Source organism: Xanthobacter sp. SG618, assembly GCF_012932745.1.
GTDB lineage: Bacteria > Pseudomonadota > Alphaproteobacteria > Rhizobiales > Xanthobacteraceae > Xanthobacter > Xanthobacter flavus.
In genome coordinates this window covers 169,762-572,386 of the sequence record NZ_JABBHL010000003.1, presented here as the reverse complement: position 1 = coordinate 572,386, position 402,625 = coordinate 169,762, and the positions used below count along the sequence as shown (strand labels likewise).

General features: G+C 68.5%; 372 protein-coding genes, 2 tRNA genes, 1 other RNA gene, 2 pseudogenes and 1 riboswitch (1 of these 378 cut by a window edge). Of the genes and pseudogenes, 194 read left to right on the top strand and 183 right to left on the bottom strand.

Annotated features, from left to right (window positions below; genetic code table 11):
* Positions 1-132: pseudogene (locus FHT36_RS24460) on the top strand (electron transfer flavoprotein subunit alpha/FixB family protein); the annotation flags it as partial.
* A 37-nt stretch (positions 133-169) separates the two neighbouring features.
* Positions 170-541: a cupin domain-containing protein gene (locus tag FHT36_RS12020; protein ID WP_210257700.1), complete on the top strand. Its 372-nt coding sequence runs from the start codon at positions 170-172 to the stop codon at positions 539-541.
* Positions 542-807: 266 nt separating this feature from the next.
* Here the strand turns inward: FHT36_RS12020 and FHT36_RS12015 are convergent, their stop codons facing one another.
* From FHT36_RS12015 to FHT36_RS11980, 8 genes are all read right to left on the bottom strand, one after another.
* Positions 808-1,518 carry an ABC transporter ATP-binding protein gene (locus FHT36_RS12015; RefSeq protein ID WP_169122720.1) on the bottom strand — a complete coding sequence of 237 codons (711 nt, stop codon included), beginning with the start codon at positions 1,516-1,518 and terminating at the stop codon, positions 808-810.
* Positions 1,515-3,323: an ABC transporter permease subunit gene (locus FHT36_RS12010; protein WP_169122719.1), complete on the bottom strand. Its 1,809-nt coding sequence runs from the start codon at positions 3,321-3,323 to the stop codon at positions 1,515-1,517. The genes FHT36_RS12015 and FHT36_RS12010 overlap by 4 nt, the downstream gene beginning before the upstream one ends.
* Positions 3,320-4,195, bottom strand: a complete 876-nt coding sequence (locus tag FHT36_RS12005; RefSeq protein WP_169122718.1) for a branched-chain amino acid ABC transporter permease — start codon at positions 4,193-4,195, stop codon at positions 3,320-3,322. Before FHT36_RS12005 ends, FHT36_RS12010 begins: the two co-directional genes overlap by 4 nt.
* Before the next feature lie 17 nt (positions 4,196-4,212).
* Positions 4,213-5,427 (bottom strand): ABC transporter substrate-binding protein, encoded by a 1,215-nt coding sequence (locus FHT36_RS12000; protein ID WP_169122717.1) that lies wholly within the window; start codon positions 5,425-5,427, stop codon positions 4,213-4,215.
* A gap of 362 nt (positions 5,428-5,789) precedes the next feature.
* Positions 5,790-6,569 (bottom strand): IclR family transcriptional regulator, encoded by a 780-nt coding sequence (locus FHT36_RS11995; RefSeq protein ID WP_169122716.1) that lies wholly within the window; start codon positions 6,567-6,569, stop codon positions 5,790-5,792.
* A gap of 166 nt (positions 6,570-6,735) precedes the next feature.
* Positions 6,736-7,215, bottom strand: a complete 480-nt coding sequence (locus FHT36_RS11990; RefSeq protein WP_169122715.1) for a MaoC family dehydratase N-terminal domain-containing protein — start codon at positions 7,213-7,215, stop codon at positions 6,736-6,738.
* A gap of 43 nt (positions 7,216-7,258) precedes the next feature.
* Complete coding sequence (locus FHT36_RS11985) at positions 7,259-8,389, bottom strand: acyl-CoA dehydrogenase family protein (protein WP_246702168.1); 1,131 nt, start codon at positions 8,387-8,389, stop codon at positions 7,259-7,261.
* A gap of 223 nt (positions 8,390-8,612) precedes the next feature.
* Positions 8,613-10,031 carry a CaiB/BaiF CoA-transferase family protein gene (locus FHT36_RS11980; protein WP_210257698.1) on the bottom strand — a complete coding sequence of 473 codons (1,419 nt, stop codon included), beginning with the start codon at positions 10,029-10,031 and terminating at the stop codon, positions 8,613-8,615.
* A gap of 451 nt (positions 10,032-10,482) precedes the next feature.
* Between FHT36_RS11980 and FHT36_RS11975 the strand changes: the two genes are divergently transcribed.
* Entirely contained in the window at positions 10,483-10,917 is a 435-nt protein-coding gene (locus FHT36_RS11975; protein ID WP_169122713.1) for a PaaI family thioesterase, read from the top strand.
* A 160-nt stretch (positions 10,918-11,077) separates the two neighbouring features.
* Here FHT36_RS11975 and FHT36_RS11970 read toward each other — a convergent pair.
* The 3 genes and pseudogenes from FHT36_RS11970 to FHT36_RS11960 form a co-directional block, all read right to left on the bottom strand.
* Positions 11,078-11,812, bottom strand: a pseudogene (locus FHT36_RS11970) (MaoC/PaaZ C-terminal domain-containing protein); the annotation flags it as partial.
* A gap of 122 nt (positions 11,813-11,934) precedes the next feature.
* Positions 11,935-12,855, bottom strand: coding sequence for an SDR family NAD(P)-dependent oxidoreductase (locus FHT36_RS11965; protein ID WP_210257697.1), 921 nt, complete (start codon positions 12,853-12,855; stop codon positions 11,935-11,937).
* An 11-nt stretch (positions 12,856-12,866) separates the two neighbouring features.
* Positions 12,867-13,631 carry an SDR family oxidoreductase gene (locus FHT36_RS11960; RefSeq protein WP_169122712.1) on the bottom strand — a complete coding sequence of 255 codons (765 nt, stop codon included), beginning with the start codon at positions 13,629-13,631 and terminating at the stop codon, positions 12,867-12,869.
* Positions 13,632-13,913: 282 nt separating this feature from the next.
* On the opposite strand from FHT36_RS11960, the gene FHT36_RS11955 reads away from it, so the two are divergent.
* The 6 genes from FHT36_RS11955 (at position 13,914) to FHT36_RS11930 (ending at position 19,204) form a co-directional block, all read left to right on the top strand.
* Positions 13,914-15,074 (top strand): thiolase domain-containing protein, encoded by a 1,161-nt coding sequence (locus FHT36_RS11955; RefSeq protein ID WP_169122711.1) that lies wholly within the window; start codon positions 13,914-13,916, stop codon positions 15,072-15,074.
* A gap of 4 nt (positions 15,075-15,078) precedes the next feature.
* Positions 15,079-15,471 carry a Zn-ribbon domain-containing OB-fold protein gene (locus FHT36_RS11950; RefSeq protein ID WP_169122710.1) on the top strand — a complete coding sequence of 131 codons (393 nt, stop codon included), beginning with the start codon at positions 15,079-15,081 and terminating at the stop codon, positions 15,469-15,471.
* Between the two features lie 35 nt (positions 15,472-15,506).
* Positions 15,507-16,649, top strand: a complete 1,143-nt coding sequence (locus FHT36_RS11945) for a CaiB/BaiF CoA-transferase family protein (RefSeq protein WP_169122709.1) — start codon at positions 15,507-15,509, stop codon at positions 16,647-16,649.
* A 43-nt stretch (positions 16,650-16,692) separates the two neighbouring features.
* Positions 16,693-17,832, top strand: a complete 1,140-nt coding sequence (locus tag FHT36_RS11940; protein ID WP_169122708.1) for an iron-containing alcohol dehydrogenase — start codon at positions 16,693-16,695, stop codon at positions 17,830-17,832.
* Positions 17,833-18,009: 177 nt separating this feature from the next.
* Complete coding sequence (locus FHT36_RS11935) at positions 18,010-18,195, top strand: hypothetical protein (protein ID WP_169122707.1); 186 nt, start codon at positions 18,010-18,012, stop codon at positions 18,193-18,195.
* A 19-nt stretch (positions 18,196-18,214) separates the two neighbouring features.
* On the top strand, positions 18,215-19,204 hold the full coding sequence (locus FHT36_RS11930) for a zinc-binding dehydrogenase (RefSeq protein WP_169122706.1): 990 nt from the start codon (positions 18,215-18,217) through the stop codon (positions 19,202-19,204).
* Positions 19,205-19,485: 281 nt separating this feature from the next.
* Here FHT36_RS11930 and FHT36_RS11925 read toward each other — a convergent pair whose 3' ends face one another.
* From FHT36_RS11925 to FHT36_RS11910, 4 genes are all read right to left on the bottom strand, one after another.
* Positions 19,486-20,352, bottom strand: coding sequence for an IclR family transcriptional regulator (locus FHT36_RS11925; RefSeq protein ID WP_169122705.1), 867 nt, complete (start codon positions 20,350-20,352; stop codon positions 19,486-19,488).
* Between the two features lie 436 nt (positions 20,353-20,788).
* Positions 20,789-21,952, bottom strand: a complete 1,164-nt coding sequence (locus FHT36_RS11920) for an acyl-CoA dehydrogenase family protein (protein ID WP_169122704.1) — start codon at positions 21,950-21,952, stop codon at positions 20,789-20,791.
* An 80-nt stretch (positions 21,953-22,032) separates the two neighbouring features.
* Positions 22,033-23,196 carry an acyl-CoA dehydrogenase family protein gene (locus FHT36_RS11915; protein ID WP_169122703.1) on the bottom strand — a complete coding sequence of 388 codons (1,164 nt, stop codon included), beginning with the start codon at positions 23,194-23,196 and terminating at the stop codon, positions 22,033-22,035.
* A 9-nt stretch (positions 23,197-23,205) separates the two neighbouring features.
* Positions 23,206-24,291 carry an acyl-CoA dehydrogenase family protein gene (locus tag FHT36_RS11910; protein ID WP_169122702.1) on the bottom strand — a complete coding sequence of 362 codons (1,086 nt, stop codon included), beginning with the start codon at positions 24,289-24,291 and terminating at the stop codon, positions 23,206-23,208.
* A gap of 331 nt (positions 24,292-24,622) precedes the next feature.
* Here FHT36_RS11910 and FHT36_RS11905 point away from each other — a divergent pair, with 331 nt between their 5' ends.
* Together FHT36_RS11905 and FHT36_RS11900 are read left to right on the top strand one after the other, a co-directional pair.
* Positions 24,623-25,813: an ABC transporter substrate-binding protein gene (locus FHT36_RS11905; RefSeq protein ID WP_246702167.1), complete on the top strand. Its 1,191-nt coding sequence runs from the start codon at positions 24,623-24,625 to the stop codon at positions 25,811-25,813.
* Between the two features lie 148 nt (positions 25,814-25,961).
* Positions 25,962-26,438 (top strand): MarR family winged helix-turn-helix transcriptional regulator, encoded by a 477-nt coding sequence (locus tag FHT36_RS11900; RefSeq protein WP_169122700.1) that lies wholly within the window; start codon positions 25,962-25,964, stop codon positions 26,436-26,438.
* A gap of 32 nt (positions 26,439-26,470) precedes the next feature.
* On the opposite strand, the gene FHT36_RS11895 is transcribed toward FHT36_RS11900, so the two are convergent.
* The gene (locus FHT36_RS11895) at positions 26,471-27,253 is read right to left on the bottom strand and encodes an enoyl-CoA hydratase/isomerase family protein (protein ID WP_169122699.1); all 783 of its coding nucleotides are present in this window, start codon (positions 27,251-27,253) and stop codon (positions 26,471-26,473) included.
* A gap of 331 nt (positions 27,254-27,584) precedes the next feature.
* Between FHT36_RS11895 and FHT36_RS11890 the strand changes: the two genes are divergently transcribed.
* The 8 genes from FHT36_RS11890 to FHT36_RS11860 all read left to right on the top strand — a co-directional run bounded on the left by FHT36_RS11890 (position 27,585) and on the right by FHT36_RS11860 (position 37,016).
* Positions 27,585-29,606 carry an NADPH-dependent 2,4-dienoyl-CoA reductase gene (locus tag FHT36_RS11890; RefSeq protein WP_169122698.1) on the top strand — a complete coding sequence of 674 codons (2,022 nt, stop codon included), beginning with the start codon at positions 27,585-27,587 and terminating at the stop codon, positions 29,604-29,606.
* A gap of 10 nt (positions 29,607-29,616) precedes the next feature.
* The gene (locus tag FHT36_RS11885) at positions 29,617-31,269 is read left to right on the top strand and encodes an AMP-binding protein (RefSeq protein ID WP_169122697.1); all 1,653 of its coding nucleotides are present in this window, start codon (positions 29,617-29,619) and stop codon (positions 31,267-31,269) included.
* 85 nt (positions 31,270-31,354) lie between these two features.
* Positions 31,355-32,140 carry an enoyl-CoA hydratase-related protein gene (locus tag FHT36_RS11880; protein ID WP_169122696.1) on the top strand — a complete coding sequence of 262 codons (786 nt, stop codon included), beginning with the start codon at positions 31,355-31,357 and terminating at the stop codon, positions 32,138-32,140.
* 832 nt (positions 32,141-32,972) lie between these two features.
* On the top strand, positions 32,973-33,983 hold the full coding sequence (locus FHT36_RS11875) for an MBL fold metallo-hydrolase (protein WP_246702166.1): 1,011 nt from the start codon (positions 32,973-32,975) through the stop codon (positions 33,981-33,983).
* 252 nt (positions 33,984-34,235) lie between these two features.
* Positions 34,236-35,075: an IclR family transcriptional regulator gene (locus FHT36_RS11870; protein WP_169122695.1), complete on the top strand. Its 840-nt coding sequence runs from the start codon at positions 34,236-34,238 to the stop codon at positions 35,073-35,075.
* Between the two features lie 152 nt (positions 35,076-35,227).
* Complete coding sequence (locus FHT36_RS24715) at positions 35,228-35,350, top strand: hypothetical protein (RefSeq protein ID WP_281408780.1); 123 nt, start codon at positions 35,228-35,230, stop codon at positions 35,348-35,350.
* A gap of 269 nt (positions 35,351-35,619) precedes the next feature.
* Positions 35,620-36,705, top strand: coding sequence for an NAD/NADP octopine/nopaline dehydrogenase family protein (locus FHT36_RS11865; RefSeq protein ID WP_169122694.1), 1,086 nt, complete (start codon positions 35,620-35,622; stop codon positions 36,703-36,705).
* A 176-nt stretch (positions 36,706-36,881) separates the two neighbouring features.
* Positions 36,882-37,016: a VOC family protein gene (locus FHT36_RS11860; protein WP_348644437.1), complete on the top strand. Its 135-nt coding sequence runs from the start codon at positions 36,882-36,884 to the stop codon at positions 37,014-37,016.
* Between the two features lie 34 nt (positions 37,017-37,050).
* On the opposite strand, the gene FHT36_RS11855 is transcribed toward FHT36_RS11860, so the two are convergent.
* Complete coding sequence (locus FHT36_RS11855) at positions 37,051-37,794, bottom strand: GntR family transcriptional regulator (RefSeq protein WP_169122692.1); 744 nt, start codon at positions 37,792-37,794, stop codon at positions 37,051-37,053.
* A 400-nt stretch (positions 37,795-38,194) separates the two neighbouring features.
* Between FHT36_RS11855 and FHT36_RS11850 the strand changes: the two genes are divergently transcribed.
* Genes FHT36_RS11850 through FHT36_RS11815 form a run of 9 tightly spaced genes read left to right on the top strand, consistent with a single transcriptional unit; the run spans position 38,195 to position 46,754 of the window.
* Entirely contained in the window at positions 38,195-39,355 is a 1,161-nt protein-coding gene (locus FHT36_RS11850) for an enolase C-terminal domain-like protein (RefSeq protein ID WP_169122691.1), read from the top strand.
* A 26-nt stretch (positions 39,356-39,381) separates the two neighbouring features.
* The gene (locus tag FHT36_RS24210; protein WP_210257695.1) at positions 39,382-40,518 is read left to right on the top strand and encodes a Xaa-Pro peptidase family protein; all 1,137 of its coding nucleotides are present in this window, start codon (positions 39,382-39,384) and stop codon (positions 40,516-40,518) included.
* Positions 40,519-40,521: 3 nt separating this feature from the next.
* Entirely contained in the window at positions 40,522-41,337 is an 816-nt protein-coding gene (locus tag FHT36_RS24205; protein WP_210257694.1) for an ABC transporter ATP-binding protein, read from the top strand.
* A 3-nt stretch (positions 41,338-41,340) separates the two neighbouring features.
* The gene (locus FHT36_RS11840) at positions 41,341-42,129 is read left to right on the top strand and encodes an ABC transporter permease (protein WP_169122690.1); all 789 of its coding nucleotides are present in this window, start codon (positions 41,341-41,343) and stop codon (positions 42,127-42,129) included.
* A 60-nt stretch (positions 42,130-42,189) separates the two neighbouring features.
* Complete coding sequence (locus FHT36_RS11835; protein WP_169122689.1) at positions 42,190-43,182, top strand: ABC transporter substrate-binding protein; 993 nt, start codon at positions 42,190-42,192, stop codon at positions 43,180-43,182.
* Between the two features lie 23 nt (positions 43,183-43,205).
* A complete protein-coding gene (locus FHT36_RS11830) occupies positions 43,206-44,282 on the top strand; it encodes a hypothetical protein (protein WP_169122688.1) in 1,077 nt (358 codons plus the stop codon).
* A 3-nt stretch (positions 44,283-44,285) separates the two neighbouring features.
* Positions 44,286-45,059 (top strand): SDR family NAD(P)-dependent oxidoreductase, encoded by a 774-nt coding sequence (locus tag FHT36_RS11825; protein WP_169122687.1) that lies wholly within the window; start codon positions 44,286-44,288, stop codon positions 45,057-45,059.
* A gap of 25 nt (positions 45,060-45,084) precedes the next feature.
* Complete coding sequence (locus tag FHT36_RS11820) at positions 45,085-46,263, top strand: alpha-hydroxy acid oxidase (protein WP_169122686.1); 1,179 nt, start codon at positions 45,085-45,087, stop codon at positions 46,261-46,263.
* 20 nt (positions 46,264-46,283) lie between these two features.
* Positions 46,284-46,754 (top strand): RidA family protein, encoded by a 471-nt coding sequence (locus FHT36_RS11815; RefSeq protein WP_169122685.1) that lies wholly within the window; start codon positions 46,284-46,286, stop codon positions 46,752-46,754.
* Between the two features lie 813 nt (positions 46,755-47,567).
* Here FHT36_RS11815 and FHT36_RS11810 read toward each other — a convergent pair.
* Positions 47,568-47,642: transfer RNA gene (locus FHT36_RS11810), tRNA-Gly, on the bottom strand.
* 159 nt (positions 47,643-47,801) lie between these two features.
* Positions 47,802-48,275: a cupin domain-containing protein gene (locus tag FHT36_RS11805; protein ID WP_169122684.1), complete on the bottom strand. Its 474-nt coding sequence runs from the start codon at positions 48,273-48,275 to the stop codon at positions 47,802-47,804.
* A gap of 125 nt (positions 48,276-48,400) precedes the next feature.
* Between FHT36_RS11805 and ettA the strand changes: the two genes are divergently transcribed.
* Positions 48,401-50,056, top strand: a complete 1,656-nt coding sequence (ettA, locus tag FHT36_RS11800) for an energy-dependent translational throttle protein EttA (RefSeq protein WP_169122683.1) — start codon at positions 48,401-48,403, stop codon at positions 50,054-50,056.
* A 36-nt stretch (positions 50,057-50,092) separates the two neighbouring features.
* Here the strand turns inward: ettA and FHT36_RS11795 are convergent, their stop codons facing one another.
* Both FHT36_RS11795 and FHT36_RS11790 read right to left on the bottom strand, forming a co-directional pair.
* Positions 50,093-50,683, bottom strand: a complete 591-nt coding sequence (locus FHT36_RS11795; protein ID WP_169122682.1) for a Swt1 family HEPN domain-containing protein — start codon at positions 50,681-50,683, stop codon at positions 50,093-50,095.
* Positions 50,676-51,284 (bottom strand): DUF5343 domain-containing protein, encoded by a 609-nt coding sequence (locus FHT36_RS11790; protein WP_169122681.1) that lies wholly within the window; start codon positions 51,282-51,284, stop codon positions 50,676-50,678. Before FHT36_RS11790 ends, FHT36_RS11795 begins: the two co-directional genes overlap by 8 nt.
* 414 nt (positions 51,285-51,698) lie before the next feature.
* On the opposite strand from FHT36_RS11790, the gene FHT36_RS11785 reads away from it, so the two are divergent.
* The 3 genes from FHT36_RS11785 to FHT36_RS11775 all read left to right on the top strand — a co-directional run bounded on the left by FHT36_RS11785 (position 51,699) and on the right by FHT36_RS11775 (position 54,582).
* Positions 51,699-52,346, top strand: coding sequence for a DUF938 domain-containing protein (locus tag FHT36_RS11785; protein ID WP_348644436.1), 648 nt, complete (start codon positions 51,699-51,701; stop codon positions 52,344-52,346).
* A gap of 127 nt (positions 52,347-52,473) precedes the next feature.
* A complete protein-coding gene (locus tag FHT36_RS11780) occupies positions 52,474-53,547 on the top strand; it encodes a flagellar motor protein MotA (RefSeq protein ID WP_169122679.1) in 1,074 nt (357 codons plus the stop codon).
* Between the two features lie 15 nt (positions 53,548-53,562).
* Positions 53,563-54,582 carry a peptidoglycan -binding protein gene (locus tag FHT36_RS11775; protein WP_169122678.1) on the top strand — a complete coding sequence of 340 codons (1,020 nt, stop codon included), beginning with the start codon at positions 53,563-53,565 and terminating at the stop codon, positions 54,580-54,582.
* 52 nt (positions 54,583-54,634) lie between these two features.
* On the opposite strand, the gene FHT36_RS11770 is transcribed toward FHT36_RS11775, so the two are convergent.
* Genes FHT36_RS11770 through FHT36_RS24860 form a run of 3 tightly spaced genes read right to left on the bottom strand, consistent with a single transcriptional unit; the run spans position 54,635 to position 57,149 of the window.
* Positions 54,635-54,976, bottom strand: coding sequence for a DUF1491 family protein (locus tag FHT36_RS11770; protein WP_169122677.1), 342 nt, complete (start codon positions 54,974-54,976; stop codon positions 54,635-54,637).
* A gap of 14 nt (positions 54,977-54,990) precedes the next feature.
* A complete protein-coding gene (locus FHT36_RS11765) occupies positions 54,991-55,677 on the bottom strand; it encodes a peptidoglycan-binding protein (RefSeq protein ID WP_169122676.1) in 687 nt (228 codons plus the stop codon).
* Positions 55,674-57,149 (bottom strand): HAMP domain-containing sensor histidine kinase, encoded by a 1,476-nt coding sequence (locus FHT36_RS24860; protein WP_169122675.1) that lies wholly within the window; start codon positions 57,147-57,149, stop codon positions 55,674-55,676. The genes FHT36_RS11765 and FHT36_RS24860 overlap by 4 nt, the downstream gene beginning before the upstream one ends.
* 253 nt (positions 57,150-57,402) lie before the next feature.
* On the opposite strand from FHT36_RS24860, the gene FHT36_RS11755 reads away from it, so the two are divergent.
* Positions 57,403-57,900 carry a DUF5330 domain-containing protein gene (locus FHT36_RS11755; RefSeq protein ID WP_169122674.1) on the top strand — a complete coding sequence of 166 codons (498 nt, stop codon included), beginning with the start codon at positions 57,403-57,405 and terminating at the stop codon, positions 57,898-57,900.
* A 163-nt stretch (positions 57,901-58,063) separates the two neighbouring features.
* Entirely contained in the window at positions 58,064-58,486 is a 423-nt protein-coding gene (locus FHT36_RS11750; RefSeq protein ID WP_169122673.1) for a SufE family protein, read from the top strand.
* A gap of 15 nt (positions 58,487-58,501) precedes the next feature.
* On the opposite strand, the gene FHT36_RS11745 is transcribed toward FHT36_RS11750, so the two are convergent.
* The 4 genes from FHT36_RS11745 to FHT36_RS11730 form a co-directional block, all read right to left on the bottom strand.
* Positions 58,502-58,942, bottom strand: a complete 441-nt coding sequence (locus FHT36_RS11745; RefSeq protein ID WP_169122672.1) for a DUF3775 domain-containing protein — start codon at positions 58,940-58,942, stop codon at positions 58,502-58,504.
* An 86-nt stretch (positions 58,943-59,028) separates the two neighbouring features.
* A complete protein-coding gene (locus FHT36_RS11740; protein WP_210257693.1) occupies positions 59,029-59,505 on the bottom strand; it encodes a hypothetical protein in 477 nt (158 codons plus the stop codon).
* Positions 59,506-59,610: 105 nt separating this feature from the next.
* Complete coding sequence (locus FHT36_RS11735; RefSeq protein WP_169122670.1) at positions 59,611-59,769, bottom strand: hypothetical protein; 159 nt, start codon at positions 59,767-59,769, stop codon at positions 59,611-59,613.
* 150 nt (positions 59,770-59,919) lie between these two features.
* Complete coding sequence (locus tag FHT36_RS11730) at positions 59,920-60,960, bottom strand: GntR family transcriptional regulator (RefSeq protein WP_169122669.1); 1,041 nt, start codon at positions 60,958-60,960, stop codon at positions 59,920-59,922.
* A 230-nt stretch (positions 60,961-61,190) separates the two neighbouring features.
* On the opposite strand from FHT36_RS11730, the gene FHT36_RS11725 reads away from it, so the two are divergent.
* Positions 61,191-62,276: an Ldh family oxidoreductase gene (locus FHT36_RS11725; RefSeq protein WP_169122668.1), complete on the top strand. Its 1,086-nt coding sequence runs from the start codon at positions 61,191-61,193 to the stop codon at positions 62,274-62,276.
* Positions 62,277-62,534: 258 nt separating this feature from the next.
* On the opposite strand, the gene FHT36_RS11720 is transcribed toward FHT36_RS11725, so the two are convergent.
* Positions 62,535-62,963: a thioesterase family protein gene (locus FHT36_RS11720; RefSeq protein ID WP_169122667.1), complete on the bottom strand. Its 429-nt coding sequence runs from the start codon at positions 62,961-62,963 to the stop codon at positions 62,535-62,537.
* Positions 62,963-64,228, bottom strand: coding sequence for a phosphoribosylamine--glycine ligase (gene purD / locus FHT36_RS11715; RefSeq protein WP_169122666.1), 1,266 nt, complete (start codon positions 64,226-64,228; stop codon positions 62,963-62,965). Before purD ends, FHT36_RS11720 begins: the two co-directional genes overlap by 1 nt.
* Positions 64,229-64,380: 152 nt before the next feature.
* Here purD and xseA point away from each other — a divergent pair, with 152 nt between their 5' ends.
* Together xseA and FHT36_RS11705 are read left to right on the top strand one after the other, a co-directional pair.
* Positions 64,381-65,832 (top strand): exodeoxyribonuclease VII large subunit, encoded by a 1,452-nt coding sequence (gene xseA / locus FHT36_RS11710; protein ID WP_169122665.1) that lies wholly within the window; start codon positions 64,381-64,383, stop codon positions 65,830-65,832.
* A gap of 75 nt (positions 65,833-65,907) precedes the next feature.
* Positions 65,908-66,132: a DUF2093 domain-containing protein gene (locus tag FHT36_RS11705; RefSeq protein ID WP_169122664.1), complete on the top strand. Its 225-nt coding sequence runs from the start codon at positions 65,908-65,910 to the stop codon at positions 66,130-66,132.
* A gap of 191 nt (positions 66,133-66,323) precedes the next feature.
* On the opposite strand, the gene FHT36_RS11700 is transcribed toward FHT36_RS11705, so the two are convergent.
* Positions 66,324-67,664: a dihydroorotase gene (locus FHT36_RS11700; protein WP_169122663.1), complete on the bottom strand. Its 1,341-nt coding sequence runs from the start codon at positions 67,662-67,664 to the stop codon at positions 66,324-66,326.
* 77 nt (positions 67,665-67,741) lie between these two features.
* Between FHT36_RS11700 and FHT36_RS11695 the strand changes: the two genes are divergently transcribed.
* From FHT36_RS11695 to FHT36_RS11670, 6 genes are all read left to right on the top strand, one after another.
* Positions 67,742-68,620 carry a folate-binding protein YgfZ gene (locus tag FHT36_RS11695; RefSeq protein WP_169122662.1) on the top strand — a complete coding sequence of 293 codons (879 nt, stop codon included), beginning with the start codon at positions 67,742-67,744 and terminating at the stop codon, positions 68,618-68,620.
* Between the two features lie 28 nt (positions 68,621-68,648).
* Positions 68,649-69,260, top strand: a complete 612-nt coding sequence (locus FHT36_RS11690) for a DNA-3-methyladenine glycosylase I (RefSeq protein WP_169122661.1) — start codon at positions 68,649-68,651, stop codon at positions 69,258-69,260.
* A gap of 56 nt (positions 69,261-69,316) precedes the next feature.
* Positions 69,317-69,681, top strand: a transfer-messenger RNA (tmRNA) gene (gene ssrA / locus FHT36_RS11685).
* 138 nt (positions 69,682-69,819) lie between these two features.
* Positions 69,820-70,398 (top strand): SspB family protein, encoded by a 579-nt coding sequence (locus tag FHT36_RS11680; RefSeq protein ID WP_169122660.1) that lies wholly within the window; start codon positions 69,820-69,822, stop codon positions 70,396-70,398.
* Between the two features lie 18 nt (positions 70,399-70,416).
* Positions 70,417-71,682 carry an FAD-dependent oxidoreductase gene (locus FHT36_RS24855; protein WP_169122659.1) on the top strand — a complete coding sequence of 422 codons (1,266 nt, stop codon included), beginning with the start codon at positions 70,417-70,419 and terminating at the stop codon, positions 71,680-71,682.
* Entirely contained in the window at positions 71,679-72,200 is a 522-nt protein-coding gene (locus tag FHT36_RS11670; protein WP_169122658.1) for a dihydrofolate reductase, read from the top strand. The genes FHT36_RS24855 and FHT36_RS11670 overlap by 4 nt, the downstream gene beginning before the upstream one ends.
* A 9-nt stretch (positions 72,201-72,209) precedes the next feature.
* Here the strand turns inward: FHT36_RS11670 and FHT36_RS24850 are convergent, their stop codons facing one another.
* Complete coding sequence (locus tag FHT36_RS24850) at positions 72,210-76,190, bottom strand: AsmA family protein (protein WP_169122657.1); 3,981 nt, start codon at positions 76,188-76,190, stop codon at positions 72,210-72,212.
* A gap of 63 nt (positions 76,191-76,253) precedes the next feature.
* Positions 76,254-77,666: an FAD-linked oxidase C-terminal domain-containing protein gene (locus FHT36_RS11660; protein WP_169122656.1), complete on the bottom strand. Its 1,413-nt coding sequence runs from the start codon at positions 77,664-77,666 to the stop codon at positions 76,254-76,256.
* Positions 77,667-77,873: 207 nt separating this feature from the next.
* Here FHT36_RS11660 and FHT36_RS11655 point away from each other — a divergent pair, with 207 nt between their 5' ends.
* Together FHT36_RS11655 and FHT36_RS11650 are read left to right on the top strand one after the other, a co-directional pair.
* Positions 77,874-78,383, top strand: coding sequence for a thioesterase family protein (locus FHT36_RS11655; RefSeq protein WP_169122655.1), 510 nt, complete (start codon positions 77,874-77,876; stop codon positions 78,381-78,383).
* Positions 78,384-78,642: 259 nt separating this feature from the next.
* On the top strand, positions 78,643-78,837 hold the full coding sequence (locus tag FHT36_RS11650; protein WP_169122654.1) for a hypothetical protein: 195 nt from the start codon (positions 78,643-78,645) through the stop codon (positions 78,835-78,837).
* 16 nt (positions 78,838-78,853) lie between these two features.
* Here the strand turns inward: FHT36_RS11650 and FHT36_RS11645 are convergent, their stop codons facing one another.
* From FHT36_RS11645 to FHT36_RS11615, 7 genes are all read right to left on the bottom strand, one after another.
* Complete coding sequence (locus FHT36_RS11645) at positions 78,854-79,765, bottom strand: 50S ribosomal protein L11 methyltransferase (RefSeq protein ID WP_169122653.1); 912 nt, start codon at positions 79,763-79,765, stop codon at positions 78,854-78,856.
* Positions 79,766-79,775: 10 nt separating this feature from the next.
* Positions 79,776-81,050, bottom strand: a complete 1,275-nt coding sequence (locus tag FHT36_RS11640; RefSeq protein ID WP_169122652.1) for a diguanylate cyclase — start codon at positions 81,048-81,050, stop codon at positions 79,776-79,778.
* A gap of 107 nt (positions 81,051-81,157) precedes the next feature.
* Positions 81,158-83,653: an ATP-dependent helicase gene (locus FHT36_RS11635; RefSeq protein WP_407077070.1), complete on the bottom strand. Its 2,496-nt coding sequence runs from the start codon at positions 83,651-83,653 to the stop codon at positions 81,158-81,160.
* A 55-nt stretch (positions 83,654-83,708) separates the two neighbouring features.
* Positions 83,709-83,942, bottom strand: a complete 234-nt coding sequence (locus tag FHT36_RS11630; protein ID WP_169122650.1) for a hypothetical protein — start codon at positions 83,940-83,942, stop codon at positions 83,709-83,711.
* 74 nt (positions 83,943-84,016) lie between these two features.
* Entirely contained in the window at positions 84,017-84,391 is a 375-nt protein-coding gene (locus tag FHT36_RS11625; RefSeq protein ID WP_169122649.1) for a cupin domain-containing protein, read from the bottom strand.
* A 4-nt stretch (positions 84,392-84,395) separates the two neighbouring features.
* Complete coding sequence (locus FHT36_RS11620; RefSeq protein ID WP_169122648.1) at positions 84,396-85,952, bottom strand: MFS transporter; 1,557 nt, start codon at positions 85,950-85,952, stop codon at positions 84,396-84,398.
* Positions 85,906-86,208 (bottom strand): hypothetical protein, encoded by a 303-nt coding sequence (locus FHT36_RS11615; protein WP_169122647.1) that lies wholly within the window; start codon positions 86,206-86,208, stop codon positions 85,906-85,908. The genes FHT36_RS11620 and FHT36_RS11615 overlap by 47 nt, the downstream gene beginning before the upstream one ends.
* Positions 86,209-86,373: 165 nt before the next feature.
* Between FHT36_RS11615 and FHT36_RS11610 the strand changes: the two genes are divergently transcribed.
* Entirely contained in the window at positions 86,374-88,233 is a 1,860-nt protein-coding gene (locus FHT36_RS11610) for an AI-2E family transporter (RefSeq protein ID WP_169122646.1), read from the top strand.
* 15 nt (positions 88,234-88,248) lie between these two features.
* On the opposite strand, the gene FHT36_RS11605 is transcribed toward FHT36_RS11610, so the two are convergent.
* Complete coding sequence (locus tag FHT36_RS11605; RefSeq protein WP_169122645.1) at positions 88,249-93,075, bottom strand: NAD-glutamate dehydrogenase; 4,827 nt, start codon at positions 93,073-93,075, stop codon at positions 88,249-88,251.
* 282 nt (positions 93,076-93,357) lie between these two features.
* Here FHT36_RS11605 and FHT36_RS11600 point away from each other — a divergent pair, with 282 nt between their 5' ends.
* The 7 genes from FHT36_RS11600 to FHT36_RS11570 all read left to right on the top strand — a co-directional run bounded on the left by FHT36_RS11600 (position 93,358) and on the right by FHT36_RS11570 (position 99,549).
* Entirely contained in the window at positions 93,358-93,918 is a 561-nt protein-coding gene (locus FHT36_RS11600; protein WP_169122758.1) for a peroxidase-related enzyme, read from the top strand.
* Positions 93,919-93,996: 78 nt separating this feature from the next.
* Positions 93,997-94,530, top strand: coding sequence for a hypothetical protein (locus FHT36_RS11595; protein WP_169122644.1), 534 nt, complete (start codon positions 93,997-93,999; stop codon positions 94,528-94,530).
* Positions 94,531-94,781: 251 nt separating this feature from the next.
* Positions 94,782-95,552 carry an ABC transporter ATP-binding protein gene (locus FHT36_RS11590; protein WP_169122643.1) on the top strand — a complete coding sequence of 257 codons (771 nt, stop codon included), beginning with the start codon at positions 94,782-94,784 and terminating at the stop codon, positions 95,550-95,552.
* 1 nt (position 95,553) lies between these two features.
* On the top strand, positions 95,554-96,267 hold the full coding sequence (locus FHT36_RS11585) for an ABC transporter ATP-binding protein (protein WP_169122642.1): 714 nt from the start codon (positions 95,554-95,556) through the stop codon (positions 96,265-96,267).
* Between the two features lie 54 nt (positions 96,268-96,321).
* A complete protein-coding gene (locus tag FHT36_RS11580) occupies positions 96,322-97,530 on the top strand; it encodes an ABC transporter substrate-binding protein (protein WP_024277828.1) in 1,209 nt (402 codons plus the stop codon).
* A gap of 120 nt (positions 97,531-97,650) precedes the next feature.
* Positions 97,651-98,532: a branched-chain amino acid ABC transporter permease gene (locus FHT36_RS11575; RefSeq protein WP_169122641.1), complete on the top strand. Its 882-nt coding sequence runs from the start codon at positions 97,651-97,653 to the stop codon at positions 98,530-98,532.
* A 27-nt stretch (positions 98,533-98,559) separates the two neighbouring features.
* Entirely contained in the window at positions 98,560-99,549 is a 990-nt protein-coding gene (locus FHT36_RS11570; protein ID WP_169122640.1) for a branched-chain amino acid ABC transporter permease, read from the top strand.
* Positions 99,550-99,676: 127 nt separating this feature from the next.
* On the opposite strand, the gene FHT36_RS11565 is transcribed toward FHT36_RS11570, so the two are convergent.
* From FHT36_RS11565 to FHT36_RS11550, 4 genes are all read right to left on the bottom strand, one after another.
* On the bottom strand, positions 99,677-100,822 hold the full coding sequence (locus FHT36_RS11565; RefSeq protein WP_169122639.1) for a benzoate/H(+) symporter BenE family transporter: 1,146 nt from the start codon (positions 100,820-100,822) through the stop codon (positions 99,677-99,679).
* A 45-nt stretch (positions 100,823-100,867) separates the two neighbouring features.
* Complete coding sequence (locus tag FHT36_RS11560; RefSeq protein WP_169122638.1) at positions 100,868-101,716, bottom strand: class D beta-lactamase; 849 nt, start codon at positions 101,714-101,716, stop codon at positions 100,868-100,870.
* The gene (gene panB / locus FHT36_RS11555; RefSeq protein ID WP_169122637.1) at positions 101,716-102,558 is read right to left on the bottom strand and encodes a 3-methyl-2-oxobutanoate hydroxymethyltransferase; all 843 of its coding nucleotides are present in this window, start codon (positions 102,556-102,558) and stop codon (positions 101,716-101,718) included. Before panB ends, FHT36_RS11560 begins: the two co-directional genes overlap by 1 nt.
* Before the next feature lie 114 nt (positions 102,559-102,672).
* A complete protein-coding gene (locus FHT36_RS11550; RefSeq protein ID WP_169122636.1) occupies positions 102,673-103,239 on the bottom strand; it encodes an NnrU family protein in 567 nt (188 codons plus the stop codon).
* A gap of 280 nt (positions 103,240-103,519) precedes the next feature.
* On the opposite strand from FHT36_RS11550, the gene FHT36_RS24440 reads away from it, so the two are divergent.
* Together FHT36_RS24440 and guaB are read left to right on the top strand one after the other, a co-directional pair.
* Positions 103,520-103,951, top strand: coding sequence for a L,D-transpeptidase (locus FHT36_RS24440; RefSeq protein ID WP_394106061.1), 432 nt, complete (start codon positions 103,520-103,522; stop codon positions 103,949-103,951).
* Positions 103,952-104,166: 215 nt separating this feature from the next.
* Complete coding sequence (gene guaB, locus FHT36_RS11540) at positions 104,167-105,693, top strand: IMP dehydrogenase (RefSeq protein WP_169122634.1); 1,527 nt, start codon at positions 104,167-104,169, stop codon at positions 105,691-105,693.
* A 34-nt stretch (positions 105,694-105,727) separates the two neighbouring features.
* Here guaB and FHT36_RS11535 read toward each other — a convergent pair whose 3' ends face one another.
* From FHT36_RS11535 to FHT36_RS11495, 9 genes are all read right to left on the bottom strand, one after another.
* Positions 105,728-106,186 (bottom strand): ion channel, encoded by a 459-nt coding sequence (locus tag FHT36_RS11535; RefSeq protein WP_169122633.1) that lies wholly within the window; start codon positions 106,184-106,186, stop codon positions 105,728-105,730.
* 80 nt (positions 106,187-106,266) lie between these two features.
* Positions 106,267-106,566, bottom strand: coding sequence for a hypothetical protein (locus FHT36_RS11530; RefSeq protein WP_169122632.1), 300 nt, complete (start codon positions 106,564-106,566; stop codon positions 106,267-106,269).
* 95 nt (positions 106,567-106,661) lie between these two features.
* Positions 106,662-108,188, bottom strand: a complete 1,527-nt coding sequence (ppx, locus tag FHT36_RS11525) for an exopolyphosphatase (protein ID WP_169122631.1) — start codon at positions 108,186-108,188, stop codon at positions 106,662-106,664.
* A 1-nt stretch (position 108,189) separates the two neighbouring features.
* Positions 108,190-110,376, bottom strand: a complete 2,187-nt coding sequence (locus FHT36_RS11520; RefSeq protein WP_169122630.1) for an RNA degradosome polyphosphate kinase — start codon at positions 110,374-110,376, stop codon at positions 108,190-108,192.
* A 105-nt stretch (positions 110,377-110,481) separates the two neighbouring features.
* Complete coding sequence (locus FHT36_RS11515; RefSeq protein WP_169122629.1) at positions 110,482-111,213, bottom strand: HdaA/DnaA family protein; 732 nt, start codon at positions 111,211-111,213, stop codon at positions 110,482-110,484.
* A gap of 4 nt (positions 111,214-111,217) precedes the next feature.
* Positions 111,218-112,300: an AI-2E family transporter gene (locus FHT36_RS11510; RefSeq protein ID WP_348644433.1), complete on the bottom strand. Its 1,083-nt coding sequence runs from the start codon at positions 112,298-112,300 to the stop codon at positions 111,218-111,220.
* Between the two features lie 186 nt (positions 112,301-112,486).
* Positions 112,487-113,017, bottom strand: coding sequence for a CDP-alcohol phosphatidyltransferase family protein (locus FHT36_RS11505; RefSeq protein WP_169122628.1), 531 nt, complete (start codon positions 113,015-113,017; stop codon positions 112,487-112,489).
* A 72-nt stretch (positions 113,018-113,089) separates the two neighbouring features.
* Positions 113,090-114,379 carry a UDP-N-acetylglucosamine 1-carboxyvinyltransferase gene (murA, locus tag FHT36_RS11500; RefSeq protein WP_169122627.1) on the bottom strand — a complete coding sequence of 430 codons (1,290 nt, stop codon included), beginning with the start codon at positions 114,377-114,379 and terminating at the stop codon, positions 113,090-113,092.
* 69 nt (positions 114,380-114,448) lie between these two features.
* The gene (locus FHT36_RS11495) at positions 114,449-114,676 is read right to left on the bottom strand and encodes a hypothetical protein (protein ID WP_407077069.1); all 228 of its coding nucleotides are present in this window, start codon (positions 114,674-114,676) and stop codon (positions 114,449-114,451) included.
* 279 nt (positions 114,677-114,955) lie between these two features.
* Here FHT36_RS11495 and FHT36_RS11490 point away from each other — a divergent pair, with 279 nt between their 5' ends.
* The 5 genes from FHT36_RS11490 (at position 114,956) to gmk (ending at position 119,753) form a co-directional block, all read left to right on the top strand.
* The gene (locus tag FHT36_RS11490; RefSeq protein ID WP_012115109.1) at positions 114,956-115,192 is read left to right on the top strand and encodes an acyl carrier protein; all 237 of its coding nucleotides are present in this window, start codon (positions 114,956-114,958) and stop codon (positions 115,190-115,192) included.
* Between the two features lie 109 nt (positions 115,193-115,301).
* Positions 115,302-116,564 (top strand): beta-ketoacyl-ACP synthase II, encoded by a 1,263-nt coding sequence (gene fabF / locus FHT36_RS11485; protein WP_169122625.1) that lies wholly within the window; start codon positions 115,302-115,304, stop codon positions 116,562-116,564.
* 467 nt (positions 116,565-117,031) lie between these two features.
* The gene (gene mltG / locus FHT36_RS11480) at positions 117,032-118,084 is read left to right on the top strand and encodes an endolytic transglycosylase MltG (RefSeq protein WP_348644432.1); all 1,053 of its coding nucleotides are present in this window, start codon (positions 117,032-117,034) and stop codon (positions 118,082-118,084) included.
* A gap of 92 nt (positions 118,085-118,176) precedes the next feature.
* Positions 118,177-119,046: a YicC/YloC family endoribonuclease gene (locus FHT36_RS11475; protein WP_169122756.1), complete on the top strand. Its 870-nt coding sequence runs from the start codon at positions 118,177-118,179 to the stop codon at positions 119,044-119,046.
* An 11-nt stretch (positions 119,047-119,057) separates the two neighbouring features.
* Entirely contained in the window at positions 119,058-119,753 is a 696-nt protein-coding gene (gmk, locus tag FHT36_RS11470; RefSeq protein ID WP_169122755.1) for a guanylate kinase, read from the top strand.
* Between the two features lie 21 nt (positions 119,754-119,774).
* On the opposite strand, the gene rnd is transcribed toward gmk, so the two are convergent.
* Both rnd and FHT36_RS11460 read right to left on the bottom strand, forming a co-directional pair.
* On the bottom strand, positions 119,775-120,923 hold the full coding sequence (gene rnd / locus FHT36_RS11465; protein WP_169122623.1) for a ribonuclease D: 1,149 nt from the start codon (positions 120,921-120,923) through the stop codon (positions 119,775-119,777).
* A 66-nt stretch (positions 120,924-120,989) separates the two neighbouring features.
* Positions 120,990-123,314, bottom strand: coding sequence for an EAL domain-containing protein (locus FHT36_RS11460; RefSeq protein WP_169122622.1), 2,325 nt, complete (start codon positions 123,312-123,314; stop codon positions 120,990-120,992).
* A 281-nt stretch (positions 123,315-123,595) separates the two neighbouring features.
* On the opposite strand from FHT36_RS11460, the gene aspS reads away from it, so the two are divergent.
* Positions 123,596-125,371 (top strand): aspartate--tRNA ligase, encoded by a 1,776-nt coding sequence (aspS, locus tag FHT36_RS11455; RefSeq protein WP_169122621.1) that lies wholly within the window; start codon positions 123,596-123,598, stop codon positions 125,369-125,371.
* A 105-nt stretch (positions 125,372-125,476) separates the two neighbouring features.
* Positions 125,477-125,920 (top strand): DUF2059 domain-containing protein, encoded by a 444-nt coding sequence (locus FHT36_RS11450; protein WP_169122620.1) that lies wholly within the window; start codon positions 125,477-125,479, stop codon positions 125,918-125,920.
* A gap of 47 nt (positions 125,921-125,967) precedes the next feature.
* Here the strand turns inward: FHT36_RS11450 and FHT36_RS11445 are convergent, their stop codons facing one another.
* The gene (locus FHT36_RS11445) at positions 125,968-128,007 is read right to left on the bottom strand and encodes a hypothetical protein (protein ID WP_169122619.1); all 2,040 of its coding nucleotides are present in this window, start codon (positions 128,005-128,007) and stop codon (positions 125,968-125,970) included.
* A 247-nt stretch (positions 128,008-128,254) separates the two neighbouring features.
* On the opposite strand from FHT36_RS11445, the gene FHT36_RS11440 reads away from it, so the two are divergent.
* A complete protein-coding gene (locus FHT36_RS11440; RefSeq protein ID WP_169122618.1) occupies positions 128,255-130,534 on the top strand; it encodes an NADP-dependent malic enzyme in 2,280 nt (759 codons plus the stop codon).
* A gap of 69 nt (positions 130,535-130,603) precedes the next feature.
* On the opposite strand, the gene FHT36_RS11435 is transcribed toward FHT36_RS11440, so the two are convergent.
* A complete protein-coding gene (locus tag FHT36_RS11435; protein WP_237355939.1) occupies positions 130,604-131,275 on the bottom strand; it encodes a hypothetical protein in 672 nt (223 codons plus the stop codon).
* Between the two features lie 175 nt (positions 131,276-131,450).
* On the opposite strand from FHT36_RS11435, the gene FHT36_RS11430 reads away from it, so the two are divergent.
* The 4 genes from FHT36_RS11430 (at position 131,451) to FHT36_RS11415 (ending at position 135,605) form a co-directional block, all read left to right on the top strand.
* A complete protein-coding gene (locus FHT36_RS11430) occupies positions 131,451-132,377 on the top strand; it encodes a GGDEF domain-containing protein (protein ID WP_169122617.1) in 927 nt (308 codons plus the stop codon).
* Positions 132,378-132,517: 140 nt separating this feature from the next.
* Entirely contained in the window at positions 132,518-133,453 is a 936-nt protein-coding gene (locus FHT36_RS11425) for a sensor domain-containing diguanylate cyclase (RefSeq protein ID WP_169122616.1), read from the top strand.
* A 381-nt stretch (positions 133,454-133,834) separates the two neighbouring features.
* Positions 133,835-134,329 (top strand): hypothetical protein, encoded by a 495-nt coding sequence (locus FHT36_RS11420; protein WP_169122615.1) that lies wholly within the window; start codon positions 133,835-133,837, stop codon positions 134,327-134,329.
* Positions 134,235-135,605 (top strand): DNA-packaging protein, encoded by a 1,371-nt coding sequence (locus FHT36_RS11415; RefSeq protein WP_169122614.1) that lies wholly within the window; start codon positions 134,235-134,237, stop codon positions 135,603-135,605. Before FHT36_RS11420 ends, FHT36_RS11415 begins: the two co-directional genes overlap by 95 nt.
* 3 nt (positions 135,606-135,608) lie before the next feature.
* On the opposite strand, the gene FHT36_RS11410 is transcribed toward FHT36_RS11415, so the two are convergent.
* On the bottom strand, positions 135,609-135,884 hold the full coding sequence (locus FHT36_RS11410) for a hypothetical protein (RefSeq protein ID WP_169122613.1): 276 nt from the start codon (positions 135,882-135,884) through the stop codon (positions 135,609-135,611).
* 210 nt (positions 135,885-136,094) lie between these two features.
* Between FHT36_RS11410 and FHT36_RS11405 the strand changes: the two genes are divergently transcribed.
* The 6 genes from FHT36_RS11405 (at position 136,095) to FHT36_RS11380 (ending at position 140,757) form a co-directional block, all read left to right on the top strand.
* Positions 136,095-136,604: an HPP family protein gene (locus FHT36_RS11405; RefSeq protein WP_169122612.1), complete on the top strand. Its 510-nt coding sequence runs from the start codon at positions 136,095-136,097 to the stop codon at positions 136,602-136,604.
* A gap of 261 nt (positions 136,605-136,865) precedes the next feature.
* Positions 136,866-138,029, top strand: a complete 1,164-nt coding sequence (locus FHT36_RS11400) for a phage portal protein (protein ID WP_169122611.1) — start codon at positions 136,866-136,868, stop codon at positions 138,027-138,029.
* Positions 138,030-138,521: 492 nt separating this feature from the next.
* Positions 138,522-138,710 carry a hypothetical protein gene (locus tag FHT36_RS11395; RefSeq protein WP_169122610.1) on the top strand — a complete coding sequence of 63 codons (189 nt, stop codon included), beginning with the start codon at positions 138,522-138,524 and terminating at the stop codon, positions 138,708-138,710.
* A gap of 27 nt (positions 138,711-138,737) precedes the next feature.
* Positions 138,738-138,944, top strand: coding sequence for a hypothetical protein (locus FHT36_RS11390; RefSeq protein ID WP_169122609.1), 207 nt, complete (start codon positions 138,738-138,740; stop codon positions 138,942-138,944).
* Positions 138,945-138,947: 3 nt separating this feature from the next.
* Positions 138,948-139,445, top strand: coding sequence for an HK97 family phage prohead protease (locus tag FHT36_RS11385; RefSeq protein WP_024277865.1), 498 nt, complete (start codon positions 138,948-138,950; stop codon positions 139,443-139,445).
* 25 nt (positions 139,446-139,470) lie between these two features.
* Positions 139,471-140,757 (top strand): phage major capsid protein, encoded by a 1,287-nt coding sequence (locus FHT36_RS11380; RefSeq protein ID WP_169122608.1) that lies wholly within the window; start codon positions 139,471-139,473, stop codon positions 140,755-140,757.
* 73 nt (positions 140,758-140,830) lie between these two features.
* On the opposite strand, the gene FHT36_RS11375 is transcribed toward FHT36_RS11380, so the two are convergent.
* The 3 genes from FHT36_RS11375 to FHT36_RS11365 form a co-directional block, all read right to left on the bottom strand.
* The gene (locus FHT36_RS11375) at positions 140,831-141,727 is read right to left on the bottom strand and encodes a GyrI-like domain-containing protein (protein ID WP_169122607.1); all 897 of its coding nucleotides are present in this window, start codon (positions 141,725-141,727) and stop codon (positions 140,831-140,833) included.
* 78 nt (positions 141,728-141,805) lie between these two features.
* Positions 141,806-142,672: a lytic transglycosylase domain-containing protein gene (locus tag FHT36_RS11370; protein ID WP_246702165.1), complete on the bottom strand. Its 867-nt coding sequence runs from the start codon at positions 142,670-142,672 to the stop codon at positions 141,806-141,808.
* A gap of 1 nt (position 142,673) precedes the next feature.
* The gene (locus FHT36_RS11365; protein ID WP_169122606.1) at positions 142,674-143,438 is read right to left on the bottom strand and encodes a trypsin-like serine protease; all 765 of its coding nucleotides are present in this window, start codon (positions 143,436-143,438) and stop codon (positions 142,674-142,676) included.
* Between the two features lie 640 nt (positions 143,439-144,078).
* On the opposite strand from FHT36_RS11365, the gene FHT36_RS11360 reads away from it, so the two are divergent.
* The 8 genes from FHT36_RS11360 to FHT36_RS11330 are packed head-to-tail and all read left to right on the top strand — an operon-like array spanning position 144,079 to position 147,236.
* Positions 144,079-144,642, top strand: coding sequence for a head-tail connector protein (locus FHT36_RS11360; RefSeq protein ID WP_169122605.1), 564 nt, complete (start codon positions 144,079-144,081; stop codon positions 144,640-144,642).
* Positions 144,639-144,962 (top strand): head-tail adaptor protein, encoded by a 324-nt coding sequence (locus FHT36_RS11355; protein ID WP_169122604.1) that lies wholly within the window; start codon positions 144,639-144,641, stop codon positions 144,960-144,962. The genes FHT36_RS11360 and FHT36_RS11355 overlap by 4 nt, the downstream gene beginning before the upstream one ends.
* Complete coding sequence (locus tag FHT36_RS11350; protein WP_169122603.1) at positions 144,959-145,255, top strand: hypothetical protein; 297 nt, start codon at positions 144,959-144,961, stop codon at positions 145,253-145,255. The genes FHT36_RS11355 and FHT36_RS11350 overlap by 4 nt, the downstream gene beginning before the upstream one ends.
* Positions 145,252-145,671: a DUF3168 domain-containing protein gene (locus FHT36_RS11345; RefSeq protein WP_169122602.1), complete on the top strand. Its 420-nt coding sequence runs from the start codon at positions 145,252-145,254 to the stop codon at positions 145,669-145,671. The genes FHT36_RS11350 and FHT36_RS11345 overlap by 4 nt, the downstream gene beginning before the upstream one ends.
* A 12-nt stretch (positions 145,672-145,683) precedes the next feature.
* The gene (locus FHT36_RS11340; protein ID WP_024277874.1) at positions 145,684-146,091 is read left to right on the top strand and encodes a phage major tail protein, TP901-1 family; all 408 of its coding nucleotides are present in this window, start codon (positions 145,684-145,686) and stop codon (positions 146,089-146,091) included.
* Between the two features lie 11 nt (positions 146,092-146,102).
* Complete coding sequence (locus tag FHT36_RS24435; RefSeq protein ID WP_246702164.1) at positions 146,103-146,450, top strand: gene transfer agent family protein; 348 nt, start codon at positions 146,103-146,105, stop codon at positions 146,448-146,450.
* Between the two features lie 41 nt (positions 146,451-146,491).
* Positions 146,492-146,662 (top strand): rcc01693 family protein, encoded by a 171-nt coding sequence (locus FHT36_RS24430; protein WP_246702163.1) that lies wholly within the window; start codon positions 146,492-146,494, stop codon positions 146,660-146,662.
* Between the two features lie 4 nt (positions 146,663-146,666).
* A complete protein-coding gene (locus FHT36_RS11330; RefSeq protein WP_348644431.1) occupies positions 146,667-147,236 on the top strand; it encodes a phage tail tape measure protein in 570 nt (189 codons plus the stop codon).
* Between the two features lie 4 nt (positions 147,237-147,240).
* Here FHT36_RS11330 and FHT36_RS11325 read toward each other — a convergent pair whose 3' ends face one another.
* Positions 147,241-147,555, bottom strand: coding sequence for a porin (locus tag FHT36_RS11325; RefSeq protein ID WP_169122599.1), 315 nt, complete (start codon positions 147,553-147,555; stop codon positions 147,241-147,243).
* A 648-nt stretch (positions 147,556-148,203) separates the two neighbouring features.
* Positions 148,204-148,917 carry a hypothetical protein gene (locus FHT36_RS11320; protein ID WP_169122598.1) on the bottom strand — a complete coding sequence of 238 codons (714 nt, stop codon included), beginning with the start codon at positions 148,915-148,917 and terminating at the stop codon, positions 148,204-148,206.
* 109 nt (positions 148,918-149,026) lie between these two features.
* Here FHT36_RS11320 and FHT36_RS11315 point away from each other — a divergent pair, with 109 nt between their 5' ends.
* The 13 genes from FHT36_RS11315 to FHT36_RS11255 all read left to right on the top strand — a co-directional run bounded on the left by FHT36_RS11315 (position 149,027) and on the right by FHT36_RS11255 (position 162,095).
* Entirely contained in the window at positions 149,027-149,668 is a 642-nt protein-coding gene (locus FHT36_RS11315) for a DUF2460 domain-containing protein (protein ID WP_169122597.1), read from the top strand.
* 8 nt (positions 149,669-149,676) lie between these two features.
* Complete coding sequence (locus FHT36_RS11310) at positions 149,677-150,567, top strand: DUF2163 domain-containing protein (protein ID WP_169122596.1); 891 nt, start codon at positions 149,677-149,679, stop codon at positions 150,565-150,567.
* A complete protein-coding gene (locus FHT36_RS11305; RefSeq protein ID WP_169122595.1) occupies positions 150,564-151,004 on the top strand; it encodes an NlpC/P60 family protein in 441 nt (146 codons plus the stop codon). Before FHT36_RS11310 ends, FHT36_RS11305 begins: the two co-directional genes overlap by 4 nt.
* Before the next feature lie 116 nt (positions 151,005-151,120).
* Entirely contained in the window at positions 151,121-155,020 is a 3,900-nt protein-coding gene (locus FHT36_RS11300) for a glycoside hydrolase/phage tail family protein (protein WP_169122594.1), read from the top strand.
* Positions 155,021-155,049: 29 nt separating this feature from the next.
* Positions 155,050-155,751 carry a DUF2793 domain-containing protein gene (locus tag FHT36_RS11295; RefSeq protein ID WP_169122593.1) on the top strand — a complete coding sequence of 234 codons (702 nt, stop codon included), beginning with the start codon at positions 155,050-155,052 and terminating at the stop codon, positions 155,749-155,751.
* Between the two features lie 22 nt (positions 155,752-155,773).
* Complete coding sequence (locus FHT36_RS11290; protein ID WP_169122592.1) at positions 155,774-156,094, top strand: hypothetical protein; 321 nt, start codon at positions 155,774-155,776, stop codon at positions 156,092-156,094.
* A gap of 14 nt (positions 156,095-156,108) precedes the next feature.
* A complete protein-coding gene (locus FHT36_RS11285; RefSeq protein ID WP_169122591.1) occupies positions 156,109-156,252 on the top strand; it encodes a hypothetical protein in 144 nt (47 codons plus the stop codon).
* Positions 156,253-156,368: 116 nt separating this feature from the next.
* Complete coding sequence (locus tag FHT36_RS11280; RefSeq protein WP_169122590.1) at positions 156,369-157,745, top strand: SGNH/GDSL hydrolase family protein; 1,377 nt, start codon at positions 156,369-156,371, stop codon at positions 157,743-157,745.
* Between the two features lie 86 nt (positions 157,746-157,831).
* Positions 157,832-158,680, top strand: coding sequence for a glycoside hydrolase family 108 protein (locus FHT36_RS11275; RefSeq protein WP_169122589.1), 849 nt, complete (start codon positions 157,832-157,834; stop codon positions 158,678-158,680).
* Positions 158,677-158,997, top strand: a complete 321-nt coding sequence (locus FHT36_RS11270; RefSeq protein ID WP_169122588.1) for a hypothetical protein — start codon at positions 158,677-158,679, stop codon at positions 158,995-158,997. The genes FHT36_RS11275 and FHT36_RS11270 overlap by 4 nt, the downstream gene beginning before the upstream one ends.
* Before the next feature lie 320 nt (positions 158,998-159,317).
* On the top strand, positions 159,318-159,989 hold the full coding sequence (locus FHT36_RS11265) for a response regulator transcription factor (protein ID WP_024277889.1): 672 nt from the start codon (positions 159,318-159,320) through the stop codon (positions 159,987-159,989).
* A 39-nt stretch (positions 159,990-160,028) separates the two neighbouring features.
* On the top strand, positions 160,029-161,447 hold the full coding sequence (locus FHT36_RS11260) for a sensor histidine kinase (RefSeq protein ID WP_169122587.1): 1,419 nt from the start codon (positions 160,029-160,031) through the stop codon (positions 161,445-161,447).
* Positions 161,448-161,657: 210 nt separating this feature from the next.
* Complete coding sequence (locus FHT36_RS11255) at positions 161,658-162,095, top strand: hypothetical protein (RefSeq protein ID WP_169122586.1); 438 nt, start codon at positions 161,658-161,660, stop codon at positions 162,093-162,095.
* 129 nt (positions 162,096-162,224) lie between these two features.
* Here the strand turns inward: FHT36_RS11255 and FHT36_RS11250 are convergent, their stop codons facing one another.
* On the bottom strand, positions 162,225-163,064 hold the full coding sequence (locus tag FHT36_RS11250) for a universal stress protein (protein WP_169122585.1): 840 nt from the start codon (positions 163,062-163,064) through the stop codon (positions 162,225-162,227).
* Between the two features lie 138 nt (positions 163,065-163,202).
* On the opposite strand from FHT36_RS11250, the gene FHT36_RS11245 reads away from it, so the two are divergent.
* Positions 163,203-163,838 carry a MarC family protein gene (locus tag FHT36_RS11245; protein ID WP_169122584.1) on the top strand — a complete coding sequence of 212 codons (636 nt, stop codon included), beginning with the start codon at positions 163,203-163,205 and terminating at the stop codon, positions 163,836-163,838.
* 34 nt (positions 163,839-163,872) lie between these two features.
* On the opposite strand, the gene FHT36_RS11240 is transcribed toward FHT36_RS11245, so the two are convergent.
* The 7 genes from FHT36_RS11240 to FHT36_RS11210 form a co-directional block, all read right to left on the bottom strand.
* Entirely contained in the window at positions 163,873-164,934 is a 1,062-nt protein-coding gene (locus FHT36_RS11240) for a DUF3445 domain-containing protein (protein ID WP_169122583.1), read from the bottom strand.
* A 16-nt stretch (positions 164,935-164,950) separates the two neighbouring features.
* Complete coding sequence (locus FHT36_RS11235) at positions 164,951-165,907, bottom strand: PDR/VanB family oxidoreductase (protein WP_169122582.1); 957 nt, start codon at positions 165,905-165,907, stop codon at positions 164,951-164,953.
* Positions 165,904-166,491, bottom strand: coding sequence for a dimethylamine monooxygenase subunit DmmA family protein (locus tag FHT36_RS11230; RefSeq protein WP_169122581.1), 588 nt, complete (start codon positions 166,489-166,491; stop codon positions 165,904-165,906). The genes FHT36_RS11235 and FHT36_RS11230 overlap by 4 nt, the downstream gene beginning before the upstream one ends.
* Before the next feature lie 11 nt (positions 166,492-166,502).
* Complete coding sequence (locus FHT36_RS11225; protein ID WP_169122580.1) at positions 166,503-168,185, bottom strand: APC family permease; 1,683 nt, start codon at positions 168,183-168,185, stop codon at positions 166,503-166,505.
* A 228-nt stretch (positions 168,186-168,413) separates the two neighbouring features.
* Positions 168,414-170,708: a DUF1989 domain-containing protein gene (locus FHT36_RS11220; protein WP_169122579.1), complete on the bottom strand. Its 2,295-nt coding sequence runs from the start codon at positions 170,706-170,708 to the stop codon at positions 168,414-168,416.
* Entirely contained in the window at positions 170,709-171,221 is a 513-nt protein-coding gene (locus tag FHT36_RS11215; protein WP_246702162.1) for a flavin reductase family protein, read from the bottom strand. It abuts the gene before it with no gap.
* 126 nt (positions 171,222-171,347) lie between these two features.
* Positions 171,348-172,751, bottom strand: coding sequence for an acyl-CoA dehydrogenase family protein (locus FHT36_RS11210; RefSeq protein ID WP_169122577.1), 1,404 nt, complete (start codon positions 172,749-172,751; stop codon positions 171,348-171,350).
* Between the two features lie 402 nt (positions 172,752-173,153).
* Here FHT36_RS11210 and FHT36_RS11205 point away from each other — a divergent pair, with 402 nt between their 5' ends.
* Positions 173,154-174,284, top strand: coding sequence for an aminomethyltransferase family protein (locus tag FHT36_RS11205; protein WP_169122576.1), 1,131 nt, complete (start codon positions 173,154-173,156; stop codon positions 174,282-174,284).
* A 118-nt stretch (positions 174,285-174,402) separates the two neighbouring features.
* Here the strand turns inward: FHT36_RS11205 and FHT36_RS11200 are convergent, their stop codons facing one another.
* A complete protein-coding gene (locus FHT36_RS11200) occupies positions 174,403-175,368 on the bottom strand; it encodes a ring-cleaving dioxygenase (RefSeq protein ID WP_169122575.1) in 966 nt (321 codons plus the stop codon).
* Between the two features lie 339 nt (positions 175,369-175,707).
* Between FHT36_RS11200 and FHT36_RS11195 the strand changes: the two genes are divergently transcribed.
* The 3 genes from FHT36_RS11195 (at position 175,708) to queD (ending at position 177,967) form a co-directional block, all read left to right on the top strand.
* Positions 175,708-176,853 (top strand): alpha/beta hydrolase, encoded by a 1,146-nt coding sequence (locus FHT36_RS11195; protein WP_169122574.1) that lies wholly within the window; start codon positions 175,708-175,710, stop codon positions 176,851-176,853.
* An 86-nt stretch (positions 176,854-176,939) separates the two neighbouring features.
* Positions 176,940-177,575 carry a 7-carboxy-7-deazaguanine synthase gene (gene queE, locus FHT36_RS11190; RefSeq protein WP_169122573.1) on the top strand — a complete coding sequence of 212 codons (636 nt, stop codon included), beginning with the start codon at positions 176,940-176,942 and terminating at the stop codon, positions 177,573-177,575.
* Between the two features lie 35 nt (positions 177,576-177,610).
* Positions 177,611-177,967 (top strand): 6-carboxytetrahydropterin synthase QueD, encoded by a 357-nt coding sequence (gene queD, locus FHT36_RS11185; protein ID WP_169122752.1) that lies wholly within the window; start codon positions 177,611-177,613, stop codon positions 177,965-177,967.
* A gap of 7 nt (positions 177,968-177,974) precedes the next feature.
* On the opposite strand, the gene FHT36_RS11180 is transcribed toward queD, so the two are convergent.
* The 6 genes from FHT36_RS11180 to FHT36_RS11155 form a co-directional block, all read right to left on the bottom strand.
* Positions 177,975-178,535: an NADPH-dependent FMN reductase gene (locus tag FHT36_RS11180; RefSeq protein WP_246702161.1), complete on the bottom strand. Its 561-nt coding sequence runs from the start codon at positions 178,533-178,535 to the stop codon at positions 177,975-177,977.
* A gap of 80 nt (positions 178,536-178,615) precedes the next feature.
* Entirely contained in the window at positions 178,616-179,749 is a 1,134-nt protein-coding gene (locus FHT36_RS11175) for a DUF1513 domain-containing protein (RefSeq protein ID WP_169122571.1), read from the bottom strand.
* 16 nt (positions 179,750-179,765) lie between these two features.
* Complete coding sequence (locus tag FHT36_RS11170) at positions 179,766-180,857, bottom strand: imelysin family protein (protein ID WP_169122570.1); 1,092 nt, start codon at positions 180,855-180,857, stop codon at positions 179,766-179,768.
* A 48-nt stretch (positions 180,858-180,905) separates the two neighbouring features.
* Positions 180,906-182,147 carry a di-heme oxidoredictase family protein gene (locus FHT36_RS11165; protein WP_348644430.1) on the bottom strand — a complete coding sequence of 414 codons (1,242 nt, stop codon included), beginning with the start codon at positions 182,145-182,147 and terminating at the stop codon, positions 180,906-180,908.
* 8 nt (positions 182,148-182,155) lie between these two features.
* Entirely contained in the window at positions 182,156-183,643 is a 1,488-nt protein-coding gene (locus FHT36_RS11160) for a multicopper oxidase family protein (RefSeq protein ID WP_169122569.1), read from the bottom strand.
* A 24-nt stretch (positions 183,644-183,667) separates the two neighbouring features.
* The gene (locus FHT36_RS11155; protein ID WP_169122568.1) at positions 183,668-184,942 is read right to left on the bottom strand and encodes an imelysin family protein; all 1,275 of its coding nucleotides are present in this window, start codon (positions 184,940-184,942) and stop codon (positions 183,668-183,670) included.
* Between the two features lie 549 nt (positions 184,943-185,491).
* Here FHT36_RS11155 and FHT36_RS11150 point away from each other — a divergent pair.
* Positions 185,492-186,358, top strand: a complete 867-nt coding sequence (locus FHT36_RS11150; RefSeq protein WP_169122567.1) for an FTR1 family protein — start codon at positions 185,492-185,494, stop codon at positions 186,356-186,358.
* Between the two features lie 131 nt (positions 186,359-186,489).
* Positions 186,490-186,978 (top strand): winged helix-turn-helix domain-containing protein, encoded by a 489-nt coding sequence (locus FHT36_RS11145; protein WP_169122566.1) that lies wholly within the window; start codon positions 186,490-186,492, stop codon positions 186,976-186,978.
* Here FHT36_RS11145 and modC read toward each other — a convergent pair.
* The 4 genes from modC to FHT36_RS11125 all read right to left on the bottom strand — a co-directional run bounded on the left by modC (position 186,872) and on the right by FHT36_RS11125 (position 190,401).
* A complete protein-coding gene (gene modC, locus FHT36_RS11140) occupies positions 186,872-188,086 on the bottom strand; it encodes a molybdenum ABC transporter ATP-binding protein (protein WP_169122565.1) in 1,215 nt (404 codons plus the stop codon). The genes FHT36_RS11145 and modC overlap by 107 nt on opposite strands.
* Positions 188,083-188,772: a molybdate ABC transporter permease subunit gene (modB, locus tag FHT36_RS11135; protein WP_169122750.1), complete on the bottom strand. Its 690-nt coding sequence runs from the start codon at positions 188,770-188,772 to the stop codon at positions 188,083-188,085. The genes modC and modB overlap by 4 nt, the downstream gene beginning before the upstream one ends.
* A gap of 114 nt (positions 188,773-188,886) precedes the next feature.
* Positions 188,887-189,684 carry a molybdate ABC transporter substrate-binding protein gene (gene modA / locus FHT36_RS11130; RefSeq protein WP_169122564.1) on the bottom strand — a complete coding sequence of 266 codons (798 nt, stop codon included), beginning with the start codon at positions 189,682-189,684 and terminating at the stop codon, positions 188,887-188,889.
* 192 nt (positions 189,685-189,876) lie between these two features.
* Positions 189,877-190,401 (bottom strand): DedA family protein, encoded by a 525-nt coding sequence (locus FHT36_RS11125; RefSeq protein ID WP_169122563.1) that lies wholly within the window; start codon positions 190,399-190,401, stop codon positions 189,877-189,879.
* Between the two features lie 451 nt (positions 190,402-190,852).
* Here FHT36_RS11125 and FHT36_RS11120 point away from each other — a divergent pair, with 451 nt between their 5' ends.
* A complete protein-coding gene (locus FHT36_RS11120; protein ID WP_246702160.1) occupies positions 190,853-192,493 on the top strand; it encodes a DEAD/DEAH box helicase in 1,641 nt (546 codons plus the stop codon).
* Between the two features lie 148 nt (positions 192,494-192,641).
* On the top strand, positions 192,642-192,917 hold the full coding sequence (gene infA, locus FHT36_RS11115) for a translation initiation factor IF-1 (RefSeq protein WP_012115181.1): 276 nt from the start codon (positions 192,642-192,644) through the stop codon (positions 192,915-192,917).
* A gap of 254 nt (positions 192,918-193,171) precedes the next feature.
* Here the strand turns inward: infA and FHT36_RS11110 are convergent, their stop codons facing one another.
* The 8 genes from FHT36_RS11110 to FHT36_RS11075 all read right to left on the bottom strand — a co-directional run bounded on the left by FHT36_RS11110 (position 193,172) and on the right by FHT36_RS11075 (position 203,542).
* Positions 193,172-194,776 carry a GMC family oxidoreductase gene (locus FHT36_RS11110; protein WP_169122561.1) on the bottom strand — a complete coding sequence of 535 codons (1,605 nt, stop codon included), beginning with the start codon at positions 194,774-194,776 and terminating at the stop codon, positions 193,172-193,174.
* Positions 194,777-194,795: 19 nt separating this feature from the next.
* A complete protein-coding gene (locus FHT36_RS11105) occupies positions 194,796-196,997 on the bottom strand; it encodes a thiamine pyrophosphate-dependent enzyme (RefSeq protein WP_169122560.1) in 2,202 nt (733 codons plus the stop codon).
* 106 nt (positions 196,998-197,103) lie between these two features.
* The gene (locus FHT36_RS11100) at positions 197,104-197,856 is read right to left on the bottom strand and encodes an SDR family oxidoreductase (RefSeq protein WP_169122559.1); all 753 of its coding nucleotides are present in this window, start codon (positions 197,854-197,856) and stop codon (positions 197,104-197,106) included.
* Positions 197,853-198,692, bottom strand: a complete 840-nt coding sequence (locus tag FHT36_RS11095) for a shikimate dehydrogenase (protein WP_169122558.1) — start codon at positions 198,690-198,692, stop codon at positions 197,853-197,855. Before FHT36_RS11095 ends, FHT36_RS11100 begins: the two co-directional genes overlap by 4 nt.
* 16 nt (positions 198,693-198,708) lie before the next feature.
* Positions 198,709-199,413 carry an ABC transporter ATP-binding protein gene (locus tag FHT36_RS11090; RefSeq protein ID WP_169122557.1) on the bottom strand — a complete coding sequence of 235 codons (705 nt, stop codon included), beginning with the start codon at positions 199,411-199,413 and terminating at the stop codon, positions 198,709-198,711.
* Positions 199,397-201,241 carry an ABC transporter permease subunit gene (locus tag FHT36_RS11085; protein WP_169122556.1) on the bottom strand — a complete coding sequence of 615 codons (1,845 nt, stop codon included), beginning with the start codon at positions 201,239-201,241 and terminating at the stop codon, positions 199,397-199,399. The genes FHT36_RS11090 and FHT36_RS11085 overlap by 17 nt, the downstream gene beginning before the upstream one ends.
* 4 nt (positions 201,242-201,245) lie before the next feature.
* Positions 201,246-202,118: a branched-chain amino acid ABC transporter permease gene (locus FHT36_RS11080; protein WP_169122555.1), complete on the bottom strand. Its 873-nt coding sequence runs from the start codon at positions 202,116-202,118 to the stop codon at positions 201,246-201,248.
* Between the two features lie 194 nt (positions 202,119-202,312).
* A complete protein-coding gene (locus FHT36_RS11075; RefSeq protein WP_169122554.1) occupies positions 202,313-203,542 on the bottom strand; it encodes an ABC transporter substrate-binding protein in 1,230 nt (409 codons plus the stop codon).
* 300 nt (positions 203,543-203,842) lie between these two features.
* Between FHT36_RS11075 and FHT36_RS11070 the strand changes: the two genes are divergently transcribed.
* The 4 genes from FHT36_RS11070 to FHT36_RS11055 all read left to right on the top strand — a co-directional run bounded on the left by FHT36_RS11070 (position 203,843) and on the right by FHT36_RS11055 (position 207,153).
* On the top strand, positions 203,843-204,826 hold the full coding sequence (locus FHT36_RS11070) for an NAD(P)H-quinone oxidoreductase (RefSeq protein WP_210257720.1): 984 nt from the start codon (positions 203,843-203,845) through the stop codon (positions 204,824-204,826).
* On the top strand, positions 204,823-205,584 hold the full coding sequence (locus FHT36_RS11065; protein WP_169122552.1) for an SDR family NAD(P)-dependent oxidoreductase: 762 nt from the start codon (positions 204,823-204,825) through the stop codon (positions 205,582-205,584). Before FHT36_RS11070 ends, FHT36_RS11065 begins: the two co-directional genes overlap by 4 nt.
* Positions 205,585-205,592: 8 nt before the next feature.
* Positions 205,593-206,348, top strand: a complete 756-nt coding sequence (locus FHT36_RS11060; RefSeq protein ID WP_169122551.1) for an SDR family NAD(P)-dependent oxidoreductase — start codon at positions 205,593-205,595, stop codon at positions 206,346-206,348.
* Between the two features lie 64 nt (positions 206,349-206,412).
* A complete protein-coding gene (locus FHT36_RS11055) occupies positions 206,413-207,153 on the top strand; it encodes a FadR/GntR family transcriptional regulator (protein WP_246702159.1) in 741 nt (246 codons plus the stop codon).
* 407 nt (positions 207,154-207,560) lie between these two features.
* Here FHT36_RS11055 and FHT36_RS11050 read toward each other — a convergent pair whose 3' ends face one another.
* Positions 207,561-208,607 carry a hypothetical protein gene (locus FHT36_RS11050; RefSeq protein ID WP_169122550.1) on the bottom strand — a complete coding sequence of 349 codons (1,047 nt, stop codon included), beginning with the start codon at positions 208,605-208,607 and terminating at the stop codon, positions 207,561-207,563.
* Positions 208,608-208,705: 98 nt separating this feature from the next.
* Here FHT36_RS11050 and FHT36_RS11045 point away from each other — a divergent pair, with 98 nt between their 5' ends.
* Positions 208,706-209,404 (top strand): TIGR00266 family protein, encoded by a 699-nt coding sequence (locus tag FHT36_RS11045; RefSeq protein WP_169122549.1) that lies wholly within the window; start codon positions 208,706-208,708, stop codon positions 209,402-209,404.
* A 15-nt stretch (positions 209,405-209,419) separates the two neighbouring features.
* On the opposite strand, the gene phnN is transcribed toward FHT36_RS11045, so the two are convergent.
* The 8 genes from phnN to phnG all read right to left on the bottom strand — a co-directional run bounded on the left by phnN (position 209,420) and on the right by phnG (position 216,290).
* Entirely contained in the window at positions 209,420-210,013 is a 594-nt protein-coding gene (gene phnN / locus FHT36_RS11040; RefSeq protein WP_169122548.1) for a phosphonate metabolism protein/1,5-bisphosphokinase (PRPP-forming) PhnN, read from the bottom strand.
* A complete protein-coding gene (locus FHT36_RS11035; RefSeq protein WP_169122547.1) occupies positions 210,010-211,146 on the bottom strand; it encodes an alpha-D-ribose 1-methylphosphonate 5-triphosphate diphosphatase in 1,137 nt (378 codons plus the stop codon). The genes phnN and FHT36_RS11035 overlap by 4 nt, the downstream gene beginning before the upstream one ends.
* 108 nt (positions 211,147-211,254) lie before the next feature.
* A complete protein-coding gene (gene phnL / locus FHT36_RS11030) occupies positions 211,255-212,043 on the bottom strand; it encodes a phosphonate C-P lyase system protein PhnL (protein ID WP_169122546.1) in 789 nt (262 codons plus the stop codon).
* Between the two features lie 95 nt (positions 212,044-212,138).
* Positions 212,139-212,918 (bottom strand): phosphonate C-P lyase system protein PhnK, encoded by a 780-nt coding sequence (gene phnK, locus FHT36_RS11025; RefSeq protein WP_169122545.1) that lies wholly within the window; start codon positions 212,916-212,918, stop codon positions 212,139-212,141.
* Positions 212,915-213,937 (bottom strand): alpha-D-ribose 1-methylphosphonate 5-phosphate C-P-lyase PhnJ, encoded by a 1,023-nt coding sequence (locus tag FHT36_RS11020; protein ID WP_246702190.1) that lies wholly within the window; start codon positions 213,935-213,937, stop codon positions 212,915-212,917. Before FHT36_RS11020 ends, phnK begins: the two co-directional genes overlap by 4 nt.
* A 29-nt stretch (positions 213,938-213,966) precedes the next feature.
* On the bottom strand, positions 213,967-215,163 hold the full coding sequence (locus tag FHT36_RS11015; RefSeq protein WP_169122544.1) for a carbon-phosphorus lyase complex subunit PhnI: 1,197 nt from the start codon (positions 215,161-215,163) through the stop codon (positions 213,967-213,969).
* Positions 215,164-215,166: 3 nt separating this feature from the next.
* A complete protein-coding gene (phnH, locus tag FHT36_RS11010; protein ID WP_169122543.1) occupies positions 215,167-215,793 on the bottom strand; it encodes a phosphonate C-P lyase system protein PhnH in 627 nt (208 codons plus the stop codon).
* Complete coding sequence (gene phnG, locus FHT36_RS11005) at positions 215,793-216,290, bottom strand: phosphonate C-P lyase system protein PhnG (RefSeq protein ID WP_348644429.1); 498 nt, start codon at positions 216,288-216,290, stop codon at positions 215,793-215,795. The genes phnH and phnG overlap by 1 nt, the downstream gene beginning before the upstream one ends.
* 144 nt (positions 216,291-216,434) lie before the next feature.
* On the opposite strand from phnG, the gene phnF reads away from it, so the two are divergent.
* Positions 216,435-217,235, top strand: a complete 801-nt coding sequence (phnF, locus tag FHT36_RS11000) for a phosphonate metabolism transcriptional regulator PhnF (RefSeq protein ID WP_169122542.1) — start codon at positions 216,435-216,437, stop codon at positions 217,233-217,235.
* Positions 217,236-217,297: 62 nt separating this feature from the next.
* Complete coding sequence (locus tag FHT36_RS10995) at positions 217,298-217,939, top strand: pyridoxamine 5'-phosphate oxidase family protein (protein ID WP_169122541.1); 642 nt, start codon at positions 217,298-217,300, stop codon at positions 217,937-217,939.
* Positions 217,940-218,170: 231 nt separating this feature from the next.
* Here FHT36_RS10995 and phnE (FHT36_RS10990) read toward each other — a convergent pair whose 3' ends face one another.
* From phnE (FHT36_RS10990) to FHT36_RS10960, 7 genes are all read right to left on the bottom strand, one after another.
* The gene (gene phnE, locus FHT36_RS10990) at positions 218,171-219,031 is read right to left on the bottom strand and encodes a phosphonate ABC transporter, permease protein PhnE (RefSeq protein WP_169122540.1); all 861 of its coding nucleotides are present in this window, start codon (positions 219,029-219,031) and stop codon (positions 218,171-218,173) included.
* Entirely contained in the window at positions 219,028-219,912 is an 885-nt protein-coding gene (phnE, locus tag FHT36_RS10985) for a phosphonate ABC transporter, permease protein PhnE (RefSeq protein ID WP_169122539.1), read from the bottom strand. The genes phnE (FHT36_RS10990) and phnE (FHT36_RS10985) overlap by 4 nt, the downstream gene beginning before the upstream one ends.
* A 245-nt stretch (positions 219,913-220,157) precedes the next feature.
* Positions 220,158-221,066 carry a phosphonate ABC transporter substrate-binding protein gene (phnD, locus tag FHT36_RS10980; RefSeq protein WP_169122538.1) on the bottom strand — a complete coding sequence of 303 codons (909 nt, stop codon included), beginning with the start codon at positions 221,064-221,066 and terminating at the stop codon, positions 220,158-220,160.
* Positions 221,067-221,152: 86 nt separating this feature from the next.
* Positions 221,153-221,965: a phosphonate ABC transporter ATP-binding protein gene (phnC, locus tag FHT36_RS10975; protein ID WP_169122537.1), complete on the bottom strand. Its 813-nt coding sequence runs from the start codon at positions 221,963-221,965 to the stop codon at positions 221,153-221,155.
* A 741-nt stretch (positions 221,966-222,706) separates the two neighbouring features.
* Entirely contained in the window at positions 222,707-223,966 is a 1,260-nt protein-coding gene (locus FHT36_RS10970; RefSeq protein ID WP_169122747.1) for an amidase, read from the bottom strand.
* 252 nt (positions 223,967-224,218) lie between these two features.
* Positions 224,219-225,493 (bottom strand): serine hydroxymethyltransferase, encoded by a 1,275-nt coding sequence (gene glyA, locus FHT36_RS10965; RefSeq protein WP_169122536.1) that lies wholly within the window; start codon positions 225,491-225,493, stop codon positions 224,219-224,221.
* Positions 225,494-225,644: 151 nt separating this feature from the next.
* Positions 225,645-226,991 (bottom strand): L-serine ammonia-lyase, encoded by a 1,347-nt coding sequence (locus FHT36_RS10960; protein ID WP_169122535.1) that lies wholly within the window; start codon positions 226,989-226,991, stop codon positions 225,645-225,647.
* A gap of 151 nt (positions 226,992-227,142) precedes the next feature.
* Between FHT36_RS10960 and FHT36_RS10955 the strand changes: the two genes are divergently transcribed.
* Positions 227,143-228,192 (top strand): GlxA family transcriptional regulator, encoded by a 1,050-nt coding sequence (locus FHT36_RS10955; RefSeq protein ID WP_246702158.1) that lies wholly within the window; start codon positions 227,143-227,145, stop codon positions 228,190-228,192.
* Between the two features lie 51 nt (positions 228,193-228,243).
* On the opposite strand, the gene FHT36_RS10950 is transcribed toward FHT36_RS10955, so the two are convergent.
* The 5 genes from FHT36_RS10950 to FHT36_RS10930 all read right to left on the bottom strand — a co-directional run bounded on the left by FHT36_RS10950 (position 228,244) and on the right by FHT36_RS10930 (position 235,742).
* Positions 228,244-230,502: a fibronectin type III domain-containing protein gene (locus FHT36_RS10950; protein ID WP_169122534.1), complete on the bottom strand. Its 2,259-nt coding sequence runs from the start codon at positions 230,500-230,502 to the stop codon at positions 228,244-228,246.
* A 326-nt stretch (positions 230,503-230,828) separates the two neighbouring features.
* A complete protein-coding gene (locus FHT36_RS10945; RefSeq protein WP_169122533.1) occupies positions 230,829-232,874 on the bottom strand; it encodes an NAD(+) synthase in 2,046 nt (681 codons plus the stop codon).
* A 328-nt stretch (positions 232,875-233,202) separates the two neighbouring features.
* The gene (locus tag FHT36_RS10940) at positions 233,203-234,258 is read right to left on the bottom strand and encodes an aldo/keto reductase (RefSeq protein ID WP_169122532.1); all 1,056 of its coding nucleotides are present in this window, start codon (positions 234,256-234,258) and stop codon (positions 233,203-233,205) included.
* A gap of 60 nt (positions 234,259-234,318) precedes the next feature.
* Positions 234,319-234,663: a DUF3088 domain-containing protein gene (locus FHT36_RS10935; RefSeq protein ID WP_024279056.1), complete on the bottom strand. Its 345-nt coding sequence runs from the start codon at positions 234,661-234,663 to the stop codon at positions 234,319-234,321.
* 104 nt (positions 234,664-234,767) lie between these two features.
* Positions 234,768-235,742 (bottom strand): TauD/TfdA family dioxygenase, encoded by a 975-nt coding sequence (locus FHT36_RS10930; RefSeq protein ID WP_169122531.1) that lies wholly within the window; start codon positions 235,740-235,742, stop codon positions 234,768-234,770.
* A gap of 219 nt (positions 235,743-235,961) precedes the next feature.
* On the opposite strand from FHT36_RS10930, the gene FHT36_RS10925 reads away from it, so the two are divergent.
* From FHT36_RS10925 to FHT36_RS10885, 9 genes are all read left to right on the top strand, one after another.
* Positions 235,962-237,605: an ABC transporter substrate-binding protein gene (locus FHT36_RS10925; protein WP_169122530.1), complete on the top strand. Its 1,644-nt coding sequence runs from the start codon at positions 235,962-235,964 to the stop codon at positions 237,603-237,605.
* On the top strand, positions 237,602-238,594 hold the full coding sequence (locus FHT36_RS10920) for an ABC transporter permease (RefSeq protein WP_169122529.1): 993 nt from the start codon (positions 237,602-237,604) through the stop codon (positions 238,592-238,594). Before FHT36_RS10925 ends, FHT36_RS10920 begins: the two co-directional genes overlap by 4 nt.
* Positions 238,594-239,619, top strand: a complete 1,026-nt coding sequence (locus FHT36_RS10915) for an ABC transporter permease (protein WP_169122528.1) — start codon at positions 238,594-238,596, stop codon at positions 239,617-239,619. Before FHT36_RS10920 ends, FHT36_RS10915 begins: the two co-directional genes overlap by 1 nt.
* Positions 239,620-240,636 (top strand): ABC transporter ATP-binding protein, encoded by a 1,017-nt coding sequence (locus FHT36_RS10910; protein ID WP_169122527.1) that lies wholly within the window; start codon positions 239,620-239,622, stop codon positions 240,634-240,636. It abuts the gene before it with no gap.
* Complete coding sequence (locus FHT36_RS10905; protein ID WP_169122526.1) at positions 240,617-241,567, top strand: ABC transporter ATP-binding protein; 951 nt, start codon at positions 240,617-240,619, stop codon at positions 241,565-241,567. Before FHT36_RS10910 ends, FHT36_RS10905 begins: the two co-directional genes overlap by 20 nt.
* Positions 241,568-241,578: 11 nt before the next feature.
* The gene (locus tag FHT36_RS10900) at positions 241,579-242,712 is read left to right on the top strand and encodes an aldo/keto reductase (RefSeq protein WP_169122525.1); all 1,134 of its coding nucleotides are present in this window, start codon (positions 241,579-241,581) and stop codon (positions 242,710-242,712) included.
* Between the two features lie 53 nt (positions 242,713-242,765).
* A complete protein-coding gene (locus tag FHT36_RS10895) occupies positions 242,766-244,136 on the top strand; it encodes an LLM class flavin-dependent oxidoreductase (protein WP_169122524.1) in 1,371 nt (456 codons plus the stop codon).
* 114 nt (positions 244,137-244,250) lie between these two features.
* Positions 244,251-245,426: an LLM class flavin-dependent oxidoreductase gene (locus FHT36_RS10890; protein ID WP_169122523.1), complete on the top strand. Its 1,176-nt coding sequence runs from the start codon at positions 244,251-244,253 to the stop codon at positions 245,424-245,426.
* 30 nt (positions 245,427-245,456) lie between these two features.
* Entirely contained in the window at positions 245,457-246,059 is a 603-nt protein-coding gene (locus FHT36_RS10885; protein ID WP_169122522.1) for a nitroreductase family protein, read from the top strand.
* A 66-nt stretch (positions 246,060-246,125) separates the two neighbouring features.
* Here FHT36_RS10885 and FHT36_RS10880 read toward each other — a convergent pair whose 3' ends face one another.
* The 5 genes from FHT36_RS10880 to FHT36_RS10860 form a co-directional block, all read right to left on the bottom strand.
* The gene (locus FHT36_RS10880; RefSeq protein ID WP_169122521.1) at positions 246,126-247,355 is read right to left on the bottom strand and encodes an acyl-CoA dehydrogenase family protein; all 1,230 of its coding nucleotides are present in this window, start codon (positions 247,353-247,355) and stop codon (positions 246,126-246,128) included.
* A gap of 61 nt (positions 247,356-247,416) precedes the next feature.
* Positions 247,417-248,409 (bottom strand): NrtA/SsuA/CpmA family ABC transporter substrate-binding protein, encoded by a 993-nt coding sequence (locus FHT36_RS10875; protein ID WP_169122520.1) that lies wholly within the window; start codon positions 248,407-248,409, stop codon positions 247,417-247,419.
* Positions 248,410-248,437: 28 nt separating this feature from the next.
* On the bottom strand, positions 248,438-249,151 hold the full coding sequence (locus FHT36_RS10870; RefSeq protein WP_169122519.1) for an ABC transporter ATP-binding protein: 714 nt from the start codon (positions 249,149-249,151) through the stop codon (positions 248,438-248,440).
* Positions 249,148-250,023, bottom strand: coding sequence for an ABC transporter permease subunit (locus FHT36_RS10865; RefSeq protein WP_407077068.1), 876 nt, complete (start codon positions 250,021-250,023; stop codon positions 249,148-249,150). The genes FHT36_RS10870 and FHT36_RS10865 overlap by 4 nt, the downstream gene beginning before the upstream one ends.
* Before the next feature lie 34 nt (positions 250,024-250,057).
* Positions 250,058-251,140: an LLM class flavin-dependent oxidoreductase gene (locus tag FHT36_RS10860; protein ID WP_169122518.1), complete on the bottom strand. Its 1,083-nt coding sequence runs from the start codon at positions 251,138-251,140 to the stop codon at positions 250,058-250,060.
* A gap of 307 nt (positions 251,141-251,447) precedes the next feature.
* Between FHT36_RS10860 and FHT36_RS10855 the strand changes: the two genes are divergently transcribed.
* The 5 genes from FHT36_RS10855 (at position 251,448) to FHT36_RS10835 (ending at position 257,539) form a co-directional block, all read left to right on the top strand.
* On the top strand, positions 251,448-252,275 hold the full coding sequence (locus FHT36_RS10855) for a MetQ/NlpA family ABC transporter substrate-binding protein (protein ID WP_169122517.1): 828 nt from the start codon (positions 251,448-251,450) through the stop codon (positions 252,273-252,275).
* Positions 252,276-252,310: 35 nt separating this feature from the next.
* On the top strand, positions 252,311-253,519 hold the full coding sequence (locus FHT36_RS10850; protein ID WP_169122516.1) for an acyl-CoA dehydrogenase family protein: 1,209 nt from the start codon (positions 252,311-252,313) through the stop codon (positions 253,517-253,519).
* A gap of 14 nt (positions 253,520-253,533) precedes the next feature.
* Positions 253,534-254,949: an LLM class flavin-dependent oxidoreductase gene (locus FHT36_RS10845; RefSeq protein ID WP_169122515.1), complete on the top strand. Its 1,416-nt coding sequence runs from the start codon at positions 253,534-253,536 to the stop codon at positions 254,947-254,949.
* Positions 254,950-255,010: 61 nt separating this feature from the next.
* Positions 255,011-255,877 carry an NADPH-dependent oxidoreductase gene (locus tag FHT36_RS10840; RefSeq protein WP_169122514.1) on the top strand — a complete coding sequence of 289 codons (867 nt, stop codon included), beginning with the start codon at positions 255,011-255,013 and terminating at the stop codon, positions 255,875-255,877.
* 300 nt (positions 255,878-256,177) lie between these two features.
* A complete protein-coding gene (locus tag FHT36_RS10835; protein ID WP_169122513.1) occupies positions 256,178-257,539 on the top strand; it encodes an LLM class flavin-dependent oxidoreductase in 1,362 nt (453 codons plus the stop codon).
* 53 nt (positions 257,540-257,592) lie between these two features.
* On the opposite strand, the gene FHT36_RS10830 is transcribed toward FHT36_RS10835, so the two are convergent.
* Entirely contained in the window at positions 257,593-258,084 is a 492-nt protein-coding gene (locus FHT36_RS10830; RefSeq protein ID WP_169122512.1) for a ferritin-like domain-containing protein, read from the bottom strand.
* A gap of 218 nt (positions 258,085-258,302) precedes the next feature.
* Positions 258,303-258,797 (bottom strand): Rrf2 family transcriptional regulator, encoded by a 495-nt coding sequence (locus tag FHT36_RS10825; RefSeq protein ID WP_169122511.1) that lies wholly within the window; start codon positions 258,795-258,797, stop codon positions 258,303-258,305.
* A gap of 136 nt (positions 258,798-258,933) precedes the next feature.
* Here FHT36_RS10825 and FHT36_RS10820 point away from each other — a divergent pair, with 136 nt between their 5' ends.
* Positions 258,934-259,392 carry a carboxymuconolactone decarboxylase family protein gene (locus tag FHT36_RS10820; RefSeq protein ID WP_169122510.1) on the top strand — a complete coding sequence of 153 codons (459 nt, stop codon included), beginning with the start codon at positions 258,934-258,936 and terminating at the stop codon, positions 259,390-259,392.
* Between the two features lie 28 nt (positions 259,393-259,420).
* Here FHT36_RS10820 and FHT36_RS10815 read toward each other — a convergent pair whose 3' ends face one another.
* Positions 259,421-259,813, bottom strand: coding sequence for a DUF4180 domain-containing protein (locus FHT36_RS10815; RefSeq protein WP_169122509.1), 393 nt, complete (start codon positions 259,811-259,813; stop codon positions 259,421-259,423).
* Positions 259,814-259,914: 101 nt separating this feature from the next.
* On the opposite strand from FHT36_RS10815, the gene FHT36_RS10810 reads away from it, so the two are divergent.
* Positions 259,915-260,460, top strand: coding sequence for a hypothetical protein (locus tag FHT36_RS10810; protein WP_169122508.1), 546 nt, complete (start codon positions 259,915-259,917; stop codon positions 260,458-260,460).
* A gap of 340 nt (positions 260,461-260,800) precedes the next feature.
* On the opposite strand, the gene FHT36_RS10805 is transcribed toward FHT36_RS10810, so the two are convergent.
* From FHT36_RS10805 to FHT36_RS10795, 4 genes are all read right to left on the bottom strand, one after another.
* On the bottom strand, positions 260,801-261,463 hold the full coding sequence (locus FHT36_RS10805; RefSeq protein WP_246702157.1) for a uracil-DNA glycosylase family protein: 663 nt from the start codon (positions 261,461-261,463) through the stop codon (positions 260,801-260,803).
* Complete coding sequence (locus tag FHT36_RS24425; RefSeq protein ID WP_246702156.1) at positions 261,447-262,190, bottom strand: MBL fold metallo-hydrolase; 744 nt, start codon at positions 262,188-262,190, stop codon at positions 261,447-261,449. Before FHT36_RS24425 ends, FHT36_RS10805 begins: the two co-directional genes overlap by 17 nt.
* A gap of 4 nt (positions 262,191-262,194) precedes the next feature.
* Entirely contained in the window at positions 262,195-262,806 is a 612-nt protein-coding gene (locus FHT36_RS10800) for a glutathione S-transferase family protein (protein WP_169122506.1), read from the bottom strand.
* Positions 262,807-262,892: 86 nt separating this feature from the next.
* Positions 262,893-263,384 (bottom strand): thermonuclease family protein, encoded by a 492-nt coding sequence (locus FHT36_RS10795; protein ID WP_169122505.1) that lies wholly within the window; start codon positions 263,382-263,384, stop codon positions 262,893-262,895.
* 117 nt (positions 263,385-263,501) lie between these two features.
* Here FHT36_RS10795 and FHT36_RS10790 point away from each other — a divergent pair, with 117 nt between their 5' ends.
* The gene (locus FHT36_RS10790; protein WP_169122504.1) at positions 263,502-264,581 is read left to right on the top strand and encodes a HAMP domain-containing sensor histidine kinase; all 1,080 of its coding nucleotides are present in this window, start codon (positions 263,502-263,504) and stop codon (positions 264,579-264,581) included.
* Positions 264,582-264,587: 6 nt separating this feature from the next.
* Here the strand turns inward: FHT36_RS10790 and cobT are convergent, their stop codons facing one another.
* Positions 264,588-265,610, bottom strand: coding sequence for a nicotinate-nucleotide--dimethylbenzimidazole phosphoribosyltransferase (gene cobT / locus FHT36_RS10785; protein WP_169122503.1), 1,023 nt, complete (start codon positions 265,608-265,610; stop codon positions 264,588-264,590).
* Between the two features lie 116 nt (positions 265,611-265,726).
* On the bottom strand, positions 265,727-266,593 hold the full coding sequence (locus FHT36_RS10780) for a hypothetical protein (RefSeq protein WP_169122502.1): 867 nt from the start codon (positions 266,591-266,593) through the stop codon (positions 265,727-265,729).
* A gap of 202 nt (positions 266,594-266,795) precedes the next feature.
* On the opposite strand from FHT36_RS10780, the gene FHT36_RS10775 reads away from it, so the two are divergent.
* On the top strand, positions 266,796-267,392 hold the full coding sequence (locus tag FHT36_RS10775; RefSeq protein WP_169122501.1) for a superoxide dismutase: 597 nt from the start codon (positions 266,796-266,798) through the stop codon (positions 267,390-267,392).
* A gap of 394 nt (positions 267,393-267,786) precedes the next feature.
* Entirely contained in the window at positions 267,787-269,415 is a 1,629-nt protein-coding gene (locus FHT36_RS10770) for a glycosyltransferase family 39 protein (protein WP_169122500.1), read from the top strand.
* 75 nt (positions 269,416-269,490) lie between these two features.
* On the opposite strand, the gene FHT36_RS10765 is transcribed toward FHT36_RS10770, so the two are convergent.
* From FHT36_RS10765 to FHT36_RS10745, 5 genes are all read right to left on the bottom strand, one after another.
* Positions 269,491-270,900, bottom strand: coding sequence for an esterase-like activity of phytase family protein (locus FHT36_RS10765; protein ID WP_169122499.1), 1,410 nt, complete (start codon positions 270,898-270,900; stop codon positions 269,491-269,493).
* Positions 270,901-270,995: 95 nt separating this feature from the next.
* Entirely contained in the window at positions 270,996-271,991 is a 996-nt protein-coding gene (locus FHT36_RS10760; protein WP_169122498.1) for a zinc transporter ZntB, read from the bottom strand.
* Positions 271,992-272,068: 77 nt separating this feature from the next.
* Positions 272,069-273,460 carry a M20/M25/M40 family metallo-hydrolase gene (locus FHT36_RS10755; RefSeq protein WP_169122497.1) on the bottom strand — a complete coding sequence of 464 codons (1,392 nt, stop codon included), beginning with the start codon at positions 273,458-273,460 and terminating at the stop codon, positions 272,069-272,071.
* Positions 273,461-273,571: 111 nt separating this feature from the next.
* On the bottom strand, positions 273,572-274,003 hold the full coding sequence (locus tag FHT36_RS10750; protein WP_169122496.1) for a hypothetical protein: 432 nt from the start codon (positions 274,001-274,003) through the stop codon (positions 273,572-273,574).
* A gap of 278 nt (positions 274,004-274,281) precedes the next feature.
* Positions 274,282-276,084 (bottom strand): helicase HerA-like domain-containing protein, encoded by a 1,803-nt coding sequence (locus FHT36_RS10745; RefSeq protein ID WP_246702155.1) that lies wholly within the window; start codon positions 276,082-276,084, stop codon positions 274,282-274,284.
* A 227-nt stretch (positions 276,085-276,311) separates the two neighbouring features.
* On the opposite strand from FHT36_RS10745, the gene FHT36_RS10740 reads away from it, so the two are divergent.
* From FHT36_RS10740 to FHT36_RS10725, 4 genes are all read left to right on the top strand, one after another.
* A complete protein-coding gene (locus FHT36_RS10740) occupies positions 276,312-276,692 on the top strand; it encodes a hypothetical protein (RefSeq protein WP_169122494.1) in 381 nt (126 codons plus the stop codon).
* Between the two features lie 90 nt (positions 276,693-276,782).
* A complete protein-coding gene (locus FHT36_RS10735) occupies positions 276,783-277,190 on the top strand; it encodes a DUF4332 domain-containing protein (protein WP_169122493.1) in 408 nt (135 codons plus the stop codon).
* 116 nt (positions 277,191-277,306) lie between these two features.
* Positions 277,307-277,382, top strand: a tRNA-Thr gene (locus FHT36_RS10730).
* Positions 277,383-277,546: 164 nt separating this feature from the next.
* Positions 277,547-277,735 (top strand): hypothetical protein, encoded by a 189-nt coding sequence (locus tag FHT36_RS10725; protein WP_169122492.1) that lies wholly within the window; start codon positions 277,547-277,549, stop codon positions 277,733-277,735.
* Positions 277,736-277,764: 29 nt separating this feature from the next.
* Here the strand turns inward: FHT36_RS10725 and FHT36_RS10720 are convergent, their stop codons facing one another.
* Complete coding sequence (locus FHT36_RS10720) at positions 277,765-278,652, bottom strand: AraC family transcriptional regulator (protein ID WP_169122491.1); 888 nt, start codon at positions 278,650-278,652, stop codon at positions 277,765-277,767.
* A 266-nt stretch (positions 278,653-278,918) separates the two neighbouring features.
* On the opposite strand from FHT36_RS10720, the gene FHT36_RS10715 reads away from it, so the two are divergent.
* The 4 genes from FHT36_RS10715 (at position 278,919) to FHT36_RS10700 (ending at position 283,485) form a co-directional block, all read left to right on the top strand.
* Positions 278,919-280,082, top strand: coding sequence for an NADH:flavin oxidoreductase/NADH oxidase (locus FHT36_RS10715; RefSeq protein ID WP_169122490.1), 1,164 nt, complete (start codon positions 278,919-278,921; stop codon positions 280,080-280,082).
* A gap of 50 nt (positions 280,083-280,132) precedes the next feature.
* On the top strand, positions 280,133-280,399 hold the full coding sequence (locus tag FHT36_RS10710; RefSeq protein WP_169122489.1) for a DUF485 domain-containing protein: 267 nt from the start codon (positions 280,133-280,135) through the stop codon (positions 280,397-280,399).
* Between the two features lie 4 nt (positions 280,400-280,403).
* Entirely contained in the window at positions 280,404-282,023 is a 1,620-nt protein-coding gene (locus FHT36_RS10705; protein ID WP_169122488.1) for a sodium:solute symporter family transporter, read from the top strand.
* A 1,261-nt stretch (positions 282,024-283,284) separates the two neighbouring features.
* Positions 283,285-283,485, top strand: coding sequence for a hypothetical protein (locus FHT36_RS10700; protein ID WP_169122487.1), 201 nt, complete (start codon positions 283,285-283,287; stop codon positions 283,483-283,485).
* A gap of 7 nt (positions 283,486-283,492) precedes the next feature.
* On the opposite strand, the gene FHT36_RS10695 is transcribed toward FHT36_RS10700, so the two are convergent.
* Entirely contained in the window at positions 283,493-284,203 is a 711-nt protein-coding gene (locus tag FHT36_RS10695; protein ID WP_169122486.1) for an isochorismatase family cysteine hydrolase, read from the bottom strand.
* A 459-nt stretch (positions 284,204-284,662) separates the two neighbouring features.
* On the opposite strand from FHT36_RS10695, the gene FHT36_RS10690 reads away from it, so the two are divergent.
* From FHT36_RS10690 to nthA, 6 genes are read left to right on the top strand one after another with little or no spacing between them, the layout of a single operon-like run.
* A complete protein-coding gene (locus FHT36_RS10690; RefSeq protein WP_169122485.1) occupies positions 284,663-285,430 on the top strand; it encodes an ABC transporter permease in 768 nt (255 codons plus the stop codon).
* A 52-nt stretch (positions 285,431-285,482) separates the two neighbouring features.
* Positions 285,483-286,481, top strand: a complete 999-nt coding sequence (locus FHT36_RS10685; RefSeq protein ID WP_169122484.1) for an ABC transporter substrate-binding protein — start codon at positions 285,483-285,485, stop codon at positions 286,479-286,481.
* Positions 286,478-287,329: an ABC transporter ATP-binding protein gene (locus FHT36_RS10680; RefSeq protein ID WP_246702154.1), complete on the top strand. Its 852-nt coding sequence runs from the start codon at positions 286,478-286,480 to the stop codon at positions 287,327-287,329. The genes FHT36_RS10685 and FHT36_RS10680 overlap by 4 nt, the downstream gene beginning before the upstream one ends.
* On the top strand, positions 287,326-287,742 hold the full coding sequence (locus FHT36_RS24705; RefSeq protein WP_169122483.1) for an SH3-like domain-containing protein: 417 nt from the start codon (positions 287,326-287,328) through the stop codon (positions 287,740-287,742). The genes FHT36_RS10680 and FHT36_RS24705 overlap by 4 nt, the downstream gene beginning before the upstream one ends.
* Positions 287,739-288,041 carry an SH3-like domain-containing protein gene (locus tag FHT36_RS24700; RefSeq protein WP_256444961.1) on the top strand — a complete coding sequence of 101 codons (303 nt, stop codon included), beginning with the start codon at positions 287,739-287,741 and terminating at the stop codon, positions 288,039-288,041. The genes FHT36_RS24705 and FHT36_RS24700 overlap by 4 nt, the downstream gene beginning before the upstream one ends.
* Positions 288,038-288,661: a nitrile hydratase subunit alpha gene (gene nthA / locus FHT36_RS10665; protein ID WP_169122481.1), complete on the top strand. Its 624-nt coding sequence runs from the start codon at positions 288,038-288,040 to the stop codon at positions 288,659-288,661. Before FHT36_RS24700 ends, nthA begins: the two co-directional genes overlap by 4 nt.
* 270 nt (positions 288,662-288,931) lie before the next feature.
* Here the strand turns inward: nthA and FHT36_RS10660 are convergent, their stop codons facing one another.
* Positions 288,932-289,921 carry a GntR family transcriptional regulator gene (locus tag FHT36_RS10660; protein ID WP_169122480.1) on the bottom strand — a complete coding sequence of 330 codons (990 nt, stop codon included), beginning with the start codon at positions 289,919-289,921 and terminating at the stop codon, positions 288,932-288,934.
* Between the two features lie 168 nt (positions 289,922-290,089).
* On the opposite strand from FHT36_RS10660, the gene FHT36_RS10655 reads away from it, so the two are divergent.
* The 10 genes from FHT36_RS10655 to FHT36_RS10610 all read left to right on the top strand — a co-directional run bounded on the left by FHT36_RS10655 (position 290,090) and on the right by FHT36_RS10610 (position 302,324).
* A complete protein-coding gene (locus FHT36_RS10655; protein WP_348644439.1) occupies positions 290,090-291,277 on the top strand; it encodes an alpha-hydroxy acid oxidase in 1,188 nt (395 codons plus the stop codon).
* A gap of 46 nt (positions 291,278-291,323) precedes the next feature.
* Positions 291,324-292,088: an acetoacetate decarboxylase family protein gene (locus FHT36_RS10650; RefSeq protein WP_169122478.1), complete on the top strand. Its 765-nt coding sequence runs from the start codon at positions 291,324-291,326 to the stop codon at positions 292,086-292,088.
* Between the two features lie 35 nt (positions 292,089-292,123).
* The gene (locus tag FHT36_RS10645) at positions 292,124-293,386 is read left to right on the top strand and encodes an ABC transporter substrate-binding protein (RefSeq protein ID WP_407077067.1); all 1,263 of its coding nucleotides are present in this window, start codon (positions 292,124-292,126) and stop codon (positions 293,384-293,386) included.
* Entirely contained in the window at positions 293,383-294,120 is a 738-nt protein-coding gene (locus FHT36_RS10640; protein WP_169122477.1) for an SDR family oxidoreductase, read from the top strand. The genes FHT36_RS10645 and FHT36_RS10640 overlap by 4 nt, the downstream gene beginning before the upstream one ends.
* A gap of 45 nt (positions 294,121-294,165) precedes the next feature.
* A complete protein-coding gene (locus FHT36_RS10635) occupies positions 294,166-295,011 on the top strand; it encodes a fumarylacetoacetate hydrolase family protein (RefSeq protein ID WP_169122476.1) in 846 nt (281 codons plus the stop codon).
* A gap of 220 nt (positions 295,012-295,231) precedes the next feature.
* Positions 295,232-296,149, top strand: coding sequence for a LysR family transcriptional regulator (locus FHT36_RS10630; RefSeq protein WP_169122475.1), 918 nt, complete (start codon positions 295,232-295,234; stop codon positions 296,147-296,149).
* Between the two features lie 85 nt (positions 296,150-296,234).
* Positions 296,235-298,301 carry a hydantoinase/oxoprolinase family protein gene (locus FHT36_RS10625; protein WP_169122474.1) on the top strand — a complete coding sequence of 689 codons (2,067 nt, stop codon included), beginning with the start codon at positions 296,235-296,237 and terminating at the stop codon, positions 298,299-298,301.
* A 2-nt stretch (positions 298,302-298,303) separates the two neighbouring features.
* Positions 298,304-300,085, top strand: a complete 1,782-nt coding sequence (locus tag FHT36_RS10620; protein ID WP_169122473.1) for a hydantoinase B/oxoprolinase family protein — start codon at positions 298,304-298,306, stop codon at positions 300,083-300,085.
* A gap of 90 nt (positions 300,086-300,175) precedes the next feature.
* A complete protein-coding gene (locus FHT36_RS10615; RefSeq protein WP_169122472.1) occupies positions 300,176-301,303 on the top strand; it encodes an ABC transporter substrate-binding protein in 1,128 nt (375 codons plus the stop codon).
* Between the two features lie 19 nt (positions 301,304-301,322).
* Positions 301,323-302,324 carry a fumarylacetoacetate hydrolase family protein gene (locus FHT36_RS10610; protein ID WP_169122471.1) on the top strand — a complete coding sequence of 334 codons (1,002 nt, stop codon included), beginning with the start codon at positions 301,323-301,325 and terminating at the stop codon, positions 302,322-302,324.
* A gap of 157 nt (positions 302,325-302,481) precedes the next feature.
* Here the strand turns inward: FHT36_RS10610 and FHT36_RS10605 are convergent, their stop codons facing one another.
* From FHT36_RS10605 to FHT36_RS10565, 9 genes are all read right to left on the bottom strand, one after another.
* Positions 302,482-303,420, bottom strand: coding sequence for a CoA ester lyase (locus FHT36_RS10605; RefSeq protein ID WP_169122470.1), 939 nt, complete (start codon positions 303,418-303,420; stop codon positions 302,482-302,484).
* A 75-nt stretch (positions 303,421-303,495) separates the two neighbouring features.
* Positions 303,496-304,014 (bottom strand): flavin reductase family protein, encoded by a 519-nt coding sequence (locus FHT36_RS10600; RefSeq protein ID WP_169122469.1) that lies wholly within the window; start codon positions 304,012-304,014, stop codon positions 303,496-303,498.
* The gene (locus tag FHT36_RS10595; protein ID WP_169122468.1) at positions 304,014-305,333 is read right to left on the bottom strand and encodes an LLM class flavin-dependent oxidoreductase; all 1,320 of its coding nucleotides are present in this window, start codon (positions 305,331-305,333) and stop codon (positions 304,014-304,016) included. The genes FHT36_RS10600 and FHT36_RS10595 overlap by 1 nt, the downstream gene beginning before the upstream one ends.
* 145 nt (positions 305,334-305,478) lie before the next feature.
* Positions 305,479-306,705, bottom strand: a complete 1,227-nt coding sequence (locus tag FHT36_RS10590) for an ABC transporter substrate-binding protein (protein ID WP_169122467.1) — start codon at positions 306,703-306,705, stop codon at positions 305,479-305,481.
* On the bottom strand, positions 306,702-307,289 hold the full coding sequence (locus FHT36_RS10585) for a carboxymuconolactone decarboxylase family protein (RefSeq protein ID WP_169122466.1): 588 nt from the start codon (positions 307,287-307,289) through the stop codon (positions 306,702-306,704). Before FHT36_RS10585 ends, FHT36_RS10590 begins: the two co-directional genes overlap by 4 nt.
* Positions 307,289-308,209: a branched-chain amino acid ABC transporter permease gene (locus tag FHT36_RS10580; RefSeq protein WP_169122465.1), complete on the bottom strand. Its 921-nt coding sequence runs from the start codon at positions 308,207-308,209 to the stop codon at positions 307,289-307,291. The genes FHT36_RS10585 and FHT36_RS10580 overlap by 1 nt, the downstream gene beginning before the upstream one ends.
* A 10-nt stretch (positions 308,210-308,219) precedes the next feature.
* On the bottom strand, positions 308,220-309,083 hold the full coding sequence (locus tag FHT36_RS10575; RefSeq protein WP_169122464.1) for a branched-chain amino acid ABC transporter permease: 864 nt from the start codon (positions 309,081-309,083) through the stop codon (positions 308,220-308,222).
* A 3-nt stretch (positions 309,084-309,086) separates the two neighbouring features.
* Positions 309,087-309,845, bottom strand: a complete 759-nt coding sequence (locus FHT36_RS10570) for an ABC transporter ATP-binding protein (protein ID WP_169122463.1) — start codon at positions 309,843-309,845, stop codon at positions 309,087-309,089.
* Positions 309,842-310,612, bottom strand: a complete 771-nt coding sequence (locus tag FHT36_RS10565; RefSeq protein ID WP_210257687.1) for an ABC transporter ATP-binding protein — start codon at positions 310,610-310,612, stop codon at positions 309,842-309,844. The genes FHT36_RS10570 and FHT36_RS10565 overlap by 4 nt, the downstream gene beginning before the upstream one ends.
* A 180-nt stretch (positions 310,613-310,792) precedes the next feature.
* Between FHT36_RS10565 and FHT36_RS10560 the strand changes: the two genes are divergently transcribed.
* The gene (locus FHT36_RS10560) at positions 310,793-311,674 is read left to right on the top strand and encodes a LysR substrate-binding domain-containing protein (RefSeq protein WP_169122461.1); all 882 of its coding nucleotides are present in this window, start codon (positions 310,793-310,795) and stop codon (positions 311,672-311,674) included.
* 24 nt (positions 311,675-311,698) lie between these two features.
* On the opposite strand, the gene mdoH is transcribed toward FHT36_RS10560, so the two are convergent.
* The 6 genes from mdoH to FHT36_RS10530 all read right to left on the bottom strand — a co-directional run bounded on the left by mdoH (position 311,699) and on the right by FHT36_RS10530 (position 320,232).
* Positions 311,699-313,822 (bottom strand): glucans biosynthesis glucosyltransferase MdoH, encoded by a 2,124-nt coding sequence (gene mdoH, locus FHT36_RS10555; RefSeq protein ID WP_169122460.1) that lies wholly within the window; start codon positions 313,820-313,822, stop codon positions 311,699-311,701.
* On the bottom strand, positions 313,810-315,300 hold the full coding sequence (locus FHT36_RS10550) for a glucan biosynthesis protein (protein WP_169122459.1): 1,491 nt from the start codon (positions 315,298-315,300) through the stop codon (positions 313,810-313,812). Before FHT36_RS10550 ends, mdoH begins: the two co-directional genes overlap by 13 nt.
* Before the next feature lie 176 nt (positions 315,301-315,476).
* Entirely contained in the window at positions 315,477-316,898 is a 1,422-nt protein-coding gene (locus FHT36_RS10545; protein ID WP_246702153.1) for a class I adenylate-forming enzyme family protein, read from the bottom strand.
* Between the two features lie 10 nt (positions 316,899-316,908).
* Complete coding sequence (locus FHT36_RS10540; protein WP_169122457.1) at positions 316,909-317,730, bottom strand: enoyl-CoA hydratase/isomerase family protein; 822 nt, start codon at positions 317,728-317,730, stop codon at positions 316,909-316,911.
* A 20-nt stretch (positions 317,731-317,750) separates the two neighbouring features.
* Entirely contained in the window at positions 317,751-318,980 is a 1,230-nt protein-coding gene (locus FHT36_RS10535) for an MFS transporter (protein WP_169122456.1), read from the bottom strand.
* A gap of 1 nt (position 318,981) precedes the next feature.
* Complete coding sequence (locus tag FHT36_RS10530) at positions 318,982-320,232, bottom strand: ABC transporter substrate-binding protein (RefSeq protein WP_169122455.1); 1,251 nt, start codon at positions 320,230-320,232, stop codon at positions 318,982-318,984.
* A 172-nt stretch (positions 320,233-320,404) separates the two neighbouring features.
* On the opposite strand from FHT36_RS10530, the gene FHT36_RS10525 reads away from it, so the two are divergent.
* Entirely contained in the window at positions 320,405-321,145 is a 741-nt protein-coding gene (locus tag FHT36_RS10525; protein ID WP_169122454.1) for a FadR/GntR family transcriptional regulator, read from the top strand.
* A 44-nt stretch (positions 321,146-321,189) separates the two neighbouring features.
* Positions 321,190-322,176 carry an MDR family oxidoreductase gene (locus FHT36_RS10520; RefSeq protein WP_169122453.1) on the top strand — a complete coding sequence of 329 codons (987 nt, stop codon included), beginning with the start codon at positions 321,190-321,192 and terminating at the stop codon, positions 322,174-322,176.
* 94 nt (positions 322,177-322,270) lie between these two features.
* On the opposite strand, the gene FHT36_RS10515 is transcribed toward FHT36_RS10520, so the two are convergent.
* Positions 322,271-322,861, bottom strand: coding sequence for a cupin domain-containing protein (locus tag FHT36_RS10515; RefSeq protein ID WP_169122452.1), 591 nt, complete (start codon positions 322,859-322,861; stop codon positions 322,271-322,273).
* A gap of 97 nt (positions 322,862-322,958) precedes the next feature.
* On the opposite strand from FHT36_RS10515, the gene FHT36_RS10510 reads away from it, so the two are divergent.
* The gene (locus FHT36_RS10510; protein WP_169122451.1) at positions 322,959-324,293 is read left to right on the top strand and encodes an aspartate aminotransferase family protein; all 1,335 of its coding nucleotides are present in this window, start codon (positions 322,959-322,961) and stop codon (positions 324,291-324,293) included.
* Positions 324,294-324,338: 45 nt separating this feature from the next.
* Here the strand turns inward: FHT36_RS10510 and FHT36_RS10505 are convergent, their stop codons facing one another.
* From FHT36_RS10505 to FHT36_RS10480, 6 genes are all read right to left on the bottom strand, one after another.
* Positions 324,339-325,685 (bottom strand): aspartate aminotransferase family protein, encoded by a 1,347-nt coding sequence (locus FHT36_RS10505; RefSeq protein ID WP_407077066.1) that lies wholly within the window; start codon positions 325,683-325,685, stop codon positions 324,339-324,341.
* Positions 325,682-326,749 carry a phosphotransferase gene (locus tag FHT36_RS10500; protein ID WP_169122450.1) on the bottom strand — a complete coding sequence of 356 codons (1,068 nt, stop codon included), beginning with the start codon at positions 326,747-326,749 and terminating at the stop codon, positions 325,682-325,684. Before FHT36_RS10500 ends, FHT36_RS10505 begins: the two co-directional genes overlap by 4 nt.
* A 105-nt stretch (positions 326,750-326,854) precedes the next feature.
* Complete coding sequence (locus FHT36_RS10495) at positions 326,855-327,589, bottom strand: TetR/AcrR family transcriptional regulator (RefSeq protein WP_169122261.1); 735 nt, start codon at positions 327,587-327,589, stop codon at positions 326,855-326,857.
* 55 nt (positions 327,590-327,644) lie between these two features.
* Positions 327,645-328,508: a sugar phosphate isomerase/epimerase gene (locus FHT36_RS10490; RefSeq protein WP_169122449.1), complete on the bottom strand. Its 864-nt coding sequence runs from the start codon at positions 328,506-328,508 to the stop codon at positions 327,645-327,647.
* Positions 328,505-330,247: a hydantoinase B/oxoprolinase family protein gene (locus tag FHT36_RS10485; RefSeq protein ID WP_169122448.1), complete on the bottom strand. Its 1,743-nt coding sequence runs from the start codon at positions 330,245-330,247 to the stop codon at positions 328,505-328,507. Before FHT36_RS10485 ends, FHT36_RS10490 begins: the two co-directional genes overlap by 4 nt.
* Before the next feature lie 12 nt (positions 330,248-330,259).
* The gene (locus FHT36_RS10480) at positions 330,260-332,353 is read right to left on the bottom strand and encodes a hydantoinase/oxoprolinase family protein (protein ID WP_348644423.1); all 2,094 of its coding nucleotides are present in this window, start codon (positions 332,351-332,353) and stop codon (positions 330,260-330,262) included.
* Between the two features lie 162 nt (positions 332,354-332,515).
* On the opposite strand from FHT36_RS10480, the gene FHT36_RS10475 reads away from it, so the two are divergent.
* Genes FHT36_RS10475 through FHT36_RS24845 form a run of 4 tightly spaced genes read left to right on the top strand, consistent with a single transcriptional unit; the run spans position 332,516 to position 336,111 of the window.
* A complete protein-coding gene (locus FHT36_RS10475; protein ID WP_246702152.1) occupies positions 332,516-333,517 on the top strand; it encodes an ABC transporter substrate-binding protein in 1,002 nt (333 codons plus the stop codon).
* Positions 333,518-333,534: 17 nt separating this feature from the next.
* The gene (locus FHT36_RS10470; RefSeq protein ID WP_210257715.1) at positions 333,535-334,332 is read left to right on the top strand and encodes an ABC transporter ATP-binding protein; all 798 of its coding nucleotides are present in this window, start codon (positions 333,535-333,537) and stop codon (positions 334,330-334,332) included.
* A complete protein-coding gene (locus tag FHT36_RS10465; protein WP_246702151.1) occupies positions 334,329-335,150 on the top strand; it encodes an ABC transporter permease in 822 nt (273 codons plus the stop codon). The genes FHT36_RS10470 and FHT36_RS10465 overlap by 4 nt, the downstream gene beginning before the upstream one ends.
* Before the next feature lies 1 nt (position 335,151).
* Positions 335,152-336,111: a DMT family transporter gene (locus tag FHT36_RS24845; RefSeq protein ID WP_169122447.1), complete on the top strand. Its 960-nt coding sequence runs from the start codon at positions 335,152-335,154 to the stop codon at positions 336,109-336,111.
* A gap of 38 nt (positions 336,112-336,149) precedes the next feature.
* Here FHT36_RS24845 and FHT36_RS10455 read toward each other — a convergent pair whose 3' ends face one another.
* The 5 genes from FHT36_RS10455 to FHT36_RS10435 are packed head-to-tail and all read right to left on the bottom strand — an operon-like array spanning position 336,150 to position 341,275.
* Positions 336,150-336,962, bottom strand: a complete 813-nt coding sequence (locus tag FHT36_RS10455) for an ABC transporter ATP-binding protein (RefSeq protein ID WP_210257686.1) — start codon at positions 336,960-336,962, stop codon at positions 336,150-336,152.
* On the bottom strand, positions 336,959-337,765 hold the full coding sequence (locus tag FHT36_RS10450) for an ABC transporter permease (RefSeq protein WP_169122446.1): 807 nt from the start codon (positions 337,763-337,765) through the stop codon (positions 336,959-336,961). The genes FHT36_RS10455 and FHT36_RS10450 overlap by 4 nt, the downstream gene beginning before the upstream one ends.
* Entirely contained in the window at positions 337,762-339,168 is a 1,407-nt protein-coding gene (locus tag FHT36_RS10445) for a dihydroorotase family protein (protein ID WP_169122445.1), read from the bottom strand. The genes FHT36_RS10450 and FHT36_RS10445 overlap by 4 nt, the downstream gene beginning before the upstream one ends.
* Positions 339,169-339,228: 60 nt before the next feature.
* Complete coding sequence (locus FHT36_RS10440; protein WP_169122444.1) at positions 339,229-340,272, bottom strand: GTP-binding protein; 1,044 nt, start codon at positions 340,270-340,272, stop codon at positions 339,229-339,231.
* Positions 340,273-340,300: 28 nt separating this feature from the next.
* Complete coding sequence (locus FHT36_RS10435) at positions 340,301-341,275, bottom strand: ABC transporter substrate-binding protein (RefSeq protein ID WP_169122443.1); 975 nt, start codon at positions 341,273-341,275, stop codon at positions 340,301-340,303.
* 152 nt (positions 341,276-341,427) lie between these two features.
* On the opposite strand from FHT36_RS10435, the gene FHT36_RS10430 reads away from it, so the two are divergent.
* Positions 341,428-342,192, top strand: a complete 765-nt coding sequence (locus FHT36_RS10430) for an IclR family transcriptional regulator C-terminal domain-containing protein (protein WP_348644421.1) — start codon at positions 341,428-341,430, stop codon at positions 342,190-342,192.
* Positions 342,193-342,285: 93 nt separating this feature from the next.
* Here FHT36_RS10430 and FHT36_RS10425 read toward each other — a convergent pair whose 3' ends face one another.
* Genes FHT36_RS10425 through FHT36_RS10390 form a run of 8 tightly spaced genes read right to left on the bottom strand, consistent with a single transcriptional unit; the run spans position 342,286 to position 350,081 of the window.
* Positions 342,286-343,215, bottom strand: coding sequence for a dihydrodipicolinate synthase family protein (locus tag FHT36_RS10425; protein ID WP_169122441.1), 930 nt, complete (start codon positions 343,213-343,215; stop codon positions 342,286-342,288).
* Positions 343,216-343,226: 11 nt separating this feature from the next.
* The gene (locus FHT36_RS10420; RefSeq protein ID WP_169122440.1) at positions 343,227-344,012 is read right to left on the bottom strand and encodes an SDR family oxidoreductase; all 786 of its coding nucleotides are present in this window, start codon (positions 344,010-344,012) and stop codon (positions 343,227-343,229) included.
* Between the two features lie 48 nt (positions 344,013-344,060).
* Positions 344,061-344,756, bottom strand: coding sequence for a GntR family transcriptional regulator (locus FHT36_RS10415; RefSeq protein WP_169122439.1), 696 nt, complete (start codon positions 344,754-344,756; stop codon positions 344,061-344,063).
* The gene (locus FHT36_RS10410; protein ID WP_169122438.1) at positions 344,753-345,772 is read right to left on the bottom strand and encodes a Gfo/Idh/MocA family protein; all 1,020 of its coding nucleotides are present in this window, start codon (positions 345,770-345,772) and stop codon (positions 344,753-344,755) included. The genes FHT36_RS10415 and FHT36_RS10410 overlap by 4 nt, the downstream gene beginning before the upstream one ends.
* Complete coding sequence (locus FHT36_RS10405; protein ID WP_169122437.1) at positions 345,772-346,929, bottom strand: ABC transporter ATP-binding protein; 1,158 nt, start codon at positions 346,927-346,929, stop codon at positions 345,772-345,774. Before FHT36_RS10405 ends, FHT36_RS10410 begins: the two co-directional genes overlap by 1 nt.
* A 22-nt stretch (positions 346,930-346,951) precedes the next feature.
* The gene (locus FHT36_RS10400; protein WP_169122436.1) at positions 346,952-347,812 is read right to left on the bottom strand and encodes a carbohydrate ABC transporter permease; all 861 of its coding nucleotides are present in this window, start codon (positions 347,810-347,812) and stop codon (positions 346,952-346,954) included.
* A gap of 1 nt (position 347,813) precedes the next feature.
* Positions 347,814-348,773, bottom strand: coding sequence for a carbohydrate ABC transporter permease (locus tag FHT36_RS10395; protein WP_169122435.1), 960 nt, complete (start codon positions 348,771-348,773; stop codon positions 347,814-347,816).
* Between the two features lie 3 nt (positions 348,774-348,776).
* Positions 348,777-350,081 (bottom strand): ABC transporter substrate-binding protein, encoded by a 1,305-nt coding sequence (locus tag FHT36_RS10390; protein ID WP_169122434.1) that lies wholly within the window; start codon positions 350,079-350,081, stop codon positions 348,777-348,779.
* A gap of 203 nt (positions 350,082-350,284) precedes the next feature.
* Here FHT36_RS10390 and FHT36_RS10385 point away from each other — a divergent pair, with 203 nt between their 5' ends.
* Together FHT36_RS10385 and FHT36_RS10380 are read left to right on the top strand one after the other, a co-directional pair.
* On the top strand, positions 350,285-351,982 hold the full coding sequence (locus FHT36_RS10385) for an IlvD/Edd family dehydratase (protein WP_169122433.1): 1,698 nt from the start codon (positions 350,285-350,287) through the stop codon (positions 351,980-351,982).
* A gap of 11 nt (positions 351,983-351,993) precedes the next feature.
* Complete coding sequence (locus tag FHT36_RS10380) at positions 351,994-352,866, top strand: amidohydrolase (RefSeq protein ID WP_169122432.1); 873 nt, start codon at positions 351,994-351,996, stop codon at positions 352,864-352,866.
* A gap of 2 nt (positions 352,867-352,868) precedes the next feature.
* On the opposite strand, the gene FHT36_RS10375 is transcribed toward FHT36_RS10380, so the two are convergent.
* Entirely contained in the window at positions 352,869-354,284 is a 1,416-nt protein-coding gene (locus FHT36_RS10375) for a PLP-dependent aminotransferase family protein (protein WP_169122431.1), read from the bottom strand.
* A 225-nt stretch (positions 354,285-354,509) separates the two neighbouring features.
* Here FHT36_RS10375 and FHT36_RS10370 point away from each other — a divergent pair, with 225 nt between their 5' ends.
* Both FHT36_RS10370 and FHT36_RS10365 read left to right on the top strand, forming a co-directional pair.
* The gene (locus FHT36_RS10370) at positions 354,510-355,793 is read left to right on the top strand and encodes a hydroxymethylglutaryl-CoA reductase, degradative (protein ID WP_169122430.1); all 1,284 of its coding nucleotides are present in this window, start codon (positions 354,510-354,512) and stop codon (positions 355,791-355,793) included.
* A 49-nt stretch (positions 355,794-355,842) separates the two neighbouring features.
* Positions 355,843-357,072: an ABC transporter substrate-binding protein gene (locus FHT36_RS10365; protein WP_169122429.1), complete on the top strand. Its 1,230-nt coding sequence runs from the start codon at positions 355,843-355,845 to the stop codon at positions 357,070-357,072.
* Between the two features lie 86 nt (positions 357,073-357,158).
* On the opposite strand, the gene FHT36_RS10360 is transcribed toward FHT36_RS10365, so the two are convergent.
* On the bottom strand, positions 357,159-357,875 hold the full coding sequence (locus FHT36_RS10360) for a GntR family transcriptional regulator (protein ID WP_246702150.1): 717 nt from the start codon (positions 357,873-357,875) through the stop codon (positions 357,159-357,161).
* An 82-nt stretch (positions 357,876-357,957) separates the two neighbouring features.
* On the opposite strand from FHT36_RS10360, the gene FHT36_RS10355 reads away from it, so the two are divergent.
* The 5 genes from FHT36_RS10355 to FHT36_RS10335 all read left to right on the top strand — a co-directional run bounded on the left by FHT36_RS10355 (position 357,958) and on the right by FHT36_RS10335 (position 363,212).
* Complete coding sequence (locus FHT36_RS10355) at positions 357,958-358,959, top strand: tripartite tricarboxylate transporter substrate binding protein (RefSeq protein WP_169122428.1); 1,002 nt, start codon at positions 357,958-357,960, stop codon at positions 358,957-358,959.
* A gap of 73 nt (positions 358,960-359,032) precedes the next feature.
* Complete coding sequence (locus FHT36_RS10350; RefSeq protein WP_169122427.1) at positions 359,033-360,175, top strand: mandelate racemase/muconate lactonizing enzyme family protein; 1,143 nt, start codon at positions 359,033-359,035, stop codon at positions 360,173-360,175.
* A 3-nt stretch (positions 360,176-360,178) separates the two neighbouring features.
* A complete protein-coding gene (locus FHT36_RS10345) occupies positions 360,179-361,081 on the top strand; it encodes a fumarylacetoacetate hydrolase family protein (RefSeq protein ID WP_169122426.1) in 903 nt (300 codons plus the stop codon).
* Complete coding sequence (locus FHT36_RS10340) at positions 361,071-362,039, top strand: hydroxyacid dehydrogenase (protein WP_169122425.1); 969 nt, start codon at positions 361,071-361,073, stop codon at positions 362,037-362,039. Before FHT36_RS10345 ends, FHT36_RS10340 begins: the two co-directional genes overlap by 11 nt.
* Before the next feature lie 33 nt (positions 362,040-362,072).
* Positions 362,073-363,212 carry a mandelate racemase/muconate lactonizing enzyme family protein gene (locus tag FHT36_RS10335; RefSeq protein WP_169122424.1) on the top strand — a complete coding sequence of 380 codons (1,140 nt, stop codon included), beginning with the start codon at positions 362,073-362,075 and terminating at the stop codon, positions 363,210-363,212.
* 72 nt (positions 363,213-363,284) lie between these two features.
* Here FHT36_RS10335 and FHT36_RS10330 read toward each other — a convergent pair whose 3' ends face one another.
* From FHT36_RS10330 to arsC, 3 genes are all read right to left on the bottom strand, one after another.
* A complete protein-coding gene (locus FHT36_RS10330; protein ID WP_169122423.1) occupies positions 363,285-365,147 on the bottom strand; it encodes a TRAP transporter large permease subunit in 1,863 nt (620 codons plus the stop codon).
* Between the two features lie 285 nt (positions 365,148-365,432).
* Positions 365,433-365,975 carry a hypothetical protein gene (locus FHT36_RS10325; RefSeq protein ID WP_169122422.1) on the bottom strand — a complete coding sequence of 181 codons (543 nt, stop codon included), beginning with the start codon at positions 365,973-365,975 and terminating at the stop codon, positions 365,433-365,435.
* Positions 365,976-366,040: 65 nt separating this feature from the next.
* On the bottom strand, positions 366,041-366,454 hold the full coding sequence (gene arsC, locus FHT36_RS10320; protein WP_169122421.1) for an arsenate reductase (glutaredoxin): 414 nt from the start codon (positions 366,452-366,454) through the stop codon (positions 366,041-366,043).
* A 330-nt stretch (positions 366,455-366,784) separates the two neighbouring features.
* On the opposite strand from arsC, the gene FHT36_RS10315 reads away from it, so the two are divergent.
* Positions 366,785-367,936, top strand: a complete 1,152-nt coding sequence (locus tag FHT36_RS10315; protein ID WP_229643501.1) for an Mrp/NBP35 family ATP-binding protein — start codon at positions 366,785-366,787, stop codon at positions 367,934-367,936.
* A gap of 180 nt (positions 367,937-368,116) precedes the next feature.
* On the top strand, positions 368,117-369,208 hold the full coding sequence (locus FHT36_RS10310; protein ID WP_169122420.1) for a TRAP transporter substrate-binding protein: 1,092 nt from the start codon (positions 368,117-368,119) through the stop codon (positions 369,206-369,208).
* A gap of 65 nt (positions 369,209-369,273) precedes the next feature.
* Here FHT36_RS10310 and FHT36_RS10305 read toward each other — a convergent pair whose 3' ends face one another.
* Positions 369,274-369,699, bottom strand: a complete 426-nt coding sequence (locus FHT36_RS10305; protein ID WP_169122419.1) for a hypothetical protein — start codon at positions 369,697-369,699, stop codon at positions 369,274-369,276.
* Between the two features lie 235 nt (positions 369,700-369,934).
* Here FHT36_RS10305 and FHT36_RS10300 point away from each other — a divergent pair, with 235 nt between their 5' ends.
* The 11 genes from FHT36_RS10300 to FHT36_RS10250 all read left to right on the top strand — a co-directional run bounded on the left by FHT36_RS10300 (position 369,935) and on the right by FHT36_RS10250 (position 384,860).
* Positions 369,935-370,840 (top strand): glycine--tRNA ligase subunit alpha, encoded by a 906-nt coding sequence (locus tag FHT36_RS10300; protein ID WP_210257712.1) that lies wholly within the window; start codon positions 369,935-369,937, stop codon positions 370,838-370,840.
* An 85-nt stretch (positions 370,841-370,925) separates the two neighbouring features.
* Positions 370,926-372,254 (top strand): MFS transporter, encoded by a 1,329-nt coding sequence (locus FHT36_RS10295; protein ID WP_169122417.1) that lies wholly within the window; start codon positions 370,926-370,928, stop codon positions 372,252-372,254.
* Positions 372,255-372,281: 27 nt separating this feature from the next.
* Complete coding sequence (locus FHT36_RS10290) at positions 372,282-373,589, top strand: MFS transporter (RefSeq protein ID WP_246702149.1); 1,308 nt, start codon at positions 372,282-372,284, stop codon at positions 373,587-373,589.
* 107 nt (positions 373,590-373,696) lie between these two features.
* On the top strand, positions 373,697-375,898 hold the full coding sequence (gene glyS, locus FHT36_RS10285) for a glycine--tRNA ligase subunit beta (RefSeq protein WP_169122416.1): 2,202 nt from the start codon (positions 373,697-373,699) through the stop codon (positions 375,896-375,898).
* Between the two features lie 412 nt (positions 375,899-376,310).
* Positions 376,311-376,512: riboswitch (cobalamin riboswitch) on the top strand.
* A gap of 58 nt (positions 376,513-376,570) precedes the next feature.
* Complete coding sequence (locus FHT36_RS24685; protein WP_348644419.1) at positions 376,571-377,077, top strand: DUF1636 family protein; 507 nt, start codon at positions 376,571-376,573, stop codon at positions 377,075-377,077.
* On the top strand, positions 377,074-378,108 hold the full coding sequence (cobW, locus tag FHT36_RS10275) for a cobalamin biosynthesis protein CobW (protein WP_169122415.1): 1,035 nt from the start codon (positions 377,074-377,076) through the stop codon (positions 378,106-378,108). Before FHT36_RS24685 ends, cobW begins: the two co-directional genes overlap by 4 nt.
* Before the next feature lie 3 nt (positions 378,109-378,111).
* Positions 378,112-381,444, top strand: a complete 3,333-nt coding sequence (gene cobN, locus FHT36_RS10270) for a cobaltochelatase subunit CobN (RefSeq protein ID WP_169122414.1) — start codon at positions 378,112-378,114, stop codon at positions 381,442-381,444.
* Positions 381,441-382,751: a precorrin-3B synthase gene (cobG, locus tag FHT36_RS10265; RefSeq protein ID WP_169122413.1), complete on the top strand. Its 1,311-nt coding sequence runs from the start codon at positions 381,441-381,443 to the stop codon at positions 382,749-382,751. The genes cobN and cobG overlap by 4 nt, the downstream gene beginning before the upstream one ends.
* The gene (locus tag FHT36_RS10260; RefSeq protein ID WP_169122412.1) at positions 382,748-383,383 is read left to right on the top strand and encodes a precorrin-8X methylmutase; all 636 of its coding nucleotides are present in this window, start codon (positions 382,748-382,750) and stop codon (positions 383,381-383,383) included. The genes cobG and FHT36_RS10260 overlap by 4 nt, the downstream gene beginning before the upstream one ends.
* Positions 383,380-384,105 carry a precorrin-2 C(20)-methyltransferase gene (locus FHT36_RS10255; protein ID WP_169122411.1) on the top strand — a complete coding sequence of 242 codons (726 nt, stop codon included), beginning with the start codon at positions 383,380-383,382 and terminating at the stop codon, positions 384,103-384,105. The genes FHT36_RS10260 and FHT36_RS10255 overlap by 4 nt, the downstream gene beginning before the upstream one ends.
* Positions 384,102-384,860 (top strand): precorrin-3B C(17)-methyltransferase, encoded by a 759-nt coding sequence (locus FHT36_RS10250; protein ID WP_169122410.1) that lies wholly within the window; start codon positions 384,102-384,104, stop codon positions 384,858-384,860. Before FHT36_RS10255 ends, FHT36_RS10250 begins: the two co-directional genes overlap by 4 nt.
* Here the strand turns inward: FHT36_RS10250 and FHT36_RS10245 are convergent.
* Complete coding sequence (locus tag FHT36_RS10245; protein WP_210257685.1) at positions 384,830-385,603, bottom strand: cobalt-precorrin-6A reductase; 774 nt, start codon at positions 385,601-385,603, stop codon at positions 384,830-384,832. The genes FHT36_RS10250 and FHT36_RS10245 overlap by 31 nt on opposite strands.
* Between FHT36_RS10245 and cbiE the strand changes: the two genes are divergently transcribed.
* Genes cbiE through cobM form a run of 3 tightly spaced genes read left to right on the top strand, consistent with a single transcriptional unit; the run spans position 385,602 to position 388,005 of the window.
* Positions 385,602-386,864: a precorrin-6y C5,15-methyltransferase (decarboxylating) subunit CbiE gene (gene cbiE / locus FHT36_RS10240; RefSeq protein WP_169122408.1), complete on the top strand. Its 1,263-nt coding sequence runs from the start codon at positions 385,602-385,604 to the stop codon at positions 386,862-386,864. The genes FHT36_RS10245 and cbiE overlap by 2 nt on opposite strands.
* Positions 386,861-387,247 (top strand): cobalamin biosynthesis protein, encoded by a 387-nt coding sequence (locus FHT36_RS10235; RefSeq protein WP_169122407.1) that lies wholly within the window; start codon positions 386,861-386,863, stop codon positions 387,245-387,247. The genes cbiE and FHT36_RS10235 overlap by 4 nt, the downstream gene beginning before the upstream one ends.
* Positions 387,244-388,005, top strand: coding sequence for a precorrin-4 C(11)-methyltransferase (gene cobM, locus FHT36_RS10230; protein WP_169122406.1), 762 nt, complete (start codon positions 387,244-387,246; stop codon positions 388,003-388,005). Before FHT36_RS10235 ends, cobM begins: the two co-directional genes overlap by 4 nt.
* 8 nt (positions 388,006-388,013) lie before the next feature.
* On the opposite strand, the gene FHT36_RS10225 is transcribed toward cobM, so the two are convergent.
* A complete protein-coding gene (locus tag FHT36_RS10225) occupies positions 388,014-389,135 on the bottom strand; it encodes a cobalt-precorrin-5B (C(1))-methyltransferase (protein WP_169122405.1) in 1,122 nt (373 codons plus the stop codon).
* 47 nt (positions 389,136-389,182) lie between these two features.
* On the opposite strand from FHT36_RS10225, the gene FHT36_RS10220 reads away from it, so the two are divergent.
* The gene (locus FHT36_RS10220; protein ID WP_169122404.1) at positions 389,183-390,520 is read left to right on the top strand and encodes a cobyrinate a,c-diamide synthase; all 1,338 of its coding nucleotides are present in this window, start codon (positions 389,183-389,185) and stop codon (positions 390,518-390,520) included.
* Positions 390,521-390,592: 72 nt separating this feature from the next.
* Here the strand turns inward: FHT36_RS10220 and FHT36_RS10215 are convergent, their stop codons facing one another.
* Positions 390,593-390,799: a hypothetical protein gene (locus FHT36_RS10215; RefSeq protein ID WP_169122403.1), complete on the bottom strand. Its 207-nt coding sequence runs from the start codon at positions 390,797-390,799 to the stop codon at positions 390,593-390,595.
* Positions 390,800-390,998: 199 nt separating this feature from the next.
* Here FHT36_RS10215 and FHT36_RS10210 point away from each other — a divergent pair, with 199 nt between their 5' ends.
* Positions 390,999-391,220, top strand: a complete 222-nt coding sequence (locus FHT36_RS10210; RefSeq protein WP_169122402.1) for a hypothetical protein — start codon at positions 390,999-391,001, stop codon at positions 391,218-391,220.
* A gap of 139 nt (positions 391,221-391,359) precedes the next feature.
* On the top strand, positions 391,360-392,838 hold the full coding sequence (locus FHT36_RS10205) for an NAD-dependent succinate-semialdehyde dehydrogenase (protein WP_407077065.1): 1,479 nt from the start codon (positions 391,360-391,362) through the stop codon (positions 392,836-392,838).
* Positions 392,839-392,996: 158 nt separating this feature from the next.
* On the opposite strand, the gene FHT36_RS10200 is transcribed toward FHT36_RS10205, so the two are convergent.
* From FHT36_RS10200 to FHT36_RS10185, 4 genes are all read right to left on the bottom strand, one after another.
* The gene (locus FHT36_RS10200) at positions 392,997-393,449 is read right to left on the bottom strand and encodes a carboxymuconolactone decarboxylase family protein (RefSeq protein ID WP_169122401.1); all 453 of its coding nucleotides are present in this window, start codon (positions 393,447-393,449) and stop codon (positions 392,997-392,999) included.
* 16 nt (positions 393,450-393,465) lie between these two features.
* A complete protein-coding gene (locus FHT36_RS10195) occupies positions 393,466-394,227 on the bottom strand; it encodes an ABC transporter permease (RefSeq protein ID WP_169122731.1) in 762 nt (253 codons plus the stop codon).
* Between the two features lie 8 nt (positions 394,228-394,235).
* Positions 394,236-395,174, bottom strand: a complete 939-nt coding sequence (locus tag FHT36_RS10190; RefSeq protein ID WP_169122400.1) for an ABC transporter ATP-binding protein — start codon at positions 395,172-395,174, stop codon at positions 394,236-394,238.
* 85 nt (positions 395,175-395,259) lie between these two features.
* Entirely contained in the window at positions 395,260-396,327 is a 1,068-nt protein-coding gene (locus FHT36_RS10185; RefSeq protein ID WP_169122399.1) for a TIM44-like domain-containing protein, read from the bottom strand.
* A gap of 231 nt (positions 396,328-396,558) precedes the next feature.
* Between FHT36_RS10185 and FHT36_RS10180 the strand changes: the two genes are divergently transcribed.
* On the top strand, positions 396,559-397,602 hold the full coding sequence (locus FHT36_RS10180; protein WP_169122398.1) for a hypothetical protein: 1,044 nt from the start codon (positions 396,559-396,561) through the stop codon (positions 397,600-397,602).
* Between the two features lie 201 nt (positions 397,603-397,803).
* Positions 397,804-399,804 carry a diguanylate cyclase domain-containing protein gene (locus tag FHT36_RS10175; protein ID WP_169122397.1) on the top strand — a complete coding sequence of 667 codons (2,001 nt, stop codon included), beginning with the start codon at positions 397,804-397,806 and terminating at the stop codon, positions 399,802-399,804.
* A 17-nt stretch (positions 399,805-399,821) separates the two neighbouring features.
* On the opposite strand, the gene FHT36_RS10170 is transcribed toward FHT36_RS10175, so the two are convergent.
* On the bottom strand, positions 399,822-401,612 hold the full coding sequence (locus FHT36_RS10170; protein ID WP_169122396.1) for an acyl-CoA dehydrogenase: 1,791 nt from the start codon (positions 401,610-401,612) through the stop codon (positions 399,822-399,824).
* A 153-nt stretch (positions 401,613-401,765) separates the two neighbouring features.
* Between FHT36_RS10170 and FHT36_RS10165 the strand changes: the two genes are divergently transcribed.
* On the top strand, positions 401,766-402,625 hold the 5' portion of the coding sequence (locus FHT36_RS10165) for an L-threonylcarbamoyladenylate synthase (RefSeq protein ID WP_169122395.1). The gene runs 163 nt beyond the window's last position; 860 of the gene's 1,023 nt are visible here — the first part of the coding sequence; its start codon is at positions 401,766-401,768; the stop codon falls past the right edge of the window.

Genomic DNA, 402,625 nt, shown 5'->3' with positions numbered 1-402,625 from the left:
TCCAAGGTCATCGTCGCCGTCAACAAGGACGAGGAAGCCCCCATCTTCCAGGTGGCCGACTACGGCCTCGTCGGCGATATCAACACCGTCATCCCCGAACTCAAGGCGGAAATCGCCAAGGTTAAGGGATGACATCCACACCCTGTCCCCTCAAACCCTGTGAGACCTCATGCTAAAGACCAGCCGTGGCCCGATCGAGATGGAGCCGTTCGATCTCGATACCGGATGGACTGAGCTTCCGGGCTTTCCCGAAGGACTGCTGGTCAAGTTCTTGGCTGATGATCTTGACGAGGAAGCCAAGAGCGGAGCCCGTACGCGCCTCGTCAAGTTCACACCGGGCGCATTCACCACGCACCCGCTGGTTCACGACTATTGGGAGGAAGTGGTGCTGCTGAGAGGCACGCTTAGGCTCAGCACCGGCGCCCCGCAGGGTGCCGACACGGCGCTGACGTATTCCTGCCGGCCGCCCGGAACATCGCACGGCCCCTTCCGCTCCGACGAAGGCTGCATCCTGCTCGAGTTTCAGTACTACCTGCGCTGATACCTTTTGGCACTTATTCCGGGGGCGGAACCTGTGCAGGAAGATCGTGACGCCGCATTGCTTCGCGCAAGATGCAGGCGATCATCGCCTCCACCTCCAGGCTCGCCGATGTCGCGCTCCTCCGTCACGCGCTGCAACTCGCGCTTCAGCCGGCGGACCTCAGCGGCCTGATCGTCATCGCGGACCACGGCGACAGGCTTGCCGAAGGCGTCCAGAAATCACGGGGTGGTTCACTAGAAAATTCCGGAGTTAGGGCCTAGGTCAGGTCATATTCCGAGATAGGCTTGGCGAACATGATCGGATTCGCGCAGTTCCGATGCTGTGCCAGAGAGTGCAATCGAGCCGTTCTCGACAACATAGGCCCGTGACACCAAACTCAAGGCGACGGGCACGTCCTGCTCCACCAGCAGCAAGGTTAGTCCCGATTGTACGAGACCCCGCAGGACCTCGTAGAGCTCTCGAACGACCAGCGGCGCCAATCCCAGGGAAGGTTCGTCCAACATCACCAGCCGGGGCCTGGACATGAGGGCCCGGCCGATGGCGACCATCTGCTGTTGGCCTCCAGACAACGTGCCGGCCGGGGCGTCACGCTTCGTGACCAGCATGGGGAAAATCCGCCAGATGTCGTCGAGGGCAGCCTCCCGCGCGGCCCGCGTGGGCAGGGGGGTGCCCCCGACCAGAAGGTTCTCCCGAACGCTGAGTGAGGGAAAGATGTGACGGGCTTCCGGCACCTGCACCAGGCCCGCATGGGGAATACGGTGGGCGGGCATGGCCAGGAGATCATGGCCATCGAACGAAATGGCGCCCGCAGTCGGGGTTATAAGACCCGAAATCGTGCGCAGAAGGGTCGATTTGCCTGCGCCGTTCGGGCCGAGGATCGCGACCGCTTCGCCCTCCGCGACTTCAAGGGAGACCTCGCTCAGGACCTGAAGCGATCCGTAGCCGGAGCGGATACCTTCGACGGAAAGTAGCGTCATCGTGCCTTGACCTTATCGAGCGGGGGAACAGCCGGCTCCTCGGTCGGACGGCCAAGATAGGCTTCCACGACGCGCGGGTCCCGGGCGACGTCACTCGGCACCCCTTCCGCAATCAGTTCCCCCGCGTCCAGCACGACGATGCGGTCCGACAGGGCCATGACAGCGCGGATGTGGTGTTCGATGAAGATCACCGTCACGCCCGAGTCGCGAATGGAGCGGATCAGCTCGATCGCGTCGTTGATCTCGCGGGGGGTGAGGCCCGCCATGATCTCGTCGAGAAGGATGAGCCGGGGACGGGTCGCCAGCGCCCGCGCGATCTCGAGGCGGCGCTGCACCGCGAGCGTGACATCCGCGCTCGCCATGTCGCGATACGGATCGAGGCGGGTGAGAGAGAGGACGGAGCCGGCGATGGCGGCGGCTTCCTCCTCGGGGCGGCCGACCAGAGCCGCCGCATAGACCGTTTCGGCAACGGTCAGCGTGGGAAAGGCGCGGGTGATCTGGAACGTCCGCCCGATGCCTGTTCGGCAGATCTCGTGGGAGGGCAGGCCGGCGATTTCCCGCCCGTCAAAGGTGATGCTGCCACTCGAGGGCTTGAGCGATCCGGCGAGCAGCGAAAACAGGGTTGTCTTGCCGGCGCCGTTCGGTCCGATGATGCCGAGGATCTCGCCCGATCGCACGTCGATCGACACATCCCGGACCGCGAACACGCCGCCGAAGTTCTTCGACACGCCGCTCGCCTTCAGAATTTCGCTGCCCTTGGCGGCGTCACTCCGACGGGCACCCGGCGCGGGACCTGCCGCCCGCGCGAGGTCGGGAAGCGAGAGTGCGCCACGCGTCACGCCGAAGCGTCTGAGGCCCGCGACGAGGCCCCCGGGGAAGCTCAGGATGGCGATCATGAGCGCGATACCGTAGATGAGGTGATGCGCGCTCGAACCCCCTGCATTGGCAAGCGCCGTCCGCAGATACTCGCCCGCCGGCACCAGCACCAGCGGGCCGAGCACAGGCCCGAGCAGGCTGCCGGCACCGCCGACGACGGCGAAGAGAAGCAGATAGATGGTGATCTCGACGCCAAACACCGATTGCGGATCGATGAAACCCGTGTGCTGGGCGCTGAAGGTGCCGGCCATTGCCGCGAAGAAGGCGCTGACCGCGAACGTGAACAGCTTGACCGCCATCGTGTTGATGCCGATGGCGCCGGCGGCGGCTTCGCTGTCGTGGATCGCGCGCCAGTAGAAGCCCAGCCGGCCGGAATACAGGATCTGGATGGTGGCCAGGGCGAATGTCGTCAGGGCGCCCGCCAGGAGCAGATAGCTCACCGGGCTGTCGAAGCGCATGTCCCACACGGATTGGCCGACCGCCGGAGGAAACAGGCCATTGGTTCCGCCAAGCGCCGGGATGCCGCTGACCGCGAAGAGCAGGACGTAGGACGATGCCAGCGTCAGGAGCGAGAAGACGAGCGGGCTAAGGCCCCTGCGGAATGGCAGGTACCCGACGATCATCGAGAACAGCGCCGCCAGCAGTCCGCCGATCAGCATGCCGAGCCACGGGCTGATGCCGTGGGCGGTTGCGAGATACACGGCGGTGTAGGCGCCCAATCCGAAGAAGGCGGAATGTCCGAACGAGACCTGACCGAGCAGTCCGCCGACCATGTTCCAGGATGCCGCAAGCAGGATCCAGCCGAGCAGGCCGACCATGATGCCGATCCAGTAGCCGTCCAGGAACAGCGCAGCCGCCGTGATGGCGAGCCACATGAGCACGAGGGCCGTCGCGGTCTGGCTGCGGACGAAGCGGGAGAGAATGGTCATGCTTCGCTCCCGCGTCCGAACAGGCCACGAGGGCGGGCCAGGAGAGCGAGACCGAACACCAGGTAGATGATGCCGGGCGCCGCGGGGTTGTTGAAGAGCGCGCTTGTCACGGCTTCGACGATGCCGATGAGCAGGCCGCCGACGAACGCGCCCCGCAGGTCGCCGAGCCCGCCGAGCACCACGACCATCAGCGACAGCAGGCTGTACTGGATGCCGGCGGTCGGCGTGAGCTGCGAGAAGGCCATGAGGCAGCCTGCCGGCACGGCGAGAAGCGCCGTGCACCCGACGAAGACCATCATCTGGACCGAACGTACAGGGATGCCGCAGAGAATGGCCATCGTCGGGTCCTGAGCCACCGCCCTCAGGCGGCGTCCGAATTCCGTGCTGAGGATGAACCAGGTGAGTGCCGCGCAAACGACGATGGAGATGAGGAACCCGATCAGCTCCGGCTTTCCGACCACCACGCCCGCGATCCGGAACGCCGCACCATCGAGTGACGTGCGCACGTTCAGAAGGTCTGCGCCGAACACCAGAAGCGCGGTGCTCTGGATCGCAAAGGAGAGGCCGAGCGTCACCTGTGCCTGCATCAGGGGACCGGCGCCGAGGACCCGCCGGATCAGCACGAAATAGACGGCGATGCCGATCAGGGCGAGAACGGGAGCCACAAGGATGATGGCGGCGTACGGGTTGATCCCGAAGGTGTGGTTGAGGATGACGATGCCGTACATGCCGGCCATCAGGAGGTCGCCGTGGGCGAAGTTCAGCACTCGCATCACGCCGAAGACGAGAGCCAGCGACATTGCGACGAGCGCATAGATGCCGCCGAGCAGCAGGCCGGAGATCACGGCCTGGAGGAGGGTTGCGAAGGACATGCGCTGGGTTTGCTCGTTCAGGGGAGCATGACGGGCTTGCCGACGGCAATGCTCGGAGGGAAGACGGTGACCTTGCGCTTGCCGTCGACCCACGCCGCTACGAGGTCTTCGGCGCCGAGGTTCCGTCCGTTCGCCGGATCGAAGCGGATGGAGCGGAAGGAGGTCACCGTTTCGTCGCCGGGAATGTCGAGCTTGCGGAAGGCGTCGCGCATCGAGGTTGTGGTCAGGTCCGGCGAGGCCTTGAGAGCTGCTTCCAGCGCGGCCTTCAGCGTGAAGATGGCGGCGTAGCAGGTGCCGGCATAGCTGGACGGCTCAGTGCCGAACTTCTTCAGGTAGGCATTGCGGAATGCCGCGGCGCGCTTGATGTCGGGGTTGAAGTAGTCGACGTTCACGACGTGAAGCTGCTCGATGATGGCAGGATCGACCAGTTCCGGCAGGCGCGGATCGCCCATGCCGCCGCCGATGCCGAGCACGTAGGGCTTGAAGTCGAGCTGGCGTGCCGCCTTCATCCCGGCCACCACATCCTCTGTATAGCCGATCCAGATGACGAGCTCGGGCGTGCTGTCCTGAACCTTGCGCATCACCGGCAGCAGGTTGCGGTCGGCACGGTTGTAGGTCGTCTCGCTGACCACCTTCACGCCATTGGCATCCATGAGCTTGCGAAGGCGCTCGCCGGTGCCCGCGCCGCGGGGGCTATCCTCATAGAGCAGGGCGATCCGACGTTCGGCGAGGGGCTTAGCGCCGGTGGCCGTCTTCATGTAGGCGAACGCGGTGGCCGCCTCGTCGTCGCTGCTCATCTGGTGGGAGAAATACCATTTGTAGCCGCGGGCCAGGATATCGGCCGATACCGCGGAGCCGTTGAGCAGGGGAACCTGCGCGGACTCGGCGAACTGGGCGGCGCCCGAGGTGCCCGCGCTGATGTCGCAGGCGAGCACGACCGGAGCACGTCCTTCGCGTGTCAGTCGCTCCATTTCGCGCCGCGCGATCTCGGGCCGGCCCTGGGTATCCACGATTTCGAGCTGGAGGGGCCGCCCGCCGATGCCGCCCGCCGCATTGATGATGTCCTGGGCGACCTCTGCGGCCTTCTTGGAATCCTGTCCCAATACCGCGATCGAGCCGGTCAGCGGCGTGATCATCGGCAGCCGTATGGGTTCCTGCGCCCGCGTTTCCTGGACGAGAAGCGTCGACGCCGCAAGTGCAAGGCCTGCATAAAGGCAATGGCGCAATCTCATCATCTTCCCCTGGGGCTGTGTGACGTTGGTGTGAGTGTCCACTGGGGAGGCTGAGCGGGACAAGCCGAAGGGGGGGATCAACACCAATGTGCGATTTCCCGCGGTCGGGGGCACGGAGCGGGGCGGGGGCAGGAGCGCCGCGGCCCGCCACGCGCACGATCCGCCGCGACCCACCGCTCCCGCTCATAGGGGCGCCCACCTCTTGCCGGGCGGAAGTGGCCTCCCGCCCGGGCCAGGCCAGCTCCTATCCCTTAACCTTGGCGATTTCCGCCTTGAGCCGGTGCGCAGCCGGGATCTAAGCGACATATATGCGCTTATGCAGGTCGCGGGCGATCCTGTTCGGGCTCCGCAGGGCCAAGGGATCAAGCGACGGCTTCCACTTGGCGATGTCCCAGCGCCTGTGAGGCCCGGCCACCGGCCAGAACCGCTTCCTGTCGCAGGAGCGTCCGGTTGTGATCGGCACGCGCAGCCGGGGCGGCGACGAGGAGCGCGGCAACCACCGTGCCTTCGGCGTCGCGCACCGGCACGGCGATCCCCGCCGCCCCTTCAACGGCTTCGTTCGAGCTGAAGGCGACGCCTGTGCGCCGGATCTCCGCGATGATCTGGCGCAGCTCGGGCACCGTCGTCACGGTGCGGGCGGTGAGCGGCTTGAGGTCGGCCGTCTTGAAATAGGATTCACGCCAGTCTTCAGGCTGGAAGGCCAGCAGGAGGCGGCCGGCCGCGGAACAGTAGAGCGGGCGCGTGAGACCGGCAGGGACCGAATAGCGGACCAGCTGGGGGCTCTCGATCACGTCCACATAGGCTGCGAGGGCGGCTGCGCGGTCGAGCACCGCGACGATGACCGTTTCTTGCGTCGCCGCCGCCAGATCGTGCGCGAACTGGCGGATCAGGGAGGGTTGCCTGCGCGTAGATATGATGCCCGACGCGAGGCTGAAGGCCCGCGAGCCCAGAGTGTAGACGCCGTGTGCAGAGCAGAGGTAGTCTTGTGCCACCAGTGGGCGCAGCAAGTTCAGCAGGCTGCTTTTGGGAGATTCGAGAAGCACGCTCAGGCGCGCCAGTGTCAATCCCTCAGGATTCCGAGAAATGATCTCGAAGATCCCTAAAATTCTCAGCGTAGACTTCGGTGCGCTTTCGATCACCATGATATATTCACTGCTTCGAAGGAAAGACAGCCGGTGTTGCCGGGCCGCGCAGGCCTTGAGAACGATTAGTCCACCTCCAATCGTGCAGCAACCCGCCGTCCGGCCCTCGGGCGGGCCAGTATCCCCGATAGGTCGAGCACGCGAATGCTCTCCGGCGGCAGGGCGCTCATGCAGCCTGCTCCCGGCCATCGGTCCGGGCTTTCACCATGCGCGCCGGCGTGTAGATCATCACGATATCCCCGCGCTGGTTCCGGACCACATTACGCGTACGCACGATGCCGCGGTTGGGGCGGGATTTCGACCGGCGCGACTCGATGACTTCGACCTCCACATGAATGGTGTCGCCGGCGATCGAGGGCCCCTTGATCTCCAGGTCCATATTGAGGAAGGCGAAGCCGGTGTGCTGCATGGAGCACTGGGTCAAAAGCCCCTCCATGAAGGTGAAGACCAGCGCCCCCGGTGCCACGCGTCCCTTGATGTCGGATTCCTTCGCCTGGAACTCGAAATCCGTGAACAGCACTTCCGTCATGCCCGTGCAGGTGACGAAGTTGATGATGTCGGTCTCGGTGATGGTTCGCCCGATGGTCTTGAAGCTACGCCCAACAGGAAGATCTTCATAGTAAAGTCCGAGGCCAAGGACGTTCATTTTCGCTCTCTCCTTCAAAATCTGCTGAAGCCGGGCAGCGTGCTCAGTCGAGCACGTTACGGGCGACGATGTTGCGCTGGATCTGGTTCGTACCTTCGATGATCTGGAGTACCTTCGCGTCGCGGAAGTATCTGTTGATCGGATATTCGTTGGACACACCTGCCGCGCCGAAAAGCTGCACGGCGTCGGTTGCGACCTTCATGGCGGTGTCGGTGGCGTGGCATTTCGAGATGGCCGACAATTGGGCGAGGGCCTTGCCCGTCACGCCAGCGTCGACTGCCGCCGCCGCCTCATAGACGAGGTTCCGCGAAGCCTGGGTCTGGATGACCATGTCGGCGATCATCCAGCGCACGCCCTGGAAGTCCGAGACCGCTTGCCCGAACGCCCGGCGCGACTTGATGAATTCGATCGTGTGGTCGATCGCGCCCTGGGCGAGGCCGACGCCCCGTGCGCCGATGATGGGGCGCGAATCGTTGAGGGCTGCCATGGCGACGCGAAATCCCGTCTCTTCATCGCCGAGCATCGCTTCCGCAGGCAGGTAGCAATTGTCGAAGAAGAGGGCATGAGAGGGCACGCCGCGTGCGCCGATCTTGTCTTCCTTGCGACCGACCTCGAAGCCGGGAGTTCCCTTCTCCACGACGAAGAGATTGATCTTGCCGCGCTGGTCGTCTTCGCCCGTGCGCGCCGCGACGAGCACGAAGTCGGCCATGCCGGAATTGGTGCACCAGATCTTCGAGCCGCTCAGCCGCCAGCCTTGGCCGTCGCGTTTTGCACGGGTGCGGATGCCGGCCACGTCCGAGCCGCTCTGGGGCTCGGTCAGCGAAAGCGCCCCGCGCAGATCACCCGAGGCGAGACCCGGCAGATACTTCTGCTTCTGCTCCGGCGTGCCGCCGGCGAGGATCGCACCGATCGGAACCCACTGAACGACGAGGAGATAGGCTGTGTTGTAGCAGACGCGCCCGAGTTCCTCGACGGCCACGCAGGCCGACAGCATGCTGCCGGTGCCACCATATTCGGGGGGAAAGGGCAGGGTGAAGAGCCCGAGCTCCCGGATGAGCTTGAACATGTCATGCGGATATTCGGCCGTGAGGTCGATCTCCTGCGCCCGGGGGGCGACCCGCTCGCGGGCAACCCGTCGCACGAGGTTCTGCACCTGAATCTGATCTTCGTTCAACCACCCGCTCACAGCCGTCCTCCCGCATGTCGGCACAACGTCCCTGACCCAGGCCGCCGCCGTGCGGGGGCGAGCATGTCCCCGGGGCGAATGCAGTCCCGAATTGCTTAGCGGAGCGGATTCACAGCGGCCATGTGATCGGGCCATTCCGCGCATATGTGGAGCTTGCGTCCCGTCGCGGCGAAGCGAGGAGCACAGACCGGTGCGCCGTGTCCTGCTTCCCTCAGCCCGCCGCCGACGATACCCCGGCGGTGGGCGCGTGCATTTCGGCGGTCGCGGCTCGCCGTTCCGCCCGAAGTTGTTCGATGACCTCTTGGGTGTGCTCGCCGAGCCGGGGCGGCAGGCGGCGCACGCCAGCGGGAGTGCGAGAGAAGTGCGTGGGCACGGCCATGGTCACGAACCGCCCCTCGGTGGGATGCTCCTCCCGGTGAAAGAAGTTGGTCTCCGCGAGGTAGGGATCGTTGTAGATCTGCTCCAGGGTCATCACCGGCCCGTTGGGAATGTCGGCGGCATCGAGGCGCTGGCGCCAGTCTTCGGTCGTGCGCTTCGCCATCGCTTCGGTCAGGATGCCATAGAGCGTGTCGATGTTCCGGGAGCGGGGCGCGATCTCGGTGAACCGGGGATCCCCGAGGAGGTCCTGCCGGTCGATCGCCCCGAACATGCGCCGCCATTGCTCATCCGTGTTGGCCAGAAGGCAGATGTAGCCATCGAGGGTGCGGTAGGGCCGCCGATGCGGGGTCAGCATGCGGCTGTAGCCGAGGCCGAGCTCCGGCTGGTCGAGGACGCCCCCCCACAAATGCTCCAGCATGTTGAACCCGACCATGGTCTCCATCATCGGGACGTGTACCTGCTGGCCGAGGCCCGTTCGCTCTCGCGCATAGAGAGCCATGCCGATGGAGGAGGCCAGCACGTAGCCGCACAGCTTGTCGCAGATCACGGTCGGAAAATAGCGGGGCTCGCCGGTCGCCTGGCCGTTAAGCGCGGCAATGCCGCTCACGCCCTGGATCACGTCATCGAACGCCGGCCATTCGGCGCGCGACGACCCCTGCCGGTAGCCCCCGGCCGAGGCATAGACGATGCGCGGGTTGCGCGCGGCCAACGCCTCATAGTCGATGCCGAGGCGGCGCGCTGCCCCGAGCCGCATGGAGTGGACAAAGACATCGGCGCTTTCGGCGAGATCCAGCAGCATTGCCAGGCTCTCCGGCTGCTTGAGGTCGAGCACGACGGAGCGCTTGTTGCGGTTGATATTGAGGAAGAAGGTCCCCATGCCTTCGCTGCGCGAAGGCCCCACGAAACGTGTGTAGTCGCCTTCGGGGGCCTCGATCTTGATGACATCCGCGCCCATGTCGCCAAGGATCTGAGTGGAGACGGGGCCGAGCACATTCACGGTCAGGTCGAGAACCCGGATGCCGGCGAGCGGACCCACTGCCGGAGTCACTTCGTCGTGGTTCAATGGTGTGGCTTCGGACATGGATGGCCCCGGATCTGACTTTTCTGCCATGACGTGCGGCGGGCGAAGATCCCGGCCGCGTCGATTTGAAGGTGTCGCAATCGATACCGTGTCTGGAATGCGGAACGGCCTCGCCTTTTTGCCGGTTCGATTCCGCCACACCACAGAAAGGCGCCCGGTCCCCGCGATCAACCGGGAACGCCCAGCCGCCGAGGATGAACACGCATGTGTGGCCCGTCGAAGCCGTGCGGAGTGCGCATATGCGTGCGATCGACCACCCCGAGATTGACCTTCACGGACTGTCGAGGGCTGTCCGGGTGCAAGGTCGTGAAAGCGTCTTCGGTTCGATGAGAACACCGAAGCATGGCTCCGGATTTGTTTTGTCTGCCGAGTGCCATGGTCCTGCTGGACCCGCCCGCGATCCGGCTCTTCTCAAGCGAGCACACATATGGGGTTTTGCCGGCGGGGGAGTGGACAGAAGCGCGCCACACCACCGAGGTTCGGTGGTTGACGGGGCGCGGGGTCATCGCTCGCCAAGCCGTTCGGAGTTTCTCATGATCGCTTTGGAGCACAGGGCGTACCGCCGGCCGGGCCCCCTTCCGTTGCCTCTGCAATGCCCCCGCCGCCAACGGACGAGGGCCGCATGAACGCCTCCGTGACAGGAGCTTTCCACGACCTGGCCAGAATCCAGGACCGCCTCGATCGCACGCCGTTCAACGCCTGGCTTGCGCTGCGCGCGGTATCCGCCTCGCCCGACGGCGTCGTGTTCGAACTCAAGGCGCGGCAGGAGTTCGTTTCCACGCCGGAGCGCCAGATCGTCCATGGCGGTGTCCTGGCGAGCCTGCTCGATGCGGCGGCGATCTACGCGGTCATCACCGCGACCGGTTGCCTTCAGACGACCGTGGATTTGCGTGTGGATTACCACGCGACGGCGGCCGTGGGGTTACTCCGCGCGCGCGGCAAGCTCGTTCGGCTTGGCAAGAGCCTCTCTTGCTCCGACGCGCGTGTCGAAGACGAGGCCGGCAAGCTGGTGGCGAGCGGGCGCGGAACCTTCCTCAATATCGGTCTGCCGGCCTGAGCGTTCTTCCGGGGAGCCAATCGCGTCTGCGATCCTCGGTGAGCAACGCAGCCGGCGGACCCCAGAGTGCGGATGCCCAGAAGAACAATGGCCGCGGATCTCATCCGCGGCCATTCGGGGTTCGTTTCTTTTCAGACTCTTTGACGTCGCAAGTCCTCGATCAGCCGATTTCCGCGCGGCCGTTGCCGATGGCGACGACACCGCGCTCGACGGAGCGGGCCTCGAAGCTGACGACGCAGCCGTCCCGCCAGATGCTCACCGCGAAGGTCTCTCCAGGGAAGACCGGTGCCGTGAAGCGCGCAGAGATCGCCCGCAATCGCGTCGGATCGTAGTCGCAGACGCTTTTGAGGATCGCATGTCCCGTCACGCCATAGGTGGCGAGCCCGTGGAGGATCGGCTGCGGGAACCCCGCCTTGGCCGCCACGTCGGGATCGCTGTGGAGCGGATTATAGTCGCCGCTCAGCCGGTACATGAGTGCCGCGTTGGGGTTGGTCCTCAGTTCGCAGATCACGTCCGGTGAGCGTTCGGGCATCTTGTGCGGCGCCGGCGTCGGCCGGGCGGGGCCGCCGAAGCCTCCGTCGCCGCGGCAGAAGTTGCTCTGAGTGATGCTGGCGATGCGCTCGCCCGTCACCACGTCGATCAACTCCCGCGCAGACACCACCACCGCGCCCTTGCCTGCGCCCTTGTCGATCACTTCGACAACGCGGGAGCGGGTGACGACAGTGCCTTCCGCCGGCAGCGGTCGGTGAAGCACGAGGCCTTGCTCGCCATGAACCACCTTCACGTAATCGATACCCGTGTCGAGGTCGCGCATCCACGAGCCGGGGCTCGCCAGAACGACGGCCATGGTCGGCAGGGCCGCGAGAGCCTTCTCGTAGACGAAGCGCAAGTGCTCGCGGCTGGTCGGATCGTGGCCGAGGCCGACGCCCTAGGCATAGAGCATCGTGTCGCGCGCTGTGTAGGTCTGCCGCACGTCGGGGATGGCCAGCGTCACGAGCTTTTCGTAATCGATGGCCATCAGACCGGATCCCAGGTGAAGACGTCGCTGGACCGCTCGAGCGGCGTCAGGCCTGCGGCGAAGGCGCCCTTCGCAACGGAGGCCACCAGCTCCGGTGTCCACCCGTCCGAAATCTGCACGGAACGGATGGGGCGCGGCTGGCTGAACAGATAGAGTTCGTTGTTGCGGACCCCGAAGATCTGGCCCGAGACGTCGATCGCCTTGTCCGACGCCAGCCAGACGGCCAGCGGGGCGATCTTTTCGGGGGTCATCTGCTGGAAGCGTTTGACCCGCTGGCGCTGCTCTTCGGTTTCCGTGGGCAGGGAACTGGTCATCCGGCTCCACGCGAAGGGAGCGATGCAGTTGGAGCGCACGTTGTAGCGCTGCATGTCCAGGGCGATTGCCCGCGAAAGGCCGACGATGCCCATCTTGGCGGCCATGTAGTTCGCCTGGCCGAAATTGCCGATGAGTCCGGATGTGGACGTCATGTGTACATATGCGCCGCCGTTCTGCTCCCGGAACTGGGTTGCGGCTGCACGGCTGAGCAGGAAGCTGCCCATGAGGTGCACCTGGATAACATCGGTCCAGTCCACGTAGCTCATCTTGTGGAACATGGTGTCGCGCAGGATGCCTGCGTTATTCACGACGGCGTCGAGACGACCGAAGCGTTCCACCGCGGCGGCGACGATCCGCTCGCCATTTGCCGGTTCCACGATGGAGAGCGTGCTCGCGAGCGCCTCGCCGCCCATCGCCTCGATCTCCGCGACGACCTCCTGTGCGGGGCCGGCGTCCTGGCCGCTGCCCGCGAGACTCGCACCGATGTCGACGACGACCACGGCTGCCCCCTCCGCAGCCATGCCGAGGGCAATCGCGCGGCCGATGCCTCGTCCTCCACCGGTGACGACGGCGACCTTTCCGGCCATCATCTTTTGCGTGTGCATTGCGATCGTCCTCAGCCGTGCATCGTGAGGCCGCCCGAGACGCTGATGGTCTGGCCGGTGATGAAGGCGGCGTCGTCGGAGAGCAGGAAGGCGATCATGCCCGGATAGTCATCGGGCCGGCCCAGCCGTCCGAGCGGGATCGCCCGTGCCAAACCTTCCGCGATCTTGCCGCCTGCGGGGGAGCTCTTGGCAAACTCGTCGAACAGCGGCGTGTCCGTGGGGCCGGGGCAGACCACGTTCAGGGTCACGTTCTTGCGCGCCATTTCGCGGGCCATCGTCTTGGTGAAAGAGGCGATGCCCCCCTTGCATGCGGAATAGACGGCCTCGCCGGAAGAGCCGACCCGACCCGCATCGGATGCGATGGAGACGACGCGGCCGAAACCGCGTTGCGCCATGCGTGGCACGACGACGTGATGAAGGTTCAGCGCGCCGTACAGATTGATGGCGATGACCTTGTCCCAGAAGGCCTGGTCGGTATCGAGGAAGGGGATTGGCTTGTCCCAGCCGGCGACGTTGGCGAGCAGCTCGACCGGCCCCGCCTCCGCCTCGAATGCGTCGACCGCCGCGGCGACGGCGTCGCGATCGGCGATGTCACAGGCATAGGCGATGGCCTTGCCGGAACCCGCGGCAAGGCGCGCCGTTTCCTGAGCACCCGCGAGGTCGCGGTCGAGGACACCGACGACACATCCCTCCTCGACCAGACGCAACACAGTTGCACGGCCGATGCCGCTTGCTCCGCCCGTCAGAATGACGCGGCGACCCTCGAGACCTCGCATCGCAAACCACTCCCTGTCGCATTTGCATGGGGAGACGAACGCGCCCCAGCCGGCACGTCCACCCAAGCTCGATCCTGGTGAACACCCGCACCTGTCGCCCGGACCCCCGGCGCGTCATGCGGCTCGCTGTGCGAAAGTGGCTGCGCTTGCCCCCTGCGCCAAGACCTTGTGGGCGTGCAGCGCCGCTTCAACACGTATGTGGAGGTCGCGTCCTTCTCGCCAGACGCACTGTCGTGTCCGCGTCCCAGGAAATATCGTCCGGTCATCTCACCGGAGCGGCTCATGCAGGAAGGCGCGTTCATCGTCGGGGCGTTCGAGCATCCGACGCGCAGGGCACCGGACAAGACGATCGCGCAGCTTCATGCCGAAGTGGCCGCCGGCGCCCTCGCCGATGCCGGTCTTTCGCTTGCCGATGTGGACGGCTACTTCTGCGCGGGCGACGCGCCCGGCATGGGGCCGCTGACCATGGCGGATTATCTCGGCCTGCGCGTGCGGCACTACGACAGCACGGACGTCGGCGGCTGCTCCTACATCGCCCATGTGGCCCATGCCGCGCAGGCCATCGCCGCCGGCAAGTGCAACGTCGCGCTCATCACCCTCGCGGGTCGTCCGCGGAGCGAGGGCCTGACCACCATGCCCATGCGCACGCCGGACGAGCGCAATCCCGATTCCACCTGGGAGATCCATTTCGGAATCCAGACCGTCAACATGTACGCCATGGTCGCCATGCGTCACATGTACGAGTTCGGAACCACGCCGGAACAGCTTGCATGGATCAAGGTCGCGGCGTCGCACCATGCGCAGCACAATCCGGATGCGATGCTGCGCGATGTCGTCTCTGTCGAGGACGTCGTGAACTCGCCGATGGTTGCCGATCCGCTCCACCGGCTGGACTGCTGTGTCGTCAGCGACGGCGGGGGTGCCCTGATCGTCACCCGACCTGAAATCGCACGCTCGCTCAAGCGGCCGCTGGTCGCCGTGCGGGGCTGCGGCGAAAGCATGAAAGGCACGTTTGGCGGCGACGTGGACCTGACCTGGTCGGCGGCGCGCGTGTCCGGTGCGGCCGCCTTTGCCGAAGCGGGCGTCGTGCCAGGCGATATCAAATACGCCTCCGTCTACGACAGCTTCACCATCACCGTCCTGATGCAGCTCGAAGATCTGGGGTTCTGCGCCAAGGGGGCGGGCGGACGTTTCGTCTCCGACGGAAGTCTGATCTCGGGCATCGGCCGGCTGCCCTTCAATACCGACGGAGGCGGGTTGTGCAGCAACCATCCCGCCAATCGGGGCGGCATCACGAAGGTGATCGAGGCGGTTCGCCAGGCGCGGGGGGAAGCGCATCCCGCGGTGCAGGTGAAGACGGCCGATCTTGTCATCGCCTCCGGCATCGGCGGGCACCTCGGCGCGCGTCATGCCGCAGCGACCCTCATCCTCGAAAGGCATTGATCGCATGGTCGAACGCGCCATCCCGAGCCCTGTCATCGACGCTGAAAGCGCGCCTTTCTATGCGGCCGCGCGAGAGGGGCGCTTCCTCATCCGCCGTTCGACGGCGACGGGCCTATTCCATTGGTATCCCCGGGCCCTTTGCCCCTTCTCGCTGACGCCGACCGAATGGGTCGAGGCGTCTGGCGCCGGGGAAATCTACAGCTACAGCGTTATGCGCCGCGCCGACCCCCCGTACGCCATTGCTTATGTGCGACTGGCGGAAGGGCCGGTGATGCTGACCAACATCGTCGAGAGCGACTTCGACGCGCTCGCGGTCGGGCAGACGGTCGAGCTCGTATTCGTGCCAACCGCCGGAGAGGGCGTGCCGGTGCCCTGCTTCCGCGTGGTGGGACCCTAAGCAGGCCGGCGCAGAGACGTCTTCGGGAGAGCGGAATGGGACCCCTCAAGGGCATCAAGATCGTCGAACTTGCCGGGATCGGTCCCGGCCCCATGTGCGCCATGCTGCTGGCGGAGCTCGGGGCGACCGTGCTCCGCGTGGAGCGGCGGGCGCCGGTGAAACTCGGCATCGAGCGGCCGCTGAAGTACAATCTTCTCCTGAGGGGGCGGCCACAGATCGCGGTGGATCTGAAGGAAAAGGCCGGCATCGACTTCGTACTCTCGCTGGTCGAGGAGGCCGATGCCCTGATCGAGGGCTTTCGGCCGGGCGTCACCGAACGTCTTGGACTGGGGCCGGATGCGTGCCTCGAGCGGAACCCCCGGCTGGTCTATGGCCGCATGACTGGTTGGGGCCAGACCGGGCCGCTGGCGCAGGCGGCGGCCCATGATCTCAACTATATCGCCCTCACCGGCGCGCTCGCTGCGATCGGCCGCAAGGATGCTCCGCCGACGCCGCCCCTGACCCTCGTCGGCGACCTGGGCGGCGGCGCGCTTTACCTCGCCTGCGGAATGCTCGCAGCCATAATCGAGGCGCAGCGCTCCGGCGCTGGTCAGGTGGTGGACGCCGCCATCTCCGATTGCGCGGCCCACCTGATGACGAACTTCTTCGGTATGCACGCGGCCGGCCTCATGTCCCTGGAGCGGGGCACGAACTTCTCCGATTCCGGCGCGCCCTATTACGATTCCTACGTCTGTGCGGATGGGCACTACATCTCGATCGCCCCCATCGAGGAGCGCTTTTTCGCGCAGCTCCTGGAGCGGCTCGGCTTCGATCCTGCGAGCGTTCCGCCGCAGGACGACCGGGCGCAGTGGCCGCGGATGCGCCGCCTGTTCGCCGACCGGTTCCTTGAACGGACAAGAGCGGAGTGGTGCGCGCTGCTCGAGGGGACGGACGTGTGTTTCGCGCCGGTCCTCACCATGGCGGAGGCGCCGGCGCATCCGCACATGCAGGCGCGCCGCGTCTTCCTCGAGATCGATGGCGTCACCCAGCCGGCCCCCGCGCCACGCTTCAGCCGCACGCCGCCCGCCGACCCCATCGCGCCGAAGGCGGCAGCCGAGACGCCGCCGGCTGAGGCCCTGGTCGGCTGGCGGATTGCCGATGCTGTCGCTGACTGGGCAGCCCGGGGCGCCATCGGCTGAACGTTTCCGGGCATTTCGCCCCCTCTCGCGGACAAGGCTTCCCATGCCGCTTCTTCAGTTCGTCAATCGCGTCTGGTTTGAGCAGGGGGCCGTCAAGCGGATCGGCGGCGAACTCGGGCGCCTCGGAATCCGCCGGCCGCTGGTGTGCACCGACAGGGGGATCGTTGCGGCCGGCATCGCCGATGCGGTGAAAGCCCATTGGCCGGCCGAAGTTCCCTGGATCATGTTCGATGAGACCCCGGCCAATCCCACCGAAAGCGCCGTGCGCACCGCCCTCGCGCTCTACCGCGCGGAGGGATGCGACGGCATCGTCGCCATCGGCGGCGGCTCGCCCATCGATCTCGGCAAGGCGGTGAACCTGCTCGTCGGACATCCCGAGCCCCTCGCACAGTACGAAACCGCCAAAAAGGGACTCGGCAAGATCGGGCCGGTGGGACCGCTGATCGCTGTCCCGACCACTGCGGGCACCGGCACCGAGGTGAGCGTCGGAACGGTGATCATCACCGAAGATGGGCGCAAATCCACCATCGCCAGCCCCCATCTCATCCCCGCCGTCGCCATCTGCGATCCTGCGCTGACCCTGGGCCTGCCGAAGCTTTTGACCGCCGCCACCGGGATGGATGCGGTGACCCACTGCATCGAGGCCTATCTGTCGCCACTCTACAATCCCATCGCCGACGCCATTGGCCTCGATGGCCTCTCCCGAGCGGTGGCGCGCGGGGCACTGGAGCGTGCCGTTTCCGACGGTTCGGACGTTACGGCGCGGACCGAGATGATGATGGCCGCGCTGGAAGGTGCGCTGGCCTTCACCAAGGGGCTTGGCGCGGTACATTCCATGAGCCATGCGGCAGCTCGGATCGAGGGGCTGAAGCTGCACCACGGCACGTTGAATGCCGTCATCCTGCCGACCGTGCTCCGCTTCAATGCCGCCCATTGCGCGACGAAGATGGCCGCGCTCGCGCGCGCCATGGAGCTGTCGGATGCGGCTGCCCTGCCCGAGGCCATCGAGGCATTGAACGCAAGGCTCGGCCTGCCGCGGACGCTCGGCGAGATGGGTGTCGCCGAGGCCGCCATACCCGAGCTGGTGGCCTATGCCGATGCCGACGTGTCGAGCCTCACCAATCCCGTTCGGCCCACCAGGGAGGACTATGCGCGTCTGTTTGCGGGGCTCGTCTCCGGCTGAGGCGCGCCGGGCCCTATCGCTGGGACCTGATGGTGCCAGCCAGAACGCAGGGGTCCCGCCGCCGATCGCCAGCGGTGGCACACCACCTTGCGCACATACGTGCGCATCTCGCCGCCCCGTGTGGCGCGGAGCCGGGTTCGGCTAAATGATCCTCAGGCACAGACCGGCGGGGCACCCATGGACTTCAAGGCCATCCGGGACACGCGGACCGGCGCATGGGTGTTCGCCGCGTTCGATGCGGATCGTCGGAAAAGAGGTCCACGAGGTGCCGTTCCTGACGCTTATGAGGCGGCGGTTCTGATGGTGAACTGCGATATGGCGTTCGCCAACGCATGCGCCGACTTCCGCGATGACGAGGACTGATCCCATGATCCCTAACTCCATGAGGGCGCTCGTCGCGACCGACTATCGGGGGCCGGCCTCGGTTCGGATCGCGCAATTGCCGGTTCCCGCGCCCTGCGCCGGCGAGGTACTCATCCGGGCCGGAGCAAGTGCGCTCAATTTCCTCGATCTGCTCATGCTGGAGGGGAAGTACCAGGTGAAGCCTCCCATTCCCTTCGTGCCCGGCCGCGACCTCGCCGGCGAGGTCGTCGCTGTGGGGGCCGGGGTGACAGGACTGGCGGTGGGCCAGCGCGTGGCGGCGCAGCCGGCGTTCGGCGCCTTTGCCGAATATGCGGTCGCGCCGGATTATGCCTGCCAGCCCTTGCCGGACCTGGTCGACGACGTGGTCGGCGCTGCGAGCGGCATCGTGGTTGCCACCGTGGTCGGCGCGCTTGGACTGAGGGGGCGCGTGGCGCGCGGCCAGCGGGTGCTCATCACCGGTGCCGCGGGCGGGGTGGGGACCGCAGCCATTCAGTACGCCACTGAACTCGGAGCGGTTCCCGTGGCCCTCGTCTCCTCCGCCGCCAAGGCGGAGGCTGCATTGCGGCTGGGGGCCGCGGTTTCCGTGCGCTCCGACCTTTTGTCGTCCGGCAAGGGGGCGCTTCGCGATGCCTTGAAGGCAGAAGGCATCGACGATGTCGATGTGGTGGTGGACATGGTGGGCGGCCCGGATGTTGATGGACTGTTGCGCTGCCTGAAGCCGGGCGGGCGGTTCGTCATCGTCGGCTTCGCCTCCGGGCACATTCCCATGATTCCGGCGAACTATCTGCTGCTCAAGGACATCGAGGTCCATGGCTCGTCCCTCGATCGCCTGTTCCGCACGCGCGATCCCGACCTTGCGAACGGCATCCGCGAAGCCTTCAATCTGCTGGAACTTGGGCGCATGAAGGCCGCCGTGGACGTTGTCCTGCCGTTCGAGGACTTCGCCGAAGGCGCGCGTCGCCTGGCCGCTCGCGAGACGGTGGGAAAGGTGGTCTTCAAGGGGTTCTGAAACATTCAGCACGCTTCGGCTTGTCGGGATGGCGCCATCATCTCGATGGCGACGGGCCGGAGCGGCTCTTTCGCATCGGCCGCCTGGCGAAGATCGAGGGCTTCAAGCCGGGGGCACCTCGGGGTGGGGTCTGCGAAGGATCGATTCCGTCGCGGCCGAACGTGCGGGGCGCCGCGACCGGTGGATGCAATCCATTCCCGGCCGCCAGCTCCTGCGCCGAGAACACAGCTCCCTTGGGAGCGCGGTTTGGTCGGTTCGCGCTCTCTACAGGTGCAGATGCCTCAGCCCGCCGCTTCCTGCATCTGGGGCAGGGCCACCGCCGGCTGGTCCGACACGAGGCGAAGCCGGAATTCCCCTTCGCTATCCGCCCCCTTGTTGGCGAGGTAGTTCGCCATCTCCTCCCGTGCGACCGTGACCAGCTCGCTTTCACGGGCCTGGAGCGTGTCCACGCAGCCGCCGATGCCGATGACCAGCAGCCGCGAGGCCAGCTCGGACGGCAGCTTGATAGCGATCATGCCGTAATTTTCCACCACACGGTGCTTCGAGAATGCGTATCCCCGCCGCCGCACGCGCGTGAGCTGCGGCAGGAGTTCGGCGATGTCGACTCGTTCCCCCGCTTCGGCGGCGTAGGCGTTCAGGCGATGGACGAGGCGACGAACGTCCTGATCCGGTAGGGCCGAGAGCAGCGCGTGGCCGACGCCGGATGTCGCCAGGGGGCGCTTCATGCCGGTCTGGATATGGTGGGCCACCGCTTCCGGCTGCTTGAGCACGTGAACGTACTGGGCGAAATCGCCATTCCGCGCGCCGATCAGGACGAGCTGGCCGGTCCGCTTCTGGATGGCCCGCATCATCCGAAGAAGCGCTCCGTCTTCGAACAGCGGAGGAGAGATCCAGCTGCCAAGCAGGGAGACGCGGTCCGTCGGCAGGTAAGTTCGCGCCCGTGCGTCGTACTGAAGGTAACCCATCGTCACCATGCTGCGCAGAAGAGCGGCGGTGCTGGACTGAGGGTAGCCCAGGGCCTCGGAAACAGTAACGACATTGGCAGGGCAGCGGATCTCGTCGAAGTATTCAAGAATTTCCAGGGTCCTGACCGCTGATTTTACGACGTGAGTATGATCCCTGCCGGTCGCGGACACTTGAATGAGCATGAAAACCCTCCCTCGGCCCCACGGCTGTGCCGCCGTTTATGAATGCCGTTTATATATCTGAATAGCGGTCGGTGGACGTGTCAATCCGGCTAGGGCACACACGGGGACTGCCGGGCCTAATGAACACGGTTGTGTCATCGCGCCCTGGTCGACCAAGCTCGCCGGGCCCTCGCCTGCCAGTTGTGAGGCACGGCGCCCGGGGCCGGTTCTCGGCATCCTGCTGAGCGGGTCCGTGACGATGCAGGGTATCGCGCCCGCCGCCGGACGCTTCCACCCCGCGCCGCGCCCTCTCGGTGAGTGATAGGCCGTGCAGGTCCGTAGCGCCTTATTCCGTCACGAACTCGCCCCCAGCAAACTGTATCTTCGGCCTTCACGAAGCGCGCGAGATCCGGCGTGGAGGCATCGAGTTCGATCATCCTTTAAAATCCGCCGCGTTTCAGTAGCTGCGGGGCAGGCCGAGCACATGCTCGGCGACGTAGGCGAGGATCAGGTTTGTGGAGACGGGGGCGACCTGGTAGAGGCGGGTCTCACGGAACTTGCGTTCCACGTCATATTCCTCGGCGAAGCCGAAGCCGCCGTGGGTCTGCAGGCACACGTTCGCCGCCTCCCAGGATGCGTCCGCGGCCAGCATCTTCGCCATGTTGGCCTCGGCGCCGCAGTCGAGCCCGGCCTCGTAGCGCCGCGCAGCGTCGTGCACCATCAGCTCGGCCGCGCGCATGGCCGCGTAGGCCTTAGCGATGGGGAACTGAATCCCCTGGTTGGCGCCGATGGGCTTGCCGAAGACCTGCCGCTCGCGTGCATACTTCGCCGACGTGTCGGTGAACCACTTGGCATCGCCGATACATTCGGCGGCGATCAGGATGCGCTCGGCGTTCATCCCCGAGAGAATGTAGCGGAAGCCCTTGCCCTCCTCGCCGACGAGATTTTCGGCGGGCACTTCCATGTTGTCGAAGAACACCTCACAGGTGCTGTGGTTCATCATGGTGCGGATGGGCCGGATGGTCAGTCCGTTACCGAGCGCCGCGCGCATGTCCACGATGAAAACGGAGATGCCATCCGTCTTCTTGGCCACCTGATCGCGCGGCGTGGTGCGGGCGAGCAGGAGCATGAGGTCGGAATGCTCGGCCCGGCTGGTCCAGATCTTCTGTCCGTTGACGATGAATCGATCGCCATCGCGGCGGGCAAACGTGCGCAGCGAGCTGGTGTCGGTGCCGCTTGTCGGTTCGGTCACGCCGAAAGCCTGCAGGCGAAGCTCCCCGGCCGCGATCTTGGGCAGGTAGCGGCGCTTCTGTGCCTCGGAGCCGTGCCGCAGGATCGTCCCCATGATGTAGAGCTGGGCATGGCAGGCGGCGCCGTTGCAGCCCTCCGCCTGGACGGTTTCCAGGATCGCCGCCGCGGCCGATACGCCAAGGCCCGTGCCGCCGTATTCCTCGGGAATGAGAACCGAGAGATAGCCCGCTTCCGTCAGGGCGCGGACAAAGTCGGTCGGGTAGGCGCGGGCCTGGTCGAGCTTGCGCCAGTAGTCCGCCGGGAAGCGTGCGCACAGCTTTCGGACTTCTTCCCGGATGCTGTCGTGCAGGCCAGAGTCGTGAGCAGTCATCGTCGTCATCCCGTTTGCTCTGCTGCCGCCCGGCTCAATGGAGCGCGGGCGCGGAAATGGAACCGGAGGCAGCGCGCGGCTCAGCCCGGCAGGCCGAGGACGTTCTTCGCCAGAATGTTGCGCTGGACCTCGCTCGCGCCGCCGTAGATCGTGGACGCGCGCGCCGCCAGGAACTGGCCTGCGGGATTTAGGTCCCGATTGCCGTTGATCGGTTCGAGCCCGGCGGCCGCCTCGCCCCCGATCTCCAGCATCAGCTCGGTGATGCGTTGGTAGAGTTCGCCCTGGTGCAGCTTCAGGAACGAGATGTCCGGCCCGAGCTGCCCGCCGGCCCTGAGAATGTCTGCGAAGTGCTCGTAGAGGGCCTTATGGTCGGCGAGATCGAGGGCGAGGCGGGCGTAGCGGTCGCGGAACACCGGCTCGGTCCAGCATCCCACATGGTGCGCCAGCACCTTGAGCCGCTCCAGCGCATGGGCCGACTGCCGGGGCGAGCCGAGAAAGATGCGTTCGAAGCCGAGCAGCGCCTTGGCCATGCTCCAGCCCTTGTTGATCTCGCCGACGAGGTTCTCGCGCGGCACCCGCACGTCGTCGAAGAAGACCTCGCAGAACTCCTCCTGCATCTCGAGGTTCAGGATCGGCCGCACGGTGACGCCGGGGCTGTCCATGGGGACGAGCAGGAAGCTGATGCCTTCCTGCTTGCGCGCCGCGGGATCCGTGCGGACCAGCATGAAGATCCAGTCCGCGTCCTGCGCCAGCGTGGTCCAGATCTTCTGGCCGTTGACCACCCAGTGCTCGCCGTCGAGCACCGCCCGGGTCTGCACGTTGGCGAGGTCGGACCCGGCGTTGGGTTCGCTGTAGCCCTGGCACCAGATGTGCTCACCGGACAGGATTTTGGGCAGGAATTCCTGCTGCTGGGCCGCGCTGCCGTAGCGGATCAGGAGCGGACCAAGCAGCACGATGCCATGGTCCGGCATCCGGGCGGCTCCGAATTGCTCGAACTCCTCCATGTAGATCAGCTGCTTGGCGGCAGACAGTCCCATGCCGCCATGGGTGCGCGGCCATCCGGGTGCCAGCCATCCGTGGGCTGACAGGGTCATGTACCAGCACCGGATTTCGTCCCAGTGCAGCCGCTTGGGCGGGTTCCGCAGGTCCTGCGGGTAATGTTCCGCGAGGAAGGCCCGGGCGAGGGTGCGGAAAGCCTCGTCGCCGAGGGCATTGAAATCGTCGAGCCGGTAGAGCGTGGTCATGGCCCTTCCTCAGGCAGTCCGGGAGGTGGCGGGAACGGCCTCGGCGCCGTCGCGGAACGTCAGCTTAGCGAAGCGGGCGCGGTGAAAGGCCGAGCCGCCGAAAGCGGGGGCGAGCACCATCGCCTTCCGAAGGTAGAGACCGATGTCGCATTCGTCGGTGAAGCCGATGCCACCGTGGAGTTGCACGGCCTGGCGCGCCACCAGAAGGGCGGCGTCCGAGGCGCGGGCCTTGGCACGCGAGACCGCTGCGCGGCGTTCATCGATGCTTGCGTTCATGTCCGCGATCCGCGCTGCGTCCTCGACGCTGACACGGGCGAGGACTGCCTGGAGCTTCAGGTCGACACAGCGGTGCTGCAGGGCCTGGAAGCTGCCAATGACGGCGCCGAACTGCTTGCGCACCTTCAGGTATGCGACGGTGCGCTCCAGCACCGCGTCGGCGAGCCCCAGCAGGTAGGCCGCCGTGGCGAGGCAGGCATCGTCGAGCCCATCCTCGAGCCGCCCCGGCAGTTTCTCCGCAGGTGCATCATTGAACACCAGCGTTCCCGAATGGCTTCCGTCCTGCAGGGTGATGGCCTCGATCGCCACGCCCGGCGCGTCTGAGCGCACGAGGAAAGATCCGTCGCGGCTTGTCACAACGAACGCATCCGCGCCACGGGGCGAAGGGACGAACAGCTTGCGGCCGCTGATGCGGCCCTGCTGAACCGAAGTCGCCGGGGGCGCGTGGGGATTGGCGGACTGTTCCTGGAACGCTGGAAGGACGACGAGGCGCCCCTCCAGCGCCGCCGTGCGCTCGGGCTCGGCGAGGACGCGCACGGCGAGGGCGGCCGGAATCAGCGGTTCCGGGACGATTGCGGCTCCCAGCTCCTCTGCCAGCGCACACATTTCCATCATGCCGAGATCCGAGCCGCCATCCGGTTCCGGCAGGCGCAGCCCCATCCAGCCGAGATCGCACATGTCCTTGAGAACCCGGCGATCAAAGCCGGTCTCTGAAAAGCGCAGCTTCCGGGCGCGGCCGACATCCGCGCGGTCCGCGATGCCAGCGGCGCTTTCCCGGATCATCCGAGCGCCTTCCAGGCGTTCCGCGGTGATCGTCATGCGTGTTCCTCCAGCGTCTGGTCTGTCTCGTGCCGTGCCGGCCAGTCGATAGGCTGGCCGGCTGCGCGTTGCGGTCGGCCGTCACGAAAAGCACAGGTGTGTTCAGCGAGCCCCTGCCGGCCGCCGGAAAGGGAAGGGGCAAGGTACGCGCGAAAGTATAGATGTTGACATAAATTTTCGGGGGCAGGACCGCGGCAGAGCGATGAACAGCGCATATATGTCGATTTTGGCCTGGCGCTGCCGTCAATTGCGCGGAAGATATGCAATATATTGACTTAAAATTGGCCGCCTGACATCGTCGTTGCCCTAACGATAAATGGGGGAAACGACCATGCTCCGGATTGCCGCCGCAATGGCGCTCTCGCTCTTCGCGGGATCCATTGCCTATGCCGACATGACCGTGAAGGTGGGTGTCCTGACGGATCTCACCGGGCCGTACGCTTCGCTGTCGGGGGAGGGGTCAATCACGGCAGCCAGGCTCGCTGCTGAAGAGTTCGAGGCGAGCAATCCGGGCGTCAAGGTGGACGTGATCTTCGGCGACCATCAGAACAAGGCGGACATCGGCTCTGCGATCGTCCGCAAATGGTACGACCAAGGTGATGTCGATGCGGTGGTGGACATCACCAATTCAGCTGTGGCTTTCGCGGTGAACCAGATCACGCGCGAGCGCAACAAGGTGTTTCTGGCCTCTGGTCCCGCGAGCCCTGATCTTTACGGCAAGGCCTGCGCGCCCACCACGGTTCTATGGACATACGATACCTACGCCATGAGCCAGGGCACCGGCCGGGCACTCGCCAAGTCCGGTGGCAGCAAATGGTTCTTCATCACTGCCGATTATGCGTTCGGGCACGCGCTGGAGAGGGACACCTCGCGCGTGGTTGAAAGCGAGGGCGGCAAGGTCGTCGGGCAGGTGCGCGCGCCGCTCAATACGGCTGACTTCTCCCCCTTTCTGTTGCAGGCCCAGTCTTCGGGGGCAAACGTGCTCGGGCTCGCCAATGCTGGGCTCGACATGATCAACACGGTGAAGCAGGCCGCGGAATTCGGCATCGCGCGGTCTGGAATGAAGCTCGCCGGCCTGCTGGTCATGATCACGGATGTGCGCAGCCTCGGCCTCAATGCGGCGCAGGGGCTCGTCGTCACGGAGCCGTTCTACTGGGATCTGAATCCGGCCACGCGCGGGTGGTCCCAGAAATTTGCCGAACGGGCGCGGGGCAAGATGCCGAGTTCGGCGCAGGCGGGGGCCTATTCCGCCACGCTGCATTACCTGAAGGCGGTGGCGGCGCTCGGCGCCAAGACCGATGGCGCCGAGGTTGTCCGGAAGATGAAGGCGATGCCGACCTCCGATCCGGCCTTCGGCAACGGCATGATCCGCAAGGATGGCCGCAAGCTGCACGACATGTTCGTCTTTGAGGTGAAAACCCCCGGCGAATCCAGGTCTGAATGGGATTTTTACAAGCTGGTTGCGACCATTGCGCCGGAGCAGGCCTTCAAGCCGATGGGGGACTGTGTGGCGCTGCAGTGAGAGGAGGTCCGGCGGCGGGCCGCCGGACCCGCCGCCGGTTGGGCTCCGCATTGTAATGCGCGGCAGCGAAAAGTAGTTTTCGCTGCGAACTGCTCGGGCGGGTGCTGGCATGGGGCGCGGCACGTCCCGAGCCCATGACGGAACCGAGATGAAGAACCGCTCTACGTCCGCAGCAGCCGCCTCAAGCCTCACGGCGCTGCACAACCGGCTGTTTTTTCGCGTTTTCCAGGTCGGGAACATGCTCCAGCGGCAGGCTGCCCAGGAAATCGGGATCAGTTCTGTGCAGTGGGCTGTTCTGGGCGCGCTCTCAAGCCCCCGCTATCAGGAAGGCATGACGGTCACCCAGCTGGCCGAGCATCTGGCGGTGAGCCGTCAGAACCTCGACGGCGTGCTCACGCGGCTGGAGCGGGACGGTCATGTCCTGCGCGTGCCCGATGCTACGGACAAGCGCACCCGCCGCGTGACCATGACCGAGGGCGGTTGGGCGTTCTGGAACCGGCTGCAGGAGACGATCGAAGCCTTCTACGCCCAGTCGATCCACGACTTCAGCTTCGACGACAAGGTCGCCTGTGTTCATTTTCTGAACAAGCTGCTCACCAACATGCGCAATGTGAAGCTGGGCTAGGCGAGCGCTGCGCGGGCGCCCGCCGGCGCCACTTATGCGTGCGCCGGTCGGCGATTGAACTGCGGAGCTCGTTTTTCCCGAAATGCCGCGATCCCTTCCCGGGCGTCGGCGGAGACGAAGGCTTCGACGAGCAGGTCTGCCTCCGCATCGAGGCCCGCTGAGAGGGGCAGGGTCGATGCCGCCTCGATCGCCTGGCGAGCCAGAAGGCCCGCGCCCCGGCTGTAGGCGGTGAAGCGCGCCGCGAAAGTGAGGCCCGCCGCGGTTGCGTCGTCCCCTTCGACGACTGCCTGGACGAGGCCGATACGCTCGGCTTCGGTGGCATCGATCGTTCGCCCCGAGAGGATGAGCTCGGCTGCGCGCGCTGACCCCACGAGCCGGGGCAGGCGCTGGGTGCCGCCAAATCCGGGGATGAGGCCGAGCTTGATCTCGGGCAGGCCCAGCTTTGCGTCGGGCAGGGCGATGCGGAAGGTGCATGCCATGGCGAGTTCCAGGCCGCCGCCCAGTGCGAAGCCCCGGATGACGGCGATCGATGGCATCGGGAGGTGATCGAGCTTGGCGAATGTCGACTGGCCCAGCAGCACGGCGCGATGCTGCTCTTCCCTCGTGCGGCCCTCGATCTCCTTGATGTCGGCGCCAGCGCAGAACGCGCGGTCGCCTGCACCCACGATCACGAGCGCGGACGCGTCCGAGGCGGCGGCGGTATCGAGCGCGCGGCCGATGTCTGCAATCACCCCCGCGTTCAGCGCGTTGCGCGCTTCGACGCGGTCGATCACCATGATCGCGACGTCGTCCCGCCAGTCGATGTGGACCGCCATGGCATTCTCCTCTTCATGCCAGCGCCCGTACGCGTGAATGTCCGGGATTGGCGTCAATATATTTACATTTTTTCCAGCGCCGAACGCAATTCCTTGCGGCCATCGGAGCGGGGTAGATGGCGCTTTCCTAGAGGTGGAAAACGCCGATCCGCTGCAGCCATCTGTATAAGAACACATACGTGCGAAAGCTGCGGGCGGAATGTCATCGGGATCCAGCCTACGAGAGGATTGCAGGTGCAGACGGGTGCGAGTTCAATTTAAGTAAAGATATTGACGGTTATTCGGGGCGGATCTAGGTTTGGACAAAATACAAGCCGGATCGGGAGGAAAGATGTCGCCGTACCCAAAGCTCATGGAGCCGCTGCAGCTTCGCGCCGCAACGTTGCGCAATCGCATCGTGATGGGGGCAATGCACACCCGCCTGGAGACCCTTGATCGAGCCAACGAGCGTCTGGCGGCGTTCTACGGTGCGCGCGCGCGTGGCGAGGTCGGTCTGGTGCTGACCGGCGGATACGCGCCCAACCCTGATGGCATCTTCGAGCCGGGCGCGCCTGCCTTTTACGATTCATCGGGGATGGATGAGCACCGCGCCATCGTCGGCGCCGTTCATGACGGTGGGGCGAAGATCGCGCTTCAGATCGTGCATACGGGCCGCTACGCCAAGCATGATCGGTGCGTGGGTGCGTCCACCCTGCGATCGCGCATCAATCCCATTGGCCCGCGCGCGATGACGACCGAGGAGGTCTGGCGCACCGTCTCCGATTTCGCCGCCACAGCGGCGTTGGCACGGGAGGCGGGTTACGACGGCGTCGAGATCATGGGGTCGGAAGGGTACCTCATCAACCAGTTCACGGCCCCGTTTACCAACCAGCGTGAGGACGAGTTCGGCGGCAGCCTGGAGAACCGCGTGCGTTTCCCCGTGGAGATCGTGAAGGCGGTTCGGGAGAAGGCCGGGGACGATTTCCTTCTGATCTACCGCATCTCCGCGGTGGATCTCGTCGAGGGCGGCATGCCCGGCGACGAGGTACAGGAACTGGCGCGACGGGTCGAGGCCGCCGGCGCGGACCTCTTCAACACCGGCATCGGCTGGCACGAATCCGCCATCCCCACCATCGCGGCCGCAGTGCCGCGCGCGGCCTGGAGCTACGCTGTCCGGAACGTCAAGGAGGCGGTGAGCATTCCCGTCATCGCCTCGAACCGCATCAACACCCCGGAGGTCGCAGAAGACATCATCGAGACCGGCGTGGCCGATCTCGTCTCCATGGCGCGGCCCCTTCTCGCGGACCCCGATTTCGCCCGGAAGGCGCGCCTCGGCCGTGCCGACGAGATCAACACCTGCATCGCCTGCAACCAGGCCTGCCTCGATCGCATCTTCACGGAACGCACGGCCACCTGCCTGGTCAATCCCCGGGCCGGGCGCGAGATCGAGTTTGCCGATGCCCCTGCGCTGTCGCCGAAGCGGATCGCCGTGGTGGGAGGCGGGCCTGCGGGCATGGCGTTCGCCGTGAACGCGGCCGAGCGCGGGCATCAGGTGACGCTCTACGAGGCGGCGAGCGAACTTGGCGGCCAGCTCAATATGGCCCGCGCCGTGCCCGGCAAGAGCGAGTTCAATGAAATGCTGCGCTACTTCCGAACGCGGCTCACGGCGCTGGCCGTCGAACTGCGGCTCGGCCACGCGGTGGAGGCGGAGGAACTGGGCCGGGAGAATTTCGACGAGATCGTGGTGGCCACGGGCGTGCGTCCGCGCCGCCCGGATATCGTAGGCCTCGATCACCCGAAGGTGCTCTCCTACGTGGATGTTCTTTCCCGCAAGGTGCCCGTGGGCCGCCGCGTGGCGATCATCGGAGCCGGCGGCATCGGCTTCGATGTGGCCGAATATCTGGTGGGACAGGACAGCGAAGCCCTCGTGCCGGAAGCCTTCCTCAGCACCTGGGGGGCGGATGCCGAGCTGCGGAGCGCCGGTGGTCTGACGGAGCCGGCCGGCGACCGGCCGCCGCCGCGCGAACTCTTCATGTTCCAGCGCAAGCCGGAGGCTTTGGGCCGGCGGCTCGGGAAGTCGACGGGCTGGATCCTCAAGACGAAGCTCAGGCGCGCCCATGTCGCCATGATCGCCGGTGCCGAATATCGCGCCGTGGACGATGCCGGCCTGCACTATGTCGCCGATGGAATGCCGCACGTGCTGGACGTGGATCACGTGATCCTGTGCGCGGGCCAGGAATCGGAGCGCACCCTGTACGACCGCCTCGTGTCGCTCGGCGCCTCGGTGCGGTTGATCGGAGGCGCGGATGTGGCGGCGGAGCTCGACGCGCTGCGTGCCATCGATCAGGCCACCCATCTCGCCGTCGCCATCTGAGGAGAGCGGCATGACCAGCAAATACGATGTCGGTCTGGAGCGGCGTGGCGCGAACTTCCGGCCCCTCACGCCGCTTCATTTTCTCGACCGGGCTGCCGAGGTCTACCCGGACCGCACGGCAGTGATCTACGGCGAGGTGCGTTACACGTGGCGCATGTTCGCGCAGCGGTGCCGCCAGCTCGCGTCCGCGCTCATTTCCGCGGGGATTGAGCGGGGGGACACCGTCTCCATCTTCTCGCTGAATACGCCAGCCATGCTGGAAGCTCAGTTCGGGATCCCGCTGTCGGGCGCCGTCATCAACTGCCTCAATAGCCGCCTCGATGCGCCGGCGGTCGCGTTCATCCTCGCACATAGCGAGGCCCGGATCTTCTTCGTCGACCGGCAGCTCGCGCCGGTGGCGCAGGAGGCTCTGCGCTTGATGGAGGCACCGCCGCGCGTCATCGATATTGATGATCCGAGCGGCGCTGACTTCCCCCTTCTGGGTGATACCGAATACGAAGCGTTCATCGCCGCGGGCGATCCCGCCGCTGAGCTGCGCTGGCCGCAGGACGAGTGGGACGCCATCGCGCTCAACTACACGTCGGGAACCACCGGTGATCCCAAGGGTGTGGTCTATCACCATCGCGGTGCTTACCTGAATGCCCTCGGCCAGATCATCAACGGTCGCATGACCGGCGCGCGTCCGGTCTATCTGTGGACGCTCCCGCTCTTTCACTGCAACGGCTGGTGCTTCGCCTGGGCGCTGGCGGCAGTGGGGGGCACCCAGATCTGCATGCGCAAGGTTTCGGCCGAGGGCATGTACCAGGCGATTTCCGAGCACGGTGTCACGCTTCTGTGCGGCGCCCCGATCGTGCTCGGCTTCCTCGCCGACGGCGCGCCTTCAGACTGGACGCCGCCCGCCGCGCCGATCCGCGTGCTGTCAGGCGGCGCCTCGCCGCCCGCACCGGTGTTCAAGCGGCTTGGCGAACTCGGGTTCGAGGTGGTCCATCTCTATGGAATGACGGAGATGCACGGGGTCACCACCCTGTGCGAGCCTCAGGAGGCATGGGACGACCTCGATATCGACGAACGCATGAAGCATGTCGCCCGTCAGGGGGTCCGCGCCGTCCTCGCCGACGAAATGATCGTCGGCGACCCGTTGACGCTCGAGCCCGTTCCCCGGGATGGTCAGACCATCGGCGAGGTGTTCATGCGCGGCAACATCGCCATGAAAGGCTACCTCAAGAACCCCAAGGCGACCGAGGAAGCGTTCGCGGCCGATTGGTACCATACCGGTGACCTCGCCGTGATCCATGACGACGGCTACATCGAGGTGAAGGACCGCTCCAAGGACATCATCATCTCGGGTGGAGAGAACATCTCCTCCATCGAGGTGGAGGAAGCCCTGTACAGCCATCCCTGGATTGCCGGCGCAGCCGTGGTGGCGGTGCCCGATCCGAAGTGGGGCGAAACCCCCTGTGCGGTCGTGGAGCTGAAGCCTGGCGCGCCGGGCGGCATCACGGAAGCCGACGTCATCCGCTACTGCCGCGAGCGGCTAGCCGCCTACAAATGTCCCCGCCATGTGCTCTTCGAGCCTTTGGTCCGCACCGCGACTGGCAAGCTTCAGAAATTCAGGCTGAGGACGCACGCGGCCGAGCAGCTCGCCGCAAAGGGCCGGATCTGAGACGCCGCGCGTCCGTCAGCCTCCGCAATCCCCAGGGCTGCCGGCCAAGACGGCAGCCTCATCTCGCACGGACAGGGAGTTCCACATGACCGGTTTCACCGACATCCTCTACGAGGCGTCGGGGGGCGTCGCCCGCATCACCATCAATCGCCCGGACAAGTACAATGCCTTCCGCGGGCAGACCTGCGAAGAGCTCATCACCGCCTTCAACAGGGCCGGCTGGGACAAGTCCGTGGGCGTGATCGTCCTCACCGGCGCGGGCGACAAGGCGTTCTGCACCGGCGGTGACCAGTCGGCCCATGACGGCGGCTATGACGGCCGCGGCCTGGTCGGCCTGCCGGTGGAAGATCTGCAGACGGTCATCCGCGACATGCCCAAGCCCGTCATCGCGCGGGTGAACGGCTACGCCATCGGCGGCGGCAATGTTCTGGTGACGTGCTGCGACCTCGCCATCGCATCGGAGACCGCGCAGTTCGGGCAGGTCGGGCCGAGGGTGGGCTCGGTGGATCCCGGCTTCGGGACCGCCCTTCTCGCCCGCACGGTGGGCGAGAAGAAAGCACGGGAGATCTGGTATCTCTGCCGGCGCTACAAGGCTCAGGAAGCGCTCGAGATGGGGCTGGTGAACCGCGTGGTGCCGGCGGCGGAGCTCGACGCGGAAGTGGCGCGGTGGTGCGATGAGATTCTCGCCTTGAGTCCCACGGCGATCGCCATCGCCAAGCGATCCTTCAATGCCGATTCCGAATCCATTCGCGGCATCAGCGCGCTGGGGATGCAGACGCTTGCGCTCTTCTACGAAACCGCCGAATCCAAGGAAGGTGTCAACGCCTTCATGGAGAAGCGCAAGCCGCGGTTCCGCGACACAGGCGAGTGAAGGGCCTTTCCCGCCGGCCTGAGGCCGGCGGGACTCCAGGGAAGGGAGAAGCGAGCGGCAATGACCGACGTCAGGCCGCTTGATCTTGCCCTTCTGCGCCGCTGGATCGGCCGCGAGAAGACTGCGGAAGAACGGGTGACACATGGGCTTGCCGAGCGCCTCGGCGCGACGTTCGAGGAGCACGCGCGCGGACGGGACATCCGCGACTGTCCCCCAGATGCTGCACAGGTGCCTTGCGCCGCCGGCGGTGCGGCACGTGCCGACCTGCGGCGGGACTTCACGCCGTTGCCGGTCATCGTCCGCGCCAACAGCGCCGGAACCTCGTGGCACGACGCGGACCTCGCCGCCGTCGCGCGTCTTGCGCCGGCGGCGCTGACCTATGCAGAGGTACGCTGCCGCCCATTCTGCGCGCTTCCGACCGTGACCTGGGCCACCGTCTCCACGCCGCACTTCATATCGAGCGCCCCGGCTATCCCGGCTGCCGACATCCATGCGATCGCCAGATCGCCTGGGCCGAAGCGGTGCTCGCCAGCGGGGCTGGGGCACAGAGCGTCGGCGGTGCCATGGCGGACGAACCTGTGCGCAAGCGCGCCCACGCGATACTGGCATGGCAGGGGGAGCCCGGCCCGTCGCGGTGATGGGTTTCCGGACTTTGACAATGGCGTGTGCGTCAGCACGCTTGTGGGGGTCGTCGCCTTCTGGAACGCGGCGCTGGCGACGCAGGTCTTTTCGGGGAACGAATGGGGAGGCCCGCGTCCGGGAAGGCCGGGTGCGCGAGGTGCGGGTCGCCCGGAGCTGACCAATCCAGCGCCACGCGCGTCGAAAGGAATGCATGATGACGGCCGGTGTGGACGCGGATGTGGCGGAAGGCCTGAGCACGGTGGCGCCCGATCTTCTGCGCCTGAAGGTGCCGCTTCCCTTCCCGCCGTGGGACGTGAACGCATGGCTTCTCCCCGGCCCCGACGGGTGGACGCTGATCGATTCCGGTGTTCACGATGCGCCGACCCGCGCGCTCTACGAGCGTGTGCTGGCAGACCGGCGTCTCGGCGGCAGGCCCGTGGACCGGCTCCTCGTCACGCATTTCCATCCAGATCACGTCGGCCTTGCCGGCTGGCTCCACGCGCGCACCGGTGCCGAGATTTACATGAGCCGGGTGGAGTGGATGCAGGCCCGTCTGCTGCTGAATGAGCAGGCGGACGAGGTGATACCTCAGATCGTGTCGCATTTCGGTCGATGCGGCGCTCCGGAGGCATTTCTCGGCTTTCTGAAGCAGCGCGGCGTCCTCTACCACAAATGGGTGGGGCCGTTGCCGCGCCGATATCACCGGCTTCAGGAAGGGGACACGGTCAGCCTCGCTGGTGCCGCTTGGCGGGTGATGATCGGCGAGGGGCATGCTCCGGAGATGGTCTGCCTGTACAGCGCAGAGCGTCGGATCCTGATCGCTGCGGATCAGGTTCTGGAGCGGATCTCGCCGCATATCGGCACCCACCCGTCCGATCCGGACGCCGACCCGCTGGCTGTCTTCCTGCGGTCGCTCGGAAAGTTCGAGGCGTTGCCCGAGGATACGTTCGTACTGCCGTCCCATGGTGAGCCATTTTACGGACTGCATGCGCGCATCGCCGCGCTGCGGGCACATCACGCGGAGCGTCTTTCGAAGCTGCTGGACTTCTGTGCGGTTCCCCGGACGGCGATGGACACCCTCGCTGTCCTGTTCCGCCCGCAGCCAATGGAGCAATACGGGTTCGCCCTCAGCGAGGCTCTGGCGCATCTGCAGCATCTTGAACGCCTGGGGAAGATCAACCGCGACCTTTCCGGGGATCAATGGACGTTTGCGCGACGCTGACGTCCTGTGCGTCCCCGGGCGAGGGCGCTGGCGAGGACCGCGAACGAGACCCTGGAGCGGGATACGGAAGAACCCCTGCGGCACCGATCATCTCTCGGGAATTCTTGCCCTTTCGTCCTGCGCCGCGGGGAGCCCACGAGGTTTCGGAAGGGGATATCTGTCAATATCTTGACAGTAATGTCCGTTTGCATTCTCCTCTGTGAATAACAGGCGGGGAGGTGGCGGCAAGCTGCCCCTCATCGGGAGGATGCCATGCCGATGCGAGGTTCGCCTTCAGGTCGCGCTGAGGTCCACGTCGTCAAGTCAGCCGCGAGGACGCTCGAAATCCTTGAGTTTTTTGACGAGGTGCGGCAGCCGGCGAATGTGGTCACCGTCTCGGAAGCCCTTAGATATCCTCAGTCGAGCACGGCTGCTCTTTTGCGCAGCATGGTTGCCATGGGCTATCTGCAGTTCGATGCCAGGGCGCGCACCTACCTGCCGACCGACAGGGTGGGGCTGCTTGGGAGCTGGATCAGTCCGCCGCTCTTCGAGGACGGGGCGCTGCTGCGGATGATGCGGGCGATCCATCGTCGGACAGGCCAGCTTGCTCTGATTGCCGCGCGCAACGGCGATTTCGCGCAATATATTCACGTAATGAAGCAGGCCGATGCGGTGTCGTGCCATATCCAGATCGGCATGAAACGTCCGATCGCTTTCTCTGGTGCCGGGCTCGTGCTGCTGGCGACCACCTCCGATGGCGAGGTGAAGAGCTTGGTCCACCGGCTCAATGCGTACGCGTCCAGCGATGCCGTGCGGATCCACCTGCCGGAACTGCTCGCCGAACTCGCTCAAATCCGTCGCCGCGGGTATTGCGTTTCCAGGAGCCGAGTGGTCGACAATTTCGGCTCGATCGCCCTCAGGCTGCCGGCAGAGCTGACCTCGCGTCCCTTGGTCGTTGGTCTCGGCGGCTGCACGAACGTCATCGAGGAGCGTGAGAGCGAGCTTGTCGCCATCATGCGGGAAGAAATTGCCTGCCACCTTGTCAGGCCTCGCGGGGAGAGCGCCTCTCTCGCGAGCTCATCTGACGGACGCCTCCAGACGAGCGCGGCATGAGGGACTGTGGTTGCCGCGCATGGTCGGACATGGACGTGGCGAGAGGACTCATTCGAGCCTCGCGCCGAATACGCTCAGGATGGTCTTCCGCATCTGAACGTCGGGCAGTGGGCCGGCGACGGTGTGACGTTGCCCCTCTTGGCTAGTCCAGCTTGAAGTTCGTACTGGTCCGTTGCGAGGACCAGACCATGAGCCGCAGCCGGTTCACGGAAGGGCAGATCATCGCCATGCCGAAGGAGCATGAGGCCGGGCTGCCGGTCTCCGATCTGTGCTGAAAGCACGGGGTCAGCGACGCCGCCCGCCGTTTCGCTCCGCTTCCGGATGGCGTGATTAAAACCAGGGCAAATGCTCGCAATAGGGTGCTGATATCGTTGGCGGAGTGCCAATCTCCGCTGCACCACGATGCGCCTGCCGGTTTCGCTTGACAGGGTCAATTGTGATCATTGAATGTGATCAAATAAGTTTAAGTAAGGCCAGGGTGTCGCTGTCCGCGTGGGCGGTCCCGCAGTCGCGGGGCGGGGCGCGGAGGCTGAGGGAGCAGGGCATGGACGTGACTGTGGTGGGCTGCGGGGCCGGAGCGTGTGCGGCGGCGGTCGAGTTGCTCGCGGCCGGGCACCGGGTGCGCGTTTGGTCCCGCTCGCGGGCGACCATCGCGCCCCATCTGGAGCGCGGCGGAATTGTCTATGACGGCGTTCTCGGCGAAGGGCTCGCCGTGCCGCAGCGCATGACCACGGACCTGGCGGAGGCGCTCGCGGGCGCCGACGCGGCGGTTGTGGTGCTCCCCACCTTCCTGCATGCGGGTGTCGCCCGCGCCATGATCGATGCGGACATGCGCGTGGACATGCCGGTTATCCTCAATCCCGGCCATACGGGCGGCGCGCTGGAATTCGCGCAGGTGTTCGTTCAGGCGGGCCGCCGGCCGCCGCCGCTGGTCGAGTTCTCCACGCTGACCTATGTGGCGCGCAAATACGGCCCGGATTCGGTCACGGTCAGTGGGCGCGCGGGCGCGGTGCGCGCGGCGCCGCTCGGGGGCTCCCAGGAGGTGCTGGATCTGGCCATCGGGCTGTTTCCCGGCGCGACGCCGGTTCGCGATGTCCTCGCCTCTGGGCTCTGCAACGTCAACATGGTGCTGCACGCCCCCGGTGCCGTGCTGGCCGCCGCCTGGGTTGAGGCGACCGGTGGCAACTTCACCTTCTATGTGGAGGGCATGACGGAGGGGGTGGCCCGCGTCGTCCGCACGCTCGACGGTGAACGCCTCGCGGTTGCCCGTGCCTTCGGTCACGACCTGCCCAACCTCATGGGTGAGATGCATAAGATCGGCACGATTGATGCGCTGGACGATCCCGACGACTATCGCGGTGCCATCTCCGCCGGCTCGGCGAACCAGCGCATCCGTGCGCCGGGCTCGTTCGACCATCGCTACTACAAGGAGGACTTCGGTCACGGCCTGCTGCCCTTCCTCGAATTGGCGCAGATCGCCGGTGTGGACGTGCCGGTGGCGGTCGCGCTGATGCGTCTCGCCGAGACCGCGGTGGACGTGGACTATCGCGCGGGCGGACGCACGGCGCAGGCCATGGGCATCGCCGGCCTCTCCTTTGCTGGGCTGCTGGAGAAGGTGAGGGCGGCATGAGCTGGCAGGGCGAGCAGGAGATTGCGCGCTGCGCCGCAGAGGCGGGGGCAGAAGTGCGCGCCCTCGGCATTCTCTGGCCCGAGGGCGTGCGGCAGGCGTAGGATGCGGCCGAGGCGCTCGGCGGGGCGGACATTGCCCTTTCCCATTCCCGGCAGATCGACCCCATCACCTTCGCGGTGGGTGACCTGCGTGCCATGCGCGACCGCCTGAAGTCGGCCGAGGTACCCTTCTCCACACACCTGCACGACGGACCCTACGGCCTCGCCATCTGTGTGGCGGACCCGGATGGGACCACGGTGGAACTCTATTAGGTGGCGCGACGGCCGAGGGGTGAGGGCAGCACCGTCAGGTGTCGAAAAGCAGCTCCAGCCCGCGGGTGAAGGGCAGTTCGATGCTCTGTCCGCCACCCACGTTAAGCAGCGCCTGGCCCGTGCGCCGGATGTCGTGCAGCACGGCGCGCTTGGCCGCGCCGGGATTTTCCGCCTTGAGCGCCTCGATGATCTTGACGTGGCTTGATGCGTCCCACGGCATCGAAGGCACAAGGAACGACATGTACATGGTCGGGCCGAACTGCAGCCACAAGGATTCGATCAGCGGCAACAGAACGTCCGAGCCGGACGCCTCGTACAGCGTGAAGTGGAACTTCTGATTCTGCGATAGGCAGTTCATGATGTCGCGCTTCTCGATGGCCTGGAGCAGGCTCTTGTTGATTGCCGTCAGCTCCGTGATCAAGTCCTTCGTGCACACCTTGGCTGCGCGTTCAGTGGCATTGCCCTCCAGCTGCTCGCGCACATCGAACAGGTCGGCAATCTTCTCCGGCGTCAGCCGGGGCACCCGAACCGAGCCGCCTTTCGTCTCCTCCAGTGCATTGGCGGCGACGAGCCGGCTCAGCACCTCGCGAACCGGCATGGGACTGGTGCCGAGGGCGGCGGCAAGCTTTCTGAGGCTCATGACCTGCCCCGGCAAGAAGGCGCCGACCATGAGGCCGCGATACATGTATCTGGCGACGAGATCGTAGACATGGGCGCGCCCGCGCGTGGCCTTCTCCTCCGGCGCGGGGGGCGTCTTGTTGGTCTTCGCGTTGGCCATCGGGTCCTCGCCACCGCCGGCCGCGGGACGCCTGTCGGAAGCGGCCGGAGCGGAAGGCGGTCGATCGATCTGTGATCTCAATATGTGATCAATAATTTAGTCGTCCAGGATCGGCAACCCGAGAATGAACGAGCTAGACACTACACCAAGCCACGCGCGCCGGAAACGCTTCGATCGGGTGGTTAGCGCCGCCGCTCCCATATCGTGGATCGTACCTGCCGGGAGGCGAAGGCCCTCGCGTAGACAAGGCTTTTCGGGCCACGTCACCGTTGAACGCCGTGCCGGAAATTACGGCGCGCGCCCAACGAATGGGCACTAAAAAAACTGCACTGATCTTCATCCGGGATCGTTGACAGCTTCAAAATGTGATCACACTATGTGCTCACATTGGAGCCAAGACGTGCCGAAAATCGCCAGCATCGAGACCCTTGTCGTACAGCTTCCGACCCGGCGGAAGCATCAATGGACCGGGCTGACGGAGCCCATCGGCCGATACCTGCTCGTGAAGATGACCGACGACGACGGCCGGACCGGCTGGGGCGAGGCGCCGGCGCTCAAGGATTGGGGCGGCGAGTTCGGCCGCTATTTCGGCGAGAGCGTCGCCATCGCCGACCTGCTGATCCAGCGCTATCTCGCGCCCGCCATCGTCGGCGCCGAGCTTGCCAATCCGGCCGAGCTGCATGCCCGTATGGACGCCGTGCTGAAAGGCTATCCCTACGCCAAGGCGGCGGTGGAGTTCGCCTACTACGACGTGAGCGGCCGCTGGCTGGGGGTTCCGGTCCACACCCTGCTGGGCGGCAAGTCGCGGTCGCGCGTGCCGGTCACCCATTCCATCGGTCTCATCTCGCTGGAGGAGGCCGCAGCCGAGGCGGAGAAGGTCGCCGCCGAGGGAATACGCACCATCAAGGTGAAGATCGGCGTGGACCCGGACCGCGACGTCGCGGTGGTGGGCGCGGTGCGGGCCGCGGCGGGCGACAAGGTGGACATCTGCGTGGACGCCAACGAAGGCTATCGCACGCCGGGCGATGCCATCCGCACCATCCGCAAGATGGAAAAATACGAGCTGAAGTACGTCGAGCAGCCGGTGATGGGCATCGAGCGGATCGCCGAGGTCGCGCGGGCCATCGACGCGCCGGTGATGGCCGACGAATCCGCCTGGAACGCCCACGACGCCATCCAGATCATCGAACGCCGGGCCGCCCAGATTGTCTCGATCTACACCACCAAGCCCGGCGGCCTCTACAAGGCGATGGAGGTCGCCGCGGTGTGCCGTGCTGCTGGCATTGTCTGCAACGTGAACGGCTCGGTGGAAACGGGCGTGGGCAACCTCGCCAACATCCACCTGGCCGCGTCCGCGCCGGCCGTCACCCTCTCGAATGTCGTGCCGGTCTCCACCCCCGCCGCGTTCCAGCGGGGCCAGATCGGCGGCATCTACTACACGGACGACCTGATCTGCCAGCCGCTCACCCTCGTGGACGGGGCCATCGAGGTGCCCACCGGTCCCGGCATGGGCATCGACATCGATCCCGAGAAGATCGCCCGCTACACCGTTCCGGCCTGAGCCGAAGCACCCAGGGATAAGAACACATGCGTGAGGAAATCCTCAGCCGGCAGGCTGCCGCCATGCGCGAACAGGGCATCGACGCGATCGTCTCCTGCTCGCCGGAGAACTTCGCCTATGCGGCCGGCTTCGTCGTCCCCTCCCAGCCGCTGCTGCGCCATCGCCACGCCATGGCGGTGGTGAGCGCGGATGCAGCGCTCAATCTGTTCGTCGTGGACATGGAGGAGAGCACGGTGGTGCGCGAGGCGCCCGGCGTGCTGCTCACCATCTGGAAGGAGTTCTCCGACGACGCCATGAGCGTGCTCGCCACGATGCTCGGCGGCCTCGGCCTCTCGGGCGGGCGCATAGGCATCGAGATGGACTACCTGCCGGCGGGAGACTTCGCCCGCCTCTCGGCGGCCCTGCCGGGCGTCACCTTCGTGCCCGCCGAGCATCTCCTCTCGCGCCTCAGGCAGATCAAGACGCCCGGCGAAGTGGCGTTGCTGCGCCGGCTCGCGCGCATCGCGGACCAGGCCATCGGCGATACGCTCTCGGCCCTCAAGCCCGGCGATACCGAGCTCGACATCGCCGCTTATCTCACACGCAACATCTACGAACTGGGTGCCGAGCACTTCAAGCTGCTCATCACCGCCACCGGCGAGCGCAGCCAGTTGCCGAACGTCGGCCCCACCGACCGCAAGCTGGTGCGCGGCGACGTCTGCCGCGTGGAGATCTTCTCCGTCATCGGCGGCTATCAGGCGGGCGTCTGCCGTACCGCTTATGTTGAAGAGTCGCCGCCCATGGCCGAAGAAGTCTGGCAGGTGATGGTGGATTGCAAGTATCGGCTGCTCGATCTTGCCAAGCCGGGGGCCGACTGCCTCGAGATCTACAACGATTTCGTGGGGCGGCTGAAAGCGCATAATTTGCCGCCGATCTCCTTCGTCGGTCACGGCATCGGCCTCCACCTTCACGAGGACCCCTATCTCGGGGCAACGCCTCTCCTTGGCCAGCCCGGGAAGTCGGCGGCTCTCGAGGAGAACATGGTGCTGGGCTTCGAGCCCCTTTGCTACCGCACGGGCTACGGCTTCGGGGTCCAGAACAAGGACCTGATGCTGATCACCGCCACCGGTTCGGAGCTGTTGTCGGACTATACCGACACCGACCGGCTGATCAGGATCGGTTGAGCCATGGCCAAAGCCCCCGGAATAGCGATCGAGGACCTGTCCGTCGTTTTCAAGACCAAGACGGGCGTCACCACGGCGCTCGACAAGGTTTCATTCGATATCGCGCCCGGCTCCTTCCTCAGCGTGGTGGGACCCTCGGGCTGCGGCAAGACCACCTTGCTCAAGATCCTCTCCGGCGTGCTCCAGCCCTCGGGCGGCCGCGTGCTGTTCGACGGGGAGCCGCTAGCGCGAACCAAGGTGCAGGGGCAGGTGGGCTACGTGTTTCAGCGGGCCTTGCTCCTGCCGTGGCGGAGCGCGCTCGACAACGTGATGCTGACCCTGGAAGTCGCCCGCCGCGGCATGAGCCGGAGCGAGCGCGAGGCCGAGGCCCGGCACTGGCTCCAGGTTGCCGGCCTCGCCGGCTTCGAGCATCGCTTCCCGCACGAGCTGTCCGGCGGCATGCAGCAGCGGGTCTCCATCTGCCGCGCGCTCGCCTTCCGCCCGAGAATTCTCCTGATGGACGAGCCTTTCGCTGCCCTCGACGAGATCACGCGGGAGACCCTTCAGGAGGAACTGCTGCGCATCTGGGCCCAGACGGAGACGACGGTCGTCTTCATCACCCACTCGATCCCCGAGGCGGTGCTCTTGTCCGAACAGATCGTCGTCATGTCCGCGCGCCCCGGCCGCGTGCTGGAGCGCATCAACGTGCCCTTTGCCCGCCCCCGCACCGAGAAAATCCGGGAAATGCCGGACTTCGCCGCGCTCGCCTCCCGCATCCGCGGGCTGCTGCGCCCCCGGGATCCGGCATCGGCGCCGGCGCCCGTCATGGCGGAGGTGTGAACCATGTCCGGCGCCTCGCTCTATCGCGTCTCGGTCACCTTCGGCCAGGTGCTCGTCTTCGTCGCCTTCTTCGGCCTGTGGGAAGTGCTGGTGGACTTCCTCGGCATCAAGCCGGTGATCCTGCCCCCGCCCTCTCGCATCGCCGAGGTGGCGTGGGAGAGCCGGGCCATCCTCATCAAGAACACCTGGCCCACCTTCGTCGCCATCTCCCTCGGCTTCCTGACGGCGGTGGCCAGCGGCTTCGTCATCGCGGTGGGCATCGCCTATTCTCGGGTGATCCGTGACCTGACCTATCCGTTTCTCGTGGCGGCGCAGATCCTGCCCAAGATCGCCTTCGCGCCGCTCTTCCTCATCTGGTTCGGCTTCGGCCTCACGCCCAAGGTGGTGATCGCGGCGCTGATCGCTTTCTTCCCGGTGGTGATCAACACGTCCAAGGGGCTCACCTCGGTCGATTCCGAGCTGTTGCAATACATGGACTCGCTGGGCGCCAGCACCTGGGAGAAATTCACCAAGATCAGCCTGCCCTGGGCCATGCCCTATTTCTTCGCAGCGCTGAAGATCTCCATCACCCTCGCCATCGTCGGTGCCGTGGTGGGCGAGTTCGTCGCTGCCGGCGAGGGGCTCGGATACGTCATCAACGCCTCCAACATCACGCTCGATACCGAGCTGATGTTCGCCGCCATCATCTGCCTCAGCGTCCTCGGCATCCTCATGTTTCTCGCCGTGGTGCTGGCCGAGCGCCTCCTCATTCCGTCCGCCCCGGAAGGCGGCGGGGTGCAGGCCACCATGTGAGCGGCAGGGCCGCAGACCTCGTGTTGAAACAGAACCTTCCAGCAACAAAGGGGAACGGACATGTGGACGGAACGCAGGTCTCTTCTGAAACTCACGGCCGCCGCCGGCATCGCACTGTCGGGGCTTCTGGCGCCCGTGGTGGCGCAGGCGGCCGACAAGGTGAAGCTGCGGCTCGATTGGGTTTTCGGTTCCGAGCACGCGCCGATCTTCCTCGCCCTGGAGCGTGGCTACTTCCGCGATGAAGGCATTGATGTCGATCTCCTGCCTGGTGAGGGCTCGTCCGTCACCGTGAAGCTGGTGGGTAATCGGGACGCGGAGTTCGGCTATGCCACCGCCGACCAGATCCTGATCGGCGCCCAGCGCGGGTTGGATCTGGTGGCGACTGCGGTGGTGCTCCAACAGAATCCCACGGCCTTCATCTTCAAGACGTCCCAGAACATCAAGGACGTGAAGACCGACCTCTACGGCAAGACCATCGGCGTCCAGCTCAAGAGCAATACCGGGCGCCAGTGGGAGGCCATGAAGAAGGACCTCAAGCTCGATCCCGCCAAGCTGCGCGAGGTGCCGGCCGACGGAGCGCTCGTCGCCATGATCGCCTCGAACCGCATCGATGTGGGCGTCGGCTTCTATTTCAACGACGCGCTGAAGCTGAGGGCGACGGGCGAGGATGTGAGCTGGATCCTCTTCGAGGACCTCGGCATGAAGATGTACTCCACTTCCCTGCTCACCAACCCGGCCCTGGTGAAGGAGAAGCCGGATCTCGTGAAGCGCTTCACCCGGGCCTTCCTGAAGGGCTGGCAGGCCGCCATCGACGATCCCAAGGCGGCCTACGAGGCCTTCATCAAGGCCAATCCCAGCACCGACAAGGTGTATGCGGAGCTGAAGCTGCCCGAGGTTCTCAAACTCACCCAGTCGCCTGACGTGAAGCAGAACGGTCTCGGCCACTCGACCGCAGCGGCCTGGGAGAGCCTTCAGGCGCAGCTGATCGCCATGGAGATGATGAAGGACAAGACCGACATCTCCAAGGTGTTCACCAACGACTTCCTGAAGTGATCCCCGAGCACAAAGGGCAGACCGTGGCCAACAGCGACATTCTCATCATCGGAACCGGCTATTTCGCCGAGATCATGATCAGTGACCTGGCGGCCACGGCGCGCGCGCCCGTCCGGGTCACCATAGGCGGGCGTAATCGCGAGCGCATGACGTGGCTCGCGCAGGCGGGCAACGCCCGCGCCGCCATTTTCGGCACGCCGGCCACCTTCGATACCCTCGCGGTCGACCAGTCTTCGGCGGAGACGGTGGGCGAAGCCATCGCCGCCTCCGCGCCCGGCGTGGTGGTCCAGTCCGCCTCGCTCCAGTCCCCCTGGAAGGTGGACCGGATGGACAGCGCGTGGTCCAAGCTGGTGGCGGAGGCCGGCTTCGGCATGACCATCGCGTTCCACGCTTTGCTGCCGTCCCGCTCGTCGCGCGCGGTGAAGGCCGGCGGCGCCGACATCGCTTTCGTCAACACCTGCTATCCGGATGGGGTGAACCAGGTGCTGGCGGCGTCCGGCCTGCCCATCACCTGCGGCGTGGGCAATATCGGCATCTTCTCGTCCATCATCGAGGCGCTGGTCCCTCCGGAGCAGCGTGCCAGCGTGCGCGTGCTCGGCCACCACCAGCATCTGGTCCAGTGGCGAAAGCCCGGCACCGAGCGCACCGGCGCCCCCGTGCGCGCCTGGATCGGCCGCGAGGAGGTCGAGGACGTAGACGGCTGGACCCGCCACGTGCAGCTCCCTTACCGCGATCTCAACGCCATCTCCGGCGCTGCCGCCGTTCCCGTGTTGCTGGCGCTTGCCGGCCACGGCGAAATCCGCGCCCACGTGCCGGGGCCTGCGGGCCTGCCGGGCGGATATCCGATCAGGGTCGATCGCGGCCGGGTGACGCTCGATTTGCCGGACGGGATGACCGAGGCAGAGGCCGTGGCCTGGAACCGGGGCTTCGAGGCGGCGGACGGCGTCAGCGTGAGCGGGGATGGACGGGTGGTCTATTCCGAGGCCGCGCGGCGCGCGCTGTCGGCCTACAGCCCGGACCTCGCGGCCGGTTTCCAGGTGAGCGAAGTGGAAGCGGCGGCCACGGCGCTAGGCGAGCTGCGCGCCCGGCTTGGCGGTTGAGGCATGGCCCTGCCTCAGCTGCCGGAAACGCCGTCCTTCCGCCTGGAAGGGCGCCGCGCCCTCGTCACCGGTGCCGGTCGCGGCATCGGCCTCGGGGCGGCCGCGGCCCTGGCGCGCGCGGGCGCCCATGTGACCCTGTGCGCACGCACGGCAGCCGAAGTGGAGGCCCGGGCCGACGCCATCCGGTCGGCTGGCGGTGCCGCATCCGCGCTGCCCCTCGACATCACCGACCTGCCGGCGATGCAGGACGCGCTGGAGCGGATCGAGCCATTCGACATTCTGGTGAGCAATGCCGGCACCAATCGCCCGCGCCCGCTGCTCGACACGACGCCCGAGGATTTCGACGCCGTCTTCGATCTCAACGTGAAGGCCGCCTATTTCCTCGCCCGGAGCGTCGCGAGCACCCTCATTGCCGCCGGACGACCGGGATCGATCATCCACATCTCGTCGCAGCTCGGGCATGTGGGCGCGGCCAACCGGTCGCTCTATGTCGCCTCGAAATTCGCGATCGAGGGCCTCACCAAGGCGCTCGCGGTAGAGCTTGGGCCGCACGGCATCCGCGTCAACGCCATCGCGCCCACCTTCATCGACACGCCCCTGACCCGCTCCTACGGACTGGACGACGACGCGCTGGCCGCGGTCCGTGCGCGCATCAAGCTCGGTCGCATCGGCCGGGTCGAGGATGTGATGGGCGCCGTCCTGTTCCTCGCCGGCGATGCCGCCGCGCTCGTGACCGGGGCATCCCTCCTCGTCGATGGCGGGTGGACCGCCGATTGATCCCCACCGAGCGCGAGTTGCCCTGATGGTCCCGACCGGACGCAGACGCCTGTCCTCCCTCCTCACCATCGACGACATGCGCGCGGCCGCACGTCGAACGCTGCCGCGCATGCTGTTCGATTTCGTCGACGGTGGATCCGGGGACGAGTCGACGCTCAGGCGGAACACCGGCGGCTTCGCCCACTATGCCCTCATGGCGCAGGCGCTCACCGGCGGCGAAACCCGGGACCAGGGCCGCACGCTGTTCGGCCGGCGCATCTCGACACCTGTCCTGATTGCGCCGACGGGCTCTTCGGGCCTGCTCTGGCCACGGGGGGAGGCGGAAGTCGCCCGCGCCGCCGCGGCCGAAGGCACCATCATGGAAGTGAGCGCCGGCGCGACGCTCGCCATTGAGGAGGTCGCCGCAGCGGCGGAGGGCGCCCGCTGGCTCCAGCTCTTCATCTATCGCGACCGCGGCATCACGCGGGACTTTGCGGCGCGGGCCAGGGCCGCAGGCTACGAGGCGCTCGTCCTGACCGTGGACTGCCCCGTACTCGGCCGGCGCCAGCGCGATATCCGCAACGGCTTCACCATCGATCCGCGCCTCTCGTTCGGCACGCTCGCCGATGCGGCCCGTCACGCGGGGTGGTGGATGCGCATGGCGCGCACGCCGCGCGTCACCTTCCGCAATTTCGAGCCCTATGGCGGCGGCGGGGTGGTCGACATGGCGCGCTACATCTCGACGCTGATCGACCCCGCCGTGTCCTGGAAGGACGTGGAATGGCTGCGCGGCATCTGGGACGGCCCGCTGATCATCAAGGGCATCCTGCGGGCCGAGGATGCGCGCCATGCCGTGTCTCTCGGCTGCGACGGGGTGCAGGTCTCCAACCACGGCGGCCGCCAGTTCGATGGGACCCTGGGCGCAATCGAGGCCCTCGGAGAGGTCGTCGATGCGGTCGCAGGCGAAGTCCCCGTGCTTCTCGACGGCGGGGTGCGCCGCGGCTCTGACGTCCTCAAGGCCATCGCACTCGGCGCTTGTGCGGTGCTCATCGGTCGGAGCCACCTGTGGGGCCTCGCCATCGCGGGAGAAGCCGGCGTCCGGCACGCCCTCGCTTTGCTGAAGGCGGAGATAGACCTCGCCATGGCCATTGGCGGCTGGAAATCCCTCGACGAAATCAACCGCGACAGCATCCGCCGGGTGGTGCCGTTGCCGGACGCACTTTGACGACAGGAGGTCCGAAACCCATGGGCAAGATCGCAGAGCGCCTCGCGCAACTCGGCATCGTGCTTCCCGATCCCGCCATCCCCTCGGCCAATTACGTGCCGACCCGGCGCGTCGGAACGTGCCTTTACGTGGCCGGTCAGGTGCCTACCCGCGACGGACAGGACCAGTTCACCGGCAAGCTCGGTGACACCGTGTCCCTCGCCGAGGGGCAGGCCGCCGCGCGGTTGTGCGCCATCAACCTTCTCGCGCAGCTGTCGAAGGCGCTGGATGGCGATCTCGACCGGGTGGCCGGCGTCGTGCGCCTTGGCGGCTTCGTGAACGCGGTGCCGGAGTTCGGCGATCACCCCAAGGTCATCAACGGCGCCTCGGACCTCATGGTCGAGGTGTTCGGCGATGCCGGGCGGCATGTGCGCATCGCGGTCGGCAGTTCCTCCTTGCCGCGCAACGTGCCCGTCGAGGTGGAAGGGCTGTTCGAGATCCACACCATGTAGGCGCGCGCCAGCAGCTTTCGCAAAGACGTTCGCCGAAGCCGTATCGGGCAAGTGGCCCAGTCTCGACGAACCGGCAGCAGTCCTCATGGGAGCAGACCCATGTCAAAGGACAATTTGAGCGCCTCACCTCAGGCCGCGAATGCCCGCCCTGTGTTGACCGGATTCCAGCTCTTTCCTTAGTTGCTGCAGCACACGGGATGCGGCGGCTGTCCTCCAAGCTCACCAATCCTGCCGCATGGAAAGGGCGAAGCCGGCGCGCCGGATCTCCGCTCCCTCCCGGCCCGAGGAAGGCGTGAGCGATCTCGGCGGACATCGACCTGGCTCCTGCGCGAGCGGGGGTCCATCCCCCGCTGACAGGCGCCCGAAAGGGCCGGCCGGTGGCCGCAATCACCGCGTGAGGCGCGGACGGAGCGGCGGCACACGCAGCACTGAGGTACCTAGAGAGTGTGTGAGGTCGAGCGGAGCCTTTCCTTCCGCTGCTTCCTGAACGACCGGTAGATGACGTCATTGGTTGGCAGAGCCGCCGAGTTGACCGCCTGAGCTCGGATGGGACACAGATCCAGACGAATCGATGCCTGAGAGCGCCCGGCATCCTGGGACTGCAGGGCAGGTGGCGCAGAGGCCATTTTCCGGCGTCTTCGACCTAGCATTGCGCCTGGCGGAGGCAAAGGAAGGGCGCCGTCAGCGCGCCATGCTACCCGGCGACGTTCGTGCAGATGCTTCCGTTCTGCTTCCAACGCCCGCAGCGTGGAGCTTCGGAAGCACAACGCCCTACAGGGCGTTTGCCAGCCATCTGATTTTCTTGAGAGAAACTGGAGCGGGCGAAGGGATTCGAACCCTCGACCCCAACCTTGGCAAGGTTGTGCTCTACCCCTGAGCTACACCCGCATCCATTTGCCGGCGAGACAGTGTGTCGGCGGCAGGTGCGGTTCTATAGAAAATGCCGGCGGCGAATGCAACACCCTTTGCATTCTTTCTCCGCCGGCCTGTGGATGGCGCGACCGGGAAGCGGCCGCAAAGCCTGTTCGCGCAAGGCCTGCGGCCACCTCACTCCCGATGGATCGGGTCGATCCACTTGACGTGCTCGGGCTTCTCCACCGGCTCGATGTCGAGATTCACCACCACCGGGTCCTGGCCGGAGCGCACCAGCACGCATTCCAGCGTCTCGTCGGCGGAGGCGTTGATTTCCTGGTGGGGCACATAAGGCGGCACGAAGATGAAGTCGCCGGGACCGGCCTCGGCCACGAACTCCAGATTCTCGCCCCAGCGCATGCGGGCGCGGCCCTTGACCACGTAGATGACGCTTTCGAGATCGCCGTGGTGGTGGGCGCCGGTCTTGGCGTCCGGATGGATGTGGACGGTGCCGGCCCAGATCTTCTCCGCCCCGGCGCGGGCGCGGTTGATGGCGGTGGCGCGGTTCATGCCCGGGGTCTGGGCGGTATTGGGATCGAGGCGGTCGCCGGGGATCACCTGCACGCCGTCGGTGCGCCAGTCCTTGTGGTGGTGGTGGTCGGAACCCATCTTTTCCTCCAGAGCGCGCCGGCTCTATTCGTCTCGCGAAACATGCTGCGAACCTTGCCGCGCCTCGCCTGCGAGGCTAGAACGGCGCCAACTTTCCCGCACCCCTTTTCAGGAGACGGCGGCCCATGGCCCCCTATCAGTACGCCTACCACATGCACGGCATGACCAAGACCTATGCCGGCGGCAAGAAGGTGCTCGACAACGTGCACCTCTCTTTCTACCCGGACGCCAAGATCGGCGTGCTGGGCAACAACGGCGCGGGCAAGTCGACCCTGCTGCGCATCATGGCCGGCATCGACAAGGATTTCACCGGCGAGGCGCGCCCCGCCGAGGGCGTGCGCGTGGGCTACCTGCCGCAGGAGCCGGCGCTCGACCCCACCAAGAACGTCCGCGAGAACGTTGAGGACGGGGTGGCCAAGCAGAAGGCCATTCTGGAGCGCTACAACGAACTCGCCATGAACTATTCGGACGAGACCGCGGACGAGATGACCCGGCTCCAGGACGAGATCGAGGCGCAGGGCCTCTGGGATCTCGATTCCAAGGTGGAGCAGGCCATGAACGCGCTGGGCTGCCCGCCGGACGACTGGGAGGTGACGCGCCTGTCGGGCGGCGAGCGCCGCCGCGTCGCGCTCTGCCGCCTGCTGCTGGAGCAGCCGGAACTCCTGCTGCTGGACGAGCCCACCAACCATCTCGACGCCGAGACGGTGAACTGGCTGGAAGGGCACCTGCGCACCTATCCGGGCGCGATCCTGATCGTCACCCACGATCGCTACTTCCTCGACAACGTCACCGGCTGGATCCTGGAGCTGGATCGCGGTCGCGGCATTCCCTACGAGGGCAATTATTCCTCCTGGCTCGGGCAGAAGCAGAAGCGCCTCCAGCAGGAGGGTCGCGAGGACGAGGCCCGCCAGCGCGCGCTCTCCCGCGAGCAGGAGTGGATCGGCGCCTCTCCCAAGGCCCGCCAGGCGAAGAACAAGGCGCGTATCCAGCGCTACGAGGAGCTGCTGCAGCGCGCGTCCGAGCGCCAGCCCTCCGCCACCCAGATCGTCATCCCCGTGGCCGAGCGCCTGGGGCAGAACGTCATCGCCTTCGACCATCTCAGCAAGTCGTTCGGCGACAAGATGCTCATCGACGATCTCTCCTTCAAGCTGCCGCCGGGCGGCATCGTCGGCGTCATCGGGCCGAACGGCGCGGGCAAGACCACGCTGTTCCGCATGATCACCGGGCAGGAGAAGCCGGACGGCGGCTCCATCTCCATCGGTGACTCGGTCAAGCTCGGCTATGTGGACCAGAGCCGCGACGCGCTCGACGACAAGAAGACCGTGTGGGAGGAAGTCTCCGACGGCAACGAGGTGATCTACGTCGGCAAGAAGGAGATCCCCTCGCGCGCCTATTGCGCGGCCTTCAACTTCAAGGGCGGCGACCAGCAGAAGAAGGTGGGCATGCTCTCCGGCGGTGAGCGCAACCGCGTCCACCTCGCCAAGGTGCTCCAGCGCGGCGGCAACGTGCTGCTGCTCGACGAGCCCACCAACGACCTCGACGTGGACACCCTGCGTGCCCTGGAAGAGGCGCTGGAGGATTACGCCGGCTGCGCCGTCATCATCTCGCATGACCGCTTCTTCCTGGACCGCATCGCCACCCACATGCTCGCCTTCGAGGGCGACAGCCACGTGGAATGGTTCGAAGGCAACTTCGCGGACTACGAGGAAGACAAGAAGCGCCGCCTGGGCACGGATTCGGTGATCCCGAAGCGGATTCAGTACAAGAAGTTTTCGCGGTGAGGTGTGTGAGGGGAGGGGCGTGAGTCCCTCTCCGTTCTATATGCCAACAGTTTTATTCCAGTCTGATATATACATATAAAGCCTTTGGAATTCATTTGGGAGCAGCATCCGATTGTGCGCAACAAAATTTCTAGCTTTTTCTAGCTCGACCATTCGTTGATTTAGCCAGCTTTGGGTCGGAATTATCTCCTTAAAATTATCCCAATTTTGAATTATGATCTGGGATAAATCTCCAAAATCAACGTATTCTAAATTGTCATCTTTCGCTCCCTCAAGCCAGCTGTCATCAATCGCAGTTTTCCTTCGACTCTCCGCTTTCGCTCGGATTTTTGCGGGCATTGAATCCGTTTCCCACCAATTCGGGCCAACTTTCTCCTCAAGGGTGTCCTTGACGAAGCTCCGAATTTCGTTTTCAAAGGCATGCAATACCGCATACAGACGAGCCATTTCGAGGGCATCGTTGCGTCTTTTTATGCCAAATGGAGCCAGTGCCTCGTATAAGAGTGCCTCTTCTTGTTGGTATTGATCTGTTCCGATCTTGATGCCCGCTTTTCGAAATTGATCAGCCTCCGCGTCAAATAGTATTCCGCGGAAGATGAAATCTCGGAGCGTCGTTGAATCAGTCAAGGAGATGCTCCTTCAGTGCCTTAAAGATGGCATTGTAAACTTCAATATCTTTTGTAGCTGGAAGATGGATGGCAATATCGTATCGTAGACCGATAATGCGATTTGATCGATCGTGGGTCTCTTGCTGTATGGCGGAGGGGGGCGGACTGGCCGTTTTGATCTCAGGCTCATCGGGCTGAGAATCGGAGAAATCGGCGAGATCAACAAGAGCCAAAAATGTATTTGCAGACCTGTCCGCCTGTGTATCTGAAAAATTAAAAGTACTTTTGAATTTTCCAGATATTTTATCTTTCTCATTTTTGGTTGGATTTTTCGTTATGGTGAATATGTCGGAATATGCAGATCGAACTGCGTCGGCTAGAACTTTTTTAGATCTAGATGCATCTAAATAATCTCGGTACCTTTCGGTTGGCGTCCCGTCTGGAGTTAAAAATCCGAGATCCTTGAGAAGTGGTATCAAAACGCGAAAATTTGAGCTACCAAATCCAAGATCTTTTAAATACTGTTGTGTAAATTTTTCCGGCGCAATTCCGTCACGAATTGCCTTAAAGAATTTTGGCAACTGTCCATATACCTGTGTTGGACGATTTAGTAGCGCCATGGTTGGTCTCGATGCTGGATGTGATGCGGGCTTCGAAACGATCAGCAGATATTAGTCGATGCTCGCCTCTATCATTGTGGCCGTCCCTTTCAGGTTCAAGTTGCAACGTCCCAGCTTGCCACCTTCTCCCCCATCCGCAAGCCCCCGCGCCCAAACAACCCTCGCGCCCCGGCCGACTGCAACGCAGCGTCAGCGCAGGGAAAGGAGAGCCGGGGCCTAGCGCAACGGCTCGCCGCAGGCGCTTCTGAAACCAGCCGCCCTCGGGTTCTGCCCGCTGCGCGGGAGCCCTGCGCTGGACCCCGGATCGGCGCTCCACCTTCGGTGTCGCTTGTCCGGGGAACGGCGCCGCAATCCGGTTGAGCCGCCGGGCCGGGCGGGCCAAGATCGCGCGAACGATCCCTGCCGGAGATGTCCGTGACTGCCCCCGACCTCGACGCCCGCCGCTCGGCGCCTGCGACGCTCAAGAACCGCGGCCCCATCGGCGATCTGCTGCTGCCGCTGCTGCCCCGCTCCGGCACCGTGCTGGAGATCGCCAGCGGCACCGGCGAGCATGTGGTGCATTTCGCCCGCCGGGCGCCGCATCTGGTGTTCCAGCCGTCCGATCCCTCTCCCGCGGCCCGCGCCTCCATCGCCGCCTGGACTGCCGCCGAGGGTCTTGCCAACGTGCGCGACCCCCTCGCCCTAGACGCGGTGGGCGAGGACTGGCCGGTGGGCAAGGTGGACGCCATCGTCTGCATCAACATGATCCACATCAGCCCATGGGATGCGACGGTGGGCCTGATGCGCGGCACCGGCGCCCGCCTGCCGGCGGACGGCATCCTCTTCACCTACGGCGCCTATCTGCGCGACGAGGTGGAGACGGCGCCGAGCAACGTCGCCTTCGATGCGGACCTGAGGCGGCAGGACCCGCGCTTCGGCCTGAGGCACCTCGCCGAGGTGGCGGCGGAGGCGGCGAAGAACGGCCTTGTTCTCGCCCGGGTGGAGGAAATGCCGGCAAACAATCTGTCGCTGGTCTTCCGCAAGGTCGCGACTGTTTCGCCGCGCGGTGTCCCTGTGCCATAGTCGACGCCGGCGCTTGCCAGAGGCCGGGCCTGATTCTCCGGCCGACGCCCCCGTCCGGGGCCGCCCGCGCGGCGGCCTTCAAGGGGGCCCTTCAGCGTTCGAGGACAAAACTCGCTCGGGGAGAACCATGGCGCGCGTCGTCGATCCGTTCATCAAGCTTTCCTCGCCCCGCATCTTCCTGGTGCGGATGCTGGTGTTCCTGGCCCTGTGCGCGGCGCTGGCGGCGGTGCTGCACCGGCAGATCGTCGCCGCCTTCCTCAACAATCCGGGGCTCAACGGCGTCATCTTCGGCGTGCTCGCCGTGGGCATCATCCTCGCCATCCGGCAGGTGTCCCGCCTGTTCCCCGAGGTGGACTGGGTGAACTCCTTCCGCCTCGCCGACCCCGGCCTTGCAGTGTCGCGCCCGCCGACGCTGCTGGCGCCCATGGCCGCGCTTCTGGGCGAGCGGCTGGGGCGGATGACCATCTCGCAAGCCACCATGCGCTCCATCCTCGATTCCATCGGCACGCGCCTCGATGAGAGCCGGGACATGGGGCGCTACCTCACGGGCCTGCTCGTCTTCCTCGGCCTCCTCGGCACCTTCTGGGGCCTCTTGGAGACCGTCTCCTCCATCGGCTCGGTCATCGGCGCGCTGCAGGTGGGGCCGGATGTGGGCTCCATCTTCGAGGACATGAAGAGCGGCCTCGCCGCCCCCCTCGGCGGCATGGGCACCGCCTTCTCCTCCTCGCTGTTCGGCCTTTCCGGCTCGCTGGTGCTGGGCTTCCTCGACCTTCAGGCCGGGCAGGCGCAGAACCGCTTCTATACGGACCTCGAGGACTGGCTCTCCACCACCGTGCGCGATCTGGACGACGGCCCGCGCGACCGCGCGCTCGCCGCCGACCGGGAGGCCGCCCCCCGCGTGCCCGCCGCCCCCGCGCAGATCACCCCTGCCGCGCCGCTGGCGCTTCCGCCGCCGGTGCTGGACCTCGATCCGCTGGTCTCGGCCATGGGGCGGCTGGAGAAGACCATGACGGAGGCGGGCTCCCAGCGCGTCACCACGGCGCTGGCCCAGCTTGCCGAGAGCCTGCAGGGCCTCGTCACCCACATGCGCTCCGAGCAGGCGCTGCTGAAGCAGATGATCGAGCAGCAGCAGGCGCAGCAGGAGCAGATGCGGCGCCTGCTCTCACGGGTCGAGGACGACGCCGGTCCGCGGCGCAACTGAGCGGAGGCAGAACCCATGGCCCTCGGCCGGCGCGGGCGCGACCGCCACATCGACTACTGGCCCGGCTTCGTGGACGCCTTGTCCACGCTGCTCCTCGTCTTCACCTTCCTGTTGTCGGTGTTCATCCTCACCCAGTTCTTCCTGACGCAGGAGATGGCGGGCAAGGATGACGTGATGCAGCGCCTTCAGGCGCAGATCCGCCAGCTCACCGACCTTCTCTCCCTGGAGCGCGCGAACAGCCAGTCGTCCGAGAGCGAGCTGGCCTCGGTGCGCGCCTCCCTCGAAGCCAGCGAGGGCGAGCGCGACAAGCTGCGCGGGCAGGCCATCGCCGTGCCGGCCCCGTCCGACACCGGCCGCGCCAACGCCTTGTCCCGCGAACTCGATCTGCAGAAGGACGTGGCCGCCCGCGCCGCCGCGCAGATCGAGCTGCTCAACCAGCAGATCGCGGCCCTGCGCCGGCAGATGGCGGCGCTGGAAGAGGCGCTCAACATCTCCGAGAAGCGCGACGCCGAGAGCCAATCCAAGATCACCGACCTCGGGCGCCGGCTCAACGTGGCGCTGGCCCAGCGGGTGCAGGAGCTGACCCGCTTCCGCTCCGAATTCTTCGGCCGCCTGCGCGATATCCTCGGCAACCGGCCGGACATCCGCGTGGTGGGCGACCGCTTCGTGTTCCAATCGGAAGTTTTTTTCGACGCCGGCTCGGCGGTGATGAAGCCGGAGGCCATCGCCTCCCTCGACAAGCTGGCGGGCGCCATCTTGGATCTTGAGAAGTCCATCCCGCCGGACATCTCCTGGGCGCTGCGCATCGACGGCCACACCGACAACCGGCCCATCTCCACCGCGCAATTCCCCTCCAACTGGGAACTGTCGGCGGCGCGCGCCATCGCGGTGGTGCAGTATCTCATCGCCAAGGGGGTGAGCCCCAGTCACCTCATCGCCGCTGGCTTCGGTGAATACCAGCCCCTCGACACCGGCACCTCCGACGAGGCCCGCGCCCGCAACCGCCGTATCGAGCTGAAGCTGACGGAGAGGTAGTGGGCGAGGCCCCCCGCCGGTCGCTCGATGGGGGAGGGGAGGCGGGTCGGCGCTACTCGACCAGATCGAGAAAGTGCCGCCCCTGGCGGTCCTCGATCTCCAGCACGAAGATGTCCGGGTCGAACTTCAGCTCGCGGGCGATGCGGGCGTCGGCCTCGGCCTCCGGGCTGCCGGGGGCGACCAGCACCGAGAATTTGCGGTCCGCAGGGAAGGATTCGTCGAACGCGGATTGCGGCGCCGGGCCGTAGAGCGCGGCGGTGCCGTCGAGGCTGGCCACCTTCACGAAGATGGCGCCGGCCTCCTCCGCGCCCTTGCGCACCAGGGTCGCATAGCACCCCTCCACCTGGCAGCGGCGGATGAGGGCGGAGACGAAGATCGCGCTCTTGAGGCGCATTCAGGTCAAAGCCATCAGTTCAGCGCCATGCCGGAGACGGAGCCCAGCTCGCGCACCAGCTTGTCGGTGATCTCGCCGTCGGCGGTCAGGTTGCGGTCGCGCTGGAAGCGCACGATGGCGGCCCGCGTCTCGCCGCCGGGCCGGCCGTCCACCTTGAGGGGACCATAGCCGAGCTTGGACAGCGCTTTCTGCACCGAGAGGATGCGCGGCGAGGCGCCCACATCCACCGGCGGGCGCACGGCGCCGGTTATGTCCCCCGAGGAGACGAGCCCCGCAGGCGGGCGGCTGGGCGGCGGCTCTGCGCGGGCATCGGCGGTGCGCGCGCCGGTCGCCGGCACGAGGGGGGCCGCGGTGCCTGTCACCGACGTGCGGATGGAGAGATAGCCGAGCGAGCCGGTGGTGGCGCCGCCCGCCGGTGCCGACGTCGTCGCGGTGCCGGTGCCCGTTGAGGTGAGCGGGACGGTGGTGTGGTTGATCTTGCCGGCCCCGGCGGGGCGCGCCATGGGCAGCGGCGCACCGGGCGGCGAGGTCTGGAGAACGAGCACGTTGGCGAGGAAGGCGCCGCTGCCAGCCAGCGCCACCAGCGCTGCCATCACGTCCAGCCGACGCAGCCGGCGTGCCTGCCGCGCAGTCTCCTCCGCCTCGGCGGCCTCGGCGAGTTCCGGGGGCGCTGCGTTTGCGGTGGCCGTTTCCAGCTTCATGCCGTCCTCTTTGCCCGTGTGTCTTCGGTCCGCGCCGGAAACGGCGCAACGACCCCCTGTCCCTGTCCCTTGGCCTCGATCGCGGCCGCGACCGGCAGGCTCACGGACACGCTCGTGCCCCGACCGAGCGCGCTTTCCACCCGCACATCGCCGTCATGCAGCTTCACGAGGCCCTTCACCACGGCGATGCCGAGGCCCGAGCCCCGCGACTTCTGGATGCAGTCGCCCGCCTGGAAGAAGGGCTCGCCGAGGCGCGCCACGTCCTCCGGACGCATGCCGGGGCCGGTGTCGCGGACGCGGATGATGAGTTCGTCGCCCTGCATCCTCACGCCCACCTGCACCCGCCCGCCAGCGGGGGTGAACTTCACCGCATTGGAGAGCAGGTTGAGCACGATCTGGCGCAGCGCGCGCTTGTCCGCGTCGAGCACGGGCAGGCGCGCCGGCACCTTGGTCTTCACGCTCACGCCGGTGCGCTCGGCATCGAGGGCCACCATCTCGGCGCAGCCGGCGACGAGGGCGCCCACGTCCACGGCCTCGCGCTCCAGCACATAGGCGCCGGCCTCAACCCGCGACAGATCGAGGATATCGTTGACGAGGCCGAGCAGGTGCTGGCCGCTCTCGTGGATGATGCGGGCGTAATCGGCCTTGCGGGCATCGTCGAGGGGCGCGCCGGTCTGCGTGGCCAGCAATTCGGAGAAGCCGAGGATGGCGTTAAGCGGCGTGCGCAGCTCGTGGCTCATGGCGGCGAGGAAGCGGCTTTTGGCGGCGTTGGCGGCCTCCGCCTCGGCGCGGGCGCGGGCGGCCGCATCGGCCTTCTGGCGCTCGGCCTTCATCTGCTCGGTCTGCGCCTGCTGCCAGGGCGCCCGCCAGGACACGCGCACCATGCCGCCTCGCATGGCGCGGCAACGGGCCTCGGCGGTGAGGAAGGAGGGGGCGGCGTCGCCGGCGGCATCGCACCGCAGGCGCAGCTCCAGCGTGGCGGCGCGGCCGCGCGAGGCCGCTTCCACGGCGGAAAGAAAGGCGGGGCGGTCGGCCACCAGCACGCGCTCGAACAGGGCCATACCCTCCAGCGCCGATGCAGGGGAGGCGGCGAAGGGGCCGCCCTGGCGCTCCACCCGCACCACCTCGCCGCGCGGGCCGTGGCAGGTGACGAGCAGCATGTCGGAGGGCGGCGCGGCGCTCGCCTTGGTGGCGGCACGGGCCAGCCCGCCGGCGACCGCCGCAAGGGCCGCGCAGACGAAGCCGCTGGCGAGAAGTGTGGTGGCGTTGAGAAGGCCGCCGGTGGCGAGGCCGGAGAATTCCGCGAGCAGCACCAACCCGCCGGAGCCGAGCCCGAGCAGGCCGAGGCCGCTCAGCACCGCGCCGGTGAGGCGGCCGAGCCCGGCCAGGCGCGGCAACGCCTCCCGGTCGCCGCCGTCGCGGGCCGGGACGGGCCGCGCACCGGCCGCTGCATCGCCGAAGACGTGAGCCACGTCGCCCCCTGTCAAGTGCCGTTGTCCGGCCGGACGCCGCACATCTTCTGCGCGCCCCGCCATCACGTTTCGCAAAATCCTGCCACGGCGGGCTTTAAGCGAACGCTAAGCCGGCGCGGATCGAACGCTGTCAGCGTTAACGATGTCTTGAAAAGTCGGGGCACGGCCGGCCCGCGACGGCTCACGCGCGGACGCGTCGGTGGTAATGTCGAAGGGCGCGAATTCAGCTTCGCCGCCGTTTCAAGAGGGAGCGATGTTCTTCCTGTTCCGCCTCGCCTTCTGGGTCGGCCTCGTGCTGCTCCTCCTCCCCTTCGGCCTCAAGGGCAGCGACGGGCGAGACGTGAGCGTGTTCGACGCCTTCGGCGCCGCCCAGGCGCTTGTGGCGGACCTGCGCGGCTTCTGCGATCGCCAGCCCCAGGCCTGCGCGGTGGGCGGGCAGATGGCGGGACATCTCGTGGAGAAGGCCCAGATGGGCGCGCGCTGGGTCTATGACTCCATCGGCCATCGCGAAGGCGCGCCGCCCGCGCCCGTCCCCGGTGCCCAGCCCGGTGCCAAGGGCACGGCGGACAAGAGCGCGGCCGAAAAGGGCAGCGCGCTCGAACTCACGCCGCAGGATCTTATGCCCCTGTGGGGCGGGGGCGACGCGGCCAAGCTCGTGGTGCCGCAGGGCTTCCAGCCCGTCTCCGGGCAGCCGGCTCAGACCATGACGCCCACGCCCCTGCCGCCGCTGCCGCCCCGCCGCCCGGCCTGACGGGCAGTTGAATCTCACGCGGCCTTGCGCGGCGCCGATCCGGTACCATGTTCGGGATGTGGATTAGGCAGGCATTGCTTGCCGGCTGTGCTATGCTGCAGCGCAAGGACAGGCGGTCGTGCCCTTTTTCCCGGCCGTCATCTGGTGACGAGGAATTGGCCTCATGAATGCTGACGATCTGATTGCGGATTTCGAATTTTTGGACAATTGGGAAGACCGCTACCGGCACGTGATCGAGCTCGGCAAGAAGCTGCCGCCCTTTCCCGAGGCCGAGCGCAACGACATCAACAAGGTGCAGGGTTGCGCGAGCCAGGTATGGCTCATCTCCCACGTGAAGGAGACGCCCTCCGGTCCCCTCCTGGAGTTCGAGGGCGATTCCGATGCGCACATCGTGCGCGGCCTTGTGGCTGTGCTGCTCATGCTGGTCTCCGGGCGCACGCCCAAGGAGATCATGGAAACCGACATCCTCGGGGTGTTCCGCCAGATCGGCCTCGAAGGCCATCTGACGCCGCAGCGCTCCAATGGCCTGCGCTCCATGGTGGAGCGCATCCGCGGCCACGCCCGCAACGCCATGGCCGCCGCCTGAGGACAGCGGCCGGCCTCATAGCCGGCCGAGTTCGACGTCGGCGCAGGAATAGCCGAGGCGGGTGAGGCCCTCCTCCAGATAATCCCCCACCAGCGGCATCCCGAGCAGGTAGCGCGCGGTCGAGACCTCGCGGCTCGCCGCGGCCTCGGCGCGCAGGGCGCCCCATGTGGAGATGTCCTCGTCGCCGCGGCCGAGCCAGGCGAGGGTGACGAGATCGATCTGCTGGTCCTCGTTCAGCGCGGTGATGGCGCCGGCCAGTTCCTCGTCCACCGGATCGTCCGGGTGGTCCTCCAGCACCGCGCGCATCCCGTCGTCCGGGCCGTCGGACCCGGGATCGGGATCGGTCACCGCGTCTTTGGCATCGCGGGAGCGGGCCTTGACGATGATGTAGCAGATCGTCTCGGGCGAGATGCTGAGGGTGACGAGATCGTCGTCGGGTGTCGCGTCGGGCGCCATGAATATCCTCCTGGTTGTGGGGGCGAGCCCCGCATCTCCTGAGGAAATCTCCTGCCGCCGGCCTTGTTCCGCTCCGGGCCGCAGGATCAGGGCACCGCGCGCACGCTGATGCCGGCCGTGGCGAGGCGCTGGTAGAGCCGGCGCTGCCCGGCGATGGGCCACCAGTCGTAGAGGAATATTTCCATGGGCCGCCAGAGCGCGACCCAGCCGAGGATCAGCAGGCCCTCGGCTGCGAGGCTGCCGAGGCTTTCGAGCCGTGGCTCGGCGATGAGCCCGGCGATGCCGAGGCACAGCGCCAGCACGATGATGCCGATGGTGAGCGAGATGCGCCCGACCCGGAACAGCTCCGACAGCTCCGCCGAGAGCGCCCGCGCCCTGAGCGTGAAATAGCCGCGGATGGCGTCGGGCAGGCCCGCCGCCTCGCTGGTCATCGCCTCTTCGGGCGGCAAATGGACGACAATGGAGATCGGCGCGCCGCGTGGCAGCTCGCGCGCCCACTCCACGATGAAGGCTTCCGCCTCCGCGTCGAGGTCGCGTTCCCGGAAGGGGAACGGGTCCAGCATGTTGAAAAGCTGCGGGACCCGCTCGACGCTAATCTCGATTGTGGAGCCTGCGGGATCAGGCCCGGCGACCGGGGTCACGGCGGAAGGTTCGGGGAGCGTCGCGCCTCAGCGATGGGTGCGGCGGGCGCGCACGCGCACCGGTACCATCTGCCTCTGCTTGGCGGCGAGCTGCGCAAGCGCAACCGCGGCAAGACCAGCGAGGACGAGGGCGGAACCGGCAACGAGGGACAACATCAAATCCTCCACCACCACGCCGAAGCTCATGTTTTCCGCACATTTCCGAAAGGAGAGTGCGACCGATGCGCCGGCGAACAATGCAATCTTAACCGGGTTCGCGCGCTTCGCCACCCGTTCAGATCAAGAAATGTTCCGTTTTGGCGCAATCGGAAGACCTGTCACGGCTATTTGAGAAGATCAGAGCGGCGAGAGGTAGGGCAGGGGGCCGGGGGAAAACTCCCGCCGCACCCGATCGAGCCGCTCCACCGCGCGACCGAAAGAGCCGCGCAGGTGGTCGCGCAATGCGTCCGCCGCCCCCTCCACATCCGCCGCCGCCAGGCGCTCGGCGACATCGAGATGCTCGGCGATGAACGGTTCGCGGCCGTGGGGCTGGGGGGAGCGCACATAAAGGAAGGTGAGGGCGACCAGCAGTGTCTGGCAGGTGGCCAGCGCCTCCATCAGCGTGGCATTGCCGCAGCGGCCGAGCAGGCCCACATGCAGCTCGTTCTCCAGCGCGCCGAGGCGGGCGCCGTCCACCGCATCGGGGTGGGCGGCGGCATCGCGCAGGTTGGCCAGCAGCGTCGCCACCTGTCCGGGGGCGAGGCGCGGAAAGGCCAGCCGCAGCGCCGCCGGCTCCAGGATGGCGCGCATCTCGAACAGCTCGGCCACATAAGCCGGCGTCAGGGCCGGCGCGTACCAGTGCAGGCGACTGTCCTTGCGCACCACGCCACGCTGGTTGAGGCGCGAGAGCACTTCGCGGGCCACCGTGCGGCTCACGCCGTAATAGGCGGCGAGATGGTTCTCCACCACGCGGAAGGCGCCGAGCGCGGTGCGCGAGACCACCTCCTGCTCCACGTCCGCATAGATGCGCTGCCAGGTTGATTCGGGGGCGAGCTGGATCGGCGTTTCGCCGCTGACATCGACGGCCGGGACGGCCGGCGCCGGTCCGGCGAGGGGCATGACCTGGAAGCCGTGGCCGTCGCTGCGGCTCACCAGCCCCACCCGCTCCAGCCGCGCCAGCGCCTGCCGGGCCGGTGCACGGGAGATGCCGAATCGCTCGGCGACGCGGGATTCGAGCAGGCGCTCGCCGGGGGCGAGGGCGCCGGAGGCGATCTGCGAGGCGAGAATGTCGAAGGCGCGCTCGTGCAGGCGGGGGGCGATGCCGGCCACCGGGCGCGCGCGCCGTTCGGCGGCGGGCGTCGGCTTGCCCGTAGCCGCCGGGGGCACATCACTCGTCATGTCCCGTCCGCTCACGTCTCGTCCGTCTTTCCGCCGCGCCGGTCGCGGCCCGCCGGCAAGGTGCCCCACGATGGTGCAAATGCCAAGTTGTCCAAAGGGTTGCCCGCCCGTTTGCCGGCTGACCGGATGCCGCACCGCCTGCCGCGTGAAAGGGAGTTTACACCATCACCGTCCAATGCATACAAAGGACACACGCTGAGCCACCCCAGCGCCGTCTCAAGGATTGCCCCATGTCCGTGCCCGCTCCCGCCCGCTCCTCCGCCCTCGAACGGCACCGGGAGGACGCCTTGTTCGCCTTCTGCAGCGCGGCTCTCACGGCGGCAGGGGCGGATGCGGCGAGCGCCGAGGCGGCGGCCCGCGCCATGCTGCACGGCTCGCGCTTCGGGGTGGACAGCCACGGCGTGCGGCTGCTGGACCATTATGTGACGGTGATCGAGGGCGGCCGGGTGAACGGCCATCCCACGCTCGACTTCCGGGCCGGCGCGGCGGCTGTCGCGACGCTCGATGCCGGCCACGGCCATGGCGCCCGCGCCGCCTATGCGGCCATGGACCGGGCGATGGAGAATGCTGCCCTCTACGGCATCGGCGCGGTGGCCATCCGCAACTCCTCCCATTTCGGCGCAGCGGGCGCCTATGCGCTGGCGGCGGCGGAGAAGGGCTTCATCGGCCTCGCCTTCTGCAATTCGGACAGCTTCGTGCGTCTGCATGGCGGGGCGGAGCGCTTTCACGGCACCAATCCCATCGCCATGGGGGTGCCGGTGAAGGGCGAGGCGCCGTGGTTCCTCGACATGGCCACCAGCGCCGTGCCCTACAATCGGGTGCTGCTCTATCGGAGCCTCGGGCAATCCCTGCCGCCGGAAGTCGCCTCCGACGGCGACGGCTTCGACACCACCGATCCGCACAAGGTGGAGATGCTGGCCCCGCTCGGTGCCGCCTTCGGCTTCAAGGGCGCGGCGCTTGCCGGCGTGGTGGAGGTGTTCAGCGCGGTCCTTGCGGGGGCGCGGCTCTCGTTCGACATCGCGCCCATGGGTGGGCCGGACTTCGGCACCCCACGCAACGTGGGGGCCTTCGTGATGGCGATGAAGCCGGGCGCCTTCCTGCCGGAGGAGGAGTTCGACGCGGCCATGCAGCGCTATCGTCATACGCTGCGCAATTCACGTCGTGCGCCGGGGGATATTGTGATGGCGCCGGGCGACCGGGAATGGAGGGTGGCGGAGGAGCGCCGCCGCGATGGCATACCCATCGACCCCGCCACCGCCGAGGCCTTCGACCGCCTCGCCGCGCGATTCGGCCTGGCCCGGCCGAAACCCGTTTAGCCTCAGGCCTTTCAGCCGAAGATGACCGCCGCGACGATGATGCCGTAGGCGGTGAGGAAGAGCAGGCTGTCCCGCAGGACCTGTCCGCGAACCGCTGTCATGGTGGACCTCGTGAATTTCACTTTCGACTATTTCCCCGAATTTAATATCGAATGTGAATCCACGTCAAAAACATAATTTAAATGTGGTTTAGAGGCGCGGCGAGGTGCCTCCCGGGGGAGCGCACCTGTCTGGCGGTTCAGGGAATTGCGGAGGCCGTCAGGCCACGCGGAGCGCTTCGAGGGCGGCGCGCATGTCGTCGGGCAGGGGGGCGGCGCGTCGTTCAGTGAGATCGAACAGCACCACCACCGTCTCGGCGGTCGCCATGCATTGGCCATCCTGGAAGATGGCCTGCCTGAGGCCTACCGAGCTGCGGCCGACGGAGATGACGCCCGTGCCGATATCCGCCTCGCCCGGCCAGTGCATTTCCGCCCGGTAGTCGAGCACGAGGCGAACCAGCGCGAAGCCCATGCCTTGGGGGGCGAGACGGCGCGGCGTCAGCAGCAGGTGGGTGCGCCCGGTCTCCAGGAAGGTGGAAAACACCGCATTGTTGACGTGCCCGAGCATGTCGGTGTCGCCGTAGCGGATGGTGTCGCGCGCCTTCACCGGGAAGTCGTCGAGGACGGGGAGGGGGGCCTTCTCGGCCATCAGTCGGCCGTCCCCAGCGCCCGCCAGCCGATGTCGGAGCGGAAGAAGCCGTCCGGCCAGTCGATGCGGGCGATGGCGGCGTAAGCGCGCGCGCGGGCATCGGCCAGCGTCGTCCCGGTGGCGGTGACGTTCAGCACCCGCCCGCCGTTGGAGACGAGCGTGCCGCCCTTCATCCGCGTGCCGGCCTGGAACACGGTGACGCCCTCCAGCGCCGACGCCTCGCCGAGGCCGCCGATGGGCGAGCCGATCTGGTGCGGGCCGGGATAGCCGCGCGAGGCATAGACCACCGTCATGGCAGAGACCGGGGACCATTGCGGCGTCACCTCGGCGAGGCGGCCGGCGGCGGTGGCGTGGAGCACCTCCACCAGATCACCGGCGAAGCGCGGCATCAGCACCTGGCATTCGGGATCGCCAAAGCGGCAATTGTATTCCACCAGCTTGGGGCCGGAGGTGGTGAGCATGAGGCCGGCATAGAGCACGCCGCGATAGGGCGTTCCGGCCTTGGCCATGGCGCGGGCGGTGGGGATGAGGATTTCCTCGATCGCCCGGCGCTCCAACTCCGGTGTCAGCACCGGGGCGGGGGAATAGGCGCCCATGCCGCCGGTGTTGGGGCCGAGGTCGCCGTCATAGGCGCGCTTGTGGTCCTGGGCGCTGCCGAAGGCGACGACGGTCTCGCCGTCCACGAGGGCGAACAGGCTCGCCTCCTCGCCCTCCATGAATTCCTCGATGAGCACTTCGGTGCCGCCACCGGCGAACACCTGCTCCACCGCGTCCACCGCCTCCTCGACGGTGAGGGCGACGACCACGCCCTTGCCGGCCATCAGCCCGTCCGCCTTCACCACAATGGGCGCGCCCTGCCCGCGGATGTAGGCGGCGGCCTCGGCGGTGGAGGTGAAGCGGCCGAAGGCGGCGGTGGGAATGTCGTTCGCCTTGCACAATTCCTTGGTGAAGAGCTTGGAGCCCTCCAGCCGGGCGGCCGCCGCGGTGGGGCCGAAGGCGAGGATGCCGGCGGCGGCGAGGCGATCCACGAGGCCGGCCACCAAGGGCGCCTCGGGGCCGACCACCACCAGGTCGATGGTATGCTCCTGGCACCATTTCACGATGGTGTCGTGGGCGGACAGCGGGATGCCTTCCACCACGTCCGCGAACTCGGCGATGCCCGGATTGCCGGGCAAGGCGTAGAACTGACCGATGGTTGGGCTCTGCGCCAGCTTCCAGGCGAGGGCGTGCTCACGCCCTCCCGAACCGAGCAGCAGGATGTTCATGCGGCCTCCCCCGAGTTTCCGACGGATCTTGATTTTGTGCTCTCTTCGCCTATCGGCTCAAGGCCGCGCAAACAAGGGGCAGGGCTCTGCGCTCGCCGCATGGGGCACCTTCCCGTTATGCTGGGACACCACCCGTCCGGGTTCCGATTCGCATGACCGATGATGCCGAAGTCAGGGCCAACGCGCCCGAATGGAGCGTTTCCGAGCTGTCCGCCGCCCTGCGCCGGACGGTGGAGGACGCTTACGGCCACGTTCGGGTGCGGGGCGAAATTTCCGGCTATCGCGGCCCCCATTCCTCCGGCCACGCCTATTTTTCGCTGAAGGATGCCGGTGCGCGGCTCGATGCGGTGATCTGGAAGGGTACCTTCCAGCGCCTGCGCCTCAAGCCCGAGGAGGGGCTGGAGGTGGTGGCGACCGGAAAGCTCACCACCTATCCGGGAAAGTCCGGCTACCAGCTCGTCATCGAAACGCTGGAGTTTGCCGGCGCCGGCGCCATCATGGCCATGCTGGACGAGCGCAAGCGCCGCCTCGCCGCCGAAGGCCTGTTCGATCCCGCCCGCAAGCAGGAGCTGCCGTTCCTGCCCAAGGTGATCGGCGTCGTCACCTCGCCCACCGGGGCGGTGATCCGCGACATCCTCCACCGCCTCAATGACCGATTCCCCCGCCGGGTGCTGGTGTGGCCGGTGCGGGTGCAGGGCGAGACCTCAGCCGCCGAGGTCGCCGCCGCCATCCGCGGCTTCAACGATCTGCCGGAGGGCGGCCCCATTCCCCGGCCGGACGTGATCGTGGTGGCGCGGGGTGGTGGCGCGCTGGAGGATCTGCTCGGCTTCTCCGACGAGGCGGTGGTGCGCGCGGCGGCGGAGAGCATGATCCCGCTGGTCTCGGCCGTGGGCCATGAGACCGACGTGACCCTCATCGATTTCGCCGCCGACGTGCGCGCGCCCACCCCCACGGCCGCGGCCGAGATGGTGGTGCCGGTGCGCACCGATCTCATCGCCACGGTGGAAGATCTCGGGGCGCGCCTGATCGCCGCGCCCTTGCGCCTGCTCGACCGGCGCCGTGCAGACCTGCGCGGCCTCGCCCGGCTCCTGCCGGCCGCCGAAACCCTGCTGGCCCAGCCGCGCCAGCGCCTCGACCTCGCCGCCGAGCGGCTGCCCCGCGCCTTGCGGGCCAACGCTTCCGCCCACCGGCTTCAGCTCGCGGCGGTGCAGGCGCGCCTCTCCCCGGAGGCGCTGCGCACGCGGCTGGCCCGGGCGGGCGAACGCCTTGAGGTGCTGGACGGGCGCATGCGCCGGGCGCTGGATGTGCAGAAGGAGCGCCGCACGGCGCGTCTCGCCGCCCTGGCGCAACTGCTCAAGGCGCTCTCCTACAGGGAGGTGCTGGGCCGCGGCTTCGCGCTGGTGCGGGATGCCGGCGGCCATGCGGTGCGGCGGGCGGCGGACATCGCGGACGGCGCGGCCCTGAGCCTGGAATTCGCCGATGGCCGGGTCGCCGTGCAGGCCGGGGAGGGGGCTCCGCCGCCGGATTCGCCCCCCCGGCCGGCGCCGCGCCCGGCCGGCCGCAAGCCACGAAAGGTAGAGGGACCGACACTTTTCGACCCCTGATCGTGCGCCCCTTTCGCGTTGCGGCGCAAAGGGCTATCCTTCCGGCAGACCAGTTTTCGGGACGCTCCCCAGGTGATGAACAGATTCGAACGCTTCCCCGAGCCCCATGGCGAGGCGGAGGTGCGCTACCTCGATGGTGAATTCCGCATCCTGCGGCCCGGCAGCTTCGTGCGCTGTGCCGTGACCGGGCAGATCATCCCGCTCGACGAACTGCGCTACTGGAGCGTCGACCTGCAGGAAGCCTATGCCAGCCCCGAGGCCGTGCTCACCCGCGTGCGCGAGCAGCCGCCGGTCCGGTGAGGGGGCTCTCGCGTCCCGGACGCATGCAGCGATAGCGGAATGCGAGCCAGGGCCCAGCGCAGAGGTTCGCCGAAGGCGCTTCCTGATCCCAGCGATCTCGGGTTTTGTTCGCTGCGCGGGAGCTCTCGCGCTGGACCCCGGATCAGCGCTCCGGCTGCGCCGTCGCGTGTCCGGGGAACGGGGCCGACGCCTCAGCCCTGCGGCTGAAGCGTCTCCAGGAAGCGGATGGGCTGGCCGGCGGACGGGCCGGTGAGCTCGCCTTCCCACATCACCTTACGGCCGCGCACGAAGGTGCCCACGGGCCAGCCGGTGACTTCCTTTCCATCATAGGGCGTCCACTGGGCGCGCGAGGCGATCCAGCCGTTGGTGATGGTGGCGCGGCGCTTCAGGTCCACCACGGTGAAGTCGGCGTCGTAGCCCACCACGATCCGCCCCTTGCCGGCGATGCCGAACAGGCGGGCCGGACCGGCGCTGGTGAGGTCGATGAAGCGCTCCAGCGTCAGGCGACCGGCGGCAACGTGATCCAGCATCAGCGGCACCAGCGTCTGCACGCCGGTCATGCCCGAGGGGCTTTCGGGATAGGGCTTGCTCTTTTCTTCCAGCGTGTGCGGCGCGTGGTCGGAGCCGAGCACGTCCACCACGCCGTTGGCGATGGCCGCCCACAGCCCGTCGCGATGGCGCGCCTCGCGCACCGGCGGGTTCATCTGGGCCAGCGTCCCGAGCCGCTCGTAGCATTCCGGGGCGGCCATGGTTAGGTGGTGGGGCGTCACCTCCACCGAGGCCACGTCGCGCGCGTCGGCGAGGAAATCCATCTCCTCGGCCGAGGTCACATGCAGCACATGCACCCGCGCGCCGGTCTCGCGGGCGAGGTTGACGAGCCGCCGGGTGGCGGTGAGCGCCGCGATCTCGTCGCGCCAGACGGGGTGGGAGGAAGCATCGCCCGGCACGCGCAAGGCCTTGCGCTCCTGCAGGCGGGGCTCGTCCTCGCAATGGAAGGCGGCGCGGCGGCGGATGACCTTCAGGATGTTGCGCACGCCGTCGTCGTCCGGCACCAGCAGCGAGCCGGTGGACGAGCCGATGAACACCTTGATGCCGGCCGCGCCGGGCAGGCGCTCTAGCTCCGGCAGGTCCTTCACATTGTCATGGGTGCCGCCCACATAGAAGGCGAAGTCGCAATGCATGCGGGCCGTCGCCCGCGCGATCTTGTCTTCCAGCGCGGAGGGGTTGGTGGTCTGGGGAATGGTGTTCGGCATCTCGAACACACCGGTCACGCCGCCCATGACGGCGGCGCGGGAGCCGGTCTCCAGGTCTTCCTTCTGCTCCAGCCCCGGCTCGCGGAAATGTACCTGCGTGTCGATGACGCCCGGCAGGATGTGGAGGCCGGTGGCGTCCACCACCTCGCCCGCGCTCGCGGCGGAAAGATCACCGATGGCGCGGATGCGCCCGCCCGTGACGCCGATGTCGGCAACGGCAATGCCGGCGGGGGTCGCGACCGCGCCGCCCTTGAGCAGCAGATCGAAAGTCACGGGCATGGGAGGGGCTCACTCTTGATGGGGACAGGCAGCCGGCCTTAAATCTGTTTTTTATTTTGCTGACAAGGACGGCCCCTATGCCGCTCATTCATTTGAACGATCGTACCCTCATTCGTGCCGATGGCCCCGATGCGGTAAAGCTGCTGCACAGTGTCATCACCTGCAACGTGAAGACCATGGCGCAGGGAGACGCCCGCTATGGCGGCCTGCTCACCCCGCAGGGCAAGATCATCTCCGACTTCCTGTTCTACTGCCTCGCCGAGGAGAGCTTCCTGTTCGACGCCCCCGCGGACCGGGCGGAGGATCTCCTCAAACGGCTGATCTTCCATCGCCTTCGGGCCAAGGTGACGTTCGCGGTGGCGGCCGACCTCGCGGTTGCCGCCGTGTTCGGCGATCACGGCGCGCTGCCGGAAGGCCGGCTCTTCACCGATCCGCGCTATCCCGGCCTCGGCCAGCGGCTGGTGCTGGACAAGGCGGCGGCCGAGGGGCTTTCGAGCGATCTCGCCGCCTATGAGGCGCACCGCATCGCGCTGGGCATCCCCAAGGGTGGGGCGGACTTCACCTATGGCGACACCTTCCCCCACGAGGCCGACATGGACCAGCTCGGCGGCGTGGACTTCAAGAAGGGCTGCTATGTGGGGCAGGAGGTGGTGAGCCGCATGGAGCACCGCTCGACCCCGCGCAACCGGCTGGTGGAAGTGATCTTCCCCACCCCGCTCGCGGTGGGCCAGGAGATCGTCGCCGGCGACAAGAGCGTCGGCCAGCTCACCTCCGTTACCGAGGGGCGGGGCATCGCCACCGTCCGCCTCGATCGCGCCACGGACGCCCGTGCCGAGGGCGTGCCGCTGACCGCCGGGGCGGTGGAGGTGGAGTTGCGCAAGCCGGAATGGGCGACCTTCCCGCTGGATTGGGAAAAGAAGGTCAGCGCGCTGGACGCCAAGTTCAAGCCCACCTGACGTTTCAGGGCCTGAGGAGACCGAGAGAATGGACGATGCCGCGCCGAAGCCCGTGCGCCAGCCTTTGATCGCGCACGCGGACGGCCATGCCCGCTGCTTCTGGTGCGGCACCGATCCCTTCTACATGGCCTATCACGACACCGAATGGGGCGTGCCGGAGCGTGACAGCCGCGCCTTGTTCGAGAAGCTGCTGCTGGACGGCTTCCAGGCCGGACTCTCCTGGATCACCATCCTGAGAAAGCGGGAGAACTTCCGCCGCGCCTTCGACGGCTTCGAGCCGGAGACCATGGCCCGCTACGACGCCGCCAAGGTGGAGGCGCTGATGCAGGATGCCGGCATCGTGCGCAACCGGGCCAAGGTGGAGGGCGCGGTGCTCTCCGCCCGCGCCTATCTGGACCTCAGAGACAAGGGAATCGCCTTCACCGACGTCATGTGGGACGCGGTGGACGGCGAGACGAAGGTGAACCGCCCCCGCCGCATCGCCGACGTGCCGGCCGAGACGGCCGAATCGAAGGCTCTGTCCAAGCGGCTCAAGGCGGCGGGCTTCAAGTTTGTCGGCCCCACGATCGTCTATGCCGCCATGCAGGCGTGCGGGCTGGTGGACGACCATCTGGAAGGCTGCCACTGCGCCAAGACATGAGGTCGGAAGGGCCCGCGGCGCGGAACGGGGGACAGGACGGGACATTCTGCCCCGCGCCCCTTTCATCGGCCGGCGGCGGCGCCTATATTCACCGGGCCGGCGCAAGTCGGCTATGGCGATAAATCGGTGTTGGAATAAGCCTTTCGGACCCGGGGGCGGTACCCGGCGCCTCCACCAAAGCCCGTTTTTCCCTTGGGAAAGGCGGGTTCCGGCGGGGGCGAAATAGGATCGACGAGGGTGTAAAGAGCATTCTTTCGCTCGGCATTGTACCGCCGTTATCGGGCTAAACTTATAGTTGCCAACGACAACTATGCTCCGGTTGCTCAGGCCGCGTGAGCGGTTTGACGATCGAAATCAAAGTCCTACCGGGTAGCACTGGATAGGCGGGGTTCGGAGGCACCTGGCAACAGAAGCCTCCACTTCCCTCCCGACCGGCCGAAGGGGGGAATCGCGCTCCTTCGTTCGTCCTTTCGGCCGCGGCGCCACCCGTTCACGGTGCCGCCCGGAAGGTCTCCGGAGCCTGGCTCGTCATCAGGCCGGAGGGGACTTAAGCGGGCTCATGACGGTCGATCACATCCGCTACGATCTTCTCGCCCAGGAGGCCCTGCGCTCCGTGGTGCGCCGGGTGCTCACGGACGTGGCCAAGACCGGCCTGCCGGGCGACCACCATTTCTTCATCTCCTTCGACACCCGCGCGCCGGGCGTCCGGCTCTCGCAGCGGATGAAGGAGAAGTACCCCGAAGAGATGACCATCGTGCTCCAGCACCAGTTCTGGGACCTGATCGTCACCGAGACCTCGTTCGAGGTCGGCCTCTCCTTCGGCGGCATTCCCGAGCGCCTGCTCGTGCCCTTCACCGCGCTCAAGGGCTTCTTCGATCCGGCCGTGAAGTTCGGCCTGCAGTTCGAGACCCTCACCGCCGATGCGGATGGGGAAGAGACGGACGACGCCCCGCTGGAGACGCCCGTCTCGGCCAACGGACCCGGCCCGGCCTCCAACGCGCCGACCCCGCTCAAGCCCGCGCCCGGCGCCGCCTCCGAGCCGGCGCTCGCCAGCGCGGCGACCGCTGCCGAGGGTGAGGAAAAGCCCGCCGGCGGCGCGCAGGTGGTGCAGCTCGACGTTTTCCGCAACAAGAAGTAGCCGGCCGGAACCCGCTGCGTGACCGCTGAGACCGATGTGGTCGTGATCGGGGCCGGCGCCGCCGGCCTTGCGGCCGGAGCACGGCTGAGGGCAGCGGGCGTTCCCTTCGAGATCATCGAGGCCGCCCCCATCGCCGGCGGCCGGGCGGCTACCGACACCACCACGCTTGGCGTGCCCTTCGACCTCGGCTGCCACTGGCTGCACGATGCGCGGGACAATCCCTTTACCGCCCTGGCCGTTGCCCATGGCTTCCGTGTTGGGCGCAGCGCCGTGCCGCGCCGGCGCCTCCTCCTCGGCGACCGCTTCTTCACCGATGCGGAGAAGGATGCCGCCGATGCGGAGGTGGATGCCGTTTTCGAGGCCATCTATGCCGCCGGCCGGGCCGGCCGCGACATCTCCGCCGCCGAGGTGATCTCGGAGCGGGGCGCCGGGCGGTATGACGTCCTCGCCCGGCATTGGCTGGAATTGATGTCGGCCGCCGGGCCGGCCGACATCTCCGCCGTGGATTTCGCGCTCTATCGCGACACCGACGACAACTGGCCGGTGCTCGACGGCTACGGCGCGCTGGTGCTGGCGGTTGCCGGCGATCTGAAGGTGACGCTCGGCTGTCCCGTCCGCCGTATCGACCGAAGGGGGCGGCGCCTCTCCATCGAGACAGAGCGGGGCGTCATCGCCTGCCGCGCGGTGGTCGTCACGGTGTCCACGGCGGTGATCGCCGCCGGCGGGCTCGCCTTCGATCCTGCCTTGCCACCCGACGTCGCGGAGGCATTCGCCGCGCTGCCCTTGGGCTTTGCCGAGAAGGTGGCGCTGTTGTTCGACCGGGATGTATTTGGCGTGCCCGATCGCACCGGGCTCGACGCGGTGGACCCGTCCCGTCCCCAGCGGGCCGGCGCCTCGGCGATGCTGCGACCGGGTGGCGCCCCGGCGGCCCTCGTCCATGTGGCGGGGCCGGAGGCACAGGCGATGGCGGGCGAGGGGCCGGATGCGCTGGCCGATTTTGCCCTCGGCGTGCTGGCGTCCGCCTTTGGGGAGGACGTGCGGCGCCATGTGGTGCGGCGCCTGACCACGGATTGGGCGGGCATGCCCTTCATCGGCGGTGCCTATTCCTGCGCGCTGCCGGGCAAGGCGCATCTGCGCGCGAAGCTTCACGAACCGTTCGATCCGCGCATCGTCTTCGCGGGAGAGGCGCTGGGCGGCCCCGCCTTCTCCACCTGCCATGGCGCGCACATTTCCGGGATCGCCGCCGCCGAGACCGCCCTCGCACAATTGGAGCAAGCCGCATGAGCGCGACCCGCCATCCCCTCGCTTTGGTGGTCGCGGTGTCCCGGAACGGCGTCATCGGTGTCGGCGGCGGCCTGCCGTGGCGCCTGCCGTCGGACCTGAAGCGGTTTCGCGCCATCACCTGGGGCAAGCCGCTGCTGATGGGGCGGCGCACCTTCTCATCCATCGGCAAGCCGCTGCCGGGGCGCACCTCCGTGGTGGTGAGCGCCGATCCAGCCTTCGCTCCGCCCGAGGGCGTGCTGAGGGGCGCCTCGCTGGCGGAAGGGCTGGCGCTGGCGGATGACGCAGCGGATGCCATGGGCGCGGACGCCATCATGGTCATCGGCGGCGAGCGGGTGTTTCGCGAGACCCTGCCCATCGCCCGCTGGCTGCACCTGACCGAGGTGGATGCAGCGCCTGAGGGTGACGTGCTCTTCCCCGCCTTCGATCGCACCCAATGGCGGGAGACCGGCCGCGAGGGGCCGATCCGCGGCGAGAAGGACGAAGCCGCCTTTACTTATGTGACGCTCGAGCGGACCTGACCGACCCGCTCAGCGCGCGCCCACCAGACCCGGCGGGCGCGGCAGGTCGCCGAAGCCAGAGGTGGGCGGCAGCTGGCCGTCCGAGGGCGCCGGCACGGCGAAGCGCGGCGGGGGCGGCGGCTCCACCCGGTCCGTGCGACGTGGCGCGGGGGGCTGCGGCTGCGTCTGGCGCACCACCGGCGAGCGCCGGGTCTCCCCTGCGGGCTCGGGCGTGGCGTGGCTTTCCAGCTGGCGCTCGGGTTCGGTGCGGGCCGGCGCGGCCTGATGGGTCTGGCGGGACTGGACCTCGCCCGGCGTCGCGGTGCCGGCGGTGCCGGAGGCGGTGGGCACGCCGAAGCCGGACGCAGGCGCATCCCGCCGCTCGATCTCCTGATTGCGATCCACAGCACGCGGCACCGGCACGGGAGCCGGCTGGGGCGCGGGCGCGACGACCGGAGCTGCCGGAGCGGTCGCCACAGGCGCTGGTGCTGGCGAAGGGGCAGGCGCCGTCACGGCCGGACGGGGCGCGGGCGCGACCTGCGGTGCCGGCTGCGGGCTTGCCGGTTGCACGGGGGCGATGGCCGCGGGCGCAGGGGCGGGAACAACAACTGGCGCAGGAACAACCGGCGCCGGGGTCACGGACACCGGCGCGACAGGCACGGGCGCCGCCGGGGCGGTGGCCGGCTCGGGGGCGGGCGTGCCGCCGCGCTGGCGTTCTTCCAGACGACGGGTCTCGCGCTCGATGGCGCGCATGGCGATGACGCTGGTCGCAGCCGGCGCACTCACCCGCCGCTCGGGCGCGGCCACCGGCCCGCGCCAGGAGATGGCGCCGCCGGGCACGCCGCCGGCGCTTTCGGCGCCTTCCAGATCCATGCCCGCATCGAGAATGAGTCGCGACAGGTCGAGGCTGCCGGAGAGGCCGACGCGCACGCCGTCCGCCGTGGTGCGGGCGGGCGAGAGGCGGGCGACGCCGTTCACCACGCCGAGCGTCGTTTCCACAAAGGTGAGCTTGAGCGGCCCCTTGGCCAGCGCCCGGTCCAGCATCTGCGCGGTGCGCCGCTCGTCGGGCGGCGGCGAGAGGGGCGCGGCCTCGGCGAGAACGGCGTCGAGGGCGGCGGGGCTGGCATTCTCGATCACCAGGTCGCGGACGCCGAGGGTACCCTGCCCGGAGAGGCTCTGCACGATGGTCTGGACGCTGCGGCCCGAGCCACCGAGATCCAGCAGCAGGTTCACCCGCCCCTTGGGCGGCGTGCGGGCGCCGGTGGGGCCGATGAGGGCGCCCGCGTCCACCTGCTCCAGCACGAGGCGGCCGTCGGCCTGGATGAGGTCGTTCTGCCGCTTCAGCCGGAGCGAGGCGGCCACGCGCCCGCCGCCGAGGCTGCCGGAGAGGTCGCGCAGGTCGAAATCCGTGCCGTCGCTGACCAGCACGAGACGGCCCTTGTCGAGCGCATAGGGGCCGAGCGCGGCGATGCGGCCGGCGGAGAGCTCCAGATTGAGGCCGATGCCGCCCGCCGAGGCGGGGGCGAGCCGCGCGGTGTTCCACAGGCCGGCCGGCCCGCTCTCCGCACTGGCGCGGGCGGCGAACATGGCGAGGATGCGCGGCACGGACAGGGTATCGAACGCCAACTTGCCGGAAAGGCGCGGCACCGCGCCGGGCTCGAACTCCACGCTGCCGGAGATCGGCGCAGCCGCGAGCGAGCCGGTCAGCTCGCCCAGCCGCCAGGCGCCGGCGCGGCGGGAGAGGGTGAAGGCGAGGGCGGTGGGCACCGGCCCTTCCACGGCGGCGGAGGCCTGCGGCAGCAGCCGGCCGAGGTCGGCGCCATCAAGGCGCATGGTGAGATTGGGCTCGATGCTGCCGCCGGAAAGGCGGGCGGTGCCCTGCGCCTGCGCAGTGAGGTCGGCGAGGCTGATGCGGCCGCGCACCTGCGCCTCGTCCTGCGTCAGGGGATCGACGGAGAGTTCCACACGGGCGGGGCCGAGCCGCTGGCCGAGGCCGTCCACGCCGAGGGCGGCGAGCGCGCGTCCGCCGTCCGTCGCGTCCGCCTTCAGGGCGATGCGCAGCGGCACGCCGGCGGTGGTGCGGGCGAAGGCGATGTCGCCGGAAATCTGTCCCAGCGTGCCGGCAATGGTGACGTTGCGGCCGCCCGCCTCCGCCCATACCACCGTGCTGGTCAGCTTCACTGGCGAGGCGATGGGTAGGAGATTGCCGACGACCTGCGCGGTCTCCTGCCCGGCGAGCAGGCGGGCCACCGGCACGAGGCCGTCCGCCTTGGCGCCGGAGGCGGTGATGTTGAATTCGCCGCGCGGGGTGGTGGAGAAATTCTCCATCCGCCCGGCGCCCTCGACGCGCAGGCCGGCGAAATCGTCCATCACGATGCGGGCGAGGCGCCAATTGCCGCCGGTGGCCGAGCCTTCGAGGTTCAAGGCGCGCAGCGGCAGGCCGGAGAGGGTGAGATTGCGCCCGTCAATGGCCACCTGGCCGTCGGCGCCGCCGCCCACGGCGGTGGAGGCGGTCTGCACGGCGGCAATGAGCGGGTCGAGGTCAAAGCCGTCCAGCGACAGGCGCAGGTCGAGCTTGGGCGGCGCGTTGTCCGGCAGCGCGGCGGAGGCCGAGCCACGCACCCGGCTCGCGGCGAACGTGGCGTCCAGCATGTCCACCGCGATGCGCGACGGACCAGCGGTGACGCGGCCGGAGATGCGCACCGGCCCCTTCGCCGCCGCCACATAGTCGCGCGGCGCGGTGGGGGCGGCCCAGCGCAGGAAGATGGCCGGATCATCGGCGGCGAAGGAGACGTTGCCGTCGAAGCCGCCGCCGCCATTGGCGCGGGTCGGCATGCCGGAAAGGCGGAGCGAGGCCTTGCCGGGGAGCTGCGCCTCGGCGCTGTCCACCCGCCAGCCGGCGGCGGAGCCGGAAATGTCGGCGCGCACGTCGCGCACCATGGTGCCGCCGAGCACCAGTTGTTCCACGGAGAGGCCGATGCGCGAGGCGATGTCCGGCGCCGGCAGGGCCGCGACGCCACCGAGGAAGCGGGCGAGGGAGGCGGCCGGGCTGCCGCTGCCTGCGTCGGCGTCCTTGGTGCCGGTGGCGGCCCGCACGGCGTCGATGTCGAGGCTGCGGGCATTCAGCACCGCATCAAGGCCGATGGCGCGGCCGAGGGCGAGGCGCGCGGAGCCGGTGAGCTGCGCCGGGGTGGCCGAGCCGCCCAGCGCGAGGTCGAGGCTTTCCGCCAGCACCGCCTCGGGGCTCGCCTTCAGCGTGCCGGAGAGCTGCCAGGCTTCCGCCCCGTCGCCGGCATGGCGGGAGAGGGTGGCGCGGCCGTCGAAGCGCGGCTTGGCGCCGGCCACGTTGAGGCTGCCGTCGAGATCGAGGGCATAGGGCCGGGTGCGCCCGTCCAGCACGATGCGCAGCTTGCCGGCACCGTCATCGCCGATCTTGCCGAGGGTGGAGCGCACGGCGAACCGCGCCTCGCCGGCCTGCACCTCGCCATCGAGGCGGAAGGGGCCGGTGAGCGAGCGCGCCTCGCCCTTCAGGTCGAGGTCATCGATGCTGACGCGATGGTCGGAGGCGCGGTCGAGCAGATCAAGGCTGCCGTCCTCCACCTCCAGCCGGGCGATGGAGAGTTCCGCCGCCCGTCCGGTGCCCGTGGGCATGGCGACGCGGCCGGCACTGTCCAGCACCACGCGGATCTGCGGCTTGCGCAGGGTCACGCCGGTGGCCTGGATGTCGCCGCGCATCAGGGCGCCGAGGGAGAGCTCGGCGGTCAGTTCCTTCACCGTCCCGCCGGTGGAGACCACGTCGCCGAGGGTCACGTCGCGCAGCACGATGCGGGGGGCGGGCAGGATCTCCGCCTCGATGGGGCCGCGGATCACCACGGGCAGGCCCAGCGTGCGGCCCATCTCGGTCTCGAACGTGCCGCGCCACTGGTTCCAGTCCACCACGAACGGCGCGGCGAACGCCGCGCTGATGGCGAGGACTATCGCCGAGGCGAGGCTGATGAGAATGCCCTGCACACGCGTCTCCCGATGAGGCCCCGATCATAAAGGGCCGCTTAACCCTATGCGCAGGGAATGCGATCAGATCGCGACGATTTTTCCCGGATTCATGATGTTTTTGGGGTCGAGCGCCCGCTTGATCGCGCGCATGGCCTCCAGCGCCGCGGCGCCGTGCTCGCCCTCCATGTATTTCATCTTGCCCTGGCCGACGCCGTGCTCGCCGGTGGAGGTACCGCCCATGGCGAGGGCGCGCTCCACCAGACGCTTCATGTAGTGCTTGGCCTTGGCGAGGTCTTCCGGGTCGTCCACGTTCACCATCAGCGTGGTGTGGAAATTGCCGTCGCCCACGTGGCCGACGATGGGGGCGATGAGGCCCATCTCCACGATGTCGCGCTTGGTCTCCATCACGCACTCGGCGAGGCTGGAGATGGGCACGCACACGTCGGTGGCCACCGCCTTGGCGCCCGGCCGCATGGGCAGGACGGACCAATAGGCATCGTGCCGCGCCTGCCACAGCTTGGTGCGCTCCTCCGGCTTCACCGCGAACACCGACGGGCCGCCGCCATATTCGGCCGCCAGTTCGCCGAAGCGATCGGCCTGCTCGTGGACGCTGGCTTCCGTGCCGTGGAATTCGAGGAAGAGGGTGGGAGTCTCGGCCAGCGCCAGCTTGGCGTAGGCGTTGGAGGCCTTCACCTGCTCCTCGTCCAGAAGCTCGATGCGCGCCACAGGGATGCCGCTCTGGATGGTGGCGATCACCGTGTTGCAGGCGGCCTCGATGCTGGGGAAGGGGCAGACAGCGGCGGAGACTGCCTCCGGGATGCCGTAAAGCTTCAGGGTGATCTCGGTGATGATGCCGAGCGTGCCTTCCGCGCCCACATAGAGGCGGGTGAGGTCGTAGCCGGCGGAGGATTTGCGCGCGCGGGTGGCGGTGGTGAGGATCTCGCCGGTGGGCGTCACCACCTTCAGCGACAGCACGTTGTCCTTCATGGTGCCGTAGCGCACCGCATTGGTGCCCGAGCAGCGGGTGGAGACCATGCCGCCCAGCGAGGCGTCGGCGCCGGGATCAATGGGGAAGAACAGGCCCTGGTCGCGCAGCTCCTCGTTCAGCCGCTTGCGGGTGACGCCGGGCTCGATCACGCAGTCGAGGTCGGCGGTGTTGACGGCCACGATGCGGTTCATGCGCGAGAGGTCGATGCAGATGCCGCCGAAGGGGGCGTTCACATGGCCTTCCAGCGAGGTACCCGCGCCCCAGGGGATCACCGGGACCGACAGTGCGTCGCAGATGCGGACGACAGCCTGCACATCTTCCGTGCATTCAGCGAAAACAACGGCGTCCGCGGGCTCGTTGGGCAGGTAGGTCGTCACGTTCGCGTGCTGTTCCCGCACGGCGCGGCCCGTAACGACCTTGTGATCCAGTGCGGCCTGCAGGCGCTGCACCGCCTGGGCGATGCGATCGGGCATTGCACTGTCGGATTTCGCGGCTGCGGCAACCATTTACAAATCCTTAACCTTTGTCTGCGCCGAGCGGGCGGGTCCCGGAGGGCGCGAAAGTGGATTGAACCGTTTTAGGAACAGTTTCGACTTGACAGTGACTTTTTTGATTCGCCTTGGCGGTGCTTTTTCAGGGTGACGAATGCCTCCTAGCACGGCACAGTGCTCTCACAAGCGGCAAAATCTGAAACCTGACGAAGCGAGGCGGCCATGCTCGACCGAATCGACTTTGAACCCGTGTTCTTTGCTCCGTTCGTGTCCTCCTCCATGAAGGTGGAGAGCAACTGGATCGACTATAACGGCCACCTCAACGTGGCCTATTACACGCTGATCTTCGACCGGGCGCTGGACGAGGCGCTCTGTCTGCTCGGGCTCGGGCCGGCTTATGCCCGTGGACGTGGCGCCTCCTTCTTCACCGGCGAATCCCACATCCGCTACGCCCGCGAACTGGCGCCGGACTCGCCGGTGCGCGTGACCATGCGGCTGCTCGACTATGACGAGAAGAGGCTGCACCTCTTCCAGTCGCTGCATCATGCCAGAGATGGTTGGGTGTCAGCCACGTCGGAGCAGATCACGCTCCATGTGGATCTCGGCTCGCGCCGCGTGGTGCCTTTCCCGGACGATGTGCTGGAGCGGATCGCCACCATGCGCGCCGCCCATGCCGGCCTGCCGCCGCTCGACGGCGTCGGCCGCAAGGTGTCCATGCCGTCGCGCTCCTGACGCGCGGCTTTCGAGGCCGCCATGGTCTTAACGTCCATCGCGGTTCTCGCGGCGCTGTGCGCCGATGGCGGCTGAGGCGAGAGCGCCCGGCCGCCTTTCTCTTTGTGGGGCCCGGGTCAGGAACTGCCTATTTGGCAACCATGCCTTTACCGTGCGCTCCGCGCAGGTCTGGCATGCCGAGCCGGAAGTTCTGGTGCGCTGCACAGAGGCATATATTGCACTGCGATAAAGCCCCGTAGGGCCAGTGCAGGAGGCCTCCATGAGCGCCGTGACCTTTTCTCCCGACACCCTCTCTCGCGAAACCCGCTCTGCCGCTCCCAAGGCTGGCAAGGCTGCGGCCGGCAAGGGCTTCTTCGCCCGCCTGATGGACGCGATCATCGCCGCCCGCATGGAGCAGGCCGAGCGCGAGCTGTCCCGCTACGTCCAGCTCAACGGCCGCGATCCGCTGAACTGAGACGACTGACGATCCCTCATCCGCGCGGCCGATCCGACCGCGCGGCGAGGGTCAGGGTGGCCCACCCCTCGATATGCCTCTGGCTGACGAGGTGCAGCCCCTGCGCGCGATAGGCCGCCAGCGCGGCCGGAACCTGCGCGGTAAGCAATCCCGACAGGACGATGCGTCCCCCCGGCGCCAGCAATGAGGCGAGCGGGCGCGCCAGCCGCTTCAGCGGCGGCAGCAGGATGTTGGCGAGGATCAGGTCGTAGGGCCCGTGGATGCGGATCGCCCGCGCCCCTGCACCGGCCGCATGCGCCATGCGCACCCCCGGCGCCTTGTTCGCCGCGGCATTGGCCTTGGCCGTGCGCACTGCGATGATGTCGATATCGCTGCCCACAATCTCCGTGTGAAACAGCCGCTCGGCCGCGATGGCGAGCACGCCCGTGCCCGTGCCCACGTCCAGCACGCGCTGCGGGCGTCCCCGGCGCGCGGCGTTGACGATGGCGTGCAGGCAGCCCTGCGTGGTGCCGTGGTGGCCGGTGCCGAAGGCCAGCGCCGCCTCGATCTCGATGCCGATGCGGTTCGGCCCCACCCGGCCACGATCATGCGAGCCATGCACCACCACCGGCCCGACGGCCACGGGCGCGAGGCCTTCCAGGCTCGCGGCCACCCAGTCCTTCTGCTCGATCTCGCCGAAGGTCACGGCGGCGGCCAGCTCGGGGCCGGCCGCGATCTCCACCAGCTCGCGCAGCGTGTCCGCATCGAAGGCGGCGCCGGCATAGACCTCCACCACCCAGTCGTCGTCCGTCCGCTCGAAATTCGCCACCGCCACCTCGGCGGGGTCGAACGTCTCCGAGATCAGGTCGGCGATGCGCTGCGCTTGCCGGCGGGGCGCCTCGACCCGCATCACATGGGTGGCGTCGTTGGGGGGGAGGCCTTCGAGCATGGGGAAAACGTCATCCGTTGTCGCTGAGGCCGCCGTCGCCTGTCGCCCCCGTCACGCGGTTGCGCCCGGCGGCCTTGGCCGCGTAGAGGCGCTTGTCGGCCGCTTCGAGCAGTGCCGTCAAGGTCTGGCCGTCCTCGGGCAGCGTGGCGACGCCGATGGACAGGGTCTGCTTCCGTACGCCGTCCGGCAGAGCCAGCGCCGTCACGCTTTCGTTGAGCATGTGGGCGAGCGCCACCGCCGAGATATGGGACACGCCCGGCGCCAGCACTGCGAATTCGTCGCCGCCATAGCGCACCACATGGTCCGACTGCCGAAGGCTCTCGGAGATGGCACCCGCCAGCTGCCGCAGCACCGCGTCACCGGTGGCATGGCCGTGGATGTCGTTGACCTCCTTGTAGTCGTCCACATCCACCAGCAGCAGGCTCATGGGCCGGCCGGTCTTGCGGGCGATCGCCACGAGGTCGCGGCCGAGCGGCTCCAGCTGGCCGCGGTGGAGCACGCCTGTGAGTGGATCGAGCCGGGAGGTCACCTCCAGCTGCTCGTAGCGCTGGCGGTAGGTGAGGGTGTCGAACACGTCGGCGATGCGCGGGCGCAGCGGATCTCCGGCCATCTCGAAGCGGTCGAGATAGAGTGCGAGCATCAGGGCATAGAAGCCGGCCGCCACCATCTTGCCGACCCAGCCGCCGATGCCCGCCGAGAGCGGCACGTCGAGCGCGAAATGCAGCACGCCGAAGAAGCCCACCTGATCGAAGGTGAGCACCAGCGCGAGCGTCGCCCAGATGACCGCCACTGGATACCGCTTCACTCGCGACGAGAGGCGCTCGTAGAGGAGGATCATGGCGATGGAATCGATGAAGAGCAGCAGCGTGCTCCACACCGCCAGCGCGCCCAGCTGGTCCATGAAGGCGATGTCCCCCGGCACGCCGGGGGCCGGGACGACATCGTGCAGGCGCAGCAGGAAGACGAGCGCCAGCATCACCAGATTGCCGAGGAAAAGCCCATAGATGGGCTGGCGCGCCACCAGCGCATCCTCGCGAATGTACACGAGCAGCAGAAGCGCCAGCTTTCCCGAAAATAATACCACAGAGCCGGGCGACAGGGAGACCGAGAAGGGCAGCTGCACGTAATAGGCGGCAGCCAGGTACGTCTCCATGAAATGGAGCGAGCCCAGTGCGCAGAAGAACACGCCGATTCCCAGCGTTCCGCGCAGGCGGAACAGCGCGAGCATCGCGCCGAAATACACCAGCATTTCGGCGCCGAGCAGGAGGATGTTGAGTGCGATCATCGATCTGAAGTCTGCGGCGCGGGCGACGCTAGGGGAAGATCAGGGCAAAGATGAGGGGCCGCCCCGCCGGATCGAGGCGCCATTTCCCCTCGCCCCTGAGGACTGCGTCAGGCCTTCTCGACGAAGGTCTCCAGCACCCGCTTCTCGCCGGCCTTGTCGAACTGCACGGTCAGCTTGTTGCCGTCGATGCCCGTGATTTCGCCATAGCCGAACTTGATGTGGAACACCCGCTCCCCCCGCTTGAAGGCGGAGGACGAGGCCGAGGACGAGGCCACCAGCGTGCCCTCGATCACCATCGGACCGCGCCGCGCCGCCGCGCCGGCATCGTAGCGCCCGCCGCGCTCGGAGAAGCCGCCACGGCCGCCGCCACTCCCGCCACCGGCTTCGGTGCGGGCGCGGCTGGTCTGCGCCCGCTGCCAGCCGGGGGTGGAATAGGAGGAGGCGGCGAAGGGCTCGGCCCGGTCGAACCGGCTCTGCCCGTAGCTGCCGCCCCCGCCATAGGACGAGCCACCCCAGCCCATGCCGCCGCGGCTTTCCTCGACCTGCACGTGGGCATCGGGGAGTTCGTCGAGGAAGCGGGAGGGGACGGTGGAATTCCACATGCCGTGGATGCGCCGGTTGGAGGCGAACCAGATGCGGGCGGAGGCGCGGGCGCGGGTGATGCCCACATAAGCGAGCCGCCGCTCTTCCTCGAGGCCCGCCTTGCCCTGTTCGTCCAAAGCGCGCTGGTGGGGGAACAGGCCTTCCTCCCAGCCGGGCAGAAAGACGGTGTCGAATTCCAGCCCCTTGGCGGAATGCAGCGTCATTACCTGCACCGCATCCTCGCCGGCACCGTTGTCCACGTCCATCACGAGGGAGATGTGCTCGAGGAAGCCGGGCAGGCTCTCGAACGGCTCCATGGAGCGCACCAGCTCCTTAAGGTTTTCCAGCCGGCCGGCCGCCTCGGCGGAGCGGTCCTTCTGCCACATCTCCGTGTAGCCGCTCTCGTCGAGGACGATCTCGGCGATCTCGGTGTGGGACATGGTGCGCGCCTGCTCGCGCCAGCGCTCGAAGGCCTGGATGAGCCCGCGCAGCGTGCCGCGCACCTTGGGCTTCAGCTCCTCGCTCTCGGTGAGAACGCGCGCGGCTTCCTGCAGCGGCACGCCGGCCGCGCGGGCGACATCGTGGATCTGCTTCACCGTGGCATCGCCGATGCCGCGCTTGGGCACGTTGACGATGCGCTCGAAGGCGAGGTCGTCGGCGGTGGAGTTCACGCAGCGCAGATAGGCCAGCGCATCGCGGATTTCCGCCCGCTCGTAGAAGCGCGGGCCGCCGATGACGCGATAGGGCATACCCAGCGTGACGAAGCGGTCTTCGAACTCGCGCATCTGGAAGGAGGCGCGGACCAGGATGGCGATCTCCGACAAGCGATGCCCGGCGCGCTGCAGCGCTTCGATCTCCTCGCCGACGGCGCGGGCCTCCTCGCCGGAATCCCAGGCCCCGGTGACGGAGACGCGCTCGCCCTCGTCGCCCTCGGAGAACAGGGTCTTGCCGAGCCGCCCCTCATTATGGGCGATGAGGTGGGCGGCGGAAGCGAGGATGTGGCCGGTCGAACGGTAGTTGCGTTCCAGCCGGATGACCTTGGCGCCAGGAAAATCGCTCTCAAACCTGAGGATGTTGTCCACCTCCGCGCCGCGCCAGCCATAGATGGACTGGTCATCATCGCCGACGCAGCAGACATTCTTCGAGCCCTGCGCCAGCAGGCGCAGCCAGAGATACTGGGCGACGTTGGTGTCCTGATACTCGTCCACCAGCAGGTATTTGAACCGGCGGTGGTATTCGGCGAGCACGTCGGGGTTCTCGCGGAACAGCCGGATGCCTTCCAGCAGCAGGTCGCCGAAATCCACCGCGTTCAGCGCCTTGAGACGCGCCTGATAGGCGGCATAGAGCATGCCGCCTTTGCCGTTGGCGAAGACGGCGCCCTCGCCGGGCGGCACGTCCTTCGGCGACAGGCCGCGGTTCTTCCAGCCGTCGATGGTGGCGGCGAGCAGGCGTGCCGGCCAGCGCTTCTCGTCGATGTTCTCGGCAGCGAGGAGCTGCTTGAGCAGGCGGATCTGGTCGTCCGTGTCGAGGATGGTGAAGCCGCTCTTCAGCCCCACCAGCTCGTGGTGGCGCCGGAGGATGCGCACGCCGATGGAATGGAAGGTGCCGAGCCAGGGCATCCCCTCGATCTGGTCGCCGACCATGCCGTGGATGCGGTCCTTCATCTCCCGCGCGGCCTTGTTGGTGAAGGTCACCACGAGGATCTGCGAGGGGAAGGCGCGGCCGGAGGCGAGGATATGGGCGACACGGGCGGTGAGCACCCGCGTCTTGCCGGTGCCCGCGCCGGCCAGCACGAGGAGCGGTCCTTCAAGCGTTTCGACCGCCTCGCGCTGCTCGGGATTGAGGCCGGAAAGATAGGAGGCCTGCGGCCCGGCGGGCGCAATGCCGGCGCGGGCCCGGGCGGCAATGCCGCCGGGCTTCAGGCCGGGTAGCTCTGGCACTCCGCCGGGCTCGTGGCCCGGACGGCGCGGGGATTCAGGCGGTCTCAATGCAAAAGGTCTCGGTGCGCGTGATTCGCTCAAGGGAACAAAATGGCATCGCGCGCGCCGGATTGCGAGCTTGGCCGCAGGCGAGCCTTTACCGGAGCAGTTCGGCGGTGCCTTCGCGCCGCCAGGTACGCGCCCTAAGCCGCGGCGCCAGCCACCAGGAGAGCGGCGCGGAGATGATCGACGAGCCGAGCACCACGAAGGGCATCAGGGTCATGGCGTCGCGCGCCAGAGGCGACAGCAGAAGCAACAGGAGGGCGGCGAAGAACGTGACCGCCTGGATCATCATGAACAGCATGGCGGCGAGTTGCAGCCGGATCGACATGGGCGAGCCTCCTTCGGAAACGACGTCTCGAAAGGGCAACATGTCCGGGGCGATCGCGGTTCCCGCCACGCGGTTCAAGTTCCGGCGAGATCGGCCGCGGCATCGGGCAGGGACGCTGCGCCCGTGCCGACTACGGGAAGATGCACCACGTAGAACTTGCGCACCGCGGTCACGCTCTTCCAGACCCCCTTGAAGCCCGAGGGGATGACGAAGGACTGGCCGGTCACGAAGGTCTCGGTGTGGCCCGAGGCGTCAGTGAGTTCCACGGTGCCTTCGATGAGGACGCAGAACTCGTCCTCGTCATAGCTCACCTCGATCTCCGACGGGGCGGAGGCCCAGAAGCCCGCTGAAAAGGCGCCGGTGCGATCCTGATACCATTCATGCACCGTCGTCGCGGCGTTGGGGTCCAGCGGCGGAGCGGGATCGAAGCGGATGGAGCGGATGGTCATGGCGTCACTCCCTGCGCGCCTGGTTCGCTGTGCGTGGCCCATCCTTCGCCTGTCCGCCATCCGCCCGCAAGGGTGTCCGTAGCCCTGCAACAAGAACGGCCCCCACGCTGAAGAAGGCGACCAGCACCGCCACCCCCGCGCGCTGGCTACCGGTCAGCGCCGTCACAACGGCGACCGATGTCGGGGCGGCGAACGAGGTGATCTTGCCGGAGAGGGCGAACAGGCCGAAGCATTCGCCGATGTTCTCAGGCGGGGCGAGGCGCACCAGCAGGGTGCGCGAGGCCGATTGCAGCGGGCCGGCGACGATGCCGATGAGCAGCCCGAAGCCTACATAGACCTTCTCCGGCAGCGATCCGTAGAGGCCGGTCCCCGGCGGGGTGGGCACCAGCCCGAACAGAATGGAATCGTGGGCCACCGACAGGAGGCCCACGCAGGCGAGGAGCAGTGCGAGGAGGGCGAAGAGGATGACGATGCGCGGGCCGAAGGCATCGTCCAGCCAGCCGCCCGCCAGCGCCCCGATGGTCGCGGTCACGGTGATGAGGATGCCGAAGATGCCCATCTCGATGGAGCCCCAGCCGAACAGGCCGGCGGCGAAGATGCCGCCGAAGGCGAACAGGGCGACGAGGCCGTCCGCATAGATCATGTTGGCGATGAGGAAGCGGGCGAGCGCCGGGCGCGTCCGCAGCTTCGGCACCAGCCCGCGGATTTCCGACAGTCCCTTACGCACCGCCTCGCCCAGCGGCACGCTTTTTCTGCGGTCGGGCACGAACAGGAACATGGGCAGCACCAGCACAGCGAACCACAGGGCGGTCAGCGGGCCGGAGAAGCGGTCGCCCTCGCGGGTCGCGGCGTCGAGCCCGAACGCCGGCGGCCGGCCGATGAGGGTGAAGCCGGTATCCGGCGCGGTGGAGAAGAAGCAGAGCATCAGCGCGAGTGCCACCAGCCCGCCGAAATAGCCCACCGCCCAGCCGGTGCCGGAGAGCCGGCCCAGCCGCTCCGGCGGCACCAGGTCCGGCATGATGGCGTTGTTGAAGACGGTGGCGAACTCCACCCCGATGGTGCCGATGGCGAAGGCCGCCAGCACCAGCGGGATGCGCGCCGTGTCACCCGGCACCGCGAACCACAGCAGCGCCGACCCGGTCATCAGCATCAGCCCGAACGCCGCGATCCACGGCTTGCGCCGGCCGGAGGCATCGGCCACCGCCCCGAGCACCGGGGAGAAGATGGCGATGACGAGCCCGGCCGCGCCGGTGGCGAAGCCCCACAGGCTCTGCCCCTCGGCCGGTGTCGAGGCCACGGCGGAGGCGAAGTAGGGCGCGAAGATGAAGGTGGTGATGAGCGCGAAGAAGGGCTGGCAGGCCGGATCGAACAGGATCCAGCCGATCACCGCCCGGCGCGGGACGCGGGCGTAGGGCTGCGAGGAGGGCAAGGGCGGGTTCCGCAATGGCTGGCAAAAGATGCCGCACCATGGCAGCACCCACGTCCGAGGGGAACCATCCCGGGCGCGAAACCGCTCAGGCGGGAAATTCGGGCATGGGCTCGGCGCCGGCCGGCACCACATGCTCCACCAGCGCCGCGACGGCGGAGGCGACCAGCACGGCGGCCCCCACGGGCGCGACGGAGAAGAAGTCCTCCTGCACCGCGTTGCCCTCCTCGTCCTTGAAGGCGGAGGAGGCGGCGCGCACGGCGACCGCCTCTGTCACGAGGTAGCCGTCCTTGACGAGATCGCGCGCGATGGCCTTGGGCGGGCGCTTGTCACGCACGTGCAGCGGGTTCTCCTCGCCTGCGGCCCGCCAGACGACCTTGTAGATGTACATGGCGCTTCGCTGCTCCCTGCGGACATCTCTTCCCTGAACGCCAAGGTCGAGCCCCCCGTTCCGATCCTTCCGCATTCTGATCCTGTTTGAATGGATCAACTGCCACGCCGCAGCGTTGATGCCGTGTTCGGCGCCGAGGGCGCGAGATTGGGGAGAGAGGCGGCGATGCTGCAGTCACAGGATCCGTCGTTGCCCGGCCCGGCCGCAGGCGTCGATCTGCCCGGGCGGGACCGGCTGCTCGCCTTCTTCACCGCCATCGCCATCGTCACCGTGCTCTATGTGGGGCGCGACGTGTTCGTGCCCATCGCGGTGGCCATCCTCCTGTCCTTCGTTTTGGCCCCGGTCATTCTCGTTCTCAGGCGGGTGCGGGTGCCGCGCACGGCGGCCGCGGTGGTGGTTGTGATCGCCACCTTCGTCGGCCTTCTGGCGCTGGGCTCCGTGATCGCGCTTCAGACCTCCGATCTCGTGGCCGAACTGCCGAAATACCGTTTCAACCTCAGCGAGAAAATCCGCTCCGTGAAGGAGGCGACCGGCGGCTCCGGCACGTTCGAGCGGACCATGGACATGATCCAGGACCTCGGGCGGGAGCTGGAGGCGCCGGACCCGGCCAAGGCCGTGAAAGAGGAGGGCGGGCCCTTCGCGACGGGCGGGCGGCCGCTCCCGGTGGAAATCCGCCAGCCGCCGCCGGGCACGCTCGGCACCCTCTCCACAGTGATGGCGCCGCTGCTGCATCCTCTGGCGACCATCGGCATCATCTTTATCTTCGTGCTGTTCATCCTGCTCCAGCGCGAGGACCTCAGAAACCGCTTCGTGCGCCTCGCCGGTGCCCACGACATGCAGCGCACCACGGCGGCGCTCGACGATGCGGCGCGGCGGCTGTCCCGCTTCTTCCTCACGCAGGTGGCGTTGAATGCCGCGTTCGGCACGGTCATCGGCCTCGGCCTGTGGCTCATTGGAGTGCCGAGCCCGCTTCTGTTCGGTATCGCGGCCGCGGTGCTGCGCTTCGTGCCCTATGTGGGCGCAGCGGTGGCCGCCGCATTGCCCATCGGCTTTGCGCTGGCCGTGGATCCCGGCTGGACCATGGTGTTTTCCGCGTTCGCGCTGTTCATCGTGGTGGAACCGCTGGTGGGGCACGTCATCGAGCCCCTGCTTTATGGCCGCTCCACGGGCCTCTCGCCGGTGGCGGTGATCGCCGCCGCAACCTTCTGGACCTGGCTTTGGGGACCCATCGGGCTGCTTCTCTCCACCCCGCTCACCCTGTGCCTGGTGGTGCTCGGGCGTCATGTGGAGAGCCTTGAATTCCTGGACGTCGCCCTCGGCGACCGGCCGCCGCTTTCGGACAGCGAACTTCTCTACCAGCGGCTCCTGGCGGGCGACCCCATCGAGGCGGCCGCCTCCGCCGAGGATGTCCTGCGTCAGACCGATCTCGACGCCTATTGCGATGGCGTGGTGCTGCCGGCTTTGAAGCTCGCCCAGCGCGATGCCGCGCGGGGCGCGCTCGATGCCGAGCGTCAGGTCCGCATCCGCGACACCCTCGCCGATCTGCTGGAGCATCTGCCGGCGCCCGAGGAGAAGGTCGCGGCCGAAGGGGCGGATGCTGACGATGCCGGTCCGCGTCCGGAAGGGCCGTCCGTGCTGGTGCTTCCCGCCCGCTCGGCCCTTGATGAGGCGGCGGCTCAGTTGCTGGTCTACCGTCTGATAGCGGACGGTGTCGCGGCCGAGGCGGCGGCGCCTGGCGGCGCCCGGCGGCTGGCGACGGGGCAGGCCGGGATGGTCGTCCTCGCCTATCTTTCCCCCGCGACGCCTGCGCACCGCCGCTACACCATCCGCACCCTGAGCCGCGACCGCACCGGCCGGCGCGTGGTTGTGGCCGATTTCATGGCCGATGGACCGCCGCCCGTGCTTCAGGGCGAGGCGGCGGCGGTGTCCACCGTGAAAGGCGCGGTGGAGGCGGCGCAGATGGAGGCGCCCGCGTCGGAGCCTCCGGCTGCCGCCGTGGTCCCGGTGCGGGCGGGAGCGGCCTGAAGGGGGGCGCCCCCCTCAGCCCTTCACCAGATCGCCCAGCAGGCTCGCGGCCAGCGTCAGCTTGGAAAGGCTGAGGCCGGACTGGGCGATGTCGCGCACCGTGCGGCGCATGCGCTCCACCTCCTCGCGGCGGCGGGCCACATAGGCTTCCACCGCAGCCTCGCCGGAGACGCCCTCCGCCAGCATCGCCTCAGTGATGCGGCGCAGGAATGTCTCGAGCTGCGCCAGCGAGCGGTCCAGCGCCAGCCGGTCGTAATAGTCCGGGGCCATGATGCTGCGGGACTGGGTGAGCAGATCGTCGATGGCGAAGTAGCGGCCGGCGGCGAAGAAGGTGCTGGCCGCGCTGGGGATGGCCTTGCCGGTGGTCTCGGCGATCAGCGCGATGTCGGAGGCCGCCGCCAGCGCCGGCATGGAGGCGACGCGGCGGGCAAGTTCTTCCGGCACCCTTTGGGCGACGAGATCCGCCACGCGCCCGGCGCGATCCTTGCGCCAGATTTCCGGCAGGCTCTCGTCGAGCGCGGCCGCGACCGCCGCAACCCCGCTGCGGTAGCGCTCGACCACGCCGGCGATGCCGTCGGCGAAGGAGACGTTGCCGAGGAACCAGATGGTGCGTCCCACCATCAGGTCCTGCACCGCCGCATAGAGCTGGAGCTGGACGTGCCCGTCCACCTTGTTGTCCAGCGCGTCGATGGCGGCGGTCAGTTCCGGCAGGTGATAGCTGTCGCGCACCGCTGCGAAGGCGCGGGCGATGGAAGCGGCATCCCCGCCTGTCTGGTCGGAGATGCGGGCCATGGCGGAGGGGCCGCCCTGGTTGACGATCGCGTTGGCGAGGCCCGTCGCGATGATCTCCCGGTGGAGGCGGTGGGTCTCGATGGCGTGGGGATAGCGGTCCTGCAATTCGTGCGGGAAGTAGTGCACCAGCTCGCCGGAGAGATAGGCGTCGTCCGGCACGCTGGAGCCGATGAGGTCGTCCTTGAGGGCGAGCTTGGCATAAGCGAGCAGCACCGCCAGCTCGGGCCGCGTGAGATGCTCGCCGCGCGAGCGGCGGTCGGCGATCTCGGCATCCGAAGGCAGGAACTCCACCGAGCGGTCGAGCTCGCCCCGCGCCTCCAGCATCTGCATCAGGCGCTGCTGGAAGGCGAGGTCGTCCGCCCCCTTCAGTTCGGCGAGGGACAAAGCGAGGGTTTGGTCGTAATTGTTGACGAGGACGAGGCGCGCCACCTCGTCTGTCATCTGCTTCAGCAGCGCCGCGCGGTCCGGCACGCTGAGGTCGCCCATCTCCAGGGGCTTTGCGAGGGCGATCTTGATGTTCACCTCCACGTCGGAGGTGTTCACGCCGGCGGAATTGTCGATGGCGTCGGTGTTCAGCCGCACGCCCTTGCGCGCCGCCTCGATGCGCCCGCGCTGGGTCATGCCGAGGTTGGCGCCCTCGCCGATGACGCGGGCGTTGAGATCGGCGGCGGCGATGCGCACCGCATCATTGGCGCGGTCGCCGGCCTGCGCGTCGGTCTCGGCGGAGGCGCGCACGTAGGTGCCGATGCCGCCGAAGAACAGCAGGTCCACCGGCGCCTTCAGGATGGCGTTGATGAGCTCCGCCGGCGTGGCGCTGGCCTTCGGGAAGCGCAGCAGCGCCCGGACCTCTTCGGAGAGGTCGATGCTCTTGGCGCTGCGCGGAAAGATGCCGCCGCCCTTGGAGATGAGGGAAGCGTCGTAGTCGGCCCAGGAGGAGCGGGGCAGATCGAACAGGCGCCGCCGCTCGGCGAAGGCGCGGGCCGGGTCCGGTTCGGGATCGAGGAAGATGTGGCGGTGGTCAAAGGCCGCCACCAGCTTCAGCGCCGAGGACAGCAGCATGCCGTTGCCGAACACGTCGCCCGACATGTCGCCGACGCCGGCCACGGTGACAGGCGTGGTCTGGATGTCGATGTCCATTTCCCGGAAGTGGCGTTTCACCGCCTCCCATGCGCCGCGGGCGGTGATGCCCATGGCCTTGTGGTCGTAGCCCACCGAGCCGCCCGAGGCGAAGGCGTCGTCCAGCCAGAAGCCGTGCCGCGCGGAGATGGCGTTGGCGGTGTCGGAGAAGGTGGCCGTGCCCTTGTCGGCCGCCACCACGAGATAGGGGTCGTCCCCGTCGAGCCGCACCGTATCGGCCGGGGGTATCACGGCGCCGCCCTTCAGATTGTCGGTGAGGTCTAGGAGCGAGGAGACAAACACCTCGTAGGCCGCCGTGCCCTCGGCGAACACCGCCTCACGCGAGCCGCCGGCCGGCAGGCGCTTGGGCACGAAGCCGCCCTTGGCGCCCACGGGCACGATGACCGCATTCTTCACCTGCTGCGCCTTCACGAGGCCGAGGATCTCGGTGCGGAAATCCTGCGGCCGGTCGGACCAGCGCAGGCCGCCGCGCGCCACCTTGCCGAAGCGCAGGTGCACGCCCTCCACGCGGGGCGAATAGACGAACACCTCGTAGAGCGGGCGGGGCAGGGGCAGGCCCTCCACCTTCGCGCTCTCGAACTTGATGGCGATGGGCTCGCGCAGGCGGCCCTGCGCATCCTTCTGGTAGTAGGTGGTGCGCAGCGCTGCATCCACGAGGTTCACGAAGCGCCGCAGGATGCGGTCCTCGTCGAGGCTCGACACCGCGGCGAGAGCGTCGTCGATGGCCGCGCGCAGCGGCGCCTCGCGGGCGGCGCGGGCCTCGGCGGAGGTGTCCAGCGCCGGGTCGAAGCGGGCCTCGAACAGGCCGACGATGGCGTGGGCGAGGGCGCCGTGGCGGTTCAGCGTCTGCCAGATATAGTCCTGCGAGAAGGGGATGCCCGCCTGCCGTAGGTAGCGGCCGAGGGCGCGCACCAGCGCCGCCTCGCGGAAGCTGAGGCCGGCATCGAGCACGAGGGCGTTGTAGCCGTCATTCTCCGCCGCGCCGCGTAGCACCGCGTTGAGGCAGTCCTCCAGCCGCGCGGCCGAGCCTTCCACCGAGATGGAGCCCCCGTCCGCCCGCTCCAGCGACATGTCGTGGACCCAGCTCTTGGGACCGCCGGCGGGCTCGATGCGGAAGGTGCGCTCGTTGATGGCCTTGAGGCCCATATTCTCCAGCATGGGCACCCGCGCCGCCAGCGGCAGGGGCGCGCCGAAGGAGAGAAGGCGCAGGGCGATGCGCCGGTCGTCGTCACCCTCGCGCTGGTAGAAATCGAGGGCGACGGGCCGTTCCTCGGAGAGGCGTTCCAGCAGTTCGATGTCGGCGAGCGCCGTCGGCACGCCATAGGCCGCGCGGTAGCCGGGGTCGAACGCCTCCACATAGCGTCGCGACAGGCGTGCCGCATCCCCGGCGTCGATGCCGGGGACATTCGCCACGGCGGCCGAAAGGCGGTCGCGCCAGGTGAGGATGGCGTCCGCCACCGCCCGCTCCAGCTCGCTCTTGTCCACCTCCGGGATACGCCCTTCGGTGCGGCCGATATCGTAATGAACGCGTGTGAGCGGCAGGCCGGCGACGAACGCCTGTTCCAGGGAGGTGACCGTGCCGCCGTAGGACTTCTCAAGGATGGCGCCCACCCGGTCGCGGACCTGCGCATCGAACCGCTCGCGGGGCAGGAAGGTGAGCACGGAGACGAACCGATCGAACCGGTCGGCCCGCGCCAGCACCTTCAGGCGCGGCCGGTCATAGAGCGAGAGGATCTCGCGGGCGTGGACGAGCAGCGTCGGCACGTCGATCTGGAACAGGTCGTCGCGCGGGTAGGTCTCCAGCACGGTCGACAGCGCGCGGGCGGAATGGCTGTCCGGCTCGAGCCCGGCGCCCCGGATGACCGAATCCGCCTTGAGGCGCAGATAGGGGATCTCGCGCAGGGAATGGGTGTAGGCCGTGGAGGCGAACAGGCCGATGAGGCGCACCTCGCCGATGAGCCGGCCTTTTTCGTCGTGGGCCTTGATGCCCACATAGTCCATCACATCCCGCCGGTGCACCCGCGAGCGCAGGCTGGCCTTGGTGAAGAGCAGCGGGGTGGGGCCTTCGAGGAAGGCGCGGATTTCCGGCGTCGTCACCACCGGCGCATCGCCGAGGCGCAGTTCGTGGACGTCGGGATTGCGCAGGATGCCGAGGCCGCTATTGGCCTCGGCCTTCAGGCCGTCCTCGCTCAGCTCGTAGTGGCGCAGGCCGAGGAAGATGAAATTGTCCTCGGTGAGCCATTCGAGAACGTCGGCGGCTTCCTCGCGGGCGTCGTCGCCATAGGGTCGCTTCTCGCGCCGGTAGCCTTTCGACAGGCTCTTCACCTGCTTGCGCATGGCGGAAAAATCGAGATTGGCCGCGCGCACGTCGGCGAGCGTCCTGTCCAGCCCCGCCTTCAGCTCCGCCGCCGCGGCCTCGTCGATGGCGGCGACGTGGATGTGGATGAGGCTTTCGCGGTTTTCTTCCGAAAGGCTGCCGGGACCGGAGTTCTCCAGGCCGCGCACCCCGCCGTCGCCGTCGCGCTCCACATGCAGGATGGGGTGGGCCGCAAGCTTCACCACCAGCCCCCGGTCGGCGAGTTCGCCGGCAACCGAGTCAAACAGGAAGGCCATGTCGTCGTTCACCGCCTCGATGACGGTGATGGCCGGCCCCGGCAGCGGCGGATTGAACACCCGCACGTTCGGCTGGCCCTTGGGGCGGCCGGCCACATGGGCCCAGGCCTCGCGCAGCAGGAGGGCGATGCAGGCCGCCGGAAGCGGCGCCAGATCCTCCGGCGCCACGGCGGCGAGGAAGGTGTCGGCGAAGCCGGCCGGCAGATGGGGCGCGTCGCGCTCGATGAGCGCCTTCATCGCGGCCAGAGCCGTCTCGTCGTGGAGCCCGTGTGCACCGGCTTGAAATCCCATGACGTTCATGGCCTTTCCTCACTGTGTGGTCGCCGGCTGCGGGTCCCGCGTTCGGCGAGCATGACGTTGTGGCCGGGAGCGGCGACGCTGGAATGACGAGGCGACCCAATGGCATCGAAAGTGAAGGCAGCAGGGGGCGTGGAAAAGGCCAAAAGCGCCACTGCCGCAAATAAAGGCAGGCCCGAAACTAAGGCGGCGCCGTCCGCCCGAAAGTCTTCGGCCAAGTCTTCTGCGCCGAAAACGGCTGTTCCTGCCGCCGAGCCTGCCCGCCAGCGCGACGATCTTCCCGCGATCGCCCTCGCGATCCCGCCCGCCGAGCTTGATGCGCAGAATCAGGCTTATTTCGACAAGTGCGTGGAGAAAATCGGCTTCGTGCCGAACGTCCTTCAGGCCTACGCGCTCGACATGGCGAAGCTTAACGCCTTCGCCGGAATGTATAACGACCTGATGCTCGCCCCGTCCGGCCTCTCGAAGCTGGAACGGGAGATGATCGCGGTGGTCGTTTCCAGCATCAACCGCTGCTATTACTGCCTCACGGCGCACGGCGCGGCGGTGCGGCAGCTCTCCGGCGATCCCATCCTCGGCGAGCAGATGGTGATGAACTATCGCGCCGCCCGCCTCGACCCGCGCCGCCGGGCCATGCTCGACTTCGCCGCCAAGCTCACCGAGCGCCCCCACGAGGTGGAGGAAGACGACCGGGCGGCGCTGCGCAAGGTCGGCTTTTCCGAGCGCGACATCTGGGACATCGGCGCCGTGGTCGGTTTCTTCAACATGTCCAACCGCATCGCCTCGGCGACGGACATGCGGCCGAATGAGGAATACCACGTCCAGGCGCGCACGCCGAAGGGCTGACGGCCGCCGAAGGGCTCGCCCGCCGGTCCGGAAAGATATATTCATTCAGATATATCTTTCCGGATCGTGAGGCGCGGCATGGCCCCGGCACGCCGTCTGTTGATGCTTGTGATACCCGCCATCGTTTGCGCCGCCGTCTCGGCCGCTCCGGTGATCGCGAAAGCCGAACCGGCCGGGGAGGATTGCGGCAAGGCGGCATGGCCGCTCGCGTCCGCCCGCACCCGCCTCGCGGCGCCGCTTCGGACGGTGGAGGCTGGGGGGAGCCTGTCCCTGCCGCTGGAGGGCGCCGTCACGCTGGCCTTGTCGGATCGCGCCTCCGCCGCCCTGCCGTTCCAGCCGACCCGGCGGGGGCGGGAATCGCAGGCCGGATTCGCGCGCATCGCCGTTCCCCCGCCCGGTGGCGACTATCAGATCACGGTGTCGGACGGCGCGTGGCTCGACGTGTTCGCGGACGGAAAGCCGCTGGCGCCGCTCGCCTTTACCGGCGTGCATGCGTGCCCCAGCGTGCGCAAGAGCCTGCGCTTTCGCCTGCCGGCGGGCGAGGTGGTGCTGGTCGCGACCGATGCTGCCGTCCAAGGTCTGGCAATGGTGATCGATCCCGTCGGGCCCTGAGGCGATAACAACTTTGTCTCAACCTCGGCGAGTATGGCCTTAGATTACCTCCTGCCGCAGCGGCGCTCATACAATAGTGGTAAGATCGAGCTAGACATTCGTCGGCGGCCCGGTCTATTGCAGCCTCGGCGGAGCGTGATAGCTTGCGCCACAAGATCAAGGGCACCGGCCAAGGTGCCATGTGTTGGAGGTCGGCTGGAGCGCGTCGCTTGCGACGTGCGGCCGGGGAACAGCGAGGGCGCCTTACGATCATGGACAGCGTCTCAGACGTGCCCTACATCGTTGAAGCTTCAGGTCTCACGAAGGAATTCAAGGGGTTCGCTGCGGTCAAGAACGTTGACCTCAGGATCCGTCGTCACACGATTCACGCCCTCATCGGGCCGAACGGTGCCGGCAAGACCACCTGCTTCAACCTGATTACCAAATTCCTGGAGCCGACGCGCGGCACCATCAAGCTGAACGGCCGCGACATCACGCGCACGCCGCCGGCGGATGTGGCGCGGCTCGGCATGGTCCGTTCGTTCCAGATCTCGGCCACGTTCCCGCACCTCACCGTGCTTGAGAACGTGCGGATCGCGCTGCAACGGCCCATCGGCAACTCATTCCACTTCTGGCAGTCGGAGAAGAGCCTCGATGCGCTCAACGACCGCGCCATGGAGCTGATTGCCGACGTGGACCTGACGCAATACGCGAAGCATCTGGCGGTGGAGCTGCCCTACGGCCGCAAGCGCGCGCTGGAGATCGCCACCACGCTGGCGCTCGAGCCTGAAATGCTGCTGCTGGACGAGCCCACCTCCGGCATGGGCCGCGAGGACATCGCCCGCACGGCGGACCTCATCAAGCGCGTCTCGGCCAACCGCACCATCCTCATGGTGGAGCACAATCTTTCGGTCGTGGCCAACCTCTCGGACCGGATCACCGTGCTGGCGCGCGGCGAGATCCTCACCGAGGGCCCCTATGCCGAAGTGTCGAAGAACCCGCAGGTGATCGAGGCCTATATGGGCACCGGTGGAGCGCATTGAGATGGCCGTTAACGGAACTCCCCTCCTCGAGGTGAAGGACCTGCACGGCCACTATGGCGAGAGCCATGTGCTGCACGGCATGACCTTCGACGTCCATCCGGGCGAGGTGGTGACGCTGCTCGGCCGCAACGGCGCGGGCAAGACCACCACCATGCGGGCCATCATGGGCCTCCTGCGCAAGCGCGCCGGTTCCATCCGCTATCAGGGCACTGAAACGGTTGGATTGCCGCCCAACAAGATCGCCCGGCTCGGCATCGCCATCTGCCCGGAAGAGCGGGGCATCTTCTCCTCGCTCTCGGTGCGCGAGAACCTGTTGCTGCCGCCCGTGGTGCTGCCCGGCGGCCTCACCGTGGACGAGGTGCACGAGCTGTTCCCGCGGCTCGAAGAGCGCCGCAACAGCCAGGGCACCAAGCTGTCGGGCGGCGAGCAGCAGATGCTGGCCATTGCCCGCATCCTGCGCACGGGGGCGAAGCTCCTGCTGCTCGACGAGCCCTCAGAGGGCCTCGCGCCGGTGATCGTTCAGCACATCGGCGAGATCATCCGGAACCTCAAGAAGAAGGGGTTCACGGTCCTGCTCGTGGAACAGAATTTCCACTTCGCGTCCACTGTCGCCGATCGCCACTACGTGGTGGAGCACGGCCGGGTGGTGGACATGGTGGAAAATGACAAGATCGCGGAAAACGCGGCTCGTCTCGAAGCCTTTCTCGGCGTCTGACGCCGGGTTTCCGACAGCGAGAAAATCCGGTTCCAGCCGGAGGGAGGACACATCATGCGTCTTGCAGCCGTATTGCTGGCCGCCGCCAGCGTCGTCGTTGCCGCTGGCGCCGCCAAGGCCCAGGTTCCCGTCAAAATCGGTGTTCTCAACGACCAGTCGGGCCTCTACGCCGATCTCGGCGGCCAGGGCTCCGTGTGGGCCGCCAAGAAGGCGGTCGAGGACTTCGGCGCCGCCGCCAAGGGCCTGAAGGTGGACGTGATCTTCGCGGATCACCAGAACAAGGCCGATGTCGGCACCTCCATCGCCCGCCAGTGGTACGACGTGGATGGCGTGGACGTCATCCTGGACGTGCCGAATTCCGGCGTCGCGCTGGCGGTCAGCGGCGTGACCAAGGAAAAGAACAAGGTCTTCATCAATTCCGGCGCGGCCACCTCGGACCTCACCGGCAAGGCCTGCACGCCCAACACCGTGCACTGGACCTACGACACCTGGGCGCTGGCCAACGGCACCGGCAAGGCGATCGTGAAGACCGGCGGCGACACCTGGTTCTTCCTCACCGCCGACTATGCGTTCGGCCACGCGCTCGAGCGCGACACCTCGAAGGTGGTGGCGGAGAATGGCGGCAAGGTGGTCGGCTCCGTGAAGGTGCCGCTCAACAATGCCGACTTCTCCTCCTTCCTGCTGCAGGCGCAGTCGTCCAAGGCCAAGGTCATCGGCCTCGCCAATGCCGGCGGCGACACCATCAACTCCATCAAGCAGTCGGCGGAATACGGCATCGTCGAGGGCGGCCAGAAGCTCGCCGGCCTCCTCATCTTCCTCACCGACGTGCATTCGCTGGGGCTGAAGACCGCCCAGGGCCTGACCCTGACCGAAGCGTGGTACTGGGACCAGACCGACGCCAACCGCAAGTTCGCCGACGCCTTCGCCGCGGCCAATGGCGGCAAGCGTCCGACCATGGTGCAGGCGGGCGTCTATGCCGGCACGCTTCACTATCTGAAGGCGGTGGAAGCCCTGAAGTCTGCCAAGGACGGCGCCGCCGTCGTGGCCAAGATGAAGGAAATCCCCACCGACGACCCGCTGTTCGGCAAGGGCGAGGTGCGGGTCGACGGCCGCACCATTCATCCCATGTATCTCTATGAGGTGAAGAAGCCCTCCGAATCCAAGGGGCCGTGGGATTACTACACCCTGAAGGCGACCATCCCCGCCAACGAGGCGTTCCGTCCGCTCTCCGAGAGCGACTGCCCGCTCGTCAAGAAGGGCTGATCCAGAATCCGGGCCGGGCGGGTCCTCAGGGCCCGCCCGATCCTCCTTCGTTTCCGGTACCCTCAGTTCCGGTTGTCGCTTGCGGTTTCCGCCGTTTCCTCCTGACGAGACGGGTCTTCGATGTTCGAGCTTCTCGGCATTCCCCCCCAGGCCCTGTTCGGGCAATTGCTTCTGGGCCTGATTAACGGCGCCTTCTACGCCATGCTGAGCCTCGGGCTCGCGGTGATCTTCGGCCTTTTGAACGTCATCAACTTCACCCACGGCGCGCAGTACATGATGGGCGCGTTCGGGGCGTGGATGTTGCTGAACTATGCCGGCATCCCCTTCTGGGGGGCGCTGGTGCTGTCGCCCATCGTGGTGGCGATCATCGGCATGGTCATCGAGAGGACGCTGCTCAAACGGCTGTACCATCTCGACCATCTGTACGGCCTGCTGCTCACCTTCGGCCTCGCCCTTATCCTCGAGGGCCTGTTCCGCCGGCAGTACGGCTCGTCGGGCCTGCCCTACAACAACCCGCTGCCGGGCGGCACCAATCTCGGCTTCATGTTCCTGCCCAACTACCGCGCCTTCGTGGTGGTGGCCTCGCTGGTGGTGTGCCTTGCCACCTGGTTCGTGATCGAGCGCACCAAGCTCGGCTCCTACCTGCGCGCCGCCACCGAGCGTCCGGACCTGGTGCAGGCCTTCGGCATCGACGTGCCGCGCATGATCACGCTCACCTATGGCTTCGGCGTCGGCCTCGCCGCGCTCGCCGGCGTGCTCGCCGCCCCCGCCTATCAGGTGAGCCCCACCATGGGCTCCAACCTCATCATCGTGGTGTTCGCGGTGGTGGTTATCGGTGGCATGGGCTCGATCATGGGCGCCATCGTCACCGGCTTCGGCCTCGGCGTCATCGAAGGCCTCACCAAGGTCTTCTATCCCGAAGCCTCGTCCACCGTGATCTTCGTCATCATGGCCCTCGTGCTCATGGTGAAGCCCGCCGGCCTGTTCGGCACCGCCAAATGAACAGCCCCAGGAAGTGAGGCCGCAGCGATGAGCTCTGCAACCCATCCCGCCGCCGCCCCCGCCACCTCGGGCGCCGGCTCCAATGCCATGATCCTGTTCGCAGTCGCCGCGGTGGCGGTGCTGCTGGTGGCGCCGTTCGGCGTCTATCCCGTGTTCCTGATGAAGGTGATGTGCTTCGCGCTGTTCGCGTGCGCCTTCAACCTGCTGCTGGGTTACACGGGTCTCCTGTCGTTCGGCCACGCCATGTTCTTCGGCGGGTCGGCCTACATCTGCGCCCACACCACCAAGGTGCTGGGCTTCACGCCGGAGCTCGCGCTCCTCGCCGGCGTCGCCTTCTCGGCGGTGCTGGGCCTGCTCGCGGGCCTGCTCGCCATCCGCCGGCAGGGCATCTACTTCGCCATGGTCACGCTGGCTCTGGCGCAGATGTTCTTCTTCTTCTGCCTGCAGGCGAAGTTCACCGGCGGCGAGGACGGCCTCCAGGCTGTGCCGCGTCGGCCGCTGTTCGGCGTCATCGACATCAGCCAGGACATCCACCTCTACTATTTCGTCCTGGCGATCTTCCTGTTCGGCTTCTTCGTCATCTACCGCACCATCCACTCGCCCTTCGGGCAGGTGCTGAAGGCGATCCGTGAGAACGAGCCGCGCGCCATCTCGCTCGGCTACCGGGCGAATCACTACAAGCTGCTGGCCTTCGTGCTCTCGGCGGCGCTGGCGGGTCTCGCTGGCTCCACCAAGGTGCTGGTGTTCCAGCTCGCCTCGCTCACCGACGTCGCCTGGCAGATGTCGGGTGAGGTGGTGCTGATGACGCTGGTGGGTGGCATGGGCACCGTTCTCGGCCCGGTTGTGGGCGCGGCGGTGATCGTGACCATGCAGAACTACCTCGCCGGCCTCGGCGAGTGGGTGCTGGTGATCCAGGGCGTCATCTTCGTCCTCGCCGTCTCGCTGTTCCGCCGCGGCTTCGTCGGCGAGGTCATCGCGGTCTGGCAGCAGATGAAGGCCCGCAAGGCCAACAGCTAGGCCGTCAGTCGCCGGCCCTGCGGCCGGCCCGATATCCTCCCACCCCGCGGGCGTCCATCGTCCGCGGGGTTTTTCGTTTCAAGGGGGCCGCTCACGGGGCTTTTGTTCGCTCTCGGGCGCGCTCCGGTCAGCGGCGGCGCACGGTATCCATGGCGAACACGGCGAGGCCGGCGGTCAGTCCCCACACCGGGGCGCCGAGGCCGAGGGCACTGATTCCCGACGCCGTGGTGGCGAAGGTGACGATGGCGGCGGTGCGGTCCTTGTCCACGTTGAGCGCCGCGGTGAGCGAGCCGGTGAGGGGGGCGATCAGCGCCAGCCCTGCGATGGTGGCGACCAGCGCCGGCGGCAGCGCCGCGAACACCGCCACCAGCGAGGCGCCTGCCGCCGCCAGCAGCAGATAGAACAGGGCATAGACCGGCCCCGCCTTCCACCGCGCCCGCGGGTCCGGGTCGCAGTCCGGCCCGGTGCACAAGGCGGCGGTGATGGCGGCGAGATTCGAGGCATGGGCGCCGAACGGCGCAGTCAGCACCGAGGCGATGCCGGTGGTGGCGAGGATGGACCGGACCGGCGGCACGTAGCCGCTGGCGGTGAGCACGGCGAATCCGGGCAGGTTCTGCGATGCCATGGTCACAAGGAACAGCGGCAACGCGATGCTGATGAGCACGCCGCCGTCGAACTCCGGCGTCACCCAGACCAGCGCGGAGAGTTCCGGCGCCGGCATGGGGCCGACCGCGCCAAGCCCGAGGGCCGCCCCAATGCCGGCGACAAGCGCGGCCGGCACGGACCAGCTCGGCGCGAGCCGGCGGGTCAGGAAGAAGGCGGCCACCACCGGCAGCACCAGCGCGGGGCTCTTCACCGCATGTTCGGCCAGCGCCGTGACGAAGCGCACCAGCACGCCCGCGAGCATCGCCGCCGCCACCGCGACGGGAATGCGCGCCACCAGTGTGCCGAGCGGCTTCACCGCCGCGCAGGCCACCATCAGCAGTCCCGCCACCAGGAAGGCGCCGGCTGCCCGCTCCATGCTGATCCCCGCCCCGAAGGCGGCGAGCAGCGCTGCGCCTGGCGTGGACCATGCGGTGATGATGGGCAGGCGGTGGCGGATGGAGAGGAACGCGCTCGATCCCGCCACGGCGAGGCAGAGCGCCGCGACCCAGGACGACGCCTGCGCCGGGCTCGCCCCCACTGCGGCAGCGGCGGAGAGGATGAGGGCGAGCGTGCCGCCGAAGCCCACGAGGGCGGCGACGAAGGCCGACACGATGGCGGAGACCGGCACGCTCAACTCCTCGCCTACATCTTCAGGGGGCCTCCGCCGGCAGGCTCAGGGGACCTGAGCCGACAGGATCGGGACGAGCGCCGCCAGCGTCTGCCGCCGGGCCACCTGTCCGAGCGACTCGGGGGAAGCCATGTCGAGGGAGGTGTAGCGCACGAACACGGCGGTGCGGCCGTCCTTCTTCGCAAAGCCCATGAACCAGCCGAACGGCCGCGACCGGTCGATGCTCCCGTCCGGGAAGCGGCCGTAGCCCGAGCCGGTCTTGCCGAACGTCATCCAGCCCGCGGGCTGCTCGTCGATGGTCATGATGCGGATGGTCTCGTCGACGGCATCGGCCGAGACCGGCAGCTCGCCCTTCAGCATGCGGCGGAGGAATTCGATCTGCTCGCGCGGGGAGATGACGAGGGAGGAGGAGATCCAGTAGCGCTTTCCGGGCTCCGCCTCGCCCTTCACGCCGCCCATATTCTCGTTGCCGTAAGCGAAGATCTTGAGGTAGTGGGCCATCCGCTCGCGGCCGAGCTCGGCGGCCAGCACCTCGGAATACCAGACCACCGAGTTCTTCATCCAGGAGCGGGGCGTCTGGGGGCCGCGCGTCACCTCCCGTTCGAGGTCCGCGCCGGGCGGGGGCTCATAGACGGGCTTGCTGTCGCTCTTGAGGATGCCGACGTCGTAGCCCATCAGCGCCAGCACCACCTTGAAGGTGGAGTTTGGCGGATGCCGCGCGGCGCACAGCCCCTGCTTCGCCAGCACCCGCGCGCTTTCGAGGTCGGTGACGAGCAGGCAGTCCTCCGCCGCGGCCGCCGGGCGCATGCCGAGGAGCGCCGGGGCCAAGGCGAGGGACAAAGTGAGGGCGAGGCGGGCGAGGGGCGCTGCCGCCCCGGAGCGCGTCCGCCCCATCAGGAGGCCTTGGCCGGCTTGTCCACCAGACGCGGGGCGTAGGTGTGCTCCTTGGCGGGGAAGGTGCGGGCGCGCACCTCCTCCGCATAGGTCGCCACCGCCGTCTCGATATCCGGGCCGAGGTTCGCGTACTTCTTCACGAACTTCGGCACACGGTCGCCGAGGCCCAGCATGTCCTCGAGCACCAGGATCTGCCCGTCGCAGGCCGGCGAGCCGCCGATGCCGATGGTGGGCGGGGCCACTTCCTCGGTGATGCGGCGGGCCAGCGGCTCGGCAATGGCCTCCAGCACGATGGAGAAGGCGCCGGCCTCGGCGATGGCGCGGGCGTCGTCGAGGATGATGGAGGCCTCGGCATCGTCGCGGCCGCGCGCCTTGAACGAGCCGAGCGTGTTGATGGCCTGGGGCGTGAGGCCCACATGGCCCATCACCGGCACGCCGCGATCCACCAGGAAGCGCACGGTCTCGGCCATGCGGCGGCCTCCCTCGAGCTTCACCGCGCCGGCACCGGTCTCCTTAAGCACGCGGGCGGCGGTGTGGAAGGCTTCGGTGGGGCTCGCCTCGTAGCTGCCGAAGGGCAGGTCCACCACGATGAGCGCGCGCTGCGTGCCACGCACCACTGCGCGGCCGTGCACGATCATCATCTCCACGGTAACGGGGACGGTGGTCTCCAGCCCGTGCATCACCATGCCGAGGCTATCGCCGACGAGGATCACGTCCACGTGGCGGTCGAGCAGGCGCGCCGTATGCGCGTGGTAGGAGGTGAGCGAAACGATGGGCTCGCCCCCCTTGCGGGCCTGGATCTCGGGCGCGGTGATGCGGCGGGCATCGGCCTGAATGGACATGGCGTTCCTCTTGGCTTGGCCGCCGTCTGGGCTGCGGCCGGGGTCGTTCGCGGCTCCCGGGGGAGCCGTCCTCACCTGTGCGTTGTTCTTGTTCCCCTGCGGCTATGGCCGCTTCTACATCACCGGCACGCCGACGACGTAGGGATGGAATAGGTAGGCGAGCGCGAGATAGAGCACCAGCCCCCCGCCCACCACCAGCGCGTCGCCCGCCCAGTTCTTCGGCGCAACCGGGGCCGGCAGGTTGCGCCGCTTCAGCGAGATGCGGTCGAACACCGCCCACGCCAGCACCGCGCCGAACAGCACGATGGAGGCGATGTCGCCATTGGCGAGCAGGTGCGCCACCGCCCACGTCTTCACACCCACCAGCATGGGGTGCTTGAGCCAGGCCTTCACATGGCTCGGCACATAGGCGGCGACGATGGCGATGGCGGCGAACAGCATCAGGAGCAGCGTGAGGTGCCGCATCCCGACCGGCGGATTCCACACCTGCAGCGGCCCGGAGGCGCGCCACAGCGCATAGCCATAGGCCGTGAGCAGGAGGCCGGACGCCGCCAGCAGGGAATAGAAGCCCTTGTAGGGACCTTCCCCCAATTGGGCGATGAGGCCGGCGCGCAGGCCTCGGACAGTCGTCACCAGATGGATGCCGAGGAAGACCACGAGGCCGAGCAGCATCATCACCATGGGGCAGGTCTCCTTCAGGCGCGGACCCGAAACGTCCGCCGCCGTCGGGCGGACCTTAGTTGGGCTAGAGCCCGATGGAAACGGGCAGGTAGTCCCAGCAGTTGGCGAAGAGCCAATGTCCTTTGGGCGGCATTACCTTGCGTGCAGTCGCAAGCGTGGCACTATGGCTGACGGGAGGGCAACGGGCATGAAACTACCGTTGGTTGTGCAGCCCTGTGCCGGCCGGGCCGAGGCAAGGCATCTGCCCGCGCTGCGGCCGTTGCCGGCTTCCGGCAGATGGCTGGCGGCGCTCCTCCTCGCAGTCTCTCTCGTCTGGACGCTGGCCTTTGCTGCACCGGCCTCCGCCGGCACCGCTACCGTGGTGGCGCGGATCGACCTGTCGCGGCAGACCATGACCGTGAGCGTGAACGGCATGCCGCAATATTCCTGGCCGGTCTCCACTGCCCGCCGCGGCTATGTCACGCCCACCGGCGCCTACCGGCCGCAGCGCATGTACCGCAGCTATTTCTCGCGCAAGTACTACAACTCGCCCATGCCCTACTCGATCTTCTTCAACGGGGGCTATGCCATCCACGGCAGCTACGAGGTGAGCCGCCTCGGTGCGCCGGCCTCGCACGGCTGTGTGCGGCTGCACCCGTCCAATGCCGCGACGCTCTATTCCCTGGTGCAGACCTACGGAGCGGGAAACACGCTGATTCTCGTCACGCGCTGAACGGGCGCCCCGCCGACCCTCGTCCGGCGCATGCGTGCCCTGCGGCGAATCCCTCGCAACAGGTCTTCTATTCGTCGCGCACCCATGGTATCGGCCACTGCCAACTCGTAGCGAGGTTCCAGAGCCCTTCGGCCAGCCCAAGGCTGGTTCGGCTCAGTCCCTCGTTCCGGCCCCGATCCAGCGGTCGCGTTCCGCGCCGCCACCAGGAGTTGGCCATGACGACCCCCAATGGGACTGCGCATTCGTCCGCGATCGACAGCCGCTCGCGCTTCCGCGAGGCGCTGACGTTCGACGACGTGCTGCTGACGCCCGGCGCCTCCGAGGTGATGCCTGGCCAGGTGGAGATCACCACCCAGCTCACCAAGACCATCAGCCTCAACATGCCGATCATCTCCGCGGCTATGGACACGGTGACCGAATCGCGGCTCGCCATCGCCATGGCGCAGGCCGGCGGTATCGGCGTCATCCACCGCAATCTCTCGCCGGAGATGCAGGCCGAGCATGTGCGGCAGGTGAAGAAGTATGAGTCGGGCATGGTGGTGAACCCCGTCACCATCCACCCTGACCAGACGCTCTCCGACGCGCTCGACCTGATGAAGCGCTATTCCATCTCCGGCATTCCGGTGGTGGAGCGGGGTACCGGCGGCATCGCCGGCCGCCTCGTCGGCATCCTGACGAACCGCGACGTGCGCTTCGCCCGTGATCCCGCCCAGCGCGTCGCCGAGCTGATGACCAAGGACCGGCTCGTTACCGTGCGCGAGGGGCAGGTGAACCAGGACGAGGCCAAGCGCCTCCTGCACCAGTACCGCATCGAAAAGCTGCTGGTGGTGGATGCGGACGATCGCTGCGTCGGCCTCATCACGGTGAAGGACATCGAGAAGGCGGTAGCCTATCCCAGCGCCGCCAAGGACGAGCAGGGCCGCCTGCGCGTGGCCGCTGCCACCACGGTGGGCGAGGACGGCTTCGAGCGCACCGAGCGCCTGATCGACGCCGGGGTGGACCTCGTGGTGGTGGATACCGCCCACGGCCATTCCCGCAAGGTGCTGGACCAGGTGGAGCGCATCAAGAAGCTCTCCAACCGCACCCAGATCCTCGCCGGCAACATCGCGACCTCGGACGGCGCCAAGGCGCTGATCGATGCCGGCGCGGACGCGGTGAAGGTGGGCATCGGCCCCGGCTCCATCTGCACCACCCGCATCGTAGCGGGCGTTGGCGTGCCCCAACTCACCGCCGTGATGGACGCAGTGGAGGCGGCGCTCGCCACCGGAACGCCGGTGGTGGCGGACGGCGGCATCAAGTTCTCCGGCGATCTCGCCAAGGCGCTGGCGGCCGGCGCGTCGGCCGCCATGGTGGGCTCGCTGCTCGCCGGCACCGATGAGAGCCCGGGCGAGGTGTTCCTGTTCCAGGGGCGCTCCTACAAGTCGTATCGCGGCATGGGCTCGGTGGGCGCCATGGCGCGTGGCTCGGCCGACCGCTACTTCCAGGCCGAGGTGCGCGATACCCTGAAGCTGGTGCCGGAAGGCATCGAGGGTCAGGTGGCCTACAAGGGCCCGGTGGGTGCCGTGCTCCACCAGCTTGCCGGCGGCCTGCGGGCGGCCATGGGCTATGTGGGCGGCAGCAACCTGAAGGAGTTCCGCGAGCGCGCCCGCTTCGTGCGCATCTCCTCGGCCGGCCTGCGCGAGAGCCACGTTCACGACGTGACCATCACCCGCGAGAGCCCGAACTACCCGACCAGCGTCTGAGGTCGGAAGTCCTCTACAGGGACACCGGCACGGCTCAGCCCGTGCCGGTGTTGCCACCGCGCATCCGGACCACGAATTCCACCAGGAAGGCCGTGGACCAGGCCACCATCATCGGCCCGATCAGCGATTCGAATCCGGCCACCGCCCGGAAGGACCTGGCGATGGTCACACCGTCGGGGCCGAGCGTGGTGTAGGTGGAGAGGGAATAATAGATGGCGTCCCGCGGGTCGCCGATGGCGTCGAGCAGCACATAGGCTGCCGCCCAGATGCAGACTTCGGCGAGATGCACGAGGCTGAGGCTGAGCACCGTCGCGCTGATGATGACGGCTTCGACGAAGACGTGGTCGGCGTAGACCTTGCCGCTGATCCGGTGGGTGAGGCGCCGACGGATGACCGTCAACGAGATCGCGTGGGTGACGACGGTCAGCATCGCCAGCACGATGCAGGTTGCGACCACCGCCAGAACCGCGCCCGAACCGATCGCCCCGTGCATGTCCCAAGCCCGCTCCCGCTTCAAAGGGAGCAGACCATATCACCAGTCAGCCGGCTGAACTTCCCCCCAAGGGCGGGCGATCAGACGTTGCGGCGGGGATCCTTGGGCGGGGTCACGTCGATCATGCCACTGTCGTCCGGCGTCCCGTAGGTGCGCGTCTCGCGCAGGTCGATGACCCGGAAGGAAAAGCCGCCGTCGCGCTTCATGCCGGGCGCGCGCCCGGTGACGAGGGCATAGACGCCGCCGCCGATGACCAGGGCGGTGATGACGATGCCTGCCACCAGGATGAGTCCGCCCACGAGTGTGAAGAGGGCGAGGCCGACGAGACCCGCCACCACAAGACCGGCGATGCCGCCGAAGATGTTCACGAGCTGTTTCATGATTGAAAGACTGCCGGCCAATTCAGGCGGAAATCCGAGCGGCGCGGCTGCCGTGCGCGCAACCGCTTCGTGACCGGCCGGATGGGGGCGGCGGATCAGTCCGCCGCGCCCTCCTCGTACTGCTCCAGTGCCGGCTCCCGGCCGATAAGGCGGGCGAGCTGGCGCATGCGGTTCTGCACCCGCTCGTTGATGAGCGGCACCAACTGCTTCGGCACGCTCAGGGCGAGCTGGTCGCCGCGCACCTTCAAGGGCATGCGGGGCAGGATGCCCGGCATGGCGGCGGACAGCACATAGGCCACCCGCATGGCCGCGCCGAGGATGCGGGCGCGATCCAGCATCCCGGTGGTGACGAGTTCCAGAATGCGCGTGTCGCTCTCGTCGGCGCCGAGGCCCACGTGGCGGAAATAGACCGACAGCGCCACATAGGCGCGGCCGGGGTGATCGATGCCGGCGAAGGCGGCATGGGCGATCATGTTGAGGCTCTGCTCGCCGCGATAGTCCGGATGGGCGCGCCAGCCCACATCCGCCAGCAGGCAGGCGGCGCGACGCAGGCGGCGCTCCTCCTCCGCTTCTTCCAGCACCGGCGCCGAAGCGAAGAAGCCGTCGGTCCAGGCCACCAGCTCCTCGCCGTGCAGCGGCGAGCGGGAGCGCAGAACGTTCATCTCGGCGGCGGCGATGAGCAGCGGGTCACCGGCGCGCTCGGCTTCCGGCAGCAGCGAATAGAGCAGGCCCTCGCGCACGCCGAGCGCCGAGATGACCACCTCGGACGGGCGCCCCTGCCGCACGATGTTCTCCAGCACCAGCGCGCCATAGGCCAGAAGCGGGCGGCGCGCGTCGGAGATCACGTCGATATGGGCCAGCGCCTCGGTGTCGGCGCGATGGACGATGCGGGTGAAGTCCAGTGCCTCGCGGGCCGGTATCACGTAACCGTGCATCACGTGCAGGGGATAGCCCTTGGTGAACATGTGCAGGCGCGCGAGCGCCCGCCATGTGCCGCCCACCGCATAGAAGGTGCGGCCGGCGAGGCCTTCCAGAACCTGCGCCTCGGGAATGGTATCGCGGACGATCTTCTCCGCCTTGCGCGTCGAGCGAGAGGACCGGTCCTGCAAGGCGAGGCCGCCCAAGGGCAGGGTGACCCCGGTGCCGACATAGCCGGCCTTCACGTCCACCAGTTCCAGCGAGCCGCCGCCGAGATCGCCGACGATGCCGTCCGGCGCATGGACGCCGGCGACGATGCCGCAGGCGGCGAGTTCAGCCTCGCGCTTGCCGGTGAGCAGCTCGATGCGGGTGCCGCAGATGGCCTCGCACTCGGCGATGAAGGCGGGGCCGTTCTGCGCGTCGCGCGCCGCGGCGGTGGCGAGGGCATGGACCTCGCCCACCTGCATCGCGTCACAAAGCGCACGAAAGCGCTTCAGCGCGGCGAAGGCGCGATCGACCGCATCCTGTGGGAGCCGGCCGGTGGAGAGCACCTCCCGGCCGAGCCCGCACAGGGCCTTCTCGTTGAAGACCGGCGTCAGCGCACGGTTAAGCCCCTCGTACACCACGAGGCGCACCGAGTTGGAGCCGATGTCGATGACGGCAACCGGCGCCCCGTGGGACAGCCGGCCGGGTGCACGCGTCAACTCAGCGCCCGCCTCCGCGGCGGACGAAGAGGCTGCGCGGCGAAGAATCCTTGAGAGACTTTCCACGTCCGGACAAGCTCGGATTGGTCATGAAATACTGATGGGCGTTGAACGGTTCCTCGCCCGGCGCCGGGACTATGCGTTCCGACGAGCCATCCGGCAAGACGCGCCAGCTCTGCTGGTTGTCGATCAGGTTGGCAACCATGATCTGGTCGAGCACCTGCTCGTGCACGGTGGGGTTGGTGATGGGGCACAGGGTCTCGACGCGGCGGTCGAGGTTGCGCGGCATCAGGTCGGCCGAGGAAATGTAGACGATGGCATTCGGGCTCGGCAGGCCGTGGCCGCCGCCGAAGCAGTAGATGCGCGAGTGCTCCAGGAAGCGCCCGACGATGGATTTCACCCGGATGTTCTCGGACAGCCCGGGAATGCCGGGCCGCAGGCAGCAGATGCCGCGGATGACGCAATCCACCTGAACGCCGGCAGCGCTGGCGGCATAGAGCGCGTCGATGATCTCGGGATCCACCAGCGAGTTGCACTTCAGCCAGATGGCTGCCGGACGGCCGGCCCGGGCGAACTCGATCTCGTCCGCGATGTGCTTCATCAGCCGCGGCTTGAGGAAGGACGGCGACACGGCCATGGCGTCGAGTTCACCCGGCGTCGCATAGCCGGTAATGAAGTTGAAGATGCGGGCCACGTCCTGGGCGATCACCGGGTCGGCGGTGAAGAAGGACAGGTCGGTGTAGATGCGCGCCGTGATGGGGTGGTAGTTGCCGGTGCCCACATGCACGTAGGTGGCGAGCTGGGAGCCTTCCCGGCGTACCGCCATGGAGAGCTTGCCGTGGGTCTTCAGCTCGATGAAGCCGAACACCACCTGCACGCCGGCCCGCTCCAGGTCGCGCGCCCAGCGGATGTTGGCTTCCTCGTCGAAGCGCGCCTTCAACTCCACCAGCGCCGTCACCGACTTGCCGGCTTCGGCCGCCTCGGCGAGCGCCTTCACGATGGGGCTGTCGGAGGAGGTGCGGTAGAGGGTCTGCTTGATGGCGACGACATTGGGGTCGCGGGCGGCCTGGCGCAGAAACTGAACCACCACGTCAAAGGATTCATAAGGGTGGTGAACCAGAATGTCCTTCTCGCGAATAGCGAGAAAGCAGTCTCCGCCGTGGTCGCGGATGCGCTCGGGAAATCGGGCGTTGTAGGCCTGGAACTTGAGGTCCGGGCGGTCGACCGAGACAAGCTGGGAAAACTCGTTCAGCGCTAGCACGCCGTCGACCACGAAGATTTCGTCGTCGTTCACGCCGAGTTCGCGGGCGACGAAGGTGCGCAGCTCTTCCGGCATGGCGGCGTCGGCCTCCATGCGGATCACCTCGCCGTAGCGGCGCTGCTTCAGCGCGGTCTCGAACAGGCGGACGAGGTCTTCCGCCTCTTCCTCGATTTCAAGGTCGCTGTCGCGGATGACGCGGAACACGCCCTGTCCCTTCACCGCATAGCCGGGGAAGAGCCGCGCGATGAACAGCCCGATCATCTGCTCCAGCGTCATGAAGCGCAGCGTGCCGGTGCCTTGGTCCGGTAGGCGGATGAAGCGGTCGACCTTGGCGGGGATGCGGATGAGCGCGTTCATGCCCCGCCCATCCGACTGGCGGACGAGCTGGAGGGCCAGCGAGAAGCCGAGATTGGGGATGAACGGGAAGGGGTGGGCCGGATCGATGGCCAGCGGGGTCAGCACCGGGAAGACATGATTGAGGAAGTGCCGGTCCAGCACCTCCATGTCCTCGTGCGTCCCGTCCGGCCCATCGATCAGCACGATGCCGGCTCCGGCGAGGTCGCGCCTGAGCTCGCGCCAGCGACCCTGCTGGTCCGAGATCAGCTGGGCGGCGGCGCTGAGGATGGTGGTCAGCTGTTCGGAGGGGGTGAGCCCGTCCGGGCTCGGGGTCTGCACGCCTTCGCGCACCTGCTCTTTCAGGCCGGCGACGCGGACCATGAAGAATTCATCGAGGTTGTTGGCGGAGATGGAGAGGAAGCGCAACTGCTCCAGCAGGGGATGATTGCGGTTCTCCGCTTCCTCCAACACGCGGCGGTTGAAGCCGAGCCAGGAAATCTCGCGGTTGATGAACCGCTGCGACGACTGCGCGAGCGGGCTTTCCACTTCGGAGACGACCTCGGTGTCGGAGAGAGCCACAGCCTCGTTCATTCCCATTCGCTCCCGTCGCTCCCTCATGCCGTATTGGCGGAAACCGGCCGGACCATGGCTGGCTTGGATGACCACTCTATGACATTGGCCGGCCTTGCGCGCTCCTCAATCGTCCGCGTCCGGATCGGCCCCGGCGTGGGCCTCGTCCGTGGGGTCACCGGCCGCCAGCACCTGGGCGGCGAGGGCGCGGGTCACCGGCCGCCGGGCGGCCAGCGCCGCCTGATCGAGCGCCTCGACGATGCGCTGGGCGCCGGCCACCGAGCGCGGGATGCGCAGCAGCAGATATTGCACGGTGGCCTCATCCACCGCGAGCTGGCGGTCGGCGAACAGCTTCACCAGCACGGCTGCGAGCAGGGAATCGTCTGCTGGCGCGATCTCGAACACCGGGATGGCCCGCAGCCGGGAGGCGAGGTCGGCGGTGGCGAGGGTGAAGCCGGAGGGCGGCGTGCGCGCGGTCATCAGCAGGTAGGCCTGCTGCTCGCGGGCGAGATTGAGCAAGTGGAACAGGGCCGGCTCGCTGAAGGTGGCGGGGTCGAGGTCCTCCAGCACCAGCGCGTCGCGGGCGAGGGCCGCCGGTACCGCCTCCCGCACGAGGTCCGAGGCGGCGAGCGTCAGGGCGCCCGATCGCTCGGCGAAGATGGCGGCGAGATGGCTCTTGCCCGCGCCTTCCGGGCCGACGAGGCAGGCGACGCGCGACGGCCAGTCGGGGAAGGCGTCGATCAGGGCCAGCGCCGCAGCATTGCCGGGCGCGGCGAGGAAGTCCTCGCGGCGCAGGGCCGGCTGGTTGGGCAGATCGAGGGGAAGCTGTCGCGGCGGCTCGGCCGGGGTGCGGGGCATCGGGTCAGCGCGTCTCGGCGGGCGGATCATCGTCCGCCGCGCCCTGATAGAGCGAGGATTGCATGTAGCGGGCAATGGCGAAGCGCACCAGCACGCCGGCCACGGCCGTGAGCGGAACCGCCAGCAGCAGGCCCACGAAGCCGAAGAGATAGCCGAAGGCGAACAGGGCGAACATCAGCCACACCGGATGCACGCCGATGCTGTCGCCCACCAGTTTCGGCGCGAGCACATAGCCCTCGATGGTCTGGCCGGCGACGAAGATGGCGAGCACGGTGCCGATCATGCTCCAGTCCGGGAAGAACTGGACGATGGCGACGCCCATGGCCAGCACGAAGCCGGTGAGCGACCCCACATAGGGAATGAAGGTGATGACCCCCGACACGATGCCGATCAGCAGGCCGAAATTCAGCCCCACCATGGAGAGGGAGACGGCATAGAAGCCGCCGAGCAGCAGGCAGACCGTCGCCTGGCCGCGCACGAAGCCGGCCACCGCATTGTCCATGGCGCGGGCGAGGCCCCGCACCACCGGGCGGTGCGGCACCGGCACCAGCCGGTCCACCAGCCCCACCATCTCGTTCCAGTCGCACAGGATGTAGAACACCACCACCGGTGTCACCACCAGCAGCGCGAACAGCGAGAGGAGCGCCTGCCCGCCGGACCAGACCGACGACAGCAGGCTCAGCACATGGCTCACCCCCTGGGTCATCAGGTCGGAGATGGAGCGCTGCATGTCGGGCAGGCGATCGCCGACGATGCCGCTCAGCCATTCCCGGTTCTCTTCGGTCAGAAGGCCCTGAAGGCGCGTCACATAGGACGGCAGGCGCTGGATGAACTCGAACAGCTGGGACGACAGGATGGGCAGCGCCAGCAGAAAGAACAGCATCACCAGCAGCAGCATGATCCCCACCACCACGAGGGCGGAGAGGGTGCGTGCGACGCCGATGCGCTCGAGGCGCGCGACCACCGGATTGAGGAAGTAGGCGAGCACGATGCCCGCCACGAACGGCAGGAGGATGCCGGAGAGCAGCCACAGGACGATGGCGGTGAGCAGCAGCGCGCCCACCCAGAAGCGGGCCTGGATGCGCACGGAGGTTCCCTCCATCCCGGAATGGATCGGCACGGGCATGCGGGGAAGCCGGGCAAACGCGGCACCGCGACGCGCCGGCGACGTGGGGTCGCTGCGGAGTTCCGGCATGCGGGTGCGGTCGCCGTCCATCACCTTGCGCCTTTCAACCGGCCGCCCGAAGAGGCGCCGATCCTGAACCGTTGCCCCTCAGCTTGCCATATGGCGCGTCCATGCGGCGAGATAGGCAGCGGCGGAAAGGCCCGTCAAGAGGCCGACAAGCACCAGCCCCAGATCGTACAGGCCGGGCACGGTCACGCCGAAGCCGGCCGTGGCCAGCACGATCGCCGCGAAGCTGATCTGTGCCGCAGTGTTGACCTTGGAAATCAGCAGCGGACTGATCGTCACCGGTTTCGCCATCACCAGCGACAGCACCACCGCGCCGATGATCATGAAGTCCCGCGACACCACGGCGATGGCGACCCAGCGCGGGATGAGCCCGACCACCGCCAGCGTCACGTAGATGGAGACGAGGAGCGCCTTGTCGGCCACCGGGTCGAGGTAGGAGCCCAGCTCCGTCTGCATGTGGAAGCGCTTGGCGATGAAGCCGTCGAGCGCGTCCGAGATGCCGGCGGCCAGGAACAGCCAGAAGGCGAGCAGCGGCTCGCCGGACGCGATGGCCCATACCACAGCCGGCACCAGGAAGATGCGCAGCAAGGTGATGATGTTGGGGATGCTCACGGCTCTTCCGCCACCCTGATAGCGTTGAAAGGCCAGACAACAAAAGCAGGCGCGGGCGGTTCCGCGCCCCGCTCAGGCGCTGATGCGCTCGATTTCGGCGCCGCAGCGCGACAGCTTCTCTTCCAGCTTCTCGAAGCCGCGGTCGAGGTGGTAGACGCGCTGGACCATGGTCTCGCCCTCGGCGGCGAGGCCGGCGATGACGAGGGAGACCGAGGCGCGCAGATCGGTGGCCATCACCGGGGCGCCGGTCAGGCGCTCGACCCCCTCCACCACGGCGGTGTCGCCGTCGAGGTGAATGCGGGCGCCGAGGCGGGCCAGCTCCTGCACGTGCATGAAGCGGTTCTCGAAGATGGTCTCGGTGATGCGCGAGCGCCCCTTGGCCTTGGTCATCAGGGCCATCAGCTGGGCCTGAAGGTCCGTCGGGAAACCGGGATAGGGGGCGGTGGAGACATCCACCGGCAGGATGCCGGCGCCGTTGCGGCGCACGCGGATGCCCTCGTTGGTGGCGTCGATCTCCGCGCCGGCGTGGCGCAGGGTCTCTAGCGCGTCCTCCAAGAGGTCCGGGCGGGCACCGGCGAGCATCACGTCGCCGCCGGTCATGGCGGTGGCCATGGCATAGGTGCCGGTCTCGATACGGTCGGGCAGCACCGCGTGGCGGGCGGCCTTGAGGCGCGGCACGCCCTCGATGCGGATGGTGGAGGTGCCGGCCCCCTCGATGCGCGCGCCCATCTTGATGAGGCAGTCGGCGACGTCGACGATCTCGGGCTCGCGCGCAGCGTTCTCGATCACGCTCTCGCCGCGGGCGAGGGCGGCGGCCATCAGCGCGGTATGGGTCGCGCCCACCGACACCTTCGGGAAAACGATGCGGGCGCCAGTGAGCCCGCGAGGCGCCTTGGCCAGCACGTAGCCGGCGTCGATCTCGATGTCCGCGCCAAGTGCGCGCAGGGCGTCGAGGTGGAAATCCACCGGCCGGGTGCCGATGGCGCAGCCGCCGGGCAGGGAGACCTTGGCGACGCCCATGCGGGCGAGCAGCGGCCCCACCACCCAGAAGGAGGCGCGCATCTTCGACACGAGTTCGTAGGGGGCGACGGTGTCCACGATGACGCGGGCGTCGATCTCCAGCGTCTGGCCGGCATAGGGGTCGTCCCCGTTGCGCTTGCCGTTGGTGGTGATATCCACGCCGTGATTGCCGAGGATGCGCTGCAGCAGCGCCACGTCCGCGAGACGCGGCACATTCTCGAGAATCAGCTTCTCCTCGGTCAGGAGGCTGGCGATCATCAGCGGCAGGGCTGCGTTCTTCGCACCCGAGATCGGGATGGTGCCCTTCAGCTCGTTGCCGCCGACGATGCGAATCTTGTCCATGCCGTCCTGTCCTTGCCTTGCGGGCGGCGCCCCCCTGAGCCGGCCGTAAGCGGATGTAAGAGAGAAGCTCTAGCCCGCCTCGCCGTCCGGCACAATCGCGGGCTTCCCCTCGGACGGGGCGCTGCTACCACCCGTTGCGGGATTTCCACCGGAAGCCGCGGGCGAGGGATTTTCCTCAAGCGGCGTGCGCCGCGCGCGGGCCTGCGCCTTGCGGCGCTGGAGATTGGCGCGCAATGCGGCGGCGAGGCGATCCGATCGATCTGTGTCAGAAGCCATGATGTTCCCCTTTCGTGCCATTAAAGGCGCAGGTGAGCCGGCGCAAGGGCACCCTTTCTCCTTACCTTTGCGTGCATTGCTGGCCTTGCCGCAGGGAGTGTGCTAACGAGCCCAATTGCTGGGCCGGGGGCACGCGGGCGTTCACGCGCTCCACCATCCGCGCGCGGCGCGAGGACGGACCGACGGAATCTCGTCTCCTTCGCGACGGAGGGGGGCTGGGCACGGCGGAAAAAAGGCATTATGCCCTCCTCCAGCCGCCGAACGGCAACGGGATTATCCGAACAACCGAGGGTTCGATCTATGAGTGACATCGCCGAGCGGGTGAAGAAGATTGTCGCGGAGCATCTGGGGGTGGAACCCGAGAAGGTCACGGAGAGCGCCTCCTTCATCGACGATCTCGGCGCCGACAGCCTCGACACCGTGGAACTCGTGATGGCCTTCGAGGAGGCTTTCAACTGCGAGATCCCGGACGATGCCGCCGAGACCATCCTGACTGTGGGCGACGCGATCAAGTTCCTGGAAAAGAACGCGGCTTGATCCATTCGCGTGTCCATCTGGCGGTCGCGTGGCGCCTGGCGCCCGCGGCCGTTGTTGCACCGGGCCGCGCGCCAGGCGCGCTGATCGCCCGCCTCCCGGAGTTTTTCCCATGAGACGTGTTGTCGTCACCGGCCTCGGCATGGTGACGCCGCTCGCCTGCGGCGTCGAGCCGACCTGGCGGCGGCTTCTTGCCGGCGAAAGCGGTGTCAAGGCGATCAGCCATTTCGAGGTGTCCGACCTCGCGTGCAAGATCGCGGCGAACATTCCGCGCGGCGACGGGTCCGACGGCACCTACAATCCCGACCAGTGGATGGAGCCGAAGGAACAGCGCAAGGTCGATGAATTCATCGTCTTCGCCATGGCCGCGGCCACCCAGGCCCTGGACGATGCCGGCTGGCATCCCACGGAGTACGAGGACCAGATCGCCTCGGGCGTCCTGATCGGCTCCGGCATCGGCGGCATCGAGGGCATTGCGGATGCGTCTCTGCTGCTGAAGGATCGCGGCCCGCGCCGTATCTCGCCCTTCTTCATTCCTGGCCGGCTCATCAATCTCGCTGGCGGCTACGTCTCCATCCAGCACGGCCTCAAGGGACCGAACCACGCGGTGGTCACGGCCTGCTCCACCGGCGCCCATGCCATCGGCGACGCCGGCCGTCTGATCGCCCTCGGCGATGCCGACGTGATGGTCGCGGGCGGCACCGAATCGCCGGTCAACCGGCTCTCCATCGCCGGCTTCGCCGCGTGCAAGGCGCTCTGCACCGCCTTCAACGACGACCCCATCCACGCCTCGCGCCCCTACGACAAGGACCGCGACGGCTTCGTCATGGGCGAGGGCGCCGGTGTCGTGGTGCTTGAGGAGCTGGAGCACGCCAAGGCCCGCGGTGCCAAGATCTACGCCGAGCTGGTCGGCTACGGCCTTTCGGGCGATGCGTTCCACATCACCGCCCCGTCCATGGACGGCGACGGCGCCTATCGCTGCATGTCGGCGGCGCTGAAGCGCGCGGGGATGACGGCGGATGACATCGACTACATCAACGCCCACGGCACCTCCACCATGGCCGACGAGATCGAGCTGAAGGCGGTGGAGCGGCTGCTCGGCAATGCGGCGGCCAAGACCGCCATGTCGTCGACCAAGTCATCCATCGGCCACCTGCTCGGGGCCGCCGGCTCGGTGGAGGCGATCTTCTCCATCCTCGCCATCCGCGACCAGATCGCCCCGGCGACGCTGAATCTCGACAATCCGTCGGTGGAGACGCCGATTGATCTCGTGCCGCTGACGCCCAAGCCGCGCAAGATCGACGCCGTGCTCTCCAATTCCTTCGGCTTCGGCGGCACCAACGCGTCACTGGTCTTCCGCCGCTACGCCGCCTGATGCGGCCCGACGGCCGGGCTCGTGCCCGGCCGCACGACGCTGGGACAGCCTGCCCCCGTCACGCCCGAATGTCCCTTTAGCAAGCCGCCAAAAGGTGGCTGACTGCCCCGCCGACATGGCGGGAGCCTTCGCCGACGACAAGGGAGCCCGGGATGGCCCAGTCCAACGACGGATCATCGACGCGCGAGGAGCCGGGGGAGGCCGGGGGTGCGGCAGCCCCCACGTCGGCATCTTCCGAGCCTGCCGTGGCGCAATCTCACACCGGCGCTGGTGAGGAATCGCCGCTTCTGCCGAAGGGGCAGGTCCGTCCGCCCGCACCTCCAAGCGGTCCTGGTCCAGGCGATGCCAGCGCGTCCGCTCCTCCGATGCCCACCGGTCCCGCCCGCAGTTCGAAGCAGCGCAAGGCACCGCCGCGCCGTCCTCCGCCCAAGCCGCCGAAGCCCTCGCGCAGCGCGCGGCATCCGGCGGTGACCATCGGCAGCGGCATCTTCACCTTCCTGCTGTTCGTTTTCGTTGGGGTGGGGCTTGCCGGCTGGTACGGCCAGCGCGCCTTCACCGAGCCGGGCCCGCTGACCACCGAGAAGGTGGTGAACATTCCGCGCGGCGCCGGCGTGCGCGACATGGCCGAAATTCTGGAACGCGAGGGCGTGGTCCAGAGCTGGGTGCTGTTCGTTGCCGGGCAGAAGATCGCGCGGCCGGATGCCTCGCTGAAGGCGGGCGAATACGTGTTCAAGCCGGGCCAGTCGGTGGCGAGCGTCATCGACACCATCGCCTCCGGTAAGGTCGTGCTCCACCAGGTGACCATCCCCGAGGGACTGACCAGCCAGCAGGTGGTCAAGCGGCTCATGGACAATGACCTGCTCACCGGCACCCCCGCCGTGCCGCAGGAAGGTACGCTGCTGCCCGAGACCTATCGCATCCATCGCGGCATGACCCGTGACGCGGTGCTGCAGGAGATGGCGGACGCGCAGAAGAAGTTGCTCGCGACCATCTGGGCCAAGCGCGCGCCGGACGTGCCGCTCAAGAGCCCGCAGGAGCTCGTCACCCTCGCCTCCATCGTGGAGAAGGAGACCGGGCAGGCCGACGAGCGGCCCAAGGTCGCCGCCGTCTTCGTCAACCGCCTGACCAAGAAGATGCGGCTTCAGTCCGATCCGACGATCATCTACGGCATCGTCGGCGGCAGGGGCTCGCTCGGCCGCCCGATCTCGCGCACCGACATCGCCACGGCGACCGCCTACAACACCTATGCCATCGACGGCCTGCCGCCCGGCCCCATCTGCAATCCGGGCAAGGACGCGCTGATGGCGGCGGCCAACCCACCGAAGACGAAGGATCTGTTCTTCGTCGCCGACGGCACCGGCGGGCACGCCTTCGCCGAGACGCTGGCCGACCACAACAAGAACGTCGCCCGCTGGCGGGCGATCGAGCAGGGCGCAGCCCCGGCGCAAAGCGGGCAGCCGCCCGCCGCGCCGGCCGCCACACCTTCGGCCGCGACCCCTCCGGCCGCTTCTGGCCGCTGAACAACACGGAGACGGCAATGGCCGCGGGACCGATCATCAAGCGCGCAGCGGTCTCGGCCGGGAAGGTGGAGCCGAGGACGCCGCTCGCCAGCATGACCGGCTTCGCCCGCGTCTCCGGCTCGCACGGGCCGTGGCGCTTCGGCTGGGAGGTGCGCTCGGTCAACGGCAAGGGCCTCGACCTGCGCCTGCGCCTGCCGCCCGGCTTCGAGGCACTGGAATCGGACGTGCGCAGCCGCACCGGGCAGGTGCTCTCCCGTGGCTCCGTCGCCGCCAATCTCACCGCGACCCGTGAGGGTGAGGCCTCCACCGTCCGCGTCAACCAGGGCGCGCTCGAGGCACTCTACCGCGCCATGGCCGAGAGCGCGCGCCGCCTCGGCGCCGCCGCGCCGACCCTTGATTCGCTTCTTGCTGTGAAGGGGATGGTGGAAATCACCGAGGCCGAGGACAGCGAGGAGGAGCGCCGCGCCCTCATGGCCGCCGTGCTGGACGCCTTCGACCGGGCGCTGGCCGAGCTCGGCACCATGCGCGAGCGGGAAGGCAGCGCCCTCAACTCCGTCCTCACCGAGCGGCTCGATTCCATCACAGGCCTCGTCTCCCGCGCCGAGCGCCTGCCCGAGCGCTCGGCCGAGGCGGTGAAGGCGCGCATCGCCGATCAGGTGCGGGTGCTGATGGAGGCCGCCTCCCTCGATCCGGATCGTCTCCACCAGGAGGCGATTCTCGCCGTCACCAAGGCCGACGTGCGCGAGGAACTCGACCGCCTCGTCGCCCACATCGCTGCCGCGCGCGATCTGATGGCCGCGGGTGGCCCGGTCGGGCGGCGGCTGGATTTCCTCGCCCAGGAGTTCAACCGCGAGGCGAACACCCTGTGCTCAAAGTCCAATTCCGTGGCGCTTACGCAGATCGGGCTTGACCTCAAGCTGCTCGTGGATCAGTTCCGCGAGCAGATCCAGAACCTAGAGTGAAGTCCGCCGCGATGCCCAACTCCGCCTCATCTTCCGTGTCGTCGCACTTCGCGCTGCCGGGCTGGAAGCCGGGCTCCGGGGTTCTGGCGCGCCGCGGGTTGATGCTGGTGCTTTCCTCCCCTTCTGGCGCGGGCAAGACCACGCTGTCCCGCCTGCTGCTGAAGAGCGACGACCGCATCACCATGTCGGTCTCGGTGACGACCCGCGCGCCGCGGCCGGGCGAGGAGCACGGCAAGGACTATTTCTTCGTCGATCGCGACACCTTCCAGCGGATGCGCGACGAAGGCGAGCTGCTGGAGCACGCCACGGTGTTCGAGAACCTGTACGGCACCCCGCGCGGGGCCGTGGAGCAGGCGCTCTCCGCCGGGCGGGATGTGCTGTTCGACATCGACTGGCAGGGCACCCAGCAATTGGGCGAGAGCGCGCAGCAGGACCTGGTGAAGGTCTTCATCCTGCCGCCCTCCGCTGCCGATCTTGAGCAGCGGCTGAGGTCGCGGGCGCAGGATTCCGAGGAGGTCGTGCACCAGCGCATGGCCAAGGCGTCGGACGAGATCAGCCACTACACCGAATACGACTACATCATCATCAATCACGACGTGGAAGACAGCCTCGCCAAGCTCACCGCCATCCTCCAGGCGGAGCGGCTGAAGCGGCGGCGGCTCACGGGGCTTTCCAGCTTCGTGAAGGGCCTGCGCGACCACCTCTGAGGTGCGGCGGCCCGGTGGCGGCTATTTCTGGACCGCCACCACCTTGCCCTTGTCCACGGCGAGGGCGAGCTGCCCGGCTTTGAGCGCGAGGGCGTGCACGCCGAACAATTCGCGCCGCCAGCCCTTCAGCGCCGGCACGTCGGCCTCGTCGCTCACCGCGATGCGCTCCAGATCCTCTGTCGTCGCGATCACCTTGGCGGCGACGGCGTTCTGCTCCGCCGTCATGCGCAGCAGCACCTTCAGCAGCTCCACCGTGGCGCTGGCGCCGTTGGGCAGGGGCTTGTCGCGCTCGATGCGGGGCAGGGTCTTGGGATCGCGGGCGACACCGCGCTTCACCGCCTCCAGCACCGCCTCGCCATAACGCGAGCGCTCGAAGCCCTTGGGCAGGGAGCGCAGCTCCGCGAGGCGTTCCGGGGTCTGCGGCTGCTGTACCGCGATCTCCCCGATCACCTCGTCCTTGATGACCCGGCCGCGCGGCAGGTCGCGGGTCTGGGCCTCCCGCTCGCGCCAGGCGGCGACTTCCACCAGCACCGCGAGCTCGCGCGGCTTGCGGACGCGGGACTTGAGCCGTTCCCACGCCTGTTCGGGATGCTGCTCATAGGTGGCGGGGGAGGTGAGGACGTGCATCTCCTCGCCCACCCACTCGCCGCGACCGCGGGCGTCGAGGTCCGCCGTGAGCTTGATGTAGATGTCCCGTAGGTGCGTGACATCGGCGATGGCGTAGGTGATCTGCGCCTGGCTCAGCGGCCGGCGCGACCAGTCCGTGAAGCGTGAGGACTTGTCGAGGCTGTGGCCGACAGTGCGCTGGACCAACTGGTCGTAGGAGATGCTGTCGCCGTACCCCAGAACCATCGCCGCCACCTGGGTGTCGAACACCGGGTGGGGAATCAGGCGCGCCTGATGCCAGATGATCTCGATGTCCTGCCGTCCGGCATGGAATACCTTCATCACCCGCTCATTGCCCATGAGCCGGTAGAACGGGGCAAGATCCAGCCCCTCCGAGAGCGCATCGATGAGGATGGCCTCTTCAGAAGATGCAACCTGCACCACGCACAACTTCGGCCAGAAGGTGCTTTCCCGCAGGAATTCGGTGTCGACGGTGACGAAGGGGTGTCGCGCAAGACGCTCGCAGGCAGCTGCCAGCGCCTCGGTCGAGGTGATGGGGTCCATCCGTCAAACATACCCACGCCGACGCGTTCGGCAAACGGAATGTGGCATGATGTTGTCGGAAAGGCGTCAGGCGGCCGAAGCGCAGGCGCGGCGGAGGGCTTCCTCTGCGGAGCCCGGACGGCCCAGCAGATAGCCCTGAAGATGCGAGCAGCCCTCGGTCGTGAGCAGCCGCCGCTGGCCCTCGGTCTCGACTCCTTCGGCCGTGCAGCGCAGCCCGAGGGTACGGGCGAGGCCGATGATGGCGCGCACGATGGCGAGGCTCTGCGGCGAGGTCTCCACCTGCTCGATGAAGGAGCGATCCACCTTGATGCGGCCGATGCTGAGCGTCCTGAGGTATCCGAGGGAGGAATAGCCGGTGCCGAAATCATCGAGCGCGACGGTGATTCCCTCCTCGCTGAACTGCTCCAGCGTCGCCCGCACCATCGGCCCCTCGTGCAGCAGGGTGCTTTCGGTGATCTCCACCTCCAGCCGGGAGGGGGCGAGGCCCGAGCTTTCCAGTGCGCTGCGCACCTGCCGGAAGGCCTCCGCCCCCCGGAACTGGATCGGCGAGAGGTTGACCGAGACGAACAGGTCGTCGGGCCAGGCGGTTGCGGCGGCGCAGGCCTCGGTGAGAACCCAGGCGCCCAACGGCAGAATGAGCCCGGTTTCCTCGGCAATCGGGATGAAGCTGGTCGGGTTGACCAGCCCGCGCTCGGGATGCCGCCAGCGCAGCAGCGCCTCGAACCCGGCGATGCGGCCTGATTCGGCCTCCACGATGGGCTGGTAGAGCAGGAAGAACTGGCGCTCCCGCCACGCGGTCTGGAGATCCACCTCCATCTCGCGGCGCTCGCGCACCAGGCGCTCCATTTCCTCGACGAAGACTCGGGCGATGCCGCGGCCGTCGGTCTTGGCGCGGTAGAGCGCGAGGTCCGCGTTCTTGAGCAGTTCGGCAACCCCGGCCCCGTCGCGCGGCGACATCACGATGCCGATGCTGCACCCGCTGATGATCCGGTGGAGCCCGATGTGGACCGGCGTGCGCAGCCCCTCGATCAGGCGCTGGGCGAATTCCGTCGCCTCGGCCTCGTGCGTCACTCCCGCCAGAACGACGGCGAACTCGTCTCCGCCGAGGCGGGCGGAGAAATCGTCCGGGCCAAGCATGGTGCGGATGCGCTCGGCGAGCTCCGTCAGCATGGTGTCGCCGGCGTCGTGGCCGAGGGTGTCGTTGACCGCCTTGAAATAATCGAGGTCGAGATAGAGCAGGGCGAAGGGCGTCGCGCCGCCCCGCGCATTCAGCAGCGCGGACAGGCGCTCGGCGAAGGCAAGGCGGTTGGGCAGGCCGGTCAGCATGTCGATCCGCGCCATGGCGTGCTGGGTCACGGCGAAGGCTCGCTCGTCCCGCAGATGCCGGCCGAGGCCCCAGGCGACCAGAACGATGGTGAGGCAGAGCAGCCCGGCGGCGACGATCAGCGGCGTCGCGCGCTGCCACATGAGGATATCCAGAGCGGCGACGCTGTCGCTCACCACCACCGCCAGCGGCAGATCGCTCACGGGGTGGACGGCAGCGATGCGAGCCTTTTCATCCAGCGTTCCGGCGGGGAGCTGGGTCATCTGGCCGGTCCCGAACACCGCCGCCGCAGTTCGCGCGCGAACTGCGGAATCGCGTGGGGGCACGCCGGCGGAGCCGGGATGGCGGGCGAGCAGCGCGCCGTCGGAACGGATCAGCGCGATCATGCCGTCGTGTCCAAGCCGGATGCCGCCGTAGAAGCGCTCGAAATACGATTGCTCCATGGCGCCGAGCACCAAGCCGAGGAAGCGGCCGGAACTGTTGGCGAAGCGCTTGGCGAGATAGATGGTGACGGTGCCGCTCCCCCGGTTCGGGACCGGCTCGCTCAGGAAGATATCCGGTCCCTTCATCCCTTCGAGGGCCAGGAAATAGTCGCGGTCGGACACGTTGACCTTGGGAATGGGCCAATAGCGCGAAAAATTGAGCAGCTGGCCCGTCTGGTCGATGACGGTGACGGCATCGATGAAGGGCAGCCCGGATATCTTCTCCCGCAACCGGGAATGAACGTCTTCCGTCGACATGGCGTCCGTGAGCTGGGCCCGTGTCTCGATGTCCCTTTCCCGGACATGGGTGATGAGGTCGTCCTGGATGAGGCCGACGCTCTGGAACGCCCGGGCGGTCTGCTCCGACAGCGTCACGGCCAGGTTTTCGAGTTCACGGGCGCGATCGGCGGTCCCATCGTCCCACAGATTCGTCACGAGGAGACTGGTGGCGGCGATGACGCAGCCGATCAGGGCCGCAGCAATCAGGGCCAGCCACAAAGGCCCGTGTAGGGCTGGTCCAGCCACGTCCTGCGGCCCGGTCTCGCGCCCGTTCGGCGTCTCCATCCAGGCCTCGCTCTCCGTCACGCCCGCACCCGCACGACCCATCGATTGAGACACGGCAGCACCGAACGTACATCCTTCGCACATGGCTGAACAAGACTGCGCGCTTGACACGGGCGGGATCGCATGCACCTTCGCCCCGCCTTAGACGCGGACTTTCGAGCCGTGGCGCGCGGTGACGCGGCGCCCGGCGCGCAAGCGGCGCCTCGGGCGTCCGGTGCGCGCCAATGGCCTGCGCGCGGGCGTCCGGGCTGCAGGGCCTTTCGCCCCGTGTCTTCCCCGTTCAGCCTTGAAAGGGCGACCCCATGCACCGTTACCGCTCACATACCTGCGGCGCGCTTTCGACCGCCGAGGTGGGCCAGATCGTCCGCCTGTCCGGCTGGTGCCACCGCATCCGCGACCATGGCGGCGTGCTGTTCATCGACCTGCGCGACCATTACGGCCTCACCCAGGTGGTGGTGGACCCGGACAGCCCCGCTTTCAAGGGCGCGGAGAAGGCGCGCTCCGAATGGGTGATCCGCATCGACGGCAAGGTGCGTCCGCGCCCCGAGGGCACCGAGAACCCGGACCTGACCACCGGTGCCGTCGAGGTCTATGCCCTCGAGCTGGAAGTGCTCGGCCCGGCGGCCGAGCTGCCGCTGCCGGTGTTCGGCGACGTGGAATATCCGGAAGAGACGCGGCTCAAGTACCGCTTCCTCGACCTGCGCCGCGAGAAGCTCCACCGCAACATCATGACCCGCGGCGCGATCATCGATGCCATGCGCCGGCGCATGAAGGATCAGGGCTTCTTCGAGTTCCAGACGCCCATCCTCACCGCCTCCTCGCCGGAGGGCGCGCGTGACTTCCTGGTGCCGAGCCGCCTGCACCCCGGCAAGTTCTATGCGCTGCCGCAGGCGCCGCAGCAGTACAAGCAGCTCATCATGATGAGCGGCTTCGACCGCTACTTCCAGATCGCCCCCTGCTTCCGCGACGAGGACCCGCGCGCCGACCGCCTGCCGGGCGAGTTCTACCAGCTCGACCTGGAGATGAGCTTCGTTGAGCAGGAAGACGTGTTCGCCGCCATGGAGCCGGTCATCACCGGCGTGTTCGAGGAGTTCGCTGGCGGCAAGCCGGTGACCAAGAACTGGCCGCGCATTCCCTATGCGGAAGCCCTGCGCAAATACGGCACCGACAAGCCGGACCTGCGCAACCCGCTGGTCATGCAGAACGTGTCGGACCATTTCCGCGGTTCGGGCTTCAAGGTGTTCGCCCGCATGCTGGAGGTGGAGAAGAACGAGGTGTGGGCGATCCCCGGCCCCGGCGGCGGCTCCCGCGCCTTCTGCGACCGCATGAACAGCTGGGCGCAGGGAGAGGGCCAGCCGGGCCTCGGCTACATCATGTGGCGCGAAGGCGGGGAGGGCGCCGGCCCGCTCGCCAACAATATCGGCCCCGAGCGTACCGAGGCGATCCGCGAACAGCTCGGCCTCAAGGCCGGCGACGCCGCCTTCTTCGTGGCGGGCGACCCGGACAAGTTCGTCAAGTTCGCCGGTCTTGCCCGCACCAAGGTGGGCGAGGAGCTGAACCTCGTCGACAAGGACCGCTTCGAGCTGGCCTGGATCGTCGATTTCCCCTTCTACGAATATTCGGAGGAGGAGAAGAAGGTGGACTTCTCCCACAACCCCTTCTCCATGCCGCAGGGCGGGCTCGAGGCGCTGAACACGCAGGACCCGCTGACCATCAAGGCGTTCCAGTACGATATCGCCTGCAATGGCTACGAGATCGCCTCCGGCGGCATCCGCAACCATCGCCCCGAGGCCATGGTGAAGGCGTTCGAGCTGGCCGGCTATGATGAGGCGACCGTGGTAGAGCGCTTCGGCGGCATGTACCGCGCGTTCCAGTATGGCGCCCCGCCCCATGGCGGCATGGCGGCGGGCGTGGACCGCATCGTGATGCTCCTGTGCGGCACCACCAACCTGCGCGAAATCTCCATCTTCCCCATGAACCAGCAGGCGCTCGACCTGCTCATGGGTGCGCCCAACGAAGCGAGCCCGAAGCAGCTGCGCGAGCTCCACATCCGCCCCGCGCCGCAGGCCAAGGGCTGACGCGCGGGGACCAAGGGGCTGGAGGGCGGGCGTCTTCGGTGGCATAGCTGCCCGGCGGGAGGCACATGCGCGGAGAGCGCAGGGCCTTCCTCGGGAGGAAGCCCCATGAAGACCTTTCGCGCGGTGCTGCTCGTCGCGGCGCTGCTGATTCCCGCCGCCGCCCACGCGGACGAGGCATCCGACAAGGCCGCGCTGGCGCGGCAGGTGGTCGATTTTGCCGTCGTTCCCGGCCTTGAGAAGCATTTCGGCCGCATGATCGGCCAGGCGGCGGAGAAGCTTCCCGCCGACAAGCGGGACGCTGCGCGTGCCGCGCTCACGACGGAGTCCGCGAGCATCCGGGAGGACCTCGTGGGGGTCTTCGCCGGCTATTACGCCGATTCCTACAGCCTGTCCGAGCTCAAGGAGCTGGCCGCCTTCTATGGCAGCCCCCTCGGCCGGAAGATGGTGCAGGTGCAGGAAAATCCGCCGGAAGCGGTCAACATGGCCGTTCAGCAGCAGATCCTGAAGCTGGTGGCTTTTCTCAGCGCGACGACCGGCGGCCCCCGCTGAGGGGCGCCGCCTGAAGCCGGTTCATCCCGTCGTGCGCTTCAGCGCACTCAGGGCGCCGTGGCGGTCGCCTCGAAGGTGAAGGTCTCCAGCAGCACTGTCGGGTCGCCCGAGGAGGCGAGGGCGATCAGGGGCACGAAGCCCTTGGGCTTCGCCGTCACCTTCAGCGTCCCCGGATTGCGCAGGAACGACACCATGGCGGCACCCACCGGCGCCATCTCGGGCATGCCTTCCTCCATCTCGGCGGCGAAGGCCTCCGCGAGGGAGAGGACCTGCTCGCGGTAGTCCGCCTCGCTCATCCCGGCCGCCTTGGCGAACTGGGCGTACATGAGCTTGGCGAGCCCGAGGTCCGTCAACGTCACCGTCACGGGGCCGGCACCGATGGCCGGCAGCTCGTTGACGAAGCTGCCAGCGTCGGAGAAGGCCGACTGCGGCACGTCGGACAGCTTGGTCTCGATGGTGACGCGGAAGGCGTCCTTCACCTCGGTGGTGATGGGGGCCAGCGTCAGGCTGCTCTCGTTGACGTCATAGAAAGCCTTGGCGCCGAGGGAGACCGTGGCCCGCTTCATGCCAGCGTTGATGAGATAGGTGAAGGGCTCGCCATCCTCCGGCCGGATCGGCCCGGAGACATCGGTCAGCGCGAAGTCCACATAGGACGGCAGCACGCCCAGCGACCCGCCCCAGGACAGCGAGAGATTGCCGATCTTCACCGGCTCGTCCTTGGCGTCCCCCTCGCCATAGGGGACCTCCAGATTCTTGATGTCGAGCCCCGAAATCACCCGGAACAGCACCAGCGCTGTGGTGCGAGAGGGGCTCTGTGCCTCGGCGGCGAGCGCGGCCAGCTGGTTGAAATCGAGCTGGCGCACGGCGAGGCGGCCGATCTTGCCGGTGCCGCCTTCGGTCGTCTTGCCGTCCGCCCGCTCCAGCACGAACCCGTCGAGCACGCCGTTGGCGAGGCCGTCCATGCGGATCAGGCCCACATGCCCGGTCTCACCCTTGTCCGTGGTGTAGGCCTCCGTGACCGCGATGGTGGAGAAGGAGAGACCGCCGATGGTGTCGCGCAGCAGCTCGGCGGCGCGGCGGCTGTCCTCGACGGACGGATTGGCCGGCGGCTTCGTCACCAGCGCCTGGAACTTCGCCAGCCGCCCGGCATCGAAGGCCGAGGGGCGGATGGCGAAATTCTCCATCAGCATGGAGGCGCCGCCTTGGGTGGCGCCGCCTTCCTGGGAGATCACGTAGGGGCCGGTGACCACCTTGCCGTAGATGCGCCCATAGGTGTCGGCGGCCTTGCCGACGGGGCCGCCCGGCTGGGTCATCAGCAGCAGCGGCGCGGTGTCGATCTGCGCGGCGACCAGCCCCTCGATGCGCAGGTTGAACTTCGCCGGGGTGCCCTGGCCGTCGGCGGGCGCCGCGCCGGGCAGCACATAGGCGGCGGTCGAGCGGTCGATGATGAGGCTGCGGATCGCGCCGGCATTGATGCCTTCGGCGGCGAGATTGGTGTAGGTGGCCTCCATGGGCGGCGCGCCGGCCGGCGCCATGCGCACCCGCGCTTCGGGGATCGTCACCTTGGCGGCGGTGGTCGCCGCCAGCTGGCGCAGGGCGACGCGCAGGGCGCCATAGGCGCCGCCGCCTTCACCGGCGGCGATCAGGGTCATGGGACCGTTGTAGCGGTCGATCATCACCTGCGGCAGGCTGTAGCTGACCATGCCGCCCTGTGCGGCGTCGCCGGTGAGCGTCACTTCCACGCCGTCGAGGTCGAGAGCCTCCAGCGTCACGCGCCGGTCAATGGGCTTCTCGCTGCCCCGCGCCACGAGGCGGGCGATCTTCACGGCGGCGGTGCCGTCGGCCGAGGCGATGGCGATGCCCGAGACCGTCACGGCGCGGTCAGTGGGGTCGAAGCCGGCATCCGTGAAGGAGGCCTTGCTGCCAGCCGCGCGGATGCCGGCAAACGCCTGGTCCACTTCCGCCCGCACCTTGGCCCGCGACCAGGCGGCGAAGCCGAACCAGCCGCCCGCCCCCAGCACGGCGACGATACCGATCGCAACGGCGACCTTCGTCCCGATTCCGCGCCCCGCCTTCCCCTCGGTCATGTCCATTCCTTTCGGGCCAATGCCCGCATTAAACCGCCTGCCGCGCGGCCAAACGGCCGGATTCCGGGCGCTCACGTCGCGGGCAGTCATCAGACCCGCCCAAGATCGCGGCACCTGCGCCCGTCAGACCCGTCATGCGTGCGCAACATAACCTAATTTGTGCGGTCCACCGTGACATAAGCATGCGTGGCAGTTAGGTTGCCGCCCGATTTTCCGCGACGTTCGTTATTCACGAAGGGGGAGGGGCATGGCGTCCAACATTTCCGATGATCTGCGTTCGGGCGCACTTTATTACCATCGCACGCCGCGGCCAGGAAAGCTTGAGATCCAGGCCACCAAGCCCCTCGGGAATCAGCGGGATTTGGCGCTCGCCTATTCGCCCGGCGTCGCCGCCGCGTGCGAGGCCATTGCCGCCGATCCCCTGCAGGCCGCCGAGCTGACAATCCGTTCGAATCTCGTGGGCGTCGTCTCCAACGGCACTGCCGTGCTCGGCCTCGGCAATATCGGCCCGCTCGCCGGCAAGCCGGTGATGGAGGGCAAGGCCGTCCTGTTCAAGAAATTCGCCGGCATCGACGTGTTCGACATCGAGATCGATGCCCTGACCGTCGAGCGCATGGTGGACGTGGTGAGCGCGCTCGAGCCCACCTTCGGCGGCATCAACCTCGAGGACATCAAGGCGCCCGAGTGCTTCGAGGTGGAAGCCCAGCTGCGCCAGCGCATGAAGATCCCGGTCTTCCACGACGACCAGCACGGCACCGCCATCATCGTCGCGGCCGCCGTGCGCAACGCGCTTGAGATCGGCAATCGCAAGATCGAGGATCTGAAGATCGTCACCTCGGGCGCCGGCGCCGCCGCGCTCGCCTGCCTCGGCCTCCTCGTCACGCTCGGCGCGAAGAAGGAGAACATCTGGGTCACCGACATCGAGGGCGTGGTCTATGACGGCCGCAACACCCTCATGGATCCCTACAAGGAGATCTATGCCCAGAAGACCGACAAGCGCAGCCTCGACGAGGTGATCGAAGGCGCGCACATCTTCCTCGGCCTCTCCGCCGGCGGCGTGCTGAAGCCGGAGATGGTGAAGAAGATGGCGGACAAGCCGCTCATCCTCGCCCTCGCCAATCCCATGCCCGAGATCATGCCCGAGGCCGCCCGCGAGGCGCGCCCGGATGCCATGATCTGCACCGGCCGGTCGGATTTCCCGAACCAGGTCAACAACGTCCTGTGCTTCCCCTACATCTTCCGCGGCGCGCTGGATGTCGGCGCCACCGACATCAATGCCGAGATGAAGATGGCGGCGGTGGAAGCCCTCGCCGCGCTCGCCCGCGAGACTCCGTCGGACGTGGTGGCCCGCGCCTATGGCGGTGAAAGCCGCACTTTCGGCTCCGATTCGCTCATTCCCTCGCCGTTCGATCCGCGCCTCATCCTGCGCATCGCGCCGGCGGTGGCGAAGGCGGCCATGGACACCGGCGTTGCGACGCGTCCCATCGCCGACATGGACGCCTATATCGACCGGCTGGACACCTTCGTGTTCCGCTCCGGCTTCATCATGCGTCCGCTGTTCGCCAAGGCGAAGCAGTCCATCAAGCGCGTGATCTATGCCGAGGGTGAGGACGAGCGCGTCCTGCGCGCCGTCCAGGCGGTGGTCGAGGAAGGCATCGCCCGGCCCATCATCGTCGCCCGCCCGAGCGTGGTGGATACCCGCCTGAAGCGCTTCGGCCTCTCCATCCAGCCCGGCCGCGACTTCGACCTCATCAACCCCGAGGACGATCCGCGCTACCGCGACTACGTGCGCGATTATGTCGAGGTGGCCGGCCGCCGCGGCGTGACGCCGGATGCCGCCCGCACGCTGGTCCGCACCCATCCCACCGTGATCGCGGCGCTGGCCGTCCATCGCGGCGAGGCGGATGCGATGCTCTGCGGCATCGAGGGTCGCTTCGTGCGCCACCTCCGGCAGGTGCGCGATATCATCGGCCTCGCCCCCGGCGTCAAGGAACTGGCGGCGCTTTCGCTGCTCATCACCTCCAAGGGCAATTTCTTCATCTGCGACACGCAGATCCAGACCGAGCCTACCGCCGCGGACCTCGCCGAGATGACGGTGCTGGCCGCTGCCCACGTCCGCCGCTTCGGTCTGGAGCCGCGGGTGGCGCTGCTCTCGCACTCCAATTTCGGCAGCCACGAGACGCTCTCGGCCAAGCGCGTCCGCTCGGCCCTCTCCATCATCCGCGAGCGCGACCCGGACCTTCAGGTCGACGGAGAAATGCAGGCGGATGCAGCACTTGTGGAAGATATCCGCAAGAAGTCCTTCCCCCATTCCGGGCTGACCGGGGTGGCCAATGTGCTGGTGATGCCGGACCTCGACGCGGCCGACATCGCCTTCAACATGATCAAGGTGCTGGGCGATGCCCTGCCGGTCGGACCCATCCTGATGGGCACCGCGAAGCCGGCCCACATCCTCGGCCCGTCGGTGACGACCCGCGGCGTGGTCAACATGACCGCCGTGGCCGTCGCCGAGGCGCAGACGGACTGACAAGTATCTGAAAGGACGGAACTTTCCTCCTCCCCGCGCGGGAGGGGGAAAGGCCCCCGGCGAGGCGCTTCAGCGCGATGGCGGGGGGCCGAGGATGCCCGCAGTGTAGCGCTCGATCAGGGCGCTGAAGGGGGTGCCGTCGGGCAGGGTCAGCACCGCCCGGTGGCTCAGCACGAAGGCCGGCAGGGGCAGCGCGGCGCCGGGGGCGGGCTTGAAGCCGGTCTCGTCAGCCGGCATCCACAGCACTGTGGAATCGAGGGTTTTGCGCCGGAAATCGAGGGGTCTCACCACCTTGCCGAACGGGGTATCGGTGGTGTCCAGCACCTGGTTCATGTCCGGTGTCAGTTTTTCCGGCAGATAAAAGTTATCCGCCTCCGACAAAACCGTGGGTCCGCACACCAGCCGCACCCGGCGGTGCCGCACCGGCGTGTCGGGTCCGGCGCCGAGCAGCGCGCGCACCTCCGGGGGGGCGGCGCCCTCCCGCTCGTAGACCCGCTCGGCCACCACCTTGGACGGATCGGAGATGCCGCGGGTGGCGCACCAGCGCTCCAGGGTGGCGGTGGCGCTGGGATGGGAGAGGAGGTCGGCGTTCAGCGCCTCCACCAGCTCCTGCGCCTGCTGGCGGGCGGAAGCGGTGTCTGGCCATTGGGCCTCGAGCGCGTGGGCCGGCACCATCAGGCAGGCGGCCAGCATCAGCGGCACCAGAAATGGCAGGCCGGACGGAAAGCCGGGCGGAAACATGGGATCGCGGACCCTCCAGAGCGACGCGCCAGCGCGCCACCCCTCTCCATACCGCAGCGCGAAGCCGCTTTCCATGGCGCCGCCGCCCCCGCCCTTTGGCTGAGACAGCAGCACGCAGCGCAACCGGGATCGTTGCGCCCCCAAACGGCCAAGCATCAGGTATAATGCTTGCAGTATGATCCTTGTCCCCGACCAGCTCGCTGCCCTCTACGACGCCACGCAAGTGCTGGTGGCGGCGTACGATTCCTTCGATCGCCTGCGCTATGCCAACGCCGCGTTCCGGGCCGCCTTCTTCCTGGCGCCGGGGGAGGAGGTCACCTGGGCGGAGATCATGCGCCGCAACCATGCCGAGCGGCGGGGCACCATCATTGCCGCGCCCGACTTCGACGCCTGGCTGGTCTCCACCTCCTCGCGTCGCGGCAAGGTGCCCTACCGCTCCTTCGAGACCGACCTTTATGACGGCCGCTGGCTGCTGATGACCGAGAGCGTCTCCGCCTCCGGCTGGATGCTCTGCATCGCCAGCGACATCACCACCCTCAAGGCGGACGGGCGGGATGTACGGCAGGCCCGCGACCGCGCCATCAAGGAGGCGCAGACCGACGACCTCACCGGCATCGCCAACCGCCGCTTCATCACCGCGCGGGTGGACGACATGCTCGCGCCGGGCGCGCTGGGCGGGGCGCTGTGCGTGCTGGACCTCGATAATTTCAAATATATCAACGATCTGGTCGGCCACCTCGCGGGCGATGCGGTGCTGCGCGACTTCGCCGCCCGCATCAACGGCCTCATCCGCCGCAAGGATTGCTTCGGCCGCATCGGCGGCGAGGAGTTCGTGCTGGTGCTGCCGCAGACCTCGGCGGCGGAGGCGGTGCTCATCGTGGAGCGGATGCTCTCGCTGGTGCGCCAGTCGCGGCCGCTGCCGCAATGGCCGGATTTCGCCTACACCTTCTCCGCCGGCATCGCCACGGGCGGGCCGGGCACCACCTTCACCGATCTCTATGGCCGCGCCGACCGCGCGCTCTACATGGCCAAGATGGGCGGCCGCAACCGCATCCAGGTGGACGGCGAGGCGCCGCCCGCCGTCATGGCCGCACGGGGCTAGGGCAGGGGCTCTAAGGCAGCCGGGGACCCGGCGCGCTCAAGCTTCCGTTTCACCCGAAAGCAGGCGGCAGGAAAGCAGGCAGCAGGTGCTACAAAACCACTGCCCGTCGCGCCTGCTCTTGCAGTATGCTCCGCCCGGCCATGTTCGACATCCGTGACTTCGGAAATGCGGGCGCCGAAGACGGCGTGCCCGACCTCTTGACCCGCATGCGCGCCCTCTACGAGGCGACGCCGCTGCTCGTCGCCCTTTACGACCCCACCGACCGGCTGCGTTACGCCAACCCGGCCCTGCGGGCCACCTTCGGGATTCCGGAGGGCGATCTCCCCACCTGGGAGGAACTGGTCCGGCGCAGCCATGCGGCGGGGACCGGCATCATCATCAAGGCCGACGATTTCGAGACCTGGCTCGCCTCCGCCAAGTCGCGTCGCGGCAAGATGCGCTTCCGCAGCTTCGAGACCGATCTCAAGGACGGCCGCTGGCTGCTGGTGAACGAGACCATGGACGCGGACGGCTGGATGCTCACCGTGGGGGTGGAGGTCACCTCCTTCCGCGTCGATACGCGCGACATCCGGCAGGCCCGCGACCATGCGCTCCGCGCCGCCCATACCGACGAACTGACCGGCGTCGCCAACCGCCGCTTCGCCATCCATCGCGCCAACGAGATGATGGCGCCGCACGGCCCCGGCGGCGCGCTCTGCGTCATCGATCTCGACAATTTCAAGCATGTGAACGACCGCTTCGGCCACCAGACCGGCGACGATCTGCTGCGCGCCTATTGCGCCCTGATGGTCGCCGCCATCGGCCGCGCCGACTGCTTCGGCCGGGTGGGGGGCGAGGAATTCATGCTTGTGCTGCCGCAGACCGACCTCTCGGACGCCGAGCGCCGCGTCTGCGACCTCCTCGCCCGCGTGCGCGCCTCCCGTCCGCTGCCGGCTCTGCCGGACTTCACCTACACCTTCTCGGCCGGGCTCACCTTCACACCCCCCGGCGACACCTTCTCCGAAGCCTACGGCCGCGCCGACCGCGCGCTCTATCTGGCAAAGCTGGCGGGGCGGGACCGTGTGATGCTGGGGTGAGGGAAAGATTTTGGGATTTTAGTCCTTGACAGCGGTGCGCTGCCTGGGTATCTTTTCCCCATGTTCGAGACGTGTGCCTGACGGCCGAGGCCGGCGGCATGGCCCCAGACAGGCCGTCATGGCCGGGCTTGTCCCGGCCATCCACGTGGTGGGGCCGGGCGCCAGTTCTCGGCCATCTTCCCCATCGGATCGACGTGGATGCCCGGCACGAGGCCGGGCATGACGGCGGTGGGGGGCGGACGTCCTGCCGAACAGGCGCACCGCTCATTTCCTCCTCATCTCGGGGGTCCAGCCATGGAGCAGCCTCACGGCAGCGCCGTGCCATCCGCGCGTCCGGCGCGGGGGGCGTTGGCGCGGCGGCTTTATCTGGAGGGGGCCAGCATGGCGGAGATCCGCCGGCAGACCGGCCTCTCCAGCGCCGGCGTCTATTACTGGATCGACCGCGAGATGGGGCCGGACGGCACCTTCCTCTTCAATCCCGTGCCGCGCCGCACCGCCCATCCCGCGGGCGGGCAGCCGGCGAAGGCGCGCACGGAAAAGCCGTCCCGCACCCCCTCCGGCAAGCCGGACCGGCGCGGCCTGCTCAAGCGGCTGTGGCGGGCGGCGGAGCGGCAGATCAACGAGATCGAGGACCGCCTCGCCCGCGCCGCCGACCCCAGTGAGGCGCCGCGCCCCGAACCCGAGAAGGATGCCCGGGCGCTGGCCGTGCTGGCGCGCACTTTGCGCGAACTCACCGCGCTCGAGGCCGAGGCGAAGAAACGGCGCAAGGCGAAGGACCAAGATGGCACCGTCCGAGACCTCGACACCTTCCGCCGCGAGCTTGCGCGCCGCCTTGATCGCCTGCGCGAAGGAGGGGACGGCCCGGGCGTTTCTTGAGAGCCTGCCCGAGGAAGACGCCGGCCGCCTCCTCGCCGACTGGGCCCTGTGGGCGCGGCCGGACCAGCTTCCGCCCCTGGAAGCGCAGGGCGGCGGGCCGTGGTCCACCTGGCTGGTGCTGGGCGGGCGCGGGGCCGGCAAGACGCGGGCCGGCGCCGAATGGGTGCGCGGCCTCGCCTCCGGCACCGCGCCCTTCGCGGCGGCTCCCGTGAGCCCCATCGCGCTCATCGCCGAGACCATGGCCGATGTGCGCGAGGTGATGGTGGAGGGCGTCTCCGGCGTCCTCGCCGTTCATCCGCGCGGCGAGCGTCCGCGCTGGGAGTCGACGCGCCGCCGCCTCGTCTGGCCCAATGGCGCGGTGGCGCAGGGCTTTTCGGCTGAGGATCCCGAGAGCCTGCGCGGCCCGCAATTCGCCGCCGCCTGGCTGGACGAGCTGGCGAAATGGAAGCGCGGCGAGGCCACCTTCGACATGCTGCAATTCGCGCTGCGCCTCGGCGCCCAGCCCCGCCAGATGGTGACCACTACGCCGCGCCCCACCGCGCTGCTGCGCCGCCTCCTCGCCGATCCCGCCACGGCGGTGAGCCGGGCGAAGACGGCGGACAATGCCTTCCACCTCGCCCCCACCTTCCTCGGGCAGGTGATGTCCCGCTATGGCGGCACCCGCCTCGGGCGGCAGGAGCTGGACGGCGAGATCATCGAGGACCGGCCGGACGCGCTGTTCTCCCGCCCCCAATTGGAGGCGCTGCGCGAGGCCGAGGCCCCGCCGCTCGCCCGCATCGTGGTGGCGGTGGACCCGCCCGCCTCCTCCCGCGCCGGCGCCGATTCCTGCGGCCTCGTGGCGGCGGGCGTCGATGGGGCGGGGGTGGTGCATGTGCTGGCCGACGCCACCGCGCAGGGCCTGCGCCCGGCGCAATGGGCGGCGAAGGCGGTGGCGCTGTTCCACCGCTTTTCCGCCGATCGCATCGTCGCCGAGGTGAACCAGGGCGGCGAGATGGTGCGTGCCGTCATCGCCGAGGTGGACCCCGCCGTGCCGGTGGAGCAGGTGCGCGCCACGCGCGGCAAATTCCTGCGCGCCGAGCCGGTGGCCGCCCTCTACGAACAGGCCCGCGTCCGCCACGCCGGCGCCTTCCCGGAGCTGGAGGACGAGATGTGCGACTTCGGCACGGATGGCCTCTCCTCCGGCCGCTCGCCCGACCGGCTCGACGCGCTGGTGTGGGCCGTGACGGCGCTGGCGCTCGGCCCGAGGGCCGGCGCGCCGCGGGTGCGGGGGCTTTAGGCCTCAGCTGCCGGCCACGATGCCGCCGACGGGAATCTCCACCTGCACGCACAGGCCGGTGACGCTTTGTCCGGGCGCGAAGTCCGGCCATCGCTCGTTGCGTTTCAGGCTGGCGCCGAGGCAGCCGCGTTCGCTGCGGAAATAGCCGACGATCTGCTGCGAGGTCTCGGTGGTGACGAACCGGGCGCCGGCATAGGGGCCGCCCGCATAGCCCATGGCGGATGTCGCCGCGGGCTGGACCGTGGTGGTCGTGACGATGAGGACCAGGGCATAGAGCATAACGCCCTCCCGATCTGCTCCCAACCCACGGCCCGCATTCATTCTACGCCTGTGCTGCCCCAGCGCGAACCGGTTTGTTGGCGCCTTTCCGGTGACGACGCTTGCGTGGCATCCAGAATACGTCCATCATGTGCCTACAAATGAGGCTGCATGACAGTGTTGTGTGCAGACATTTGCCTTCCCTTGGCCCTCTCTGCCCCGTCTGGAGCCATGAGACATCATTGGAAAGCATTTTTCGCACGGCATGAGCCCCATTGCGGCTCCGTCCAGGTCGGGCTGAAGTCCGGCGCGGGCGGCATGCTCGGCATGGGCCTTGTCGGTGGCGCCGCGGCCTTCACCAGCCTTCCGCTGCTCATCGCGCCGTTCGGCGCGAGCGCGGTGCTGCTGTTCGGCCATCCCTCCTCGCCGCTAGCGCAGCCGGCCAATGTCATCGGCGGCTATGCCCTGTCGGTCACGGTGGGCATCGTCTTCGCCTTGCTGTTTCCCGGTGCCTGGTGGGCGGCGGCTTTGGGGGTGGGTCTCGCCATCCTCGCCATGCTGCTGCTGCGCGTTTCGCATCCGCCCGCCGGCGCCGTGCCGGTGCTGATGGCGGCCTCGCCCATCGATCCGTTCGAATTGTCCGGCATCGTCATTGCCGGCGCCATCTGCCTGGTGGCGGTGGCGAGCCTCTATCACCGTCTGCCGCCGCGCCATCACGATTATCCGCGCCGAGCGGGCTGACGCCCTTTTGCCCCGTCGCGCCGGCTGACGCCCTGTTGCCCCATCGCGCCGACTGACCACCTGTTCGCTGCGCCGGCTGATGCCGGTCGCCGTTTCGCGCATCGTCTGACGCCGGCCGCCCCGCCGGCCATCCTGTGGCCTGCAGCCGGTTCGCCGGTTCGCACCCTCCGGCCGCTCCCTGATCCGCACGTCCCGCAGAAGCCCCGGTCTGCGCGGATGAGCGGCCTTGGGGGGCGGCCGTTTTCATTTCGGAGCCCCCTCATGCTGGCAAGCCTCCTCGCCCCCTTCCGCCGCGCGCCCGAGGAGGCCAAGGCGAGCCGCACCGGGCGCCTCATCGCTCTGCTCTCCGCCGGCCGGCCGCGCTGGACGCCCCGCGACTATGCCTCGCTGGCCCGCGAGGGCTATGCCCGCAACGCCATCGCCTATCGCGCCGTGCGGCTCATCGGCGAAGCGGCGGCCACCGTGCCGCTGGTGCTCACGGTGAATGGGCGCGAGCACGACACCCACCCCTTCCTCGATCTCCTCGCCCGGCCCAACCCGCGCCTCACCCGCGCGGCGCTGTTCGAGGCCATCGGCTGCCACCTGCTGGTGGCCGGCAACGCCTATGTGGAGGCGGTGGCCCTCGAGGGCGCCGTGCGCGAGCTGCATCTGCTGCGGCCGGACCGGGTGCGCGTGGTGCCGGGGCCGGACGGCTGGCCCGAGGCGTTCGACTACACGCTGGGCGCGCAGACCGTGCGCATCGCGCAGGACACGTTGGTGCCCGGCGCCGACGTGCCGCCCATCCTGCACCTCTCCGCCTTCAACCCGCTGGACGACCATTACGGCTTCGCCCCGCTGGAGGCCGCGGCGCAGGCGCTCGATCTCCACAATGCGGCGAGCGCCTGGAACAAGGCGCTCATCGACAACGCCGCCCGGCCCTCCGGCGCCCTCGTCTATGGCGGCACGGGCGCGCTCACCGAGGAGCAGTTCGAGCGGCTGAAGGGCGAGCTGGAAGCCTCCTTCCAGGGCGCGGTGAATGCCGGCCGCCCGCTGCTGCTGGAAGGCGGGCTGGACTGGCGCCCGCTCTCCCTCTCGCCCAAGGACATGGACTTCGAGGCCGCCCGCAATTCCGCCGCGCGGGAAATCGCGCTGGCCGTGGGCGTGCCGCCCATGCTGCTCGGCATTCCCGGCGACAACACCTATGCCAACTACGCCGAAGCCAACCGCGCCCTGTGGCGCCAGAGCGTGGTGCCGCTGGTGCGCCGCGTGTGCGACGCCCTCGCTTTGTGGCTCGCCCCGGCCTTCGGCGGCGGCCTGACGCTGGTGCCCGACCTCGACCAGATCGAAGCCCTCGCCGCCGAACGCTCGGAGCTGTGGGCGCGGGTGGGGGCGGCGGACTTTTTGAGCGACGCGGAGAAGCGGGCGGCGGTGGGGTATCAGGGGTAGGGTGCCGCTCGAAATTCTGCGCACCGCTTTTATCGCCCCGCTCCCCGCTGATCCGGGCGCGAGCGTGCCGTTCTCCTCTCTCCCCTCGCGGGAGAGGGCCGGGGGTGAGGGGGCTGGCGTCGTAATCCCAACCTTCGGGCAAACGGCGACACACCCCTCACCCCAACCCTCTCTCGCAAGGGGAGAGAGCGTTCAAGCAGCGCCTTCGGCGGTCTTTTGCGCTGGGCCCCGGCTCGCATTCCGCTGACGCTCCATGCGTCCGGGGCGCGAGGTTCGCGCACGCTTTCGCTCCGCGCCGTCCTCGCCGGATAGGCCTCCCTCTCCCCTCGCGGGAGAGGGTTGGGGTGAGGGGGCTTTTTCGCCTTTTGTCCCCGCATCAGGTGGGCCGGCGCGGCTTCCCCCCTCACCCCCGGCCCCTCTCCCGCGAGGGGAGAGGGGAGAGCGCCGCCACCGACATCCACTCTTCGACTTTCCGGCCATGCGAGTCCCCCCATGGATACCCTCATCCGCACCTTCGCCGAGCGGGGCGATCTCGCGCATCTGGCGCTGCTCCTGTGGGCGCTGGCGGCCACTGCCGGCCTGTGGCGGACGCTCAATGAGCTCGCCCGCGCCAATGCGCGGATGGATGAGCTGGTGCGCGAGCTCGCCCGCTTCAACGCGCGTTTCGACGACCTCTCCTGACCTCTCAACACGTCCTCGGAGACACCCATGCGATCGCCGTTCCAGAAGGCGTCCGCGCCGCGCATCCGCGCGCTCACCGGCGGCCCTGCAAACACGCCCACCAAAATCAAGGCCCGGCCGCCTGCGCCCGCCGCCCCGGCCGGCACCGTCTTTCGCGAGTTCGTGGCCACGCTGGAGCGGCTGGAAAAGAGCCGCCGCCGCAAGAAGCCCGCCGCGCCCGGCGGGGGTGCGTGAGCCATGGCGGCCTCTGATCTTCCGGCCGATGGCTACGCGATCGAGGGCTATGCCTGCCTGTTCGAGGTGCCGGACCTCGGCCGCGACCTGGTGGAGCGCGGCGCCTTCGCGGCGAGCCTCGCCCGCCAGGGCGCGGGCGGCGTGCGCATGCTCTACCAGCATGATCCCGCCGAGCCCATCGGCGTGTGGACCGACCTGATCGAGGACGGACGCGGCCTCTATGCGCGGGGCCGGCTCTCGCCCTTCGTCGCCCGCGCGCGGGAGGTGGCGGCGCTGATCCGCGACGGCGCGCTCGATGGCCTCTCCATCGGCTTCAAGGCGGTGTCGGCGCGCACCGATCCGCGCACCCGCCTGCGCCGCATCGCCCGCATCGACCTGTGGGAGGTGTCCATCGTCACCTTCCCCATGCAGCCGGACGCCCGCGTCCGGCGCCCGGCCCCTTCGCCGGCCGCCCTGCTCACGGCGGCCGCCGCCCGCCTGCGCGCCACTGCCGGCGCCTGATGCCTCTCAACAGAAGGTCTTTCCCATGTCGCTGAACATTGGCGCCCACCAGGGCTTGCCCGAAACACGAAGCATCCACCCGGGTGCTCCCGAAACCAAGGTGGCCGGTGCCGAGCAGCGCATCGCCGTCGCCGATTTCCTCTCCGCCTTCGAGGCTTACAAGGAGACCAACGACGCGCGCCTCGCGCAGATGGAGCGCCGCGGTGCCGACGTGCTCACCACCGAGCAGCTCGCCCGCATCGATGCGGCGCTGGACGCCCACCAGGCGCGGCTCGATGCCCTCGCCACCAAGGCCCGCCGCCCGGCGCTGGGCGCCGCGCCCGAGCGCACGGCCGATGCCTCCCAGCACGGCGCGGCCTTCGACACCTATGCCCGCCACGGCGAGGCCGGCGGCCTGAAGGCGCTGGAGGCGAAGGCGCTGTCCGCCGGCTCGGGTGCGGATGGTGGTTATCTCGTGCCCTACGAGGCCGAGCAGGAGATCGGCCGGCGCCTCTCCGCGCTCTCGCCCATCCGCGCCCTCGCCACGGTGCGGGTGATCGGCGCCGGCACCTATCGCAAGCCGTTCATGACGTCGGGCCCCGCCTCCGGCTGGGCGGCCGAGACCGCCGCGCGCCCGCAGACCGACAGCCCGGTGCTGGCCGAGCTGGCCTTCCCCGCCATGGAGCTCTACGCCATGCCGGCGGCGACCCAGGCGCTGCTGGACGATGCGCAGGTGAACATCGAGGAGTGGCTGGCGCAGGAGGTGGACGCCGCCTTCGCCGAGCAGGAGGGCACCGCCTTCGTCACCGGCGATGGCGTCGCCAAGCCCAAGGGCTTCCTCGCTTATACCAAGGTGGCCGACAGCGCCTGGGCCTGGGACAAGGTGGGCTATGTGGCCACCGGCACCGCCGGCGCCTTCCCCTCGGCGACGCCGGCCGATCCGCTCATCGATCTCGTCTATGCGCTGAAGGGCGGCTATCGCCAGAACGCCACCTTCGTCCTGAACCGCAAGACCCAAGGCGCCGTGCGCAAGCTGAAGGACGAGAACGGCAACTATCTCTGGGCCCCGCCCGCCGGGGTGGGCCAGCCGGCGAGCCTCCTCGGCTTCCCGGTGGCCGAGAGCGAGGCCATGCCGGACATGGCGGCCGATGCCTTCGCCATCGCCTTCGGCGATTTCCGCCGTTTCTATCTGGTGGTGGACCGCGCCGGGGTGCGGGTGCTGCGCGATCCCTATTCCGCCAAGCCCTACGTGCTGTTCTACACCACCAAGCGCGTGGGCAGCGGCGTGCAGAACTTCGAGGCCGCCAAGCTCCTGAAGTTCGCCGCGAGCTGAGGCGAACGCCCGGGAGCTGCCGTCACGGCCGGGAACAAGCCCGGCCGTGACGGCCCACAGGCAGCCGCGCGCTTCAGCCGACGGGGTGCGACCTGAGCGGCAGGAACAGGTCGGTGACGGTCTCGTGCTCCGGCACGTCCGGGAAGAAGCTCAGCCTTTGGCAGAACAGCGGGAAGTCCCCCGCCTCCTCGCCGCTGTCCGGCAGCCAGTCGCGATAGAGGAACAGCGCCGCGGGTTCGAGATCCTCGCTGTGGCCGATGACGCGCAGGACCGCGCAGCGGCCGGCGGGGATGAGGCCGGCGGCGACACCCTGCGCATTGTCCTGAATCGGGCGATGGGTGGCGGCGCACAGGTCGAGGCGGAAGTCTTCCGGGGGCGTCGTGCGCGGGTCGCTGTGGAACACCGTGAAGGTCGCGGCGACGCTGCGCCCGAGCCCCGCCGCACGCCGCCATTCGATGAAGCGCCGGACCGTCTCGTAGACGGCGGCGGGATCGCCCCGGTGGCTCATGACGGCGACCGGGGTTGCCGGAAAGTCGCGGATCTCGATATCGCCGGTGGTCCAGGTGGTCATGCGCATGGTCCTCGCATTGGTCAGCGGCGCGCAGGCCGCGCGCCAGGGTTGCCACTCGGGCGACGTCCGGAATGCCGAAGGCGACTGGTCGAACCGCTGCCGGAAGGCGCGGGCGAAGGCGTCGGGCGCATCGTAGCCCGCATCGAGGGCGACCTCGGTCACGCTGGCCCCGGCCCGGAAGGCCAGCTGATACGACGCGCGTCTCAGGCGGGCGAGCTGGACATAGCGGTGCACGGTGACGCCGAACGTCGCCGTGAACTGCCGGTGAAAGTGCGCCTGCGAGAAGGCCGCGACGGCGCTGAGCGCCTCAAGGCCGAGATCCTCATCGAGATGCCGGTCGATGTGGTCCAGCACCCGCTGCATCCTTGCCCGGTAGCGCTCGCGTGCGGCGTTGGTCATTGGCTCCTTCCCTGATGGCCCCGCCAGTGAACCGCGCCGCGGCGGCACGCGCTCGACCGATCCTGCTGTTCTTCGCCCTCAGTTGGGCAGCACCAGGCAGGCGCCCCCGGCCTTGCGGAGGCGATCGCACATCTTCATGCCCTCGGCCTTGGACTGGGCTGGCAGGCGCACGCGATAGAAGGTGCGCGGACCGCGCCCGCCCACCCGCGTGGAGATGATGACCGGTGTGAGGTCCGCGAAAACCTGCGGCGCCCGCGCCGCCTCGCGCCGGAAGGAGGCGAGGGCGATGTCGCGCGAATAATTGCCGGAGATCTGCACGCCCCAGGGCGCGAACAGAGTATTCGCCGGCTGGCCGGCGGCGGGGGCCGGCGCGCCCTTGCGCAGGCTCGCGACAGTGGCGAGGCAGGGCTCGGCCGGGAAATCCGCCGGGCCGAAGGCGGCCGTGCCCTGCTTCTTCAGCCCGGCCCAATCCTCCGCCGTGCGACCGGTGATGATGCGCACATAAGCGCGCGTCTCATTGGGCAGGCCGCCGCCGGAAAGGAAGCCGTTCACCCGCCCCGGGCCGGCATTGTAGGCCGCCGCCGCGAGGCCGAGGTTTCCGAACCGCCGGTTGAGATCGGCGATCAAGGCGGCGGACGCCGGGATGGCCGCCTCCGGATCGAACGGATCGACCAGCCCGCGCTCCTTCGCCGTGCCCGGCATGAATTGCGCGATGCCCTGCGCCCCGGCGCGGCTCACCACATCCGGCCGGAACGAGCTTTCCTGCCAGATGAGGCGGGTGAGGAAGGAGGCGGGCAGCCCCTCCTTCCCCGCCGCCGTATCGATGAGGCGGCAGATGGCGTGATCGACGGTCTCGCCGCCCGGCGATTGCGCGAGGGCGGGCGCCGCGAGCGCGAGAAGCATCAGGAGGCCGCGCCAAGCCATGTGCAGCGCGGCCGTGCGCATGTCAGAGCCCGGCAGCGGGGAGGGGGCTCCCCACGGCCTTGGCGGTGCTGGTGATCCAGTCGCGATGCAGCGACACCAGGGTGACGCCGGTGACGCCGCCGCAGCCGCGCGTGCCGCCCGGCGCCGTCGCCCAGCCGACCACGCCGGCCACCGCGCCATCGAGGAAGGCCGGCCCGCCGGAATCCCCGGTGCAGGCCCCGGCCGCGCCCTCCGGCGCGGAGAGCCGCACCATGATGCCCCCGGTGGTGCCTATGGAGGGCAGGGCGACGCTGCGCAGCGTGCCCGCGCTCTTCATCGCGCCGTCGGCGGTGACGCCGTAGCCGGCCAGCAGGAAGGTGGCGCCCTTCTCCGGCAGCCCCGAGGCCGTGCTGAGGCGGGCGACGCGGAACCGTGCGGGCAGCGGCTCGGCGAGCTTCACCAAAGCGAGGTCCGGCGTGGGACGGCGGGTCTGGAACTGGTCGGCGTCGAAGCGCGGATGCACCATCACGCGCGCCGCCGGCACCAGCTTGGGCTGGCCATCGCCGACAATGGCCACCGCATAGTCGCCGGCCGGTCCCACGCAGTGCGCCGCCGTCAGCACCAGGTCGCGGGCCAGCACCGTGCCGGTGCAGGACGCGCCGCGGGTGGAGACGATGAGCACCGTCTGCGCTGCCACATCCGCGGCCGCCGGCGCGCCGCCGACAATGGCATGGGCCGGGCCGGCGGAGAGGAGCGCAAGCGCGAGCACCAGAGACTTCGCGGTGGCGAGGAGGCGGAAAGGCTTCATCCCCCGTTTCTGCCGCCCATGGCCGGAAGCGTCAATGGCGGGCGGCTCTGCGCGCTCCTCACCCTTTGTGGGAGAGGGGCGGAAAACCAAACACCCCGTCATCGCCCGGCTTGTCCGGGCGATCCACCCCTCCGCTGGAGCGCCGTCCAACAATGCGTCCCGGCCCAACCGTGGATCGCCCGGACAAGCCGGGCGATGACGGTGCGGGGGCGGTCGCAGGAGTGGGCCGAGGGCATTCGCCGTCCTGTGCGCCGGTCCTCCCTCACCCGCAAGGGGAGAGGGAGCGCGGCTGCTAAAGCCGGGACGGTCCGCGTAGAACCCGCTCAAGCCCATCCGTTGTCATGCCCGGGCTTGTCCCGGGTATCCACGTCGGGCCGAGGGAGCGACCTTCGAAAGTTGTGCCCGGCCGAGCCACGTGGATGGCCGGGACAAGCCCGGCCATGACGGCGGCGCGAGACGCCCCAGACTTTATCTGCATGCCGGGTCTCCCCTCTCCCCTTGCGGGAGAGGGGCCGGGGGTGAGGGGGGCTGCTCCGCACGTCCCGAAGCGTGTTCACGCGGCGCCACACCCCTCACCCCAACCCTCTCCCGCAAGGGGAGAGGGGGCTTCTTCTACCCAGCCCCCACCCGGAGCCCCCCCATGGCCGAGCTTCTTTCCGGCCCCGCTGCCGAGCCGCTGACGCGCGCCGAGGCGAAGGCCTTTCTGCGCGTCGATGGTGACGCCGAGGACGCCCTTCTCGATGCCCTGATCGCTGCCGCCCGCCGCCATGTGGAGGCGGAGACGGGGCGCATCCTGATGGACCAGACCTGGCGCTTCTCGCTGGATCGCTGGCCGCTGCGCGGCGTGATCCCGGCGCCCGTCGCCCCGGTGCGCACCATCCTCGAAGCCACCGTCGCGGCGGCGGACGGCACGCCGGTGGCGCTGCCGGAAGGCACGCTCACGCTGGTGGGGGACCGGGCACCGGCGCTGATCCGGGTGGAGCCGGCGCGCGTCTCGGCGCCGCTCGTCTCCCACGGCGGCATCGTCATCACGCTTCTCGCCGGCTACGGCGAGGATGCGGGCCATGTGCCGGCGGATCTCGTGCAGGCGGTACGGCTCATGCTCGCCCATCTCTATGAGCATCGCGACGGGCCGGGGGAGGCCACCGCGCTGCCCGCCGCCGCCCGCGCGCTCATTGCGCCCTATCGTGTGGTGCGGCTGTGAGCGGCATTGGCGCCCTGCGCCATCGCCTCACCCACCAGACGCCGCTGGAGGTGCCCGATGGCGCCGGCGGTATCGCGCGCAGCTTCATCTCGGTGGACGTGCTGTGGGGTGCGGTGGAGGAGGTCTCCACCGCCTACGGCCTCGGCGAGGATCGGCCCCGCGCCGCGCGCGTGCTGCGCGTGACCGTGCGCGCGCCCAACACCATCGCCGCCGGCGACCGGCTGATCCATGCCGGCCGCGTGCTGGCGGTAGAGTCCATCATCGATGCGGACGGGCGGGGCCGCCTCCATCGCATCCGCTGCAGCGAGGAACAGGCATGAGGACGGAATTCAGTGTCCGCACCCGTGGCCTCGATGGCCTCGCCCGCCGTATCGCCACCGGCCATTTCTCCGATGCGGAAGCGGCGGCCGCCGCCCGCGCCGCCGCCGACCTCGCGGGGGAGATCGGGGCCGAGGCGGGCGCCGTCGCCAGCGTGGCTGGGACACCCGCGCGACCCATGGTCGAGGTCTCCGGCGGCGTCTTCCTGGACCGCGTGCGCGGCGCCTTCGACCGGCCCGGCGATCCGGTGCTCGACCGCATCCGCCTGCTCTTCGCGCGACGGAGGCGCTCATGAGCGTGCCCCTCGACAGCCCCGCGCTGGCGCTGCGCGCGGCCATCCATGCGGCGCTCGTCACTGACGCGGCGCTGGTGGCGCTCCTCGGTGCGCCGCGCATCCATGACGTGCCGCCAGGCGATGCGGATTTTCCCTTCGTCACCCTCGGCGAGGCGGTGGTGGCGGACTGGTCCACCGCCACCGAGGCGGGCACCGAGCAGGCGCTGACGCTGCACGTCTTCTCCCGCTCCGGCGGACGGGCGGAGGCCTTCGCCATCGCCGCGCGCTTGCAGGCGGTGCTGCACGATGCGGCGCTCGCGCTTGAGGGCCACCGGCTCGCCAATCTGCGCGCCACCACCGCCGAGGTCCGCCGCGAGAGCGACGGGCGCACCTTCCATGCTCTGGTGCGGTTCCGCGCCGTCACCGAGCCCGTTTGACCGGAGACGAAAATGGCCGCGCAGAAGGGCAAGGACCTGCTGCTGAAGGTGCATGACGGCACCTCCTTCATCACCGTGGCGGGACTGCGCACGCGCACCCTCGCCTTCAACGCGCAGAGCGTGGACGTGACCCATTCCGAGAGCGCCGGCCGCTGGCGCGAGCTGCTGGACGGGGCGGGCGTGAAGCGCGCCTCCGTCTCCGGCTCCGGCGTGTTCAAGGATGCGGCGTCCGACGCCCTCGTCCGCCAGCTCTTCTTCTCCGGCGCGCTGGCGAGCTGCCAGTTGCTGATCCCGGATTTCGGCACGCTCACCGGCCCGTTCCAGGTGACGGCGCTGGAGATCGCGGCCGAGCATGACCGCGAGATCACCTTCGACCTCACCTTGGAGAGCGCGGGCGAAATCGCCTTCGCGGCGCTGTGATGGGCGGCGGCATGCCCAACCGCCGGCGCGGCGAGATTTCGGCGGTGCTCGACGGCGCGCCGCGCGTGCTCGTCCTCACCCTCGGCGCGCTCGCGGAGCTGGAGGCGGCGTTCGGCGCCGACGATCTGATGGCGCTCGCCGAGCGCTTCGGCCGGGGCCGCCTCTCCGCGCGGGATGCGGCGCGCATCATCGCCGCCGGGCTCAACGGCGCGGGGGCGAACGTCTCCGTGGAGGAGGTGGAGCGGATGCGGGCGGATGGCGGCGCGGCGGGGTTCGCGCGCATCGTCGCCGAACTCCTCGCCGCCACCTTCGGCAGCGCGGAGACGGACCAATCCCCTCCGTCGCCGCAGCCGGCCTAAGCGCGACGCCCCCGGCGCGCGCCTTTCCCTGGGCGCTCGCCATGGGTGCCGGCTTCGGCCTGCTGCGGCTCTCTCCCGACGCCTTCTGGCGGATGACGCCGCGCGAACTCGCGGCCGCGCTCTCCGCGCTTCTGCCCGCCGCGCCGGAGGCCATCGACCGCGCCGGCCTTGCCGCGCTGATGGCGCGGTTTCCCGATGGCACGAGAGGATGATGCCGTGACCGAGACCGTCGATATCGCCCTCCAGGTGGACACACGCAGCGCCATGGTGGCGCTGGGCGCGGCGGAAGTCTCCGCGCGCGGCTTTTCCTCCGCCCTCGCTTCCGCCTTCACTGGCCTTGCCGTGCAGGGCAAGGATCTCGGCACGGTGCTGGAGCAACTGGCGACGCGGCTTGCCAACCTCGCCCTCACGGCGGCTCTGAAGCCGCTGGAGAGCTCGCTCACCTCGCTTCTCTCCGGCGTCGGCGGCGGCCTCGGCTTCGCCAAGGGCGGGGTGATCGGGGAGGGGCAGGTGAAGCCCTTCGCGCGCGGCGGAGTGGTGGCGGCGCCGACCTATTTTCCCCTCGGCGCCTCCCTCGGCCTGATGGGGGAGAAGGGGGCGGAAGCCATCCTGCCGCTGGCGCGCGGGGCGGACGGGCGGCTCGGCGTGCGCACCTCGGACGGGGCGGGGCGCGGGCCGGTGACGGTGAACATCGCCACGCCCGACATCTCCGGCTTCCGCCGCTCGGATGCCTATGTCTCGGGCATGGTGGCGCGGGCGGTGGCGCGCGGTCAGCGCGGCGGGTGAGCCTTCAGCGCGAGGACTTCCAGGGGTCCGTCGCCGGCGCGGCGGTCGAGGGCTGCGAGGACGAGATATTGTTGTTGAACTGGTTCGGCGCGTTGCTCGGACCGCTGCCGCTATAGGCATCGCTGCGCACGGCTGCGCCGGTCTTCATACAGGAATCCGTGCCCGGCATCCGCTGGAAGCCGGGGCCGTAGCTGGCGCAGAAGCTGTCGCTCTTACTGCCGGAATTACTGCTTTTACCACTCGCCTGCGCCAGCGCCGGGCCGCAGGCCCCCGCGACGAGGACCGCGCCGAACATCAGCGCACCGGACAGGCGCGCCACGCGACGGGTCGTGCCGGAGCGTGGTGCAGAAGATCTGGGGCGGAGGGCGCGAGCAGTCATGAGCAGAATTGCGGTTCGGACGGGCTCGCCCGATGCGAGCGGCCGAACCATAGCGCCACCGCGTCCGCCGGGAAATCCCCTGACGGACCGGCAGCTTGACGGTGATGGCGAAAATTCCCGCGTGACCTGAGGTCAATCGGCATCTCGGCCGCTGGCGACGTCATAGTCGCTGAGAGGTGATCCTGCTGAGAGGTCATCTTAAGGCGAGGTCGTTCCGTTCGCGGCATTCCGGCCTTGCCCCTCTGGCCGATGTCCGAACGGATACGACGTCCACCTGAAACAGACATCCGCGCATGGATGTCCGAATACGCAAAGGCCCAGGCCTCGAAGTGCCCGGGCGCATGGGAATGCCACTCATGGGGAGCCCGGAGCTGAGTGCCGGGCACCGGTCCTGTCTGCCGCCCTTGGGCGGCATCCTTCGCTCTTTCGCGTTTCGGGCGGCGTTTGTGAATGGCTCGCCGGATCGCGAAATCCGCGCATCGTGCCGCCCGTGGGCGGCAGGTTTCCTCAGATGCCGCCGGGTGGCGGCGCCGCTCCGATGGCGGTGGCGCGGGCCCTGAGCCGCAAGCCGCCATCGGGGAGCGAAGATCACTTCTTCGCGGGTGCCTTGGGAGCCTTCGGCGCGGCGGCCTTCTTGGCGGCGGGCTTGGCAGCAGCCTTGGGCGCAGCGGGCTTGGTCGCAGCGGGCTTGGCTTCGGGGGCCGGAGCGGGCGCAGCAGCCGCGGCGGGCTTCGCAGCAGCCTTGGGGGCAGCGGCCTTCTTGGGGGCGGCAGCCTTCTTCTCGGCGGCGGGCTTGGCAGCGGCCTTGGGAGCGGCAGCCTTGGGAGCCGCAGCCTTGGCGGGCGCCTTCGCAGCCTTGGGAGCGGCGGCCTTCTTCTCGGGCGCCGGAGCCTCGGCGGGCTTGGCGGCGGCCTTCGCGGAAGCGGCCTTGGGGGCAGCAGCCTTCTTGGCAGGAGCCTTGGCTTCGGCCTTCGGCGCGGCGGCCTTGGGTGCAGCAGCCTTCGGGGCAGCAGCCTTGGGCGCGGGGGCCTTCTTGGCAGGAGCCTTGGCCTCGGCCTTCGGCGCAGCAGCCTTGGGGGCAGCGGCCTTGGGCGCGGGGGCCTTCTTGGCAGGAGCCTTGGCTTCAGCCTTCGGCGCAGCAGCCTTGGGGGCGGCGGCCTTCGCAGCGGCCTTCGGTGCAGCGGTCTTCGGGGCGGCGGTCTTGGGTGCTGTGGTCTTGGCTGCGGCCTTGGGGGCTGCGGCCTTCTTCTCGGCAGGTTTCTCGGCGGCGGCGGCCGGCTTCTTCGCGGGCTTGGTAGCCATGCTTTCGCTCCATGCTCAACGGGGCACCGGAAAGTCAAGGCGTCACGTTCAACTATGTCAAGGCCATCTCTACTGTTTTCGGCCAAGAATTAGGGGATGGGGGCATCATATGGCCGCCTTTCATGAGATTTTGTTCCCTCTGGAGGTCGCGCTGGGCGCTTCGGGCGGTCCCGAGCGCGTCACGGAGGTGGTCACGACCGCTTCCGGACGCGAGGAGCGCAACACGCGACAGGCTGATTCGCGACGCCGCTGGGATGCTGGTTACGGGGTGAAGACCTTCGTCGCCCTGGCCGAAATCGTGGCCTTCTTCGAGGAGCGTCGCGGGCGTCTCCACGGCTTCCGCTGGCGCGATCGTCTGGACCATTCCTCGGCCGCTCCGGAGGGCGAGGTGAGCGCCTTCGACCAGCTCATCGGCGCGGGTGACGGAGCGCGCGCGACCTTCGCGCTGACGAAGCGCTACGGTGCCCTCCACGCGCCCTATCTGCGCGCCATCACCAAGCCCGTCGCGGGCAGTGTGAAGGTCGCGGTGAATGGCATCGAACACGTTGAAGGCGCTCACTTCTCGCTCGATGCCGCGCGCGGCCAAATCACCTTCGCGGAGGGTGCCATTCCGCCGCCTTCGGCGGTCGTCACCGCGGGCTTCCTCTTCGACGTTCCGGTGCGCTTCGACACCGATTTTCTCGAGGTGGATCTCTCCGCTTTCGCGGCCGGCGCGATCCCCCGCATCCCCATCATCGAAATCCGCGTGTGAGGCTCGCCATGCGCACCATCGATCCCGCCCTCGCCGACCATCTCGCGAGCGGCGTCACCACGCTGTGCCGCGCCTGGCGGGTGACCCGCCGCGATGGCACCGTGCTCGGCTTCACCGACCATGATCGCGATCTCCTCGTGGAGGGCGTGACCTTCCTCGCCGCCTCCGGCATCGCGGGCTCGGAGAGCACGCAGGCGCAGGGGCTTTCCGTCACCGGGGCGGAGCTCTCCGGCGCGCTCAGCGCCGACGCGCTCGATGCCGGCGACCTCGCCGCCGGCCTCTATGACGGGGCGGGCGTGGACCTCCTTCTCGTCAACTGGCAGACCCCCGCGCAGCACCTCCTGCTGCGGCGGGGAACCATCGGCGAGGTGCGCTGCGAGGACGGCGTGTTCACCGCCGAGATCCGCGCCCTGGCGGATGCCTTCAACCAGACGCGCGGGCGCCTCCTCACCGTCACCTGCGATGCCGATCTGGGTGATGCGCGCTGCGGCGTGGACCTCGCCGCGCCGGGCCACTCCGCGAGCGTTGCGGTGAGTGCCGTGGAGGGGGCGCTGCGCCTGCGCGTGAGCGGCCTCGATGCCGTGGCGGCCGGGACCTTCGCGCGCGGCCGGGCGGTGTTTTCGAGCGGCGCCAATGAGGGCTTCGCGAGCGAGGTGAAGGCGCATCTGGTGGATGCGGAAGGGGTGGTCCTGCGCCTGTGGCAGCGCCCGCCGTTCGAGGTGGCGGAGGGCGACGGGATCGCCCTCACCGCCGGCTGCGACAAGCGCTTTGCCACCTGCCGCGATCGCTTCTCAAACGCATTCAATTTCCGCGGCTTCCCCCACATGCCGGGCAACGATTTCGTCATCTCCGTCGCCATCCCCGGTGAGGGCGGATACGACGGGAGCCTGCGGGAATGAGCACGCCATTGGACCGCGCCGCCATCCTCGCCGAGGCTCGCGCCTGGATCGGCACGCCCTATCTTCATCGCGCCTCGCTGAAGGGCCATGGCGCGGACTGCCTCGGCCTCGTGCGCGGCATCTGGCGTGCGGTGGTGGGGCCGGAGCCGGAGGCGCTTCCCGCCTATGCGCCCGACTGGGCCGAGGCCGGCCGCCGCGAGACCCTCGCCGACACCGCGCGGCGCCATCTCGTCGCCGTACCGCTGGCCGAGGCGCAGCCCGGCGACGTGCTGCTGTTCCGCTTCCGCGACCATCTTCCGGCGAAGCACGCGGCGCTGCTCTCGGAGGCCGGCCGCATGATCCACGCCTATGACGGCGCGAGCGTGTGCGAAACCGCGCTGACGCCCTGGTGGCGCCGGCGGCTGGCCTATGTCTTCGCCTTCCCGGGGGTGGGGTAGGGGGCAGGCGCGCTGCCACGCTCCCCTCTCCCTCTCCCGCAGCGGGAGAGAACTCGCCGGTAAAGGCGATCCCCATTCGCTCGCGTCCCAACCCCTCCCATCCCGGAGCCTCACCCATGGCGACGCTGCTTCTCGGCGCGGCCGGCGGCCTTATCGGCGGCGCGCTGTTCGGACCCATCGGCGCGGTGGCGGGGCGGGCGCTCGGCGCGCTCGGCGGCTCGGTCATCGACGGCGCGCTGCTGGGCGGCAACCGCTCGCGCCACGCGGAAGGTCCGCGCCTCACCGATCTCGACGTGATGGCCTCCACCGCCGGTGCGCCGCTGCCCCGCATCTACGGCCGCGCGCGCCTCTCCGGACAGGTGATCTGGGCGTTGAAGCTCAAGGAGGTGAAGAAGGAGGAGACGCAATCCGTCGGCGGCAAGGGCGGCAGCCTTTCCGCCAGCACGACGACGTACACCTATTACGCCAATTTCGCTGTGGCGCTGTGCGAAGGCCCGGTCTCGCGCATCGGCCGCATCTGGGCGGATGGCAAGCTGCTCGACACACGACGCCTGCACATCACCACCCACCTCGGCGGAGAGGACGAGGCCCCGGACAGCTGGATCGAGGCGAAGCAGGGTGAGGTCGGCACGCCGGCCTATCGCGGCGTCGCCTATCTCACGTTCCGCAACCTCGACCTCACCGACTATGGCAACCGCCTGCCGCAGATCACCGTGGAGGTGGAGCGTTCCATCGGCGCGCTGGAGCATCAGGTGCGCGCCGTGACGCTGATCCCCGGCGCCACCGAGTTCGGCTACGACACGCGCAACATCCGCCAGGTCTATGGCGAGGCGAGCTACGGGCCGGAGAACCGGCACGTCACCAGCTTCTTCAGCGATTTCGAGGCCTCCCTGGACCAGCTCCTCGGCGCTTGCCCGAACCTTGAGCGCGTCTCGCTGGTGATCTCCTGGTTCGGCGACGATCTGCGCGCCGGCCAATGCGCCGTGCGGCCGAAGTGCGAGCGCATCAACAAGGCGACCGCCCCGGCGCTGTGGAGCGTGGGCGGGCAGACCCGCCTCACCACGCCCGCCGTCTCCCAGTATGAGGGCCGCGCGGCCTATGGCGGCACGCCCTCCGACGACAGCGTGGTGCGCGCCATCCAGCGCATGGCGGAAGCTGGGCTGAAGGTGACGCTCAACCCCTTCGTCATGATGGACATCCACGCCGGCAACACGCGCCCCGATCCCTGGACCGGCGCCGCCGCCCAACCGCCTCATCCCTGGCGCGGGCGCATCACGTGTGATCCCGCGCCGGGGCGGGAGGGAACGGTCGATGGGACGGCCGCCTGCCGCGCGCAGGTGACGGCGCTGTTCGGCACGGCGGGCGCGGGGGACTTCACCCGCATCGGCACGAGCGTGATCTACCACGGGCCGGAGGAATGGGGCCTCAGGCGCATGGTGCTGCACTACGCCCATCTCGCCGTGGCGGCGGGCGGGGTGGAGGCGATCCTCATCGGCTCGGAAATGGCCGCGCTCACCCGCCTCACCGACGACACCGGCGCGTTCCCCGCCGCCGCCGCGCTCGCGCAGCTCGCTGCCGAGGTGAAGGCCGTGGTGGGGCCTTCGACGCTCGTGTCCTACGCCGCCGACTGGACCGAATATGGCGCGCAGGTGCTGGCCAGCGGCGACGTGCGCTTTCCCCTCGATGCGGTGTGGGGCGCGGATGCCGTGGACTTCATCGGCATCGACTATTACCCCCCGCTCGCCGACTGGCGGGACGGCTCCGCCCATCTCGATGCCGCGTTCGCGCAGTCCATCCACGACCGCTTCTATCTGAAGGCCAACCTGCGCCGCGGCGAGGCCTTCGACTGGTTCTATGCGGATGATGCCGCCCGCGCCGCGCAGGCGCGCAGCCCGATCTCGGACGGCGCCTTCGGCGAGCCGTGGATGTACCGGCAGAAGGATCTCTGGTCCTGGTGGGCGAACGCCCATCACGAGCGCGTCGCCGGCGTGCGCAGCGCCACGCCCACCGCCTTCGTGCCGGGTGCGAAGCCCATCCGTCTGATGGAGGCGGGGTGCCCGGCGGTGGACAAGGGCGCCAACCGGCCGAGCGCCTTCCCGGATGCGAAATCCGCCGAGAACCGTCTGCCGCCCTTCTCCTCCGGTGCGCGGGACGATCTCATCCAGCGCCGCACGCTGGAGGCCATCCTCGCCACCTTCGGCGCGGATGCGGACACCGCCGACAACCCCGCCGCGACCCTTTATCCTGGCCGCATGGTGGAGCCCGACGCCCTCTTCCTATGGAGCTGGGATGCGCGGCCCTATCCCCAGTTCCCTTACGCGACCGACGTGTGGGCGGACGGCGCCAACTGGGCCACCGGCCACTGGCTCACCGGCCGCCTCGGCGCCGCGCCGCTGGATGCGCTGGTGGCGACGCTCGCCGCCGATTTCGGCATTGCCGACGTGGACAGCGTGCGCCTCTCCGGTGCCGTCGAGGGCTATGTGGTGGAGCAGCCCATGACCGCCCGCGCGGCGCTGGAGCCGCTCGCCCGCGCCTTCGCCTTCGAGGCGGGGGAGGAGGATGGCCGCATGGTGTTCCGCCCGCGCGGGCAGGGGGAGGTGGCGGAGATCGCCACCGACGATCTGGTGCAGGTGGAGGGCACGCCCCTCCTCGCCGTCACCCGCGCGCAGGAGACCGAGCTGCCACTGGAAGTGACGGTGGGTTTCGTCGATGCCCTGCGCGACTACCGCCGCGCCACCGTCTCCTCCCGCCGTCTCGCGGGCCGCAGCCGGCACGTGACGCAGGCGGACCTCGCCGTGGTCGCCTCCGATGCCGTGATGGCGCGCGCTGCCGATGTCTGGCTTCAGGATCTGTGGGCGGGGCGCGAGACGCTCAGCTTCTCGCTGCCGCCCTCCTGCCTCGCGCTCACCCCCGGCGACCTCGTGCGGCTGACCTTCGATGGTCGCACACGCCTCGTGGAGATCGTCCGCGTGGAGGAGACGGAGGCGCTGGCCATCACCGCCCGCACCATCGAGCCGGAGGTGTTCGACGTAGCGCTGGCGGAGGAGGGGGCGGGCGCCATCGCGCTGCCCGGCGCCTCCGGCCCGCCCGCCGTGCGCGTCATTGATCTGCCGGCCTTGTCGGAGGCGGAACCCGCGCCGCTGCAATGGCTTGCTGCCGCGGCATCGCCCTGGCCGGGAACGCTGGCCATCTGGCGCTCCACCGATGGCGCGAGCTTCGAGACGCTGGCGCCGGTGACTGCGTCCGCCACCTTCGGCACGCTCACCGCGCCGCTGGCGCCGGGGCCGCTCTGGCGGTTCGACCGGCACAACGGGATGGAGGTGACGTTGCAGACCTCCCTCCTCGTTTCGGCTGGTGAGGCCGAGGTGCTGGCCGGCGCCAACCTCCTCGTGCTCCTCGCCGAGGAACGCGCGCCGGAGATCGTCGCCTTCACCGAGGCCGAGCTGGTGGATGCGGGCAGCTATCGCCTCACCGGCCTGCTGCGTGGCCTCGCCGGCACTGAGGCGGCGGGGGCGGAGGCGTGGCCGGCCGGCACCCGCCTCGTGCGCCTCGACGGCACGCTGGTGAGCGTCGCCAGCGGCGTCGCGGCGCTGGGGCGCAGCTTCATCTATCGCGTCGGCTCGGCGCGGGATGACCAGGGCGCGGAGGAGGTGACGGAAGTCGCCGCCACCGTCTCCGGTCGCGCGCTCGCGCCGCTCTCCCCGGTGCATGTGCGGGCGCGCCGCACGGCGGCGGGTGTCGCGCTCTCCTTCATCCGCCGAACCCGCATCGCGGGCGACGGATGGGACGCGGTGGAGGTGCCGCTGGGCGAGGCCAGCGAGGCCTACCGTCTCGACATTCTCGATGGCGAGACGGTGCGGCGCAGTCTCTCCCTCACGTCGCCTGACGCCCTCTATGCGGCCGCCGACGAGATCGCCGATTTCGGCGCCCCGCAGGCGGAACTCACCGTCCGCATCGCCCAGCTCTCGGCCAGCGTCGGCGCCGGTGCCGCGGTGACGGCAAGCGTGCGGCCGTAAGGCTCTTCTCACCCCTTCGAGGTCCAGCCATGTCCGAGCAATCGGCGAACCTGGCGCTGCCGTATATCGCGGCGGCCCAGGCGCAGAAGCATGTCACCCACAACGAGGCCATCCGCCGCCTCGACGCCTTTGTGCAACTGGTGCTGGAGAGCGCTACCGCGCCCGCCCCGCCCACTTCGCCCGCTGAGGGGGCATGCTGGTTCGTGCCTTCGGGCGCCACCGGCGCCTTTGCCGGCCGGGCGGGAATGATCGCGGCCTATGAGGCCGGGGCATTCGACTTCCTGCCCGTGGCGGCGGGCTTCCTCGCCTTCATCCGCGACGAAGGCCGGCTCGCTCTGTTCGACGGCGGCGCCTGGGTCTCGCCTCTGGCGGCCAGCACCCACCGGGGCGCGATCTCGGCTGAGGTACGGGAGGCGGATGTCATCCTCTCCGGCGCCTATGTGGACACGGCGCTGGTCATTCCCGACCGGGCCATCGTGCTTGGTGTCTCCACCCGCACGCTCACCGCCGTGACCGGCGCATCCGCCTATGACTGCGGCATTGCCGGGGATCAGTCGAAGTTTGGCGGCAGCCTCGGCATCGCGGCGGGCGCGACCAACATGGGGGTCATCGGCCCCACCGCCTTCTACGCGCCGACACCTGTCCGCCTCACCGCCATCGGCGGCAGCTTCGGCGGCGGCACGGTGCGCCTCGGCCTGCACCTCCTCCTCCTCGCCATTCCCGGCGCCTGACGCGCGCCTTCGGAGACGTCCCATGGCCTACGATCCCGCCCGAGACCCCATGCGGGGGCTCGCCGCCTCGCTCTCCTCGCCGACGCGGCTGATGAGCCGCGTCACACCCTCCGACAGCGACGAGCTTTCGTCCTACGCCAAGGCCCTGTGGGTGTTCGTGCCCGAGGAGGTTTCCGGCGGTGTCGCCACCGTGCGCATCACGCCGGTTGGTGCGGACGATGCCATCCGCATCGATGTGCGCGCCTTGCCGGGCCTGCAGCCTTTGCCGCCCTGTCAGGTGCGCCGGGTGTGGGCGACCGGCACCAGCGCCGGCATCGACATCTACGCTTTGTTCGACCGCTGAGCGGAGTGGCGGCGATGCTGTCTCTCTCGCTCTCCGCGATCGCCGTCCTGCGCGGCCGGCGCGGCCGCCGCCCACCCCGCGGCTTCATCTTCCTGGTGGATACGGATGGCACGCCGCTGACCGACGCGGCCGGCGCGCGCCTCATCGAGCCCATCTGACCGGCCCCCGCGGGGGCCACTCCAGCCCGCGCCCCATCCCCATTCCCCATCCCCGGATCGCCCGTGCCGCTCATCCCGGCGCGGGCGTGTTTTGCCCCTTACTTTGGGAGTCGTTCATGTCGTCTCGAAATTGGAACCAGAGCACCGCCGCTCTCAAGCTCCGCCTCCAGCAGGCGCTCGCCGCCGGCCGTCCCCTCTGGACGCGGCCGTGGATCGGCCCGTCCGCCTGGACCACCGGGGAGGCGGTCAAGCAAGGCGACGTGCGCTCGAATTCCGCGACCCCGACCCAGTGGTATGTCGCGGCGACCGGCGGCACCTGCGGCGCGACCGAGCCCACGCACACCAACGGCTCGGCGACCAGCGATGGTGCGGTGCTGTGGACCCACCTTGGCGGCCCCTCCTGGGATACGGCGGATGACCCGGCGAAGCCCGCCCTGACGTTGACCGGCTCGACCAGTGTCCCTGCCGGCCTGACGGCCCTCGATGTCTGGGCCAACCGCTCGCTTTTCGCCTTCAATGGCAACGCCCCCGGGCAGTATGCGACCAGCCGCGCCAACCTCAACGTGTTCCTCCCCAACGCCTCGGCCGCGGCTTCTCGCGGCGGTTTCGTGTCTTTCATGTCCGATGCGCCCAAGATCGGCTTTGAGGTGCCCAACAACACTTTCGGCATCCGCGTCTTCTGCGACGGGCGCCCGGTGACTGCCGGGCCGATCTATCCGTTCTCGGGCTCGAACTTCTGGGCGACCATCGACTGGGGCACCCGCAAGCCGCGCCTGTGGGAGATCCACTACGGCCAGGCCAACGCGGCCCTGTTCCTGCTCGCGATCACCTCGGCCGACCAGATCTGGCCGGCGCCCAGCCCGAACGGCCTGCGCGCCGGTTTCATCGGCGACAGCTACCTCGCCGGGTCGAGCTATGGTCCCTTCCTGCTCGGCAATACGCTGTCCGAGCATTTCGGCCGGCTGACCGGCATCGACGACATGTGGCGCCTGGGCACCGGGGGCACCGGGCTTCTCAATCCCGGCAGCGGCCCCTACTACACCTATCGCGAGCGGGTGCCGCAGCTTCTGGCCCTCAATCCCCACGCCATCTTCGTCCAGGGCTCCACCAACGACGTGAGCTACTCGCAGTCGGCCCTCACGGCCGAGGCGCTGGCCTTCCTCGACGCGATCCGGGTGGGCAGCACGGCGCCGATCTTCTGGTTCGGCCCCGCGCCCCTGTCGGGCAACTACGCCAGCATCCAGACCGTGGACACGGCCATCTCCGCTGCTGTCGCGGCGCGGCCGAACAGCAACATCATCTACAAGTCCATGCTCACCGCCGTTCCGCCGTGGCTGACCGGCTCGCACAACAACGCGAGCTACAGCTGGACCTCCAACATCAGCCAGTTCATCGGCGGCGACAACGTTCACCCCGTCGACAAGGGGACCATGTACCTCGCCGGTCGCATGGCCTCCGCCTACGCCAACGACATGCTGCCGCTGGTCGCCTGAGGCCGGTCATCGAAGAGGCGGGGGCGCTCCGGCGCCCCCGCTTTTTTCCGTTTTCTGTCGAGAGCTTCTTTCAGGAGAGCCTTGCCATGGCTGCCGAAAGCTTCGCGCCGGCGCTCGCCGCCGTGCTCCGCCACGAGGGCGGATATTCCAACCATCCCGACGATCCCGGCGGCCCGACCATGAAGGGCATCATCCAGCGCGTGTACGACGCCTGGCGCCGCTCCAAGGGGCTTCCCGAGCGCCCGGTCCGCGAGATCGAGGACACCGAGCTGAAGGAGATCTACCGCCGCCAGTACTGGGACGCGGTGCGGGCCGACGAGCTGCCCGCCGGCATCGACTATGTGGTGTTCGACGGCGCGGTGAATTCCGGCCCCGCCCAATCCGCCAAATGGCTCCAGCGCGCGCTGTCGCTCTCCGCCGACGGGCAGGTGGGGGAGGTGACGCTCGCCGCCGCCCGCACCGCCGCCGAGCTCGCGCCCGGCCGCCTCGTGGACGACATCTGCGACCGTCGCCTCGCCATGCTTCAGGCGCTGCGCACTTGGCCGGTGTTCGGCAAGGGCTGGGGCCGGCGCGTCGCCGACGTGCGCAAGCTCGGCAAATCGTGGGCGACCGGGGGGCGCACCTCCTCCGTCGCCGTGCCGGCCAAGGACGGGGAGGGGGCCAAGGGAACCCTCGCCAGCGCCCGTCCCGCGCCCCGGCCCGAGGCGGGGGCGGGCGCCGTGGCGGGCGGCATCGTCGCCTCCACGGTGGCCGAGGCGGCGCGGCAGATCGAGCCCCATGCCACCGGCTCGCCTTTGCTGGCCAACGTGTTCGCCGCGCTCACCCTCCTCGGCCTTGCCGCCACCCTCGCCGGCCTCGCTTTCGTCTGGTGGAGCGCCCACGCCGGGGCGAAGCGGGCCGAGGTGCTGGACCTCGGAACCGGGGCGAAGCCGTGAGCGGCGCCCTCGACGCGGTGGCCGGCATCCTCGGCTATGGCGTGCCCTGGTGGGCCTGGGGCATCCCCGGCGCCCTCGCCGTGGCGGTTCTGCTGCGCCTGTTCGGGGTGCGGGCGGCGGGGATCGCCGCCGCCGTCCTCGCTTTCGTGCTCGTCACGCGCCGCGCCGCCCAGCGCGGCTATCAGCGCGCCCTGAAGGAAGGAGAACGCGATGTCTCGGAAAGCCTTTCTGCCGCGCGGTCTGCGCGGGATGCTGCCGCTCGCCGCGACGGCGATGCTCGCCGGCTGCGCGACGACGACGGGTTCCGGCGCGACTAGGGTCTATTGCGGCGCCGCCGCGCCCATCCGCTGGTCGCTCTCCGACACGGACGAGACCATCCGTCAGGCCAAAGCCGCCAATGCGGTGGGGCGGCGGCTGTGCGGCTGGAGGTGAGGGGCGCGCCCGAGCGGCAAGGGTGAGCCTCCGTCAAAAAGTCCGCGCGGAGCTTGAGCGTGGCCCACTCGGCCCCGGTCGAACAGACCGAGGCCGATGGCCCAATCCGGCCTGCGGCGCCCCGTCATCGCTGACAGGCGCGCAAGGCTCTGTCATTCTTTGTCTCTCTCGCTTAAGGAGGTTGTGGCGAAGGCGGAGGGGCACCGTGCGCTTGTTGGTGATCGAGGACGATCCCGAGCTGAACCGACAGCTCGTCGAGGCGCTCGGCGATGCCGGCTATGCGGTGGATCGCGCCTATGACGGCGTGGAAGGGCAGTTTCTCGGCGAGACCGAGCCCTACGACGCCATCGTGCTCGACATCGGCCTGCCCAAGCTCGACGGCATCTCCGTGCTGGAGAGCTGGCGGCGGGCGGGCAAGACCACACCCGTCCTCATCCTCACCGCCCGCGACCGCTGGAGCGACAAGGTGCAGGGCTTCGATGCCGGCGCCGACGACTATGTGGCCAAGCCCTTCCACATGGAGGAGGTGCTGGCCCGCCTGCGCGCTTTGCTGCGCCGGGCCACCGGCCACGCATCCAGCGAAATGTCCTGCGGTCCGGTACGGCTCGATACCCGCTCCGGCCGCGTCACGGTGGACGGCAATCCGGTCAAGCTCACGTCGCACGAATATCGCCTGCTCTCCTACCTCATGCATCATGCGGGGCGGGTGGTGTCGCGCGGGGAGCTGGTGGAGCACCTTTACGACCAGGATTTCGACCGCGATTCCAACACCATCGAGGTGTTCGTCGGCCGCCTGCGCAAGAAGCTCGACTGCGACGTGATCCAGACCGTGCGCGGTCTCGGCTATCTGCTCGCGGCCCCCGAGGAGCCGCGCTGACATGGCGGCGTCCTGACATGCCGGCCGCCTGACATGGCCATGGATGCTGCGCGCCGCCCGCCGGAATACACGCCGGGCTCCCTCGCCTTCCGCCTCGTGCTCTCCGCCATGGCCATCACGGTGGTGGTGCTGCTGGTGGTGGGCTTCGTGCTCGCCTCCCTATACCGCAGCTCCGCCGAGCGCGCTTTCGACCGGCAGCTCGACATCTATCTGAAGATCATCGTCGCGGATGTCGCCAATGCGTCCGAGCGCCTGCCCGAGCCGGCGGCGCTGGCCGACCCGCTGTTCGCCTTTCCCAATTCCGGCTGGTACTGGCAGATCGCGCTCAAGTCCGGCGGGCAGCTGGAGCGGCGCACGTCCCGTTCGCTGGTGGGCGCCAGCTTGCCGCTGCTCGCCGAGCAGGGCATCCGCGGCCGCCCCGGCCTCATGCGGCAGGGCTATGCGACCGGGCCGGGCGGTGTCGCCCTGCGCATCGTCGAGCGCGACGTGGACCTCGGGGCGGATGCCCGCTACGTGGTCTCGGTGGCGGCGGTGGCATCCGACCTTGAAGCGGAGATCTCCGCCTTCAACTTCTCGCTCGCTGCAACGCTCGTGGTGCTGGCCTGCGCGTTCCTGCTGGTGGTCATCGTTCAGGTGCGGTTCGGGCTGAAGCCGCTGACGCGCATTTCCGAGGCGCTGTCGGACGTGCGCTCCGGCAAGGCCGAGCGGCTGGAGGGCACCTATCCCATCGAGATCGTGCCGCTGGTGCGCGAGGTGAATGCCCTCATCGACGCCAACCACGAGATCGTGGAGCGCGCCCGCACCCACGTGGGCAACCTCGCCCATGCGCTCAAGACCCCCCTTTCCGTGCTGATGAACGAGGCCGGCACCCGCGACGACCCGCTCGCCGTGCGCGTGCGCGACCAGGCCGGCGTGATGCGGGACCAGGTGGCCCACCATCTGGAGCGCGCCCGCATGGCGGCCCGCATCTCCGTGGTGGCGAGCGTGTGCGAGGTGACGCCGGTCATCACCTCCCTCGCCCGCACCATGGAGAAGATCCATCGCACCAAGGATCTCGCCATCGACGTGCGCATCCCGGAGGACGTGCATTTCCGCGGCGAGCGGCAGGATCTCGAGGAGATGTTCGGCAATCTCATCGACAATGCCTGCAAATGGGCCTCCTCCCGCGTGGAGGTGGAGGTGTTGGTGGAGCGGCCGCGCTCGCCCGGCGACCGGGTCTATTTCCACGTCAGCATCGACGATGACGGCCCCGGCCTTGATCCCGCCCGGCGGGTGGATGTGGGCCGGCGCGGGCGGCGGCTGGACGAATCCAAGCCCGGTTCCGGCCTCGGCCTCTCCATTGTCCACGAACTGGCGCTGCTCTATGGCGGGCGGTTTGAACTGAGCTCGGCCCCCATCGGCGGCCTTCGGACCGAGCTGGTCCTGCCCGCCGCCGCCGCGCCGCCTCCGCCCACCTGATGTTTCCGCAGGACGCGGGGCGGGGGTGACACCGTGGCGCCACAGGCTGCGGCAAACCGTCTTCACAGTGAGGCTTGCGGCGCCTAAGAGAGGCCGTCAGCCTCTGTGTCGCCCCAATCGGTGATCCGATTTGCTGGCTCGATCGTTGATGACGTGCGCAGGCGCTCTGTCCGCGCCCGTCATGTCCGCCGTTCTGTCTGAGGCCTGTTCATGTTCGTCCGCGTGTTCCGCGTTGCTCCCGCGTCCGCAGCGGTCCTCGCCCTTGCGCTCGGCGGTTGCGCGACCGACACGACCGGCAACAAGGCCACGGCCGCGCTTGCGGCCCTGCCCACGGCGCCGGTGATGTCGGGCACGGTCTCCGGCGGCCTCATCAGCGGCGGCATCGGCAACGGGCTCGACGATGCCGACCGGCAGCGCGCCTACGACGCCGAGATTTCCGCGCTGGAGACGGGCGGCCCCGGCTATCCCATCGGCTGGAAGGGCGACGGCACCGCGCGCGGCACCGTCATCGCCGGCCCGCCTTACAATCGCGCCGGCTACCAGAGCTGCCGCGACTATTCCCACACCATCTATATCGACAATCGCCCCCAGATCGCCCGCGGCGCCGCCTGCCGCACGGCGGAGGGCCGCTGGCAGCCGGTGAGCTGATCTCACCGCTCGCGGGGCCCTCCGCCTGAGGCGGATGGGGCGCAAAGCGGGGACGTGGCTTCGGAACGTCGTGATCTGGGCAAGGCACGCGAGGCGGCCTGAGGCGCGTCGCGTTTGGTCCGGCGGACCTCAGTAGGACATGAACAGGGGGACCTTGCAGTCCTCCAGTAGCGACTCGGTGACCCCGCCGAGCACCCATTCGCGGATGCGCGAGTGGTTGAAGGCGCCCATGACGATGAGATCGGCGCCGATCAGCCCCGCCTGCTCGCGCAGGGTCTCGGCGACGCCGTCCCGGCCCACCACCAGGTTCTTCACGTCCACATGGACACCGTGGCGGGCGAGATGCGGCGCCAGCTCGGCGCCGGGCACTTCGTGCGCCAGTTCCTTCTCCGAGCCGATGGCGAGCACCTCCACCGCCGAAGCGGACTTCAGGATGCCCATGGCGTCGTTGACGGCCCGCGTCGCCCGTACGCTCGCGTCCCAGGCGATGAGAACGCGGTCGTGCTTGAAAGTGTCCACCCCCGGCGGCACCACGATCACCGGCCGGCCGCTCTCGAACAGCAGCGCCTCGATGAGCCCGCGGTCGGCATTGACGGTCGCGACCTCCGCGTCCAGCACCGAGATGTCGTGCACCCGCGCCTGGGCGACGAACAACTCCACCAGTTGCCCATAGGCGAGCTGCGGCGTCTCCACCGAGGCGGCGACACCGGCGGCGGCGGCATCGCCCCGCGCCCGCTCCGCCACGTCCTGAGCGAGCTGCTTCAGACGGCGGTTGTGGGCGGCGACGAGGCCGGTGGCGATATTGCTGACGAAGGTGTTTCCCATCACCACCTTCAGCGAAGCCGCCTGGATGGTCGCGTGGGCGCCCGATTGCTGGGCCAGCGACAGGCCGTAGGCCAGCGCCGAGGACGGCTCGTCCACGCCCTCTTCGGTCATGCCGATGAGCACGCTTTTTATGTTCTGCACCATTTGGCGTTTCCTCCTGACACAAGATCAAGGTACCTGAAGGCTTCAGCTTGTCGTTGCGTCATGTCAAGGCTCGTGGTTGCCGCCTGCCGGTTGCCAGCCCTTTCCCTTGAGGTAATAAGGGGCGCCGAGGGAGCGCCCATGATCGATGATCTGAACCTGTTCGCGAGCCAGCTGGTCACGCTCTGGGTCGTGCTGGAGCCGCTGAGCCATCTCAGCATGTTCCTCGCCACCACCTCCCATCTCGATCGGCAGGAGCGCCACAAGGTGGCGGCGATGGGCACCGCCTTCGCCTTCCTCATCCTGGTGGTGTTCACGCTCCTCGGCCGGATGCTGCTGGAGGCGATGGGCATCTCCATCCTCGCCTTCCAGATCTCCGGCGGCATCATCCTGTTCTATTTCTCGATGACCATGATCTTCGGGGCGATGACGCAGCATGCCGTGACGGCCGATCCCGAGCGGCGGCTCGTCCACATCGCGGTCTATCCCATCGCGACGCCCATCGTGGCCGGGCCGGGCGCCATCCTCGCCATGGTGCTGTTCTCCGACAACAACCGCGGCGCGCCGCTCTCCCAGCACCTCATCACGGTGAGCGTGCTGGTGCTGATGTCGGTGGTCCTGTTCGTCATCTTCTGGCTGGGCGATTACATCGCCAAGGTGCTGGGGGAGGGCGGAGCGAGCCTGCTGCGGCGGATCATGGGCATCCTGCTCGCCGCCTTCTCGGTCAATCTGGTGCTCAACGCCTTCCAGAAATGGCTCAACCTGCCGCCGATCTGAGCGGCGGCAGGTTGGCTGTCGCGGGGCCTGAAGATCAGACCTGGATCTTCTCGATATCCGGCGCGATGCCGGGCGAGGTGGCCGAGCCGTCATCCAGCGGCGCCAGATAGTCCACCACCATCTGCTGATAGCGGGGAATGCCCTTGTAGGCGGCGATGTCCGGATGCAGGTCGCGCAGCACCCGGTGCAGCCGCCGGCGCCATTTGGGCACCTTGGCGATGTCGGCGACGCTGGTGAGATAGCAGCGGATGCCGAACAGGATGGCGTTGGAGCGGGGCAGGCGATAGAGCGTCTGCAGCTCCACGCGCAGGTGCACCTTCTCCGCCACGTTCTCGGGCGTGACCGACGCCTTGTCCGGCCCCCACACCGGATAGTTCTCCGGCGAGGTGTCGAGGCGCGGGTTCACCGTCATGGTCCAGTTGAGGCGGCGCACCGGCTGGCCGTACTGGAGGCGCAGGAGATACTTCAGGGCGCGGTCGAATACGCCCTTCTCGTGCGCCAGCGGCACGGGGCCGTGCCACTCCTGGAAGCTCATGCCGATGTCGAACTCCAGCGACCAGTCGGCCTGGGTCGTCACCATGCCGCCGTCCACGAAGAGGTTGTCCTCGCGCTGGTCCTGAAGGGTGAAGTCGCCCTGCGCCTGCCGGGTGATGTACTCGAACGGCCCGCAGGGCAGCGTCTCGGCCTTGCCGAAGATGAAGCTCTGCTGGATGCCAAGCGGCCGGTTCACCCAGGTCCAGGCGTCTCCGTCCTTCGATAGGGTGAAGTGCTCGGGATAGTCGGCCGCGAGATTCTCCATGATCATCTCGAGGCTGTCCCACTCCGCCGTCAGCATGTGCGGCAGCACCTGGCAGCGCTTGGGGTCCTCGGCGAGCACGCGGGCGCGCTCCTTGCACTCGGCGATATAGTGCTCGTCGACGTCGAACTGCGCCTGGAAGGCGGCCGTGGGGCCACCGCGCACGTGCGGCTCGATGTTCACCGAATACATGTAGCTGTCTTCGGGGAACGGGAAGGGGAAGCGCAGGAGGTCCTCGGGCGACTTCTTGTAGGTGAAGGTGTCGCGGAAGGTCTCGGCGGGCTTGAACAGAACGGTCATGTGAGGCCTCCCAGGATCACAGGTCGATGACGATGCGTGGGCCGCGGGCGCGCGACACGCAGGTCATGATGAGGGTGCCGGCCGCCTTCTCCTCCGCGGAGAGGAAGTCGTCGCGGTGTTCCGCCTCGCCCTCGACGAGGGGGGTGGCGCACTGGCCGCAGGCCCCGCCACGGCACAGGCACGGGGCGTCCACGCCGGCCGCCTCGATGGCTTCGAGCAGGCTCTGGCTCTCGCCGACCTCGACCTCGATGCCGGACTTGCGGAGCACGGCGCGGAAGGGCAGTCCGGTGACGTCGCCGCCGAAGCTCTCCTTGTGCACCTTGGTCTTGGGCCAGCCGAGCGCGGCGGCGGTGGAGGCCACCGCATCCATCAGGCTGTGCGGCCCGCAGACATAGACATGGGTGCCGAGCGGCTGGCGCGAAAGCAGGCCGGCGAGATCGAAGGCGGCGCGGCCGCCGCCATGCACGCGGATTTCCTCACCCGCCGCATAGGGCGCGAGCAGGCGCTCGAACACCGGCACTTCCTCCAGCGTGGCGAGCTGGTGCAGCTCGAAGCGGGCCCCGCGCGCCTTCAGCTCCGGCAGGAAGGAGAGCATGGGCGTGATGCCGATGCCGCCGCCGATGAGCAGGTGTTTCTTGGCGGTGGAGATGAGGGGGAACAGGCTCACGGGATTGGCCATCTCCAGCACGTCGCCGGGCGCGACCCGGCGGTGGAGATAGTTGGAGCCGCCGCGCGACTGGGCGACGAGGCGCACGATGATGTCGTAGCGCGCCCGCTCGGACGGCGGGGAGACGAGCGAATAGGCGTTCTTCATCACCCGGGCGCCGTCACGGATGGTGAGCAGGACATGCCCTCCCGCAGGCGGGGTGGGGAACACGCCGCCATGGACGGGCTCGAAGGAGAAGCGCTTGAGGCTCGGCGCGAGCTCGACGATTTCGCGCACGCGCACGCTGAAGGGCTGGGCGGCGGTCATGCGTAAAGCTCCTCGGCCTCAGGCACCTCACCCGGCACCTCGGCGTCCACCTGGACGGCCATGAAGGCGGCGAGCCGCCGTGAGAAATGATCGCGCACGAACAAGGATGCGCCGCAGCCCGGGCAGGTGAAGATGGAGGTGGTGACACCCTCGCTCACCGTCCGGCAGTGGACGCAATAGATGCGCCGGGCCTTCGGACCGGCCTCGGCGAAGGCCGTCTCCTGGCGGCTGAGGCCGGCCTTCTGGGCGCGCCCCCACACATCCCACAGGAACGGCTCGGCGCCCGCCGCATAGAGGCGGAGCCCCATGGTCTCGCGGGCGAGCCGCTCCTCCAGCGCGGAGAAGAGGTGCGTCACGGACCGGAAGGTGGCGACGCTGCCCGGCGCCTCCTCCATGGTCGGCACCGAGGGCACGGCGCTGCGCCGGGCCACCGTCCAGACCTCGAAGGCGGAGGGGGAAATCCCCTCCGCCAGCGCCTCAGCCGGAACCTCGGCCGCCTCGACCACCAGCAGGTGGTGCCGGCCGGATGGATCCGGGGCCAGCGGGGCGTACGTCGGGCGGCTCTTGATACCCTGGTCGCTCATTTCGTCTCCGTTCAATAGACCGCAATGCTGCGGGCCACGATGATGACAACGGCGCCAAGCACGAGGGCGAGGTAGGGCAGCATCCCCGCTCGCGTGCCGGCACCGGGTTCGGCCTTGAGGTGCATGTCCTCCATCATCGCCGCCGGGAACTGGCCCTTGTCCGTCACATAGTGCCGGAAGAGGAACACCGGGATGATGGCGGCCGATACGATGAGCCCGGTGACCAGCGTGCCCGCGCCCCAGATGTCGGCACCCATGCCGAGCAGGAACAGGTTCACGTAGGCCAGCACCGTACCCATGCCGATGAGCCACATGGGAGCCTTGAAGGGGCGATCCCAGGCGGGACGGTCGATGCGGTGCATCCAGGCGGAATTCAGGTTCAGGAAGTTGAACAGGATGTAGCAGACGTTGGAGATGGCGAGAATGAACACGTAGTCCGACATCATCAGCAGGATGAGGTTGAAGCCGAGGTCGGTCCACATGGCGCGGGTGGGCGCGCCGTTCTCGTTCACGTGGCTGAGATACTTGGGCAGCCAGCCGTCCACCGACGCCTGGTAGAGCGTGCGGGAGGAGCCGGCCATGGAGGTGATGATGGCCAGCATGAGCGCGAGGATCAGCATCACCACGATCACGGTGTGGACGATGGGCCCGCCCTTGATCATGTCCGCCATGGCGCTGGCGACACCCATGCCGGAATAGATGTCGGCGGAGAGGATGCCCGAATAGACCGCCGGCGTCGTCACGGTGCCGGAGGCATCCACCACCGCCGGGGTCACGAGCTGGCCGAGGCCGAGCACGCCCTGGAAGGAGATGGGCACGATGGTGAACACGAAGATGCACAGCAGGCCCGAATAGAGGATGGCCTTGAAGGTATCCGTCTTCGGGTCGCGGAACTCGCGCGTGTAGCAGACCGCGGTCTCGAAGCCGTAGGTGGACCAGGCGGCGATGAACAGGCCGCCGGCCATCAGGGTGAGGCCCGCCATGTTCCATTCGCCGGCGATCACTTTGCCGGCTTCGTCCTTGGCCAGCGGGGCGAACGGCCCGAGATTGGCGGCGAGCACGTCACCGGTGAACAGCGGCACGAGGCCGATGAGGATTAGCGGCAGCAGGGCGACGACGCCGAGGATGACCTGCACCTTGGCGGTCTGGCTGATGCCGCGATGCTGGATGGCGAAGGCGACGAGCAGCAGCACCGCGCCGAGGACGAAGGTGGCGTTGATGCGCAGCGCGAGGCCCGCCTTCAGCCAGCCGAGATCCACCAGCGTGAGCTGCCAGGTGTTGATGGCCGCGTCCGGCGCGAACAGGATGGAGAGCACATAGCCCGCCGCAAGGCCCGAGCCGATGGACAGGACCGGCGACCAGGCCAGCCAGTTGCACCACACCGAGAACGGCGCGAGCAGCTTGCCGTAGCGCACCCAGGCGATGGCGCCGTAGACCGAGGCGCCGCCCGACTTGTGCGGGAAGAGGCCGGCGATCTCGGCGTAGGAAAAGGCCTGGATGAAGCCGAAGACGATGGACAGGATCCATACGAACCAGGCCGGCGCGCCCACCGTGGCGCCGATGGCACCGATGGAGAAGAGCACGAGGGCGGGCACGCCGCTCGCGATCCAGAAGGCGCCGGTCCAGCTGATCTTGCGTTGAAGCGAGCCGGCCTCAGGCGCGGCGACCGCCTCGTTGGTTGCTGCGATACTCATGTTTTTCCCCTCGGATTATGAGGGGGAGTTTCCGGAGAAGAAACTTTTTTGTCAACGTATAAATTGGCCGATTGGACGGTGAAAGCGGCTCAATTTGCAATCATCGTCCGCTCAATGCATGGGCATACTGTCGTTAAGGAAACAAATACCTGCGGCCCCGCGTGGGCAATGCGCGGGGCCGGGCGGGTTCTACAAGGACTCAGGTGTCACCGCGCCGGCGATGACACGTCAGGATCTCACCCTCGTCTTCTGCGGATCGAAATGGGGGAAGGGCGCGATCTGCGCGCCGATGCGCTTCCTGTGCCCGTCCAGCTTGCCGATCTCGATGGTCGTGCCGGTCGCGGCATGGGCGACATCGATACGGGCAAGGGCGATCTGGGCCTTGAGGATGGGCGAGCGCGTGGCGCTGGTGACGACGCCCACCTGCGCTCGGCCGATGAAGAGCGGGTCGCCATGGCCTACCGCGTCGTTGCCCTCGATGACGAGCCCCACGAGCTTCCTCGCCGGGTTCGCCTTGCGCCGCGCCAGCGCCGCCTTCCCCACGAAATCCTCGTCTTTTTCCACCACGGCGAAGCCGATGCCGGCCTCATAGGGGTCGGTCTGGTCGCAGAAGTCGTAGCCGGCGAAGACCAGCCCCGCCTCGATGCGCAGCATGTCCAGCGCGGAGAGGCCGAGCGGCTTCATGCCCTTCGGTGCGCCCGCCTCCCACACCGCATCGAACAGCGCCTTCCCATCCTTGGGATGGCACCAGATTTCAAAGCCGAGTTCGCCGGTATAGCCCGTGCGCGAGACCACCAGCGCCGGCCCGGTGGGGCCGCCGAGACGGGCGATGGCGAAGCGGAACCACTTCAGCTCGGAGATGGCGGGCTGGGTCGGGCCGGTCCAGATGACCTCGGACAGGATGTCCCGCGACAGCGGCCCCTGCACGGCGATGTTGTGCAACTGGTCCGTGGACGAGCGCACATGGACGTTGAGGCCCCACTCCGCCGCCTTGGTGCGCAGCCAGGCGCCGGTGAATTCCTCGCCGCACACCACCCGGAAATTGGTCGGCGACAGGCGGAAGACGGTGGCGTCGTCGATCATGCCGCCGTGGTCGTAGCAGAGCGCCGTATAGACCACCTGGCCCACGGCCAGCTTGCGCATGTCGCGCGTCACCGTGCGCTGGAGCAGGATCTCGGCGTCCGGCCCCGTCACCTCGAACTTGCGCAGGGGTGAGAGGTCCATCACCGCGGCCTTCTCGCGGCAGGCCCAGTATTCGGCGATCGGCCCCTCGCCGGTGAAGCAGGTGGGCAGCCAGAACCCGCGATACTCCACGAAGTTGCGCGTATGGGCGGCAAGGCTCTGGTGGAAGGCGCTCTCGCGCGTCAGGCGCGGCTCGGCGTCGGCACTCATGCGGAACGCGATCCCCTTGGAGAAGTTTTCGGCGCCGTCATAGACGCGCACATGGATGTCGGTGGGCTCCCAGCCATTGGCGGGGTCGATGTCGTCGGCGCAGGAGGAAGTGGCGCACACGAGGTCGGTGAGCGCCCGCAGCAGCACATAATCGCCGGGCCGCGACCATGGCTCGTCCATGGTGATCGCGTTGGTGTGGTCCACGGCGGTATTGTAGAAGAAATTGATGGCCGGCCAGCCGGCGCGCTCGCGGATGCCCAGCGGCGCCAGCACGGCGTTGAAATTGTCCGTGCAGTTGGCGTGGCCGGGATAGCCCATGTCCTCGTAATACTTCGCCGAGCAGGCGAGGGCGAAGGTGTCGTGGCGGCCGACCGTGTCGCGGATCACCTCCACCAGCGGTAGCTGGCGCTCGTCGTAATATTTGGAATAGAGCCCCGGCCCCGGATAGGCGGCCCCCATGAGCGTGCGCGTGGTGGTGGCGTCGAGGCCGAACTCCTCGCCCGTCTCCAGCGCTGCGGCGTCGAAGGCGAGGAAGTCGGCGCACTGGCGGCCGTCCACGTCGATGATCTGGATGTAGTCGCCGGCCTTCACCGTATAGGCCCGGGCCTCGGCCGCTGGCACGCGGACATCGAGCTTCGGCGGTGCGAGCGGGGCGGGGAGAGGGCGGCCGCGGCCCCGGGCACGGGTCACGGTCACGATGAGGTCGGTGGGCGCGTCCTGCGCGTCCGGCGACATGGGGCCGCCGGGGGCGGCGACCACCACGATCACGTCGGCCCGCGCGGCGACCTCCGCCGTCGCCCCCGCGCGGCCATCTCGCGAAAGCAGCGCCCGTCCCGCCAGCGACGCCGGCGCGAAGCTGTTTTCCGCCAGCAGTCGGGCGACCTCCGCGCTGCCCTCTCCCCCCTGGTCCGGAAGCGCCGGCAGCGTCTCGACGCCGGCGCCCTCCCAATCCTCCACCGCATCTGTATCGGTGACGAAGAGCAGCGCCGGCTGGAGCCCTTCGGGGTCCAGCACGGTCAGGCGGTCTCCTGCGCCGAGCGTGACGGCGGCCATGCCGCCACCGCGCACCACCACCCGCTCGCGCGGGATGGCTGTCAGGGAAGGGCCGGGCGGAAGCAGGGAGGCGTCCATTCACCCCTCTTGAGCGATGGCCGCGAGCAGCCGGTAGCTGCCGCGGTAATAAAGCAGCGGATCGCCCTCGCCCTCGGCGTGCAGATGCACCACGCGGCCGACGAAGATCACATGGTCGCCGCCGTCATAATGGGCGTAGGGCACGCATTCGAAGATGGCGTGGGCGGGCACGAGGCGCGGCGCGCCGGAGGGGCCGATCTCCCAGGGTGTGGCGGAGAACTTGTCCTCGCCGCCGCGGGCGAAGCGGTTGGAGATCTCCTGCTGGTTCTCCAGGAGGATGTTCACCGAATAGGCCTTGGCCTTCTCCAGCCGCGCCAGCGAGTGCAGCGAGCGGGCCATGGAGAAGAGAATCAGCGGCGGGTCCAGAGAGACCGAGGAGAAGGAATTCACCGTCACGCCGATGGGGCCTTCCTCGTCCTGCGCCATCACCACGGCGATGCCGGTGGCGAAGCGGCCGAGGGCGTTGCGCAGTTCGCGCGGATCAAAACGGGCGTCGAGATCAATGGTCGTCATGGCAAGGTACTTCCTGAAATGCGACAGCCCGTCCATGATAATCCCCTTCGATGGCGGGCGCGCGGGCCTTCGCCCCTCTCCTGAGCGACGAAGAGGGACGAAGGCTCCGCGTGGTGGCGTCCCGCTTCACGCCACCTTGGCCGGCTGAAGCTCGGCCAGCAGCTTTTCGGCGAAGGCGCGCTTCTCCGCCTCGTCCATCTTCTTGATCTCATTGTTGAGCACGCGCTCGTTGATCGACTTGTTCCAGTAGTCCAGCGAGCCGAAGCCCAGCAGCGCGGCCTTGCCGACGAACTGGCGGAGCACTTCGTTGGTGGGCCCCATCACCCAGCCGGCCTTGCCGTCGCGCAGATAGCGCTCGATCTGCAGCGCCGGGCGGAAGCCGGTGCCGCCGGTGGCGTGGAGCATCTTGTCCACCACATGGGCAACGTTCTTGGCCGCCTCGAACTTCACCTGCCACAGCCAGTGGAGGAGGGAGGAGCGGGGCAGAGCGTCGATGTCCTTGTGGATCGACCAGTCGCAATTGTTGGTCACCGAATCCAGCGCCTGCGCCATCTGGTAGTCGAAGGCGCGGCAGGAATTGGTGTCCATGATCGCCTCGCCCACATAGTCCTGGATGGTGGGGTAGTCGGCGACACGCATGCCTACGTCATTGTGGGTCTTGCGGGTGGTGTGGCGCTTGGCGATGTCGATGACGGCGAGCGAGATGCCGTTCCAGCAGGCCGACGAACAGGTGAGGAAGAAAGGGTCCACCACCTCGTCGTTGGACTTGGCGCCGTCGCCGATGGGGCCGACGAGGGCCTCCTTCGGCAGCACCGCGTTCTCCACAACGATGGGGCCGGACTGGTTGCCGCGCAGGCCGAGGCCGTCCCACTCGGAGGGGTTGGCCTTTACCTCGTCCTTGGTGACGAGGAAGCAGGAGAGGTCGGAATAATCGCCGGAGAAGCCGGGGCTGGTGGTCTGCACGATGTACCAGTCGGCGAAGCCGCCGGAGGTGGTCCAGGAGGCCTTCTTCGTCACCTTCCAGCCGTCGCCATGGGCCTCGGCCTTGGAGGAGATCGGGTACCAGAAGTGCGAGCCGGTCTCGGGATCGGAATAGGAGAGCGTGCCGATGAGCACGTCCTTGTCCAACCGCTTCAGGATGTCGGTGAGCAGCGGGTTCTCGTGGTGGCGCAGCAGCGCGGCGGCCACGGCGCCGAGGTGCATGGTGTAGCACATGGCGGTGGAGGGGCAGCCGTAGCGGGCGATGGTCTCAACCACCATGGCAGCGCAGACATGGTTCTGGCCGAGGCCGCCGAACTCCTTCGGCACGTTCAGCGAGAGCAGGCCGAGGGTGGCCAGGGCCTCGAAATTCTTGCGGGGGTAGATGTAGTTGGCGTCGCTCTCCACGGCGTTCGCGCGCAGCGTGGTCTCGCACAAGGCGATGAGCTTCGCCTGCAGGTCCTTCTGCTCGGCGCTCAGCAGCCACTGGGGGTCCCACTCGAAGCCGAGCCCCCAGAACTCTTCCTTGCCCCACATCTTTGTCTCGGACATATCTCAAGCTCCGCCCGGGCCGGCGCGCGGGCAGTCCCCGCGGCCGTCCCTGCCAATTGCGATCACGCTGTGGCGCGCCTGTTCCCCTCAGTGAACTTTTTTGACGCGGTAGAAACGAGAGTGCCACGGGCCATTTTTGGTGCAAGCCCATTAGTTGTGCGGTTTTGGCCCGCTAGGTGATTGCGATCTGGGCGACGCATGGGGTTTCCTCGGTTTTCTTTGCCGCCTTTTGCGCCATGCTACCAAAGAAATTTCTTCTGAGGAAAAGTAATTGACAGGAGCGTTGGCCCGCCATCAGGATGCGGTCGTCGCGGCGCGCATGGCTGGCCTTGAGGCCGCCTGAGCCCGCCCGCCTTAACGACGGGCCCGGCACACGGGCCGGCATCCTTCAAGAGAGGGCACATGACCAGCGCGACCATCTGGCGCCAATCGATCCTCAACGACCGCCACCGGGAACTCGGCTCCAAGCTGGAGGAATCCTGGAACGACATGGCGATCCCCCAGCACTACGCGACCGATCCCTATGTGGAGACGGAGACTGTGCGCACTCGGGCCGGCCTCTTCGATGTGTCCGCGCTCAAGATCATCGACCTCTCGGGGCCGGACTCCCTCGCCTTCCTCAACAAGCTGCTCACCGCCGACATCGCCAAGATCCCGGCCGGCCGTTCCATGATCTCGTCCATCGTCGACGACGAAGGCGGGCTCATCGACGACGTGCTCGTCTATGTGGACGGCGACGGCAAGTTTCGCCTCTCCCACGGCGGCGGCGCGCTGGAAGAGGCGCTGCCGGTGGTGGCGCAGGGCTTCGACGTCACCTTCTCCCGTGACAACGACGTCCACATCCTGTCCCTGCAGGGCCCGCTCGCCCTCGACATCCTCTCCCCCCACACCCCCATGGTGCTGAAGGACCTGCCCTATTTCGGGCACGGCAAGACCACCCTGTTCGGCATCCCGGTGTCTCTCGCCCGCGGCGGCTATTCGGCTGAGCGCGGCTACGAAGTCTTCTGCGCGGCCAAGGATGCGGTCTTCCTCTGGGACAAGATCCTCGAGGTGGGCAAGCCGTTCGGCGCTATGCCCGTGTCGTGGGACTGCCTCGACATCGTGCGGGTGGAAGGTTCGCTGCTCTTCTTCCCCTTCGACATGCCACACAAGGACACCACGCCCTTCGAAGTGCTGATGGACTGGTCCGTGGACCTCTCCAAGCCGGACTTCCGCGGCAAGGCCGCGCTCCTCGCCCGCAAGGGCACGGAACGCACCCATCAGGCCGGCCTCGAGGTGCTGGCGGCGAAGGCGATCACGCCCGGCGCGAAGATCCTCAAGGATGGCGCCGAGGTGGGCGTGGTGAATTCCACCACCTACAGCCGCCACCTCATGAAATCCTTGGCGCTGGTCTCGCTGCGACCCGACGTCACCGCGCTCGGCACCGCGCTCACCGTGGTGGACGGGGACGAGAGCTTCGAGGCCAACGTGGTGCGCACCCCCTTCTACGATCCCATGCGGCTGCGCACGCATCCGCTGGAAGAGCGGGCCTGACGCCCGTCTGAGGCGCAAACAAAAGGCCGGCCGGACGGGATTTCCCCGTCCGGCCGGCCTTTTTTGCGTTTGGAGCCGCCTTCGCTCAGGCGCCGCGCGGGCTGGCCAGCCCCTCGCCTCAGAGGGGCTTCAGCCCGGCCTCGATGGCGGCGCGGCGGCCTTCCAGGAAGGGCGGCAGGGCGAGGCGTTCGCCGAGGTGGGCTGCGTCTTCGTCGGCAGCAAATCCCGGCCCGTCGGTGGCCAGCTCGAACAGCACGCCGTTGGGCTCGCGGAAATAGAGCGAGCGGAAGTAGAAGCGATCCACCATCCCGCTATTGGGAATGCGCAGCTCCTTCAGCCGCCGCGCCCACTCCTCGTACTGGTCGAAGGTGGTGACGCGGAAAGCCACATGGTGCACCGCGCCCGCGCCCTGTCCGGCGGGGGAAAGGCCCGGCTCCACCTTCACATGCACTTCGGCGGCGGGGCCACCCGTGCCCATCTCGAACACATGGATGGCGCGGCCGTCCTCGGCGGCATAGCTGCGCACCTCCTTCATGCCCATCACGTGGATGAGCACGGCGGCCGTGGGCGCAAGGTCCGGCACCGAGATCAGGATCGGCCCGAGGCCGCGGATCTGGTGCGCCTCCGGCACCGGGCTCTTCGCCCAGGGCACGCCTGGCCCCTTGCCGTCATCGACGATCAAGGCGAGGCGCTGGCCCTCGCGGTCCTCGAAGGGAAGCTGGTGGCGGTCGTCGCGGGTCTCGATGCCGGCATGGGAAACGCCGGCGTCGGTGAGGCGCGCGGCCCAGTATTCCAGCGCCGCCTCATCGCGCACCCGCAGCGAGGTCCGCACGGCGGCATGGGTGCCCCGGTGCTCGCGCGGCACCGGCCAATCGAAGAAGGTCAGGTCGGTGCCGGGGTTTGCTTCCCCATCGGCATAGAAGAGGTGGTAGGCGGAGACGTCATCCTGATTCACCGTCTTCTTCACCAGGCGCATGCCGAGCGTCTGCGTGTAGAAGCGGTGGTTGTAGGGCGCATCCGCCGTAATGGCCGTGACGTGGTGAAGTCCGGTCAGCGGCCCGGTGGTCTCAGTGGTGTTCTGCATGGCGTCCTCCTCCGGCGCGCGGAGCCTCGTGTCTGTCTGGTGCCAGAGATAGGCGCGAAGCCGCCGCGGGACGAGAACCACGGGCGCAATCCGGATTTGCTGATTTGCAATCACGCTCCCCGGAATGCTTCCGCCTTTCGCCTCTTCTGCAATGTTGTTGAATCGTGAGCGTCACCGGATGGCATCCCGCAACCGGTGTTCAGCATTTCCGGCGAACGCCGTTCAAACGCCTCATTGTTTGTGCGATGAAGTCCGCTCTACGAGGGGGACGTGCAATTGCGAGCAGTGGACGAGCGGGGGACTGAGCGGGCTGATCAGCGCCGGATGGGGTCGCGCTCCATGGCGCTGCGCATAATGGCGGCCGCGACGGCCGTTCTGCTGATGGCCGGCTGCTCCGACCGCCCCGGCATCGATGCCCTCGTCCCGGTTTCCGCTCCGCTGGCGGAAGGCGCGCGCGAGCAGGTGATCCTCGTTGCCTCCACCCGCGAGCGCGATCCGCGCCCCGGCGTCTTCTTTAATGGCGAACGCTCCGCCCAGCTCAATTTCGCGAAGATCGACCTCTCCGTCCCGCCGTCCCACCGGCCGGGGGAGATCGAGTGGCCCAAGAACGGCCTCGGCAATCCCGCCACCGACATGGTGGTGCGCGAGGCCATCTATCGCGACACCCAAAGCGAGTTCCTGCGCGACCTGAAGAGCGAGCTGGCCCGCCGGCCGGCCGGCAAGCGCAACGTTTTCATCTTCGTGCATGGCTACAACACCATGTTCTCCGAGGCGCTCTACCGCCTCGCGCAGATGGCGACGGATTCCGATGCGCCTGCTGTGCCGGTCCTCTTCACCTGGGCCTCGCGGGCGACCACCGAGGGCTATGTCTACGACAACAACAGCGCCACCGCCGCCCGCGACCAGCTTGAAGAGACCATCCGCCTCGCCTTCAGCAGCGGCGCGGACCAGGTGAGCATCCTCGCCCATTCCATGGGCAACTGGCTGACGGTGGAGGCCCTGCGGCAGATCCGCATCTCCGGCAAGACGCTGCCGGCGAACAAGATCGGCAACATCATCCTCGCCGCGCCCGACATCGACGTGGATGTGTTCAAGACCCAGCTGCGCCGCTTCGGCAAGCCGCCGAAGCCGTTCGTCGTGGTCATCTCGCGGGATGACAAGGCGCTCGGCTTCTCCGACTTCCTCGCCGGCAAGAAGCCGCGGCTCGGGGAATATGCCAATGACACCGAGCTGGTGGAGTTGGGCGCCGTGGTGGTGGACATGACCGACGTGAAGGCCCTCGACAGCTTCAACCACGGCAAGTTCGCCCAGCTCGCCGAGATGGCGCCGCAGCTTCAGGGCACCATAGCCAGCGCCAGCGGAACGGCCACCTCCAACACTGTGCAGTTGCAGGGCGTGCGTATCACCGGCCTCGATCAGGCCCGCGCCGCACAGCCTCCCGGCCCGGCCCTGCCGGCCGCTGCCCAGCCGGCCCCGGCGCAATAGGGGCCGCGCCGGCGAGCCATTCGCGGATGTGCCATGCCCGGCCAGCGCTTCCCTCGCGGGCGCGTTCGGTCTAAAGGCGTCGCCTCATGGCCTATTCAGTCAAGGAAATGTTCCTCACCCTTCAGGGGGAGGGGGCGCAGGCGGGGCGTGCTGCCGTCTTCTGCCGGTTCGCGGGGTGCAACCTGTGGTCCGGACGGGAGGAAGATCGCGCCGCCGCCCAATGCCGTTTCTGCGACACCGATTTCGTCGGCATGGATGGCGAGGGCGGCGGCCGCTTCGCCGATGCCGACGCCCTGGCCGAGGCCATCGCTGCCGTATGGGGAGAGGCCGGCATTGAGCGCCGCTTCGTCGTCTTCACCGGCGGCGAGCCCATGCTCCAGCTTGATCCGGCGGCCATCGCGGCGGTGCATGCGCGCGGTTTCGAGATCGCGGTGGAGACCAACGGAACGGTTGCCGCTCCGGAAGGGCTCGACTGGATCTGCGTCAGCCCCAAGGCCGGCACCGAGCTGAAGCAGCGCGCCGGGCACGAGCTGAAGCTCGTCTTCCCGCAGGCCGGCCTCGACCCCGCCAGCGTCGCGGGCCTCGCCTTTACCCATTTCTTCCTGCAGCCCATGGACGGGCCGGATCGCCGCGCGAACACCGAGGCGGCGGTGGCCTATTGCCTTGCCAACCCGCGCTGGCGCCTGTCCGTCCAGACCCACAAGATGATCGGAATTCCATGACCACCCGTGACACCCCGGCGGCGCTGCCCGGCCGCGTGCGGATCACCCAGGGCTTCACGTTCGAGGCCGCGCATTTCCTGCCCAACGTGCCGGAAACCCACCGCTGCCGGCGCATGCACGGCCATTCCTATCGCGTGGATCTTGCGCTCGAGGGCCCGGTGGACCCCGTCACCGGCTTCGTGGTGGACTTCTTCGACGTCGAGAACGCCTTCGGCCCGCTGCTGAAGCAGCTGGACCATTATTGCCTCAACGACATCGCCGGGCTGGAAAACCCCACCGCCGAGATCATCGCGGCGTGGATCTGGACGCGCATGAAGCCGCTCCTGCCCACGCTCGCCTCGGTGCGGGTCTACGAGACGCCCATGTCCTACGCCGAATACAGCGAGGGCTGAGCGGGCCTCAGCCCGCCGCATCCCCGGCCTGCGCCTTCTTCACGAAGGTCGCGAAGGCGGCGAGCTGCTTCTTCACGAAGTCCAGCGTGCCCGGATCGGTGACGATGCCGTCGGCGATCTTGGTGTGGGCCTGGGCGACCATCACCTCCGGTACGTTCATGACGTGGGCGTTGAGCGCCACCAGAACCTGCCGCAGGTGATATTGGGAGCGCCCACCCCCCATGGTGCTGGGCGAGGCGGACATGATGAGGGTGGGCTTGCCGGAGAGCGGCTGCGGCTTCAGCCGCGACAGCCAGTCGACCGCGTTCTTGAGGCCGCCCGGAACCGAGTAGTTGTATTCCGGCGTTACGATGACGAGCGCATCCGCCGCCGCGACCTTGGCGCCCATTGCCGTCACCGGGGCGGGGAAGCCCTCCGCCTCGATGTCCCCGTCATAGATGGGGAATTCGGCGATGGAGGGCAGGATTTCCAGCGTCGTCCCCTCCGGTGCGATGCCCGCCAGCGCGCGGGCCAGCGCGGCATTGAGGGATCCCTTGCGAACGCTGCCGACCAGCACGACCCAGTTCATCGCCATTCTCCCGCTGCCCGCCATGGGCACGAGCGGATAATGGCGCAAAAACAGGAAGGTTGCGTGTGCCCCGGCGAAAATCAGCCGATACGCACCATGTGGTTGTCGTATCGCGGCCCGCCGGTGCGCCGCGCGGTGATGGAAACGCCCTCGGGCGCGGCCTTGACCACGATCACTTCCCCATAGCCCGAGGCGGCGACGAACGTGCCCGCCTCCGCTCCCGCCGCAAGGCCGCAGCCATCGGTGAGGGGCACCGCGCCGATATAGCGCCCGTCCGCCTGCCAGACGGCGACCTGGTTGCCGCGCGGGGTGGCGCAGGCGACGAAGCGGCCGGAGGGATCATAGGCCACCGACCCCACATAGCCGCGCAGCGCCCGCCAGGCGTCGTCCGGCGCGTCGAAGGGCGTGAGCGCGCCATCGGCGGCGATGCGGAAGAGGAGGGGGCGCGCCTCGCCGTCCTTCAAGAGGTCCTGCGCCGCCACCACCGTGCCGCCATTGCCGTCGCGGGCGAGGTGGCGGAGCGACAGGCTCGCGAGATCCGGGGATAGCTTCCCCTCGCCGCGCACGGCACCGGTGGCGGGGTCCACGAGGGTGATGCCGGAGCCGGTCACCTCGGCGTCGCGCGCCTCCGGTGTGTTGGGCTCGATGCCGCCATTGGCGATGACCAGGGCGGCGCCCGAGCGCATCAGATCATGCGGGCCGTCGCCGCCGCTCCCCCATTCGTCACGGATGGCGAAGCCGCCGTCCACCGCCCGCACAGCCACGACGCCCCGGCCCATGACGCGCACACCGTCGGCGGGGCGTTCGATCTCGTTGGTCAGGAACAGCCGGCCGTCCGCGGTGAAGCGGCCATGGCCGGAGAAGACGCGGCCCTCGCCCGGCCCGAAGCTTGCGACCACGCCGCCCTTGCGCCGGTCGAAGACCAAAGCGATGCGCCCCGGCCGCCGCCCCACCGCCACCGCGAGCGGGCCCACCGGGCTCGCCTCGATGCCGTGGAGGCGGGCCTCGGAGGGGGCCTCCGGTGTGGCCGCGAAGCTGGGGTCGAGTCCGACGGCGGCGAACCCCTCGCCCACGCCCGCCGTCGCCAGCCAGCCCTCGTCCAGCTCGGCGGCGTGCAGGCCGCCCGGCAGGGCGGCGGCGGCGAGAAGCGCGGCGCCGCCGAGCAACAGGCCGCGGCGGCCGATGAGCGGGGCGTGGTCGAGGCGCGCGCGCATGTCAGTCGCCCTTGCCTCAGTCGCCATCGAGGGCGTTGAAGCCCAGCGAGATGCCGAAATAGGAGGCGATGGGCTTGTAGACGGCGAGCTGCGCCGCCTTGAAGGTCTTGATGGTGGCCTGGATGCCCTGCGCGCCCGACGCGGTGGCGGCCGCGGCGCCGATGTCGGCGGGCAACTTGTCGGCGGCGGCATCGGCGGCGGTGGCGGCCTTGGTGACCACATATTGCGGCCGGCTCGGCATCTGCGCCCCCACGGCGACGAGGAGCGCGTCGGCACTGCGGATCATGTTGGCGGCGACGCGGCCGGAGCGGCCGGAGCGCCAGCTGTCGGCGACCATCGGCTTGGCATCGGCGGGGCTGGCGCCGAGCACGGGCAGCAGCTTGGTGTCGGTCACGCGCTGGTAGGCGCCGGAGAGGTCGGTGAGGATCATGCCGGGCAGGGCGCCCACATCCGGGAACAGGGCCGGATCGCCCTTGCCGGAGACGATGGCGCCGAGCACGCCGGAGGACTTGTCGCCCCAGGCGGTGCGGATTTCCCCCGTGATGGTGGCGAGGTTGTTGGCGATGGCGGTGCCGAGTGCGCAGCGCCGCGCGGCCTCGGGGCCGGCGACCAGCGCCTCGGCCGCGCCCTCCTCATAGAGCAGCCGCTCCAGCGCCGGCAGGCCCTGCACCGCCGCGCTCGACTGGGCAAAGCGCTCGGGCGCGAGGCGGGTAGGATCGCTGTCGGCGATGATCTCGGACAGCCCACGGCTGATGCCGTTGCGCCGGTCCGGGAAGAAGGAGATGCGGTCGGCCCGGAGCGATAGGGTGATGGGGCCGAAGGTCACGAATTCCACCGCGTTCCACGCATCCGCGGCCTTGCCGTAAGCCTCCTTGAGCGGCGCGACGCCGGCAGCCGAGGGGGCGGGGCAGAAGGCGGCCCAGGCCTTGGCCTGCGCGGCGGTGGCGGCGACCAGCGCATCGTAGCGCGGCAGCAGCCAGCCCTCGATGAGCGGCACGGGATCGAGCTTCGGATCGGCCGCGGCGGCGGGGCCTGTCCCGAAGGCGAGCGCGGCCGCGATGGCCGCGCCGGCAAGGCGGAAGGAGGAAAGGCGCGTGGCTTCGATCATGACGTCGATCCGCAATATCAGGTCCACACCGGCAGGAGCCGGCCAAAATCACAGGGAAGAAACGTACCGCACCAGCGTCGCCCTGTCCTTGGGCGGGAGCGCGCCGAAGCGCCGCTGCGCCGTCGCCGCCTCGCCGCCATGCCAGGCAATCGCCTCCTCCACCGTGCGCGCGCGGCCATCGTGCAGTAGGCCGGTGTTCGCGGCGAGCGCATCGGAGAGGCCGGCAAGCGGCGCGGTGCGCCATTGCGAGGCGCCGACGCCCGGCTCCGGCATGGTATCGCCGAGGTCCGGCCCCATCTCGTGCAGCAGCAAATCGGTATACATGCGCGCCGCTCCGCCGCCTGCGGTGGGCAGAGACGGCCGGTGGCACTGGGCGCAGCCGGTGGAGGTAAAAAGCGCCGCTCCGCGTTTCGCCTCGGCCTTGGGCAGGTCTTCCGGCTCGGGCTGGGGCAGGGAGGCCACATAGGCCACCACCCGGTCGAGGACCGCCGAGCCGATTTCCAGTTCGTCGTCCGCATCTCCGGAGGTGGCGTTGGCATTGCCGTGGAGGGCCTGCCGGCAGGCGGTCTGGGTGGGCGTGCAATCGCCCCACGGCTCGGGATGGAAGCGGTTGGAGAGGCCGAGATCGAGGAAGAAGGCTTCCGCCGACTGCCGCGCCAGATCGGGCTGCGACGCCTTCCAGCCGAAGCGGCCGATGGCGGTGCTGCCATCGGCGAGGGTGACGCGCCGCGCCATGCCCTTCACACCGTCGGTGCCCTTCGCCTGCTCCCGCTCCACCGCGAGGATGGCGGCATCGGGCACGGCAGCCAGCGCGCCGCGGCCCTTGAGGTCCGGCCCCACGCGCAGGGAGAGGCCGCTCGCGGGATCGAGCGGGCCATAGCCCAGCGCCTCCGGGTGCGGCTTGCGGGCGATACGCCCGTCCGGCAGCGGCGTGTCGGTGACGCCGATCATGCCCTCGCCCGGAATGCCGGGGACCGCATCGATCTGGAAGCGCCGGCCATAGACGGGATCGCCGGTGCCGTCCGGCCGTCCGATCATCAGCACGAAGCCGCGCTCCGCCGTGCCGTTCTCCAGACGCGCCGGGGCGCGGCGGTCGGCGGGATGGCAGGTGGCGCAGGATCTGGCATCGAACAGCGGGCCGAGGCCGTCATCGCCCCGGGTCGAGGCGGGGGCGGGCACCCACGGTCGCTTGAACAGGGCCTTGCCGATGGCGAGGTCCAGCTTGTCCAGGGTTTCGGCGGCGGCGGGCGTCGCGGAGAGGGCGGCGAGCAGCGCGAGGAGAAGACGCACGCGCACGCTCACACCACCCTGATCCAGCCCATGAGACCGGAATCCATGTGCTCCAGGATGTGGCAGTGGAACACCCAGTCGCCGCTGGCGGCGCGGAAGGCGATCTCCACCGTCTCGTTGGGCTCGGTCATGACCGTATCGGCGAGATAGGGCGGGATGTCCTTCTTCTTGGAGGAGGACAGCACGCGGAACACATGCCCATGCAGGTGCATGGGGTGGACGTGCTTGGTGACGTTGGTGATGGAGACGACGTAGCTCGCCCCGTCCTTCAGCGTCGCCAGCGGCGGCGGCAGGCGCAGGTCCGCGCCGGCGCCCCAGGAATTGCGGTTGATGGCCCAGAAGGTCTTGCTGCCCACGCAGGCGGAGGCGATGAGCGCCTTGGCCAGCGGATCGTCCGGCGGCAGCGGATCGCCGCTCACGATGGGGCCGGCGGCGGTCTGCACGAGATAGTCGATGCGGCTGGCGCGCTTCACGTCCGGCAGCGGCACCTTGGCGGGGGGCAGCGCCTTGGGGCGGAAGGCGGTCTTCTTGCGGCCCGGCTTGTTCCCAGGAGCGTCGACGCCGACCAGCGTGGTGAGCAGATAGGGCTCGGCGGTGCGGTAGTCGTAGACCTTCACCTCTTCGCCGGGGCCGGGCATGCGCACATGCACGTCGATTCGCATGGCCGGGCCCATGCGCCAGATCTCGTTCGGCAGCTTGGAGAGCGGCAGCGGCGTCAGGGCCTGACCGTCGATGGCGATGATGGCCGCGTCTTCCGTCTCGCAGCCGAAATCGATGGTGCGGGTGGAATCGGCGACGATCACCCGCAGCCGCACGTCGCCATAGGCCGGCGCCTCGACGCGGGGCGGCACGATGGAGCCGTTGGTGGCGCGCACCGTGCCGAAGGTGCCGGCGGTGGAGGCACCCTCATCGGTGAACATCTCCAGCCAGCGCCCGTCTCTCTCGTCGAGCCGCCAGTCCTTCACCACGATGAAGTGCTCGGCATCGAAGCCCAGCTTCGCCTCGGCGGGATCGTCCACCACGAGCAGGCCGACGAGGCCACGGCCCACCTGGCCCGTCTCGTCGCAATGGGGATGGAAGAAATAGAAGCCCGGATCGGGCAGGGGCACGTTGTAGGTGAAGGTGCTGCCCGCCGGGATCGGCGCCTGGGTGAGGGGCGAGACGCCATCCGAAAGATAGGGCACGCGCACGCCGTGCCAGTGGACGGTGGTGAGATCCGGCAGGCGGTTCTCGAAATCCACCATCAGACGCGTGCCGACCGGCGCGCGCAGGGTGAGAAAGGGCGTGCCGTTATAGGCGCAGAAGCCCTTCGTGACCGGCTTGCCCGGCCCGAGCAGCGGCATCTCCATTTCCGCCGCCGAGAGGGCGAGCCGGCGGACCGGCGCGCTCTTCGGCAGGGTGTCCACGGAGGCCGGCACGCGGCCGAGGGCGGAGGGGGCGAACCCCACCGCACCCGCAGCCGCCGCGCCGGCCAGCAGCGCCCGACGCGAGATCATCGCGTCCGTCCCATCGTCATGGTCTCACTTCTTCTTCACGGTCTTCGGGTCGTCCAGGCTCTTGGAGCCTTCCATCTTGATCTGGAGCTTGAGGGCCGCGACGCCGCGCTCGATGGCGTGGGCCTGGGCCACGAGGGCGTCCACGCCGTCCTGGATCAGCTTGGCGCCCTTGGTGTTCCCCTCTTCCAGCATCTTGTCGTAGGTGATCTCGCCGGAATCCGCCACGTCCTTCAGGGCCTTGAGGGCCGCCAGCGCGGCGTCGGACTTGGCGTCGATCTCGTCGGCGATCTTCGGGTCGACGGCGCGGATGAGGTCGGCGACCGAGGGGCCGGTGACCTTGGAACCGTCCGGCTTCACGAAGGTGCCGTAATAGACGTCGCGGATGCCCACTTCGTCGTAATAGTGCGCGTTCTGGGTGTTGTTGGAGAAGCAGTCGTGCGCCTCCTCCGGATCATGGAGGATGAGGCCGAGCTTCATGCGCTCGCCGGCAAGCTCGCCGTAGGAGAGGGAGCCGAGGCCGGTGAAGATGGTGGCAAGGCCGGCCTTGTCGTTCTTCTTGATGAGCGCGGCGCGGGCCTTGCCCTTGGCGCCCCACAGGCCGGTCATCTCGTCGAGATCGGCCACCAGCGTCTGGGTGGCGACCTTGAGATATTCGCCGCGGCGGTCGCAATTGCCGTTGGTGCAGTTCTTCAGGTCATAGTCGGTATAGGGGCGCTGGCCCTGGCTGGGCGTCGCATTGTGGAGGTTCTGGCCCCACAGCAGGAATTCGATCGCGTGCCAGCCGGAGCCCACGTTCGCCTCGACGCCGCCGGCCGAATTCAGCTCGTGCAGCAGCTTGGGCGTGATCTTGGTGACGTCCACCGTCTTCTTGCCGATGCGGATGGACTTCGACGCGATCACGTTGGCGGTGTAGAGCGGGTTCTCGTCCGACTTCTCGCCGTAGCTCTTCTTGTCCACGTAATCGATGAGGCCTTCGTCGAGCGGCCAGGCGTTCACATTGCCTTCCCACTCGTCGACGATCTTGTTGCCGAAGCGGAAGGCCTCGGTCTGCTGGTAATAGACCCGGGCCGCCTTCCAGGCATCGCGCGCCTTGCCGAGGCTGTCGGCGCTGGGGGCGGCGAGGAAGGCGTCGATGGCCTTCTGCATGTCCTTGGCCGTGGCGGCGGACGTGCCGTACATCACCTCGGCGAGGTCGGCATAGTGGACGATCACATCACGCGGCTTCGGCGCGTCCGCGAGCACGGGGCTCGCGAAGGCTGCGACTGACGCGATGACTGCGCCGAGAAAATGCGCGCGCATCGACCTTCTCTCCTCGAAATTCGCAAATGGAAGCCGGCGCCCGACAGCCGGGGCCGGGACAACCGGAACCGGGGCCTTTGCCCCGTCGCCGCGGAGAGTATGAGGCGGGCTGGTGGCGGGCAAGCGCTTGGGAAAATAATGGAATTGTTCCATGTCCAGACTGCGGGGCCTCGACTTGTCGCCCCCAAGTCAAAGCGACGCACTCCTTAGTAGAAGACGTTACGTCACTTGTATCCGCGGCGCCTCGGGTCTTTTCGTCGCGCGTGGCTGCAAACGCTGAACGTGCGCCGTTTGCCGCCGAGCGCGGGCGCCCTTCAACTATAGTCTGATCGGCTTGGATGCGGGCCCTCAGCTTTTCATTTGAACAATTCCAAACCTCTGCCGTTGCGGTGACAGGGCCGGCCCGCGGGTGATAGGGTTTCGTCATATTCAATTGGTTTTCGTCCCTTCGGCGATCATCACGCCATGGGGCGATGGCCCTGAGGGCAGTGTTTGTGCCCGCTCGTGCGTGCCGGCAGCGGCCGTCGGGGACAAGAAGGACAGGTCGCGATGATTGCCGCGCTTCTGATCGTGTTCCGTGAAGTCCTCGAGGCCGGCATCGTCACCGGCGTGGTGCTCGCCGCCTCCGAGGGCATCCGCCATCGCGGCCTGTGGATCAGCCTCGGCATTCTCGGCGGCATCGCCGGCTCGGCGGTCCTTGCGCTCTTCGCCGACACCATCGCCTCCACCTTCGACGGCTCGGGGCAGGATATCCTGAACGCCGCCATCCTCTCCGTCGCGGTGGTCATGCTGGTGTGGACGGTCGTCTGGATGGCGAGCCACGGCAAGCACATGGTCATGGAGATGCGGGAGGTCGGCCGCGACGTGAAGGAGGGGCGCAAGCCGCTCGCCGCGCTCGCCATCGTCGTCGGCATGGCGGTGCTGCGCGAGGGCGTGGAGATCGTGCTCTTCCTCTATGGCATCGCCAGCACCGGCGCGGATACGCCCGCCCAGGTGGCCCTCGGCGGCCTTGCGGGCCTCGCCGGCGGCGCGGCCCTGTCGCTGCTGCTCTATCGCGGTCTCGTGGCCATCCCGCTCAAGCACCTGTTCAAGGTCACGTCCGTCCTCATCACGCTGCTGGCTGCCGGCCTTGCTGCGCAGGTGGTGGGCATTCTGCAGGATTCCGGCTTCATCCAGTCGCTGGCCGACCCGGTGTGGAATTCCAGCTGGCTGCTGGCGGATGACAGCGCACTGGGCCGTGTGCTGCGCACGCTCATCGGCTACCGCGCCGAGCCCACAGGCATGCAGGTGATCGCCTATGTGGCAACGGTGGTGGTCATCCTCGGCCTCTCCGCCATCGTCAACGGACGGCTTTCCGCCGCCCCGCGCCGTCAGGGCGCCGGTCACTCGGCCGGCGGCCACGTTTCCCGCGCCTGATCTTCCGGGCGCCTCCATTCCGCTGGGGCGTTTCCGCGGCCTGCGGCTTCCGGTATGCTGACGCGCGATGTTCCGGACTCCGGGACACGCGGCGCAGGAGGCGCGCCGGGCGGCATCCGAGGAGAAGCACCATGGGCGGCGGAACGGGCGGCAGTGGCCGCAGCAAGGAAAGCCGCGGCAAGGAAGGGCAGGGCCGGGACGCAACCCGCCTGTTCCTGCGCGTGGACTTCGCCGACGGCCGGCGCCTCGGGCCGGGCAAGATCAAGCTCTTGGAAGCGATCCGCGAACACCGCTCCATCCTCGCCGCCGCCAAGGCCATCGGCATGAGCTATCGCCGCGCCTGGCTGCTGGTGGACGAGCTGGACCGCATGTTCGAGCAGCGCGTGATCGTCACTTTCCCGGGCCGGCGTGGCGCGGGCACCGAGGTGACGGCCTTCGGCGAGCGGGTGATCGCGCTCTATCGCGCCATGGAACGGCAGGCGGCCAAGGCCACCAGCGGGGCGCTGGACGAGCTTACGTCTGCCCTTTCGGCGGACTACCACCCGAAATCACACGCAGAGCCGGGGGATCCTGAGGCGGATTCGCCGCTGGCCGGGCCGGTCGCGAAACAGGTGGGCTGACGAATTCCGCGCCGGGCGAGTGGAAGCCCGGGGGGCGGCTGTCCACAGTCACCGCCTTGATCATCGCCCACACCTGCATGCCGGGCTCAAGGCCGAGGCGCAGCACGCTTTCCTGGGTCACCAGCGAGCTGAGGCGCCCGGCGGAAAGGGCCAGCTCCACCTCCGAGAACGGGCCTTCCGCGCGGGTGATGGCGGAGATGGTGCCGGAAATGCGGTTCGTCACCGACACGTCCATGGGCCGCGACAGGGAGAGCGACACGTCGCGCGAGCGGATGCGCGCCCGCGCCGGCGCGCCCACCGGGCGGCCGACGAGCGGCACGCGCAATTCGCCGTCGGCGAACGAAACCGTGGAGAGGCCGAGGTCGGGATCGTGCGCCGTCACCGTGCAATCGAGGATCGTGCCGATGTCGAAGCGGCCGATCACCGGCAGCAGCTCGGGCCGCGACAGCACGTCGGAAAGGGGGCCGCAGGCGATGACCTTGCCGTCCGAAAGCGCCGCCACCGCATCGGCGAGGCGCAGCACCTCCTCGATGGAGTGGCTGACATAGAGGATGGGCAGGCTCAGCTCGTCCCGCAGGCGCTCCAGATAAGGCAGGATCTCGCCCTTGCGCATCTCGTCCAGGGAAGCGAGGGGCTCGTCCATCAGCAGCAGGCGCGGCTGGGAGAGCAGCGCCCGGCCGATGGCGATGCGCTGCTTCTCGCCGCCGGACAGGGTGTGCGGCCGGCGCTTCAGCAGGTGGCCGACGCCCAGCATCTCCACCACGGCATCGAACTGGATGGTGCGCGGCCGTTTGGTGCGGCGCTCGCCGTAGCGCAGGTTGTTCTCGATGGTCATGTGCGGGAACAGCCGCGCGTCCTGGAACACGTAGCCGACCGCGCGCTGCTCCATGGGCAGATTGATGCCCGCCTGCCTGTCGTAGAACACCGTGTCGCCGACGCGGATGTGCCCGCTGTCCGGCGTCAGCGAGCCGGCGACCAGCTGGATCACCGTGGTCTTGCCGCAGCCGGAGCGGCCGAACAGGGCGGTCACGCCCGTCTCGGGCGCCCGGAGATTCGCCTTCAGGTGAAAACCGGTGGACCGGGCGAGGGAAACGTCGATCTCGATCATATCTGGCCCAGCGCCACGCGGATGCGCTTATCCGCCATTTCCGCCAGCATGAGGGAGCCGAGGGCGAGCACCACCGAGACCACGGTCAGGCGCAGCGCCATGGCGTCGCCGTCGGGCATATGGGTGGCGCTGTAGATGGCGAGCGGGATCGTCCGCGTCTGGCCCTCGACGTTCGAGACGAAGGTGATGGTGGCGCCGAACTCGCCCAGCGCCGAGGCCAGCGAGATGAGGCAGCCGGAGAGCACGCCGGGCATCATCAGCGGCAGGGTCACGGAGAAGAAGGCGTCGAGCTTGCTGGCGCCCAGCGTGCGTGCCGCCGTCTCGATGCCCTTGTCGATGCCGCCGATGGCGAGGCGGATGGCGTTGACCGTGAGCGGGAAGCTCACCACCGCCGCCGCCACCGTGGCGCCTGCGGTGGAGAAGATGAGCGAGATGCCGAACCACTCGTGGAGATACTGGCCGAGATAGCCCCGGTTGCCGAGGACGATGAGCAGCAGATAGCCCACCACCACCTTGGGCAGAACGAGGGGCAGGTGGACAATGCCGTCGAAGATGCCCTTGCCGGGGAATTCGAACCGGGCGAGCACCCAGCCAATGAGAATGGCCGGCGGCAGGCTCCACAGGGTGGCCCAAAAAGCCACCTGGAGGCTCAGCCGCACGGCCGTCCATTCTTCGGGAGTGAGCAACATCTCGAACAAATCCGCCTGCGAAAAGGCCTCGCCTCGCTCCAGATCAGGCTCGGTCTTTTGCCCCCAATAAGCAATTCCCGTTCGGCTCCCCGCGCCCCGGCGCCGGGCGGCTCAGTTCACCGAGAAGCCGTACTTCTTGAAGATGGCCTTGGCCTCGGGGCTCTGGACGAAGGCGAAGAAGGCCTTGGCGGCGGGGGTATCCTGGCCCTTCACGAGGGCGAAGGGGTAATCGACGGGCGGATAGCTGTCGGCCGGGAAGGTCGCGACCACTTTCACATTCTTGGCGATGGCGGCATCGGTGGCATAGACGACGCCGTAGGGCACCTCGCCACGCTCCACCAGCGCCAGCGCCGCACGCACGCTCTCGGCGCCGACGATGCGGGGGGAGATCTTGTCCCACAGGCCGAGATTGGTGAAGGCCTGCTTGGTGTAGACGCCCACGGGCACGCTGTCGGTGAGGCCGGTGGCGATGCGGCCGTTGGGGCCGAGCAGGGCGTCCACGTCGAGGCTCTTGGAGATGGTCACCGGTTTCGCCTTGTCGGCGGGCGCGACCAGCACCAGCTCGTTGCCGAGCAGCTTCACGCGGGTGGCGGGCAGGGTCAGGCCCTTACCGTCGGTATAGTCCATCCACTTCAGGTCGGCGGAGGCGAAGATGTTGGCGGGCGCGCCGGCCTCCATCTGCTTGGCCAGCGCCGAGGAGGCGGCGAAGGAGAACTTGATGCTGTCCTTGTTCCCCCCCTTGCTCCCTTGGGCCTCATAGGCCTTGGCGATGTCCTGCAATGCGTTGGTGAGGCTCGCGGCGGCGAATACGGTCACGGTCTCCTGCGCGGCCGCGGGGAGCGGCGCGGCGGCAAACGCCGAGAAGACGAGACCGAGGATCAGGCGACGGGAGGCAATAAATCCGGACATGGCAATGGCACCTCGGCAATGGGCCTGTGATATGTCCATCGATATACAGGATGCCTCAGCGAGACAATAGGCTTGCCCTTTCCGGAAGGGCAGCGTCGCAATAGCGTGGCTTCAGGATACCGCCAAAGCTCTGGCGTGCGGCGGTCTTTGCTGCAGTGCGGCATGAAGCCGCGGAAAGGCCCGCGAAGGTCTTCAGAACCCCATCAGCTTGAGCGCGGCCGCACCGGGCGCGAGCATGGCGAAGGCCCACAGGCCGGCGCTGGCGACGTTGGCCACCTGGAAGTGGGTCTGGCGCATGGCGAGCACGCCGGCGATCAGCGGCACCACGGCGCGCAGCGGGCCGAAGAAGCGGCCGATGGCGACGCCCCATACGCCGAAGCGCTGGAAGAAGTCCTCGGCGCGGGCCACGAGGTCCGGCCGGCGCGACAGCGGCCAGAAGTTCTTCGCGCGCTCCTTGTAGTGGAATCCGAGCCAGTAGGAGATGGCATCGCCCAGCGCGGCGCCAGCGGCGGCGGCGAGCCAGATCGGGAAGAAATGCAGGCCGGCCGCCTCGATCAGCGCGCCGATGGCGAGCAGGAGCACGGTGGCAGGAATGAAGAAGGAGATCAGCGCCAGCGATTCCCCGAAGGCGAGCCCGAACACCACGGCCGGCGCGAGATAATGGTGCTGCTCGACGAAAGCGGTGGTCGCGGCGACGATGGCGGACAGATCGAACATGTCTTCTCCTGCCGCAAGGATTTGTGTCGCGGCCCCAGGGCGCAAGGCCCGGCCGCATGATACTCCCGCGGCGACTGCTGCTTCCTTACCTTGTGGACGCACATTCGGGCAAAATGGCGCCGCGCGGTGCATCCGGACGGCGACAAAGCACGGCCTGCCCAACCATTCGCCTTGAAATCGTCACGCGTCTCGTCCATATGCGGTCCATCGCGCAGATGGAGGCAGTTGCTTTCCTCCCCTTGGCGCGCTCGGGCCGCGTAGCGGAGACCGCTGGAGCTTCGATCTGGACGACGCCGTGACTGGGCGTTTCGTCGGAGAGGCATCGCAAGCGGCTTTGCCCGATATCATCTTTTGCCCTGGACACCCCTGGCCACGCGGGATGTCGAAATCCCGCGAGCCGCGCCGCGCCCAAAAGGCTGCGCCGGTGCCGCTCGCATATGAAAGTCAGAGCTTGACCTCTTTTTCGAGCCTCGGCCTTGCCGAGCCCATCGTTCGCGCCCTCACCGAAGCGAATCACGTCACTCCCACCCCCATTCAGGCTGAAGCCATCCCGCAGGTCCTCGCCGGCCGCGACCTCATCGGCATCGCCCAGACCGGCACCGGCAAGACCGCTGCCTTCGCCCTCCCCATCCTCGATCGCCTCGTGCGCCATCCCCGTCGTCCGGACCCCAAGTCCGTCCGCGCTTTGGTGCTCTCGCCCACCCGCGAATTGTCCGGCCAGATCGTGGACAATTTCGAGAAGTTCGGCCGCCATGCCCGCATCTCGGTGACGCTCGCCATCGGCGGCGTGCCCATGGGCCGGCAGATCCGGGCGCTTGCCCGCGGCGTCGACGTGCTCGTCGCCACCCCCGGCCGGCTCATGGACCTCGTGGAAAACCACGCGGTGAAGCTGGACCAGGTCGAGGTCCTCGTCCTGGACGAGGCCGACCAGATGCTGGACATGGGCTTCGTCCATGCCATCCGCGCCATCGTGCGCCGGCTGCCGCACAAGCGGCACTCGCTGTTCTTCTCCGCCACCATGCCGCCGGCCATCGCCGAGCTGGCGGGCGGCATGCTGCATGATCCGGTGCGCGTCGCCGTCACCCCGGTGGCCAAGACCGCCGACCGGGTGGAGCAGCGCGTCATCCACGTGGACAAGCCCAACAAGGGCCAGCTCCTCGCCGAGGTGCTCTCCACCGAGGAGATCGACCGCGCCCTCGTCTTCGCCCGCACCAAGCACGGCGCGGACAAGGTGGTGCGCGTGCTCGCCAAGTGCGGCATTGCCGCCGAGGCGATCCACGGCAACAAGTCGCAGAACCAGCGCGACCGCGTGCTCCTCGCCTTCCGCGAGGGCAAGATCCGCACCCTGATCGCCACCGATATCGCCGCCCGCGGCATCGACGTGACCGGCGTCAGCCACGTCATCAACTACGATCTGCCCAACGTGCCCGAGAGCTACGTGCACCGCATCGGTCGCACCGCGCGCGCCGGCCGCGAGGGCATCGCCATCTCCTTCTGCGATCACGAGGAGAGGGCGTATCTCAAGTCCATCGAGCGGCTCATCAAGCTGCAGATTCCGGCCACCGACCGTCGCGGCGCAGGCATGCGCTTCGCCATCCCGGATGCGCCGCCGATCGAGCTTGAGGAGCGTGACGAGACCGCCGAGCGCAATGATTTCATCGGTGGTCGCGGCGGCCGTCCCGGCCAGCGTGGTCCGCAGCGTTCGCGTGGCCCGCGTCCCGAAGGCCGTGAAGGCGGGCGTGGTCAGGGCCAGCGCGCCGAAGGCCGCGAGCAGCGTGAGCCGCGTGGTGAGCGTCCCGCCGGCGAGGGCCGTCCGGCCCGTGCCGCCCAGCCGCGTCCCGAGCGGGCTCCTGAGGGTCATCGCAACGCCCAGGGTGCCGGCAACGGCGCGGGCCGTCGTGACGGCCAGAACCGTGGCGGCGAAGGCCGTGGCGCGCGTCCCCAGGGCGAAGGCCGTGGCGGTGAGCGCGGCGGCGATCGTGGCGCCCGTCCCGGCAACGATCTCGGCGGACTCGGCTTCATGAAGGCCGTGTCCAACCGGAGCGAGCGTCCCGCGGGCCGCCCGGCCGGTGCCAAGCGGCCTGTGAACTGAGCCTCCGCTCGCGCGTCACACTGCGTTGAACAGGTCACGCCGGGCCTTTTTCCCGGGCCGGCGTGACCCACCTATGGGAAATCGGGCGATTTTGTGAGATAAGCCCGCCAAATTCGTCCCGCGCAGCGGGACCGCTGGAGACGACTATATGGCGAAGGAAGAACTGCTGGAGTTCGAGGGGACTGTGACCGAAGTGCTCCCGGACGGCAATTTCCGGGTGCGTCTCGACAACGACCACCAGATTCTGGCCTATGCGGCCGGCAAGATGAAGAAGAACCGCATCCGCACCATCGAGGGTGACCGCGTGGTGGTGGAGATGTCCCCCTACGATCTCGATCGCGGCCGGATCAACTTCCGCCACAAGGCCGAGGGCAACGCCCCGCCGCCCGGCGCACGCCGCCAGCAGAATTTCCGCCGCCGCTGATCCTTCGGGATCGCGGACAGGGCGTTCGGCGCCGGCCGGGGAAATCCCCGCGCCGGCTTTTGGCGTTTGGAGATGAGTGAAGAAGCAGCGTTCGAGAAATCACGCCCGTGCCGCTTCCCCTCCGTCATGGCCCGCCTCGTGCGGGCGATCCACCAAGCCGCCGGAGGGGTGCCCGGCGGTCTGGGAGCTGAATGGCCCGCCGGCGTGATCCCCCGGACGAGCCGAGGGATCACGCCGCTTTGCAGGCGGTCGCCTCAGCCCCTGCCGTCCGCCCTGATCAGGTCGGCCGCCTTCTCCGCCACCATCATCACCGCCGCCGCCGTGTTGGCGGAGACCAGCGTCGGCATCACCGAAGCGTCCACCACGCGCAGGCCGGAAAGGCCGACGACACGCAGATGCGGGTCCACCACCGCCTGCGGCCCGGTGCCCATGCTGCAGGTGCCCACCGGGTGATAGATGGTCTGCCCCGTGCGGCGGGCGAATTCCACGAAGTCGTCGTCGGTCCGGCAGTCCGGCCCGGGGTTCATCTCGAAGGCGCGGTAGGGGTCCATGGCCTTCTGCCCGACGATGTCGCGGGCGATCCGCATGCCGGCGGCGAGGCAGGCACGGTCCTCCTCCACGGCGAGGAAGTTCGGCCGGATGGCCGGCGGCGTCAGCGGGTCGTCGCTCTTCGCATGGATCGAACCCACCGAGTGGGGCCGCAGCTGGGTGACGCCGATGGTCATGCCCGGCAGATGGTCCAGCGACCGGTCGGCGGCGTTGGCGTAGCTCGCGTGCATGAAGAAATACTGCACGTCCGGCCCGGCGAGCCCCGGCCGCGTCTTCACGAAACCATGGGCGAGGCCGGTGCCCAGCGTGAGGATGCCCTTGCGGGTGAGGAAATACTGCGCCACCGCCTTCGCCAGCGCGATGCCGCGCGTCTGCTCGTTGAGGGTGATGGGCTCCTTCACCCGCCAGTTCATGCGGGTGGCGAAATGGTCCTGATAATTGTTGCCGACGCCGGGCAGAGCATGAACCACAGGAATGCCGGCGGCCTTCAGCACCTCCGGATGGCCGATGCCGGAGAGCTCCATCAGATGAGGTGACTGGACGGCCCCGGCGGTGAGGAGGACCTCGCCGGAGGCGGTGGCGGTCTCTTCCTTCCCATCCCGCCGGAACACCACGCCCGTCACCCGCCGGCCGTCGAGCACGAGGCGCAGCACCTGCGCGTGGGTGACCACCTTGAGGTTGGGGCGTGACAAAGCGGGGCGCAGATAGCCGTCAACCACGGTCCAGCGCCGCCCGCCGCGCTGGTTCACCTGATAATAGCCGAAGCCTTCCTGATCCTTCCCGTTGTAGTCGGGATTGCGCCGGAAGCCCGCCTCTTCGGCCGCCGAGAGGAAGGCCTCGGAGAGCACCGGCCGCTCCGCCACGCGCACGATGCTGATGGGCCCGTCCGTGCCGCGCACCGAGGGGTCCGCATCCGGCTCGTCGAAACGCTCGAACTTCTTGAAGTAGGGCAGGACGTCGTCATAGCCCCAGCCGGTGGCGCCGCGCTGGGCCCAGCCGTCGAAGTCCTGCTTCTGCCCGCGCACGAAGATCATGCCGTTGATGAGCGTCGAGCCGCCGAGGCCCTTGCCGCGCGGCACCACGATGGGGCGGTCGTAGGTGTTGGCCTCGGGCTCGGTGTTGAAGCGCCAGTTGAAGGCGCTGCCCGACAGGAGCTTGGAGAAGCCGGCGGGGATGGGCACCCAGAAGCCCTTGTCCGTGCCGCCCGCCTCCAGCAGCAGCACGCGCCGCCGCGGATCTTCCGAGAGCCGGGCGGCGAGGATGCACCCTGCGGTGCCGCCGCCCAAAACGATGTAGTCGAAGCTGTCCATGGTCCTGAACCCGAACGGATTAGCGGGCTGCGCCGGGCAGGCCCGGCAGCGGCATTCCCTTCGCAGCCATGGTGACGGCGAGGCCCGCGATCACCTCTTCCTTGCCGGCGAAGGCGGCCCGCTCAAGCACCTTGGAGATGGTGGGCGAGGCGATCTTGCCGGTCACGCGCTGGATCGGCTGGTCCAGCCAGTCGAGATAGCGGCGCTGGATCTCGTCGGCGAGGAAGCCGCCATAGGAGGTGGAGAGGGAGCCCTGCTCCACGATGAGCACGTTGTTGGTCTTCATGATGCTCTCGCCGATGGTGTCCCAGTCGAGCCCGGCGCGGTCGAGGGAGCGCAGGTCGATGATCTCGGCGTCGAGCCCCAGTTCCTCCACCGCCTCGCGGCTGCGATGGACCATGGCGGAATAGGTGAGGATGGTGAGTTCCCCGCCCGGCCGCACCACCTTCGCCTTGCCGAAGGGGATGATGTAGTCGAGGTCGCCGTCCGGAATGGCGCCGGAGGTCTGGTAGAGGTCCACATGCTCGATCACGAGCACGGGGTCCTCGCAGGCGAGCGCGGCATTCATCAGGCCGATGTAATCGAACGGGGTGGAGGGCGCGACGATCCGCCAGCCGGGGGAGGTGGCGAACACGCCCGCCGGGTCCAGCGAGTGCTGCGAGCCGTAGCCCGTGCCCATGGCGATCTTGGTGCGCAGCACCAGCGGCACCGGCACGTCCGCGCCGAACATGTGCCGCGCCTTGCCGATCTGGTTGAACACCGGGTCGGCGGCGACCCACATGAAGTCGGGATACATGAACTCGATGATGGGCCGGTAGCGGCGGTCCATGGCGATGCCGCCAGCGAGCCCCGCGAAGGCGCCTTCGGAGATGGGCGTACCGAGGCAGCGGTCGGGGAAGGCGGCAGCGAGGCCGCGCGTGGCGCCGTTGGTGCCGCCCTTCAGCTTGTGGATGTCCTCGCCCATGATGACGAAGCGCTCGTCCGTCTCGAAGCGGCGGTGGAGCACGTCGGCGATGGCGTCCACGAACTTGCGCTCGGAAAGGCCGCCGCGATAGGTCGCCTCCTCCTCGGCGCGCTTGCCTGAAAGTTCGGATAGATCGCCGCGGATGCCTTCGTCCACGAAGGACACGTCCGGCCACATGTCCGGCTTCACCCGGCGCTTGTTGCCCACCGGCTCCACAAGCCGCGCGGCGGCATCCGCCATGGCGGCCTGGGCGCGCTCGGTGAGAGCGTCGAGATCATCCTGTGTGAGCACGCCGCGCGCGACCAGCACCGCGCCCGTGCGCTTGATGGGATCGCGGGCGCGCCATTGGGCCTCCTCCTCCTTGGTGCGATAGCCGAAGGCGGAGCCGGGCAGCGGGCCGTTCTGGTGGAAATAGCGGTAGACGTCCGCCTCGATCACCGCCGGGCCCTTGCCCGCGCGCATGATCTTCAGCGCTTCCTGGGTGGCGAGATGGACCGCCAGCGGGTCCATGCCGTCCACCTTGAAGGAGGGGATGCCGAAGCCGGTGCCGCGGCCGGAGAGGCGCGTCTCGCGGGTCGCCTCCTCCACGGTGGTGGCCACCGCATAGCCGTTGTTCTCGATGAAGAAGAGCAGCGGCAGGTCCCACGCGGCGGCGAGGTTCATGGTCTCCAGCACCGCGCCGATATTCACCGCGCCGTCGCCGAAATAGGAGATGGCCACGTCCCCCGTGCCGGCGCGCTTGTGGGCGAAGGCGGCGCCCGCCGCCAGCGGCACGCCGCCGCCGACGATGGCATTGGTGCCGATGGCGCCCGCCTCACCCCAGCGCAGATGCATCGAGCCGCCGCGCCCGTGGCCGAAGCCGGGCTCGAGGCCGAGGATTTCGGCGAGCGAGCGGTGGAGCAGCGCGTGGGTGTCGTCGCTGAGCGGCGCGGTGGGGTCGAGGCCGGGGGCGACGTAGGCCAGCGCCTTGGCGAGGAACTGGTGATGGCCGCGATGGGAGCCGTTGACCTGATCGGTGGGGCGCAGGCCGACGATGGAGCCGGCCGCGCCGCCCTCCTGGCCGATGGAGGAATGGGCGGGACCATGCACGAGGCCTTCGCCGGCCAGCTCCAGCACCTTCTCCTCGAAGGCGCGGATGAGCGCCATCTGCGCCAGAAGCTCCTTGAGCAAAGCCGGGTCGGCGGCGGCCCAGTCGGCCTCCGTGGACTTCAGTTCGACCCAGGGCGCGGCGGGATGAAGGGCAATGGTCTCGGGCATCTCTTGGATCTCCGTGCCGCGGCGTCCTCCTGCGCTCGGAGTGGCGTCGGGACCGTCAACTAAAACGTTTCGTTCCAGCGCTTCCGGCACCTGCCGGAAGCCGTGTTCAGAGGTAGCCGTAGGCGGTCCAGCCGCCATCGACGGCCATGACCTGTCCGGTCACGGCGCTCGCCTGGTCGGAGGCGAGGAACACCGCCATGCGCGCCACCTCCTCGGTCTCGATCAGCCGGCCCATGGGGGTGCGGGCGCGGAGCCTGTCGAGGTCGAGGCGGCCGCGCTGGGCGAGGTCGTCGAGGAAGGGGGTGCGCACATAGCCGGGGGCGAGGGCATTCACCCGCACGCCCTCGCGCGCCCATTCGCAGGAGAGCGCCTTGGCCATCATGGCGACGCCGGCCTTGGAGGCGCAGTAGCCGATGCGCTCGGGCGCGGCGACGATGCCGTACATGGAGGCCATGAGCAGCAGCGAGCCGCCGCCCTGGGCGATCATCCGCCGGCCGGCCTCCTGCGCGGTGAGGAACACGCCGGTGAGGTTGATGGAGATGACGCGCTCCCACTCCTCCTCGCTCACCTCGAGGGTGGGGGCGTTCTGCGAGACGCCGGCATTGGCGAGGCAGATGTCCACCGGCCCGAACCGCGCCTCGGCGGCATCGAAGGCGGCCACGATGTCCGCCTTGCGCGTCACCGAGCCCTTGATGGCGAGGGTCTCGCCCAGCTCCTCCGCGATGGACGCTGCGGCGGGATCGAGGTCCAGCAGCACGAGGGAGGCGCCCTCCGCCCGGAAGGCCCGCGCCACGGCAAGGCCGATGCCCGAGGCGCCGCCCGTGATGAGGGCGCAGCGGCCCGCCAGCGCGCCGATCACGAGGCGGCTCCGAGGGAGCGCATGCCGAGGAAGTCGGCCATCAGGTCGAGCTGGCACACCAGCATGGGCTTGCCGGGATGGGAGCGGCAGCCCTTCGCCTTGGCGGCGGCGAGGATGGCGGTTTCCTCCGGCTGCATGATGACCTCGGCGACGATCTGGTCTGCCGTCAGCCGGGAGGCATCGAGGGGCAGGGCATCGCCCGCCTTCAGCCCCAGCGAGGTGGCGTTGGCGACGATGTCGTGGCCGGCGGGATCGCTCGTGCCGATCTCCACCGGTGCGCCGGGGAAGGCGTCGGCAAGGCGGGCGGCGAGGTCTTCCGCCTTGGCCCGCGTGCGGTTGGCGATGGTGAGGCGCGAGACGCCGGCCTCCACGAAGGCGAAGGCGATGGCATTGGCCGCGCCGCCGGCTCCCGCGAGATAGACGCTCTTGCCCTTCGGATCGATGCCGGCCGCCTGGAGCCCGCCAACGAAGCCCTTGCCGTCCAGCATGTCGCCGATGAGCCGCCCGTCCTCCTCCCGGCGCACCACGTTGCAGGCGCCGATGCGACGGGCGCTGTCGGAGACCTCGTCCAGAAGGTCCACGATGGCGGTCTTGTGCGGCACCGTCACCACGAAGCCGCCGAGGCTCTTCATGGCCTTCAGGCCGTCGACGAGGCGCGGTAGCTCTTGCGACGAAACGTGGAAGGGCACCATCACCCCGTCGCGGCCCTCGCGCGCCATGAGCGCGTTGAGCATCTGCGGCGTCTTCACGTGATGGATGGGGTCCGCGAGGATGCCATAGACCTTCGTGAGGCCGGAAATCTCGCGGGAGGCAGGGGCCGTGGTCGGGGCGGTCATGGGCTTTGGTCCGGTCTCAGATGCCGAGATAGGCGGTCTTGATGTGCGGGTCGGCGAGCAGGCCCGCGCCGGTGTTCTCGATGGCGATGGTGCCGTTCTCGATCACATAGGCGCGGTCGGCGATCTTCAGCGCGTGGAACGCCTTCTGCTCCACGAGAAGAACCGTGGTGCCGCTCTTGCAGATGCGGTCGATGACATCGAACATCTGCCCGACGATGATGGGCGCGAGGCCGAGCGACGGCTCGTCCAGCATCAAGAGCTTCGGCTTCGCCATCAGCCCGCGGGCGATGGCCACCATCTGCTGCTCGCCGCCGGAGAGGGAGCCGGCGAGCTGGGAGAGGCGCTCGCGGACGCGGGGGAAGATGTCCAGCACTTCCTCGAAGCGCTCCATCATCCCGGCGCGGACGCTCGGGTGGTAGCCGCCCATCAGCACGTTGTCGCGCACGGTCATCACCGGGAAGAGCTGGCGCGCCTCCGGCACCATGATGAGGCCGGAGCCGACGATCTCGTCCGGGCTCATGCGGTCAATGCGCTTGCCGTCGAACTCGATGGAGCCGGAAGTGGGCTTCACCAGGCCGGAGATGGCGCGCAGGAGCGTCGTCTTGCCGGCACCGTTGGAACCGATGATGGTGACGACCTCGCCCCGCCCCACATTCAGCGAGAGGCCCTGGAGGATGACGGTCCGGCCGTAGCCGGCGGTCACGTCAGAGACCTTGAGCATGGACGAAATCCTCCCCGAGATAGGCCTCGATCACCCGGCGCTCGCGCACGACGGTCTCCGGCGCGCCCTCGGCGATCACCTTGCCGCTGTCGATGACGACGATGCGGTCCGACAGGCTCATGATGGCCTGCATGTTGTGCTCGATGGCGATGACGGTGACGCCGCTGTCGCGGATGGCGCGGACCAGTTCCACCATCTTCAGCGTGTCGGACTGGCTCTGGCCCGCCATCACCTCGTCGAGCAGCAGGATGGTCGGCTCGGTGGCGAGCGTGCGCGCCACTTCCAGCCGCTTCAGGCCGCCGATGGGCAGGGTGCCCGCCTCCACATCCTTCACGTCATAGAGGCCCACGGTGCGGGCGACGCGCAGCGCCACGGCGCGGGCGTCGTCCACCGAGCGGTGGCGCAGGAAGGCGCCGATCATGATGTTTTCCAGCACGGAGAGCTTGCCGAACGGCTGGACGATCTGGAAGGTGCGGCCGATGCCGAGGCGGGCGAAGGCATCCGGCGTCTTCGGCTGGTGCCATTTGCCGTCCTGCCCCAGCAGTTCCACGGTGCCGGCATTGGGCGCGAGGAAGCCGGAGAGCTGGGCGAAGACGGTGGTCTTGCCGGCGCCGTTGGGGCCGATGACGCCGAGGATCTCGCCGCGCTTCAGGGTGAGGGACACGTTGTCGGTGGCCACCAGACCGCCGAAGCGCTTCACGAGGTTGGTCGCCTTCAGCACCGGCTCGCCGAGCGTCCCGCCGACCAGCTTGGCCGCGGGCGCAACCGTCTCCGGCCGGGTCCGTCCGCCGCCGGGCAGCTTGTCGATGAGGCGGGTGACGAAGGGGCCGAAGGTGCCGACGAGGCCGCCGGGCAGGGTCAGGGTAATGATGACCAGCACGGTGCCGTAGACAAAGCCGTGCAGGCCGTTGGCCGAGGCCCCAAGCCAGCCGCGGGCGAGTTCTGCCAGCGGCACCACGAGCACCGTACCCAGGAGCGGCCCCGCCACCGTCCCGAGGCCGCCGATCAGGGCGAACATGGCGATTTCAATGGCGGTGGCGAGAGAGAACAGCGTCGCCGGCTCCAGGAACGTCATGTACATGGCGTGGAAGGTGCCGACCGTTGCCGTGAGTGCCGCCGATGCGGCGATGGCCCACAGCTTGACGCCGTCGATGTTGATGCCCGCCGCCTGGGCCGCGCTGTCGCGCTCGCGCACGGCGGTGAGCGCATAGCCGAGCCGCGAGTTGCGGATGGCGTAGCTCACGGCGAGCGACAGCATCAGCAGGCCGAAGGCGATGTAGAGATAGTTGATCTTCTCGCGGAAGATCATCCACGGCCAGCCGAGCTGCAGCGGCACCACGAGGCCGGCCGAGCCGCCGGTGAGGCCGTTGAAGTGGATGGCGAGCAGCCGTACCACTTCGAGGAAGGCGATGGTGGCCAGCGAGAAGAACGGCCCGCGCAGCCGGAAGCAGGGATAGCCGATGCCGATCGACACCAAAGCCGCCAGCGCAGCGCCACCGATCATGCCGATCCAGGGCGATAGGCCGAAATGCTGCAGCAGCAGCGCCGCCGTATAGCCGCCGATGCCGTAGAACACGGTGTGGCCCAGCGAGAGCTGGCCGGCATAGCCGCCGAGGATGTTCCACGCGGTGGAGAGCGCGCCGAACACGCAGATGGTGACGAAGACGTGGATCACGAAGGTCGAGCCCGACCAGGCCGGGATGATGACCAGCAGCGAGAGCGCGAGGAGCGCGCAATAGACCCGCGGATTGGCAAGCCGAGCGAGGAAAGAGGGGCCGCCGGAGGACACCGGGGCGGTGGAGGCGGGCGAGGAGTCTTGAAGGCTCATCGGATCACTCCGTGCCGCGGCCGAGGCCGAACAGGCCGGTGGGCTTGAAGATGAGAATGGCGAGGAAGATCGCGAAGTAGACGACTTCCTTCAGGTCGGGGGCGATGTAGTAGCCGGAGAGGCTGTCCACGAGGCCGATGATCATGGCGCCGAAGAAGGCGCCGTACATGGACCGCATGCCGCCCAGCACCACCACCACGAAGGCGGTGAGGACGAAGTAGGTGCCAATGGTGGGCGTCACCGGATAGAGCGGCATCACCAGCGCCGAGGCGAGACCAACGCAGGCCGCGCCGATGCCGAAGGCGATGACATAGATCTGGTCCACCTTCACGCCCATGAGCAGCGCCGCGGTGCGGTTCTGCGCGGTGGCGCGGATGGCGCGGCCGAGCGCGGTGGACTGCATGAAGAGGTGCAGCCCGGCGACCAGCGCCAGGGCGCAGACGAACATCACCAGCTGCCCCTTCACCAGGGAGAAGCCGCCCACCATCACCGTGCCCTGCGCGGCGGAGGGGGGGATGGAATAGAGGTCGGCGCCGAACACCAGCAGCGCGAGGTTCACGAGCGCGGTGGAGAGGCCGACGGTGGCGAAGATCTGGATGTGCTCCTCGGCGCCCAGCAGCGGCTGGATGAGGAAGCGCTGCACCGCCGCGCCGATGGCGAACAGCAGGATCACGATGGGCACGGCGGCGGCGTAGGGATGCAGGCCGAACTTCGCGGCCAGCAGATAGGCCGCATACATACCCACCATGAGGAACTCGCCGTGGGCGAAGTTCACCACCCGCACGATGCCGAAGATGAGGGTGAGGCCGACGCTGATGATGGCATACATGCTGCCGAGCAATATGCCGTTGAGCACCAGCTGGATAAGAACGTCCATCGCGCTTGGCTCCAGTGCGCAGGTGGGTGAGGCGTGCTGTCGGGCGCATCGGTCCGGCGCCGCGCCAGGGCAGGGGCGCGACTTCGGCCGAGGACGCGGCGGGCTGCGCCGGTCCGGTATCGAGAGGTCCCCGCCCGGAGCCAGACCCGGGCGGGGCGCGGCGGCGCGGGAGGTGCGCCGCCTCAGTCGGAAGCTCAGTTGGCGCCGATGCCGGTCTTCATCTTGGCGACCGCGGCGTCCACCGGGAACACGGTGACGAGGTTGCCGCCCTGCCACTGCATCAGGAAGGGCACGGCGCGGGTGTTCTGCCCCTGCTCGGAGAACTTGGCGCCCCAGCCGGTCGCGGTCTGGCCGACGGGGATGTCCACCGCGAGGACGGCGGCGCGCACCTTGTCGGCGTCCGTGCTCTTGGCGCTGGCGATGGCGTCGAAGAACACCTTGGCGCCCATGTAGTTGGCGAGCGAGTGGCCGGAGCGCGGCTCGATGCCGTACTTGGCCTTGTACTTCGCCGCGAACTCGGTGATGCCCGGGGCCGCCTTGGGGTTGGTGTTGTACTGGGTGAAGTCGACGTCGAGGGCGCCTTCCATGTTTTCCGCGCCCACGGCCTGCATGGTGTCGCGGGTGGAATAGCCGCCGCCGGCGCCCATCACCGCCTTGGGCTTGTAGCCCTGGTCCTTCATCTGGCGGAAGAACAGCACGGTGTCGTTCTGGTAGGAGGTCTGGAGCACCACGTCGGCGCCCGCGGACTTCAGGCGCAGGATGACCGGGGTGAGGTCAACCGACTTCGCCGAATAGGGCAGCACCTCGACCACGTTGAGGCCCTTCTCCTTGGCGCGGCTCTTCTGATAGCCGGAGACGGTCTGCCCGTAGAGGCTGTCCTCGTGGATGATGCCGATCTTGAGATCGCCGGGCTTGGCGTTCAGCGCCGGGGCGATGGCCTCGATGATCGAATCGACCATGCGGTTGGCGAAGTCGCGCGCCGTGGCGTTGGTGCGGAACACATACTTGAAGCCGCGCTCGGTGATCGGATCGGAGATCGCGCCAAGCTCGAAATAGGGGACGTTGGCCAGCTCCGTCACCTGCGTCGCGGCCAGCGACAAAGACGAGGAATAGGTGCCGAAAATCGCCGAGACCTTGTCCACCGAGGTGAGGCGCCGGGCCTCGCCGACCGCCTGGTTGGGATCGACCGCATCGCCCTTGATGAATTCGATCTTCTGGCCGTTGAGGCCGCCGGCCGCATTGCGCTCTTCCACCGCCAGCTCGAAGCCGCGGAAGCTCTCGTCGCCGAGCAGCGCGAGGGTGCCGGAGAAGGGATAGAGGGCACCGAACTTCACGGTGCCCTGCGCCGCTGCGGGCTGGGCTACGGCCAGCGGAACGGCAGCAAGCATAGCGGCGGCGAGCGCCGCACGCGCAAACATCTTCATGGTTTCCTCCCTCCGCCGACCCCGGTTCGGGCCGGGCGATTCAAACCGTTGCTCGGGCACGGTTTTCGTGCCCTTCGGCTGCGGTCCGGCATGGCGGCCGGCCCGTCTGGCGAGGCGGATAATGCAGATAACCAAGTTGCCTGACAAGTACGACCTATGTATTTTCCTCGCCGACCAGAACGCGCCGTGATGAGGGCGCCGCCGGTGCCGGGCGCGCCCTCAAGGGACGCCGCCTAAAGGTGCCGGAAAGCCTCGCAGAAGGCGCAAGGGAGGAAGCCGGTGGCAGAGATTTCCAAGACGATGCGCCAGGTCCGCTTTGCGGGCGCGGGCGGTCCCGAGGTGGTTACGGTCGAGACGGCGGATGTCCCGCGTCCCGGCCCCGGTCAGGTGCTGGTGGAAGTGGTGGCGGCGGGCGTGAACCGGCCGGACTGCCTCCAGCGCGCCGGCAACTATCCCCCGCCTCCCGGCGCCACGGATGTGCCAGGCCTCGAAATTGCCGGCCGCGTGGTCGCGCTGGGCGAGGGCGTCACCTCCCCGAAGATCGGCGACGAGATCTGCGCGCTGGTGATCTCCGGCGGCTATGCGGAATACTGCATCGCCGAGGCGCCGCTCTGCCTGCCCATCCCGAAGCCGCTGTCGCTTCTGGAAGCCGCCGGATTGCCGGAGAACTACTACACCGTCTACGACAACGTCTTCACCCGCGGCGGGCTGAAGGCGGGCGAGACCATCCTCATCCATGGCGGGTCGAGCGGCATCGGCTCCACCGCCATCCAGCTCGCCCACCATGCCGGCGTGCGCGTCATCGCCACGGCGGGCTCGAAGGAGAAGTGCGACTTCTGCCTTTCGCTGGGGGCGGACGCGGCCATCAATTATCGTGACACGGATTTCGTCGCCGAGGTTAAGGCGCTGACCGACGGCAAGGGCGTCGAGGAAATCCTCGACATGGTGGGCGGCCCCTATGTGGCCCGCAACCTCCAGGCCCTCGCGGTGGAGGGGCGCCTGGTGCAGATCGCTTTCCTCCAGCCGAGCGAGGTCACCATCGATCTCATGCCGGTGATGCTGAAGCGCCTGACCTTCACCGGCTCGACCCTGCGCGCCCGTCCGGTGCCGCTGAAGAAGGCCATCGCCGATGCCCTCATGCGGGACGTGTGGCCGCTGCTCGACGCGGGCAAGGTGAAGCCCTTCATCCACGCCACCTTCCCGCTGGAACAGGCGCGGGAAGCGCATGCGCTGATGGAATCGAGCGCCCATCTCGGCAAGATCATGCTGGAGACCGGCCGGTGAGCGCGCGCGTTGCCTTTGTCACGGGCGCCGGTCGCGGCATCGGCCGCGCCCAGGCGGACGCCCTCGCCGATGCGGGCCTCGCCGTCGCCTATGTGGACCACGATGCGGCCCTCGCCAACGAGGCCGCGGAAGCCGCCATCGCCCGCGGCGTCGCCGCCATCGGCCTCGCCGCCGACGTCTCCGACTATGCCGCCGTGGCGGCCGCCGCGCAGGCTGCGGCCGCGGCCCTGGGGCCGGTGGAGGTGCTGGTGAACAATGCCGGCATCTCGCCCAAGAGCGGGGCGGATGGCCGCCGCGCGGAAGCCTGGGAGATGCCGCCGGAGGAATGGCGCCGCGTCATCGACGTGAATCTCACCGGCGCCTTCAACTGCGTGCGGGCGCTCTCGCCCGGCATGAAGGCGCAGGGGAAGGGCCGCATCGTCAACATTGCCTCGGTGGCGGGGCGCACCTATTGCGACATCGTGGGCGTCCACTATGCCGCCTCCAAGGCCGCGCTCATCGGCTTCACCAAGCATCTGGCGGGCGAACTCGGCCCCTACGGCATCACGGTGAACGCCATCGCCCCCGGCCGCATCGACACGCCCATGATGCGTGGCACCGCCTCCACCGCCAACGAGGCGGTGCGGCTCTCCACTCCGCTGCGCCGCCTCGGCCAGCCGGAGGAGGTGGCGGCCACCTGCGTGTTCCTCACCTCCGACGCCTCGGCCTTCGTCACCGGACAGGTGGTGGACGTGGCCGGCGGCTGGCTGATGACCTGAGGCGCGCCATGTCCGTTTCCACGTGTTTCGATTTCACCGGCAAGACCCTGCTGATGACCGGCGCGAACGGCGGCATCTCCCGCGCCATCGCGCGGGTGTTCTTCGACCTCGGCGCCAATTGCGTGCTCACCGATCTCGACCTCGAGGGCGTCTCCGCCTTCGCGGCGGAGCTGGACCCCACCGGCGCCCGCGCGCTCCCGCTGCGCCAGGATGCGGCGAAGCCGGAGGAGGCCGAAGCCGCGCTCACGGCGCTGGCCGAGCGGTTCGGCGCGCTGGACGTGCTCGTCACCTCCGCCGGCCTCTATCGCGAGCGGCGCGTGGCGGAGATGAGCGACGACTATTGGCGCACCGGCATCGCGGTGAATCTCGACGGGGTATTCTACACCTGCCGCGCCGCCATCCCGCATTTCGCGGAGGGGGCGTCCATCGTGAACGTCGCCTCCATGGCCGGGCATCGCGGCAGTGTCACCCATGCGGATTATGCGGCGGCCAAGGGGGCGGTGCTCACCTTCTCGCGCACGCTGGCCCAGGAGCTGGCGCCGAAGGTGCGGGTGAATGCCGTGTCTCCCGGCCTCATCGACACGCCCATGGTGCGCCCACTGATGGCGGCCAATGGCGGGGCGCTTCTCGCCAATACGCCGCTGAAGCGGCTCGGCACGGCGGAGGAGGTGGCGCGGGTCGTCGCCTTCCTCGCCTCCGACTGGGCGAGCTTCGTCACCGGCGAGACAGTGCACGTGAATGGTGGTCTCTATATTGCGAGCTGAGCCGAAGGGTGCCGTACCAGCACGGCGCCCTTCGCAAACGGCCGGCGGAGGTGAGGAAACAAGGATGGCGGAACCCCGCGAAACGCCCCGCGCGATGCCCCGCGATATTCTCGGCCGCGCGCCCTCGCTCGCCGACACGCTGGCCCAGCGCCTGCGCGAGGAAATCGCCTCCGGTCGCCTCCAGCCCGGCGAGAAGCTGCCCACCGAGCACCAGATGTCGGAGACCTACGGCGTCAGCCGCCCCATCGTCCGCGAGGCGGTGGGCCGGCTGAAGCATGATGGCCTCGTGACCAGCCGGCAGGGTGCGGGTGCCTTCGTCGCCGATCCCGGCGCCGCCTCCTCCTTCCGGCTGGAAATCGCCGATCTCAGCGACCGTGCGGAGATGAGCGCCATCGTGGAGCTGCTGATGGCGGTGGAGGCCAATGCCACCGCCCATGCCGCCGTGCGACGCTCCACGGACGATCTCGGCCGCATCCATGACCAGCTCGAGGCCATGCAGGCAGCGGTGTTTCGCGGCGAGCCGGGGGTGGACGAGGACATGGCCTTCCACCGCGCCATCGTCGAGGCCACGGGCAATCCCTATTTCCGCGACCTCTCCCAGTTTCTCGACCACCGGGTGCGCCATTTCATCCGCACCGCCCGCGCCAACACCGCCCGCCTCGGCGGCCTCGCCCAGGCGGTGCAGGACGAACACGTGGCCATCTTCTCCGCCATCGAGCGGCAGGACGCCACCGCCGCCCGCGCCGCCGCCGAGGAGCACCTGCGCAACGCCGCCACGCGGCTCGCGCTCTATCTGAAGCCGTGAGCCTGTCCCGGAACGGGACAGTGGTTTGGGCCGGGCGGGGACGCAGCGGGAACGGGCCGTGACCGAATCAGGCGGCGGCCGGTTTTCGGGATTTGTTCGCACCCCAGCGCTTTTCACGGCACGGCGACTGTTGCTGGTAGAGGTCGCTCTGGCGCCGTACCTCACCGGCGTCATGCCCGGGCTTGTCCCGGGCATCCACGTGGAGGGGCTGGGGGATAATCATCGGACGATTGCCCTGTCGGCCCGACGTGGATGGCCGGGACAAGCCCGGCCATGACGGGGGGATAGGCGGTGCGTTAGCAGTCCTCTGTCCCGAGATGGCACAGGGGCTCGGCCGCTGCGCGCACGCAGCAGGAACGGGGCGTGACCGAATCAGGCGGATGCCTGTTTTCGTCCTTTGTTCGCCCCTATCGCCCGCCCACCGCCCGGAACCCGGCCTCTCCGGCATCCGCATCGAAGAGATAGTCGAAGGCGTTCAGCGCTCGCACGGTGGTGTTGACGAAGGGCGGCCGGTCGCCGCGTCCGACGAGAATGACACGCTGCGGCGTCACCGGATTGCCGCGGTCGCCCACCGTGAAGCCGTAGGCCGGCGCCGGCTGGCCCGCGCCCGGCGATATTGCAAGGCTGGCGCCGTCCGCCACCACGCGCCCGCCGCGCAGGCCGGGCACGGCGAGGCCGTCCGTCTGCGCCGGCGGCAGGGTCAGGTACATGATGGACACGCCGGTATCGAGCAGCAGCGTGCCGCAGGCGGCGGGCGTGCGGGCGTTGAGCGCGAGGCAGACGGGGACGGGTTGCCAGTCGCCGGTGGCGGGGTCGCTGGCGAGCTTCACCTTCTGGAAGGCCCCGCCGGTATCCTTCGCCAGCCCCACCTGCACGCCGCGCCGCGTCACCACATAGCCGCGCCCCAAGGCGGGCGTGCCCATGCCGGCCACGTTAAGGAAGGGGTTGCGTCCCGGCCCCGCACCCGGCTGGCGATCCTTGGCCCGGGCGAAGCCGATGCCGAGCATGGAGACCCGGCGCGGCGCATCCATGGGGCGGCAGCTGCGGGCATTGCGCAGGCAGTCGATGCGCGTCACCGCCAGCACCGGGATGGGCTGGGTGGTGACGCTGGTGCCGTCCGCCCCGGCGACGGTCACCGGCACCATCACGTTCACTCCGCGCATGATGCGGCCGGAGGACGTGTAGGTGAGTTCGCCCGGCCCGAGGGGCGTCAGCTGGTCGAAGCCGGGGATGGCGCTGGCCGAGACGACCACGCCGGTGGAGCCGGTATCCATGATCGCGCGGCGCGCCGGCCCGCCATTGATAGAGAGTGAGAGCGTCGGCGGGCGCAGGATGGGCGCGCCCTCGGCCGGCGTATTGAGATAGGGCAGGAAGGCCGGCTGCTGCGCCAGCGCAGGGAGCGCCATGAAGGGCGTGGCGAGAAGCGCGAGGAGCGGGAGCGTGGCGGCGCGCATGGGCTTTTCCTCAGCTGTTGCAGGCTTGGCCGGAAGCGGCCGCTTGCGTGCGGTTTTCCTCACCCTAATGTCGGTGCGGCCTTACCGGGAGAGAAAACATGCGCCACGAGATTTCCGGAACGACGCTGCCCGTGCTCACCTTCACGCTGGCGCCGGGCGAGACCGTGCTGGCCGAGACGGATCGCCTCTCCTGGATGACGTCCAACGTCGCCATGCGCACCACCACGGCCACCGGCGGCTCGACCGGCTTCTTCGGCGCCATCGGCCGCGCGCTGGGCGGCGGCGGCCTGTTCATGACCGAGTTCACCGCCGAGGGCGGGGAGGCGCTGGTGGCCTTCGCCGCCACGGTGCCCGGCAGCATCTTCGAGATGCAGGTGGCGCCGGGGCGCGGCTATCTCATCCACCGCCACGGCTTCCTTGCCGGGGCGCCCACGCTCTCCATCGGCGTCGGGGTGCAGCAATCGCTGGGCGCCGGCGTCTTCGGCGGTGACGGCTTCATCCTGCAGCACCTTACGGGCGAGGGTTCGGCCTTCATCGAGCTGGGCGGCGAGATCGTCAGTTATACGCTGCAGCCGGGGCAGGATCTTCTGGTCCATCCCGGGCATGTGGGCATGTTCGAGGACAGCGTCGCCTTCGAGATCACCACCGTGCGGGGTGTGAAGAACATGCTGTTCGGCGGCGACGGCCTGTTCCTCGCCCGCCTCGCCGGGCCCGGCACGGTGTGGCTCCAGTCGCTCACCCCGTCCAAGCTCGCCCACGCGCTCCAGCCCTATCTGCCGGCCGGCGAGCGGCGGTGAGGAAGTCGGCCGCGGTCAGGCGACCGTGGCCAGTTCCTCCGCGATGAAGGCCACGAGGCGCGTGCCGCCTTCGGTGGGGGTGCCCACATTGTCGATGGTGAGGTCCGGGGCCACGTCCAGCTCCGGCGCGCGGGCGAGGCGTTCGGCGATGTCGTCGGCGCTCTCGCGGCCGCGCATGGCAAGGCGGGCAGCGCGCACCGGCACCGGCGCCGTCACATGCACCACCCTGACCCGCGCGAAGCGGCGGCGGGCCTCCGGCAACGTGGCACGGGAGCCGTTGGCCACCACGACGCCGCCCTGGGCGATCACCTCGGCAACCTCCGGTCCAAGGGCGTAGCTGAGCCCATGGGCGCGCCAGGAGAGGGGAAAGCGTCCCTCGGCCAGCAGCGCGTCGAACTCGGCTTCCGACAGCGTGCCATGCGCCTCGCCCGTGCCCGAAGGCCGGGTGACGAGGCGGCGTGCGAACAGCACCCGCGCGTCGCCGGCAAAGCGCGCGCGGGCGATGTCGATGAGGGTGTCCTTGCCGGCGCCGGAGGGACCGACCACGAGGAGCAGGGTGCCGGGGCCGAACCTGTCGCCTTCCCTTGCGCCGGCCGCAGTGTTCGTCATGCCACGCGCCGTCCTTCCCGCCACACGCCCTTCACCACCGGCATGTCGCCGGCCAAAGCCACCCGCACGAGGTCCGCGCGGCGGCCGGGCGCGATCTCGCCGCGATCGGCAAGGCCGGCCACCTCGGCCGGGGTCTTGGTGATCATCCGCACCGCTTCCGGCAGGGCGATGGAGGGCACCCGGCGGGTGAGGTCGAACGCCGCCCAGAGCAGCGAGGAGGGCACATAATCCGAGGAGAGGATATCCAGCCTGCCGCCGCGCGCCAGCGATTCCGCCGAGACGTTGCCGGTGTGGGAGCCGCCGCGCACGAGGTTCGGCGCGCCCATCAGCACGCGGATGCCTGCCTCGTGGGAGAGGCGGGCCGCCTCCTCGGTGGTGGGGAATTCGGCGATGGCAACGCCGTCGCCGATGGCCTCGGCCACATGCTCGGGGGTGCCGTCGTCATGGCTCGCGACCACGCAGCGGTGGGCTTGGGCGAGCGCAACCAGCCCCGCGCGGTTCTCGCGGGCGTAGCGCTCGTGGAAGTCGAGCCGCGAGGTGACGATCACGTCCATCTCCTCGGCGCTGATGCCGCTCTTCTTCATGTAATAGGAGCGGAACTGGTCGATGGTCGTAAACTGCCGCTGGCCGGGCGTGTGGTCCATGAGCGAGATCAGGTGGACGGGCGTCTTCTTCAGGATCGCCTCGGCGTCCTGAACCACCGTGTCGGTGGGCACCTCGCACCTGAGGTGGATGAAGTGGTCGGCGCGCAGCGCATCGGCGGCGCGGGCCGCCTCCAGAGCGGCGATAAGGAGCGGCGCGTCGCCGTCCATGCCCACCGCTTTCTTGTCCGGCCACACCCGCAGCGAGTCGAACACGGTGGTGATGCCCGAGGCGGCGATCTGCGCATCGTGGGCCAGCATGGCGGCGAGGGGGTTCCAGCGCACCTTGGGGCGGGGGGCGAGGTGGCCCTCCACATGGTCCGTGTGCAGCTCCACGAGGCCGGGCAGGAGATAATCGCCCTCCAGGTCCTCGGCGCCGGCCGGCACCACGCCGGTGCCGATGGCGGAGATGACGCTGTCCGTCACGCTCACATGGCCGGACACGATCTCGTCGGCGAGGACGAGGCGGGCATTGGCGAAAACCTGTCTCATGAAAGGGGCTCCGGGATCAGTCCAGCGGCCCCGGTCTTCGACCGGCGCCGAGGGGGCGCTCAGGCGCCGCGCGGGCTCGACCCGCGAGCCGGGCTCGCGGGCGTGGGATCAGGCTTCGAAACGGGTGACGTCCACCACCCGGTCGGCGACGGCCTCGCGGGTCTCGGCATCGTGGAAGATGCCGAGCAGGCCTGCGCCCGCCGCCTTCTTCTCGCGGATGAGGTCGATGACCACCTGCCGGTTGGCGGCGTCCAGCGAGGCGGTGGGCTCGTCCAGCAGCAGCAGCGGCTGGGAGCCGATGAAGCCGCGCGCCACGTTCACGCGCTGCTGCTCGCCGCCGGAGAAGGTGGCGGGCGGCAGCGACCACAGGCGCTCCGGCAGGTTGAGCCGGGCGAGCAGGGTGCCGGCGCGGGCCTTGGCGGTCTCTTCGTCCACGCCCTCGGCGCGTAGCGGCGCGGCCACCACGTCGAGGGTGGAGACGCGCGGGATTACGCGCAGGAACTGGCTGACATAGCCGACGCGGGTGCGCCGGAGCGCCAGCATCTGCCGCGGCTCGGCGCCCGCCACCTCGGCGAACGCCGCGCCATCGGCGATGCGCACGGAGCCGGCGTCGATGCGGTAATTGCCGTAGACCATCTTGAGGATGGAGCTTTTCCCCGCCCCCGACGGCCCGCCCAGCGCCACACACTCTCCGGCGCGCACCTCGAAGGTGACGCCGGACACCACCGGAAGGGTGAGCCCGCCGCGCAGGTGCAGGGTGAAGCTCTTGGCGAGGTTTTCGACGCGGAGAAGCAGGTCCTGCGTGTCCCGGACCAGCGACGGCGCAGCCGGAGCGCCGAGCCGGGACCCAGCGCAGGACTCCTGCGCAGCAGGCAAAGCGGAAGCGGTGTTCGGCATGGAAGCGCCTTCGGCGGAATGTTGCGCTGGGTCCCGGCTCGCGTTCCGCGCCACATGTGGCGCTTCACTTGGCCGGGACACGAAAGTCTCGATCATCATGCCGCAAGCACCGAGGAGACGAGGAGTTGGGTGTAGGGCTCGCGCGGGTCGTCGAGCACCTGGTCGGTGAGGCCCTGTTCGATCACGCGGCCGGACTTCATCACCATGATGCGGTGGGAGAGCAGCCGCGCCACCGCGAGGTCGTGGGTGACGATGACCACCGCGAGGCCGAATTCCTCCACCAGCTGGCGGATGAGATCGAGCAGGCGCGCCTGCACCGACACGTCGAGGCCCGAGGTCGGCTCGTCCATGAAGACGAGGCGGGGGCGGGTGACGAGGTTGCGGGCGATCTGCAGGCGCTGGCGCATGCCGCCGGAGAAGGTGCGGGGGTCGTCGTCGATGCGCTCGGCGGCGATCTCCACGCGGGAGAGCCAGTCGGTGGCCTCGCTGCGGATGTCGCCATAGTGGCGCCAGCCCACGGCCATCAGCCGCTCGCCCACGTTGCCGCCGGCCGAGACCGCCATGCGCAGCCCCTGCTCGGCATGCTGGCGCACGAAGCCCCAGTCGGTGCGCAGCAGCAGCCGGCGCTCGGCTTCCGAGAGGCTCGAGAGGTCGCGCGTCTCGCCGTCCCGCATGCGGTAGGCGACGCGCCCGGCGGTGGGGGCAAGCTCGGTGGAGAGAAGGCCGAGCAAAGTGGACTTGCCGGAGCCGCTTTCCCCGACGATGGCGAGCACCTCACCCTCGTGCAGGGTCAGGTCGACGTCGCGGCAGCCGAGGCGGTGGCCGTAATATTTGGCAAGGCCCTGGGCGGTGAGGAGGGGGGTGTCGGTCGTCATCGCGCCTCTCCGCTTTCGCCTGTGGCGAACCCCTCACCCGTCTCGCGGCTGGGCCGCGATCCACCCTCTCCCGCAAGGGGAGAGGGAATGCCGGTAGGGTTGCCCCCCTCTCCCCTGGTGGGAGAGGGGCTGGGGGTGAGGGGGGCGGGCTGAGCGCCATATGGCGCGCTCATGGTCCCGGTGTGCCCATCGGCCTGGCGGGTGGCGCAATGGTCGGTGTCGGAGCAGACGAACATGCGCCCGCCCTTGTCGTCGAGGATCACCTCGTCGAGATAGACGCCGGTCGCCCCGCACAGGGCGCAGGGCTCCTTGAAGGCCTGCACCTTGAAGGGATGGTCTTCGAAATCCAGCGACACCACCTGCGTGTAGGGCGGGATGGCATAGATGCGCTTTTCGCGTCCGGCGCCGAACAGCTGGAGCGCCGGGCTGTCATTCATCTTGGGATTGTCGAACTTCGGGATGGGGGAAGGGTCCATCATGTAGCGGCCCTCCACCTTCACCGGATAGGCGTAGGTGGTGGCGATGTGGCCGTGGCGGGCGATGTCCTCATAGAGCTTCACCTGCATCAGGCCATAATCGGCGAGGCCGTGCAGGCGGCGCGTCTCGGTCTCGCGCGGTTCGAGGAAGCGCAGCGGCTCGGGGATGGGCACCTGGAAGACGATGGTCTGCCCCGCCTTCAGCTCAGCCTCCGGGATGCGGTGGCGGGTCTGGATGATGGTGGCGTCCTGCGTGCGCGTGGTGGTGGCGACGCCGGCCGTGGTCTCGAAGAAGGTGCGGATGGCCACCGCATTGGTGGTGTCGTCCGAGCCCTGGTCGATCACCTTCAGCACGTCGTCGGCGCCGAGAATGGCCGCCGTCACCTGCACGCCGCCGGTGCCCCAGCCGTAGGGCATGGGCATCTCGCGCGAGGCGAAGGGCACCTGATAGCCGGGAATGGCAATGGCCTTCAGGATGGCCCGGCGGATCATCCGTTTCGTCTGCTCGTCGAGATAGGCGAAATTGTAGGTGATGGCCGGCATGGAAGAGGCCGGCGCGGTGGCGGGCGCGTTCATTCGGCGGCCTCCTTCATGTCCTCGGTGCCGGGGGCTGTCTCGGCCTCGGCGCGCATGCGGCGGATGAGGTCGAGTTCGGCCTGGAAGTCCACGTAGTGGGGCAGCTTCAGATGCTCCACGAAGCCCGTGGCCTGCACGTTGTCGCAATGGGAGAGGACGAATTCCTCGTCCTGCGCCGGGGCGCTCTTTTCCTCGCCCAGTTCCTTGAAGCGCAGCGCGCGGTCCACCAGCGCCATGGACATGGCCTTGCGCTCGCTCTGGCCGAAGACGAGGCCATAGCCGCGGGTGAACTGGGGTGGCTCGGTGGCCGAGCCCTTGAACTGGTTCACGCTCTGGCACTCGGTGACGGCGATGTCGCCGAGGGGCACAGCAAAGCCCAGTTCCTCCACATGCAGGCTCACCTCCACCGTGCCGAAGCGGATTTCGCCCACGAAGGGATGGGTGCGGGCATAGCCACGCTGGGTGGAATAGCCGAGCGCCAGCAAAAAGCCCTCGTCGCCCCGCGCCAGCGCCTGCAGGCGCAGCGGCCGGTCGGCTGGGAAGGAGAGGGGTTCGCGGGTGAGGTCGCGCGGCGGCGTGCCGTCATCGGCCGGTGAGGGCTCGATGAGCCCCTCGCCGCCGAGCAGGTCAGTGACGCGGGGCATCCGGGTTTCCCCCCTCTCCCCTTGCGGGAGAGGGGCCGGGGGTGAGGGGTGTGATCCATCCGTGGGAACAGCGCCAAACTCCCGGCGCTCCTCCCCCTCACCCCAGCCCTCTCCCGCAAGGGGAGAGGGGGCGCCTTCGGCCTTGGTCGCCAGCCGCTCATCCATCAGGCGGTGGGTGTAGTCGAAGGTGGGGCCGAGCACCTGCCCGCCGGGCAGGTCCTTGAAGGTGGCGGAGATGCGCCGTTCGATGCGCATGGCGCCCGTATCCACCGGCACCGAGGCGCCGAAGCGGGGCAAGGTGGTGCGGAAGGCGCGGGCGAGAAAGATGGCCTCGATCAGGTCGCCCCGTGCCTGCTTGATGGCGAGGGCCGCCAGCTCCCGGTCATAGAGCGAGCCCTCGGCCATCACCCGGTCCACGGCGAGGGAGAGCTGGCCGGCGATCTGGTCGAGCCCGATCTCCGGCACGCTTTCCTCACCCCGGCGGCGCTTGGCGAGCAGCGCGTGGGCATTGCGGATGGCGGCCTCGCCGCCCTTCACGGCCACGTACATGGATCAGTCCTCCATCACGGGCTTCACCGAGCGCGGCAGGCCCATAACAGCCCCAAGTCCGTCAGGCCCTTGCGCGGTGAGGATGAGGTCGATGCCGAGCGGGTAGAGCGCGCGGTTCGCGGCGAGCCGCGCGGCCAGGTCGGCGGGCAGCGGCGCGGCGGAGAAGCCGCGATGGCCCTTGATGCCGGGACCTGCGATAGCGAGGGCACCGGCGCCTAGCTCCTGAACCTGCACGATCAGCGTCGCCGAGCGGTCCGGATAGTCGGGCTCGCCCTGCGCGAAGGCGCCGAAGTCGGGCAGCGCCGCGCCATCCGCGATCAGCGCGAAGCGCGCGGCGGCGGGGTCGTCCACCACCGGCGCGCCGGTGTGGAAGCGCAGGAAGGCGGCCACCGCCGGCGCAGCGGAGAGCGCCGCGTCGAGGAACACCGGCGTTTCATAATCCAGCAAGGCGAGGGCGCAGGCGGCGGCCTCGCGGGAGAGCGGGGCGGGCGGGTCGAGGTCGCTCGCCAGCGGCACGGCAAGGCCGGGCTCCGCCATGGCGCGCATCACCGCGGCGAAGCTACGCTGGGCGTCGTGGACCGGATCGGCGAAGCCGGCGGCCAGGGGCGCCGCGAGGGCAGGGGCGGTCATCAGTCTTCTCCCCGCGCCATGGTGAAGAAATTGACCTTGGTCGCCTCCGTCTCCTCCGCCGCGATCGCCGCTTCCACGGCGAGGCGCCGGCGCACGGGGGTGAGCGCATCGGTGACGGCGAGGCGCAGCGCCGCGTCCTGCCACAAGGCATCGAGAATGGCGGCGGCCTCCGCCTTCGCCGGGTCGCGGCCGAGCAGATAGGAGACCCCGGTGGCGCCGCCCGCGAGCTGCACGGCGGCACGCGTCACGGTCGCCTCGCCCAGGTTGAACGGGGCGCCGTCGCCGCCGGTGCGGCCCTGCACCATGATGAGGCCGGCTTCGGCCGGGCGCAGCTTCTTGAGCTGGGGCAGGGGCTGGAAGCGCTCCACGGCGGCCTGAAGCTCGGCGCGGGTGGCGCGGGCATAAAGACCCATCATCACCTCCCGCGCGGCCTGCTCCACGGCGGGGTCGGCAACGGCGGCGATTTGTGGCTCGGTGCGGGGCGGTTCGGACCTCACGGGCGGCCTCCAGATGTCCCTGACCCTGGCGCAAACGCTACCGCGGGGCCTTGCTGGACATAGTTTGTATAGTAGTCTATACAAATGCGCAAGAAGGTATCTGCGCCCTTGGCGATTTCCCGGGGCGGGGTTGGGGAGGCAGGAATGTCTGGTGCGCCGCGCAGTCTCGCCGCCGACGGTCACAGCCCGATGACGGAGGACGACATGGGCGCCGCGCCCGCCGGCTCCGTCGCGCGCGGCAGCGGCGTCACCCTCTGGCGGCAGATCGCGGAGAAGCTGGAGGCCGAGATCCTCGCGGGCGTGCTCGCGCCCGGCGTGCGGCTGCCGGTGGAGGCGGACCTGGCCGAGCGCTTCGGCGTCAATCGCCACACGTTGCGCCGCGCGCTCTCCCACCTCTCCGAGGCCGGGCTGATCGAGGCGACGGCGGGCCGGGGCACCTTCGTGAAGGAGCCGCCGCTGCGCTATCCCATCGGCCCGCGCACCCGCTTCTCTGAGATCGTGGCGGCGGGCGGGCGCGAGCCCTCCGGCCGGTTCCGCGGCTCCACGGTGGAGGCGGCGGATGCGGACGTGGCGCGCGAGCTGCAGCTCGCCATCGGCACGCCGGTGCTGCGCATCGAGACCACCCACGAGGCGGACGGCGTGCCCATTTCCTGCGGCTCGGCCTGGTTTCCTGCCGCCCGCTGCCGCGACCTCGATCTCATCTATGAAGCCACCGGTTCGCTGACGCGGGCGCTGGCGACGCTGGGCATCGAGGATTTCCGCCGGAGCGAGACCCGCATCACCGCCCGCCCCGCCAATCCGCGCGAGATGGACATTCTGTCCCTTGCTCCAGGCCGCGCCGTGATGGTGCTGGAGCGCCTCGACGTGGAGGCCAACGGCACGCCCCTGCAATGGGGCCGCTCCTCCTTCGCGGCGGACCGGGTCCAGCTGGTTTTCAAGCCCTAGGTGCTTGCGTCGGCCAAACCTTCTGCGCGAAAAACAGGTAGCCCCGAAGGAGATACCGTTCCATGGCCGTTGTCGCCGATGAAGCCGCCCTGCGTCGTCTCTATGGCTCCGCCGCGGGGCGCAGCGTCGCCAAGCAGCTGGATCGGCTGGACCATCACTGCCGGCACTTCATCTCGCTGAGCCCGTTCGTGCTCATCGCCACGGCCGATGCCTCCGGCGCCGCCGATGTCTCGCCGCGCGGCGATGTGCCGGGCTTCGTCGCGGCGCGCGAGCGGGAGCTGCTCATTCCCGACCGGCCCGGCAACAACCGGCTGGATTCCCTCACCAACATCCTCGCCACGGGGCAGGTGGGCCTGCTCTTCCTCATTCCCGGCGTGGACGAGACCCTGCGGGTGAACGGCAACGCCTTCATCCATGACGACGAGGAGCTGACGCGCCTCTTCACCGTCGCCGGCAAGGCGCCCCGCACGGTGTTGCGGGTGGAAGTGAAGGAGGCCTATCTGCACTGTGCCAAGGCCTTCATGCGCTCGCGTCTGTGGGAGCCGGAGGCGCAGGTGGAGCGTTCCGCCCTGCCCACCATGGGCGAGATGCTGCGCGACCAGATCGCCAGCAAGGACGCCGCCAGCGCCGCCTCGTCCTTCGCCAACGAGGCGCCGGAGAGCCAGGAGCAGATGGTCGCGCGCTATCGGGAGATTCTGTACTGAGGGCGGCGCCGGTCGTGTTGGGTTGTCATGCCCCGGCTTGTCCGGGGCATCCACCCCTCCGCCAATCCGGGTGCTTGCAATCCGGGTGCTTGCAGGCCGGACGCTTGGACAACCACACACCGCTCCGGCCCCGAAGTGGATCCCCCGCACAAGGCGGGGGATGACGGGGTGAGACCGGTAGCGCGTGGCCGTGCCCGTCGCGCGACGCTTCCGCAAGGCCCCGGCCGTCCCTCACCCGATGCGGGATTTGCCGATGATGGCGAAGCGCAGGCGGGAGGAGATGAAGTCGATCACCGCCACCATGATGAGCATCATCAGGATGAGGAACGACACCTTCTGCCACTCCAGCACGCGGATCTGCTCGGCCAGGTGAAGGCCGAGGCCGCCCGCGCCGACGATGCCGACGATGGTGGACTGGCGGGCGTTGGATTCGAAGTAATAGAGCAGCTGGCTCGCCAGCACCGGCAGCACCTGCGGCAGCATGCCGAAGCGCACCGCTTCCACGGGTGAGCCGCCGGTGGAGACGACGCCCTCCACGGGCTTCCGGTCCAGCGCCTCCACGGCCTCCGAGAACAGTTTGCCCAGCTCGGCGAAGCTCGCGGTGGCGATGGCGAGGATGCCGGCGAACGGGCCTAGGCCCACCACCGTCACATAGATCAGCGCCCAGATCAGCCGGTCCACGCCGCGCACCGTGTCCAGCACCCGGCGCACGGCGAAATGGGCGAAGATGTTGGGAATGACGTTTTTCGCCGCGAGGAAGCCGAAAGGGAAGGCGATGACGGCGCCGCCCAGCGTGCCCAGGAAGGCGATGGCCAGCGTCTCGCCCAGAGCATGCATGTAGAGCGGCAGCTGCGTGCCGGGATCGGGCGGCATCATCAGCGTGACGAAATGCGCGAGCTGCGCGATGCCGCTGCCGAGCCGGCTGAAGTTGAAACCGAGCTGCCAGAAGCCGAAGGCGGCGAGGCCGGCGAGCACCGCGATCACCGCGCCGGTGCGCACCCGCGTGCCGGCCGGCGGCGAGACGAGGTGCGGATGGGCGGCGGCAAGGCGCGCGCGCTCGGCGCCCGAGAGATGGATGCGGGCGCGGCTCATCGCTGTGCTCCGAAGCCGAGCAGGCGGTGGCGCACCTGCTCGGTGACGAGATCGATGATCATCACCGCCGCGATGATGAGGAGGAGGATGGCGGAGACATCGGAGTAATAGAACTTGCGGATCGCCTCCACGAGATCCTGCCCGATGCCGCCGGCGCCGACGAAGCCCATGATGGAGGCCTCGCGCACGTTGATCTCGAAGCGCAGCAGGCCGTAGGAGGCGAAATTGGAGAGCACCTGCGGCACCACGGCGAAGCGCACGGTGGTGAGCCAGGAGGCGCCGGAGGCGGTGGCGCCCTCCACCGGCTTCATGTCGATATTCTCCACCACCTCGGCGAACAATTTGCCGAGCGCGCCCATGGTGTGGATGGCCAGCGCCAGCACGCCCGGCAGCGGGCCGAGGCCGAAGGCGACCACGAAGAGAAGGGCGAACACCAGCTCCGGCACGGTGCGGCAGAATTCCAGGAAGCGCCGCGCGGCGAGGCGGATGAAGGGGCTCTTCACCAGATTGGCGCTGGCGAGGAAGCACAGGCAGAAGCCGCCGATGGCGCCGATGAGGGTGCCGAGATAGGCGATCATGATGGTATCGACCAGCAGTTTCAGCCAGTGGTCGAGATTCCAGTACCACTCGGAAAGATCGGCGCCGAGGGTGTCCCAGTGCAGGACCGGCGTGATGCTCCAGAAATAGTTGGGCAGCCGGTCGGCATGGGCGAAGAAGACGGAGGGCTTCACCTCGCCCATCCACGCGGCGAGGACGATGCACACGGCAAGCACGCCGAACACGATCAGCGTATGCCGCCGCCGCGCCCGCACCGCCGCATCGTAATGCGCGATCAGCGGGGCGATCTGCTCGTCGGGCAGCCGGGTGATGGCGTGGGACACGTGGGCTCTGCCTGTTCCTTCCCTCCGCCCTTGCGGGAGAGGGGCCGGGGTAAGGGGGGCGTCTAGACGCAGGATGCGATGGGCGCCGTCCGCGCCTTAGGAGCCGCCGTCATGGCCGGGCTTGTCCCGGCCATCCACGTCCCGCGGCCGGGACGCCACCGCGGAACGTCGCGCATGCGGCTCGACGTGGATGCCCGGGACAAGCCCGGGCATGACGCGCGTTTCTTCGCCGGGGGGCGTCAGTCTCAGTTCTTCTTCTTGCGCAGATCGTCCACGAACTTGTTCAGCTCGATGATCTGCACATAGGCCTCGTTGTCGATGGGCTGCCAGGGCTGCTGCTTGCCTTCATAGATCTTGTCGAAAGCGCCCTTATCGTTCTGCTGGATCGAGAAGAAGGCCTCGCGGATCTTCGCCTTCAGGTCGGAGGGCAGGTCCGAGAGATAGGCGTAGGGCGAGTTCACGATCAGGTCGGACTTGTAGATGATGCGGAAGTCGTCGTACTTCGCCATCCCCTTGCGCTCCATGCGCTTGAGGTTGGATTCCTGCTCGTCGTTCCACCAATTGAAGGCGGCGTCGCAGGTGCCCTGCTGCACGGCGATGACGGCGTTCTCGTGCGAGCCGGCATAGACCACCTTGCCGAAGAACTCGTCGGGCTTGAGGCCCATCTTGTTCAGGGCGAAGCGCGGCACGTTGTTGCCGGAGGTGGAGTTGGGATCGACGAGGCAGAGGTTCTTGCCCTTCAGGTCCTCGATGGACTTGTAGGGGCTGTCGGCCTTCACGTAGAGCACCGAGTGATAGCCCTTGGTGCCGTCGAGGTTCACCTCGATGGCGAAGGCATCGATCTTTGCGCCGGTCATCAGCGCGCGGGCGAAGGAGGAGGGGCCGTAGGAGGCGATGTGGATGTTGCCGGCGCGCTGGCCCTCGATCACCGCGGCATAGTCGTTGGCGATGCGGAGCGTCACCTTGGTGCCGAGCTGCTTGGACAGGTAGTCCATGAGCGGCTGGAAGCGCTCGGTCACGCCCGAGGCGTTCTCGGCCGGGATGATGGCGAACACCAGCTCGGGATACTTCGCCTTCCCGTCCTGCGCGGCGGCAGCGCCGGCGGACATCACGAGCGCGGCGGCGGCCGCGATCAGGCTACGACGGTTCAGCATGTCTCGTGCTCCTGTCGGACGAAATCGAAATTGGGCAAGCAGGGTCGGCCGGCCCGCGGTCGCGGGTCGGCGCGGAAGGCACGCGCTCAGGCGAGCGCGGCCGCTTCGGGGATGCCGTCGTTGGCGGCGACGGGACGCCGCGCGGGCATGTCCATCACCTCGCCGGCCTCCAGGCCGTAGAGATCGTGCGCCACCTGCTCGGTCAGCGCCGCGGGGGCGCCGTCGAACACCACGCGGCCCTGCGCCATGCCCACGAGGCGGTCGCAATAGGTGCGGGCGAGGTCGAGCGAGTGCAGGTTGCACAGCACGGTGATGCCGAAGTGCTTGTTGATGCGCAGGAGCGCATCCATCACGATCTTCGTGTTGCGCGGATCTAGCGAGGCGATGGGCTCGTCGGCGAGGATCAGCGCCGGCTCCTGCGCCAGTGCGCGGGCGATGGCGACGCGCTGCTGCTGGCCGCCGGAAAGGCTGTCGGCGCGCTGGGCAGCGAGGGGGGCGATGTCGAACTGGTCGAGGGCGGAGAGGGCGATGGCCCGGTCATCCGCGCTCCAGCTCTTGGTGAGGGCGCGCCAGGCGGGAACGGTAGCGAGGCGGCCCATGAGCACGTTGGTCAGCACGTCCAGGCGGCCGACCAGGTTGAACTGCTGGAAGATCATCGCCGCCTCGGCGCGCCACTGGCGCAGGGCGCGGCCCTTGAGGGCGGTGACGTCCCGTCCGTCGAAGGAGATGCGGCCGGAGGAAGGGTCCTGCAGGCGGTTGACCATGCGCAGCAGGGTGGACTTGCCGGCCCCGGATCGGCCGATTACGCCCACGAAGGCGCCCTGGCCGATGGCGAGGTTCACGTTGGATACGGCCTCCTTGTCGCCGAAGCGTCGGGTGAGGCCCTCGATCACCAGCATCCGGAGGCTCCCAGAGCACGCGCCGGCCCGCTTGCAGGGCAAGCCGGCCGGTCAGCGCGGTCTCGATCACTGGCCGGCGGAGAATCGGTCGGCCTGAGCCGAAACGATCCACGCCAGCGCGTCGGCCCTTCGATAGCGCGGCTCCACAACACCCATGTGACGATCCCGCGCCGCGCTTCTGCGTTGGGTCGGGCGGCGCCGGCGGGGGTTGGGTCGACGGTCGCGGCATCGCCGTGTGACAGGCGGTTTATGACGGCGATGGGCGTCCCGCGCCGTGCGGTGTCAACGCCCTGTCATGATGGGCAGGCAAAAGACGGCGGTATCCGGCGGCGCGACTGCCCGTGTTGCCGGACTCAGAAACGAACGGCGCCGGGGAGGTTGGCTCCCCGGCGCCTTCGATCGACCGGACCCCGGTTATTGCTGTTCTCGGGTCCCAAGAGGGCGGTGGCGGGTCCTGACCTCAGACCAGACCGAGCAGCACAGCGCCAACGAAGCCGAAGGCCGCGCACGTCTCGATCACGGTGAGGAGATGGCCGAATGTCACCTTTTGCCTCGCAGGGTCGATCTTGAGAGAACCTTAACAAACTCTCAGACTGCGAAAAGAGGTAAGTTGTGCTGCATCGCCGCTGCAAAGTGTTGCAGCGCATGACTTTATTTGGCAGGGCGGGGGCCAAGTCGAGCCCCCCTCTACGCTTTCCCTTCCGCTGCGGCGCACGGTACGCAGCGGTGGAATACTGCATATCAGGCGGTAATCGCGGCTTCCACGAGGTTGGCGACGGCCAGCGCCTGCCGATCGCGCCCGAAACGCCCCACCACCTGCACCCCCACGGGCATGCCGTTGGCGGCGGATAGGCCGGCCACGTTGATCGCCGGGCAGCCCATGAGCGTCCACAGCCGGTTGAAGATGGCCGAGCCGGTGGAGGCGAAGCCTTCCGGTGCGTGGCCGGGGGCGGAGAAGGTGAGGATGGCGTCGACCTCCGCGAACACATCCCCCAGTGCATGCCGCGCCCGCTTGGCGGTGCGTCGCGCGCCGTCATAGAGATCGGGCGGAATGGCGCGGGCGGCTTCCAGATGGCTGCGCAGCAGGGGCGAGAGGCGGTCGCCGTCGTAGGTGAGCTCGTCGCCCAAAGCGAGCGCGGCCTCGAAGTCCTGCACCGTGCCGTGGATGGTGTCGGCCGCCTCCAGCGCCTCGGGCAATTCCAGATCGAAGATGCGGGCGCCCCTCGCCTCGGCCGCGCGGGCGGCGGCCTCCAGCGCGGCGTGGGCGTCGGGAGAGGCGACGCTGGCGCGGGCGGTGCGCACAATGGCGATGCGGGGCGCCTCGGCGGTCTCGTCCCCGATATCGAGGCCGCGGCCGGCGATGGCATCGGCGGCGAAGGCCACGTCGCGCACCCGGGCGCCGAACAGGCCAACCGTGTCTAGATGCCAGGAGAAGGTCTTCATGCCCAGCGTCGGCAGCAGGCGGAAGGTGGGCTTGTAGCCGGTGACGCCGCAGAAGGCAGCCGGGCGGATCACCGAGCCGCCGGTCTGGGTGCCGAGCGCCAGCGGCAGCATCCCCGCCGCCACCGCCGCCGCCGACCCCGCCGACGAGCCGCCGGGCGAGAAGGTGAGGCGGCGCGGATTGCGGGTACGCGTCGGCTGGAGGAAGGCGAACTCGGTGGTCTCGGTCTTCCCCACGACGAGGCCGCCGGCCCGGCGGGTCATGGCCACCACCGGCGCGTCGGTGCGCGGGCGGTAGCCGGCATAGATGGGGCTGCCATAGGTGGTGGGCATGTCGCGGGTGTCGAGGATGTCCTTCACCCCCACCGGCAGGCCGGCCAGCGGCATCGCGGCGAGGCCGGGCACGCGGGCGGCGGCGCGAGCCGAATCGATATTGAGCGTCACGAAGGCGCCGACCGCCCCCTCATGCTCGGCGATGGCGGCGGCGACCTGTTCGAGCACGGCTTCAGGCGTGGTGCGGCCGGAACGGATATCGGCGGCAAGATCTCGGGCGGAAAGCAGGCTCATGCGCTCACTCTGCGGCATCCATGGGCCGCCACCATGCGCAACCCCCGCCGCCGACGCAATGGCGGGGCGAGGGCGCTCCACGGCTACCCGCTCTCTCCACGGCTACCCGCTCTCTGCGTCCGGGAGAGGGTCGGGGCGGGGGTATCCGCCGACAGGGGACGAGCCGGCGCTTTCGGAAAAGCCCGCCCCCTCACCCTCCTCCCCTCTCCCGCGAGGGGAGAGGGGAGGAGGGCGGTGCCTCGCGCCTCACATCCCCGCATACAGCGGGAAGCGGGTGCAGATGTCGCGCACGGTCGCCCGCGCCGCAACTTCGGCCTTGCCGTTGGCTTCGGCACCGTTCGCCGCGAGGCCAGTGAGCACGTCGGCGATCAGGTCGGCCACCGTCTCGAACTCGGCGACGCCGAAGCCGCGCGTGGTGCCGGCGGGGGTGCCGAGGCGGATGCCGGACGTTACGGCCGGCTTCTCAGGATCGAACGGAATGCCGTTCTTGTTGCAGGTCAGGCCGGCCCGCTCCAGCGCGGCTTCCGCCGCCTTGCCGGTGACGCCGAAGGGCCTGAGGTCCACCAGCACCATATGGCTGTCGGTGCCGCCGGAGATGATGGCCGCGCCGCGCTGCGACAGCCGGGCCGCCAGCGCCCGGGCATTTGCGACCACCTGCGCGGCATAGGTGCGGAACTCCGGCGTCAGCGCCTCGCCGAACGCCACGGCCTTGGCGGCGATCACATGCATCAGCGGGCCGCCCTGCAGGCCGGGGAAGACGGCCGAATTGAGCTTCTTCGCCAGCGCCTCGTCATTGCTAAGGATCAGGCCGCCGCGCGGGCCGCGCAGGGTCTTGTGGGTGGTGGTCGTCACCACATGGGCGTGCGGGAAAGGCGAGGGGTAGGCCCCGGCGGCGATGAGCCCGGCATAGTGGGCGGCATCCACCATCAGCAGCGCGCCCACCTGATCGGCGATGGCGCGGAAGCGGGCGAAATCGATGATGCGCGGATAGGACGAGCCGCCGGCGATGATGAGCTTCGGCCGGTGCTCCAGCGCCAGGCGCTCCACCGCATCATAGTCGATCAAGGCGGTGTCCGGCGCGACGCCGTAGCCGATGGCGTTGAACCACTTGCCGGAGAGGGTGGGCGGCGCGCCGTGGGTGAGGTGGCCGCCGGCCGCCAGCGACATGCCGAGCAGGGTATCGCCGGGTTTGAGCGCCGCCATCAGCACGGCCGCATTGGCCTGCGCGCCCGAATGGGGCTGCACATTGGCAAAGCCCGCACCGAACAGCGCCTTGGCGCGGTCGATGGCGATCTCCTCCACCACGTCCACATGCTCGCAGCCGCCATAATAGCGCTTGCCCGGCAGGCCCTCCGCATACTTGTTGGTGAGCACCGAGCCCTGCGCCTTCAGCACCGCCTCCGACACGATGTTCTCGGAGGCGATCAGCTCGATCTGGTCCTGCTGGCGCCGAAGCTCCGCGCGGATGGCATCGAACACGGCGGTGTTGCCGGCCGGGGCGGGGGAGACGTGGAGAGTCATGGGCGGTTTCCTTGTTTGGGGGTTATTCGGACAAAGTTTTCCCTCTCCCGTCGCGGGAGACGGGGCGGGGGTGGGGGCCTTCCCCGGTCTTCCGGGCGTCATGGCAAAGGGGCGCGAGCACCCTTCGCCCGCACGGGGAGAAAGCGGCGCCTCAGCACTCCGGGACGTTCACCGCGAGACCTCCCTGCGAGGTCTCCTTGTATTTGGACTGCATGTCCGCCCCCGTCTGACGCATGGTCTCGATGACCTGATCCAGCGAGACCAGATGCACCCCGTCGCCCCGGAGCGCGAGGGAGGCGGCGGCGATGGCCTTGTTGGCGCCAAAGGCGTTGCGCTCGATGCAGGGGATCTGCACCAGCCCGCCGATGGGATCGCACGTCATGCCGAGATGGTGCTCCATGGCGATCTCGGCGGCGTTCTCGATCTGCGCCGGGCTCGCCCCCAGAACTGAGGCGAGCCCCGCAGCGGCCATGGCGGCAGCCGAGCCCACCTCTCCCTGGCAGCCCACCTCCGCACCGGAGATGGAGGCGTTGCGCTTGATGAGCGCGCCCACCGCCGCGGCGGTGAGCAGGAAGTCGCGCAGCTGGGCGTGGGTGGTGTCCGGGCAGATGTCGCGCACATAGCGCAGCAGCGCCGGCACGATGCCCGCTGCGCCGTTGGTGGGGGCGGTGACGATGCGCCCGCCGGCGGCATTCTCCTCGTTCACCGCCATGGCGAAGACGGAGACCCAATCCATGATCTCGTGCGGCGGGCGGCGATTGGCGAGCCGGTCCGCCTCCAGCTGGTCGCGGATGGCCTTGGCCCGCCGCCGCACGCGCAGGCTGCCGGGCAGGGTGCCTTCCTGCGCGAGGCCGCGATCGATGGACGCGAACATGGCGGCGAGGATGGCATCCAGCCGTTCCTCAACCTCTTCCGCCGGACGCAGGGCGCATTCATTGGCCATCTGCAAGCCGGCGATGGTGAGGCCGGTGCGGGCGCAGGCGGAGAGCAGTTCGGACGCCGTGGCGAAGGGGTGGGGCACCTCCACCGGCTCCGGCTCGCGCGGCTCTCCCTCCGCCACCACGAAGCCGCCGCCGACGGAATAGAAGATCCGTTCATCGAGCACCGTGCCGTCCTGCGCCAAGGCGCGGAAGCGCATGGCGTTGGAGTGCAGCGGCATCAGCGTGTCGAAATCGAAGATCAGGTCGGCCTCGGGATCGAACGCGATCCGCGCGCCATTGACCTCGATGGACTTGCGGATGAAGAGCCGGGCCACCAGCGCCGGCACGTCGTCCGGGTCCAGAGTCTCCGGCCGCGCGCCCATGAGGCCGAGCGCGATGGCCCGGTTGGAGCCGTGGCCCTTGCCGGTCCAGGCGAGCGAGCCGAACAGCTCGGCGGTGATGCGGGCGGTTCCGGCGGGCAGCGCCTCCCGGAAGCGGCGCGCCGCCACCATCGGCCCCACGGTGTGGGACGAGGACGGCCCGATGCCGATCTTGAACAGGTCGAACACGCTGGTCATCCGTCTCCCTCCGGGAACGGCGCGATTATTCTATCGTTTTTTCAAATACTTGTCGCGCATCACTTGACCCGCCCCCAAGGCGGGGCGAAGCTTGATGATGCCTGCCGGCGGGGGCGCCCGCTCGACCCCGTGCGACTTTCGTCTGGAACAGATGCGACACGTCTCCACCGCCCGCCCCGCGCCCTCCGCCAAGCTCAGGGTGGGGTTCGTGCTGCTGCCCAATTTCACGCTGACGGCGTTTTCCAGCTTCGTGGACGTGCTGCGCCTCGCCGGCGACAAGGGCGACCGCTCCCGCCCCATCGACTGCTCCTGGCAGGTGATGAGCCCGCATCTGCGGCCGGCGCGCTCCTCCTGCGGCATCGACATCCAGCCCACCTCGGACCTGATGGACCCCAGGGGGTTCGACTATATCGTGGTGGTCGGCGGGCTTCTGCGCGGGGTGCCGGCGCGCAGCGATCCCGTGGGGGAGTATCTGAAGCGCGCGGCGGCGGCGGGCCTGCCCCTCATTGGCGTGTGCACCGGCTCGTTCCTCCTGTGCCGGCTGGGGCTCATGGCGCAGCGCAAATGCTGCGTGAGCTGGTATCACTACCGCGATTTTCTCGATGAGTTCCCCACCCTCGTGCCGGTGGCGGACCAGTTGTTCGTGGTGGATGGCGACCGCATCACCTGCTCGGGCGGCGCGGGTGTCGCGGACCTTGCCGCCCGCCTCGTCACCGAGCATCTCGGCGCCGCCACGGCGCAGAAGGCGCTGAACATCCTGCTCATCGACCGCCCCCGCGCGGCCGAGAGCGCCCAGCCCGCCCCGCGCCTCGCCGAGGGGACGGTGGATGATGCGCGCGTCTCCCGGGCGCTGCTTCTGATGGAGCAGAACCTCGCCGAGCCGCTGGCCATCGCCGATATTGCGGACGCCCTCGGCGTCGGCGTGCGGCAGCTGGAGCGGCTGTTCGCGGATCGCCTGCGCGAGAGCCCGCAGGAAAGCTATCTGGCGCTGCGCCTGCGCCATGCGCGGTGGATGCTGGCCAACACGCGCTTCTCCGCCGCCCGCATCGCTGCCGACCTGGGCTTTGCCGACGGCTCCCATTTCGGCCGCGCCTTCAAGGCCCGCTTCGGCGCCACCCCCGCCGCCTTCCGCCGGACGGTCGCCCCCCGCTCTGCCCGCAGTGAGGGCGATGGCGAAGGGCGGGTGTTCGAGACGCCGTAGGCGGTGTTCCGCGACGATCAGACCGTCGCCAAGATCAGATCGTCGCGAAGATCACACCGTCGCGAAGATTTTGGCGAAGTCCCAGTCGTGCTGCACGACGCCGCTGTTGTCGTGGGTCATGTGGCCCGCCGCGTCGCCATGGTCCCGGCCGAGGGACCACATGGCCAGAGAGGCGATGTGGTCGTTGCCATCCGCGAAATCCACCAGCTGCTGGGCGTCCTGCAGGGTGAAGACCTCGCTCTGCACATCGTTGATGCCCACCATGGGGGTGATGCCCACCTTGGCGTCGATGCCGAGGGCATGGAGCTGGGCGATGGTGGCCTCGGCGGCGTCGATGGCATCCTGCCCCATGTCGCCGGAATCGTGCGCCTCGCCGAAGTTCATCACCATGATGTTGACGGTGTCGATGTCGACGCCCGCCGCATGGGCCGCTTCCAGCAGCTTGATGTCGTCCTGCGTCAGGCCGGTGGGGTAGACCGGCAGGGTGAAGGAGATGGAGAGATCGGGATTGGCCTTCTCCAGCGCCACCAGGGCCTCGTTGCGCAAGGCGTTGGCGGCGTCGTTGGTGAGGGCGTCGGCCTCCACGTCGAAGTCGATGGATTTGACGCCATAGGTGTCGATCACGGACTGGTAGGCGGCGGTGAGCGCCTTGGCATCCGTGAAGTCGAGCGCCGGCTCTCCGCCATGGCCGCCGCCGAAGGAGATGGTCACGTCCACGCCCTCGGCCTGCAGGTCCTTGACCACGGAGGCGACGGTCGTGCCGTCCGCCAGCGCGTCGCCGGAGGCGAGGCCCGCCCAGCCGAGCTCGTTTGGTCCGGTGCCCACCACGAAGGCGAGGGTGACGGCGTGGACGCCGGCCGCGGAAACGTCCTGCATCAGGTCCGCCGCACTCGCCACCACGGAGAGATCGACGTAAGGCGAGAACACCTGATGGTCCGCCGCGTCGGTGCCGACGGGATCGGTGGTGACGGCAATGGCCGAAGAGGGGTGCGAGGCGCCGGCCTCGTCCACGGCGACGATGCTGAACGTATGGGTTGTGTCAGCTTCCAGCCCGGCCACCTTGAAGCTGCGCTGGTCGGTGGTGCCGATCAGTTCGCCGTCCTGATAGATGGCGTATTCGGAAACGGTGCCGACGCCGAATACCTCGGCCGCATCCCAGGTGAGCGTCACCGAGGTCTCGGTGGTGGTGGCGGCGTGGACATCCTGCGGCGTCTCGGGCGCCACGGGGGTGAGGTCCGAATAGCCGACCCGTGTCCACACGTGGCCGGAGCCCGCCGGGCCGTGATCGTCCTGCGGATTGCTGCCGAGGGTCCACCACTTGGCCTCGTAGACCACATGGCCGACCGTGACCTGATCGCCCGCCGTATAGACCGTGTCGGCGGACCAGTCCGGCGCCTCGATCACCGGGGGCGGCGTTTCCGTCGTGCCGCCGCCGGTCGTCTCCCCCTTGGCCTCGGCGATGGCTTCGGCCCAGGCATCGGTGAGGAAGCTGGTCTTGCCGATGATGTCGTCCGGCGTGAGATCGGCGAGGGTGACGCCCTGGAGCGTGACGGTCTGCTGATTGGCGGCCAGAACAATGACGAGGGAGCCGTTCACCTCGACCAGCGAGAAATCCTGCGGCTGGAGCCAGCCGAAATCGAGCTTGTCGTGGGCGGGGTCGAAGGAGATGACCTGCTGGCTGTTCCACTGCCAGCCGACGGAAAAGGTGGTGCCGTCCGTGGCGGCCGCGGGCTCTGCGGCGCTGGCGGCTACGCTGCCCGTGGCGTCGGCGGCCTTCAGCGTGGCGGCCCATTCGGCGAGGAGCGCGCCGTCGGCCCCCTTGATATTGTCGATGGACAGGTCCTGGAGGCTGACGCCCTCAAGAATGTAGGTCTGCTGGGACTTGGGCAGGAAGATTACGACCGAGCCGTTGGCCTCGGCAATGCCGATGTCGTCCGCCGCGAGGCCGGTAAAGTCCAGCGTATCGTGCTTCGGATCGAAGGCCAGCACGGTGTCGGTGCTGTGCGCCACGGCGATGATGTCGTTGACGCCGCCGGTGACGGCATGGCTCGCGGCAAGGGCATCGCTCCACTCGGCGAACATCGATGCGTCATGGCCGGTGACGTTGGCCAAGGAGAGGTCCGAAAGCGAGACCCCCTTCAGCGTGTAGCTGTGGTTGTTACCCGGCAGATCGATGACGACCGACCCATTGACCTCGGTGATGGTGAAGCTGTCCGCGCCGATCCAGCCGAAGTCGAGAGTGTCGGTTGCCGGATCGAAATCGATGGTGTCGTGGGCGCCCCAAGACCAGTTGATCGCGACGGTTGCCATGCAGCCCTCCACCGGGTCCTCCGCCGTGACGGCGGCAGGAGCTGAGCATAGCCCGGCCGCGCGCCAGCGACAGTGCAGAGTGGCGTCAAATCAGCAATAACATCTTGATAAATATCAGGAAACTTGTCGCAAATTGCGAAAACAAGAGGCTCGCGAAAGAGGGGTCGGTTGTCTGCCGCGAGCCCGCTATTTGAGGCTGAAGCATGACCTGAGCCGTAGATGGCCCGCGCCTGCGGACGACCAGCCGGGCCGTCCGCAGGCGCCTTCGGGCATTCCGGGATCTGCAATTGCGCCGATGGGGTTTTGAGGCGCGGGGCGCCTTCCCCCTACGCTTCCGGCACGTTGCGCTCCAGTTCCGCCAGCCACAGGCCGGGGCCGCTGTCGGAGGGCTGGCGCCAGTCGCCGCGGGGGGAGAGGGAGCCGCCGGAGGAGATCTTCGGCCCGTTGGGCAGCGCCGAGCGCTTGAACTGGCTGGTGAAGAAGCGCGAGAGGAACACCTTCATCCATTTTCGGATTTCGGCGAGGTCGTAGGCCCGCTTCTCGCCCGCCGGGATGCCCTGCGGCCAGCGCCCCTTTCCGGCATCCGCCCAGGCGTGCTCGGAGAGGAAGGCGATCTTGGACGGCGGAAAGCCGTAGCGGGTCAAATAGAAGAGCGTGAAGTCCTGGAGCGGGTAGGGGCCGATGATGCTCTGGGTGGACTGGATGGTGCCGCCCTCGGTGGCCGGCACCAGCTCCGGCGAGATCTCGGTGGCGAGGATGGCATGGAGGATGCTGGCCGTCTCCTCGCTCACGTCGCCCGAGGCGGCGACGAAGCGGATGAGGTGCTGGATCAGCGTCTTCGGCACCGAGGCATTGACGTTGTAATGGGACATCTGGTCCCCGACGCCATAGGTGCACCAGCCGAGCCCCAGCTCGGAGAGGTCGCCGGTGCCCACCACGAGGCCGCGATGGTGGTTGGCGAGGCGGAAGAGATAGTCCGTCCGCAGGCCCGCCTGCACGTTCTCGAAGGTCACGTCATAGGCCGCCCGGCCCTCCGCGAAGGGGTGGCCGAGATCGGCCAGCATCTGCCGCGCGGCGGGGCGGATGTCGATTTCCTCCGCACTGACGCCGAGCGCGCGCATCAGCGCCCAGGCGTTGCCCTTGGTCTCGTCGGAGGTGGCGAAGCCGGGCAGGGTATAGGCCAGCACGTTGGAGCGGGGATGGCCGCAGCGGTCCATGGCGCGCACGGCGACGATGAGCGCCTGCGTGGAATCAAGGCCGCCCGACACGCCGATGACCACCCGCGACATGCCGGTGGAGGCGAGGCGCTGGGCGAGGCCCTGCACCTGGATGTTGTAGGCCTCGTAGCAGTCTTCGCGCAGCCGCGCCGGATCGTTGGGCACGAAGGGGAAGCGCGCCACGTCGCGCTGAAGGCGCACGGGCTCGGCCGGCGGCTCGTAGGCGAAATGGGCGGTGCGGAAGGGCGGGGCGCGGTCGCGCTCCAGCCGCGCGCACTCCCCGAACGTGTTGACCCGCATGCGCTCCTGCCGCAGGCGGCCGAGATCGATATCCGCCACCGCCATGGTGGCGCCGGGGGCGAAGCGCTCCGCCTCCGCGAGGGTGTCGCCATATTCGAAGATGGCGGCGTGGCCGTCCCAGGCGAGATCGGTGGTGGATTCCCCCGGCCCCGCCGCCGAATAGGCATAGGCGGCGATGCAGCGGGCGGATTGGCCGCCGCACAGTAGGCGACGGGATTCCGCCTTGCCGATGGTGATGTTGCTGGCGGAGAGGTTCAGCAGCACTTCCGCGCCGGCGAGCGCGGCCCGCGTGGAGGGTGGCAGGGGCACCCACACGTCCTCGCAGATCTCCACATGGAAGGTGAAGGGCACCTCGCCTTCCGAGCGGAACAGCAGGTCGACGCCGAACGGCACCTCCGCCCCGCACAGTTCGATGAAGCCGTCATGCTCGTCGAGGCCGGGGGCGAAGTGACGGCGCTCGTAGAACTCGCGATAATTCGGCGGGTAGCTCTTCGGCACCACGCCGAGGATGGCGCCGCCATGGATCACCACCGCCGTGTTGTAGAGCCGCCCCTGATGCCGCAGCGGCGCGCCCACCGCGAGCACGGGTGAGAGATCCTGCGAGGCGGCGACCAGCGTCTCCAAAGCCGTTTCCACCGCGTCGAGCAGCGGCGTCTGGAAGAGCAAATCGTCGATGGCGTAGGAGGAGAGGCCCAGCTCGGGGAAGAGCATCAAGGCGACGCCGTCCTCATGGCCCTTCGCGGCCATCTCCAGCGTCTCGCGCACGGCGAAATCGGGGTCGGCCACGGCCGCGCGCGGCACGCAGGCGGCGATGCGCAGGAAATCGTGGCGGTAAAGGCAGCGGAAGTCTCGCATCTCGTCCCTGTCGTCCCGGATTCGTGCGGCGGGCAGGGCAGAGAATAGGGCGCGGGCCGGCGAATGCCAGCGAAAGGGCGTCGCTGCGGATGGTCCGCCCCGGCGCAAGGGCCGGGGCGGCAGGGGATCAGAACCTGCGGCAGCGGCGAACAGGTCGCGGTCGGCTGCGCCCACCAGCGCGTCGAAGAAGGTGCATCCCGTCCGCCGGGCGCGCCACCTTGAGGAGGCCGGCGACGCGGCGCAGCCCTTGATCGCCGGGGGAGTGAGCGCCCACAGCTCTTCCCCGCGGCGGCGCGCCGGCCGCATCCGGGCCGGCGGTGCGGGCCGTTCAGGGCGCGGGGTTTCCGTGCAGCTGGTGCAGGGCGTCGATGCGGTCCTCGATCTCCGGCGTCAGGGTCACGTCGAGCGCGCCGAGATCCTCCTCCAACTGCGCGAGGGTGGTGGCGCCGATGATGTTGGAGGTCACGAACGGCCGGCTGGTGACGAAGGCGAGGGCGAGCTGCGCGGGGCTCAGGCCCACCTCCCGCGCCAGCGCCACATAGGCGCGCACCGCCTCTTCCGTGCCGGGCTTCTCGTAGCGCTGGGCGCGGTTGAACAGCGTCTTGCGGGCGCCGGTCGGCAGGGCGCCGTCGAGATATTTGCCGGTGAGGAAGCCCTGCGCCAGCGGCGAATAGGCGAGCAGGCCCACATCCTCGCGCTGGTGGAATTCGGCAAGGCCGGTCTCGTAGACGCGGTTCACGAGGTTGTAGGCGTTCTGCACCGAGACGACGCGCGGGCCGATGCCCTTCTCCGCCGCCGCGAGGAAGGCGGACAGGCCCCAGGCGGTCTCGTTGGAGAGGCCGATATGGCGCACCTTTCCGGCCTTCACCAGCGCATCGAGGGCGGCCAGCGTCTCCTCGATCGCCACCTCCGGGCCCTCGCCGCCGCCCCGTGCGCGGGTGGTGGCGCGCTGGCCAAACAGGGGCACGGCGCGATCGGGCCAGTGGAGCTGGTAGAGGTCGATGTAATCGGTGCCGAGGCGCTTCAGCGAGCCTTCGACGGCCTCGTTGATGTTCTTCGCATCGAGCCGCGTGGTGCTGCCGTCGGCGCGGAAATAGGTGGCGTCCGAGCGGCCCACCACCTTGGTGGCGATCACCACCTTGTCGCGGCCGCCGCGCGCTTTCAGCCAGGAGCCGATGATGCGCTCGGTGGCACCCTGCGTCTCGGCCCTGGGCGGGATGGGATAAAGCTCGGCGGCGTCGATGAGATTGATGCCGCGGTCGCGGGCGATGTCGAGCTGGGCGTGGCCCTCGGCCTCGGTGTTCTGCTCGCCGAAGGTCATGGTGCCGAGCGCGATGGACGACACCGAGATGCCGGTGCGCCCGAGGGGGCGATAATCAAGCATGGGGAAATGGAAATCCGCAGGAGGGAACGGCGCGGAGGGTGACCGCGCCGGATGGGCGCGTCAATGCGGGAAGGGGACGCCGTGGCGCTCGGCGATCAGTTCCAGGATGCGGCGGGTGTCGGTGACGAAGCGGTAGGTGCCATAGGCCTGCGCATCGGCCGGGAGGGGCGCCGCGTCGCCGAGGATGAGGACGGGCAGGCCCTGATTGTCCGGCCCGAGCAGCGCCACCACCTCGGCCCGTGGCCGTAGGAAGGACACGCGCTTCACGGTGATGCGGCTCGCGAGGCCCGGATTGCTCGCGAGCACCCCCTCGATCTGGTTGCAGTCCGGGCAGAAATAGCGCCGGCCGGGCTTCTGCGGATCGGTGAACCCGGGGGCGAGGAGGATGAGGAAGTCGCGGCTCATTGGGCGGCACTCATGGGTTAGGGCATCCGGGCTGATGAAAAAGGCGGGCCCGCGCGGGTGTCGCGCAGGCCCGGAAGGCGGGGAGGAAGAGAAAGACGGGCGGGTCAGGCGGTGCCGGCGGTGAAGGCCTCCAGCGGCTCGCCCTCGATGATGCTGGAGGGGCGCCCATCCACGCCCACCGGCACGTCGCCCTTGAGGGTTATGCGGTAGAGCTGGCGGTCGAAGTCGAGGGAATAGATGTCGCGCGGGGCGAGGTGGGCGGTGGTGCGGTTGTCCCAGAAGGCGATGGAGCCCGGCCGCCAGCGGAAGCGCACGGTGAATTCCGGCCGCGTGATGTGCTCGAACAGCAGGTCCAGCAGCTGCTGGCTCTCGCGCGGGGTGACGCCGGTGATGCTCTTGAGGAAGGAGGGGCTGACGAACAGCACCCGCTCGCCCGTCTCCGGGATGACGCGCACCAGCGGGTGCTCGCTCACCAGCGGACGGCGGCGGTTCTTCTCCTTGAAATCGGCGGTGCCGGCCTGTCCCTCCGGCGGGGCGAAGGCGTGGATGCCCCGCAGCGTATCCACGAAGCCGCGCAAGGTGGGCGACAGCGCCTCATAGGCGACGGCGAGGTTGGTCCAGAAGGTGTCGCCGCCATAAGGCGGAATGGTCACGCCGCGCAGGATGGAGGCGGCGGGCGGGTTCACCGCGGCGGTCACGTCCGTGTGCCAGCCGGTCCAGGGGCGGATCAGCGGCTCGCCGGTGTGGCGCGTGGCGAACCGGTCGCGGCCGATGGAATAGACCTGCGGATAGCCCTCGACGAAGCCGAACACGGGATGGCCGATGGTGGGCGCGCCGAAGGCCGAGGCCAGCGCCACATGCTCGGCATGGCTCAGAGGCTGGTCGCGGAAGAACACCACCTTCCACTTGAGAAGCGCGGCGCGGATCTCGTCCACCACTTCCGGCGACAGCGGACGGGACAGGTCCGGCGCCTCGATCTCCGCGCCGATATGGCCGGTGAGCGGATGCACCGCGATATGGCGCGGCGCCAGATCGGCAAATCCGCTTTCGCTGGAGGAGACGGGCGCGGCGCTCGGCATCGGTTTTCCTTTCGTGGCAGGCGGTTGGGGCGCCCGGTCGTGGCGCGGCCGGTCGCGCCGGATGGTCCTCCGGCGCGCCTTGAAGGACTATATTCTATCTTTTTCATAGATTTTATCAAAAAATAATTGACGCCCCGGACCCCGGCCATATCGTTGGGCCTCGCGATCCCCCGCATCGCGATCCCCCGCATCGCGATCCCCCATCGAAGGAGACCCGGCATGGCCCCGCCCGCAGACGCAGTCCTGTCCCTCGCCTCGCGCCCGCGCCGGGCGGTCCTGAAGGGGCTTCTGGCGGCGGCGTGCGTGCTGGGCGCGGCGGCGGGAGCGCCGGCCTTTGCAGCGGATGCCCAGCCCGCCTCCCAGCCGGTGCGCGGCGGCGTGCTGCGCTTCCTGGTGGAGCACGAGCCCTCCACGCTGGTGACCATCGCCCACACGGCGGGGCCGACCCAGCGCGTGTCGCCCAAGGTGACGGAAGGCCTCCTCACCTACGATCTCGACTTCAACCCCAAGCCCGCGCTGGCCACCGAGTGGAGCGTGAGCCCGGACGGGCTGACCTACATTTTCAAGCTGCGCGAGGGCGTGAAGTGGCATGACGGGCGCGATTTCACCGCCGATGACGTCGCCTATTCCATCCAGCTCCTGAAGGAAGGCCACCCGCGCGGCCGCGCCACCTTCGCCTCGGTGACGGCGGTGGAGACGCCCGATCCCCACACCGCGATCATCCGCCTGTCGAAGCCGGCGCCCTATCTCCTCACCGCGCTCGATGCCAACGAATCCCCCATCGTGGCGAAGCACATCTATGCGGGGACCGATCCGCTCACTAACAAGAACGGCGCGGCGCCCATCGGCACCGGTCCGTTCATCTTCAAGGAATGGGTGCGGGGCAGCCACATCATCCTGGAGCGCAACCCCGATTACTGGGACAAGGGCAAGCCCTATCTGGACCGGATCGTGGTGCGCTTCATCGCCGACCAGAGCGCGCGCTCGGCGGCGTTCGAGGCGGGCGAGCTCGATCTCGCCGGCGGCCCGCCCGTGCCCTATGCGGACCTCGCCCGCGTCTCCGCTTTGCCGGGGATCGGCGCCGAGACGCGCGGCTATGAATATGCCGGGCGGATGACCCAGCTCTATTTCAACTTCGAGCGGCCCATCCTGCAGGACAAGCGGGTGCGCCTCGCCATCGCCCACGCCATCGACCAGCAGAAGCTGCTGGACGTGGTCTATTACGGCTACGGCAAGGTCGCGCCCTCGGTCATCAGCCCCAAGCTGAAGGCCTTCTTTGATCCGTCCCTCGAGCCCTACGGCTTCGACCTCAAGGCCGCCAACCGCCTGCTGGACGAGGCCGGCTATCCCCGCAAGGCGGACGGCACGCGCTTTGCGCTGAAGCTCTACGCCAACCCCTTCAACACCCAGGCAGCCGGCGATTTCGTGAAGCAGGCGCTGGCGAAGGTCGGCATCGCCGTGGACTTCCAGTTCTTCGACTTTTCCACCTACATCCAGAAGACCTATACCGGCCGCGACTTCGACCTGACGCTGGAATCCCTGCAGAACCTGTTCGACCCCACCCTCGGCGTGCAGCGCACGCTGTGGTCGAAGAATTTCCGCGTGGGCCTGCCCTTCTCCAACGCCTCCCACTACAGCAATCCCGAGGTGGACCGGCTGCTGGAGGCAGCGGCCATCGAGCCGGATCCGGCCAAGCGCCGCCAGCTGTGGCTCGATTTCCAGAAGGTGGTCTATGCGGACGTCGCCGCCCTCGGCCTCATCGCCACCGACGGCGTCACCATCTTCAACAAGAAGGTGAAGAACCACACCATCGGCGTCACCGGCGTCGATGCCTCCTTCGCCGACGTGTGGATCGAGAAATGACCACGCGCCGTCTGCCCCGCATCCTCAAAGCCGTGCGGCGCACCGCGCTGCAGGCGGTGCCGACCGTCATCGGCATCCTCGTCCTCAACTTCTTCCTGCTGCGCCTGACCCCGGGCGATGCCGCCGACGCTCTGGCCGGCGAGGCCGGGGCGGCGACGGTGGAGACGCTCGCCGCGCTGAAATCCAAGTTCGGGCTGGACCTGCCGGTGCTGGAGCAGCTCGGCGGCTATCTCTCCAACCTCGCCCATTTCAGCCTCGGCGTGTCGCCGCGCTACAACCAGCCGGTGGCGGAGCTGATCGCCGCGCGGCTGCCCAACACGCTGAGCCTGATGGGCCTCGCCCTCGTGTTCGCGCTCGTCATCGGCATCACGCTGGGCGCGCTGATGGCCAGCTTCGCCGGGCGGTCCACGGACCGGGTGCTGAGCGTCGTCGCTCTGCTGTTCTATTCCATCCCGAGCTTCTGGATCGGGCTGATGCTCATCGTCCTGTTCTCGGTGAAGCTCGGCTGGCTGCCCACCGGCGGTGCGGAGACCATCGGCGCGAACCTCACCGGCTGGGATGCGGTGCTGGACCGGGCGCGCTACCAGATCCTGCCGGCGCTCTCCCTCGCGCTCTTCTATGTGGCCATCTACGCCCGCCTCACCCGCGACGACATGATCGAGGTGCGCACGCAGGACCATGTGCGCACCGCCCGCGCCAAGGGCCTCTCGCCCTTCGCCGTCACCCGCGACCACGTGCTGCGCAATGCGCTCATCCCCGTCACCACCATGGCCGGCATCCACCTCGCCGGGCTGATGGGTGGGGCGGTGGTGGTGGAGACGGTGTTCAGCTGGCCCGGCCTCGGCCGGCTGGCCTACGAGGCGGTGATGGGGCGGGACTTCCATGTGCTGCTCGGCATCCTGCTTTTGTCGTCGCTGCTGGTGGTGGCGGTGAACGCGGCCATCGACATCCTCCAGGCGTGGCTCGATCCGCGCATCGAGGTGCGCTGATGTACGGCACCGAAACCTTCCCCTCCGGCTCCCTTGCGGCAGATGCCGAGGATCGCGCGGCGGCCGCGGCGCTGGGCGCCGAGCGAGCGCCCACTACGCCGAGCGAGCCGGATTTCTGGCCCAACGTCCATGCGCCGGATGCCGCCCGCACCGTGACGGCGGATGTGGCGCGGCTCGCGCCCGTGGGCCGGCGCCATGCGCTTCTCGTGTTCCTATCCAATCCAACGGCGGTGGCGGGCCTCCTCATCCTCGCCGTCGTGGTGGGGGCGGCGCTGGCCGCCCCCATTCTCTTCCCCGACGATCCGCTGGAGATGGCCGGGCGGCCCTTGCAGTGGCCGGGCCAGAACCCGCGCTTTCCGCTGGGCACCGACGCGCTGGGGCGCGATGTGCTGGCCGGCCTCGTCCACGGCGCGCGGGTGAGCCTGCTGGTGGGCGCCTGCGCCACGCTGGCGGGGCTCCTTGCCGGCATCCTGGTGGGCGCCACGGCGGGCTATTTCGGCGGCGTGGTGGACGATGTGCTCTCCAAGCTCATCGAGATCTTCCAGACGGTGCCGGGCTTCATCCTGCTCATCGTGCTGGTGGCCATCGCCCAACCCTCGGTGCCGGCCATCGCGCTCGCCATCGCGGCGGTGTCGTGGCCGCAGGTGGCGCGCCTCGTGCGGGCGCAGTTCCGGGCCATCAAGGAGAAGGATTTCGTCGCCGCCGCGCGGGCGCTGGGCTTCGGCCATGGGCGCATCATCTTCCGCGAGATCCTGCCCAATGCCCTGCCGCCGGTGATCGTGCTCGCCTCGGTCACGGTGGCCACCGCCATCCTCATGGAAAGCGCGCTCTCCTTTATGGGGCTGGGCGATCCCAATGTGGTGAGCTGGGGCTCCATGATCGGCACCGGCCGCGATCTGCTGCGCACGGCCTGGTACCTCAGCGCCGTGCCGGGCGTCGCCATCGTGCTCACCGTTCTGTCGCTGAACCTCATCGGCGACGGGCTCAACGAGGCGCTCAATCCGCGCCTCGGCGGGGAGGGGTGAATGGCGCCGCTCATCGACGTGCGCGACCTCTCCATCGCCTTCCCGCGCGCCACCCCGGTGCGCGGCCTCTCCCTCACGGTGGAGGCGGGGGAGACGGTGGCGCTGGTGGGGGAGAGCGGGTCCGGCAAGTCGCTCACTGCCCTCGCCCTGATGCGCCTCTTGCCCGACACGGCGCGCATCGCTTCCGGCGAAATCCTGTTCCGGGGCCGCGACGGCGGCGTGACCGACCTCGCGCGGCTTGATGATCGCACCCTGCGCCGGGTGCGCGGGCGGGACATCGCCATGGTGTTCCAGGAGCCCATGACCTCGCTGAACCCGGTGCTCTCCGTGGGCCAGCAGGTGGCCGAGGTGGTGCGCCTGCATGAGGGCCTCTCCCGCCGCGCCGCCTTTGCCCGCGCGGTGGAACTGCTCGATCTGGTGCGCATCCCCGAACCCGGACGGCGGGTGGGGGACTATCCGCACGAACTCTCCGGCGGCATGCGCCAGCGGGTGATGATCGCCATCGCGGTCGCCTGCGCCCCCCGCCTCCTCATCGCCGACGAGCCCACCACGGCCCTCGACGTGACTATCCAGGCACAGGTCCTGGACCTGCTCGACGCCCTGCGGCGCGACCTCTCCATGGGCCTGCTGCTCATCACCCACGATCTCGGCGTGGTGGCCGAATGGGCCGACCGGGTGGCGGTGATGTATGCCGGCCGCAAGGTGGAGGACGCGCCCTTCGAGACCCTGTTCGGCACGCCGCTGCACCCCTACACGCGCGGCCTGCTCGCCGCCTCGCCCCGGCTCGATGCCGGCCAGCATTATTCGGCTGGCGCGCTCGCGGAGATCGAAGGCTCCATCGCCTCGGCGGCGGGGGAGGAGGGCTGCGCCTTCGCCCCGCGCTGCCCGAACGCGCGGGCGCTGTGCCGCGCCGCCGCGCCGGCCCTTGACGCCGTGGCGCCCGGCCATCTCGTCGCCTGCCCCGTCACCACGGCGGCCGCGCAAAGGGAGGCGCGCCATGCCCTTGCTTTCGGTTGAGAACCTGCACGCCGGCTACGAGTCCGGCGGACGCCTGCTGCGCGCGGTGGATTGCGTCTCCTTCGCCGTGGAGCCGGGGGAGACGGTGGGCCTCGTGGGCGAGAGCGGCTGCGGCAAGTCCTCTTTGGCCAAGGTCATCATGCGCCTCGTCTCCCCGGCATCGGGCAGGGTGGTGTTCGACGGGGTGGATGTGGGCGGCCTTCAGGGCACGCCGCTGAAGGCCTATCGCCGGCAGGCGCAGATCGTGTTCCAGGACCCGTTCGCCTCGCTCAACCCACGCCAGTCCATCGCGGACATCCTCACCGCGCCCTTGGCGGTGCACGGCCTCCTGCCGCGCCGCGAGCGGCTGGCGGCGGCGGGGGATGCGCTGGAGCGGGTGGGCCTGCCGCGCGAGGCGCTGACGCGCTATCCGCACGAATTCTCCGGCGGCCAGCGCCAGCGCCTGGGCATCGCCCGCGCGCTCATCCTTTCCCCGCGCCTCGTCATCTGCGACGAGCCGGTGTCGGCCCTCGACCTCTCCATCCAGGCGCAGATCCTGAACCTGCTGGCGCGGCTGAAGGCGGAGCTGGGGCTCTCCTATCTCTTCATCTCCCACGATCTGTCGGTGGTGCGCTATTTCGCCGACCGGGTGCTGGTGATGTATCTCGGTCGCATCGTGGAGACGGGCTCCTGGCAGTCCATCTTCGCGCGCCCGCTCCACCCCTACACCCGCGCGCTGATCGAGGCCGTGCCGACGCCCGGGCGGCGGCGCCATGCTGCCCCGCTCTCCGGCGACCTGCCGAGCGCGCGCAACGTGCCGACCGGCTGCCGCTTCCATCCGCGCTGCCCGCTGGCGACGCCCCTCTGCACCCAATCCGACCCGGCGCTGCGCCCCCTCGGGGCCGGCCGCGCCGTCGCCTGCCATCACGCGCCCGAAGAGGCGCTTCACTGAGGATTTCGCCAATGACCGCCCACGCCATCCCGCAGCCCCCCGCGAAGTCCGTGACGCCGCCGGACTATCGCTATCTCGGCAAGAGCGGCCTGAAGGTGCCGAAGCTGGCGCTGGGCACCATGATGTTCGGCGGGCCCACCGACGAGGCCACGTCCCACCGCATCATCCACAAGGCCAAGGAACAGGGCTTCTTCTTCCTCGATACGGCGGACGCCTACCAGAACGGGCGCACCGAGGAGATCGTCGGCCGCGCGGTGAAGGGGGACCGCGACGCCTATGTGCTCGCCACCAAGTTCGCCAATCCCGGCGGCACGGGGCCGAACCGGCAGGGCATTTCCCGCAAGTGGATCATCGAGGCGGCGGAGGGGAGCCTGAGGCGGCTCGGCACGGATTACATCGACATCCTCTATTTCCACCGCGCCATCTTCGACGCGCCGCTCGGCGAGGCGGTGCGGGCGGTGGCGGACCTCGTGAAGGCGGGGAAGGTGCGCTATTTCGGCGTCTCCAACTTCCGCGGCTGGCGCATCGCCGAGGTGGCGCATCTCGCCGACCAGTTCGGCATCGACCGGCCCGTCGCCAGCCAGCCGCTCTACAACATCGTGGACCGCACGGCGGAGGTGGAGCAGCTTCCCGCCGCCCACCATTACGGCCTCGGCGTGGTCACCTATTCGCCGCTGGCGCGCGGCGTGCTCACCGGCAAATACGTGCCCGGCGCGGCTCCGGCGGCGGACAGCCGGGCGGGGCGCGGCGACCGGCGCATTCTGGAGACCGAGTGGCGGGCGGAATCAATCGACATCGCCGAGGCCATCGCCCGCCACGCGGCCGAAGCCGGCATTCCGGCGGCGACCTTCGCCCTGTCCTGGGTGCTGAACAACAGCCTCGTCACCTCGGCCATCGCCGGGCCGCGCACGGAGGCCCAGTGGGACGAGTACGTCGCCGCCCTCGATTACGGCTTCACCGCCGCCGATGAGGCGCTGGTGGCCTCCCTCGTGCCGGACGGTCACGTCTCCACGAAATTCTACACCGACCCCAGCCACCCGGTGGAAGGCCGCGTGCCCCACACCGGCGGGGCCGATGCGGCCGCCCGCGTTCAGGAGCGCGCGCAAGAACGCGTGGCTACGCGCGTGGCCGCCCGCGTCGGCTGAACCAACCGAATGTTCTGCCCCTTCACGCCTTGAGCGATCAAAGGAGAGATCCCATGGCACTTGCATCGACCCAAGCCGCCCAGGCCCGGCGGCAGCTCGTCCTCAACCTGTTCATCTATCCCGGTGGACATCACGAGGCCGGCTGGCGCTATCCCGGCGCGCGGCCGGAGCGGCTGCTCGACATCACCTTCTACCAGGACCTCGCCCGCTCGGCCGAGGCGGCGAAGCTCGATGCGGTGTTCTTCGCCGACGGGCCGGCGCAGGTGGACAATATCCGCTACGCCTCGCGCTTCCGTCTGGAGCCGCTCACCTGGCTGTCGGCCATCGCCGCCGCGACCACCCATATCGGCCTCATCGGCACGGCCTCCACCACCTACTACGAGCCCTACAACCTCGCCCGGCTCTATGCCTCGCTGGATCATCTCTCCGGCGGGCGCGCGGGCTGGAACATCGTCACCACCGCCGTGCCCCAGGCCTCGGCCAATTTCGGCCTCGCCGAGACGCCAAGCCATGCCGAGCGCTACGCCCGCGCGGCGGAGTTCGTGGACGTGGTGACCAAGCTCTGGGACAGCTGGGAGGATGACGCCCTCGTGGCTGATCCCGTCTCCGGCCTGTTCGCCGATGACACCAAGATCCACCCCATCGAGCATGTGGGCCGGCACTATCGGGTGAAGGGCGCGCTCAACACCCCGCGCATCCCGCAGGGCCGTCCGGTCTATGTGCAGGCGGGTTCCTCGGACGACGGGCGCTCGTTTGCCGCGCGCTATGCGGAAGCCATCTTCACCGCCCACCAGACGGTGGAGAGCGCCAAGGCCTTCTATGCCGACATCAAGAAGCAGGCGGCGGGGCTGGGCCGCAATCCGGACCATGTGAAGATCCTGCCCGGCATCAGCCCCTATATCGGCTCGACGGAAGCCGAGGCGCGCCAGCTGCATGAGGCGTTCAGCGACCTCATCCAGCCGGAATACTCCATCTCGCAGCTCAGGCAGATCACCGGCGTGGACTTCTCCGGCCACCCGCTCAATGCGGTGGTGGAGCTGGACGCCTTCAAGGATGCCGGCCCGGCAAAGCTCGTGGCCAGCCGCTTCCAGCTGGTGGTGGACATCGTGCGGCGGGAGAAGCCGACGCTGCGCCAGCTCATCGACCGCCTCGCCGGGGCGCGCGGCCATTACGTGGTGGTGGGCACGCCGGAGAAGATCGCCGACGAGATCCAGAATTGGTTCGAGAGCGGCGCGGCGGACGGCTTCAACGTGATGCCGCCCTGGTACGCCGCCGGCTTCGACCTGTTTGCTTCGCAGGTGGTGCCCATCCTGCGCAAGCGCGGGCTGTTCCGCGAGGAGTACACCGGCCGGACGCTGCGCGAGCATTACGGCCTGCCGCGGCCGGAGAGCCAGTTCGCAGAGGCGGCGCGCGCCACCGCCTGAGCATTCCCCATCCCTTCGTGCCGGCGCTCCCCAGGCGGCGACACGGATCCGGCCCCTTTCCCGGTCGCTCGGGGAAGGGGCCGGGGCTGTTTCCGTCCTCCCGCGAGGTATGCCATGTCCGCTCTCGTGTCAGCTGTCCCCGCCGTCGCTCCCCTCCTGCGCGGCCCGCTCGACTTTCCCGACAGCCCGCTCTCCCGCTCGGCCCGCCAGCCGCTGATGCTGGGGCTGTTTCTGAACCTTCAGGACATCCATTTCTCCGACCATCCCACCAGCAACAGCTGGACCTACGACTACAATTCCGCCCTGGTGGAGAAGGCCGACGCGCTGGGCTTCGACATCGCCTTCTCGCGCACCCAGTGGCTGCCCAAGGGCGGCTATGACGGGGAGGCCTCGCTGGACAGCTTCGTGGCGCTGGGCGCCATGGCGGCGACGACGAAGAACATCCTCCTCATCTCCACTTTGCATGTGCTCTACGGCCCGTGGCACCCGCTGCACATCGCCAAGATCGGCGCCACCTTCGACCACATCTCCAAGGGGCGCTGGGGCATCAACATCGTCACCGGCCATCGCGCCATCGAGCATGAGATGTTCGGCTGGAACCGCATCGAGCATGACCGCCGCTACGACATGACAGGCGAACTGTTCGACGTGCTCCACCGCCTGTGGAGCGACACCGAAAACTATTCCGTCGAAGGCCGGCTGAACCCGTGGAAGATCGTCAACGGCTACATCACGCCGAAGCCGCTCTATGGCCGACCCATCCTCGTCACCGCGACGGGCTCGGAGGCCGGCATCGACTTCGCGGCGGGACATTCGGACCTGCTGTTCATCACCTCGCCGGGCGGCGCGCATATCGACAGCGCGCTGGAGACGCTGCCCGCCCACATCGCCGCCATCAAGGGGCGGGCGCGGGCGAAGGGGCGGGAGGTGAAGGCCATCATCAACCCCATCATCGTCAGCCGCCCCACCTCGGCCGAGGCGCACGATTATGCCCGCGCCATCGCCGCCGGCGTGCCGGCGCCGACCCACACCTCCTTCGGCCATCGCGGCTATGACAGCGATGCGGTGGCCTGGCTCGGCCGCCGCGATGCGACGCACAAGCAGGGGCTCAATCTGGGCGGCAACATCGAGATCATCGGCTCGCCGGAAGAAGTGGTGGACCAGCTCGCGGCACTGAAGCGCACCGGCATCGACGGCGTGCAGCTCAACTTCTATGACTTCGCGGCCGACCTCGACCATTTCGCCACGGATATCCTGCCGTTGCTGAAGCAGGCCGGCCTGAGGCTCTGACACCCGTTCCATCCACTTAAGGATTGCCCTATGACCGTTGCCGTTGCCCCCCGCCAGAGCGAGCACCCCGTGGAGCCGCTGTTCCTGGAGCGCTGGTCGCCCCGCGCCTTCACCGGCGAGGAGATTCCGCAGGCCGAGCTCAATTCCATCTTCGAGGCGGCGCGCTGGGCGCCCTCCAGTTTCAATTCCCAGCCCTGGCGCTTCCTCTATGCCCGCCGTGGCACGCCCGCGTTCGACACCTTCCTGAGCCTGCTCGTGCCCTTCAACCAGCAGTGGGCGCAGAATGCGGCGGTGCTCGTCTTCGTCGTTTCGGCCCGCAGCTTCGTGCGGCCGGGAACCACTGAGGCGGTGCCGGCTCGCAGCCATTCCTTCGATGCGGGCGCGGCCTGGGCGAACCTCGCCTTGCAGGCGACGAAGCTCGGCTGGCATGCCCACGGCATGGGCGGCTTCGATGGGGAGAAGGCCCGCACGGAGCTGAAGGTGCCGGACGATTACGAGGTGGAGATCGCGGTCGCGCTGGGCCGTCGCGGCGACAAGTCCCTGCTGCCGGAGAGCTTCCACAAGGGCGAGACCCCGAGCGGCCGCCGCCCGCTGGCCGAGACCGTGTTCGAGGGCGCCTTCCCGGCGGCATGACCCCCTAAAAAAGCAATGGCCCCGCCGGTGCGGCGGGGCCATCAGCGTGCGGCGGAAAACGCCGGTTCAGAAGAAACCTTTGGCCGGAAGCGGCGTGCCCTTCACCAGCAGTTCGCCGATGGCCTTCGCCTTGTAGCTCGACGGATTGTGCGAGGCGATGGTGCGGGCGTTCCGCCAGTGGCGGTCGAGGTTGACGGCCCGCTCGGTGGCCGAGGCGCCGCCGGTCTCGAACAGCAGCGAGCCGGACTTGAGCGCGAGATCATCCACCACCAGCTTGGCCTGCGCCGCCGCCTTCGCCGCCTCGGCGGCGAGCGCCTCAGCGTCCTCGCCGCGATCGCGGGCGTCGCTGGCGCGGTCGAGGGTCTCCGCCGCGGCGAGGATCACCGCCTCGGCGGCAAAGGCGTTGGCCGCGAGCTGGCCCACGGCCTGCTGCAGGAAGGGGTCGTCGGCGGGGGTGGGCACCGGCGCATAATAGAAGCTGCGCTTGCGGCGCTTCACCAGCGCGATGGCATCCTCCAGCGCGCCGCGCGTGATGCCGGCCACCACGGTGGTGAGGAAGAGCTGCGCCTGCGTGTTGGAATAAGCGAGGCCGTAGCCACGGCCGGGGCTGTCGAACACCGCCTCGTCCGCCTCCACCCGCACATTGTGGTAGCGCGTGGTGCCCGAGGCGGTGAGACGCTGACCGGCGCCGTCCCAGTCGTCCAGGATCTCGATGCCCTCGCGCCGCGTGGGGATGATGACCGCCGCCACCCGCCCGTCCGCCGTCGCCGCGCGGATCAGCATGGTTTCGGCGAACAGCGTGCCCGTGCTGTAATATTTGACGCCGTTGAGGCGGAAGCCGTCGCCATCGGGATCGAGCCGCGTGTCGGGTGCGAAACCGCCCGCGGGCTTGTCGCCGGATTCGGTGGAGGCGAGGCCGAAGATGGCGCCCGCCGCCACCTCCGCCTGCCAGCCCTTGCTCTTCGCATCATAGGGCAGGCGGGCGTACTGCTCGGCCACGGTGAAGTGGTTGCGGAAGATGTGCGCCACATTGGCGTCGGCGGCGGCGAGGTCCAGCGCCAGCTTGTAGGTCTGGCGGAAGGTCGCGCCCGCCCCGCCATCGGCCTCGGCGAGCCGCAGCGCGCCGAAGCCGGCCTGCTTCAGGAGCCCCACCGCCTCGAACGGCAGCACCCGGTCGCGCTCGCGCACGCTGGACCCGGCGCCGATCTCCGCGAACAGGTCGCGCCAGTCGGCAGGATCGGCCGAGCGGCGCTTGGAGGGTGCGACAGGGGGGAGGGGGATGACGGGCTTGTTCATGGCATATCCTGGTGCGTGACGCATGCGGGGCGCGCGGGGCGGCGCGGGCGGGGCAGGGGGGTCAGATTTTGGCGAGGTGGTCCGAGACGGTGATGGGCTCGGGCAGGATCTTGCGCGCCGAGAGCCAGTCCGCGGCCTTCTGGAGATTGGCGATGAATTTCTGGTCGGAGACCGGGATCGCCGTATAGGTGCGGTTGCGCGCGATGAACTGGTCGCGGATCACCGGGCTGTAGCCGGCGCGGGTCTGCACGATGGTCTCGGCTTCCACGATGTTGGCGTTGTTCCACTTCGTCTCGGCCTCGTAGGCCTCGGCCACCGCCTTCACGATCTGCGAATTTTCCTGAGCGAACTTCCGGCTGGTCACGTAGGAATTGTAGTCAATGAAGAAATCGAGGTCGCGGCCCTCGATGAAGACGTCATGCGCCTTGTATTCGAGCCGCGCGATGTCCACGCCTGGGCTCCACATGCTCCAGGCGTCCACCTTGCCGGAGGCGAGCGCCGGGGCGGCGTCGGGCGGGTTGAGATAGACGAACTTCACCTTGGAGCGGTCGATGCCGTGCTTCTCCAGCGCGGCGACGGCGAGGAATTCGCCGAGGCCGGAGCGGTTCACCGCGACGGACTTGCCGACGAGGTCCTCCACCTTCTCGATGCCGGACCCTTCCCGCGCGATGATGGCGGTGGTGCGCGGCTCGTAGAGAATGAACTGGGAGAAGACGAGCGGCGAGCCGGCAAGGATGGCGGCGAAAGCGGGGGTGGTGGAGCCGCCGAAGCCGTAATCGGCGCTGCCGCCGGTCACCGCCTGCAGGGTCGGGGCGTGGTTGGGGAAGGGGCCGAGCCATTCCACTTTGATGCCCTTCTCGCCCAAGGTCTTCTCGAACACGCCGCGCTCCTTGGCGATGAGCGTGAGCCCGCTATAGCCCCAGGTCAGGCGCACCGTGTCGGTGTTGCGGGTGTCCTTCTGCGCCTGGGCGGCGAAGGGGGTGAGGCCGGCTGCGGCGGCGCCGAGGCCGGCGGCGAGGATCTGGCGGCGGGAGGGCGTGAAATCGCGGGACATGGGGCTCTCGATGGGGCTCTCGGTTGGTTCAGGCGGCCGAAAGGTCGTTCTCGACCCCAAGCTCGGCGAGGAGGGTGGCGCGGTCGGCGGCGGGGTGTCCGGGCGCCGGCGGGCGATGCTCGGCGGCGATGACACCGGCGCGCATGACGAGGATGCGGTCGGCCAGCGCGATGGCCTCCTCCACGTCGTGGGTGACGAGGAGCACGCCGGGCCGGTGGCGGGTCACGAGCGCCTTCACCAGGACATGCATGCGGATGCGGGTGAGGGCGTCGAGGGCGGCAAAGGGCTCGTCGAGGAGCAGGAGTTCCGGCTCCTGCACCAGCGCGCGGGCCAGCGCCACGCGCTGCGCCTGCCCGCCGGAGAGGTTGCGCGGCCAGTCGTCCAGTCGGCCGCCGAGGCCCACTTCCTCCAGCGCCGCCGCCGCACGCTCGCGCGCGCCGCGCTCGGGCAGGCCGAGGCTGACATTGCGCCACAGGCTGTCCCACGGCAGCAGGCGGTGCTCCTGGAACACCACGGCCGGCCGCCCGGGCGCCTCGATGCGGCCGCCGTCGATGGGATCGAGGCCCGCCAGCGCGCGCAGCAGGGTGGTCTTGCCGCAGCCGCTCTCCCCCAGAAGGGCGACGAACTCGCCGCGCTGGATGGTGAGGTCGAGCCGGTCGATGACCACCCGGTCCCCGTACGCGCGGGTGAGGCCGGTGACGCGGGCGGCGGGCTTTGCCTCGGCGAGGACGGGGGCGGTCATCGGGCCGTTCCGCCGAAATTCGGGTGCCAGGCCAGCAGGCGCCGTTCCAGCAGCCGCGCCAGCGAATCCGCCACGACGCCGATGAGCGCGTAGATGACGATGGTGAGCACCACCACGTCCGTGCGCAGGAACTCGCGCGCATCCATGGCGAGGAAGCCGATGCCCGCCTGCGCGCCGATGGTCTCCGCCACCACCAGCGCCAGCCACGCGGTGGCCAGCGAATAGCGCACGCCGGTGAGGATGGAGGGCAGGGCGCCCGGCAGGATGATGCGCGAGATCATCTGCCGGGTGGAGAGGCCCTGCACCCGGCCCAGCTCGATGAGCTTGGGGTCCACCTGCCGGATGCCGAGGGTGGTGTTGATGTAGATGGGGAAGGCGACGCCCAGCGCCACGAGGAAGATCTTCTGCCCCTCGCCCACGCCGAACCACACGATCACCAAAGGCAGCAGAGCGAGGAAGGGGATGGCGCGCACCATCTGCACGCTGCGGTCCACCAGCGCCTCGGCGAGGCGCGAGAAGCCGACGAGGATGCCGAGCGCAAAGGCGATGCTGCCCCCCACCAGGAACCCCACCGCCGCCCGCACGAGGCTGGTGCCGAGATCGGCGAGAAGAGTGCCGGAGGTCGCGAGCTTGTAGGCGGTGCGCACCACCTTGCTCGGCGCCGGCAGCACATGGGGCGCCACATAGCCCACCTGCGCCAGCACCTCCCACACCACGACCAGCAGCACCGGCGCGGCCCAGGAGAGGAGAAGAAGCTGGCGCGGGCCGAGGCCGGCCCGCCGGGGCGCTGCGGCCGGAGCGGCAGCGGTTTTGGCGACCGGCCGGGCGACGGCGGGCAGGGGGAAGGTTGCTGTGTGGTCGGCGTTGCTCACGTGGGGCTCCGCGGGCTCGTCTTGAGGATTGGGCTCAGCTCGCCGCGGCGATGGTCCGGCCGGTGGCGGCCGAAGCGGGGCGGCCGAGGCGGGGGAAGACCTCCGCGGCGAAGCGCCGAAGCTCGGCTCGGAGCGGCTGGAACTGGAGCATGAACAGCTCGATGCCCGCGGCATGGAAGGCGTGGATGCGCTCGGCCACCTGATCGTAGCTGCCCACCAGCCCGGCGGCGGTGCCGCCATTGGTGCCGACGCGCGGCGATTTCGCGAAGGAGCGGATCATCACCACGTTGGGATCGGTGCGCGCGGCCTGCTCCTGCTTGGCGGGCGCATCCTTGGCGGCGAGGGCGAGGAGGCGGCGATATTCCTCTTCCGCCTCGCGCTCGGTCTCGCGGGCGATGACGAAGGCGGCAAGACCAAAAGCGAGCGGCGCGCCGGCGCGGGGACGGCGGGCAAGGTCGGCGATGATCGCCTTCACGTCCGCGAGGGGCTGGCCGTTGATGAAATAGACGTCGGCATGGTCGGCCGCCAGCGCCCGCGCGGGCTCGGATTCGCCGCCGAGATAGATGCGCGGGCGGGCGCGCACCGGGCTCTTCGGCGTGAGGCGATAGTCGGTGACGTCGAAATGCGCGCCCTTGTGGGTGACGCTCTCGCCGCGCAGCAGCGGTTCGACGAGGCTGATCCATTCCCGGCCATAGGCATAGCGCGCGTCATGCTCGCCGAAGGGGATGCCGGCCTTCTCGAACTCGGCGCGGTTCCAGGCATTGACGAGGTTGAAGCCGAAGCGGCCGCCCGAGATGTTCTCGATCTGCAGCGCCATCTTCGCCAGCACCACGGGGTGGTAGAGATAGGGCTTGATGGCGGCGAGGATCTCGATGCGGCTGGTGAGCGCGGCCAGCGCCGCCGAGGCGGTCCAGGCCTCGATCTGGTCCTTGTCCGCGAGGTGCGGATTGACCGTGTGCTGCGCCACCAGCGTCGCGTCGTAGCCGAGCGCCTCCGCCTCCAGCACCGTGTCGCGGTTGTGCGGCCAGGAGGCGTCGAACGGCTCGGCCGGATCCTGCCAGGCGGCCCGTGGGCCGTGAACCGGCGCCCAGACGCCGATGCGGAGGGGAGATGTCATGAGTCACCTATTTCTATTAAATTTATAGACAAACTAATAAGCTCAATTGTCAACCCCTCCGGATGCCCGTCTGTCCGCCTCCCTTGTGCGCGGTGCGACCCATCAGATCGCAGGCGAGAAAAAGCGTAGACACAGCCTTTCAGCTATGTAAATTAATTCCATCAAACTTATCGATTAATGGTTGGCGTCCGGATCCAGCGGGTGCCGCCCTCACCACCGCCGGCTCCGAAGCCCCCTCCCTCACCGGCCCCGCCGGTGCGGCTGAGGCCGTGCGTCCTGCCGCCCGACCCTGAACCAGGATTGATCCATGACCTCCCGCTTCCGCTCCCCCCTCGCGGCCCTCGTCTTCTCCGGCATCGCGCTGTTCGCGGCCGGCACCGGCGCGAACGCGCAGGCCCCGGCCGCCGACAAGCCGCTGAAGATCGGCGTTTCGGCAGGTCCTTACGGCGACATCCTGCGCGAGGCGGCGAAGCTCTCGGCCGAGCAGGGGGTGAAGGCGGAGATCATCGAGTTCACCGACTGGAACCAGCCCAATGCGGCGCTGCAGGCCGGCGACATCGACCTCAACAATTTCCAGAACCGGCCGTATCTCGCCAATCAGGTGAAGACGCGCGGCTACACCATCGTCGCGCTGGATGAATCCATCCTCGTGCCGGCCGGCCTCTATTCCAAGAAGTATACGAGCTTCGCCGACATCCCGGCCGGCTCCAAGATCGCCATTCCCAACGATCCCACCAATGGCGGGCGGGCGCTCCTGCTGTTCCAGAAGGCCGGGCTCCTCAAGCTGAAGCCGGGCTCGGGCCTTTATGCCAGCGTGCTCGACGTGGTCGACAACCCGAAGAACCTCAAGATCGTCGAGATCGACGCCGCCCAGCTGCCGCGCTCGCTGGACGACGTGGCCGCCGCCTTCGTCTCCTCCAACTATGCCTATCTCGCCGGGCTCCAGCTGAAGAGCGCGCTTCTGGCCGAGACGACGCTGGAGGAGGCCAAGCCCTATTTCACCCTGGTCTTCGCCGCCCGCGAGGATCGCAAGGACGATCCGCGCATCGCCAAGTTCATCGCGGTCTACCGCTCCCAGCCGGTGAAGGACTTCACCCTCGCCAAGTTCAACGGCAGCCTCATCCCCACCTGGTGAGCGCGCCTGCCGGACCCCATCGAGGAGCGTCGACCATGAACCCGCCTGCCGCCCGTCCGTCCCATTTGTCCCTCGCCCCGGCCGCGCCCGTGCGGCCCGACTGGATCGCCCTCGCGCAGGGTGTCGCCGACGCTTTGGCGCCGGATGCCGCCGAGCGCGACCGCCTCGGCGCCTCGCCCAAGCGCGAGCTCGCACTACTGCGCGAGGCGGGACTGCTCGAACTGCTCTTTTCCCCCGAGCATGGCGGGGGCGGCGGATCGTTCACCGACGCGCTCCTCGCCGTGCGGGTGATCGGCCGGGCGGATGCCTCCATCGCCCAGTTGCTCGCCTATCACTATCTCCACCTCACCAATGCGCTGTGGCGGGCGAGCCCGGAGCAGGCGGCGGCGCTGGCGCGGGCCTCGGTGGCCGGACGCTGGTTCTGGGGCGGCGCCTCCAACCCGCGCGATCCGGAATCGCGCCTCGCGCCGGTGGCGGATTTCTATCGCCTCACCGGCCGCAAGACCTTCGCCTCCAATGCCGCGCTAGCTGATCGCATCACGCTGCGCGCGCAGCTCGGCGACGGCTTCGCCGTGCTCGTCGTGCCCGGCGATCGGGAGGGCGTGACCCACGGCAATGACTGGGACGCCTTCGGCCAGCGCCTGTCGGAGAGCGGCACCATCACCTTCGCCGACGTGAAGATCGGCCGCGACGAGATCCTCGGCGATCCCGCCGCCCCGCCGCCGCGCACCAGCCTCGTGGTGCCGTTCCACCAGCTGCTCATCGTCAATTTCTACATCGGCATCGCCGAGGGCGCGCTGGCCGAGGCCAACCGCTACATCCGCGAGGTCTCCCGCCCGTGGCAGGCCTCCGGCGTGGAGAAAGCGAGCCTCGACCCCTACATCCTCGAGCACTACGGCAATCTCGATGTGGAGCTGCGCGCCTCCACCGCGCTGGCGGATGTGGCCGGCCTGCGCTTCGAGGCCGCGACCGCGCTGGGCAATGCCATCACTCCCGAAGAGCGCAATGTGGCCGCCGCGGCCATCTATGCGGCCAAGGTGCATTCCAGCCGCACGGCGCTGGAGGTGACCTCCCGCATCTTCGAGCTGATGGGCGCCCGCGCCACCGCCGGCCATTACGGCTACGACCGCTTCTGGCGCAACATCCGCACCCACACCTTGCACGATCCGGTGGTCTACAAATCCCGCGAGGTGGGCAATTACGCCCTCAACGGCGTCATCACGCCGACCCCGCTCTACAGCTGAGGGCGGACGCCGCCATGACCTCCAAACCGCTCAACCGCGACATCCGCTTCAACGCCTTCAACATGGCCTCGCCCGGCCACACCTGGGCGGGCCTGTGGGCGCATCCGCGCGACCGCGCCATCGACTATAACAGCCTCGATTACTGGATCGACCTCGCGGTGACCGCCGAGCGCGGCCTGTTCGATGGCGTGTTCATCGCCGACGTGTTCGGGGTCTACGACGTCTATGGCAACAGCCCGGACGCGGCGCTGATCTCGGCCGCGCAGACGCCGGACATCGATCCCGCTCTGGTGGTGCCGAGCATGGCGCACGCGACGAAGCACATCGGCTTCGGCGTCACCGCCAATCTCACCTACGAGCACCCCTACCAGTTCGCCCGCCGCTTCGCGACGCTGGACCATCTCACCAAGGGCCGCGTGGGCTGGAACATCGTCACCGGCTATCTGGACAGCGGCGCGCGCGGCATGGGCGACAAGGCCAACCGCGACCATGATGCGCGCTACGAGGCGGCGGAGGATTTCCTCGCCGCCGTCTACAAATTGTGGGAGGGCAGCTGGGAGGAGGGCGCCGTGCGCCGCGATCGCGCCGCCCGCGTCTTCACCGATCCCGCCAAGGTCCACCGCATCCGCCACAACGGTCCCTATTACCAGGTGGACGGCATCCAGCTCGCCGAGCCTTCGCCCCAGCGCACGCCGGTGCTCTACCAGGCCGGCACTTCGGGCCGGGGGCGGCTGTTCGCGGCGAAGCATTCCGAGGCCATCTTCCTCAATGGCCAGACCCGCCCCATCCTCGCCGAGGCGGTGCGCGCGGTGCGCACGGCGGCGGCGAGCTTCGGGCGCGACCCCTACGACATCCGCATGTTCCCCGGCGCGACGGTGATCGTCGCCCCCACCCGGGCCGAGGCCTTCGACCGGCTCGCCGAATATGCCCAATATGTCCACACGGCCGGGCAACTGGCGCTGCTTTCCGGCTGGACGGGCGTGGACCTCTCCACCCTCGATCCGGAGGAGGCCATCTCCTACGTGAAGAGCAATGCCATCCAGTCCACGCTGGAAAACCTCACCTTGCGCAGCGCCGAGCCGCTGAAGGTGAAGGACCTCGCCACCCTCTCCGCCACTGGCGCCCGCGCACCCTTCATCGTCGGCGCGCCCGGCGAGGTGGCGGACGAGATCATCTCCTGGGTGCGCGACACGGACGTGGACGGCTTCAACCTCAACCGCCTCGTCTCCCACGAGACGCTGGCCTCGTTCGTCGATCTCGTGGTGCCGGAGCTGCAGGATCGCGGCGTCTACAAGACGTCCTACGATGAGGGTACGCTGCGCGAGAAGCTGTTCCGCCGCGGTCCCCTCCTGCCCGACACCCACCCCGCCGCCGGCTTCCGCCGGAATGCGGGGGCCGTCGCCGTCGAGAAGCCGCGCGCCACAGCCTGATCGAGACCGCCTGATCGCATATGAGCGCCGTTCGCGGCGCCGTCCCACGGAGCTTGCCCCGATGTCCGACACTGCCGACACCTCCGGCGCCACCCTCGCGCCCGATGAAGCCGCCGCCGCCCGCGCCTTGCTGGAGACCCGCTACGGCGCGGCCGAGGCGCCGGCCGGCATCCTCCTCAACGACACCATTGCCGGCCTGCTGAGCCATCGCAGCGTGCGAGCCTTCACGCAGGAGCCCTTGCCGGAGGGGCTGCTGGAAACGCTGGTGGCGGCGGCGCAATCCGCCCCGTCTTCCTCCAACCTCCAGACCTTCAGCGTGGTGGCGGTGGAGAACCCGGCCACCAAGGCCCGCCTCGCCGAGATCGCCGGCGGGCAGAAGCATGTCATCGAGGCGCCGCTGGTGCTGGTGTGGCTCGCCGACCTCGCGCGCCTCGAGGAGATCGGCCGCCGCAACGCCCACCCCACCGATGCGCTGGGCTTCCTGGAGACCCTGTTCGTCGGCTTCATCGACGCTGCGCTGGCGGCGCAGAATGCGCTGGTGGCGCTGGAATCCCTCGGCCTCGGCGGCGTCTATCTCGGCGCGCTGCGCAACCGGCCGGTGGAACTCGCCGAGCTGCTCGGCCTGCCGCCCAATGTGATCGGCGTGTTCGGCCTCGCCATCGCCCATCCCGACCCCGCCCGCCCGGCGGATGTGAAGCCGCGCATCTCCCAGCGCCTCGTGCTTCACCGCGAGCGCTATGATGCGAGCCTGCCGCAGGATGCGCTCGACCATTACGAGGCGGCGCTGAAGGCGTTCCAGAAGGGCCAGAACATCCCCGAGATCGGCTGGATCGCCGCCGCCCTGCCGCGCGTGCGCGGCGCGGAATCCCTCGCCGGCCGCGACCGCATCCGCGATGCGCTGACGGCGCTGGGCTTCGGCCTGCGCTGAGGGCCGTGCGGCGGGGCGCCGCCTCGGCGTGCGGCTCGAAAACATGCCAGTCCCCGGCTATCCACGGATGGGCCGGGGAGGGCGATTTCCTGCGATTTTTCAGGCGGTTCGCCGGGGTTGCACGCCCGGGATCCGGCGCGCTTTGTTCAATTCATATAAAATAGATTGAAATTATCAAATTGATGTCGGATGCTTCCTCCGACCGGCTCTTCCGGCCGAAGCCATCCCACCGTTCCGCCCGCCGATCCTGCACCTCGCGGCGCGCGACCCGCCTGAGATTTCGCCCCCTGGAGGCGACAGATGACCAAAGCGCGACAGATCAAGCTCGGTGCCTTCCTGATGACGGACGGCCACCACATCGCCGGCTGGCGGCACCCCCGCGCCACCGCGAACGCCAACGTCCGCGTCGATCACTACCTGCGCCTCGCGCGCCTCGCCGAGGCGGCGAAGCTCGACGCCATCTTCCTCTCTGACTCCCTCGGCGTGCGCGACACGAACCTTGATTCGGTGCACCGCACCTCGCGCAATGTGGGCTTCGAACCGCTGACCCTGCTCTCCGCCCTCTCGGTGGTGACGCACCATATCGGCCTCATCGGCACCGCCTCCACCTCCTTCAACGAGCCCTTCCACATCGCCCGCAAGTTCGCCTCCCTCGACCAGCTCAGCGGCGGGCGGGCAGGGTGGAACCTTGTCACCTCCTCCGGCGAGGAAGAGGCGCGCAACTTCAACCTCGATGAGCACATCCCCCACGCGGACCGCTACGACCGGGCGCGCGAATTCATCGAGGTGGTGAAGGGGCTGTGGAACAGCTGGGAGGATGACGCCTTCCAGCGCGACAAGGTCTCCGGCACCTATTTCGATCCCGACAAGCTCCACGTGCTCAACCATCGCGGCAAGCACTTCAAGGTCGCGGGACCGCTCAACGTCGCCCGCTCGCCGCAGGGCCATCCGGTGGTGGTGCAGGCCGGCGCCTCCGAGGATGGCCGGTCGCTGGCGGGGGAGAGCGCGGAAGCCATCTTCTGCGCCCACCGGACGCTTGCCGAGGCGCGCGCCTTCTATGCCGACATCAAGACCCGCGCCGCCAATGCCGGCCGCGATCCGGACCATGTGAAGATCATGCCCGGCGTGTTCCCCGTCATCGGCCGCACGGAAGCGGAAGCGCGGGAGAAGTTCGAGGAGCTGCAATCCCTCATCCATCCGGCGGTGGGACTTCAGCTGCTCTCGGTGGTGGCCGGGGTCGGCGACCTCTCTGGCTACGATCTCGACGGGCCGCTGCCGGACCTGCCCGAGACCAACGGCCCCAAGAGCCGCCAGCAATTGGTGATCGACGCCGCCCGGCGCGACAACCTCACCATCCGCCAGCTCTATCTCTCCATCGCCGGGGCGCGCGGCCACTGGCAGGTGGTGGGCACGGCCGAGCAGATCGCCGACCAGCTGGAGGAGCGCTTCCGCAAGGAGGGCGCGGACGGCTTCAACATCATGGCGCCGCACCTGCCGGGCGGGCTGGAGGACTTCATCGAGCAGGTGGTGCCGATCCTGCAGGAGCGCGGCCTGTTCCGCACCGAATATGAAGGCACGACCCTGCGCGAGAATCTCGGCCTGCCATTCCCCACCCATCCCGCCGCGCGGGACGAGCGCCTGATCGCGGAAGCGGCCGAATAGGCCGCCGCCTCTGGTAGTATCGGCGCCCGCCGAGCGGGCGCCGGAGAGCCGCCTCAGGCGGCCTTCTTGTTCACGCCGGAGGAGGCGAGGCGGGAGAGGAGCTGGTCGGTCTCCTTCTCCTCCTTCAGGGTCGCCTCCAGCAGGGGCACCGCATCGGCGAGGCCGAGCTGGGCGGCCCAGGTCTTCAGCGTGCCGTAGCGGGCGATCTCGTAATGCTCCACCGCCTGCGCGGCGGAGAGGAGGCCGGCATCCAGCGCATCGGTGCCGGCGAAGTCCTCCATGATCTCCTTGCCCTCGTCCACGATGCCGACGATGGCCGGGCAATGCTTGCCGCGCGCCGCCTTGCCGAGCATGTCGAACACCTGCTCCAGGCGCTCGATCTGGCCTTCCGTCTGCTCCTGATGGGTGAGGAAGGCGGCCTTCAGCTCTTCCGACTGGGCCGATTTCGCCATCTTCGGCAGCGCCCGAAGGATCTGCTTCTCGGCGTAGTAGATGTCTTTCAGCGTCTCGGAGAAAAGATCCTGCAAAGACTTGGCCTGTGCCATGTGAGGGGTCCTTTCGGTTCGCGTTTCCGCCGGTTTTTTCGCGTTGCTCCAGGCCCGAGCGGAAGCACCGTCCGGCAAGACGGCGCCTGTCCGTCCTCGTGAGGCACGGGCGGAGCGGGGAGTGGTCTCAGGCGATGTCCCGGGAGCTGCGTGCTCGTCGGGCTGCGAGCACAACGGGCAGGGGGCGGCGGAGTTCCGCAGCGTCGCGTCGGGAGCGCCTAGCGCTGCGCCTCGCGCACGAAGGCGGCGACGGTCTTCTTGCTCTCGGCGTCGATCAGCTCTTCGCCATCCTGGGCGAGATCAGAAAGCGTCTGCGCCCGGAGCGACTGACGCCACAGCTCTTCCGCCGCCAGCATCCGGCGCTTGATGAAGCAGTCCGTCTTGTAGGCGCAGGGGTCCTTGGACTTGCCCGGTCCGCGCCGGCGGATCTCCTTGCAGGTGAAGGCGGGCTCCTTGCCGTCGATGGCCTCCACGATGTCGAGCAGGGTGATCTCGCCGGGGCGCCGCGCCAGCCGGTAGCCGCCGCGGGGGCCGGGCAGGGCTTCCACCAGGCCGGCCTCGGTGAGGGCACGCATGTGCTTGAGCAGGTAGCTCTCGGAGAGGCCGTGCATCTCGGCCAGGCTCTTGCCCGGCAGCACCTTGCCCGGCTCCAGCCAGCAAAGCACCAGCGCGCAGTGCAGCGCCGCCTCCACCCCGTCTCCCAACCGCCTCATGCCTGCTCCGGATACTGCCTCGGGTCCACTACCGGCTCGCCTCTTTCCTACTCCGATAATCATCGATATAATATGTCCATGATTCTCCGCCAGAGGCTGGCGGGATCGCAAATCCGAGAGCAGGCAGGAGAGCCGCATGGAACCCAGGATGAACGTGGCCGAGGCCGCCCCCGCCCTTTATGCCGCCGTGCGGGCGCTGGACGGGGCGGTGATGAAGTCGGGGCTGGAGAAGCGCCTCCTGCATCTCGTCAAGCTCAGGGCGTCGCAGATCAATGGCTGCGCCTACTGCATCGACATGCATGTGAAGGAGTCGCTCGCCGACGGCATTCCCGCCCAGCATCTCCACATGCTCACGGCGTGGCGCGAATCGCCCCTCTACAGCGCCCGCGACCGGGCGGCGCTGGAGTGGATCGAGAGCGTGACGTTGGTGTCGCAGACCGGCATTCCCGACAGCGCCTATGCGGCCGTTACGGCCGCCTTCTCGCCCGAGGAGATCGCCAAGCTCACCATCGCCATCGGCACCATCAATGTGTGGAACCGCATCGCGGTCTCCTCGCGCATGCTGCATCCGGTGGATCGCGCCGTCGCCGCCTGAGGCGAGACCACCGGCGCGCGGGGAGGCACTATCCCCGCGCGGCCGCGCCCCGGAGGCGTTCGGTCAGCTCCTCGATTGTCCCGACGAACCACAGGCTTTCGCCGCCATTGGCCTCGCGCACGAAGTCGCGCAGCGGCCCGCTCAAAGCCAGATGGGCCGAGATGTCGCCGATCACCGCGAGGTGCAGCCGATAGTTCACGAAACGCTGGGTGATACGCCCGGCAAGCCCGCTCGCCAGACGGAAGAAGTCCGGGCTGAGGCGCGCCGCCGGAATGGCAATGAGCTCCGCGCCCTCGCCGAAGGCCGTGCCGAGCAGATCGTCCGTGTCGCCCTCGCTGGCAATGGGCGCCGCGTCGGCCGCGCACAGGAGCACCCGCAGCCCGCTGATTTCGATCACGACATCGGTGCTGGGGATACCCATGGGACTTCCGTTGCGTTCGGGAGGATGATCCGAGCAGATTGAATCGATCCAGCGGGTGCACGTCCAGAGGGTGCGCGCGGCGCGAGGCGGGAGAGATCGGAATGGTGGACAATCGCACGCCGGGTGGCTCACCCATGGATGCGAGCGCAGGCCGCGACTTCTGGCTGCGCGAAGGGCCCTATCTGGCCATCCTCGCCCTCACCGTGGGCGGCGTCGCCTATGTGGCGATGACGCGCCGGCCGCTGGTCACGTTCTGGGAATTCGTGGCGCTGGCGAGCTGCGCCGTGGGCATCTTCGCCGGCTGGGGGCGCGCCACGCTGAAGGAACAGCGCGTGCGGCTGGTGGTGACACAGCTCCTCCACTGGGGCGCCTTCCTCGCCGCCATGAATCTCGTGTTCCTGCCGAGCGTGCAGGCGGTGGCGGATGCGGATTCCACCAGCCTCATCGTGCTGCTGCTGCTGGCGCTGGGCAGCTTCGTGGCGGGCGTGCACACCCAGTCGTGGCGCATGGGGCTGAACGGCGTGTTCATGGCCTTGTGCGTGCCCGCCGTGGCGTGGCTCGACCAGTCCGCCCTCTTCGTGGCGCTGATGGGCGCCGCCGCGGTGGTCGGCGCCGGCTTCATCCTGTGGGCGCGCCTGCGGATCTGAGGTGTTTCCCGGCCGCACCGCTGAGACAATTGCTGTTCCCCGGACAAGCGACGGCAAAGCCGGAGCGCGGATCCGGGGGCCAGCGCAAGGGTGCCCGCGCGGCGGGGCAAAGCTGGGGAACGGTGGGATCAGGAAGCGCCTTCGGCGGCCCCTTGCGCCGGGACCCGGCTCGCATTCCGCTATCGATGCGTGCGTCCGGGCCGCGAGGGCGGTTCACCGGACGGGCGTGGCTGGTTGCGCAATCCCAGCGTTGGGGCAAATGGCGCGATACCCCTCACCCCAGCCCTCTCCCGCAAGGGGAGAGGGGGCCGGCCGGTTCCGATGCGAGCGCCCCGCCCGGTCAGCTCCGCCCGAGCGCCCTCGCGATATCCGCCTGAAGCTGCGGCAGCAGTTCGGCCTCGAAATAGGAGTTCTTCTTCAGCCAGCCGGTGTTGCGCCACGAGGGATGGGGCAGGGTATAGACCGCCACCGGATGGGCGAGCTTTTCCCCCGCCGCGCGCACCGCCCGCCAGTTGGCCACCGTCTCGGTGAGGCTCGGCTTCAGGTGCGCCGCGAGGCCGAGGCGGGCGAGGTGATAGGCCTGCGCAGGCCGTCCCACCGCGAGGATCAGCCGGAACGGGGGGAGGGTGGCGAACAGCGTGTCGTGCCAGGTCGCGACGCATTCCCGGCGCGGCGGCAGGTCGCCCCCCGCCGCATCCTGCCCCGGAAAGCAGAAGCCCATGGGGGCGATGGCGATGTGGGCGGCATCGTAGAAGGTGTCCTTGTCCACCCCCATCCAGGCCCGCAGCCGGTCGCCCGAGGCATCGGTGAAGGGCAGGCCCGAAAGGTGCACCTTGGTCCCCGGCGCCTGGCTCGCCACCAGGATGGAGGCGGTGGCGGACACCCGCAGCACCGGCCGCGGCTCGTGCGGCAGGGCCGGTCCGCGCGGCGCCTCCCGGCACACCCGGCAGGCGCGGATGCGCGCGACGAGCGCGTTGAGGCCGTCCTCAGATGCTGAGCTCAAGCCCGTCCTCGGCCACGGTGAAATGGGTCTTGTCCACCTCGCCCCGCCGCGCCCACATCTCGTCGCCCATATGGGTGAGGAGGATGTGCTTGGCGCCCAGCACCGCGCGCTTGGCCGCGATGGTCTCATAGGCCATGTGGCCATGGGGACTACCGGCGAAGGCGAAGCACTCGCAGATGAAGAGGTCGGCGCCATCGGCGATGGGCAGGAGCGCGTCGGTCCATTCCGTATCGCCGGAGAAGGCGAGGGTGCGCTTGCCGTCCGTGATCCGCAGCGCGGTGGAGGGCGCCCCGGAGGCGTGGATCACCTGCGCCGTGGTGAGGGTGAGGGGGCCGTGTCGGGAGGTCGAACCGGGCTCCACCTCCTTCACCTCGAAGTCGAACCGCCAGTCATTGGTGGCCATCTTCGGGAAGAGCACCTCCATGGCCGCGTCCAGACGTACCCTGGTACCGGGAGGGCCGATGATGGTCAGGGGCGTCGTCCGGCGATGGACGAACTGGCCGTCAAGCAGGAGGAAGGGCAGGCCGCCGAAATGGTCGCCGTGCAGATGGCTGATGAATACCTGGTGAAACCCACTCGAATCGATGCCGAACCGGTGCATTTGAACGAGTGAACTCGCACCGAAGTCGAGGGTTGCGACGTGTCCGTCGGTCTCCACGTGGTAGCAGGAATTTCCCCGCCCGCCGGAGCCGAACGCATCGCCGCAACCCACCACCTTTAGCTTCATGATTTCAAGCCTTTGCGCTCGGCCGCTGAGAGACCACATCGTACCAGCGCTTGAGGTGGGTGTGGTGCTCCGGCACCTCGGTGCGGATCACCCGCAGGAAATCCACCGCCACCAGCATGGTGATGTCCGCCACCGAGAAGCGGGACCCCGCCACGAACGCCCGGTCGGCCAGCTGATCGTTGAAAAAGCCGAGCGCTGCCAAGACCTTGGGCTTGTTCGCTTCGCCCCATTCCGGCACCTGCGGCACCTCCATCTGGGCCATGGCCGGGTTGAGATGCCTGAGCACCATCATGATGGGGTAGAACAGATCCAGCTCCACCTGCCGCTGCCACATTTCCACCAGCCCCTGTTCCTCCGGCGTATGGCCGAACAGGTTGGGCTCGGGCTGCAAGGCCTCGAAATAACGGCAGATCGCCATGGTTTCGGCGATGGCCGTGCCATTGTCCAGCACCAGAAGGGGCACGCGCTGGCGGGGATTGAGGCCGGTGAATTCGGCGCTCTTGTGCTCGCCCTTGCCCAGGTCGACGGGCTCGAGCGGAACCGAAATTCCCTTTTCCGCCAGGAAGATGCGAACCCGGCGCGGGTTCGGCGCCCGGTTGGTGTCATAGAGCTTCATGGTGGCGCGCCTCCCGTGCGGTGATTGTTGAGGCCAGCGAAAGACCATGCCTGCGGCGACCGCGCAAGGGTCCGCCCGTTCCGCGATCAGGGCGCGCGCGGATGCTCGGCCCGATAGTCGGCGGGAGGTTGGAAGGTGCCCGCCCACAGCCCCCGCCGCGCCGCCCGCGCGTCGTCCTCATCCCTGCGATACGCCTTGCCCAGATAGGCGACGGCCAGTCCCTTCTGGACCATCAGCGCGGAAAGGTCGGTGCCGCCGACGGTGCAGAAACCCAATGGCCGCCTGTATTTGTCGCGCTTCTCGGCCCGGCATGACACCGGGCCTGCAGCCAGCGCCTCGTCCAGCGCCTCCCGCGCGGCCTCGCCGCAGCGCCAAGTGCGGCCATCCCTCTCACACGTCTGGCGCAGCTCCGGCGCGTCGATGCCGGCAAGGCGGACGTGCGTGCCCGCAATGTCCAGCGTGTCGCCATCCACCGCCTCGGCACGCCCCTCCAGATGTTCGGCGCGCGAAAGCATTTCCAGGGCGGCGGCCAGCACGGCGAGGATGATTGCGGCGCGCAGAATATCAAACAAACGCATGGCGTTGGACGATCCCGCCTCGGCCGCGCGATGGGCTTGGCACGGCTCGCCGGGAGGATGGGGCGAGGGCGTTAACCAATCGTTAACCCACCTGCCGCAGGAGTCGGTGCCTAGGTGATGTCACGCAGGGTGGTCGATTCCACCGGCACTCCGTTCGCGAAGGGCTACCGCCGCATGTCCGGCCCCCTCTGCCTCCCGCTCGGCAACGCCGCGGCCTCCAAACCGGAGCCGGCGGAAGCGGGGGAGGGATTCGCGGGGCCGGCTCTCCTGTCTTCCAAGGCCTTGATCCTGCTCGCCATACTCGCCTCCGGAGGTCTTGGGCTGGCGGGCGGTCTCGCGGCCGGCCTTGCCGGCGCGATCCTCGGGGTTGCAGTCGCGGTCGTTGCCTTCGTGGGTGTGGCCCGTCACGTCCGGCGGCTCCATGCGGCGCGTGAGGCGGCCGAGGCGCGGGCTCTGGCCGCCGAGGCGGAGAGCCAGCGGGCCGCGGCCGAAAGCCTTGCGAAATCTCGCTTTCTCGCCGAGATGAGCCACGAGCTGCGCACCCCGCTCAACACGGTGATGGGTTTTTCCGAGATGATGGCCGAGGAGGTGCTCGGTCCGCACCGGGTGCCCGCCTATGCCGGCTATGCCCGCGACATCCACGGCGCCGGCCGGCACCTGCTGGCGCTCGCCGACGACCTGCTCGACCTTGCCCGCATCGAGAGCGGGCACCGCACGCTGGTGGAGACCCCGGTGCGGCTCGATGCGCTGGCGGAAGACTGCCTCGCCATGATGCGCCCCCTCGCGGCGGAGCGGCGCCTCAGCCTTTCCCTGGAACGGCTTGGCACGCCCCGGCTGTGGGGCGACGAGCGGGCCATCCGGCAGATCGCCCTCAATCTGCTGGCGAACGCCGTGAAGTTCACGCCTGTCGAAGGCCAGGTGCGGCTCGTCGCGGCCGTCGACGCGAGGGGTAATGCCGTCCTCATCGTCGAGGACAGCGGGCCGGGAATCGCCGACAGCGAGCTGCCGCTGGGCGGCGCCCATGCGCGCGAGAGCCGGCTGGACCTTGCGACCGGTCGGGGCGCCGGGCTCGGCCTCGCCATCGCCCGAGGGCTCGCGACACTGCACGGCGGGGAGCTGGAGCTGGCCCGCCGCGCGGGAGGTGGAACGCGGGCGCGCGTGACCTTCCCGTCCGCCCGGACCCTGCCCGGAGCCTGATCGGCCTCAGCCCTCGGAGACGCCGGCCTCGGCGAAGGTCGCCATGCCACGATGGCAGGCCACAGCCGCCTTCACCACGCCGATGGAGAGCGCGGCTCCCGAGCCTTCGCCGAGCCGCATGCCGAGATCGAGCAGCGGCACGAGGCCGAGACGGTCCAGCAACTGGCGATGGGCCTTCTCCGCCGAGACATGGCCGGCGAGGCAATGGTCGAGAGCGCTCGGGTTCATGGCGTGGAGCACGGCGGCGGCGGCCGTCACCACAAAGCCGTCCAGCACCACCGGCACCTTCTCGTGCCGCGCGGCGATGATGGCGCCGGCGATGGCCGCGATTTCCCGCCCACCGAGGCGGCGCAGCACTTCCAGCGGATCGGAGAGATGCTCCTTGTGGAAGGCGACCGCGGCGCGCACGGCGGCGATCTTGCGCTCCAGCACCTCGCCGGCGGCGCCGGTGCCGGCGCCCACCCATTCCTCCGCCGTGCCGCCATAGAGGCCGTGGCAGATGGCGGCGGCGACCGTGGTGTTGCCGATGCCCATTTCGCCGAGGCAGAGCAGGTCCGAGCCGCCGGCAATGGCCTCCATGCCGAAGGCCATGGTGGCGGCGCAGGCCTTCTCATCGAGGGCGGCGTTCGTGGTGATGTCCGGGGTCGGATAATCGAGCGCGAGGTCGAACACCCGCAGCCCGGCGTCGAAGGTGGCGCAGATCTGGTTCACCGCGGCCTTGCCGGCGGTGAAGGTGGCCATCATCTGCTTCGTCACCTCACCGGGATAGGGCGAGACGCCGAGATCGGCCACGCCGTGGGTCGCGGCAAACACCGCCACCATCGGCCGGTTGACCGTGGGCATGGAATTGCCCTGCCAGGCGGAAAGGTGGGCGGCGATGGCTTCGAGCCGCCCCAGCGCGCCCGGGGGCTTCACCAGCTGTTCCTGCCGTGCGAGCGCTGCCTCGCGCGCGCCTTCGTTGGGGCCGGGCAGGGTGGCGACGAGCTGGCGGATGTCGTCGAAGGGCGAGCCGGGATCTTGCGGGAACATCGGGCGGAATGACCTCTGGGCGCCGGCTTCGCCGGGCGGGGAACGCTGCCGCTCAATAGAGCGGGCGTCCCGATCCGGCAAATCCGACCCTCCGCCCGGTGGAGAGAAACCGTGGCTCAGCGCTCTCCCTGCTGGGCCTGGGCCACATGGTCGCGCAGTTCCTGAAGCGAGGCAAAGCGGACCACGCCGGTGGGCAGCTCGGCCTGGATCGAACCGTCGGAATAGAGCGTGTAGGCCATGCCGCCGACAATGCCGGACTTGAGGATGCGCGGCTCGTCCGGCTCGCGGGCGGGAGCCGGCGCGGGCACCGGCGGAGGCGCCTCGGTGGGGGCGGCGCGGGCCGGGCGGGGCGGCGGCTCATAGCCGGTGCGCGGACGGGGCGGTGCCGGCGGGGCGGCCGGCGCCTCGGGAGCCGGCTCGGGACCACGCTGAACCCGCTGGCGGCGAGCCTCGACCATTGGGTCAGCGGGCTGGCCGGCCTCGGGCGGAGGCAGCAGCGGGGAGGGGCCGGCGGGTCGGCGGGGCGCCGGGGTGCGCTCTGCCTGACGCTCCTGCGGGCGTTCGGGGGCGCGCTCCGGAGCGCGTTCCTGCGGACGTTCCTGGGGCCGGTCGGCCGCACGTTCGCGAGCCGGCGGCGCTGCGGCCTCGGCATCCGTCTCCTCGGAGCCGACCAGATCGTCCACGGAGAGGCGCGGCGCTGCGCCGCGGCCGGCGCGGGCGGAACGGGCCGCCGGCTGGGCGGCGGCTTCCTCGGCCTCGGCCTCACCGGCCGGGTAGGAGCGCTCGATCTGCCGGGTCAGCCGGTCCAGCTGGCGCAGCACCAGCCCCATGGCGGTTATCACGAAGCCGCCCGAGGCGGCGACGGCACCGGTGGTGATGAGGGTATTGCCGAAGGCCGAGACGTAGATCGTCACCCCGAGGCCGATGACCGCAAGCCCGGCCAGAGCGATGAGAACGCCGAGAAGGACCAGGAACCACCACATCTCGCACCCCGCTTCCGCATGCCGGCCTCGGCCGGTCTAATCAAAGGTGGTACCTCGGCGCGAAAATCGGCCGCTTCAAGGTTGTTTGATGGCGAGCGCGACCCTATCTAGGTCCACGCTCGGACATGTCGTATACCCGGTGTGGCGCCGGGGCAGCGATTTCGCCCCGGGCGAGACGCCGGATAGATTGCGGAGATGTTTCATGTCCTTCACGCTGCCCGACCTGCCCTATGCCTATGACGCGCTTGCGCCGTACATGTCGCGCGAAACGCTGGAATACCATCACGACAAGCATCATCTCGCTTATGTCAACAATGGCAACAATCTCCTAAAGGGAACTGAATTTGAAGGGAAAACCCTTGAGGAGATCGTCGTGGGCTCGTTCGGCAAGAACGCCCCGCTCTTCAACAATGCCGGCCAGCACTACAACCATCTCCACTTCTGGAATTGGATGAAGCCCAACGGCGGCGGCCCCATCCCCGGTGAGCTCGAGAAGAAGATCATCGAGGACATCGGCTCGGTCGAGAAGTTCAAGGAGGACTTCATCGCCGCCGGTGTCGGCCAGTTCGGCTCGGGCTGGGCCTGGCTCGCGCTCAAGGACGGCAAGCTCGTCGTGCTGAAGAGCGCCAATGGCGAGAACCCGCTGGTGCAGGGCGCGACCCCGATTCTCGGCGTCGACGTGTGGGAGCACTCCTACTACATCGACTATCGCAATCGCCGCCCCGACTACCTGAAGGCGTTCGTCGACCACCTCATCAACTGGGACTACGTGGCCGAGCTGTACAGCAAGGCCGTCTGACGGTTTCTCATCCCGGGCCTGCGCCTTCCTTTGCGGGGCGCGGGCCCGCTCCGTTTTTCGAGGCCCGCTTAGCTCGAGAATGCCTAGCAGGCGATCAAGTGCACAACTCAGACGCGGCCTTTATGTGTTTCTTTTCCCGCCAGTGATTGACTCTGCCTGCCAAGAACATTTTGCCGTTTAACCTTACCATCGGTCAGCTGTGCTGCCACAATTGCTCCTGAGGCTGCCTTAATTTTTCGCAACGCACAGCATAATTTTGTTGCGATCCTCCTCTACTCCATCTTAGCTGTGATCCGCGTAGCCATCTGCGGTATTATGGTGGCGTATCGCGCTGGGGGCTTGGGAGCGATCCCGGAAACGGCGCGACAGGAGTTGGGTTCGGGATCCTCCATCAATGTCGTTCCTCGAAATCGAACGTCGGCCGGGCGCGATTGCGGACGCCTGCGCCCTTGTCCTGATCGCCGGTGTCGCGGTCATCGCCGCGCTCACCTTCTCCGACTACGGCCTCGGCTGGGATGACTTCACCCATTCCCAGTATGGCGACCTGCTCTATTCCTATTTCTCCTCGGGCCTGACGCAGCGGAAGGTCTTTTCCTTCGTCAACCTGTATTATTACGGCGGCGGCTTCGACCTTGCCGCCGCGGCCATCGCCAAGGCGCTGCCTTTCGTCGAGGTCTTCGACGTCCGCCGCCTGCTGGGCGGGTTCGTGGGCATCGTCGGCTTTGTGCTCGTATGGCGAACCGGGCGGCGTCTTGCCGGCCCCTGGGGCGGCCTTGCCGCTGTCGCCCTGCTGATGATCTGCCCGCTCTATTACGGCCACATGTTCATGAACGCGAAGGATGCACCCTTCGCCGTGGCCGTGGCCGGCGTACTCTATGCTTGCGTGCGGGCCTTCGACGAGTTCCCCCAGCCGTCGCCGCGCACCGTCACCTTCTTCGGCCTGTTTCTCGGCCTCGCCATCGGCACGCGCGTCCTCGGGCTGCTGTGCGGCGTGTATCTGGCCGCGGCCATCGCCTTCGTGCTGGCCGTGGAATGCGTGCGCCTTGGCATCAAGCCGGCGCTGCTGCGCACGCTTCGCTTCACCGGCCTGCTGATGCTGGGCCTGCCGCTCGCCTACTTTGTGCTCGGCATGGTCTGGCCGTGGGGCGTGGTGGAGCCGCTCAATCCGCTGATGGCGCTCAAATATTACTCCCACTTCTGGGAAGTGCCCTGGCGTGAAATGTTCGAGGGGCGGCCCATCCTGGTGCCGGACATGCCCCGCACCTACGTGCCCACCCTCTTCTCCGTGCAGATGCCCGAGCTGTTCCTCGGCCTTGCGGTGGCGGGCGCGGCGGGAGCGATCGTTTCGGCCTTCGTCGGCAAGGACACGCCGGCGAAGCGGGCGCGGCTGGTGCTCATCGTCACCGCGGCGGCTTTCCCCATCCTGCTCACCGTCGTCACCCGCCCGGTGATGTACAACGGCATCCGACACTTCGTGTTCGTGACGCCGGCGCTGGCGCTTCTCGGTGGCTATGCTGCTTCGTGGCTGTGGCAGAAGGCTCAGGCGCTGCCGCGCCTCGCCCAGGGGGCCGTGGCTGCGACCTTCGCCTTGGGGCTCGCCGTGCCGGCGGTGGACTTCCACAACCTGCACCCTTACGAATATACCTACTACAACCACTTCGTCGGCGGCATCAAGGGTGCCGACGACCTGTTCATGCTCGATTACTGGGGCCTCGCCTTCAAGCAGGCGACGGAGGAACTGGACGAGTATGTGGAGCAGCACCGGCGGACCCTGCCGCAGGGCCGCAAGCTGCGCGTGGCCGTCTGCGGCCCCCACTTCGCCGCCGCCGCCGAATTGGGACCGCGCTACGAGACGACCTACGACAGCAGCAATGCGGACTTCTATATGCGTCTCGGCGAGTTCTACTGCGCCGACGTGAAGGCGCCGCTGCTGGTGAAGGTCGAGCGCGAGGGCGTCACCTACGCCACGGTCTACGACGTGCGCGGCCGCCCCTTCCCCAGCGTCTTCGCGGCCGGCCAGTAAGGCTAGCCATTCCCAGCGAATCGAAAAGGCCGGGCGCGAGCCCGGCCTTTTGCATTCATGCGCCGGTCTTCCGGCTCACTTGGCGCCCAGCAGCTCCGGCACGCTGAGGAGGACGAACTCGTTGTCGTCGTTCTTCTGCGGGCTGCGGCCGGCCGAGTAGGGCAGGTTGTTGTCGTTGCCCACCACGATCTCGGTGGGGCTCACCATCACCACATCCTCGATGGTGAAGAAGGGCAGGTCCAGCACGCCCTCGGTGCCGCCCTGCTTCGCCTTGCCGTTCGGATCCTTGATGGAAAGAAGGTCGATATAGCCGACCTTGCGCACCGCCTGGCCGGCGGTCTCCGGCGAGAAGGCGATCTTGTAGATGCGCTTGAACTGCGCCGGCTTGTCGAAGCAGGTGGGCTCGACCTTGCCTGCGGCGCAGGCCTTGAAGCGCGAGCCTTCCAGGCTATCGCGCTCGATGACGAGGCCGTGGGTGTCGTCGATCATGTTGAAGTCGCCGATAGCATTGCCCGCCATCGCCAGCGGATATTTCCACGAGCGGCCGGTCCACTCGCGCTCGCCGAGATCGAACTCGGCGATGCGCAGCACTTCGGCGTCACCCACCTTCTCCTTGCCGACGGCGGCCGCATCGAACAGCGGGCCTTCGAGCAGGGCGTAGAGCTTCGTCTTGTCCGGGGAGAGCGCCATGCCCTCGAAGCCCTTAGAGCGATAGACGTTGAACGCAACCTTGCCATCCGGCGCGCCGGGCGTCGTGACGGCCGGGTGATCCGGCGAGCGCACCACCTTGCCGTCCACCTTGGTCTCGAACACGGCCTTCACCTTGCCGTCGATATCGGTCTCGATGAGGAAGGGGCCGAACTCGTCGCCGAACCACAGGCTGTCACCCACGCGCTGGATCGATTCGAGATCGAAGTCCGAGCCGGTCAGGTAGCGCGTGGCGGTGCCTTCCATCGTGATCGGGTAGGGCACCTTGCGGTCCGGGTCGCTGATGAAGATGGTCTTGAGACGCTCGATGGTGCCGGCCTTGAAGTCCATCTTCAGCCGATGGGCGGTCAGCATGGCGTCCGGCGAGTTGGCCTTGGAGCCGAAGCCGTTGTCTGTGAGCACCAGGAACGTCCCGTCGCCCTCGGAGACGATGCCGGAGAAGCCCTGCACCGGCTGGCCCTGGAACGGCAGGGAAAGGCCGGTCTCGCGCGGGGCGGCCGGATTGGACAGGACGCTCACGCCCTTCACGCTACCGATGGCGTCGATGCGCGCACGGTCGGCATTGGTGAACTTGCCCGAGGTCTTCAGCGCATCCGGCGCGTCGGCGGGGGCGGGGACGAAGGTGGCGGCCGGCAGGACCACATGCCCTGCGAGGACGGCCGGGAAGGCGGTGCCTTCGGCGGCTTTTTCCTGACCGTTCTTGTCCTGGGAGAGGGCAGGGGAAACGAAGGCGGCGCCGGCAAGCAGCGCGAGGGCGATGCAGTTCAGGGTGCGCATGGGAAACCTCCAAAGGTCCGTGCGCACCGCATCTGCGGCACCATCCTTGACGCAGCGGCGACAGCCACGCGAACTTTGCATGACCTAGAGGAAGATCAGATCCATTTCAGCCGGCGGAAGGTCCACAGCAGCACGAAGCCGAGCAGCAGCAGGAACACAGAGAGCGCCCAGAAAGCGGCCGGATCGCTGCTGCCGGGGATGCCGCCCACATTCATGCCGAACATGCCCGAGATCAGCGTCATGGGCGCGAACACGACGGTCACCACGGCGAGCACCAGCATGGACTTGTTCATCTGCTCGGCGCGGGCATCGACCATCTGGTCGCGGATGACGGAGGCGCGTTCGCGCACGCTGTCCAGTTCCTCGGAAAAGCGGGCCACCCGGTCGGCGGCATCCCGCAGCCGGTTCCGGTCCTTCGGCCCCATCCAGGGATCGTCTTCCAGCGCGAAGTGATTGAGCGCCTCGCGCTGGGGCGCGATGTGCCGGCGCAGCTTGATGGCCACCCGGCGCAGCACGGCAAGCTTGGGCAGGAGCTCCGAGGTTTCCGTGATGAGCACGGCGTCCTCAAGCTCGTCCGCCTCCTCGATCAGCGTCGTCACCACGGCATCCACCCGCTCGACGAGGCGCATGGAGAGATCGGCCACGAACTCGCCCTGGGAGCGCGGGCAGCGGCCGCGGCCGAGCGCGTCCTCGAAATCGGCGATGGCCGAGAGGAAATCGTGCTGAACCGACACGATTCGGCGTGCATCCACCCACAGGTGGACGGTGATGAGTTCCTCAGGCAGCGCGTTGCGCTGCAGGTTGATGCCGCGCAGGGAGAGCAGGGCGCCCTCGGCGAACATCACGCAGCGCGGGCGGCAATGCTCTTCCGCCATGCTCTCCAGCGCCGGAGCGTCGAGGCCGACGCCCTGCCGCAGCCACGTCTGCGGCATCCGGGGCAGATGGCGGAAATGCAGCCAGACGAAGCCGCCGTCGGGCGCCGTGGCCGAGACCGCGTCTTCCGGCCGGAGACGGCTGGCACCTCCTTTGCCGTCGAACATCCACGCAGAGAGAAGGCCCTGCGTGTCGATGGTGGAGGCGAGTGCGGCCATGGCGGGTCCCGTCGCTGACGTATCGTGCGTTCCTCGCACGATTGCACGACGCGAAAAAGTCTTGGCGTTACGTCACTTCAGCGATGGGACAGGGCGTCGAGAATCCGCACCCAGCTTCGCGTGCCCTTGTGGAAGGACGTGAGGTCGTACTTCTCGTTGGGCGAATGGACGCGATCATCGTCCAGCGCGAAGCCGATCAGCAGCGTGTCCACCCCCAGCCGGTCCTTGAACTGGCCCACCACGGGGATGGAGCCGCCCGAGCCGATGGTGACCGGCGCGACGCCCCATTCGGCCTCGAGGGCCCCGGCGGCGTGGCCGAGGTCCGGACTCTCCGGCGGCACCAGGAAGGCGCGGGCGCCCTCGCCCCAGTGGAAGACGGCCCGGCAGTCGGCCGGCACGCGCGCAGCCACGAACGTTTCGAAGCCCGCCCGCAGCTTGGCCGGATCCTGATCCGCCACGAGGCGGAAGGAGATCTTGGCGGTCGCCCGCGCGGGGATGATGGTCTTGGTGCCGGCGCCGGTATAGCCGCCGAACATGCCGTTGACCTCGAAGGTCGGGCGCGACTGGATCTGCTCGATCACCAGCCGGTCGCTCTCGCCGGCCGAGACTGAGAGGCCGACCGGCTTCAGGAAGGCCTCGGCGGTGAGCCCAAGCGCCTGCCAGCGGGCGCGGACCTCGGCGGGAGGCTCGCGCACGTCGTCGTAGAAGCCGGGCAGGGTCACCCGGCCATCGGCGTCATGGGCATCGGCGAGGATGGCCGCCAGCACATGGATGGGATTGCGCGCGGCGCCGCCGAACAGGCCCGAATGCAGGTCCCGGTCGGCGCCCTCGATGGTGAGCTCGGTGTGCAGGATGCCGCGCAGCGAACTGGTGATGGAGGGCGTGCGCTGGTCCCACATGCCGGTGTCGCACACGAGCGCGAGATCGGCCGAAAGTTCGCTTGCATGGGCGGCGAGGAAGCCGGGGAGGTTGGGCGAGCCGCACTCCTCCTCCCCCTCCAGCAGAACGGTGACGTCCACCGGCAATGCGCCACGGGTCGAACGGAACGCCCGGAGCGCCTCAAGGAAGGTCAGCACCTGTCCCTTGTCGTCGCACGCGCCGCGCCCGACGATGGTTCGCCGCCCGTCCGGCGTGGTGCCGAGGCGAGGCTCGAACGGAGGGGTTTCCCACAGGTTCAGCGGGTCCACCGGCTGCACGTCATAGTGCCCGTAGAACAGCACGCGCCGCGACGCACCGGTGTCAGTCCGGGCGACCACCACCGGATGGCCTGCGGTTGGGTGCACGACGGCGGTGAAACCGAGGGCTTCAAGCTCTCCCGCCACCCAGTCAGCTGCGCTCCGGCAGGCGGAAGCGTGGGCGGGGTCGGTGGAGATGGACGGGATCCTGAGGAAGTCGAACAAACGCGCCAGCGCCCCGTCGAGCCCTGCATCCACCGCCTTCAGAACCGGATCGAGTTCCGTTGCCGCCATCTCGCCCTCCGCCAGCGCAACCTCTGTCACGGGTCGCGATGGACCCGGAATCGCTGGGATGCTGGCGGTAGCGGGACCGTCTGGCAAGGTGCCAGACGGTCGGGCGCCAGATCAGCTGGCGGTGACGAGATCGGCGGGCGCAGCAATCACTGCGGAAGCCGGACGCCCTAGACGGCGCGCGCGCTGGAGGACCGAGCCGATGCGGCGGTATAGCAGCCGCGGGGCGACCGGGGTGCCGAGCGCGGCGTCATAGCCGGTCCGGCCGGCGACGCGCACCAGCTGCTGCGCAGGAACTTCGGCAACGAGCACGGCAGGAATGCCGGCACCGAAGCGGAAGGGATTGGTGGGGGCGTCCTCCGGATCGTCCACCTGAACGACGAGCACATCGGCCGTGCCCTGGGCGGAAGGATCGGTCACTTCGTCGATGGACGCGACCTCGCGTACCGATCCCACACCAAGTGCGGACAGAGCGAGGCGCGTCGCCTGGCGACGTTCCATATTTGCATCAAGGAGGACGATGCGGGCAGTGGGTAACACCTTCATGAGGCGCTCCAGTTCATGGCGCGCCTCGGTCCCCATCCGCACGGAAGAAGGCTCGGGCACGCGTGTTGAGCATCTCTGTCGGTGCGACCCCGCAATCCCACCGACACGCTATGAACCTACCGCTAGGAGACTTCTGACGCAACACTTTCAACGCCGCCACCGCAGAGCTGCCGCCCGGGCCGACAGCGATCGCGGCCAAGCTGCCGTTAGGTACCTGCGGGCGGTGCAACAGCACCTTGAGCGGTGCTGTGGCCGGATCGACCTGTGGAAGGCGTGCCTCAGCGCTTGCTGATGCTGCCTAGGATGCCCCTCAGGATGGCCTTTCCCAGCTGGGAGCCGACCTGAGTCGCCACCGAGCGCGCCACCTGCCGCACAACCACCTCGGTGGTGGACATGCGCGTGCTCGGCCGGGGGGCGGTGGAACCGGTCCCGGCCGATCGTCCGGCCGTGGTGGTGGAGCGCGGGGCCGTCGAGCCCTGCCGCGGCGCACCGCTGCGCTGCGCGGGCTCCACTTTCGGCGTGCCCGTGGCGGTCCCCAGCACCCCGCCAAGGATGCTGTCTAGAATGCTGCCGCCGCCCGAGGACGGCGCCGCCTCCTCCGCGTCCGGCTGGGCCTTTTCCTCGGCCCGCGCCTGGAGCATCTCGAAAGCCGATTCGCGGTCCACCGGCGTATCGTAGAGGTGCCCGACCGGGCTCTTTGCCAGGATCGCGGCGCGTTCGGCCGGCAGGAGCGGGCCGATGCGGCCGGAGGGCGGGCAGATGAGTGTGCGTTCCACCATGGAGGGGATGCCGTTGCCCTCTAGCATGGAGACCAGCGCCTCGCCCTTGCCCAGCTCCATAATGGCCTTGGCCGTGTCGAGGTCCGGATTGGGACGGAAGGTCTCTGCGGCCGCCTTCACCGCCTTCTGGTCGCGCGGGGTGAAGGCGCGCAGCGCGTGCTGCACCCGGTTGCCGAGCTGAGCCAGCACGGTCTCCGGCACGTCGAGCGGGTTCTGGGTGACGAAATAGACGCCGACTCCCTTGGAGCGGATGAGGCGCACCACCTGCTCCACCTTCTCCAGCAGCGCCTTGGGCGCCTCGTTGAAGAGGAGATGGGCTTCGTCGAAGAAGAAGACGAGCTTGGGCTTGTCCGGATCGCCCACCTCGGGAAGCCGCTCGAACAGCTCCGACAGCAGCCAGAGCAGGAAGCAGGAATAGAGGCGGGGTGAGCCCATCAGCTTGTCGGCGGCGAGGATGTTGATGGTGCCGTAGCCGGAGCGGTCGACCCGCATGATATCGGCGATATCGAGGGCCGGCTCGCCGAAGAAATTGTCCGCGCCCTGGTTCTCCAGCACGAGCAACTGGCGCTGGATGGCGCCGACGCTCTGCGCCGAGACGTTGCCGTAGGTGGCCGTCAGCGTCGCCGCATTGGCGGAGACGTGGGCCAGCATGGCCCTCAGGTCCTTCAGATCGAGCAGCAGCAGGCCCTGCTCGTCGGCGATGCGGAAGACGATGTTGAGCACGCCCTCCTGGGTCTCGTTCAGGCCCATGAGGCCGGCGAGCAGCAGCGGCCCCATCTCGGAGATGGTGGCGCGCACCGGGTGGCCCTGCTCGCCGAACATGTCCCAGAAGATCACCGGGAAGCTGTCGGGCGTGTAGGTGATGCCCACCTCTTCGGCGCGCTTCAGCAGGAAGTCCTTGGCCTCGCCCTGGGCGGCGACGCCGGAGAGGTCGCCCTTGATGTCGGCGGCGAAGACTGGCACGCCGGCCCGCGAGAAGCCTTCCGCCAGCACCTGCAGCGTCACCGTCTTGCCGGTGCCGGTGGCGCCGGTGACGAGGCCATGGCGGTTGGCGAGGCGCAGGGTGAGATATTCGTCCTTGGACTTGGCGTGGGTCGCCGCCGCCTCCGACCGGCCGAGGAAGCTGCGTCCCACCAGGATGCGGCCGTCGGATTCGGGGGCCGGTGCCCGCCCGCCGGACGGCGCTGCGGACGAGGTTCTCGGAACTGACGTGCGGCTCCAGGGGCCGGCCGGCGGCGCGGCATTGGCCGGGGCGCTCTGTTCAGGGCTCGTCCCGGAATTCGTCCCTGGGCTCTTGACCATGGCGGTGTCCTCACTCGGGGCACGTGGTCCAGCCGAATCGCGCGTTCGGGTCCGGCCGCGGCATCGGGGAGTTTTCGCCCGCCTTCGGGACGCGGGCAAGCCCGTCGCTGCACCGCTTGCGCTTGAGGGCACCGTCTGGCCGGGGCGGCCGGCCGCGCTTGCGAAAGTGCGCCGTGCCCGGCAATCTCACGCCAGTCTCGCCTGCGATTGCGGCGCAAGGAGATGGCATGGACGAGTTGATTGCGCGTCTGACCGAGCGTGTCGAAGTGAATGGCCCGACGGCCGAGGCCCTGGTTGCCCTCATCATCCAGTTTCTCGCCCGGGAGGCGCCGGCCAGCGCCATGGCGCCCCTCTACGATACCCATCCCTGGGCGCGGGCCCTTGCCGATGCTGCCCCCCGCGAGGATGCGACGTTGCCCTCTGAGCGTCATTTCGGCGGCATGGCGCGGCTCATGCTGGTCGCCGACCGCATGATGGCCCATGGCCTCACCATGCCGCAGGTGCAACTCGCCGTGCGCGAGACGGTGGCCTATGCCCGCGAGACGGTCGGTGCGGAACCCGTGAACCTCCTCGTGCGCTCGGTGCCCGGCCTCACCCACGTGGTGTGAGGCGCCGGGAAGCCGGGCAGTTGACTCGGCCCGCGGTTGTGGCCTGATCTTGCTGCCGGCATGCACAAGCCGGGTTTGAAGGGGGGTCGAATGTCCTATCCCATCATCGAGATCGAAGGCGTCGGCGTGGTCTATGCCGAGAAGCTGAAGACGGCCGGAATCACAACCACCGAGGGACTGCTGGAGAAGGCCAAGTCGCCCAAGCTGCGCAAGGAGCTCGCGGCGGCCACGGGGATCGACGAGAGCCGGATCCTGAAATGGGCCAACATGGCCGACCTGATGCGCATCAAGGGCGTGGGCGAAGAATATTCCGAGCTGCTGGAGGCGGCGGGCGTCGACACGGTGAAGGAGCTGAAGACCCGCGTTCCCGCCAATCTCACCAAGGCCATGGCCGAGGCGAACGCCAAGCGCAAGCTGGTGCGCGCCCTGCCCACCGAGAGCATGGTGGAGAAGTGGGTGGCGCAGGCCAAGGAACTGCCGCCCGTGCTCACCTACTGAGCCCATCCCATCCCGCACCGGCCGCACCGGACCCGCCCGCCGGCGCGGCGCGCGTGGGGATGCATTGCGGCGGACCCTTGAAAACCGATCGTCCTCCCCGTAATAGAGGCGCGCGTGCCGCGGTAGCTCAGCTGGTAGAGCAACGCATTCGTAATGCGTGGGTCGGGGGTTCGAATCCCTTCCGCGGCACCATTTGCCCATCTGCCAGCGTCGATAGACGTCGAAAAATCAAAGAAAATCAATCAGTGGGCCGCTCTGGGCGTCGCAGGGTGTCGATAGCTGTCTGTTCACATCGATCAAATTTGTTGGCATGATTGTTGGTTCGGCGAGTGCCAACAAATCCGAATGCCAACACGATGCCCCTGAAGATGGAGCGGCAGCACAAGGCGGCGCTCGGCGAAAGCCGGAAAGGTCGCGACTTAGCCGGTGTCGAGCTTCAGCGCGATCGCCTTGCGCCCCAGCGCCTCGATCTGCGCGACCACCGCCGCAGCGACGTTGGCGCGGCTCTGATCGGCGATGACTCCATCGCCCCCGTGGCGGGCTAGGTCGAGGGCGCTTTTGCGGCCCCGGTGGCTCAATCGCTGGTCGAACGGAACAGGCCTGGCGTAACGCCCATATGCTTGCGGAAGGTCGCGGCGAGATGGCTTTGGCTGGAGAAGCCCGTCTCCAGCGCGACCTCGGCGATGGGTAGGTCGGTTGAGATAAGCAGTTCCTTCGCCCGCAGGATTCGCTGAGACAAAATGTACTGATGAACGCTCATGCCGAACCGGCGATTGAAGGCCCGCGACAATGATCGCGGCGACAGACCGGCCTCGCATGCCAGCAGGTCCAGTGGCAATTCCTCCGCGAGGCGGTCCGCGATCATCTCGCACACACGGTGCAGCAGATGCTCGGGCGCTGCACTGGTGTCCTCGCCGATCCTGGATGATCGCCCCGCAGCGGTGTAGCTGCGGACCACATGGGCATATGCGGCGTGGGCCAGTTCGTCGGCATAGATCTGCGAGCTGCCATCCTCCCTGTCCCGCAACACCGTGAGAACCGACAGGGCCAGCTGTTCCAGCAGCGGATCGTTCACGCCGAGAGGAACCTCCAGCTCGACCCGCCCCACATGCGCGCTGCAGATACGGCCGGCCATCTCGTCCAGCCGCTCCTGCCGCAGGTACAGAGTGAGCATCTCTGAACGGCCGTGCCGGTGCCACTCGCTGGCTTCGAGCCCAGGGATGAGATGAAACTGCCGCGGCCGCAGGGTCGCGTCCTCCACCCGGCCGCCACGGCTGACCCGCCGCCGGATGCGGGCCGGCCGACTGACGCAATAGCCGAGGCAGGGATTGCCCACCGGCGTCAGCTCTCCCGCCCAGGTATCGACCGCGATGAGCGCGGCGTGGATGTTCGACCAGCCACGGCCCTCGCTGCTCGCCAACGTCGCATTTCGCGGCCAGGACCCAATGTCGTGCGTGCGCATGGCGATCTGCCGCCTTTGCCTGCGGACCCGCCGGCTCGCCCATGACCGAAATCTGTTCGCGGTCGGCCGGTTTCTGAAAGATGAGCCGACAGTTTCAGTCGCACTATCCAGCATCGTCAATCGGAAGGCTGGCGCAAATCGCGGCAACCGCTGCTGATTTCATGAGGTCTATGCTCATCGCGTAAGCAGGCGCGGCTGACATCACGTTCTGTGGTCTTGGTTATTCGGTGTCCAGCCCAGATCAGATGAGGGGAGTGGGGTTAGACATGGCATCTCTTTTCAGCGAGCTGAAAGTCAGGGACGTACTGCTGCGAAACCGCATAGCGGTGTCGCCGATGACGCAGTTCTCGTCCCCGGACGGACTCGTCACCGACTGGCACTTGGCCCATCTCGGCTCGAAGGCCGCCGGCGGTGCCGGCATGGTGGTCGTCGAACAGGCGGCTGTCGCACCGGAAGGGCGTATGTCCACCACCTGCGCCGGGCTCTGGAACGACGAGCAGGGCGCCGCGCTCGGACGCATTGCGCGCTTCGTCAGCTCGGTGGGATGCGTTCCGGGCATTCAGCTCGGCCATTCCGGCCGGCGCGGCTGCGTGGAACCGCCGTGGAATGGCGGCGGCCACCTCCCACCCGATCATCCGGAGGCGTGGGAGATGATCGGCCCGTCCGCGATCCCGTTCGGCGGGGTGATGCACCGGACCCCCCGCGAGATGACGGGCGAAGACATTAAGGTCACGGTCTTGAACTATGCCGCCGCCGCCCGTCGCGCGCGGGACGCCGGCTTTGAGTGGCTGGAGATCCACGCTGCGCACGGCTTTCTCCTGTCTAGCTTCTTCTCGCCGATCTCCAATCACCGCACCGACGAATATGGCGGTGATTTCGCCGGCCGCAGCCGCCTTCTCGTCGAGGTGGTCGAGGCGGTGCGCGAGGAGTGGCCGGAGAGGCTGCCGCTGTCCATGCGCTTTGGCGTTACCGAATTCGCCCCCGGCAGCCAGACCGTTGAGGAGTCCATCGAACTGGCCCGCCTGCTGAAGCCGCGGGGCATCGACCTGGTCGACGTGTCGTTCGGTGGCAATTCGGGAAAGGCGCAGACCCCCTGGGAGGCCGAAGGCTTCATGGTGCCGGCCGCGGAGCGCATCCGCAAGGAGGCCGACATCCTCACCGCGGCCAACTGGAACCTCGCCGATCCGCAATTCGCCGATGCCATCCTGAGCGAGGGGCGGGTCGACTTGGTGATGCTCGGCCGGCCCATGCTCGCGAACCCGCACTGGCCGGTCTACGCCGCGATGGTGCTCGGCGAGGAGCGTCCCTACGACATGCTGCCCGTCCAGTTCAGCACCTGGCTCAACAAATACCAGCGTAGCCGCGTCAACGACGGCTTCGGGCACATCACCGGCCGGGCGACACCGCCCGAAGCCGCAGCGGCCGAATGATCTCGCATCCCGCACACAACATCCCGCCTCCAGCACCGGAACCTGAAAGCATGTCAGCGATCAACTCTCCCACCTCTATTGGCGCGCTGCCAGCGGCTCGTCTTGGCTGGCTCCTGGCAGCTGTCCAGGCTGTCATCTACGGATCCTTCGTCACGGCCTTCATGCTCGATCCGTCCGCCATGACGCGACCGCTGGCGCCCGGCATGTCCGTCACCGTCGCCACGGTGTTCGGCCTTTGCGTGGTGTTCTCCACGATGGCGCTCGTCGGCGTGTACGTGCTGATCGCCAATCGTATCGCCTCCGACCGGGGAGCCTGATGCCATGACCATCGACAAGCTCTTCCCAACTGCCTTTCTGGCTCTTCCCGCTCTTCTCTTCGCAGGCCCGGCCATGGCTGCCGGTGCCGCCGGAGGGGGCGGATCGAACGCGACGGCCATCTCCATGTTCGTGGCCATCGTCCTGGTCACGCTCTGCATCACCGCCTGGGCGGCGCGGCGCACCAAGTCGACCTCGGACTTCTATGCGGCCGGCGGCCACATCTCCGGCTTCCAGAACGGCGTTGCCCTGACCGGCGACATGGTGTCGGCGGGCGCCCTGCTCGGCCTCGCCGGCCTCGTCTTCGCATCCGGCTTCGACGGGCTGGTCTTCGCCGTGGGCTACTCGACCGGTCTGCCGCTTGTCGTCTTCCTGGTGGCGGAGCGCCTGCGCAAGCTCGGCCGCTTTACGGTTGCCGACGTACTCTCCACCCGGCTGGAGGAGCGATCCATTCGCATCTTTACTGCGTTCGCGACGCTGGTAATCGTGATCTTCTACCTGATCGCCCAGATGGTGGGCGCAGGACAGCTGATCCGCCTGCTCTTCGGGCTCGATTACATCTATGCGCAGATCCTCGTGGGCGCGCTCATGATCTGCTACGTCATGTTCGGTGGCATGATGGCGACGACCTGGGTGCAAATCATCAAGGCCCTGCTGCTGATCGGCGCGGCTGTCTTCATCGCCATCGCCGTGCTCGCCCATTTCGGTTTCAGTTACAATGACATGGTCGCGCGTGCCGTATCGGTACATCCGCGGGGCGAAGCCATGATGCTGCCCAAGGTGTTCTCCGGCGGTCCGCTTCAGACCATCTCGCTCGGCCTCACGCTGATGCTCGGCACCGCGGGCCTGCCTCATGTGCTGATGCGCTTCTTCACCGTGCCCGATACCCGCGCCGCGCGCGTATCCGTGTTCTGGGGCACGCTCGGCGTCAGCGGCTTCTTCGCCCTGATCTTCGTGATCGGCTTCGGCGCACTCGCCATCATCGGCGGCGACCCGGCCTATGTGGATGCCAACGGCGCCCTGCGCGGCGGCGGCAACATGGCGACGATCCACCTCGCGCATGCCATAGGCGGCGACCCGCTCATGGGCTTCGTGTCGGCGGTCGCCTTCGCAACGATCCTTGCGGTCGTGGCGGGCCTGACGCTCGCGGGCGCCTCCGCCGTCTCCCACGATCTCTATGCCCGGGCGCTGTGCCGCGGCGCGGTCAGCGAAGCCAGGGAGATCCTGGTCTCGCGGATCGCCACACTGGTGCTCGGCGTGATCTCGGTGCTGCTCGGCATCGTGTTCCAGACGCAGAACGTGGCCTATATGATCAGCCTCGCTTATGCCATCGCCTGCTCCTCGACCCTGCCCCTCTTGATCCTCACCCTCTATTGGTCCGGCCTGACGACGCGGGGCGCCATCACCGGGGGCGCGATCGGCCTCACCGCCGCCGTTGCCCTGACGGTTCTCGGGCCGCCGGTGTGGGTGAAGGTGCTGGGCAATGCCGCGCCCATCTTCCCCATCGACCCGCCCACCATCGTCTCCATGCCCCTCGCCTTCTTCACGGCCTGGCTCGTGTCCGTTCTGGATCGCCGCGCGCGCGAAGGTGTCGGGATGGGCGGCGGCCTCGAAGCCGCGGAATAGTCGGACGGGACGAAACGATAACTGCTGGAGGCCGGCGGACGACAGTATCGTCCGCCGGCCTCTTCACGCCGTGGTCCCTGCTCGGGTAGTTGGCGGCACGCTTGCCACTTATCGTGGCCATTAAAGCTGGGCCACCGATCTCGAATTCTGTCGGCTCCGGCGGTCACTGCGCCCCCTTCGTTCGCGCTCCGGGCCTGCCAGGCCGGAGCCGGGAGATGCGGACTCGCGCCCGAAAGGTGCCGCCGCCCGCGGGGCACCGCCGTCGCGTTGCCAAGAGAGCATCTCCGCCTGCAATACGCGGCATTTGGCTGCGATCTAAGTCTGGTCGGAAGGATCTACGGGGTCGAAGTGGATTCTCACCGTGGACGGCTTGAGTGCCTTGCGAAATGCCGCACGGCCTCAAGGGTTTTGGCGAAAGAGACTGGCATTGCCGTTCGCCTCGCCTTCCCTTTTGTCCGGTGAGCAGTCACAGGTCACCACCCGCGGCGCGTTGCTCTTGTGGCAGCGGGGGCATTCCCACCCGGGCCGGTAGGGCGGCGGCGTGATATCCGGGACAGGCAGGCTCATGATGAGCGGATCGCAGTGCTCGCAGCCTGGAGACGGGCACGGGAATCGACCACAGACATATGGCATCACGCTGCCTCCTCTCGCTTCGGTGGGGCGACGAGACAATAAGCACGGCCAGAGTATTCTGGCTATCATGCCATTCTATTTGTCCCGTTCCGGTTCTTTTTGGCGAGCACGTCGTCATCGTCTTTGATCGATCCGGCCGGTACTTCATTACATGTAGGTATCCGAAAACTGACGATGGCGAAGGGAAGCGCAGGATTCCGTTTGCTAGGAAGCCATGCCCGCGCCGTCTGCCGGATACCGCCGCTAAGGCGCAGTGCCAACAACTCGCCTCAGCTGACGCTTCGGAGGGGGGCTTCTGCAGCATAGGTCATGCGGTCCCAAGGTCAGTATCGGGATGCCGTTCCGGCGACCCCAGCGTCAATCGTCAGCATAATCTCCGAACAGCTCGAACGCGGCGCCGTCGATCACGTGCCTCTGCGAAAGTCGGCGTTGCGACGATCAGGCAATTTGAGGGAGGAGCGTCTGCGCCAAGAAATACCACTCTCACGGTGATCCGCGCCGCCCTCGAAGCCGCCGGCGTGATCTTCGTCGCGGAGAACGGCGAAGGGGTGGCTGAGGAAGGGCGGGGGAGCCCATGAGCAGGTTCGGCGGCATTTAGTCGAGGATGGTATTTTCGCGGTTCGAGGCCGTGGAAGGCGTGATCCCGCCGCGCCTGATTACTGATCTGGCTGAGCGAGGCGGACAAACCGAGGTGGCGGATTCGTTCCGCCACCTCTTGAGCCGGTGCCACCTGAACGGCCGCTTCCGGCGCTACGTCGGGATGAATTCCGGTACGTGGCTGGCGGATAACGCGCTTCTGGGCCATGACCCGGCTTGCGCCGGCGCGTGAAAGGCGCTCAGGCGGGAAGGGCGGCGATGAAGTCGGCCGCATTGGACACCGCGCCGAAGACGCCGCCCTGCATCTTCACCATCTTCACGGCGGCCGCATGGTTGCCGGCGTCGGTGGCGCCGCAGCAATCCTCCAGCAGCAGGCATTCGAAGCCGCGATCATTGGCCTCGCGCATGGTGGTGTGGACGCAGACATCGGTGGTGATGCCGGTGAGGACCAGATTGCGGATGCCCCGCGTGCGCAGGATCATCTCCAGGTCGGTGGCGTAGAAGGAGCCCTTGCCCGGCTTGTCGATGACGATCTCGCCCGGCAGCGGCGCCAGTTCCGGCACGATCTCCCACCCCGCCTCGCCGCGCACCAGAACCTTGCCGCACGGCCCCGGATCGCCGATGCCGGCGCCGATCTGCCGCGACCGCCAGCGCTTGTTCTCCGGCAGGTCGGAGAGGTCGGGCCGGTGCCCCTCGCGGGTGTGGATGATCCAGTATCCCGCAGCGCGCATGGCCGCGAGCACGCGGGAGATGGGCTCCAGCGGCGCACGGGTGAGCGAGATGTCGTAGCCCATCGCATCCACATAGCCGCCGGGGCCGCAGAAGTCGGTCTGCATGTCGATGACGACCAGCGCGGTGTCCTTCGGCGAGATGACGCCGTCGAAGGGCCAGGGATAAGGGTCGGCGGCAATGACGGGCACGGGCTCCTCCAGATTGACCGGGCGCCGCATCCAGCGCCCGCCCGGCGCGGAGCAAGATGCGGGCCGCGATCTATCGTGAAACTGAAACTGAATTTTATTCAATGACTTGGCGCGAGCGGGCGGCAAGCGAAACCGCACCACAGCGGCCACGCGAGACATCTTGCATACACTAGATATGCATTTGCCTAAGTTTTAGTCTTATTTTATCACGAGCGATCTAAATCAGAGGTAGCGTGGCCCGCGTGCTACCTCTTTTCGATGCGTGCGCCGTGCCCATCTCGCCATGGCATAGGCTTTTGAGCCAACGGGCTTTTCTGCGCTGGGCTGCCGCGGCCGCGCGAAACCACACCGACGCCACCGGCAGCTGGCCCCGCGCTTGCTTGGGAACCTACGGCGGACGCCCCGCTTGCGCGAGCGAAGTCGCGGGCGTTCAGACATCACGGTCCCAGTATGCAACCGTCCATTTCTGATTGAAAAATAGGCAAATAAATGCAATCCGACATTTCGGGATGGCGTCGCTGGGGGTTCATGGCCATCGGGCCGCTGGCCCTCTTTCTCATCTGGTATGGCGTCTTCGTCGCCGGCCTCGTCACGCCGAAGCTCCTCCCTTCCCCCGTGCGCACTCTCCAGGCCATCTGGGAGAACATGGGCACAGGGCTCGGGCAGGACTTTCTCTACACGCTCCAGCGCACGCTCCATGCCTTCGCCCTCGCCGCCATTCTGGGCGTGCCGCTCGGCATCGTGGTGGGCGCCAGCGAGAAATTTTATCGCTCCATTGAATTCCTGATCGACTTCTTCCGCTCCACGCCAGCCACGGCCATGTTTCCACTGTTCATGATCATTTTCGGCCTCGGCGACTTCTCCAAGATCTCGGTGGCGGCCTTCGCGGCCTTCCTCGTCATCCTGTTCAACGTGGCCTATGGCGTGATGCACGCGCGGCCCACCCGCATGCTGGCGGCCCGCGTGATGGGCGCCTCCCGCCTGCGCGTGTTCAAGGACGTGATGTTCTACGAGAGCCTGCCGCAGACCTTCATCGGCCTGCGCACCGGCGTGTCCATGGCGCTGGTGGTGATCGTTGTGGCGGAGATGTTCATCGGCTCCGACAACGGCCTCGGCAAGCGCATCATCGACAGCCAGATCACCTTCGACCTGCCGCAGCTCTACGGCACCATCCTGGTGTCCGGCATCCTCGGCTACGGCCTCAACCTCCTGTTTCTCGCCGCCGAGAAGCTGCTGGTCCACTGGGCCGGCCGCTGACCACCCCCGCCTTGTCCCGACCTGCTCTGTCCTGCCCCTGAAGGAACCGACCATGACCACCCGCCGCAATTTCGTTCTCGGCGCCGGCGCCGCGACGCTCGCCGCCGCCTCGTCCTTCCCCCGGCCGCTCCGGGCCCAGCCGAAGGAGAAGGTGGTGGTCTCCTGGCTGCCCATCATGCAGTCCTTCGCCTATTACGTGGCGCTGGAGCAGAAGCTGTTCGAGAAGCGCGGCATCGAGATCGAGTCCGTGCGCTTCCAGGCGCCCAACCAGATCATCGATTCCCTCGTTTCCGGCCGGGCCGATGCCGGCGCGCCGGGCGCCGCCGCCGGCATCGCGGTGATCGCCGAGACGCAGTTTCCCGGCACGTTCAAGGTGTTCGGCCTGCAGGGCGGCGGCATCAAGGTGAACCGCATCAACGATGCGCTCATCGTCGCCAACAATTCCCCCATTGCCACCTTCGGCGATCTGAAGGGCAAGTCGCTGGGCCACCTGCCGGGCATCCAGTGGCGCACCCTCTCGCGCTACATGGTGCGCAAGGCGGGCCTCGATCCGGACAAGGACGTGCGCCTCGTGGAGCTCGCCGTGGGCCTTCAGGTGCAGGCGGTGGTGGCGGGCACGGTGGATGCGACGCTCTCGCTGGAGCCGGTCGGCTCCATCGCCGTCGCGCTGGGCGAGGCCAAGCGCGCCATCACCAATCCCATGTCGCTCGCGGTCTACGACCCCTTCTATTCGGGCGTGTCGCTGCTCACCACCAAGTTCATCAAGGAGCGGCCCAAGGTGGCCAAGGCCTTCGTGGAAGCACTCGACGAGGCCACCATCATGGCCGAGAAGAACTACACGTCCCTGCGCTCCATCCTGCCCGCCTACACGGCGGTGAAGCCGGACCAGGTGGAGATCGTCGCCCAGCCTTATCTGCGGCCGTGGACCGAGCTGAACGAGACCGACCTCACCTCCTACCAGACCTTCGTCAACGTGTTCCGGTCCGAGGGCGCGCTGAAGCAGGACTTCGACATCAAGCCCTTCATTCTGAAGCCGTCCGACCTGTCATGACCGCCCCTGTCATGACTACGGTGGAGCCCACCACGCGTGAGCCGGCAGGGGGCGCCCCCCTGCCGGACCTCACCTGGTTCACGCCCGGCACGCACATCACCATCCGCGGGCTCACCAAGACGTTCCGCGGCAATCCGGTCTATACCGGCTTCGACATCGACTTCCCGCGCGGGGGCATCGTCTCCATCTTCGGGCCGAACGGCTGCGGGAAGTCCACGCTCATCAACATGATCTCCGGCATCCTGCCCTATGATGCCGGCCAGATCCTGTTCGACGGCAAGACCATCGCCGAGACGCGCATCGGCTATGTGTTCCAGAACTATCGGGAGGCGCTGTTTCCCTGGCAGAGAGCCATCGACAACATCCATTATCCGCTGAAGATGATGGGCGTGCCCAAGGCGGAGCGGGAGCGGCGCATCGAGAAGCTGGCGGCGCAGTTCGACCTCAAGTTCGACCTCAACCGCTACCCCTATGAAATGTCCGGCGGCCAGCAGCAGACGGTCTCCATCATGCGCGCGCTGGTGGTGGATCCGGAGGTCCTGTTCCTCGACGAGCCCTTCTCCGCGCTCGACTACGAGATGACGCTGACCATGCGCGACCTTTTGCAGAAGGTGCTCACGGAGACGCGCACCACCACCCTGCTCGTCAGCCATGACCTGGAGGAGGCCGTCTGGCTTTCCGACAAGGTACTCCTGCTCACCCGCCGGCCGTCCCGCATCGCCGAATACATGGACATCGACTTGCCTCGGCCGCGCAATTCCGAAACCATCTCGGACCCGCGCTTCGTGGCGCTGAAGGCCCATGCGCTGGAGGTGTTCCAGACGGCGGTGAGGAGCAGCGCCCCATGACTTCAGACGCGCCCCGGGGCCAGCCGGAAGGCCCCTTTCGCGGCTATCACGACATCGGCGGCCGGCCGGCCGGCGCGGTTGCGAAGGACGAATACGCCTTCGCCGACTGGCAGAAGCTGTCCGAGGCCATTCGTGGCGCGCTGGAGGCCAAGGGGCGCATCGTCTCCCTCGACGAGATCCGCCGCGTGTTCGAGAGCTTCGGCGAAGATCTCTACAACACCCTCGGTTTCTACGAGCGGCGGGCGGAAGCTCTCACCGTGCTGCTGGACGAGAAGGGCATCGTGCCCCGCGCCGCCGTGCTGGCGCGGATGGAGGCCATCGCCGCCATGGAATGCCGACAGGTGGACCACGTGACCAAGACGGTTGCGAACAAGCCCGCGATCTCCCTGCCGACCGGGAGCGCCGCACTATGAGCGCCCCCCGCTTCGCGCCGGGTGATCGCGTGCGGATCCTCGACATAGGCAAGCCGGGCCATGTGCGCATTCCCTGGTATGTGCGGCACAAGGTGGGGGTGGTGGAGCGCCATTGCGGCGCCTATCCCAATCCCGAGGAATTGTCCTGCGCCCGGCCGGGCCTGCCGGCCATCGACCTCTATCGCGTGCGGCTCGGCCAGCGCGACCTGTGGCCCGATTATGCCGGGGCGCCCGACGACACGCTGGAAATCGAAGTCTACGACCACTGGCTCGCGCCGGCACAGGACGACGCCCCATGACCTCCACCCCCGCCGAGATGAGCGCCATTCCCGTGATCGAGGGGTATGACGGCGCGGACTATTACGCCCTGATGACCCGTGCCCTGCACCAGATCCTTCTAGAGGAAGGCCTCCTCGCTCCCGAGGAGACGGACAAGGTGATCGCCGCTTTGGAGGCCCCCCGGCCCGAATGGGGCGCACGGCTGGTGGCGCGGGCGTGGGTGGACCCCGCCTTCAAGGCCCGCCTTCTGGCGGACGGCGCCAGCGCCGCCGCGGAGTTGGGCTTCACCATCAAGGAGGCGCAGTTGGTGGTGGTGGAGAATACCGACGATCTCCACAACCTCATCGTCTGCACCCTGTGCTCGTGCTATCCGCGGTCTCTGCTGGGCCAGCCGCCGTGGTGGTACATCTCCAAATCCTACCGCGCCCGCGCCGTGCGCGAGCCGCGCGCGGTGCTGGAGGAATTCGGCATGGCCCTGCCGGAAAACGTGCATGTGCGCGTCCACGACAGCAATGCGGACATGCGCTACCTCGTGCTGCCCCGCCGCCCAGCCGGCACGGAGGATGCGCGCGAGGAGGATCTCGCCCGCCTCGTCACCCGAGACAGCATGATCGGCACGGCCCAAGTCTCCGCGTCGTAGACTGCCGGCGGTCGCCGGGGCAAGCCGCAAGGAATTCGCCGTCCTCGCCCTCCTGGTGCGCCATCATGGCTGCCTCGTCGCCCACCGTCAGTTCCTCGCTGCGGTATGGCCCCGGCGCATGTAGACCCCTGTCCACTCATCGCCATCAGCCACACCCGCAACACGCTGGGGGATGATGCGGCACCCCGCTTGATCCTCCTCAAGGCCGGGGTGGGCGATCGGCTCGGGGAAGGCGGATGGGCGCCAGCGGGGACACGGCCGACCTGCCCTTCAGTCCGCCACGGCCTGGAGATAGGACGGGACGGGGATCGGCTTGCCCTTGGCGGTGATCTCGAAGCGGCGGAGCCAGCGCTCGACGGCGTCCCTCAGATGGGCCTCGAGCGCCTTCGCGGCACGCTCCGGCTGGGCGTCCAGCAGCAGGTCGATGATGTCGATGTGCTCGTCCAGCGCTGCCACGATCAGCCGGATGGGAATGCCCAGGAACGGATCGAAGAGGTGGCGGGTGGGGCCGAACAGCAGGTGCGTGCGCTTCAGGGCGCGCATGATCTCCGGGTTCGCGCAATAGCCGAGCAGCGTGATGTGAAGATCGGTTTCCGCCTCGTCGAAGCGCGTGCTGCTGATGGGCGTCTGGGCGCGGGTGGCGAGGATGCGGGCGCGCATGTCCGCCAGCACGGTGGCAGGCACGCGGGGAGCCGCCTGACGCAGGGCCGCCGGCTCCAGCAGGCAGCGCAGCTCATAGAGATGGCGGATGCGATCCGGCGTCATCTGCTCGGCGATCCAGTGGCCGGCATGATCCTTGGCGATGAGGCCGACGCCGTGCATCCGCGCCAGCAGGTCCCGCGTCACCGTCCGGCTGACGCCAAAATGCTCGGCGAGGCGTAGTTCGTTCAGCCGCACCGAACCGAACAGGGTGCGCACGAACAATTCCTGCTCGACCTCCTGATACATGCGCTCCCACTGCCGGGGCGCCGACACGTCCACCGGATCGAGCACCGCGGTGTCGGAGGCTTCGCCGCCGGGAACCCGGTAGCCGCGCCCCTCGAGCGGCTCCACCACGCCATCCTCGCGCAGCCGCTCCAGTGCCTGACGCGCCGGCGACCGACTGATCCCGAAAGCGCGGACCACCTCCGCCTCCAGCAGGCGCTCGCCGGGACGGATCTGGCCGGCGGCGATCATCTCGCGGAGCTGGTGATAGGTCCGATCCTGGAGGGAGCCGCCCGCCGCGGCATCAGCGTCCTTGCTGGTTTTTGCGTCCCCCATGGCCTGCTCCGTTCCTCCGGGCCCTGCGCGGCATCGCCCGCGCCTATCGGCAGCGACGGGCCTGCGCAAGAGGCACGTGCCCTTGACAGGACCCGTCGCATGGCTTCTAACATAAAACGTACTTTGAATCCAAAGTACGTTTTGATCGCGCCCAGGACAGCCAGAGTGATATTCCCGAATGCGCCCATCACCTGCGTCGAGGACCTGCGCCGCCTCGCTACGCGCCGGGTGCCGCGCATGTTCTACGATTACGTGGATTGCGGCTCCTGGACCGGTGCGACCTATCGGGCGAATGAGGACGACCTTGCCGCCATTCGCCTGCGCCAGCGGGTCGGCATCGACATCTCCCGGCGCAATCTCTCCAGCCGCATGCTGGGCGAGGATGTCGCCATGCCGGTGGCGCTCGCGCCCACCGGTCTTGCGGGGATGCAGTGGGCGGACGGGGAGATTCTCGCCGCACGCGCCGCCGAGCGGTTCGGCGTGCCCTTCACCCTGTCCACCGTCAGCGTGTGCTCCGTCGAGGACGTGGCCGCCCAAACCTCGCGCCCCTTCTGGTTCCAGCTCTATCTGATGAAGGATCGCGCCTTCATGGAGCGGCTCGTCGCCCGTGCCCGCGATGCCGGCTGCTCGGCGCTGGTGCTCACCATGGATTTGCCCGTGCAGGGCCAGCGCCACCTCGATATCAAGAACGGGCTCTCGACCCCGCCGCGCCCCACGCTGCGCAATCTCGTCAACCTCGCCACCAAGCCGCGCTGGTGCCTGAACATGGCGCGGACCGAGCGGCGCACCTTCCGCAACATCGTCGGCCATGTGGAGGGGGTGAGCGATGCCTCCTCTCTGGCTCACTGGGTGTCCGAGCAGTTCGACCAGACGCTCGGCTGGGACCATGTGCGGTGGCTGCGCCGCATCTGGGACCGAAAGCTCATCGTGAAGGGCATCATGGACCCGGAGGATGCGCGGGCCGCCGTTCGTGCGGGGGCGGATGCCATCGTTGTGTCCAACCACGGCGGTCGCCAGCTGGACGGGGCGCCCTCCAGCATCTCCGCGCTGCCGGCCATCGCCGAAGCGGTGGGCGCACGCACCGAGGTCCTGTTTGATGGCGGCGTCCGCTCGGGGCAGGACGTGCTGAAGGCGCTGGCCCTGGGCGCAGCCGGCGTGCTCATCGGCCGGGCATTTCTCTATGGCCTCGGCGCCATGGGCGAGGCGGGGGTGACGCGCTGCCTCGAACTCATCCATCGCGAGCTCGACCTCACCATGGCCCTGTGCGGCCTCACCGACACGTCCGACGCCGCCCGCGCGTTGCTGGACGCGCCCGCTTATCCCGAACCCGCCGCGCGCATTGCCGCGCCCGTCTGAACGACACGCCCCGCGCGCCGGGGTCCGCCACAAAAGGAGAGGACCGATGTTCGGCAAGTATCAGATGCACCCCGGCAGCGGGGTCAACCCGCCGTATTCCCCGGCCTATCCGGTGGAGTGGGAATGCGCGCTGCGCACGCTGGAAGTGATGACCCGCGTCGATCCCGCGAAGACGCGGGCGCTGCTCGCGGACACGCCGTTTGATCTGGTGAACGACCGAGTCGCCTTCCGCTTCATGGCCTCGCCGGGACACACACTCTCTCTCCATCAGGGTCGCATGTTCGACCTGATGGTGACGGTGGCGGTGCGCTACGAGGACCTGTTCACCCAGACGCACATCTACATGTACTGCTCCGACCCCATGGGCATCGCGGCCGGCCGCGAGCTGTTCGGCTACACCAAGAAGGACTGCACCTTCCGCTTCGACGAGGCCGAGACCGGCGCCATCGAGAGCGCGGTGATCCGGCGCGGCGTGCCGCTTGCGGAGGTGTCGTTCACGCCCGATCCGCAGGCTCCCATCGTGCGCCTCGTGGACGACGGCGAGCAACCCGGCGGCGAAATCCATGTGCGTCGTCTGCCGCACCCCGAGCGGCTGGAGACGGCCTATGCCGATGTCGTCTACCGCCGCACGCCCATCGCCTATTCCGCGCCTGTCGCCGGCCGCGCGGTCATGAACCTGCACGAGAGTGTCTTCGATCCGCTGACCGAGCTGGAGCCGGAAGTCCTCTCCGCGCAGTTCATGGTCTCCGACGTCTACGGCGGCGGCTTCGCGGTGGAGGACCGTCGTCTGCTCAAGCGGCTCATTCCCTGAGCTGACACCAGAACAAGAATGAAGGGAGGAATATCATGACCCGCAAGACAGACGAGACCATCGCCCGGTTCCGACGCCCGCCATCGCTCTCCCGCCGGGCCGTGGTGGCCGCCGGCGCGCTGATGCTGGCGATGCCGGGGATCGCCTTCGCGCAGGACCAGAGGACGATCAAGATCGGCGTGCTCACCGACATGTCCAGCCTCTATGCGGACGTGACCGGCAAGGGCTCGGTGGTTGCCACCCAGATGGCGGTCGAGGATTTCAATGCCGCCGGCAAGCCGCTGAAGGTGGAGGTGATTGCTGCCGACCACCAGAACAAGGCCGATGTGGCCGCCGGCATCGCCCGCAAGTGGTTCGACACCGAGGGTGTCGACATGATCGTGGACGTGCCGAACTCGGCCGTCGCGCTCGCCGTGGCCGCCATCGCCCGCGAGAAGAACAAGGTGATGATCGCCTCCGGTCCCTCCTCCTCGGACCTCACCGGAAAGGCCTGCTCGCCCAATACGGTGCACTGGACCTACGACACCTATGCCCTTGCCACCGGCGCCGCCACCGCGGTGGTTGAATCCGGCGGCAAGAACTGGTTCACGCTCACCGCCGACTACGCCTTCGGCCACGCCATGGAGCAGGACGTCCGGAACGTGGTCACCCGCACCGGCGGCAAGGTGATCGGCGGCGTGCGCGCGCCGCTCAACACGCAGGATTTCTCCTCCTTCCTCTTGCAGGCGCAGGCGTCGGGCGCGCAGGTGGTCGGCCTCATCAATGCCGGCGGCGACACCATCAATTCAATCAAGCAGGCGGTGGAATTCGGCATCCCGCAGAGCGGGCAGCGCCTCGTGGCCACCGTGCTCTATGTCACCGATGTCCACTCCCTGGGACTCAAGGTGGCGCAGGGGCTCCAGTTCACGGAGTCCTTCTACTGGGACCTCAACGAGGGCACCCGCGCCTGGACCAAGCGCTTCGCGCCGCGCAATGACGGGCGCTATCCGAGCGCGCTGCACGCCGGGGCCTATGCGTCGACCCTGCACTATCTCAAGGCCGTGTCCGCCGTGGGTGGGGCCACGGACGGCGTAGCCGTGGTGGACAAGATGAAGGCGCTGCCCACCGACGACCCGCTGTTCGGCAAGGGCTCGATCCGCGTCGACGGCCGCAAGATTCACCCCATGTTCCTGTTCCAGGTGAAGACGCCGGCTGAATCCAAGTATCCGTGGGACTATTACACGGTGGTGAAGTCCATTCCGCCGGAGCAGGTGTGGCGTCCGCTGTCCGAAGGCGGCTGTTCGCTGGTCAAGTCGTGAGCGTCGCGCTGGTCACGGGCGGCGGCGGCGGCATCGGGCGCGCCATCGCGCTCAAGCTGGCCGCTGCCGGGCACGACGTGGCGTTGATCGACCGCGACGTGGCGCTCGGCGCCGAGACGGCCCGGCTGGTGGAAGGGGCGGGTCGTGCCGCCCTGTTCCTCGCGGCCGATGTCTCGTCGCCGGCGGAAGTCGCGGCCTTCGTCGCCGAGACCGAGGGGCAGCTCGGCCCCATTGAACTCTTCGCCAACAATGCCGGCATCGAGGGGGCTGTCGCGCCCATCTTCGACTACCCGGACGATGCCTTTGACGCCGTGATGGCGGTGAATGTGCGTGGCGTCTTCCTCGGCCTCAAGCACGTGCTGGCGCGGATGCGGCCGAGGGGGCGGGGCGCGGTGGTCAATATGGCCTCCACCTCCGCCATCCGGGGACGGCCCGGGCTCGCCGGCTATGTGGCGAGCAAGCACGCTGTCCTCGGCCTGACCCGCGTCGCCGCTCTCGACATGGCGGGCACCGCCATCCGGGTCAATGCCGTCCTGCCCGGCCCGGTGGAGACGCGGATGATCCGCGCGCTCGACGATAAGGCGGCCGCCGCCGGTGGCATCCGAAGGGCCGGCACCGCGGTCTATGGTGCGCCGGAAGACGTGGCGAGCGTGGTCGCCTTTCTGCTCTCGCCGGCTGCTGCCCATGTCAACGGCGCCGCGTGGACAGTGGATGCAGGCGTGACGGTGGCCTGACGGGCCGGCTGCTCGACGATTTCTTTCAATCTGGGATGAACGACTATGAAGCTCTGCCGCTATGGCGCCCCGGGCGCGGAAAAGCCGGGTCTCGTCGATGGTGACGGCCGGCTGCGCGACCTCTCCGGCATCCGCGCCGACATAGGCCCCCGGGAGATATCACCCGAGGGCATCGCCGCCCTGGCCGCAGTGGATCCCGCCTCCCTGCCCGAGGTGGAGGGCCGGCCCCGCTTCGGCGTGCCCTACAGCGGCATGGGCAAGTTCATCTGCATCGGCCTGAACTACTCGGATCACGCCGCCGAAGCGGGGATGGCGGTGCCGGACGAGCCGATCATCTTCCTCAAGGCGCCATCGGCCCTGTCGGGGCCGGACGACCCCATTATCCAGCCGCCCCATTCGACACGGCTCGACTGGGAGGTCGAACTCGGAGTCGTGATCGGCACAACCGCTCGCCATGTGAATGCGGCGGACGCGCTCGACTTCGTGGCCGGCTACTGCGTCGTGAACGACGTATCGGAACGCGCCTTCCAGATGCAGTCCTCCCAATGGGACAAGGGCAAGGGCTGCGACACGTTCGGCCCGGTGGGGCCTTTCCTCGTCACAAGGGACGAGGTGCCAGACCCGCAGAACCTCGACATGCGGCTGGACGTAAACGGGCGGCGCATGCAGAGCGGCAACACCCGCACGATGATCTTCGGCGTCCGGGAGATCATCGCCTATTGCAGCCGCTACATGACCCTCCTGCCGGGAGACATCATCGCCACCGGCACCCCGCCGGGCGTCGGCATGGGGATGAAGCCCGAGCCGGTCTGGCTCCGCCCGGGGGATGTGGTGGAACTCGAAATCGCCGGGCTTGGCCGGCAGCGGCAGCAGGTGACTGCCTATCGATGAGCCTGGTCCCGCCCGCGCCCGCACGCGGTGCCTCCCTGTCTCGACGGGCGCCGGTCCATTGATCTCACCGCCCCTGATTGGATCTGGGGCGCCCCCATGGTCATCCACCGCTCGCCCGCTTGCAATGGATTGAAAATCTTCGCACTCCTCGGTTCCATGACGACCTGAAATCCAGCTGGCCCTCACTTATGGCTGGCGGGAAAATATGGAGCCTGTGTGCATGCCGGACATCGATGCCTTCCGTCTGTTTGTCGCGGTGGCGCATTCGGGCAGCATCGCGGCTGGTGCGGAGGCTCTGCGCATCTCGCCGTCCCTCGCCAGCCGGCGGATCGCGTCGCTCGAAGAGACGATGGGCGCGCGGCTTCTGCTCCGGTCGACCCGAAGGGTGCAGCTGACCGATGCGGGCGCGCGGTTCTTCCGGTGGGCCGAGCAGACCATCGCCAGCTACGAGGACATCAGCAGCGAGATCGGCATGCAGGCGCAGGAGCCGGTCGGCACCGTCCGCATCGCCGCCAACGACTATATGGGGCCAAGGTATCTGCTCGACGCGGTGACGCGGTTTCGCGAGCAGTATCCCCGGGTCCGGCTCGTGCTCTCCCTGCAGGAGGACCCGATCGCCTCGATCAAGCTGGGATATGACATCGCCATCCATGTCGGTCCGACTCCGGAGGGGACACTGGTCGGTCGACGGATCCACACCTATCGCCGGCTCATCTGCGCCGCGCCGGACTATCTCAGGTCTCACGGGACGCCGACCTCGCCCGACGACCTGGAAGGGCACAACTGCCTCGTGCACAGCCTGAACGACACGCGGCGCTGGACCTTTCGCAATCAGGAAGGCGCCTTCGTCACGCGCGACGTGCGTTCGGTGATCGAGACGAACAGCTATCCGGCTTTGCTGAACCTGGCGATACGCCGGCTGGGGCTGATCCGGATCGCCGACCTGATGGCTGCGCCGCCGATCGCGAGAGGCGATCTGCAGGAGGTGCTTGCCGATTTCAGGAGTGTCGACCCCGATGGCCGAGACCCTGCCGTCTGGCTCACCTATGCGGAGCGGCCGCGCCTGCCGAGGGTGCGCCTGATGGCCGACTACCTGCTCGAAACCCTGAAGGCCCTTTCGGAACCCGCTACGGATTGATGTAAAATCTGCACGCCAGTCCGTCGCCGCGCGGCCTTTTTCGCCTTTTCCCCTTCGCTAGGCTTGGCGAAACAGGAAGGGCGGGATGCGATACCTCATTGCGGCAGATACGGGCGGGACCTTCACGGATCTCGCCGTCCACGACACCCAGAACGGCCAAACTCACTTCGGCAAAACGCTCACGAACTACGGCGATCTTGTCGCCGGAGTGCTTGAGGGCCTGCGCGATACGTCCGCCGAACTCAGCGAGGCGCGCCTCCTCAAGCACGGAACGACCCATGTCATCAATGCGATGATCCAGCGGAGCGGCGCCCGGGTGGCGCTGGTGACCACCGACGGGTTTCGCGATGTCGTGGAGATGGCGCGCGGAAACCGGCCGATCCCGTTTGAAATCGGCTTCCGCCGCAATCCCCCGCTGGTGGACCGGTCGCTCTGCTTCGAGGTGCCGGAGCGGATCGATCACAGCGGCGCGGTGCTCGTCCCGCTGGATGAGCCGGCGCTGGAGACGGTGGCGGAGGCGATCCGGGCGGCGAACGTGGAGGCGGTGGCCGTCTCCTTCATCAATGCCTATCGCAATTCGGACCACGAGGATCGCGCCGAGGCGATCCTGGCTCGCCTTCTGCCCGGTGTGTTCGTCACCAGCGGGACGCGGCTCAGCCGGGAATGGTCGGAGTTCGAGCGGGCGACCACCGCGGTCGCCAACGCCTATGTCGGCACCAACATGGACCGCTACATCTCTGATTTCGTTGCGCGGCTGCGGGAGCAGCGGTTCGACGGTCCCCTGTACATGATGGGCTCGAACGGCGGGATCATGTCGACGGCACAGGCGCGCCGGCAGCCTATCGCTCTTCTGGAGTCCGGCCCCATCGGCGGGTGCATCGGGGCCGGCGCCTATGCAACGGCCCTCGGGCTTGACCGTCTGATCGCATTCGACATGGGCGGCACGACGGCCAAGTGCGCGCTGGTCGAGGATGGCAGCTTCGACGTCCAGAGCACCTATTATGTCGGCGGCTATGAACGGGGCTTCCCGGTGCGCACGCCGGTCCTCGATATCGTGGAGGTGGGGGCAGGCGGCGGGTCGATCGCCTGGATCGACGCGCAGGGCCGCCTCAGGGTCGGCCCCCGCAGCGCGGGGTCTGATCCCGGCCCCATCGCCTTCCGCCGGGGTGGCGTCGAGCCCACCGTCACCGACGCCAACGTCGCGCTCGGCCGCATCGGTCCCGACAGCTTCATGAACGGGCGCCTGCCCCTCGATCTTGATGGGGCCCGGGCCGCGATCCGCGATCACCTCGCCACGCCCCTCGGCTTCGAGGGCGAGGGCGGCACGGACCGTGTCGCGCAGGGCGTCCTGGACCTCGCGGTTGTCACCATGACCGGCGCCATCAAGGAAATCACCATCGAGCGCGGACGCGACGTCCGGGACTATGCGCTGTTCGTCTTCGGCGGCGGTGGCCCGATCTTCGGCAGCGAGCTTGCCCGCGAGTTGGGGATCGGCCTGGTGGTCGTGCCTCCCCAGCCAGGCGCTTTCTCCTCTCTTGGCATGCTCATGGCGGAGGCGCGGCTCGACCTCGCACGCACCATACTCACGCGCCTCAGCGACGCTGGGATAGAGGAGGTCCGCGCCGGCTTCGAGGCGCTGACCGCCGAGGCGTCGGACAATGCCGCCGCCGAGTTCGGCGTGGCGGGCGCGACCTTCGAGTATGAAGCGGACATGCGCTACCGCGGCCAGAAGCACACCGTGCGCGTGCGCCTGGAGCAGCCGTTCACCACGGCGTCGGCGCGACGGGCCTTCGAGGCCGGCTACAAGGCCCGCTACGGGCGGCTGAATGACGGCGGCGAGATTGACTTCGTGGTGCTGCGCGTCGGCGCGCTGGTGGCCATCCCGCGCCCGAATCTGTCTGACCTCGTTCCCGAGGTCGAGGCCACAGCGGCACCCGTACCGCGCTGGAGGCAGGTGCATTTCGAAGCCGCGGGTGGGCGCCTCGCCACGCCGATCTATCGGCGGGCGGAACTGCCGGTGGGATTTGCTGCCGAAGGGCCGGCGGTGATCGAGGAATACAGCGCCACCACCATCGTCGGCCCCCACGATCGGGTCGAGGTGGGCCGGCTCGGCGAACTCCGCATCACCTGCCCGGGGGCTTCTAGGAGATAATCGTGACGACGCTTGCAACCCGCACCACAGGTGCCATGGCGGCCAGGCCGCCGATCGACTCGATCACCCTCGAGATCATCCGCCACCAGCTCGCCGCGATCCCCAACCAGATCGAGCGCAACATCGAGCGGACCGCCTTCAGTCCGCTGGTCTACGAGTACAAGGACTATTCGGTCGGCTTCGTCGATCCCGTCGGCCGCCTCGTCGTGCAGTCCCGCGGCAGCCTGCCGATCTTCGTCGCGAACGCCCTGGGAACGGCCGTCCGCGAGGGGTTGGAGGTTCTGGGGCCGGACCATATCCATGACGGTGACATCGTCGTCACCAACAATCCGGCCTGGCTGGGGCAGCACCTCAACAACGTGGTCGCCTACACGCCTGTCCGGGTCGAGGGCGAGCTGATCGGGTTCTTCGCCGTGCTCGTCCATTGGGTCGACGTGGGCGGCTCGGTGCCCGGCTCGTGCGTCGCGAGCAACACGACCGACGTGTGGCAGGAAGGACTGCAGCTGCCGACACTGAAACTGCTCGAACGCGGCCGCAAGCGGCCGGAGCTGTTCAGGCTCATCGCCGCCAATACCCGCTTTCCGGCCTTCCTGCTCGGCGATGTAGAAGCCCAGATCGCCGGCTGCCAGACCGGTCACGATCTGGTTCAGGAGATCACCGCGCGCCACGGCCTCGAAGCCGTCAAAGCCGCCATCGTGGCCATGTGGGACGGCGCGGACCACGCGGTGAAGGCTGCCCTCGCGCGGGCCAGGCCCGGAACCTACATCGCACGCGCAGAACTCGACGACGACGGTGTCACGCCCGACCGCCGGGTTCCCGTCGACATCTCCGTCACGCTGAGCGCCGAGGAGATCCTCGTCGACCTGTCCGGCCTCGGCCCCCAGACGGCGGGCCCGTTCAATGCCGGTCGCAACGGCGGCGGGATCGCCGCCGCCCGCATCGCCTGCAAGTACATGTTCTCTCCCGACACGCCGGTGAACGATGGTGATTTCAGGCGCTTGCGGGTCGAGATCCCGGATGGCCGGTTTCTCAGCGCATCCCCGGACGCGGCCATAGGGCATTCGGGGTCGACGGTTCCGACCGTTGTCGATGCCATCCTCAATGCCTTCGGCCAGGCGCTGCCGGAGCGGGCGGCGGCGGCACATCACGGCATCTACGGCATCCACGCCTTCGACGGCCGCAATCCCGAAACCGGCGAGCGATTCCAGCATCTCGATACGGTGACGGGCGGCTGGGGCGCGACGGCAGTCGCCGACGGACCAAGCCCTTACCGCTCCAACGGCCACGGCGATGTGCCTGACGTGCCGGTGGAGATGCAGGAGAGCTTCTTTCCCTATCGCATCGAGGCCAAGCGCCTGCGTCCCGACAGCGGTGGTGTCGGCCGGCACCGCGGTGGGCTCGGGGTCGAGAAGGTCTATCGCATCCTCGGTGACTGCCGTCTGGTGGTCGGGTTCGACCGAGTCGCCTGCCCGCCCTGGGGTGTGCATGGGGGCGGCGCCGGCCTGTCCGCGAGCGTGGAGATCCTCCGCGCGAACGGAACGCGCGAAAGCTTCAGCAAGGGCGAACGCCGGCTTAGCGCGGGTGACTTCGTCTATGTCCGCAGCGGCGGCGGCGGCGGGTTCGGGCCCGCGGTCGAACGGGCCGTGGAGGAGGTCCTTCGCGACGTGCGCCTCGGCTATGTCAGCCGGGAGGGCGCCGAGCGGGACTACGGCGTCGTGCTGAGCGACGACGGCATCGACGAAGCGGCCACCGCGGCACGCCGAAGCACCATGTCGAGCCGATAGAAATTCAAATAAAAATTGGGAGGAAACAAAATGAATCTGCGATCCAGATGGGCCGCTCTGGTGCTTTCATTTGCGGCGCTGTCCGCGAACGTGGCCGTCGCGGCCGAGCCGATCAGGATTGGCGTGCTTTCGGACATGAGCGGGGTCTTCTCCGACTTCTCCGGTCCCGGCTCGGTCGTGGCCGCGCAGATGGCGGCGGAAGAGTTCAAGGATCTCGGGCCGATCGAGATCTTGCGGGCCGACCATCTCAACAAGTCGGACGTGGGGGCCGCGATCGCGCGCCGCTGGTTCGACGTGGACAAGGTCGACATCATCGCCGACACCATCGGCTCGGCGGTCGGCCTCGCGGTTGCGGCCGTGGTACGAGAAAAGGGGAAGGTCGCGATCTTCTCCGGTGCCGGCGCCAACGACCTGTTCGGCGTCGCCTGTTCCAAGGGTGGTTTCGTGTGGGCGTTCAACGCCTATTCCAACGCGCATGTCATTGCGTCTGCCCTGATGGATAAGGGCTTCAAGAGCTGGTACCTGATCTCCCAGCAATCGGCCTGGGGCCGATCGACCGAGGAGACGATGCTCGCGGACCTCAACAGCCGCGATGCACGGGTCGCAGGCGTGGTCCGCATTCCCATCCTCACCGAGGACTTCACCTCGTTCCTGACGACCGCCCAAGCCTCCCGCGCCGACGTGGTTGCGATCCTGGGCGGGGTCGTCGCCAACCAGGTGAAGCAGGCGACCGAGTTCGGCGTTCGCCAGGGAGGCCAGCAGCTCACCAATCCCATGATCTGGGAACATCAGGTGTTCGGCGCCGGACTTGAGAACGCGCAGGGAATGTACGTCGCGGCGCCCACCTATTGGGACCTCGATGAGGGCACGCGGGAATGGGCCAAGGCGTTCAGCAAGCGGACGGGCTACGCGCCATCCATGACGCACATGGGGACCTATAGCGGCGTCCGACATTTTCTGCAGGCGGTGCGCAAGACCGGCAGCCGCGACCCGTCCGTGGTGACCGAGGAGATGCGGCGCACGCCGGTGGAGGACGCGACAACCCATGGCACCATCCGCCCCGACGGTCTGGTTTCGCGTGACTACTACCTGTTCCAGGTGAAGTCCCCCGCGGAATCCAAGCAGCCCTGGGACATCTACAAGGCGATCAAGAAGATCTCCTCAGCTGACGCCATGCCGCCCCTCAAGGGCAGTGCCTGCCCGCTGGTCCACGACTGAGACGCCGAAAGGACGCATCATGAAGCTTGCCACCTATCTGACGGACAACGGACAAAGGCTGGGCGTCGTCGACACGGAACGCTCGATCATCTTCGATCCCTACGCCGCCTCCAGCGCGCAGGCAGGCGGGCGGGATGAGCGGCTGCGCACCATGGAGGCGCTGATAACGGCCGGACCGGATGCCCTCGCCGACCTGCGACGGCTGGCGGCCGCCGGCACGTCGCAGGGCGACTTCACGACTCCGCTTTCGGAGGTCCGCCTTCTCGCGCCATTGCCGGTTCCGGCCCAGTTCCGCGACTGCTGCGTCTTCGAACGCCACATCCGCGACGGCGCCGCCGGCATGGCGCGCGTCTCCGCGCGTCTCCAGGGGCGGTCGCCGCCCGAGCCCGCAGGTGGAGATGGCATCCCTGCCGTCTATCGGCAGCTGCCGGTCTACTACATCAGCAACCGCTTCAATGTCGTCGGCCCGGATGCAGAGATTGCCTGGCCGGGCTACAGCAACATCATGGACTTCGAGCTGGAAATTGCCGCGGTGATCGGCCGGGGCGGGCGCAACATCGACGCGTCGCAGGCGGCCGGACACATCTTCGGATACACGATCTTCAACGACTTCTCGGCCCGCGACCGGCAAAGCGTCGAGATGACCGGCTGGCTTGGTCCGGCCAAGGGCAAGAGTTTCGACGGCGGCAACGCCTTCGGCCCATGGATTGTCACCCCGGACGAGCTTGGTGACTACCGCGATCTCAAGGTCTGCGTGAAGGTCAACGGCGAGGAATGGATCCGCACGGACATGCGCGGAATGCTGCACGGCTTCGAGGACATGATCGCCTACATCTCCCGTGACGAAACCTTGCATCCCGCCGAGATCATCGCGTCCGGCACGGTCGGCGGCTGCTGCGGGCTCGAACTCGATCGCTTTCTCGCGTATGGGGACGTCATTGAACTGGACGTCGACCGGATCGGCATCCTGCGCAACACCGTGCGGATGAGCCGGGATGACGCAAGCCGCAGGGAAACCTAGGCTGCGTCGCTGGCCGCGGGGCGCTGTCGGCGTTCCGGCGATCGCGGGTGAGTCACTACGCCCTCGCCCCGCTGTTCCGCCGTGCGGTCACGCTCGCCTCCGCCTTCGGCACGCCGGAGGCGTGTTTCGCCGAGTTGGGCTGCGGGACCTGAGCGGCTCAGGGCAATCCGGCGCTTGCGGCGCTCAGTTCCGCGGCGCGGGAGAGGAGCCTTTTGGCGGCGAGATAGAAGGGCACCTCGATGAGGAAGTCTCCGAGCCGGGCGCGGTCGAGCCCCGCCGCCCGCGCCTCTTCGAAGGCCGCGACGATCTCGCCTGCCTCGGCGATGTCGCCGTCCGAAGGCGTCAGCACGGCGTTGATGACCGCCACATGGGCCGGATCCACGGCGCTCTTGGCCGCGTACCCCAGTTGGCGTCCGTAGCGCGTATCCGCCTCGCATCCCTCCACATCGGCGAAGGTGTAGGGGCAGTCGATGGACACCACCCTGGCGGCCCGTGCCTCCAGATGCAGTCGCTGCCGGGCATAGGCGAGTTCCGTGGCCGCCCGGCTGCGCGGGGCGCCGAGGTCCTCGGCCAGATCTTCGGTGGAGCAGAGCACGGCACTGACCCGCGGGCTGGCCGTGGCAATGGCGTAGGTCTGCATGATACCGCGGGCCGTCTCGATGTTCGGGACGATCTCGATGGCGCCGGCCGGCAGGCCGAGCCGCAGTTCATGCCGAGTGATCTCGGCGTCGAGGGCGGTGATCTGGGCGGGCTCGGCAACCTTGGGCAGATGCACTGCGTCCGGCCGGCCCGCAATGACCCCCGCGAGGTCGGCGAGGCCGTCGCCCTCCAGCGGATTGATCCTGACGCAGGCGACGATGCCGGTCGCGCGCCAGGCTGAGAAGACCTCGGCGGCCATGGCCCTCGCCTGAGGGCGAAGGTTGGGCGGCGTGAAGTCCTCCAGTTCCTGGATCAAAGCGTCGGCGCCACACTGCGCCGCGCCGAGCAGAGCGGCGCGATCACCCCCGGGCACGAACAGCCAGCTCCGTCGCAGGGCCGGCCGGCGGCTGTCCCTTTGCGATATCGGGTGCGTCGGTCCCACGTCTTCCTTCGGCATGATCGGCTCTCTCTTGCGAACGGGCGCAAGATGGGCCGGAGGCGGGGCGCGGCGCAAGAACGGTGTCTGATCCCCTCAGACCACTGCGCCGCTGGTCGCCGCAAGCCGGCGATATCCGCCATCGAAATAGAGCAGCGGCTCGGCACCGCGGCAGCTGACGCCGACCACCTCACCGACGAAGATGGTGTGAGTGCCGGCGTGGTGGCGCTCGCGCAGCCGGCACTCGATCACGGCCACCGCTTCAGCAAGGAGGGGGCAGCCGGTCTCGCCCCACCCGTGCGCGACGCCCTCGAACGGCTGGTCCAGCCGGCGGGCGAAGCGGCCCGCAAGATCCTGCTGGTGCGCGGCGAGGATGTTTACCGCGAAGGCACCGGTGTCGGCGATCAGCCCGTGGGAGGTGGTCTCACGGTTCACCACGGCGAGAATCTGCGGTGGGGCGGTGCTGACGCTGCAGACCGCCGTCGCCGTCATGCCGTTGAGCTGGTCGCCGCGGCGCGAGGTGATGACCGTGACGCTGGCCGCCAGCGCCCGCATGGCGGCCTTGAAATCCGCCGCCTCCACGGGCGGCGCTGCGACGGGAGCGGCGCGGCTCATCAGGCCGCCCCCTCTGCGAGGAGGTCGCGCAACTGGCCGCCGGCATATCCACGCCGCAGGTAGCCGCGGGCCTGCAGGAGCGGCACGACCTCGCGCACGAAGTCCTCGAACGTGTCGGGCAGGAAGGCCGGCGACACGACGAAGCCGTCCGCCGCCCCGCTGTCGATGATGGCGATGAGCTGGTCCGCCACCTCCGCTGCCGTGCCCACCGCGCGCGGGCACATGACGCCGCGCGCATAGACGCCGCCCGCCTCGGCGATGGTCATGCCGCCGTCGGGGGTGATGCTGCGGAGCGCCGCAAGGTTCCCCTGGCTGCCGGAGGCGGCGATCTCCTTCACCGTGGCGTCCATCGGCAGGCTGGAGAAGTCGGTGTTGGCGTGGGCGGCCAGCGTCGAGAGGCCGGCGACCGGGTCGGCGAGGGAATCGTGCAGGGCCTCTTTCTCCTCCGCCTCGGCGCGGGTAGCGCCGATGAAGGGCATGATGGCCATCAGCACCTTGCTGGCCCCGGGGGGCCGCCCGGCGGCTTCCAGCGCGCCCGCGACATCGGCCTTGAAGGCGTGCATGCGCTCAAGATTGGGCTGGAGCGCGAAGATGACGTCCGACCAGCGCGCCGCGAACGCCTTGCCGCGCCCGGAGGAGCCCGCCTGCACGATCACCGGCCGTCCCTGCGGGCTGCGCGGGATGTTGAGCGGCCCGCGCGACTGGAACCACGGCCCGCGATGGTTCACGTAGTGCACCTTGGCGGGATCGGCATAGATGCCGGCTGCCCGGTCGAGGACGAGGGCGTCTTCGTCCCAGCTGTCCCAAAGGCGGAAGGCGAGTTCCATGAACTCGTCGGCGCGGTCGTAGCGCTCGTCATGGCCGAGATGGGGCACGGTGCCGAAGTTCAGCGCCTCCCCGTCATTCATGGAGGTGACGACGTTCCATGCCGCCCGTCCGGCGGAGATGTGGTCGAGCGTCGCGAACTCGCGGGCGATGTTGTAGGGCGCGTCGTAGGTGGTGGAGCGCGTGGCGCCGAGGCCGATATGGCGCGTCACCGCCGCCATGGCGCCGAGGATGGGCATGGGGTCCATGCGGGTCGCATCCTGGTCGCCGCGTGCGAGGCCGGCGGCATGGCTGTCGCCATAGCGGTCCGCGATGGCGAGACGATCGGCGAAGAAGAGGAAGTCGAAGCAGCCCTGCTCCAGAAGGCGGGCGATGCGCACATAGTGGTCGAGGCTGAGGAACGGCGTGTCATGGGCGGGATTGCGCCAGATGGCGTGGCTGTGGACCACCGGGCCGGCGATCAGGAAGCCGCACAGATGCATGGGTCTTGGCATGGTTGATCCTCCCTGTCCCGATTTCGGGCAAGGCTTTCCGGTTCACGCGCCGGATGCCCCGCGCATGCTGATGATGAGACTTTGATGGTCATACTGGATGGCCCTTCCCCGACCGTGTCGGGGAAGGGTGGGCTTGGAATTGGCGTCAGGTAATGATGCCGAGGGAGACGTTCTTGCCGCCCTTGATCTCCTGGACCAGGAAGGAGCGGTTGATCTGGTCGCCACGGGCGTCGAAGTCGCAGGTGGCGCCGGCGCCGACGAACTTGATCTTCTTCCCGGCGCGGATGAGTTCGAGGCCCTTGACCACGTCGTCCACCTCCTCGCCGGGCGGATTGCAGACCTCGAACACGGATTTCGCCCACACCTTCGCGTCGGATGACTTGGCGTGCTCCATGGCGAGGGCCGTCACGCACATCTGGTCATGGGCATTGCCGGCGAAGAGGAAGACGGTGCCGGGCGCCGCGCCCATCTCCTTGACGAACCTCTTGTAGGAAGGCGCGTCCAACGGCGGCGCGGGCTGAAGGTGGTAGATGCCGTTCGCCACCTCCGGGCCCACCGCCTGGAGGAACTTGCCCTCCGCATCGGCGCCGATGGAGAGCGCGACGATCTTGGACTTGAAGCCGCCGCGATAGACCTCCTTGGCGATGGAGACGAAATCCGTCAGCAGCGACAGGCAGAACACCGCATCCGGATCGCCGCCGAACGCCTTCTCGACTTCGGAGCGGTAGGAGGGCTGGTCCGGGTTGTACATCACCACGTCGAGCACCTTGCCGCCGAGCTTGGCGAACTCCGCCTTGAACGGCTCAATCATGGCCACGACGAAGGGGTTCTGCTGGGCCAGCACCACCGCCGTCTTGGCGCCGATGGTCTTCATCACCTTCGCGCCGGCGGGTCCCCAGGACGTGCTCTTCGCCTGGAAGCGAAAGACCATGCCCTTGGTGTCGCCCTCGGTCACCGCATTGGCCGAGCACGAGACCATCTGCACCTTGTCGGCGGCGAGGATGATGGGCTTGGCCGCCAGTGCGATGGGGCTGCCCCAGAAGCCGCCCACCAGTTCCACCTTGTTCACTTCCAGAAGTTTCTTGGTAGCGGTGACGCCCACGGTGGGGTTGGTCTCGGAATCCTCAATGAACAGCTTCAGCGGACGGCCGCCGAGGATGCCGCCGGCATCGTTCACCCATCTGACCACCATCTCGGCGGCCTTCTTCATGTCCGGGCCATAGGGGCCGGTTGCACCTGAGAAGGGCAGGACCATGCCGACGGGGATCTCGGCCGCCTGTGCCGCCGCGGGCCGGCCCAGCAAGGCGGCAGCCGGAAGCGAGGCGAGGCCGGCGACCACGTGCCGGCGAGTGAGGGGCAGACTGCGCGTCACGGCTGTTCTCCTGCTGCTGTGTCGGGTTCGGGTTCGGGGTGGAGGTGGAGCAGCGCCTCCGCGGCGCCGTCATCGATCTGCAGTGCGTCGTTGAAGCGGTTGAAGAAGCCGGCGAGCGCCGCGCGCAGCGTCAGCTCGACGATCTGCGCCTCGGTGAAATGCTGCCGGAGGTCATCGAACACGTGATCGCGGATGCCCCAGGCGCGCTGGGTGACGAGCCGGGCGTAGTCGATCACCGCGCGGTCGGCGGCATCGAAGGCGGGATGGTTGCTCTCGGGGAGGGCGGCCACCGCGTCCGCCGGCACGCCCTCGACCTCGAGCAGGGGGGTGTGGTGGGAGACGCAATAGGGGCAGGCATTGAGCTTCGAGACGGTCACGACCGCCAGCTCGATGTAGCGGAACGGCACGCCTTCCCGCGCCCGCAGCTCCATCAGCATCCGGTAGAGATGGTCGAGCGCGGGCGGCACGTGGGCGAGCACCGACGCCTGGTCGCGAAAGTCGGAATAGCCGCCGGCGAAGGCTGTGAAGACCTCCGCATAGGGGGGCGGCAGGTCGGTCGCGGTGAGGGGGGCGACGCGGGGCATCAGGCTTTCTCGCTTTCGGGCGGGAAGAAATCGGCGAAGCGGCGCTTCGGCTCGGAGACGAGGCCTTCCGGCCGCAGGATGAGGAGCAGGACGATGCCCACCCCGATCATGCCGAGCCGCAGCGCGGAGAGCTGGACGCCATCGACGCCCGGGATCACGTCCTTCAGGAAGCGGGTCGCTTCCAGGATCAGCATGATCGAGCCGGCGCCGAGCACGAGGCCGAGATTGGAACCGCGCCCACCGGCGATCACCGCCATGAAGGCATAGGCGGTGATGATGGGGGTGAACTGGCTCGGGTCGATATAGGTGAGGAAGAAGGCGTGGAGCGCCCCCGCGAGCCCCATGATGGCGCCGCCGATGGCGAAGGCGCGCACCCGCAGGGCCAGCACCGGCTTGCCGAGCGCCGCTGCGGCCGTCGCATCGTCGCGGACCGCGCGCAGCGCCCGGCCGAAGGGTGAGCGGACCAGCGCCTCGCTGAAGGCGAAGACGATCACCACCAGCCCCAGCGCGAAGGCGAGGATCACCGCATCGCCCCACCCCGCCGGCGTGATGCCCGCGAAGGGGCGGGGAATATCGGCGATGCCGAGCGCACCGCCGGTCAGGTCGCCGAGATTGAGCAGCAGGATCCGCACGATCTCGGCGAAGCCGATGGTGACGATCGCGAGGTAGTTTTCCTCCAGCCGGATGGTGAGCAGCGAGAGCAGCATGGACAGCCCGGCGCAGACCGCCGCGGACAGCGCGAGACCGGCGAGCCAGCCCACATGCGGCGCGCTGATCGCCAGTGTGTAGGCGCCGAGCGCGACGAAGCCGGCGACACCGAAATTGACCAGCCCGGCAAGGCCCCATTGCAGGTTCAGCGCCAGCCCGACGAGGGCCGCGATGGCGACGAGGATGATGACGGTGACGAGGTAGGAGATCATTGCCGCACCCTCACTTTCGGATGGCCTTGGCCCCGAACAGGCCGTTGGCGCGGAACAGGAGGAGCAGCAGGATGACGCCGAAGCTGACGATCTGCCGGAAGGAGACGGGCAGGATGAGGGCGGACATTTCCTCCGCCACGCCGATAAGCAGCGCGCCCGCCACCGCGCCGATCGGGCTGCCCAGCCCGCCCAGGATGGCGGCGGCGAAGATGGGGATCTGGTAGTTCCAGCCCATCAGCGGATCGATGGCGCGATCAAGCCCCGCCAGCACACCGGCGAGCCCGATCAGCGCGCCGGTGAGGGCGAAGGTGATGCGGGCGATGGTGCGCCGCTCCACCCCGCGCACGGCGGCAAGGGAGGCATTGTCCGCCACCGCCCGCATGGCCCGGCCGAGCGGCGAGGCGGTGATGAGAAGGTGCAGCAGCACCAGCGCGATCACCACCACGCCGGCGATGATGAGCTGTTCGTGATTGATGCGCAGGCCATTCCAGCGGATGGGCCGCGCCACCGCGAGATCGAAGCTTCTGGCCGCATTGCCGAAGATGAAGCGGCAGATGTTCTCCACCACCAGCGACACCCCCATGGAGGCAACGAGCAGCGTGATGGACCCCCGCATCCGCAGCCGCTCGAACACCAGGGCATCGGCGATGATGGAGGCGAGCGCCACCGTCGCCGCGGCGACGGCGGCAGCGATGGGCAGCGGCAGGCCGAGCACCACGTTGGCGGTGTAGGCCGCATATGCTCCGAGGGTGAGGAACGCCCCCACCGCGAAATTGGCGAAGCGCAGGATGCCGAAAACCAGCGTCAGCGCCAGAGCAGGCAAGGCGAGCAGAAGGCCGGTGACGAGGCCGTTGAGGAAGAGCTGAAGCGCCATGGCTCAGGCCGCCTTTCCGAAGAAGAGGCCGGCGAGGTCCGCCTGGCGGATGTCTGCGGCTGAGGCGCGGAGCGTGAGCCGGCCGGCGACCAGCACCACCACCTCGTCGGCGATGCCGAGCGCGGCGGCGACGTTCTGCTCCACCAGCAGCACGGTGACGCCCGCCTCCCGCACGCGCACCACCGCCTCCATGGTCTCGCCGACGATCTTGGGCGAGAGGCCGGCTGAGGGTTCGTCGAGCAGCAGCACCTCGGGATTGGCGAGGAGGGCGCAGGCGAAGGCCAGCATCTGCCGCTGGCCGCCGGAGAGATTGCCGGCGAGCGTGCGCGGCCTGAGCCGGAGTTCGGGGAAGAGATCGAGCACCTTCTCCCGCTGCTCCGGCCCGACGCCGGCCCGCCCGCGCAGGAATTCGGTTGCGAGCTTCAGGTTCTCGGCGATGGTGAGGGTGGCGAAGATGTTGGCTTCCTGCGGCACATAAGCGAGCCCCGACGCCACCCGGCGCGCCGGCGAGAGCGTGGTGATGTCCCGCCCGGTCACCGCCACCGTTCCGGCCCGTGTCGGCACGAGGCCCGCGATGGTCTTGATGAAGGACGACTTGCCCGAGCCGTTCGGGCCGATGACGGCGACGATGCTCTCGGCCTTCTGGGCGAGATCGATGCCGCACACGATGTCGCCGCCCCGGCCATAGCCGGCGCGCAGGCCGGAGACGGCGAGCGCGAGGGAGAGTTCTTCCGCCTTCGGATCGCAGGGGCGCGCATTCATGCCGCCACCCCGAGATAGGCGGAAACGACGCGCGGGTCCGCCGTGGCCTCGGCGAAGGTGCCGGAGACGAGGGCGCGCCCCTGGGCTAGGACGTGAACGTGGTCGCACACCTCCTCCACCAGATGCATGTCGTGCTCGACGATGCCGAAGGAAAGGCCCTCCGCCTTCAGCTCCCGCACCAGCCGCACGATCTCCAGCCGCAGCGGCGGCGAGACGCCCGCGCCGGGCTCGTCGAGCAGGATCAGTCTCGGCTTCATCAGCAGCGCCCGCGCCATTTCGAGCAGCTTTTTCTGGCCGCCGGAGAGCATGGCGGACGGCTGGTCGGCGAGCTTCACAAGGCCCACCCGTTCCAGCAGCGCGCGGGCGAGATCGGCGTTGGCGCGCTCCTGCGCCCACCATTTGCGGCGGCCGAACAGGGCGCCGGCGACCGTCTCGCCGCTCTGGGCCGGCGGAGCGGCGAGAAGCGTCTCGAACACGGTGAGGCTGGCCAGCTCGCGCACGATCTGGAAGGAGCGGACCACGCCCTTGCCGGCCATCACATGGGCCGGCAGGCCGGTGACATTCTCTCCCTCCAGCAGCACCGCGCCGCTCTCCGGCCGTGCGAGCCCCGTCAGCGCGTTGAGCAACGTCGTCTTGCCGGCGCCGTTGGGACCGATGAGGCCGGTGACCTGGCCGCGGGCGAGATCGAGGGTGACGCCGTCGAGTGCGGCGACGCCGCCATAGCGCCGGGTCAGACCTTTGACCTGAAGGAAGGAGCTGGGGTTCACATCGTCTCCACGGCGCAGGGCGACAGTGCCTCGCTGTTGCGCAAATGCCTTTTTGATGTGCATCAAAATCTCAGATCTTGAGCAGTTATCAGATAGTCAATCCTGATCGCTCATAGATTAGATAGGTGCATTCAGATCAAATCAAATTTATATTGCTTTGCACTTTCCAAAGTTATTTTAATGATCGGCATGTCCCGGTCGCTGGAAATTGCCCTGCTGCGCACCTTCGTTCTCCTGGTGGAGGAGAAGAGCGTGACCCGCGTCGCCCGGCGCCTGAACCGCACCCAGCCGGCCGTGAGCCTGCAGATCCGGCGGCTTGAGGCGGCGGCGGGCTTTCCCCTGTTCGAGCCGGACTTGCGGCATCTCAAGCTGTCGCGGCACGGAGAGATGCTGCTGCCCCATGCGCGCACCATGTTGCGGCTGGATGAGGAAGCCCGTCTGCGGCTCTCCGCGGACGATGTGGCGGGCCGCGTCACGCTCGGCTGTCCGGATCTCTATGCCGCCTTTCTCCTGCCGGAGACCCTGGCCCGCTTCCGCGACACCTATCCGGGTGTGGAGGTGACGGTGCGCTGCGCGCTCTCGCGGCAGCTGGCGCAGGACATGAGCGAGGGTCTTCTCGACATCGCCATCGCCACCCGCATGCCCGGCGTTTCGCCCCGTGTCGGCACCGGTACGCTGCTGCGCCCCGAACCGCTGATCTGGCTCGGCGCCGAAGGCGGGAGCGCGCACCTTGCGGACCCCATCCCACTCGCCATGCTGCCGGACGGCAACCTCTATCGCGATTACGCCCTGGCGGCGCTCGACCGGATCGGCCGGCGGTGGCGCATCGCCTGCATCTCCGAAAGCATCGCCGGGCTGCAATCCATGGCGCTGGCGGATTCCGCGGTGTGCGTTCTCGCGCAATCCGTTCGCACGCAGGGGCTCGTGCGGCTCGGCAGCGCGGAAGGTCTGCCGGCGCTCGAGAGCGTTGATCTCATCCTGTGGGAGCGCCATCCCGGCGGCTCGTCGGCGGCGGATCACCTCGCCGCCCACATTCGCCGCTCCGTGTCGGACCGGAACTGATCGCGCCGCTCCCGGGGCGGGTGTTCAGGTGAGCGCGAGCAGGCGGGCGAGGGCCTGATCGTCGGCGAGGGCCGCGGCCTTTTCCCTGGGCGAGAGCAGGGCCAGCGCCTCGCCGCGCGAGCGGGCGTCCTCGATCTTGGCCCGCGCGACGAGGCGATCGGGCCGGACATCGCCGGTCAGGCGCTTGCCCTGCGCGGGCAGCTCATTGCGATGGAAGGCGAGAAGATCGGCATCGCCGGCAAGGCGCTCGACGGCCTCCGCCGGGCCATCCGTTCCCGTAAGCGCGGCGCGCAGCTCGGTGGCCGCGCGCAGGACCGGCGGCGGGTGCTGGGCCTCCGGGGTCGATAGAAGTCCGCCCGGGCGGCGCGGACGACTGGTCCACACCGCGAGCGGCACGGCGGTGAGTAGCCCGAGGATCACCGGCGACATCCACGCCATCAGCGGCCACGCAATGGCGGCGGTCGCGGCCGCGAAGCCGAGGCCGAGCAGCGTGTGGGGCCAGAAGTGCCGGAAGGCCTCACGCCAGCCGAGGCTGCCGTCATCCCGCCGCTGCGGATTCCACCCGCCGTCGCGCCCCATGAGGATGCTGACCACCGCGAAGGACTGGGACACCATGGTCACCGGCGCCATGAGGCCGGAGAGGAGGATCTCGCTGATCATGCCGAGGAAGGTCCGCCCGCCGCCGCCGAAGCCGCGTCGCGCCGTGCCGTCACCGAGCATCAGCGCGAAGGCGATGAATTTGGACATCAGCAGCACTGCCATGGTGCCGCCGAACACCCACGCCGCGCGCACAGGATCCTGCGCTGGCCAGACCGGGAATAGGGCGAAGCCGGAGGGGAAATAGTCCGGCGGCACGAACCGCGCCTGGAGCGATGTGAGAAGGCCGGCCAGCAGCATCAGCAGCCACAGTGGCGCCGAGACATAGGAGCCGATTCCGGTGAGGAGATGGATGCGGCTCGCCGCGCTGAGCCCGCGCACCGGCAGCACGGCCGCGTGCTGGAGATTGCCCTGGCACCAGCGGCGGTCGCGCACGGCGAGATCGGTGAGGGAAGGGGGCCCTTCCTCATAGCTGCCGGGAAGCCCGGCGACCATGTACACGCCCCAGCCGGCCCGCACGAGCAGCGCCGCCTCCACGAAATCGTGGCTCAGGATATGCCCGCCGAACGGCTTGCGCCCCTTGAGATGGGGTAGGCCCGCCGCCTCGGCAAAGGCGCGGGTGCGGATGATGGCATTGTGGCCCCAGTAATTGCTCTGCGGCCCGTGCCACCAGGCAAGCCCCTGGGCGATGAGGGGGCCGTAGAGGCGTCCGGCGAATTGCTGGAGCCGCGCGAACAGTGTGCGCCCGCCCACGATCACCGGCAGCGTCTGGATCAGCCCCGCGTCGGGGGTGCGCTCCAGCGCGTCGGCGAGGCGGACCATGCAGTCGCCGGTCATCACGCTGTCGGCGTCGAGGATAAGCATCGCCTCGTATGCCGCCCCGAAGCGGGTGACCCAGTCTGCGATGTTGCCGGCCTTGCGGTCCGTGTTCTGCGCGCGGCGGCGATAGTGGAAACAGCCGCCGGTGCGGCGGCGCAAAGCGAGGAAGGCCGCTTCCTCCGCCACCCACACGTCGGGATCGGTGGTGTCGCTGAGGATGAACACGTCGAACAGGTCGCCGCGCCCGGTCGCCTCCAGCGAGCGCCATGTGGCCTCCAGCCCGGCGAAGACGCGGTGCGGCTCCTCATTGTAGCAGGGCATGAGGAGGGCCGTGCGGATCGTCAGGGAGGGCAGGGGGGCGTCCGGATCGATATCGAGCGCCTTGCGTCCCGACAGAACGCTGATGGCGCCGCCGAGCGCATTGGTGAAGGCGAGGCCGATCCACGCGAAGAGGACGACGAATAGCACCAGAACGGCGTATTCGAGGTAGGTGAGCCCGCCCACGTCGAGCACCTTGTACATCTCGTAGGCGGCAAGGCCGGTCAGCGCGATGGCGCCGCCGAACACGAACGCGCGTCGGGCGATGAGCGATGCACCGAGCCGGGTGCCGGACCTGACCCGCTGCGGCCTGCGGCGGAAATCCTGCGCCGGCATGGCGAGGGGCGCTTCCGGCGGCAGAGCGGGTTCCGGCGCCAAACGCGCTGCCGGAGCGGCGTCCGTCAGGGCGTCCATCGGTAGAGCCAGGTTTCGGTCAGGGGAACGTCACCCTTGAAGACGCGTGCCCTTAGTTCCGAGAGCGCCGCACCCTTGGGCTCGAAAGCGAAGGAGAGGCGCGTGCCGGAGATCTCGGGATTGGGCTGGAGCACCACGTCGCGGACCTCGCCCTCGCTCGCCGAGACGTCCACGCGCACGCTGTCGAGCGCCAGTCCCGGCATGGGTCCATCCACGAGATCGATGACGAACAGCCGCCGCTCGTCGGTGCCGCCCGCGCGCACGCCGGCGACGCGGCCAAGGCCCGGCGGGGTGGGCATGTCCCAGGTCCAGTGCAGGCGATAGGTGTAGGTGTATTCACTGCCCTTGCGCAGGGTGTCCTTGGGCCGCCAGAAGGCGACGACATTGTCGTGCACCTCCTGCGGGGTGGGAATTTCCACCAGATGCACCGCGCCCTCGCCCCAGTCGCCGATGGGCTCCACCCACACGCTCGGGCGCTTCTCGTAGCGCGCTTCCAGATCCTGATAGTCGAAGAAGGAGCGCTGGCGCTGCATCAGGCCGAAGCCACGGATGTTCGAGCCGGAAAACACGCTGATCTGCAAGCGTCCGGGGTTTGAGAGCGGCCGCCAGAGCTGTTCGCCCGTGCCGTCGGTGATGGCGAGGCCTTCGGCATCACGGACGGCGGGACGGAAGTCGTCGAAGCCCGCATGATCGGCGGGTCCGAACAGAAACATGCTGGTGAGCGGCGCGATGCCCGCCTCGGTGAGGTCGGTGCGCGGATAGAGCGCCATCTCCACCGTCATCACCGTGGCGTCTCCGGGCCGGATGGTGAAGCGGTGGGCCGCCGTGGCGCTGGGGCTGTCGAGCAGAGCGTGAACGACGATGGAGGGCACGTCCGGGCGCGGCTGCTCCACATAGAAGGCTTTGAACACCGGAAATTCCTCGCCGGAGGCCGAAGCGGTCTTCACCGCGAGCCCGCGGGCGGAGGTGCCGTAGCCCTGCCCCTTGGCGACGGCGCGGAAATAGCTCGCGCCCTGAAACACCGCGATCTCGTCGAGATAATCGGGCCGGTTGAGCGGGCCGTGCAGGCGGAAGCCGGAAAAGCTAAGGTCCGTGCCGCCCTGGGGCGCCTTCAGCCCATGCTCGAAACGGAACAGGCCGGGATCATAGGCGATGCGCCGGGCGCGCCCGTCGGCCACCACGAAGACATCCACCTGGTCGCGGAACAGGAAGCCCCGGTGCAGCAACTGCATCTCGAAGGGCAGCCGCTGGCCGCGCCAGATCGAGCGGTCGGCATTGAAGCGGATGTTGCGGTAATCGTCGTAGCTGAGCTTGTCGAGCTCGGCCGGGAGGGATTGGTTGCCCTGCTTGAACGGCTTGGTGGCGAGCTGGCGCGCCATGTTGCGCACCGTTTCGGCATCGAAACGCTCGCCCTCCTGAGCAGAGGCTTCGGAGGTCGCGACGACCTGAATTGCCGAGAGCGCGGCGGCGCCCAGCATGAATGACCTGCGGTCGAGCAATGCGTCCCTCCGCCCCCGGCTGTTCGGACATGCCTCGGCGGCATGTGGACAGGAAGGCGCGAAAGCGCGTCACGGTTCCCCGACGAGAGCGCGACATTGGGTCTCGCATGAGGGCGCCGAGACTTGAGGGGAGCCTCGGACGGCGGATCGTCCCTTTACGGGCGTTGCGCAGAGGCCGCGTCGGCGAGGGCACGAATGCCCGACCGGTAGGCTTTTCCCGTGGGTCCGGTGGGGAGCGCGGCCACCACGTGGATAGCATCCGGCACCTTGAACCGCTCGATGCGCGCCGCGCACCATGCGCGCAGTTCCTCGGCAGAGGCAGCGCTTCCCGCCCGCAGCACCACGGCCGCATGGAGCGCCTCGCCGAGGCGGGCATCGGGCACACCCGCGGCGAGGGCCTGGGCGACGGCGGGATGGGCGCAGAGCACGGTCTCGATCTCCGCCGGGGCGATCTTGTTGCCGCCGCGCGAGACGATCTCCTTGATGCGGCCGACGATCTCCACGCAGCCGTCCGGGCGCCGCCGCGCCACGTCGCCGGTGCGGAAATAGCTGTCTCGGAACGCGGCCTCGGTGAGGTCGGGATTGTCGAGATAGCCGATCATGCCGAAGGGTGTGCGGATCAGGAGCTCGCCCGCCGCGTCCGGCCCCGCGCCTGTGGCGCCGGCGGCAGGATCGTCCGAGATGAGGTATTCAATTACCGGCATCGGCCGGCCGATGGAGCCGCGCCCGGTCACCGCCTCCGCGGGTGTGAGGCAGAAGTCGCACGAACCGGTTTCGGTGAGGCCATAGAGGTCGAACACGCCCGCGCCGGGCAGCTGCGCCGCGATGGCCTCGGACAGATGCGACCCCAGCCCCTCGCCGCCGGTGAGGATGGTCTGCAGTTGCGGCGCGGCCACTTCTCCCTCGCCGAACAGGGTGCGCAGCATGGAGGGAACGGTCGCGAGCACGGTGGCCTCGCCAAGGCGCGCCTTGAGGCCGGCGGGCGTGAACTTGCCCACCAGATCGAGCCGCGCGCCCGTCTTCAGGGAGAGCAGCGCCACCCACAGGCCGAAGATGAAGATGAGCTGGAGCGGCAGCACCACTTTGTCGCCGGGCGTGAGGGCGAGCAGCGCCTGAAGCGCATCGAGTTTTCCGGCAAAGCGCTCGTGGGCGAGCACCACGCCCTTGGGCTTACCGGTGGAGCCGGAGGTGAAGACGATGAGGGCCGCGCCATCCAGCAGCGGCCGGGCCGGCGGCGGCGTCTCCGCAAGGCGTGACACGGTACCATCCGCCACGAGAAAGCGGGCGGTGGTCTGGTCGAGGATGGCGGCGCGCGTCATCTCGGCCGCGCCGGCGTGGAGCGGCACCGCGACGCCGCCCGCCTGCCAGACGGCGAAGAACGCGGCAATGTCCGCTGCACGGTTGGCGACGGCGACGATCACCGGCTCATCCGGCCCGAGCCCCTCGGCGCGCAGTTGCGCGGCGAGGTCGGAGGCCGCGAGGCGCAGGGCGTCGGCGGTGTGCGTGGCGCCGCTGTCCTCGGCCACGGTGCCGGCCGCTTCGTCCAGGATGCGGCAGAGCGCGCCCGTCTTCGCCATCATGGCCTCCTCAGCCTTCGCGGGTCGGGAAGCGCGCGTCGCGCCAGGCGATGGCGGCGCGCAGCCCCTCGCGGCGCGCGACGTCGAAGAAGGCGATCTTGTCCGCCGAGCCCGCGCCCTCGATGGCGAGGTCGATTTCCAGCGCGCTCTCCAGCGCCTGCAACATGCCCTGCGTTTCCAGCGCCCGATTCAGGGCGCGCTTGGTTTCCTTCACGAGGCTGGGGTCGATGGCGCCGATGTGCCGGGCGATGCGCAGCGCCTCTTCCTCCAGCCGGTCGGCGGAAACGACGCGGTTGATCATGCCGATCTCGGCCGCGCGCCGGGCGCTCACCCGGTCCTCGCCGAGCAGGATGATCTCCTTGGCGATCTTCGGGCCGACGATCCATGGCAGCAGCATCACCACGATGCCGGCGCCGAACTTCAGCTCCGGCTCGCCGAAGAAGGCATCGTCCGAGGCGATGGTCATGTCGCAGGCGAGCGCCAGCTCGCAGGCGCCGGCAAGGCAGGCGCCGCGCACCATGGCGATGGTGGGCTTCGGGCAGTGCCAGAAGCGCATCACCGTGTCGAAATCCTTGCGCAGCACGGGCCGCCACGCATCGACGCCCACCGGCCGGGCCTCCATCTGCGCCTTCAGGTCGAAGCCGGAGGAGAAGGCATTGCCGGCGCCGCGCACGATCACCGCCTTCACGTCCGCATCCGCCTCGGCGCGGTCCATGGCGGCGTTGATCTCGCCGAGCATCTCCTGGTCCAGCGCATTGGTGCGCTCGGGCCGGTTGAGGGTAAGGAAGGCGATGCCGTCGCGGGTTTCGTAGGCGATCTTGGTGAAGGTCATGGAAGCCTCGTTGAGAGGGATCAGCGCCGGCCGCCGGCCATCGTGGCAGCCTCGGGCCGTAGCCGCAGGCGCAGCATGGCGAGGACGCCCAGGAAGGGGCCGATGGCGAGGATGAGGAAGGCGAAGCGCCAGCCAAAGGCATCCACCGCATAGGGCAGGAGGTGGATGCTTACCAGCGTGATGAGAAAGCCGACGCAGGTCTGCACCGTCAGCATGGTGCCGATGAGGCTGCGGTCGGACAGCTCCGTTACGGCGGCGGAGAATTGCGCGGAATCGGAGATCACCGTCACGCCCCACACCAGCGCCAGCGGCAGCACCAGCCAGATCGAGGCGCCGAACAGGAAGCCGATGCCCGCCGCGCACAGGCCGCTCACCGCCATGGACAGCGCCGTGACGAAGGTCCGCCCCAGCCGGTCGGCCGCGAAGCCGCCGCCCAGCGCCCCCACGGCGCCGATGGCGACCACGCAGAAGGTGGCGAGGCGGGGATCGAGGGGCGGGGCATCGCCATAGCGCGCGGCGAAGCTCGCGGCGAAGAAGGCGCCGATCCACGCCCACATGGCGTAGAGCTCCCACATGTGGCCGAAATAGCCGAGATTGGCGAGCCTGAGTGCCGGGCGCCGGAACGCATCAAGAGCGTTGGAGAGCTTCAGCGGCGGAGCCTTTGCATGGTTGGGGCCGACCTTGGCGAAGCGGATGAGAAGGGCGGCCAACAGCGCGCTTGCCGCCGCGCCCGCCACTGGAGCCCGCCAGTCGAGACCTCCCATCGCCGCCATGGCGTGAGGGGACGCCGAGCCCAGCGTGAGGGCCGCCACCAGCATGCCGATGAGCAGGCCGAGGTCTCCCTTCGCCCAGGTGGCCGCGAGCTTCATGCCCACGGGATAGACCCCCGCCATGCACATGCCGGTGAGAAACCGCAGCAGCGGCACGGCCGGATGGGTGGGCTCGAACAGGAGGATGGCTCCGTTCGCCAGAGCGGCCACGAGGGCGGAGACGGAGAAGAGCGTCCTCAAATCGGCGCGGTCGGCCAGCGAGAGCAACGCGCTGAGGAGGGTGCCGGCGACGAAGCCCGCCTGCACGGAACTGGTGAGCAAGGCCTCCTGAAAGGGCGACAGGCTCCACTGCGCCCGGATCGCCCCCAAAGAGGCGGTGGTGGCGAACCATGTCGCCATCGCCGCCACTTCCGCGACCACGAGGATCGCGAGGGAGAAGGCCTTGCCGTCCGTGCGGGCGGCTGTCGCCGGCGCCGTCACCTCAGCCGGCCTTCTTCAGCATGGGGCAGGTCTCGGGCGACATGGGGCGGAAGGCCTCGTCGCCGGGGATGGTCGCCACCAGCTTCAGATAGTCGTAGGGGCCCTTGGACTCCTCCGGCGTCTTCACCTGCCACAGATACATGTCGTGGATGGTGCGGCCGTCGGCGCGGATGTGGCCCTTGCCGAACAGCGGGTCGTCGGTGGGCATGGCCTTCATCTGCGCGACGACGGCGGCGCCGTCATGGGCCTTCGCCTTGTCCATGGCGGCGATGGCCTTCATCCAGTGCAGAGTTGCGGCGTAGGTGCCCGCCTGGTTCATGGTGGGCATGCGGCCGTTGTTGCGCGCGCCGAACGCCTTGCCGAAGGCGCGGGTGCCGTCATTGAGGTCCCAGTAGAAGGCGTTGGTGAGCATGAGGCCCTGCGCCGTCTTCAGGCCCAGCGAGTGGATATCGGACAGGAAGATGAGAAGGCTGACGAGCTTCTGCTTCTGCGACAGGCCGAACTCCGCCGCCTGCTTGACCGAGTTGATGGTGTCGCCGCCCGAATTCGCCAGCGCAACCACCTTCGCGCCCGAGCCCTGCGCCTGCAGGATGAAGGAGGAGAAGTCCGAGCTCTGGAAGGGTGCCAGCGCGCGGCCCATCACCTTCCCGCCATTGGCCTTCACCACCTCGGCCGCGTCGCGCTCCAGCGCATGGCCGAAGGCGTAGTCGGCGGTCAGGAAGTACCAGGAATCGCCGCCCTGCTTGATCATGGCGCGGGCGGTGCCGTTGGCGAGGGCCCAGGTGTCGTAGGTCCAGTGGACGGTGTTGGGCGTGCAGGCCTTGGCGGTGAGGTCGGACGTTCCGGCGCTCGCCACCAGGAAGACCTTATTCTTGTCGCGGCTGATGTCGGCGACGGCGAGGGCAACGGAGGAGGTGGGCACGTCGACGATGGCGTCCACCTTGTCGAGGTCGTACCAGCGCCGCGCCACGGAGGAGCCGATGTCTGCCTTGTTCTGGTGATCGGCGGAGACCACCTCCACCTTGAAGCCATGCTTCTCCGGATTGAAATCCGCGACCGCCATCTGCGCGGCGGTGACGGAGCCGGGACCGGCGATGTCGGAATAGAGGCTCGACTGGTCGTTCATGACGCCGATGCGGAACGTCGGCAGATCCTGGGCCGAGGCTATCTGGGCCGAAGCCTTGTGAGCGGTCGTGATCGGGACGGCGACGGCGCACGACAGCACGGTCGCCGCTACGAGGGCAGCGCGCATTTCTTCTCTCCCGGCGTTTCCAGTGTCTTCTTGCGTCGCGGCATCTCCGTCCGCGATCTGTGGAACCAAAAGGCTCATTTGAAGATTTGTCAAACGAATAATATTTCGGTTGATTTGACGCGGCCGATCTGAGACCAAGGGGATGACCACAGGCGTCCCCGGAACGGATCAGATGGAACCGAGCTACGGCCAGATCGTCACCACCAGTGCGGCGAGCCAGATCGCCGATCAGCTCCAGCAGGCCATCATGGACGGCCGGCTGAAGGTGGATGAGCGCCTGCCGACCGAAGAGGAACTGGCGGCGCAGTTCGGCGTGTCGCGGCCCACGGTGCGCGAAGCGCTGAAGCGGCTTGCCGCGCGCCACCTCATCCGCTCCCGGCGCGGCCCCACGGGCGGAACCTTCGTCACCGGCCCCTCGCCGGAGGAACTGGCCACCAGCCTCGGAACATCCGTGACCCTTCTCGTTGCCACAGGCGGCGTCTCGCTGGAGGAGATGGCGACGGCGCGGCTGGAGATGGAAGCCGTCTGCTGCCGTCTCGCCGCCCAGAACCGCACGGACGCGCACCTCGTGGCGCTGGAGGCGGAGATCGCCCTGCAGCGCACGGCGTCCCTTTCGGATCAGGATTTCTGCGCCTCCGACGTGCGCTTCCATCGCACCATCGTGGATGCGGCGGGCAATGCTTTGCTGCGCTTCCTGATGAACGCGGTAGTGGAAGCGCTCATGCCGGTGAGCAACATGATCATCTTCCGCGTCCGCGACCGGAAGGAGATCGTCGCCCATCACGAGACGCTTCTCGCGGCATTGCGGGATCGCGACGGCGAGGCAGCTGTGGCCGCGCTCGGCGGCCTCGTGCGCTATATCCGCGCCCAGTACGAGAAGGCCGAAGAGGCCCGCAAGGCCGTAAGGCCCTGAGCAAACCGCCTGCGCGGTCCACGCACATCACAGGGAAACGTCCAATGAGCACCGAGACCTTCCGCGCCCTCATGGCGCGCAAGACCGACGCCGGGCAGGCCATTGCCATCGAGACCATCACCGAGGCCGATCTGCCGGCTGGCGACGTGACGGTGGACGTCGAATATTCGTCCTTCAACTACAAGGACGGCCTCGCGCTGAAGGGCATGAGCCGCATCCTGCGCGCGCTGCCCATGGTGCCTGGCATCGATTTCGCCGGCACGGTGCGCGCGAGCGACAACCCGGGTTTCGCGCCCGGCGACAAGGTGGTGCTGACGGGCTGGGGGGTCGGCGAGAACTGGTCCGGCGGCTTCGCCGAGCGGGCGAAGGTGAAGGGCGAGTGGCTGGTGAAGCTGCCCGATAGCCTCACCCCGCGCCAGGCCATGGCCATCGGCACGGCCGGCCTCACCGCCATGCTCTGCGTCGATGCGCTGGAGCGCTACGGCATCACGGAAGGCGGCGACGTGCTCGTCACCGGCGCGGCCGGCGGCGTTGGCAGCGTCGCGGTGTGCCTGCTCTCGCGCCTCGGCTACAAGGTGAGCGCGCTCACCGGCCGTCCGGCCGAGGCGGACTTCCTGAAGAGCCTCGGCGCCACAGACATCGTGGACCGCGCCACCTACGCCGCCGCCGGCAAGCCGCTGGCGGGCGAGCGCTGGCATGGGGCTGTCGACACCGTGGGCGGCACCATCCTCGCCAACGTCCTCGCCGCCACCCGCTACGGCGGCGCGGTGGCCGCCTGCGGCCTTGCTGCGGCGACGGACCTGCCCACCACGGTCTTCCCCTTCATCCTGCGCAACGTGGCACTGCTGGGCGTCGATTCCGTCAATTGCCCGACCCCGCGCCGCCTCGCGGCCTGGACCCGGCTCGGCGAACTCCTCACCGAGGCTGATTTCGATCTCGTCACCCGCGAGGTCACGCTCGAGGACCTGCCGCAGGTCGCCGAAGACATCATCGCCGGCGGCGTGCGCGGGCGCACAGTGGTGCGCATCTGAGCGGGCAGAGCGGGCGTGCCGCTTGGCGCGCCCGTTCGTCCTCCCCGGACCAGGGTTGAAGGCAGTCGCAGGCGCGACGTGAAGGGAATGGCTGCTAGAAGCTCGGCGGGGTGCAGGCGCTGATGACCTCGCAGGGGCGCGGGCCGATGCAGCGAAAGCGGTGCGGGCGGCGGCTCTCGAAATAATAGGCATCGCCCGGACCAAGGATGCGCCTGACGTTGTCCACCGTCACTTCCAGCCGACCAGACAGGACAATGCCGCCTTCCTCTCCCTCATGGACGAGCGGCACGACGCCCGTGTCCGCTCCGGGCTGGTAGCATTCCTTGAGGATCTGCAGCTTGCGGCCGAACACGCGCTCGCCAATCTGGCGATATGAGATCGCGCCCTTGCCGATCTCGGTGAGTTCGTCGGCGGCATAGAACGTCTTTTTCGGCTTTTCCGGCTCGAACGCGAAGAATTCCGCCAGGCCGATGGGGATGCCCTCCAGAATCCGTTTCAGGGCGCCGACGGAGGGGTTCGAGGTGTTGGACTCGATCAGCGAGATGGTCGAGTTGGTCACGCCGGTCCGCTTGGCAAGCTCCCGCTGGGAAATGCCGTGCAGCAGCCGCAGCTGGCGCAGCCGGTCCCCGATGTCCATGGCGGAAGCCCCCGTTTCGGGTGTTGCGAATATCGCAAATGATGCCATTCGAGACGTGTATTTTCAATGAGATAGTGGGTTTCAGAAAACGACTTGTTCGGTCTTCCCAATTGGCCGATGTGAGGGCAGCCATGAGGAGAGCGGCATGACCCTTCACGTCCGGACCAACCAGCCCAATCTTGAAAATTTCTGGATGCCGTTCACGGCGAACCGCCAGTTCAAGGCCGCGCCCCGGCTCCTGTCGGGCGCGAAGGGCATGTACTACACCGACATCGACGGCAACGAGGTTCTGGACGGCACGTCCGGGCTCTGGTGCGTCAATGCCGGGCATGGTCGCACGCAGATTGTGGAGGCGGTCGCGCGGCAGCTGGGTGAACTCGATTTCGCCCCGACCTTCCAGATGGGCCATCCCATCGTCTTCTCGTTCGCTGAGAAGCTCGCCGCCATTGCGCCGGGCGGGAAGGACGGCGGTCTCGACCGTGTGTTCTTCACCGGTTCGGGTTCGGAATCCGTGGATACGGCCCTGAAGATCGCCATCGCCTATCAGAGGGCGATCGGGCAGGGCACCCGCACCCGCATCATCGGCCGCGAGAAGGGCTATCACGGCGTCGGGTTCGGCGGCATCTCAGTGGGCGGCCTCGTCAACAACCGCAGGGTTTTCCCGCAGATCCCCGCCGACCACATGCGCCACACGCTCGACATGGAGCGCAACGCCTTTTCCCGAGGGCTGCCGGCGCATGGCATTGAACTGGCCGAGGATCTGGAGCGGCTCGTCGCCCTGCATGGCGCGGAAACCATCGCCGCGGTCATCGTCGAGCCCATGGCCGGTTCGGCCGGCGTCATCCTGCCGCCCAAGGGATATCTGGAGCGCCTGCGGGCCATTGCCGACAAGCACGGCATCCTCCTGATCTTCGACGAAGTCATCACCGGCTTCGGCCGCTTGGGCACGCCGTTCGCGACCGACTATTTCGGCGTCATGCCCGATCTCGTCACCACCGCGAAGGGCCTGACCAACGGCGCGATTCCCATGGGCGCCGTCTTCGCCTCGCGGAAGGTCCATGATGGCCTCATGACCGGCCCGGAAAGCCAGATCGAATTGTTCCACGGCTACACCTATTCCGGCCATCCGGTGGCGTGCGCGGCCGGGCTTGCGACGCTGGGCATCTATGCCGAGGAGGGGCTCCTGACCCGCGGGGCGGAGCTTGCGAACTACTGGCAGGAGGCCCTGCATTCCCTCAAGGGGATGCCCCATGTCGCGGATATTCGCAATCTGGGCCTCGTCGGTGCCATCGAGCTTCGCTCGCGGGATGGCGCGCCGGGTGCGCGGGCCTATGACGTCTTCGTCGAGTGCTTCCGCAAGGGGCTCCTCATCCGCGTCACCGGCGACATCATCGCCTTGTCGCCGCCCCTGATCGTCGAGAAGCATCAGATCGACACCATCGTCTCGGTCATCGCCGACACGCTGAAAACCGCCGCCTGACGGTGAAGCGCAGCCGCCGCAAGGTCCTTGCGGCGGCTGGCCTGATCATACGGCCTTCAAGGTCTCGGCCAGGGTGGCGAGGAGGCGGTCGGCATCCGCCGCCGAGAAGACGAGCGGCGGCCGGATCTTCAGCGTGTTGGCGTGATATCCGGTCGCCGAGATCAGCACCCGGCGCTGGCGCAGCCCGTCCACCACGGCGAGGGCGGTCGCGGAGTCCGGTTGCTTGGTGGACCGGTCCTTCACGAATTCCACGCCGATATAGAGGCCCGCGCCCCGGACATCGCCGATCCGCTCGTCGGATTTGGCGATCTCCCGGATGCCGTCCTGGATCATCCGTCCGATGCGGGCCGCATTCTCCTGCAGCCCCTCCGATTTCAGCACATCGAAGGTCGCCCGCGCGGCGGCGATGGCCACGGTGTTGCCGCCGAAGGTGTTGAAATAGCGCATCTCGTTGCCGAAGCGCTCGATGACATGGGGCGCCACCGCCACGGCGGCGACGGGGAAGCCGTTGCCCATGGGCTTTCCCATGGTGACGATATCCGGCCGATGGCCGTGGCGCTGGAAGCCCCAGAATTTGTCGCCGGAACGTCCGAAGCCCGCCTGAACCTCGTCGGCGATCACCACGCCGCCGGCGGCGCGAACCACCTCGGCGATGGGGGCGAGGATGTCGGTCGGATCGGCATAGATGCCATCCGACGAGAACAGGGAATCGGCGATGAAGGCGGCGAGCCCCTGGCCCCGCCGCTCCAGTTCCTCGATCTCGTATTTCAGCTGGCGAATGAGCGTCGCCGCGATATCCGCGCGGTTCATCCGGTAAGAATCCGGCCCCGGAATGCGCCGGACCCACTCGCCGAGCGGGGACTTCCGGCCCAGCGACGGCGACAGCCCGGCGGTGAGGAAGGAATTGCCGGTATAGGCCTCGGACGTGATGACGATGCCCTTGCGCCCGGTGTGGTGCATGGCGATCCGCAGCGCGAGATCGTTGGCCTCCGACCCGGTGCAGGTGAACATGATGTGGCGGATGGGATCGCCGAAGGTCGGGACGATCTGGCTCGCGAATTCCAGAATGCCGTCCTGCAGATAGCGCGTATGTGTGCACAGCGTCTGCATCTGCTCGTAGACCGCTTCGACCACCCGGGGATGGCAGTGGCCTACGGAAACGACGTTGTTGTAGGCATCGAGATATTCGTTGCCCGCGCTGTCCCACAGGAGGGTGCCCTTCGCGCGCCGGATTTCCACCGGGTTGGCATACATCAGCCGGTAGGCGGGCCCGAGCAGCGCCTGCCGGCGCTCGATCATGTCCCGGGTCGCGGGATCGAGGGCCGAGATGTTGGCCGGATCAAAGCCGTTCACCATCCCGACGTTGACCTTGCGTTCCTTCACTGCGGTCATGACGGAAACGCCTCCTTCACATGGCGGGCTGAAAGCGGGGTCGCTGCGCCGAGAAAGGTCTCGCTGATCTCGTCGGCGGAGCGGCTGAGGAAATGGTCGAGCTGCGACCAGCTCTGGTGCGTGTTGCGCAGGATGTAGGTCGCGTTGTCGGGGAATTGTTCCGCCCGCCAGGTGGTGATCAGCGCGCGGGCGATGACGCGGCCCATGACCATGTGCGGCAGAAGCAGCACCTCGTCCTCCGTGAGGTCGGCGATGCTCAGGTAGCCGCGCAGCAGGTCGCGGCCGGCATCGAACATGCGCTCCGATCCTGTCGGGCTCAGATGATTGAGAAGGGCGGTGGAGAGGTCGATGACGATGGCGGTGCGCACCACGTCGCCGAAATCGATGACGCCGGCGATGAACTCCGGCTTCTTGCGGTTGACCACCACGTTCGAGCGGCTGAAATCGTTGTGCAGCACCTGCGTGCGGCAGGCCGCGAGCCGCCCCTGCAATCCTCTGAAGCGCTCCAGCCCCTGTTCCAGCTTGGCGCGACGCTCCCGGTCGTCGATCCGCTCCAGCAGGAAGGCGAGCTTGGGAAGATGACGGACGTCCCAGGCGATCTCGCGCGTGTCGTGCGGGTGTGAGAAGCCGGCCATGGCAAGACGCAGGCGGCCGAGGGTCGCCCCCACCTTCTCCCGCTCTTCACTGGTCGCGTCCAGCCGGTCGAGCGGCGTGCCATCGAGATAGGTGAGCACCCGCACGAGCCGCATCTGCCCGTGCCCGTCCTCATGGGGGAGAAAGGCTTCGCCCGCAGACGTTCGCACCAGGCGCGGGACAGGCAGGAGGGGATCCGTCAGGGCCACGTGATCGAGCAATTCGGATTGCAGCGATATCTCGCGCGGGTCCTCGTCCGGATTGGAGAACTTGGCGATGTGGCGGCCCTGCGCTCCGTCCACGAGGAAGGTGTCGTCCTTCTCCGTGTCGAGCCGCGTCAAAGTCCCCGAGAGGCCGAAATGGCGGTGGAGGACGGCGGCCGCCTCATCCGGCGAAATGGTGCGGAACGCGGTGGCCAGTCCTCCCGACATGAGAAGGGACTCTGGGGCGCGGGAGGGCAAGCTCGGCATCGCAGTCAGCTTCCTGGGAACAGGCTTCCTTGGAACGGGAGGGCGCGGTTGGCCAATCAGGATCAATCAGACCTTGGCGATCACGCGCTTTCTTCGACCGGTCTCGGCAGGAGGGGGAGCGGGCACCGAATGTCCGTCGGCCGGCTCCCCGGGCGTCGGGCCCTTGGGAGCCCCCTGGGTGAGATAGGCGAGGGTCATGTCGATGATGGTGGTCCGGTGCTGCTCCAGATAATCCGCGCGCATCAGGTCGCGATCGAAGATCATGGACAGGGTGAAGCGGTTCGAGATGTAGAAATAGCCCAGAGCGGAGATGGAGATGTAGAGGTCGATTGCATCCACGCCCGGCCGAAACACGCCCTGCCGTTCGCCGTCGCGCAGGATCGCGTCCACGGTGCCCGCGAGGCGGCTGTACAGCTGGCGGATGATCGGAGACTTGGCGACGTGGCGCCCGCGGTGGATGTTCTCCGAGTTCATCATCACGATGACCTCGGGCTCCTCGATGAAGGTCTGGAAGGTCGCCTCGCACAGACGGCGGATGGCGGCCAGGGGCGCAAGGCCCGTGAGGGGAATTTCCTCCTGCCGGCGCCGCATCGCCTCGTAGGTGCGCTCAAGCACCTTCACATACAGCTCCTCCTTGGAGATGAAGTGATGGTAGAGCAGGTTCTTGCTGATCTTCGCGCGTGCGATGATGGCGTCCACGCGGGCTCCGTCGTACCCCTTTCTGGCAAACTCCACCTGTGCAGCCGCGAGGATCTTGTCCTGCGTGCCGATGGAATCGCGCTTGCGGGGTTTTTCGCTCACGATCGGGCCTTCCTTGTTGACGACAATGCCATGAGGGTGCGCGCCACCGTGCCCGTCAACCGCAAACTGCGGCGCCAGGGCGTGGTGCGACGAAGGGTTCGCACCGTTCCAGGCTGATGCGCGTTGTTTCGGCGGGGTCCCGCGTCCACCAGTCGAGCTTCGAGAAGATTTCGATCTCGAACGGGCCATCATATTCCAGCTCGTCCAGCAGACGGCGATAGAAGGCGATGTCGATGATGCCATCGCCCACCATGCCGCGGTCCTGATAGACGTCGCGCGTCGGAACCAGCCAGTCGCACAGGTGGAAGGTGAGGATGCGATCCGCGCCGGCGGCCTTGAGCCCTTCCGGGAAGTCGGGGTCCCACCAGCAATGGTAAACGTCCGCCACGATGCCCGTACCCGCGCCCATGACCTCGACCAGATCGAGGCAATGCCGGAATGTGTTGAGGCACGAGCGGTCGGCCGCGAACATGGGGTGCAGCGGCTCCAGACCAAGGGCGACGCCAGCCGCGCGCGCATCCGGCAAGAGTTCGGACAGCGCATCTGCCACCCGGCTGCGGGCTGCGGCGATATCTTTCTCGCCCGTGGCGAGACCGCCGGGAACCACGACCAGACAGGTCGCTCCCAGCTCGTGGGCGGCATCGAGCCGCCGGCGATTTTCGTCGATGGCCGCCGCGCGGGCGAGGGGATCGGCGAGGTTGACCCATGCCGTCGTGCACAGGCAGGGAACGAACAATCCGGCGTCGCGGATCAGCCGGCCGGCCGCCGAGGGAGCGATGCCCTCCAGATACTGGTTCCACACGCCGATGCCCCGCGCGCCATGGCGCGCATAGGTGTCCACCGCCTCGGCGAGGGAGAGGGAGGGCGTGGTGATCTGATTGATGGCGAAACGAGAGAAATCGCCGGGCACCAGACTCATGCCTGTTCTCCCGCCATGGCACTGCGCAGGGCCGCCGTCGCGGGGGTATCGACGGCGCCGTTCACCACCAGGACGCCGAAGCCGTCGCGGGCATAAGCGGGGCTGATCTTGCCGTCGAGCACGTCTTCCAGCACCAGTTCGGGCGGACGCGCCAGAGGATTGCCATAGCCGCCGCCGCCGGCCTGTTCGTGTCGGATCACCGTGCCCTTGGTCACGTTGCGCGTGACCTTGCTGGCCAGCAGCTCGAAATTGCCGGACTCGGACAGGAGGTTGCGCGAGAGCGCCCCGGGCTTGCCGCCGAACAATCCATACGGCGCATGGGCATAACGGTCCGCGCGCAGCTGCATCACCGCCTCGTCGGCAAGGAGGCGGTATTGCCGGACGACGCCGAGGCCGCCGCGTGTCTTGCCCGCGCCGCAGGAATCGTCGCGCAGCGCATATTCCTCGATCATGAGCGGATAGGTCGCCTCCATGATCTCGACCGGCATGTTCGACATGTTCTGCGAGGGGTTCGTCACCGCGTCGATCCCGTCCCGTGTCGCCCGCGCACCGAGCGCGCCGTTGATCATGTCCACCACGATGAAGGGCTCGCGCGTCTGGGTGTCGTAGCCACCGAGGCAGACCACCGTGTTGCCGCCTTCGCCTGCCGCGCAAACCCGCTCGGGCACGATGGCGGCGAGGGCGCCGAGCACCGTATCCACCACCCGGTAGCCGGTCAGCGCGCGGGCGGCGACGGGCGCGGGGAATTCGGGATTGAGCACGGTGCCCTTCGGTGCGGTCACGTCGACGCAGCGATAGAGGCCCGCATTGTTCGGAACGTCGGCATCCAGCACGCAGCGCACGGCGAGGTAGGTGGCCGACTTCACGAAGGACAGCGTGGAATTGATCGCCCCCTTCACCTGCGGCGACGAGCCTTCGAAATCCACGCCGATATGGTCGCCCTTGACCGTGATGGTCACGTGGATCGGGATTTCGCTCTCGTCGAAGCCGTCGCCGTCGATGTAGTCGGTGAAGGAATAGGCGCCATCGGGCCAGGTGGCGAAGGCCTTGCGCACGAGGCGCTCGCCATAGTCCAGGAACTCCGCGAGGAATTTCTCCACCATCGGAATGCCGTACTTCTCGGTGAGGCGCAGGAACTCGCGCTCACCCAGGGCGCACGTGGCCAGCTGTGCCTCGAGGTCGCCGATGACGAGATCGGGCAGGCGGACGTTCTTCGAGATGATGTCGAAGAGCGTCTTGTTGCGCACGCCCCGGTCGAACAGCTTCAGGGGCGGGATGCGCAGGCCTTCCTGGAAAATCTCGGTGGAATCCGAGGCATTGGAGCCCGGCACGCGGCCGCCCACGTCGCAATGGTGGCAGATCACGACGGCATAGCCGATGTGCTGCGCACCGTCGAAGATGGGCTTGAACATGAAGATATCAGGCAGGTGCATCCCGCCGTCATAGGGGTCGTTCAGGATGATGACGTCGCCGGGATTGAGGTCGTCGCCATAGTGGCGCTGGATGGCCTCCATGGCGTCGGGAACGGCACCGAGATGCAGCGCCACGGTCTTCGCCTGTGCGAGGATGCGCCCCTTGGCGTCGCACATGGTGGCGGAATAATCGAGCACGTCGCGCACGATGGGGGAGCGGGCGGTGCGCATGACCGTGTAGGCCATGTCGTCGACGATGGATTCGAACGCGCTCTTGAGCACCGCGAAGGTGACGGGATCTATGGTCTTGTCGGTCTGGTCGAGCATGGCGCGATCCCGTCAGGCGAGGGTGATCAGGAGATTGGCGTGGGCGTCCGCCTCGGCGGTAGCGCCGGGGGGCACCACCACGGTGCTGTCAGCCCCCTCGATGACGGCGGGGCCGACGATGCGCGCCGGGCAGCGCGTGCGCTCATAGACCGGCGTCTCCATATGGCCTTGCTCCGCACCGTAATAGACGTGGCGGATGCTCGCGGGTTCGTTCGAGCCTTCCACCCGCGCATGGGCGGCGCGGAAGTCGATCTTGCCGGGCCTCAGGCCACGGCCGATCACCCGCAGGCTTACCACCTCGATGGTGTCGGAGGAGGAGTAGCTGTAGATGGCCTCATAGGCCGCCTTGAAGGCCGCGTGCAGCTCATCCCGGTCCGCGAGATAGGGCACGGAGAGGGACATTTCCTGGCCGCGGAAGCGCATGTCCACCTCACGCGTCACGCTCATCAGGTGCTCGGCCACGTCCTCGCCGGCGAGGGCGGCGCGGGCATCGGCTTCCAGCGCGGCGAAGGCCATGTCCGCCTCGGACGGCAGGAAATCGGCGAGCTTCACCGCGAACGGACGGATGAAATAGCGCTCCACGTCGCCCGCCAGCATGCCCATGGCGGTGAACACGCCGGGCGAGGCCGGCACCAGCACCCGCGGCATGGAGAGAAGGCGCGCAATGTCCGCCGCATGCACCGGACCCGAGCCGCCGATGGCCACCAGCGTGAAGTCACGCGGATCGACGCCGCGCTCCACCGTTACCGCGCGGATGGCGCGGGCCATGTTGGCGTTCACCACGTCGCGCACGCCGCAGGCGGCATCCTCGGGGGTGAGATTGAACGGGTCGGCGAGATCGCGGGCGATGGCGGCGCGCGCCGCATCCACCGAGAGCGCGCGGGAGCCACCGGCGAGCTGCGCGGGCAGGTATCCGAGCAGGAGATTGGCGTCCGTCACCGTCGGCCGCGAGCCGCCGATGCCGTAGCAGGCGGGGCCGGGATCGGCGCCGGCCGAGACGGGACCGACGCGCATCAGCCCGCCCTGGTCCACATAGGCGATGGAGCCAGCGCCGGAGCCGACCTCGGCCACGTCGACGGTCGGCACGCTCATCATGTATCCGCCGGCCTTGATGAAGCGGCTGGGCGTGGAGATGCCGGCGCGGAACTCGTATTCGCTCACCCGCGTCAGCTCGCCATTCTGGACCAGTGATGCGGAGGCGGTGGTACCGCCCATGTCGAACACCACGAGATCCTTGATGTCCAAAGCTTCGCCGAGGCGCGAGCCGCCGACGACACCGGCCGCCCGGCCGGACGAGATGAAGAAGACGGGCTTTTCCCGCGCCGTGCCGGAAGAGGCGAGGGCGCCGTTGGAGTTGCACACCAGCAGCGGGGCATCGATGCCGGCATCGGTGAGGCCGCGCTCCAGGCGCGTGAGGTAAGCCTCCAGAACGGGCCGGACGTAGGCGTTCACGACGGTGGTGCTGGTGCGCTCATATTCCTTGGCTTCGGGCAGCACGGAAATGGAGCTGGTGACCTGCACCTGCGGGAAGTGCTCGGCGATCAGATCGGCGGCGCGCTGCTCGTGCGCGGGGTTGCGGTAGCTGTTGAGAAAGCACACGGCAAAGGACGTAATGCCCGCCTCGACCAGTTCTTGCGCGGCCTTCAGGACGGCCGCCTCGTCGAGCGGGAGAAGGATGGTTCCATCGGCACGAATGCGCTCCGCCACTTCCTTGCGGTAGCGGCGCGCGACGAGCGGAACCGGCTTTTCCCACTGGAGATCGAACATGGACGGCGTGCGCAGCCGGCCGATCTCCAGAACGTCACGGAAGCCCTTGGTGGTGATGAGCCCGGTGGGCGCGCCCACCTTCTGCAGAAGGGTGTTGGAGCCTACGGTGGTGCCGTGGACCACCTCCTTCACGGCGTCGGGCGTCAGCCGGGCATCAGCGATGATGGCGGCGACCCCTTCGAGGACCGCCTGCTCGGGCGCCGCGGGCGTGGAGGCGACCTTGCGATGGAACACTGCGCCGCGTCCGTCGGCAAGCACGAGGTCCGTAAAGGTGCCGCCGATATCGACGCCAATGCGGGCGCCCGTCGGAGCGTGCTCCAGGCCGGTGATTGTCCCCACGACATGTCTCCTGCGTTATTGGACTGAATGGTTAGTTCTGATCCATATACGCGTCAAGAGACGAACTGCACAAACCATTTGCGGCCGATGATGCATAAATCCACTTGCGTGACATATTGGACCATATAGTCTCATCTCGATGCCGAAGAGGGGATCGCAATAATGAAGATGACGTCCATCGCCGCCCGCCTCGCCCGGGCCGCCGCCGCCACCGCTTTGCTGGCCGGCCCGCTCGCCGCCGGCGCCGCCGCGGCAGAGGAGAAGATGACGATCCGTCTCGATTTTTCGCCCTGGGGCGTGCATGCCGGCATGCACCTCGCCAAGGAAAAGGGATGGTTCAAGGATGCCGGCCTCGATGTGGACATTCAGGACGGCCGCGGCTCCGGCAACACGCTTCAGCTGGTGAATGCGGGGCAGGTGGATGTGGGCCAGATCCAGGTCGGGCTTCTGCCGCAGGCCCGCGAGAACGGCTCCACCGCCAAGGCCTTCGCGGGCATCGACAAGCGCACGGACCTTGCCGTCCTCGTCGACCAGGAGTCTCCCGTCGCCAAGGTCGCCGACTTTAAGGGCAAGAGCCTCGTGGTCTTCGCCGCGAGCCCCTGGGCGCCCTTCATCGATTACTGGCTCAAGCAGGGCGGCCTTGATCGCACCACGGTCAACGTGATGTTCGTGGATCCCTCCGCCGTGTGGGGCACCTATACCGCCAAACGCGCCGACGGCCTGATGTCCACCGAGCCCTCCGCCATTCCGGTGGCCGCCGCCAATCGCCCCTCCAAGGCCATCCTTGCCGAAGATGTGGGCATCACCTTCCCGAGCTACGGCCTCGTCGCCACCGAGAAGACCATCGAAAGCCGGAAGGAAGCACTGAAGAAGCTCGTCGAGGTGCAGCAGAAGGCCTGGACCTATATCCGCGACGGCCATGTGGACGAGGCGGCTGACGCCATCATCAAGCAGCGCCCCAATGCCAAGCTGGACAAGAAGGTGCTGGCCGACCAGATCAAGCTCACCATCGACTTCTTCGATACGCCGAATACGAAGGGCAAGCCCATCGGCTACCAGTCGCCGGAGGACTGGGCCAAGGCGGCGAAGTCCGCGGTGGACGCCGGCGCCATCAAGCCGGGGACGGACCCCGCCACCTACTTCACCAACGAGTTCATTCAGTGAACGCTCACGTCGCCTCCATGACGGATGCCTCGACGATGGCCTATCTCTCGATATCTGGCGTCCGCAAGACGTACGGCTCGCCCCGCGGACCCGTCACCGCGCTGAAGGGCATCGACCTTGAGGTGAACGAGGGGGAGTTCGTCTCCATCCTCGGGCCCAGCGGTTGCGGGAAGTCCACGCTGCTCAAGTGCATCGCGGGGCTGGAGGATGCCAGCGCCGGAACGATCGCCGTGGACGGCCGCGCCCTCAAGGGGCCGCCCCAGAACATGGGCATCGTGTTCCAGCGCGACGTGCTGCTGGACTGGCGCACCATCCTCGACAACGTGCTCATCACAGCGGAGTTCGCCGGGCTGAAGGGCCCGGCGGTGCGGGAGCGCGCGCTGGCGCTTCTGGGGCGCTTCGGGCTCGGCGGGTTCGAGAGCCGCCATCCCTGGGAACTCTCAGGCGGCATGCGCCAGCGTGCCGCCATCTGCCGGGCTCTGCTCTGCGATCCCAAGCTGCTGCTCATGGACGAGCCGTTCGGCGCCCTCGACGCCATGACGCGCGACGACCTCAATCTTGAACTTGCGCGCATCTGGCAGGACACGCGCAAGACCGTGGTGTTCGTGACCCACGGCATTACTGAAGCCATTTTCCTCTCCGACCGGGTCGTCATGATGGACCGCAACCCGGGCCGGATCGTCGAGATCATCGACATCGACCTTCCCCGGCCCCGTCATCTCGCCGTGCGGGAGAGCGCCGAGTTCGGCCGATATGTCGCCCATGTCCGCCACCTCTTCGCCAGCCTGGGCGTGCTGAAGGACGATGCCCCATGAGCGCCACCGAGAATCTCGACCCGCCCATGCCCCGTCGCCTGCCCACATCGGTCGTCGAGGCCGGCATGGTCATCGGCCTGCTCGCCGTTGCCCTCGTTTTGTGGGAGGCGGCGGTCTACATCTTCAAGCCCGCGCCCATCATCCTGCCGGCGCCCAGCGCCATCTGGCAGGAATTCCTGCTCTCGCCGGGCTACTTCCTCCAGATGTCCGCCTTCACGCTCTACACCACCCTCGCGGGTTTCGGCCTCGCGGTGGTGCTGGGGCTGGCGCTGGCGGTGGGCATCGTCCATTCCAAGTTCATCGAGCGCACGGTCTATACGCTCCTCGTCGCGCTCAACAGCGTGCCGAAGGTGGCGCTGGCCCCGCTGTTCGTGATCTGGATGGGCACGGGTGTTGAGCCGAAGATCGCCATCGCGCTCATGCTCGCATTGTTCTCCGTCGTCATCGACGCCGTGCTGGGCCTGAGGTCGGTCGATCCGGACATGGTGAACCTCGCCCGGGCGAGCCGGGCCTCGTCCTTCGACATTCTCCGCAAGATCCGGTTTCCCAATGCTTTGCCCAGCATCTTCGCGGGCCTGAAGGTGGCGATCTCGTTCGCGCTGGTCGGTGCCATCGTCGGCGAGTTCGTGGCGGGGTCGGAGGGGTTGGGCTTCGCCATACTGACCGCGCAGGGGCAGTTCGACACGCCGCGGGTGTTCGTCTGCCTCATGCTGCTCGGCCTGCTGGGGACGGCCCTGTTCTTCGTGGTCGAGGCCTGCGAGCGCCTGCTCCTGCCCTGGCACGTGTCGCAACGCGGCGGTGGCGGCTCAGGTCACTGAGGTGGCGGCGCAGGGGAAAGCACCCCTTTCCGCCATCCTCGCTTTGCTGGCCACGGCCCTCCTGTGGGGCAGCAACCATGCGGCGGCACGGGCGATCCATGACGCCCTGCCGCTGCCCTCGCTGGTCTTCTGGCGCTGGGCGATCGCGCTCGCACTGCTGCTGCCGATCGCCTTGCCAGGACTGCTGCGGGAGCGCAGCGCGATCGGCCGAAACGCAGGTCGCATCGCGCTCCTGGGCCTGGTGGGCGTTGGCCTCTTCTCCGTCTGCCTCTATGCCGGAGCCTATCTGAGCCCGGCGCTGGAAGTCGGCCTTCTGAACGCAACGACGCCCATCTGGGTTCTGCTGATCGCCACCTTCGTCGGGCGCGCGCGGCCCCGCTTCGCGCAGATCGCCGGCATCCTCATCGCCATGCTGGGGGTCACGCTCGTCCTGATGAAGGGCCTGCCCACGGAGCTCCAAGGCTTCCATTTCGGAGCGGGCAATCTCGCTTCCATCGCCGCCGCGGTGCTGTTCGCCGTGTACACCTACAGCCTCGGGCAAAATCCCATCGGCATCTCCGCCTTGAGCCTCACCGCGCTGACAGCGCTTGCCGGCTTCGTGCTCGTCTTCTGCCCGGTGTACGCGGTCTTCCTCTGCCTCGGCGGGCAGGATCCGTTCACGACTGGGCTGCGGGTGGAGCCCGTCACCCTAGCGGTGCTGTACATCGCGGCAGGCCCGACGCTCCTGGGCAACCTGTTCTGGATCTACGGCGCGGCGCGGGTGGGCGCGGCGCGGGCCGGCCCGTTCCTTTATTTCTCGCCGCTGGCGACCATCGCGCTGTCCGCAACGTTGCTGGGCGAGACGATCATGCCGATCCAGATCGCGGGCGGCGCGGCCATTCTGGCGGGCCTCTGGATATCGACTCGGGCGGGATCGGGGCGGCCTGGGCCCGAAGTCCGGCAGGGCACGCCGAGCCCATAGGCTCGGCTGCCTTTTGCGGAACCCCGACGGGGCCGTTCTCAGGCTCGGTTATCGGCAACCGCGCTCCGCACCTCGTGCTCGATGAGGTGCCAGATGCGGTCCACGAGCGCGCCGAAGGCCTCATGCCGTTTCACTTCCAGCGCCCGCGGGCGCGGCAGCGGGATCGGGATTTCCTCGCGCACGGAGCCGGGCCGGGCGGAGAAGACGATCACGCGGTCGGAGAGGAACACTGCCTCGTCGATCTGGTGGGTGATGAGCAGCACGGTGGTGCCGCTCTTCTGCCAGATGTTGAGTAGCTCCGTCTGCATGATCTCCCGCGTCTGGGCGTCGAGTGCAGCGAACGGCTCGTCCAGCAGCAGGATCTTCGGGTTCACCGCCAGCGCGCGGGCGACGTTCACGCGCTGGCGCATGCCGCCGGAGAGCTGGTGCGGATAATGCTGCTCGAAGCCCTTGAGGCCGGCCATGTCGATGAAGCGCTGGGCGGTGGCGTGGGCGTCGCGCTTCGGCGTGCCGGCGATGGTGAGGCCGTAGGCGACATTCTCGATCACCGGTTTCCACGGCAGCAGGGCATCCTGCTGGAACACCATGGCGCGGTCGGCGCCCGGCCGCGTCACCGCATGGCCGGAGACCTTCACCACGCCGGAGGAGGCCGGCAGCAGCCCGTCGATGATGCGCAGGAGCGTGGACTTGCCCGAGCCGCTTGCCCCCACGATGGAGACGAACTCGCCCTCCCGGACGGTCAGGTTGATGTCGCGCAGCGCCTCCACGGAGGGCTTGCCCGCGCGCTCGAAGACCTTGTTGATGCCTTCGATGGAGAGTGCTTCGGCCATCTGGTTCACACCCCGGTTCATTCTTGCCGCCACGGCGCGAGCCGGCGTTCCAGCCATTCGAAGAAGATGCTGCCCATGAGGCCGAGCGCTCCCAGCATGATCACGTAGGCGAGCAGCGTCGCGGTGTCGAAGCTCTGCCCGGCGGCGAGGATGGCGAAGCCGAATCCGGCGAACGAGCCGAAGAATTCGGCGATAATGATGGCCACCAGGGCCCGCGCCCAGGCGACGCGGATGCCGGAGACGATGAACGGCACCGCGAAGGGCAGCGTCACCGTGGTGAACACCTGCCAGCGCGAGGCGTTGAACGAGCGCGCCGCCTCGATGAGGATCTTGTCGGTGGCCTTCAGGCCGGTCTCCGTCGTCACCAGCACCGGGAAGATGGTGAAGATGGTGACGAGCACGAACTTCGACGCGAAGCCCAGACCGAGCCACGCGATGAAGAGCGGCGCCAGCGCCACCAGCGGCACCGAGTTCAGCGCCGTCAGCATGGGTCCGGCGGTGAGCGCCAGCAGGCGGCTTGATGCCAATGCGAGGCCGATGGCGACGCCGATCAGCACCGCCACCGGGAAGGAGGCCGCCACCGCGCTCACGGTGGCGAGCGCATTGGTCCACAGCGCGCCGTTGCCGCTCTCCTTGGCGAGGGCGCGGAACACCTCCGCCGGCGGCACCAGCAGGAGCTTGTTGGTGACCACATAGGTGGCCAGCACCTGCCAGACCGCCAGCACGAAAGCGAGCGAGATGAGCATCCGCAGGAGGCCTGCGGCGCGCGAGCGCCCTTCGAGGAAGTCGTAGACGCTGCGCCAGAAGGGGGCGGCTGCGGTCATTCCGCCGCGGCCTTGTGCGCGTGGCGGGCGGTGGAGACCGCCTGCCGCCCATAACCCTTCTCGCCCACCACCTTGCCGTCCAGATAGATGGTGCGGCCGCGCAGGATGGTGCGCACCGGCTTGCCCTTGAAGCGGCGGCCGGCATAGGGGCTCCAGCCGACGAGGGAGAGCACGTCCTCGTCGCGCACCTCATATTCGGTCTCGAGGTCGACCAGCACGAGGTCGGCGTAGTAGCCGGGCTTGATCTCGCCCTTGCGGTCGAGGCGGAACAGGCGTGCCGGGCGGGTGGAGGTGGCCTCCACCACGCGCTCCAGCGGCAGCTTGCCCTCGGTGGCGGCGGTGAGGAACATGGAGAGGTAGAACTGGGTGGACGGCGTGCCGGTGTGCGCCTTCCAGCCGTCGGTCCAGCCGATCTCCTTCTCCTCGCGGGTGTGCGGGGCGTGATCGGTGGCGATGATGTCGATGGTGCCGTCGCGCACGCCGTCCCACAGGCCGGGCACGTTCTTCTCCGGCACCCAGTAGGACAGGGCATAGGAGCCGAGGCGCTGGATCGCGGCCCACTCGCAGCCGAGGAACAGCGCCCAGGGATTGAGTTCGCAGGTCACTTTCTGGCCGCGCGCCTTGGCCTCGCGGATGAGCTGCACCGAGCCGGCGGTCTGGGTGTGCAGGATGTGCAGGTGGCAGCCCGCCGCCTTCTGCAGGCGCAGCAGGGTGGCGATGGCGGTCTCCCAGATCACGCCGTCATGGGCGGCGTAGGCCTTGGCGTAGGCCAGGGCGTCGCGCTCCCCGCGCGCCCAGAACTCCTGCTCGATCACGTCCATCAGTGCCTGGTCGTGGGGATGGATCATGAGCGGCACGTCGTGCGCCGCCGCAGCCTGCATGATCTCCAGGATCTTGCCATGGTCGTGCACGCCGATGCCCGGCATGTGCGGATAGGAGCGGCCGGTATCCACCACCATGAAGAATTTGAAGGCGGCGATGCCGGTAGCGGCCATACCCGGCACTTCCTCGAGGATGGTGGGGGCGGGATTGAAGTTCCAGTCCACCACCGCGTCGCGCTCATAGATGGCGAACTGCTTTTCCAGCAGGTCCAGGGTGTTGGGCGGCGGGGTCACGTTGGGCATGGCGACCGAGGTGGTCACGCCGCCGGCAGCGCACTGGAGCGTCGAAGTGTAGATGGTGTCCTTGTATTCGAAGCCCGGCAGCGAGCCCTCGCGGTGGTGCGAGTGCATGTCGATGACGCCGGGCAGGATGGCGAGGCCCTTGGCGTCGATGATCTCGGCGGCCGCCGGCTCCAGCCCGGGCTCGAAGATTCCGGCGATGGCGCCGTCCTTGATGCCGATGGAGGCCTCGAAGCGGCCATCCGCGGTCACGACGAGGCCGTTCTTGATGATGGTGTCCAAACTACTCTCCCGAGGACGAGGCCCGCACGGGCCAATTTGAAAAGGAAGGGCCCGAGGCGGTCAGGACGCCATGTCGAGCGGGATTGGGCGGGTGCGGATCACGTCCAGCACCTCGGTCACGTAGTCCTGCGACAGCCCGCGCGTGATGAAGACGATGCGCGAGCCCGCCATCCCTTCCGGCCAGGCGGACAGCTCCACCGGCGGTGAGAAGAGCCGCTGCACCGCCTGCACGACCACCGGCTTGCTGCGGCCGGCGACGGCGAGAATGCCCTTCACCCGCAGCAGGTCGTCTCCATGGGCGATGGCCAGCGCATCGAGCCAGGCCGAGACGTGCTCCCAGTGGAGCGGCTCCTCAAAGGCGAGGCAGAAGGAGCCGATATCCTCGCGATGCTGCACCGGATCCGCCGCCTCGAACGCCTCCGCCCGCAGCCACGCGCGCACTTCGCTCGGGCGGGTGTTCGGGTCGGCGGGGTCGATGCCGTCGAGCAGCGTGGGCTGCGCAAGGTGGCTGAGCGAGGACAGATGCAGGCGCGCGCCGGGCGAAAGGCCGGCGATGCGCGCTTCCAGCGGGGCGAGGCGGTTGCCTGCCGATTCCGAGCCCGCGAGGTCCGCTTTGGTCAGCACGACCTCGTCGGCGACGCCCACCTGCTTGCGCGCCTCCGCGTGGCGGTCGAGCGTGCCCATGCCCTGCACCGCGTCCACCGCCGTCACCACCCGCCCGAGGCGATAGGTGCGCGCCACGGGGAAGGTGATGAGCGCCTGGATGACCGGGCCGGGATCCGCCATGCCGGTGGTCTCGATGATGACCCGCGCAAACGCCTTCACCTCGCCCCGCGCGCGCTTTTCGGTGAGGTCGCGCAGCGTCTCCACGAGGTCGCCCTTCACCGTGCAGCACAGGCAGCCGGTGGACAGCTCGATGGTGTTGTCCGAGCTGGCGGCGATCAACGCATGGTCGATGCCGATCTCGCCGAACTCGTTGACGATGACGGCGGCGTCGCTCAGCGCCGGGTCGCGCAGCCAGCCGTTGAGCAGCGTGGTCTTGCCCGATCCGAGGAAACCGGTGAGCAGCGTCACCGGCGTCCGCATGTCGCGAAAATGGGCCATGGCGGCGGCTCCTCTCGCTGCGCTCAGCTCACTTGCCGGCGATGTAGCTCGGGTCGTAGTAGCGCTTGAGGTCGAAGGGCTGGCTCTGGGGATCTCCACCCACCGCGGCGTCGATCTTGTAGAGGTTTTCAAGGCCCGCCGCCGGAACGGAGAGGTCGGCTGGAATGGCCTTCTGCTCCTTCACGATGAAGGCGTAGGAATCCTCCACCACGTCGCGCGGTGTCTTGGTATAGGCGGCGAGCACGTCGATGGCCGCATCCTTGTTGGCGGGATTGTCGATGAAGGCAGCCGCCTCCTTCAGTGCATGCGTCACCGCGATGGCGGCCGGGCGCGTGGCGGGTGCTTCGCCCCAGGACTTGTTCAACACCAGGGGGGTCTGGACATAAGGCTCGCGATAGACATCGAGCAGCACGGCGCCCTCGCGCCCGGCGAGGGTGTCGAAGGGGGCGATGAGCAGCGCGCCGGCGACCTGACCATTGCCCATGGCGATGATGCGGTCGCGGGAATTGGCGATGGAGACCATCTGTACCCCGGCCGGGTCCACACCCGCCTGCTTCACCTGATACTTCAAGAGGTTGGCGGTGCCGCCCTTGACCGCGCCCGCGGTGAGCGGCTTGCCGGCGAGGTCCTTGATGGAGGCGGTGCCCTTGGCGCCGTAGAGGCGCAGGATGGTCTTGTCGAGCACCGCACCGGCGATGATCACCGGGGCGCCCTTGTCGATGGCGCGCACCGCGAGATCGCCGAGGGCGATGCCCGCATCCGCGCTGCCGGATGCCACAGCCTGCAGCAGCGCCGGGCTGTCCGACGCACGCAGCTCGCGCACGGCGATGTTCCGCTTGTCGTAGAAGCCCTTGTCCATGGCGATGGCGTGCAGCCACAACAGCGCACTCGGGGCCAGAACGGCGAGCTTCACTTCGGTTTTCGGCGCCTGCGCCTGAGCCCCGGCGAGCGGAACGCTGAGGGCCAGGGCGGCGGCAACGAGGCGGGGAAGGACGCGCTTCATCATCTCTCTCCGGGAAGGGGGACGCGTCTTGCCGCGCGTCATCTGCCGAAAGAGTGCTCGATCTTTGAAGGTGCTTCAAGCATAATTCGCAATAGATAGGAATTTTGCGAAATTCCTACTGAATGATATAAAGTATCATTCGTTGGGGGAGGGTGCGGTTGGCCAGCAGGATTCTTCAGGTCATGGGTTTGTTTCGCGGACGCCCATGGCCGCTGACGGTGGAGGAGATCGCCCAGGAGACGGGCGTGTCCCAGAGTTCCGCCTATCGGGACGTGCAGGAGCTCTGCCGGGCCGGCTTCCTCGATCCCGTCATCGGCGCCGGCTATGTGCTCGGCCCCGCTTTCATCGAGTATGATCGGCTGTTGCGGCAGGGGGACACGCTGATCCCCATCGCCTCGCGGGTGATGCACGAGCTGCTCGACCAGACCACCCAGCGCGCGACGGCGATCCTCTGCCGGCGCTACCGCGACACGGTGATGTGCGTGCACCAGGAGCACGGCACCGCGCCCCATCCCATCACAACCTACGAGCGGGGCGTGGCCATGCCCCTGTTCGCCGGTGCGTCATCCAAGGTGGTGCTGGCCCATCTCGACGATCGCTCGCTGAAGCGCATCTATCTCGACAACGAGGACACCATCCGCGCCCGTCTCGGACACGGCGACTGGAAAGCCTTCAAGGCCGAGGTGCGGGCCATCCGCCGCGACGGTGTGGTCGAGACGGTCTCGGAGGTCGCCGAGGGGCGCGCGGGCATTGCGGCGCCGGTGCTGGTCAACAAGCAGGTGATTGCGGGGGTCAGCCTCGTGCTCGCGGCCGACGATATCGCCGGGGCGTCGCTGGCGTTCCGGGCCGCGGTCATCGATGCCGGGAAGCGGATTTCAGAGGAGATCGCGGGCAGCGGCACCTGGGTGGCGCGGTAGATCGCGCGGACCAGCCCGATCCTGCTTCAGCAAAAAAGAACCGCGGCGGCCCGTCTGCCCGGGCGCCGCGGTCCAATGCTTCAAACCTGCCGCTCAGACCAGCGCGCGGGGATCATGCCGGGCGAGGCGGGCCAGCAGATAGTCCACCTCGGTCCGCGCGGTTGCGGAGAGCGCCGAGCCCGGCTTGCGCTGCGCGTCGGAGGCGATGAAGCCGCGCTTCATCATCACATATTTGCGCACCGCGAGGCCGACGCCCTGCTGCTGCTCGTAGCGCATGAGCGGCAGGTGGGCATCGAACAGATCATGCGCCTTGTCCCGTTCGCCGGCCTTCTGCAGGCGCACCACGTCGCCCAGCATCTCGGGGAAGGCGTAGCCGGTCATGGCGCCGTCCGCCCCGCGCTCCATCTCGAAATCGAGGAACAGGCCGCCATTGCCGGTGAGGATGGAGATGGGGCGCATGGAGCCTTCCTTCTGGAAAGCGCGTAGCGCCGTGATCTTCTCGAGGCCCGGCCAGTCTTCGTGCTTCAGCATCACGCAGGAGGGGTTCTCCTCAACGATCTGGCGGATGACCTTCGGCGTCATCTGCACGGTGAGGGTGAGCGGATAGTCCTGGATGACGAAGGGGATGTCGGAGCCGATGGCCTCGATGGCCTGTCGGTAATAGCCGGTGATCTGGTCGTCCGTGCGCAAGGCCGGGGGCGGGGCGATCATGACGCCGGCCGCGCCCTTGTCCATGGCGGCACGGGCCAGCCAGCGCATGGCCGCAAGGCCCGGCGCCGAGACGCCGACGATGACCGGCAAGCGGCCGAAGCCGGCGATGAAGCGCGCGGTGACGGCGAGGGATTCCTCCGGCTCCAGCTTGGGCGCCTCGCCCATGATGCCGAGCACCGTCACGCCGGTGGCGCCAGCCGCGAGATAGCGGGCGATCAGGGTGTCGAGGGAGCCCTCGTCGATCTTCCCGTCCGGCGTGAACGGGGTGGGGGCGATGGGGAACAGGCCGGAGGCGCTGGCGTCGAGAAGCATGATGAAACCGATCAGATGCTGGCGATGAGGCCGCCATCCACGCGGATGACCGAGCCGTTGACATAGGACGACGGCGTGCCGGCGAGGAAGGCCACCACGTTGGCATATTCCTGCGGGTCGCCGTAGCGGCCGACGGGGATGGTGGCCGTGCTTTCCGCCGCCACCTCTTCCACGGTGCGGCTCTCGCGCTCGGCCTTCTTGGCATCGAGGAACTTGATGCGGTCGGTGGCGATGCGGCCGGGCAGCACGATGTTGGCGGTGATGCCGTCGCGCGCCACCTCGCGGGAGAGCGTCTTGGACCAGCCCACCAGCGACAGGCGCAGCGCGTTGGAGATGGCGAGGTTGGGAATCGGCGCCACCACGCCGGAGGACGTGGAGGTGATGATGCGGCCCCACTTGCGCGCGCGCATGCCGGGCAGCACCCGGTCGGCGATGGCGATCACCGAGAGCACCATGTCGTTGAAGCTCTTGGCCCACAGGGCCGGGTCCTGCCCGGCGGCCGGGGTGGGGGGCGGGCCGCCCGTGTTGTTGACGAGCACGTCCACCGGGCCGAGCTTCGCCTCGATCTCGGCGATGCGCGCATCGATGCCGGCGAGGTCGGAGAGGTCGAACTTGAGCGCCATCGCTTCGCCGCCCACGGCCGCGATGCGCTCTGCTACCGCACCTGCGGCGGCCAGATCGATGTCGCCCAGGGCGACCTTCGCGCCTTCCGCCGCCAGCGTCGCCGCGATGGCGCTGCCGAGCCCGCCGCCCGCGCCGAGCACGAGGGCCGTCTTGCCTTTCAGTCCGAGATCCATGGTCCATCCTTCGTCATGTCGGCGCGCGGCAAATCCGTCCGCGGGCATTCAGTCGGCGATCGCCAGTCGACCCGAGGCCGCCGTGCCGGCGGTGCGCGCAAGGTAGTCGGCCTTGCTGTACTGCATGTGATCGACGCAGAGCTGCGCCAGCGCCCAGCTGTCCGTGCCCTGGAGCAGCTCGATCATGATGTCGTGCTGCCGGCGGGAGAGCTGGAGCCCGGCGTGATCGGCGAGATTCTTGGCGCGCATGGGCAGGGTATAGCCCATGTAGTCCTGCAGCGTGCGCACCAGATAGGGGTTTCCGCAGCCCGAGAACAGCGTCAGGTGGAACAGGTCGTTGGTCTCGTGGATGCCGCGCAGATTGCCGGCATCGGCATGGCGGCAATAATCGGCCTGGATCTCCTTGAGGTGGGCGATCAGCTCCGGCGGGGCGGGCAGGGGGATCATCAGCGCCGCCTGCCGGGTGAGCATCTCGCGCACCGCGTAGATCTGCTGCACCTCCTGCGCCGAATAGGAGCAGACGGTGGCCCCCACATTCTTCTCGCGTCGCACGACGCCGGTGCGCTCCAGCTGCACCAGCGCCTGGCGGATGTAGTGCCGCGAGGCGCCGTAGCGCGCCATCAGTGTGTCTTCCACCAGCCGGGAGCCGGGGGCGAAGCGGCCGAAGATGATGTCATCCTCCAGCCGGCGCTGCACCTCGGCCTGCTCGTCGGCCCGCGATGCGGGAAGGGACGCTTCGCTCATGCGGCGCTCCTGTTCGCCGTCTCGAATCGGGAAAGCCTGTAGCAGTCTTCCACCAGCCGCAAGGTCTCCAGATTGTCCTCGGGCGAGGTCTCGAAAGGGCCCCCGCTCGCGAGGCAGGCGACGAAATGGGCGATCGTCGCCGCGTAGGAGCCGAGATAGGTCGCCTCGGGATCATAGTCCAGCCGTTCCGCCTCAGGTCCGGCGACGGAGAGGGCGGTGCCGTCGAGCCGAAGGGTACCGGCCTCGCCGAGGATGGTCAGCCGGTCCGCCTGCTGCGCGGGCACGCCATAGGCGGCGAAGCTCGCGAAGATGGAGACGCCTGCGCCATCAGCGGTGGAGAGCTGGATGACGGCGCCGTCCTCGCCCGCCATGGCGTTGCAGGTGCGGCTGAGGGCGGCGGCCTCCACCTTCAGCGGGCCGAGCAGCATGCGCAGTGTGTCGAGGTGATGGATCAGCACCTCCGCCACCAGCATGCGGCGTTCCTCGCGCATGAAGGGCTGGCGCTCCAGCGCCTGGAAACGTCCCTCCGCATCCGGCACGGTACCGGACGTGACGAGGGAGAGGTGGGCGGCGCGCACCGCGCCGATGCGGCCGGCCCGCAGCCATTCGGCGGCCTGCCGGTAATAGGCGCGGAAGCGCCAGTTCTCATGCACCATCAGGCGCACCTGTCCGCCGATGTCCGCCACCAGTTGCTCGGCCTCCGGCAGCGTGGGGGCGAGGGGCTTCTGGCACAGGATGGGCAGGCCGTGGCGCGCCGCGAGGCGGGCGAGCACCGCATGGACGGCACGTGGCGCGGCGATGTCCACGGCATCGAGGCCACCCGCCTCCAGCATCGCCTCGGCGCTGGTGAAGACGGCGGGAATGTTGAAGGCGCTCGCCCGCTCGGCGGCGCGCTCGGCGGACGGATCGGCGATAGCCACCACCTTCGCGGCGCCGCCCAGCGCGGCCCAGCCCTTCAGATGATGCTGGGTGACCCAGCCGGCGCCGATCAGCCCGACGCGGAGCGGCGCGGCCATCAGTGCGTCCTCCGCTGCACGGCAGCGCGAACGGCGGCGTCGCCCGTCTCCAGCGGGGCGATGGCGTCGCCCGTCTCGGCGTCGAACAGATAGGCGGCGTCGGCCCGGAAGAAGAGTTCCACCTCCTGGTCCGGCGCGGCGGTGACGTGGCGCGGGAGGCGGGCGGTGATCTCGCCGCCCCCGGGCAGTTCCAGCAGGAGCAGCGTCTCGGCGCCCAGCGGCTCCACCGCGATGGTGCGCCCGGTGACGCGCCCGCCCGGCGCACCGTCGAGGGCGGCGGGATCGATCGCCATGTCTTCCGCGCGCACGCCGAGCGTCACCTTGCGGCCGTCCCGCGCCTGGAGCACGCCGTCGCTCCAGCGGGCAAGCGGCGCATCCAGCGCCGGGCTCGACGCACGGCGGGTGGCGGCGGAAAGCGTCGCGTCCATCAGGTTCATGGGCGGCGAGCCGAGGAAGCGGGCGACGAAGGTGTTGGCCGGTTGCCAGTAGACATCCAGCGGCGCGCCGATCTGCGCCACCTTGCCGGCGTTCATCACGCAGATGCGCGTGCCCATGGTCATCGCCTCCACCTGGTCGTGGGTGACGTAGATCATGGTGGAGCCGAGGCGGTGGTGCTGCTTGATGATCTCGCTGCGGGTGTTGACGCGCAGCGCCGCGTCGAGGTTCGAGAGCGGCTCGTCGAAGAGGAACACCTGCGGCTCGCGCACCATGGCGCGGCCCAGCGCCACGCGCTGGCGCTGGCCGCCGGAGAGCGCGCTGGGCTTGCGGGCCAGCAGCGGCGCGAGGCCGAGGAGCGCCGCCACCTCCTTCACCCGCCGCTCGATCTCGCCCCCCGGAATGGACCGGCGGCGCAGGCCGAAGGCGAGATTGTCGGCGACGCTCATGTGCGGATAGAGCGCGTAGGACTGGAACACCATGGCGATGTCCCGGTCCTTGGCCGGCACGTCGTTCACCACCCGCCCGTCGATGGAGAGCGTGCCGCCGGAGATGCTTTCCAGCCCCGCAATCATGCGCAGCGTCGTGGACTTGCCGCAGCCGGAAGGGCCGAGCAGCACCATGAACTCGCCGTCGTCTATGGTGAGGTCCACGTCCTCCACCACGACGGGGCCGCCGCCTCCGTAGCGCTTCACGATCTTGTCGAGTTTCACCACCGCCATGGCAGCCTCACTGGATTCAGCCTCACTTGATCGCGCCGGCGGTCATGCCGCGGATCAGCTTTTCGGAGAAGAAGACGTAGACGACGATGACCGGGATGACCGAGATCATGACGCCGGTGGCGATCATGCCGATGTCCTGGAAATGGTCGCCCATGAAGGCGCGGATGCCGATGGGCAGGGTGCGCTTGTCGGGATCGGTGATGAGCACCACCGCGAACAGGAACTCGTTCCAGAGCTGGATGAAGTTGAGGATCAAAGTGGTGGCGATGGCCGGCATGCCCACCGGCAGCACGATGCGCCAGAAGATCTCGAGGTCGCCGTACCCGTCCATCTTGGCCGCGTCGAACAGGTCCTGCGGGATGCGCGCGAAGAAGCCTTCCAGCAGATACACGGTCAACGGCAGCTGGAGCGAGATATAGACCAGCGCCAGCCCGAACAGGCTGTTGTAGAGATTGTAGTCCACCAGGATCTGGTAGAGCGAGATCAGGGTGATCTGCGGCGGGAAGATGATGGACGAGAACAGGATGCCGTAGATGATCCGGTTGCCCCGGAAGCGGTAGCGCGCCAGCGCGTGGGCCGCCGCGGCGCCGATGAATGTGAGCACCGCCACCGCGCCCACCACCACCATGGTGGAGTTCCAGAAATAGGTGGCGAAATCGGAATCCACCCAGGCGGTGCGGAACTGGTCGAGATGCATCGGGCTCGGCCAGGCATAGGGATCGGCGCTGATCTCCGCCGTGGTGCGCACCGACATGGTGGCGAGCCACAGGAACGGCCCGAGCTGGTAGATGGTGTAGACGCCCAGCACGAGCGCGAGGATGCCCCGCGAGAACAGGCGCGGCAGAGGCGCGCGGCCGGAGGCGGCGGCGAGGGATGCGGCCATCTCAATACTCCAGCCGCTCGCGTGAGCCGAGCACGCGGTTGAGGATGATGACCGCGGCGCACACCACCAGGAACCACACGGTGGCGATGGCGGAGGGATAGCCGAGGTCGAAGGTGTTCCAGTTGAAGGCGCGCTTGTAGACGTAGGTGGAGACCGTCTCCGTCGCCCACAATGGCCCGCCCTGGGTCATGATCCAGACGAGGTCGAACACCTTCATCTTGCCGATGAAGGACAGGATGTAGAGCGACAGCAGCGTCGGCCGCAGCATGGGGACGATGATGTAGCGCAGCTTCGCGCCCCAGCCGCAATTGTCGAGGTCGGAGGCTTCCAGCACTTCCTTGGGCAGGGAATGGATGGCGGCGAGGCACACCACCATGTTGAAGCCGGCCCACTTCCACGCATGGGTGACGATGACGGCCGCGAGCGCGAGGTTCGGATCGCCCAGCCAGGAGGAGGCGAGGTCGCCGAGGCCCACCGCCCGCAGCATCACGTTCAGCACGCCCCAGTCGTAATTGTAGATCCACATCCACAGGATCGCGACGACCACATAGGAGAGCAGAACCGGCGTGAACCAGGCGACCCGCAGGAAGCGCGCGAAGGGCACGCCGGCATAGAGCGCGAGCGCCAGCAGGAGGCCGGTGGCGACATCGATGACGGGGGCGACGAAGGACCAGATGAAGGTGTTGCGGACGGCGACCCAGAAGGTCTCGTCCCCCATCAGGTCGCGATAGTTGCCGAGTCCGACGAAGGTAGCGTCCATCCCCTCGATGGTGAAGAAGCTGTCATAGATGGTGCGGAACGCCGGATAGGCGGTGAGCCCGCAATAGACCAGCAAAGCCGGCCCGAGAAAGATGGCGAGGACCAGCCGCGTGGCGCGCCTGGGGTCGGCGAGGGTGGCCCGCGAGGAGGCTTTCGCCTCCCCGCTCTTGGCCGTGGTTTGAAGGGAAATGGCGTCGGGCATCGCTCACTTCTTCAGGCAGGCGGCGTCCATCTTCTCCGCCGCATCCGCAACGCTGATGAGGCCGGCGGGGAAGGCGTTGTTCATGACCTGGATGTAGGTCTCGGCGCACTTGGCGCGGTAGTAGAGCAGGGGTGTGCCGAAGAAATAGGTCACGTCCTTGTTGCGGGCGTTCAGCTCGTCGAAATAGGCCTTGTGCGGGCTGACGATCTTCGCCGGATCGGACTTGAGCCCGCTCTGCAGCGACACCTCGCTGATCCACTTGGTGCCGTTCTCGGCATTGGCCATGGATTTGAGCAGCGCTCCGGCGCAATCCTTGTTCTTGCCCTTGGAATACATGACGAAGCTGCCCGCCACCGCCAGCGTCTTGCAGTTCGGGCAGGCGCCCTTGTCCATGGCGGGGAACTTCATGATGCCGAGCGGGAAGTTCGCCGGCATGCCGCCCTTCTCCGGCGCGGCGAAGGCGCGGCCGGTGAACCAGCTGGGATCGGGGAAGGTGAGCGAGCCCGGCGAATTGTAGAAGTAGAAGTGGGATTCGCCCAGCTTCAGGGTGGAGAAGCTCTTGGGATAGGCGCCGGCATCCACCAGCTCCTTCACCCAGGTCATCACTTCCTGAACGCGGGGATCCTTGAAGGAAAGCTCGCCGTTGAGAAGCTTGCTGTAGTCATCCGGCCCGAGCTTGCGCAGCAGCGACTCGAACAGCAACTGGCCGCCCGGGAAGGGCCGGTCGCCCACGCCCTGCGACACCGGCGTGATGCCGGCGGCGACGCCCTTCTTCACCAGATCGGTGAACTGCGCCTGGGTGAGCTGGAAGGAGGCCGGCACGTCCACGCCGACCTTCTTCACCAGATCCTTGTTGTAGTAGAGCTCGACCGTATAGGCCTCCACCGGCACGCCATAGACCTTGCCCTTGGAGGTCCAGGCGGGCTTGGCCCAGTCTTCGAGACCGTTGAGATCGATGTAGCCGTCGAGGGGCTCCAGGAAGCCGCCGGCGAGGAATTCCGGCTGGTCCGGCTCCATGTAGAAGATGTCCGGGGCCTGGCCGGTGCGCACGGCTGACTTCGCCTGGGTGTAGATGTCGGCCTTGGGGATGAAGCTGAGCTTCACCGTGCATTGCTTGTTGGCGGCCTCGAACTCTTTCACCCGCGCCGTCACCCACTCCTTCTTGGCCGGCTCGTCGGGCCAGTTGCTCCACATGGTGATCTCGGTCTGCGCGAAGGCATGTCCCCCGCCCATCGCCGCCGTCATGGCGATCGCCGCGCACAGGCCGCGACCCCACGACGCTTTTCCGACGCCTCGAATGCTCGTCATCCACGTTCCTCCCGCTAAGTCCCGTTATGCCCCGGGTTTGCCGGGAGACTGGGCGGCGGTCGGATTATTGTCAATAATGATTCCGAAGATCGGCGCAATTTTCGTCTCATTGCGCATATGAAGGCTTATATTATTGACAATCATGCGAGAGGGGGAAATTGTCCGCATTCAGGTCGGCGATGATCGGCACGAGGAAGGCGAGGATGGCGCGGGGACTGCGAAAAGGATTGACGAGCTACGGCGACGACGGGTTCGCGCTGTTCCTGCGCAAGGCCTTCATCAAGGCCATGGGCTATTCGGACGATGCGCTGGACCGCCCCATCGTCGGCATCACCAACACCTACAGCGACTACAACCCCTGCCACGGCAACGCGCCCCAACTCATCGAGGCGGTGAAGCGCGGCGTGATGCTGGCCGGGGCCATGCCCATGGTGTTTCCCACCATCTCCATCCACGAGAGCTTTGCCCATCCCACCTCCATGTTCCTGCGCAATCTGATGGCCATGGACACGGAGGAGATGATCCGCGCCCAGCCCATGGATGCGGTGGTGGTGATCGGTGGCTGCGACAAGACCCTGCCGGCGCAGATCATGGCGGCGGCGAGCGTCGACCTGCCCACCGTGGTGGTCCCGGTCGGCCCCATGGTGGTGGGCCATCATCGTGGTGAGGTGCTGGGCGCCTGCACCGATTGCCGGCGCCTGTGGAGCGCGCACCGCGCCGGCGAGATCGATGAAGTGGAGATCGATACGGTGAACGGGCGACTCGCGCCCTCGGTCGGCACCTGCATGGTTATGGGCACCGCCTCCACCATGGCCTGCATCACCGAGACGCTGGGCCTCTCCTTGCCCATGAGCGCGTCCATTCCCGCCCCCCATGCCGAGCGCGTGCGGCTCGCCGAACAGAGCGGCAAGGTCGCCGCGCGCCTCGCGGTGGAGGGTGGCCCCAAGCCGAGCGAACTCCTCACCCCCGCCGCCTTCCATAATGCGCTGGTGGTGATGCAGGCCATCGGCGGATCCACCAACGGCATCATCCACCTCACCGCCATCGCCAACCGCGCCGGCGTGAAGCTGGAGCTGGAGACACTCGACGCCATCGGTCGCGACGTGCCGGTGCTGGTGGATCTGAAGCCCTCCGGCGCCCATTACATGGAGCACTTCCACCATGCCGGCGGCGTGCCCAAGCTCTTGAAGCAGCTCGGCGATCTCATCGACCTCAATGCCCCCACTGTGCATGGCGGCACACTGCGCGAGATGGTCGAGGCCGCCGAGGAGGTGCCCGGACAGGATGTGATCCGGCCCCGCTCCAACCCCATCAAGGCGCAGGGCTCCATGGTAGTGCTGCGCGGCAATCTCGCCCCCGGCGGCGCCATCCTGAAACAGGCGGCGGCGAGCGAGCGGTTGCTCCAGCACACCGGCCGGGCGGTGGTGTTCGATTCGGTGGCCGACATGGCCGCGCGCATCGATGATCCCGACCTCGACGTGACCGCCGACGACGTGCTGGTGCTGCGCAACACCGGCCCCAAGGGTGCTCCGGGCATGCCGGAGGCGGGCTATCTGCCCATCCCGAAGAAGCTCGGGCGGCAGGGCGTGAAGGACATGGTGCGCATTTCCGACGCGCGCATGAGCGGCACGGCCTTCGGCACCATCGTGCTGCACATCACGCCGGAATCGGCGGTGGGCGGGCCGCTGGCATTGGTCGCGAGCGGCGACATGATCCGCCTGGACGTGGAGGGCCGGCGCATCGAACTTCTGGTGGCGGAAGACGAACTCGCCCGCCGCCGCGCCACCCTCGCGGATGTGCCCGAGCGGCCGCTGCCGGAGCGGGGCTACGCTCGCCTGTTCCAGCAGAGCGTGCTGCAGGCCGATGAGGGCTGCGACTTCGACTTCATGGTCCCGCGCTGAGGCGCGCGATCATGAGCGACGCCCCGCTCTGCCTGCCGCCGCGTCCTCTCACGGGCACGGCCTTGCGCATGCTGCCGGACGGCGCCTGCGACACGCACATGCATGTGTTCGGCCCGCCCGAGCGCTATCCGCTGGTCGGCGGGCGCAACTACACGCCGCAGCCGGTGACGTTCGATGCCTATAGGCCGGTGATGGCGGCGCTGGGTATCGACCGCGCGGTGCTGGTGCAGCCGAGCGTCTACGGCACCGACAATTCCGCCCTGCTCGACACGCTGCGGGGTGATCCGGAGCGCCTGCGTGGCGTCGTCGTGGTGGCGCCGGAGTTGAGCGATGCGGAGCTGGCTGCGCTCCACGGGCTGGGTGTCCGCGGCATCCGCATCAACCGGCGCAATCCCGGCGGCCTCTCGCTGGAGGATCTGGCGCGCCTCGCCGTGCGGATCGGGGCATTCGGCTGGCACATCCAGCTTCAGGCGGTGATCGGGCCGGGCTTCAGCCTTGCGCCCATCGTGCGCGCCTGCCCGGTGCCGGTGGTGCTCGACCATATGGGCTTCCTCGCCCCCGGCCTGCCGCTGGCTGGCGGCCCCTTCGGCGAGGTGCTGGACCTTCTTGGTGAAGGCAATCTCTGGGTGAAGCTCTCCGCGCCCTACCGTCTTTGCCGCCGCGGGCCGGACGGATATGGCGCGCTTGTGCCTTATGTGGCCGCGCTCGTCGCCTGTCGTGCCGACCGGCTGCTCTGGGCCAGCGACTGGCCGCACACCGAGCTTTTCGAGGGGATGCCTGAAGACCTCGACCCTGCCCTCCTGCTGGGCCTCGACCGCGCCGATCCGGACACGCGCCGCCGCATCTTCATCGACAATCCCGCCGCGCTCTATGGCTTTGATTGAGATCAGGCGTCCGCCAATATCTCGGCCATGAATTTCTCGAAGCGCGGGTCGTCCGCATAGGCGACATTGATGCGCAGCGACGGTCGACGTGGCTCCGCATCGGGATGAAACACCGCGCCCGGCGCCAGCAGGATGCCGCGCTCGGCGGCGCGGCGGGAGAGGGCACTGTCATCCAGCCCCTCCGGCAGTTCGCACCACAGATAGAAGCCGCCACCGGGCGGGCCGAAGATGGGCAGGCCGAGCCGGCCCAAAGTCGCCTGAGCCTGGTCGGTCGCGGCGGAGACGCGGCCGCGCAGCCGCTTGAGGTGGCGGCGATATTGGCCGGACGTGATGAGATCGTGGACGATGCGCTCCACATAGCCGGAGGAGTTCACGCTCGTCACCATCTTGAGCGCGCCCAGCCGCTCGATCAGGTCGCCGGAGGCCACCACATAGCCGCAGCGCAGGCTCGCCGAGAGTGTCTTGGCGAAGGTGCCCACATGGATCACCCGCTCCAATTGGTCGAGCGAGGCGAGGCGGGGGTGGGAAGCGGGGAGGATGTCTGCGAACGGGTCGCTCTCCACCACCAGCAGGCCGTGGCGCGTGGCCACCTGTAGCAGCCGGTAGGCCACCGCCGGAGTGAGGGACGAGCCGGTTGGGTTGTGGGCCAGCGACTGGGTGAAGAACAGCTTGGCGCCGGATTGCGCCGCCTTCTCGGCAAGGTCCGCCACGTCCGGCCCCTCCGGCGTGCGGCGGACGCCGAGCGTGCGCGCCTTGGCGAGACGCAGCTTGCCGAAGAGGGGATAATAACCGGGCGAATCCACCAGCACCGTGTCGCCCGGCTCCACCAGCATGCGCACGATCAGATCCAGCGCGTGATTGGCGCCCTGCGTCAGCAGCACCCGGGCAGGATCTGCGGCGATGGCCCGCTCGGCAAGAAGGCCGGCAATGGCCTCGCGCAGCAGAGGAAAGCCGAAGGGGCTGCCATAGCTGGCGGGGAAGGGGCGGCGGCCGGGGCGGTTGATGGGCTTGAGATAGCGCCCCACCTCCGAGCCCTCCATCCATGAGGGGGGAGGGCGCCCGTCGCCCACGCGCACGTCGTAATGCTGCTCCAGCTGCTCGCGCAGCAGCCACACGCTGTCCACCGCCTCGATGACGGCGGGCACGGCGGGCGGACGCACCGGCGCGGCGCGCGTGCGCATCACATAGAAGCCGGAGCCGGGCCGCGCCTCGATGCGGCCGGAGGCGGCGAGCCGTTCATAGGCTTCCACCAGCGTGTTTCGCGACACTCCGTAGGCCGCGAACGCGGCGCGGATGGAGGGCAGCTTCTCCCCCGGCCGCAACTGGCCGGCATCGATGCGGCGCGACAGGAGGCGGACCACGGCGTCCACCCGCGTCAGGCCCTCTTCCTCCTCAAGAAGCTGCTCAATCGTACCCATGAAGTGAAGGGTACGGCGACATCGTTTCCGACGCAAAGTGTTCCTTGCCGTACCCCTCGCCGCAGCGGAAAGTCCGCTCCAACAGGCACGCCATGCGCGGCCGACAAAAGACAGGGACGAAACGCCGGAGACCGCGCCACCCCTCGGGGGGCGAGGGGCCTTGCCTTCGCGCCTGCCTTGCGTCCGCCGCCCGGCGATGTCGCGAGACCACAGGAAGGCCCGAAGATGACCATCGCCGCCGGCTCCAACCGTTCTTCCCGCATCGCCGGCTTCCACAAGCTGAGCCCGCGCGAGCGGCTCGATCTCGTCGCCGGCTTCGCCGGGCTGGACGACGCGCAGGTCGCCCACCTCGCCAACATGGGCAATCTCGATCCGGTGCTGGCCGACAAGCTCATCGAGAACGTCATCGGCACCATGAACATTCCGGTCGGTGTCGCCACCAACATGAAGATCGACGGCGAGGACGTGCTGATCCCCATGGCGACGGAGGAATCCTCCGTGGTCGCGGCCGTCTGCAACGCGGCGAAGCAGAATTACGAGACGGGCTTCTTCACCTCGGTCTCCGGCAACCTGATGATCGCCCAGGTGCAGGCGGTGGAGGTGGCCGACCCGGCTGGCGCGCGCATCCGCATCCTGGAGAGGCGGGACGAGATCAAGGCTGCCTGCGATGCCTGCGACCCTGTGCTGGTGTCGCTGGGCGGCGGCTTCCGCGATCTCGAGGTGCGCCTCCTCGACACGCCCTCGGGCACCATGGTCGTCACCCATCTCATCGTTGATACCCGCGACGCCATGGGCGCGAACGCGGTGAACACCATGGCGGAGAAGCTCGCCCCTGCCATCGCCGCGTGGAGCGGCGGTCGGGTCTATCTGCGCATCCTCTCCAACCTCGCCGACCGCCGTTTGGCCCGCGCCCGGGCGGTGTGGAAGGCGTCCGACATCGGCGGCGAGGCGGTGCGCGACGGCATGATCAGCGCCTATGAATTCGCGGCGGCCGATCCCTATCGCGCCGCCACCCACAACAAGGGCATCATGAACGGCATTTCTGCCGTGGTGCTCGCCACCGGCAACGACACGCGCGCGGTGGAAGCCGGCGCCCACGCCTTTGCCGCCCGCTCGGGCCGCTATACCTCGCTCACCACCTATGAGGTGGACAAGGACGGCAACCTTTCCGCCTCCATCGAGTTGCCGCTGGCGGTGGGACTCATCGGCGGCGCCACGAAGGTGCATCCCACCGCCCGCGCGTGCCTCGCCATCCTCGGTGTCACCACCGCCGAGCGGCTGACCCGCATCATCGCGGCGGTGGGTCTTGCGCAGAATTTCTCTGCGCTGAAGGCCCTCGCCACCACCGGCATCCAGAAGGGCCACATGGCGCTGCATGCCCAGAACATCGCCATGATGGCCGGAGCCGTGGGCGAGGAGATCGACCGCGTGGCGCGCCTTCTGGTGGAGCGGGCCAGCGTGCGCATGGACGTGGCGCAGAAGGTGCTCGAAGAGGTGCGCGGCGGCTGACCGCGCGGCGTTTCAAGAACAGTCAAAAGAACACACAAGGGAGAGAACCATGCTCAGGAAGACCCGGCTCGCGCTCGCCGCGGGCGCCGCATTCCTCGCCGCGGCGCATTTCGCCGCGCCGACGCCCGCCCGCGCGGAAATCCCCGGCAACAAGATCCGCCTCGGCGTGCTGACCGATCTCTCGGGCTTCGCCTCCGATTCCACCGGCATGGGCTCGGTGGTCTCGGCGCGCCTCGCGGCTGAGGATTTCAAGAAGGAGCATCCCGGCATCGACGTGGAGGTGATCTCCGTCGATCACCAGAACAAGCCGGACATCGGCTCCGCCACGACGCGCAAGTGGATCGCCGACGGCACGGTGGACGTCATCCTCGACGTGCCCTTCTCCTCCGTCGCCCTGGCTGTCCAGGAAGCGGCGCGCGGCTCGAACGTGGCCTTCATCGCCTCCGGCCCCGGCACGGCGCTGCTGACCGGCGAGAAGTGCTCGCCCAATACGGTGCACTGGACGTACGACACCTGGGCGCTGGCCCACGGCACGGCGCTGGCCCTGCTGAAGGCGAAGAAGGACACCTGGTTCTTCGTCACCGCCGACTATGCCTTCGGCCACGCGCTGGAGGCCGATGCCATGGCGGTGGTGAAGGCGGAGAACGGCAAGATCCTCGGCTCCGTGCGCCATCCCACCAACGCCTCGGACTTCTCCTCCTTCATCCTGCAGGCGCAGGCCAGCGGCGCGCAGGTGGTGGCCCTCGCCAATGCGGTGGGCGACACCATCAATTCGGTGAAGGCGGCCTCCGAGTTCGGCCTCACCCAGAAGCAGAGCCTCGCTGCCCTGCTGATGCAGCTCACCGACGTGCATTCCCTCGGCCTGCCGGTGGCGAAGGGCCTGTTCCTCACCGAGGGCTTCTACTGGAACATGAATGACGGCACCCGGGCCTATGCCGACCGGTTCGCGGCGCAGATGAACGGCCGCCGCCCGACCGCCAACCAGGCGGGCGTCTATTCCGGCGCGCTCCACTATTTGCGCGCTGCCGCCGCAGCCAACACCACCGAGGGCCAGAAGGTGGTGGCGAAGATGAAGGAGATGCCCTCCGACGATCCGCTGTTCGGCAAGGGCCAGGTCCGCGCCGACGGCCGGCACATCCACAACATGTACCTGTTCCAGGTGAAGACGCCGGACCAGTCCAAGGGGCCGTGGGACTATTACAATCTCGTCGAGACCATCCCCGCCAAGGACGCCTTCCGCCCCATCGCCGAGGGCAACTGCCCGATGGTGAAGAGCTGAGCCAGCAACTGCGCCGGACCCTCCGGAGCGGCCCTCTGACATCCCACCCCGGCCTGTCCTTCAGGCCGGGGTTTTTTGTTGGCTGGTCAAGCCGGCACGCGCCGCCGGATCCGGCCGGACGGGTCGGCAAGGCTGAGCAGATAGCGCCCCGCTTCCTCGATGTCGGCGACGATCTCCGCCTCGGCTGCGGCGCCGTCGCGGCGGCGCAGCGCATCGAGGGCGGCCTGGTGGTGATCAGTGCCCTTCAGCAGCACCACATATTCCGGCACGACGAAGGACAGGATGGGCCCGCAGCGTAGCCACAGATTCTCGATCATCTCGTCGAGGATGGGGATGCCAGCCAGCGCATAGATGCCGAAATGGAAGCGGCGGTGGACGTCGAGATAGGCGTCGAGCGCGCGCCGGGCGATCATGCCCCGCATGTCCGCGAGCAGGGCGTCCAGCGCGTCGATGTCGGCCGGCGTCGCCTTCTGCGCGGCCTCGCGGGTGGCGCGGCCTTCCAGCTCGCAGCGGACCATGGTGATGTCGACCAGCGCGCTCTTGCGCAGGTCCGGCACCAGCGCGGAATTGCGCGGCCCCTGCTCCAGCACGCCTTGCGCCACCAGCCGGGCGATGGCGTCGCGCACCGGCGTGATGGAGGTGCCGAACGTCTCCGCCAGATGCCGCAGGACGAGGGCGCTGCCCGGCTCGAACCGGCCGGCGAGGAGCGCCTCGCGCAGCTGCGCATGGGCGCGGTCCCACAGGGGCTCGCGGGAGAGCCGGGAGAGGTTGCGGTCGGCGACGGTCGCGTTCGTGTCCATCATCCAAGGGGAGCACCGGAAAAGCGCGTTGACAAGCAGCTTATATGTCGTTTGTTATAACAAACAACAAAAGGGAGACGCGCCAATGAAGCACAGCCTTGCCCTCGCCCGGGGATTTGCCCCGGCCCTGGCCCTCGGAGCGACGTTGGGGGCGGTCCTCCTCGCGTCGGCCGGGAGCGCCAATGCCCAGGACAAGTTCCCGAGCCGCGAGGTGCGCCTCATCGTTCCGTGGAACGCCGGCGGCTCCAACGACATCGCGGCGCGCGTGCTGGCGCCGATCCTCGCCGAGAACGGCGTGCGCATCATTGTGGACAACGTGCCCGGCGGCACCGGCACCATCGGCATGGGCCGGGTCGCCGGCTCCAATCCCGATGGATACACCATCGGCATGGGCACCTCGTCCACCCTCTCCATGATCGCCCAGAACAAGACGCCCCTGCGCAACGACCAGTTCACCGGCATCGCCCGCGTCTCCAGCGATCCGCTGATGCTGCTGGTGAAGACCGACGGCGCGAAGGACGTGGATGCCTTCGTGGCGCAGATGAAGGCCAATCCCGGCAAGGTCACCATCGGCACGCCGGGCAGCTACAACATCAACCACATCTTCGCGACCATGACCGCCAAGGCGGCGGGCGTGGACTATGTGAACGTGCCCTATCCCGGCGGCGCCAAGGTCATCACCGACCTGGCCGGCGGCCAGATCGACGCGGCGGTACTGAAGCCGTCCGAGAGCATCGCGCAGATCAAGGCGGGGCAGGTGAAGCCCATCGCCATCTTCGACAATCAGCGCCTCTCCGTCTTCCCCGACGTGCCGACCATGAAGGAGAAGGGCTACGACGTCTTCCCCTACGGCCCGGTGGTGCAGATGGCCTACATCGTCGCCCCCGCCAAGATCCCGCCGGAGGTGCGCAAGGCGCTGGTCGAGGCCTTCCGCAAGTCCATCCAGGACCCGCGCTTCAAGACCTTCGCGGCCGAGAACGGCGTGCTGGTGGACGACCTCACCGGCGACGCGCTCGATGCCGAGGTGAACGCGGTCCAGAAGTCGCTGAACGCGGTCGCCACCCAGGTGTTCAAGGGCGCGGAATAGCGCGCCGACACGCGCGGGCGTCTCATCGCCCGCGCCCTATTCCCTTACCCGATCCCAGCAGAAAGGGCGCGACGTGAGCGTCATCAAGAGTGTCCGGGCCCATGTCATGGCGGCGCCGGTGGAAAAGCCGTTCACCTCCTCGCGGGGCTGGCTCTACAAGACCCGCGGCACCTGCCTGGTGGAGATCGAGACGGCGGACGGCATCGTCGGCTGGGGTGAGTGCTACGGCCCCTCGGCGGTGGCCAAGGCCTTCATCGAGACCCAGTTCGGCCCGCGCATCCTCGGTCGCGACCCGTTCGACGTGGAGGTGATCTGGGAAGACCTCTACAACCGCATCAAGGATTATGGGAACAAGGGCATGTCCATTGCCGCCATCAGCGGCATCGACATCGCCCTGTGGGACATCATCGGCAAGAGCTGCGGCAAGCCGGTGCACAAGCTGCTCGGCGGCGCCTTCCGCACCGAGGTGGATTGCTATGCCACCGGCCTCTACTTCACCGATTTCGACCGGCTGGTGGAGGAGGCGGTGGAGGAAGCCGCCGGCTATGTGGACGAGGGCTTCAAGGCCATCAAGATGAAGATCGGCCTTGGCAACATCACCAAGGACTATGAGCGGGTGAAGGCGGTGCGCGAGGCCATCGGGCCGAACATCCGCCTCATGGTCGATGCCAACCATGCCTTCTCCGTGCCCGTCGCCATCCGCCTCGGCCGCAAGCTGGAAGAGCTGGATGTGGAGTGGTTCGAGGAGCCTATCTCGCCGGAGGATATCGATGGTTATGTGGAGGTCTCCCGCGCCCTCGACATGGCGGTGGCCGGCGGCGAGAACGAGTTCACCCGCTGGGGCTTCCGCGATGCCATCGTGCGCAAGGCCATGGACATCGTGCAGCCGGACGTGTGCGCCGCGGGTGGCCTCTCCGAGTGCAAGAAGATCGCTACGCTTGCCTCCACCCACGGCGTCGAGTGCGTGCCCCACGCCTGGGGCTCGGCGGTGGGCATCGCCGCGACGCTGCACTTCCTCGGCTCCCTCGCCGACCAGCCGCCGAGCCTGTTCCCGTTCGAGCCGCTGCTGGAGTTCGAGCAGTGCGAGAACCCCTTCCGCGATCACCTCGCCAAGGAGCCCATCGTGCAGGAGCGCGGCCGGGTGAAGATCCCCACCGGCCCCGGCCTCGGCATCGAGATCGACCGCTCGGTCATCGACCGCTATCGGGTGGGCTGAGCCATGCGCTTCGTGAGCTTCCGCCACGCCGGCGAGGACCGCGCCGGCGTGCTTGAGGGCGATGGCGCGGGTGCCGAAGACGGGGTGTTCGACCTCGCCCATCCGACCATGGCCGATGCTCTTGGCGGGGTGGCGCCGAATGTCCACGCGCTGATCCTCGCGGGCCTGCCCGAGATTGTCGCGCGCCTCGCCGCCCATGGCCTCGCCGATGCGGCGCGCCTGCCGCTGGCAGAGGTGGACCTGCTGGCGCCCTATGTGCCGCCGCGCATCTACGCGCTCGCCTTCAATTATCGCGATGCTCTGGCCGAGCGGGGCATGGCGCCGCCGGCCGAGCCGGTTCTGTTCATGAAGCAGGCCTCCACCGTGGTCGGGCCGGGCGCGCCGATCCTGCTGCCGCCGGATATCGGCGGCTGCACCTATGAGGTGGAGATCGCCGCCGTCATCGGCCGGCGGGCGGAGAAGGTGGCGCGGGAGGATGCTCTCTCCCACGTCGCCGCCTACGCCGTCTTCAACGACATCAGCGCCAGCGAGATGATCAAGCGCGACGGCGGCTTCACCCGAGGTAAGAACCTGCCGACCTTCGGGCCCCTCGGCCCCTTCCTCGCCAGTGCCGACGAGATCGCCGATCCCCATGCCCTTGCCCTCTCGCTGGAGGTGGACGGCGCGCGGCTGCAGGAGGGCGTCTCCTCCGATCTCGTGTTCGACATCGCCGATCTCGTCTCCCGCCTGTCTCAGGCGCAGGTGCTGGAGCCGGGCGACGTGATCGCCACCGGCACGCCGGCCGGCGTCGCAGGCATGCGCAAGCCGCCGGCCTGGCTTCGGCCCGGCTCAGTGGTGCGCGCCCGCGTCGAGGGGCTCGGCGCTCTGGTCAATCCCATCGTGGAAGGTGCGCCCTATGGCGAATGAGCGGCCCATCGTCTTCGCCACCAATGCGCTGCACCCGGATGGCGCCGCGCTGCTGAAGGGCGTCGCCGAAATCGTCGTCGGCCCCGACACCTCCGACGACACATTGCGCCGCCTCACCCGCGCCGCCGATGCGGTGATCGTGCGCGCGAAACTTCCGGACGACGTGTTCGAGGGCGCGGATCACGTGAAGGGCGTGGTGCGGCACGGGGTGGGACTCGACTTCATCCCCGTCGCGGCGGCGACCGCGCGGGGGATCCCAGTGGCGAACCTGCCGGGCAGCAACACCCAGACCGTGGCGGAATATGTGTTCTCCGCGCTCTTCCACCTGCGCCGCCCGTTGGCGCGGATCGACGGGCGGCTGCGGGCGGATGGCTGGAACCCGGCGCGCGCGCTGGGCGACAGTACCAGCGAGATCGCGGGCTCGACCCTCGGCATCATCGGGCTCGGCGCCATCGGCCAACGGGTGGCGGCCATCGCGCGGGCCGGGTTCGGCATACGCGTCATCGGCGCGTCCCGCTCGGGCGCGGCAGTGGAGGACGTCGAGGTCGTCGATCTCGAAACCCTGTTCGCCCAGAGCGATGCGGTGGTCATCGCCTGCCCGCTGACGCCGCAGACGAAGGGTCTGGTGGACGGGCGCCTCCTGGCGCGCATGAAGCCCTCCGCCGTGCTCATCAATCCGGCGCGCGGCCCCATCGTCGATACGGATGCGCTCCTCACCGCCCTCAAGGCGGGGTGGATCGCGGGCGCGGCGACCGATGTCTACGACACCCACCCGGTGCCGCCCGACAGCGCGCTTTTCGGCCTGCCGAACCTGCTGATGACGCCACACCTCGCCGGCATCACCGCCACCTCCATGCGGGCCATGAGCATCGGTGCCGCCGAGGAGGTGCTGCGCATCCTCAAGGGCGAGGCGCCGAAGAACCTCGTCAATCCCGACTACCGCGCCGCGCGCACCTGATCCGCGCCGCCAGATTAGAACCGAGAGGGCCCCATGCGCATCGCCTCCGTCCGTGCCGTCCCCATCTCCTTCCGCGTGCCTGAGGGCAAGAACGTCACCCTCGGCATCGGCCGGGCGGTGAAGCGCGATGCCGTGCTGGTGCGGGTGGAGACGGATGAGGGCCTCGTCGGCTGGGGCGAGGCCCATCACGGCCGCTGCCCCGGCGCGGTGGCGAAGCTCATCGACACCACTTTGTCCGAGCTGGTGCTCGGCATGGATGCGCTGGACGTGGTGGGCGTGTGGCAGAAGGTCTACCGCATGCAGCTCGCCAGCCACGGCATGGGCGCCGCGGCCGCCTTGGCCCTGAGCGGGCTCGACATCGCGTTGTGGGACATTCGCGGCAAGGCGATGAATGCCCCCATTCACCGGCTCCTCGGCGGCGCACCGAGGAAGATCAAGGCCTATGCCGGCGGCATTTCGCTGGGCTGGCAGGATCCGGCGGCGCTGGCGGAGGAGGCGCAATCCTACGTGGCGCAGGGCTATCGCGCCCTGAAGCTGCGCGTGGGCGATACGCCCGGCCGCGACATCGCGCGGGTGGAGGCGGTGCGCGCCGCGGTGGGTGAGGACATCGACATCCTCGTGGACGGCAACACCGGCTGCTCGCTGGACGACGTGCGCCGGGTGATGCCGGCCTATCAGGCGGCGAAGGTGGGCTGGTTCGAGGAGCCGTTCCCGCCGCATGATTATCGCAGCTATCTCGACGCCACGAAGCTCGGCACCGTGCCGCTGGCGGCGGGGGAGAACCACTATACCCGCTTCGAGTTCACCCGCCTGATCGCGGATGGTGCCGTCTCCTTCGTGCAGCCGGATCTGTCCAAGGCCGGCGGCATCACCGAATGCCACCGGATCGCGGTGCTCGCCTCCGCCTGGAAGATGTCGTTGAACCCGCACACCTCCGCCACCGGCATCAACATGGTGGCGACGCTGCATCTGATGTGCGCGGTGGACAATCCCGGCTATTTCGAGGGCGATGTCGCCCACCACAACCCGTTCCGCGACGAGGTGTGCGGCCTGCCGTACCAGCTTTCGCCGGATGGCACCGTCACCTGTCGCGAGGGTCCAGGCCTCGGCATCGAGGTGGACGAGGCCTTCCTCGCCGCCCATCCGCTCATCGAAGGCCCGTGCTACGTGTGAGCCGGAGCATTTTCGAGCGAAGTGGATACCGGTTCGCGTGAAGAAAATGCGACAACCCGATAGCCTCGGCGCTCACAGGAAGCCGGTCGAGATCCACGGCACGGCGGCGACGATGATGAGGCCGATGAGCAGGGCGATCATGTAGCCCACGATGGGCTTCATGCCGGCATCCGGGCTGATGCGGCTGATGGCGCAGGCGGCGTAATAGCCGACCCCGAAGGGCGGCGCGAACAGGCCCATGCCCATGGCGAGGATCACCACCATGGAATAGTGCACCTCGTTCACCCCCACCTGCTTGGCGATGGGGAAGAGGAGGGGGCCGAACAGCACGATGGCGGGGATGCCCTCCAGCACCGAGCCCAGCACCACGAAGGCGACGATGGAGACGGCGAGGAAGCTCGCCGACCCGCCCGGTAGCGCGCGCATGGCCTCGGCCAGCGCGTTGGAGAAGCCTGACTGGGTGAGGGCCCAGGCCATGCCTGTGGCGGCACCGATGATGAACAGGATGGCGCCGGAGAGCGCCGCCGTGTCCACCAGCATGGGGAACAGGCGGCGGAAATCGAACCGGCGATAGATGAGCAGGCCCGCCACCACCGAATAGACGATGCCGATGGTGGACACCTCCGTGGCGGTGGCGACGCCCTCGATCACCGCCGCGCGGATCACGAAGGGCAGGGCGATGGCCGGCACGGAGATGATGAAGGCGCGGCCCACCTCGCCCCAGCTCGCCTTGGCGACGCCGCTCAGATCCTCGTCGCGATAGCGCCACCACACCACCGAGCACAGGGCGATGGCGAGCACCAGTGCCGGCAGCAGGCCTCCGGTGAACAAAGCGGCGATGGAGACGCCCGTGACCGAGCCGATGGTGATGAGCACGATGGAGGGCGGGATGGTCTCGGTCTGCGCGCCGGTGGCCGAGAGCAGTGCCACGAGGTCGCCGGGCTTGGCGCCGCGCTTCGTCATTTCCGGGAACAGCACGGGGGCGACGGCGGCCATGTCCGCGGCCTTCGAGCCGGAGATGCCGGAGACCAGGTACATGGCGCCCACCAGCACATAATGCAGGCCGCCGCGCACATGGCCGAGGAGGCTCGCGAGGAAGGCCACCATGGCCTTCGCCATGCCGGTCATCTCGATGAGCTGGCCGAGGAACACGAACAGCGGCACCGCGAGCAGGATCAGATGGCCCATGCCCTCGTCGAAGCGGCCGATCACCACCATGCTCGGCGTGTGGGTGGAGAGCGAGATGTAGGCGAAGGTGGCGAGGCCGAAGGAAAAGGCGATGGGCACCGCCATCAGCACCATCACGCCCACGCCGAACAGGAAGAAGATCAGGAGGTTGTAATTGCCAAGGGTGCGGAACACCGGACCCAGCGCATAAAAGCCGCCGACGATGGCGGCAACGACCAGGATGGCGATCACCGAATCCCGCCCGGTGGCGTGCTGGGCCAGCTTGAGCAGCCCCACCATCAGCATCAGCGCCGTGCCTACCGGAATGGCGGCGGCGCGCCAAGTGTTGGGGATCTCCAGCGCCGGCATCACCACATAGGCTTCCTCCTGCGCATATTCGATGGCCGGGTGGAGGATCATCAGCAGGAAGGCGACGGCGGCGGCAATGGCGATCATGTCGAAGAAGGCACGGGCGCGCGGCTTCATCATGCCGACGATGGCCGTCATGCGCATGTGCTCGCCCCGGTTCAGCGCGATCACCGAGCCGAACAGGGACAGCCAGAGGAAGAGCATGGAGGCGAGCTCATCCGACCAGATGAGCGGCTTGTGCAGGGCATAGCGGAAGATGACGCCGGCCAGCAGCACGAGGATTTCGGCCACCACCAGCACCGCGGCGGGGATCTCCGTCAGCCATCCGAGGACGGCGCTGGCCTTGACCGCCCAGGCGCGTCCGATCACGTCCGAAGGGTCATGGGTGTGTAACGACATGGAGACCTCTTGCCCGGATGCACGCCAGCGCATCGACTCGCCAGCGCGCTGAACGGTCTGCGAAACTCGCTCCCGGCTCAAGGGGCTAGAGGGCCGATGGGGCGAGATCCCGCCCGCCGCGCGGGGCTTGCCCACGGCATTTTTGCTTTCGGGCGCGCCGCACAACGCTTTCGCCACGTTTTGTGCGCCGCATCAATATCTTCCGCCGCGAGGTCGGCCCCGGCTGCACCGCCGCGCCGATGCGGCCTGCGGCCGCTCGCTTGGGAGGAAGAGACAGGCCGGAGGCTATTTCCGCAGCGCCACCCGGTGGCGCGCCATGATCTCGTTCATCTCCGCCCGCAGGAGGCTCATGCTCTCGGACAGCCGCATGGCCATCTCCTGGATGGCAGCCTGCGCGGGATCCTGCAGCACCAGCTTCTTGGCCTTCTCGATGCAATAGCCGGTGAACAGCGCGTCCTGCTCCGGGCTGAGGGCGAGGCCGGACTTGAGCGCGTGCACCTCGGCCGCGTCGGTGCGGTGGGACGTGACCTTCGGACTGTAGAGCAAGGCGTGGCGCCGCCAGTATTCCGCCTCCGCCGCCTGTCCGGCCATGAGCACGACGATGGCGTCGGCGACGCGGCGCCGGTCGGCCTCCAGAGTGAGGTCGAGGGGGAGGCTTTCGGCGCTGGCGAACCGGGTCTCCCCGCTCAGGCCGTCCGGCGGATGCAGCATCGCCTCGGTCACGTCCCGCTTGAGCAGGATGGCCACCAGCGCGTGCCCCGCTTCATGGACGGCGATGGCCTTGCGGCGGATGCCTAGGGGAATTTCGTGGGCGGGCGTGACGGGCATGGCGGGTTCGCGACAGCGGGACGTAAGCGAAGCATTTCCCGTACCAGACGCGGCCCGCCGGCGGCCTAGCGTGGGCGCTTCACCACCTCGCCATCCTCCTTGGTGAAGCTCTCGGGCGCAGTCTCCAGCAAATCGAGCACGAGTTCAGAGGGGCGGCACAGGCGAGTGCCCTTGGGCGTCACCACGATGGGCCGGTTCACGAGGATGGGGTGCTCGACCATGGCGTCGAGCAAAGCGTCGTCGGTCACATCCGGCCCGGCGAGCTTCAGCTCGGCGACGAGAGGCTCCTTGGCGCGCAGCAGGTCGCGCAGGGGCGCGCCGGTGGCGGCGGCCAGATCCTTGAGCTGAGCCTTGGTCCATCCGGTCTTCAGATATTCGATCACCGTCGGTTCGGTGCCGGCGGCGCGGATCATGGCGAGGGTGTTGCGGGACGTGCCGCAGCGCGGGTTGTGATAGATCGTGATGGGAAAGTCGCTCATGGCGGGATCTCTCGCGGAAAAGCCAGCCGCACGCAGCGGCGACGGCGCCCGCCCGTTGGGCGAGCCGGAACAGGAACGGACTGCGGCGCGATGCCGGCGCCGGTATCGCTCAGGCTGCGAATAACGGAATTCTGGCTCTCCGGCGACCGCCGGACTAGAAGTGACCCGACGGGAGATGACGTCTGTTCTGCCTAGCGTTTAAGCAGCGCTCATATGTCGGGCTTTGCAGTCGGCGCCTCTCGTGCGAATCAGAAGATGATTTCAAATCATTCCAGCCCGGCCTCCGCGCCTGCCCCACATGCGCGTCGCCCGGCCGGGGAGTTGAGTGACATGATGAGCCACACGGCCGAGCTTTCCGAGGACACCGTCCGTTCCACCCTGGCCAAGGTGCGCACGCCCGAAGGCGTGGCCCTCTCCGTATCGCCGGCCCTCGCTGGCGTTGTGGTCACGTCGGGCAAGGTCTATCTCTCCATCAACATCGATCCGGCCCAGGCGCGGGCGTGGGAGGATGTGCGCATCGCCGCCGAAAATGCGGTGAAGGCGCTGCCGGGCGTCGCCTCGGCCCTCGTCACCCTCACCGCCGAGCGCAAGCAGGCGCCGGCCGCCCCGGCCCCGGCCGCGCACAATCACGGCCACGGTCACGCCCATGGCGGCGCGCCGGCCCCGCGCGGCATCGCCGTGCCGGGCGTCGCCTCCATCATCGCCGTGGCGTCGGGCAAGGGCGGTGTGGGCAAGTCCACCACCTCCATCAACCTTGCCATTGCGCTGCGTGACCTCGGCCTCAAGGTCGGCCTGCTCGATGCGGACATTTACGGCCCCTCGGTGCCGCGCCTCACCGGCGTCGCCCAGAAGCCGGAGACGACCCCCGACGGCAAGACCATGCTGCCGCTCGAAAATTTCGGCCTGCAGCTGATGTCCATCGGCTTCCTCGTGGAGGAAGACACGCCGATGATCTGGCGCGGGCCCATGGTCATGTCCGCCATCTCGCAGATGCTGAAGGACGTGAAGTGGGGTCCGCTCGACGTGCTGGTGGTGGACATGCCCCCCGGCACGGGCGACGCCCAGCTCACCATGGCGCAGCAGGTGAACCTCGCCGGCGCGGTCATCGTCTCCACCCCGCAGGATCTCGCGCTCATCGACGCCCGGCGCGGCGTCGCCATGTTCGAGCGGGTGAACGTGCCGATCCTCGGCGTGGTGGAGAACATGGCCTATTTCGTCTGCCCCCATTGCGGCGGGCGCTCGGACATCTTCGGCCATGGCGGCGCCCATGCGGAGGCGGACAAGCTGGGCGTGCCCTTCCTCGGCGAGATCCCGCTGCACATGCGCATCCGCGAGATGTCTGACGCCGGCCTGCCAATTCTTGTTTCCGATCCCGACAGCCCGCAGGCGGCGGCCTACCGGCATGTGGCGACCGGTGTGAAGGCGGCCCTCGACAAGGCTACGGCCCAGAGCCGGCAGGCGCCCCGCATCGTCATCGAGTGACGTAACGGCACTTCCGGCCGGTCCAGTGCCATCATTTTGAGCCGCCGGGGCATTTTTTCCCCGGCGCGCCGCTTATCATACCTTCCTCTGCGTTGAGCCGGAACGACGCGTGCTCTAAAAGCGGTATGACGGCCCGCCCCAGAAGCGGCGCTGCGTTGAAAGAGCCCCAGGGAGTTCTCCATGAAACGCCGTGAGTTTCTCACCGCCGCCAGCGCGGGTGTCGCCGCTTCCGCAGCTGTGGCCATGCCGGCGATTGCCCAGTCGGCGCCGGAAGTGAAGTGGCGCTGCACGTCGTCCTTCCCCAAGTCCCTCGACACCATCTATGGCGCCGCCGAGCTGATGGCGAAGCAGGTGGCCGACGCGACCGACGGCAAGTTCCAGATCCAGGTGTTCGCGGCGGGCGAAATCGTCCCCGGCCTGCAGGCGCTCGACGCCACCACCAACAAGACTGTCGAGATGTGCCACTCGGCGTCCTACTATTACGTGGGCAAGGACCCGACCTTCGGCCTCGGCACCGCCGTGCCGTTCGGCCTGAACGCCCGCCAGATCAATGCGTGGTTCCTGTTTGGCAACGGCATGAACCTGCTGAACGAGTTCTACAAGAAGTACGGCGTCGTCATGTTCCCGGGCGGCAACACCGGCGGCCAGATGGGCGGCTGGTTCCGTAAGGAAATCAAGACGGTCGAGGACCTCAAGGGCCTCAAGATGCGCATCGCCGGCATCGGCGGCCAGGTGCTCGCCAAGCTCGGCGTCGTGCCGCAGCAGCTCGCCGGCGGCGACATCTATCCCGCGCTCGAGAAGGGCACCATCGACGCGGCCGAGTGGGTCGGCCCGTATGACGACGAGAAGCTCGGCCTCTACAAGGTCGCGCAGTATTACTACTTCCCGGGTTGGTGGGAGGGCTCCGCCGCCCTCAACTTCTTCGTCAATCAGGACAAGCTCGCCGAGCTGCCGAAGAACTACAAGGCCATCCTCACCGCCGCCATGGCGCAGGCCAACGAGAGCATGCTCGCGAGCTACGACGCCAAGAACCCGGTGTCGGTGCAGAGCCTGGTGAAGGCCGGCACCCAGCTGCGCCGTTATCCCAGCGACGTGATGGATGCGGCCTACAAGGCCTCGCAGCAGCTCTATGAGGAAATCAGCGGCAAGAACGAGGACTTCAAGAAGATCTACGAGGACATGAAGACGTTCCGCAACAACGCCTATCTGTGGTGGCAGATCGTCGAGTTCACGTACGACGACTTCATGGTCCGCGCCCGCACCCGCGGCTGATCGCCTCTTCGGTCAAGACAAAGCCCCGGAGCATCGCTCCGGGGCTTTTCCTTTGGTCAGTGCGTTCAGCGCGTGCCGCCGGGCGTCGCCTGCGTGCGGCCGCCTTCCTGCGCGGGGCCCTTGTGCGGGTCCTGGCCCGCGGCGGTGCCGGAGCGCGGGGTCACCGTGCCGGTGGTGTCCACGGCGGGCGTCCCCGCGGTGGAGGAGCCGCCGGGCGTCGCCTGCGTGCGGCCGCCTTCCTGCGCCGCGCCCTTGTGGGAATCCTGGCCGGCGGAAATGCCGGAGCGCGGCGTGGACGGAATGCCGGGGCTCGGCGCGGTCATGCCGCTGCCGCTGGGGCCGGGGGTGGCCTGGGTGCGTCCACCTTCCTGCGCGGGGCCGCTCTGGGTGTTCTTGCCGGGCGCGGTGCCGGACGACTGGGCGCTGGCGGCGCCGGTCATGGCGATCATGGCGGCGGCGGCGACGGGAATGGCGTACTTCGCGATGTTCATGCGGGGTCTCCCTCCAATTGACTGCACGGCAGGACAACCGCGGAGACCGCATTTCGGTTCACTATGGATTTTCGATTGGCGAAAGCGAAGTTGCTGCCGCCACGTTGCAATCGCGCGGCCCTCTGCCTAGTGTCCGCGCGCCTGAGGCCCCCTTGTCCCGCCCCGCCGGGGAGGGTGCGCCTCGGTCACGTTGATGCGAGCTGTCCCGATGATCGACCAGAGCCTTCCCGCCCACATGCGCCCCGACCGCTCGTTCCAGGCGCTGCTCCTGACCCTTCAGCGATTCTGGGCGGACCAGGGCTGCGTGGTGCTCCAGCCCTACGACATGGAAGTGGGCGCCGGCACCTTCCATCCGGCGACGACGCTCCGCGCCCTTGGCCCGAAGCACTGGAAGGCGGCCTATGTGCAGCCCTCGCGCCGCCCCAAGGACGGCCGTTATGGCGAGAACCCCAACCGGCTCCAGCACTATTACCAGTTCCAGGTCATCCTGAAGCCCTCGCCGGAGAACCTGCAGGAGCTTTACCTGCAATCGCTGGCCGCCATCGGCGTGGACCTGAAGCTGCACGACGTGCGCTTCGTGGAGGACGACTGGGAGAGCCCGACGCTGGGCGCCTGGGGCCTCGGCTGGGAATGCTGGTGCGACGGCATGGAAGTGTCGCAGTTCACTTACTTTCAGCAGGTCGCCGGCTTCGAGTGCGCGCCGGTCTCCGGCGAGCTCACCTACGGTCTCGAGCGCCTCGCCATGTATGTGCAGGGCGTGGAGAACGTCTACGACCTCAATTTCAACGGCCGCGAGGGCGCCGAGAAGACCACCTACGGCGACGTCTTCCTCCAGGCCGAGCAGGAATATTCGCGGCACAATTTCGAGGCCGCCGACACCGCCATGCTGTTCGAGCAGTTCCGCATGGCCGAGGCCGCCTGCCACAAATATCTGGCCTTCGGCGACAAGGGCGAAACGCACGAAATGGCCCTGCCGGCCTATGACCAGTGCATCAAGGCGTCCCACGTCTTCAACCTGCTGGACGCGCGTGGCGTGATCTCCGTCACCGAGCGGCAGAGCTACATCCTGCGGGTGCGCGAGCTGGCCAAAGCCTGCGGTGCCGCTTGGCTGAAGACGGCCGGCGGCGGCGCTGCGGCCTGAGGCTCAAGCGGTAAGGGATTGCCCCGGCCCGGGGCCGGGTGTTAGCTGAAGCGGAGCCACAACCGCCCGCCTGTCCGGACACGCCATGACAGCTACCGATGCCGGCACCCGTGACCTGCCCGGCATCAGGCCGCCGGGCGCGTCCAATCCGGGCGGCTCATCGCCGCGCCTGCTCGCGGCGGGCGCCATCGGCAATGTGCTTGAGTGGTACGACTTCGCCTCCTACGGCTTCCTCGCGCCCATCTTCGCCCGCACCTTCTTCCCGGCCGAGGATGCGCTGGTGGGGCTCATCTCCGCCTTCGGCCTGTTCGGCGCAGCCTTCCTGATGCGGCCGCTGGGGGCGATCCTGTTCGGCCATGTGGGCGACAGGTTCGGCCCCCGCATCGCGCTCATCGTCTCGGTCTCGGTCATGAGCTGCGCCACGGTGGGCATCGGCCTGCTGCCCACCTATGCCACGGCCGGCTTCCTCGCCCCCCTGCTGCTCCTCATCCTGCGGCTGGTGCAGGGCCTGTCCATCGGCGGGGAATACACCACCTCCGCCATCTATCTCGCCGAACACGCCGTGCCGCGCCATCGCGGGCTCACCGCGGCCTTTTCCACGGCGGGCGGGCAGACCGGCACGCTCATCGGCTCCGGCGTGTGCGCGCTGCTCAGCGCGCTTCTCTCGGCGGAGGCGATGCAGACCTTCGGCTGGCGGGTGCCGTTCCTGTTCGGTGCGGTGCTCGGCATCACCGCGCTGGTGCTGCGCCGGCCCCGACCGGGCGATCGTGGGGGCAGCAAGGCACGGGGGCTGCCGCTGACACGGGCCTTCCGTGAGGCGGGCGGCTCCATCATCGCCGCGATGCTGGTGACCCTGTTCATCGGCTCCGACACCTACCTCCTGTTCGTCTACCTGCCGACCTATATCGAGCAGGAGGCCGGCCTTGCCCCCGCGACAGCGCTTGCCTTCACCACCCTCGGCCTCATCGTGTCCGGCACCTGCTGCCTCCTGTTCGCCGCCTTGTCGGACCGGATCGGGCGGCGCCGCATCGTGGCGGCGGGGCTTGCCGGCTTCGTCGTGTTGTCCTGGCCGCTGTTCCTGCTGCTGCGCGGCGGCAGCCCGGGGGAAGTGCTGGCGGCGCAGCTGGTCTTCTCGGTCATGGCCGCGGCGGTCACGAGCCCGATGCCGTCGCTGCTTGTGGAGCTGTTCGAGACGCCGGTGCGCTGCAGCGCCATAGGTTTCGCTTGGAATCTCGGCATCGGCGTCTCCGGCGGCCTTGCGCCCATGCTCGCCACCTATTTCGTGACGGGCCTCGGCCTCACCATGGCGCCAGCGGTCCATCTGATGCTGCTGGCGGCCGTCGCGCTGGTGGGCGTCTCGGCCCTCACCGAACGGCGGGGCCGGGTGCTGGACGGGCCTTCCGATTGGCCCTAACGCTTGAGCGGAGCAGGAACGGGATTGATGAGCAGCATCACGCGCACGGATGCCGGAGGCGTCTCCGACGGGGCGACACCGCAGGGCGTCCCCGTCCTCTCCCGCCGGCTGATGGCCGCCGGCATGCTCGGCAACGTGCTGGAATGGTACGATTTCGCCGTCTACGGCTTCCTCGCCAGCATCTTCGCCCGCAACTTCTTTCCCGAGAACAGCCCCACGGCGGCCATGCTCTCGGTGTTCGGCGTGTTCGCCGCCTCCTTCCTCATGCGGCCGCTGGGCTCCGTCCTGTTCGGCCATATCGGCGACCGGCTGGGCCGGCGCGCGGCGCTGATGTCCTCCGCCGCGCTCATGAGCATCTCCACCTTCTGCGTCGGCCTTCTGCCCACGTATGAGACGGCCGGTGTGTTCTCCGCGGTGCTGCTGCTGATGCTGCGCCTCGCGCAGGGGCTGTCTGTGGGCGGGGAATACATGACCTCCGCCGTGTTCCTGGCGGAGAATGCGCAAGTGCGCTGGCGCGGGGCGGTCACCTCGCTCGCCGTCGTCGGCTGCAATGGCGGAATACTGCTGGGCTCGGTGGTGGGCGCGATGGTGTCCGGCCTCATGTCCACGGACGATCTCGCCGCCTGGGGCTGGCGCATTCCCTTCCTGCTGGGCTGCCTGCTCGGCGGCTTTGCCTTGGTGCTGCGCCGCGCGGTGGCGCGCGACGTGAAGCGGGTGCATCGCCCGAGCCTGCCCGTGGTGGAGGCGTTCCGCGAGAATGGCGGCGGCATCCTTCGGGCGACGCTCATCAACATCGTGCTGGGCATCGCCTTCTACCTCGCCTTCGTCTACCTCACGACCTGGCTGCAGCAGGCGGATCACTTCACCCCTCATGTGGCACTGGAGCTGAACGCCGTGAGCATGGCGGTGGTGATGGCGGCCTGCCTGGGCTTCGCCGCGCTCTCCGACCGTATCGGCAGGAAGCCGCTCATCGCCGGCGGCTTTCTCGCCCTCGCCGTGTTTTCCTGGCCGCTCTTCCTGCTGCTCCAGTCCGGCTCGGTCGGGCTGGCGCTGCTGGGGCAGCTGGGCTTTGCGGTGATTGTCTCCATCTATGGCGGCCCCATGGCGGTGACGCTGGCGGAGATGTTTCCCCGCCACACCCGCTGCACAGCAATGGGGTTGAGCTGGAATCTCGGCGTTGGCCTCGGCGGCGGCACGGCGCCCATGGTGGCGGTCTTGCTGGTGAGTCTCACCGGCAATACCATGGCGCCGGCCTTCTACCTGATCGTCGGCGGCGTGGTGGCCTTCCTCGCCGCTCTGGGCCTCAAGGAGACGCGCGGCCAGCCGCTCGACTGAGCCCGCCCCCTCGACGCGGCGGCCGAAAGGCACTAGCACAGGCCCCGAAATTCACCCGCTGCGCGCAAGCGCCAGCCTCCCCGCATGGGGAGGACGAGCCCGAACCGATGCCCGATCTTCTGCTCGAACTTTTCTCCGAGGAAATCCCCGCCCGCATGCAGGCCCAGGCGGCCGACGCGCTGAAGAAGCTCGTCACCGACGCTTTGGTGGAGCGCGGCCTGCTTTACGAGGGCGCTAAGGCCTTCGTGACGCCGCGCCGCCTCGCGCTTGCCGTGCATGGCCTGCCCGGCCGGCAGGCGGACCAGCGGGAGGAGAAGAAGGGGCCGCGCGTGGGCGCGCCCGAGCAGGCGGTGGCCGGCTTCCTGAAAGCTGCGGGCCTTGCCTCCCTCGATCAGGCGACCATCCAGTCCGACCCCAAGAAGGGCGATTTCTACGTGGCCGTGGTGGAAAAGCCCGGCCGCGCCACCACCGAGGTGGTGGCCGAGATCGTGCCGGACATCATCCGCAAGTTCCCCTGGCCGAAATCCATGCGCTGGGGTTCCGGCACGCTGCGCTGGGTGCGCCCGCTGCATTCCATCGTCGCCACCTTCGGCGCCGAGGGGGATGAGCCGGAGGTGGTGCATTTCTCCGTGGACGGCATCGAGGCCTCCAACGTCACCCGCGGCCACCGCTTCATGGCGCCAGAGCCCTTTACCGTGAAGCGGCTGGACGACTGGATGGCGAAGCTGGAGGCCGCCAAGGTGGTGGCCGATCGTGACCGCCGCAAGGAAATCATCCTCAACGACGCCAAGGACCTCGCGCTCGCCGCCGGCCTTGAGCTGGTGGAGGACGAAGGGCTGCTGGACGAGGTGTGCGGGCTGGTCGAATGGCCGGTGGTGCTCATGGGCTCGTTCGAGGCGCGCTTCCTCGACATCCCCGACGAGGTGATCCGCGCCACCATCCGCGCCAACCAGAAGTGCTTCGTGCTGAAGGACCCCAAGACCGGGCGCCTCGCCAACCGCTTCATCCTCATCTCGAACCTCGTCGCCTCGGACGGCGGCAAGGCCATCGTCGCCGGCAACGAGCGCGTCATCCGCGCCCGCCTGTCGGATGCCAAATTCTTCTGGGACACGGACCGGCTGAACGGCCTCGCCAGCCGCATGCCCAAGTTCCAGTCCATCACCTTCCACGAAAAGCTGGGCTCGCAGGCCGAGCGCATCGAGCGCATCGTCCGCCTCGCCAAGGAGCTGGCCCCCAAGGTGGGCGCGCCGGTGGCGCTGGCCGAGGAGGCCGCTTTGGTGGCGAAGGCGGACCTGCTCACCGAGGTGGTGGGCGAGTTCCCCGAGCTGCAGGGCCTCATGGGCCGCTACTACGCTCAGGGTGAGAACCTGCCGGCTGAGGTCGCGGCCGCCTGCGAGGAGCATTACAAGCCGCAGGGGCCCAACGACCGCGTGCCCACCGCGCCGGTTTCGGTGGCAGTGGCGCTGGCGGACAAGATCGACACCCTGGTGGGCTTCTGGGCGATTGATGAGAAGCCCACGGGATCGAAGGACCCTTATGCGCTGCGTCGCGCGGCGCTGGGGGTGATCAGGATCGTGCTGGAGAATGGGCTGCGGCTGAGGCTCTCAGCTTTGATGACTGTACTTTTCCGGCAGGGGATTACTTCTGAAGGCACACTCGGAGGTGACCCCCAGATTTTGACGATGTTTAGATCTCGCCTACTTCGGTCGACGCCGCAGGCAAGCGGGGTTGATCCTTTCGAAGCTTCTCAACGCGTTGCCGAAGCCGAGGCGTTGCTTCTTGCTTCCGACCTCCTCGCCTTCTTCGCCGACCGCCTGAAAGTCTACCTGCGCGACCGTGGCGCCCGTCACGACCTCGTCGATGCCGTCTTCGCCCTCGAAGGGCAGGACGACCTCCTCCTCGTGGTCCGCCGCGTGGAGGCGCTGGCCGCCTTCCTCGCCACCGAGGACGGAAAGAACCTCCTCGCCGGTTATCGCCGCGCGGTGAACATCCTGCGCATCGAGGAGAAGAAGGACGGTCGCGCCTTTGCCGGCCCCACCGTCGCCGCCTTGCTCAAGGAGCCGGCCGAGGAACACCTCGCCGCGGCCATCGACGACGTGAAGGCCCGCGTCTCCAAGGCCGTCGCGGCGGAGGATTTCGAGGCGGCCATGACCGCGCTCTCGGACCTGCGCCAGCCGGTGGATGCCTTCTTCGACGCCGTGACCGTGAACGACGTCGATCCCGCGCTGCGCGAGAACCGCCTGAAGCTGCTCGACGAAATCCGCGCCGCCACCCGCGGCATCGCCGATTTCGACCGCATCGAGGGGTAGGGCAGGGGGACTTTCCCCACTCTCGCCGTCTTGCCCGGGCTTGTCCCGGGCATCCACGTCGGGCCGAAAGTACTATCGTCTGAAAGGTGTTCCCAGCCCCACGACGTGGATGGCCGGGTCAAGCCCGGCCATGACGGGCGCGAACAGCGGGTCGAATTGTCGGGCCACGACCGGCCACACATGCCGCTCTCGCGTCCCGGCCGACTGCAACGCAGCGCAGCGGAGTGGAAGGAGAGCCGGGGCCCAGCGCAAGGATTCCCGCGTAGCGGCCAAATCCCGGGAGCGCTCGATATCGAAGCGCCTTCTGCGGTTTCTTGCGCTGGGCCCGGCTCGGCGCCCACCTTCGGTGTCGCTGGTTCGGGGTACGAGAGCGGTTCCACGCCCCTCATTTGACAATCCCGCCCGCCCTGCCTTTAGTGGCGGCGTCGAAGGTCCCGTGTTCCCACACGGGCGTAAAAGGGAATGCGGTGCGGAAGGGAAGACCTTCCAATGCCGCGGCTGCCCCCGCAACTGTCGGCGGTGAGCCCCTGCCAGACGCCACTGGATCCATCCGGGAAGGCGGCAGGGGCGGTGAACCGCGAGCCAGGAGACCTGCCTTCGACGAGGTCCGCGCCGGGCGGGGTGCTCCGGTTCTGCGTCCCTTCGAGCCCGCATGCGCGGGCGCTCGCACCCGTGGACCGTTCCGTGGAGCGAGGCGCGATTCCCGACAGCACGGGGCCTGAGCCGGCCGGCGACAGCGCGGAAACCGGCTGTGCGCCCGCGACGGCGCGCGCTCCCGCCCCGGCCGTCACCCTCCTCATCTGCACCACCTGCCGCGCCCCCGGCGTCGAGGCTCCGCAGGAAACTCAGCAGTTGGCCGAGCGCGACGGTGCGCGCCTCCTCGCCTCGGCATGCGCCACGACCGTCCCCGAAGGCGTGGCCGTGGAAGGCGTCGCGGTCGTAGGGGTCTCTTGCCTCGCCAACTGCAAGCGCGCGCTTTCCGCCGCCATGGTCCGCCGCGACGGCTGGACCTATGTGTTCGGCGACCTCGCCCCGGACAGCGCCGCCGATCTCCTCACCGGCGCGGCCCTGCTCGCCGGCTCCGAAGACGGCCTGATGCCCTGGCGCGGCCGGCCGGATGTTCTCAAGCGCGGCATGGTCGCGCGCATTCCCCCGCTTTCCGCTAAGGAGACCCGATGACCTCGCTCGCCCGCGTGCCCTGTACCATCGTCACCGGCTTCCTCGGCGCCGGAAAGACGACGCTGATCCGCCACGTGCTGGAGAATGCCGGCGGCAAGCGCCTCGCGGTCATCGTCAATGAGTTCGGCGACGTGGGCATCGACGGCGAGATTCTGAAAGGCTGCGGCATCGAGAGCTGCGACGAAGGCTCCATCGTGGAACTGGCCAATGGCTGCCTGTGCTGCACCGTGGCGGATGATTTCGTGCCGGCGCTGGACCAGATCCTCGCCCGCGCCCCGAAGGTGGACCACATTCTCATCGAGACCTCCGGCCTCGCGCTGCCCAAGCCCCTGGTGCAGGCCTTCCAGTGGCCGGCCATCAAGGGCCGGGTGACGGTGGATGGTGTGATCGCCGTGGTGGATGGCCCGGCGCTGGCGGAAGGCCGTGTCGCTCCCGATCTCGCCGCGCTGGACGCGCAACGGGCCGGGGACGAGAGCCTCGACCATGATGATCCCGTGGAAGAGGTGTTCGAGGACCAGATCGCCTGCGCCGATCTCGTCGTGCTCTCCAAATCCGACCTCTTGGACGCGGCCGGCTTCGCCGCCGCCGAGAAGGCCGTGGCCGGCGCCCTGCCGCGCGCGGTGAAGCTGGTGCGGGCTTCCGGCGGCAAGGTGGATCTGGCGGTCCTGCTCGGCCTCGGCGTCGGCGCGGAGGATGTGATCGACGCCCGCCGCACCCACCATGACGACGAGGAAGACCACGACCACGACGAGTTCGAGAGCATCGTCCTCGCTTTGCCGGAGATCGCCGATCCCGCCGCTTTGGCGGCCCGCGTGGTGAAGGCGGCGGAGACGCCGGACGTGCTGCGCGTGAAGGGCTTCGCCGCCGTGGAAGGCAAGCCGCTGCGCCTGCTGGTTCAGGGCGTCGGCCCGCGCGTGTCGCACCATTTCGATCGCGCCTGGACTGCGGGCGAGGCACGGCGCGGGGCGCTGGTGGTCATCGGCCTCAAGGGCTTCGACCGCGCGGCCGTGGAACAGGCCATCCTCGGCTAGCCCATGCACATCCTCGCCACCACATCGACGAGCCTGGAGGAGTTGGCCGAGCCGGTCGACCTCGCCCAGCCGCCCGGCGACATGGTGGCGCTCTCCTTCACCGATAGCGATCTCATCGGCCTGTCTGCCGCCTGGCGGGCGCGCGGCGATGCGGCCCCCAGCCTCCGCCTAGCGAGGCTCAAGGACCTGCGCCACCCCATGTCCGTCGACCTGTGGGTGGAGAAGGTCGCGGCCAAGGCGAAGGTGGTGCTGGTGCGCCAACTCGGCGGGCTGGACTGGTGGCGCTACGGCGCCGAGCAACTGGCCGCCATGGCCCGCGCCCGTGGCATCGCCCTCGCGCTGCTGCCGGGCGAGGACCAGGACGACCCGCGCCTCGCCGCCCTCTCCACGCTCCCGCAGGACACGCTTGCCCTTTGGCTCGGCTATTTCCGTGCCGGCGGGCCGGACAATATGGCGGCCCTGCTTTCCGCCATGGGCAAGGCGGCGGGCTTTCCCGCACCCTATGCCATCCCCGCGCCGCACCCGGTGCCGGCCACCGCCTTCCACCGCCCCGGCGCCGGCCTCGCGACGCTGGAGGAGGTGCGGGCGGCGGGACGGCCGAACGCGCTCATTCTCTTCTACCGTTCCCAATGGCTCGCCGCCGACACCGCCGCCGTGGATGCGCTGGCGGCAGCGCTGGAGGCGCGAGGCATCGCGGCCCAGTGCCTGTTCGTCTCCAGCCTGAAGGCGCCGGACGCCCGCGCCGCCGTGCGTGCGGCGACGGCGGCGCTTAATCCCGCAATCATCCTCACCACCACCGCCTTCGCGGCGGGGGAGGCGGCCGAGCTGTTCCCGGAAGGCGGCCCGCCGGTGCTTCAGGCGGCTCCTGCCACCACGGCGCGGGAGGCGTGGGCGGGGAGCCCGCGCGGCTTCTCGGCGGCGGACCTCGCCATGCACGTGGTGCTGCCGGAGCTGGACGGGCGCGTGCTGGCCGGCGCGCTCTCCTTCAAGGATTTCGCCCCGCCCGACGCCGACCTCGCATTCACCGCCGCCATCAACCGGCCGGAGCCGGAGGCGGTGGCCCATGTGGCGGATCGCGCGGCCGCGCTGGTGCGCCTCGCCGCGATGCCCCGCGCGGAGCGGCGCCTCGCGCTGATCTTGCCGGACTATCCCGGCGCCGAGGGGCGCTCCGGCTATGCGGTGGGCCTCGACGTGCCCGAAAGCGCGCGGCGGATGCTCGGAACGCTCGCGGCGGCCAGCTACGGCACCGGCCCCGTGCCCGACGATGCAAAGGCGCTCCTCGCCGCGTTCCGTCCCGAACCGGCACTGACACTGGAGGCCTATCGCCGCCTCTTCGCCACCCTGCCGGAGGCGGCACAGGCCGCCGTCACCGCCGCATGGGGCGCGCCGGAGGACGATGCGGATGTCGTCGACGGCGCCTTCCGCTTCCGCCTCGCTTGCTCCGGCGCCATCACACTGGCCTTCGCCCCCGATCGCGGCGCGAATCTCGACCGGCGGGTGGATTATCACGACGCCAGCCTGCCGCCGCGCCATGGGCTCCTCGCCTTCGGCCTGTGGCTGCGCGCGGCGCTCGATGCCCACGCGGTCGTCCATCTCGGCGCCCATGGCACGCTGGAATGGCTGCCGGGCAAAGCGGTGGCGCTCACGCCGGCCTGTTTCCCGCAGGTGGTGATGGGGGCGCTGCCGGTGGTCTATCCCTTCATCGTCTCCAATCCCGGCGAGGCGGCGCAGGCGAAGCGGCGGCTTGCCGCCGTCACCATCGGCCATCTGCCGCCGCCGCTCGCCAGCGCGGGCCTCAGCGAGGCCGAGCAGCGGCTGGAGCGGCTGGTGGATGAATATGCGCAGGCGGATGGCCTCGACCGCCGCCGCCGCGAACGTCTCGCCGGCCTCATCGTGGAGACCGCTGCCGAGACCGGCCTTGCCGCCACCGCCGGCGTCTCCGCCGCCACCGACCCCGACGAGGCGCTGCGCCGCATCGATGCCTGGCTGTGCGACCTGAAGGACCTTGCGGTGAAGGACGGCCTCCACATCTTCGGCGCCATGGCCGAGGGCGAGGCCGACCCGCTGCGCGCCGCTTCGGCGGAGGCGGAAAGCCGCGCGCTGCTGACCGCCCTCGACGGCCGCTTCGTGCCCGCCGGCCCGGCCGGTGCCCCGGCGCGCGGGCGGCGGGACGTGCTGCCCACCGGACGCAACCTCTTCACCGCCGATCCGCGCACGCTGCCCACCCCCACCGCCTGCGACCTCGCCCGCAAGGCGGCGGACGAGGCGCTGCGTCTGATCCTGCAGGAGCAGGGCGACTGGCCCCGCGCGCTGGTGCTGGACCTGTGGGGCAGCGCCAGCCTGCGCACGGGAGGCGAGGAGATCGCCCAGGGCCTCGCCTTCCTCGGCTGCCGGCCGGTGTGGGAGGCGGCGACCGGCCGCGTCACTGGGGTAGAGGTGTTGCCGCCCGCCGTGCTCGGCCGCCCGCGCATCGACGTCACCTTCCGCATCTCCGGCCTGTTCCGCGACATCTTCCCCGCCCAGATCGCTTTGCTGGATGCCGCCGTGCGCGCGGTGGCGGCACGCGACGAGGAGGGGAGCGAAAACCCCCTCGCCGAGGCCCGACGCAAGGGCGAGGACCTCTCCCGCCTGTTCGGCTCCGCCCCCGGCGCCTATGGCGCGGGCATCGAGGCGAACCTGCAGCGCGGCGCCTTCGAGACGCGGGAAGAGCTGGGCCACGCCTATCTCGCCGCCGCCTCCCACGCTTATGGCGGCGCGGACGGCGTGGCGCGCCCGGCTCCCGGCCTGTTCGCGGCGCGGCTCGCGGAGGCTGATGCCCTGGTACACGGCGCGGACGATGCGGCCCGCGACCTCCTCGACGGTAGTGAGGATGCGGCCTTCATGGGCGGCTTCGCGGCGGCGGGCGCGGCGCTGGGGCGCTCGGCCCATCTTGTCGTGCTCGATACCACGGACCCCGACCGCCCCCGCGCCCGTCCGCTGAAGGAGGCGCTCACGCGGCTGGTGCATGGGCGGGTCTCCGCCCGCTTCATCGCCGGCCAGATGCGCCACGGCCCGCGCGGCGCATCTGAGCTGGCGGAGACAGTCGACCGCCTCGTCGCCTTCGCCGAGACCACCGAGCAGGTGCCTTCCGCGCTGCTCGACCGTCTCCATGCGGCCTATCTGGGCGATCCGGCGGTGCGCGCCTTCCTGCTCGCCCAGAACCCGGATGCCGCCCGCGCCATCGCCCGCCGTTTCGCCGATGCCCGGCGGCGCGGCCTGTGGCATGCACGGCGCAACGATCTCGATGCCGATCTCGACGCGCTCACCGCCGAAGCCGGCCGGGAGGCCGCGGAATGACGCCGATCCCCCCCACCCGCCGCGGTGCGTGCCCGGCCTTCCTCGCGCCCATGGAGACCGGCGACGGCCTCATCCTGCGCCTCGTGCCCGCCGATGGCCGCCTCTCCCCGGCGCAATTGCGCGGGCTGGCGGAGGTCGCCCGCCGCCTCGGCAACGGCATGATGGAGGTGACCGCGCGCGGCAGCCTTCAGGTGCGCGGGCTCACCGTCGAAACTGTTCCGCTGCTTCAGGATGCGGTGCTGGCGCTGGGCATCACGCCGCGCCTCGGCCTCGCGGTGGATGTCTCGCCGCTGGGCGGGTTCGATCCGTCAGAGATTGCGGACGGGCATAAGCTGGCCGCCGAAATCATCGTCGGGGCGCAGCCGCTGGCGGGGAAGCTGGGGCCGAAAGTGTCGGTAGTGGTAGAGGGCGGCGGCGCCGTCAGCCTCGCCGGGCAGAAGGCCGACGTGCGCCTCGTCGCAACCGGGCCGGGGCAGTGGGCGCTCACCATCGGCAATGTGCCCGCCCGCGTGCTGCCGGAGGCGGAAGCCGCGGCCGAGGCAGTGGCCGCGCTCGCCTCCATCGCCACACTCGGCCGGGCGGCCCGTGCCGCCGATTTACCGGGCTGCGGGGGGCGGGCGCGCCTGGCCGAAGCCGCCCCGCCGCTGGGGCGCATTCCGCTTGCCGACGGCGCGCTGGCCTTCGGCTTCGGCCTGCCGTTCGGGGCCGGCGATGCCGCGCAGTTCGAGGCCATCGCTGATGCGGTGGACGCCGCCGGCGCACGCGACGTGCGGCCCGCGCCGGAGCGCACCCTCATCGCCACCGGGCTTTCGGCAGGCGCAGCCGAGGCTTTCGCGGCGCGCATCGCCGCCCTCGACTGCATCACGGCGGCGGGCGATCCGCGCGCCCACGTCGCCGCCTGCGCCGGGGCGCCGGCCTGCGCTTCGGCCCATATCCCCGCCCGCGCGCTGGCGCCGGTTCTGGCAGAGGCGTTCGCGCCGCTCATGGATGGCACGGTGTCTTTGCACCTCTCGGCCTGCACCAAGGGCTGCGCGCACCCTGCGCCGGCCAGCCTCGCCTTCGTGGGCATGGACGGCGGCGTCGCGCTGGTGCATGACGGCCCGGCCTCCGGCGCGGCGCGCCCGGTGCGGCCGGTGGCGGACTTTCCCGCCGCCGTCGCATCCCTCGCCGCGACGCTGGCGGCCCGGCGCACGCCGGGCGAAACCACCCGCGCGCTCCTCGCCCGCCTCGATCCGGCGGGCCTGTGGGCGGACGGGGCAATGAACAGACGGGCCGGAAAAGACCACGTGACGAGCCGCGCAGAATGACCCTTCCCCTCGATTACGTGCGCGACGGCACGGCCATCTACGAGCGATCCTTCGCCATCATCCGCGCGGAAGCCGACCTCTCCCGCTTCTCGCCGGAGGAGGAGGACGTGGCGGTGCGCATGATCCACGCCTGCGGCCTCGTGGAGGCAGCGCGGGACTTCGTGTTCGGCCCCGGCTCGGTTGCCGCCGCGCGGGCCGCGCTTCAGGCCGGCGCGCCCATCCTGTGCGACGCGCAGATGGTGGCCCATGGCATCACCCGCGCCCGGCTCCCGGCCGGCAACGACGTCATCTGCACCCTGCGCGATCCGGCGGTGCCGGCGCTGGCGGAAAAGCTCGGCACCACCCGCTCCGCCGCCGCGCTGGAATTGTGGGGCGATCAGCTCGCCGGGGCCGTGGTGGCCATCGGCAATGCGCCGACCGCGCTCTTTCACCTGCTGGAAATGCTGGATCGCGGCGCGCCGAAGCCGGCGGCCATCCTCGGCATGCCGGTGGGCTTCGTCGGCGCGGCGGAATCCAAGGATGCGCTGGCGGACGATCCGCGCGGTGTGCCCTTCGCCATCGTGCGCGGGCGGCTGGGTGGCAGCGCCATCACCTCGGCCGCCGTGAACGCGCTTGCGAGGGCCGGGCTGTGAAGGGACATCTCATCGGCGTGGGCGTCGGCCCGGGTGATCCCGATCTGCTCACCCTGAAGGCGGTGAAGGCGCTGCAGAGCGCGGACGTGGTGGGCTATTTCGCCAAGGCCGGCAATGTCAGCCACGCCCGCACGGTGGCCGCCGCGCACTTTCCCGCCGGCGCGGTGGAGCTGCCGCTGCTCTATCCCGTCACCACCGAGATCCATCGTCACGATAACGCCTACCGCTCGGCCATCGGCGCCTTCTACGACGCCTCCGCCGCCGCGGTGGCCGAGCATCTGATGGCCGGGCGCACGGTGGCGGTGCTGAGCGAGGGTGATCCGCTCTTCTACGGCTCCTACATGCACATCCATGTGCGCCTCGCCGGTCGGTTCCAGACGCAGGTCATCCCCGGCGTCACCGGCATGTCCGGCTGCTGGTCGGAAGCCGGTGCGCCCATCGCGCAGGGCGACGACGTGCTGATGGTGCTGCCCGGCACGCTGGACGAGGCCGAGCTGGCGCGGCGCCTCGCGGAGGCGGATGCGGCGGTCATCATGAAGGTGGGGCGCAATCTGCCGAAGATCCGGCGCGCGCTCGCCGCCGCCGGCCGGCTCGACCGGGCCGTCTATGTGGAGCGCGGCACCATGGCCGATTGCGCGTTGGTGCCGCTGGCCGAGCGGGCGGAGGAGCACGCGCCCTATTTCGCCATTGTGCTGGTGCCCGGCTGGGAGCGCGCGGCGTGAGCGGGCGGCTCACCGTGGTCGGCCTCGGTCCCGGCGCGGCGCGGCAGATGACGCCGGAGGCGGCCGAGGCCGTGGCGGCGGCGGACATCCTGTTCGGCTATGTGCCCTATCTCGCCCGCCTGCCGGAACGGGCGGGGCAGGAGCGGCGCGCCTCGGACAATCGTGAGGAGATCGCCCGTGCGTCCGCCGCCCTTGAGGCGGCCGTGGCCGGGGCGAAGGTGGCCATGGTGTCGGGCGGCGATCCCGGCGTGTTCGCCATGGCGGCGGCGGTGTGCGAGGCCATCGAGCATGGCCCGGCGGAATGGCGCGCGCTGGACGTCGAGATCGTCCCCGGCGTCACCGCCATGCTGGCGGTGGCCGCCCGCTGCGGCGCGCCGCTGGGGCACGATTTCTGCGCCATGTCCCTTTCGGACAATCTGAAGCCCTGGCCGCTGGTGGAGAGGCGCCTCGCGCTCGCCGCAGAGGCCGGCTTCGTGATCGCCCTCTACAATCCCATCAGCAAGGCGCGGCCCTGGCAGCTCGGCCGCGCATTCGAGCTGCTGCGGGAAAAGCTGCCGGTCTCCGTGCCCGTGGTGTTCGGCCGCGCGGCGGGGCGGGAGGACGAGCGCATCGCGCTTGCGACGCTGGCCGAGGCCGATCCCGCGCGGGCGGACATGGCCACCTGCGTCCTCATCGGCACCGCCGAGACGCGCATCGTGCCGCGCGCGGGGATGTCGCCCCTCGTCTACGCGCCGCGCTCGGCGCCCGCGCCGTGAGCGAGGATGCCGTCGAGCCACGCCTCGGCCTCGGCCGGGCGCTCTACGGCGGTCACGTCCGGCACGGGCGGGCGGGCGATCAGGATCACCTCGATGCCCAGCGCCCGCGCCGCCGCCATCTTGCCATAGGTGGCGCTGCCGCCGCTGTTCTTGGCCACGATGGCGTCGATGCCATGGGCCTTGAGCAGCGCATGGTCCTCCGCCTCGCCGAACGGCCCGCGCCCGAGCACGTATTCGGCCTGCGGCACGTTGAGCGGTGGCGTGACGGGATCGACGCTGCGCACCAGGTAAGCGTGCTGCGGCGCCGCCTCGAAGGCGCGCACCTCATTGCGGCCGAGGGCGAGGAAGACGCGGCGGGGCACGTCGCCCAGCGCCGCCACGGCGGACGGCACGTCGGCCACCTCGCGCCAGCGATCACCCGGCTGGGCCTGCCATGGCGCGCGGCGCAGCGCGAGCAGGGGCACCCCCGCCTCCGCGCAGGCGAGCGCGGCATTGAAGGACATGCGCGCGGCGTAGGGATGCGTCGCATCGATGACGGCGGCGATGCCCTCCGCCTTGAGATAGTCTTCCAGCCCGGTCGGCCCGCCGAAGCCGCCGACGCGCACCGGCACCGGCTGCGGCGCCGGATTTTCCGTGCGCCCGGCCAGCGAAAGGGTGACGCGGATATCGGCGCGGGGCGCGAGGCGGGTCGCGAGCGCACGGGCATCGCCGGTGCCGCCGAGGAGGAGAATGTGGGGTTTCATGGCTGACGCAAAGGGGATCATCACCGCCGACACTGCCCCGGCCGGGCGCTGGCTGTCCATCGTCGGCATCGGCGAGGAGGGGGCGGATGGGCTCTCCCCCGCCGCCCGCTCCGCCGTTTCCGCCGCCGCCATCGTATTCGGCGGGGCGCGCCATCTGGCGCTGGCCGGCGATCTGGTGAAAGGCGAGGCGCGGGTGTGGCCGAGCCCCTTCAGCCTCGACGGCGTGCTTGCCGCGCGCGGGCGACGGGTATGCGTGCTGGCCACGGGCGATCCGTTTCTCTACGGCGTCGGCGCGAGCCTTGCCCGCCATGTGCCGGCGGAGGAGATGGCCGCCTTTCCCGCCCCCTCCGCCTTAGCGCTCGCCGCCGCCCGGCTCGGCTGGGCGCAGCAGGAGGTGGACCTCGTTTCCCTCCATGGTCGCCCTCTGGCGCGGCTGCGGCCCTTCCTGCAGGACGGCGCGCGGCTGCTGCTGCTGACTTCGGATGGCGACGGCCCGGCGCAGGTGGCGGCCTTCGCCACCGCCCATGGCTGCGGCGCCTCCCGCCTCACGGTGCTGGAGGCGCTGGGCGGGCCGGCGGAGCGCATTCGTAGCGCCATCGCCGAGGGGTTTGATCTCGGCGACGTGGCCGCCCTCAACGTGGTGGCGCTGGAGGTGCGGGCCGCGCCTGACGCGCCCATCCTCCCGCTCGCCGCCGGCCTCGCGGACGACCTGTTCGAGCATGACGGGCAGATCACCAAGCGCGAGGTGCGCGCGCTCACCCTCTCCTCCCTCGCGCCCCGGCGGGGGGAATTGCTGTGGGATATCGGCGCGGGAGCGGGCTCCATCGCCATCGAATGGCTGCTGGCGCATCCCTCCCTCTCGGTCATCGCCATCGAGGGGCATGGGGAACGCGCCGCCCGCATCGGCCGCAATGCGCATAAGCTCGGCGTGCCCCACCTGAAGGTGGTGGAGGGTGCGGCACCGGGCGCCCTTGCCGGATTGCCCACGCCGGATGTGATCTTCATCGGCGGTGGGGCCAGCGAGACCGGCGTGCTCGATACCGCTCTGGCAGCGCTGAAGCCCGGCGGGCGGATGGTGGCCAATGCGGTGACGCTGGAAACCGAGGCGCTGCTGATCGCCGCCCAGGCCCGCTTGGGCGGGACGCTCACGCGCATCTCGTTGGCGCGGTCGGTGGCGGTGAAGGGCATGACCGGCTGGCGGCCGGCCATGCCGGTGACGCAATGGCGCTGGGAAAAGCCCCGGCAAAGAGAGGGCGCATGATCGTGGCCGGGATCGGCTCGAAGCGGGGCGTGTCGGTGGAGGAGGTGATCGCCGCCTTCGACGCCGCCCTGGCGCGCGCCGAGCTTGGGCGGGACGACGTATCCCTCGTCGCCACCCCGGCGGTGAAGGGCGGGGAGGCCGGCATCAGCGAGGCGGCGGCGCTGCTCGGCCTGCCCTTGGTGCTGGTGCCGCAGAGCCAGCTCGAGGCCGCTTCCAGCCGGGCCAAGACCCATTCGGAGCGGGTGGTGGCGCTGCTGCGCGTGCCCTCCGCCGCCGAGACGGCCGCGCTCGCCGCGGCGGGGGCCCATGGCCGCCTGCTCGGTCCGCGCTTCGCGCTGGGCCCGGTCACCTGCGCACTGGCGCGGCGGGAGGGTGTGGTTTGACCGTCCATTTCATCGGCGCCGGCCCCGGCGCGGCGGACCTCATCACCGTGCGCGGCCGCGATCTCATCGCCCGCTGCCCGGTGTGCCTCTATGCCGGCTCCATCGTGCCGGCGGAAATGCTCGGCTGGTGCCCGCCGGGCGCGCGCATCGTCGATACGGCGCCGCTCGACCTCGACCGGATCGAAGCGGAATATGTCCGCGCGTTCGAGGCGGGCGAGGACGTGGCGCGGCTGCATTCGGGCGATCTCTCCGTCTACAGCGCGGTGGCCGAGCAGATCCGCCGGCTGGAGCGGCGGGGCATTTCCTACACGCTGACACCCGGCGTGCCAGCGTTCGCGGCGGCGGCCTCCGTGCTCGGGCGCGAGCTGACCGTGCCGGAGGTGGCGCAGAGCCTCGTCATCACCCGGGTCTCCGGCCGCGCCTCGGCCATGCCGGAGGCCGAGAAGCTGACGGCGTTCGCGCAGACCGGGGCGACGCTCGCCATCCATCTGGCCATCCACGCGCTGGATCAGGTGGTGGCGGAGCTTGTGCCCGTGCTGGGCGCCGACTGCCCGGTGGCGGTGGTGGCGCGGGCGACGTGGCCGAACGAGCGGGTGGTGCGGGGCACGCTCGGCGATATCGCCGGCAGGCTTGCCGCCGATCCCATCCCGCGCACCGCGCTGATCCTGGTGGGGCGGGCGCTGGCGGCGGAGGATTTCCGCGAGAGCGCGCTCTATGACACCGCCTATGTCCGCCGCTTTCGCGGGGGTGGTGAATGATCCGCTGCTCAGCGCTTTGCGGGGTGGAAGGGCGCGCGGCCCATGAGGGCGCCGTCCCGGTCGAAGACGGCGATTTCCAGCAGAACATCCGCCCGGTCGAGGGCGCGGGCGGCGGTGGTCCAGGCGGCGCGGGCGACGCAATCGCCCAGCGGGAAACCGGCCGCGCCGGCGATCTGGAAAGCTTCCGCCACCATGTTCGCGCCGGCGATGCGGGCGCTGAGATCGGCGTCGGCACCTGCCTCGGCGGCGAGGCGCGCGAGGGCTTCGAGATCGGCGCTGCCGCGCTTGGAGTGCAGATCGAGGAAGCCTTGCGCCAGCTTCGTCATCTTGGCGACGCCGCCGGCCACCGTCACCTTGGGCACGGGGTGGGTGTGAACATATTTCAGCATGCCGCCGACGAAATCGCCCATGTCGATGAGGGCCACTTCGTCGAGCCCGTGCAGCTTCTGCACCGCCGCCTCCGAGGCGGAGCCGGTGGCGCCGGCCACGTGGTCGAGCCCCATGGCGCGGGCCACATCGATGCCGCGATGGATGGAGTGGATCCACGCCGCGCAGGAATAGGGCACGACGATGCCCGTGGTGCCCAGCACCGACAGGCCGCCGACAATACCGAGGCGCGGATTGAGCGTCTTCAGGGCCAGCGTGGCGCCGTCCTCGATGGAAATTTCCACCTCGGCGTCGGCCCCGACGCCATGGGCGGCGGCCACCTCGGCGATGCCGGCGGCGATCATGCGGCGGGGCACGGGATTGATGGCCGGTTCGCCCGGCGGAATGGGCAGGCCCGGCCGCGTCACCATGCCGACGCCCGCGCCCGCCTTGAAGGTGACGCCCGCACCCGCCGCGCCGCGCCGCACGGTGGCGCGGACGAGGGCGCCGTGGGTTACGTCCGGATCATCGCCCGCATCCTTCACGATGCCGGCGGTGGCCATCTCCGCCGCGCGCTCGTGCATGGCGAGGGCAAAGGCCGGGCGGGCGCCGGAGGGCAGCTCCACCTCTACCGGATCGGGAAAATCGCCGGTGACGAGCGCCGCGAACGCCGCCTTGGACGCGCCGGCCGCGCAGGTGCCGGTGGTCCAGCCGCGCTTGAGCGGCCTGTCGGGTGCGTCGTCGGCGGTGTCGCCCGTGCTCATGGGCTCCGTGATAGCCGGCCGGGTGCCAGCAAGGAAGGGCTAGCGGAATGAGCATTCCGACGCCTCGCGGCCTTCTCATCGCCGCCCCGCGCTCGGGCTCGGGCAAGACGACCGTGACGCTCGCCGTGTTGGCGGCACTGCGGCGGCGGGGCAGGGTGGTGCGGGCCATCAAGTCCGGGCCGGATTATATCGACCCCGCCTTCCATGCCGCCGCCACCGGCCGGCCGGGGCTGAACCTCGACAGCTGGGCCATGCCCCCGGCGCTGCTGGATCATCTGGCCGCGCTGGCGGGGGAGGGGGCGGAAATCGTCATCGGCGAGGGGGCCATGGGCCTGTTCGATGGCGTGGCTGTGGAAAAGGGCCGCACCGGCGCGGGGGCGGATGTGGCGGCCCGGCTGGGCCTGCCGGTGCTGCTGGTGCTGGATGTCTCCGGCCAGTCGCAGACGGCGGCGGCGGTGCTGCGCGGTTTCATCGGGCATGATCCGGCCGTGCGCATCGCCGGGGTGGTGCTGAACAAATTGGGCAGCGAGCGGCACGAGCGGATGATCCGGGAGGCGGTCGCGCCCCTCGGTGTGCCCGTGCTCGGCACTGTGCCGCGCACGGCGGACATCGTGCTGCCCGAGCGCCATCTCGGCCTCGTGCAGGCGGGGGAGACGGACGATCTGCCCGCCCGCCTCGCCGCGCTGGCCGATCTCGCCGAAGCCCATCTCGACCTCGACGGCATAATCGCCGCCGCCGCGCCGCTTCAGGCCGGGGCGGGGGAGGGCCGGGGAAACAACACGGCGCTGCTGCCGCCGCCGGGCCAGAGGATCGCGCTGGCGCAGGATGCGGCCTTCGGCTTCGTCTATGCCCACATGCTCGCCGGATGGCGGGGGCAGGGGGCGGAGATCGTGCCCTTCTCGCCGCTGGCGGACGAGGCGCCGGACGCGAATTGCGACGCGCTCTGGTTGCCCGGCGGCTATCCGGAGCTTCATGCCGGGCAGCTCGCGGCGGCCGAGCGCTTCCGCGCCAGCGTCCATGCCTTCGCGGCGGCGGGAAAGCCGGTGCATGGGGAGTGCGGGGGCTACATGGCGCTGGGCGCCGGCCTCGTCGATGCAGAAGGCGTACGCCATGCCATGCTCGGTTTGCTGGAGCTGGAAACCAGCTTCGCCAAGCGCCGCATGAATCTGGGCTACCGGCAGGCGCGCCTCATGGCCCCCTCGCCGCTGGGGCCGGAGGGGTCGTTCGTGCGCGGCCACGAATTCCACTACGCCACCGTGCTCTCGCGCGGGGCCGACCAGCCCCTCGCCGATCTCTCGGACGCCGAAGGCCGTCCCCTCGGCCCTGCGGGCAGCCGCCGGGGCAGCGTCACCGGCAGCTTCTTCCACGCCATCGCGCGGGGGTAGGAATTCCCGCTGCGGACGGCCAAGGCGACGGTCAACCGCCGCCTTTCCGCTCCGGGCCGCCTCGGGTCGGGCTCAGGCGCTTCTGGCCGTGAGCGCCAGGATGCGCTTGGCGACCAGCACCGAGAAGGGAATGGCGATGAGCGCGCCGACGCCGGCGGCGATGGGAATGAGGCGCATGTCCTGCCCGGCCAGAGAGGGAAGGGCCAGAACGGTCAGCACCGCGGCACCCGCAAACACGGTCGCGAGCATGAGCCAGACGAGAATCGCAATCTTGAGCATGACGAAGCTCCCGCGGGCAGACGTTCAACTTCTATCCCCTTCCCCAACGGCGCCTTTGATGCGGATCAACGGGAGATGGCCGCCGCGTTTCGCATGCGTTCAGAGCATGACCGGATTGGCCGAAGCGGCGTTATAGTCCTCAGAGGCGCGCCGGTCCGCGGGGCCGCAAGCACGCCCGGTTCCCCACGGGAGGGACGCGATGCAGTGCCAGAACAAGGAAGACGATTTCCGCCAGGCCGTCCTCGATATCGTCGGCGGCAAGGAAGGTCAGGCCATCATCATCCAGGTGGTCGGCGGCAACACCATCACCGGCTTTGCCCCCCTGAGCATCGGCAAGGACTATCTGCGCTGCCAGGTGGCGGCGGGGACCGGGCAGAAGGAGCAGATCGTGCCCTTCCACTCCATCACGTGCGTGCGCTGAATCCTCTGCGTGCGCTGATACCGACCCACTGGTCCGGCTCCGGCTGATCGTATATCCCACGGGCGCCGTCGCGCCCGGCACGAGCGCGCGCCCTTCGGCAGCCCACGGCCGGAGGCAGCAAGACCCAAGGAGCATGTCCATGGCCGCCACCCAGCCCGCCTTCAAGTCCGAGGCCCACCGCTTCACCCTGCTGCGCGACAAGATGCTCATCGGCGGCGCCTGGGTGGATGCCGATGGCGGCGAGACCATCTCCGTCAACAATCCGGCCACCGGCGAGATCATCGGCACCATTCCGAAGGCGGGCGCCGCCGAGACGCGCCGCGCCATCGAGGCCGCCGCCGAGGCCTTCAAGAGCTGGCGCGCCACCACCGCCGCCGAGCGCGCGGGCAAGCTGCACAAGCTCGCCGACCTGATCCTCGCCAATGCCGACGAGCTGGCGCTCATCCTCACCACCGAGCAGGGCAAGCCGCTGGCCGAGGCCAAGGGCGAAATCGGCGCCTCGGCCGCCTATGTGCGCTGGTTCGCCGAGGAAGCCCGCCGCCTCTATGGCGACGTGATCCCCTCGCCGTGGCCCAATCGCCGCATCCTTGTCACCAAGGAGCCGGTGGGCGTGTGCGCGGCGGTGACGCCGTGGAATTTCCCCTCCTCCATGCTCTCGCGCAAGATCGGCGCGGCGCTGGCGGCGGGCTGCACCGTGGTGTGCAAGCCCTCCGAGCTGACCCCCTATTCGGGCCTTGCCTGGGGCGTGCTGGCGGAGATGGCGGGCATTCCGGCGGGTGTCGTCAACATCGTGGTGGGCGATGCGCCGTCCATTGGCGGCGAGATGACCTCCAACCCGGCGGTCAAGAAGGTGACGTTCACCGGCTCGACGCCCGTCGGCAAGCTGCTGATGAAGCAGTCCGCCGACACCATGAAGAAGATTTCCCTGGAGCTGGGCGGCAACGCGCCCTTCCTCGTCTTCGACGACGCCGACCTCGACCTTGCCGTGGAGCAGGCCATCGCCTCCAAGTATCGCAACGTGGGCCAGACCTGCGTCTGCGCCAACCGCTTCTACGTGCAGGCGGGCATCTATGACGCCTTCGCCGCCAAGTTCGCCGAGGCCTCCAAGAAGCTGAAGGTGGGCAACGGCGTGGACGAGGGCGTGGTGGCCGGCCCGCTGATCGACGCCCGGGCGCTCGCCAAGGTGGAGCGGCTCCTTCAGGACGCCCTCGACAAGGGCGCCAGCATCCTCACCGGCGGCAAGCAGCCGGCGCTGGGCGGCACCTTCTTCGAGCCCACAGTGCTCGCCAACGCCACGCAGGACATGGCCTTCGCCCGCGACGAAATCTTCGGCCCGCTGGCGCCGCTGTTCAAGTTCGAGACGGAGGAGCAGGCGGTCTCCTACGCCAACGCCACCGAATACGGCCTCGCCTGCTACTTCTTCACCAAGGACCTCGGCCGCGCCTTCCGCGTCTCCGAGCAGCTGCAGTATGGGCAGGTGGGCGTCAATGCCGGCGTCATCACCACCGAGGTGGCGCCCTTCGGCGGCGTGAAGGAGAGCGGCGTCGGCCGCGAGGGCTCTAAGTATGGCTGCGACGACTACCTGAACATCAAGTACGTCTGCATGGGCGGCATCTGAGGCAGGAGAGCCGCCCGGCAACCCGAACAAGCGTCATGCCCGGCCTTGTGCCGGGCATCCACGTCGGGCCGATCGAAACAATTATCCAAAATGTGTTCCCGGCCTCGCCACGTGGATGGCCGGGACAAGCCCGGCCATGACGGCGGTGGCCGGCGCCCTCACGCCTCGAAATTGAAGGCGATGCCGATCCGGTTCCAGGCGTTGATGGTGGCGATCGCGACGGTGAGGAACATAGCCTCGTCCGCGGAGAACTCTTCCAGCACCGCCTCCCAGGCGTCCTGCGAGGCCGCGCCGGTGCCGAGCAGCGTCAGCTCCTCGGTCCAGGCAAGCGCCGCCTTCTCCCGCTCGGAGAACGCGGAGGCCTCCTCCCAGGCCGCCAGCAGGTCCAGCTTCTCCTGTGGCACGCCGGCCTTGCGGGCGACGCCGAGATGGAACTTCAGGCAGAAGGCGCAGCCATTGAGCTGCGAGGCGCGCACCTTCACCAGCTCGGTCAGCCCCTTGTCGAGGCCGGTGGCGTCCACGCCCTTGGTGAGGGCGGCGAGGCCGGCATAGATATCGGGCGCGCGCTCGGTGAACGCCTTGTAGGTGGGGCGGGCAAAATCTTCGGACATGGGTGCCTCTTGGGGGTCAGCTCTTGAGCCGGTAGCCGGTGCGGAACATCCAGCGCACGATGAGGAGGCAGGCGATGAGGAAGGCCAGCGTCATGGCCGCGCTCACCTCCACCCGCACGTCGGCGGTGCCGAAGAAGCTCCAGCGGAAGCCGGCCACCAGGTAGACGACGGGGTTGAACAGGGTGACGGTCCGCCACACCGGCGGCAGCATGTCCAGCGAATAGAAGGTGCCACCGAGGAAGGTGAGGGGCGTGATGACCAGCATGGGGATGAGCTGCAACCGCTCGAACCCGTCCGCCCAGATGCCGATGATGAAGCCGAACAGCGAGAAGGTGACGGCGGTGAGCACCAGGAAGGTCAGCATCCAGAACGGGTGCCGCACCTCCATGGGCACGAACAAAGCGGCCGTGGCGAGGATGATGAGGCCGAGCAGAACCGATTTCGTCGCCGCCGCCCCCACATAGCCCGCCACGATCTCGAACGGCGAGACCGGGGCCGACAGCAGTTCGTAGATGGTGCCGGTGAAGCGCGGGAAGTAGATGGCGAAGGCCGCGTTGCTGATGGATTGCGTCAGCAGCGTCAGCATCATCAGGCCGGGCACGATGAAGGCGCCATAGGGCACGCCCCCCACTTCCGACATGCGCGAGCCGATGGCCGAGCCGAACACGACGAAATAGAGCGAGGTGGAGAGCACGGGCGAGACGATGCTCTGGCCGATGGTGCGGCGCGTGCGGTTCATCTCGTAGGTGTAGATGGCGCGGATGGCTGGCAGATTCACTTGCAGGTTCACGAGCGCCTCACCAGGCTGACGAAGATATCCTCGAGCGAGCTTTGCTCCGTGTGGAGATCGCGGAAGGCGATGCCCTCGGCGGACAGCGCCTCCAGAAGGGCGGTGATGCCGTGGTCGCGGCCTTCGCTACCCTCGGCGGTTGTGACATAGCTGTAGGTCAGGCAGCCGCCGCCGTCGGACAGGGTCAGGTTGAACGGGGCAAGGCGCGCCGGGATGGTCGCGAGGGGGGCGTTCAGCTCCACCGAGAGCTTCTTCTTGCCCAGCGTCTTCATCAGCGCGGCCTTCTCCTCCACGAGGATCAGCTCGCCCCGGCTGATGACGCCCACCCGGTCGGCCATCTCCTCGGCCTCTTCCAGATAGTGGGTGGTGAGGATGATGGTGACGCCGGAATCGCGCAGCTCGCGCACGAGGCGCCACATGTCGCGCCGCAGCTCCACGTCCACGCCCGCGGACGGCTCGTCGAGGAACAGCACCTCCGGCTCGTGGGCCAGCGCCTTGGCGATGAGCACGCGCCGCTTCATGCCGCCCGAAAGGGTCATGATGCGCGAATCGCGCTTCTCCCAGAGGGAGAGGCTGCGGATGACCTTCTCCACATAAGCGGGATCTGGCTTCTTCCCGAACAGGCCGCGGGAGAAGCTCACGGTCGCGAACACGCTCTCGAAGGCTTCGGCGGTCAGCTCCTGCGGCACGAGGCCGATGCGCGAGCGGGTCTCGCGATATTGCGCGACGATGTCGAAGCCGGACACCGTGACGCTGCCCGCCGTGGGCTTCACGAGGCCGCAGATGATGGAGATGAGGGTGGTCTTGCCCGCGCCGTTGGGGCCGAGAAGGGCGAAGATCTCGCCGCGCCGGATATCCAGCGAGACGTTGTTGAGGGCCGTGTGGCCCGTTGCGTAGGTCTTGCTGAGGCCTGAGACGGTAATGACGTTCGGCATGGGCGCCTTATAACGCGTTCCGCCCGGGCGTGGACCCGGGCGGATGTAAATTCTAAATTCGCGTGGGTGTCCGAAGCGCGTGCGCTCAGGTCTCCTGAATGGCGCTGAGCAGCCACGGGCCGGCGCCGAACGGGCCGCGCTCGCGCACGAAGGTCCAGATTTCCGTCGTCTCGCCCACGGCGTCGGAGCCGGAGGTGACGCGGCCGGTGGTGCGGTCCACCATCTGGTCGCGGATGGCGTAGCGCAGCGCCACGCTGACGTAATCGCGCATGCCCTCGCGCCAGGCCTCGGCCACGTCGCCCTGCAGCAGCTTCACGTCGGAGACCTGATTGCGCAGGCCCTTCTCCGCATTGTCGCGCAGCTCGTCGCCAAGGAAGCCGAACATTTCCGGCGTGGTGTTCGCCTTCAACTCGCCCTGGTCCTCGCGGGAGAAGGCGGTCTGGATGGTGGAGAGCAGGCGCTCGAACGTGTCGAGGTCCGCCGGCAGAACGCCGATCTCGTCCGTCTTGCCGCCCCGGGCCGGAGGAGCGGACGGCTGGGGCGGAACCGGGCTACCGGCCATTCCGGTGCCCAATCCACCGCCCATGCCATAGCCGGACATCGGGCCGTTGTTCATCGGAGCGCCGGGGTTGGGCCCGCCGGGGGTGGGACCACCGGGCATCGGCCCGCCCGACATGGAGCGGCCGTAGCCGGCGGCGGCCGGGGTCGGGTTGCGGCTGCGCAGGAAGCGCATCACCAGGAAGATGACGCCGGCGATGAGGGCCACCTGCAGCAGGAGGCCGAGCATGCCCGCCATGCCGCCGAGGCCGCCGCCGAACAGCATGCCCACGAGGCCGCCGATGAGCAGGCCGCGCATCAGCGCGCCGCCGAAGCCGCTGCCGAACATGGAGGGGCGCGCCGCCGTCTGAGGCCGGGCGGCGGGATTGGTGGCCTGCGGGCCGGGCTGGGGCGTGGTGGAGCGCTGGATAGGCGCCGCGGTGCTCGGGGCGGTCTGGGTCGGGGCCGGCGACTGGAAGGTCCGGGTGCCCCGGCTGCCGAAGGAGCCGCCCTGCCGCGCGTCGGCCTGATCGGCGACGACGAGGCTCAGCGCCATCGCGACGGCGATGGCCGCAATCCCGGAAACCTTGCGCGAACCCTTGCTAAATCTAGACATCTGTCCTCGATCCTCCCGCGCGGCGACTTCCGCACCGCTGCGCATTCCCTCGGACATATGGGAGGCTCGGAGCGTTTTGCGAGGGGCGGCCGCGCGATAATTTCCCTTACGTCATGTGCGCCACCCTGGCACCGGGACAACCGTGCCGTCGGGAGAGGTCGCGCTTTCCCGCCGGTGGATCGCACTGCTAAGGTCCGCCCGCCCCCGGACGACCGAGTTGCGGAGATCGTGATGCCTGCCTTGGAGATGCCTGCCCTCTATTCGCGCGCCTCGCGCCCCGGCACCCGTCACAGCCTCGCCGCCCTCTTCGCCGTCCCCCTGCTGGCCGGCGCCCTCCTCGCCGCTTTTCCCGCGAAGGCGGAGCCGCTGGGGGTCACGGTGCGGAACGAGAGCGTCAACGCCACCTGCGCCGAGACCGACAACGTGACGCTGAAGCTGGTGTCGGACAAGGTGCAGAAGTTCAACATCAGCGTGCGCCACCCCGCCTATCTCGGCATGCTGCTGGTGGACAACACCGATCCGGACTGGGAAACCTGCGACATGTCCGGCGATCCGGTGGTGCCGGCCGATGCCAAGGCCCCGCAGCCGCCCACCGCCGCGCCTAAGCGCATCACCATCTTCGAAACGCCGGACATGTGGCTGACCGGCTTCGTCTTCCCCACCTTCTGGCGGGCGGCGACCGTGCCCTTCCGTATCGGCGGGGACGTGACGCAGGGCCTCCACATGGTGCAGCTCTGGGTGCGCGCCGAGGGCAAGGCCGAGGAGGTGCTGGTGGTCTACCCGCCGGACGGCTACTGGCGCGCGCGGCCCATGTCGCCGGCCCACATGCGCGACACCGCCTATGGCTCGTCTTTCCTCGTCGGTCCGGTGGAGCAGGCCGAGCGGCCCATCGTGCGGCTGAAGGAAGTGGATTTCGCGCCGCAGACCCGCACCTTCACGCTGCATTTCGCCGCCGGGGGCAAGGCGCGGATGCAGGTGGTGAAGGCGGGGTCGGATGAAGTGCGCCTGGAGGTCCAGCTCGACGGCACCCCGCCCGGCACCTTCGCCGCCTTGCGCTCCATGTATGTGACGGAGGGGAATGCGGACGTCGCCCGCGTCGCGTGGCGCAGCCTGGGCAGCGGCAAGGGCGGCGCCGGGGGCATTATGGGCGAGGCGCCGGTGCTCTCCTTCGCCGATGCGCAGAACGCCTCCATGCTGTGGGCCGGCCGCCTCGTGCCCTCGCGTCACAATACCAGCGCGCCGGATTTTATCTTCGACGGCTTCCAGGGGCGCTGAAACGACCTTATGATACCGTCGTTTGTTGCATTTTGCGATTCATGCGAAAACCATGATCCGCGATGCACCTTGAATGGCATGGCGGCTGACGCGTAAGTCGTGTTTGCGGCGAGGACGGGAGGGGTCTTTGGCCGCGATCCAGCGTGCCGGTCCCGACAGGGAGCGGCCGGCCCTCATCAAGGTGAGATGCGCCCGTACACCATGCAGCCCGTGGGCCCGCCGACGGTGAAGCCGCCGGTTCCCCCGGCCCCGGACAGCCCCACCGGAACGGACGCGCCCGCGTTCGCGCCGCCGGGTCCGCCTGCGCCGCGCGGGTCCGCCGCCGATCTCGTCACCGACCTCACCCTCTTCGCCCTGTTCTATGGCGGCTTGCTCATCGCCTTCACCGAGATGGGCCGCCGGCTCGGCGTCTATCCGGCGGTGTGGCCCACGGACGCGCTGGCGGTGGGCGTCTATTTCCTCATGTTCCGGGATGCGGTGGGGCGGCTCTCCGCCGTCGTCGCCCTCGTCTCCATCGTCGTCCATCTGGTGGCGTTCGGGCATGATGTCGGCACGGCGCTGGCCGCCGGTTGCGCCAATGCGCTGACCTTCGCCCTGGTGGGCTGGGGCTGCGTGCGCGCGGGCATGGAGCGGGGGGCGCTGCGCAGCGTGCCCATGGTGGTCAGCCTCGGCGTGGTCGCTGTGGCCGGCACGCTGCCGGGGGCGATCATCACCGCCTTCGTCCAGTTCATCGACACCAATGGCGCGTTCGGCCCGCTGCTGTTGGGCTGGTGGATTCCCGAAATGGCGAGCGTGGTGCTGCTGCTGCCGCCCTTCCTGCTGTGGCACGGGCGCGCCGAAGACGTGGGCCTGCGCGGCAGCGAGGGCAGCCGGCCGAAATTCTCCCGCGAGGAGGAGCTGGCCTTCGCCAGCCTCACGCTGGCCGCGTCGCTGGTGGCGAGCGCCTATTATCGTGAGCCGCTGCTGCGCGACCTCGGGGGCGCCATCCTCCTGTGGTTCGCCTTCCGCCTCGGCCTGTTCGCCACGGCGGTGGCCTCCAGCGCCTATGCGCTGGCCGTGCTGGGGCTGGGCATGGCCCAGGTCTGGCCGCAGCCGCTGCTTTTGACCGATCTCGTTGCCACCATGCTGCGCCTTCAGGCGCGGCTCGTGCTCGTCATGCTGCCGGCGCTGCTGATCGCCGCCATCATGGCTCAGCGCAGCCGCCAGCAGCGCGAGGTGCAGGAAGACCGCCGCCGCCTCGCTTATGCGCTTGAAGGCGCCAATGACGGCATCTGGGACTGGCACCTGCCGTCCGACGCCGTGTTCTTCAGCGCCCGTGCCCACCGGATGCTCGGCCTCGACCCCGACCACGCGAAGAAGCGGCTGACGGACTATGGCGAGGTGGTCCATCCCGAGGACCTGCCCGCCGTCGCCAAGTCGCTGAAGGACCATGCGGAGGGCCGGCACCTGCTGTTCCAGGCGGAGATGCGGGCGCGGCATCGCAACGGCAGCTGGCTGTGGGTGCTGGTGCGCGGCAAGATCGTCGAGCGCGATCCGGTTGGCCGGCCGACCCGGGCGGTGGGCACCGTCACCGACATTTCCCAGCGCAAGCATCTGGAAGCCGCGCTGGAGCACGCCGCCTCCCACGATCCGCTCACCGGCTTGTCCAACCGCGCCGGTTTCGACCGGGCGCTGGAGCAGGCGCGCCGCCGCCTCGTGCGCGACGGCGCGCTGTTCGCGGTGGTGCTCATCGACATCGATTATTTCAAGTCGGTCAACGACCAGCACGGCCACATGGCTGGCGATCTGCTGCTGACCACCGCGGCGCGGCGGCTGCAATCGGCCATCCGCGCCGGCGATCTCGTGGCCCGCTATGGTGGCGACGAGTTCGCCATCATCGCTGCCGGCAAGAGCCGGGAGGAGTTCGCCGCCATGGCGGACCGCCTGCACAAGCACCTGTCGCGGCCGGTGGAGGTGGAGGGGCTGGCGCTGCCGTCCTCCTTCTCCCTCGGCATGGCGGTGGCGGATGACCGCACGCTGGATGCCGCCGCCCTCATCGCCGAGGCCGACGCGGCGCTTTATGCCGCCAAGGATGCCGGCCGCGGCACCTGGCGCGCGGTGGGCATCGCCGCCCGCACCGCCGAGGAAGCCGCCCACGAGACCCCGCGCCGCCAGATGCTCCCGCATTCCGGCCTGCGCGCCGATCGCCGCCCGCCGCTGTAGCGGGCGGCGTCCCGTGCTCACCCGAGGGCGAGCACGGCCTCCGCTTCCAGCACGCCGCCGGCGCCGCCATTGACGACCTCTTCCAGCCCCTTGGCTTCCACCGCGAGATTCTCCGCGAAGAAGCGCGCCACCGTGATGCGGGCGGCGAGGCGCGGATCGGTGGCGCCGGCCGCGCGCTCGGCATAGGCGGCGAGAGCGGTGCGGGCGAGGAAGGCGCCGCCGGCCGCGCGGGCATAGAGCCGCAGATAGGGGGTGGCGGTGGCCAGCGCCTTGGCCGGCTCGTCGGCCACGCGGTCCAGCATCACCCGTGTCGCGCGGCCCAGCGCGTCCACGGCCTCGGCGAGGCGCGGGCCGGCATGGCCGAAGTCGGGCGCGTTGAGGGCCGAGACCTCTTCCGCCGTCTCGCGATAATCGGCGATCAGCGCGTTCACCACATCGCCGCCATCCTGGGGCAGCTTGCGGGTGACGAGATCGATGGCCTGGATGCCGTTGGTGCCTTCGTAGATGGCGAAGATCCGGGCGTCGCGCAGGTGCTGGGCGGCGCCCGTCTCCTCCACATAGCCCATGCCGCCGTGCACCTGGATGCCCAGCGACGACACCTCGATGCCGGCATCGCTGGAGAAGGCCTTGGCCACCGGGGTCAGCAGGCTCGCCTCGGCCAAAGCGGCGGCGCGGGCGATGGGGTCGGGCAAGAGGCGCGAGCGGTCGAGCGCGTCGGCGGTCTTCAGGCAGAGCGCGCGGGCGGCGTCGGTCTCGGCGCGCATGGTGAGCAGCATGCGCTTCACATCCGGATGGGCGATGATGGGGGCGGAGCCCTCCACCCCCGGCGCCTTGCCCTGCCGGCGCTCCCGGGCAAAGGCGAAGGCGCGTTGGGTGGCCCGCTCGGCCACCGCGACGCCTTGCACGCCGACGGCGAGGCGGGCGTTGTTCATCATGGTGAACATGCAGGCGAGGCCGCGGTTTTCCTCGCCCACGAGGTAGCCGATGGCGCCCTCGCCCTTCTCGCCGAAGGTCATGGTGCAGGTGGGCGAGCCGTGCAGGCCCAGCTTGTGCTCGATGCCGGCGCAGACCGCATCGTTGCGCGCGCCGAGGCTGCCGTCTGCATTCACCAGGAATTTCGGCACCACGAACAGCGAGATGCCCTTGGTGCCGGCGGGGGCGTCCGGCAGGCGGGCGAGCACGAGGTGGACGATGTTCTCGGCGATGTCGTGCTCGCCATAGGTGATGAAGATCTTGGTGCCGAAAATGCGGTAGGTGCCATCCGCCTGCTTCACTGCCTTGCTGCGCAGGGCGGCGAGGTCCGAGCCCGCCTGCGGCTCGGTGAGGTTCATGGTGCCGGTCCAGGTGCCCGAAACCAGCTTGGGCAGGAAGATGTGCTGCAGCTCGGCCGAGCCGTGGGCGGTCAGCGCCTCGATGGCGCCGAGGGTGAGCACCCCGCAGATGCCGAAGGCGGGGGAAGCTGCATTCCAGAATTCGGTGAGCGCCGAGGTCACGGAGGTGGGCAGGTTCTGGCCGCCGAACTCCTCCTCCGCCGCGACGCCGCTCCAGCCGGCCTCGCTCCACGCCTCATAGGCGGCGCGCATGCCCTCGGGCGTCGTCACGGCGCCGTCCTTGAGGGTGCAGCCCTGCTTGTCCGCCACGCGGTCGAAGGGGGCGATGACGGAGCCGGCGAACTTGCCGGCCTCGTCCAGCACGGCATCCACCACGTCGAAGGAGAGGTCGACGAGGCCCTGGGCCATCAGGCTGGGAAGCGAGGTGGACGTCTTGAGGAAATAGGAGACCTCTTCCACCGGCGCGCGATAGCTCACTGGACCCTCCCTTAAGGTTTGGGACGCCGGCTTGACCGCTCCGGGCGGGCACGCTCTAAGCACGGCGATTGCCGGTCTCCCACATCGCGGCGCCGGCCTCCTACGTCAAGAGGCGCGCCCTGACCCATTGGTCGGGGGGCGCGGGTTCCAGCCATGGCCGTGTCCGCTCCCGATCGCTCCACCCGGCTCCTCGACGCCCATGCGCCGGGCGCGGTGGAGGAGGCCGCGCGGCTGCTGGCGGCGGGCGGGCTGGTGGCCTTCCCGACCGAGACGGTCTACGGCCTCGGCGCCGATGCCGCGAACCCGGATGCGGTGGCCGCCCTCTATGCCGCCAAGGGCCGCCCGGCCTTCAACCCGCTCATCGCCCACACCGCCGATGCCGCCGCCGCCCGCCGCCTCGGCCTCTTCAATGATGCGGCGGCGCTGCTTGCCGAGCGCTTCTGGCCGGGCCCGCTGACTTTGGTCGTGCCGTTTGCGGGAGGTGAGGGCGTGTGCGACCTCGCCCGCGCCGGGCTCGACACGGTGGGCCTGCGCGTGCCCGATGATCCCGATGCGCGGGCGCTGCTCGCAGTCTTCGGCGGCGCGGTGGTGGCGCCCAGCGCCAATCGCTCCGGCCATGTCTCCCCCACCGAGGCCGGCCATGTGATGGACGACCTTTCCGGCCGCATCGATGCGGTGCTGGATGGCGGGCCGACGCCCGTGGGGGTGGAATCGACCATCATCGACTGCACCGGCGCCGATCCCGTGCTGCTGCGCCCCGGCGGGCTGGCGCGGGAGGAGATCGAGGCGGCGCTGGGCCGGCCTTTGCTGCTCCCGGTTTCCGAGAGCGATGCCGCGCCTTTGGCGCCCGGCCGTCTCGCCTCCCATTACGCCCCGCGCGCCGCGCTGCGGCTCAATGCCGGCGCGGTGGCGCCCGGTGAGGCGCTGCTCACCTTCGCCGGCGCCCGCCCGCCCGGCAGCGCGGCGGCGGCTCTCGTTCTCGACCTCAGCCCCGCCGGCAGTCTCACCGAGGC

Excerpts from the sequence above, each read along its gene's own strand:
- FHT36_RS12020 (WP_210257700.1), top strand. The coding sequence starts at position 170 with ATGCTAAAGACCAGCCGTGGCCCGATCGAGATGGAGCCGTTCGATCTC.
- FHT36_RS12015 (WP_169122720.1), bottom strand. The coding sequence starts at position 1,518 with ATGACGCTACTTTCCGTCGAAGGTATCCGCTCCGGCTACGGATCGCTT.
- FHT36_RS12010 (WP_169122719.1), bottom strand. The coding sequence starts at position 3,323 with ATGACCATTCTCTCCCGCTTCGTCCGCAGCCAGACCGCGACGGCCCTC.
- FHT36_RS12005 (WP_169122718.1), bottom strand. The coding sequence starts at position 4,195 with ATGTCCTTCGCAACCCTCCTCCAGGCCGTGATCTCCGGCCTGCTGCTC.
- FHT36_RS12000 (WP_169122717.1), bottom strand. The coding sequence starts at position 5,427 with ATGAGATTGCGCCATTGCCTTTATGCAGGCCTTGCACTTGCGGCGTCG.
- FHT36_RS11995 (WP_169122716.1), bottom strand. The coding sequence starts at position 6,569 with ATGGTGATCGAAAGCGCACCGAAGTCTACGCTGAGAATTTTAGGGATC.
- FHT36_RS11990 (WP_169122715.1), bottom strand. The coding sequence starts at position 7,215 with ATGAACGTCCTTGGCCTCGGACTTTACTATGAAGATCTTCCTGTTGGG.
- FHT36_RS11975 (WP_169122713.1), top strand. The coding sequence starts at position 10,483 with ATGAACGCCTCCGTGACAGGAGCTTTCCACGACCTGGCCAGAATCCAG.
- FHT36_RS11965 (WP_210257697.1), bottom strand. The coding sequence starts at position 12,855 with ATGCACACGCAAAAGATGATGGCCGGAAAGGTCGCCGTCGTCACCGGT.
- FHT36_RS11960 (WP_169122712.1), bottom strand. The coding sequence starts at position 13,631 with ATGCGAGGTCTCGAGGGTCGCCGCGTCATTCTGACGGGCGGAGCAAGC.
- FHT36_RS11955 (WP_169122711.1), top strand. The coding sequence starts at position 13,914 with ATGCAGGAAGGCGCGTTCATCGTCGGGGCGTTCGAGCATCCGACGCGC.
- FHT36_RS11950 (WP_169122710.1), top strand. The coding sequence starts at position 15,079 with ATGGTCGAACGCGCCATCCCGAGCCCTGTCATCGACGCTGAAAGCGCG.
- FHT36_RS11945 (WP_169122709.1), top strand. The coding sequence starts at position 15,507 with ATGGGACCCCTCAAGGGCATCAAGATCGTCGAACTTGCCGGGATCGGT.
- FHT36_RS11940 (WP_169122708.1), top strand. The coding sequence starts at position 16,693 with ATGCCGCTTCTTCAGTTCGTCAATCGCGTCTGGTTTGAGCAGGGGGCC.
- FHT36_RS11935 (WP_169122707.1), top strand. The coding sequence starts at position 18,010 with ATGGACTTCAAGGCCATCCGGGACACGCGGACCGGCGCATGGGTGTTC.
- FHT36_RS11930 (WP_169122706.1), top strand. The coding sequence starts at position 18,215 with ATGAGGGCGCTCGTCGCGACCGACTATCGGGGGCCGGCCTCGGTTCGG.
- FHT36_RS11925 (WP_169122705.1), bottom strand. The coding sequence starts at position 20,352 with ATGCTCATTCAAGTGTCCGCGACCGGCAGGGATCATACTCACGTCGTA.
- FHT36_RS11920 (WP_169122704.1), bottom strand. The coding sequence starts at position 21,952 with ATGACTGCTCACGACTCTGGCCTGCACGACAGCATCCGGGAAGAAGTC.
- FHT36_RS11915 (WP_169122703.1), bottom strand. The coding sequence starts at position 23,196 with ATGACCACGCTCTACCGGCTCGACGATTTCAATGCCCTCGGCGACGAG.
- FHT36_RS11910 (WP_169122702.1), bottom strand. The coding sequence starts at position 24,291 with ATGACGATCACCGCGGAACGCCTGGAAGGCGCTCGGATGATCCGGGAA.
- FHT36_RS11905 (WP_246702167.1), top strand. The coding sequence starts at position 24,623 with ATGCTCCGGATTGCCGCCGCAATGGCGCTCTCGCTCTTCGCGGGATCC.
- FHT36_RS11900 (WP_169122700.1), top strand. The coding sequence starts at position 25,962 with ATGAAGAACCGCTCTACGTCCGCAGCAGCCGCCTCAAGCCTCACGGCG.
- FHT36_RS11895 (WP_169122699.1), bottom strand. The coding sequence starts at position 27,253 with ATGGCGGTCCACATCGACTGGCGGGACGACGTCGCGATCATGGTGATC.
- FHT36_RS11890 (WP_169122698.1), top strand. The coding sequence starts at position 27,585 with ATGTCGCCGTACCCAAAGCTCATGGAGCCGCTGCAGCTTCGCGCCGCA.
- FHT36_RS11885 (WP_169122697.1), top strand. The coding sequence starts at position 29,617 with ATGACCAGCAAATACGATGTCGGTCTGGAGCGGCGTGGCGCGAACTTC.
- FHT36_RS11880 (WP_169122696.1), top strand. The coding sequence starts at position 31,355 with ATGACCGGTTTCACCGACATCCTCTACGAGGCGTCGGGGGGCGTCGCC.
- FHT36_RS11875 (WP_246702166.1), top strand. The coding sequence starts at position 32,973 with ATGATGACGGCCGGTGTGGACGCGGATGTGGCGGAAGGCCTGAGCACG.
- FHT36_RS11870 (WP_169122695.1), top strand. The coding sequence starts at position 34,236 with ATGCCGATGCGAGGTTCGCCTTCAGGTCGCGCTGAGGTCCACGTCGTC.
- FHT36_RS11865 (WP_169122694.1), top strand. The coding sequence starts at position 35,620 with ATGGACGTGACTGTGGTGGGCTGCGGGGCCGGAGCGTGTGCGGCGGCG.
- FHT36_RS11855 (WP_169122692.1), bottom strand. The coding sequence starts at position 37,794 with ATGGCCAACGCGAAGACCAACAAGACGCCCCCCGCGCCGGAGGAGAAG.
- FHT36_RS24210 (WP_210257695.1), top strand. The coding sequence starts at position 39,382 with ATGCGTGAGGAAATCCTCAGCCGGCAGGCTGCCGCCATGCGCGAACAG.
- FHT36_RS24205 (WP_210257694.1), top strand. The coding sequence starts at position 40,522 with ATGGCCAAAGCCCCCGGAATAGCGATCGAGGACCTGTCCGTCGTTTTC.
- FHT36_RS11840 (WP_169122690.1), top strand. The coding sequence starts at position 41,341 with ATGTCCGGCGCCTCGCTCTATCGCGTCTCGGTCACCTTCGGCCAGGTG.
- FHT36_RS11835 (WP_169122689.1), top strand. The coding sequence starts at position 42,190 with ATGTGGACGGAACGCAGGTCTCTTCTGAAACTCACGGCCGCCGCCGGC.
- FHT36_RS11825 (WP_169122687.1), top strand. The coding sequence starts at position 44,286 with ATGGCCCTGCCTCAGCTGCCGGAAACGCCGTCCTTCCGCCTGGAAGGG.
- FHT36_RS11820 (WP_169122686.1), top strand. The coding sequence starts at position 45,085 with ATGGTCCCGACCGGACGCAGACGCCTGTCCTCCCTCCTCACCATCGAC.
- FHT36_RS11815 (WP_169122685.1), top strand. The coding sequence starts at position 46,284 with ATGGGCAAGATCGCAGAGCGCCTCGCGCAACTCGGCATCGTGCTTCCC.
- FHT36_RS11805 (WP_169122684.1), bottom strand. The coding sequence starts at position 48,275 with ATGGGTTCCGACCACCACCACCACAAGGACTGGCGCACCGACGGCGTG.
- ettA (WP_169122683.1), top strand. The coding sequence starts at position 48,401 with ATGGCCCCCTATCAGTACGCCTACCACATGCACGGCATGACCAAGACC.
- FHT36_RS11790 (WP_169122681.1), bottom strand. The coding sequence starts at position 51,284 with ATGGCGCTACTAAATCGTCCAACACAGGTATATGGACAGTTGCCAAAA.
- FHT36_RS11780 (WP_169122679.1), top strand. The coding sequence starts at position 52,474 with ATGGCGCGCGTCGTCGATCCGTTCATCAAGCTTTCCTCGCCCCGCATC.
- FHT36_RS11775 (WP_169122678.1), top strand. The coding sequence starts at position 53,563 with ATGGCCCTCGGCCGGCGCGGGCGCGACCGCCACATCGACTACTGGCCC.
- FHT36_RS11770 (WP_169122677.1), bottom strand. The coding sequence starts at position 54,976 with ATGCGCCTCAAGAGCGCGATCTTCGTCTCCGCCCTCATCCGCCGCTGC.
- FHT36_RS11765 (WP_169122676.1), bottom strand. The coding sequence starts at position 55,677 with ATGAAGCTGGAAACGGCCACCGCAAACGCAGCGCCCCCGGAACTCGCC.
- FHT36_RS11755 (WP_169122674.1), top strand. The coding sequence starts at position 57,403 with ATGTTCTTCCTGTTCCGCCTCGCCTTCTGGGTCGGCCTCGTGCTGCTC.
- FHT36_RS11750 (WP_169122673.1), top strand. The coding sequence starts at position 58,064 with ATGAATGCTGACGATCTGATTGCGGATTTCGAATTTTTGGACAATTGG.
- FHT36_RS11745 (WP_169122672.1), bottom strand. The coding sequence starts at position 58,942 with ATGGCGCCCGACGCGACACCCGACGACGATCTCGTCACCCTCAGCATC.
- FHT36_RS11740 (WP_210257693.1), bottom strand. The coding sequence starts at position 59,505 with ATGCTGGACCCGTTCCCCTTCCGGGAACGCGACCTCGACGCGGAGGCG.
- FHT36_RS11735 (WP_169122670.1), bottom strand. The coding sequence starts at position 59,769 with ATGAGCTTCGGCGTGGTGGTGGAGGATTTGATGTTGTCCCTCGTTGCC.
- FHT36_RS11730 (WP_169122669.1), bottom strand. The coding sequence starts at position 60,960 with ATGACGAGTGATGTGCCCCCGGCGGCTACGGGCAAGCCGACGCCCGCC.
- FHT36_RS11725 (WP_169122668.1), top strand. The coding sequence starts at position 61,191 with ATGTCCGTGCCCGCTCCCGCCCGCTCCTCCGCCCTCGAACGGCACCGG.
- FHT36_RS11720 (WP_169122667.1), bottom strand. The coding sequence starts at position 62,963 with ATGGCCGAGAAGGCCCCCCTCCCCGTCCTCGACGACTTCCCGGTGAAG.
- purD (WP_169122666.1), bottom strand. The coding sequence starts at position 64,228 with ATGAACATCCTGCTGCTCGGTTCGGGAGGGCGTGAGCACGCCCTCGCC.
- xseA (WP_169122665.1), top strand. The coding sequence starts at position 64,381 with ATGACCGATGATGCCGAAGTCAGGGCCAACGCGCCCGAATGGAGCGTT.
- FHT36_RS11705 (WP_169122664.1), top strand. The coding sequence starts at position 65,908 with ATGAACAGATTCGAACGCTTCCCCGAGCCCCATGGCGAGGCGGAGGTG.
- FHT36_RS11700 (WP_169122663.1), bottom strand. The coding sequence starts at position 67,664 with ATGCCCGTGACTTTCGATCTGCTGCTCAAGGGCGGCGCGGTCGCGACC.
- FHT36_RS11695 (WP_169122662.1), top strand. The coding sequence starts at position 67,742 with ATGCCGCTCATTCATTTGAACGATCGTACCCTCATTCGTGCCGATGGC.
- FHT36_RS11690 (WP_169122661.1), top strand. The coding sequence starts at position 68,649 with ATGGACGATGCCGCGCCGAAGCCCGTGCGCCAGCCTTTGATCGCGCAC.
- FHT36_RS11680 (WP_169122660.1), top strand. The coding sequence starts at position 69,820 with ATGACGGTCGATCACATCCGCTACGATCTTCTCGCCCAGGAGGCCCTG.
- FHT36_RS11670 (WP_169122658.1), top strand. The coding sequence starts at position 71,679 with ATGAGCGCGACCCGCCATCCCCTCGCTTTGGTGGTCGCGGTGTCCCGG.
- FHT36_RS11660 (WP_169122656.1), bottom strand. The coding sequence starts at position 77,666 with ATGGTTGCCGCAGCCGCGAAATCCGACAGTGCAATGCCCGATCGCATC.
- FHT36_RS11655 (WP_169122655.1), top strand. The coding sequence starts at position 77,874 with ATGCTCGACCGAATCGACTTTGAACCCGTGTTCTTTGCTCCGTTCGTG.
- FHT36_RS11650 (WP_169122654.1), top strand. The coding sequence starts at position 78,643 with ATGAGCGCCGTGACCTTTTCTCCCGACACCCTCTCTCGCGAAACCCGC.
- FHT36_RS11645 (WP_169122653.1), bottom strand. The coding sequence starts at position 79,765 with ATGCTCGAAGGCCTCCCCCCCAACGACGCCACCCATGTGATGCGGGTC.
- FHT36_RS11640 (WP_169122652.1), bottom strand. The coding sequence starts at position 81,050 with ATGATCGCACTCAACATCCTCCTGCTCGGCGCCGAAATGCTGGTGTAT.
- FHT36_RS11630 (WP_169122650.1), bottom strand. The coding sequence starts at position 83,942 with ATGTCGATCCGGCTGCAACTCGCCGCCATGCTGTTCATGATGATCCAG.
- FHT36_RS11625 (WP_169122649.1), bottom strand. The coding sequence starts at position 84,391 with ATGACCATCCGCTCCATCCGCTTCGATCCCGCTCCGCCGCTGGACCCC.
- FHT36_RS11620 (WP_169122648.1), bottom strand. The coding sequence starts at position 85,952 with ATGTGGTGCCGGCCGGCGCCGAGCCCATGCCCGAATTTCCCGCCTGAG.
- FHT36_RS11615 (WP_169122647.1), bottom strand. The coding sequence starts at position 86,208 with ATGTACATCTACAAGGTCGTCTGGCGGGCCGCAGGCGAGGAGAACCCG.
- FHT36_RS11610 (WP_169122646.1), top strand. The coding sequence starts at position 86,374 with ATGCTGCAGTCACAGGATCCGTCGTTGCCCGGCCCGGCCGCAGGCGTC.
- FHT36_RS11605 (WP_169122645.1), bottom strand. The coding sequence starts at position 93,075 with ATGAACGTCATGGGATTTCAAGCCGGTGCACACGGGCTCCACGACGAG.
- FHT36_RS11595 (WP_169122644.1), top strand. The coding sequence starts at position 93,997 with ATGGCCCCGGCACGCCGTCTGTTGATGCTTGTGATACCCGCCATCGTT.
- FHT36_RS11590 (WP_169122643.1), top strand. The coding sequence starts at position 94,782 with ATGGACAGCGTCTCAGACGTGCCCTACATCGTTGAAGCTTCAGGTCTC.
- FHT36_RS11585 (WP_169122642.1), top strand. The coding sequence starts at position 95,554 with ATGGCCGTTAACGGAACTCCCCTCCTCGAGGTGAAGGACCTGCACGGC.
- FHT36_RS11580 (WP_024277828.1), top strand. The coding sequence starts at position 96,322 with ATGCGTCTTGCAGCCGTATTGCTGGCCGCCGCCAGCGTCGTCGTTGCC.
- FHT36_RS11575 (WP_169122641.1), top strand. The coding sequence starts at position 97,651 with ATGTTCGAGCTTCTCGGCATTCCCCCCCAGGCCCTGTTCGGGCAATTG.
- FHT36_RS11570 (WP_169122640.1), top strand. The coding sequence starts at position 98,560 with ATGAGCTCTGCAACCCATCCCGCCGCCGCCCCCGCCACCTCGGGCGCC.
- FHT36_RS11560 (WP_169122638.1), bottom strand. The coding sequence starts at position 101,716 with ATGGGGCGGACGCGCTCCGGGGCGGCAGCGCCCCTCGCCCGCCTCGCC.
- panB (WP_169122637.1), bottom strand. The coding sequence starts at position 102,558 with ATGTCCATTCAGGCCGATGCCCGCCGCATCACCGCGCCCGAGATCCAG.
- FHT36_RS11550 (WP_169122636.1), bottom strand. The coding sequence starts at position 103,239 with ATGGTGATGATGCTGCTCGGCCTCGTGGTCTTCCTCGGCATCCATCTG.
- guaB (WP_169122634.1), top strand. The coding sequence starts at position 104,167 with ATGACGACCCCCAATGGGACTGCGCATTCGTCCGCGATCGACAGCCGC.
- FHT36_RS11535 (WP_169122633.1), bottom strand. The coding sequence starts at position 106,186 with ATGCACGGGGCGATCGGTTCGGGCGCGGTTCTGGCGGTGGTCGCAACC.
- FHT36_RS11530 (WP_169122632.1), bottom strand. The coding sequence starts at position 106,566 with ATGAAACAGCTCGTGAACATCTTCGGCGGCATCGCCGGTCTTGTGGTG.
- FHT36_RS11520 (WP_169122630.1), bottom strand. The coding sequence starts at position 110,376 with ATGAACGAGGCTGTGGCTCTCTCCGACACCGAGGTCGTCTCCGAAGTG.
- FHT36_RS11515 (WP_169122629.1), bottom strand. The coding sequence starts at position 111,213 with ATGCCCCGCACCCCGGCCGAGCCGCCGCGACAGCTTCCCCTCGATCTG.
- murA (WP_169122627.1), bottom strand. The coding sequence starts at position 114,379 with ATGGACAAGATTCGCATCGTCGGCGGCAACGAGCTGAAGGGCACCATC.
- FHT36_RS11495 (WP_407077069.1), bottom strand. The coding sequence starts at position 114,676 with ATGGCACGAAAGGGGAACATCATGGCTTCTGACACAGATCGATCGGAT.
- FHT36_RS11490 (WP_012115109.1), top strand. The coding sequence starts at position 114,956 with ATGAGTGACATCGCCGAGCGGGTGAAGAAGATTGTCGCGGAGCATCTG.
- fabF (WP_169122625.1), top strand. The coding sequence starts at position 115,302 with ATGAGACGTGTTGTCGTCACCGGCCTCGGCATGGTGACGCCGCTCGCC.
- FHT36_RS11475 (WP_169122756.1), top strand. The coding sequence starts at position 118,177 with ATGACCGGCTTCGCCCGCGTCTCCGGCTCGCACGGGCCGTGGCGCTTC.
- gmk (WP_169122755.1), top strand. The coding sequence starts at position 119,058 with ATGCCCAACTCCGCCTCATCTTCCGTGTCGTCGCACTTCGCGCTGCCG.
- rnd (WP_169122623.1), bottom strand. The coding sequence starts at position 120,923 with ATGGACCCCATCACCTCGACCGAGGCGCTGGCAGCTGCCTGCGAGCGT.
- aspS (WP_169122621.1), top strand. The coding sequence starts at position 123,596 with ATGCACCGTTACCGCTCACATACCTGCGGCGCGCTTTCGACCGCCGAG.
- FHT36_RS11450 (WP_169122620.1), top strand. The coding sequence starts at position 125,477 with ATGAAGACCTTTCGCGCGGTGCTGCTCGTCGCGGCGCTGCTGATTCCC.
- FHT36_RS11445 (WP_169122619.1), bottom strand. The coding sequence starts at position 128,007 with ATGACCGAGGGGAAGGCGGGGCGCGGAATCGGGACGAAGGTCGCCGTT.
- FHT36_RS11440 (WP_169122618.1), top strand. The coding sequence starts at position 128,255 with ATGGCGTCCAACATTTCCGATGATCTGCGTTCGGGCGCACTTTATTAC.
- FHT36_RS11435 (WP_237355939.1), bottom strand. The coding sequence starts at position 131,275 with ATGTTTCCGCCCGGCTTTCCGTCCGGCCTGCCATTTCTGGTGCCGCTG.
- FHT36_RS11430 (WP_169122617.1), top strand. The coding sequence starts at position 131,451 with ATGATCCTTGTCCCCGACCAGCTCGCTGCCCTCTACGACGCCACGCAA.
- FHT36_RS11425 (WP_169122616.1), top strand. The coding sequence starts at position 132,518 with ATGTTCGACATCCGTGACTTCGGAAATGCGGGCGCCGAAGACGGCGTG.
- FHT36_RS11420 (WP_169122615.1), top strand. The coding sequence starts at position 133,835 with ATGGCGGAGATCCGCCGGCAGACCGGCCTCTCCAGCGCCGGCGTCTAT.
- FHT36_RS11415 (WP_169122614.1), top strand. The coding sequence starts at position 134,235 with ATGGCACCGTCCGAGACCTCGACACCTTCCGCCGCGAGCTTGCGCGCC.
- FHT36_RS11410 (WP_169122613.1), bottom strand. The coding sequence starts at position 135,884 with ATGCTCTATGCCCTGGTCCTCATCGTCACGACCACCACGGTCCAGCCC.
- FHT36_RS11405 (WP_169122612.1), top strand. The coding sequence starts at position 136,095 with ATGAGACATCATTGGAAAGCATTTTTCGCACGGCATGAGCCCCATTGC.
- FHT36_RS11400 (WP_169122611.1), top strand. The coding sequence starts at position 136,866 with ATGCTGGCAAGCCTCCTCGCCCCCTTCCGCCGCGCGCCCGAGGAGGCC.
- FHT36_RS11395 (WP_169122610.1), top strand. The coding sequence starts at position 138,522 with ATGGATACCCTCATCCGCACCTTCGCCGAGCGGGGCGATCTCGCGCAT.
- FHT36_RS11390 (WP_169122609.1), top strand. The coding sequence starts at position 138,738 with ATGCGATCGCCGTTCCAGAAGGCGTCCGCGCCGCGCATCCGCGCGCTC.
- FHT36_RS11385 (WP_024277865.1), top strand. The coding sequence starts at position 138,948 with ATGGCGGCCTCTGATCTTCCGGCCGATGGCTACGCGATCGAGGGCTAT.
- FHT36_RS11380 (WP_169122608.1), top strand. The coding sequence starts at position 139,471 with ATGTCGCTGAACATTGGCGCCCACCAGGGCTTGCCCGAAACACGAAGC.
- FHT36_RS11375 (WP_169122607.1), bottom strand. The coding sequence starts at position 141,727 with ATGACCAACGCCGCACGCGAGCGCTACCGGGCAAGGATGCAGCGGGTG.
- FHT36_RS11370 (WP_246702165.1), bottom strand. The coding sequence starts at position 142,672 with ATGCGCACGGCCGCGCTGCACATGGCTTGGCGCGGCCTCCTGATGCTT.
- FHT36_RS11365 (WP_169122606.1), bottom strand. The coding sequence starts at position 143,438 with ATGAAGCCTTTCCGCCTCCTCGCCACCGCGAAGTCTCTGGTGCTCGCG.
- FHT36_RS11360 (WP_169122605.1), top strand. The coding sequence starts at position 144,079 with ATGGCCGAGCTTCTTTCCGGCCCCGCTGCCGAGCCGCTGACGCGCGCC.
- FHT36_RS11350 (WP_169122603.1), top strand. The coding sequence starts at position 144,959 with ATGAGGACGGAATTCAGTGTCCGCACCCGTGGCCTCGATGGCCTCGCC.
- FHT36_RS11345 (WP_169122602.1), top strand. The coding sequence starts at position 145,252 with ATGAGCGTGCCCCTCGACAGCCCCGCGCTGGCGCTGCGCGCGGCCATC.
- FHT36_RS11340 (WP_024277874.1), top strand. The coding sequence starts at position 145,684 with ATGGCCGCGCAGAAGGGCAAGGACCTGCTGCTGAAGGTGCATGACGGC.
- FHT36_RS24435 (WP_246702164.1), top strand. The coding sequence starts at position 146,103 with ATGCCCAACCGCCGGCGCGGCGAGATTTCGGCGGTGCTCGACGGCGCG.
- FHT36_RS24430 (WP_246702163.1), top strand. The coding sequence starts at position 146,492 with ATGGGTGCCGGCTTCGGCCTGCTGCGGCTCTCTCCCGACGCCTTCTGG.
- FHT36_RS11320 (WP_169122598.1), bottom strand. The coding sequence starts at position 148,917 with ATGGCTACCAAGCCCGCGAAGAAGCCGGCCGCCGCCGCCGAGAAACCT.
- FHT36_RS11315 (WP_169122597.1), top strand. The coding sequence starts at position 149,027 with ATGGCCGCCTTTCATGAGATTTTGTTCCCTCTGGAGGTCGCGCTGGGC.
- FHT36_RS11310 (WP_169122596.1), top strand. The coding sequence starts at position 149,677 with ATGCGCACCATCGATCCCGCCCTCGCCGACCATCTCGCGAGCGGCGTC.
- FHT36_RS11305 (WP_169122595.1), top strand. The coding sequence starts at position 150,564 with ATGAGCACGCCATTGGACCGCGCCGCCATCCTCGCCGAGGCTCGCGCC.
- FHT36_RS11300 (WP_169122594.1), top strand. The coding sequence starts at position 151,121 with ATGGCGACGCTGCTTCTCGGCGCGGCCGGCGGCCTTATCGGCGGCGCG.
- FHT36_RS11295 (WP_169122593.1), top strand. The coding sequence starts at position 155,050 with ATGTCCGAGCAATCGGCGAACCTGGCGCTGCCGTATATCGCGGCGGCC.
- FHT36_RS11290 (WP_169122592.1), top strand. The coding sequence starts at position 155,774 with ATGGCCTACGATCCCGCCCGAGACCCCATGCGGGGGCTCGCCGCCTCG.
- FHT36_RS11285 (WP_169122591.1), top strand. The coding sequence starts at position 156,109 with ATGCTGTCTCTCTCGCTCTCCGCGATCGCCGTCCTGCGCGGCCGGCGC.
- FHT36_RS11280 (WP_169122590.1), top strand. The coding sequence starts at position 156,369 with ATGTCGTCTCGAAATTGGAACCAGAGCACCGCCGCTCTCAAGCTCCGC.
- FHT36_RS11275 (WP_169122589.1), top strand. The coding sequence starts at position 157,832 with ATGGCTGCCGAAAGCTTCGCGCCGGCGCTCGCCGCCGTGCTCCGCCAC.
- FHT36_RS11260 (WP_169122587.1), top strand. The coding sequence starts at position 160,029 with ATGGATGCTGCGCGCCGCCCGCCGGAATACACGCCGGGCTCCCTCGCC.
- FHT36_RS11255 (WP_169122586.1), top strand. The coding sequence starts at position 161,658 with ATGTTCGTCCGCGTGTTCCGCGTTGCTCCCGCGTCCGCAGCGGTCCTC.
- FHT36_RS11250 (WP_169122585.1), bottom strand. The coding sequence starts at position 163,064 with ATGGTGCAGAACATAAAAAGCGTGCTCATCGGCATGACCGAAGAGGGC.
- FHT36_RS11245 (WP_169122584.1), top strand. The coding sequence starts at position 163,203 with ATGATCGATGATCTGAACCTGTTCGCGAGCCAGCTGGTCACGCTCTGG.
- FHT36_RS11240 (WP_169122583.1), bottom strand. The coding sequence starts at position 164,934 with ATGACCGTTCTGTTCAAGCCCGCCGAGACCTTCCGCGACACCTTCACC.
- FHT36_RS11235 (WP_169122582.1), bottom strand. The coding sequence starts at position 165,907 with ATGACCGCCGCCCAGCCCTTCAGCGTGCGCGTGCGCGAAATCGTCGAG.
- FHT36_RS11230 (WP_169122581.1), bottom strand. The coding sequence starts at position 166,491 with ATGAGCGACCAGGGTATCAAGAGCCGCCCGACGTACGCCCCGCTGGCC.
- FHT36_RS11225 (WP_169122580.1), bottom strand. The coding sequence starts at position 168,185 with ATGAGTATCGCAGCAACCAACGAGGCGGTCGCCGCGCCTGAGGCCGGC.
- FHT36_RS11220 (WP_169122579.1), bottom strand. The coding sequence starts at position 170,708 with ATGGACGCCTCCCTGCTTCCGCCCGGCCCTTCCCTGACAGCCATCCCG.
- FHT36_RS11215 (WP_246702162.1), bottom strand. The coding sequence starts at position 171,221 with ATGACGACCATTGATCTCGACGCCCGTTTTGATCCGCGCGAACTGCGC.
- FHT36_RS11210 (WP_169122577.1), bottom strand. The coding sequence starts at position 172,751 with ATGTCCGAGACAAAGATGTGGGGCAAGGAAGAGTTCTGGGGGCTCGGC.
- FHT36_RS11205 (WP_169122576.1), top strand. The coding sequence starts at position 173,154 with ATGACCAGCGCGACCATCTGGCGCCAATCGATCCTCAACGACCGCCAC.
- FHT36_RS11200 (WP_169122575.1), bottom strand. The coding sequence starts at position 175,368 with ATGCAGAACACCACTGAGACCACCGGGCCGCTGACCGGACTTCACCAC.
- FHT36_RS11195 (WP_169122574.1), top strand. The coding sequence starts at position 175,708 with ATGGCGCTGCGCATAATGGCGGCCGCGACGGCCGTTCTGCTGATGGCC.
- queE (WP_169122573.1), top strand. The coding sequence starts at position 176,940 with ATGGCCTATTCAGTCAAGGAAATGTTCCTCACCCTTCAGGGGGAGGGG.
- FHT36_RS11180 (WP_246702161.1), bottom strand. The coding sequence starts at position 178,535 with ATGAACTGGGTCGTGCTGGTCGGCAGCGTTCGCAAGGGATCCCTCAAT.
- FHT36_RS11175 (WP_169122571.1), bottom strand. The coding sequence starts at position 179,749 with ATGCGCGCGCGCCTCGACCACGCCCCGCTCATCGGCCGCCGCGGCCTG.
- FHT36_RS11170 (WP_169122570.1), bottom strand. The coding sequence starts at position 180,857 with ATGATCGAAGCCACGCGCCTTTCCTCCTTCCGCCTTGCCGGCGCGGCC.
- FHT36_RS11160 (WP_169122569.1), bottom strand. The coding sequence starts at position 183,643 with ATGATCTCGCGTCGGGCGCTGCTGGCCGGCGCGGCGGCTGCGGGTGCG.
- FHT36_RS11155 (WP_169122568.1), bottom strand. The coding sequence starts at position 184,942 with ATGCGCGCGCATTTTCTCGGCGCAGTCATCGCGTCAGTCGCAGCCTTC.
- FHT36_RS11150 (WP_169122567.1), top strand. The coding sequence starts at position 185,492 with ATGATTGCCGCGCTTCTGATCGTGTTCCGTGAAGTCCTCGAGGCCGGC.
- FHT36_RS11145 (WP_169122566.1), top strand. The coding sequence starts at position 186,490 with ATGGGCGGCGGAACGGGCGGCAGTGGCCGCAGCAAGGAAAGCCGCGGC.
- modC (WP_169122565.1), bottom strand. The coding sequence starts at position 188,086 with ATGATCGAGATCGACGTTTCCCTCGCCCGGTCCACCGGTTTTCACCTG.
- modA (WP_169122564.1), bottom strand. The coding sequence starts at position 189,684 with ATGTCCGGATTTATTGCCTCCCGTCGCCTGATCCTCGGTCTCGTCTTC.
- FHT36_RS11125 (WP_169122563.1), bottom strand. The coding sequence starts at position 190,401 with ATGTTCGATCTGTCCGCCATCGTCGCCGCGACCACCGCTTTCGTCGAG.
- infA (WP_012115181.1), top strand. The coding sequence starts at position 192,642 with ATGGCGAAGGAAGAACTGCTGGAGTTCGAGGGGACTGTGACCGAAGTG.
- FHT36_RS11110 (WP_169122561.1), bottom strand. The coding sequence starts at position 194,776 with ATGGACAGCTTCGACTACATCGTTTTGGGCGGCGGCACCGCAGGGTGC.
- FHT36_RS11105 (WP_169122560.1), bottom strand. The coding sequence starts at position 196,997 with ATGCCCGAGACCATTGCCCTTCATCCCGCCGCGCCCTGGGTCGAACTG.
- FHT36_RS11095 (WP_169122558.1), bottom strand. The coding sequence starts at position 198,692 with ATGACCGCCCCGACCACGGCCCCTGCCTCCCGCGAGATTTCCGGCCTC.
- FHT36_RS11090 (WP_169122557.1), bottom strand. The coding sequence starts at position 199,413 with ATGCTCAAGGTCTCTGACGTGACCGCCGGCTACGGCCGGACCGTCATC.
- FHT36_RS11085 (WP_169122556.1), bottom strand. The coding sequence starts at position 201,241 with ATGAGCCTTCAAGACTCCTCGCCCGCCTCCACCGCCCCGGTGTCCTCC.
- FHT36_RS11080 (WP_169122555.1), bottom strand. The coding sequence starts at position 202,118 with ATGGACGTTCTTATCCAGCTGGTGCTCAACGGCATATTGCTCGGCAGC.
- FHT36_RS11075 (WP_169122554.1), bottom strand. The coding sequence starts at position 203,542 with ATGAAGATGTTTGCGCGTGCGGCGCTCGCCGCCGCTATGCTTGCTGCC.
- FHT36_RS11070 (WP_210257720.1), top strand. The coding sequence starts at position 203,843 with ATGCGCCAGGTCCGCTTTGCGGGCGCGGGCGGTCCCGAGGTGGTTACG.
- FHT36_RS11060 (WP_169122551.1), top strand. The coding sequence starts at position 205,593 with ATGTCCGTTTCCACGTGTTTCGATTTCACCGGCAAGACCCTGCTGATG.
- FHT36_RS11055 (WP_246702159.1), top strand. The coding sequence starts at position 206,413 with ATGGCGGAACCCCGCGAAACGCCCCGCGCGATGCCCCGCGATATTCTC.
- FHT36_RS11050 (WP_169122550.1), bottom strand. The coding sequence starts at position 208,607 with ATGCGCGCCGCCACGCTCCCGCTCCTCGCGCTTCTCGCCACGCCCTTC.
- FHT36_RS11045 (WP_169122549.1), top strand. The coding sequence starts at position 208,706 with ATGCGCCACGAGATTTCCGGAACGACGCTGCCCGTGCTCACCTTCACG.
- phnN (WP_169122548.1), bottom strand. The coding sequence starts at position 210,013 with ATGACGAACACTGCGGCCGGCGCAAGGGAAGGCGACAGGTTCGGCCCC.
- FHT36_RS11035 (WP_169122547.1), bottom strand. The coding sequence starts at position 211,146 with ATGAGACAGGTTTTCGCCAATGCCCGCCTCGTCCTCGCCGACGAGATC.
- phnL (WP_169122546.1), bottom strand. The coding sequence starts at position 212,043 with ATGCCGAACACCGCTTCCGCTTTGCCTGCTGCGCAGGAGTCCTGCGCT.
- phnK (WP_169122545.1), bottom strand. The coding sequence starts at position 212,918 with ATGACGACCGACACCCCCCTCCTCACCGCCCAGGGCCTTGCCAAATAT.
- FHT36_RS11020 (WP_246702190.1), bottom strand. The coding sequence starts at position 213,937 with ATGCCGGCCATCACCTACAATTTCGCCTATCTCGACGAGCAGACGAAA.
- FHT36_RS11015 (WP_169122544.1), bottom strand. The coding sequence starts at position 215,163 with ATGTACGTGGCCGTGAAGGGCGGCGAGGCCGCCATCCGCAATGCCCAC.
- phnH (WP_169122543.1), bottom strand. The coding sequence starts at position 215,793 with ATGACCGCCCCTGCCCTCGCGGCGCCCCTGGCCGCCGGCTTCGCCGAT.
- phnF (WP_169122542.1), top strand. The coding sequence starts at position 216,435 with ATGTCTGGTGCGCCGCGCAGTCTCGCCGCCGACGGTCACAGCCCGATG.
- FHT36_RS10995 (WP_169122541.1), top strand. The coding sequence starts at position 217,298 with ATGGCCGTTGTCGCCGATGAAGCCGCCCTGCGTCGTCTCTATGGCTCC.
- phnE (WP_169122540.1), bottom strand. The coding sequence starts at position 219,031 with ATGAGCCGCGCCCGCATCCATCTCTCGGGCGCCGAGCGCGCGCGCCTT.
- phnD (WP_169122538.1), bottom strand. The coding sequence starts at position 221,066 with ATGCTGAACCGTCGTAGCCTGATCGCGGCCGCCGCCGCGCTCGTGATG.
- phnC (WP_169122537.1), bottom strand. The coding sequence starts at position 221,965 with ATGCTGGTGATCGAGGGCCTCACCCGACGCTTCGGCGACAAGGAGGCC.
- glyA (WP_169122536.1), bottom strand. The coding sequence starts at position 225,493 with ATGACTCTCCACGTCTCCCCCGCCCCGGCCGGCAACACCGCCGTGTTC.
- FHT36_RS10960 (WP_169122535.1), bottom strand. The coding sequence starts at position 226,991 with ATGACCAGCGTGTTCGACCTGTTCAAGATCGGCATCGGGCCGTCCTCG.
- FHT36_RS10955 (WP_246702158.1), top strand. The coding sequence starts at position 227,143 with ATGCGACACGTCTCCACCGCCCGCCCCGCGCCCTCCGCCAAGCTCAGG.
- FHT36_RS10950 (WP_169122534.1), bottom strand. The coding sequence starts at position 230,502 with ATGGCAACCGTCGCGATCAACTGGTCTTGGGGCGCCCACGACACCATC.
- FHT36_RS10945 (WP_169122533.1), bottom strand. The coding sequence starts at position 232,874 with ATGCGAGACTTCCGCTGCCTTTACCGCCACGATTTCCTGCGCATCGCC.
- FHT36_RS10940 (WP_169122532.1), bottom strand. The coding sequence starts at position 234,258 with ATGCTTGATTATCGCCCCCTCGGGCGCACCGGCATCTCGGTGTCGTCC.
- FHT36_RS10935 (WP_024279056.1), bottom strand. The coding sequence starts at position 234,663 with ATGAGCCGCGACTTCCTCATCCTCCTCGCCCCCGGGTTCACCGATCCG.
- FHT36_RS10930 (WP_169122531.1), bottom strand. The coding sequence starts at position 235,742 with ATGCCGAGCGCCGCGCCCGTCTCCTCCAGCGAAAGCGGATTTGCCGAT.
- FHT36_RS10925 (WP_169122530.1), top strand. The coding sequence starts at position 235,962 with ATGGCCCCGCCCGCAGACGCAGTCCTGTCCCTCGCCTCGCGCCCGCGC.
- FHT36_RS10920 (WP_169122529.1), top strand. The coding sequence starts at position 237,602 with ATGACCACGCGCCGTCTGCCCCGCATCCTCAAAGCCGTGCGGCGCACC.
- FHT36_RS10915 (WP_169122528.1), top strand. The coding sequence starts at position 238,594 with ATGTACGGCACCGAAACCTTCCCCTCCGGCTCCCTTGCGGCAGATGCC.
- FHT36_RS10910 (WP_169122527.1), top strand. The coding sequence starts at position 239,620 with ATGGCGCCGCTCATCGACGTGCGCGACCTCTCCATCGCCTTCCCGCGC.
- FHT36_RS10905 (WP_169122526.1), top strand. The coding sequence starts at position 240,617 with ATGCCCTTGCTTTCGGTTGAGAACCTGCACGCCGGCTACGAGTCCGGC.
- FHT36_RS10900 (WP_169122525.1), top strand. The coding sequence starts at position 241,579 with ATGACCGCCCACGCCATCCCGCAGCCCCCCGCGAAGTCCGTGACGCCG.
- FHT36_RS10895 (WP_169122524.1), top strand. The coding sequence starts at position 242,766 with ATGGCACTTGCATCGACCCAAGCCGCCCAGGCCCGGCGGCAGCTCGTC.
- FHT36_RS10890 (WP_169122523.1), top strand. The coding sequence starts at position 244,251 with ATGTCCGCTCTCGTGTCAGCTGTCCCCGCCGTCGCTCCCCTCCTGCGC.
- FHT36_RS10885 (WP_169122522.1), top strand. The coding sequence starts at position 245,457 with ATGACCGTTGCCGTTGCCCCCCGCCAGAGCGAGCACCCCGTGGAGCCG.
- FHT36_RS10880 (WP_169122521.1), bottom strand. The coding sequence starts at position 247,355 with ATGAACAAGCCCGTCATCCCCCTCCCCCCTGTCGCACCCTCCAAGCGC.
- FHT36_RS10875 (WP_169122520.1), bottom strand. The coding sequence starts at position 248,409 with ATGTCCCGCGATTTCACGCCCTCCCGCCGCCAGATCCTCGCCGCCGGC.
- FHT36_RS10870 (WP_169122519.1), bottom strand. The coding sequence starts at position 249,151 with ATGACCGCCCCCGTCCTCGCCGAGGCAAAGCCCGCCGCCCGCGTCACC.
- FHT36_RS10860 (WP_169122518.1), bottom strand. The coding sequence starts at position 251,140 with ATGACATCTCCCCTCCGCATCGGCGTCTGGGCGCCGGTTCACGGCCCA.
- FHT36_RS10855 (WP_169122517.1), top strand. The coding sequence starts at position 251,448 with ATGACCTCCCGCTTCCGCTCCCCCCTCGCGGCCCTCGTCTTCTCCGGC.
- FHT36_RS10850 (WP_169122516.1), top strand. The coding sequence starts at position 252,311 with ATGAACCCGCCTGCCGCCCGTCCGTCCCATTTGTCCCTCGCCCCGGCC.
- FHT36_RS10845 (WP_169122515.1), top strand. The coding sequence starts at position 253,534 with ATGACCTCCAAACCGCTCAACCGCGACATCCGCTTCAACGCCTTCAAC.
- FHT36_RS10840 (WP_169122514.1), top strand. The coding sequence starts at position 255,011 with ATGTCCGACACTGCCGACACCTCCGGCGCCACCCTCGCGCCCGATGAA.
- FHT36_RS10835 (WP_169122513.1), top strand. The coding sequence starts at position 256,178 with ATGACCAAAGCGCGACAGATCAAGCTCGGTGCCTTCCTGATGACGGAC.
- FHT36_RS10830 (WP_169122512.1), bottom strand. The coding sequence starts at position 258,084 with ATGGCACAGGCCAAGTCTTTGCAGGATCTTTTCTCCGAGACGCTGAAA.
- FHT36_RS10825 (WP_169122511.1), bottom strand. The coding sequence starts at position 258,797 with ATGAGGCGGTTGGGAGACGGGGTGGAGGCGGCGCTGCACTGCGCGCTG.
- FHT36_RS10820 (WP_169122510.1), top strand. The coding sequence starts at position 258,934 with ATGGAACCCAGGATGAACGTGGCCGAGGCCGCCCCCGCCCTTTATGCC.
- FHT36_RS10815 (WP_169122509.1), bottom strand. The coding sequence starts at position 259,813 with ATGGGTATCCCCAGCACCGATGTCGTGATCGAAATCAGCGGGCTGCGG.
- FHT36_RS10810 (WP_169122508.1), top strand. The coding sequence starts at position 259,915 with ATGGTGGACAATCGCACGCCGGGTGGCTCACCCATGGATGCGAGCGCA.
- FHT36_RS24425 (WP_246702156.1), bottom strand. The coding sequence starts at position 262,190 with ATGAAGCTAAAGGTGGTGGGTTGCGGCGATGCGTTCGGCTCCGGCGGG.
- FHT36_RS10800 (WP_169122506.1), bottom strand. The coding sequence starts at position 262,806 with ATGAAGCTCTATGACACCAACCGGGCGCCGAACCCGCGCCGGGTTCGC.
- FHT36_RS10795 (WP_169122505.1), bottom strand. The coding sequence starts at position 263,384 with ATGCGTTTGTTTGATATTCTGCGCGCCGCAATCATCCTCGCCGTGCTG.
- FHT36_RS10790 (WP_169122504.1), top strand. The coding sequence starts at position 263,502 with ATGTCACGCAGGGTGGTCGATTCCACCGGCACTCCGTTCGCGAAGGGC.
- cobT (WP_169122503.1), bottom strand. The coding sequence starts at position 265,610 with ATGTTCCCGCAAGATCCCGGCTCGCCCTTCGACGACATCCGCCAGCTC.
- FHT36_RS10780 (WP_169122502.1), bottom strand. The coding sequence starts at position 266,593 with ATGTGGTGGTTCCTGGTCCTTCTCGGCGTTCTCATCGCTCTGGCCGGG.
- FHT36_RS10775 (WP_169122501.1), top strand. The coding sequence starts at position 266,796 with ATGTCCTTCACGCTGCCCGACCTGCCCTATGCCTATGACGCGCTTGCG.
- FHT36_RS10770 (WP_169122500.1), top strand. The coding sequence starts at position 267,787 with ATGTCGTTCCTCGAAATCGAACGTCGGCCGGGCGCGATTGCGGACGCC.
- FHT36_RS10765 (WP_169122499.1), bottom strand. The coding sequence starts at position 270,900 with ATGCGCACCCTGAACTGCATCGCCCTCGCGCTGCTTGCCGGCGCCGCC.
- FHT36_RS10760 (WP_169122498.1), bottom strand. The coding sequence starts at position 271,991 with ATGGCCGCACTCGCCTCCACCATCGACACGCAGGGCCTTCTCTCTGCG.
- FHT36_RS10755 (WP_169122497.1), bottom strand. The coding sequence starts at position 273,460 with ATGGCGGCAACGGAACTCGATCCGGTTCTGAAGGCGGTGGATGCAGGG.
- FHT36_RS10750 (WP_169122496.1), bottom strand. The coding sequence starts at position 274,003 with ATGAAGGTGTTACCCACTGCCCGCATCGTCCTCCTTGATGCAAATATG.
- FHT36_RS10745 (WP_246702155.1), bottom strand. The coding sequence starts at position 276,084 with ATGGTCAAGAGCCCAGGGACGAATTCCGGGACGAGCCCTGAACAGAGC.
- FHT36_RS10740 (WP_169122494.1), top strand. The coding sequence starts at position 276,312 with ATGGACGAGTTGATTGCGCGTCTGACCGAGCGTGTCGAAGTGAATGGC.
- FHT36_RS10735 (WP_169122493.1), top strand. The coding sequence starts at position 276,783 with ATGTCCTATCCCATCATCGAGATCGAAGGCGTCGGCGTGGTCTATGCC.
- FHT36_RS10725 (WP_169122492.1), top strand. The coding sequence starts at position 277,547 with ATGCCCCTGAAGATGGAGCGGCAGCACAAGGCGGCGCTCGGCGAAAGC.
- FHT36_RS10720 (WP_169122491.1), bottom strand. The coding sequence starts at position 278,652 with ATGCGCACGCACGACATTGGGTCCTGGCCGCGAAATGCGACGTTGGCG.
- FHT36_RS10715 (WP_169122490.1), top strand. The coding sequence starts at position 278,919 with ATGGCATCTCTTTTCAGCGAGCTGAAAGTCAGGGACGTACTGCTGCGA.
- FHT36_RS10710 (WP_169122489.1), top strand. The coding sequence starts at position 280,133 with ATGTCAGCGATCAACTCTCCCACCTCTATTGGCGCGCTGCCAGCGGCT.
- FHT36_RS10705 (WP_169122488.1), top strand. The coding sequence starts at position 280,404 with ATGACCATCGACAAGCTCTTCCCAACTGCCTTTCTGGCTCTTCCCGCT.
- FHT36_RS10695 (WP_169122486.1), bottom strand. The coding sequence starts at position 284,203 with ATGCGGCGCCCGGTCAATCTGGAGGAGCCCGTGCCCGTCATTGCCGCC.
- FHT36_RS10690 (WP_169122485.1), top strand. The coding sequence starts at position 284,663 with ATGCAATCCGACATTTCGGGATGGCGTCGCTGGGGGTTCATGGCCATC.
- FHT36_RS10685 (WP_169122484.1), top strand. The coding sequence starts at position 285,483 with ATGACCACCCGCCGCAATTTCGTTCTCGGCGCCGGCGCCGCGACGCTC.
- FHT36_RS10680 (WP_246702154.1), top strand. The coding sequence starts at position 286,478 with ATGACCGCCCCTGTCATGACTACGGTGGAGCCCACCACGCGTGAGCCG.
- FHT36_RS24705 (WP_169122483.1), top strand. The coding sequence starts at position 287,326 with ATGACTTCAGACGCGCCCCGGGGCCAGCCGGAAGGCCCCTTTCGCGGC.
- FHT36_RS24700 (WP_256444961.1), top strand. The coding sequence starts at position 287,739 with ATGAGCGCCCCCCGCTTCGCGCCGGGTGATCGCGTGCGGATCCTCGAC.
- nthA (WP_169122481.1), top strand. The coding sequence starts at position 288,038 with ATGACCTCCACCCCCGCCGAGATGAGCGCCATTCCCGTGATCGAGGGG.
- FHT36_RS10660 (WP_169122480.1), bottom strand. The coding sequence starts at position 289,921 with ATGGGGGACGCAAAAACCAGCAAGGACGCTGATGCCGCGGCGGGCGGC.
- FHT36_RS10650 (WP_169122478.1), top strand. The coding sequence starts at position 291,324 with ATGTTCGGCAAGTATCAGATGCACCCCGGCAGCGGGGTCAACCCGCCG.
- FHT36_RS10645 (WP_407077067.1), top strand. The coding sequence starts at position 292,124 with ATGACCCGCAAGACAGACGAGACCATCGCCCGGTTCCGACGCCCGCCA.
- FHT36_RS10635 (WP_169122476.1), top strand. The coding sequence starts at position 294,166 with ATGAAGCTCTGCCGCTATGGCGCCCCGGGCGCGGAAAAGCCGGGTCTC.
- FHT36_RS10630 (WP_169122475.1), top strand. The coding sequence starts at position 295,232 with ATGCCGGACATCGATGCCTTCCGTCTGTTTGTCGCGGTGGCGCATTCG.
- FHT36_RS10625 (WP_169122474.1), top strand. The coding sequence starts at position 296,235 with ATGCGATACCTCATTGCGGCAGATACGGGCGGGACCTTCACGGATCTC.
- FHT36_RS10610 (WP_169122471.1), top strand. The coding sequence starts at position 301,323 with ATGAAGCTTGCCACCTATCTGACGGACAACGGACAAAGGCTGGGCGTC.
- FHT36_RS10605 (WP_169122470.1), bottom strand. The coding sequence starts at position 303,420 with ATGCCGAAGGAAGACGTGGGACCGACGCACCCGATATCGCAAAGGGAC.
- FHT36_RS10600 (WP_169122469.1), bottom strand. The coding sequence starts at position 304,014 with ATGAGCCGCGCCGCTCCCGTCGCAGCGCCGCCCGTGGAGGCGGCGGAT.
- FHT36_RS10595 (WP_169122468.1), bottom strand. The coding sequence starts at position 305,333 with ATGCCAAGACCCATGCATCTGTGCGGCTTCCTGATCGCCGGCCCGGTG.
- FHT36_RS10585 (WP_169122466.1), bottom strand. The coding sequence starts at position 307,289 with ATGCCCCGCGTCGCCCCCCTCACCGCGACCGACCTGCCGCCCCCCTAT.
- FHT36_RS10580 (WP_169122465.1), bottom strand. The coding sequence starts at position 308,209 with ATGATCTCCTACCTCGTCACCGTCATCATCCTCGTCGCCATCGCGGCC.
- FHT36_RS10575 (WP_169122464.1), bottom strand. The coding sequence starts at position 309,083 with ATGGCGCTTCAGCTCTTCCTCAACGGCCTCGTCACCGGCCTTCTGCTC.
- FHT36_RS10570 (WP_169122463.1), bottom strand. The coding sequence starts at position 309,845 with ATGAATGCGCGCCCCTGCGATCCGAAGGCGGAAGAACTCTCCCTCGCG.
- FHT36_RS10560 (WP_169122461.1), top strand. The coding sequence starts at position 310,793 with ATGATCGGCATGTCCCGGTCGCTGGAAATTGCCCTGCTGCGCACCTTC.
- mdoH (WP_169122460.1), bottom strand. The coding sequence starts at position 313,822 with ATGGACGCCCTGACGGACGCCGCTCCGGCAGCGCGTTTGGCGCCGGAA.
- FHT36_RS10550 (WP_169122459.1), bottom strand. The coding sequence starts at position 315,300 with ATGCTGGGCGCCGCCGCGCTCTCGGCAATTCAGGTCGTCGCGACCTCC.
- FHT36_RS10545 (WP_246702153.1), bottom strand. The coding sequence starts at position 316,898 with ATGGCGAAGACGGGCGCGCTCTGCCGCATCCTGGACGAAGCGGCCGGC.
- FHT36_RS10540 (WP_169122457.1), bottom strand. The coding sequence starts at position 317,730 with ATGACCTTCACCAAGATCGCCTACGAAACCCGCGACGGCATCGCCTTC.
- FHT36_RS10530 (WP_169122455.1), bottom strand. The coding sequence starts at position 320,232 with ATGCGCGCTGCCCTCGTAGCGGCGACCGTGCTGTCGTGCGCCGTCGCC.
- FHT36_RS10525 (WP_169122454.1), top strand. The coding sequence starts at position 320,405 with ATGGAACCGAGCTACGGCCAGATCGTCACCACCAGTGCGGCGAGCCAG.
- FHT36_RS10520 (WP_169122453.1), top strand. The coding sequence starts at position 321,190 with ATGAGCACCGAGACCTTCCGCGCCCTCATGGCGCGCAAGACCGACGCC.
- FHT36_RS10515 (WP_169122452.1), bottom strand. The coding sequence starts at position 322,861 with ATGGCATCATTTGCGATATTCGCAACACCCGAAACGGGGGCTTCCGCC.
- FHT36_RS10510 (WP_169122451.1), top strand. The coding sequence starts at position 322,959 with ATGACCCTTCACGTCCGGACCAACCAGCCCAATCTTGAAAATTTCTGG.
- FHT36_RS10505 (WP_407077066.1), bottom strand. The coding sequence starts at position 325,685 with ATGACCGCAGTGAAGGAACGCAAGGTCAACGTCGGGATGGTGAACGGC.
- FHT36_RS10500 (WP_169122450.1), bottom strand. The coding sequence starts at position 326,749 with ATGTCGGGAGGACTGGCCACCGCGTTCCGCACCATTTCGCCGGATGAG.
- FHT36_RS10490 (WP_169122449.1), bottom strand. The coding sequence starts at position 328,508 with ATGAGTCTGGTGCCCGGCGATTTCTCTCGTTTCGCCATCAATCAGATC.
- FHT36_RS10485 (WP_169122448.1), bottom strand. The coding sequence starts at position 330,247 with ATGCTCGACCAGACCGACAAGACCATAGATCCCGTCACCTTCGCGGTG.
- FHT36_RS10475 (WP_246702152.1), top strand. The coding sequence starts at position 332,516 with ATGAAGATGACGTCCATCGCCGCCCGCCTCGCCCGGGCCGCCGCCGCC.
- FHT36_RS10470 (WP_210257715.1), top strand. The coding sequence starts at position 333,535 with ATGACGGATGCCTCGACGATGGCCTATCTCTCGATATCTGGCGTCCGC.
- FHT36_RS10465 (WP_246702151.1), top strand. The coding sequence starts at position 334,329 with ATGAGCGCCACCGAGAATCTCGACCCGCCCATGCCCCGTCGCCTGCCC.
- FHT36_RS10455 (WP_210257686.1), bottom strand. The coding sequence starts at position 336,962 with ATGAACCGGGGTGTGAACCAGATGGCCGAAGCACTCTCCATCGAAGGC.
- FHT36_RS10450 (WP_169122446.1), bottom strand. The coding sequence starts at position 337,765 with ATGACCGCAGCCGCCCCCTTCTGGCGCAGCGTCTACGACTTCCTCGAA.
- FHT36_RS10440 (WP_169122444.1), bottom strand. The coding sequence starts at position 340,272 with ATGGCCCATTTTCGCGACATGCGGACGCCGGTGACGCTGCTCACCGGT.
- FHT36_RS10435 (WP_169122443.1), bottom strand. The coding sequence starts at position 341,275 with ATGAAGCGCGTCCTTCCCCGCCTCGTTGCCGCCGCCCTGGCCCTCAGC.
- FHT36_RS10425 (WP_169122441.1), bottom strand. The coding sequence starts at position 343,215 with ATGCTTCTCGACGCCAGCGCCTCCGGCCTGTTCCCCATCGCCCCCACC.
- FHT36_RS10420 (WP_169122440.1), bottom strand. The coding sequence starts at position 344,012 with ATGGATCTCGGACTGAAAGGCAAGACGGCCCTCGTGCTCGGCGCGGGC.
- FHT36_RS10415 (WP_169122439.1), bottom strand. The coding sequence starts at position 344,756 with ATGAGCGAAGCGTCCCTTCCCGCATCGCGGGCCGACGAGCAGGCCGAG.
- FHT36_RS10410 (WP_169122438.1), bottom strand. The coding sequence starts at position 345,772 with ATGGCCGCGCCGCTCCGCGTCGGGCTGATCGGCGCCGGCTGGGTCACC.
- FHT36_RS10405 (WP_169122437.1), bottom strand. The coding sequence starts at position 346,929 with ATGGCGGTGGTGAAACTCGACAAGATCGTGAAGCGCTACGGAGGCGGC.
- FHT36_RS10400 (WP_169122436.1), bottom strand. The coding sequence starts at position 347,812 with ATGGCCGCATCCCTCGCCGCCGCCTCCGGCCGCGCGCCTCTGCCGCGC.
- FHT36_RS10395 (WP_169122435.1), bottom strand. The coding sequence starts at position 348,773 with ATGCCCGACGCCATTTCCCTTCAAACCACGGCCAAGAGCGGGGAGGCG.
- FHT36_RS10390 (WP_169122434.1), bottom strand. The coding sequence starts at position 350,081 with ATGACGAGCATTCGAGGCGTCGGAAAAGCGTCGTGGGGTCGCGGCCTG.
- FHT36_RS10385 (WP_169122433.1), top strand. The coding sequence starts at position 350,285 with ATGGCGCGGGGACTGCGAAAAGGATTGACGAGCTACGGCGACGACGGG.
- FHT36_RS10380 (WP_169122432.1), top strand. The coding sequence starts at position 351,994 with ATGAGCGACGCCCCGCTCTGCCTGCCGCCGCGTCCTCTCACGGGCACG.
- FHT36_RS10375 (WP_169122431.1), bottom strand. The coding sequence starts at position 354,284 with ATGGGTACGATTGAGCAGCTTCTTGAGGAGGAAGAGGGCCTGACGCGG.
- FHT36_RS10370 (WP_169122430.1), top strand. The coding sequence starts at position 354,510 with ATGACCATCGCCGCCGGCTCCAACCGTTCTTCCCGCATCGCCGGCTTC.
- FHT36_RS10365 (WP_169122429.1), top strand. The coding sequence starts at position 355,843 with ATGCTCAGGAAGACCCGGCTCGCGCTCGCCGCGGGCGCCGCATTCCTC.
- FHT36_RS10360 (WP_246702150.1), bottom strand. The coding sequence starts at position 357,875 with ATGATGGACACGAACGCGACCGTCGCCGACCGCAACCTCTCCCGGCTC.
- FHT36_RS10355 (WP_169122428.1), top strand. The coding sequence starts at position 357,958 with ATGAAGCACAGCCTTGCCCTCGCCCGGGGATTTGCCCCGGCCCTGGCC.
- FHT36_RS10345 (WP_169122426.1), top strand. The coding sequence starts at position 360,179 with ATGCGCTTCGTGAGCTTCCGCCACGCCGGCGAGGACCGCGCCGGCGTG.
- FHT36_RS10340 (WP_169122425.1), top strand. The coding sequence starts at position 361,071 with ATGGCGAATGAGCGGCCCATCGTCTTCGCCACCAATGCGCTGCACCCG.
- FHT36_RS10335 (WP_169122424.1), top strand. The coding sequence starts at position 362,073 with ATGCGCATCGCCTCCGTCCGTGCCGTCCCCATCTCCTTCCGCGTGCCT.
- FHT36_RS10330 (WP_169122423.1), bottom strand. The coding sequence starts at position 365,147 with ATGTCGTTACACACCCATGACCCTTCGGACGTGATCGGACGCGCCTGG.
- FHT36_RS10325 (WP_169122422.1), bottom strand. The coding sequence starts at position 365,975 with ATGCCCGTCACGCCCGCCCACGAAATTCCCCTAGGCATCCGCCGCAAG.
- arsC (WP_169122421.1), bottom strand. The coding sequence starts at position 366,454 with ATGAGCGACTTTCCCATCACGATCTATCACAACCCGCGCTGCGGCACG.
- FHT36_RS10315 (WP_229643501.1), top strand. The coding sequence starts at position 366,785 with ATGATGAGCCACACGGCCGAGCTTTCCGAGGACACCGTCCGTTCCACC.
- FHT36_RS10310 (WP_169122420.1), top strand. The coding sequence starts at position 368,117 with ATGAAACGCCGTGAGTTTCTCACCGCCGCCAGCGCGGGTGTCGCCGCT.
- FHT36_RS10305 (WP_169122419.1), bottom strand. The coding sequence starts at position 369,699 with ATGAACATCGCGAAGTACGCCATTCCCGTCGCCGCCGCCGCCATGATC.
- FHT36_RS10300 (WP_210257712.1), top strand. The coding sequence starts at position 369,935 with ATGCGCCCCGACCGCTCGTTCCAGGCGCTGCTCCTGACCCTTCAGCGA.
- FHT36_RS10295 (WP_169122417.1), top strand. The coding sequence starts at position 370,926 with ATGACAGCTACCGATGCCGGCACCCGTGACCTGCCCGGCATCAGGCCG.
- FHT36_RS10290 (WP_246702149.1), top strand. The coding sequence starts at position 372,282 with ATGAGCAGCATCACGCGCACGGATGCCGGAGGCGTCTCCGACGGGGCG.
- glyS (WP_169122416.1), top strand. The coding sequence starts at position 373,697 with ATGCCCGATCTTCTGCTCGAACTTTTCTCCGAGGAAATCCCCGCCCGC.
- cobW (WP_169122415.1), top strand. The coding sequence starts at position 377,074 with ATGACCTCGCTCGCCCGCGTGCCCTGTACCATCGTCACCGGCTTCCTC.
- cobN (WP_169122414.1), top strand. The coding sequence starts at position 378,112 with ATGCACATCCTCGCCACCACATCGACGAGCCTGGAGGAGTTGGCCGAG.
- cobG (WP_169122413.1), top strand. The coding sequence starts at position 381,441 with ATGACGCCGATCCCCCCCACCCGCCGCGGTGCGTGCCCGGCCTTCCTC.
- FHT36_RS10260 (WP_169122412.1), top strand. The coding sequence starts at position 382,748 with ATGACCCTTCCCCTCGATTACGTGCGCGACGGCACGGCCATCTACGAG.
- cbiE (WP_169122408.1), top strand. The coding sequence starts at position 385,602 with ATGGCTGACGCAAAGGGGATCATCACCGCCGACACTGCCCCGGCCGGG.
- FHT36_RS10245 (WP_210257685.1), bottom strand. The coding sequence starts at position 385,603 with ATGAAACCCCACATTCTCCTCCTCGGCGGCACCGGCGATGCCCGTGCG.
- FHT36_RS10235 (WP_169122407.1), top strand. The coding sequence starts at position 386,861 with ATGATCGTGGCCGGGATCGGCTCGAAGCGGGGCGTGTCGGTGGAGGAG.
- FHT36_RS10225 (WP_169122405.1), bottom strand. The coding sequence starts at position 389,135 with ATGAGCACGGGCGACACCGCCGACGACGCACCCGACAGGCCGCTCAAG.
- FHT36_RS10220 (WP_169122404.1), top strand. The coding sequence starts at position 389,183 with ATGAGCATTCCGACGCCTCGCGGCCTTCTCATCGCCGCCCCGCGCTCG.
- FHT36_RS10215 (WP_169122403.1), bottom strand. The coding sequence starts at position 390,799 with ATGCTCAAGATTGCGATTCTCGTCTGGCTCATGCTCGCGACCGTGTTT.
- FHT36_RS10210 (WP_169122402.1), top strand. The coding sequence starts at position 390,999 with ATGCAGTGCCAGAACAAGGAAGACGATTTCCGCCAGGCCGTCCTCGAT.
- FHT36_RS10205 (WP_407077065.1), top strand. The coding sequence starts at position 391,360 with ATGGCCGCCACCCAGCCCGCCTTCAAGTCCGAGGCCCACCGCTTCACC.
- FHT36_RS10200 (WP_169122401.1), bottom strand. The coding sequence starts at position 393,449 with ATGTCCGAAGATTTTGCCCGCCCCACCTACAAGGCGTTCACCGAGCGC.
- FHT36_RS10190 (WP_169122400.1), bottom strand. The coding sequence starts at position 395,174 with ATGCCGAACGTCATTACCGTCTCAGGCCTCAGCAAGACCTACGCAACG.
- FHT36_RS10185 (WP_169122399.1), bottom strand. The coding sequence starts at position 396,327 with ATGTCTAGATTTAGCAAGGGTTCGCGCAAGGTTTCCGGGATTGCGGCC.
- FHT36_RS10180 (WP_169122398.1), top strand. The coding sequence starts at position 396,559 with ATGCCTGCCTTGGAGATGCCTGCCCTCTATTCGCGCGCCTCGCGCCCC.
- FHT36_RS10175 (WP_169122397.1), top strand. The coding sequence starts at position 397,804 with ATGCAGCCCGTGGGCCCGCCGACGGTGAAGCCGCCGGTTCCCCCGGCC.